Annotated in this window: 273 protein-coding genes and 7 tRNA genes; 78 read left to right on the top strand and 202 right to left on the bottom strand. The window is 34.0% G+C overall.

All coding sequences use genetic code 11. The features are described 5' to 3' along the window. From ACGLWY_RS12265 to ACGLWY_RS12130, 28 genes are all read right to left on the bottom strand, one after another. Positions 1–1,069: hypothetical protein (locus ACGLWY_RS12265; protein ID WP_396619956.1), on the bottom strand; the 1,069-nt coding region annotated here is incomplete at its 3' end. A 122-nt stretch (positions 1,070–1,191) separates the two neighbouring features. Beyond that, positions 1,192–2,688, bottom strand: coding sequence for a cellulase family glycosylhydrolase (locus ACGLWY_RS12260; protein WP_396619955.1), 1,497 nt, complete (start codon positions 2,686–2,688; stop codon positions 1,192–1,194). Positions 2,689–3,041: 353 nt separating this feature from the next. Beyond that, a complete protein-coding gene (locus ACGLWY_RS12255; protein WP_396619954.1) occupies positions 3,042–4,538 on the bottom strand; it encodes a cellulase family glycosylhydrolase in 1,497 nt (498 codons plus the stop codon). A gap of 114 nt (positions 4,539–4,652) precedes the next feature. Further along, positions 4,653–5,894, bottom strand: coding sequence for a glycan-binding surface protein (locus tag ACGLWY_RS12250; RefSeq protein ID WP_396619953.1), 1,242 nt, complete (start codon positions 5,892–5,894; stop codon positions 4,653–4,655). 17 nt (positions 5,895–5,911) lie between these two features. Further along, on the bottom strand, positions 5,912–7,492 hold the full coding sequence (locus tag ACGLWY_RS12245; protein ID WP_396619952.1) for a RagB/SusD family nutrient uptake outer membrane protein: 1,581 nt from the start codon (positions 7,490–7,492) through the stop codon (positions 5,912–5,914). A gap of 26 nt (positions 7,493–7,518) precedes the next feature. Next, a complete protein-coding gene (locus ACGLWY_RS12240; protein WP_396619951.1) occupies positions 7,519–10,710 on the bottom strand; it encodes a SusC/RagA family TonB-linked outer membrane protein in 3,192 nt (1,063 codons plus the stop codon). Between the two features lie 595 nt (positions 10,711–11,305). Continuing rightward, positions 11,306–15,328 (bottom strand): two-component regulator propeller domain-containing protein, encoded by a 4,023-nt coding sequence (locus ACGLWY_RS12235; protein ID WP_396619950.1) that lies wholly within the window; start codon positions 15,326–15,328, stop codon positions 11,306–11,308. Between the two features lie 111 nt (positions 15,329–15,439). After that, a complete protein-coding gene (locus ACGLWY_RS12230; RefSeq protein WP_396619949.1) occupies positions 15,440–17,386 on the bottom strand; it encodes a sialate O-acetylesterase in 1,947 nt (648 codons plus the stop codon). 102 nt (positions 17,387–17,488) lie between these two features. Continuing rightward, a complete protein-coding gene (locus ACGLWY_RS12225) occupies positions 17,489–19,912 on the bottom strand; it encodes a glycosyl hydrolase family 95 catalytic domain-containing protein (protein ID WP_396619948.1) in 2,424 nt (807 codons plus the stop codon). Positions 19,913–20,009: 97 nt separating this feature from the next. Next, the gene (locus tag ACGLWY_RS12220) at positions 20,010–22,241 is read right to left on the bottom strand and encodes a glycoside hydrolase family 3 C-terminal domain-containing protein (RefSeq protein ID WP_396619947.1); all 2,232 of its coding nucleotides are present in this window, start codon (positions 22,239–22,241) and stop codon (positions 20,010–20,012) included. A 440-nt stretch (positions 22,242–22,681) separates the two neighbouring features. Then, the gene (locus ACGLWY_RS12215) at positions 22,682–24,844 is read right to left on the bottom strand and encodes a glycoside hydrolase family 3 C-terminal domain-containing protein (protein ID WP_396619946.1); all 2,163 of its coding nucleotides are present in this window, start codon (positions 24,842–24,844) and stop codon (positions 22,682–22,684) included. A gap of 136 nt (positions 24,845–24,980) precedes the next feature. Further along, entirely contained in the window at positions 24,981–27,380 is a 2,400-nt protein-coding gene (locus ACGLWY_RS12210; RefSeq protein WP_396619945.1) for a TIM-barrel domain-containing protein, read from the bottom strand. A gap of 16 nt (positions 27,381–27,396) precedes the next feature. Next, the gene (locus ACGLWY_RS12205; protein WP_396619944.1) at positions 27,397–29,376 is read right to left on the bottom strand and encodes a glycoside hydrolase family 97 protein; all 1,980 of its coding nucleotides are present in this window, start codon (positions 29,374–29,376) and stop codon (positions 27,397–27,399) included. Between the two features lie 1,662 nt (positions 29,377–31,038). Next, positions 31,039–31,848, bottom strand: coding sequence for a hypothetical protein (locus tag ACGLWY_RS12200; protein WP_396619943.1), 810 nt, complete (start codon positions 31,846–31,848; stop codon positions 31,039–31,041). 28 nt (positions 31,849–31,876) lie between these two features. Then, entirely contained in the window at positions 31,877–33,457 is a 1,581-nt protein-coding gene (locus ACGLWY_RS12195) for a RagB/SusD family nutrient uptake outer membrane protein (RefSeq protein ID WP_396619942.1), read from the bottom strand. A gap of 12 nt (positions 33,458–33,469) precedes the next feature. Next, positions 33,470–36,658 carry a SusC/RagA family TonB-linked outer membrane protein gene (locus tag ACGLWY_RS12190; RefSeq protein WP_396619941.1) on the bottom strand — a complete coding sequence of 1,063 codons (3,189 nt, stop codon included), beginning with the start codon at positions 36,656–36,658 and terminating at the stop codon, positions 33,470–33,472. Between the two features lie 1,108 nt (positions 36,659–37,766). Then, positions 37,767–38,837, bottom strand: coding sequence for an alanine dehydrogenase (gene ald, locus ACGLWY_RS12185; protein WP_396619940.1), 1,071 nt, complete (start codon positions 38,835–38,837; stop codon positions 37,767–37,769). Positions 38,838–38,950: 113 nt separating this feature from the next. Then, on the bottom strand, positions 38,951–40,459 hold the full coding sequence (locus ACGLWY_RS12180) for an aminotransferase class V-fold PLP-dependent enzyme (protein ID WP_396619939.1): 1,509 nt from the start codon (positions 40,457–40,459) through the stop codon (positions 38,951–38,953). 86 nt (positions 40,460–40,545) lie between these two features. Further along, positions 40,546–42,510, bottom strand: a complete 1,965-nt coding sequence (locus ACGLWY_RS12175) for a cytochrome c biogenesis protein CcdA (protein WP_396619938.1) — start codon at positions 42,508–42,510, stop codon at positions 40,546–40,548. A gap of 13 nt (positions 42,511–42,523) precedes the next feature. Beyond that, complete coding sequence (locus tag ACGLWY_RS12170) at positions 42,524–42,970, bottom strand: protein-disulfide reductase DsbD domain-containing protein (protein ID WP_396619937.1); 447 nt, start codon at positions 42,968–42,970, stop codon at positions 42,524–42,526. Positions 42,971–43,116: 146 nt separating this feature from the next. Continuing rightward, complete coding sequence (locus tag ACGLWY_RS12165; RefSeq protein ID WP_396619936.1) at positions 43,117–45,915, bottom strand: M16 family metallopeptidase; 2,799 nt, start codon at positions 45,913–45,915, stop codon at positions 43,117–43,119. A gap of 494 nt (positions 45,916–46,409) precedes the next feature. Then, positions 46,410–47,567, bottom strand: coding sequence for a redoxin domain-containing protein (locus tag ACGLWY_RS12160; RefSeq protein WP_396619935.1), 1,158 nt, complete (start codon positions 47,565–47,567; stop codon positions 46,410–46,412). 16 nt (positions 47,568–47,583) lie between these two features. Next, entirely contained in the window at positions 47,584–48,771 is a 1,188-nt protein-coding gene (locus tag ACGLWY_RS12155) for a redoxin domain-containing protein (protein WP_396619934.1), read from the bottom strand. Between the two features lie 57 nt (positions 48,772–48,828). Further along, positions 48,829–50,235, bottom strand: a complete 1,407-nt coding sequence (locus ACGLWY_RS12150) for a RagB/SusD family nutrient uptake outer membrane protein (protein ID WP_396619933.1) — start codon at positions 50,233–50,235, stop codon at positions 48,829–48,831. A 24-nt stretch (positions 50,236–50,259) separates the two neighbouring features. Continuing rightward, positions 50,260–53,754, bottom strand: coding sequence for a SusC/RagA family TonB-linked outer membrane protein (locus ACGLWY_RS12145; RefSeq protein WP_396619932.1), 3,495 nt, complete (start codon positions 53,752–53,754; stop codon positions 50,260–50,262). Positions 53,755–53,918: 164 nt separating this feature from the next. Then, complete coding sequence (locus ACGLWY_RS12140; protein WP_396619931.1) at positions 53,919–55,079, bottom strand: FecR family protein; 1,161 nt, start codon at positions 55,077–55,079, stop codon at positions 53,919–53,921. Between the two features lie 73 nt (positions 55,080–55,152). After that, on the bottom strand, positions 55,153–55,749 hold the full coding sequence (locus tag ACGLWY_RS12135) for an RNA polymerase sigma factor (protein WP_396619930.1): 597 nt from the start codon (positions 55,747–55,749) through the stop codon (positions 55,153–55,155). A gap of 802 nt (positions 55,750–56,551) precedes the next feature. After that, positions 56,552–56,625 (bottom strand) — tRNA-Pro (locus tag ACGLWY_RS12130). Positions 56,626–56,927: 302 nt separating this feature from the next. Between ACGLWY_RS12130 and ACGLWY_RS12125 the strand changes: the two genes are divergently transcribed. After that, complete coding sequence (locus ACGLWY_RS12125) at positions 56,928–58,058, top strand: DUF4249 family protein (protein ID WP_396619929.1); 1,131 nt, start codon at positions 56,928–56,930, stop codon at positions 58,056–58,058. After that, the gene (locus tag ACGLWY_RS12120; RefSeq protein WP_396619928.1) at positions 58,046–60,484 is read left to right on the top strand and encodes a carboxypeptidase-like regulatory domain-containing protein; all 2,439 of its coding nucleotides are present in this window, start codon (positions 58,046–58,048) and stop codon (positions 60,482–60,484) included. The genes ACGLWY_RS12125 and ACGLWY_RS12120 overlap by 13 nt, the downstream gene beginning before the upstream one ends. 270 nt (positions 60,485–60,754) lie before the next feature. On the opposite strand, the gene trxB is transcribed toward ACGLWY_RS12120, so the two are convergent. Beyond that, entirely contained in the window at positions 60,755–61,735 is a 981-nt protein-coding gene (gene trxB / locus ACGLWY_RS12115) for a thioredoxin-disulfide reductase (protein WP_396619927.1), read from the bottom strand. 167 nt (positions 61,736–61,902) lie between these two features. On the opposite strand from trxB, the gene ACGLWY_RS12110 reads away from it, so the two are divergent. Then, the gene (locus tag ACGLWY_RS12110; protein WP_396619926.1) at positions 61,903–62,349 is read left to right on the top strand and encodes a hypothetical protein; all 447 of its coding nucleotides are present in this window, start codon (positions 61,903–61,905) and stop codon (positions 62,347–62,349) included. A 56-nt stretch (positions 62,350–62,405) separates the two neighbouring features. On the opposite strand, the gene ACGLWY_RS12105 is transcribed toward ACGLWY_RS12110, so the two are convergent. The 3 genes from ACGLWY_RS12105 to ACGLWY_RS12095 form a co-directional block, all read right to left on the bottom strand. Continuing rightward, positions 62,406–63,074: a bifunctional 4-hydroxy-2-oxoglutarate aldolase/2-dehydro-3-deoxy-phosphogluconate aldolase gene (locus ACGLWY_RS12105; protein WP_396619925.1), complete on the bottom strand. Its 669-nt coding sequence runs from the start codon at positions 63,072–63,074 to the stop codon at positions 62,406–62,408. Between the two features lie 18 nt (positions 63,075–63,092). After that, positions 63,093–64,310 (bottom strand): 6-phosphofructokinase, encoded by a 1,218-nt coding sequence (locus ACGLWY_RS12100; protein ID WP_396619924.1) that lies wholly within the window; start codon positions 64,308–64,310, stop codon positions 63,093–63,095. Between the two features lie 102 nt (positions 64,311–64,412). Beyond that, positions 64,413–65,453 (bottom strand): sugar kinase, encoded by a 1,041-nt coding sequence (locus tag ACGLWY_RS12095; RefSeq protein ID WP_117176802.1) that lies wholly within the window; start codon positions 65,451–65,453, stop codon positions 64,413–64,415. A gap of 162 nt (positions 65,454–65,615) precedes the next feature. Here ACGLWY_RS12095 and ACGLWY_RS12090 point away from each other — a divergent pair, with 162 nt between their 5' ends. After that, on the top strand, positions 65,616–66,647 hold the full coding sequence (locus ACGLWY_RS12090) for a LacI family DNA-binding transcriptional regulator (RefSeq protein WP_396619923.1): 1,032 nt from the start codon (positions 65,616–65,618) through the stop codon (positions 66,645–66,647). A 773-nt stretch (positions 66,648–67,420) separates the two neighbouring features. On the opposite strand, the gene ACGLWY_RS12085 is transcribed toward ACGLWY_RS12090, so the two are convergent. The 28 genes from ACGLWY_RS12085 to ACGLWY_RS11950 all read right to left on the bottom strand — a co-directional run bounded on the left by ACGLWY_RS12085 (position 67,421) and on the right by ACGLWY_RS11950 (position 114,317). After that, positions 67,421–68,995, bottom strand: a complete 1,575-nt coding sequence (locus tag ACGLWY_RS12085; RefSeq protein ID WP_396619922.1) for a glycerol-3-phosphate dehydrogenase/oxidase — start codon at positions 68,993–68,995, stop codon at positions 67,421–67,423. A 150-nt stretch (positions 68,996–69,145) separates the two neighbouring features. After that, the gene (locus tag ACGLWY_RS12080) at positions 69,146–70,420 is read right to left on the bottom strand and encodes an MFS transporter (protein WP_396619921.1); all 1,275 of its coding nucleotides are present in this window, start codon (positions 70,418–70,420) and stop codon (positions 69,146–69,148) included. A gap of 347 nt (positions 70,421–70,767) precedes the next feature. Beyond that, the gene (locus tag ACGLWY_RS12075; protein ID WP_396619920.1) at positions 70,768–71,478 is read right to left on the bottom strand and encodes a FadR/GntR family transcriptional regulator; all 711 of its coding nucleotides are present in this window, start codon (positions 71,476–71,478) and stop codon (positions 70,768–70,770) included. A gap of 491 nt (positions 71,479–71,969) precedes the next feature. After that, complete coding sequence (locus ACGLWY_RS12070; protein WP_396619919.1) at positions 71,970–72,317, bottom strand: cupin domain-containing protein; 348 nt, start codon at positions 72,315–72,317, stop codon at positions 71,970–71,972. 104 nt (positions 72,318–72,421) lie between these two features. Beyond that, positions 72,422–74,710: an alginate lyase family protein gene (locus ACGLWY_RS12065; RefSeq protein ID WP_396619918.1), complete on the bottom strand. Its 2,289-nt coding sequence runs from the start codon at positions 74,708–74,710 to the stop codon at positions 72,422–72,424. Between the two features lie 311 nt (positions 74,711–75,021). Continuing rightward, a complete protein-coding gene (locus ACGLWY_RS12060) occupies positions 75,022–75,837 on the bottom strand; it encodes a heparin lyase I family protein (RefSeq protein ID WP_396619917.1) in 816 nt (271 codons plus the stop codon). Positions 75,838–75,845: 8 nt separating this feature from the next. After that, positions 75,846–77,636: a chondroitinase-B domain-containing protein gene (locus tag ACGLWY_RS12055; protein ID WP_396619916.1), complete on the bottom strand. Its 1,791-nt coding sequence runs from the start codon at positions 77,634–77,636 to the stop codon at positions 75,846–75,848. Between the two features lie 62 nt (positions 77,637–77,698). Beyond that, on the bottom strand, positions 77,699–78,844 hold the full coding sequence (locus ACGLWY_RS12050; protein WP_396619915.1) for a T9SS type A sorting domain-containing protein: 1,146 nt from the start codon (positions 78,842–78,844) through the stop codon (positions 77,699–77,701). Positions 78,845–79,061: 217 nt separating this feature from the next. Continuing rightward, positions 79,062–79,931 carry an alpha/beta hydrolase fold domain-containing protein gene (locus ACGLWY_RS12045; protein ID WP_396619914.1) on the bottom strand — a complete coding sequence of 290 codons (870 nt, stop codon included), beginning with the start codon at positions 79,929–79,931 and terminating at the stop codon, positions 79,062–79,064. A 106-nt stretch (positions 79,932–80,037) separates the two neighbouring features. Then, positions 80,038–80,991, bottom strand: coding sequence for a polysaccharide lyase family 7 protein (locus ACGLWY_RS12040; protein ID WP_396619913.1), 954 nt, complete (start codon positions 80,989–80,991; stop codon positions 80,038–80,040). Positions 80,992–81,123: 132 nt separating this feature from the next. Further along, positions 81,124–82,971, bottom strand: coding sequence for a sialate O-acetylesterase (locus ACGLWY_RS12035; protein WP_396619912.1), 1,848 nt, complete (start codon positions 82,969–82,971; stop codon positions 81,124–81,126). A 53-nt stretch (positions 82,972–83,024) separates the two neighbouring features. Then, entirely contained in the window at positions 83,025–83,777 is a 753-nt protein-coding gene (locus ACGLWY_RS12030) for an SDR family NAD(P)-dependent oxidoreductase (protein WP_396619911.1), read from the bottom strand. Between the two features lie 262 nt (positions 83,778–84,039). Further along, positions 84,040–85,491 carry an IPT/TIG domain-containing protein gene (locus ACGLWY_RS12025; RefSeq protein ID WP_396619910.1) on the bottom strand — a complete coding sequence of 484 codons (1,452 nt, stop codon included), beginning with the start codon at positions 85,489–85,491 and terminating at the stop codon, positions 84,040–84,042. Between the two features lie 16 nt (positions 85,492–85,507). Further along, positions 85,508–87,910, bottom strand: coding sequence for a polysaccharide lyase 6 family protein (locus tag ACGLWY_RS12020; protein WP_396619909.1), 2,403 nt, complete (start codon positions 87,908–87,910; stop codon positions 85,508–85,510). A 149-nt stretch (positions 87,911–88,059) separates the two neighbouring features. Next, entirely contained in the window at positions 88,060–89,544 is a 1,485-nt protein-coding gene (locus ACGLWY_RS12015) for a RagB/SusD family nutrient uptake outer membrane protein (protein ID WP_396619908.1), read from the bottom strand. Positions 89,545–89,554: 10 nt separating this feature from the next. Next, positions 89,555–92,692 (bottom strand): SusC/RagA family TonB-linked outer membrane protein, encoded by a 3,138-nt coding sequence (locus ACGLWY_RS12010; protein WP_396619907.1) that lies wholly within the window; start codon positions 92,690–92,692, stop codon positions 89,555–89,557. A 539-nt stretch (positions 92,693–93,231) separates the two neighbouring features. Beyond that, positions 93,232–94,065 (bottom strand): endonuclease/exonuclease/phosphatase family protein, encoded by an 834-nt coding sequence (locus ACGLWY_RS12005; RefSeq protein ID WP_396619906.1) that lies wholly within the window; start codon positions 94,063–94,065, stop codon positions 93,232–93,234. Between the two features lie 346 nt (positions 94,066–94,411). Further along, on the bottom strand, positions 94,412–96,241 hold the full coding sequence (locus tag ACGLWY_RS12000; protein WP_396619905.1) for a family 43 glycosylhydrolase: 1,830 nt from the start codon (positions 96,239–96,241) through the stop codon (positions 94,412–94,414). Positions 96,242–96,299: 58 nt separating this feature from the next. Beyond that, positions 96,300–97,991 carry a sulfatase gene (locus tag ACGLWY_RS11995; RefSeq protein ID WP_396619904.1) on the bottom strand — a complete coding sequence of 564 codons (1,692 nt, stop codon included), beginning with the start codon at positions 97,989–97,991 and terminating at the stop codon, positions 96,300–96,302. 276 nt (positions 97,992–98,267) lie between these two features. Continuing rightward, positions 98,268–98,774 carry a hypothetical protein gene (locus ACGLWY_RS11990; RefSeq protein ID WP_396619903.1) on the bottom strand — a complete coding sequence of 169 codons (507 nt, stop codon included), beginning with the start codon at positions 98,772–98,774 and terminating at the stop codon, positions 98,268–98,270. Positions 98,775–98,780: 6 nt separating this feature from the next. Beyond that, a complete protein-coding gene (bglX, locus tag ACGLWY_RS11985; protein ID WP_396619902.1) occupies positions 98,781–101,099 on the bottom strand; it encodes a beta-glucosidase BglX in 2,319 nt (772 codons plus the stop codon). Then, positions 101,083–101,898, bottom strand: a complete 816-nt coding sequence (locus ACGLWY_RS11980) for an alpha/beta hydrolase-fold protein (protein WP_396619901.1) — start codon at positions 101,896–101,898, stop codon at positions 101,083–101,085. The genes bglX and ACGLWY_RS11980 overlap by 17 nt, the downstream gene beginning before the upstream one ends. A gap of 58 nt (positions 101,899–101,956) precedes the next feature. Then, on the bottom strand, positions 101,957–103,315 hold the full coding sequence (locus ACGLWY_RS11975; RefSeq protein WP_396619900.1) for a glucoamylase family protein: 1,359 nt from the start codon (positions 103,313–103,315) through the stop codon (positions 101,957–101,959). A gap of 189 nt (positions 103,316–103,504) precedes the next feature. Further along, entirely contained in the window at positions 103,505–104,869 is a 1,365-nt protein-coding gene (locus ACGLWY_RS11970; protein ID WP_396619899.1) for a glucoamylase family protein, read from the bottom strand. A gap of 94 nt (positions 104,870–104,963) precedes the next feature. Continuing rightward, the gene (locus ACGLWY_RS11965; RefSeq protein ID WP_396619898.1) at positions 104,964–106,688 is read right to left on the bottom strand and encodes a LamG-like jellyroll fold domain-containing protein; all 1,725 of its coding nucleotides are present in this window, start codon (positions 106,686–106,688) and stop codon (positions 104,964–104,966) included. Positions 106,689–106,725: 37 nt separating this feature from the next. Beyond that, positions 106,726–108,252 (bottom strand): RagB/SusD family nutrient uptake outer membrane protein, encoded by a 1,527-nt coding sequence (locus ACGLWY_RS11960; protein ID WP_396619897.1) that lies wholly within the window; start codon positions 108,250–108,252, stop codon positions 106,726–106,728. Between the two features lie 12 nt (positions 108,253–108,264). Further along, a complete protein-coding gene (locus ACGLWY_RS11955) occupies positions 108,265–111,288 on the bottom strand; it encodes a SusC/RagA family TonB-linked outer membrane protein (protein ID WP_396619896.1) in 3,024 nt (1,007 codons plus the stop codon). Positions 111,289–111,515: 227 nt separating this feature from the next. Then, positions 111,516–114,317, bottom strand: coding sequence for a LuxR C-terminal-related transcriptional regulator (locus tag ACGLWY_RS11950; RefSeq protein ID WP_396619895.1), 2,802 nt, complete (start codon positions 114,315–114,317; stop codon positions 111,516–111,518). A 418-nt stretch (positions 114,318–114,735) separates the two neighbouring features. Between ACGLWY_RS11950 and ACGLWY_RS11945 the strand changes: the two genes are divergently transcribed. Together ACGLWY_RS11945 and ACGLWY_RS11940 are read left to right on the top strand one after the other, a co-directional pair. After that, positions 114,736–115,050 (top strand): hypothetical protein, encoded by a 315-nt coding sequence (locus ACGLWY_RS11945; protein ID WP_396619894.1) that lies wholly within the window; start codon positions 114,736–114,738, stop codon positions 115,048–115,050. A gap of 136 nt (positions 115,051–115,186) precedes the next feature. Then, positions 115,187–116,527 (top strand): sigma-54-dependent transcriptional regulator, encoded by a 1,341-nt coding sequence (locus ACGLWY_RS11940; protein WP_396619893.1) that lies wholly within the window; start codon positions 115,187–115,189, stop codon positions 116,525–116,527. On the opposite strand, the gene ACGLWY_RS11935 is transcribed toward ACGLWY_RS11940, so the two are convergent. The 6 genes from ACGLWY_RS11935 to ACGLWY_RS11910 all read right to left on the bottom strand — a co-directional run bounded on the left by ACGLWY_RS11935 (position 116,520) and on the right by ACGLWY_RS11910 (position 124,140). Next, on the bottom strand, positions 116,520–118,946 hold the full coding sequence (locus ACGLWY_RS11935; RefSeq protein ID WP_396619892.1) for an ATP-binding protein: 2,427 nt from the start codon (positions 118,944–118,946) through the stop codon (positions 116,520–116,522). The two genes, ACGLWY_RS11940 and ACGLWY_RS11935, sit on opposite strands and share 8 nt — an antisense overlap. Before the next feature lie 422 nt (positions 118,947–119,368). Next, positions 119,369–119,473: a T9SS type A sorting domain-containing protein gene (locus tag ACGLWY_RS11930; protein WP_396619963.1), complete on the bottom strand. Its 105-nt coding sequence runs from the start codon at positions 119,471–119,473 to the stop codon at positions 119,369–119,371. A gap of 271 nt (positions 119,474–119,744) precedes the next feature. Beyond that, complete coding sequence (locus ACGLWY_RS11925; RefSeq protein ID WP_396619891.1) at positions 119,745–120,137, bottom strand: response regulator transcription factor; 393 nt, start codon at positions 120,135–120,137, stop codon at positions 119,745–119,747. 193 nt (positions 120,138–120,330) lie between these two features. After that, positions 120,331–121,608 (bottom strand): YaiO family outer membrane beta-barrel protein, encoded by a 1,278-nt coding sequence (locus ACGLWY_RS11920; RefSeq protein ID WP_396619890.1) that lies wholly within the window; start codon positions 121,606–121,608, stop codon positions 120,331–120,333. A 10-nt stretch (positions 121,609–121,618) separates the two neighbouring features. Further along, complete coding sequence (locus ACGLWY_RS11915; protein ID WP_396619889.1) at positions 121,619–123,073, bottom strand: glycosyltransferase family 2 protein; 1,455 nt, start codon at positions 123,071–123,073, stop codon at positions 121,619–121,621. Continuing rightward, complete coding sequence (locus tag ACGLWY_RS11910) at positions 123,070–124,140, bottom strand: HEAT repeat domain-containing protein (protein WP_396619888.1); 1,071 nt, start codon at positions 124,138–124,140, stop codon at positions 123,070–123,072. The genes ACGLWY_RS11915 and ACGLWY_RS11910 overlap by 4 nt, the downstream gene beginning before the upstream one ends. 525 nt (positions 124,141–124,665) lie before the next feature. On the opposite strand from ACGLWY_RS11910, the gene ACGLWY_RS11905 reads away from it, so the two are divergent. From ACGLWY_RS11905 to ACGLWY_RS11890, 4 genes are all read left to right on the top strand, one after another. Further along, positions 124,666–127,800 (top strand): PAS domain-containing protein, encoded by a 3,135-nt coding sequence (locus ACGLWY_RS11905; RefSeq protein ID WP_396619887.1) that lies wholly within the window; start codon positions 124,666–124,668, stop codon positions 127,798–127,800. 670 nt (positions 127,801–128,470) lie between these two features. Then, positions 128,471–128,998, top strand: coding sequence for a hypothetical protein (locus ACGLWY_RS11900; RefSeq protein WP_396619886.1), 528 nt, complete (start codon positions 128,471–128,473; stop codon positions 128,996–128,998). A 428-nt stretch (positions 128,999–129,426) separates the two neighbouring features. Further along, positions 129,427–130,836: a rhodanese-like domain-containing protein gene (locus ACGLWY_RS11895; RefSeq protein WP_396619962.1), complete on the top strand. Its 1,410-nt coding sequence runs from the start codon at positions 129,427–129,429 to the stop codon at positions 130,834–130,836. Between the two features lie 2 nt (positions 130,837–130,838). After that, positions 130,839–131,180, top strand: a complete 342-nt coding sequence (locus ACGLWY_RS11890) for a rhodanese-like domain-containing protein (protein WP_396619885.1) — start codon at positions 130,839–130,841, stop codon at positions 131,178–131,180. Between the two features lie 136 nt (positions 131,181–131,316). On the opposite strand, the gene ACGLWY_RS11885 is transcribed toward ACGLWY_RS11890, so the two are convergent. From ACGLWY_RS11885 to ACGLWY_RS11850, 8 genes are all read right to left on the bottom strand, one after another. Next, positions 131,317–132,930, bottom strand: a complete 1,614-nt coding sequence (locus ACGLWY_RS11885; protein WP_396619884.1) for an alpha-L-fucosidase — start codon at positions 132,928–132,930, stop codon at positions 131,317–131,319. Between the two features lie 87 nt (positions 132,931–133,017). Then, positions 133,018–133,197: a glycoside hydrolase family 97 C-terminal domain-containing protein gene (locus ACGLWY_RS11880; protein WP_396619961.1), complete on the bottom strand. Its 180-nt coding sequence runs from the start codon at positions 133,195–133,197 to the stop codon at positions 133,018–133,020. 162 nt (positions 133,198–133,359) lie between these two features. Further along, positions 133,360–133,599, bottom strand: coding sequence for a hypothetical protein (locus ACGLWY_RS11875; RefSeq protein ID WP_396619883.1), 240 nt, complete (start codon positions 133,597–133,599; stop codon positions 133,360–133,362). Between the two features lie 45 nt (positions 133,600–133,644). Further along, positions 133,645–134,838, bottom strand: a complete 1,194-nt coding sequence (locus tag ACGLWY_RS11870) for a DUF4861 domain-containing protein (RefSeq protein WP_396619882.1) — start codon at positions 134,836–134,838, stop codon at positions 133,645–133,647. 139 nt (positions 134,839–134,977) lie between these two features. Next, positions 134,978–135,235 (bottom strand): hypothetical protein, encoded by a 258-nt coding sequence (locus ACGLWY_RS11865; RefSeq protein ID WP_396619881.1) that lies wholly within the window; start codon positions 135,233–135,235, stop codon positions 134,978–134,980. Between the two features lie 128 nt (positions 135,236–135,363). Beyond that, on the bottom strand, positions 135,364–136,383 hold the full coding sequence (locus tag ACGLWY_RS11860) for a family 43 glycosylhydrolase (protein WP_396619880.1): 1,020 nt from the start codon (positions 136,381–136,383) through the stop codon (positions 135,364–135,366). A 618-nt stretch (positions 136,384–137,001) separates the two neighbouring features. Continuing rightward, positions 137,002–138,051, bottom strand: a complete 1,050-nt coding sequence (locus ACGLWY_RS11855; protein ID WP_396619879.1) for a T9SS type A sorting domain-containing protein — start codon at positions 138,049–138,051, stop codon at positions 137,002–137,004. Between the two features lie 179 nt (positions 138,052–138,230). Continuing rightward, entirely contained in the window at positions 138,231–139,661 is a 1,431-nt protein-coding gene (locus tag ACGLWY_RS11850; protein WP_396619878.1) for a choice-of-anchor D domain-containing protein, read from the bottom strand. 357 nt (positions 139,662–140,018) lie between these two features. On the opposite strand from ACGLWY_RS11850, the gene ACGLWY_RS11845 reads away from it, so the two are divergent. After that, positions 140,019–140,942 carry a PAS domain S-box protein gene (locus tag ACGLWY_RS11845; RefSeq protein ID WP_396619877.1) on the top strand — a complete coding sequence of 308 codons (924 nt, stop codon included), beginning with the start codon at positions 140,019–140,021 and terminating at the stop codon, positions 140,940–140,942. Between the two features lie 99 nt (positions 140,943–141,041). Here the strand turns inward: ACGLWY_RS11845 and ACGLWY_RS11840 are convergent, their stop codons facing one another. Beyond that, entirely contained in the window at positions 141,042–141,686 is a 645-nt protein-coding gene (locus ACGLWY_RS11840) for a GDSL-type esterase/lipase family protein (protein WP_396619876.1), read from the bottom strand. A gap of 836 nt (positions 141,687–142,522) precedes the next feature. On the opposite strand from ACGLWY_RS11840, the gene ACGLWY_RS11835 reads away from it, so the two are divergent. The 12 genes from ACGLWY_RS11835 to ACGLWY_RS11780 all read left to right on the top strand — a co-directional run bounded on the left by ACGLWY_RS11835 (position 142,523) and on the right by ACGLWY_RS11780 (position 152,853). Beyond that, entirely contained in the window at positions 142,523–142,897 is a 375-nt protein-coding gene (locus tag ACGLWY_RS11835; protein ID WP_396619875.1) for a hypothetical protein, read from the top strand. A 107-nt stretch (positions 142,898–143,004) separates the two neighbouring features. Further along, the gene (locus tag ACGLWY_RS11830) at positions 143,005–144,150 is read left to right on the top strand and encodes a hypothetical protein (protein ID WP_396619874.1); all 1,146 of its coding nucleotides are present in this window, start codon (positions 143,005–143,007) and stop codon (positions 144,148–144,150) included. 183 nt (positions 144,151–144,333) lie between these two features. After that, positions 144,334–144,633, top strand: a complete 300-nt coding sequence (locus tag ACGLWY_RS11825) for a hypothetical protein (protein ID WP_396619873.1) — start codon at positions 144,334–144,336, stop codon at positions 144,631–144,633. A 58-nt stretch (positions 144,634–144,691) separates the two neighbouring features. Then, entirely contained in the window at positions 144,692–145,300 is a 609-nt protein-coding gene (locus ACGLWY_RS11820; protein WP_396619872.1) for a hypothetical protein, read from the top strand. Positions 145,301–145,536: 236 nt separating this feature from the next. Continuing rightward, positions 145,537–146,595 carry a hypothetical protein gene (locus tag ACGLWY_RS11815; RefSeq protein WP_396619871.1) on the top strand — a complete coding sequence of 353 codons (1,059 nt, stop codon included), beginning with the start codon at positions 145,537–145,539 and terminating at the stop codon, positions 146,593–146,595. Positions 146,596–146,737: 142 nt separating this feature from the next. Beyond that, entirely contained in the window at positions 146,738–147,451 is a 714-nt protein-coding gene (locus ACGLWY_RS11810) for a hypothetical protein (RefSeq protein WP_396619870.1), read from the top strand. 173 nt (positions 147,452–147,624) lie between these two features. After that, the gene (locus tag ACGLWY_RS11805; RefSeq protein ID WP_396619869.1) at positions 147,625–148,218 is read left to right on the top strand and encodes a hypothetical protein; all 594 of its coding nucleotides are present in this window, start codon (positions 147,625–147,627) and stop codon (positions 148,216–148,218) included. Positions 148,219–148,404: 186 nt separating this feature from the next. Continuing rightward, positions 148,405–149,118: a hypothetical protein gene (locus ACGLWY_RS11800; RefSeq protein ID WP_396619868.1), complete on the top strand. Its 714-nt coding sequence runs from the start codon at positions 148,405–148,407 to the stop codon at positions 149,116–149,118. Beyond that, a complete protein-coding gene (locus ACGLWY_RS11795) occupies positions 149,106–149,444 on the top strand; it encodes a hypothetical protein (protein WP_396619867.1) in 339 nt (112 codons plus the stop codon). The genes ACGLWY_RS11800 and ACGLWY_RS11795 overlap by 13 nt, the downstream gene beginning before the upstream one ends. Positions 149,445–149,681: 237 nt before the next feature. Further along, positions 149,682–150,125, top strand: a complete 444-nt coding sequence (locus ACGLWY_RS11790; RefSeq protein WP_396619866.1) for a hypothetical protein — start codon at positions 149,682–149,684, stop codon at positions 150,123–150,125. Between the two features lie 58 nt (positions 150,126–150,183). Beyond that, entirely contained in the window at positions 150,184–150,927 is a 744-nt protein-coding gene (locus tag ACGLWY_RS11785; RefSeq protein ID WP_396619865.1) for a LytR/AlgR family response regulator transcription factor, read from the top strand. A 6-nt stretch (positions 150,928–150,933) separates the two neighbouring features. Then, a complete protein-coding gene (locus ACGLWY_RS11780; protein ID WP_396619864.1) occupies positions 150,934–152,853 on the top strand; it encodes a sensor histidine kinase in 1,920 nt (639 codons plus the stop codon). Between the two features lie 472 nt (positions 152,854–153,325). Here the strand turns inward: ACGLWY_RS11780 and kduI are convergent, their stop codons facing one another. Genes kduI through ACGLWY_RS11750 form a run of 6 tightly spaced genes read right to left on the bottom strand, consistent with a single transcriptional unit; the run spans position 153,326 to position 158,904 of the window. Beyond that, positions 153,326–154,168 carry a 5-dehydro-4-deoxy-D-glucuronate isomerase gene (gene kduI / locus ACGLWY_RS11775; RefSeq protein ID WP_396619863.1) on the bottom strand — a complete coding sequence of 281 codons (843 nt, stop codon included), beginning with the start codon at positions 154,166–154,168 and terminating at the stop codon, positions 153,326–153,328. Positions 154,169–154,222: 54 nt separating this feature from the next. After that, positions 154,223–154,804, bottom strand: a complete 582-nt coding sequence (locus tag ACGLWY_RS11770; RefSeq protein ID WP_396619862.1) for a lactate utilization protein C — start codon at positions 154,802–154,804, stop codon at positions 154,223–154,225. Continuing rightward, positions 154,797–156,164 (bottom strand): lactate utilization protein B, encoded by a 1,368-nt coding sequence (locus ACGLWY_RS11765; protein ID WP_396619861.1) that lies wholly within the window; start codon positions 156,162–156,164, stop codon positions 154,797–154,799. Before ACGLWY_RS11765 ends, ACGLWY_RS11770 begins: the two co-directional genes overlap by 8 nt. Before the next feature lie 2 nt (positions 156,165–156,166). Beyond that, a complete protein-coding gene (locus ACGLWY_RS11760) occupies positions 156,167–156,904 on the bottom strand; it encodes a (Fe-S)-binding protein (protein WP_396619860.1) in 738 nt (245 codons plus the stop codon). 11 nt (positions 156,905–156,915) lie between these two features. Next, positions 156,916–158,073, bottom strand: coding sequence for a mannonate dehydratase (gene uxuA, locus ACGLWY_RS11755; protein WP_396619859.1), 1,158 nt, complete (start codon positions 158,071–158,073; stop codon positions 156,916–156,918). 18 nt (positions 158,074–158,091) lie between these two features. After that, complete coding sequence (locus tag ACGLWY_RS11750) at positions 158,092–158,904, bottom strand: SDR family oxidoreductase (RefSeq protein WP_396619858.1); 813 nt, start codon at positions 158,902–158,904, stop codon at positions 158,092–158,094. A gap of 292 nt (positions 158,905–159,196) precedes the next feature. Between ACGLWY_RS11750 and ACGLWY_RS11745 the strand changes: the two genes are divergently transcribed. From ACGLWY_RS11745 to ACGLWY_RS11710, 8 genes are all read left to right on the top strand, one after another. Further along, entirely contained in the window at positions 159,197–161,302 is a 2,106-nt protein-coding gene (locus ACGLWY_RS11745) for a bifunctional aldolase/short-chain dehydrogenase (protein WP_396619857.1), read from the top strand. A 370-nt stretch (positions 161,303–161,672) separates the two neighbouring features. Further along, positions 161,673–162,953 (top strand): sugar isomerase, encoded by a 1,281-nt coding sequence (locus ACGLWY_RS11740; protein WP_396619856.1) that lies wholly within the window; start codon positions 161,673–161,675, stop codon positions 162,951–162,953. Positions 162,954–162,962: 9 nt separating this feature from the next. Beyond that, positions 162,963–164,333: an FGGY-family carbohydrate kinase gene (locus ACGLWY_RS11735; protein ID WP_396619855.1), complete on the top strand. Its 1,371-nt coding sequence runs from the start codon at positions 162,963–162,965 to the stop codon at positions 164,331–164,333. 26 nt (positions 164,334–164,359) lie between these two features. Continuing rightward, positions 164,360–165,649: a class II aldolase/adducin family protein gene (locus ACGLWY_RS11730; protein WP_396619854.1), complete on the top strand. Its 1,290-nt coding sequence runs from the start codon at positions 164,360–164,362 to the stop codon at positions 165,647–165,649. A gap of 83 nt (positions 165,650–165,732) precedes the next feature. Further along, complete coding sequence (locus ACGLWY_RS11725) at positions 165,733–167,142, top strand: purine-cytosine permease family protein (RefSeq protein WP_396619853.1); 1,410 nt, start codon at positions 165,733–165,735, stop codon at positions 167,140–167,142. 153 nt (positions 167,143–167,295) lie between these two features. Further along, positions 167,296–168,192: an aldose 1-epimerase gene (locus tag ACGLWY_RS11720; protein ID WP_396619852.1), complete on the top strand. Its 897-nt coding sequence runs from the start codon at positions 167,296–167,298 to the stop codon at positions 168,190–168,192. A gap of 15 nt (positions 168,193–168,207) precedes the next feature. Continuing rightward, a complete protein-coding gene (galK, locus tag ACGLWY_RS11715; RefSeq protein WP_396619851.1) occupies positions 168,208–169,356 on the top strand; it encodes a galactokinase in 1,149 nt (382 codons plus the stop codon). A gap of 17 nt (positions 169,357–169,373) precedes the next feature. Further along, positions 169,374–170,393, top strand: coding sequence for a UDP-glucose--hexose-1-phosphate uridylyltransferase (locus ACGLWY_RS11710; RefSeq protein WP_396619850.1), 1,020 nt, complete (start codon positions 169,374–169,376; stop codon positions 170,391–170,393). Positions 170,394–170,705: 312 nt separating this feature from the next. Here the strand turns inward: ACGLWY_RS11710 and ACGLWY_RS11705 are convergent, their stop codons facing one another. Further along, positions 170,706–171,020 carry a hypothetical protein gene (locus tag ACGLWY_RS11705; RefSeq protein WP_396619849.1) on the bottom strand — a complete coding sequence of 105 codons (315 nt, stop codon included), beginning with the start codon at positions 171,018–171,020 and terminating at the stop codon, positions 170,706–170,708. A gap of 410 nt (positions 171,021–171,430) precedes the next feature. On the opposite strand from ACGLWY_RS11705, the gene ACGLWY_RS11700 reads away from it, so the two are divergent. The 6 genes from ACGLWY_RS11700 (at position 171,431) to ACGLWY_RS11675 (ending at position 176,076) form a co-directional block, all read left to right on the top strand. Next, positions 171,431–171,817 carry an acyl-CoA thioesterase gene (locus ACGLWY_RS11700; RefSeq protein ID WP_396619848.1) on the top strand — a complete coding sequence of 129 codons (387 nt, stop codon included), beginning with the start codon at positions 171,431–171,433 and terminating at the stop codon, positions 171,815–171,817. 294 nt (positions 171,818–172,111) lie between these two features. Then, a complete protein-coding gene (locus ACGLWY_RS11695) occupies positions 172,112–173,674 on the top strand; it encodes a right-handed parallel beta-helix repeat-containing protein (protein WP_396619847.1) in 1,563 nt (520 codons plus the stop codon). After that, complete coding sequence (locus ACGLWY_RS11690; RefSeq protein WP_396619964.1) at positions 173,607–174,179, top strand: hypothetical protein; 573 nt, start codon at positions 173,607–173,609, stop codon at positions 174,177–174,179. The genes ACGLWY_RS11695 and ACGLWY_RS11690 overlap by 68 nt, the downstream gene beginning before the upstream one ends. Positions 174,180–174,431: 252 nt before the next feature. Beyond that, the gene (locus ACGLWY_RS11685; protein WP_396619846.1) at positions 174,432–174,824 is read left to right on the top strand and encodes a hypothetical protein; all 393 of its coding nucleotides are present in this window, start codon (positions 174,432–174,434) and stop codon (positions 174,822–174,824) included. 39 nt (positions 174,825–174,863) lie between these two features. After that, positions 174,864–175,373, top strand: a complete 510-nt coding sequence (locus ACGLWY_RS11680) for a hypothetical protein (protein ID WP_396619845.1) — start codon at positions 174,864–174,866, stop codon at positions 175,371–175,373. A 91-nt stretch (positions 175,374–175,464) separates the two neighbouring features. After that, positions 175,465–176,076: a YdeI family protein gene (locus ACGLWY_RS11675; protein WP_396619844.1), complete on the top strand. Its 612-nt coding sequence runs from the start codon at positions 175,465–175,467 to the stop codon at positions 176,074–176,076. Positions 176,077–176,142: 66 nt separating this feature from the next. Here ACGLWY_RS11675 and proB read toward each other — a convergent pair whose 3' ends face one another. From proB to nusB, 9 genes are all read right to left on the bottom strand, one after another. Next, positions 176,143–176,913: a glutamate 5-kinase gene (proB, locus tag ACGLWY_RS11670; protein ID WP_396619843.1), complete on the bottom strand. Its 771-nt coding sequence runs from the start codon at positions 176,911–176,913 to the stop codon at positions 176,143–176,145. 1 nt (position 176,914) lies between these two features. Further along, a complete protein-coding gene (gene proC, locus ACGLWY_RS11665) occupies positions 176,915–177,721 on the bottom strand; it encodes a pyrroline-5-carboxylate reductase (RefSeq protein ID WP_396619842.1) in 807 nt (268 codons plus the stop codon). 263 nt (positions 177,722–177,984) lie between these two features. Continuing rightward, positions 177,985–178,176, bottom strand: coding sequence for a hypothetical protein (locus ACGLWY_RS11660; protein ID WP_396619841.1), 192 nt, complete (start codon positions 178,174–178,176; stop codon positions 177,985–177,987). A 122-nt stretch (positions 178,177–178,298) separates the two neighbouring features. After that, entirely contained in the window at positions 178,299–178,739 is a 441-nt protein-coding gene (locus ACGLWY_RS11655; RefSeq protein ID WP_396619840.1) for a GNAT family N-acetyltransferase, read from the bottom strand. A gap of 363 nt (positions 178,740–179,102) precedes the next feature. Further along, a complete protein-coding gene (locus tag ACGLWY_RS11650; protein ID WP_396619839.1) occupies positions 179,103–179,558 on the bottom strand; it encodes a hypothetical protein in 456 nt (151 codons plus the stop codon). A gap of 88 nt (positions 179,559–179,646) precedes the next feature. Beyond that, complete coding sequence (locus tag ACGLWY_RS11645) at positions 179,647–180,048, bottom strand: hypothetical protein (RefSeq protein ID WP_396619838.1); 402 nt, start codon at positions 180,046–180,048, stop codon at positions 179,647–179,649. A 187-nt stretch (positions 180,049–180,235) separates the two neighbouring features. Further along, positions 180,236–180,517: a preprotein translocase subunit YajC gene (gene yajC, locus ACGLWY_RS11640; protein ID WP_396619837.1), complete on the bottom strand. Its 282-nt coding sequence runs from the start codon at positions 180,515–180,517 to the stop codon at positions 180,236–180,238. 49 nt (positions 180,518–180,566) lie between these two features. Next, positions 180,567–181,031, bottom strand: a complete 465-nt coding sequence (locus ACGLWY_RS11635; protein WP_396619836.1) for a DUF1573 domain-containing protein — start codon at positions 181,029–181,031, stop codon at positions 180,567–180,569. A gap of 81 nt (positions 181,032–181,112) precedes the next feature. Continuing rightward, the gene (gene nusB / locus ACGLWY_RS11630; protein ID WP_396619835.1) at positions 181,113–182,057 is read right to left on the bottom strand and encodes a transcription antitermination factor NusB; all 945 of its coding nucleotides are present in this window, start codon (positions 182,055–182,057) and stop codon (positions 181,113–181,115) included. 462 nt (positions 182,058–182,519) lie between these two features. Between nusB and ACGLWY_RS11625 the strand changes: the two genes are divergently transcribed. Together ACGLWY_RS11625 and ACGLWY_RS11620 are read left to right on the top strand one after the other, a co-directional pair. Next, positions 182,520–184,283, top strand: coding sequence for an ABC transporter ATP-binding protein (locus tag ACGLWY_RS11625; protein ID WP_396619834.1), 1,764 nt, complete (start codon positions 182,520–182,522; stop codon positions 184,281–184,283). Between the two features lie 187 nt (positions 184,284–184,470). Beyond that, positions 184,471–184,860: a PUR family DNA/RNA-binding protein gene (locus tag ACGLWY_RS11620; protein WP_396619833.1), complete on the top strand. Its 390-nt coding sequence runs from the start codon at positions 184,471–184,473 to the stop codon at positions 184,858–184,860. Positions 184,861–184,915: 55 nt separating this feature from the next. On the opposite strand, the gene ACGLWY_RS11615 is transcribed toward ACGLWY_RS11620, so the two are convergent. Further along, positions 184,916–185,251 (bottom strand): tRNA-binding protein, encoded by a 336-nt coding sequence (locus tag ACGLWY_RS11615; protein WP_396619832.1) that lies wholly within the window; start codon positions 185,249–185,251, stop codon positions 184,916–184,918. 47 nt (positions 185,252–185,298) lie between these two features. Between ACGLWY_RS11615 and ACGLWY_RS11610 the strand changes: the two genes are divergently transcribed. Beyond that, on the top strand, positions 185,299–185,862 hold the full coding sequence (locus ACGLWY_RS11610; RefSeq protein WP_396619831.1) for a thioredoxin family protein: 564 nt from the start codon (positions 185,299–185,301) through the stop codon (positions 185,860–185,862). 70 nt (positions 185,863–185,932) lie between these two features. Here ACGLWY_RS11610 and ACGLWY_RS11605 read toward each other — a convergent pair whose 3' ends face one another. The 4 genes from ACGLWY_RS11605 to ACGLWY_RS11590 form a co-directional block, all read right to left on the bottom strand. Then, positions 185,933–186,418: a GNAT family N-acetyltransferase gene (locus ACGLWY_RS11605; protein ID WP_396619830.1), complete on the bottom strand. Its 486-nt coding sequence runs from the start codon at positions 186,416–186,418 to the stop codon at positions 185,933–185,935. 6 nt (positions 186,419–186,424) lie between these two features. Further along, complete coding sequence (locus ACGLWY_RS11600; protein ID WP_396619829.1) at positions 186,425–186,970, bottom strand: YfiT family bacillithiol transferase; 546 nt, start codon at positions 186,968–186,970, stop codon at positions 186,425–186,427. Positions 186,971–187,085: 115 nt separating this feature from the next. Beyond that, positions 187,086–188,018 (bottom strand): peptidylprolyl isomerase, encoded by a 933-nt coding sequence (locus ACGLWY_RS11595; RefSeq protein WP_396619828.1) that lies wholly within the window; start codon positions 188,016–188,018, stop codon positions 187,086–187,088. Between the two features lie 1,060 nt (positions 188,019–189,078). Beyond that, entirely contained in the window at positions 189,079–191,283 is a 2,205-nt protein-coding gene (locus tag ACGLWY_RS11590; RefSeq protein WP_396619827.1) for a RecQ family ATP-dependent DNA helicase, read from the bottom strand. A gap of 254 nt (positions 191,284–191,537) precedes the next feature. On the opposite strand from ACGLWY_RS11590, the gene ACGLWY_RS11585 reads away from it, so the two are divergent. From ACGLWY_RS11585 to lptB, 4 genes are all read left to right on the top strand, one after another. Beyond that, a complete protein-coding gene (locus ACGLWY_RS11585) occupies positions 191,538–192,455 on the top strand; it encodes an SIS domain-containing protein (protein WP_396619960.1) in 918 nt (305 codons plus the stop codon). Continuing rightward, entirely contained in the window at positions 192,455–193,279 is an 825-nt protein-coding gene (gene tatC, locus ACGLWY_RS11580) for a twin-arginine translocase subunit TatC (protein WP_396619826.1), read from the top strand. The genes ACGLWY_RS11585 and tatC overlap by 1 nt, the downstream gene beginning before the upstream one ends. Then, positions 193,272–193,619, top strand: coding sequence for a carboxymuconolactone decarboxylase family protein (locus tag ACGLWY_RS11575; protein ID WP_396619825.1), 348 nt, complete (start codon positions 193,272–193,274; stop codon positions 193,617–193,619). Before tatC ends, ACGLWY_RS11575 begins: the two co-directional genes overlap by 8 nt. A gap of 74 nt (positions 193,620–193,693) precedes the next feature. Next, positions 193,694–194,434, top strand: a complete 741-nt coding sequence (lptB, locus tag ACGLWY_RS11570; RefSeq protein WP_396619824.1) for an LPS export ABC transporter ATP-binding protein — start codon at positions 193,694–193,696, stop codon at positions 194,432–194,434. A 561-nt stretch (positions 194,435–194,995) separates the two neighbouring features. On the opposite strand, the gene ACGLWY_RS11565 is transcribed toward lptB, so the two are convergent. Together ACGLWY_RS11565 and ACGLWY_RS11560 are read right to left on the bottom strand one after the other, a co-directional pair. Then, on the bottom strand, positions 194,996–195,880 hold the full coding sequence (locus ACGLWY_RS11565; RefSeq protein ID WP_396619823.1) for a DUF808 domain-containing protein: 885 nt from the start codon (positions 195,878–195,880) through the stop codon (positions 194,996–194,998). A gap of 12 nt (positions 195,881–195,892) precedes the next feature. Beyond that, entirely contained in the window at positions 195,893–196,642 is a 750-nt protein-coding gene (locus tag ACGLWY_RS11560; protein WP_396619822.1) for a CDP-alcohol phosphatidyltransferase family protein, read from the bottom strand. 199 nt (positions 196,643–196,841) lie between these two features. On the opposite strand from ACGLWY_RS11560, the gene ACGLWY_RS11555 reads away from it, so the two are divergent. Together ACGLWY_RS11555 and ACGLWY_RS11550 are read left to right on the top strand one after the other, a co-directional pair. Continuing rightward, the gene (locus ACGLWY_RS11555; protein WP_396619959.1) at positions 196,842–197,828 is read left to right on the top strand and encodes a PorV/PorQ family protein; all 987 of its coding nucleotides are present in this window, start codon (positions 196,842–196,844) and stop codon (positions 197,826–197,828) included. A gap of 10 nt (positions 197,829–197,838) precedes the next feature. Continuing rightward, on the top strand, positions 197,839–199,014 hold the full coding sequence (locus tag ACGLWY_RS11550; RefSeq protein ID WP_396619821.1) for a DUF4105 domain-containing protein: 1,176 nt from the start codon (positions 197,839–197,841) through the stop codon (positions 199,012–199,014). Between the two features lie 368 nt (positions 199,015–199,382). Here the strand turns inward: ACGLWY_RS11550 and ACGLWY_RS11545 are convergent, their stop codons facing one another. From ACGLWY_RS11545 to ACGLWY_RS11355, 39 genes are all read right to left on the bottom strand, one after another. After that, the gene (locus tag ACGLWY_RS11545; RefSeq protein ID WP_396619820.1) at positions 199,383–200,774 is read right to left on the bottom strand and encodes a sugar transferase; all 1,392 of its coding nucleotides are present in this window, start codon (positions 200,772–200,774) and stop codon (positions 199,383–199,385) included. 321 nt (positions 200,775–201,095) lie between these two features. Beyond that, the gene (locus ACGLWY_RS11540; protein WP_396619819.1) at positions 201,096–202,106 is read right to left on the bottom strand and encodes a glycosyltransferase family 4 protein; all 1,011 of its coding nucleotides are present in this window, start codon (positions 202,104–202,106) and stop codon (positions 201,096–201,098) included. 299 nt (positions 202,107–202,405) lie between these two features. Then, positions 202,406–203,743 (bottom strand): O-antigen ligase family protein, encoded by a 1,338-nt coding sequence (locus ACGLWY_RS11535; protein ID WP_396619818.1) that lies wholly within the window; start codon positions 203,741–203,743, stop codon positions 202,406–202,408. Next, positions 203,740–204,816, bottom strand: a complete 1,077-nt coding sequence (locus ACGLWY_RS11530; protein ID WP_396619817.1) for a glycosyltransferase — start codon at positions 204,814–204,816, stop codon at positions 203,740–203,742. Before ACGLWY_RS11530 ends, ACGLWY_RS11535 begins: the two co-directional genes overlap by 4 nt. After that, complete coding sequence (locus ACGLWY_RS11525; protein WP_396619816.1) at positions 204,795–205,928, bottom strand: glycosyltransferase family 4 protein; 1,134 nt, start codon at positions 205,926–205,928, stop codon at positions 204,795–204,797. The genes ACGLWY_RS11530 and ACGLWY_RS11525 overlap by 22 nt, the downstream gene beginning before the upstream one ends. Then, positions 205,928–206,479 carry a serine O-acetyltransferase gene (locus ACGLWY_RS11520; RefSeq protein ID WP_396619815.1) on the bottom strand — a complete coding sequence of 184 codons (552 nt, stop codon included), beginning with the start codon at positions 206,477–206,479 and terminating at the stop codon, positions 205,928–205,930. Before ACGLWY_RS11520 ends, ACGLWY_RS11525 begins: the two co-directional genes overlap by 1 nt. Before the next feature lie 3 nt (positions 206,480–206,482). Next, entirely contained in the window at positions 206,483–207,478 is a 996-nt protein-coding gene (locus tag ACGLWY_RS11515; RefSeq protein ID WP_396619814.1) for a glycosyltransferase family 2 protein, read from the bottom strand. A 162-nt stretch (positions 207,479–207,640) separates the two neighbouring features. After that, entirely contained in the window at positions 207,641–209,179 is a 1,539-nt protein-coding gene (locus ACGLWY_RS11510) for a glycosyltransferase family 2 protein (protein WP_396619813.1), read from the bottom strand. Positions 209,180–209,183: 4 nt separating this feature from the next. Continuing rightward, positions 209,184–209,564 (bottom strand): hypothetical protein, encoded by a 381-nt coding sequence (locus ACGLWY_RS11505; protein WP_396619812.1) that lies wholly within the window; start codon positions 209,562–209,564, stop codon positions 209,184–209,186. A 169-nt stretch (positions 209,565–209,733) separates the two neighbouring features. Beyond that, entirely contained in the window at positions 209,734–210,879 is a 1,146-nt protein-coding gene (locus ACGLWY_RS11500) for a glycosyltransferase family 4 protein (RefSeq protein WP_396619811.1), read from the bottom strand. A 362-nt stretch (positions 210,880–211,241) separates the two neighbouring features. Continuing rightward, positions 211,242–212,330, bottom strand: coding sequence for a glycosyltransferase family 4 protein (locus ACGLWY_RS11495; RefSeq protein WP_396619810.1), 1,089 nt, complete (start codon positions 212,328–212,330; stop codon positions 211,242–211,244). Continuing rightward, positions 212,321–213,706 carry a hypothetical protein gene (locus tag ACGLWY_RS11490; protein ID WP_396619809.1) on the bottom strand — a complete coding sequence of 462 codons (1,386 nt, stop codon included), beginning with the start codon at positions 213,704–213,706 and terminating at the stop codon, positions 212,321–212,323. Before ACGLWY_RS11490 ends, ACGLWY_RS11495 begins: the two co-directional genes overlap by 10 nt. Further along, positions 213,706–214,827 (bottom strand): UDP-N-acetylglucosamine 2-epimerase, encoded by a 1,122-nt coding sequence (gene neuC / locus ACGLWY_RS11485; RefSeq protein WP_396619808.1) that lies wholly within the window; start codon positions 214,825–214,827, stop codon positions 213,706–213,708. The genes ACGLWY_RS11490 and neuC overlap by 1 nt, the downstream gene beginning before the upstream one ends. Positions 214,828–215,339: 512 nt before the next feature. Next, the gene (gene neuB / locus ACGLWY_RS11480) at positions 215,340–216,383 is read right to left on the bottom strand and encodes an N-acetylneuraminate synthase (protein WP_396619807.1); all 1,044 of its coding nucleotides are present in this window, start codon (positions 216,381–216,383) and stop codon (positions 215,340–215,342) included. Positions 216,384–216,762: 379 nt separating this feature from the next. Next, complete coding sequence (locus ACGLWY_RS11475; RefSeq protein ID WP_396619806.1) at positions 216,763–217,434, bottom strand: cytidylyltransferase domain-containing protein; 672 nt, start codon at positions 217,432–217,434, stop codon at positions 216,763–216,765. Between the two features lies 1 nt (position 217,435). After that, positions 217,436–218,341 (bottom strand): alpha-1,2-fucosyltransferase, encoded by a 906-nt coding sequence (locus tag ACGLWY_RS11470; RefSeq protein WP_396619805.1) that lies wholly within the window; start codon positions 218,339–218,341, stop codon positions 217,436–217,438. 33 nt (positions 218,342–218,374) lie between these two features. Continuing rightward, the gene (locus ACGLWY_RS11465; RefSeq protein ID WP_396619804.1) at positions 218,375–219,280 is read right to left on the bottom strand and encodes a glycosyltransferase family 2 protein; all 906 of its coding nucleotides are present in this window, start codon (positions 219,278–219,280) and stop codon (positions 218,375–218,377) included. Position 219,281: 1 nt separating this feature from the next. Beyond that, on the bottom strand, positions 219,282–220,292 hold the full coding sequence (locus ACGLWY_RS11460; protein ID WP_396619803.1) for a glycosyltransferase family A protein: 1,011 nt from the start codon (positions 220,290–220,292) through the stop codon (positions 219,282–219,284). After that, positions 220,283–221,443, bottom strand: a complete 1,161-nt coding sequence (locus tag ACGLWY_RS11455; protein ID WP_396619802.1) for a glycosyltransferase — start codon at positions 221,441–221,443, stop codon at positions 220,283–220,285. The genes ACGLWY_RS11460 and ACGLWY_RS11455 overlap by 10 nt, the downstream gene beginning before the upstream one ends. Further along, complete coding sequence (locus ACGLWY_RS11450) at positions 221,444–222,655, bottom strand: hypothetical protein (RefSeq protein WP_396619801.1); 1,212 nt, start codon at positions 222,653–222,655, stop codon at positions 221,444–221,446. Beyond that, on the bottom strand, positions 222,652–223,560 hold the full coding sequence (locus tag ACGLWY_RS11445; RefSeq protein WP_396619800.1) for a glycosyltransferase family 2 protein: 909 nt from the start codon (positions 223,558–223,560) through the stop codon (positions 222,652–222,654). The genes ACGLWY_RS11450 and ACGLWY_RS11445 overlap by 4 nt, the downstream gene beginning before the upstream one ends. A gap of 8 nt (positions 223,561–223,568) precedes the next feature. Continuing rightward, on the bottom strand, positions 223,569–224,489 hold the full coding sequence (locus tag ACGLWY_RS11440) for a glycosyltransferase family 2 protein (protein ID WP_396619799.1): 921 nt from the start codon (positions 224,487–224,489) through the stop codon (positions 223,569–223,571). A gap of 6 nt (positions 224,490–224,495) precedes the next feature. After that, positions 224,496–225,644: a glycoside hydrolase family 99-like domain-containing protein gene (locus ACGLWY_RS11435; protein ID WP_396619798.1), complete on the bottom strand. Its 1,149-nt coding sequence runs from the start codon at positions 225,642–225,644 to the stop codon at positions 224,496–224,498. Next, the gene (locus ACGLWY_RS11430) at positions 225,628–226,485 is read right to left on the bottom strand and encodes a glycosyltransferase family 2 protein (protein ID WP_396619797.1); all 858 of its coding nucleotides are present in this window, start codon (positions 226,483–226,485) and stop codon (positions 225,628–225,630) included. The genes ACGLWY_RS11435 and ACGLWY_RS11430 overlap by 17 nt, the downstream gene beginning before the upstream one ends. After that, complete coding sequence (locus tag ACGLWY_RS11425) at positions 226,478–227,413, bottom strand: glycosyltransferase (protein WP_396619796.1); 936 nt, start codon at positions 227,411–227,413, stop codon at positions 226,478–226,480. The genes ACGLWY_RS11430 and ACGLWY_RS11425 overlap by 8 nt, the downstream gene beginning before the upstream one ends. Continuing rightward, positions 227,386–228,234: a glycosyltransferase gene (locus ACGLWY_RS11420; RefSeq protein ID WP_396619795.1), complete on the bottom strand. Its 849-nt coding sequence runs from the start codon at positions 228,232–228,234 to the stop codon at positions 227,386–227,388. The genes ACGLWY_RS11425 and ACGLWY_RS11420 overlap by 28 nt, the downstream gene beginning before the upstream one ends. Next, positions 228,234–229,310 carry a glycosyltransferase gene (locus ACGLWY_RS11415; protein WP_396619958.1) on the bottom strand — a complete coding sequence of 359 codons (1,077 nt, stop codon included), beginning with the start codon at positions 229,308–229,310 and terminating at the stop codon, positions 228,234–228,236. The genes ACGLWY_RS11420 and ACGLWY_RS11415 overlap by 1 nt, the downstream gene beginning before the upstream one ends. Positions 229,311–229,359: 49 nt before the next feature. Next, entirely contained in the window at positions 229,360–230,376 is a 1,017-nt protein-coding gene (locus ACGLWY_RS11410; protein WP_396619794.1) for a glycosyltransferase, read from the bottom strand. Between the two features lie 68 nt (positions 230,377–230,444). Further along, on the bottom strand, positions 230,445–231,779 hold the full coding sequence (locus ACGLWY_RS11405; protein ID WP_396619793.1) for a hypothetical protein: 1,335 nt from the start codon (positions 231,777–231,779) through the stop codon (positions 230,445–230,447). Between the two features lie 47 nt (positions 231,780–231,826). Next, a complete protein-coding gene (locus ACGLWY_RS11400; RefSeq protein ID WP_396619792.1) occupies positions 231,827–232,573 on the bottom strand; it encodes a class I SAM-dependent methyltransferase in 747 nt (248 codons plus the stop codon). Beyond that, positions 232,573–233,382, bottom strand: a complete 810-nt coding sequence (locus ACGLWY_RS11395; RefSeq protein WP_396619791.1) for a sulfotransferase domain-containing protein — start codon at positions 233,380–233,382, stop codon at positions 232,573–232,575. Before ACGLWY_RS11395 ends, ACGLWY_RS11400 begins: the two co-directional genes overlap by 1 nt. A 1-nt stretch (position 233,383) precedes the next feature. Next, complete coding sequence (locus ACGLWY_RS11390; protein WP_396619790.1) at positions 233,384–234,589, bottom strand: ABC transporter ATP-binding protein; 1,206 nt, start codon at positions 234,587–234,589, stop codon at positions 233,384–233,386. A gap of 89 nt (positions 234,590–234,678) precedes the next feature. Continuing rightward, positions 234,679–235,029, bottom strand: a complete 351-nt coding sequence (locus tag ACGLWY_RS11385) for a four helix bundle protein (RefSeq protein ID WP_396619789.1) — start codon at positions 235,027–235,029, stop codon at positions 234,679–234,681. A 166-nt stretch (positions 235,030–235,195) separates the two neighbouring features. Beyond that, positions 235,196–236,041, bottom strand: a complete 846-nt coding sequence (locus tag ACGLWY_RS11380) for an ABC transporter permease (RefSeq protein ID WP_396619788.1) — start codon at positions 236,039–236,041, stop codon at positions 235,196–235,198. Between the two features lie 373 nt (positions 236,042–236,414). Then, on the bottom strand, positions 236,415–236,795 hold the full coding sequence (locus ACGLWY_RS11375; protein ID WP_396619787.1) for a GIY-YIG nuclease family protein: 381 nt from the start codon (positions 236,793–236,795) through the stop codon (positions 236,415–236,417). 144 nt (positions 236,796–236,939) lie between these two features. Continuing rightward, positions 236,940–237,524, bottom strand: coding sequence for an adenylyl-sulfate kinase (cysC, locus tag ACGLWY_RS11370; RefSeq protein ID WP_396619786.1), 585 nt, complete (start codon positions 237,522–237,524; stop codon positions 236,940–236,942). 5 nt (positions 237,525–237,529) lie between these two features. After that, a complete protein-coding gene (cysQ, locus tag ACGLWY_RS11365) occupies positions 237,530–238,318 on the bottom strand; it encodes a 3'(2'),5'-bisphosphate nucleotidase CysQ (protein WP_396619785.1) in 789 nt (262 codons plus the stop codon). A gap of 129 nt (positions 238,319–238,447) precedes the next feature. Continuing rightward, the gene (locus tag ACGLWY_RS11360) at positions 238,448–240,934 is read right to left on the bottom strand and encodes a polysaccharide biosynthesis tyrosine autokinase (RefSeq protein WP_396619784.1); all 2,487 of its coding nucleotides are present in this window, start codon (positions 240,932–240,934) and stop codon (positions 238,448–238,450) included. 10 nt (positions 240,935–240,944) lie between these two features. Continuing rightward, positions 240,945–241,742 carry a polysaccharide biosynthesis/export family protein gene (locus ACGLWY_RS11355; protein ID WP_396619783.1) on the bottom strand — a complete coding sequence of 266 codons (798 nt, stop codon included), beginning with the start codon at positions 241,740–241,742 and terminating at the stop codon, positions 240,945–240,947. Between the two features lie 104 nt (positions 241,743–241,846). Here ACGLWY_RS11355 and ACGLWY_RS11350 point away from each other — a divergent pair, with 104 nt between their 5' ends. Both ACGLWY_RS11350 and ACGLWY_RS11345 read left to right on the top strand, forming a co-directional pair. Then, positions 241,847–243,712 (top strand): ABC-F family ATP-binding cassette domain-containing protein, encoded by a 1,866-nt coding sequence (locus tag ACGLWY_RS11350; RefSeq protein WP_396619782.1) that lies wholly within the window; start codon positions 241,847–241,849, stop codon positions 243,710–243,712. Between the two features lie 873 nt (positions 243,713–244,585). Continuing rightward, positions 244,586–245,359 (top strand): O-methyltransferase, encoded by a 774-nt coding sequence (locus tag ACGLWY_RS11345; protein ID WP_396619781.1) that lies wholly within the window; start codon positions 244,586–244,588, stop codon positions 245,357–245,359. A gap of 116 nt (positions 245,360–245,475) precedes the next feature. Here the strand turns inward: ACGLWY_RS11345 and ACGLWY_RS11340 are convergent, their stop codons facing one another. The 3 genes from ACGLWY_RS11340 to ACGLWY_RS11330 form a co-directional block, all read right to left on the bottom strand. Then, a complete protein-coding gene (locus tag ACGLWY_RS11340) occupies positions 245,476–245,940 on the bottom strand; it encodes a transcriptional regulator (RefSeq protein WP_396619780.1) in 465 nt (154 codons plus the stop codon). A 6-nt stretch (positions 245,941–245,946) separates the two neighbouring features. Beyond that, entirely contained in the window at positions 245,947–246,453 is a 507-nt protein-coding gene (locus ACGLWY_RS11335; protein WP_396619779.1) for a hypothetical protein, read from the bottom strand. A gap of 125 nt (positions 246,454–246,578) precedes the next feature. Next, positions 246,579–247,994, bottom strand: a complete 1,416-nt coding sequence (locus ACGLWY_RS11330) for a DUF5723 family protein (protein ID WP_396619778.1) — start codon at positions 247,992–247,994, stop codon at positions 246,579–246,581. A 525-nt stretch (positions 247,995–248,519) separates the two neighbouring features. On the opposite strand from ACGLWY_RS11330, the gene ACGLWY_RS11325 reads away from it, so the two are divergent. The 3 genes from ACGLWY_RS11325 to secA all read left to right on the top strand — a co-directional run bounded on the left by ACGLWY_RS11325 (position 248,520) and on the right by secA (position 253,163). Further along, entirely contained in the window at positions 248,520–249,092 is a 573-nt protein-coding gene (locus tag ACGLWY_RS11325; protein ID WP_396619777.1) for a cob(I)yrinic acid a,c-diamide adenosyltransferase, read from the top strand. Between the two features lie 328 nt (positions 249,093–249,420). After that, on the top strand, positions 249,421–249,642 hold the full coding sequence (locus tag ACGLWY_RS11320) for a DUF2795 domain-containing protein (RefSeq protein ID WP_044638512.1): 222 nt from the start codon (positions 249,421–249,423) through the stop codon (positions 249,640–249,642). 167 nt (positions 249,643–249,809) lie between these two features. After that, positions 249,810–253,163, top strand: coding sequence for a preprotein translocase subunit SecA (gene secA / locus ACGLWY_RS11315; protein ID WP_396619776.1), 3,354 nt, complete (start codon positions 249,810–249,812; stop codon positions 253,161–253,163). A gap of 516 nt (positions 253,164–253,679) precedes the next feature. On the opposite strand, the gene ACGLWY_RS11310 is transcribed toward secA, so the two are convergent. Together ACGLWY_RS11310 and ACGLWY_RS11305 are read right to left on the bottom strand one after the other, a co-directional pair. Beyond that, positions 253,680–255,884, bottom strand: a complete 2,205-nt coding sequence (locus ACGLWY_RS11310; protein ID WP_396619775.1) for a T9SS type A sorting domain-containing protein — start codon at positions 255,882–255,884, stop codon at positions 253,680–253,682. 745 nt (positions 255,885–256,629) lie between these two features. Beyond that, on the bottom strand, positions 256,630–256,998 hold the full coding sequence (locus tag ACGLWY_RS11305) for a winged helix-turn-helix transcriptional regulator (RefSeq protein WP_396619774.1): 369 nt from the start codon (positions 256,996–256,998) through the stop codon (positions 256,630–256,632). Positions 256,999–257,382: 384 nt separating this feature from the next. Here ACGLWY_RS11305 and ACGLWY_RS11300 point away from each other — a divergent pair, with 384 nt between their 5' ends. Both ACGLWY_RS11300 and ygiD read left to right on the top strand, forming a co-directional pair. Then, on the top strand, positions 257,383–258,270 hold the full coding sequence (locus ACGLWY_RS11300; RefSeq protein WP_396619773.1) for an SDR family oxidoreductase: 888 nt from the start codon (positions 257,383–257,385) through the stop codon (positions 258,268–258,270). Positions 258,271–258,383: 113 nt separating this feature from the next. Then, the gene (gene ygiD, locus ACGLWY_RS11295) at positions 258,384–259,214 is read left to right on the top strand and encodes a 4,5-DOPA dioxygenase extradiol (RefSeq protein WP_396619772.1); all 831 of its coding nucleotides are present in this window, start codon (positions 258,384–258,386) and stop codon (positions 259,212–259,214) included. 250 nt (positions 259,215–259,464) lie between these two features. Here the strand turns inward: ygiD and ACGLWY_RS11290 are convergent, their stop codons facing one another. Both ACGLWY_RS11290 and ACGLWY_RS11285 read right to left on the bottom strand, forming a co-directional pair. Further along, entirely contained in the window at positions 259,465–259,710 is a 246-nt protein-coding gene (locus ACGLWY_RS11290; protein WP_396619771.1) for a hypothetical protein, read from the bottom strand. 133 nt (positions 259,711–259,843) lie between these two features. Beyond that, on the bottom strand, positions 259,844–260,530 hold the full coding sequence (locus ACGLWY_RS11285; RefSeq protein WP_396619770.1) for a peptidoglycan DD-metalloendopeptidase family protein: 687 nt from the start codon (positions 260,528–260,530) through the stop codon (positions 259,844–259,846). Between the two features lie 42 nt (positions 260,531–260,572). Between ACGLWY_RS11285 and ttcA the strand changes: the two genes are divergently transcribed. Beyond that, positions 260,573–261,400, top strand: a complete 828-nt coding sequence (gene ttcA / locus ACGLWY_RS11280) for a tRNA 2-thiocytidine(32) synthetase TtcA (protein ID WP_396619769.1) — start codon at positions 260,573–260,575, stop codon at positions 261,398–261,400. A 4-nt stretch (positions 261,401–261,404) separates the two neighbouring features. Here ttcA and rimO read toward each other — a convergent pair whose 3' ends face one another. Continuing rightward, positions 261,405–262,712 carry a 30S ribosomal protein S12 methylthiotransferase RimO gene (rimO, locus tag ACGLWY_RS11275; RefSeq protein ID WP_396619768.1) on the bottom strand — a complete coding sequence of 436 codons (1,308 nt, stop codon included), beginning with the start codon at positions 262,710–262,712 and terminating at the stop codon, positions 261,405–261,407. Between the two features lie 260 nt (positions 262,713–262,972). On the opposite strand from rimO, the gene ACGLWY_RS11270 reads away from it, so the two are divergent. Beyond that, the gene (locus tag ACGLWY_RS11270; protein ID WP_396619767.1) at positions 262,973–264,046 is read left to right on the top strand and encodes a serine hydrolase domain-containing protein; all 1,074 of its coding nucleotides are present in this window, start codon (positions 262,973–262,975) and stop codon (positions 264,044–264,046) included. Here the strand turns inward: ACGLWY_RS11270 and ACGLWY_RS11265 are convergent. From ACGLWY_RS11265 to recR, 12 genes are all read right to left on the bottom strand, one after another. Beyond that, positions 264,043–264,861: an AbiJ-NTD4 domain-containing protein gene (locus tag ACGLWY_RS11265; RefSeq protein WP_396619766.1), complete on the bottom strand. Its 819-nt coding sequence runs from the start codon at positions 264,859–264,861 to the stop codon at positions 264,043–264,045. The two genes, ACGLWY_RS11270 and ACGLWY_RS11265, sit on opposite strands and share 4 nt — an antisense overlap. A gap of 48 nt (positions 264,862–264,909) precedes the next feature. Then, entirely contained in the window at positions 264,910–265,863 is a 954-nt protein-coding gene (gene ftsY, locus ACGLWY_RS11260) for a signal recognition particle-docking protein FtsY (protein WP_396619765.1), read from the bottom strand. 139 nt (positions 265,864–266,002) lie between these two features. Beyond that, positions 266,003–266,155, bottom strand: coding sequence for a DUF4295 domain-containing protein (locus ACGLWY_RS11255; RefSeq protein ID WP_117176235.1), 153 nt, complete (start codon positions 266,153–266,155; stop codon positions 266,003–266,005). A 6-nt stretch (positions 266,156–266,161) separates the two neighbouring features. Further along, a complete protein-coding gene (rpmG, locus tag ACGLWY_RS11250) occupies positions 266,162–266,344 on the bottom strand; it encodes a 50S ribosomal protein L33 (protein WP_117176233.1) in 183 nt (60 codons plus the stop codon). A gap of 26 nt (positions 266,345–266,370) precedes the next feature. Then, the gene (rpmB, locus tag ACGLWY_RS11245) at positions 266,371–266,607 is read right to left on the bottom strand and encodes a 50S ribosomal protein L28 (RefSeq protein WP_111309066.1); all 237 of its coding nucleotides are present in this window, start codon (positions 266,605–266,607) and stop codon (positions 266,371–266,373) included. A gap of 83 nt (positions 266,608–266,690) precedes the next feature. Next, positions 266,691–267,941, bottom strand: coding sequence for a competence/damage-inducible protein A (locus tag ACGLWY_RS11240; protein WP_396619764.1), 1,251 nt, complete (start codon positions 267,939–267,941; stop codon positions 266,691–266,693). Then, a complete protein-coding gene (locus ACGLWY_RS11235; RefSeq protein ID WP_396619763.1) occupies positions 267,941–268,282 on the bottom strand; it encodes an Hpt domain-containing protein in 342 nt (113 codons plus the stop codon). Before ACGLWY_RS11235 ends, ACGLWY_RS11240 begins: the two co-directional genes overlap by 1 nt. Beyond that, positions 268,283–268,894, bottom strand: coding sequence for a fumarylacetoacetate hydrolase family protein (locus ACGLWY_RS11230; protein WP_396619762.1), 612 nt, complete (start codon positions 268,892–268,894; stop codon positions 268,283–268,285). Positions 268,895–269,003: 109 nt separating this feature from the next. After that, positions 269,004–269,780, bottom strand: a complete 777-nt coding sequence (locus ACGLWY_RS11225; RefSeq protein ID WP_396619761.1) for an exonuclease domain-containing protein — start codon at positions 269,778–269,780, stop codon at positions 269,004–269,006. 129 nt (positions 269,781–269,909) lie between these two features. Continuing rightward, positions 269,910–271,241, bottom strand: a complete 1,332-nt coding sequence (locus ACGLWY_RS11220) for a dihydrolipoamide acetyltransferase family protein (protein ID WP_396619760.1) — start codon at positions 271,239–271,241, stop codon at positions 269,910–269,912. Positions 271,242–271,326: 85 nt separating this feature from the next. Further along, positions 271,327–272,427 carry a glycosyltransferase family 2 protein gene (locus tag ACGLWY_RS11215; protein ID WP_396619759.1) on the bottom strand — a complete coding sequence of 367 codons (1,101 nt, stop codon included), beginning with the start codon at positions 272,425–272,427 and terminating at the stop codon, positions 271,327–271,329. A gap of 7 nt (positions 272,428–272,434) precedes the next feature. Further along, positions 272,435–273,052: a recombination mediator RecR gene (recR, locus tag ACGLWY_RS11210; RefSeq protein ID WP_117176219.1), complete on the bottom strand. Its 618-nt coding sequence runs from the start codon at positions 273,050–273,052 to the stop codon at positions 272,435–272,437. 332 nt (positions 273,053–273,384) lie between these two features. Here recR and ACGLWY_RS11205 point away from each other — a divergent pair, with 332 nt between their 5' ends. Next, on the top strand, positions 273,385–274,827 hold the full coding sequence (locus ACGLWY_RS11205; RefSeq protein ID WP_396619758.1) for a sodium:solute symporter: 1,443 nt from the start codon (positions 273,385–273,387) through the stop codon (positions 274,825–274,827). On the opposite strand, the gene ACGLWY_RS11200 is transcribed toward ACGLWY_RS11205, so the two are convergent. Next, positions 274,798–275,160, bottom strand: a complete 363-nt coding sequence (locus ACGLWY_RS11200) for a CoA-binding protein (protein ID WP_396619757.1) — start codon at positions 275,158–275,160, stop codon at positions 274,798–274,800. The two genes, ACGLWY_RS11205 and ACGLWY_RS11200, sit on opposite strands and share 30 nt — an antisense overlap. Before the next feature lie 163 nt (positions 275,161–275,323). Here ACGLWY_RS11200 and ACGLWY_RS11195 point away from each other — a divergent pair, with 163 nt between their 5' ends. Continuing rightward, entirely contained in the window at positions 275,324–277,795 is a 2,472-nt protein-coding gene (locus tag ACGLWY_RS11195) for a TonB-dependent receptor domain-containing protein (RefSeq protein WP_396619756.1), read from the top strand. A gap of 505 nt (positions 277,796–278,300) precedes the next feature. Here the strand turns inward: ACGLWY_RS11195 and ACGLWY_RS11190 are convergent. After that, positions 278,301–279,308 carry a 3-oxoacyl-ACP synthase III family protein gene (locus tag ACGLWY_RS11190; RefSeq protein WP_396619755.1) on the bottom strand — a complete coding sequence of 336 codons (1,008 nt, stop codon included), beginning with the start codon at positions 279,306–279,308 and terminating at the stop codon, positions 278,301–278,303. Between the two features lie 399 nt (positions 279,309–279,707). On the opposite strand from ACGLWY_RS11190, the gene htpG reads away from it, so the two are divergent. The 5 genes from htpG (at position 279,708) to ACGLWY_RS11165 (ending at position 285,775) form a co-directional block, all read left to right on the top strand. Continuing rightward, complete coding sequence (gene htpG, locus ACGLWY_RS11185) at positions 279,708–281,618, top strand: molecular chaperone HtpG (protein ID WP_396619754.1); 1,911 nt, start codon at positions 279,708–279,710, stop codon at positions 281,616–281,618. A gap of 90 nt (positions 281,619–281,708) precedes the next feature. Beyond that, positions 281,709–282,347, top strand: coding sequence for an MOSC domain-containing protein (locus tag ACGLWY_RS11180; protein WP_396619753.1), 639 nt, complete (start codon positions 281,709–281,711; stop codon positions 282,345–282,347). A 110-nt stretch (positions 282,348–282,457) separates the two neighbouring features. Continuing rightward, entirely contained in the window at positions 282,458–284,641 is a 2,184-nt protein-coding gene (locus ACGLWY_RS11175; protein ID WP_396619752.1) for a B12-binding domain-containing radical SAM protein, read from the top strand. Between the two features lie 50 nt (positions 284,642–284,691). Continuing rightward, the gene (locus ACGLWY_RS11170) at positions 284,692–285,267 is read left to right on the top strand and encodes a Crp/Fnr family transcriptional regulator (protein ID WP_396619751.1); all 576 of its coding nucleotides are present in this window, start codon (positions 284,692–284,694) and stop codon (positions 285,265–285,267) included. A 67-nt stretch (positions 285,268–285,334) separates the two neighbouring features. Continuing rightward, entirely contained in the window at positions 285,335–285,775 is a 441-nt protein-coding gene (locus ACGLWY_RS11165) for a carboxymuconolactone decarboxylase family protein (protein WP_396619750.1), read from the top strand. A gap of 170 nt (positions 285,776–285,945) precedes the next feature. On the opposite strand, the gene ACGLWY_RS11160 is transcribed toward ACGLWY_RS11165, so the two are convergent. Continuing rightward, the gene (locus ACGLWY_RS11160; protein WP_396619749.1) at positions 285,946–286,803 is read right to left on the bottom strand and encodes a bestrophin family protein; all 858 of its coding nucleotides are present in this window, start codon (positions 286,801–286,803) and stop codon (positions 285,946–285,948) included. Positions 286,804–287,102: 299 nt separating this feature from the next. Here ACGLWY_RS11160 and ACGLWY_RS11155 point away from each other — a divergent pair, with 299 nt between their 5' ends. Both ACGLWY_RS11155 and ACGLWY_RS11150 read left to right on the top strand, forming a co-directional pair. Then, positions 287,103–288,341, top strand: coding sequence for a DEAD/DEAH box helicase (locus tag ACGLWY_RS11155; protein ID WP_396619748.1), 1,239 nt, complete (start codon positions 287,103–287,105; stop codon positions 288,339–288,341). Between the two features lie 104 nt (positions 288,342–288,445). Next, positions 288,446–289,378 carry a sterol desaturase family protein gene (locus ACGLWY_RS11150; RefSeq protein WP_396619747.1) on the top strand — a complete coding sequence of 311 codons (933 nt, stop codon included), beginning with the start codon at positions 288,446–288,448 and terminating at the stop codon, positions 289,376–289,378. 23 nt (positions 289,379–289,401) lie between these two features. On the opposite strand, the gene ACGLWY_RS11145 is transcribed toward ACGLWY_RS11150, so the two are convergent. Further along, positions 289,402–289,830, bottom strand: coding sequence for a hypothetical protein (locus ACGLWY_RS11145; protein WP_396619746.1), 429 nt, complete (start codon positions 289,828–289,830; stop codon positions 289,402–289,404). Beyond that, positions 289,811–290,398, bottom strand: coding sequence for an RNA polymerase sigma factor (locus ACGLWY_RS11140; protein WP_396619745.1), 588 nt, complete (start codon positions 290,396–290,398; stop codon positions 289,811–289,813). Before ACGLWY_RS11140 ends, ACGLWY_RS11145 begins: the two co-directional genes overlap by 20 nt. A gap of 200 nt (positions 290,399–290,598) precedes the next feature. Here ACGLWY_RS11140 and ACGLWY_RS11135 point away from each other — a divergent pair, with 200 nt between their 5' ends. Further along, on the top strand, positions 290,599–290,949 hold the full coding sequence (locus tag ACGLWY_RS11135; protein WP_396619744.1) for a DUF6249 domain-containing protein: 351 nt from the start codon (positions 290,599–290,601) through the stop codon (positions 290,947–290,949). A 56-nt stretch (positions 290,950–291,005) separates the two neighbouring features. Here ACGLWY_RS11135 and ACGLWY_RS11130 read toward each other — a convergent pair whose 3' ends face one another. Next, on the bottom strand, positions 291,006–291,671 hold the full coding sequence (locus tag ACGLWY_RS11130; protein ID WP_396619743.1) for a M15 family metallopeptidase: 666 nt from the start codon (positions 291,669–291,671) through the stop codon (positions 291,006–291,008). Positions 291,672–291,716: 45 nt separating this feature from the next. Between ACGLWY_RS11130 and ACGLWY_RS11125 the strand changes: the two genes are divergently transcribed. Both ACGLWY_RS11125 and ACGLWY_RS11120 read left to right on the top strand, forming a co-directional pair. Then, on the top strand, positions 291,717–292,076 hold the full coding sequence (locus ACGLWY_RS11125) for a hypothetical protein (RefSeq protein WP_396619742.1): 360 nt from the start codon (positions 291,717–291,719) through the stop codon (positions 292,074–292,076). A gap of 992 nt (positions 292,077–293,068) precedes the next feature. Then, on the top strand, positions 293,069–293,770 hold the full coding sequence (locus ACGLWY_RS11120) for a DUF4369 domain-containing protein (protein ID WP_396619741.1): 702 nt from the start codon (positions 293,069–293,071) through the stop codon (positions 293,768–293,770). Between the two features lie 56 nt (positions 293,771–293,826). On the opposite strand, the gene ACGLWY_RS11115 is transcribed toward ACGLWY_RS11120, so the two are convergent. Both ACGLWY_RS11115 and ACGLWY_RS11110 read right to left on the bottom strand, forming a co-directional pair. Further along, a tRNA-Thr gene (locus ACGLWY_RS11115) sits at positions 293,827–293,900 on the bottom strand. A 59-nt stretch (positions 293,901–293,959) separates the two neighbouring features. Further along, positions 293,960–294,229 carry a hypothetical protein gene (locus ACGLWY_RS11110; RefSeq protein WP_396619740.1) on the bottom strand — a complete coding sequence of 90 codons (270 nt, stop codon included), beginning with the start codon at positions 294,227–294,229 and terminating at the stop codon, positions 293,960–293,962. A gap of 430 nt (positions 294,230–294,659) precedes the next feature. Between ACGLWY_RS11110 and ACGLWY_RS11105 the strand changes: the two genes are divergently transcribed. After that, positions 294,660–295,025 carry a hypothetical protein gene (locus ACGLWY_RS11105; protein ID WP_396619739.1) on the top strand — a complete coding sequence of 122 codons (366 nt, stop codon included), beginning with the start codon at positions 294,660–294,662 and terminating at the stop codon, positions 295,023–295,025. Positions 295,026–295,063: 38 nt separating this feature from the next. On the opposite strand, the gene ACGLWY_RS11100 is transcribed toward ACGLWY_RS11105, so the two are convergent. Genes ACGLWY_RS11100 through idi form a run of 3 tightly spaced genes read right to left on the bottom strand, consistent with a single transcriptional unit; the run spans position 295,064 to position 296,969 of the window. Beyond that, a complete protein-coding gene (locus tag ACGLWY_RS11100) occupies positions 295,064–296,035 on the bottom strand; it encodes a type I phosphomannose isomerase catalytic subunit (RefSeq protein ID WP_396619738.1) in 972 nt (323 codons plus the stop codon). 2 nt (positions 296,036–296,037) lie between these two features. After that, complete coding sequence (locus tag ACGLWY_RS11095; RefSeq protein WP_396619737.1) at positions 296,038–296,448, bottom strand: 6-pyruvoyl trahydropterin synthase family protein; 411 nt, start codon at positions 296,446–296,448, stop codon at positions 296,038–296,040. Next, complete coding sequence (idi, locus tag ACGLWY_RS11090) at positions 296,445–296,969, bottom strand: isopentenyl-diphosphate Delta-isomerase (protein WP_396619736.1); 525 nt, start codon at positions 296,967–296,969, stop codon at positions 296,445–296,447. The genes ACGLWY_RS11095 and idi overlap by 4 nt, the downstream gene beginning before the upstream one ends. A gap of 118 nt (positions 296,970–297,087) precedes the next feature. Between idi and ACGLWY_RS11085 the strand changes: the two genes are divergently transcribed. Both ACGLWY_RS11085 and ACGLWY_RS11080 read left to right on the top strand, forming a co-directional pair. Further along, positions 297,088–298,674, top strand: a complete 1,587-nt coding sequence (locus ACGLWY_RS11085) for a peptide chain release factor 3 (RefSeq protein ID WP_396619735.1) — start codon at positions 297,088–297,090, stop codon at positions 298,672–298,674. A gap of 140 nt (positions 298,675–298,814) precedes the next feature. Beyond that, positions 298,815–299,048 carry a (4Fe-4S)-binding protein gene (locus tag ACGLWY_RS11080; RefSeq protein ID WP_396619734.1) on the top strand — a complete coding sequence of 78 codons (234 nt, stop codon included), beginning with the start codon at positions 298,815–298,817 and terminating at the stop codon, positions 299,046–299,048. Between the two features lie 301 nt (positions 299,049–299,349). On the opposite strand, the gene ACGLWY_RS11075 is transcribed toward ACGLWY_RS11080, so the two are convergent. The 24 genes from ACGLWY_RS11075 to ACGLWY_RS10960 all read right to left on the bottom strand — a co-directional run bounded on the left by ACGLWY_RS11075 (position 299,350) and on the right by ACGLWY_RS10960 (position 321,686). Continuing rightward, the gene (locus ACGLWY_RS11075) at positions 299,350–299,667 is read right to left on the bottom strand and encodes a DUF3467 domain-containing protein (protein ID WP_396619733.1); all 318 of its coding nucleotides are present in this window, start codon (positions 299,665–299,667) and stop codon (positions 299,350–299,352) included. A gap of 138 nt (positions 299,668–299,805) precedes the next feature. Next, positions 299,806–304,107, bottom strand: a complete 4,302-nt coding sequence (gene rpoC, locus ACGLWY_RS11070) for a DNA-directed RNA polymerase subunit beta' (protein WP_396619732.1) — start codon at positions 304,105–304,107, stop codon at positions 299,806–299,808. 77 nt (positions 304,108–304,184) lie between these two features. Further along, a complete protein-coding gene (gene rpoB / locus ACGLWY_RS11065) occupies positions 304,185–307,997 on the bottom strand; it encodes a DNA-directed RNA polymerase subunit beta (RefSeq protein WP_396619957.1) in 3,813 nt (1,270 codons plus the stop codon). Between the two features lie 125 nt (positions 307,998–308,122). Continuing rightward, on the bottom strand, positions 308,123–308,500 hold the full coding sequence (gene rplL / locus ACGLWY_RS11060; RefSeq protein ID WP_117176162.1) for a 50S ribosomal protein L7/L12: 378 nt from the start codon (positions 308,498–308,500) through the stop codon (positions 308,123–308,125). A 65-nt stretch (positions 308,501–308,565) separates the two neighbouring features. Continuing rightward, on the bottom strand, positions 308,566–309,087 hold the full coding sequence (gene rplJ, locus ACGLWY_RS11055) for a 50S ribosomal protein L10 (RefSeq protein WP_396619731.1): 522 nt from the start codon (positions 309,085–309,087) through the stop codon (positions 308,566–308,568). Positions 309,088–309,106: 19 nt separating this feature from the next. Continuing rightward, entirely contained in the window at positions 309,107–309,796 is a 690-nt protein-coding gene (gene rplA, locus ACGLWY_RS11050) for a 50S ribosomal protein L1 (RefSeq protein WP_117176158.1), read from the bottom strand. A gap of 20 nt (positions 309,797–309,816) precedes the next feature. After that, positions 309,817–310,254: a 50S ribosomal protein L11 gene (gene rplK, locus ACGLWY_RS11045; RefSeq protein WP_117176156.1), complete on the bottom strand. Its 438-nt coding sequence runs from the start codon at positions 310,252–310,254 to the stop codon at positions 309,817–309,819. A gap of 74 nt (positions 310,255–310,328) precedes the next feature. Further along, complete coding sequence (gene nusG / locus ACGLWY_RS11040; RefSeq protein WP_396619730.1) at positions 310,329–310,883, bottom strand: transcription termination/antitermination protein NusG; 555 nt, start codon at positions 310,881–310,883, stop codon at positions 310,329–310,331. Positions 310,884–310,892: 9 nt separating this feature from the next. Further along, positions 310,893–311,087 carry a preprotein translocase subunit SecE gene (gene secE, locus ACGLWY_RS11035; protein WP_117176152.1) on the bottom strand — a complete coding sequence of 65 codons (195 nt, stop codon included), beginning with the start codon at positions 311,085–311,087 and terminating at the stop codon, positions 310,893–310,895. 194 nt (positions 311,088–311,281) lie between these two features. Continuing rightward, positions 311,282–311,354, bottom strand: a tRNA-Trp gene (locus tag ACGLWY_RS11030). Positions 311,355–311,415: 61 nt separating this feature from the next. Continuing rightward, a complete protein-coding gene (tuf, locus tag ACGLWY_RS11025) occupies positions 311,416–312,603 on the bottom strand; it encodes an elongation factor Tu (RefSeq protein ID WP_209655995.1) in 1,188 nt (395 codons plus the stop codon). A 66-nt stretch (positions 312,604–312,669) separates the two neighbouring features. Next, a tRNA-Thr gene (locus tag ACGLWY_RS11020) sits at positions 312,670–312,741 on the bottom strand. Positions 312,742–312,860: 119 nt separating this feature from the next. Further along, a tRNA-Gly gene (locus tag ACGLWY_RS11015) sits at positions 312,861–312,933 on the bottom strand. 168 nt (positions 312,934–313,101) lie between these two features. Next, a tRNA-Tyr gene (locus tag ACGLWY_RS11010) sits at positions 313,102–313,183 on the bottom strand. A gap of 73 nt (positions 313,184–313,256) precedes the next feature. Continuing rightward, positions 313,257–313,330: transfer RNA gene (locus tag ACGLWY_RS11005), tRNA-Thr, on the bottom strand. Between the two features lie 100 nt (positions 313,331–313,430). Continuing rightward, the gene (gene hpf, locus ACGLWY_RS11000; protein ID WP_396619729.1) at positions 313,431–313,733 is read right to left on the bottom strand and encodes a ribosome hibernation-promoting factor, HPF/YfiA family; all 303 of its coding nucleotides are present in this window, start codon (positions 313,731–313,733) and stop codon (positions 313,431–313,433) included. Positions 313,734–313,769: 36 nt separating this feature from the next. Beyond that, positions 313,770–314,660 carry a tyrosine-type recombinase/integrase gene (locus tag ACGLWY_RS10995; RefSeq protein ID WP_396619728.1) on the bottom strand — a complete coding sequence of 297 codons (891 nt, stop codon included), beginning with the start codon at positions 314,658–314,660 and terminating at the stop codon, positions 313,770–313,772. 130 nt (positions 314,661–314,790) lie between these two features. Beyond that, the gene (gene rpsU, locus ACGLWY_RS10990) at positions 314,791–314,985 is read right to left on the bottom strand and encodes a 30S ribosomal protein S21 (protein ID WP_117176144.1); all 195 of its coding nucleotides are present in this window, start codon (positions 314,983–314,985) and stop codon (positions 314,791–314,793) included. Between the two features lie 85 nt (positions 314,986–315,070). Further along, entirely contained in the window at positions 315,071–316,237 is a 1,167-nt protein-coding gene (locus ACGLWY_RS10985) for an acyl-CoA dehydrogenase family protein (RefSeq protein WP_396619727.1), read from the bottom strand. 27 nt (positions 316,238–316,264) lie between these two features. Beyond that, complete coding sequence (locus ACGLWY_RS10980) at positions 316,265–317,134, bottom strand: ComEA family DNA-binding protein (protein ID WP_396619726.1); 870 nt, start codon at positions 317,132–317,134, stop codon at positions 316,265–316,267. 24 nt (positions 317,135–317,158) lie between these two features. Further along, complete coding sequence (locus ACGLWY_RS10975; protein ID WP_396619725.1) at positions 317,159–318,838, bottom strand: alanine/glycine:cation symporter family protein; 1,680 nt, start codon at positions 318,836–318,838, stop codon at positions 317,159–317,161. Between the two features lie 109 nt (positions 318,839–318,947). Then, on the bottom strand, positions 318,948–319,967 hold the full coding sequence (locus ACGLWY_RS10970) for a potassium channel family protein (RefSeq protein ID WP_396619724.1): 1,020 nt from the start codon (positions 319,965–319,967) through the stop codon (positions 318,948–318,950). 167 nt (positions 319,968–320,134) lie between these two features. Then, positions 320,135–320,362 carry a PspC domain-containing protein gene (locus ACGLWY_RS10965; protein ID WP_396619723.1) on the bottom strand — a complete coding sequence of 76 codons (228 nt, stop codon included), beginning with the start codon at positions 320,360–320,362 and terminating at the stop codon, positions 320,135–320,137. Positions 320,363–320,414: 52 nt separating this feature from the next. Continuing rightward, positions 320,415–321,686, bottom strand: coding sequence for a DUF2851 family protein (locus tag ACGLWY_RS10960; RefSeq protein WP_396619722.1), 1,272 nt, complete (start codon positions 321,684–321,686; stop codon positions 320,415–320,417). An 82-nt stretch (positions 321,687–321,768) separates the two neighbouring features. Here ACGLWY_RS10960 and ACGLWY_RS10955 point away from each other — a divergent pair, with 82 nt between their 5' ends. From ACGLWY_RS10955 to ACGLWY_RS10930, 6 genes are all read left to right on the top strand, one after another. Then, the gene (locus tag ACGLWY_RS10955) at positions 321,769–322,164 is read left to right on the top strand and encodes a DUF2721 domain-containing protein (RefSeq protein WP_396619721.1); all 396 of its coding nucleotides are present in this window, start codon (positions 321,769–321,771) and stop codon (positions 322,162–322,164) included. A gap of 49 nt (positions 322,165–322,213) precedes the next feature. Continuing rightward, positions 322,214–324,307, top strand: a complete 2,094-nt coding sequence (locus ACGLWY_RS10950; protein WP_396619720.1) for a beta-galactosidase — start codon at positions 322,214–322,216, stop codon at positions 324,305–324,307. Positions 324,308–324,901: 594 nt separating this feature from the next. Beyond that, entirely contained in the window at positions 324,902–325,840 is a 939-nt protein-coding gene (locus ACGLWY_RS10945; protein ID WP_396619719.1) for an acyl-CoA dehydrogenase, read from the top strand. A gap of 361 nt (positions 325,841–326,201) precedes the next feature. Further along, the gene (locus ACGLWY_RS10940) at positions 326,202–326,570 is read left to right on the top strand and encodes a DsrE family protein (RefSeq protein WP_396619718.1); all 369 of its coding nucleotides are present in this window, start codon (positions 326,202–326,204) and stop codon (positions 326,568–326,570) included. A gap of 15 nt (positions 326,571–326,585) precedes the next feature. Next, positions 326,586–326,942 carry a rhodanese-like domain-containing protein gene (locus ACGLWY_RS10935; protein WP_396619717.1) on the top strand — a complete coding sequence of 119 codons (357 nt, stop codon included), beginning with the start codon at positions 326,586–326,588 and terminating at the stop codon, positions 326,940–326,942. 115 nt (positions 326,943–327,057) lie between these two features. Continuing rightward, positions 327,058–327,390, top strand: a complete 333-nt coding sequence (locus ACGLWY_RS10930) for a hypothetical protein (protein WP_396619716.1) — start codon at positions 327,058–327,060, stop codon at positions 327,388–327,390. A gap of 64 nt (positions 327,391–327,454) precedes the next feature. Here ACGLWY_RS10930 and ACGLWY_RS10925 read toward each other — a convergent pair whose 3' ends face one another. From ACGLWY_RS10925 to ACGLWY_RS10900, 6 genes are all read right to left on the bottom strand, one after another. Then, the gene (locus ACGLWY_RS10925) at positions 327,455–328,336 is read right to left on the bottom strand and encodes a helix-turn-helix domain-containing protein (protein WP_396619715.1); all 882 of its coding nucleotides are present in this window, start codon (positions 328,334–328,336) and stop codon (positions 327,455–327,457) included. Positions 328,337–328,573: 237 nt separating this feature from the next. Beyond that, on the bottom strand, positions 328,574–329,530 hold the full coding sequence (locus ACGLWY_RS10920) for an alpha/beta fold hydrolase (RefSeq protein WP_396619714.1): 957 nt from the start codon (positions 329,528–329,530) through the stop codon (positions 328,574–328,576). 248 nt (positions 329,531–329,778) lie between these two features. Continuing rightward, positions 329,779–330,387: an alpha-ketoglutarate-dependent dioxygenase AlkB family protein gene (locus ACGLWY_RS10915; RefSeq protein ID WP_396619713.1), complete on the bottom strand. Its 609-nt coding sequence runs from the start codon at positions 330,385–330,387 to the stop codon at positions 329,779–329,781. Next, a complete protein-coding gene (locus ACGLWY_RS10910; RefSeq protein WP_396619712.1) occupies positions 330,374–330,619 on the bottom strand; it encodes an Ada metal-binding domain-containing protein in 246 nt (81 codons plus the stop codon). Before ACGLWY_RS10910 ends, ACGLWY_RS10915 begins: the two co-directional genes overlap by 14 nt. Positions 330,620–330,910: 291 nt before the next feature. Further along, positions 330,911–331,444 (bottom strand): hypothetical protein, encoded by a 534-nt coding sequence (locus tag ACGLWY_RS10905; RefSeq protein WP_396619711.1) that lies wholly within the window; start codon positions 331,442–331,444, stop codon positions 330,911–330,913. Between the two features lie 297 nt (positions 331,445–331,741). Beyond that, positions 331,742–332,899 carry a hypothetical protein gene (locus ACGLWY_RS10900; protein ID WP_396619710.1) on the bottom strand — a complete coding sequence of 386 codons (1,158 nt, stop codon included), beginning with the start codon at positions 332,897–332,899 and terminating at the stop codon, positions 331,742–331,744. Positions 332,900–332,984: 85 nt separating this feature from the next. On the opposite strand from ACGLWY_RS10900, the gene ACGLWY_RS10895 reads away from it, so the two are divergent. Continuing rightward, the gene (locus tag ACGLWY_RS10895) at positions 332,985–333,566 is read left to right on the top strand and encodes a HupE/UreJ family protein (protein ID WP_396619709.1); all 582 of its coding nucleotides are present in this window, start codon (positions 332,985–332,987) and stop codon (positions 333,564–333,566) included. 6 nt (positions 333,567–333,572) lie between these two features. After that, the gene (locus tag ACGLWY_RS10890) at positions 333,573–334,070 is read left to right on the top strand and encodes a DUF6702 family protein (RefSeq protein ID WP_396619708.1); all 498 of its coding nucleotides are present in this window, start codon (positions 333,573–333,575) and stop codon (positions 334,068–334,070) included. Positions 334,071–334,498: 428 nt separating this feature from the next. Here ACGLWY_RS10890 and ACGLWY_RS10885 read toward each other — a convergent pair whose 3' ends face one another. The 4 genes from ACGLWY_RS10885 to ACGLWY_RS10870 all read right to left on the bottom strand — a co-directional run bounded on the left by ACGLWY_RS10885 (position 334,499) and on the right by ACGLWY_RS10870 (position 339,727). Then, a complete protein-coding gene (locus ACGLWY_RS10885) occupies positions 334,499–334,618 on the bottom strand; it encodes a T9SS type A sorting domain-containing protein (protein WP_396619707.1) in 120 nt (39 codons plus the stop codon). Positions 334,619–334,624: 6 nt separating this feature from the next. Continuing rightward, positions 334,625–337,285, bottom strand: coding sequence for an RICIN domain-containing protein (locus tag ACGLWY_RS10880; RefSeq protein WP_396619706.1), 2,661 nt, complete (start codon positions 337,283–337,285; stop codon positions 334,625–334,627). Positions 337,286–337,731: 446 nt separating this feature from the next. Next, on the bottom strand, positions 337,732–338,895 hold the full coding sequence (locus ACGLWY_RS10875; protein WP_396619705.1) for an MFS transporter: 1,164 nt from the start codon (positions 338,893–338,895) through the stop codon (positions 337,732–337,734). 274 nt (positions 338,896–339,169) lie between these two features. Then, on the bottom strand, positions 339,170–339,727 hold the full coding sequence (locus ACGLWY_RS10870) for a hypothetical protein (RefSeq protein WP_396619704.1): 558 nt from the start codon (positions 339,725–339,727) through the stop codon (positions 339,170–339,172). Positions 339,728–339,803: the final 76 nt, after the last annotated feature.

Here is a 339,803-nt window from a genome sequence, read left to right as displayed (position 1 = left end):
TAATATCAAAAATGGTGACACGAATCGGTTCTTGGGATTTTACAGCTTCAATATTAAAATCTTTAGTAAAAGGATTTGGATAATACTTAATTGAATTGTCGCTTAATTGGTTAGAATTAGTTCCTAAAGAACTAACCTCTCCAGTTATTCTTAGATTATCTAAAAACACATCCGCTGAAGCATCAGGATTCAATCTTAAGCTTATTGTATTAGTGGCTGTTGGTAAAGTAGCTACACCAGCACTAAAAGTTAATGCTGCCCAAGAACCTCCATCAGCACTTACTTCAATATTTGGTGTTGCTGCAAGATCGACAGAAAGAACTAAATTTTTAAAACCAGCAACATTGATATTGGAGATTGTAACAGCTGCATCAGTAGGTACAATTTTCAACATATGTCCATTATCATTCCACTGCTGAGGCAAAGAAATAGGCGCATCCCCTACGGTAACTAAATCTATACCTCCATTGTATTTTCCTGTTTTTAAGCTTGGTGCTCCTGTCCAACTATCCCATTCCCCAGGCGCACTAAAATTTTCATTGTATAACACAATACCCGTAGTATTCGCAGTTTTTATGAAAGTCAAATCATCAAGATATACATTAACAGCTGGAACAACTGGAACATCACCGGAATTAAAAGCAATACTAATTGCTGTAATTATTTGACCAGCAACAACAGGTTCTGTAATGGTTGTCCATCCCGAAGTTATCGCTAGCGTATGCGACTTACCCTTCATTTCACCACCAGTAGCATTTATTAAACCAATATAAAGTGATCCAGCCACAGGAGAATACACTTTAAACTGATAGGATGTATAATATCTAGCATTAATGCTCAAACCCTCAATAGTTCTAGAAGCCCATTGGTTGGTATGAATATACTCACCTACATTAGCGGATGAATTAACTCCATCAGAAACAGGATTTGCAACAGATGTAAAACTATCCCCCCAACCAGTAATGGTTGAAGGAGTTGTTCCATCAAAATCAAAGACAGTTACGTCTTGTGCATTAGCCACACTTAACATACATAGTACACCTACAAAGAATAATGTAATTTTTTTCATTTTTTCTAAAATTTAATGTTAAACAATTATAATTAAGAAATGGGGTTCTAATTTGGTAAAATAACCCGTTGGATATAACTAGTTTGAATCTCAATTATCCAACGGGTTTATACATGCTTTAATTAATTTCCGCCTGCAATAATAGCGTCAATTGTTCGCTGATCTTTTACAGTAAAATTGTTTCTATCTAAAGACCCGCCAGTATCCCACCAAAATGGAATTAAACCGTTGGCTAATGCCTGTTTTGTTACATACGTTATCCAATAATCCACTGCATCGTTGTGGGTTTCCAAATCTTGTGGGACATATTGACTATTATCACGTCTATAAGCCCCATATTCGCCCAAGATTACTGGTATTCCATTGTCAATAAATTTAGCCTTAGCAATACTCATTGAAACATCTACCGCATCTTCTTCTCCCCAAGTGGCATTACGATCTGGTTCAATAGTTGAGTGGTGACCTGCACCCCAGTAATAAAACATTTTACCCCAGCTTGCGTCACCATCCAACAAAATACAGAATTGAGAAGGTGAATAAAAATGAACCTCAGCCATCATACGCCCCTCTACCTCATCTGTGGGCATGTTCATTAAATCATTACTTTTTTCAATATTCGTGCTAGGTCCTTGCATCACAAGCACTCTATAACTATTTCTACCTCCAGTGGAACGAACAGTATTTACAAAGGTCTGGTGATATGAATGAAGAACGTCCATTTCGACAGCATTTTCAATACCTGGTTCATTTGCACTGGCAAACATTATATGCTCATCAAAATCGCGCATTGCCGTTGCAATTTGTTCCCAGAAAGCTTTCTGTTTAGCATTTACTGATTCTTTCTTTTCAGGTGTACAGTTATTTTCCAGCCATCCTCCGTCCCAATGGATATTAAGAAGCACATACATATCATTATCAACACAGTACTGTAGCACTTCTTTAACGCGGTTCATCCATGCTTCATCTATTTTTGCAGTTGTTTGATCTGCATACTGGTCCCAAGCACATGGAAGGCGAATCGCATTAAACCCTAAATTCTTAACAGCCGTAACATATTCTTTTGTTATGTTCGGATTGCCCCAAGCATTTTCGCCTCCTATGGCTTCTAAGGTATTACCAATATTCCATCCCAGTTTCATTTTGGCCGCTAGTTCAACGGCATTACTACTCATACCAGTAGCATCTGCAGGAATAGGATTTGTATTGTAACTGGGATACAAAGCACCATTTGCTTGTGTTACCAAAATATTCTGTGACTTAAATTGATTGGCACTTATAGTAATATTAGCAGAACGCTCAGATGCATCAGTATTTTCAGATACTGTTACGGTAATGGCTGTAGTACCTGCAATACCTGAGGTTTGACTTAAAGTTATCCAATTAGCGTTATTACTGATTGTCCATGCATCTATATTCGTCGTGATGCTAATCTCTTGACTACTTTCTCCTTCTTGAAAATGGAGGCTGCTGCTGCTTACGGTTAATATTTTTCTACCTTTAGCTGCTCTTAAATCGCCAGTATCATCTTCTGTCGAATTGTCTTTACTGCAGGCCCAAAAGCCAATGAGAGCAAAAACCATTAAAGTAATGGCAAATAATTTTCTGTTTGTTTTTTTCATAATTGTGGTGTTTAAGTTTAATTGGTAAATGCATTTATGCTTTTTGGTTTATCTTCATAATAATTTTTGTTTTAGTTAAATAATTACTCATTTTTTCTATAAAAGATTCTTGTTAGTAGCTACAAACAAGAGTCTTTAAATTATCTCATATTGAAAAAAGATTGAACATAGGTCATTAATTTCCACCAACAGTAATGGCATCAATATATTCGTTGAGACTTTACTGTATTATTGCTTCTATCCAAAGCACCGCCCTTATTCCAATAATCTATAATCACCCCTTTCCAGGGAATGGCGAATAACCGCCAATCCCCAGTAGAGTAATATCTTGTTTAAGAGTTTACAAAATAATGTTAATTGAGTGCCGCTTTAAGAGCATCAATCATTGCTTGATCTTTAATTGTATTATTATTTCTGTTTAAAACATTACCAACTTCCCAATAGAATGGGATAACACCATTAATCTTACATTGTTTAGTAACAAAAGTATTCCAGTAATCCACAGATTTATTGTGCATAGCCATATCCTTAGGTAAATAATTGACACCATTATAGTTGCGATCTCGTCTCATAGCAGCATACTCACCCAATAGCACAGGGACACCTTTATCAATAAACCTCTCTTTCAACTTTCTAAAGGAATCAAGGATTGCATCCTCTTCTCCATAGGTAGCGTTAGCTTCTGGCTCGATTGTAGAATGGTTTCCTGCTCCCCAGTAGAAAACTGGTGAGCCCCAGCTTACAACTTCATCAAGAAAACAGAACTGAGATGGCGTATATTCATGTACCTCAAGCATCAAACGATTAGGTACAGGATCATATGGAAGTGTATTCATCAAATCATACGACAAACTAGCGTTGGTACCAGGCCCTGGCACAACTAATGTACGGTAGCTATTTCTACCACCTGTAGATCGAACTGCTTTAATAAATGTCTCGTAGTAGCTATTAAGAACTGCCATCTCTTGAGCATCATCAGCTGGAGGTTCATTAGCTCCTGCAAACATCAGGTGTTCGTCAAAATCTATCATCGTGGTGGCAATCTGTTCCCATAGTGCTTTTTGTTTAGCATTAGTAACCTCTTTTTTGGCGTTATTGATATTATGATCAAGCCATCCACCATCCCAGTGAATATTCAACAACACGTACATATCATTATTAACACACCATCCAACTACTTCTTTCACACGGTTAAGCCATGTTGGGTCAATCTTCATTGTCGATTCGTCACTTAAATTTCCCTGAACCCATGAACATGGAATACGTACGGCATTGAAACCAGTTGCTTTCAAAAATTGAATATACCCTTCTGTAATCTTCGGATTTCCCCAGGCAGTTTCATCTGAAATAACAACATCTCCATCAGTACGAAAGGCTTCCATTGTATTACCAATATTAATTCCCAATGTCACTTTTGCTGCCAATTCTATAGCTGTACTATTCATACCTGTAGCATCAGCTGGTTTTGGAGACAAATTATAACTTGGATATAAATTACCAGTTTGTGTAACTGTTATACGTCTTGCCTGACCATTGCTTGACGAAACTGTAAGTGTAGCAGAACGAGTCAATCCAGAACCATTAATTCCAGATGTTAATGTTATTGTTGCTGTTCCACTACCACCACTTGTATTGTTTATTTGTAACCAAGATGTTGCTGGATTAGAAACAGTCCATGTACCGTTTGTTGTAAGTGATACATCAGAAGTTCCGCCATCTGGCTCAAAGGAAACTTCGGTTACAGAAACCGTTAGTGTTGGATCTTCACCCTCATCGCTACTTGAACAGGATACAGATGTTACAATAACACATAGTAAAAGTAAAATTTGGTAGAAATGTTTGGACTTCATTTGTTTTTATTTAAAGTTATTAATTAATTTTTATCGATTAAAAACCTACAGAAATCCAACTTTCATCGAATACTGTAGGTTATTATCAGCTATTAAAAAGTTATTATGAAAGATTTATTCTTTGATTTTTACTATTCTTATATTGTCAATAGCTCCACGGAAACCAGTCGCCGTTGGAGTACTACCAGAATTAGCAGTATAAATGAGCATACTGCCATTTCCAGATGTCCCTAGTAATTCTGTTAAACTGGCAGCTTGATCTCCTGTACCGTCTTTACCATCTTTTTTTGTACGGAATTCGGTCAAAGGAATTGTAACTGTAGTCCATTTTCCATCAGTAGTAACATTAGCTGTTTTAGTCTCAGAAACTTTCCATGGTTCATAACGTGCTACATATTTCCAATCGTAATCTTTGAGTATTAAAATAGATGTACCGTTCCATTCTCCTGGAACATTAATCTCAAACTTAAGTGCATATTGATCTACATTTAAATTTAAATCAGCTGTTGGAATCCATTGTCCAGCTCCTGTATTAATACTTCGCTCCCAACCCCACCAAACACCATCACCAGCATTTAAAACTGAATTATTAAGAACTGCATAGTACCCGTGGTTACCAGGAAACTCGGTACTACTATTACTAGTTCCTGTACCCCAAGAAAGACTACCAATTCCGTCAAAATTGAGAAAACCTTCTGTAGTTGCACTATTCATATTAAACACTGTAGAAGCTGTTCCTGAAGCTGTAGTAATTGAAAATGGCCCACTTGTTGCTATGTTTGGCATTACAAAGCTAATTGAAGTACCATCGTCGGTTTCGGTATAATCTGTAATTGTTGTACCTGCAAAAACCAATTCACTTGTCAGGAACAAATTAGTCCCAAATATAGTTACAACCTCACCCTCAACTGGATTCTCGTTAGATATACTCATAAGTCCAGGTGGTCCTGCAACTATATCGATATTAAAAATAGTTGAGCCATTTGGAGTTACAACTTCAATAGTATTTAACTGGTTTTCTGGAATTGAAGGGAATGGAATTACAGAAGGAATCTGTACAACAGCATAAGTATCTGAAAATAAACCACTGTCAAATTGAATTGATATTCCATTGGCAGCTATCTTGACAGCGTTTTTAAAATTTGCTCCTTTCAAAACCACCCATTGTCCAGGTACCAACTTGTTTACAATAGTGTCATTTGGTGAAGCCTCATAATTAATTATTTCTGTAATTACAGGAGCAACTCCATTTGTAACACCATCATTATTATTATCACAAGATGTAAACAGTGTAATAATTACCGTCATACTGAAAGCCAGTAAAAAAGGAATGTATTTATTTAATAAATTTTTCATGTCTTTATTTTTTAGTATTAGTAGTATGGTACTGCAGGTTCACTCAATTTAGGGTTAGCTATCACCTCTGAAGCAGGCAAGTCTAAAGTAAAAGTAGCTAAGGTTGCAGGATTAATAATTCCAATAGGATCTTTAGGCGTAGCTACTCCAGTAGCACTATCATAATCAAATAGTACTCGCTGTTGATTACTAAGAAGGTTAACCGCTTTTACGGGATCATAATAAGAAAGTCTTACCAAATCATACCAATAGTGTCCTTCACAAGCCAATTCGATCCTTCTTTCCTTAAGAATAACATCAATATTAAGTTCTGTTAAAGGATCTACACCTGCACGCTCTCTTACCCTATTAAAATAGAATAATGCATCCGCATCAGTTGTAGAAGTATTATTACCCAAGATAGCCTCAGCGTATATTAAATAAACATCTGCTAATCTTAATAATGAATTATGCTGTATAGAACCCAAAGCAGTCATTCCAGGCGTGTTGTTATCTACTTCATTACCAATTATATGTTTTTTCATACCTGGTGAGTCAGCAGTATAACCACCACCAGCGGCGTTTAACTCGGCATAATGGTCTCCAGGTAACATAAAATTCGTTTTACGTCTTATGGAATCCTGCTCGGTATAATCTAAATATAAATCATAACTAACCCCTGGAGAACCCCAAGCACTACTTTTTTGAGGATTAATGTCATTACTTGGCGAGTATGTTAGCAATTGATTACCTTCCATCCATCCAGTAGTAGCAGACCATTGTAGTGCAAATAATGATTCTGGATTATCATTAAATTGCGTTTTAAAAAAATCGGCATAACTAGGAAATAAATCTAAACCACTGTTTTCAATTACATCCTTTGCATAATTTTTTGCCAAATCTAAATATTCCTGATTACGTGCACCTCCAGATTGTCCTAATCCTGCCACAGTTAAATAAACCTTACTTAACAGACCTTTTGCTGACCAAGTAGTTACTCTGCCAGGCTCATCGGTTACAGGAAGATTTTCGGCAGCAAAAATTAAATCTTCAGCAATAAATCGGTAAACATCTGCTGCTATATTTCTATTTACTAAAGGTGATGATATCAACTTTATGTTATCTTCAATAATAGGCACTTCTTTCCATAACAAGGCAAGATGATAGTATGCCATGGCGCGAATAAATTTTGCTTCGGCTATGGCGGCATTTTTATCTGTCTCAGAAACTGTTGCCGGCGTTTTTTCTATAATAGCATTAATTGTGGTATTACAGTGTGCAATTACAATATATAGCCCTTTCCAACCAGTTATTAAACGTCCGTTAGATCCTGAAAGCGTAAAAGTATTAAGTTGTACTAAATCTGCCCCTTGATATTGAAGGATAAGATTCCCGCTTAATATATCTCCTAATGGAATATATGCTTGATTGTTCCATTGCGCCCATATTCTACCACCATAAAGTCCTGCCGTAGCTAACCTAAGTTCTTCTTTTGTTTTGTAAAAATTTTCAGTACTTATTTCAGATTGAGAGGGACGATCAAGAAAATCATCCTGACAGCTAACCGCAAAAAATACAGTTAACAGCACACAAATATTTTTTAAATTTATATATTTCATAATACGATAGTTTATTTTTTTTAAAATTAAAGTCCCAAGTTAAGCCCTAAAGTAAATATTCGGGGTTGTGGATAAAAACCAGTATCAATTCCAGCCTGTAAAGGATTCCATGAACCCACTTCTGGATCCATTCCTTTATATTTTGTAATAAGAAAGGCATTGGTAACATTCGCATACACGCGTAATTTACTTAAATGTATCTTATTAAGTAAATCTTCGGGAAAAGTATAACCTAAAGTAATATTTTTACATCTGATAAAAGACCCGTCTTCAACAAATTTATCAGAAAAACGATCGTTTCTATTACTGTTATTGTTTTTAAACCCAACAATGGTAGTATTTGGGTTCACAACATATACATTATTAACATCTGAAGCTGAACCATTTGGATCGATTAACGCAAGTACAGCATGTTCTTTTAATGATTTTAGGTAACCATAATTTGTTAAAGGGTTTTCTCCATTAATCCTCATGCCATTTATTACTTCATTACCGACGTTAGCACTAAAGAAAATATTAAAATCTAACCCTTTATAATTTAATGTATTACCAAGACCTAATTGAAAATCGGGAATAGGAGAGCCTAAAAATGTTCTATCTTTTTCAGTGATAACTCCATCTCCGTTTAAGTCTTTAAATTTAAGGTCTCCATACCATACACCTCCAGAATTTGGTGTAATTGGTAATGTAACACCTTCTGTGGTGGTAGGCAAAGCATGAGTTTCAAAATCTTCAGCAGTTGCAAATACCCCATCTATTTGATACCCGTAAAAATCACCAATAGATCCACCAACTACCGTTTGAGCAACTATCTCAGATCCAAAATACCCAGGTAAAGAAGCACCGTCTGTGTTTAATTTTAGTACCTTATTTTTGTTATGTGATAATGTGAAATCTGTTTTCCAAGTAAAATCTCGTTTGGCTATATTTGTTGAACTCAAATGAAGGTCTATTCCTCTATTTCTAACAGATCCTATATTTATAAACGGAGCGTTAATTGATCCTGGGGAATACTCAGTAGTTGTTCCTGAATATGCTGGTAAGGGAATTTGCATCAACAATCCATCTGTCAAACGATTATAGACATCAAGTGCAAGATAAAATCTCCAATTAAAAAGCCTTACATCAATTCCTGCATTGCTATATTCTGTTTTCTCCCATTCAACTTCAGGGTTTCCTAAATTAGTTGTTATTTGTGAAATACCAGACAACCCAGTAGATACAGATCCTAATGTTGATAAATAAGCATTGTTTCTAATATTTTGATTATTAGTTAGACCATAACCCACTCGTAATTTAAGTTCATTAATCCCTTTTACATCTTTTAAAAAACCTTCATTATTGACCTTCCAAGCAAACGCTCCTGAATACGTAGTTACCCAACGGTTATCTGGAGCAAATTTTGAAGAACCATCAGCACGAACATTACCTGTCAATATATATTTATCATTATAAATAAAGTTAAGACGTCCAAAATAAGATTCCAATGCATTGTCTCCTCTAGTTCCACCATTGGTAGCTGTTTCCAAATCACCATTACTTATATTAGTAACATCGTTTAAAATGAAATTATTTCTTGCTGCGGAAACATTTTCAAACTGAGTCAACTGCGCCTCATGTCCTGCCAGTACATTGACATTGTATTTGCTTTTAAATACTTTAGCATAAGTAAGGTAACTTCTGAAAGTAGTAAAATAGTTTTGACTATAAGAATAATAGGCACTATTCACTAATCTTTCGGCTAACCCAAACTTATAAGTAGGATTAAATCGATCCTCTGTTTTAAATGAAAAATTTCCAGACATTTCATTTCTAAAAGACAAATTTTTTGTAATTGCTATATCTGCATAAAGATTAGCAAACAACTGGTTTCTTTTAGGATTATTTTTATCCACAAGAGCCAAAGCAACAGGATTTACACGTTTTGCAATCCATCCTTCACTACTTTCTTCTCCTGCAAAACTACCATCAGGGTTTCTTACAGGTATATCTGGTGTTTGGCTTAATGCCTCTCTAATAACACTTGAACCTGTAGAATTTACATTCTCATCAATATGGGTTAACTGCAAACTAGTGCCTATTTTTAACCAATCAGTTGTTTTGTTATCTAAATTCAGCCTTAAAGAAGCTCTTTTAAACTCAGATCCCAAAGCTATACCTTCCTGATTAAAATAAGAACCTGACAACAAATACTGTGTTCTATCATTACCTCCACTCATTGTAAGTACATGATTGCTCATTGGGGCACTTCTGAATAATTCGTCTTGCCAGTCTGTACCTTTCCCTAAATACTTTGGATTTGCAAACTCAGGTCTATCATCAAAGCCCCAAACAACAGCTCTATCGTTAATGAACTTGGCATATTCTTGCAAATCCATAGTTGGGTATTGCTTTATTAATTGTTGGAATCCTCCGCTATAGTCATAAGTGATTTTCGGTGCCCCTTCTTTACCTCTTTTAGTGGTAATGATAATAACACCGTTAGTTGCCTGCGAACCATAAATAGCCGTTGCTGATGCATCTTTCAAAACATCAATGGATTCTATATCTGATGGGCTAATAGCCGCTAATGGGTTAACACCTCCATCATCATAATATCCTGATACCGATCCAATAATAACACCATCTATTATATATAATGGTGAATTATTACCAAAAGAAGACAGACCTCGTAATTGAACGCTAACCCCACCCCCTGGTTGCCCAGATGTTTGTTGCACAACGACTCCAGCTACTTTTCCTTGTAGTGCTTGATCAAATGTAGTGGGTTGTGTTTTGCGAAGTTCATCTCCGCTAATAGAAGAAATAGCACCTGTAAGATCTTCTCTCTTAGATTTACCATAACCAATTACCACCACTTCATCCAATGCGCTTATGTCTTGCTTTAAACGAATGGTTAACCTGTTTTGCGTAATTTTTACCTCTTGGCTCACAAAACCTAAATAACTTATTTCAAGTACTTGGCCAATTTGGGCATTAATAGAAAAAGCGCCATCAAAATCCGTAACCGAACCTTGCTTCGTTCCTTTAAGCAAAATGTTAACCCCTATAAGAGGCTCTCCACTTAATTCATCCAATACAATACCAGTAATTTTTCCACCTGAATTTTGAGCTGATGCCAATCCAAATGAAAAAAACAGTATTGCTATAATTGCATACTTTTTAAAAAGAGTCCTAGATAACTTTAGGGCATATCTAATCACATGTTTTTCATTCATAGTTAATTTAATTTAATTTAGTTTAGTTTTAGTTAATAGTTGAAAGCTTGCAGTAGTTCACAATCTACAATTGCCATGCTTTTATAATCTTAAAGTGTTTTAGTAATCATTCAATCATTTTTGTTTTTTTTTAATGTTAAGATTTGTTAAAATTTTTCAATAAAATACACATTGTTTTCATCCTTACCATTTGGAGGACCAAACCTAGAATGTAAATTTATTTTAAATTCCATGAGTCGACATGGTCGTTTTGTGTCCAAAAGAGGTCTGATTTGTTGCAATCCCATTTTTCACCTATACAGCTAATTATTTTATATAATGAATGCTTCATTTTGGTGCTAAATAGAATGGAATAGACATTGCTTTGGTAAGAAGAATAAATAATTCACTGAACATTGCTAAATATTGATTCAAGTAATGTCAGCTCACATATAAAAAGTGTAGATTGTTTTTCACAGGTTGTAACAATTCCTGCTTTTGGACCCTGTTAGGGTTTAAAACCCTAACAGGGTTTGGTATTGTACAAAGGAAAGATTAAAAAAAATGTATTCTGTCTAGATCAAATTATCTTTGTATCTAAACCTAATAGTCAACGCTATCCTTGCTCCTTAAGTACACGCATATACTCAGATGGAGATACCCCAAACTCATCACGAAAATATTTTGAAAATCTTTTAGGAGAATTGAACCCTACCTCATAGGCTATTTCTGAAATCTGCAATTGACTTTTTTCAAGTAGTTGACGTCCTCTTTTCAACCGTATCGTACGAATAAATTCTGCAGGGCCTTTACCGGTAATTACCATTAACTTTTTATATAAGTGTCCCCGGCTTAGTCCTACTGTAGCTCCTAATGTTTCAACAGAAAATTCGGAATCACTTATATGTTCCTCAACAACTTTAATCGCCCTTTCTATAAGTTTTTCATCTAAGGATGTAATTGTTATTTCAGCTGGAGCAACATCTAATTTTTGACTAAACATATTATGGCTTCTTTCTGTCCATTCAATGAATTTACGAATACGGAGCTTTAACAAATTAAAATTAAAAGGCTTCGTAATATAATCATCTGCACCTAATTCCAATCCTTCAATTTGTTGCTCCTCTGCTGCTCGTGCTGTCAATAAAATGACAGGAATATGAGACCAATAAATATTTGTTTTTATCTTTTCACAAAGTTCGGTTCCACTCATTATGGGCATCATGACATCACTTACAACAATAGTTACGTCATGATTATTTAATTGTTCTATGGCTTCTAGCCCATTATTAGCAGTTATCACGGAATACTCGTCTTCAAGATTGTCTGCCATAAAACCACAAAAATCTTTATTATCATCTACAAATAACAATATGGGTTTATTATTAATAGTATCAAATTTTACAACATCTTCAATAACGTCTTCATCGGATGTATTGTTTGGATACAAGGTTTCCGTTTGACTAATTTCCCTAATAGGAAGCTTCATGGTAAATACACAGCCATGCGGTATGTTATCCGTTAAAGTAATAGTGCCACCATGAAGGTTAACATACTCATTTGCAATATGTAAACCGATACCACTTCCAGTTTGATCTTGCTTTTGTTTAGCCTGATAAAACCGTTCGAAAACATGTTCTTTATCCTTATCACTGATACCAGGACCTGAATCAGATACACTTACGTAAACATAATCATCTTGAGTATCTATATGAATATTGATAGTTCCTCCGTCTATAGTATATTTAAATGCATTTGAAAGTAAATTGGTAAGCGTTTTTTGCATTTTATCTCGATCAAACTGCATTAACAGGTTTTCTATTTCATTCGACAAAGACAGGTTGATATGGCGTTCACTAGCATAAACACTAAAGGACATGTAAATATCCCTAATAAAATCAACAAAATCTCCTGACCTTAAATTAAGCGTATCTATGCCAACATCCAATTTACGGAAATCAAGCAACGAATTTATTAATGAAAGTAATTGTTGAGCATTTTTATATATAGTACTCAATTTTTTCTTCATACTTTCTTCCGTGGTTTCATTTAGTAATACTTGCAGTGGTGTAATAATAAGTGTAAGCGGCGTACGTAAATCGTGACTTATATTGGTAAAAAACTTTAACTTCATTTCATTGATATGCATTTCCTTTTCACGACCCATTTTAATCCGATCTTGTTCCAATCTAATTTGATTACGTTTTTTTGTTTTACGAATAAAATAAATTAACACACTAATGAGTAATAATACATATATGACAAAGGCCCAGACAGAAAAATAAAAGGGAGGCGTTACGCTTATGGTCAACTCTGTAGGATCATTACCCCAAACCCCATCACTATTTGATGCTTTTATTAATAATTTGTAATCTCCTGGAGGCAGTGTAGATAATGTAATTTTGTTTTCTTGAGTTGGAACCCATTGGGTGTTGAACCCCTCTATTTGATAAACATATTTTACTTTATCTGCATTTAATAAATCGCCCGTTGTGAACTGAAAAGAAATGAGTTTATCACTATGTTTAAAAGTTAAATTGGATGTTAATTCTATGGACTGCTCAAGTAACTTACGTTTTTTATAAATTGAATCTACATGAATAACTTGATTGCTAATAGTTAAACCCGTAAATACAACCTTTGCCATAGGCCGATTTTTTTCAGCCATTTTGTTAGGGTTTAGCATGCTATAACCATCTGCACTTCCTAGCAGTATGTCTCCATTACTCAATTTACAAATAGAATGGCTATTAAAATAATTATTCATGAGACCATCCTTAACTGAATAATTTTTACTTGTAATAACAAGATTATCATCTAAATCTCTATCAACAGTTAAAATTGAAAGCCCATTACTTGTTGTTACCCAAATTTTATTGAGATTGTCTTCCACAATCCCTCTTATCGTATTATCGCACAAGCCCTTTTCTTTATCAAAGTAATAAAGCGTATCTTTTTTTTGATCCCAAATAGTTAGCCCATTGTAGTGTCCCAGCCATAAAATATTCCGTTTATCTTTATGTACATTAGAAATTTGGTATTGCTTAAATTGCTGGGTGTCTTTCTCATTGCCAAAATAGGTAACTCTTTTGTTGTTTGTAATATCAATTACCAAAAGCCCATAGACCGTACCAACATACATTTTATCACCTCCATCATAAAACATATCCAAAGCATGTAGATTATCTTCAAAAGGAGATATCAAAAGATCAAAATTATCTGACCCCGATGGCAATACATGTATTTTACCGCCTAAAGTTCCAATCCATATATTCCCATATCTATCCTCTTTTAAACCCCAAACATCATTATTTGATAATTTACTGTTTTCAGTAGTATACTCAATCATTTTGTTGTTTTCATAACAAAACAAACCTTTTTGGTATGTACCTATCCAAACACGTCCCTTTGCGTCTTCCAATAATGAAACTATTGCAGTATTTGGAATAAGAAACTTCTTAACGGTACTTTCTGGTTTTTTTCCTTTCACAAATAACCCATTCCCATCTGTTCCCAACCAAATATTCCCAAAATGGTCTTCCATTATTGTACTGACATCAGAATATTGAGAATTTTTGAAATTCATAAAATTCCTAAAACTTTCATGGTAGAATGAAAGTCCTTTTTTCCTGTGTCCTATCCAGATAGTTTCATTTTTATCCCTATACAAAGACTCAATACTATTTGAAGATATAGATGTGTTTTCCCATGGGTTAGAAACAATATTTGCTACAGTATCTTTAGGCTTATCATATATAAACAATCCTTTATGATCCGTTCCGATCCAAATTTGTCCAGATTGGTTATCAACCATACTTGTTACAGCATTACTTTCAGTTTTTATTTCTGATTTCAATGCTACTTCATTCCATTTTTGGCTATCTTTTTTTTTGTAAAAAACCTGATCTGTTAAAGTAGAATAAAGCCATAACCAATTACTACTATCAATGTAAATTTTGGAGCTACTATTTGCAATACTCTGCTCCATAGCATCAGGGAATTTCATTCTAGTTTGGATACCGGAATTTTTATCCAATTTCCAACAAACCCCCAAGTTTGTAACATAGATGCTTTCATCGTCATCTACTATGCTAATGGCATTGGCATTGGAATTGTTTAACGGTACTGATAAGTTAAATACAGATGTCTTGTTCTTCTCTACATCATAAAAAAACACATTCTTACTATTTAATACCCATATATTCTGCCTTTTGTCAATAAAAACCTTATAATTTTGATCTGCCTGTATACCTAAACCCAATAGCAGTTTTTCTGTATCTGATATAAAACTATCTTTATCTCTTTTATAAACCATGTATGAATATCCAAGGTTTATCCAAATATTCTTCAAACCATCTTCCTGTAACCCTAAGATGTAATTTGAATTTGAGACATCAGATGTACCAAAATGCATTTTATAAACCTTAAACCCATAGCCATCATATCTATTTAATCCATACTCAGTACCCACCCATAGATATCCATAACTATCTCTAAGTATTGTTTTTACACTGTTATTAGAAAGCCCATGGCTAGTCTCCAAATGATGAAAAATAGGAAAAGATTGCCCAATAATGCTTTGAAAGGAAAGCATCCAAAATATTCCAAGGATATATAATTGTCTTTTAAATTTTTTCATCTTTTAAAAAAGTTTATTACAACACAAAGGGCAAATCGGTATTATATAAAAATACTATATCATTTTGTTTTCATAATATTGCCACTCACTATTTTATTAAATAAAACATATCTATTGCACATTGTATTTGACGCCTTTCGTTACCATATCCCAATCATCTGTTCTAAATGGTGATGCAGGAAACTTTTCATTGTTGTAAAGATTACAGTCACTAGCATCGTCGGCCCAACCATAGTGAACTGCAATAGGATTTTGTACCTCATCATTAAACAAAACAACTTTATCATTAGCAATATATGCTTTTGCATAGTGAAAAACTTTATCTTTTCCCGCTATTTCAAAACCTTTAAGGTATCCATATTTATCTGGTGTCATTAATCCTGAACCTAGACCACTAAAAGTCAAGATAATTTTATTATCCTTTATATCCATTGATTCATATTTAGGACCGCAATAAACTACTTTTTGATTGTAGTTTTTATTTAGTGCAATGGCTGCCAGCCTGCCTCCTACATCTTGTTTGTTGGTAGGATGAATATCTTTTGCATCTCCTATATCCGTGGTTATACACATTCCAGTATTAGGTACCGTTTCCATCGTATATTGCTGAGCTTCTCTTAATTCAGCCCACTTGCTTCCTATATTACTGTTCCCTCCAAATTCATCAAAACTTGATAATTGAACAAAATAGAATGGAAAGTCTTCTTGACGCCACTTTTGTTTCCAATCATTTATCATCAATGGAAACGCTTTTTTGTATTGTTCAGCACGGGTTGCATTAGCTTCTCCTTGATACCATAATACCCCTTTTATCGCATAAGGAATTAATGGATTAACCATGGCATTAAATAATAACGATGGATATGAATTTGGAGATACCTCACTTCTAATATTTACTACATTAAACTTCCATTGTCCCGCCAATGGGATAATTGTTTTTTGCACTGTTAATTTTAAATTTGAAGCATCCCCCCAAATACCACCACCTCCTGAATAATCATTAACTTTTACACTAATTATATTAGTTCCTTCCTTAAGTACTCCTGCAGGAATATTATATACTCTACTCTGATTGTAATTATTGGTAGTACCTATTTCAACACCGTTTACATAGGTTACATCTTGGTCATCAATTTTAGACAATTCCAAAATTCCTTCTTTACCTGTATTCTCTTTTGATATTTCTATAGATTTACGAAACCATACCGCACCATTTAAATCAGGTAATTGTTGATTTTCCCATAAACCTGGCACATTCATTTCTGGCCAATTGGCATCATTAAAAGCAAGGTTTTTAAATAAAGTTTCATCGGTTACTATTTTTGACCCTTGAATCTGTTCTATCTTTGTTATCAATTTATTTTTTTGAGTTATTAAAAGCGAATCAATTTCTATATTTGGTACTTTTGAAATCATTTCCCTAAATTCTTTATTGCTTTCAAAAGCTTCTCTACTAGTCCATGTTTCTACACAAGTTCCACCCCAAGAAGTATTTATAATACCAATTGGAACTTTTAATTCAGCATATAGCTTCTTAGCAAAAAAATAACCTACTGCAGTAAAACTACCAACTGTATTTTTATTGCATTCGTCCCATTTCCCTGATTTTAATTTTTGTTTTGGAGTTAACGCCATATCTTTTTCAACCAGAAACTGACGTATCATTGGAAAATTTGTATCATTTACTTCTTCCGTAAAGTTCATTGCCTGACTTACGGTAAATTCCATGTTGGATTGTCCACTACAAACCCAAACTTCTCCCACCAAAACATTCTTTAAAGCAATCGTATTTTTTCCTTTAACAACCAATTCAAATGGACCTCCAGCTTTTTCAGCTTTCAAATTTACCATCCACTTTCCATTTTTATCGGCTTTTATGTTTACAATTTGTTTATTGAAACGAATTTCGATTTTTTCATTAGCATCAGCCCAACCCCAAACAGGAATTGTTTGGTCACGTTGCAAAACCATGCCATCATTAAACAATAAAGGAAGCTTTACATTGGCATTAGAATAGATGCTAAAGCATAAAAACAGAAATCCGAAATATTTTTTCATTTTTATTAATTTATTTAATCTCATAATTAGAGAAACTCTTTGTTTTATTTTAAGTTTTATTTAGTTTCAAGCTGTCAGAACTTCAAAAAAACAAGTTTGAAGCTATTTATTTGGTTCTTGCCAATTTATTTCCATTTTTTGTCCTTTTTTCAAAGTAATTACTTTTTTTCTATTACCAGAAATAAGTGTTGTTTTTCCTCCTTTTTTAGAAAAAATGGCAACTTTTTCAAGTGTTTTATCATTCCATTCCATAGAAATCTCGAAACCTCCTCTTGCACAAATTCCTTTTACGGAACCATTATCCCAAGCATCTGGTAAAGCAGGCAATAACCTTATTTCATTTTCATTGGACTGAACTAGCATTTCGGCAACGGCAGCAGCACCACCAAAGTTCCCGTCAATTTGAAATGGGGGATGCGCATCGAATAAATTAGGATATGTCCCACCTCCTCTTCTTGGTATTTCCGTTTTCTTATTATCAGGATCAACATACCTAAGTAATTCTCTATACATTTTGTAGGCACGATTCCCATCCCAAAGTCTTGCCCAAAGATTAATACGCCATCCTTTTGACCAACCCGTGGTTTCATCTCCTTTTATTTCCAAAGTCTTTTTACAAGCTTGAGCTAAGTCTGGGGTCATTTCTGGCGTAATTTGTTCTCCTGGAAAAAGTCCAAACAAATGTGATTGATGACGGTGTCTAGGGTCTTCATCGTTCCAATCAAAATACCATTCTTGCAAATTTCCTTTTTTTCCTATTTGGTATGGATAGAATTTAGAAAGTGCTGTTTCCAATTTTGATCTGAATTCAGCATCAATATTTAAAATTTTTGAGGCTTTGATGGTTTTGTCAAAGCATTCTCTAATCATTGCCAAATCAGCAGTTCCCCCATACATTGTTGCTCCAATGAATCCATCTGGCGTCATATATTTGTTTTCTGGAGAAGTTGATGGAGATGTAATTAAATATCCGTTTTTATCCGTAACCATCCATTGTAAAAAGAACTCAGAAGCTCCTTTCATAATTGGATAACCTTCTTTTTTTAAATATTTTTTATCTTGGGTAAAAATATAATGTTCCCAAATATGTGTACTTAGCCATGCACCAGCCGTGTTCCAACATGCCCAACTTGGATCTTGTTTTCCAAAGATTCCAACAGGATTTGTCATCGCCCATATATCAGAATTATGTGAGGCCGACCATCCTTTATTTATTCCGTAAAAAGTTTTAGCACTAATCTTTCCTGTAACCGAAAGATTCTTAATAAAATTCAAAAGTGGTATGTGCATTTCTGATAGGTTGGTGTTTTCAGCAAGCCAATAATTCTCTTCTAAATTGATGTTCATTGTGTAATTACTCCTCCAAGGTGCATGAAGATGGGGATTCCATAATCCTTGTAAATTAGCTGGAACACCCAGTGTTCTTGACGAGCTAATTAATAAATAACGTCCGAAGTTAAAATACAGAATTTCAAGATTTTTATCTTCCTTTCCTTCAGAATAACGCAACAAACGTTCATCTGTAGCCAAATCTGGTGCAGAGGTTTTTCCTAAATTTAAATTCACACGATCATAAAATTTTTGATAATCGGTAATGTGGGATTGTTTTAATTTATCAAATGATTTTGCAAAAGCTTTGTCTAAATTGGTTGATGCAATGGCTATGTCATTCAACCCATTGCTTGCAGGGTTTTTATCGAAACCATTAAAACTGGTTGCAATTGACACATAAATCAAGGCTTCTGTACCATTTTTCAACCCTAAACTTGTATTGGAGCTTACAATTGTTCCGTCACTATTTTTAATTTTCATTAAAGTAGTAAATCGTGTTCCTCTTTCTTTTTCCAAAAGGAAAGATGGCGCAACTTGATAACCAGGATGTTCATAAATTGGCGCAACTCCATTCATTACAAGCACATTGTCCTTTGCCTCCGTTTTGAATTTCAATAAACTGTTGGAATTAATGTCAAAATTTAAGGCTCCTTTTTGACTACTTGTTAATTTGACAACCATAATTTGATCTGGCGCAGAAACAAAGTATTCGCGGGTAAATTTTACGCCGTCCACTTCATAAGTCACTTTAGAAATAGCATTAGAAATATCTAATTCTCTATGATAATTGACAACTTTTCCCGAATTATGGTTGTTAATTTCCATCGTTCCCAGTGGCTGATACGCCTCTGAATTTTTCCCTTGAATTTTTTTATTCAGCTCTTCTGCTAGTTTGTAATTTTCATTTTTTAATGCCTCGCGAACCGCAGGCAAGTTTTTATATGCTTCGGGATTCATGTTGGCATTTACAGGTTCACCTGACCAAAGTGTGATGTCGTTTAAATAAATTTTGTCTGAATCGACGCCTCCAAAAACAGTTGCTCCCATCTTTCCATTACCTAAAACGAGGCTTTCCTCAAAAAAATCAGCGGGTTGTTTGTACCAAAGTATATGATCCGATTGGGCTGAAGCTATTCCGCAAAAAGGAAAAAAAACAAAAACAAAAAGTCGTTTACTAAAATAGTTTGGTTGCATAATATTGATGCTAATTATTTTACTTTTCTTAAATTTTAAACTGACTCTAGCAAAAAAAAACTGGAGCCAATTTAAATATAACTAAAGTACTTATTTCTTACTTAATATTTATTTGAATTTCCTTTTTAATATCCCTTGAGGAACTTCCTAATTTCAAAGTATAATTTCCTGGTTCAACAGTCCATTTTTTAGATTCAACATTATAATAGGCTAATTCTTTTACTGGAACTTGAATGGTTATGGTTTCGGATTTCCCTGCAGCAATCCATACTTTTTGGAAACCTTTTAACTCTTGTGCGGCACGGCTTATTTTCGAATCGGATTTGGAAGCATACAATTGTACTACTTCTTTACCATCCACTTTTCCTGTGTTTTTAACAGTTACTGAAACTGTGATTGTTTCATTTGAAGCATAAGACTTCTTGTTCGTTTTTGTGTTTTCGAAAGCAAAAGTGGTGTATGACAATCCGTATCCAAAAGGATAAAGAGGTTCTATATTTTTAGTATCAAACCAACGATAACCTACCAAAATACCTTCGGCATAATTAACCGTTTTATCGCCAGGAAAACTATTTGTAGCGTGTGCCGGAGAATCTTCAATCCTTTTGGGCATTGTCCAAGGCAGTTTCCCTGAAGGATTTATATTTCCAAGTAACACGTCGATTAAAGCATTACCTCCTTCGGAACCATTAAACCAACTCCAAACCAATGTTGGCGATTTTTGATTTAAATCAACAATATCAAAAGGAGCACCGGCAATCAATACCACAATGGTTTTTGGATTTACGGCTCTAACTTTATTTATTAACTCTTCTTGTCCAAAAGGGAGATTTAAGTTTCTTCTGTCGGAAGCTTCGGTTTCATAATCACGGTTAGAACCTGCAAAAACAATGGCCATATCCGAATTTTTAGCTGCCTCTATAGCTTCCTGTAATTTGGCGGGATCCAATTGATCAATGGTCACTGGACCATTTAAAGTAATATCACCTAATTTACCTTTATTTTTAACATCATAACGCTCTAAATATCCTTCGGCATAATTAATCTTGATAGATTCTGGTAATTTGTTCTTTAAACCTTCCAAAGGGGTTACTTCCCTTTTTGTTTTTACACCTGCCCCAAATCCACCTAAGGCATTTTTCTTGGTCGCATTATTTCCGATAACGGCAATGGATTTCACTCCTTCTAATTTTAAAGGTAAAGTATTGTTCTCGTTTTTTAATAAAACCACTGCTTCCGATGCAATTTTGTATGCGTCTTGGTAATGGGCTTCGGTTGCAATACTGCCTTTAACCCGATCTTTGCTTCCCATTGCTTTTACTTGAAACAGGACATATAATATTCTTTTTACGTGCACATCTATTTCTGCTTCTGAAATTTCGCCTGCTTTGGCTGCAGCAATTAGTTTGTCTGCCAAGAAAAATTCGTTGAATGGTTTTGGGGTTCCCATTTCAATGTCCAATCCGTTCTCCAGCGATTTTACGGTAGAATGCACGGCAGCCCAATCTGAAACGACAACGCCTTTAAATCCCCATTCGTCACGCAGGATTTTATTAAGCATATAATCATTCTCACATAAATACTCTCCTCTAAATTTATTATAGGCTCCCATAATAGCATAAGCATTTGCTTCTGTTACTGAAGCTTTAAATGCAGGCAAATAGATTTCGCGAAGTGTACGCTCGTCCATTTGAACATCATATATATCACGGTTTGTTTCTTGATTATTGGCTGCATAATGCTTTATACAAGCCATCACATCATTATCTTGTAAGCCAACTACTAATGGCACTGACATTTTTTTATTCAAGAAAGGATCTTCGGTCATGTATTCATACGTCCTACCTCCAAGTGGCGTTCTAACGATATTTATTGCCGGTGAAAGTAACATGTCCTTTCCTCTGGCTCTCAATTCCTGACCTACGCTATTACCAAAAGTATAAGCCATTTCCGTATTCCAAGTGGCTGCCAAAGCACCACTAGCAGGATAATATGTGGCAAAATCGTTATCCCAGCCTGCCGGTGACCAGTTGTCTCTAGAAATTTCTTCGCGAACACCAAGAGGGCCATCTGCCATTTTTAGTTCTGGAATACCTAACCGTTCCACACCTGTTGTAGTAAACATACTATTACCATGTAGCATGCCTATTTTTTCCTCAAGTGTCATTTGTGCCACCAATGAGTCGATTTTCTCATCAAATTCAAAGTTTGTTTCTTTTCTATTATAGTCTTTTATTTCCGAACCTGAATCTGAGTTCGTTTCATTCTTGCAAGAAGTAAAAGTTAAAAAGACCGCAGCTACTGATAGATATATCAATTTGTTTTTCATTTGTTCTAATTTATTGTTTTTTAATTGTCAAATGGAACACCCATTATAATCATCCTCGCTTGTGTGAATGCTATTCTCATGGGTGTTTCATCTGTTTATATTTATTATTTTAAAAATTTAAATAGTAAAACATCATTTTTCATTTATATTAAAATCCTTGCTGTATATTCCTTCAGCATCAACAGTTACTGCTTCCGTTACTATTGGATTTCCGTGGTTTTTTCTTTAAATATATTCACTTATTCTTTTGGGTTCTTCCTGCTCCAACACACTCTTTGAACATCGTGTCCAATGCTCCCACAGCTTTATTATAATTGACTTTTACAATCCTGTTCTTGGAAATCGTTTTTTTAACTTTTGTATTTTGCCCAAATGCTATAATGTTATGGAGACATAGTAGGGTCATTAATAATAAAAAGTTTTTTTCATTTTATTGTTTCTTATATTTTAATAGTTATTCCTTTTGTCAAAAAAATGGCATCGGAAGCTCCGCCTACTTGCAGTTCAATCTGTCCTTTTTCGAGTTCGAATTGTTGTTTGTTGACATTCCAATACTCTAAGTTTTTAGCTTTTAAAATCAGGGGCACTATTTTGGTTTCGCCTGCTTTTAATGACACTCTTTGAAAAGTTTTCAGTGCTTTTATAGGTCGATGAATAGCCGAATCCATTGATTTCACATATAATTGTACTACTTCTTCCCCGTCTCGTTTTCCTGTATTGGTAACCGAAACTGAAACTGTTATATCTTTATCTTTTTCTAAAGTATTCTTGTTTGTAGTTATCGAATTGTATACAAAACTGGTATAGCTCAATCCGTGACCGAAAGCATACAACGGTTTTCCTTGAAAATACATATATGTTCTTCCATTACGGATGTTGTAATCCAATAAGTCAGGTAAATCAGTGATGTCCTTTACCCAAGTTTGCGTCAATCTTCCCGCTGGATTGTAATCTCCAAATAAAACATCGGCCAAAGCTGTTCCTGTTTCCTGACTGTTTTGTGCCATGTGTACAATTGCCGGTACGTGTTCTTGCGTCCAGTTTATTGCATACGGAAAACTACTGATGAGTGCTACAACTGTATTCGGATTAGCCTGATATGTAATTTTGATTAAATCTTCCTGTTCCAATGTCAAAGACTGGCGGTCAACGGCTTCCTTACCTTCGCTGGGCATGGGACAATCGGCCCAACCTGCATTACAAACCGGATGATTTCCAACTATTACAATTGCAACATCTGCTTTTTTAGCTATTGTGGTTGCTTTCCCGTCAGCATTGTTTTTGGCGTATAGAATTTCGACATTCGTACCCAATTTATTTTTAATTCCCTGCAAAGGAGTTACCATATACGGAGGAGTTCCGCTGTACCAATCTAAAAGCACTTCATCTGCCCGAGCTCCGATTACAGCAATTGTCTTTAATTTATTTTTCTGAAAAGGCAATAATTGTAAATCATTTTTAAGCAAAACAATTGACTTTTGAGTTGCCTCTAAAGCGATTTTTTTGTGTGCATCAGTTTTCCAAGGATCTATTGTGTCTTTCCCAGTACCAATTTTCGCATACGGATTTTTGTCTAGAGCATCCAACATTCCCAGTTTAATCATTACCCGAAAATTTCCTCTGATAACTTGGTCTATGTCTTTTTCTATAAGATAACCTTTTACAATTGCACCGTTAACCCCTTCTTTATAATCATCCAAAAATTGATTGATTCCTGCTTTTACAACCGCTGCCGCTCCCAAATACGCATCGGCATAATATTTATGATCCGAAAGCAACAACTTGAAAGCCCCACCATCAGTACAGATAATTCCATTTTGTCCCCACTCTTTTTGAGTGATGTCTTTCAACATCGGATGCACCATTGCAGGAATTCCGTTAACTTTATTGTACGCCGCCATATACCCACGAGATCCTCCTTCAACAACTCCCATCTGAAAAGGCAAAGCATAGTATTCTCTCCACAATCTTTCATCAAAATCAGATGATGTATAGGTTCTTCCATCTTCATTGCTATTGGCTAGAAAATGTTTCATCAACGAAGCCGATTGCCAATATTTAGGATGATTTCCCTGAAGCCCTTTTATAAAAGCAATGGTCATTGTTCCATTAAAAAAAGCATCTTCTCCGTAACTTTCCTCTGTACGACCCCAACGCGGATCTCTTGCAATATCAGCATTTGGAGCTCGAATGACCAATCCACCACGATGATACTTTTGAAAAATATAACGTGCTTCATACCCTTCTACCTCAGCCACTTTTTGAATCAAATCGACATCCCAAGTTTCTCCCAAACCGTAAGCTTGTGGAAAAGTGGTGGTAGGAATGGGTTCTTTGCCTTTTCCTCCCCATTCACCTGGCCCTCCAAAAGCCAATCCGTGTAATCCTTCAACATGGGTTGTGCCCATGACTCCCAATCTGGGAACAGAAGGATTAGTACTTAATACCGCTACTTTTTCCTCTAAAGTCATTAATGACAACAGATTGTCAATACGCTTTTCGACTTCAATATTTGAATCCTGAAAAGGATATTGCTGTTTTTTTTGCGCAAAAACTGACACAACAGACAATAGAAGAATAATATATAGGGTATGTGTGTTCATTTTTCTAATTGTGATACGGTAGAGACATCCCGCAGTACGTCTCTACCTGTATCTTATAACCTTTTTTGTATCGTTTGTTTTTTGTTGAAAAACTAGAGAGATTATTAAAATTCCCATAGTTTAAAACAAACTAACCTTATTTAATCCACTCAAGTTTAAAAGAGGTCTTACTCAATATGCTTGGAGCAGCTTCAATATCTGTTCCTTTTTTAGAAACTATAATGGTTTCCAAATCATCTCCTTCCGGCAAGTACACTTTAGCTATAGCTGAATTTGTTTTCTCTGAAGCAAAAACTTTCAAAGTTAATTTGCTCCAGTCCATATCTTTGGTTGATTGTGTTAACTTAATATGAGGAATTGCCGTACCATCTTTGACTAATACAATAATAGGAACTTCTCCTGCCTCAATTCTATGCCAACCACCTTGGTATACTTTGTGTGTTTGGTAATCAATCCAAGTCCCTTCTGGAAGATAAACATCCCTACCCGTAACCTCTTCAAATAAAGGGGCTACCAACATACTTGAGCCAAATAAATATTCATTGTCGATTAACCATGCTCCCGGATCATTTGGATATTCAACAAATAAGGCACGCATCATTGGTAATCCTTTTTGGGAACTTTCTTTGGCTTGAGCGTAAATATACGGCATTAATTCGTAGCGCATATTATCGGCTTTTCTAAATCCTTTTAAAAACCCTTCACTATATTCCCAGGGTTCTGTTGGTGGTTCACCATGACTTCTTACGTGGGAAGAAAGCATCCCAAAGGGAGTCCATCTTCTATATAAATCTTCCGGTGATTTAGTAACAAATCCACCTACATCATGACTCCAAAATGAAAAACCAGATAAACCTAATGACAACCCTCCTCTTAAAGTTGATGCCATGGCAGTATTGGTTGTTGCGGCATCTCCGCCCCAATGCAACGGATACCGTTGGCTGCCAGCCCAAGTGCTTCGTGCCCAAATAATACTATTGCCCGTAACTTCTTTGGTAATATCGGCTACGGCCTTATTGTAACGTAACGGGTACATGTTGTGTTCGTAAAATCCTGTTCTGCCATTGCTGTAAATACCAGAAGCTGGTGCTGCTTCACCGAAATCTACTTTAATGACCCCTACACCCATTTTTAAAAGCGACGCAATTTTATCTTGATACCATTTGATGGTTTCAGGGTTTGTAAAATCTAGCGTAGCATCTTCGTAAGGAATGTTTCCTTTTTTATCTTTTACTGCTAATCCCTTTTCTATAATTTCATTGAACAAGGTGTTTTTTGGTGTAAAATAAGGAAGCTGCCATAGACATACATTAAAACCATCTTCCTTCATGTCGGCAATCATTTTTGTTGGATTGTCGAATCGGTTCTTTGAGAATTCATAATTACATCTCCAATCTGTTTCAAACCACCCTGTATCAAAATGGATGACATCACTAGGAATCTTATGTTTTCTTAAGTTCTTAGCAATATTTCGCCCTTCTTCTTCTGAAAAATAGGTAATACGGCTCATCCAAAACCCAAACGACCAAAGTGGAGGCATGTCTGCTTTTCCGGTAAGGTCGGTGTATTCATCAAGAATGTCTTTTGGTTCGCCTATAAACACAAATAAATCGGCTTCATCATCACCTATCATCATAGAGTTTGCTGCATTGAAATATTTTCCAAAGTCAACTGTAATTGGTGTGGAATGATGCATGAATACCCCATAACCACGGCTACTCATATAGAACGGAATAGGTTTGTACATCGTTTCGTTTTGCACGCCATTGGCATCATCGGTCCAAAGAACAACTTTCTGCCCACGTTTATTGAACTGGGTAAAAGATTCACCGCAGCCAAATATTTTTTCTTCAGGCGACATGGAAAATACTGCATTCATGCTACGGGAATAATCGTCCGCTCTTCTAATGAATGAAAAAGGGGTGACTGGTGTATAAGTGCTTTTAACATCATTTGAATGTAAGGTACTGGTCAATAATTTCCCTTTAGCATCATAAATATAAACATGCCAAGGTTTTTCGGTTATCAAAACAGAACCTTTACTGCTAGTGTATTTATGTCCTTCAGAAACTTTAGAATATACCCATAAGTTTTTGACGTTTTTTGCAACCCCATTAACAAGCATCAATGAAGGCTCTTCTTTTTTAAATTGAGGTCCAGAGGTTGTTCTTATCCTTATAGTTCTATCTGAAATAAATTCAATTGAAAATGGTAGTTCTGGAGAAATAACATATTCAGTAGTAGGAAATTCATTAGCTTCAGCTGGGACAAGTTTACTTAACATATTGTTAAAAGCCTGTCTGGTGGCCATATTGTAGCGTAAATACTTTATCATTCCTTTCCCTGTTTCAGGATCAAAAGATTTTAATTCATCCGCTAAATAATAGGTGTTCCTGTAATCTTCAAAATCCTTACTAATATCGGGTGGACCATTTAATACAGCATTATTCTGTAGCTGGGCAAATGCAGTGCTTACAAAAAAGAATAGATTTAATAGGGCAAAAAGTTTACTCTGGTTAATTTTATTGTTTATCATGTTTAGTTGTTTTAATTTATAATTTCTTAAAACGGATAGCCGTTCCTCCAGACCCACCTAAGTGTAATTGTAATGTATCAGAAGCTTTTACTGTTCTTTTAGAAATTGAAACTGCTTCTGGATTATGTATTTGGTCCGTTCCTTCTGCATCTTCATAAATTTCGGCTTCATAGATAGCATTTGGTTCTAAGAATAATAGTGAAACGGATAAATCCCTGCTTTCTTCATTGGTCATACTTCCTAAATACCAATCGTCACTATGTTCGTCTTTACGAACGGTGGTGATATACTCCCCAATTTCGCCATTCAATACTTTAGTGTCTTCCCAATCAGTTGAGACATCTTCCAAAAATTGAAATTCTGGTCTTCCAACATAATTTTCAGGAAGATCCGCCATCATTTGTATTGGTGAATAAAACACGACATACATAGCTAATTGCTGTGCTGTAGTGCCTTGAATTCTTCTTCCAGAGAATCCTTGTTTAAGCTCTACGTCCAAAACACCTGGTGTATATTCCATAGGTCCAGATAACATTCTGGTAAAAGGTAGAGTCACGACATGATTTGGTGGATTTCCTTCGCTCCAAGCATTATACTCTTGTCCACGAGCTGCTTCCCTAGCCAACATGTTTGGATAGGTTCTGCGTTCTCCAGTATCTTTTATAGATTCGTGATAAAACACTGCCAAATCATATTCAGCTGCTTTTTCCAAAACATATCTAAAGTAGTTTACTCCAAACTGTCCGTGATGCCACTCTTTCATATTTAATTTAGATCCTACGTGTCCTATTTTAACGGTATGGATTCCCAAACGTTTGTACATGGCAAATCCTTCGTCAATTTGTTTCATGTAATTTATAAGATTTGAGCCTGTTTCATGGTACCCTATAAGCTCTACCTCTTTTTGTTTTCCGTACTCAACAACCTTATCGATGTCAAAGTTATCGGCACATTTAGTAAAACTAAACATATGCATGTGGTTTTCGTACCAAGCAGGAGTCCAGCCCTTGTTCCAACCTTCAATCAGCAAATGATGAAAGCCTTTCTCTGCTGTGAAATCAATATACTCTTTAGCATTTTTAGTGGTTGCTCCTTGTACATCACTTTCCCAAAATGTAAATTTACCAATATGCATGCCCCACCAAATTCCAAAATACTTATACGGCTTTACGTAAGATGGATTACCTAATTTATTAGGTTCGTTTAAATTCAACACCAAATAGGAGTCAATTAAATCTCCAGCACTCTCGCCTATTTGAAGTGTTCGCCATGATGAGGTAAATGTATCTTTTACCCTAACTTTCACGCCGTCTGACCAAGGCACTAAATCTGTTTTCAATTGTGTGCCTTTAGTATTAACCAAGGTCATACTGGCAAAATCTATTAAATTGGCCTCATGAAAACTCAACTTCAATCCACTTTTGCTTTCTATTGTTAATGGTGTATGTACAGTATCTAAAGTACTAACCGGAGATTTCTCATATAAATATTCATAACGGTTTTCCCTATAGGCAGGAATCCACCATGCTTGACCGTCTTCTTTTAAGTTAAAGGTTGTCTTTTCATCCATGATAAAAATACTATCCTTTGATTCTTGTTTTGGATAGACATACCTAAAGGCAATTCCATCATCAAAAGCACGAAACTGTATATCTAGTTTGCGTTTGATTTCGTCTTTCTTTTGTAAATGGACCACTAATTGATTATAGTGATTTCGTATTTTCTTTTTTTCTCCCCAAACCTGTTCCCAAGTGTCATCAAAATTGGAGTTCTCAACCTTTATAATCTCAAAGTCCTTACTTAAATCTTCATTATCCTTTAATAAAAAACCCATCTCTGAAAGTGACAAAACCTCAGTTTCACCATGATATACGGCATATTTAGGTTCATTTTCTATTAATTTAAACTCAATTTTGTTTACGCCATTTGGTGAAATAACCTCGTAATCGTTCTTCTCTATATTTTTTCCGCATCCACAGATTATTGCAAGAAGCATAACAAGGACTATCATTTTTTGTGTCATTTTTTGTATTATTATTATTTGTAATATTTCATGGTTAAGAATAAATAAACCAAGGAGACTAATAAACTCCTTGGCTTAAAACTAAACAACAACTAAGTTTGATGTACCAACAACAAACATTGACTAACTAAACTATTATTTATTGGAATTTTTATGACATCTAGAAACCTATGTCATTACTCTCAAAGTCTTTTTAACATCATCATTTCTTTAAAAATAATACTAAAAAGAGTTCAGCCTTGAAGTGCATGACTAGCTTTATGACAAAGCTAAAACCATTATTAAGACAATATATAGGATCTTAGTAGTTTTCTTTCTGTTTTAATTTCATAATAAGTTGGTATTTAATGTATTTAGTTTATAGTTGAACTTTAGCCTTAGAAATGTAAAATTATGATTTACATCAAATACAAAGAGGCAGAAATGTATCTTATTGGGGCTATTTATGTGTTTTAAACATTGTTTTTTTAGCTTTTACACTTAAAATTAATTTATGAGAAACAAAAAGCAACAACAAAAAAAACGTTAAAATGAGTCATCCATTTTAGTCTTTTAAACTATAGTTTCCGAGTGATCTCCTTTTTTTTATCGGAAGAGTTAATACCAGATTTGTTGTTACAGCGTTTATTGCATTTTAGTCATCTTGAGGGTATAGTATTAGAGCATGAATTAAGCTTCCAATGTAGTTTACTCCTATGGTAATCTCATTGGAAAATTCTGCAGCTACATTACAATATCCTTCATAAAACGTATCATGATCGTACAAAACATTTACCCAAGAATTTTGTGATTCCGGACGGGACTTTTTATAGATTGTTATTATTTTTTTAATGTTGGAAATTTACTTTTTAAAAGATTTCATTATCTTCATTCAAGTGATTATAACAGTTTACTGCAGGAAAATTTGAAAAACATTGGGGAATTAAACTTGAACTAAATTCACTAAATACAACCATTTTTTCATCTGTTTATATTATTATTTTATTTGGTCAGATGGAACACCTTAACAATCATCCTTGTGTGTAAATGTAATTCTCATAAGTGTTTCATATGTTGATTCATATAAAGGCTTTATCATCATTTGTTGGTTAGGAGTTTTAAAATACAATCCTCTTAATTATCAACTGGAAAGAAAACCTTACTATTGAACTCCAATACGGATATCTGTTAATTTTAGGCATATTATCTTCTAGAATGGTTCTTATAAATGATAAAGTTGTAATTCTTTATTGTTTCGCCAATGAATATGAATCGATTAGCCTTATTAGTTCAACGTTCTGGAGTTCGGCTTTGGAACTAAATACCAGTAGTGTTAAGCATCCAAAAATCAATAGCCTGATCGGCTTAATACGTATGGTTTGTTTTCTCATTCATCAATATAATAGGTCTTCTATAATACCGCAGGTATATAATTTATTAAAATGTTGTTTAAAATTCTTCGTAAATCTTTATAAAAGGTTTTTTAATAAATTCCTTACCAATGATAGATTTAAGGAATAAGAAAGAAGGAATAATCGTATTATAATTAGGAGAAGTTTTTCTTAAGAAAAACTTCTCCTTTTAACTTTAATACTTAAACTTAATTTTTTAGCTTTTTATATGTCAGCTAAAAAATGTTTTTGTCTTAATTACACGCTAGTTAACTCTTTCATAAACAGAAAACCAAGACCAATCTTCAGTATTTCTATCTGGAAGAAATTCTGCTCCTTGACTAAGTATCATTTCGTCCTCAGTTAATTTGGAAATTCTATAGGTAGTTCCGATACCATCGCCTCCAAAATCTTTAACGGGCATGCCACTACCAACTATTGTTAAGTAATCCAAAGGACCTATACTATCATTGTCTGGGTTATATTTAAAATTTAGCTTAAGCACAAAATTACCAGTTTCAATGTTTCCACTTTGATCATCTTTTGCATAATTAAATCCTTGATTTAAATCAAAGGTAACTGTGTCATGATAATAGTCATTTCCACTAATATCGGGTTGCCACCAATTAGCATTATAATCACTTTGTGGACCAACATAAACAGCTACGAGTCGCCATGTTTTGCCTAGTGATGAGTTTGTTAACAAGTCCCATTTTGGGTCTGCAAAAAATACAGGGTCATTTTCACTTACTGTAACATCTGCTGATGTTGCTGTATAACCTCCTTGTGAAAAAGCAGAATACTCTATTTTATAAGTTCCAGCAAAAGGAATTATAATAGTGTCTATGTCCTTATTTGATATCCCTACTCCATAATCCCAATAAGGAAGAGCATTTGGTGTATTACTCTTTAAGTAAATTTGATTATCATAATTTGGATTTTGTGTAACAGAAAAATCCAATGCACTAACATTAAGTGTATCACTCAAAGAATGACTATCTGGTTCACATGATGATACTAAGAATCCCATCCCTAATATCAAAAATGATGCAATCATTATTTTATTACTTTTCATATTTAAAAGTTTAAAGTTTAGTTAAAAATTACCATCCAGCATTTTGCTGTAAAACACCTCCAGATAAAGTAATCTGAGTATTGGGTATTTGAGCCAATCCCTTTGTTGCTTGTATTTTCGCCGCGGTGATGGTCTTTGTGATTGGGGTACTCCCATCGGATATGGTTGTGGTCTCAGCAATTTCGGCAGCTGCAGCATCTACTCCTTGACGCAATAAATCCCAATACCTAATACCTTCTAAAGCGAATTCCAAATGTCTTTCGTTCATGATATTTGCTTGGTTGACCGGAATGGATGTGAAATTATCTTGGTAAGCACGCTGTCTCACTTGATCGAAATAATCTTGTGCATTGGCACTTCCCAATTCGGCCGCCATCAATAGAACATCTGAGTATCTCATAACAATATAATCCTGAAATTGACTAATTTGGAAACTTCCTACCCCTAAACCATCAGTAACGGGGTTGTCGTTTTCATCAGACATTGGAGTATACTTTTTGGTGTAATACCCTGTATATTCGCGTTGGTTATCCTTATTTAAACCCAAACCTTCTTCTTCAATCCCAATTACTGATGCTACCCGTCTCGTATCATTAGAGCTATAAGCATCCCAAAGCCCTTGGCTAACAGTACCAACGCCCCATCCTTGACCATATGGGTAAGATGAAAACCCTCTCAAGCCAAACATAACCAACCATGCATTACCATCGGTATTTCCATTCCAATCACCGGTATAGGTGAATTTAATAGAGAACACATTTTCTTTATTGTCTTCACCTGCATAGGTGCCGGCAACTTCAGAAGCTGCAGGCCAAAGGCTTGAAAAATCATCCACCAAGTCATGACCACTATTAGCGATTACATCTTCTAAATGACCTAATGCATCTGCTTTAGACACCAAACCTACCAAATCTGTTTTGCCATAATAGCCTGTATAGTACAAATAAACACGACCCAACATGGATTTGGCTGCCCATTTAGTAACACGACCACTATCAACCGTATCATAGGTTTCATCAGGTAAGTTCTCTGCGGCAAATATTAAATCTTGAGCAATCACTGCATAAACATCATCTGGATTAGCTTGTGGAATATTATCGCTAGATGGTTCAGTTAACAATGGAATGTTTCCCCATAACCTTACCATTTCAAAATAAAGATAAGCTCTAATAAATCTAGTCTCAGACTCGTAGGCAACCCTTAACGCATCATCACCTTCCCAATTAATTTGATCCATTTTGGTCAAAAACACATTACAACGGTACAAAGCCTTGTAATAAAGTTGCCAATTGTCATTAAACAAATCAACATCCCCTGGTGAACGCGATATATCAAATTCATCCATTACCTGACTTCCATAACCATCATTGGTACCTCCTCCACCAAAACAATCATCGGCCATCACTTCACTAATCACAGGAAAACCAAAGCCTCCTTTACCTCCTATTACTTGCAGTCCATCATAACATCCTACAAGAGCAGCAAAGGCATCATTCGTGTTTTTATAAAAATTTGCATCTGTTTGTTGCGTATAAAGTTCAGCGTCTAAACTACATGAACTTAAAGACAAAAGACCTAAAAACAATATGTATATATATGTATTTTTCATTTTCTTTTTTTTTTAAAGTTTAACGTTTAATCCCATCATGAACGTTCTTGGCCTTGGATAGTACCCTACATCAACCCCAGATGAAAAACCTTCTGGTCCAAATCCTATTTCAGGATCCATACCATCATACTTAGTAAATGTGTACAAATTAAGTGCTGAAACATATACCCTTAATTGGCTGGCAAAAAATGGTTTTCCCATTTTCAATTTAGCAAAATCAAATCCTAATGTTACGTTACTGATTCTTAAAAAATCACCATCTTGAAGATATAAATCTGAAAATTGTGCAAAATTCCTACTATCATCTGTTAATTTAGGAACGGTATTAGAGGTTCCTTCACCATGCCAACGATCCAGTATAGCAGAGGTATAATTACCATAGGCTCCTGGGCTTCTATATGATTGGACAATTTGATTTCCAGCCACACCATTTGCCGAGATTGAAAAATCAAAAGCTTTGTAATTTCCTGAGACAGCAAATCCAAAGGTAAAGTCTGGATTAGGGTCTCCTATCATTGTTTTATCAGCATCTGAAATTGTTCCATCTTTATTTATGTCTTGGTAGATAACGTCTCCTGGAGTCGCATTTGGCTGAGTACCGTAATTGTCTATTTGTTGTTGGTTCTGGTATACCCCTGCTGTTTTATACCCCCAAAAATAACCTAATGGAAATCCATTTTCTGCCCTATAAAACTCAGGAGCATTTGCAAATATTTGATTTGTGGATCCATGGATACGCCCATCAGCTGTTTGTATTTCTCCAACTTTATTTTCATTATATGCACCATTGACAGATAACGAATAATTGAATTCTCCTATATTATTTTGATATTGTAATGCCAGTTCAATCCCTTGATTGATTACATCTCCTCCATTAACAAATGGTGGGTTTGCTCCTGCAGTTGCTAATACTGGTTTAACAATCAACCAATCTTTATTGGTTTTTCTATACCAATCAAAATTAATACTCAATGCGTTTTTTAACAATCTGGCATCAAAACCTATATTGGTTTGTTCTGATGTTTCCCATTTTAACTCTGGGTTTGCCAACCTATCGGGATAAGCACCAGGTGTTAACACGCCTTCTTCGTTACCAAAAATATAATTGGTTTGTGTTGATTTAATAGTTGCCAAATACTGGAAAGCTCCAACATTTTGGTTTCCTACTTGCCCCCAACTTCCCCTTAACTTTAAAAAGTCAATAAATCCAGAATCACTTAAAAAGTCTTCATTGCTTACAACCCAACCCGCAGATACGGACGGGAAATAGCCCCATTTTTGACCTGGGCCAAAATTAGAAGAACCATCTGCCCTGAATGTGGCATTTAACAAATAGGTTTCTTTAAAATTATAACTTAACCTACCAAAATAAGACATTCTAAAGTTTTCAAACTTTCCTCCACCTACACTTATTAAATCTGACTCAGAATTTGTTGTAACGCCTAACCAAGCATGGGCCAGGTCATTAAAAACCGCATCAGCGTTATTCCCATTTATAAAAGTACTATTACCTCTTATAGATGAGGTTCCTACCATGGTTGTAAAGCTATGGTTCTCTGCGACATTAAATTTATAGGTCAATAAATTATCCCAAATAAGGGTCTTACCCTTATTCATACTTTGAGAGACTGAACTGTAATCATTTTGCCCGGTATACTTAGACAATTTTTCATAAATGGGGTTATACGAATGTCCTTCTCCTGCGGAATAATCCAACCCTAAAGTTGTTCTTAATGTTAATCCCTTAATTGGTTCTACTTCCAAGTACACATTACCAATTAATTTTTGGTTATTGCTTTCGCTTTGGTTTCCATAAAGCATAGTTGCATAAGGGTTTGATGAACCATCAAGCCAAGGCTCGGTATGACCTACGGTACTGAAAAAATTTCCATTTTCATCATAAAATGGCAGCAATGGACTCACCTCAAAAGCTCCTCTCAACGAATTATTATATACGTTCCCAACACCAATACCATTTCTATCCGTGTAAGCAAAGCTTATGTTTTCACCAAAGGTTACAACATCTTTATATAGCTTATGTTCAGAATTGAACCTAAAATTATAGCGCTCATAGTTTGATAGGTCTTTTCCTCCTACGATACCTTCTTGCCCTAAATATGATAATGACCCAGAATAAACAGAGGTGTCTGAACCTCCCGATATACCAAGCGAATAATTTTTTGTTGCTGCATTGTCCACAAACATTTTATCCATCCAATTGGTACCTTCTCCCATTTGGGCAATTTCTTCGTTTGTAAAAAATGGTGCCTTTCCTGAATTAACTGCAGTCTCATTTATTATAGTAGCATATTCTGTAGCATTCAACAAATCAACTTTTCTGGCAACAGACTGAAGCCCATAAAACTGATCAAACGTAATTTGTCCTCTGCTTCCTCTTTTTCCTTTTTTTGTAGTGACCAAAACAACCCCATTAGATGCTTGGGCTCCATAAATAGCTGCCGAAGCGGCATCCTTTAATACTGAAACAGATTCAATATCAGAATTGTTTAAATAGGAAATATCTCCTCCAATAGGAATACCATCTACAACATACAATGGGGAACTACCCGATAAGGAGCCCTGTCCTCTAATAATAACTTTCAAGCCTTCTCCAGGTTGTCCTGAAGTTGAAGTTATTTGAACACCAGGAGCTTGACCTTGCAATGCCTGTAAAGCATTGGTTGTATTCATTTTAGCAATATCCTCCGCATCTACTTGGAAATTGGCTCCCGTTACAAGTGCTTTCTTTTGTGTTCCGTAACCAATCACCACCACTTCGTCCAAAGAGGCCACATCTTCTTTTAATGTGATACTCAGACTGGTTTGCCCATTAACAGAAATTTCATTTGGAATAAATCCAATATAAGAAATCACTAAGAGGGCATTTTTACTCGAAACATTTAATGAAAAATTACCATCAAAGTCCGTTTGGGTTCCATTTTTTGTACCTTTTTCCAAGATATTTGCTCCTGGTAGTGGTTGCCCAAAATTATCAGAAACAGTTCCAGTAATAGTCCATGTTTGAACCACATCATCTTTTACATCAGAATCAATAATTACTTTATTGACATTATTTAAATCGGGATTTGCATGCAAAGCGAAAAAGACAAAAAACAGAAACAATGTACATAGTCTCGCTTTTATATCTAATTCAAAAAAATCATGACAATAGCTTCTTTTATTAATAAAAAGTTTTTTCATATTTTAAAATTTAGTTATAGTTGTTTAATTTTAACCACGTTTGAAAATTCATAAAGAGGAATTGGTTATTTTCCTGATTTACGCCCATTTTCTTCATAAAAAGGGTTAAAGCATTTCTGCTTGACAAGCATTTTTTTTATACCATAGGCAAATTGTTTTTTTTTTAATTATTAATTTTTGAAGTAAACCATATTGTTAGGTAACTATAAGAATACCTCATTGTAGTAAAAAACATCCATTCAAATCAGTTATAAAAACCCTTTAAGTAAGAATGTCCCTTATGTAGCTTTCAGAAAATGAAAAGATGCGTAAATATCAATGCGTATTGGAATTGCCTCTCTATTACTTTGTTTGATGAAAGCCAAACGTATGTTTATTTCGTGAACACAATTTTAATCATCTTGCATTACACTTAAGGGTTTGAAATGTATCTTATAATGGGCTATGATGTGTCATTATAAACAAGATGCAAGGCTATTGATTGCTAAATTTCTTCAGTATTAACTTCTTGCGAAATAGGTTGAGAACAATCAAATAAAAGCACAGAATTCATTTATGAAAACTGATATCTTTCCGATATATTGAACAGAATTGAAGTTGGTAAAAAACTCCTTAAATGTAACTGAGGAGTTCTATTTATGATGAAAATCTAAGAATAGTCTTAACTGTTGTTATTGTAGGTTTATTAACAACAGATCAATAAAAAGTAGTTATAGTTGGGTAATGCTTTTTTAAATGTGACAAACATTTATTTGCTTTCAAACATTACGACTGAAAACGGCGGGATTGTGATTGCTAAATTTCCTTTCTTAATTTTTAAATTCTTTGATTTGTGTTTTTGGCGAATTATCAAAAGAGCTATAATTCTGAACAGGCTTAGAAGTGACTATGGTAGAACTAATGAATTTTACGCATAACTTGTAAAAAAGTTTGCATAAAATACACTCCAAATAAAACAAATATAAAAAAGGAAAGTAACATTGGTTTCTTTCCTTAATTTCAAACTTTATAAAACTTGTCTATCTTTTAATTATTACATAACTGTTTCTTTTTCATTTTACAACCTTATATAGCACAGGTTGTTTTTAAAATAACCTTGGGAATAGGCTTATTCTATTTCTTTATAAATTATTTCCCCTTTCACAATATTTAATCCTTTTGCTAGTGGTTCACTATTTTCACAAGCCTTTTCCCAACCGTCATTTGCTAATTTAATAATATAAGGCAAGGTTACGTTGGTTAAAGCTACGGTCGATGTGTAAGGAACTGCTCCAGGCATATTGGCAACACAGTAATGCACCACATCATCAATAATATAAGTTGGGTCTTGATGTGTTGTTGGTCTGGTAGTTTCAAAACATCCCCCTTGGTCTACAGCCACATCAACGATTACAGTTCCTGGACGCATGTCTTTAAGCATATCCTTTGTTATTAATTTTGGTGCTTTGGCTCCTTTTAATAAAACACCCCCAATAATTAAATCGGAATCCCTGATATGTTTTCTAATATTGTATTCGCTTGAAAACTCTGTGATAACATTCTTAGGCATTATATCGCTAACGTACCGTAATTGTTTCATGTTTACATCCATAATAATAACTATAGCTCCTAATCCTGCCGCCATTTTAGCAGCTTGCAAACCCACAACCCCTGCACCTAAAATTAATACTTTGGCGGGTGGTACCCCGGGAACACCTCCTAATAAAATACCTCTACCTTTAATTGGTTTTTCAAGATATTTAGCGCCTTGTTGAATGGACATGCGGCCTGCAACCTCTGACATGGGGACTAACAATGGCAGAGAACCATCTGCATCTTCGACAGTCTCGTAGGCTATGCAAACGGCACCACTTTTTATCATCGCTTTTGTAAGTGGTTCACTTGAAGCGAAATGAAAATAAGTAAATACCACATGATGCGGTTTTATCAAATCATACTCCTGCTCAATAGGTTCTTTAACTTTAACTACCATTTCTGCTGTAGCGTAGACTTCCTCAATGGTATCAAGAAGAATGGCTCCAGCTTCTATATAATCCTTATCAAGGAAACCGCTTCCAAAACCTGCCTTTTTTTGGACATAAACCGTGTGATTTCTCTTAGTAAGTTCAAACACACCAGATGGTGTCATACCAACTCTGTTTTCATTGTTTTTTATTTCTATGGGAATACCAACTTTCATAATTATTATATTTTTTTAAAAATTTATTTTTGTAAATATTGAAATACATAAAATCTGTATCTTAGTTTTTATAATACCTATTTCAAAGAAAACAACATACTGGTCTCCAAAAATTAAAACCAACTTTTGGTAATTTCTTTTTCAACAGAAACATTACTTTTATGAATAAATTCATTCTTAATAGCATTATAAGTATAATCCTTTTCCCAATCTTTAAAATTTGTTGCAACCTCTTTTATGGCATGGCAGATAAACTCGACCTCAGCGTTTGTCATGGTTGGGTGTATGGACATACGGATCCATCCAGGACGCTCCATTAAACAGCCTTCCAATATTTTCTTTTCGATAGATTTAGAAGTAGGCTCGTCCACATTCAACAGATAATGCCCATAAGTGCCCGCACAAGAACAACCACCTCTGGTCTGGACACCAAAACGGTCGTTCAGCAATTTGACTATTAGGTTATAGTGCGCACCTTCTATGTAAAATGAAAAAACCCCTAACCTATCTGTATGATCTGGTGCTAGGATTTTAAGGTTGTCAATCTTAGTTAAATGTTCAAAAATAATGGCATTTAGCTCATGTTCCCTATCCAAAATATTCTGAATGCCCATGTTTTCTTTTAGCTGAATGGAAAGTGCTATTCTAATTGCTTGTAAAAAACCAGGGGTACCTCCATCCTCACGGGTTTCTATATCATCAATATAGTCATGGTCTCCCCAAGGATTGGTGTAACTTACGGTACCTCCGCCCGGGTTGTCCGGTACCAGATTTTTATATAATTTTTTATTGAAAATCAAAACGCCCGAAGTGCCCGGTCCTCCCAAAAACTTATGTGGCGAAAACGTAATGGCATCCAAATACTGCTCTTCATCTTCTGGATGCATATCAATTTGCACATAAGGCGCGGAACATGCAAAATCCACAAAGCACAACCCATTATTTTGATGCATTACTTTTGCAATGTCATGGTAATAGGTCCTGATGCCCGTAACATTGGAACAGCCTGTTATGGCCGCTATTTTTATTGGTATATGTCCGTACTCTATCAATAGACTTTCCAAACTTTCCAAACATGGCAAACCATTGGTGTTTGATGGTATGACAACCACTTTGGCAATGGTTTCCAACCAAGAGGTTTGGTTGGAGTGGTGCTCCATATGCGAAACAAAAATAATGGGACGCTTTTCTACTGGAACTTCTGTATGATCCTTTAGATTTTCATTTAGTTTAATACCCAGTATTCGTTGGAATTTGTTGATAGCTCCCGTCATTCCTGTCCCTACGGTAATCAGCACATCGTCTTTTGATGCATTGACATGCTTTTTTATAATGTTTCGTGCATCACGATAGGCATGTGTCATAACACTTCCTGTAATTGAGGTTTCGGTGTGTGTGTTGGCCACAAATGGCCCTATATCGTTTAGAAGCTTTTCTTCAATGGGCCTGTACAATCGGCCACTTGCTGTCCAATCGGCATAGATAATTTTCTTTCTGCCATATGGTGATTCAAACTCTTGATCTATACCAACTATATTTTGCCTAAACGATTCGAAATAGTGTTCTAAATTCAACGCTTTTGATTCTAAGTCTTCTTTAAAAAATTTACTTGTTATATTCATATATGGAGTCTTAATAAAAGCTACTTTAATCAAACTATATACTTTTAATTAAAGGGATTTAATAAATAAAATGACTATAAATGGAATTACTTAAAATTAGAAATACCTTTTTTTAACCAATCATGGTATTCCTCTACATCAGGGGTATATCCTACAGGGTCTATCAAATTTTCTACATCATGATTCATCAAGACATAAAAAGGTTGTGAATTTGCTTTATATTTCACTGTTTGTAATTCACTCCACTTTTGACCAATGTATTTAAGTTTTTTGCCAGGGTGTAATTGGGATTCAACTATTTCTTGGTCTTCTAATGGGCGCTTATCGTCGACGTATAATGAAATCAACACTACCTCATTTTTTAGGATATTCAGTATTTCCGGTTTTGGCCAAACGTTCTGTTCCATTTTTCTACAATTCACACAGGCCCAACCTGTAAAATCTATCATAACGGGTTTACCCACTTTTTTGGCGTACGCCAAACCTTTGTCATAATCGTTAAATGCCAAAATATCATGAGGAGCCAACAAATGCCCCCCATCTGGCAAACCTTCATGGTTTTCCAGAACGGAAGTGGTACCCATTTTGGAAAAGCCAACGCCATAAGGAGATTCACTATACTCAAGGGGTGGAGGGAAGGCACTTATTAAATTGAGGGGAGCGCCCCACAAACCGGGTATCATATACACCGTGAAAGATAGCACCACTAACCCCAAACTTAATCTTCCCACTGAAATATGGGTCAATGGGGAATCATGTGGGAGCTTTATTTTACCAAATAGATAAAAGGCTAAGGCTCCGAAGATTGCAATCCATATTGAAATAAAAACTTCACGTTCTAAAAAATGCGCTTGTAATACTAAATCGGCTTGTGATAAAAACTTAAACGCTAGGGCTAATTCTAAAAATCCGAGTACGACTTTAACGGTATTTAGCCAACCACCAGATTTTGGCAATGAGTTTAACCATCCTGGGAAAGCGGCAAACAAAGCAAACGGTAACGCAATGGCTAATGAGAAACCCAACATCCCTATAATAGGTGCTAGTCCGCCCTTTGAGGCTGCTTCTACCAATAAGGTACCAACAATGGGTCCTGTACAGGAAAATGACACGATGGCCAATGCCAATGCCATAAAAAAGATGCCTATGAGTCCGCCACGGTCTGCTTGTGAATCCACTTTATTTGCCCAAGAGTTGGGCAGCATAATTTCAAAAGCCCCTAAAAAGGATACCGCAAAAACAACCAATAACAAAAAGAAAATAATATTAAACCATACATTGGTTGCTAGAGCATTCAGGGCATCGGCACCGAAGATGCCTGTTACGGCCGTTCCCAATAGCACATAGATTACAATAATACAGATGCCATAAATAATGGCGTTTTTTATTCCTGCTGCTTTGGTTTTGCTCTGCTTGGTAAAGAAGCTTACCGTCATGGGGATCATGGGGAACACGCATGGTGTCAACAAAGCTGCAAAGCCTGATAAAAAGGCTATAAAAAATATGGACCAAAGCCCTTTGTTTGACGCTGGATCCGTGCCTTTCCCTTCTTTTGAAACCTTGGTTTCTGTTAGTATTGTTTCTGTCCCTGTGGGTGTTTTATCGGATAGGTTGAATACGAGGTCAATCTCTGTTGGCGGCAAACACCTAGCATCGTCGCAGACCATGAATTCCACAAATGCCATAACCGTACTTACTTCTTTTAACAGTTCTATTTTTTGCTTGAAGACGGCCGTATTTTCGAAATACTTAATCTTCATTTCAAAAACGGGATCATCTACCGTATGCCCTGCTTCTTCTGTAGTATTCCCTATTGTTTTAAAATTCCCGTCGCTATCATCATACGTAAATGTTGTCGCTATGGGGCCATCTTCAGGTACAATTTGCGAATATAAATGCCAACCGGGTTCTATGGTGGCCGTAGAGATCAGTTCATATTCCGTGTCTGATAACTTCACTACTGAAGTCGCCCATTTTACGGGATTAAGGACTTGTGAATTGCTTGTTATGGATAACAACAAAACACTTAGTGTCAATAAAAGTCTTTTCATTTTATGTTAATATTTATTTTATATTGAACACTAGATCTACTTCGGTAGGCGGCAAGCACCTACTGTCATCACAAACCATAAACTCGACCGTTGCGTTTACCTTAAAGGGGGCTTTTTCCTTAAGCTTTATACGTTGTTTAAAGAAAGCCTTGTTCTCGAAATATGTGATCTTCATATCAAATATGGGGTCGTCTATGGTATGCCCTTTCTCTTCAGTGGTGTTTCCCTTTTTTAGGTAATTGCCATTGCCCTCAAAGGTGAAGTTTGTGGGTATGGGACCATCATCCGGAACCGTTTGTGAATACAGGTGCCAATTTTTTTCTATGGTGGCCATGGCCACTAGTTCATACTCCGTATTCGAAATTTTGGTTACCGAGGTGGTCCATTTTACCGGCTCAAGGATTTGGGCGCTACCTGTGGCATAAATTAATAGTGTAATAAAGATGATTGTTTTTTTCATAATAGGTGCTTGGTTTACGTTCTTGTTATTGATCTTATTAATCCCTTCTTTAAGGTTTTTTAAAGATAGGGCCGTAACGGCCCTATCCAATAACCGCTTTGAATTGACTAATCCAAACAAAGTTATTAATTGACCAACATGTCATTTTATTCCAGTGGCTGGCCGTTTTCATCCAAGGAACCTGATTTTATTAGGATCAACTTATCCAAATCAATGTACTTTTTAATGGCATCATTCACTTGATCTAAAGTGGCCGCTTCGATATCTTTAGGGTACTGGTCCATATAACTTGGTTCCAGCCCTCGCTCAACAAAACTCAATATGGTTCTTGATAATCCTGCCGTTGTTGCCATACCTACCTTAAAGCTTCCCGTTAGGTTTGTTTTTATGGTTGCCAATTCTTTTTCGGTAACTCCATCTTTTACCCATTTTTTTATCTCAACCATAGAAGCATCCAATCCTTTCTGGAACAAGGAAGGGTTAAACGTTGCTTCTACGTTCCAATAACCGCCTGCATTGGTATGACCGGAATGGCTCGCATAGATTCCATAAGTGAGGCCGTCCCTGTCCCTTACGGTCTGCATCAATCTTCCTGAAAAACCGCCTCCTAAAATATTTGTCCCAATATAAAAGGGTATGAAATCCTTATGGTTTCTCTCAATGCCCGTATATTGGCCTATGTACATGTTTGCACTGGACTTTTGTGGTATTGTTATAACTTTTGTGACTGCATTTGCCTTACTGGGTTCTATAACGGCTGCTTTGGTTGTTACACCGCCTTTCCATCCTTTAAAGGCGTCGTTTATGGAGGCATAAAGCTGCTTTGTGTCCACATCGCCCACGGCTACCAAGTGCATTCCCGCTGGTCCAAAATAGGTTTTATGGAAGGTTTTTAAATCTTCCAAAGTAACAGACTCTATATTTTTGATGGTTGTTTCCGTATCCGTTTGATAGTTGGGGTGTCCTTTTGGGTACATGGCCTGTAACAGCGCAATGTTTCCTTGGATCTCCGGATCTGTAAGGCTTTGTTTTAGACTGTTGATGCGCTGTGTTTTCAGTAAATCAAATTCCTTGGCATCGAACAATGGGTACCTGAGTTCTTCTGCTAATAAAGCCATTACCGTGTGCACATCTTTTTTTAAGTTTTTAAAACTGATGTTAACGGTATATGTTGATGCGTTTACGTTTAGGGACACTCCCAGTTTTTCAAGTTTTTCAGAGAATTTAAACTTGTCGCTCTTTAGTGTGCCCTTACTCAGCATTTGGGCTGTTAGGCTTGGTATTTCTTCGTTTTTGCCTGTGTTTAGATAACTTCCTATTGGAAAACTGGCACTTACCGTTACAAAGTCTTTAGCGCCTGTTTTGGCTGAGATTACATCAATTCCAGCGACTTGTTTTCTTTCGAACTTATTTCCTTTATCTGAAACTTCCAGGGTTTCATAAGCAGGGCTTGTTTCCGCTAATGCCCTATAAGGTGTTCCAGTTTTTTCTTCGTGGTTCTGCGAGCCAGGGGCTCTGAAGAAATATTTACCTTCTTGTGGTGTAAACTGAACAGGTTGTGTATCGTTTTGGTTATTTGACCCTGGTATTTGGGGCACAAAATAGCCTGTGGTACTTTGGTCTTCTTTTAAATACGTATTGGCTACACGTTTTACATCTTCTGCGCTTACTTTACTTAACCTTTCCGTTCCCGTAATATAGTCTTTCCAATCGCCTCCTGCTATAGCTTCGGTAAGTTGGCCCGCAATGCTGCCGGAACCGTCTCTGGACAGAATGGTCTGTGCACTTAACTTTGCTACGATACGGTCCACATCTTCTTGCAGCACTCCTTCTTTTTTGACTTTTTCGACCATGTCCAGCATGTCCGCATTGATATCTTCATGTTTTTTTTCTGGAGCAAACCCTAGTGATATGGTAAACATACCAACTTCTTTAAATTCGGATGCACTTGCATAACCGTAAAGTGCGGTGCCGTTGTCCACAAACGTTTTGTTTATTATGGATGATGTACCTCTTCCCATTATTTGGCTCAAAACATTCAAAGCCGGTAAATCTTCATGTAACATTCCCGGGATTTTATATCCAATGGTAACAATGGCCTGTCTCCCCGGTTTTTTGACCGTCACTCTTCTTGGTCCAAATTGCTCCGGCTCTTCGGTGTAGGGCTGTGGCATGCTGTGTGGTGCTCTGGTAATGCTTCCAAAATACCTGTCCACAAGCTTGAACAAGTCTTCCTTTTGGTAATCGCCTATAATTGTTAAGGTGGCATTGTCCGGCCAGTAATATGTATTGTAAAAATCCCTCAGCACTTCTATGGGCATATTCTCGATATCCGAACGCCATCCAATGGTAGTGTGGTGGTATGGATGTGCCATGTAGGCCGTTGCCCATATTTCCTTGCTCAAAAGCCTGTTTGGGTCGTTCTCGCCCCGTTCAAACTCGTTTCGGACCACGGTCATTTCTGCTTCTTTATCCTCTTTGAGCAGTAATGAATTGCGCATCCTGTCGGCTTCTATGTGAAGGGCCGTCTCTATTTTATCGCTGGGAATGGTCTCGTAATAGTTTGTCCTGTCGTTCCAAGTCGTGGCGTTCATTTGAGCGCCCATGCCCTGCAGTACATTGAATATGGCATTGCCATTTTTTTTATTAAAAGTGGGCGTTCCCTTAAAATTCAGGTGCTCCAATAGATGGGTAGAACCGGTATTTCCGGGCACTTCGTGCTTTGAGCCCACTCTGTAAACAATCTGAACGGTAACAACAGGTGCTGAATTGTCCTGGACCAACAATAGGTTTATGCCATTGGGAACGTAAAGATATTCTTCAATACCGCCCAATTCTTGAACTTTTTTGAATTTAGACGCACTTTCTTGTGCCATAATATTCTGAATCGTGAATACTATAGAAAGCAAAAAAATAATGGTCTTAATTTGTGTTTTTTGAGTCATGTTTTTATTGTTTTATTATAGAGACGCTCATTTAAGTAGTGACCCCTATTAATGAAATGTTAAATAATTCCTTGAGCTTAGTGTTTGCCATTCTATTAGAGAAACTAAAATCATAGACTTAGATTACGGGGACAAACATTGTTTTAAATCATAAGTTTAGTAATAGAAACCTACAACTATTACCACCATAGTTCATCATCTACTATATAATAGGTTCCTATAGCTTTGTCTTGAAGTATTTTTAGTTGTGTTATGTTTTGCAATTCAAAATACAAAAACCTATTGTGCACCTTAGTTTAGGGAACTTGAATAAATTAAATAGTACTTAAACTTGTCAAATACATTTTGGTAGTCTTTCAAATAGATTAGTTTAATATCAATGTTCCTCTCCTATATGGAAATTTAAATAAAAGTTGTGATTTAGTTTTACCAAACGGTTTTAATAGTGGCGCAAAACAATTATAAAAAGGTTCTAGTACCGCATTATAATTGTTTTACTCTTTAAAAATTTCAGCCAGTTTTTCTTGCAATTCCTCTCCTTTTAAATTTACTGCTAAAATTTTACCATCAGGAGATACCAAGAAATTTTGAGGGATGGCCTGTACCCCGTATAGCTGTGCTGCTTCATTTTTAAACCCTTTAAGATCTGAAACATGAGGCCATGTTAATCCATCTTTTTCAATGGCTTGAATCCATTTATCTTTTTTATCATCTAAAGACACACCAAAAACTTCAAAACCTTTATCCTTATAGTTGTTGTACGCAATAACAACGTTTGGATTTTCTTTTCTGCAAGGTCCACACCAACTAGCCCAAAAATCGATTAGAACGTATTTACCTTTAAAATCTGACAACTTCATTTCTTTGCCTTCAGGGGTTTCTTGTGAAAATTCTGGAGCAAAAACACCAACGGATACTCTTTCGAAGGTTTCTAATGCAGATTTTACTTTTTTTCCGTAAAACGATTGCTTCACTTCTGGTGTTAATATTTCGTATAATTTTTTGGCTACCTCTGGATTAGGATATACAATAAAGCGTTCGTTTATTACTAAAGCAGCCCCTAAAGCATTTGAATGTTTAGCAACATATTCTGAAGTCAATTTAATAGAAAGTGTATCGAGCTTTTTCCATTTTTCATCCATTATAGCTTGATGCTTTTTTGAAAGCTCACCCTTTTCTATGCTAGCATCTAAAGCATCAATTTTATGTAATGAATCTGAAAACTGGTATACTGGAAATGCTACTTTTTGAATTTTTGAAAATTCATTTTTATAATACGATTTGTAAATAGAATCTTGTTTTGCTCCTTTAACTTCAGCCAAATACAAAGAATCTTTTTTTCCATGGAAAGTTATAATTTCATTTTCTAAAATAAACGTGGCTCCATATGGTTTATCCTTTTCTTTTATACTATATAAAAAGGGTTTTTGAACCTGCCCTTGAAATGAAAATTCACCTTGTGTAACTATTGCAGAATCGATTACTTGATTACCCTCTTCTGTGGTTTCAAGGTATACAATCCCTTCTGACATATTTTCTATTTGGCCATTAATAATATAACCGGAGAATGTTTTATTTGATGGTTTATCTACACATGAAGTTAATAGTACTATAAAAATTAACACACAACTTTTTAATATTACTTTTTTCATCTTAATAATTTTTTACCTATGATTTTAATAGTTCCGCTAATTTTTCTTCTAAAGCCTTACCTCTTAAATTATCCTCGACAACAACACCATTTTCATCAACTAAAAAAGTAGCGGGTATAGCTTTTACTTTAAACGAATTACTCACTTTACCATCATCATATAGATTTGGCCAAGGCATACTTTCTTGCCCCAATGCTTTGTGCCATGCTTTTTCATCTTTATCAATGGAGATGCTAAGAATTTCGAATCCTTTATCCGAATAATTTTCATAAGCCTCATTTAAATTAGGAATTTCTTTACGGCATGGTGCGCACCATGATGCCCAAAAATCTATTAGAATATACTTTTTACCAGAAATAATGTCTTTAGCTTTAAAAGATTTGCCATCTTTATCTTTTAAACTAAAATTGGCAACATTGGTTCCTATCAATGATTTAGGGTACAACTCCTCTCTTGCTACTTTCCCATAATAACTATTTTTGGCTGCTTCGGAAAACTGTTCGAAAACTGGTTTTTGCTCAGGCGTAAAATATGAATACTGAGTCAACATAAAAAAAGGCCCCCACCAGCTATCTTTATGTTTAGCTATAAGATTTTCGGAAGTTAACTTTACCTTATCGAAAAAGGCCTTCTCTTTTTGCTCAAATGATTTATACTCTGGCATATTTCCTATGGAGTCCATTATCTTTTTATTACCATCTACACGGGCTTTAGCGTAAATTTTAACCAACTCTTCTGTGCCTTTATGATAATCTTGGTAATCTTTATTTAATTCGTTTCTAAAGGCTGTTTCTTTAAGATAATAGTCTTGAGATTCTGAACCTTCTACGACTTTGTCTTTAAAACTAATTCTCCCATTTTCTGAATCTGAAACCGTTCCTGTTGCTGTTATTCTAATATTTGAATTTTCCAACATAACGGGAATTACCCCTTTATTGTTACTAAACATGATATAAAAAAAACGAGGTTCCTTTAGTTTACCCGAAAAGGAAAACTTTCCATCTGTAAGTGCTGTTTCTGCAACAGCTGGCTCTCTGGAATGTGTAGCTCCCGGAACTAGTTCTACAACCGTACCATTTACTAGACCTGCAATTTGCCCTTCTAGTTGATACGATTCATTTTTACTTTTGTTTGCTTCTTGTTTACAAGAAATTACCAATAGAAATAAGCACAGGCCTAAAACCTTATTTATAAGATTCTTCATTCTTTGAATGATTTTGTTTTAAACCAAGGCCTCATTAGGTTGAAGCCTTGATTATTTTTATTTTTCTACGTTTTGGGTAAGCGTTCCGTTTCCTGGATTATCAGTTGCGCCTTGTGGGAACGGCATTGTCCATAAATGAGAGTCTGATGCTAATGAATACGCTGTACCGTTAAAAGTTTTTGAAAAACTAACGGGGTAAACCCCTTCAGAATTTAAACGTCTCGCATCACAAAAAGGAACAATGGTTAAAATAAGCTCATTGTTTTTAGTTTTTAAAATGGCATTTATAGCTTCTTCTTCATTTGCTGCCGTTAAATCTTCATATTCATCGACTAGTATACGTGTTTTTCGAACTTCGTTTAAAACGTCCATAGCACCATTAATTGCACCATCACGAGCCAAACATTCGGCTTTTATTAAATAAGCTTCTACAGATGTAATACCACCATAATTAAAATTGCCAGACAGGGTTGTTTTATAAAAGGTTTCGGCGCCTACGGTTCTGATTTTCCAACGCGATAAAAAACGTGCATCTCCTGTTTCAAACCGTTCGGCACGCTCTATTGAAATATCATTCTCTGAGGCAAAACGAGCAACGGCTCCATGTCGGTAATTATAATTTTCAACATAATTGTACCCCATTGGCGATGGCAAGTTAGTATAAGAATCTGGGTTTTCTATAATTGTTTTATTGGCATTGTAAAACGATGTCCAATCATAAAGTGCATCATTTTCAGCTAAAGCCATATCGGCATATCTTAAAGCCTCAGTATAATTATTCATTTGTAAATAAACACGGGCATAAAAAGCATAACCGGTACCTAAATTTGGATGTAATACTGTTTGTGAAACGGCTGGTAAATACGGTAAAGCCTCTTCTACATCTTTAAGAATAAAATCATACATCTCTTGAATACTTACCTGAGTACTTGGTGCATTTATATTGGCACTTGTAATTAAAGGTACCGATAGTTTAGAGGATGCAGTTGAAGCTTCATAAGTATCTGCATAGTAATTAACTAAATTAAAATAACTCATGGCACGCAACACCTTAGCTTCTGCCCACAATTCTCTTTGTTCTCCTTCATCTGCTTCAGTTGTTACCAACGCATTCTCGATAATTAAATTAAATGTTGAGATTGCCGAATAACTAAAATAATAAGTCCCTTCATCTGACATATTTAACTCTATTCGATTCGCAGACTCATCCCAAAGATAATTGGCATTGGTCAATCTATCGAATGCCAATGTAGCTGCGGTAACATATTTATCATTTAACAGATTTAAAGCTTGATTTACATTAACGGTATGGTTAGTGTACTCGTTACGGATTAAAGCTTCGAAATCTGCCAATGTTTGTGGTATTTTAGATCCTTTTGGTACATCGTCCAAATAATCTTCACAAGAGGTAAAAGTAATGCTCATTATCAAAGAGCAAATAATACTATAATATATATTTTTCATTGTGTTATCTTTTAATTTAACAATCTAAAAATTAACATTTAAGCCAAAAACGAAATTTGGTGTTTGGTAACCTCCCAGAAGGTATTTAGCATCTTTACTTTTTGCCATAGTAAATACATTTTCAACATTAAAATTCAAACGAATATTTTGCAAATGCAGTTTGTTGGTTAAGTCTGTAGGCAATTGATATGCTAAAGAGATATTGCTCAATCTTATGTTGGAAGCATCAATAATATTTATATCAGCATAAGAATAAATAGATTTCAAATCGTAGCTAAACTCAGGATCATATTCATACACTACACGAGGCACATTGGTAAAATTCTCATCACCTGGTTCTTGCCATCTATCAACAATGCGCTTGTTAACCACACCAATATCGGCGATATAACCACCTGCTGCTCTAGAATAGCTGTTTCCAAACATTGGTAAAAAAGAATTTCTCATTTTGTGTCCTAATTGGTAAATAAAAAGTGCGGATAGCGAAAAGTTTTTATAAGCTACTGAAGTATGAAAAGAACCACTTTGTGTTGGTACTGTCGTTCCATAATCTTCAATCGCTTCCAAATCTCCTGGGTTATAAGATACTGCGTTACCTGATGCATCGTTAACTTGTGGTAAGCCTGTACTGCTTAAACCAGCCCATTTATAACCATAAATAGAATTAAAATCGTTACCCACACGAGGGAAAGCCGAAGGGTAATCCAACTGCAAGAAATATACAGGAGCTTCTACATTTACATAGTTCACTTTGTTTTTATTATGTGCATACAATATACCTGCATCCCAAGAAAAAGACGGTGTTTTTATAATGGTTCCACTTAAACTAACTTCAATACCCTTATTGGTCATTTCTCCATTATTAAGAGTATAAGTCGAGTACCCCCAACCTTCAGTTGGAATACCTGTACTGCTAGCTAATAAATCTTCTCCTTTTTTATTATAAAAATCTATGGTTCCGTTTAATCGTTGTTTGAACACAGAAAAATCAACTCCAATATTGGTAGTGGTGGTTTTCTCCCATGATAATTCTGGGTTGGGTCTAGAGTTAATACCGCCTTGTAATCCTCCAACATTGTAATTGGTAGAATAATACGCTGTTAAATAAGGCGCAGAATTTTTGGCTATATTACCTCCAATCCCATACGAAAATCGCAGTTTTAACATATCAACCCAAGATGGACTAAAAAATGTTTCTTTATCAACATTCCAACTGGCACCAGCAGACCATGTTGGTTTGTTTTGGTATTTATTATCGGTTCCCCATAAGTTCGAACGATCCCAACGTAAGCTTCCTGTAGCGGTATACTTTCCATTATAGGTATAACCTGCATTTCCAAAAAGGGATACGTATCTATTGATCAATTCTCGCTCTGCTGCAAAATTATTTTGAGTTAAGTACCCTCCAAAAATAGGACCATAAACCTGAAGTAAATTTGCTTGATTTATTGGAGTAAAAGATAACGTTTGCTCATCCCAACCATACCGTGTATTATCGTTATATTCTAATTTTGAATGACGTATTTCAGTACCTAAAATAGCAGACACATCGTGCATATTATCGAATAACTTATTAAAATTCAACTGCTGACGAAAATTATAAGCATTCGAGAATTGATTGCTCTCTTTCAAAATATCTCCATAGGGAAGATTATATACCGCTGTGTTTGATGGCGAAATTGTAACCAATCCATTTACCATACTTCTTACACTATAAGATTCTTTCTCTTTTAATTGACTTGTTCGATCCACACCATATTCATACTGAAACATAGCATTATATGTTAAGAATTCGTTAAGCTCAACATTTAATTTCACGAAGGTTCTATTTAAAAAGTTTTTACCTTTATTTAAATTTTTACCAAACTCATCCATTGGCGTAATATCCATATTGTACAAACCATAATCATTTATGGATTGAAGTGTTGAATTATTATAGCGCGATTCTGCTGTTGATGTAAAAAGCGTGCCATCTTCATTCACTAAACGGTTGTATGGTTGATATTTAAACCCTGGACTTAATGCATTGTATGTTTGTTGGTCTACTTTATTGAAATAGATATATGTTCCTAAGTCTATTGTTAACCACTTTGCTAATTCAGTAGTATTTTTTAAATTGATCCCAACAGAATTGTTTTCTGAATATTTATCTTCATACTTATTTCCTTTAAAAGTTACCGATGCATTGAAATTATTATTAGCAGTTGCTTTTCCAAAACTTATATTATGTTGTTGAAAATACTGATCGCGTTTTGCATATTTCTCTATATCATCATAGTATTGGTATTGCATGGCTCCCAGACTGTTCAAGGTATTGTTCATTTGGGATTCTGAAAGATTTCCTGCATAATAATTCAAAAGAGTTTGCATTCCTTGACTTGTGTAAACAGCATTATTTAATAATGAAGCTGAATATGTTGCTGCACTCCCATCTGTAGCCTGTAAATTTGGGTTGCCTTCAGCCCACTCTCTTTCCAATTCAATAATATCTCCTGCATTGGTAAGGTTTCCAGTATAATAATTATAAGGTGAGTAAGTTAAAGTACTAGAAAATGAAACATTTGTTTTACCTTGTTGTGCTTTTTTTGTGGTAATAACAATAACCCCGTTGGCTGCACGAGCGCCGTAAATGGATGCTGCGGAGGCATCTTTAAGCACTGTAATACTTTCAATGTCTTCTAGATTTAAATCGGGTAAATTTTCCTCTATCCCAAAAAACTCATTATATCTGGTTTTTTCAATTGGAAAACCATCTATTACATATAAAGGCGTTGTCAATCCGTTCATAGAAGTCGTGCCTCTTAACAACCCGTTTTGATATCCTGCAATACGTCCTTCCAATAATGTACTTAAACTATTTGGGCGTTGTTCTTGAATGTCTTGAGAATTTAATTTTGAAAAAGACCCAGTGGCACGTTCACTGGATATGGTTTGGTATCCCGTAACCAAAACTTCTCCTAATTCAAGAGCACTTTCTTTAAGTGTTACATTAATTTCACTTTTTTCTCCCACAAGAATTTCTTGCTTTTCATATCCTAAAAACAAAAATACCAATACATTTTCTGGGTTTGGTACATTAATGGTATAAGCTCCATTAAAATCTGTTACAGTGCCTTTTGTTGTTCCTTTAATTAAAACTGTGGCACCAGCAATAGGTAAACCTGCCACATCTAAAACCTTACCAAACACCTGTTTTTGTGAAAGTTTATTTTGATTTCGCCTTATTAAGATGGTATTGTTTACCGATAGAACTACATCTAAATCACTTTTAGATATGCTCATTTGTAAAAGTTTGTCTGTACTTATTATTCCTTTTTTTACTTCAACTCTAGGAAAGTTTTTAAATAAACCTTCTTCATAAATAAACTTATAATCAGTTTGTTTCATTATAAGATCAAAAACTTCATCGACCGTTAATGTTTTATCTACTACTATTTTGATTTTTGAGCCTTGGGATATCAAATTATTAGGAGAGAGACCGAATACTGTTAAACAGCATAAAAAAATAAATGCTTTCATAATGATTTTTAAAAGCCGTTTTCTGAAGAGAAAACACACATTTGTTAATTTAATTTCCATAAATTTGCTTGTTATTAATTAGTTATACAATGGTTAATTAGTAATGACATAAGGGGATAAAGTTTAACTTTTAGCGAGGTCGTTACTTTGTTCCCTTTATATTTTTATTCAATAATTATTGTTTTATTGTTTATTTCGTAGTTTTTTATTGAACTTGAATTTTTAATTGCAAGCATAATTTCTTCAATATTTTGCTCCTTACCTAATACACCTCTAAAGTTCTTTTTCTCAAGTGATTTATCTTTAAAAACAACATCCATATCATACCATCTGGACATTACTTTCATAATTTCTGCAAATGATTTTTCTTTAAAAGCAAATACCCCAGATCTCCATGAAGTTTCATAATAAACATCAATTTCATTCAATGTTATTTTGTTAGTGGTAAGATTTAAAATTGATTGCTCGTTAGGCTTTAGCACATAAAGATCACCACGGCGGTTTACATTAACTTTACCATGAACCAATGTCGTAACAATGTTGGTCTCATCTTTATATGCTTTTACGTTAAACTCTGTTCCTAAAACCTCTATATCTTGTTCTTTATGGTAAACCTTAAAGCGCATTCCATGATGTTCTGTACTTGGAGACACCTCAAAATAGGCTTCACCATATACAAGTTCTACTTTCCGTGTTTCGCCTTCAACAAAAGCCACCGGATATTTTAGTTGTGTTTCAGAATTTAACCAAACTTCTGTGCCATCGGATAATATGACATGAAACTGGCCACCTCTAGGAATGGTTAAGTAATTATACAAAACTTCAGAGGTGTTATTGGAGTTTGTAGATTTATAAACCAATCCTTCTCCCGTACTCTCTAAATTACTTGAAATATACTTTTGTCCTTTTACTAAAGGTATAACAGTGCCATTCTCTAAAGTTAAAGTTGCTTTATCGGTGCCTATTTCAATATTATTATTTACGATTATTGGCTGCTCATTTAATTTATCATTGTGGTTCATAAAAAAAGTGAGAGCAACTAAAATTAAAAATGATGCTGCTATACCATATTTAAAAAGCTTTTTCTTGAAAAAAGGTATGGTTTTATGTGATTTTTTGTATGATTTATCGTCTAACTCTAACTTGATTTTATTGAAAATTTTTCTTTCAATAGTTTCCGCACTAGAGAATTCTTTTGGCCAACTATCAATTTTTTGATTATTTATAAAGAAACGGAACAATCCATCTCTTTCTTGCTTGGTAATTGAACCATCAACAAGTTTGTTTATTAGTAGTAAAAGAAATTTTTTATTTTTTTTTCTCATCGCTTAAATTAATGACACTTTATATATATGTCGATAAAATAAACGAACACACCTGTTTAGAAAACGTTTTTTTTTAATTATTGTTCATTTCTATTAAAAAAAGAATAAAATCTAAACTAAGAGATACACCAATGGATCCCCTAAGAATACTTAAAGCCTTTGTAATATGGCCTTCTACAGTTCGTTGGGAAATTTGTAGCTTTTCAGCGATTTCCTTATTACTCAATTCTTGTTCTCTACTTAGTCTAAATACAACTTTACATTTTTCTGGCAATTGTTCTATAATTGAATCGACATGTTGCACTAGCTCGTCATGTAATAACTTTGTCTCTGGTGTGAAAGACTGAATCTTTTCATTAAAATCGTCTAGTAGTTCAACTTTTATCATTTTTTTATTCTTCCTAAAAAAATCATAAACTTTATAGATAGTACTTGTATATAAATAACTTTTAAGAGAAATATTTATGATTATACTATCTCTTTTATTCCATAATTTAACAAAAATATCTTGAACAATATCTTCGCAAACCTCTTTATCTTGAACTAAATTATAAGCAGCCAAATACATCATTTGCCAGTACTTTTTATAAATTAATGAAAGTGACTCTTCTTTTCCTTGATGGAGCAAATCTATTAATTCCCTATCATTATTGATAATAGCACTAGACATGGTTATTGTGTTTTTTATAAAAAAGTCCAAATACCCCTATTGGATAGTTTTAGTATGATTTTGGAAATAAAAGTAAAAATTATTTGAATAAAATTCTATAAAGCTGAAAAATGTTTTCAAAATATACTGCTTTTTAAACTAATTATTACGAATTCTCTAAAAAAAATCATTGTTTAGAGTATAAAAAAACAATCTAGAAATTATTTAAAATGGAAACTTTTCGCTGTAGGGATAGTTGTGAACGTTTGCCTTTTACGGTGATTCTGGTATAAGTAGGGCTTTACTATTTTTGGTACTGGCAAGTACTGTTCAAAATCAATAATGAAACTATACTTAAGATGTTTTAAAAAATGTCATTTGTTATCTTCTTCTGTACTAAAAATTTCCTGATATAATTTTCAGTTGTATAATAATTCTTCAAGGTATCGGGTTTAAGGACTCCCTTCATATTCTCATTATGATATGTTACCAAATCCAGAAGGGTTTTGTGTCTTTCGTCCAGCCCGAGGAACCTTGCTTTTATTGATTTTATGTAACAAGCTCAAAATCAGAATATAATTACTTATTACATTCCAACAGTTTGACATAGGTGAATACTCGATTTGTTTTCGAAAGTCAAATCGAAGCGAAAGTCAAATTCTAAATTGTTACCAATGTAGTAAAAAAATCCGGTTCAAAATAGGTAACCGAATAGGTAACTTTTGTTTTGATTTTAAAGCTAACTATATGAAATCAATAAAAATTAAAATTACTAAAAATCATATAGTTAGAATTTCATTGGTGTCGCTTGGCACCTATTTTGTCGGGATGACAGGATTTGAACCTGCGACCACACGGCCCCCAGCCGTGTACGCTACCGGACTGCGCCACATCCCGTTCTAAAATTGGGTTCAAAGAAAACATTTTTTATTAAGAAATTAAAATTAATTGTAATTAAAAAAAGTATTTTTATGTTATAGTATTTTCTACTAGTTCCTATTCTTAACTTTTACCATATTTCATTTATTTATTGAGTTTCTCTAATATTCATTAATAAATTAATATTTCTATTGTCTTCCTCTAATAATCCGATACATATCTTGTCTTTCAAAACAATTAAATAAACATTTTTATTTTTTTTAATAGAAAATTACATACGAAACATTATTTTATTACATTTGAAAATTGATTTATTATATATGCCAACCAAACCAAACCTATTCCAAAAAGTTAGCTTATTTTTTTTATCTTTTATATTTTTAACATGTACAGATCCAGTTAAACCAGATTATCAATTTGTTGATGGATTAATCTATATTGATGGCTTTATTGGAACTGCCGAAAGATCTTCATACGTAACAATAAAAGAATCCAATGTAACTAAATATAATTATAAAAATATTTTTGTTAGTGGTGCCAATGTCTATTTTGTAAATGCAGATTCTAAAGAGAAAATACAATTATTTGAAGAGAACTCACAATATGTTCCACCTCCTAATTTTAAGGGAGAATTAGAAGAAAGTTGGTTTTTAGAAGTGAATTTACCCAACGGAAAACAATATCTTTCGGAAATTGAAACCATAAATCCATCGGTTCCCATTAAAGAACTGAACGCAACATACAATAAACAATTAGAGTTTAGCGAAGATTATGATAGATATGTTCCAGGACATGAAATATCAATAACTTTTGATGACCCTGAAAACCAAACCAATTATTATTATTGGCAATTTAAGACCTATGATAAGGTTCAAATTTGTAAAATTTGTAACCATGGTTACTTTAGAGACGGTTGCATAGGATTTGATCCCTTTTTACCAGGATACTCAGACTACTTTACTTATTGGTGCGATTCTGATTGCTGGCAAATAGATTATGGAAATAAGATCCAGATTTTTTCAGATAAATTCTCTAACGGAACCACCACTACTTCTTTACCTATAGCAAATATTCTATTAAATAGAAAAACAAAAGTTCTAGTAGAAATACAGCAATTTTCACTTACTCCCAAAGCATATAATTATTACCGAATCATCAAAGATTTAATTGATAACAATGGTGGGTTTAATGCACCTTTACCCGCTGCCCTTATAGGCAACATATATAATCCCCAAGACTCCAATGAATATGTCTTAGGAAGATTCACAGCAACCTCTGCAACAACAATGTACATAATGATAGATCGTACCTTGATACAAGAATCCCAATTGGAACCTCAAATAATACCGTTACAAGAAACTGATCCTGCCCCCATGCCTTATGAGTATACGGCACCTTGCGAAGAAAATAGATATAGAACCTCAATTGAACCAGAAGGATGGATAGAATAATACTTTCCTTACGGATGAATAAAATCCGAAGCTACTTTATAATGATAGTTTTGTTTGGTATTACCCAGTTGCTTTCAGCTCAAGAATATAAACTCTCTTTCCAAATATTGGATGAAACTGAAAATAGGCCTTTTGAAAATGCCCAAATAATTTTAACGCCTTGTGGATGTGGAGGAGTTACAGATGTTAATGGAGATTTTTCAATCAATTTACCCAAAAATACTTATTTGGTAAAGGTCTCTTTCATTGGTTTCAAAACTGTGGAAAGAGTGGTTACTCTCGACCAAGACAAAAAATTATGGTTAACACTTTCTGAAGAACAACAACAACTATCTGAAATTATATTAAATGCCAAACATGTTAGCGAGCGTTTGGAAACCCCACAAATGGGGGTTCTCCAAATGACCGCACAAGAGCTTATTAAAATGCCTGCAGCTTTGGGTGAAGTAGACTTATTAAGAGGCATGATACTATTACCTGGGGTCAACAATGCTGGAGAAATAAGCAATGGCTTATCCGTTCGAGGCGGCTCATTGGATCAAAACCTTTTATTATACGATTATGCCCCAGTATTTAACCCAACCCATTTATTTGGTTTGTTCTCTGTATTTACACCAGAAGCCATTTCTTCGGCAGATCTTTATCGTTCCAATATACCTGCACGATACGGTGGAAGAATTACTTCTGTCTTAGATGTTAAGATAAAAAACCCTTATGTTGATAAATTAAAGTTAAGCGGTGGAATCGGGCTGATTTCAAGCAGATTATCTGTAGAAGCACCTTTAATTAAGGACAAGCTTTTGTTATATGCCGGTACAAGGGCTGGGTTTACCGACTTTTTGTTGCCCATAGTTTCCGAAAGACTAAAATACACTAAAGCTCGATTTTATGATCATACCATAAAGTTACTTTATTTACCAACAGATAAAGATCAAATTTCATTTACTAATTTTTTCAGTAAAGATTTTTACCAACTTGATTTGATTTCCCAAATTGAGAATGTTAATGCTGAAAGCAATCAATATGATTTTAAAACCTTCAACAACACACTTAACTGGACACATTCTTTTGCTGATAATTCTAGTTTAAAAACCGTTTTTTTACTTAGCAAGTACACCCCTAAAACATTATTTCCTGAAAGGGATAATAGCAATATAATCGAGTATGAATCTCAAATTAATCTTCTAAGTATCTTTTCTGAATATTCCAAAAAAATAAACAATACGTTGAATTATTATGCAGGAATACAAGGCAACAGATACAAAATTAAACCTGGTAAACTGAATCCTGGTAACGGAAATAGTATTCTCGCAGTAACTTTAGATGATGAAACAAGTTATGAATTATCCGCCTACTCCAATATCAACTGGAGCCCCTTTGAAAGGCTTACACTATCTGGTGGATTACGATTCAATAATTTTTATTTTGTTGGCCCTTATACAAAAGTCACTTTTGATGAAAGCACAGAAGAAATCACCAACATTATCGAATTTGGTAAAGGTGAAAAGGTTAAAACCTATAGTTCCTTAGAACCTAGATTGGGAGCCAATTTAAAACTTGGCAAAAATACCTCTATTAAAGTTAGCTATGCTCGTTTGAATCAATATCTTCAAAACATTTACAACTCTACCACACCATTGCCAACATCCCGATGGAAAACTTCGGACACAAATATAGAACCCCAAAAAAGTGACACATACAGTTTTGGCATCTATCAAAATTTAAATGACAACAATTTAGAACTTGGTATTGAAGGCTATTATAGAAACACTCAAAACAATTTAACTTACAAACCTGGTGCCGATTTCTTTTTAGAAGAATTTTTAGAGCGCGATGTTGTACAAGCCGAAGGCAAAGCCTACGGTGTCGAATTTAATTTAAAAAAACCCCATGGAAAAGTTAATGGCTGGTTTAATTACACTTGGTCTAGAACTTTCCTGAAAACAAATGTCCCTAAACTAAGCGATAGGATTAATAATAACCAATGGTATCCTTCAGATTTTGATAGGCCACATGTTTTTAATAGTACCGTAAATTTTGAAGGTAATAAATACAATACCTGGAGCCTCAACTTTACCGCTCAAACTGGTCGTCCTTACTCTATACCCAATGGGTATTTTGAATTAGAAGATATTAAAATACCTATATTTTTGGAGCGTAATAATGCGCGATTTAAACCTTACCACCGACTTGATTTCTCTTGGAAAGTAAAGTATAGCAAAAAATTAAATAGACGTTGGGTAGGTGATTGGACTTTTACCGTTTACAATCTATACGCCAGAAAAAATACCTATAATCATTACTACACACAAAGAACAGGCGATGTAAATCAGCATATTTTTCTTGACAGTCCTATGGGTTCTTATCAACTAACCGTAATGAATGCTCCAATTTTTTCCCTTACCTATAATTTTGTATTTGATTAGACTTGTTTTTATTGGTCAAATAGCCTCAGTATATAATCCAATCATAAACATCACAAGGGGCATTCTTCTATCTTACTTATTATAATTAACGCGAGTTCGATTTAAAAGTATAAATTCCAATTTTAGTAGTTGTGTCACCTTGAGCGCAGTCGAAAGGTCATAAAAATCGATATCTTATTGGTTTTCTACTGTGCTCAAGGTGACATTAATATATGAACAATTGACTTTTACATAAATACAACCTTATCTATGTCGAACTCACATCAATTATTAATTATAAGTTGATGTAGAAACTTCAAACGTAGCATCTTTACCTGCTAAATAACGTTCAGCATCAAGCGCAGCCATACATCCTGTTCCAGCAGCGGTAACGGCCTGTCTGTAAACATGATCTGCAGCATCACCCGACACAAATACGCCTTCAACATTCGTTTTTGAAGTTCCAGGCACATTTATAATATAGCCTGTTTCATCTAAATTTAAAAACCCTTTAAAGATATCTGTGTTTGGTTTATGGCCAATTGCCACGAAAAATCCTGTTGCGGGAATTTCGTGCTTTTCATTGGTTTTATTATTAAAAACCCTTACACCTGTAACTACTTGTCCGTCACCTAAAACCTCATCGGTTTCCGTATTAAACAATATTTCAATATTTGGTGTGTTCTTAACCCTCTTAGCCATAATTTTTGACGCTCTAAATTCATCACGTCTTACCAACATGGTTACTTTTTTACATAATTTAGAAAGATAGTGAGCCTCTTCACAAGCCGAATCGCCAGCACCTACAATGACTACTTCCTGATTTCTATAAAAGAACCCATCACAAACCGCACAAGCTGAAACACCGCCTCCTAATTTTAAATATTTCTGCTCAGAATCTAAACCTAAATATTTAGCAGATGCTCCTGTTGAAATAATAACTGTATCACAATGAATTTCCTTTGTTTCGTTAACCCATACTTTATGTACATCACCCGAAAAATCTACTTTAGTAACCCAGCCATCACGCACATCGGTTTCAAAGCGTTCTGCTTGCTTTTGTAACTCCATCATCATTTCTGGTCCTGTGATGCCATCTGGATACCCAGGGAAATTTTCAACTTCATTGGTCGTTGTTAATTGACCTCCTGGTTGTGTACCTTGATATAAAACGGGCTTCATATTAGCTCTAGCTGCATAAATTGCTGCGGTATACCCTGCCGGTCCCGAACCAATTATTAAACATTTTACTTTTTCAATTGTATCTGACATAATCGCTATTAATTTTAATCTTAACAAAAGTAGAATTTTTGACTCAAAACTTGCGTTAAAATTATCAAAAGATATTATCACCCTATAAGGACTTATTATCCAACATTTTATTTTTCCTTTTTTTTTTGTAACTTGTAGTAGTATGATTATTAATTAACTCTCCACTTATGAAAACATTTATACTTATTTTCTGTACATCCTTATTACTTTCTTGTAACAACAAAAAAAGCATTGCCCCCCCTATAAAAGAATATTCTTTAGAAGGTGCATGGGAATTAGTAAGCTTTTTGAACTATAAAGAGGATGGTTCTGTAGACACAATAAAATCTTCAAACGTGTATAAACAAATGAAGATGTATTCTAAAACCAAGATTATGTGGAGCAGATTACGGGCATGGGATTCTTTAGACTGGTTTGGAGTTGGAGATTATACTTTTAAAGATGGTATATTAACCGAGGTTTTAGATTATGGCTCTCATGCCATGAATAGCCGTATAAAAGAAAAAAAGAAATTCGTTTTCGATATAACAATTGATGAAAACTCATTTACCCAAGTTGAAATGGATAGCTCAGGCAAGCCTATATATGCCGAAAATTACAAACGCTTGGAATAAAAAAAGCTAAACTATTAAGTTCAGCTTTTTCCCTTTTATAAAAAGAACTCGTTCAATTATTTTCTAACAGCTTTAACAATTGCAAGGGCATTTTTTACATCTTGCTCTAGTTTTGCGTAATCTTTATTAGCTATAATATCTTTAGAAATTAACTGAGACCCCATACCAACACAGGTTACACCAGCATCAAACCAACCTTTTAGATTTTCTTCTGTTGGAGATACACCTCCTGTTGGCATAATGCTTGTCCAAGGTTGTGGCCCTTTTATTCCTTTTACAAATTGTGGTCCGTAAATATCACCAGGGAAAAGTTTTACTATTTCGCAACCTAACTCTTCTGCTCTAGCTATTTCGGTTAATGTTCCACAACCTGGAGACCATAATACTTTTTTACGGTTACAAGCAATGGCAATATCTTCTCTTAAAACAGGAGTTACTATAAAGTTTGCCCCTAAAGCCATATATAAAGATGCTGCTGCACCATCGGTAACAGAACCAACCCCCATTATCATGCCTGGTAATTCCTTAATAGCATATTTAGTTAATTCGCCAAAAACTTCGTGAGCGAAATCGCCACGAGCTGTAAACTCCATTAATCTTGCGCCACCATCGTAGCAAGCTTTTAATACATTTTTACTTAACTCAATATCATTATGAAAAAACAAAGGAATCATCCCTGTGTCTTTCATGGCTTGAGCTACTTCTAATCTTGAAAATTGTGCCATTTTTTTGTTTTTTATTTTTTAATTCCAGTTTAATATTTTCTTAAAATTATATGCCTCTGGATTGGGTACATATTTTTTTGCTTGTTGGTAATCTTTCTCTTGAATATAGAATAAATTATTGATGAACAGTTGTGCCATATCGGAATTGATGTCTACCAACCGTGGTGGAATCTTTCCATTTTCATCTTCAAAATCCTTTAAAAATAATGGTGTAATATCCCCTCTTGAATTTGCACTAACAATACAACCTGAAATATTTTGGTCGTATAATTTTTTAACGCCTATACCTAGTAGGGTACACAAAGTTAAATCGAATGCAATGGGATTACAACATCTTAACTCGTAACCAAGTTCTACTGGTCTTGATTTTACCACTAACCCAAGTTCCTTTAATTTAACCTGTAATAAATAGTTGAAGATATGCGATTTACTGACATTACCTAATTCTGGATGTCCATGATCATCATACGTAAAGTTTATACCAGAATTTATGATTTCCTTTTCATCCATAAAATGAAAAACACCTTCACTTACCAAAGCGACCCCATATTCAACACCTTCTATTTTACATTTAACGATTGAAGAAATAATCATATTGATTATCTTATCGAATGTAATTGTTGTTTTGTTAAACATTTCTGGGATAATCATCATTTGAAAATGACAAGCCGAGGCAATTCCGAAAGCTAAATGACCTGCAGAACGACCCATGGCCGACATCACAAACCAATTTTCGCTAGTTCTGGCATCTTCATAAACCGTATTACCTATACGAACACCTTCATCTTTTGCTGTATGAAAACCAAATGTTGGGTTTCTATCTGGCAAAGGCAAATCGTTATCTATCGTTTTTGGAACATGTACATGGGCAACCGATAAATCTTGGGTTTGGAGATATTTTGTTAATCTATTAGCGGTTGAAGCTGTATCGTCTCCACCAATGGTTACCAATAGTTTTACATTATTATTTTTGAAAAAATCAGCTTTAAAATCGCTGTCTTTGGGTTTGAATCTACTCATAATCAAAGTAGAACCTCCACGACTAAAAATACGATCGGCATGATGGAAATCAAAAATTTTCACTTCAGGATTCTCTGAAAGCAACCCTTGGTATCCATGATGAACGCCTATAACCTCATACCCATCTTTCATAAAGGTTTTTGCAACCGTACTTATAACAGTATTGATACCTGGTGCAGGACCGCCACCACAAATAATCGCAATTGATTTTTTCATACACTATTAAGGATCTTAAAGATTTAGTTGAAGCCAATGGAACCAATGAATAAAATTTAAAAAGCCTGCAAGGTTTTGTAAACCTTGCAGGCTATAAATTTATTATCGAGCAACTCTACCTGATGCATCACCACCCATAAGTTTGGTTACTTCATCAACAGTTACTAAGTTAGCATCACCTTTAATAGTGTGTTTTAAACAAGATGCCGCCACAGCAAAATCTAAAGCATTTTGATCATTATCTGGATACGTTAATAATCCATATATTAAACCACCCATAAATGAATCTCCTCCACCCACTCTATCAACAATATCGGTGATTTGGTATTGACGGGTTTGTAACATTTGTTTACCATCATATAAAACTCCAGCCCATGTGTTGTGAGATGCAGAAATAGAACCTCTTAACGTTGTGATTACTTTTTTAGCTCTTGGGAATTTTTTCATCATTTGTTGACAAACTGATAAAAATGCTTCAGCTTTCACATCATGTCCATGAGTTTGAACTGCTGCTCCTTCTGGTTTAATACCAAAGTGCATTTCAGCATCTTCTTCATTACCAAGAATAACATCACAATAAGAAGTTAATTCAGTCATGATAGCTTCACGGTCTCCACCGTATTTCCATAACTTTGCACGGTAATTTAAGTCGGTTGAAATAGTAACACCTAATTTGCTAGCCGCTTTAACAGCTTCTAAACAAACATCGGCAGAACTTTGGGAAATAGCTGGTGTAATACCTGTCCAGTGGAACCACTCTACACCTTTAAATACTTCTTCCCAGTTAATCATACCAGATTGAATTGTAGCCATAGAAGAGTGTGCTCTGTCATAAACGACTTTACTACCTCTAGATACTGCTCCTGTTTCTAGAAAATAAATACCTAAACGGTCACCACCCCAAACAATTTTATCTACACCTACACCCCTTTTACGCATTTCCATCATGGCACATTCACCAATGTCATTTTTAGGCAAACGGGTTATAAAATCTACAGAAATACCATAATTTGCTAATGATACAGCTACGTTAGATTCTCCACCACCATAAACAACATCAAAATTGTCTGCTTGAGAAAATCTTAAAAATCCTTGAGGTGCTAATCGTAGCATGATCTCACCAAATGTTACTACTCTACTCATGTTATTAAATTATAAATTTAGTTAAATTAAACTTTGCTTAAACGTTTAAGCAAAGACTTATTGGTAACTATAACAAAAACATAAAATAAAACTTATCTATTTTGTTTATAAAAACTAATGCACTATTTTTGCTTAAACGTTTAAGCAAAAATATATAAAAAATTGAGAAACAAAAAAAAAACGACCATAAAAGACATAGCTAGCGTTTTAAATATCTCTCCCGCAGCAGTTTCAAAGGCATTGCATGACGATTCACGCATAAGTGCCAAAACAAAGGAAGCTGTAAAAAAGGCTGCGAAAGACTTAAATTATCAACCCAATCACCTAGCTAGTGCACTTCGTAGAGGAAAAAGCAACTTGGTAGGCGTCATAGTTCCTAGAACCAACAGTCACTTCTTTTCTTCGGTGATTCAAAATATTGAAGAAGTTTTAAATAAAGAAGGTTACAATATTATCATTACCCAATCGAACGAATCTTATAAAAAAGAATGCAGTAATATTGATACACTGTTATTCACACAAGTTGATGGCATTATTGCTTCCATGGCCAATGAAACTATAAGTTTAGATTTTTACGAGAAAATTAAATCAAAGGGCATTCCTCTAATTCTATTTGACCGTGGTGAAAACGATTTGAATGTCGATTATATTGGTATAAATGATTATGACAGTAGCCACATGATTGTTGAGCATTTAGTGCAACAAGGCTGTAAACGCATTGCCCATATTGGTGGATACAGGCACACTCGTATTTTTAATAACAGAATAAGAGGTTATATTGATGCTATTAAAAAACATCATTTACCATTAGATGAAACGTTACTTATAGAAAGCAGCCTTACTTTAGAAGATGGTAGGGATAAAATGATGCAACTGCTCAACTTAAAAAACAGACCCGATGCCGTTTATGTTGCTGGAGATTATGCCGCTTTAGGGGCGTTACAAGTATTAAAAGAAAACAACATTGAAATACCTAATGATATTGCTTTAGTTGGTTTTGGTAACGAACCTTTTACATCTATGGTAACCCCTTCTATTTCCAGCATTAACCAACACAGCGATGAAATTGGAAAACTGGCAGCACAAACTTTTTTACAACGGGTAAACGACCTAAAAACAAAACAAACATTAAATAAAATAATACTTGATGCCAAATTGATTGTTAGAGATTCTTCTCATGTGAAGAACCTATAACATAAAATCTTCTCTTATAGAGCTAAAAACGTCTATTAAAATACCGCTCTTTTTACAAGTGGTGCCATGCATGGCATTTGGCGGGATATAGAGAGCATCTCCTTCTTTTACTAATTTTTACTTCGTTCCAAACTGTAAATTCAAACTCACCACTAGCTACATACGTCACTTGTGAGGGTAATGGCTATGCAAAGTGCCAACACCTCATGCTTCAAAAAGAACATTTATAAGCATAATTCTATCATCATAGGCCATAATCTTTCTTTTATTCCACCTCCTAATTCTTCCCATTCAATATCATCTCCTAATAAAAAAATATTGCTTGCCCCAAAACTCTTTATGTTTTTTATTTTTATAAGCGTTAATTGAACAAATGTACTTTTTTCTGAATTATTAATAAAAATAGATTATAGTATATGACAAAAATTAAAGCGTCTCACATAGGTTTCTGTCGAAGTTCAATCCAAAATATTTCTGCATATAGCTTCGACAAGCTCAGCTTGACAGATTGTGTTCGATATAACCAGTTTAAACCATACATTGTCGGACTGAGCTTGTCGAAGTCCCCGCTCGTGATGGCGGAGTAAAAAAGTAAGTAATGAGAGTAAGCTATGAGTATAAATTTAAGTTTAGAAATATGAATAAAAATCAAATGTTAGCTTGGTTAACGGCACAAGCAAGATGCTTGCGCTAGTGGAGAAATGCAAATAAACATTTGAATAGCAATTTTTCTATTTTCTCTCGTCTCTTGTCTCTCGTCTATTCTCTATTTTCTATTTTCTATTCTCTTTTAACGAAACAGTCTCTAAAACATATTGATTGGCAATGTTTGTAAATTCATTAATTTGCTGTTGCTCCCATATAGCATCTTTATCTAATTCTTTAGTCAATATTTTTGCCACCATAGGAATTATTTCTAATGTTGCACGGGCATCTAAAAACAGGGTACGTACACGTCTAGCCAAAATATCTTCTACGGTTCTTGCCATTTCGTATTGAATTGCCCAAATAATTTCTGCTTTGGTATGGGGTAACCGTTCATGTAATGTTTCACCTAATTCAGGGTTTGTTGCAATCAACCTTTGAATTCCCTTTTGGTCGCTTCCATAAATATACTGATGATGGTTTTTATCATTAGATGCTGTAGCTCCATGGATTTTTATATTTTTTGTTTTACATGAAATATGTTGCAATTTTCCTAACGAAATTGCTTTATTTATGGTATCCTGAGCCATTCGTCTATAAGTCGTCCATTTGCCACCGGTAATGGTTATTAATTCAGAATTTGAAACGATAATTTTATGGCTTCTGGAAATTTCCTTTGTTTTTTCAGACTTATCTTTTGGTGCTGCCAGTGGTCTTAGACCGGCAAAAATGCTCAACACATCTGCCTTACTCACTTTTTTGGTTAGATAATTATTTGCCGTAGTTATGATAAAATCTACTTCTTTGTCTAAAGCTTTTGGTTCTAAACTGTGACTATCAAGTAACGTATCGGTGGTACCAACAATCACTTTATTATGCCATGGCACTAAAAACAATACCCTACCATCAGTAGTTTTTGGTATCATAATAGCATCCTTTCCTGGCAAAAAAGATTTATCTAAAATTAAATGGATCCCTTGGCTTGGACATACTGTGTCTTTTGCTTCCGAATTATCCATTTTCAAAATCTCATCGGTAAAAACACCTGTTGCATTTATAACGGCTTTGGCGTTTAGAGCGTAGACTTCTTTAGTTTCCATATCTTCAGCTATAACGCCGTTGACTATGCCATCATCATTTTTTAATAACTGATTTACTTTAAAATGATTTAAAACAGTAGCCCCATGTTCTATGGCTGTTTGGGCAATATTTACCGCTAATCTGGAATCATCAAATTGACCATCGTGATACACCACACCTCCTTTAAGTTTTCCGTTTTTGATGGTGCTTAATCTTGAAAGGGTGTCTTTTTTGTTAATTCGAATCGATTTTCCAAAACTTAATTTACCTGCTAGCATGTCATAAATTTTAAGACCTATGGTATATTTAAGTGTATCCCACCAAGTATAGTTTGGAATTATAAAAGACTGATTGCTGACTAAATGTGAGGCATTCTTCAATAGCAGGCCTCTTTCGTATAGTGATTCCTTTACTAAATCAATGTTGCCTTGCGCTAAATAACGAACACCACCATGAAGCAGTTTTGTACTTCGGCTAGAGGTACCCTTTGCGAAATCTACTTGTTCTAATAAAAGGGTACTAAATCCACGTGTAACACTATCTAAAGCAACACCTAATCCAGTGGCACCTCCTCCAATAATTATCACATCCCAAGCTGGCTGCTTTTTTAATTGGATTATCAAAGTATTTCTGTTAAACAAATTGGTTATTTTTTGTTTAAATGTAATAACTTTTTAATGAAGTGATTTAAACTTTTTACAATTGGTGAAAAATGATTTTCAATCCCGTTCCTATTAGCTTTTTTCGCTTTTCATTTAAGAAGATGGTATTTGTTATTCTCTAACTGGTCCAATTTTCTTTATTAATGTAAATAATACCAAAAGAGATAGTGGAATAGTTACTGCTATGACTATGAAAGCAGGTGTATACGAATTCGTAGTAATTTGTCCTATAAACCAATTCATTATCATAACCGAAATGGCTGCTACCGTACCTGCCAATCCAGCTAAAGTACCGACGGAAGGTCCTTTAAACAAATCACTTGATATGGTTTGGATATTTCCGATAGCAAACTGGAATCCAAATAGCACAAATGTAGCTATATAAATAAATGTCATAAAATTAGTCTCGTTTACTAAGAAAATAATTCCCAATAATCCTAAGAAAATCATGCCCCCCCCTAGTGTTATTGTTAATTTTCGTGATGCATCCACAGTCTTTGTTCCCATTAGTTTACCTGAAAACCATCCCCCTGCAATACTTCCTGCTGCGCCACCAAGATAAGAAATCCATATACTAGCTCCGATTTCTTCTATACTTAAACCAAACTTTGAGTGTAAGTAGATGGGCATCCAACCCACAAAAAACCACCAGATTGGTTCTATAAAAAATCTACAAAGTAATAACCCCCAAGACTCTTTGTAGCTTAAAATTTTCAACAAACTTAAGCTTTTTACTTTTTTCTTATCAAGGAGTTCGTCCTTATCAATTCTATCAACAACAATAAGATTTCTTTCTTCCTCGGTTACCCATGGATGCTTTTCTGGAGTGGACTTGTTTAGAAACAACCAAGGGACTACCCAAAGCATTCCAACGGCTCCTAAAATGATATAAGTCGTTTTCCAACCAAATTGGGCATATAAAAATATAATTATAAATGGTGCTATCACATTTCCTATGGAAGCTCCTGCATTAAAAATACCTTGGGCAATGGCTCTTTCTTTTATTGGAAACCACTCGCCATTGCTTTTTACTGCACCAGGCCAGTTACCTGCTTCTCCCAAACCTAAAAGCCCTCTAACTATGGAGAGTGAAATCAACCCTCGTGCAAAAGCATGAAACATGGATGCTAATGACCATACGACAATAGATACCACAAAACCTAAACGCGTACCAATAGCATCGTACAATTTCCCCGATAAAAATTTCCCTGCAGCATATGTAGCCATAAATACGTTTAACATAATAGCATAATCGGCATTATCCATTCCTAAATCCTTACCCATTTCTGGCCATAGCAATGCAAACGCCGTTCTATCTATATAATTTATAACGGTAGCTATAAAAATCAATGTAATAATCCACCAACGCAAACCTTTAATTTTCATCTGTTTATATTTTTTAATTTTTAATTGTCATGCTTCGACAAGCTTCACTTGCTATCTTCGCTGCAAAATATATTTTGCATCTTACTAATGCTCAGCACAGGCTTGGAATACCCTTAACAATCATCCTCGTGTATATGAATGCTATTATGGGTGTTTCATTTTTTATTGTCTTTTTTTGTTACGAAATGGCAATAGGGAAGTCCTTCTAAAACAAGTACACATGTTTTAAAACAGCTGTTTTTAATACGTTTGGTATATGATGTAATATAGTAAAACTATATCGTGAAGCAGATTTCCCTATCTTGCTTTATTTGAAAAACAAAAAGCGCTTTTATTTGTTCTTCTAATTATTGTGATTTTACATTATAACAATACTGGTATAATACACTGAAATGATCTTTCATTTTTTGTTTTGCCAATACAGGATCTTGTTTCTTTATCGCCTCATAAATCTCGGTATGCTCTTGAATTCCTATAACCGACAATCGTTTATCACAAACATGATACTTTTCAAAATTCATAATTATTTGCGGTGTGATGGTTAACATAAATGTATTCAAAGTGCTATTTCCACTTGCTTTAGCTATAGCTAAATGGAATAACAAATCTTCTTGCACAGCATCTTCACCAGATAACACCTTTTCTTCATAAGCATCTAATGTGTTTTTTATGTTTTTTAAATCTTCATCGGTACGCCTTAATGCTGCCAACCTCACTGTTTTTAATTCTAATAATATTCTTGTCTCTACCAACGATTTAAAGTCCGGAGACTCTAGCCTTAAAATATCTTCAATCATTCCATTCATGGCAACAACGCCTATGTTGGCAACAAAAGTGCCACTTTGTGGTATTGATTTTAACAATCCATAAAATTCTAATTTCTGAATGGCATCTCTAACATTACTCCTGCTAACCTCAAACTTTTCAGATAACATTCTTTCTGAAGGGAGCTTATCTCCTGGCTCCAGATTTTTATAATTAATCAATTCTTTTATTTTAGAGATTATAGTATTTTGAATCTCTAAATTGTCATTTTTAGTAAGTATTTCTAATTTCATTTTTACAAATAATTATTTCATCTGGTTAACCACTATATTATTGTTAAAATTACAATAATCCCATCATAAAAAACACATTCAGCTATCCTTTTTTTAGAATTTGAAACCATCTTGTTTTATAAGATTACTGGCAGAAAAATCTTGTCAAACTGGATAACCATATTGGTTTACCAAATATATATAAATTTTGCTAAAAAAAATGTTCCATTGTACTTTTTTTTTTGAAAACTCATAATTGATTTCCTTGTTATCCGATAAAACCTTTACAATTCTCTGCAAACACAGTGATAATGGCTTTTAAAGAGATTACTGATTTGTAGTCTTGTTTTTTATAATAATTTGTTACTTTCGATTATCAAATAAAAATGTGCATAAACATTTGAATAGCAATTCATTTGTCATTAGTCTATCAATTCTCTTTATTCTATTTTCTTTTAGCGAAGCGGTCTTGCATCTTGAGTCTTGAATCTAGCACTGATTTATAGCATATGCTACATAAAATCTTCACGAATTGGACTAAATACATCTATTAAAACGCCACTTTTTTTACAAATAGCTCCATGCAACACATGTGGTGGAATATAAAAGGCATCACCTCCTTTTAGTAATCTTGTTTTATCTCCTATAGTAAGTTCAAACTCACCACTTACCACATAGGTGACTTGTGAATGGTAATGTTCATGCATGGGACCTATACCTCCAGTTTCAAAATGAACATTAACTAACATGATGTTATCATCATAGGCCATAATTTTACGTTTTACCCCCTCACCTACAGCTTCCCAAGGGATGTCATCTCCTAATAAAAATTCTTTACTTGCTCCAAAACTTTTTTTCATTCTATATAATATAATTTAATTAATCTGAAATCGCCATGATTTGGAAACGCTAACACCACTGAAAATAAAGCGATACCATATGACCTTTAAAAAACAATGAATATTTACATATGAAATAAATGATAAGGACCTTTCCATGGATAGGCCTTCTCTTCTATCTTTATTTGATGGGTATTATTTTTTGAATTGTCTTTAAAAGAAAATGTAAACATACTTTTTCCAGCACTTTCGGTTTCAATTACCAGTGCTATGTATGAGTCATCACTATAAACAACCTCTAATTTCTTAATATTACTGAAGGCATTAACTGCTGCTTCACTAACAGGATTGTAATGCCCATGGGATTCTAGAACAGATATAAAATAAGTGTCTTTACTGTTCTTTTTTCTGATAATGAATCCTGCATCTCTTCTTAAATTAAAATTCGGATCGTTAGCGCCTATGCGGGCAAATATTAAATCGTCATTGTTTGATACGACCGATGTAAGTGTATAAAATCGGTCTTTATTCAACCAAGATATTTTAGCATTGCCTGATTCCGATGTACCTTCTGCTTCACTCCATAAATGTTGATATCCATTTTTAGTTCCTAAAGGCTTTAAGGTTTCAGGTGTTGTATATTTAAAATTTGTAGCTATTAATTGTCCTAAATAATAATATGGTAAATCAAATTGGTGTTCACTTTCAGCATGGACTTTAATGATATCCAAAAGGTATGGATTCTCGAAACTGTCATTTTTAATAAATACCATGGTTCGGTGCAACTCAGTACCCGGATATGCATTTGTTTCCGTAGCACTTACAACTTGAATGTTTGGATTGGAAACATCAAATAAATATTTTTCGGAATGGTGCAAACTCCCTGTTTCAAAATCACCTCCAAAATGTGAAGTTTCGTCTTGATTTATAGTATTATGGGCAATGGTTTGTTTTGCCCATGTGGTATTTTCTTTTAAATAATTGCCTCCACCCTTTTGTTGAATATTTACAAAACGCGCCATTCCATAATCTTGAACCACTTCGTTTCCATCTTCATAATAAGAGAATGATAATTTATCGTAATGCCCATGACTTAAGCCTTGTGCAGAATATTTCATCACTAAAGTAAGCGCGTCTTTTGTGCTATTTGTTCTTAATATGGCTACGCCACCTTCGTCACCATTTTTTCCGTCAGATAGATCGATTGATTTTTTAATAAAAGGGGTTTCTAAACCATTGCGCACTCCAAGAGCTACCGATAAACCTGCATCGTCAAGCGACACCTCGCCTTGTGCTTTTGCTATAGATAATAAATTGGTTTTATTACCGCCATAATAATACCCAATATTTACTGCCGACACCAATTCCCTTGAGTAATACGACATGCCTTTTTGAGCATCATTTAATGGGAAGAAATTGCCCTTGGCATCGGTTAAATGTAACAATATATTTATCGATTTCAATAGCACACCATCTTTATACTCAAAGATTTTAAGCTCAGGTTTTACGTTTTGTAATGCTTCTGCAAAAACCAAAAAGGGATACATGGCGTACCGTTGGTAATAAGGCCCTTCGGTATAATAACCATCTGGCGAAAATGGCTCTTCTAAATTTGCAAGAAACCCTACTTTTTGCCCTTTCTTTTTTATAAAACCTCCATCATTGTCTTTGGCATTGGGGTCTATATTATCGGTTTTTAATCCATGCAATGCGATTTCGAGCAATTCAGCATCGTCCATAACCAATGCTATCATACCAACTGCCACATTACCCCACGTACTATGGTTATGTACCCGATTGAAAAACTGTGGATTTTCTACCGAAATAAACTTTGCAAATGGTTTAAAAAGATTTTCTTCTAAATGAGAACGTTCTTTTTCAGTTAAATAATTATACACACAATCGTACGCTTGACTTACATACACCAACCAATTGGAATCGTTTAAACATTGCCAAAACAGTTTGCCACGTGCATACGACCTTGTTTGTGGATGTACCGGAAGTGTTGGATATATTCTAGCGTATTCCAAAAGCAATTCCTTAACGTAATTTGCATATTTTTCATCATCTAAGATTTGATATAAAATGCCTGCTTTTTGTAAAATCAAAAAGTTTCTCTTGTGTCGCTCATGCGTATAGCCCCCAGAAAAATCCTTTGGAATAGGTACTTCAATGCCATTTAAAATATCGGCATCTACTTCAGCTTTTACTTTTGCTAAAGTTTTGTCAAAAAGAGGAACAGTTCCTAACTGCGCTTTTATGTTTTCAACACCTGTTTTTGTAAGTATTAAACTGGGGTGTTCTTGTTTACTTGATTTTTTTGCATTAGAAATTCCTTTCGATTGTGCTTTGCAAGAAGCAACAATCAATAGTAATGCAACTAATATGAATGGTATTTTATTTTTTAAAAACATGTTTGTTTTTTTGAAATTATTCTTTGTTACAACCAGTGTATGCTTCCCACTTGTGAAAACTAATGGTCTGATTGCGTTTTAAAAATACGCTTTATAATATTATTTTAACGTGGGTTCGATTTAAAAACAATTCTATATTTAAGGATAAACTCACACTATAAATGGAGGTTGTCACCTTGAGCGCAGTCGAAAGGTTATTAAAATCGATAACTTCTATAGGTTTCGACTGCGCTCAACCTGACATCAAAATCTAAGTAAATTATTTTTAATTAAATACATTCTTGATTATATCGAACTCACTTTATTTTATGTTAATTTTGAATATCTTCTAATTCCTCTATATAAAAATCCGCAAATTTCACTTGTTCATCCCTCAAATCGGACGGGTTTTGCAAGCTTCTGTAAATGCCCCATTTGGGTCGTAAAAATTGAGCATCGGTTTTCCACATTCTTATGGAATCATTGCTGTAGTTTAGTAATGTTTTGCCATTGTCAGCTCTAGTTAAGATCACTTCATACTTGCCTTTTCCAATCTCTCCATAGGTAATTCGCTCATAAACCTCTACCCAAACACCTTTAAAATCTTCTAAAGGCGCATCGATTAAATTATTTTGCTCCATGTTGGAAGCATATCTAATTTGAAATATATCGACTTTCAATTTTCTTAATGTGAAAGTGATACTTGGCATGGCATCTTCAGTTCCTCCAACTGCTTTTATTTGATGGATATGTGTAAATTTATTCGATGCTTGAAAGTGTTTGTCTAATTTAAATTTCCATTTATAAACAACTGTTTCACCAAGTGTTGCAATAAGACTGTCTGGTGATTGTTTATAGGTTTTGATTTCGGTACGTTCTCTGTCAAATTTTTTACAACGGTCATTATCTTCTTCCACATGGGCATGAAACACAAATACATGTTTCTTTAAATTGGCATCCCATATTTCAGTAATGTGATTTCCAAAATCCTTATGGGCACAATCCGGCGTTTCTATCACATCATAGTTGGGTGCCAAAACGCTATTGATCAATTCATAGGTTTTCCCTTTACCATCGGCTTCCAGAATGGTTTGCGCATTCAGTGAGAAGGCACATAAAATCAAAAATAGGATGAAGATTTGTTTCAAGATATAAATTATTTAATGATTAATTTTTGGGTGTGCTTGCCTGTTTCCGTAATGAATTGAACTAAATATACGCCTGAAATTAGTTTTGACACATCTATTTCCGATAAAATATCTGAATCAATTTGCATCACTTTTTTACCTGTCATCGTACTTATGATGATTGATTTTAATTGTACTGCATCTGTTTGAATGCAGAATTGATATGACGCAGGATTCGGATATATTCTTATGTTGCTGACAATGTCATTTTCAATAACTGATAAGGTATCGCCATAAGCATTTGGACCAACATCGTTTATTCCAATGGGTGTATAAACAATACTGCTGTTACTAAAATGGTCAGCACCAACGCTACTCAATGTGGGACGTGATTGTCCTTCAATATCTTCATCAATAGTTAAAGAGGGCACCCCATTTTCTTTTGTAGGTGTTGTGTTTGTGGCTTTCCAAATGCTCCCTGTCAAAGCTAAATTTGGATTCTCATTAGAGATTTCATCAGAAGTAAATGTATAGCCATCACCATTTAAAATAGCACCATCTATAGGGTACATCACATTATTGACCCAAGTAACTTCACCGTCTTGGTCATTGTATATTTTAACCAAGCTATGTTCTGAACCTATGACTAAATTATTGGCTATGGTTATATCTTGTAAAGCTTGGTCATAAGAACCATTGCTTTTTGCATAACCTATTTCGATGCCGTAAGTATTATTAACTAGAGTATTATTGGCAATCGTGATGCGTTCGCCTCTATAATGCAAACTTTGGTCGGTATCAATGCCGTCAATGGCATCACCCTGTGTCAAGGTTATTGGTGCGTCAAAACGGGTGCCTTGCAAGCCTTCAAGATAATTATTGGCAATCACATGGTCTGTCCCGTAGGCCCTAATACCGCCTGTATAAATCGTTTGTTCTTGATTAGCATCATTTATAAATATGCCATTGGCCTTTCCGTCTCCAAAAAAATAATTGCCTTCCACACGATTTCTGTTACCTTGGCGTAAGGTTAAAGACCCGTAATTTCTATTAAAAGTATTGTGTCTTACCACATTGTCACAAGATTTCACGGAAACAATCTCAGGGTCACCGTCACAGTCTTCAAACAAATTGAATTCTACAGTTGTAAAACCACTGGTTGTTGACAATTGACTGTTGCCTATTCTAATGGATTCTTTTTCGTTTTCAATTCGGGGAGCATTGTTATAAAAGTAGTTATGGTCAATTCTATCATATTGCGATTGTTGGTTGACGGTTTTGTCTTCGTTGTAAGTACCATCAATAGTGATATAATTTCCTGCTGTGGTTTTATTTTGAAACGTATTGTGGTCAATTCTGTTGTGATGGCTTAAAAACTGAAACGTATAATCATTATAATAGCCTGTTACAACAATCCATTTGAGTGAGTTGGCTGTATTCGTTTCAAAAACATTTCTGGTAATTCTGATATTGTTGGATGCCTCTAATTTCACCAATGTACTATTACCAGTGCAATCAAATACAAAACCTTCCAATGTAATATGTGCTGCTTTTTTAAACACAAAAAAGGAATTTCCAGTTAGGGTTACACCTCCAACGGTTTCCGCTTTTATAACAATTGGATTTTCGGCTGTTGCGATTTTGGTGAAACTGGCATAAAAATCAGAATAAGTCCCATTTGAAACAATAAATGTTTCACCTCCAGAAGAGGCATTCACTAAACTCTGCAAGTTGGTATCTGTTGTCACATAAGTTTGTGCAAAAAGTGTTATTGATGATAAATACAGCAAGAAAAAGTTAAGCAACGATTTGAAAGACATAGTTTAGGTTTTTAAATGACACACAGAAACGTTTTTAAGATTTCTGCATGTCATTAAGGGATTTATTGTTTAATTAACTTGTGTGTCATGCTGTTTCCATTTGTAGTGGTTATATTTATGAAATACAATCCATTGGCTAAATTTGAGATTGATAACGGATTGTTACTCGCTTTAAAAATGCCCTTCATTAGCGTTTGGCCATGGATGTTGATGAGTTGGTATGAGGCATCATCATTAAGTGAAATCGTAACATTCTCCTTAGTCGGATTTGGATATATTGAAAATTCAAATGCATTGAAATCTTCAGTTCCTAGGGTTGCACATGCTGTAGCATCCAATACAAAATTGGTATTGGTACCTACAGAATAATTACTGCCTATTGCTGTTTCTAGAGGACCTCCTGGAGCAAAATCTGAAGCATTATCAGTATATACGCAAGACAAATTGTTGTTGGTACTTATCTTGAAATACGTAAAAGACGTATACGGAATGGCTCCTAAATCAATAGTCGTTAAATCATTGTCATAGGCGCCTAATTTCTCTAAACTTAAATTGCCAGACACATCAAGACTTCCTGTGATCGCATTGTTTTGAAAGCGTAAATAGGTTAATGTAGTAAATCCTGTGATGTCTAAACTCGTTAAATTGTTATTAAAACAATCCAATCTTTGAATGCCGGTATTTCCAGAAACATCAAGACTTGTTAATAGATTATCATTAACATACACATATCTCAATCTTGTTGGATCGGTCAATTGTGTTGTAGCCAAAGAGGCATCCAACGATTCAAGCGAACAACCATAGCCTTTAATGTGATAAATCACTTTACAACCTGAAATATCCACGGCAGTTACACCTGTATTGTTATAAAAATATAAGTTGGTCAATTTATCCAAACCAGACACATCTATAGTGCCTGTTAGGGCATTATCCTGAACATAAAGGTTTTTTAATTTGATAAAGGATTTTACACCTGTAATATCAGCTACGGTTGTAACCCCTGCGGTAGGTAAATCGATATCTGTTATCAAATTGATATCGGTAAATGTTATGGAGCCATCTGTTGTGCTTCCATCTGGTGTAATGTTGGCTGCAAACGCCGTTTCTAAATAGGCTTCAAAAGCAGGATCGGGAATAGCCACGGTAGTTTGTGAAAAAACCACAGTGTTTGTTAGCAACATGGCTGCATATAGTAATTTTGTTTTCATAATAATTTAGTTTTAGTTAGTATTTAATGATTTAGTACTTGACAAAAATTGGAGAGTGTCACATTGAGCACTATCGAAAATGAAAATATATTTTTATTTGAAGATAAAAGCGCAGCTTGCGAAATGCTATTAAAAACAATACTTCCAATGTCTTCGACTGCGCTCAGACTGACATCTGAATATATTTGGATTTTTGTCATGTACTAAAATTTAATAATTATTTTAATCCTAATTCGTTTAAGAAAGACCACATGTCTTTGCTCATTTCACTTTTCTCTTCTTTGGTGAATTTTCCATGGTTGCCACCTTCAATAGTCAGCATTTTAGTTTTTACACCATTGGATTTTAATTTTTCATATAACGCAACCGACTGGTCATAAGGTACAATGGGATCAGCATCGCCATGAACAATATATACCGGCGGACTATTTTTGGTAACATAATACAAAGGCGAAACAGATTCAATGAATTTTTGATTATCAAAACCTTTCCCCAACCAGTTCTTCGCAGACTTCCATTTGCTCAGTGGCACCAAATCGGTAACACCATATTTATCTATAATAGCAGCTACTTTAATATTGCCATCGTACTTGCAATTGGTGTCGAACTTTTTATCGTTTGCCAATAGTCCAGCCATAAGTGCCAAGTGTCCACCCGAAGAACCACCCATGACCACTATTTTATTGGTGTCAATATTCAATTCTTTGGCATGTGTATACAAATAAATCAGGGCACAGCGTACATCTTCAATAGCTGCAGGCGCAGGTGCCACACCAACCAAACGATATTCCACATTGGCAACGGCATAGCCATTTTTGAAAAATGACCCATAGCCCGTTTGGGATTCCTTAACACCATGGTTCCATCCTCCACCATGAATATTGATGACCACTGGTGTTGGTGTTTCAGATTTTGGATTGGTGTACAAATCCATACGACCATCCCACCCGTTTGCTTGGGTATAGACCACATCTATTTGTGCTTTATATCCTTCGGGAAAATCAACAGGTTTGTATTCCTTTTCCTGACTGAACGTTGCACTTGAAAGAGCAGTAAAAAGGATACTAGAAAGAATGAGTTTTTTCATCTATTTATATTTATTGTTTTAATTAGATCAGGTGGACACGAGCGATAGCGAACTGGCGAAGCAATCGCTTTATTTTCATAGATATTTATCTCACAATCATTTTTGATTAGTGTGAGACTTTTAATTGATAATATTTAACATAGGCAAAGGATTCAGTATTTGTTGAGACCAGGTAATTGCCTGCTTTAAAGTAATTTTCAAAAGGCCATTTTTGTAAACTGACATCTTCAAAAAAGTGTATATTATTATTGACTTTAATAGTCAATTTTCCTGTTGTTGCAGTAATTTTTATACTGAAACTGTCAAAACCTACGTAGCCAAAATTATGGCTGATGTCTGTCCAAGTTGATGAACTGTCATCATATAAATCCAATCCTGAAGTCGATTCATCCACCAAGGTTTTTTTGTAAGCTTTGATATACCCTTCATCCCAAATCATTTTTAATAAAGGTGGCGCATGATTGGAACTAAAGCCATACGTATTCATGTCTTCTTGTGAAATAATACCATGTATTTGCATGACGATGGTTCTATTGTAAGTTCTGCTGCTATTGTTGTCTTCCGAAATGGAATCAATTTTTAGGGTGCCTTCTAAAATACCGCCTTCAATAAGTGACCAATTGTTGTAATTGTTTCCAGGTGTTTGTTGTTCCCGTAATTCCGTTCTAGGATAGCTACTGTTTCCAGTAGTAGCACCAGCAGGATACGTGTAAAATACGATAGATCTATCTGAGGTATCATCATACATAAAAGGAATGAGATTCTCTTCTGTTTGATACCCATAATTGATTAATGATATAGGCTGAAACTCATCTGGCTTACCGTCATTATTCAAGTCCACTGGTAAGGTAATTTTCCAATGGCTGAAATCAATATTAGCATATTCCGTTGCTTTTTTTGAACTATCACTAGATACATTAACAATTATTTCTTCAGGTAAAATTGTTTCTTCAGGTAAATCAGTTTCATTTTTTGAACATGACACACTTCCGCTAAAAAGACTCACTGTAAGTATGATTTTAAGCAGTATGATTAAGGTTAATTTTTTAGTTGTTTTCATTTGTTTATATTTAGTTTATTGGTTTATGAGTTTATTGGTTTATGAGTTTATGAGCTTATATTTTGGTAAATGGAACACCCTGAATAATCATCTTTGTGTACGTAAATGCTATTCTCATGGGTGTTTCATATATTATTTATCAGTTCTAAAAGGTGGCGCCGGTAAACCAGAGACATTAAAAATCATTACGTTTCCTGGAGCGTCTTCCCATAAATAGCGCACATGTTTTGGGTTGCTAATTGATTTGGACGAGACTTCTACCGTTTTGGCATTTGTCCATGTTGCTTCTGCTTTAACAAAATTGTTTTTGCCATCAGAAATTAAAAACCCATTGATGTTTTTAGCGTCCCCCTTGATGCTTAAAGGCTCATTAAACCTGATGGTAATTTTATGCGCTTTTACTTTAATTTTTTTAACTATCGGACCGCTTTTGGCTATATCGGGTTCATTATATGCCACATTTTGTGCTGCCATTGCCAAACGTTTGCCCACATCTTGCTTGTTCGCAAAATGAACATTAGCATCTTCACCAATATCCAAAGTGACCACCATAGCGGTGTTATCTAATTTCAAAGCTGCTGTTTGTGATTCTCTTATAGCGGCTTCCCTATTGCCTTGATTGGCGTAATTGGCTAATTGCACAAATAGAAAAGGAAGTTCCTTTTTCCAGCCGATTCTCCAGTCTTGAATCATTTTAGGAAAAAATGATGCATACTCTTCAGGATTTTTGGTATTTGATTCCCCTTGATACCAAATCACACCCTTGATATTGTATCCATAAAAAGGATGCACCATGCTATTGAACAGTGAAGAAGGATAGTTTTTTGGGTGCTCGCGTACTGGTGGTTCAGCGACATGAGGTGTTCCTACTTTGTAGCACCAATCGCCAACCAACGCGTATGTTTGCGTCGCTGTTTTGATATATAAATCACTTTCAGCGCCTCTAAAACCACCTAAATCACCAAGATTTTTTGTACGAATGGTTATTCTGTTTTTTCCTGTTTTAAGAAGGTTTTTTGGAATGGTATAAACCCTATCCAAATCTTTACTTGTTGAGGCTCCAACTTCTTGACCGTTTACATAAGTGATATCTTCATTGTCAACACGACCAATACTCAATTGAATATCGGAAGCAATATCGGAAGCATTTAAATTGATTTCTTTAGTCACCCACACCACACCATAGGTTTGCTCTAGCTTTGTGTCTCTCCATAATGAAGGCAATTGAAATGTTTTCCAGTCACTGTAATCTGTAGTTGGTGATTCCCAATGCTCAGATATTCCCAAGTCGGCTTTGTCTAAATCAATGCCATATTGTTTATTAGCTTTGTTATAAACACTGATAAGGTTAACCATATCCAAAGTTTTCATTTTAGCGATGGTTTCCTGATACTTTGGATGGTCTTTGAACAACGTTGCATCCATCCAAGCTTCAATATTTGTGCCTCCCCAAGAGGCGTTTATTAAGCCAATGGGAACTTGGTAGGTTTCATACAGATGTCTTCCAAAAAAATAGGCAACTGCTGAAAAACCCTCAGCGGTTTCTGAAGTACAAGTTTTCCAAGTTCCATTTAAAACATCAAATTCCTCAGTATGACTCATGTTACGAGGTGCAGTGAATAACTTGATTTTTTCGTAATTGGCATGGGCTAATTCTTCTTGTCCATTTACCGAATTTTCAAGTTTCCACCCCATATTGGATTGGCCAGAACAAAACCAAACTTCACCAACATACACATCTGTAAACTTCAATGTATTTGTCCCTTTTAAAGTCATTTCAAATGGCCCTCCTCCCTTTGTAGCTTTGAAATTCACTGACCAATCACCGTTGGAATCTGCTTTGGTATGTAATGTTTCATTATTAAAAAAAGCGACTATAGTTTCACCAACATTGGCCTTTCCATACATGGTAATAGGTTCGTTCTGTTGCAACACCATGTGGTCAGAAAAAAAGTGAGGTACTTTTATCTCTGCATTCATGACGAATGAAATGAACAGGAAACATATTGTGAAATTCTTTTTAATCATCATTTTTAACTAAAGGCTAAACCGCCATTAATGTCAATATTATTTCCCGTTAAGAATGATGATTCATCCCCTGCCAAATAAGCTACTAAATCGGCAACTTCTTCAGCCGTTCCTTCTCTTCTTAAAGCTGTGGCATTTGCAACATTTATCCTTACTTGTTCCTTGGTAAAATCATCATGAAATTTAGTTGCAATCATACCTGGGTTTAGTGCATTTACCCTGATACCCAATGGTCCTAATTCTTTTGCCAATCCACGTGTAAATGTGGAAACGGCTCCTTTTGAAGATGCATATAAAAAGGCGCCTGGTCCTCCACCATCTCTACCTGCTTGCGATGCGAAATTAACGATGGAACTTCCTTTGCTCAATAAAGGTGCAAATGCTTTAGTTACAAAAACAACAGATTTAAAATTTACATCCATTATTAAATTGTAAAAGCTTTCATCTACTTCATTAAGTGTTTTACGAGCAAAAAGACCACCAGCTACATTTACCAATATATCTACTTTACTTCCAAAAGCTTCCTTAGTTTTTTCAACTAAATTATTTATATCACTTGGTTTCGTAACATCTGCAAATACCGCTATGGCCTGCCCTCCTAATGCTTCTATTTGTTTTACTGTTTCTGAGCCATGTTCTTCACTATCAAAATAATTTACCACTACTTTAGCGCCTTCTTTTGCTAGTTTTACACATACAGCACGTCCTATATCGCGCCCTCCTCCTGTTACAACAGCTACTTTTCCTTTTAATTTCATTGATTTGTTTTTTATATTTATAATTATAATTTAGAACTTGTCTTGACTTTTTTCAATTGGCTACAAAATGATCTTTTTGCCTCATATTTCACCTATTTTTTTTACTCCGTAGCACTGCTATGAAGTGCTAAAAAGCTAAAATATGTAACCGGACGGAGCGTATAAAAATAACCCAGTGAGTTATTTTAGCGAACGAGCCAGCTTGCGCAAAGGATATTTTCGCTTCAATCAAAAAAGTCAATACGAGTTCTTATTTCAGTAACTATCCTGCAGCTGCAAAAGCATCTGTTACATCAATAGCTCCAAATTCTGTAAGAACTGAATCTGTGACAATTATCCAATCCATATTTACTTTTACAGGAAACTCGGTGACTCCAGATCCTGTGTTAAATCGGATTTCAAAAGTTGACCCAATCGTTGAAATACTTGGGATAAACCCTTTCAATCTAACGGCGTACAATTTCCAATCACCACCTGTATTCATGTCCGATCCTGAAAGTTGTCTTCTGTTGGCTGATCCTGTTCCGCCTATGTATATTTTTAAGATGGGTTCCGTGCTTTCTGTGTTGATCCAAAAATGCAATACCGGATTGTCTCCAAAATTGCCAGTATCAATCATATTAGGCCACGTATCGTTATTGGTTACATTATGCAAGCGCATTCTTGCTATGGTGCTTCCTGTGGCAGTGTTCATTTGAAGATTGTAATATGAACTGCCCGGGAAAGGTGGCTGATCCACAACATTGTTGAGCTGCTGTGTGGCTAATGGGTCTTTTGAAAGATCTATCACAAAAACATCTGCTGCATACGAATCAAATTCAATATAACTTTCAAACTGCCCATTGATATAAGGCACGTTAGGTTGTGTCAACTGACCAGAAGTCCCATAATTGACAACAATATCTTGATAGCCAGTAGCAACTCCTGATGGTACATTAAAACTCACGGATGTTGCGCTTGCTGTATTAAGGGTTGCATTTTGACCACCTACGGAAACTCCTGTAATGAGATTCATATCTGTTCCGACAATAGTAACTTCACTATCTCTATTCATAAGAGATGGCCAAGAACTAATAATAGGAGTTGGAATAAGAATATTAAACGTATCATTTAATAACTGAGACACTTCACCATTCGCTGTATTATAATAGTAACTAACCACTACAGGAGAATTTTCATTGTTAGGAACACTTACTACAATAGCCTGATCTTCCTGAAACTGGATCGTTCCATCCATATCGCCAAATGAAATTCTTGTAATACTGGTCAGGTTGGTTCCTGATAGCACTATGTTTTCGTTTACTGTGGCACTGGAAGGAAAAGCAGAGGTAACCGATGGTGTTGGATAGGTTACTGTTAATGTTTCTGAAGACACCGCTTCTTTACCTGCAGAGGTTATGATTTTCACTACTCCGGAAGTAGCATTTGGCGCCACTTTAATTTCTAAAGTTTTACCATTGATACGCTGTGTGATTTGACATTCAACACCTCCAACAAATGCGGTTTCTGCAAAATTCAAAAAAGTACCTGTAATCGTTACTTTAGATAAAATATTTGCAGTACCTGGTGAAATGGATTCAATGGTTGGTTGGGCTGCCAATATTTCATCAACAGTTTTATCTACTTCAGTATCAGCATCACAAGCTGTAAATACTAGAGCTAATGAAAAGAGCATTATTAAAATTGCTGTAAATTGTATTCCTCTTGTCTTCATTTGGTTTGTTTTTTTATTATTGGTTTATTAATCCGATGTCTTTACCATCATTGGCAGCATGTTTTAAAGCTGAACTTTCTTTTAGTTGAAAGGTGTCAGTGTCCTGCCATTGCGGATTTGTATTTAGTACGGATTTGGATGTCGCTTTACTTGATGTTTTTAATTCTCCTGCGTTAAAAACAACGGAATTAGAAACAGAATTTTTATCGCCTTTTAGAATTGCGGAATATTTTGATTCAGGACTTCCTGCAAAAATGGAATTGTTGATCGTCACATAAACAATGCCGTTAGTGCGAATGCTACGCCCTTTTTCATTGTCATCAACATTATAAAACACACAGTGGTCCACATGCAATTGGCCTCCTAAAGTAGATTCGTCATTGCCCCCTCTGTAATAATGGATGGCGAATTGATCGATGTCCTTAAATACGGTATTTTGAATATCAATGACTTCGGCGTTATATTTACCTAGGTCGTCTTTTTCATAACTCAGGTTCAGTCCTCTTAAGCATTTTTCAAAACGACAATTTAAAATCTGTATGGAATCAGCAAAAGTGCCTTTATAAGCTTTAAATATGGCACTTCCATCATCATAAAATCCATGAATATACACATCATCCAACTTCAGGTTATAGGCTTTTGATGTGGGTGTGTTTTGAGAAACAATACCGTAGCGAACCGAGTTTGCACTTGATCCATCAATTTCCAATCCTTTTATAACTAATGATATTCCTTCGGTCACTTTGAAAAAATACCCAGGAACTTTTTCAGCATTCTTACTAATCTTGATGACTGTTTTTTTGCTTCCAGCGCCTTTAATTATAATATTTGAAGATACTTGCATACCTCTTGTAACTTCATAAGTGCCTTCAGATAATTCTAAAATGGTACCATCTTTTGCTTTTTTAATGGCATGCACCAAAGCATCTTCTGCTGGAGATACCTTCACTACTTTATAGTCTTGTTGTGGTTTTACGGCATTCGTTTCTTTGGCTTTTTCCAAAGACCAACTAACACCTGGTTTGATGCTCAATGCTGTGGGTACTTTTTTATTCCCAGGGATGATGGCGCCAGCTCTTACTTTTGTTCTTACCGTCCCTGTAAGGTCTGTACGTACAGGTCGAGTGGTTTTTTTTACCTCTAAGAGCGAATCGCTTGAAACAGATGGAATGGGGTAAGATGGAAGGTTTTCCCAATTTAAATTGGTTTGTTCAAATCCTTCTGTGCTGAATTTATAAGACCCTTGAACTTTATTTCCAGAGAATGAGATCCCGGAAATATCATCAGAAATGTTTAATAGGTCTATACTTTCTGTTCCGTAAAATAAATTATTTGCAAACGTCGTATTGATTGGTGTTGCTGAGCGTTCTTCATCACTGCCTTCACATAATTCAATAGCACTGGAATTGATGAAGGTGTTATTTTGGATCACCACATCTTTTACTTGGTTGTAACGGTTCAAAGGACCATTAGGAACACCGTTCATGATCACTAAGGGAGCTCTAAAACCGTCGCCTTTTAAACCAATCATGAGATTGTTCTGGATGATGTGGCCTTCATTGATAACCCGAATCCCTCCAGTATGGGGTTTGTTGTTGCCAAAAAACACATTACCTTCCACCAAGCATCTATTGCCGTGACGTAAAGTGAGAATGCCTTCACTTTCTAAAAACAGATTATTTCTGTATATATTATCACAAGATTTGTTGGATATAATCTCTACTTCCCCATTGCATTTTTCGAATAAGTTATTTTCCACAAGGGTTTTCGACGATTCCATGGAGGCATGACTTGTACCAACTCTAATGGTTTCACCACCATTGGCTCCAAGCGGTGGTCTGTAACCAAAATAATTATTGTCTATACGATGGTTGTTCTCTAAATTCTCAGGATTGCCACGTAAACCAACAATTAAAACCGGACCTTGATTGGTTTTGCCATAAAAGGAGCAATGATCCACACGATTATTTTTTCCCCAAAGTTCAACCCATTGGTATTGCGAAGCTCTGTCACCTGGATTAAAATTAGTGATGGCGCAGTTGGTGACTCTACAAAAATAGGCTAACTCAGTCTCGTTTTTTCTGAAATTAATGACGGATTTATCAATAGCGTTGCCATCTTTAAACCATAGACCTTCTACAGTTAAATAGGTGCCGGAAATGATGATTCTGGATGCACCGTTAAGAATAACATGACCTGGTGTTTGTGCTTTTAAAACAATAGGGTTCTCTGGAGTACCCTTACCAATAAAATTGATTTTGACGTCCGTCCAAGTTTGATTTGCCAATATAATGGTGTCACCGGGAGCCACATTCTTTAAAGCTGTTTCCAACGCTTGGGGATTGCTCACTAAAATTTCTTTAGCATGGGCAAATACAGCAAATAGGCATGTGAGATATATTAAATATATATTTTTCATATGTAAATATTTAACCCTAAACCCCGAAGGGAGAACCTCATACTGGGTTCTAAGGGTTTTGTTTATTTGTTTATTAGTTTATTTGTTAATCATTAACCCTTGGCTTCATTCATAACTCATAACCCATAACTCATAACTCATAATTCAGATTAATAACCAATGTTTTGCGCAATACTTGGATTTAAATCAATTTCGTATTGAGGAATTGGCAATAACAATTGAAATTCCTGAATGGGATCAGTTTTAAATTGTGGCCTGTTAGGATCGTTATATTGATCTTCGGTTGCAAATTGTGTGTTCATAACCGTGACCGCTCTACCTGTTCTTAGTAGATCGAACCAGCGTTGGTTTTCAAAAGCAAATTCCAATTTACGCTCTAATTCCAAAGCCAGTTTAAAATCAAAATAAGTTCCAATTTCACTAGCATCATAAGCAGTAAGACCTGCACGTTCATGAACTTGGTTTAATAAATCCATGGCTTCTGCAGTTGGACCTGAACTTTCATTGATAGCTTCGGCTAATAGTAACATGGCATCGGTAAACCTTATTACTGGCCAATCATTGCCGGCATCATCAACAGTTCCAAAATCTGAGTTGTATTTTTTTACATATCTATATTCATTAACCTGTCCTTGAAATCCAACCCAGCTGTCCGCCATCGATACGTCTTTGCGATCGTCACCTAAAGGATAAGCGTTTGACATACTGGTCGCTGGGACATTTAGTTCATCTCCACTTCCTGTAACCACATAATTATCACTTTGAATAGGGGCAAAATAATTGGCAAAAGGTGCTCCGAGCCCCACACTTCCTGTTTGGTATCTTACAGCAAATAAAATTTCGTTGTTATACTCATTATTGATGTTAAAAACATTGGCATAAGATGATAAATAGCTAAAAGGGCTATCATATACAACCTCGCTTAAAACGGTTTCTGCCTTAGTTAAATTTGAAGGACCTCCTAAGGTTAGATAGGCTTTTCCCAATTCTGTTTTTGCGGCCCATTTGGTCAAACGTCCAAGATCCTGACCTGTGGCTGTGTTTGGAAGGTTATTGGATGCAAATTCTAAATCTGCCAATAGAAAATCATAAACATCTTCTACGTTGCTTCTATCAATAGCCTTCGCTTCTTCACCTGAAATGGGTTTGTCAACTATAAAAACCCCACCCCAAAGGCGAACAAGGTTAAAATAGGCATGTGCTCTAAAAAAGCGTGCTTCCGCCTCGTATTTATTGGCGAGTTCTTGGTCTTCAACAACATCTATTTGTGTAATGACATTGTTTGCCAATGAAATGATTCTGTAACATGCTCTCCAATAATCTTCTACAAAAATGTTTTGAGACGTAAGTACAAATCTATCTACTTGACGATAGGGCACATTTGCAGTTTCACTATTACGAGGACTCATATAGGTGTTATCAGATCTTAGTTCTGTTAACACAAACTCTTTGTCAAGCATGTTTTGCATGGAATTATAAATTCCAACAACTGCAAGGTTGATTTCCTCCGTATTTTGATAGAATTCATTAGCCCCAATATCAGAAATAGGTTCTAGATTTAATTGATCACTACATGAGGTATATAAAGTGACTATTGAAATGGTGATAATTAATTGTCTTAAATATGTTTTCATTTTCTTTTTTTTAAAAATTGATATCTAAACCAATACTAAATTGTTGTTGAATTGGATAAGCACCACGTTGATAACCTGAAATTAAAGGCGATCTGTAAACACCACTTGTTGAAAGACCTTCAGGGTTTAGTCCGTAGTAATCACTAGACATGAGATAAAATAAGTTTTGTGCTGAAACAAATAATCTCACTTTTTTAAGTTTGGTTTTCTCCAAGAACGTTTTCGGTACTGAATACCCAAGAATGACTTCTCTTAAGGAAATGTATGAGGCATCTTGAATTAAATAATCTGTCAGCACCCAATCCCTACCTCGTTTTTCCCTTGGTTTGGTTGCGGCAAAATTTTCATTGAACCACCAGCCGTTTACAAAATCGCTATGCAAGTATCTTGGTTCTGTATAAAAGCCATCACCATAAAATACTTCGCCACCTTGAGAACCTTGAAGCAAGAAGTAAAGATCAAAACCTCCATATTTAAACGTATTGCTAAAGCCCCAAGTAAAATCGGGGAAAGGACTCCCTAAAGTTGTTCTGTCATCTGCATCAATAATACCATCACCATTCATGTCCGCAACTCTAATACCACCAACGGCATCTTCTGAAGAACGCGGTAACGTATTTAATTCTTCGGCATTTTGCCAAACACCAACCATTTTGTATCCATAAAACTGAATGGCTTCCTCTCCTACTCTGGAGATATATTGTTCGTTACGCTCTCCTTGGTTGATAAATTGTTCTTCCCCCCCTAAAGAAATGAGCTTATTTTTATTGGCTGAAAAATTGATGCTACCATCCCAAGTAAAACTATCGGTTCCTAAGTTTGCGGTCAAAGCAATTTCGTAACCTTGGTTTTGGATTTTACCTATGTTATTCCAATAGTTATCGTGACCCGTAATGTATGATACATTCTGCTGAAGCAAGAGTTTGTCTGTTACAGAATAGTAGTAATCGGCTGTTAGTGATAATTTACTCTTTAAAAAACTAACATCTATTCCTGTGTCATATTGTTTGGTTTGCTCCCAACTTATGGCACTGTTGCCTAGTGTCAATCCGTTTTCAGCAAGACCGGAATTTACAGAGCCTCCACTTTCCCCTAGTGAGTAATTTGCTGGAAACAAAAGATTTGTAAATGCATAGCTTTCTATGTTGTTGTTCCCTGTAAGTCCAAAACTTGAACGGATTTTAAATTGGTTAACAAAACCGATATTGTTTTTCCAAAACTTTTCTTTGTGAATGTTCCACCCCACGGATGCTGAAGGGAAGAAACCGTATTTATTGTCTGGACCAAAAAGTGAAGAACCATCATAACGTGCTGCTGCAGAAAACAAATATTTTCCTTTATAATCGTAATTGACTCTGGCTAAAAAAGACGCCAATGAAATTTCTTCTTTATTGGTATAAGTACCATCGGCATTGATTACAGTTGCTGCATTTAAAGTTTCAATTAAATCTGTTGGAAATTGTGTGCCTTCAATAGCTGAGTTTTTATAAGCTGCATATTCATAAGTGGTACCCACTAAAGCATCCATACTATGATTTTTCTTTTTCCATCTGTAGTTTAAGGTATGTTCTGTGATGAATTTGTTATTTAAGTTCATTAAATTATAACCATAAGATTCACCAGTATGTGACGCTTGTGAATTTCTGAATATTTCATAATCTCTTAATTGAAAATAGCCTCCAAATGTTGCTTTATATGTTAAGTTCTTTGCAACTTTCCAATTGGCAAATCCATCTGCAACTACCCTATAATCATAGCGTGTACGGTTTTCATTTTCCATCCTTGCTATTGGGTTGTTATTACTGGATCCCCAAAGCGAGCTTGCTGTAAATGTTTGTGTAATCCCTTGGTCATCAACATAACTAAATGTGGTATTGTTGTAGTGTCTAGGATGGGAATAGGAACCAATTGGCTGACCCGTTAATTCAGAAGTAAATGCATTATGCCTTACGGGTCCCCATTGCAATGCTCTTGAATAATCAGAAAAAGGCACTGTGGAACGTCTTAACCTTGAAAAGGACGGTCTGAAATTAAACCCAATTTCTAGCTTATCAGATAATTTTGTAGATAAGCGTCCTTGAAAGTTTAATTTATTATTGAAGTTATCTTTTAAAAGCCCCTGGTCTTCTATATACTGAGTAGATATATAATACTTTGTACTTGAATTCCCTCCAGAGATATCCAGTTGGTAATTGTTAATTTGAGCCATTCCACGTTGGGATTCTTCAGACCAATTGGTGCCTCCTGTTTCAGTAGCAACTATACGCTGCGCTCGCTCTCTAGTTGTATAGGTTAAGATGGAGGGTGTTGTCCCATTTTGTGCAGCTTCAAAATTTTCGATGGTTTGGCGTTCATTAAGGAGCATATCGGTATATTCGAATCCATCTAAGGCGTCAATTTGTTTGTATGCACGCTTAAATCCTGTAAAACTTTTAAAGCTGTATGTAGGTGTTAAACTGCCACTTTTAGTAGTTACTAGAATCACACCATTCGCACCTCTTGAACCATAAAGTGCGGTTGAACTGGCATCTTTCAAAACCTCAATGGATTTTATAGAACTCGGGTTAATAAATTCCAAAGCATCTGCAATAGGAAATCCATCGACTACAATTAACGGGGAACTACTGGCACTAATGGAGCTTAAACCTCTTATGGTAATCTGTGGAGACTCCCCAATTTCCGATGATATATTTTGAATTTGCACGCCGGCAATTTTACCCTGTAAAGCTTGGTCAACCCTACTATATGGCAACTCATCAAGATTGTCATTATTTAAACTAGAAACAGCTCCTGTGAGACTTGATTTTTTCTGGGTTCCGTAGGCTACAACAACAATTTCATCAAGTTGGGCCGTATCTTCGGCCATTTTAATTAGCACGTTATTTTGACTCCTTACAATAAATGTTTGAGAAACAAAACCCACATAGGATACCGTGACAACATCATCATTTGCAACTTGAAGGGTGAAACCGCCATCGAAATCCGTAACTGTTCCTTTATTTTTGGAAGTCACAAGAACGTTTGCTCCTACAATAGGCATCCCGTCTCCCTCAGACACAACTCTTCCTGTTATAGTATACATATTGGTTTGAGCATTGACAATAAAACTACCTAGAAATAGTAGCAGGTAAAAAATTCTTAATTTCATATGTAAATAGTTTAGTTTTTTTTAATGGTCATATGGACACGAGCAATAGCGAACTGGCGAAGCAATCGCTTTATTTTCATTAGGGCTTATGTTTCCAAATCATGGCGATTTCATAATAATTAATATTATATAAAGTTAGATTGTTTAGTCTCACTGGATAACCAAATTGGTTAACTAGTTTGGTTTTCCAAATATATAAAAAATTTTATAATAAAAAAGATTTAATAAAAATTTATTGATTTTTAACAATTAGGTGTTTAGAGGCCGTCTAGGCTTCATGCTTAATTATGGTAGGGTTTCAAATATTAAAATCCGCAAAAAAATATTTTATGCTGGATAGATTTTATATTGAAAAGTCTTAATTTTAATTAAAAAGAAGGTGCGCCTTTTTAAAAAACAACTCTGATCCGGAAGAAAGTGATAAGGTTTTAAATGTGGAAAGGCTATTTTTAATCCTAGATAAACAAACAACGAATATCCCAAAGGTGAGCTCCAAGGAATTCTATAGATTAAATAAATCTTATACTTAATATGTATATTTAGTCTGTAAAAGTTATATCTGTAAAAACAGGCAAGTGATCCGATGGGTAATGACATTCTTTAGAATCACTTAACACGGCATATTTATCTACAGTGATATGGTCACTTAGAAATATAAAATCAATACGTTGGTTTACTGGTTTATGAAATTCAAAATTATTGAAAGTACCTGATGGTCCAAACGTGTTATTTGCAACATATTTTGAATCGTTTAAGCTTTCCGAAATATATTTAATGCTCTCATGGGTTTCTTCCATATTAAAATCACCCATTAAAATGACTGGCAAACTTTGGGTATTGAGAAGCTTTATTTTATTTAAAATTAATTTTACACTTTCTGTTCGCGCTTCTGTACCAATATGATCTAAATGTGTATTAAATACCCAAAACATTTTTTTCGTTTTAAGATTGTTAAATAAGGCATAGGTACATACCCTATTACAAACGGCATCCCAACCCATCGATACTTTTTCGGGGGTTTCTGACAGCCAAAATGTAGATGATTCCAATACTTCAAATTGATCTGCTTTATAAAATATTGCTGAATATTCCCCCGCATTCTTACCATCATCTCGCCCAACACCAACAAAATTATAATCAACTAAAAGGCTATCCATATCTTTCATTTGGTTTGGCATGGCTTCTTGAATACCAAGTACATCTGGTTCGTAAAATTTGAGCTGATTAATAAAGAATGGTTTTCTATTCATCCAACTGTTTTCTCCTTCTTTAGGATAATCCAACTTTATGTTATAAGTCATTATCGACATTTGCTGAGCATTTATACTCATGCAAAAAATGATGGCACAATAGGTTATTAGCTTAATTTTCATCTGTTTTTTTTTTAAGTTGCAAAGTTTCAAAGTTTCAAAGCTGCAAAGTTTCAAAGCTGCAAAGCTGCAAAGTTGCAAAGCTGCAAAGTTGCAAAGTTGCAAAGTTGCAAAGTTTCAGAGTTTCAGAGTTTCTAAGTTTTACTTCTAACTTCTATCTTCTGGCTACAAACTCATAACTTTTAACTTTAGTTTTGGACTTTTTTGATTTTTGATTAACGATTAACGATTGATGATTTTTGAATTTTAGACTTGTTAGATTGGTTTTTATTCTTACTTCTAACACAACTCTTAACTTCTCTTGTCTATTGTCTCTTGTCTATTGTCTCTTGTCTCTTGTCTCATAACTCTATTCTATATAAATAATCTCGCTTTTTTCTGAAATACCATTTTCGTTAAATGCTTCCACTTGCATGTAGTAGGATTGATCTGTATTTAAAGCACGAAGTTCGTAATTTGGTTGTTCATACATTAAAGCAGATAAGTTTAGCTTATCCTTAGAAATACCCCAATAAATAACATAGCCTATTGCATTATCTACTTTATCCCATGTTAAATTGGCATTTCTTTTATCGGTTTGCCTTTCAACTTTAAAATTAGGAGGTGTCATGGGTTTCTTATCCAATCCTTTTCCAAAAATCCTAAATTCTGAAATAGACAAATATTTATTAGTACAATACACGTGGTTGTACCTAATATAACGTGCTTTTACAGCTTTTTTCAACTCAATATAGGCATGTGGCATGTCTTTTTTGTTCTTTGAATAATCTGCCATGGTTTCCCATGTATTACCATCCATTGAAGATTCAATTACAAACTGTTGTTTTAAATGATCTGGTCTGCCAAAAATAGTGCTATTAAAATCTTGAAAGTTTATCTGAATGGCATTTACAAGGCTTGGTTTTTCTAAATCCATCTCAAAATAGATGGAATCATTATTGGTTTCAGAAACCCAATAAGAACGAATTTCTTCATCATTAACTTTAGCGATGTCAAATTCTCTTATTTGCTCTAACATGTAACCACTTTCGCTTTCATCTACCACATTAATATCTTTGGTTACAACAGGCGAATTGGTTTTTACTGGTTTTTTATAGGATAACAACATCCAACCAGTGAAGCGTTCCTTATGGTTCTCAACATTCGCATTTGGTAAGTAATGTGGGTAATCACCATAAGCGGTATTCACATACATTTGTCCATTAGTTTCAAATCCTGCAGGATACATTCCTATGCGTCTTTCAAATTTATAATTTACAGATATGGCCATGGTTGAGTAATGCCAGTAGTTTCCTTGATTATCCTTTACGGTACTTCCGTGCCCTGAACCTTTCAAAAAGCCACCCGGTTTATAAGAAATGGGGTTATATGGTGCATATTCAAAAGGACCTAACGGACTTTTGCTGGTGTAAACGCCATCGGCATAGACATTCCATTGGGTGCCCGGAGCTCCATATTCTAGGTAATAGGTGCCATTGTACTTTACCATCCATGGCCCTTCGATATATGGTGCTAAATCTGAATCATGGTCTTGACCAAAGCGTTCCCAACCATGCTTATCTGGTTCAAGATTAAATAAATCTTTTTCTTCTCCAATAGGTATATAATAATTTTTGGTATCCAACTCTACTACACGAATTGGCCATTTGTTTGAAGATTCTTCATATAAATACAACCTACCATCATCATCTAAAAACAAATCGGGGTCTTGTATGCCTCCTGGAGGATTTAGAACAGCATAGTTCGTTTTCCAATCACCAAGTTCCGGATTATCGGTTTCTATAATCGCCCCAAGACCGGACGGATCACCATAAACCAGTATTTTTCCATCTTTTACAACCGCAGCCGGTGCATTACATCCATTAAAATACCAACTTTGTGGTTTTATAAATTTCCAGTTACTCATGTCATCTGATGCCCAATATCCATGGGATCTGGTAACAAACATATAAAACCGTCCTTTAAAATTTACGATAGCAGGGTCTGCACCAGATCTATAAGAAACGGTATTATTGCTCCGGTAATGAGACATGTATGAGTAATCAATATCTATGGGGTTGCAATAAGTTTTAAAGTTCTTTTTTCCTGTTTCTGTAGAAACTTCATCTGTTGCCAATTTCTTGTCTGTGTTGCAGGAAATACTTAAGAATAGTATTAAATAAACCAGTATTCGTTTCATATGTAGATATTATTTGTTTATTCGTTTATTTGTTTATTCTGAATTCAGAATTCAGAATTCATAACTTTCTATCTTTATTGGTAATTGATTCATAAGAAGTTCCTGTATGTCCTCGTAATTTTTCAAATTGCTTAAAGGCTCTTTCAACACTTTGGGGCGATGCTTGTTCAAATTCTTTATCTGTAACCTTATAGTCTGCTTGTAAAGCCTTAAGTTTTTTATGGAGTTGCGCTTTAATGGTTTGATACGCCAGATCATTGATTAAATTTTTAAGTTCGTGTGGATCTTTCTCTAAATCGTAAAGTTCCCATGCGTCAATATCGTCGTAAACATGAATCAGCTTATAGCGTTTTGTTCTTACACCGTACATTTTCTTTACCATATGAAATGCTGGATAATCATAATAATGGTAATACACGGCATCCCTAAAATCATCAAAATCTTGTTTTCCTTCAAGCAATGGCCGTAATGATTTCCCTTGCATATCGGCAGGAATTCCAACACGGGCATAATCCAAAAAAGTTTCAGCAAAATCGATATTTTGTGTTAATGCATTAACAACCGTTCCTTTTTTTATTGCTTTAGGGTATTTCATTACAAGAGGCATACTTAACGATTCTTCATACATAAAACGTTTATCAAACCAGCCTTTTTCACCTAAATAAAATCCTTGGTCGGTGGTATAAACAATGATGGTGTTTTCAGTTAAATTATTAGCTTCTAAATAATCAAGAATTCTTCCAACACCTTCATCTACAGCTGCTATAGTTGCTAAATATTCTTGTAAATAACGTTGTCCTTTCCATTCAGCCAATGCCCTTCCTGAAAGATTTGCATCATGCATTGCATTATTTTTTGATTGATATGCCTGATCCCAAATGGCTCGTTGTTCTGCCGTCATTCTATCAAAATCAGTTGTCCATGGGTTGTGTGCCAATTCATTACTGCCCTTTTCTTTGGTCATTTTAAGGTCGTGGCCTTCATACATATCTTTATAAATGGTTTGCTGCTGCATTTTTGAAGCCGTTGAACCTTCATGCGATGTAAAATAAGTATCTGGAAGCGGAAATTGAACAGCATCGTATTTATTTAAATGTCTTAAAGCGGGCATCCAATTTCTGTGTGGTGCTTTATGATGCACCATAAGCATAAATGGCTGTTGGCTATTTTTCACTTTATCCAAATATTTTATGGCATCTTCGGTAATGATGTCGGTAGCATAGCCTACTATTCTAGTGGTATCAACTTGTTGTGTTTGTTGGTTTACCTCAATAAAATCCGGATTGTAATAATTGCCTTGATCGGTTAAAATATGCCAGTAATCAAACCCCTGTGGTAAGCCATCTAAATGCCATTTACCAATCATCCCAGTAGTATATCCTGCTTTTTGGAGTAGTTTTGGAAATGTTTGCTGATTACCATCAAACCTATCTCCATTCTTTCTAAAACCATTAATATGGCTAAACTTACCCGTTAAAACGACTGCCCTACTTGGTCCGCAAATAGAATTGGTACAAAAGTTATTTTGAAACAAAGCCCCTTCATTTGCTATTCTGTCAATATTTGGTGTTGGTGCCAACTTGCTTATTGGGTGTCCATACGCACTTATGGCTTGGGTGGCATGGTCATCTGCCATAATATAAATAATATTAGGGCGTGTTGGTTTTTTAACATCAACTTTTTGTGCTGGTTTTTGTCCGCATGCTTGGAGCATAAAAGCTATGCAAACTATACAAATTAATGGTTTCATATATTTTTTTGTTTCAAAGCTGCAAAGTTTCAGAGTTTCTAAGTTTTAAAGTTCTAACTTCTCTTTTTCTTGTTTTATTAAAATTTCAATGCACATTTATATTTTCCGTTGTGTTTGGTCATCCACGCACCTTCAATAAAAGGTTGTAAAAACACATTATCATTATACCCCCCAAAACGCTCCCCATCCACCGTCTTCTGGAAATAACCTCACAATTGGCACGGTATACCCTTCCGATTGCATGGTTTTGGTATTGATTTCTGTACCTAAAATGGGTCATACATTACTCGAACCCCAATACAAATACAGTTTATCCTTTTCCTCTTCGTAATGAAATGCTGGATTCCAAGCACCAACTTTTAGCGTGTCAAGAGCAATTTCCCAGTCATCAACGGTGGAATTGGTACTTTTCCAAATCGGAAAATCAGATTTCCAAGTGGAGCCATACACATAAAGTGTATCCTTCATAGCCCACGCAGCCGGTGCATTTAAATCGTGTGTGTAGGTATCATCCAAAAGGAATTTATGATATACAAACTTCCAGTTGAGCATATCATCACTCCACCAATAGCCTTCTTGGTTTGTTGAGAAAAGAAAGTATTTTTTTTTGAAATTTACAATAACAGGATCGGCAGTAGCACGATGTTTGTCCTGACTTGAAAACGATTTGAAAGGCGTATAACCATAATCGATATTAATAGGGTTACAATACGTTTTTTGTTGTGAATAACCAGTTATTGTGAGCTCAAAACATATGGCTATAAAAATAATAAAACGTTTCATGTAGATTTATTTAGTTAGTTCAAATTGAGATGATAAACCTGCGTTAGAATCTGTACCAACAAACACTTGAAAAACACCTGGTTCTGCCACGAAATCCAAATTGGAATTATAAAATTTTAAATCTTCTTCAGATATTTTAAAAGTGACGGTTTTGGTTTCTCCTTTTTTGATTTCTACTTTCTGGAAGCCTTTTAATTCTTTAACTGGTCTGGTTACAGAACCTACTACATCACGTATATACAATTGAATGATTTCCTTGCCATCAAAATTTCCTGAATTTGTAACTTCAACGGAAATGTTTACACGTCCATTAGCATCTATTTTTGTTGTGTCTAATTGTAAGTTATCGTATTTAAAAGTGGTGTAACTCAATCCATACCCAAATGGATATAGAGGTTCGTTACGGACGTCTAAATAATTTGATTTAAATTTTTCAAACTTGCCTTCAGTATTACCTAAAGGTCTTCCTGTGTTTTTATGGTTATAAAAAATTGGTACTTGACCAACATTCATTGGAAATGTCGCTGTTAGCTTCCCAGAAGGGTTGACGTCACCAAACAACACATCTGAAATAGCTAAACCTGCTTCGCTGCCCGGAAACCAAACATTCAATATAGCTGGAACGTTTTTGTTTTCTTCAACAATGGCTAAAGGTCTTCCCGTAAACAAAACCAAAACCACTGGTTTTCCTGTTTTTAACAAGGCATTTAACAATTCTTTCTGTACTTGGGGGATTTGTAAATTTGTTCTACTGCTGCTTTCACCACTCATTTCGGAAGATTCGCCCAATGCAGCTACAATAACATCCGATTTTGAAGCAATGGACAAAGCTTCGTCCAATAATTGTTTGTCAGTTCTTCCGTCTCTTGGTATAGTTCTTCCAAACATGGTGGCGCGCTTTTCAAACTCAAAATCATAATCCAGGTTACTTCCTTTGGCATATAATATATTTACATGATTTCCTGCAACGGATTTTATACCATCTAGGAACGCACTAGCCTTTTCTAGCTTTGTTGCAACACTCCAAGTACCGGGCATGTTTTCCTTTGAATTTGCCAATGGTCCAATAAGAGCAATCGTTCCCGACTTTTTTAATGGCAAAATTTGGTTGTCGTTTTTCAAAAGCACCATAGATTCCGACGCTACCTTACGGGCAAAATCCCTATGCTCTTTTGTATAAACTTCCGTTTTTGCCCTAGTTTCATCACAATATTTATATGGATCGTCAAATAAACCCAACTCAAACTTAGCGGTTAAAATGCGTTTTACTGCAACGTCAATATCATTCATAGATATCTTACCTTCATCTAAAGATTTTTTTAGTGTCGATAAAAACCCATCGGATACCATATCCATATCAATCCCAGCTTTTAAAGCTTGAGCAGAAACTTGTTGAAAGTCCCCTACGCCATGATACTCCATCTCTTCAATTCCTGTATAATCGGTTACCACAAAACCATTGAAACCCCAATCGTTTCTCAATAAATCGGTCAGTAACCACTTGTTTCCAGTTGCAGGAATCCCATCAATTTCATTAAAGGAAGCCATAACGGAGCCAACACCAGCATCCACAGCGGCTTTATATGGCGGTAAATACTCGTTATACATGCGTATTTTACTCATATCGACTGTATTATAGTCTCTACCTGCTTCTGGGGCACCGTAAAGTGCAAAATGTTTTACGCACGCCATCATGGTGTTGTTTTTGGTTAAATCGTCACCTTGATACCCTTGTACCATGGCTTTTGCTACTTCACTTCCCAGATAAGGGTCTTCTCCAGAACCTTCTGAAACACGTCCCCATCTTGGGTCTCTAGAAATATCAACCATGGGCGAAAACGTCCAGTTAATTCCATCGGCAGTAGCTTCTTTAGCAGCCATTTGTGCCGTTTGCTTTATCATTTCCATATCCCAAGAACATGATAGGCCTAACGGAATTGGAAAAGTGGTTTCATAGCCATGTATGACATCCATTCCAAAAAGTAACGGAATTTTTAATCGGCTTTTTTCGATAGCAATTCTTTGAACATCTCGAATTTTTGCTGCAGATTTTATATTGAAAAGACCACCAACCTTGCCTTCTTCTATTTTTTTAGCAATATTGGAACTTTTTGCTTGTCCCGTTGTAATATCACCTGATGATGGTAGATTTAACTGGCCTATTTTCTCTTCAACGGTCATTAAACTTAAAATAGAATCTACTTTTTCTGCAAATGGATTATCACCTGAAAAGGTGTTCGATTTATTTTGGTTTGAATGACATGCTATAATCAATGTTGCGGTAATGCCCAAAAAGGCATATTTAATGTTAGTTAGGTGTCTCATTTTTTTTAGTCTTTGATTTTGAAAAAAGCCACGTTAAAAGTTTAGGTTCGGCAAAAGCAGAGTCCCAGCTATTGTGGTTGTCATCTGCATATAAAGTAAAATTAGGCTTGCCCCCAGCCTTTAAATATGCTGAAACCATATGGATAGATAACTGTGGATCAACCACATCATCTTTTGCGCCATGGAACACCCAAAGTTCGGTATTCTTAGCATATGCTTTAGCTGTTTCGGGATTGCCACCACCACAAATTGTAAAAGCAGCAGCAAAGGTATCTGGTTTTCGGTATAGCATTTCAAAAGTGCCCATACCACCCATTGATAAACCTCCTATATATATTTTTTCTTTATTTATAAATGGTTTGTTTAAATAATCGTCCATTAAAAGCATTACTAAACTTAAAGCTTTTGTTGGAGGAGCGTTTTGGGGATAAACTAATGAAATAGGCTTTGTGTTCCTATCTATTATTGCGTTCGACCAATATTCTTTTTGTGGACATTGCGGAAAAATAACCAAGGCTGGAAATGCACCCCTATTCATCTCTTCTGCAAATAATTTGCTACCGTGAACCAATTGCGAAGCGTTATTGCTACCACGTTCGCCAGCTCCATGAAGGAACAATATTAATGGGTATTGTTTGTCTGCAGAAAAGTCTTTAGGATACATAATGCGATAGTTCAACGTATCTGTATTATTGATGAACATTTTAGCCTCATACAACTCTTGTTGAGCAATTACGCTATTGGACATCAAGAAAATGATTCCAACAACCAATTTTATATTATTACCAATTCGATTCATAAGTATCTATTTAAAATGTGACGTTTTCAAAAGTAAACTCTTGATCTGGCTGTATATTTTAATAACTAAATCCTAATTTATTTAAACCGTTTTTCACGTCGGTATTTTGCATAAATAAATTCCAAAGCAATCCCGTTCGATGGTTTTCAATCATAATAATTTGTGGCCCTTGGTCTATTGCTAAATAGGCATCTGCAACCCAATAGTTGTTTTGAGGGCTAAAAGCATCATAAAAACCAGCAACTCCTAATAATTTATCCTTTTTCTGATATAGAAAATGCATGACTTTCAAAGATTCTGAAGGTGTGTATGGGATGGAGCTGATTGCTGCCGTTGGCGATATAACACCAATATCATTCGAAGGACTGTGCGCCGAATACCCTATGGAACCATCTATGTTTCTTGAATAACTGGCGGTTAGTCCCCAGCAATCTTCTCCATAATCCACATAGTTATTAGGGTTAACAATACAGTACTGACGGTTTATTTTGGTATGGTTAACCGCGAGATTCCAATAGTTGCCATACTGATCGGTTAAATTCTTTGGATTCAAACCTAAAAATGAATAATGACTAAAAAACAGTGGGCCTCCAAAATTTGAACCTCCAGCATGCTTCAACACTAATGGAAAACCATATTGCGAAGCCGAAGATACAATGGCACCATTATTTGCCCACCCTTCTTCGTAAACTGTTTTTGATATGGAATAATCAGGTGATGCTGCTGCTAAAACATAGGCAATCATGGTTTCGTTATAACCTTTTAACCTAAGATTGATTTCAAAGCCATAATCAGGACTCCAATGCCAGAACAACGCGTTTTGGTTTTGGGTGTACCAGTTCCATTCAACACCTTTCCACAAAGCATCGGCTTTGTTTGCTAAAGCTTTTTCGCTATCACTACCATTTTTTAAATATTCCTTAACACAAATAAGTCCTTGTGATAAAAAGGCCGTTTCAACCAAGTCACCACCATTGTCTTTTGTACTAAAGGGAATCACATTACCTGTATCACCATCAACCCAATGTGACCATGCACCATGAAAACGATTGGCATTCTCTAAAAAAACTAAAATTTTATTTAACCTTGCAACACCTTCTTCTCTGGTTACATATCCTCTTTCAATGCCTACCAATATGGCCATTAAACCAAATCCTGTACCACCTGTAGTTACGACATTCTGATTTAAAGTTGGATTTTTAGGATGGTATCTTTCTTTTGCTGCACCAGAATTTGTATTGGCAAAATCCCAAAAATATTTAAAGGTTCCCCTTTGTGTCAAATCCATCATTTCTGTATCAGTTAATGGCACAATTCCGTTATCATCACTTGGGTCAAAAGGTTCGGATGGCGATCTATCTGAGCATGAAAAAATAACGAGTGTCGCAAAAACTATGTATATTAAACTTTTAATCATTGTTTTATTTATTTGATTTAGGGTTTCTCTAAACTATCAACCTTAAATAATTTCATATGTAGATATTTATTTTTTTATAGGTCATATGGACACGAGCAATAGTGAACTGGCGAAGCAATCGCTTTATACTCATTGGTTGTTACTTAAGCAAACTTATTATTAATAGCGATTTCATAATGTAGAAGTTGCTTAAGAACCAATTGTGAATTCTAAGCGTTTTAACCCATTTTGAACGTCTAGATTTTTCATAAATAAGTTCCATAACAAACCTGATCTATAATTCTCTATCATAACAGGAATAGGACCTTGATCTATGGCTAAATATCTTGGTAAAAACCAATTATCTTGTAAACTAAATGCGTCATAAGGACCATACTTACCAATTAAGGTATCGTGGTCTTTATAGATTTTTTTAAGCATTTGCATACTTTCTTTTGGGGTGTATGGAAATGACGACAAGGCAGCTGTTGGTGAAATCACACCGTGATCATTACCAGGTCTGTGACCCACATACCCTTTAATGGAATAGCTGGAGGTTAATCCCCATAAACTATCGCCATAATCTTTGAAGTTTTCTGGATTATCAACAGCATATTTGTAATGTATTTTTGCATGGTTTTGGGTGAGTTTCCAATAATCTGCATATTGATCTTTTAATCCGTTAGGGTTTAATCCTAAAAACGAATAATGCGCCCAAAATAATGGTCCTATTGCTGCGTCATCATGTTCATAATAATTTAACACCAATGCTTCACCATAAAGTGAATCCTTAGAAACAATGGCGCCACTTTTTGCCCAACCTTTGTCATATACCGATTTTTCAATTGGATATGTTGGAGAAGCTGCAGCAAGAACATACATAATTAAACATTCATTATAACCACCAACTGGGAAATTCATATCCCAACCATCTTTTGGTGACCAATGCCAATATAAAACGTCTTCACCATTTTTGGTGTGCCAGTTCCACTCTACCTCACGCCATAGTTGGTCTATTTTTTCAACCAATTGTTGTTCTCTTTCATTTCCGTTTTTATAGTATTCACCCACGGTCAGTAAGCCTTGGACTAAAAAAGCAGTTTCAACCAAGTCGCCACCGGTATCCTTCTTGCTAAAAGGTTTCACCTTGCCTGTTTTTCCATCAATCCAATGTGACCAAACACCATGAAATCTATCAGCTTTTTCTAAGAAATTGACAATGTGTTCAAAACGTTCTAATGCTTGTTCACGGGTGATAAATTCTCGTTCTACTCCTACCAAAATGGCCATCAAACCAAAACCAGTTCCACCAGTTGTGACCACATCTTGATCATTTTGAGGATAGACATTATCCAAATGCAAACGTTCTCTTGCCATGCCTGAATTAGGTTCGGCACCTTCCCAAAAATAATTGAAGGTTTGCTTTTGAATGGAATCCAAAAATTGATCATCTGTCAATTCTTTTGCTTGTGGCGTTTCACTGATCATTTGCTTGCTTTTTTTATCAGAATTGCAGTTAAACAACAACACATTGGTTAACAAAATGTAAGTGATTTTGTTGGATAGAAATTTCATTATAAATGTTTTTGAAATTTTAGCTGCATCTACTCAACATAAATGCAGCTAAAAAGTCCATAGGTTAATTCAAATATTTTTAGATAGCATACAATTATTGTAAGCTTTGGATTTCTGTTTGAGTCAATGCTCTGTTAAAAATTCTTAGTTCATCAATGATGCTTAAATCTGACAAATGACCCCAATAACTAAATGTTGGGCCACCAGCACCAATGGTTAAATTATCACAGCCAGTCCAATCCACTGTGGAGCCAAATGTTGATGTCAATGAAGGTTCTCCATTAAAATAAATATTACTTTCAGTTGCCGATACGGTAATGGCTATATGAACCCATTCACCAGCTGTAACATCAATAACGCCTCCATCATTCCAACTTTCTCCACTATTAATACCAAGGTTTAATTTGATACGTTGTTCTGTAGCACTACCTTCTCTAAAAATTCTAAAGCCTTGATTACGGTTTTCAGCAATATCTGGCGTACCAACAACTAATATTCCCGATCTATCAGGAGTTGAATTGACTTTATACCAGAAAGCAGCAGTAAACTCTTCTGTACCAAAAAGGCCATCAATCGGCATTTCTAAATAGGAATCTGTAGCAGATTGTAATGCTTTACCACCAGCAAAACTATCATCTGAAAAACCTGGAGTACCTACTTCACTTGCCGAAGCACCATTCAATAAATTATTATAATTACCATTAAAAGGCATATAAAGTGTTTCACCAGTAAGGATAGGTTCGTATGGTGCCGTTGTCAAAATAATATTTTGAATATCTTCTTGTGACAAAGTCGTATTAAAAAATCTCAGCTCATCTATAGCACTTGTATCATGTAGATGATTCCAATAGCTAAATGTTGGTCCACCTGCACCAATAGAAATATTAGTACATCCCGTCCAATCAATAGGGTTACTCATTGTTGCTGTATTAACAGGAGTTCCATTAAAATAGATGATAGTTTGGCTATTAGAAATTGTAAAAGCCACATTGACCCATTCGCCCTCAGCAACGTTAATAACACCGCCATCATTCCAGCTTTCGCCAGATCCTGTGCCTACATTTAATTTTATTCTTTGCTCTGCAGCATTGCCTTCTCTAAAAAGCCTTAAACCTTGGTTACGATTTTCAGCAATATCTTCTGTACCAATAGCTATAATACCGGCTCTATCTGGTGATGAATTTACTTTATACCAGAACATGCCACTAAAAGAAGCGCCTAAGTCTTGTGGTAAAGGAAATTGCAAGAATGAGTTTGGTGCACCTTTATAAGCATTAGCTCCTATTTTAGCTTGATTAGCAAATATTGGGTCGCCTACCTCTTCAGGGAAAGTAAGACTCACAAATTCCATATAATCACCATCAAAAGGCATATAAAACATTTCTCCAGCAAATAATGGAGAATATGGAGGTGCTTTTTCAAAATTGGAAGTTGATACAGTTGTGTTACCTGCTATATCTTTAGCAGTTACTGTAAGTGTATGAAATCCAATTGTGAGATTATCATAAGGTATTTCAGTTTCATAGTTTCTATAATCCACGAATGAAGCAGTATCAAATGATGCAATTTGATTACCATCCATAGCGACAGTAATTGACATGATTTCAATATCATCAGAAACATTCAGGGCCACATTAATAGATGATACCAATTCAACACTTGGTATAGATGCACCATCTACAGGGTACGTTATAGTTACAACTGGTGCTCCTGCATCTGGTCCTGGATCTACATAAGAAATTGGGTCAATACCATCATTACAAGAAAACATGAGCAACATGGTAAATATCCCGACAACAAGTTTATTTATTTTTTTCATTTTTAAATTTTTAAAAGTTATAATCATTTATAAATTATTATAAACCGAGTAAATCTATTTGAGCCAAAGGATAAGGGAGCAACTCTTTATCTGCTGAAAACGTTCTACCGTCATAACTTAATTCACCATATTCATTAAGTCGAATCATATCAAAGTAGCGAATGCCCCATTCCATACCGAGTTCAGCAAATTTCTCATCCATGACTTGCTGGCTTGTGACACCCGAAAGTGGTGACATATTAACTCTATCTCTTACCATATTCACAGCTTGATCTGCTGTCATGCCATTACCACTTGCACCTCTGGTTAATGCTTCAGCATACATTAATAATATTTCAGAATATCTGATAACTATCATGTTTTTACTTGAACCATAATCATTTCTTCCTGAAGTTAATTGATTGGATGGCAAATAGTGTTTTCCGCTAAAAAAATTAGCTCTTACAGAATTATTGATAACATCACCATCTGGAGTGGTATTCGAAATAAAATTAGGAAGCGTCGCATAATCTGGGTCTGATTTCAATTCGGCGATTCCATCTGGTGTAAACAGCACACTTGTTAATAATCGGTCTTCTTCACCCCTATCTAACATAAATTTCATCCACTTTAAACTTGGCTCATAGAAGCCCCAACCTGACGAAGCTCCAGCTACTGCAGGAGTCCAACTGGTAGGTCCAAAAGGTGCATATAAATGGTTGAATGTTGCACCGCTTTCTGTATTAAAGTCTGAGAATTGTAGTTCAAATAAGCTTTCATCACTTCTTTCTCCTGGTTTTTTGAACAATTCATAAAACTCTGGATATAAATCAAACCCACCTTGATTGATAATTTCGCCTGTAGCATCTGCCACGCCTTGATAATTTTCCAATTCCAGCTGTGCCATAGCTTTAATAGCCAAGGCTGTGTATTTTGTTACACCTCCAGGAATATCGGTACGTTGGTTTGGCCTTAAGTCCAATAAATGAGGAATGGCTTCATCCATCAAATCAGAAATATATTGCATCACTTCTTCTTTTGTGTCTACTCCGTTATCAACTTCTTCGTCAAAATTGGTGGTTTCAATAATAAAAATATCACCCCATAAACGTGACATATTAAAGTGTTGGTATGCACTTAATACTTTTGCTTCAGCAATATATTGATCTGCCCTTGCTATAGCATCACCAGTGGCAAATTCCTTAAATCTTAGAATGGCTTCTTGAGTGTTAATTACCACAGCAATGTCGCTGTAGAAGTTATTCCAAACTTGGTTGAACATCCAAAAATTATTATCATAACTATAGACATCTGTTGCTGCAAATAGCGGTTGATCACCTTCTCCTCCTGCATTAACATCATCACCTCTAACCCCCACTAGTAATGGATCTTCCCAACCTCTTTTATAGGTTTCATAATAAGCTCCTAATAATGGTAATACCATATCATTCATATTGGTATAATCCAAATCGTCGGCAGACAATTGCCCTTCATTCTCTTCTAATTTTTCGCTGCATGCAAATATGAGTACGCCAAACAAAAGCAGTAATGACAACGGTTTAAATGATTGTTTTAAATTTTTCATATTGCTCATTTTTTAAATTTTTATATTGACTCCAAACGTATAAACTGCCGGTACTGGATAAGTTTCACGATCTACACCATTTGCTACCTCAGGATTGAATCCGTTATATTTAAAGCTTGTAAATGGTCTTTCGGCTGTAAGTGTTAATCTTGTTTCAGGCATATTCTTTCCTAACAACGAGTTTGCTGGAATGGTATAAGCCAATTGAATATTTTGAATTCTGAAAAAAGAACCATCTTCCACAAAAAATGTACTCATTCTTTGGTTCCATCCTTTTCTTCTTCCTGCAGATGATGGATAGGAATTTGACGTTCCTTCGCCATGCCATCTGTTAATGGCTAAATCTGCATCCATATTCGTATCGTTTGTAAAAATAACTTCTCCTCTTTTTCTGTTAAGGATGTCATTACCTGTTTGTCCAAAAACAGAGACAGAAAAATCAAAATTCTTGTAAGAGAGACCAAGGTTACCACCATAAGTTAAAGTAGGAAGATATGAACCAATAACAACACGATCGTTATCATCTATAATATCATCATCATTTTGGTCTCTATATTTCAAATCACCTGGTACTAAACCATTGGCTGTGGCGATAGGATCGTTTGCTACCTCTGCATCATTTTGATAAACTCCAGCAACTTCATATCCGAAAAATGAATTAACAGGTTCTCCAACAATAAGTCTTTGACGAAACTCTGCACTTCCAGTATCAAAATAGCCTTGGTCGCTATCAATCTTAGTGATTTTATTATCTAAAGTTGAAAAATTAGTGCCTATATTGAAACTCCAATTATCAGATAGTGTCTGATTCCAGTTGGCCGCAAACTCAAAACCTTTGTTTCTCATTTCACCCACATTTTGTAATAATGTGTTTCCAACAATTGCTTGTTGTACAGGAACTACTAAGTCTTTCGTATCACGTATGTAATAATCTGTTTCTAAGGATAATCTATTGTCAAACATACGTGCACTGATACCCACATTGGTTTCTTCCAATACCTCTCTAACTAAATCTGTAAAATTGTTGGTACTAACAATACCATTGGTTAACAAATCTGCAATATCAACAGAAACTTGACTAATCGTTCTAGCACCAGCACTTCCGCCTATAGCACCATTTGCCAATTCTCCCCAACTACCACGTAATTTCAAGAAATCAAAAATACTGTTGTCTTGCATAAAACTTTCTTTCGAAATAACCCAACCTACTCCAAATTGTGCTGTAGTTTTCCAAATTTCTTTTGGAAATCTTGAATCTCCTTCTGAACGTACCGTGGCATTTAAAAGATACTTATCACTGTAATTGTATTCTAATCGTCCAAAATAAGCTAAGCTAAATAAACGGTCACCAATCTCATTAACGTTGTCTGCAAAAGAAGCTGGGTCTGCAAAGTCTAAATACCATGAACTTTCAAGAGCAATACCTTGAACATCAGAACCTGTGGCATTAAATTTATTAACTTGTTCATCTCTAAATGAAGAGCCTGCCAAAAGCGTTAAGTTATGGTTGTCAAATTGTTCTTTATAGGTTAATGTATTATCCCAAATTTGAGTAGAATATGTTTCTTCTGCACGTCTGATAGACGTTTCCGGTTGCTCTCTGTTTGAGTTTCCTGAAATATAATATGGCATTCTTACGTTACGTTCAGATATCGTAGAATAATCATGGTAGTAAGAAGTTTTAAATGCTAATTTTTCAGGTACAATAGAATATTCAGCATAGATACTGGTCAACATTTTTCTGATCTTCAATTGATTTTCATTATAGCGCATCACAGGAAATGGGTTTTGTGACCCTCTATAACCTAAAAATGTGGCATCAGAATATGGTGTGGTTGTAGCCTCTGTATTAACATAGTCATATACTGGTAAAATTGGTACCGCAAAATAGGCTTGAAACCAAGCACCATTTTCTGGGTTGTATTTGGTAGCGTTACTAAAAATAGCATTCGTACCAATTTTAAATCTATCAGATACTTTTACATCTATATTAGAATTGATGTTGAAACGCTCATATTCATTTTTCATGTCTAAAATACCATCTTGCGAGAAATAATTGGTACTTACGCTATAAGTCACCGATTCGCTTCCTCCAGCAACACCTATACTATGACTTGAAATGGTTGCTGGTCTTAATACTTCTTTGTACCAATCGGTATTAACATTGGGTAGATTAGGATTGATTCTACTTCTTCCAAATCTAGCTATGGCATTTTCAACAAACTGTATATCTGCTGCAGAACCTGATTCAAAAGCCATTGTTGAGAATTGTTCTGCATTGGCCATTTTAAGTACATTTTGAGCTATTTGATATCCAGTATATCCATTATAAGTAAACACGGGTTTTTGTTCAAATTTTCCGCTTTTGGTTTCAATAATAATAACCCCATTCACACCTCTTTGCCCAAATATAGCAATAGAAGAAACATCTTTCAATACAGAAACTGTCTCTATTTGGCTGTTATCTAAAAAGTCAATATTATCATAAAACATACCATCAACAACATATAATGGGTTGTCCCCTGCAGAATACGAATTGACACCACGAAGTCTTACAGTTGGAGAATCTCCTGGCGAACCCGAACTCACAATTTGTAATCCAGCAACTTTTCCTTGAAGTGATTGCATGACATTACTATTGGGTGTTTTTTCAATATCTTCAGCCTTAACTGTAGATATAGCACCAGTTAAGTCAACTTTACGTTGTGTACCATACCCAACAACTACCACTTCATCTAGTGAAGCAATGTCTGTTTCCATGGTTACATTAATTCTAGTTTGGTTTGATATGGTAACAGCAACCATTTTAAGCCCAACAGAACTAAATTCAAGAACTTCACCAGTTTTAACTTCTATAGTATAGCTACCATCAAAATCGGTACTAACGCCTCTAGTTGTTCCTTTAACTATGACATTAACACCAGGTAATGGCATATTATCTTCAGAACTTGTAATGACGCCCGAAACAGTTAAATTTTGGGCGAAACCACTGACTGAAAATAGAAAAAATAATAATAAATTAATTTTTGTTTTCATATAGTTTTAGTTTAATATTTTAGTTAGGTACAAGATAAAACCTATTAATTTTTTTGAAGCAAAAGTGTTTACACTTTAAATACGCCATTGAAGGTGGAAAGGCTTAAAATACCTTTAATTGAAGTATGTTAATATAATAATAAAGTGAGCAAAATGCAAACAGAAAACGTTATATGACGTAGTAATGACGTAAAAAAAATTACGAATAACGTATTTTTGATAATGAATTATTCGAGATTTATTAAATAATGTGATACAGAAATATCATTTTCTAAATTCAACTTCTTTTTCAGCCTATATCTATGTGTTTCTAAACCTCTTACAGATATGTTCATTAAAGGTGCAATTTCTTTATTCAATAAATTCATTTTGATGTAGGCACAAATCTTTAAATCTTTTGGAGTTAAGTTGGCATGTTTTGATTTTAAACTCTTGAAAAAATCTTCATGGACCTGGTTAAAGTTATACTCAAAAACTTTCCACTCATCTTTATGTGCAATAGAACTATCTACTTTATTCAATATCTTCTTAAAAGCATATTGATTATCGAAACTATCTTTGTTACTGGCTAACTCTTTTTTGATGTCCTGCAAGGTTTCATTTTTCTTAACTAATGCCAAAGCTGTATTAGCCAGCTGTTTGCTTTTTAATTTAACTTCATTTTTAAGAGACTCGTTCCTTAATTGGACGATTCTCTTTTCATTCTCTAAATTTTTCTCTCTAACAATTTCTTGCTGTTCTTTGGCGTATTTAATCTTTAATAACCGTTGTTCTCTTTTTATCTTTTGCTTATTATAATAATAGAATGTGCCTATGCCAAGTGTAATAAGTACAAAGTAAAGAACAATTCCGATGGTATCTTTATACCAAGGAGGTAATACGCTTATTTGAATTTCAGATATTTCGGAAGGCTTATCTAGATAATTTCTGGTTCGGAACAGTATGGTGTATGTCCCATCTTTTAGACCTGATAATTCTAATTTATTCTTTTCTAACCTTTTCCATTTATTTGGATCCAGTTCTACTATAGAATACTCAAAAAAATGATTGCTTGATTTTGGAGATGATACTGAAACACCAAAACTACTATTCAATTTTATAGAAATCTTTTTATTTAAATTGAAATCTATTAACTCTTTATCAATTTCAATATTATCAATAATTGGTTTATATAGTTTTACTTTAGGGTCCGACTTACTATCAATAAGCATGAAACCGTTGTTTAAATTCAATGCAAATATGGAGTCGTTTATACTGGAAACATTTTCATTACCAACAATTAATCTATTTTCAAAATAGTTATTAGACAGTGATATTTCTTTTTCGTTATTCAGTAAAGATTTAAAACGAATAGCATCATTGGTGGCTTTTAAAACCAATTGGTTAATATTTTCTTCAGATATTACATAAGAATCCCTTCCAAAACTTTTGTTTAATACATCATACGGAACAATGCTGTCTAAAATTGATTCATATCTTAACCAGCCATCATTTGTTTTAAAACAGATATCGTTTTTAATTTTATAAACCCTAATGTTAAATTCGGAAAAAACACCTTTAGTTTTATAATTTTCAATACTTATAATGGTGTCGTAGTTTTTATCAAACTTAATTTTATATAAACCTTTATAGGCGTGTGCAGCCCAAGCCGTATTTTGATTTTCAAAAACCAAATATCTAATGGGCATCGTGGTTTTTCCTAGATGTTTGGCCGACCAAATATTATTTTTCTTTTTTAATCTAACCAATCCTGTATAGGTACCTTCAATATAAGTGCTGCTTTGTTCTGGAGCTTTTTTTATAACCCAACCTCCTGTAAATGGCGATACTTGTTTAAGCGCATAGTCTTTTACCAAAAATGTCCCTTCGTTATGCCCACAAAATAATTCACCCTCAATTTCCTTTAAATTCCACACTTGTCCTTGCGAGCCTTTAATAAATTGCAAACTATTCTCTTTATCTAAATAAAACAAGCCTGTATTACTGCCTAAATAAACGACATCTTTAAACTTAATAACATCATAGACCGCTCCTAATCGGCCAGATACATCGTTAAAAAAGGAATTATTGCTATTTAAATCAACGCAAGCTATTCCGTTGTCTAAGCCCAACCATAATTTATTATCGTTATCTAAATATTGACTTAAAACAGTGTTGTTTATTAAACCATTTTCTTTGTTTATATGAAAAATTATTTTTCCTTTATTATTTGTGAAATAGATACCATCCTTTATAGTTCCAAAAGCCATATTACCTTTATTCAATAGAGAGAATCCGTTTAGCAAATGTTGCTTTATGATATCATTAATTTCAAAATCTACGGGTTCTAGAGTGTTATTTTCATAAATCAAGCATCCTTTAAGGGATGTAATTAAAAGTAATTTTCCTTTGTATTTAGTGATAAACAAGACTTTAGTATTATCTAAAACCTTATCCACAATCTTTGGTACTAATTCGTTGTTTTTAAATTCATAGATACCATTATTAAGTGTTGCCACATATAATTTATTATCAACGACACTACACGAAATAATTATGGACTTTGGTTTTATCTTCGTTATTTCACCATTAAATTTATATATGTATATATTTAGAAAAGACCTAAAGGCAATGCCTCCTTTAAAGGGTAAAATTTGCCAAATCTCTTCGTTTGGTGAAATTTTTTCTTTTATTGAATTGCTTAGGGAACTATAAATTAATACGCCTTTAGAATTCTTCTTCCAATAACCAAATTCTTCATAGGATCCAGTATATATTAATTCTTTATAAGCCAAAACGGATCGAATGGTGGTTTTGTTTGGCAGCTCCATAAAGTCCCATTTAATGCCATCATATTCTAACAAACCATTATTATTGGCAACATATAGCATACCATTTTTTGCTCTGGAAACGCCCCAATTTTGATTTCCTGCATTATATTCCGATAAAGAATAATTTTGAAAAAAGGGCGTAAATTGGGCTATTGATACTTGGGAAATTAGTAAAAAACAAAGGAAAAGTAAATTATTACAATGTTTTATTGGTGACATAGTCTTTGAAATTTACGAATCAGAATAATAGTAAAACTAATCAAATTTAACATAATTAGTTTATTAAGAGCAAGTTTATATTAGTCTTGAAGTTACACTCCCTTACAATTTCGTAATGTTTTTAAGAAAATAGCTGGTTTAACTCCTTATAAATAGAACAGAAATAAGTACAGCAAAATTTAACATAATGATATTGTTCTTTACAGAAAAAACAATGGTGTAATTTTTACACGCCCTATCCTGAAATTACACACTTTTTATACACGAACGATTTAAGGATCAAAACACGCAAAACACTGTAATCATCTAAAAATAAGATAATTGCATGTGTTTTGTTTTTAATTATTATTCATGGCACATTTATTTCTTTATACTAATCGTAAATAAATATTAATAAAAATTTAAAACCCTAAAAATCATGAAAAAATTAATTTTAACCGTAGCAATTTTAGCAAGTGGCGTTTCAACGTTTGCATTATCTAACAACATTTTACCAGTTGAAACTACTAGTGTTGTAATGAATGAAGAATTCAAAGAAATTGCTATTGATAAATTACCTGCTGCTGTTACCAATGCTGTGGAGAAAGATTTTGCATCGGCTACCATAAACAAGGCTTATGTAAATAGTAGTGAGCAATACAAATTGGAGCTTACCATTGATGGCAGCACTAGTACAGTTTATGCCGATAAAGATGGAAACTGGCTAGAAGAAAGTGCCGTTACTGGCGCATAAAAATAATAGAGCATCTATTATATCCATAATCCGATTGATAAAAGGGCGTTTTTAACTAAAAACGCCTTTTTTTTATGCTTTTTTTAAAGGTATATGTTATGTTATCTTAATATTTTTGTAGAATAGGCTCCATTTTATGAAATATATCTTATTAATAGAAGATGATGTTACGTTTTCCGAAATGTTAAAGCATTTCCTTGAGCGCCATAAATATGTGGTTGATTTAAGTTATAATATCCATAATGCCTCTAATCTACTAAAAAAGCAAAACTACGATTTAGTTTTTACCGATTTGCGTCTTCCAGATGGCGATGGTATTAGCCTGCTAAAGCAAATAAAAAAAAGTAATAATGATATTCCTGTGGTTTTAATGACCAGTTATGCCGAGGTATCTACTGCGGTTCAGGCAATGAAACAGGGTGCATTCGATTATATTTCAAAACCTTTCAACCCAAGTGAAGTTTTGGAGGTTATTAGTAATGCTTTAGAAGTAAAAAGAGTTGATGTTATTACTCCTAAAGATAAACCAAAAAAAAATAATGGTAATTCTGATACCGATTTTGTTCAAGGAATAAGTGCGGCTTCAAAAACATTGAAAGAGTATATTCATTTGGTGGCACCTACAAGTATGTCTGTATTGATAACAGGCGAAAGTGGTACAGGAAAGGAAGTGGTGGCTAAAAGCATTCATTTAAAAAGCCTACGAAAAGATAAACCATTTATTGCGGTTGATTGTGGAGCCATTCCAAAAGAAATTGCTTCAAGCGAATTTTTCGGACACAAAAAAGGGGCTTTCACAGGTGCCATAGATGACAAAATCGGACATTTTGAGGCAGCTAATGGAGGTACCCTATTTTTAGATGAAGTTGGTAATTTAACTTATGAAAATCAAGTGCAATTGTTACGTGCATTGCAGGAAAGAATGGTAAAACCAATAGGAAGCAGCGAAGAAATTTTTGTAGATATACGCTTAATTACTGCAACCAATGAAGATTTATTGCATGCTGTTGAAAAAGGAGATTTTCGTGAAGACTTGTATCATCGTTTAAATGAGTTTTCCATAAAAGTGCCTAACTTAAAAGATAGACATGACGATTTGATTTTGTATGCCGATTTCTTTTTGGAAAAGGCAAATAAACAGTTGAACAAATCAATCGTAGGGTTTTCAAAAGATGTGTTAACGCTTTTTCAAAATTATCATTGGCCTGGGAACTTACGGGAACTATCCAATATCATTAAAAGAGCCACTTTATTAACACAGACTGATATCATAGACAAAAATGTTTTACCAGACGAACTGGTTCACACCCAAAGAAATAATGTTTTTTTGAATAAATTTTCTACCAAAGAAAACGAAAAAGAGCTCATTATAAATGTTTTACAAGAAGTTGACAACAATAAAACGCAAGCAGCTAAATTATTAAACATCACCAGAAAAACCCTTTATAACAAAATGAAGGCATACAGTCTTAATTAATGTAGTCTTCCAAAGTGGTTATAAAGCTGTTTAAGGCGTTTTCAAAATCAACAAAAAGTTTGTCTTCAATAGTTGTGCTGGTCTCAAATGTTTCTAAAAATGGAATGAGTGTTTTTACTTCCAATTGTTTAAGCATACTAAGCATTTTATGACTAATATTATTAATGCTTTCTATATCATTATCTTTTTTGGCTTGCTTTAACAACAACATATTTTTTCTTGTGTCTTCTAAAAAAATACGCAATGTTTTTTTTATCGCAATAGCATCATTATTTAAAAAAGAACCTAATGACACAACGCTGAACCCGTTGGTTTCTTTAGCATCACCGTTCACGGGATTACTATCGGCTTTTAATAAAATTGAATAAAAATAATACTGTAAAATACTTTGAAGTTTATTGGTATTAAATGGTTTAATTAATACATCTGAAAAACCACTTTTAATATAATCTTCAATTGACAGATTTGTTCTTCCTGTCATGGCTATTATAGGCTGATCCTTGTATGAACTATGTTTCTTAAGAACCTCCATAAAATGGATACCATTCATTTTTGGAAGCTGAATATCTGTTAAAACCAAATCATACGGAATGTTTTCAATAGTATCTAAAGCTTTTTGGGCATTGTCAAAAACATAAGACTCTATATGGTATTGCTTCAAAAGATCACTCAATAGTTGCTGTATGGAAGCATCATCTTCAACAATTATTGCTTTAAGATTAAAAGCGAATTCGGCTTTAGGAATCTTATTTTTGATTAAAGGTTTATTAGAAAGCGTTACTGGAATTTTCAAAGTAAAGGTACTTCCCTTTCCTAATTCACTTTCTAAAATCAGCTTACCACCCAATAATTCAGCCAGTTTTTTAGAAATGGTCAATCCTAGCCCAAAACCATTTTGTTTGTTTTCTTTATTATCATCTCCTTGAGTAAAAGCTTTGAAAATATTTTGCTGTTGCTCTTTACTAATACCTATTCCTGTATCGCTTATAGAAATTTGAAGAACCTTTTTGTTATTATCAGTTTTTAAAAGACTCTCAACCGCTATGGTTCCTTCGTTGGTAAATTTATAAGCGTTTGTAACCAAATTGTATAGAATTTGTTTTATTCTGAAAGGGTCACTAATAATGAGATGATCTATAGTTTTATCAAACTTTATTGAAAAGGTTATTGGTTTGTCCTGGGCAAGCTTTTTTTCGTTTTGGATAATTTCATTTATAAGATTTTCCAAATCGAATGGGATGGATTCAATAGATATGGTATCGTTTTCTAATTTTGAAAATTCCAAAAGATCATCTACTAATTGCCCCATATATATTGAAGCGTTACGTATGTGTTCAATATAATTTGTTTCCTTAACGTTATAAGATGATTTTTGTAGTAATTCACTATAACCAGTAATGGTACTTAAAGGGGTTCTTAAATCATGGCTTACCATTGAAATTAGTTGTTCTCTGCTCTTTAAAAGGGAAGACGTGGTTTTGTTTGCTAGTTCCAATTGTTTGCGGTAGCGTTGGCTTTTCCAAAAATCATTTAAAAATATAATAGAAAAAATAATGATGATGATAAAACTAGTACCCGCGGCAAAGAGAATAATATTTTTACTATGGTTCAGTGTTTCTTCTCTTTGGTTGTTAATATTATTGGTATATAGAATAATATCTTTTTCTAAAGTACTTAGCAATTCTCGTAATTTTCTAGAAATGGTTAAATCATTTTCAATCAGTTCATGTTCTTTTCTCTGCAAAGATCTACGTTTGCTGTTACTTTCCTTTTGGACCTCCAGTAACATATTTTTAGAAATGGACAATAACGAATCTATCTGTTTTTGATCAATACTGTTTATGGAATCTTTAGGATTGTATTTATTAAGTATTTTAACATATTCTTCTAAGTTTCGATGTGTCCTTTCATCTAGAAATTGAGGATGCTTAACAAAATCTGTAATAGAAATTTTGCCTAAAAGTGGGTCGATAGAACTTAACTTATTAATGGCTGTATTTATAGATTCGTCAGAATTGTCACTAAGTTTTAGGTTTTTTAAATCGGTTATGTTTTTTAGTTTAATATCAATAACCAATTTAACACTATCTAAAATAGATGCCTGTGAATTATTGTCAACAATAAAGTTTAACGAGTCTATTTTTAATAACAACTGTTCATTTTCATGAACGTATTCATTGAATTTTTTTGCGGAGTTCAATTGAATAGCAGCTCTTGCCAAACTTTCCTTTTCGTAAATGTCAGCAATTAAGCTACCTATTTTTACAATTTTATTTCGATCTGAAACATCTTGTTTTTGCAATTGGGTAAACGTTTTGATTTCTGAGAGCACCAAAATACCCGAGATAGTTGCTAAAACCCCAAGAATAAAATAGCCTATTAAAACTTTAAAAGTAATTCTATGTTTGGGAGATTTCATCTGTTTATATTTATTATTTTAATTTGGTCAGATGGAACACCCCTAAATAATCATCCTCGTGTATGTGCCATTTTCATGGGTGTTTCATAAAAGGTAAACAAACTTAAGAGAATATAATATCAGTACATCTTTAATCTAAAAAAACGGTTCAGATTATATTTTGTTGCTTTAATTGGTGATTTATTTGTAAAAGTACCGTTTGTTGATATTTAATTTTATTTTACAGGGTTTTAAATGGTCTCCGGAGACAATGACCAAAAATTCTATTTATGAGACTTCCCAAAAGTCTAAAATTAGCAATCTTTTGTATATGGCTGTATTTTTTTTCATATGCATAATATCATTAAATCTAACCAAAAAAAGAAAATCGCCTAAAAATTACTTTTTAGACGATTTTTTAAAATTAACTATTTAATAATTTTTTATTTTTTTATAACCTCCTGTACCGTACTAAAATCTGAAGTTTTTAATTTCACAAAATAAAGACCAGAATTTTGATAATTTAAATTACTAGTAAATCGGTCTATGCCATATTGAATGTTAATATTTTTCTATACGAATCGTATAAATCGGAAAAAGTAAACAACCTTAAGCGAATAAAAGTGAGTATACCAAAATTATCACAAAACCTTTATGCCTTGTAAAATTTTCATTTTAAGTGGTTCATTTTCGCCATTTTTGTAAGTGCGTCACAATCGTTTCATATGCTGTATTCGTATCATGCCACAATCCTTTTAATAGAGGTTCGTGTTTTATCAAAAACATAACAAACAACTACTCAACAACAATAATGGTATTTTAAACAGCAATAGTCGCTTCCGTTCTCGTTAAAAAACGTCGCACACGAAGTAAAAACTCATTGGGATTAAATGGTTTGGCAACAAAATCATCAGCTCCAAGATTGAAGGCTTTGGTAACAGTCCCTTCTTCCTCACCCAATGCCGATAAAACAATGACTGGTACATGTGGGAAATGATCCTTACAATAACTTGTTACTTCCAACCCAGATTTTAGTGGGAGCATAACATCCGTGATCACTAAATCCGGTTGAATAACTTGCATACGCTCTATCGCATCCAGTCCGTTTTGGGAACTAGAAACTGCGTAACCTTCTTTCTTTAATATGAAATTTAAGATGCGTAATGTCAGAGGATCATCCTCTACGACAAGAATTTTTTCTGCGTGGTTCATAGGTCATAGGTTATTATAGATTTGGGTACTCCATATAAAATCTCTTAGGGCAAAGACACTTTATAATATGCTAAATATATAAAATTATTTTAAATATACAGGTTTTTTTATGTGAATTTCATAAATACAACACTCTTTTTTTTATGAATTTAGCGGTTTTTAGTACACTAACAAAAAATTAAGAAAGAAAAAGTTAAAGACGGTATTGAAGCATTACAAAGGTTTCAAACTCATTTTGCCAGTTGTCCTCCATGTACTCTTGACGGTTATAAACAGCCTGTACACCTGTTATAAAATGCCTTCCAAACTGTCTGTAATAACCCAACCCAGCTCTGAAGGAGTTGAGTTGAACACGTTGGTTTAAATCTGCCTGAATCACACGCTCATCAGGCGAAGTACCGTAACCAAGAATGACATTGACATAATCAAAACGTGTGTTGTAATAATAACGAGATGTTAAAGTAAATGCAGGATAGATATTTTCATTCTGTTCCTGAAAATAGGATCTTAAATGCGTCCAGTAAGAACCAAAATACTTTCCGACACCCAAGGTTCCTGCGGGTATATCCTGCTCTGCTACATGGGTATAACGCATGCCTAAATCGACTTCCCACCCCTTTGGTAAGGTCTGAAAATAAGAAGCGCCTAAGCGCCATTTTGGAAACACTAAATCATCAGAATAGCCTACCGATACATTGGCATAACTGTTCTCTCCTGTATAGAAATATGATTCTCCTTCAAACTGAATACCGTCCAATAGCAATGTTCCATTTGAACGCCGGTGGGCATAATTAACCCTACCTATAACCGAGCCCCATTTACGTTCACCAATGTATTGCAAAGCTCCAAGATGCCAAGGTCCTACTACGTCTCTATCAAAATTGGTCAGGCTGTATTGCAGACCTATCCGGTCACTGTTAAAACGGGAATCCAACCAAAAAAGGCGTTGTTGTATTTCAGAATCTTCTGGATAAAGAGCCGACAATTCGCTTAGATGTTTCCGCTCACCATCAACGTCTTCTTGCAATTGATACAACTGCAGTTTCTTTAATTGAAAGGTTTTATTATCTGAATGAACTTCAATAGCCTTGTTTATGAGTTTTTCTGCTTCTTTATCATTCTTAGTCTCCAATTCCAAATTAATTAAATATAAAAAGGCCTCTTCATAAGCTGGATTTTTATCTAAAACCCTGTTAAGGTATATTCTTGTGCTATCTGGTTGGTTTCTTAATTGATGTATTCTACCTATCAAGACCTGAAAGTCGAGATACTCAGGACTCACCTTTTTACCTAAATGTGCACGCTTTAAAGCTAAGGTATAATCTTTTTGTTTTAAAGAATTATAGGCCTGCACGAGCAAACTATCCGTATTGATATGCTGTGCAAATAACATTTGAGAGCTAAATAAAAGCAGACAAATTATAACTGCACACATGTTATTTGAAAATTGAGGTATTTTAATCATCTTCATATCAAAATGTTTATTTTTTTGTAACAGTAAATCCTTTTCTCACCATAACGCCCCATTTAGCTTCTTTTTTTAAGAAAAATTGCCAATACCCTTTTAATGCCGCCATAACTACCACAGGATGATAGAATACAGGCTCTATCATTGCCATGCCTATCAGCTTTAATACTTCCCTAATGTTTGCATAACTTTTATAAAGCAATTCATCCAGTAAAATGGATATAATGGTGATGTTGATATAAAAAAGGTAAACAAAAAGCATGGACCATAACAAAAAATCATAGTTGATAATGTCGGTATAAAAAAAGGACCATATCAAACTTGCTACGATAAGCAATAAACCAAAGGCTTCTATAATGGGAGCTAAAAATTCAAATAAGAAAAAATAAGGAAGAGCAAACCATGATGTTCTACCGTACTTAGGGTTAAAAAACATCTTTTTATGAATGACCATCGTCTGAATCAAGCCTCTCGCCCAACGAATGCGCTGACGCATTAATATTTTAAGATTTGGAGGCACTTCTGTCCAGCATAATGACTCAGGAATATAGCTAATTTTAAATTTTTCCTTTTTATCATACATCACTTTTCGCATCCTGATGATGAGCTCCATATCCTCTCCCAAAGACGTATGCATGTATCCACCTGCTTCAATAGCCACTTCTTTATCAAACATACCCAATCCCCCAGAAACCAAAATAAGGCTATTTAACTGACTCCAAGCCATTCTACCAAACAAAAAAGCACGCACATATTCCAGTTCCTGAAACATTGGATACCATTTGTTGGGATAATGAACTTTAACTAAAAAGCCTTCATTAACTTCACTGGCATTCGAACTTCGTATGGCTGCTCCTGCAGCAATAACCCTTCTTCTGCTTTCTATAAAAGGTTTAACAAGCTTCACAAGGGTGTTGGGTTTTAAAATACAATCTACATCTGTACACAAAAACAAGGGATACTGTGATGAATTGATCCCAACATTTGAAGCATCCGCTTTTGATTTACGGTTTTCTTTATCTACCACCAAAAGCTTAGAATATACTGGATTTTTAGATTTGTAATGTCCTCTTACAGGAGCCGTTTCTATCCGCCTCTGGTAAAAGAAAGGGACTTTAACCAAATTAAACTCGGTGATAAGTTTTTCTAAGGTATCGTCACTACTCCCGTCATTGATAATAATCACTTCAAATTTTGGGTAGGAAAGTGACAATAAAGATTTTACGTTATGAACTATGGTTGCTCCTTCATTAAATGCCGGAGCCACTATAGATACCCCAATTGCCTCGTTTGATTTCAATAAAATATCTTCATTGATGTAATGCTTCATCAAAACATACTTCCTGATAGCAACATAAGAAAGAAACGCAAAAACCAAATAAGAAATCACATAAAATGACGCATAGCCTACTATAAACCATTCATAGATATCAAGTAAACCCAACAAATAGTGGTACATGTCGTTCATAAATATGCACAATTTAGGTGAGCTTTCATACTGTCTATTTCCAAATCCAGTATAAAACGGGTGTCATAATACTGATTATCAATAGACTTCAAAGATCTTAACAATTCCATCTTTACATCCTTATCCATGTGTTTACGTTTTAAAACGCTAGTAATGAACGAAACACTTGTCTCGCTACCTATAACGGTCAGAGATTTCAAAATTTCTATTTTTAGCAACTTTCCTTCTTTATCAAATTGGCTGTGTAATGCTTCTTCAGCATCAATTAAAAACAGTTCTCCGATGGAAAGAATGGCTTCTTCCCTAACCTTAATTTGTTCATGGTCCAATAAGGACACGATTTTTTCGGGAGCAGCTATGTAATTGTAAAACACCATGATTTTTAAACCCAGAATAACAATGGATTCATTTTTTGCTTCAAGCCAACTAGCAATGTTTTTTGGAATCGTATCATGTTTCATATATAAAACATCAATCACCTTATACATATTAACTCTTGATAAAGGAGTTGGGTAATCCACCAAAGAGTCAAATGACTCCGTTGTAAGATACAAATGCGCTATATAGGCATTGGATCGTAAAATGACATTTTTGGACGTTATATAAGATTTGATGTATTTTTGACCGTGAACAAAATTCATGGTTTGAAAATGATTAATTCCAATACATTTTATGTACCAATAAGGATGCTTGATAAGCTTCAAACTATGCTTGTGTAGCTCAAAAGCCATATAAATTTCCCTTACTTGATAAATCAAGTCTCCCTTTAGGGTTAAACTTAAATCAAGAACCGAGGAGAGCAAAAGTTTTTTAAACCATTTTTTGTGATAAGGAAAACGCGATTTGAATTTAGCAACTTCTGCTTTTAAAAGTTCCCCTTCATAACCCGAGAATGTTAATTCCGTTAGCGCATCTGATATTTTTGTATGATATTGTCGTTTTCTATAAGAAAGATAAACAAACCTCAATCTGTGGTATACTATAATGATGACAAGAACAAGCAACAAAAGCATTAATATGGGAACCATATAATTTTGAAGGAAAGTTTCAAGAAAATTTTTAGCCATTAAATTTAAAAATCATTTTTTAAGTAGGTACAAACTTGAGTTGATCGTTGTATATATCAGTGTACATGTATAAAACTTCAAATATTTCATATAAAAACACTTACTTCAAACAGCATGAATATCATTAAAGTCAACAACCATCCATTTGTAAAGATAACAAATTGGCATAGCATTGATAAAATAAAATTAAAAACTATGGTAATCAGTATGACGTACATAACCTCGAACCTTAAAGGGGTCAGGGTTAATCACAACTTTTTCTTTAGTTACGTATGTAAACTCCTCACTTAGTAAACCCAATAGTTTATGGTTAGCAACTCACTTGCCTCCAGAATCACCAAAATTAGCTGATATGGAATTATGCTTAATGGGTAGCCCCCAGTACCATTAGTTTAACTAGTTTGATTGCTCTGAAGAAAAATATTGAAGAAAATGAATGAGGGGATTTTTACTATATTTATAGAAAATTCAATTAGATTTAATAATAAAATAACTTTCTAAAATAGTGATTAATATTAATAGAAAATGAAAAACCTATTTGTGTACTGCAAAGACAATTTTAAGTTTTTGCTACAATGTTTACCAGAATCTACCGGATTATCCTACTTTTTTTTTAGTGAAACAAACCAATTGAATATAGCTATAAAACAACTAAAACCAGATGCTATATTATTTGACAGCATAGAGTTTGACAACGCAATTTCAAGTTGTATTGATATCATTAGTAACAAGACTCCAATTATCATCTCAGGAAAGCCCACAAGTTTGTCCAAAACACCAAATTTACAGATACATGGTTTGCCTGATACATTTAATAAAGCAGACGTATTTGAGTTATTTTCAAAATTGAAATTGGTTAATAACAGTTTTATTTCATCTGTGGATATTCCTAAAAATAAGAATCATATAGAAGAGATCAAAAACGGTAAACAATTAGAAAACCAACAATTCCTTAATCTTTTAATGGACAATATTCCTGATGCTATATATTTCAAAGATAGTGAGTCCAGATTTACAAAAATTAATCATGCACAAGCAATTACTTTGGGAGTTAATACTCCAGAAGATGCCATAGGTAAACGTGATGAAGATTTTATTGATGGCAACCAAGGCAGAGAATCTTATAAAGACGAACAAAGTCTTATGAGTAGTGGCATCCCACTAATCAATAAATTAGAGCATATTGTGACATCAAATGTAGATAAATATGTTAGAGCTACAAAAATACCTTTAAAGGATGCCAAAGGCCATTCTATAGGTATGGTTGGTATCTCAAGGGATGTTTCCAATGAATATAAAATAGGGAACGAACTTCGTAAAGAAAAAAAATTCATGGATTTGTTGATGGACAACCTTCCTGACAGAATTTATTTTAAAGACAGGGACTCTCGCTTTACCCGATGTAATATGGCTTTATCAAAAATGTTCGGACTTAACTCGCCTGAAGAAATGTATGGAAAGACCGATTTTGATTTTTTTGAATCCGTTCACGCCAAAGAAGCTTTTGAAGACGAACAAAGAATTATGAAAAAACGATCCGTCATTATAGATAAACTGCAGAGTTATTTAAAAAACGGTGAGCGGTTTTGGGAATTAACAACAAAAATCCCATTTGTTAATAGCAAAAATGAAGTTATAGGACTCGTTGGAATTTCTCATAATTTTACAAAACAAAAAAAATTAGAAGACAGTCTTGAAAAGGAGAAAGAACTCTTACAGATACTAATGGATAATGTTCCTGACTATATCTATTTCAAAGATAAGAATTCAAAATTCATTAGAGCAAATAAAGCCGTTGCCTCTTTTTTAAAGACAGATGTGAACGAAATGATAGGAAAAACTGATTTAGATTATCTTTCAAAAGAAACAGCAGAGGAACTATACAAACAGGATTTATCAGTATTTAAAAACGATGTGGAAATAATAAACCACGTGGAAAAGCTAGAAAATTTAGACGGCAAAACCATTTGGGTATCTACAACTAAAGTCCCTATAAAGAACGAACATTCCAAAGTGATAGGATTGGTAGGAGTCTCTCGAGACGTAACCATATTAGAATTGACCAAACAACAATTTGAAATGGCAAAGGTAAAAGCAGAAGAAGCCAATCGGGCCAAAAGCTTGTTTCTTGCCAATATGTCACATGAAATTAGAACACCTATGAATGGTGTTATTGGCATGGCCGATATATTAAGTAAATCCAAACTGGATTCCACCCAAAAAGAATATCTGGATATTATAATGAAATCTGGACAGACTTTATTATCATTAATTAATAATATTTTGGATTTCTCTAAGATTGAGTCTGGTAAAATGGAATTAGAAATAGTACCTATCAATATTAGAAGTGTTATAGAAGAGGTTGCAGATATTCATATAGTCCATGCCACGTCAAAATCAATAGATTTATTAACATACATCGACCCTGAAGTTCCCGAATTTGTTGGAGGAGACTATGTTCGCTTAAAGCAAATCATTACCAATCTGGTAAATAATGCTATTAAGTTTACTTCTGAAGGAGAAGTTGTTATTCACGTTAGCTACGTCGGTACAACCAACGGAATCCATGAAATACAATTTAAAATTAAAGATTCAGGTATTGGTATTTCAAAAAAAAATCAAAAAAAGTTATTTAAATCATTCTCTCAGGTTGATCCTTCAACAACAAGAAAATATGGAGGAACGGGATTGGGATTGGCCATTTCCCAGAAGTTAGTTACCCTAATGGGCGGTAAATTAGACCTTGAAAGCTCTTCAAACTCGGGGTCTACATTTTTTTTCAAAGGTAAGTTTGCTGTATCTGAAGAAATTAAGAACAATAATATGTTTTTATGTAAAGATCAACTTCAAGGTAAGCACATTGCCATTGTAGATGATAACAAAACCAACAGGCTAATATTCAAAAATTATCTTGAAACCTGGCATGTAAAAGTCTCTGAATTCAAAGACGGTTTTGAAGCATTATCCTTTTTTAAGGAGCAGTGCCATTTAGGCAAATCCATAGATTTAGTGCTGGTTGACTACCAAATGCCCGGTATGAGCGGAAAGGAATTGGCAAAGCAAATTAAGGCAGATCAAAGAACAAGTGGTTTAAAATTGATTTTATTGTCTTCAATCATTGATGCCATACCAACATCAGAAATGAATGAAATTGGTTTTGAAAAGGGTCTTAACAAACCCATTAAGATGAACCAACTGCTAAATGTCATCTTAAAGGTTTTGGGAATGCCACAAGAGCAAAAAGAATTTGAAAGTGTAGAAAACGAAAACCATTTAATAAGCTTTAAAAACAAACGGTTTCTTATTGTAGAGGACAATCTAGTCAATATGAAAGTGGCCCAAATAACATTAAGTGGATTGTCGACACATGTTGAAGTGGCAACAAACGGTCTGGAAGCTGTTAAGCTATTTAAGAAGCATAAGTTTGATGTCATATTAATGGACATACGGATGCCGGTAATGGATGGTGTAGAAGCAACTCTGAAAATAAGGGGATTGGAAAAGAGTTTAAATGGAAAAGAGCCTGTTAAAATTATTGCGACGACCGCAAATACCTTTCATGAGGATATTGAAAATTGCATGGATAATGGAATGGATGCTTTCCTTGAAAAACCTTTTAAAAGAAAAGATTTGGTTTACATTTTACAACAATTGCTATAATTTGTTGTAGAAGTTATTTAACATTTTTTCAACGTTATTTTTCTAAAATTTTGCCTTATAAAAGCCTATTTATAAGTATGGTTAGTTTTCCCTATAATCCAGTCATTCCAATAAGCATTATGTTTAAGCATTGAAAAACATTCATTTTACCCCATTCAGCTTTATTCTTTTCATTGATTTGCCCAATTCTTTCAATCAGTTCTTCCTTTATTTTTTGTCAAAAATTGTTTTCATTATGTGATAATATTCTCGGTTTTGGTAATTCGTTTAATAATTATTTCCCAACTTAATTACAAATTATTTATTCACACTTACTATGATAAGAAATGTCGTTTTCAGCTTGTTACCAATGTATTTAGATTAGTTGCATGTTTTAGAAAATACAAACCAAATAGGGAGTATATAAGTATTTTCATGAGTAGATTAGTTTATATTTCTGGATAAACATAATAAACGTTAATGTATATAAACATCGTGTAAAATCATGAATTTCCCTCGTCCAAAGGAGCATTAATGTAGACTATCTCTTAGATAATACGGATATTTACCTTCAAATTAAATATAATTTTATATCTTTAAAAGTAATCTTTTTAAACTAAAGAACATTTGTGTTCCTTGCTTTACTTTAATGTAATTCAAAAAAATGGTCAAAAGTGATATAAATAAAATTATGTCCTATAAAACTATTCTATTAAAATTTAAGGATAAAATAACCTATTATGGTATCGTGTATTATTCATTGGTTACATCCGTTTTATTCATGATTGGAAAATTGGTCGATTCCCTTCAAGACAATATACTGATAATCGAATTAATAGGGCTAACGCTTGCTACCTTTATACTGTTATCACAAAACAAAAAACTAAAATTCAAGACAATACACACAAATCTAACTACTAGAGAAATTAACAGTGCCATTTACATAACAGCTAAAGAATTAGATTGGTATCTTATTGATGTTGGATCAAATTATACAATTGCAAAAAGAGAAGGTGGCTCTTTCCCTTTTAGTTGGGAAGAACAAATCACAATAAAATTCAGCAACAAGGAAATACTCATTAACAGCCTATGCAACCCAGACAGTACGATGGTTACCGTTTTTGGAAGAAACAAAACGAATATTAAGACTTTTGAAAGAAATATTAAAAAGCAATGGGCAATAGTTCCTGAAGTGTCTTTTGAAATTTTAAACAAATAAATTCTGATATAATACTACTGCACTCGCTTTGGGCTGGCTTGCTGTATTCTTCTAGCACTGAATTCCCTTCGTTCAATCTAAACCATTACAAATAAACTTTCTTTATATGGACATGGAGAACAGTCTTAATGGTGTTTACAGCTATCCAACCTTAGTTCATTATCGGTACAGAATTCAAAGATTAAAGCATCTGATAAAGCTTTGAAGGGCAAAGTTTTTATCTTCTTTCGGGATTGCTCGTACTAACTTAATGGCATTGGGCAGAGCTAAGCATAAAAAAAGAAACGAAATATGGACGGATTTTACCCATTCCTGCCTGCCGGCAGGCAGGTTTTAGGAAATAGAAAAAGTCACGATGCGTTCTTGTAACTTTTGTTACTGACAAAACTTGAAAAATGACTATTTTTACATTTAATACCTATTTGATTATGACTATTGAACAAATATATACAGGATGTTTAGCACAAGGCGCCTATTACATAGAAAGTAACGGTGAAGTGGCTATTATAGACCCTTTAAGAGAAGTAACTCCATACATTAACAAAGCGAAACGCCATGGCACAAAAATTAAATATATTTTTGAAACGCATTTCCATGCCGACTTTGTTAGTGGCCACGTTACGCTTTCAAAACTTACCGGTGCTCTCATAATTTATGGCCCTACCGCAAACCCATCTTTTGATGCTATCATTGCCAAAGATGGTCAGGTTTTTAAATTGGGGAATATTACCATAACAGCTTTACATACCCCTGGGCACACCATGGAAAGCACCACTTATTTACTAAAAGATGAACACGGCAAAGACCATGCTATTTTTAGTGGAGATACGTTGTTTTTAGGCGATGTGGGCAGACCCGATTTAGCCCAAAAAACAGCAAATATGACACAAGAAGATTTAGCTGGATTACTTTTTGAAAGCCTTCGGAATAAAATAATGCCATTAGCAGATGATGTTATTGTTTACCCCGCACATGGTGCTGGCTCCGCTTGTGGAAAAAATCTAAGCAAACAAACTATTGGAACTATTGGCGAGCAAAAGAAAACAAATTATGCGCTTCGTGCGAATATGACCAAAACGGAATTTATTAAAGAAGTCACAGATGGTTTATTGCCTCCTCCTCAATATTTCCCTTTAAATGTGAAAATGAACAAAGAAGGTTATGAGGATATAGATGATGTTATTGAACGGGGTACAAAACCTTTAACTCCATTAGAGTTTGAACATCTTGCCAACGAAACAGGCGCTGTTATTTTGGATGTGCGCCATCAAGATGAATTTGCTAAAGGGCATATTCCCAGATCAATTTTCATAGGAATTGAAGGTAATTTTGCCCCTTGGGTCGGTGCCCTAATTGCCGATGTTGAACAACCTATTCTTCTTGTTACTCCAGAAGGAAAAGAAGAAGAAACCATTATACGCTTATCACGAGTAGGTTTCGATAAAACACTAGGCTATTTAAAAGGCGGTTTTAAAGCTTGGAAACATGCTGGGTTAGAATATGATACCATAACATCCATTTCCGCTTCAGAATTAAAACAGACAATAGAAAAGGAACAGGTTCCTGTTTTTGATGTACGAAAAGACAGCGAATTTAAATCTGAACATGTTCAAAATGCGCACCACACCTCTCTAGATTATTTAAATGAACATCTTACCGAATTTCCTGAAGATAAAACCTTTTATCTACATTGTGCCGGTGGTTACAGATCTATAATAGCTGCCTCAATTTTAAAAAGCAGAGGCATTCATAACTTAATTAACATAACTGATGGATTTGCTGCCATGAAACAAGCAGGCATCCCCGTAACAGATTACATATGCCCAACAACATTATAATTATGGCCTTTTTTTCATTTTTATTGGGTGCCAAAGCACAAAACACCCATATTAAGATATTAACACCTCAAGAGTTCAAAAAACAAATTACAGGCAATTCTTTACAGCTAATTGACGTAAGAACAGCCATTGAATTTAAATCAGGACATATTAAAGGTGCAAAAAACATGGACTTTTTTTCAAGTAACTTTAAAGCTCAATTAGAGAAATTAAACAAAGAAAAGCCGGTTTATGTTTACTGCAGAAGTGGTAACCGAAGTAATAAAGCGGCTAATTTGTTAGCAAAAATGGGATTCATCGAGATTTACGATTTGAAAGGTGGTTTTTTAAACTGGAAAGAATAATGAGCCATTTTTAAACAATGAACTCGTTTAGACTTTTTCGCTTCAATCAAAAAAGTTTAAACGAGTTCAATACTAGATCCTAGATTTTTGTAAAGCTTACAATAAGCCTGTTTGTTTTAAGAATCGATCATGTGAATTAAAAAATTTTGAGCACAATGGGTGAAATCAAATGTTGTGTATTGGATAATTTAACACTTAATCCATCTTTATTGAACTTAAATGACTCCATTTTACCTCCTAGAATTTCTACTTCATCTAATCCTTCATTGTAATAGGGGCTATCAGTTGCCAATGACTTGATAATGACTTCCTTGTTATTTTCAGGACACTCCATTATAACAGCATAAAGAATATCTCCTTTTTTAGTAAACCTAATGTCCTCTGAAGAATAAGGCACTCCTTTTCCTTCATTAAATCCTTGAGCATTTATCGGATTTGAGCTTTCTGCCTTTGGGCCTTCACCGTAAATATGCCAAGGTCTGGTTTCATAAATACATTCACTGTTGATGTCCATCCACTGGGTTATACCCTCAACAACCTTTAATTCTTTTTCGTCAATTGAACCATCTCCCCTAACTGGAATATTAAGAAGAAGATTCCCGTTTTTACTTACAATATCAACAAGCATCTGCATAACCGTTTTAGGAGATTTATAAGCATTTTTATTGTAAACACCCCTATCGTAATGCCAACCACCAATACAAGTACATGATTGCCATGGCTTTTCTTGAATATTGTCCGGGGCTCCACGTTCAACATCCCAAACCATACATTCTTTTTGTTCGTCAGTAAGTATTTTTCCAAACAGCACAGCCTCTAGTTTGCCGTTGTGTAACTTCATGTTTGAATTATAGTAATGTGCTGCTATATCAAGACCAACTTTGCTTACTGGCCATAAAGGCAATGCGGTATCATCAAAATATAATAAATCGGGATTGAATTTATTAATCATATCAACTGTACGATTATAAAAATTTAGACAATATTCCTCAGATGGTGGAGTTGCTCCATTTTCCCAGCCCCATTGATTATGGATTGAGTTGATATTTTTGCTATCTTGACTTAAAAGATGGTCCTGGGCATATAACTTTTGAGGATCAAGACCTTCCCACCATTTTCCTTCCCCATCTTTTTTGGTTAGTTTTCCATCATAAGGTATCCCAGCATATGCTCCTGTCTCATCAGTCATCTGAGCAGATTCATACCAACGCCAGGCATGAGCTGAATGTATACTTACCCCAAAAGGCAGATCATTTTTCTTAGCCGCTTTTGCCCAACCTGCCAATATATTTTTTTTAGGTCCAATATCTACAGAATTCCATTCCTGATATTTACTATCCCACATATCAAGATTATCATGATGATTTCCCATGGCAAAGAAATATTTGGCACCCGCACGTTTATATAAAGCAACTAATTTTTCTGGATTCCAATTTTCAGCCTTCCATTCGTTTATAACATCTTTAAAACCAAATTCTGATGGATGTCCATAATTCTGCAAATGGTGTTTGTATTGCGATTGATCTTGATTGTAAATGCTTCTAGCATACCAATCTCCAGCTTCAGGTTCGCACTGTGGTCCCCAATGCGCCCAAATACCAAATTTTGCATCTCTAAACCATTTTGGAACTTCATATTGTTTTAAAGATTCCCAATTTGGCTCGAAAGGTCCTGTTTCCATTTTCTCTCTTGTGCTTTGTGCATAAGAAAACATGGAAACCATGAATATTATTAGCGTTGTATTTTTCATCTTAAGTTTATTAAAGATAATTGTATATAAAATTGAATAAATCGAGTTAATCAAAATTCAAGTGTAAAAAAACCATTGGCTTAAGGGTTATAAATGTACGACAAAGCCTCCTCCTGCAATCAACTTAACAGTTAAAATATTATTGGGAGATAAGACCTGTTCACGTCTGTCGATACTGGTATTAGATAGTCCATCGTCATAAATTAGTATTCCCATAGTGGATTTTTTGAGAAAGTCCAAAGGAATTTTAATATCATTTGCAGCCAAACCTGAATTAATTTCAATGCTTGAAAAAAACAATGCAATGGTTGTTTTAATTAATTTTTTTACTCTATTTTTCTGGTTTTATTTTAAATAATATACTACCCCGAATCAGAGCCTCGAGGAATTCTATAGATTATAACACATCAAAAATACTAAATTAATATTTTACTTTTGTAAAATGATCTCTTGCAATTCATTTCCCAATTCACCAAATCCTTGGAATGATGAATTGGTAAACCTGGTATATACCGTCATATAAAAATCCTCTCCTACTCTAATCACGCCTAGGTCTAAATAGTCTGCATATAAAATTGGATTTGTATAGGTGCCGTCTCCAATATCTGATTGCCAAACTTTGGAAATATAATTTTGTGCAAAAAGAGAAGGCACAAACATAATCCACATTAGAAAATTATATCTTTCACTAAATAAACAAGGTGTTTTTTAAATTCATTTGTCTTTTACGATTGATATTTTTAACGGATTTTCTACTATCTTAACTTGTCTTTCTAACATCTTATCCCAGTCTTCCAATGTAGTAACCTGTCCACTTTTCGTCCATCCAAAACCCGCATAATAAGTAAGTGTTTCTTGTGGTTTTGTAACCAATAGTACCTGACTTTGATCTGGTGTTTGTGACTGATGGTTAAACGCTTTTTGAACCTTGTTTGGTTCAATTATAATGCCTTCACCTACATAAGCATCATTTATAGGCTCCCAATGCCTGAACCAACCTTCTTGTTGATTCAATTTAACCTCCCCTTTTCCATCGTGCTTTGTAATTCCAATGGTATAATTCGGAACTTCTTTTTCAGTATTTAACTTTATTTCAAACTTTGAAAAATTACTTCCTATATCTAGAGAGATTCTTTTAGTTTCTTTTACTTTATAATCACTCCAAGGCGCATATTCCAATTCAAAAATAGTTCGTAAGGGTCCTGTGGCTATGGTTCTACTAGCGATAAAGTTTTTAGAAACGTATAAACTATCGTTTTCCCAAATACCAAGACCTCCAGTGCCTCTGCTTTTTCCCACGTGATAAGGGTCGTAACCTTCTCCATGATCAATATGATAATACCCTTTGGTTTCTAGATTTTTTGCATACCATTTATCTATAATAGAATATTCTACACGTTTTAACCAAAGATCTATTCCACTTGATAATGTGCCTCCATATTCATTTTCTTCTATTCTACGTTGCGCTTCCGGTCCATAAGTTCTAAAAGCTACTTTGTCATTTTCCCATGCGTAATCATCTGTTCTTTCAGGAACTAGTCTAGAAAAAGTAATTGATTTTGTTTCTTTAACAGGATGCAAACTATCAACCAGCACCACATACTTTGCTGAAGAATTTCCACCTACTTCTGCTTGAAATAGCAGGGCATCGGTAGTTCCATCACTATCTATATCTATCCATTGGGTAAGCAAATATTCTTGTGAACCGTCCTTTTTTACCTTGATATTTTCCTGATATGTATTTTTTAATAATTCAGAAAGTTTTTTATAAGAGATTTCAACTATTTCATTTCGTGAGAAATCCTGATTATTTTCTACCTTTACAGTTAGTTGCTTTACTGTACTTTTATTACAGGAAACAAGCACACCAACCATCAGCAATGCTACTATTTTTAAGTATTTATTCATGGTATTTATTTTTTGAATGTTATTTTAGTGGCGAAATCTCCAATCTTGATATTGCCTTATTTGGGATTTGTAGCCGATTTTCCATTAATTTTTAAATTTTCAATAGTAATACCTTCACGTTACGTTGTGAATTGTAGACTTATATGATGAATCTATTTACATAAGGACCATTGTATGTAATGTTCTCTATTTTTCGTCCTGAAGCAGCACTGTATTTTTCACTAAAACAGACCTCAAAATTAAAAATACGCACTTCTTGAATGTTTTCAATCTTAATATCTGTATAACTAATATTTCTTGCCATATTATTATCGCTTACGCATATAGTCATACAACCTTCGGCAACTACGTCATCTTCATCGTATTCCAAATAATTTTGAATGACGAATTTCAACACCTCCCTTTGGTTGAAGCACAATACCTCTTCCTAAAATCTTAACATCATGGGCAATATCTACCAAAAATTTTGCTTATACATGCTTTCCTAATTAAAAGCCTTACTACTTTATTTTGCCGTAATATCAGTTATTCAATAAAATCAGATACGCCTCCCTGCGGTATCACTTTTAATATAGCTCCATTTGAATCTAACTTCAAACTATCAATGGACAATTCACGTAAAAGCGTGTCGTTGTTATCTTTAATTCTATGATATAAAATATAATCCTGATTGTTTTCTTTAAAAATAGCATGATGGCCAGGACCTAAGGTAGTTGAATCTTTTGATGTTGATAGTATCGGGCTATTTGCTCCCTCCTTCCAAGGCCCATAAGGTGTGTCTCCTACAGAATACCTAACCTTATAAGTACTATTAGTACACTTTCCGTCTGAATACGTTAAATAATACTTATCGTTCTTTTTTAGCATAAAAGGTGCTTCAAAATAGTTAGGTGGCGTTATATCTTTAATAGCATTTTCATTAAAAGAAACCATATCTTCATTTAGTTCAACGACAAAACAATGCCCGTTAACCCAATTTAAACCAGAGCCCCAATATAGGTATGCTTTACCATCGTCATCTATAAATGCTTCCGCATCTATCATATGGTATTCTGGAAACATATTACCTTTAATAAAAGGAGCATTGTCTATTTTCGCATTTTTCCAAGGTCCTAATGGTTTTTCACTAACACCAGCCCAAACTTCGCTTCCTACTGAAACATACATATAAAATTTGTTGTTTTTTGCCTGTATCACAGAGGGTGCCCATACCCTGCTGTCTTTCGATGTTGAACTTGTACATGCTTCTTTGGTTGGCCAATTAATATGCTTTTGTTCCCAATTAATGAAATCAGAAGATTCAAAAACAGCCAATTCATCACCTCCCCAAGGATCTATAGTCGCATAAACATAATACTTACCTTCATGTTTAATAATTGAGGGATCTGCAAAAAAACCTTTTATAATTGGATTTCTTATTTTAACATCTGGTCGTTCTACTCTTTTGATACTATCAACTTTATTCTTACAACTTAATACAGTTGCTAAAAATAGTATGATACAAAAAAATAGCTTTTTCTCTATTTTCATTAGTCTAGCTTTCATTAATTATTTTTATTTAAAGTTTTAGAACAGAAATTAACTACCTCAATATAAAACTCATTATCAAAAAACATAAGAGTTTATAATGATTCCTTTTATACCTACAGAATCATCAGAAACCGCATATGCAACATGTGAATTGAACCACTCCATAGACCTTTTGGAGAATCTTCTCTCTATCCACATACAAATATATAATATTGCCACCCTTATCTAATAAAATAATAGTCTCATTTATTTATATTTATTATTTTTTAATTGTCAAATGGGAACAGCCTTTATAATTATCTTCGTGTGTATGAATACCATTCTCATAGGTGTTTCATTTTTAAAATCACTTCATTTTAAATGATTTAAGTATCCTTGTTTTATTCATCAGTTTGATGGCTTAAATGCCACACATCTTATGGGCAAAACATGCAACTCTTTTTCTTGATGATCGATTATTTAAAAATTCAAAGGAACCCCGAGGTAAGAGCCTCATAGAATTCTTTTAGATTAAGGACAAGCACTTATACTATAACTAGCAGTTCCATCTTTTCTCCAATCACTATGAGGCATAAACCCTATAACTATTTGATCAAGCCTTAATTTTGCCAGATATTTTTATACATCTTGCAATCATTTTTTTATAAATTTAAACGTATTTCCATTATTAAATTTCAAGAAGTACAGTCCGTTCTTTAAGTTTCGAATGTCAATTTTTTCTTTATTAGAAATCGTTCCTTTTTTAACTTCTGCACCCGGAAGATTAATAATTTTATAATCTTCTTTAGCTGTTAGGCCGGAAACCTGTAAAAATTCATTTGAAGGATTTGGGTATAAACGAAACGGACTGTTAGTATTAAGGTGATTAATCGCAAGTGTAGATAAATTAAATTTTAAAATTTTATCATCAAAACGGTCTGAAATATAAAGGTCATTTCCGTTTAATGCAAGCCCATAAGGGGAATATAATCCCGTAACAACGTCTGTTGCTATTGGCGTTGTTGCCGTGATATCAATTTTTGAAATTTTATTACCTTCAAATTCAGAAACATAAAGGTCATTCCCGTTTAATACAAGCCCAAAAGGCCTATTTAATCTCATAACAACATCTGTTCGTATTAGCGTTGTTGCTGCAATATCGATTTTTGAAATTTTACGACTTAAATCTTGAGCAATATAAAGGTCATTTCCGTTGAATATAAGCGCCGTAGGGTAATCTACACCATATACACTGGTTACTGTTGGCGTTGTTGCCGTAATATCGATTTTCGAAATTAATCTAGCAGTATATTCAGCAATATAAAGGTCATTCCCGTTTAATGCAAGCCCATTAGGGTTCTTTAATCCCGTAACAACATCTGTTGCTGTTGGCGTTGTTGCCGTAATATCAATTTTTGAAATTTTATTACCACTCCATTCAGCAATATAAAGGTCATTCCCGTTTAATGCAAGTCCAACAGGGCCATTTAACCCCGTAACAACATCTGTTGCTGTTGGCGTTGATGCCGTAATATCAATTTTTAAAATTTTATTACCATAATATGAAGCAATATAAAGGTCATTCCCGTTTAATACAAGCCCGCCAGGATTACCTAATCCTGTAACAACATCTGTTGTAGTCTGCGCTTCGGTACTAATTCCAAATAATAAAATAATTAAGATTAAAATGTAATTTTTTTTCATGAGTTTAAGATTTAATGTATTAATGTTTGTTAACCAACGCCATAAGAGCGTATGCTATGGTTTTAATATTCGTAACTTTATTTTAATAGTATGATGAAACCGATTTAAACTTTTCGCTTCAATAAAAAAAGTTAAAACCAGTTCAATATTTGTTTTTATTTTGTTTTATTAGGGTGTCTTTATAGGCAGCTTGTACTATAACTAGCAGTTCCATCTTTTCTCCAATCACTATGAGGTGTAAACCCTTCATCTATTTGGATACAAGTCAGACTATTATATAAAGCTGACATAAATATCATATTATGATTATTACCATTAGCTGTGTTTAAAGCCGTTAATTTATTATTACTACAATTTAAAATTCTTAGACCCGTATTATGGGAAATATCTAAACTGGTTATTTGATTATTAAAACAATATAGGTTGCCGAGTAAAGTGTTTTTAGAAATATCTAAGGTTGTTAACTTATTATTATTGCAGGTTATTGAGTTTAAATTAACATTTTGGGAAACATCTAAACCGGTTAATTGATTGTCTGTACAACGTAACACTTCTAATGTTAGATTTTTAGAAATATCCAAACTCGTTAGTAAATTATTATCTACATTCAATTTAACTAAAGCCGTATTGTTTGAAACATCTAAAAGGGTTAATTGATTCTGTGTAACTATAAGCTCTGTTATATTCACGAAGGCTTCAATACCTGTTAGGACGCTTATACTTTTATCATTACAGTTTATGGCTTCTTTATAAGCTTCTGCTTCGCTTATTTGTATTTCACCATCATCATTTATATCAATTTTACTAATACTACCTCCGGTAATAGTCGTCCCGTGAGCCAATAAACTTGCTTTAAAATTGGCATCCGGAATATTAACAATATTGGGGTCTGATATTCCGTTACCTTGAAGGTTAACAGTGTAAGTACCAACATTAGTAACGATAGAGAGTGTCGCTGTTTTATTTCCTATAGTTTGAGGGGCAAATGTAACTTTAACACCTGTAGCGCCATTTTCTGGTATGGTAACCGAATTATTAGTGGCAGAATATTCATTGGCATTTGTTCCTCCCAAAGTGCTTTCCGAGATAACCAGTTCAGCATTACCAGTATTGGATATCGTAAAGTTTAGGATAGCTGTTTTATTTATTTCTATACCACCAAAGTCTTTACTTTCAGGATTGATATTGAAAACTGCTGCAGGCTCCGAAGTTCCTTTACCTGATAAATTCACTTTATGTTCACCCACATTACTGATTATACTAAGGGCAGCTGTTTTATCACCCGCTTCTGTAGGTTTGAAGGTTACAACAAACTCATAAGTTTTACCAGCCTGCAGCGTTTCTTCTGTTTCACTGGCATTCACATGGAACTCTGAAACATTTGAACCGGAAAGATTAAAAGATTTTAAGACTAAATCTTCTTCTCCAGTATTAGTAACTGTTAATTTAACTTCTTTTGATGTTGGTATTTCCACCTCTCCAAAGTCAACCGTGCTTTGGTCTATTGAAAATTGAGCAGGAGATAATTTTGGTTCGTCATCTTTACCGCAACTCACAACTAGTAATAAGGCATACATTATTAATGCCAATGGTTTTTTAAGGTTTTTCATGTTTTTTATTTAATATAGATTTAGGACTAAAAGCACTAAAAAAAGTACTTTGCTTACATTAATGGAGCGAAAATAGTTAGCCATGAAGCTTCAAACAAGTACAGTTTTTAAAAGCGTTAACAAAGCGTTAGCACCCTTGTTTTTTTTTAATGTTTGAGCTCGTTTTAAGGTATAAGTTAAAAAAAAGATCAATTATGCATTGCTATTTTATTTCAAACAGTTCAAGTAATTCGGGTTGTTACTAGCTCCTTTTTAGTTATTTTTGTTTTGTGTATAAAATGCGTATTTAAAATACACACTTTAATTTGTGTTAATGCATCGGAAAATTTAAATTGACGGAAAATAATAGATCCATAGATGAGTAAAAAATTTGGAGAATCTTACCAAAGAGAAGAAACCGATAATCTTTTAAGACTAATTGACAACGATAAAAGCCTAGATAGTGAAGGTTTGAGTAGATTGTTGGAGAAACAAAATATTAACAAACTAAAACTCATTGCAGAAAACACGATTGATGTCATTTGCCTGCACCATCCAGAGGACTGGCGTTATTTGTATGCAAGCCCTTCTACTGAAAAGATTATGGGATATACTTCTGAAAATTTGAAAGGCAGGGTTCCTTACGATTTTATTCATCCAGATCACCTTTCCATTTTGGCCAAAAATCTTTCGGGCTCAAAAAAGGGTGTTCCTTCCGATCCTGAAAAATTAGAGTTGTTATTTAAGACAAAAGACAATGGATACCAATGGTTTGAAGGCTATACCAAACCTATATATAACAATAAAAATGAAATAGTCTTGATCTTAAGCTGCACTAGAAACATACAAGATCGAAAAATTGCTGAAACAGAAAAGAAGGAGAGAGAAAGTATTCAGCAAAATTTATTAGTGTCGTCTATTTTATTAGAAAAGAAAAAGGCTATCATTGAAAAAATAGAGCATAAAATTTTAGAACTCGAACCCAATATGAGAAAGGACTTAAGAAGTATTTTAACTTATATTCAAGAGACCTTAAATTTAGATGAAAATTGGGAAGATTTTATGGTACATTTTAAAAAAACACATCCTGATTTTTATAATAAAGTCTCCATAACATACCCCTATTTATCAAAAAAAGACCTGAAATATTTAGCATTTATAAAACTAGGCATGACTTCTACCGATATCGCCAAAGCAATGATTGTAAAAAAGGAAAGTTTGAGAGTGACCAGAAACCGATTGAAAAAAAAATTAGGGCTTGATTCATCGCAAGATCTTGTTGATTTCGTTAAAGAATATTAATTATCCCGAGGCAGAGCCCCCAAGGAATTTTATAGTTCATGTCCTATCAGTTGCTAAAATTTGATTATGGTTTGTTTTCCTCTTTTTCCATTGAAAAAATCATCGCACATAATTTTTTATTACAGAATACCATAGTTTATATCCCTCGTCATTCATATGCAATCCATCATCGATAAATAACTCTTTATTTACCTTTCTATTTTCCAGCATAATATCCCAAACGTTTACAAATTCTAAATGATTGTCATCCTCACACATTTCCTTTAATTTCTTATTGAATCTTATGTACTTTCTTTTCAAATGCCATCTTGCAATACTGGGTTTTGAGGATATTAATATAATTTGTGCTTCTGCGTTTTCCTTTTTTATTTTTGAAATAATAATAGAGAATGAATTCAATATATCCTTTAACCTTTTTTTATCTGAAATATCATTATCCCCCTCATAAATAAAAATTTTTTTTGGTTTATATTTCAAAATAAGATTATCTGTATAATTCAATAAATCTATAGTTTGGGACTCACCAAATCCTGAATTTATAATTTGATATTCCGGAAAAAGTTCTTGAATGTTTTTCCACATTTTGATACTTGAACTACCTGTAAAAACGATTGTTTCTAATGACGCATTCCAAATACTATCATATTTTTGATTTATTAAACCCACTTCATTTTTAAAACGAGTGCTGGTTTGTGACTGACAAAAAAATGTAGTCAGAAAAATTATAAAATATACAAATCTCAAAACATATTAATTCGGGTTTAAGCCTCTAAAATAAGTATTTTAGAATAAAATTTTAGAAAAAGAGCCTTATGATTTGAATACAAGGCTTTTATAGGGATATCAAAAATAATCGGGTAACGATTTGGTAATGGTACTCATTACATTATACCTCAATATGTTTCCTCATGACCCAGTACATATATAAATTTTTTATTCTTAATGATATGAACATTTATAATAATACTTATATAGTATTTTTATGAATTATTTATCACTGCTTGCTAGTATATGGCTTTGAGTGACCCTGACCGTACAATTTTCGAACCATTTTTTGGAGGGTTTAAGAAAATTAGCATCTATAACTTTTAGACTGGATAGCTTTCTCTACGAATATAAAATAGATTTAAACGTATTTAAATCCTTTTAGCTCGTTTTGATATTTGACATATACGCTCTATTACTTTTTTATATTCTTGTAAAGAATTAAAAGGTAATAGAGCTAATGCGAAAACTAATAACCTTATTGATGATTGTTCTATCCACATCTTTGTCTTTCGGACAAAAAATAAAAGTGCTGAACGTTGGAACTTTTCACATGGCAAGTACAATCGATTCAAGAAAAGTTGAGTTTAATCAAAGCGACAAAAAAAGCAAGGCAGAATATCAGACAATTTACATTTAGCTTCTAGTAATGAACTATGTTTAGGAAAACCTGTTTAATAGCATTAACATCTCTGATTTTTTCTTGTGGCACTGGACTCAAGATAAAACAGAGCGATTTTGAACCAATTAACAAAGGCTTCTCCAAATCTTTTATCAATCAGTCTTTCAAAACAAGCAAATCGGCACCTGATTTCATGGGCGGACCTAAACTTTTGGAATTATTCGGGATTTCAAATTGTGAAGCTGAAATAGTCACCTTAACATTTAGAAATAATACTTTTTTAGACCTTATCTACAAAGACAGTACCATTACAAAGACACTAACATTCCAAGTAAGACATATTCGTAGAGGATATCTTGAAATTTCATCGGTACATAAAAACATCCAAATTCCACCTATTATTCCCTTTTTGTACAGCAATTTGGATTTGAACAGGACTAGGATCGGTTTAACAACTAACAGTGAGTTGATCATAGACCACAAATGGGAAAAATCGGGAAGTTTTCTTCTATTCATGGGAGGTGCAGGCGGTCGCACACAATATTTTTTCAAGCCATCAGACAAATAAATTTAACCCTTGTTCATGAACCAATTTTTTAATTTCATTATCATTATTCTCATGTTAGCGGATACTTTGCAAAACCGACACGAAACCGAATTATTAACACAATCAAAATGAATTTTTTTTTATTACTACTTACAATTTTACCTTTTATGATTTCTTGTAATGGAAAAGAAAAAGTCGATTTATCAAAATTAAATCTAAATGAACCAATAGAAAAAGTAATAAACTTTAACAATGATTTACTTGTTGGAGTTGAAACTGTTGAATATCCATTCTGCCTATTATTAGAAGTTAAAAATTCTGAGAAATATAGTTTTGAAGACATTGATCTGAAAGGACAAAAAATTATTTTCCAAATAAACTCTGAAAAACTTAAAACAGATAGTATTGCAAGGTTTGGTGGAGGTCATATAGATTTGATACCAATCAAAAATGAAAATGAATTGAAAAACAATTTAAAAATTTTTAATGCAGAAAATAAAATTTATGGGATAAGAATTGAAATGAAAACCCCAAGTTTAAAATCAGGGATTTTAAAGAAAATTGAGCTAAAATATGGTAAGGGTTCAAAAAATCCGAATACAGATAACGGTTTATATTGGAACGTGAAAAAGGAAAACAAATATATTTTCTTTGCACCTGATTATGATAGGCTTATTGTTCTTAACAACACGAATTTATCCAAAACTTGTTATTGGGACACTTTTAATGGATTAATAGATTTTGGTGAATGTGATAGTGAAAAATACACACAAGAATTAGTAAAAAATTCTATAAAACCAGAAGATGTTAAAAATAAGCCAATAATAAAAGTTGATAATAATTGGAGCATAAACGGTTTAATTCTTGGAAAATCAAACGAAGAAGATTTTGAAAAATCTGAAACCAACAAAAATTTTGAACGAATGGAAGAAATTAATGGAGGTACAGGAGATATAAATCAAATTATATATCAAAAAGATTATTACGATTTCTATTTTTATTTATCGGCTAATAAAATTAATCCTGAAAATAAAAAAGATAATATAATTAAGGGGTATGCAATAAACAACTTCAAAAAAGTTGAAATTTCATTTGAAAACGGTTTGAAAGCAGGTATGAAATTTAACGATGTAGTCAAATTATTCGACAAAAAATTAATAATCGACTATGAAGATTTAAAATTCGCAAATTATATTGAAATAAAAAATATGCCATATAAAGTGACATTAAATTTTGATGAAAATATGTTGTTTTCGGGAATGTATGTTAAATAGAAAAACTTCCGCACAGCGGTTACAATCATTAGTCAAACTCACGATAGTGAGCAACCTTCTGTCTTGGATAAAAATTGCAATTCGATATGAAAAAAATTGATTTTAAGAAAACGAAACCTCCTATTAAAATTCGATTGAACATAAGGAAGAGGATGGTATTTAAGGCATAAATAAATCAGAAAAATGAATAATATCATGATAACTACAGGGATTATATGGAGAGGAGCCTTCTTGCTAGTACCCTTAACGGGCATTACGCTTTGGTTTCTCTACGATGGAGGTATTGGTTTTGGCTGGAACCTTATCTGGTATTGGATCTGGATAATTGGGTTTCTATTGCTTTACCAAATCGTATTGCTATCAAACCTGATCCTTAATTACACTAAAATAGGATTTAGTACAGAAAACAAAGTTTTCATGTTGATAGGTTTGCTTTTATTGGTCATAGCTATTGTGTTTTTTATGAGCAAACTAGGGCGGTAATTATCTTTAAAACCATGATTTTTTTAACATAAACATAAAATTAAAAAAACAAAACATTATGAAATATCTAATAGTGATCGGTTGCCTTTTCTTAGGGACAAATATTTATAGTCAAGGTTTGAAAGTTGTTGAAGCCGATAGTTTATCTGAAGCTGAACTGGAAAATATGGAGAACATTATAGACAAGGAAGGCTGGGTACATATACGGTATGAAGGCGAAAGCAATATTTATAACTATTCAAATAAAGATTATATACTTGCCGTATTCTTTAGTTGTTTGGATACCACTCAAACTCCAAAGTATATCATTGAGTTTACAAAAAACTATAGGGATGGCACCTATGGGGGTGTTGATTTTGCTAGCTCAAAAGGGGGCGAATTTGCCAAAATCAACTTTTATGTAGATGCTATAGATTTCGGCGATCCTTTTTATGAATTTGATACTGAAAATTTTTCAATTTTCTATCAAGCTTTGAAATCAGGAAAGCTGCTAACTATTGCTTTTTTTAATATGGAATATAATCCTGAAACGGGTGATGATGAACTTTCCCTAAACCGTTCTATCGACTTCAAATTGGGAAATAGTGAGTTTTTGGATATTCCTGTAAATTGTAATGTGTTCAGTGAGTCTACTGCACCTTCTGAAGAAGCCATAACGGCTGATTAAACCTCACGAACTATCACAAAGCTTCCAATTCATATTTTAAAGAATAAAAAATTAAGGTTAAAGAAGGTAAAAGTATCAACTGAAAATGAGTTAAACCCACTAAGCAACGGTATTTATAAAAAGTAAAAAAGAAGAGTAAAATTACAGGCAAACAACAATAGATTATTAATATGGAAAAAGAAAAAAGTCATCTTAAAAGACCAAATAGACCAAATAGACCAAAAACTTCAAAAAGAATGATCACCATAGCAATCATTTTAATCATTTTGTTATCGGCTTCTTGGATGTATCTCAATCGAGATGGTTCTGCGTGGCGTTATCTCAATGGAGATGGTTCTGTAGAAGTAGAAGATGTTACCGATTATGTTCTTCAAGGAGATGATGGTACCGTTTCAGAATATGTTGCCGATATATATGTAAATGTAGAAGATGATGCGGTAATGAAAAAAGGCAGATTATTGAAAAAGGAATTTGAAAATGAATACAATAAACTACCCGATACTTTATATGTTTTAGAATATGGGGATTATTTATATACAAACTATCAAGAACATACCAAAAGCGATTTTTGGTTCTCTTTGGTAGAGAATAATTCGTTGGATGCCTTGAATACATATGATGGCAAGCAGAAACAAGAAGACCTCATCGCTTATTTAAAATTGGTCTCCAAAGAAGCAGTAAGCCCCCCGAAACACGAATGCTTAAACTGTGGCTCACTTGTAGATCTCGATGAGTTTGTAGGCTATTACAGGGACGAATTTTTAAGTTTTGGAATGTCCAATCTGCCTATTAAATTAAAGAAAAAGATCATCGAATTCTATAATTCAAGGGAAGGCGAAAATATTCGTTATGTAGAAAACGGGAACCAAACGAGTGTCGATTTAATTTGGATCGGCAATTTAACGGGCAGTGGAAAAAATGAATATGCCATTCTTTTCAAGGATACCGAATACGAGCTAAGTGACAATTATCTTTTATTGGTCTATGCGGCAAATGAGACCGACTATTATTTGGTTTACAGTGAAAAATTTTATGATAAAGTGCTATTGGAACATCTTAAAACCAGCTCGGACGGTGAGGAAAATATAAGGAAAATCTATATGAATACCGATTATTTGGTAGAAACGGATCATGATGGGGTCGTAATAAAGCAGATAAATAAAGCCGATAAAGTTTTGGTGTATAATGTAGAGTTCGATAAAATGGTGGGCTATTATCAAAGATCGGCTTCTGAAATTAAAAAAGAGCAGGAAGAGTTTAACGAAGAGGATGCCGAGGAAGTAGATGATATTTGAGCGCCATTGAAATAGTATTGAGAAATGAGTATTGAGACCTAAGACGTTTAGACATAGAACCATAAGAAGTGTGTCATTAGTCATACGTTGGTAGTCATAAGTCTTAAATCTTAGTTTTTGCTAACACATATAGAAAATTTTTATGAAAAAACTAGTAACACTTGCCATTTTGCCATTTATGATTTCTTGCAATGGGCAAAAAAATAGCCTTGTAACTTCTATTGCAGAAGCGCCTTTACAACTGGAAAATTTCGACTTTAACACCAAACTTTCTACACTGCTACCAGAGAAAACAAAAAGCAAAGAATATCATGGGTATTACCAACTAAAATCCGAAATGATGGAAGTTGATACTATTTCAGACGGAGCGTTTGTGGGAAGTGAAAAGCCCATACGAATTGAATACAAACAACAAAGTTTTTCAAGTAGGGACATACTTGCAAAGTTTGGAAATGAAAAATTTAACGCTGTAAATCTTGTTACTACAATGGACGGAAAAATTATGCTTGTAAATGCATTGATAGGCGAAACAGATGTAGCTAAAACCAAACGTTTCGTTGAAACATTAGATAAAAAGTATGGTGTAGGGGTAAAATCAAAAGGCGAATTTATTGACCAAAGCTTTGATATTTATACTTGGACACTAAAAGACAGAATCATACGATATTCTTTGGTAATTGATAATGAAGCAAATACTTTAAAAATAGAAGTTGATGAAGAAAATAAAAAAATAATGAATGGTGAAAAAAAAGCACATTATAAGGGCTATATCTATGTCGTCAAAAGCGAATATAAGGACCAAATTTTTGGAGAAGTAGGTTCTGGAGACTTTGTATTCCTTGAAAACCGCCGTTAGAACAAGGGTTTTGTGTAAAGCAACCGAAAGCGCCATTTTCAACGACCGTTTTTCAATTAAACTTTAATAATCATACCCGTATTTGCAAAATAAGCCCTACATGAATTAGCGTTTATAGAAAGGTTGATTTTGAAAACGATTAAACACCTTATCATGGTATTACACTTTAACAAATGAAAAAAAAAGTTTACATTACTATAGCAATATTGGCACTTGTGGTTATTGTTGCTATAGGAAAAGCATTTATTAGCGCATTAAGCGGAATGGGAAATCCAACAGGAGGAAGAGGCCCAGATTACCCTTATTTTTATACAACCCAGCCTACAGTAGTCAAAAAGATAATAGTACCTAAAGGGACAAAACTGACCTACGAAGAACATTTTTTCAAAAAAGGACATCAAAATAACATGATGAATGAAGAAAAGCTCACGAGTATAAAATTGCCCGAAGGAAAAACAATAGACTGGGGCGGCGTTCCTGTCTTTATGATTTTAAAATTTTACAATCCTGAAATGCAGGGATATACAGTATATCCGGATTTTAACCAATTAAAGAACCATAAAAAAACTAAGTTTTCACAGTTGTGGCAAAACTGTAATAATGAGCTGGGAGTTTTAATAAAAAATGCTGATGATTGGACTTTTAGCACAAAAAATATTAGTGATATAACCGATTGTGGCGTGAACTATCAACGATATTACAAAGAAAATAAGGAACAACAACAATTCCTTGATGAACTTTATAAAGAGCTCAAAAAAGTTAAATAAACCAATGGAAAAACTTTTATTACTACTTGCAATTTTACCGTTTATGATGTCGTGCAAACCCAAGAATTATTAATAAATGCAACAAAACCAAAAGATGTTAAAGACAAGCCAATCCTGAAGATCGATAAAAATTGAGATGCAAACAGTTTAATTATTGGAAATAGATAAGAACAAATTAAATGATATATGATAAAAAGTATAACCTTATTTTTTGTAATTAGTTTTCTGGTGGCTTGTGGTCAGGAAAAAAAGACAGAGTCAATAAGTCATGATGAAAAAATAAACATCATGCAGAATCCAGATATCAACAGTCAAAATTTCGTTTCAAAAGTATTAGAAAAAGTAAAACATTATCCTAAAGAACCTATATATTATATGCGCCTGAGCAAGGTCAATTGCCATATCGAAGTGTTGGTGAACAATATGCCTGTATATGAGGATTATGAGATGGACATTGTTGCTACACCTATTGATATCAATGCTGGCATTTTAAAAAGCGGCAAGCAAAAACTCACCTATCGTTTATACCCGTTAGGTGATTTGGAAAAAGAAATGTACGAAAATGGCGAAAGCTATCCTACATTAACCGATTTTACCCGTTTAAGCATCTGGATAATCCAAATGGATAACAAAGGGGAGCAAAAATTAAAGGATGAAGTGGAGGTGATGCATCACATCAATTTAACCGATGAAAACGACAACTTCATCGCTTCCGGAGAATCGTATTACGAATTCAGTTTTGAATTTCAGGCAGAGGTGCCTTATGAAGTGGAAGGCTGGATCAACGGACAGGACCTCACCAAGCTCGACCAAAAACTGCTGGAGGAAAAGGCATTGGAATATTTAAATACCTACCAAAAGTTTATGAAAACCAGGATGCCGATGCCATGGCAAAATTAAAATTCAAGTCACTGGCTGAGTTGGCCCAAACAGGTTACCTTGACGAGTCGTCTATAAATGATGATTGGGAAGGATTCTACTTGTACCATTTAAGTCATGAAAACAAAAGATTCCAGCCAATTAAAGATTTTAGAAAGGTGTTTTTGGAGGAGGGTAAACTATTGTATCTTGTTCAAAACAAGATAGATTATCCGTTCAAGACCAGATCTGCATTGGAATTTTCGTATCTAGATTCTGATGGTGATAGGTTAAGAGTTTGGCCCGGAGTATATTTCTATTTACCCAAAGGGAAAAAACTGGAAGATGGCCTGGAAGCGGCAAGATAAACGAATGCAAATCGCACGTTACCGCCAGTTTGTAATTAGTAGGGTAACGGTGTAAAAAGTTACAATAAGCATGAGCAATATGCTCGTACCATCTAGAATATAATAAAACGAAATGAGAAGACTCCCAATCCTACTGGCTATTATAACAATCGCATCTTGTGAAAGCAAAACAAGGTTCATTGAACTACCTAGAATAAACCCTTGAAGGGTTAGAAATAACATATGGGAATACAAAAAATGAAAATACTAATCTTATTAATATTTATGGTGATAGTTTCTTGCGAAAGCAAAACAACATTCACGAAATTGCCAAAGCATACCGAAACTGGGATGTATGATCGTGATGATGAACGTAAAGGTAAAAAATATGTTTACCAAAGTGTTCTTGTCAATAATCCCACTAGCTATAAAAAAAGTTTGGAAAAACAGCTATTTTCTTATCATCTAAAAAGCAGAGATTCCATTTTTTCGGACAGTGAAGTTATTACATTTTCAACATTATTTTATATTGAAAACCATAAAACTTCCTATTTTATTAATCATGCAGACGATTCGGGAGGATTTTCCAGTGAAGTCCTGCTCAATTATTATAAACAATATGGTATTGCTGAAATAGAGACAAAACAGATAGATAACAGCAGTGAACTAAAAACTGAAATTATTTTTGCAAACTCACATTAGTATAACATGAAAACAATATTTAATTTAGCCAAGCTATGACCACTTTTAAAAAAAATTAGTGAACTTACCCAAAATCCTCATTATTGAAGATGAAGCCACCATTAGAAAAGAGCTTGAATGGCTTGTAAGCAAAAGACAAGAGTTTAACCTTTTGGACAGTGCTACAAACGTTAAAGATGCCGTGGAAAAGATTGTACAGTTAAAACCCGATCTGGTTTTAATGGATATTCAATTGCCCGATGGGAACGCTTTTGAGATATTAAATCAAATACCGGATCCATCTTTTTCTATAATTTTCATTACTGCTTTCAACCACTTTGCTATTAAGGCTATTAAACATAGTGCCATGGATTACCTCTTAAAACCATTGGATGAAGAAGAGCTATACAATGCCATGGACAATTATAACAAAAATAATTCGCTCTTTACCTCAAAACAGCTTGAGGTTATAAATGAACACCAAAAAAACACCAAACAGCAAAATTCCAGAATATGTGTCTCCACTTTGGAAAGTATAGAGCTTTTTAAAACTAAAGATATTTTGTATCTATCAGGAGATGGCAGCTATACACATTTTTATTTAGTTGGCGGAAACAGAATAACAAGTTCCAAGCCTTTAAAATTTTATGAAGAATTATTACCTAACAATTCTTTTATAAAATGCCATCAATCCTACATGGTTAATACCTCGTCAATCATTAGGTATTTGAAATCAGGCTTTATAGTATTGAACAACAGTGTAGAAATCCCTGTTTCTATTAGAAAAAAAGAAGCTGTTGTTCGACTTCTATCACAATTATAGTTCGTAATGAAAAGACACCTGTGCCTTTTGTTCTTGCTAACCTTACTTTCCTGTCAAGAAAAAGTAAAAAAGGAGAGCGTCCCGCCAACCTTACTTCTTGAAAAATTAAAACAAGAAGCGAAAAACAATGCAGACAAGAAGGGTCCAGATGAAAAAATTGACTTTTGGAATGATGTATTGAACCATTCTCCCTACAATCAACATCACGTTCCTCAGGCCTATATCTATTATCAATTGGCCAAAGAATATGCAAAAACAGATCTGGAGACATCTAAAACCTATTTAGAAATGGCTTTGGGACTAATAGAAAAAGAAAAGGATTTTTTTGAAATCAAAATTTCTGTTTACAACGGTTTGGGCAATATCTATCTCACAGAGGGCAAAACGTTTCAATCCAACCACTACTACAACAAGGCGGCAGCTCTAATCGCTGCTTATCCAGATGAAATAGCCCCCAGAGCCAAGGTAATTTGCTTGGTAAATTGTGCCCAAGAAAATTTTAACTCGTCCCAAATAGACAAATCTACGGCACAGAACTATTTGGCCTTACAAACCATTATTGCCAATAAAAATAACTTGGGAGAAGATTTTTACTATAATAATCTGTTTAGGGCTTACACCCAGTTGTTTAAAATTTACGAGCGAACAAATCAATTGGATTCACTCAGACTATATAACCAAAAGGTTGGTGAAATCTATAAACTACTGGAAAGCGATAAAATACAGCGGTTCTTTTATGGAGAAAAGGCAATTATTTTTGGTCATGAACAAAAATTGGACTCGGCAATTATATACACTAAAAAATGTGAGGAATTTGATAAAAGAGCTTATGCCGAAACCAATTTTGACCTCCATCAACTTAATTTATATATAAGCTATACCAATTTAATTACTTTTTATGCTGCAAAGCAACAATTTTCAGCCTCTGAAAAATATATAAAGGCTACACAGGATATAGAATCACATTTTGGGGTAAATTATAGATCCAAATTTGATAATAGAATGGCCCAGGCAGTCTATTATCTTCAAAAGAAGAATTTGAATACATACCGAAAACTTCACTTGGAAAGTTTGGCAATCAAGGACTCTATACAGGCCAGCAATAGCGCAAAAGCCATTGAGGAAATATCCGTTTTTTATGACGTAGAAGCAAAAAAAAAGTCTATAGATTTTCTTAATGAAACCGTTAAAACCACAAATGAAAAATTAGAAACCAGAACCTTGCTTTTAATAATTAGTGGTTTGTTGCTCCTTATAGTATCTGGTTTTATAGGGTTTTATGTATATGTCCAGAAACAAGGAAAAAAGTTGGCCGTAAAAGAGAAGATGCTTTTGCAGCAAAAGTTGTTGCGAACCCAAATGGAGCCTCATTTTATTTTTAACACCCTTTCTTCATTGCAAAGTTTTATCCGATTTGAAGAAAAGGAAAAATCGATCAAGTACCTCAATCTGTTCAGTAAATTATTAAGAAGCAGTTTAGAAATGAGCAGGAACGATTTAATTTCGTTGGAAGATGAGATTGAGGCTATAAGAAATTATCTGATTCTCCAGCAAATGCGAAATAACCACAATTTTGAGTTTAATATTGATATGCCAGATGATACCTTAGGGGTAATGGTACCGCCAATGTTAATTCAGCCTTTTGTGGAAAATGCTGTAATTCATGGGGTTTCGCCTTTACAAGGAAAAGGTGAAATACGGATCAACATCAATTTGAACAGTGATTTAATTACCGTTGAAATTCGGGATAACGGTAAGGTTAATAATAAAATTAAATCTTCGGGACACACTTCATTATCTGGAAGTATTGCCAAGGAAAGAATGGATTTATTGTTTAAGGAAACTTCCAAAAAGGGAGAAATACAAGTTACGCAGACCAAAGATAATTATACGGTCGTTTTGAAGATTCCCTATAAAAATGCTTGACCTTTTATATTTCCTTTTTTAGATTTATATTAAGTCTAGACGTATTTGTATTTATAACCAACACATTTACTTTACTGATATTTCTGGCAGGTATATGGAACAGGCATTTGGTGTTTTCTTGTATTTTTCTTATTATTCATCTCCGTTTTTATTTTGGGCTTCATAGGTATGATTTATGCTGGTAATTGTTAAAGGCAATAAAAATTACAGAGACAATAAAAATTTTGATGCTTGGTCACATAGTAATGTTTTAAATTTCATGAAAATTAGTGTTTAGAATAATTGATGTTGCTAAATTAAAACTAATCACCTATTCTCTATAAGGAATATTGTACCAAAAAAACAAGAAAACTGTACTTGAAACATATTAATGAATTGAACCCTAAAGTTGATTTTTACAGCTCATAATCTTAAAAGCAAAAAACCTTTAACAAAATGCTAAAGGTTTTAGTGGTGAATTATAATTTAATTTTTACCTCAATTCTGGAATTTTACAAATATCCATATCTCCGTAATCCAAATTCTCTCCTGCCATTCCCCAAATAAATGAGTAATTACTAGTACCAGAACCAGAATGTATAGACCATGGTGGAGAAATTACAGCTTGATTATTTTGCATCCAGATATGTCTTGTTTCTTGTGGCTCTCCCATAAAATGACAAACTGATTGCCCTTCAGGAATTTCAAAATAAAAATACACTTCCATTCTACGATCATGGACATGCGCAGGCATCGTATTCCAACTACTTCCTGGTTTTATAGACGTCATACCCATTTGTAATTGACAAACATCAACGACACTGTTTACTATATATTTTCTAAGTGTTCTTGCATTAGCCGTTTCTGGAGTTCCCAGTTCGATAACCTCAACATCATCTGTACCTATTTTTTTAGTTGGATATGCTTTGTGCGCAGGTGTAGAATTGATGTAAAACATGGCAGGGGTACTACCAGTTTTACTAGAAAAAACAACTTCTTTGTTTCCTTGTCCAACGTATAATGCCTCTTTATGACCCAAAACATACGCTGTTCCATCAACTGTAACCGTTCCAGTGTCACCAATATTTATAATTCCTAATTCGCGTCTTTCTAAAAAGTATGGTGCTTTAAGCGGATCAATAGCTTCTAATGAAAGGGGCTTGTTTACCGGCAAAACACCTCCAGAAATAAAGCGATCGTAATGCGAATACACTAAGTTTATCTTATCTAATTCAAAAAGATTTTCAATTAAAAATTCATTTCTTAATTGCGCTGTATCATAATTTTTAACGCCTTGTGGGCTTGATGCATAACGCGATTCGTACGTAATTGACATAATATTTTAGTTTTAGTTTTTAAATAATTGCAGTTTTTGAAAAAAGTATGGAATCTAAACAATTAAAACGGTTAAACTCATGGCTCCGTGAGCACCTACAACCAAGCACTGCTCAATGTCGGCTGTTTTAGATGGCCCTGATATGAACACGCCAAAAGCTCTGTCTCGTTTAGAAATGACTTCGTAAACATGGTGCATATGCAAATAAATATCATTTTTTGATACTACCAAAATTAAATCATTAGTAATAAACGGTAATGCACGAATGGTGAAATCATTTTCGGAAATCCAAACTGCACCATTTTCGGCTACAGCCAATTCGCCTTTTATAATGGCTAAATCAATAGCTTCCAGAGTATGAGGGTCTGTATCTTTAGAAATTGATATAGTTCCTAATTTTGATTCTTTTATACAAGATACGATTTTTGAAGCATTCGGATATAGCTTTTTAATTTCGGCATCAATTTGTTCAATAGCTTCCAATTGAATAGCTTGACCACCAACAAACTTCAAATTGTCTATAAAAGTGTCCAATAATTCAACATCTTCTTCAAAAATACCTAAATCAATTTCCGGTAAAGGCAACAATTCAGGCTTGTTTTTTTTAACAGCATTTAAAATGGATTTTCTACTCATTTTTCTTTCTTTTTTTATACCATTCATCAAAATTCCCATTTTTAACTTCTGGCAAATCCCTAGCTTTTCCCCAGACATTTAATTTAGAATACACTAAAAATCGAGGCGCATGTTTTAACATAAAACGCGCTGATTTTCCAGCGAAACCATACATTCCTGAGTTTGCTAGAACACGACCAGCTACTTTTAAAATAGTTTTTTTAACAACTGGCTGCGGCACCTCTTTAACAATGACCTGACGCCATTTATATAGCTGCTCGTGAATATTAATTTTTACTGGACATACATCGCTACAAGAACCACAAAGTGTCGATGCAAAAGGCAAAGAACTGTGCTTTTTTAAATCGATTCCTGGTGATAGAATGGAACCTATGGGCCCAGGAATGGTAGCTTTATAACTGTGTCCACCACTACGTCTGTATATAGGACACGTATTCATACAAGCACCACAACGGATACAATGTAAAGAGGTTCTAAAATCTTCACGGCTTAATTGCTCGGTTCTACCATTGTCTACAATAACAATATGCATTTCCTTACCTGGTTCGGGTTTATTAAAATGCGACGAATAGGTTGTTATAGGCTGTCCTGTGGCACTTCTCGCCAATAACCGCAGAAATACACCTAAATGTTTTTCCTGAGGAATAAGTTTTTCCATCCCCATACAAGCAATATGCACTTTAGCTAGATGTACACCCATATCGGCATTGCCTTCGTTGGTACAAACTACAAAACCACCTGTGTCGGCTATTGCAAAATTAACGCCTGTAATAGCTGCATCAGCTTTTAGGAATTTATTACGTAAATGCTTTCTAGCTTCTGCCGTTAAATATTGTGGATCACCATTACAAGGTTTGGTTCCTAAATGTTCTTGAAATAAGATATCGACCTCTTCCTTCTTTTTATGAATGGCAGGCAATACTATATGGCTTGGGGGCTCTTGGGCTAATTGTACAATACGTTCTCCTAAATCGGTATCAATAACTTCTATAGCATTAGCTTCTAAATAAGGATTCAAATGGCACTCTTCAGTAAGCATCGATTTGCTTTTAACCACTTTCTTTACATTATGCTTATCTAAAATACTGTGAACAATTTTGTTATGTTCTTCGGCATTGGCTGCCCAATGTACCGTAACACCATTTTTTTTGGCATTTTCTTCAAACTGAACAAGGTAAGTATCTAAATCGGAAAGTACATTTGCCTTAATGGCCGATGCTAAATTTCTAAGTTCTTCCCATCCTTTTACATTATGGGCAGATTTATCCCTTTTTTGCCTTACAAACCATAAAGCTTTGTCGTGCCAATCTACTTTTGCTTCATCTTTATTAAATAATGCTGCTTCGTCTGCGTGCGCCATAATTACATACTGCTATTTAAAATTTCTGCGATATGCATCACTTTTAAAGGTTGCTTGTTTCTGTTTATAAGTCCTTCTAAATGCATTAAACACGAGTGGTCTGCTCCTGTTATCACTTCTACATCACTGTCTAAATGGTCTTGTATTCTATCCTTACCCATTTTTACTGAAACGGCTTCTTCAAACACCGAAAAAGTACCTCCAAAACCACAACATTCATCTACTCTATGCAATGTTTTTAGCTCTAGTCCTTTTACTTCTTTTAACAGACTTTCTTCAGTTGAATAATGCGCGTCCATACGCTCGGAACAAGACCCTAAGCGCAAACCACGAAGTCCGTGGCAACTTTTATGAATACCAACTTTATATGGAAACGACGCTCCTAAATCTGTTTTACCCAATACTTCGTAAATAAATTGACACAGCTCATAGGTGTTTTTTCTAACGCTTTTTACATCATCGGTTTGTTCTAAAATATCGAAATGTTTTTTAACGTGGTAGACACAACTGCCAGAAGGTCCAACGATATAATCGAATTCCTTAAAATTCTCTACAAATAACTGGCAAATTCCTTTTGAATCATCTTCATATCCGGAATTACCGAGTGGCTGTCCACAACAGATTTGCCCCATAGGATAAACAACTTCAACGCCTAATTTCTCTAAAAGCTCTAAAGTTGCAATGCCTACTTGTGGATATAATTGATTGATGTAACATGGTATAAATAAACCGACCTTCATTTTTGCTTTTATTAACTTCTTGAAATACCGAGGGCCAAACCTCGTAATTCTGCTAAACCTCTTAAACGACCAATAGCCGTATAACCAGCATAGGCTCTGTTATCTTCTAAATCTTGTAGCATTTGATGTCCGTGGTCTGGACGCATGGGCAATTGAATATCTCTTTTTTTCTCTACTTCCAATACCGCTTTTACCACTTCGTACATATCGATAGAACCTTCTAAATGATTATCTTCAAAAAAACTACCATCAGCCTCTCTCTTTACATTTCTTAAATGAAGAAAATGAATTCGGTCTGCAAATTTTCGAATCATTTTAGGTAAATCGTTATCTGGATTGGCCCCCAACGAACCTGTACAAAAAGTGATACCGTTTGAAGGACTATCGATAAAACCAACTAAATCTTCTAAGTCTTTTTCAGATTTAATAATTCGAGGCAATCCCATAATGTCCATTGGTGGATCGTCTGGATGAATAGCCATAACCATCCCATGTTCTTCACAAACCGGAATGACTTGATTTAAGAAGAATGACAAATTGGCTTTTAAATCGGCATGCGATAAGTTATCGTATTGCGCGATCATGTCTTTAAAAACAGGAATGGTTAAATCGTCAACCGTTCCTGGAAGCCCTTTTAAAACATTATCTTCTAAACCTTGCTTTTCTTCTGAAGTCATTTTAGAAAAACGCAGCTTTGCTTGTTCTAGAATTTCTGGAGTGTATGCGTCTTCAACACCTTCACGTTCCATGATGAATTTTTCAAAAACAGCCATATCTACTTTATCAAAACGCAATGCGGTACTGCCATCTGGTAATTTCCAAAATAATTCGGTACGTGTCCAGTCTAAAACGGGCATGAAATTATAACACACATTCTTAATACCACAAGCCGCTACATTTCGTAAACTTTGCTTATAATTTTCGATACGTTGTAAATAGTCGCCTTTTCGTAGTTTGATGTTTTCGTGAATGGGAATACTTTCTATAAAAGACCATTCCAAATCATGGGCTTCTATGGCATTTTTGACTTTTATAATCTCATCAACTTCCCAAACTTCTCCATTTGGAATATGGTGCAATGCTGTTACCACACCTGTTGCACCTGCTTGTTTTATGTATGATAATTTCACAGAGTCATTAACTCCAAACCATCTAAATGTTTCTTGCATTTTTACCTAAATATATAATTAAACACCACTAAAAGCACTAAAACCACCATCTACAGGAATAACAATACCTGTAACAAATTTTGAAGCATCTGAACATAGATAATGTAATGCCCCGTTTAATTCATCGGCATCACCAAAACGTTTCATGGGCGTATTGTTAATAATGGTGCTACCTCTTTGCGTTAAGCTGCCATCTTCATTCAGCAACAAATTCCTGTTTTGGTTTCCAATAAAAAACCCTGGAGCAATGGCGTTTACGCGTAAACCGTCGCCATATTTCAAGGCCAATTCTACCGCTAACCATTTGGTGTAATTATCAATCGCTGCTTTAGATGCTGAATAGCCTGCCACTCTAGTTATGGCACGTTCTGAAGCCATTGAAGATATATTAATGATAACACCCTGTTTGTTTTTTACCATCTCTTTACCAAAAACAATGGATGGTATGATACTTCCAAATAAATTTAGGTCGACTACTTTTCTAAAGTCGTTCATATTGATGTCAAAAAACGATTGTGTTGGTCCTACGGTTGCTCCGGGCATATTGCCTCCTGCTGCATTAATAAGCACATCTATTTTACCATACTTCGCTATAATAGCTTCAGCGACTTCTTGAAGGCTTTTTTCATCAACCACGTTACAAACAAAACCGTCAACTTTATTGTTAATCGATTGCATTCTTTTTACTGTATTATCTACAGTATCTTGTTTGTAATGTAATATGATAACAGTTGCACCGTTTTCCAAAAGATACTCAGCCATACTTCCTCCAAGTACGCCTCCACCTCCTGTAACTAAGACAATTTTGCCCTCTAAATTAAATAGATTCATATAAATTCAATGTTTTATTTCTTCAAATCACAAATTTAAACATCTCATCCACATATACTGTCCTGTACTGTACTTTATTTTAAAATACTATGGTTTTTTATAATCTGTAATATCTATAAGTATCTAATATACAATTAGTAAAACGGCTAATCCCACAATCTCTTAATTAAAAAATACAGACCCATAACGCATTTTTTAATGATTCATTAATTTTTAGTAAATTACAGTACAGTACAGGATAGAAACATTATTGGCTTGGTTTATTTTTGTTCAGTAAATTTTAACAATGCTCATGAATATAACAACAAAAAAATTCAAATATGTAGACTATCTTTGGGATGATAAGAAAGCAGATACCTTAAATGACGATCAAGTTGCTTTATTTTTATACCGCTCCAATATATTAGGTGCTGATTTGAGAATTACCAATTATGGTGGCGGAAATACTAGCTGTAAAACCATAGAAAAAGATCCGTTAACAAATGAAGAAGTTGAGGTTATGTGGGTTAAAGGTTCTGGTGGCGATATTGGAACATTAACACGTTCTGGAATTGCTGGTTTATATACCGGAAGATTACGTAATTTGAAAAATGTTTATGGTGGTTTAAGTGATGAAGATCGCATGGTTGGCCTTTTTAATCACTGCATATATGACTTAGACAGTAAAGCACCATCTATTGATACGCCTCTCCACGGATTATTACCATTTGCACATATAGACCACTTACATCCAGATGCTTTAATAGCTGTTGCTGCTGCTAAAGACAGTGAAAAAGTGACTAAAGAAATTTGGGGAGATACAATGGGATGGGTGCCTTGGCAACGTCCCGGTTTCGATCTAGGCTTACAATTAGAAAAATGCTTAAACGATAATCCTGGCATTAGAGGAATCGTTCTTGGTAGCCACGGGTTATTCACTTGGGGTGATACATCTTACGAATGTTATATAAATAGTTTGGAAGTTATAGAAATGGCTTCTGAATATATAGAAAATAAAATAAAAGAAAAAGGATCCATTTTTGGCGGCCAAAAAGTACCAAGCTTACCCAAACAAGAACGTTTGGAAAAAGCCGCTCAGTTAATGCCTTTACTAAGAGGTTTGTGTTCTTCAGAAAACCAAATGATTGGTCATTTTTCTGATAGCGACGTGGTTTTGGAGTTTATCAATAGTAATGACTTAGCAAGATTGGCTCCTTTGGGAACTTCTTGTCCAGACCATTTCTTAAGAACAAAAATCCAACCCTTGGTTTTAACTTTAGATACTCATGAAGATTTATCAGATTCCAAAGCTATTCTGAAAAAATTAGAACCTGCTTTTGAAGCTTATAGACAAGAATATACCGACTATTATAATACTTGCAAAAAAACCAATAGTCCAGCCATGCGCGACCCGAATCCTGTGATTATTATTTATCCAGGAGTAGGTATGTTTAGTTTTTCAAAAGATAAACAAACAACCAGAGTTGCCAGCGAATTTTACATCAATGCCATTAACGTAATGCGTGGTGCCGAAGCTATAACTTCTTATACCTCGCTACCAAGACAAGAAGCGTTTGATATTGAATATTGGTTATTGGAAGAAGCAAAACTTTCTAGAATGCCAAAAGAAAAACCGTTATCGCGTAAAATAGTATTAGTGACTGGTGCTGGTGGTGGTATTGGAAAAGCGATTGCCGATAAATTAGCTGCCGAAGGTGCTAATGTCGTTTTAACCGATATAAATGAAGATAGTTTAAAAGAAGCCAACGCGACTTACAAACGCGATGTATCTACTTATGCAGTATGTGATGTTACCAGTTATAATTCTATTAAAGAAGCTTTCGGCAAAGCCTGTTTAGAATTTGGAGGAGTTGATATTATTGTACACAGTGCTGGTTTAGCAATTTCTAAACCAATTGAAGAAACTACCGAAAAAGACTGGGACATTTTACAAAATGTATTGGTTAAAGGCCAGTTTGAATTGGCAAAAGTTGGTGTGGAAGTGATGCGTAAACAAAATTTAGGAGGAAACTTCATTAGCATTGCTAGTAAAAACGGATTGGTCTCTGGCCCTAATAATGTTGGTTATGGTACTGCTAAAGCGGCACAACAACACATGGCACGTTTATTGGCAGCTGAATTAGCTCCAGATAAAATACGCGTTAATATTGTTAACCCAGATGGTGTTATTGTGGGTAGTAAAATATGGGAAGGTGCTTGGGCAGAAGGTCGTGCTAAAGCTTACGGCATTACGGTAGAAGAACTTCCTGCACATTATGCAAAAAGAAATTTATTAAACGAAATTATATATCCTGAAGATATTGCCAACGGTGTGTTTTCATTGGTTGCCATTTTAAACAAAACAACAGGAAACATTGTGAATGTTGATGGTGGAATGGCCAACGCATTTGTCAGATAAGATATTTTGAGTTAGTTTTAGTTTGTAAAAAACTTCCATAGCATATTAATATATATGGAAGTTTTTTTTAAGACAACTCATTTTTTCTCATTATAATCCAAGTTTAAAGCTTTATAATTGCTAATCTGCTACTAAAAAATTACCAATTCATGAAATCGCCATTAACAAAAAATTTGCTTTAAGCAATTGAAAATCATCGAACACCAATGAAAACAATTTTTTGTGAGATAAACACATGAAACGACCGTGACCAAAACTTTGTACACTCAAGGAAATAATTATTAGGGGTTATGGAATAGAAAATAGAGCCAAGAATCAAGAGTCTTTGAAGCTTTGAAACTCTGCAACTTTGAAACTTAAAAATAAACACATGAAAATAGAACAAAACCATATACAAGACGCTAACAATAAAGATTTAAAATCGCATCAAGAGCATTTTGATTTTTTATCAAATAGTTTATCAAAAAAAGGCGTTCATGTTAATGCCATTATTAAAAAACTACAAGACTTTCAAGTTGCCATTCCAAGTTGGGCATTAGGTGCTGGTGGTACCCGTTTTGGGCGTTTTTCGTTTTATGGAGAACCTTCAAGTTTAGAACAAAAAATTGAAGATGTTGGTTTAATTCATTCATTAACACAAACAGCAGGTGCTGTATCACTTCACATTCCTTGGGATATTCCACAGGATTATAAAGCTGTTAAAGAATTGGCTAACAGTTTGGATATTAAGTTTGATGCGGTAAACTCTAACACGTTTCAAGACCAAAAAAATGCTAAAGAAAGCTACAAATATGGTTCTTTAAGCAACACTAACGAAGCTGTTAGGCAACAAGCTATTCAGCATAATTTAGATGTTATCAATATAGGTAATCAATTAGGCTCTAAAAGTTTAACCGTTTGGTTGGCCGATGGATCTTGTTTTCCTGGACAGAACAACTTTCAAACAGCACTTAAACATACCGAAAATAGCCTAAAAGACATTTATAAAGGACTGCCCAATGATTGGAGCATGCTTATTGAATACAAACCTTACGAACCGAACTTTTATAGTACCGTTATTCAAGATTGGGGAACATCATTCATGCTTGCCAATGCGTGTGGAGATAAAGCTTATTCTTTAGTCGATTTAGGCCATCATTTACCAAACAGCAACATAGAACAAATTGTTTCTATCTTAATGTTGAAAGGTAAATTGGGTGGATTCCATTTTAACGATAGTAAATACGGTGATGACGATTTAACTGTTGGAAGCATCAAACCTTATGCCCTATTCTTAATTTTTAATGAATTGGTTTACGGCATGCAAAACAACCCACAAAACCCAGATTTAGCATGGATGATAGACGCTAGCCACAACGTTAAAGATCCTTTAGAAGATTTAATACAATCGCTTGAAGCCATTCAGGAAGCTTATACTAAAGCGCTTTTAGTGGACCAAGATTTATTAAAAACTGCACAATTAAACAATGATGTCGTTACATGTCAGGAAATTTTACAAGACGCCTATAGAACAGATGTAAGACCGCTTTTAGCCCATGCCAGATTACAAAAAGGTGCTGCTTTAAACCCTATTCAAGCATACCGTTCGTTAGACGTTAGAAATCTATTAATTAAAGAAAGAGGCAAAAATACCGTAGCAACAGGTTTATAATAGTTTTGTATGATAGACGTAACAGCTGTTTTTGATATTGGAAAAACCAATAAAAAATTCTTTCTTTTTGATAAAGATTATAAGGAAGTTTATAAAGAATATACACACTTTGACGAAATTGAAGATGAAGATGGTTTTCCTACCGAAAATCTAGCAGCACTTCAAAGTTGGTTAAAAAGTGTTTTTGAAAACATTCTTAAAGCTTCCGAATTTAATGTGAAAGCCATCAATTTTTCAACCTATGGCGCTAGTTTTGTTCATTTAGATGAAAACGGAGACGTACTAACGCCACTTTACAACTACACCAAACCTATAGACAAAAGTATTGTTGATTCTTTTCTAGAAAAATATGGTCCACGAGAAGCATTTCTTAAAACAACAGGCTGTTTTGATTTAAGTCTTTTAAACTCAGGGTTGCAACTCTATTGGTTAAAATATAGCAAACCTGAAGTATTTAAAAAAATTAAATACTCGTTACACCTACCACAATACCTAAGTTATGTTTTTACGGGCATTCCGTTAAGCGAATATACCAGTATTGGTTGCCACACGGCATTGTGGGATTACAAAAAAAAAGACTACCACGAATGGGTTTATAAAGAAGAACTACATCACATACTACCAACTATTGTATCTACCGAAACAAGCGTTAACATGAACTATAATGGAAAACGGATTAAAATTGGTGTGGGCATTCACGATAGCTCTTCGGCATTATTACCTTATGTTAGAAGCGTAAAGAAAAAGTTTGTGCTCGTTTCTACCGGCACTTGGAGCATTACATTAAATCCTTTTACAGACCATCCCATTATTGAGGACACACACGATAAAGATTCTATAAACTACATGCGAATTAATGGTAAACCTGTTAAGGCAACCCGCTTATTTTTAGGAAACGAATACAAAATTCAGGTTAGCAAATTAGATAAACATTTTGGTGTATCTGAAGATTACCACCGCCATGTAAAATTTAATTATGAAACCTATGCCGAAATTATTAAAGATTTCGAACATATGTTTAAATGGGAAAGCTTAACCGATAGCAACATGCCTTCGGAAACCAAAATACCATATACCAAATTTGAAGACGCCTACCATCAACTAATGACGGAGCTGGTATTGCTTCAAATAAAAAGTGTTAAAAATGTTATTGGTAGTGACTCTATAAAAAGATTATACATAGATGGTGGCTTTAGCGATAACGACCTTTATGTAAAATTACTATCACATTACTTTAGAAATATGAAATTAAGAACTACCGATTCTTCGTTGGGTTCTGCCTTAGGAGCTGCTATTTCAATTTCAGATACAGAATTGAATTCTAAATTCCTGAAGAAAAATTATTCATTAAAAAAACACGTGCCGTTCATTATTACCTAAGAGATATATCCAAAGAATTTAGAATTATGTCACAAAGAATAAAATTAGTTCATCCACGCGACCAGATAACAGAAATTATTAGTCGGATTTACAAAAGAGGCATGACTACAACTTCTGGCGGAAATATTTCTATAATTGATGATGAAGGCAATATATGGGTAACACCTTCCGCCATTGACAAAGGTTCTATAAGACCCTCAGATATTATTTGTGTTAAAAAAGATGGCGCTGTTATTGGCAAACATAAACCTTCATCCGAATTTCCTTTTCACAAAGCCATTTATGAAGCGCGTCCAGACATCAGGTCTGTAATTCACGCACATCCTCCTGCATTGGTTTCTTTTAGTATTGTTCGTAAAATACCAAATACCAACATCATATCCCAAGCAAAACATATTTGCGGCCCCATTGGTTATGCTACTTACGAATTACCCGGAAGTGAACAATTAGGTGAAGTAATAGCTGACGAATTTAAAAAAGGCTATAAAGCCATTATTATGGAAAATCATGGAACCGTTTTAGGAGGAAGTGATTTATCTGACGCCTTTCAAAGGTTTGAAACTTTGGAATTTTGTGCACGCACTATTTTGTATGGCTCACAAATTGGCACACCAAATTATTTAACCGATGCTCAAATTGATGAATTTGAAGCCCAAGTACCCTCGATGATTCCGGAAATGGAAAAACCCGAACACCCATCCGATGAGTTAGAAAAACGATTGGAAATATGTAAAATTGTTCAACGTGCCTGTCAACAAGGGCTTATGATAAGTTCTTACGGAACCGTTTCGATGCGATGGCGAAACAATGATTTTTTAATTTCTCCAACAAACGTAAATCGTTGGGATATGGATATTGAAGATATCGTTCAAATAAAAGATGGTAAAAGGGAAAAAGGAAAAACACCTAGTAGAGCCACATGGATACATGAAGAAATTTACAAACGTAACCCAAATGTAAATTCTATTATTATGACACAACCACCGTATTTAATGTCATTTGGAGTGACAAAAACACACTTAAATGTGCGTACAATTCCTGAAAGCTGGATATTTTTACAAGATATTGCCACTGTTAAGTATGGTGACCATTTTAAAACCAATAAGACTTCTGAATTTTTAAATAATTGTACTACGGCTTTGATCATCGAAAATGACTCCGTAATGATTACAGGAGATAAGTTGCTTCAAACATTTGATTATCTAGAAGTAGCCGAATTTAGTGCAAAATCTATAGTTTTAGGAAACTCATTAGGTAAAATGGTGCCGATAAATGATGACCAAGTAGAAGACTTAAGAAAAAAGTTTTTGTCGTAGTTTGCGTTTCTTTGACAATCATGGAAATGAAACAACCATAATATTTGATAAATTAACCAATACTAACTAAATAAATAAAACCAATGACACAATATCACAGAGAAGAAGATATGATAGAGGAAATTGCAGGAGGTGAATTTGAAAGAACCCCTGTGCCGCAATCAAAATTAAAAAGCTGGAAAAGTTTTCTTGGCATGTACGCTGGTGAGCATGCAGCTGGTACCGAATTTATGATTGGTCCCTTATTTTTAACTGCGGGTGTTAGTGCTTTCGATTTAATTATCGGACTTCTAGTTGGAAATTTATTAGCCGTATTATCTTGGAGATACTTAACCGCTGAAATCGCTGTTAAAAACAGATTAACATTATATTTTCAACTGGAAAAAATATGTGGTAAAAACTTAGTTACAGGCTACAACCTTGCCAATGGAATCTTATTTTGTTTTTTAGCAGGTTCTATGATAACCGTGTCGGCAACTGCAGTTGGTATTCCTTTTGACATGCCCATGCCAAAATTAACAGACACACTTCCTAATGGTATTACTTGGGTTGTTATTGTGCTTGCTCTTGGTGCTGTAATATCCATCATAGCAGCTAGAGGTTACGATACGGTTTCAAAAGCTGCCAATTGGATGTCTCCTGTTATTGTACTTGCATTTTTAGCCTGCGGTGTAGTAGCATTAAACCAATTGGGCGTTTCTAGCTTTTCTCAATTTTGGGATATTTGGGGTGAAGGCAGAGACCCATTCCCTGGGCAAATAAAATACACCTTTTGGCATGTTGTTATTTGGTCTTGGTTTGCCAATGCAGCTATGCACATTGGTATGTCCGATTTATCAGTATTCCGTTTTGCCCAAAAAGCAAGTTCTGGGTGGACAACTGCTGCAGGTATGTATGTAGGTCATTATATGGCATGGATTGCCGCTTGTTTACTATACGCAGTATATTTAAATTCACCTGAAGCTCAAGCCTTTTTATCAAATGGCGAAGCACCACCAGTAGCTCCCGGTCCGTTAGCTTATAACGCTATTGGTATTTTCGGAATTATAGCCGTTGTATTGGCCGGGTGGACAACTGCCAATCCAACTATTTATAGAGCTGGTTTAGCGTTTCAAGCCATCATTCCTAAACTGTCTACGTTTTGGGTAACCATTTTGGCTGGAACTATTGCAACCATAGCTGGATTATTTCCAGCCTTTGCCATGAAATTATTAGACTTTGTTGCGCTATATGGCTTTATATTAGCACCTGTTGGAGCCGTTATTGTTTTTGAACATTTCTTTTCAAAAAAATATGGCATTATTAAAAATTATGCAGAACATGCCAATATAAAATTTAATAAATCGGTATTACTGGCTTGGGCCATTAGCTTTGGTATATTTTATTCCATATCGCTTCAGTTTGATATTTTCTTATCGTTCGTAACATTACCCACCTGGTTATTATGTGGCGTGTTGTTCCTTGTTTTCAGTAAACAATTTCAAAAAAAGTAATAAAAAAATAGATGCTATCTAAATGTGAATCCGTAAGCAGAAATGTTTACGGATTTTTTATTTCCATGCTACTCATCGCATTTTAATTTTCACTTAGTATATTTGCAAAATTCTTATCAACCAAACGAACTCGTTCAACTAAGACATTTTATATTGTACACTATAAAACACATTTTAAATACATCTAATGATTTAGATTTTATTGAAGTTAAAAACCAAGAAAAAGTATGTTATGCAAAAATTTGTATCAACCAAGGTGCAAGTTTACAGGAATTAAAACTTGATGGTAAAACCATTATTGAAGATTTATCCCCTTTAACATATAACAATACCTACGCATCGTCGATATTATTTCCGTTTGCCAACCGAATAAAAGATGGTAAATATACGTATGATGGTAAAGAATTTCAATTTCCAATTAATGAAACGGGCAACAACAATGCCTTACATGGTTTGGTTTTCAATAAAACATTCCAAATAGTTAAACAAGAACAAACCGAACATTTTGCTTCCATCACATTACTATATGTCGAAGACAAAGAATCTGTCGGATTTCCATACTCCTACTCCATTCAAATTGAATATATTATAAAGAAAGATTCGGTAGATGTTAATGTGTCGGTTAAAAATACTGACACCAAAGCATTTCCATTTACTCTTGGCTGGCACCCCTATTTTAGTAGCAGTAACTTATTTAATAGCACGCTTAATTTTGAGAGCAACAAACAACTCGTTTTTGATGAACGTTGTATAACTACTGGCAGTGTTGATATTAACAATGAACCACATTTTGAGATTAAAGACAAAAAATTAGATGATTGCTTTATTTTAAATTCCAGCCAAACACAATTTAACACACCAGATTATAAACTTTTAATAAGCGCTTCTTCCAAAGAGAATTTTTTACAAATTTATACACCGCCAAAAGCGAATACGATTGCTATAGAACCAACTACAGGTGTATCAGACAGCTTTAACAACAATATGGGGCTACAAACCTTAAAACCTAATGAAGAGTATCAAATAAACTGGAATATTAAGTTAATATAATTTCAAAAACATAAAATGAATTCAACATTAATTAGCAAAGTAAAAGATAGTTTCATTAATAAATTTAATGCCGACCCATTAATGATTTTTTCTCCCGGAAGAATCAACATTATTGGCGAACATACCGATTATAATGATGGTTTTGTGTTTCCAGCAGCAGTAGATAAAGGAATTGTCGCCGCATTTCATAAAAGTGATGACAAAGTATCTACAGCCTATGCCATTGACATGAACGAAAGTATCGTGTTTGAATTAGATAAACTGAAACCCTCATCTGAAGGTAGTTGGGAAAACTATGTTTTGGGTGTTGTTGCCGAAATGCAGAACAAAAATAAAGTGGTTGGAAATTTTAACATTGCCTTCAGTGGTGATATTCCCGCAGGTTCTGGCATGTCTTCTTCAGCAGCCTTAGAAAACAGTGTGGTGTTTGGCTTAAACGAACTTTTTAATTTAGGATTGTCTAAAACCGAAATGATTCTAATCTCACAAAAAGCCGAACATAATTATGTAGGTGTTAACTGCGGTATTATGGATCAATATGCCAGTATGTTTGGTATTGAAAACAATGCACTATTATTAGATTGCAGAACGGTAGAAGCAACACCCTTTGAAATTAATTTTAAAGACCACGAACTTATTTTAATAAATACAAATGTAAAACACAGTTTATCTGATAGTGCCTATAACGACAGACGCTCGGCTTGTGAAAACATTGCTTCGTTATTGGACATCAAAGCGTTGCGGGATGCTACCGAAGCCGATTTACTTACAATTAAAGACCAGGTGACGCCTGAAAACTATCAAAAAGCATTATATGTTGTTCAAGAAAACAATCGTGCCGTAAAAGCCTCACAAGCTATGCTTGATGGTGATTTAGAAACTTTAGGTGCTTTAATTTATGGTTCTCACGAAGGCTTATCCAAACAGTACAAAGTAAGCTGTGACGAATTGGATTTCCTTGTGGAGCAAGCCAAATTAAACGCACATATTTTAGGGGCAAGAATGATGGGTGGTGGCTTTGGTGGCTGTACCATAAACTTAATTTCCAAAAATGCTGTGGAAACTTTTAAAACAACTGTCTCTAAAGCTTATAAAGCTAAATTTAATAAGGACTGCTCCATCTATGCCGTTAAACTGTCTAACGGAACGCATGTTATCAAATAAATAAACTTCTTTTAAAAATGAACACCGACTTACAAGATTATTCACATAAACGCTATAATATATTAACAGGTGAATGGGTTTTAGTTTCACCACATCGAGCTAAACGCCCATGGCAAGGTCAAAACGAAGCTGTTTCCAACGCTGTTAGACCGGCTTACGATGCAAGTTGTTACTTATGCGCCGGAAATACCCGAATTAATGGCGAAGAAAACCCAAAATATGAAGACGTCTTTGTTTTTACCAACGATTTTGCTGCGCTTCAAACAGAATCTAAAAACTTTAATGTCAATGATGGCTTATTAATTGCACAAAGCGAACAAGGCATTTGTAAAGTGATTTGCTTTAGTCCGGACCACTCTAAAAGTCTGGCCGATATGGATGCTAAGGATATTGAGAAAGTGGTTTTCGCATGGCAGAAAGAATACGCCGAACTTGGTAACAATCCCCTTATAAACTACGTCCAGATTTTCGAAAACAAAGGCGCCGTTATGGGTTGTAGTAATCCGCACCCACATGGTCAAATCTGGAGCCAAACCACGTTGCCCAATGAAGTTGATAAAAAAGACCAACAACAACGTGCTTATTATGACAAAAATAAATCGAGCTTATTAGGTGACTACATTCAGCAGGAATTAACAAAGCAAGAACGTATTATTTTTGAAAATGATGGGTTTGTGGTACTTGTTCCGTTTTGGGCCATTTGGCCTTTTGAAACCATGATCGTTCCTAAGCAACAGCAGCAAAGCATCTCAGATTTAAAAGGCAATGACACATTCCTTTTTGCTGAAGCCATTTCTGTAATAACCAAAGCTTATGATAAATTGTTTAATACTTCATTTCCTTATTCCAGTGGGATTCATCAAGCACCAACCAATGGAAAGGATAACAGCCATTGGCATTGGCACATGAGTTTTTATCCACCTTTATTACGTAGTGCAACCGTAAAGAAATTTATGGTTGGTTACGAAATGTTTGGGTCGCCACAACGCGATATTACACCCGAAATTGCTGCCCAAAAATTAAGAGAACTTATATAGGAACCCATATTTTTAATTTGGATTCGCCATCTAAAAAAACAAATCTAAAGGAGTTTGTCGAAGTCCTAAAAAAAGACAGTAAACAGTAGGCAGTAGACAAAATAATCTATTCACCAAATAAACAATAATAAATAGTCAATAATAAATAACAAAAGTCAGACTGAGCTTGTCGAAGTCCTAATTACCAACATTATTGTTTATTCGATTATTTGTTGATTTGACTATATGCTAGTGATTATTATTCATTGCTAATTGTTAATTGTCAATTGCTAATTGCTAATTGTTAATTGCTAATTGTCAATTGCCAACTTATTAAAGTATAATTATTAAAAGTAAAATAAGAATAATGACACCCGTTGAAATGTAAAGACCATTCCCAGCGGCTCTTAGATCTTTCTTGATGGTTCGCACTTCTTTACGAAGCTCCTTTCTTTCAGATCTACTTAAAGTCGATTTGTCTAAGGCTTTGATTTCTTCCAAGCGATTCAACATCACTTTAACTTCGGCTGGGATTTCTGTTGGAGCTGGAACTGTTGTATTTATTGGTGTGTTTTCAGCAGCCATCACTGTGTTTGGAAATGCTGCTAATGACAACATCATTAACAACAAAATAAATGATTTTTTCATAATACATTGATTTTAAGATTATTTAATCTTATAAAGATATATGATATTAACTTTTGGATGTTATAACATTTCTAATACATGTTATATAATTCAAACTTTAAACAAATTTTTAGAGATTTATTAAACACGAATTTTTATCTTTCGTATTGAACTCATTTAAAGTTTTTGAAATTAAGCGAAAATTAGGAGGTTTTAGTTCTGTTGAAGGCTTTTTTGAGTTAGGGCCGAGCGTAAAGAAAAGGTTTCGTAAACCTTTTTAGAGAAGGAGCCAGCTTGTCACGTTGGAAAAGCTACGGAAGGATGAAAAGGCAAAAACAGAGCTGAAATCAGCAATTTTTTAGCAAATTGAAAAACTTTAAATGAGTTCATTAAGAAACTGTTTAAATTTTATTTAGAAAATTTAAAACCAAATGCAAACTTTCGAAACGACCCTCATAGTGACCCAAAACGATTTAGACGAACTTAACCATGTTAACAACATAAGGTATGTAGAATGGGTACAAGATGTTGCCAAAGCCCATTGGCTGAAAAATACATCACCAAAGATTATAAATGACTATCATTGGGTCATGTTATCCCATTACATAGAATACAAAAGTCCAGCTTTGTTAAACGATGTTATTACACTAAAAACCTATGTAATAAATTCTGAAGGCGTTACAACAACCCGTATGGTTGAAATATATAATGATTCCGATAAATTACTGGCAAAATCTGAAACCACTTGGTGTTTAATAAACAGCCAAACAAAACGTCCTGCACGAATAACTCCCGAAATAATGGATTTATTTAGCTAAATAACCAACTCGGATATTGAACTCGTTTAAACTCTTCATAATTAGCTAAAATTGTCCTTTTGCATTCGCTTTTTGTCTTTTCTTCCTTCCGTAGCCCTGCTATGCAACTCAAAAAAGCCTTCAACCGAACACAGGGCGGAGCGTAAAAATACCCCAGCGGGTTATTTTAGCGAACGAGCCAGCTGGCGTAAGGTTAAATTTTCGCTTTAATCAAAAAAGTTTAAACGAGTTCACTATACTATCAAAACAAAAGTTATATTTTTGAAGTCAATCAATTAAAATAACGACCGTTTAATGAAGCGTATTTTATATCTAATTTTCACCCTAGGTTTTATAATGCTTTGGAGTTCTTGCAGAAATGATTTTGAGTTTTCGCCAAATACTGGAAACCTTGAATTTTCAAAAGACACCGTTTATTTAGATACCGTTTTTACCAATATAGGTTCAAGCACTTACAATTTAAAAGTTTACAATAGAAGCGGTCATGATATTATGATTCCCTCAGTAAGACTCGCGCTAGGAAATGCGTCCAACTACCGCTTAAATGTAGATGGTATTGCTGGAAAAACATTCGAAAACATACCAATTCTAGCCAAAGACAGCTTGTTTATTTTTGTTGAAACAACCATAGATATTACTAATTTAGCGAATCCCGATAGCAAATTTTTATACACCGATCAAATAGAGTTTGATGCAGGCAGTAATCTCCAAAAAGTAGAACTTGTCACCTTGGTACAAGATGCTATTTTTATTTATCCCGATAGAGACAATACCACAAAGGTTATTGAAACCCTTAAATTAGACATCAATGGCGACACCGTAGAAACCGATATTCAAGGCCGTGAATTACTCCCTGAAGAACTGACTTTCACAAACGAAAAGCCTTATGTTATTTATGGTTTTGCTGCCGTACCAAATGGTCAAACTTTAACTATTGAAGCTGGTGCGCGCGTGCATTTTCATTCAGAATCTGGACTTATTGTAAGCGAAGGCGCTTCATTGCAAATCAATGGTAGTGTAAGCAGCGATCCCGAACTTTTAGAAAACGAAGTTATTTTTGAAAGCGATCGCTTAGAACCCGATTTCGCTGATATTTCCGGGCAATGGGGCGTTATTTGGTTGTTTGATGGCAGTGTAAACAACAGCATAAACTACACCACCATAAAAAATGCCACTATTGGTATTTTATGTGATGGCAATCCCAATATCGCTACCGAAAAACTAAAAATTACCAATTCGCAAATTTACAATTCCAGTAGTTTTGGCATTTTAGGTCGAAACACCTCTATTATAGGTGAGAATGTGGTAATTAACAATTGCGGGCAATCGGCATTTGCTGGGACTTTTGGCGGTAAATACAATTTCACACATTGCACCATTGCCAATTATTGGAGTGGCTCTAGAGAATTCCCCGCGGTTTTATTGAATAATTTTATTACCGATGCAGATGACAATGCCATTGTAACCGATTTAGCCCAAGCCAATTTTAACAATTGCATCATCTACGGAAACGACAATCCAGAGATTCTTTTAGATGAAATTGAAGACGATGCAGTGGTTTTCAACTTTAAATTCACCAATTGTCTCATTCGTTTTGATAGTAGAAACACGAATTTTACAGGTGCTAATTACGATATCAACGATCCCACACATTATGAGGGTACTATTTTTAACCAAGACCCACATTTTAAAGATACTAATAAAAACATGCTTGTAATAGGTGAAGATTCTGCCGCCATAAATAAAGGATTAGCAACATTTGCAACCCAAGTACCGTTTGATATTTTAAATGTTAATAGAACATCAGCACCCGATATTGGAGCTTATCAGCATATTGTTTTTCCTGTGGAAGATTGATGAGATATTATTATTTGAGAGAAAAAAAAATTTTAACTTCATTAATGATAGTTTGAAAGAGTATAGCGTAAGTTTTAGCAATAATGCCATTCTATTGACTGAAAGTAACGGGGTTGATTATGGAATTTTAATTGAATTTACTGATGAATATGTCGACTCTTTTAAGACTATCACGCCTTCAAACATAACAACATTATCTGAGAGAATATATAAAAAAAACTCTGATAATAATATTATATCGTATATTGGTTCATCCACTAAATCAATATACTCTAAATATGTAAAGGGAAACATAAAGCCTATTTTCCTTTCTGAATATTATGAAGATTACTTCCTCGTTTTTGGCTTAAAGAATACTTGGTCGGCTGTGAAACATTTTATTAAAAAAAATGGATTTGATCCAACTGATGAATTACGTTCTGATATTGAAAAAAATTGGGGTTTTGAGCTAAAAAGAGAAGTTAGGTTTCCACTTTTATTAAAAATAGGAATAATAAAAATATAATTCTTGATTGACGTCCGGTGATAAAACCCAACAGGTTTTGTTCGTGGTTTGTTAGGGTTTTTGCCACGCTATGGTTTAGGTATATTTTTGTTAGATGAGGGCTTGAGCAAAGTGTAAATGAGAGTGCAATAAGACTTCGTTCGTGTCCATCGGAAAATCCTCGCTCATAACCATGCCAGTTCCCACATACAAAAACGTTACCCATACAGAAAAAACACTACAAATAAAAAATAAATTTTGTACTTTTAGTATATGAACTTTCTAAGAAATATATTATTTTTTAATGTTGTGGTTATTATTGTGTTCCACGCCTTAATTCCTCATAAACACCATGGGGAAATGACTGAAGAAGAACATAATATGACCCACAAAAATGCTACTGGAATAATTGACATTATTGGTTTGGCATTTCATCAAGGTTCATCCAATAATTTAGATAATTATATTATATCAGAACAACATTCATTGAACAAAGTTGATTTCAATGGTTTGGTTGTTTTTGCAGGTATATTTTCAATAGATTTCAAATTATTTCCAACAAATGAAAGGCCGACTACGACAATTCGACCTGATATTATATCTAACACCTATATTATAAATTCAAATGGACTGAGAGCACCTCCCAGTTTTGATTCTTACTCATAGAATTTCAAATTATTATCAAAATTTTAAAAAGTAAAAATCATGGATTTAACACATATTCATTTAATATTAACGCATTTCCCAATTGTCGGAACAATAATCGGGATTGGAATTTTGGCTTATGGACAATTTGCCAAAAATGATGACGTAAAAAAAGTAGCATTAGTAACTTTTGTACTTATGGCTATTTTGACAATACCCGTTTTTTTAACAGGTGAGCCAGCAGAAGAAAGCGTAGAACATCTTACAGGAGTTTCGGAAAACATCATCGAAGAACATGAAGAACTTGCCAAAAAAGCAATTTGGTTAATGGGCTTATTGGGAGTATTTTCCCTGATAAGCTTTTACGCAATTATTAAGAAAACAACTTTTGCAAAAATGATGACACTGATAACTTTAGTTATTTCATTGACTACATTTGGGATTTTTGCAAAAGTGGGCAACTTAGGTGGACAAATTCGTCATACCGAAATCGGAGTAAATAGCAACAATGTCCAAGAAGAAAATAATAGTGAAATGGCAAACCCATATAATGAAGATGATGATGATTAAATAAAGTAAAAATACTAACATAAGAACTGAGCTAAAACATTGTTAATTTAAGCATCTAAACAGTAAATTTCAAAGCATTAAAAAGTAATAAATGAAAAAAGTAAATTCGGTTGAAGAATATATTGAAGAACATACCCTATTTAGTGATGCATTAACACTTTTACGCAGTATTATTAACAGCACCGAGCTAGAAGAATCTATAAAATGGAACGCTCCTATCTATGCTCTTGATGGTAAAAACGTGATTGGTCTGGTCGCTTTTAAGCATTATTTTGGTGTTTGGTTTTTTAATGGTGTTTTTCTTAAAGATGAAAAAAACTTACTGCAATCTGCTCAAGAAAAAACTAGAGGTTTAAGGCAAATGCGTTTTGAATCTATTAATGATATTGATAAAAACAGTGTTTTAGCTTATGTAAAAGAAGCCATTGAGAATCAAAAACTGGGTAAGGAAATAAAATCAAACAAAACAACAAAAAAAGATATTGTGGTTCCTGAGAAACTTCAAAAACATTTAAAAGATAATGCCGTTTTATTTGATGCTTTTAAACTTTTAACACCAAGTAAACAGCGTGAATATTGTGAGTTTATTGCCGAAGCTAAACGCGATGCCACTAAACAAACACGCCTAGATAAAATAACACCTATGATTATACAGGGCGTTGGACTAAATGATAAATACAAAAATTACAAAGAGACTATCTAAATAAAAAAAGGTTGCTTGGAACTATAGTACCAAGCAACCTTTTTATAACGACTAAACCTGTTTTAGTTACAATGATACTTTGGTACCAACCGGTTTACCATCTATAATATCGATAATAACATTATCGGTTTTTCCATTTACAATGTAAGTGGGAATATTATTAGCCGCTGCTTGTTGTGCATAATCTAGTTTTGAGCCCATACCACCACGGCCTTCTTCTTCACTTTTATTATTGTCTTCAATATACTTATCTAAATTTTCATGTGGACCAACATTTTTCACCAAACTACTGTTTAGTGCATCGGGATGTCCTGTATAAAGTCCATCAATATCTGTTAAAATAATAAGTTTATCGGCATTTATTAGTTGTGCAATTAAGCTTGCCAACTCATCATTATCTGAGAACATAGACATGGTAACCGACACTGCATCATCTTCATTAGCTATGGGAATAACACCTTCATCCAATAAACCTTCACAGCAATTAATCATGTTTTGTCTGTGTACCCCTGGACTAAAATCACGTTTAGTAGGCAATACTTGGGCACATTTCATGCCATAATCGTGAAAAATATCGTAATAAAGACGCATCATACGTGGTTGCCCAATAGCAGAATATACCTGACGACGTTGCGTTCTATTTTTTATTTTGGACTTGCCTAAAACTTCTTTCCCTGCAATTACAGAACCAGACGATACGAGTATGCAAATAATGTCACGGTCATAAAGTTCGGCTATTTGTTTTACCAAATTACGTAATACGGGTCTAACAATTCTATTGTCTCTGTTGGTCATTACATTAGTACCAACTTTAATAACTATTCTTTCTTTATACATTTTAATATTCCTTTCCTAATTCAACAGCGCGATTAAACGCAGCAAATGCCGCTTCCTTTATTAATTCGTTTACATTATTGTCTTGCATGGAATCTAGCGCAGCACGGGTTGTTCCACCTTTTGAAGCCACTTTTTCCATCCAAGAATTAGGTGATAAATTAGATTGATTGAAAAGCTCGACCGCACCAGTAAAAGTTTGACTTACCAAAACTGTGGAATCGTTTTTTGAAAACCCCATTTGTAAGGCTGCTTCCATCATACTTTGCATAAAATAAAAGACATAGGCGGGTCCGCTTCCTGAAATACCAGTAGAAGCATCAATGAAACTTTCATTGGATACGCGCATAGATTTTCCTGTGGTATCTAATAAACTTTCAACGGTTAGCATTTCTATTCTAGAAACCTCTGGCGATATAACATACGATGTTAAGCCCTTCCCTATTTGCGCAGGCAAATTTGGCATGGCTCTAACTATTTTATTCAGTCCAGTTATTTCTTTTATAGAAGTTATGGAAACACCTGCCATTATGGATACTAAAATTTGTTGTGGCTGCACAAGTGGTTTTATGGCTTTAAAGACACTTTCGGCATGGTATGGTTTAACGGCTATAAATATAATATCTGCTTGCGGAACACAATCTTTTAACTCGCTAAAAGCATCAAAATGTGATATTTGGTGAAGCTCTTCAAGTTTTTCTTCAGATTTATCTAAAACCATGATGTTTTTTTTCTTTAACAATCTTGATTTAGACATACCTTCGGCATAGGTAAGCCCCATGTTACCCGCCCCTATTACTAGTACTTTCATTTTTTTTATTTGTGTATTTGTTAATTTATTTTATGTATATCCGTTTTGTGCCATATCGCTTATTTTCACATCACTTTGAATTTGTTTATTCATAAATATCTATTTAAAATTAAGTAAGGGATTCATGAATCTTCGCTGTCAGTAGCTAATATTTTCTGATTATCAGCAATTTACAAACGACACCCTGAAACAAGTTCAGGGTGTCGAATGCGTTATGATTAATCACGGATAATTACGGACAATCAATTTGCTTTTTTAAATTATTAAACGAATAGCATACAATCATTACAGTCTTTTACTTCTCCATAGTAGGTCTCTCTATATTTATGAAGTGTTTTAACAGGCAACCCAAGCAGGTACTTTTTTATATAAGTAACCTTTGTGGTTAATTCACCCATTTTTATACTGTGTCGCTTTTCGTATACTGTTTCTCTTTTTATATATATAATTTTCATATGCTTATATTTATTGTTTTTTAATCGTCATATGGAACACCCTTTATAACCATCTTCTTGTGTATCAAGCTTTTTCTCATGGGTGTTTCATCTGTTTATTATAATTTGAATTAAGTGATTGGTTAATTCCTAACCAGTCTCATTTCTATATTTCTTGGTTCAAAACCCTGTTTCTCAAATAACTCAACCACAGGATTATCTTTGTTTATATGTGTTGAAATATCGCCATCGCAATATTTTATGGCATGTTTAATTAATTCTTTAGCAATTCCCTTTTTTCTAAACGCTGTTTTTACAGCTATGTAAACCAATATGTTTTCCGGTATATATTCGTTCATACCTGTTCTGTTTACTACTGTAGCCCCTAAAATTTCGTTATTATGCTCCATAACAAACACATAACCACCTAATCCCGGAACCTCTTTTGCAGCATATAATATGGCCTTTCTAATGGCACTTTTTGTATCTCTGGCATCATCAGAATATTCAAATAAAAAATTAGTTATGCGATTTATATCAATAATTGATAGCCTTGAAAAGGCATCAAAGGTTTTTATAGTCATTAATATATATTGTTTTTAATCACATCTAAACCAGTAATAGATGCAACTAATTAAGGATATAAATACTTATGCTGTAAGTACTTAAATAAAAAATAGGTGATTGATAAAGCGTACTATTTAAAGATAGAACCTCTATTTGGAGGTGCTAGGAGGAATAAATTTATCGGATTGTGTCCTAAAAACTAAAAAGTTAAAGTTGAATATTCTACAGTTTTGTCTTTCATGAAGTCTCTTGCTCATACTGCAAACATACGAAAATTGACTGCTAATAGCAAATATCCCTTGTTAAGGTAATGATAAGCTTTAACATACAACAACAAAAAGCTCCTTTTTCAAGGAGCTTTAAAATCAAATAATTATGGATTAAAATAAACCTAAACTAACCCTCGGTGTACGTACGTTTACACTAGTAGTAACCGTGCTTCGTTGAGGATATCTATGGTAATAATAATTGTCGTATCTATAATAATAAAACGATGCATGGTGGTAATAATGCGGACTGTGATGGCAGTGTGCATCACAATGCTCGTAATGGTCTGCATAAGCATCTCTTTTACCTTTCATATATGCTCTGTAAGCTTTTCTATCTCTTTGCTTTAATTCCTTTTCATAGGCTTTTTGCTCTTCCCAAAAAGCATCTTCTTCAGCTTTTGTTTTGGCAGCAAATTGTTGTTCGTACTTAGCGTCTTCTATGGCTCGTTGTTCATAATATGATTGACTATCTATTTTAGCTTCAGAAGTTGTTTTGGCTTCTTGGGCATTTATTATAGAAGAAACAAATATTATAAAAAACATAATCAGTGCTTTAATTGATTTCATAACTTATAATTTTATATTAAACTTTAATTACTCTGATTCTATATTTAAGACAACTTAAAACATCTTTACCCTACCTTAAAAAAATATTTTAATTTTTAGTAGACAAAGAAGATATTCTTCTAGTTGATTTTAATATGCTTTTTTGAGTTGATAATTTCAAATCGTTTAACTCCTTCATTTGACTAAATCTACTTTTATCAATTTTGTTTTGAGACAAATACAGTTCGAATTCTAAAATATAGCCTAGCATTCTCAGTTTATTTTTCAATTTAATTCTTTCAAAGCTCAAATCGGCCAAACGCTTAGTTTCTAAAACATCTAGCATTCTTGAAAAACCAAATGGCATTAATGCAGATGCTAAATAGTGTTTTTCACTACCTAACTCTGTATTGGATTTTTTACCAGAAAAATATTTAAACCTAGATAAGACAAAGGAATCCCTAGGATGTTTGGACAAAATGCTTTTTTCTTGAAATGCATACAGTGCCAAACAATTAATTGTTAAAAGCATGGATAAATACATAGCCTAAACGATTAAGTTAACGAAGCATTCAACATTAAGACAGCTTTATAATTATTTACCCTACTTTCTAGCTGAAGTGATTTAAGCTTTTTATAAAACAAGAAAGGCTTCCTGATTAGGAGGCCTTCTTAATTTTTTTTATACGAAACTAGTTTTATGCTTGTGCGTTAGCTTTGACGCTTAACTCCATAGAAATTGCAGAACGCTCAAACTTAACTTTTCCAGACATGGTTTCTATAATACATGTTTGGTCTTTATCGTTAAGTTCTAATATTTTACCATGCAATCCGCTTTTGGTAATAACTTTATCGCCTTTTTTTAATTCAGCATTGAATTTCTTTTCTTTTTTAGCACGTTTCATTTGTGGTGCAATCATAAAGAAATACACAACCACAAACATTAGTATAAACGGTAAAAATTGACCGATTCCTTCCATTGTTTTTTAGTTATATGTTAGTTATTTGTATGCTACTTTTGTAGCAGTGTTAATTAGTTGTTGTAGCATTAGGATCTTTTACGAATGCTGAAATTTTAACAACCTCAGACCCTTTTTCGGTATTGGCTGTTACTGTTATGGTTTTTGTTATTTTGTTGGACCCGCTTCCGTTGTACTTAACGGTAAACTTACTTGTTTTTCCTGGTGCTAAAGGTTCTTTACTCCAATCTTCTGGCACCGTACAGCCACAAGAACTTTTAATATCTGTTATAACAAGAGGTGCATTTCCTGTGTTTTTATAAGAAAAAACCGTTTCAACTGATTTATTCTTTTCTATTTCTCCAAAATCGTGTTCGGTTTCATTAAATTCAAGTACAGGAAATTTAGACGCATTGGCATCCCTAAGGGCTGCCGCCGCTACATTAGCGTCATCTACTTTTTTAGAAGCATCCTCTTTACAAGAAGTAAAAACTATTAAACTAAGGGCACTTAATCCTAATATTATTTTTTTCATTATTAAGCTATTTTTGTTCAAGCAGTAAAAATAGGAATTATTTAATCTATTAAAAACTTTTAATAGCTTCTTAACACAAATTTACAGCAATCCGCGACCTACTTTTTTTAAGGTTCCAGCCTCTTCATACTCTTTTACCAATTTATCTAAAATACCATTTATAAAAATGCTGCTTTTCGGAGTAGAATATTCTTTGGCTATTTCTAAATATTCATTAATAGTCACTTTTACAGGAATAGACGGAAAGTTTTTTAATTCACAAATCGCCAATTGAAGCAATACATAATCTACATTGGCAATGCGGTCTGAATCCCAATTTTGTGTTTTCTGTTCAATTTCTTTATTTAATGCTGTTCTATTTAAAAGGGTTTTTCTAAATAAATCGATGGCATACTGCTTATCGTCTGTATCTTTATAAAGTTTTGGCGTAAAATAACCTCCTCCCGATGTACTTTTTGCTTTTCGTAATAATTTTAAAATAGTGGTGTTTACCGTTGGCAAATCGTCTAACCAAGTTAAGTTCTTATCTTCCAAATAGTCGTAAAGCTTATCGTTTGGCGCTATAATGTCTTTAAATACATCTACAATGAAATCTTTGTCCTCTTTAAAATCGGACACTTTGGTTGTCATGTATTCCTTATACAAATCGCTAGAGGTAATGGCTTTGAAAATAACATCTACATATTCACCATCAAGTTGCCAATTTGTTATGTTATGTATCTCTAACTGGTTTTTTAACTGAAAATCCGCTGCCAGAAGTTCAAGAAGCTGGTTGTTTACAAACTTTCTGTTGGGATCTTTATCTTCTTTGGTTGCTAAATGCTTTTTTTGTTTTTTCTCTAAATCGTTTTCGGCTCTTTTTTGAACCTCCAATAACAAAGAAAGAAGCAATAGGTACAAGTTGTACATATTATCTATACTAAACAGTAAAAACTTTTGATCTTTACTAAAATCGTCACTTTCTCCTCCTTTAAAGGCATACATGGTTTGCATTACTTTTACACGGATATGTCTTCTGTTTAGCATAATTACAAAGAACTTAAATTTATATAACCGAAAAATTTTTAATTTCGAGTTGCAAAAATAACACTATTTTAAAAAGTTACTTCATATTTTTTGTTTTTATTATTTTAACATGTGCGTTCGATGTAAGCTTTAGAGACTGTCTAAGTTTTATCTGTTTGATTATAATACTTATAAGCACTCATGTCAGGTCGAACGCAGTCGAGACCTAACTAAATTTCCAACTTTCAAGAACCTCTCGGCTTTAGTTTATCTTAAACATTATCAAAAATGGAAATGTGTTTTTATTTGAAGCTTGCGAAAGACTCAAAGAGACATCCTTTTGTTTTAAAGTTAGGATGCATTCTTAGTACTTTATGCTATTTTTAACACTTACTAAATAGCTATTAAAGCTATATATGCTTTTAAAACTTTATATTTGCTAACTTAATTAGTACTATCTCCCTATATAGATTAGACCTTTAAATGAAAGAATTACAGCACTTAAATAAATACTTTTTAAAATACAAAAAACAGCTTTTAATAGGTACTGTAATTACTATCATAGCTAGAATATTTTTGCTATATACACCACGTTATGTTCGGGAAATTTTTGTTGTTATTGAAAAATATTTAAAAGGCGGGGTTTCTGAACAGGTTGTAAAAGCAGAATTAACCGAAGTTATCATCTACATTATTGGTGCCGCATTAATTGCTGCCATACTTACGTTTTTTATGCGTCAATATATCATTAATGTTTCCCGTTATATAGAATTTGATTTAAAAAATGAGATCTACAACCAATACCAGAAACTCTCTTTAAACTTTTATAAAAAGAACAGAACGGGCGATTTAATGAACCGTATCAGCGAAGATGTTGGTAATGTACGTATGTATGCAGGACCTGCCATTATGTATAGCATTAATACCGTCACCCTTTTTATAATTGCGCTTATTTACATGTTTAATGAAGCTCCTAAACTGGCTTTATACACGGTGCTACCTCTACCCATATTATCAATTGTAATTTATAAATTAAGTAAAGAAATACACCATAGAAGTACCATTGTACAACAATTTCTATCTAAACTATCTACTTTCACACAAGAATCGTTTAGTGGCATTTCGGTTATTAAAGCCTACGGAATTGAACCACAAACTGCTACCAATTTCAAATCGTTAGCTACTGAAAGTAAAGAAAAACAAATAAACCTCGCTAAAGTACAGGCATGGTTTTTTCCTATGATGATTTTGCTTATTGGCACCAGTAACTTACTGGTTATTTATGTGGGTGGTATGCAATACATTAATGGTCAAATTGAAAGTTTAGGAACCATTGCCGAATTTATTATTTATGTAAACATGCTTACATGGCCCGTAGCAACGGTGGGTTGGGTAACCTCTATTGTGCAACAAGCCGAAGCTTCACAAAAACGCATTAATGAGTTTTTAAAACTGGAACCCGAAATAAAAAACATGGTAGAGGAACATACCATAATCAATGGAGATATTGTTTTTAACAACGTAACCTTTACATACGATGACACCAATATTCAAGCATTAAACGGCGTAAGTTTCCATATAAAAGAAGGCGAAACCTTAGCTATTTTAGGAAAAACAGGTTCTGGAAAATCGACTATTTTAGATTTAATTGGCCGTCTTTATGATATTGATGGTGGTTCTATTTTAATAAATGGCATTCCTATTAAAGATCATAACTTAACCGATTTAAGAAAAAGCATTGGCTATGTGCCCCAAGATGCTTTTTTGTTTTCAGATACCATTAAAAACAACATTAAATTCGGGAACCAGAACGCTACAGATGAAGAGGTTATTGAAGCTGCCAAAAATGCCCAAGTACATAAAAATATTATTAAATTCAATAATGGATACGATACTATTTTAGGTGAACGTGGTATTACGCTTTCGGGCGGACAAAAGCAACGTGTTTCTATTGCGCGAGCAATTATAAAATTACCGGAAATTTTATTGTTCGACGACTGTTTATCGGCTGTTGATACCGAGACTGAAGAAAAAATATTAAAGAATTTAACAAAAATAACTAAAGGAAAAACATCTATTATCGTGGGCCACAGAGTATCTTCTGCAAAAAATGCCCATAAAATTATAGTGTTGGATAATGGTAAAATAGTTCAAGAAGGCACACACGAAACACTTATAAATGTAGAAGGATACTACCGACACCTATACTTAAAGCAATCAAGTGAAGCTTCTTCAAATAAAGACTAACACCCTTTACTACTTGAGTTTACTGTAATAACAACTGGTACAAACCCTTTGTTTACTAACAAATGAGCTTGCATTAAATGCAACAAAAAAGGATACTTTAAAAAGAAATATCATAAAATGTTGGTTCGTATCGGTTTTTTTTAGATTTTTGATATAAATTGATAATTTAATAAATTTCTATATAACTATGAACAACAATGACATGATGGAGAAAGAGGAGATTTTTTCTAAAGTATTAAGAGCAGGAAGACGCACATATTTTTTTGACGTAAGATCTACAAAAGCAGACGATTATTATCTAACTATTACCGAAAGTAAAAAGTTTACCAATGATGATGGTTCGTTTCATTACAAAAAGCATAAAATTTATATCTACAAAGAAGACTTTAGTGAGTTTAAAGATATTTTAGCTGAAATGACCGACTATATTATTAATGAAAAAGGTGATGAAGTTATTAGTGAACGTCATCAAAAAGACTTCAAAAAAGAATATGATACCGAAGAAACTCCTAGTCAAAATGGAGAATTACACAAATCGACCGAAAGTTTCACCGATTTAAATTTTGACGATATTTAATATGGCGATCAAAAAATGAATAATATAAACCGTTACTCTTTGGTAGCGGTTTTTTTTAGCTCACAACGCTACCGTTTTTTACTTTGTTTTCTGGGTTTAATAAAATAACATCTTTACCGTTAACCGCTCCTAAAACCAAACATTCGCTCATAAACTTAGCTATCTGTTTTTTAGGAAAATTCATAACAGCCACAATTTGTCTTTGTAGTAAATCTTCCTTTTTATATCGCTTAGTAATTTGTGCTGACGACTTTTTAATCCCCAAATCACCAAAATCAATTGTTAATTGATAGGCAGGATGCCTGGCCTCAGGAAAATCATTTACTTCAATAATGGTTCCTACCCGCAAGTCAATTCTAGAAAAATCCTCGAAAGTTATAGTCTTATTCATTTTTTAAAAATACAAATTATTCCGAACTTTGAATAAAATTCATTATTATGGCAAATACACCTTCTAATATGTTACCATTGGGCACATCGGCTCCTTACTTTGAATTACCTGATACTATTAGCGATACACTTATAGATTTAGAAACAGTAAAAGGTAAAAATGGTACTGTTATTATGTTTATTTGCAACCACTGCCCTTTTGTAATTCATGTAAATAAAGAAATAGTAGCCATTGCAAATGCATATTTAAAAAAAGGGGTTGGTTTTGTTGCTATTTCTAGTAATGACGCTATAAAATATCCGCAAGATGGTCCTGATAAAATGAAGCTTCACGCAAAGAACGAAAAATATCCGTTCCCTTATTTATATGATGAAAGTCAAGCTATTGCCAAAGCTTATGATGCTGCCTGTACACCCGATCTTTATGTGTTTGATGAAGATTTAAAATTAATTTACCGAGGGCAATTAGACGATTCAAGACCTGGAAATGGCAAACCTGTTACAGGAAGCGATTTGCGATATGCATTAGATTGTTTGATAGAAAACAAAGAAAATAATAACCCACAAAAACCTAGTATTGGCTGTAATATTAAATGGAAAATCCCAGAATAGAATGCTAGACGACTTAGACTTCTTAGATTATTAGACTTCTTAAATTGTTAGATTGTTGGATTTCTTAGAATTAGTTGATGGTTAGTTGCCAAAAACCTACGTCGTGCCACTTATCGAATTTATAGCCAACTTCCTTAAAATGCGCTACTTTTTCAAATCCAAAACCCTCATGAAGTTTTACACTTGCTTCATTAGGCAATGTTAAACCTCCAATAAGTACATGGTAATTTTCTGCTTTTAGCTGTTGAATTAATTCTGAATACATTTTTTTCCCAATTTGTTTCCCCAATGCATGATGCTTCAAGTAAATGGTTAGCTCTACTGTCTTATTATAGGCAGGTTTTGTTCGAAACGTACTGGCATAGGCATAACCTAATATCTCATCATTTTCTTCGTAAACTATAAAGGGAAATCGGCTGGAAATGCTGCTTATTTTCTCTTCAAAATCCCGAGCCGAAAAAGGAACCAAATCTAACGTTACGATAGAATGAATAACATAATAATTATAGATAGCTACAAGTTGTTGGGCATCAGCAACAGTCACTGGTCTCATCATAATCTTCTAAATCCAGTTATTACGTTTCATCAAATTCTCGATGTGTGCATAATGATGGTTGCTATGCCATGCATAAATGCCTACATTCTTTTTTAAAACCACTTCACTTTGTGTTTCTGGGTGAATAAAACACTTATTTAAATCATCATCAGACAAGCCTTTTAACAAATAAACGAGCTTCGCATGAATGGCTTTTAAATGAAGTAAAGACATATCAATTGGTGCCGATTTAGTATCAAATAATTCTGCCCACCTATCTTCGTAATAGGCCTTAATAACCGGTTTGTCTTCAGTTAAAGTCCATTTAAATCGTGCGTAGCTATGATGATGACTATCGGATAAATGATGGACAACCTGTCTAACCGTCCAACCGTCTGGTCTATATGGTGTATCTAATTGGTCATCAGACAAATTCTTAACAAGGTTTTCTAATCGGTTTGGAAAATGTTCCAGAATAGATATCCAACCCTCAATTTGCTGTGGAGAAATATTAGTTGGGCAATCAAACTGCCCTATTGGGTATTTAAGTTTTTCTAGTTCTTGTTTTATCATATGTAAATATAAAAAAAGCCACAATGAAGTGGCTTATAAAATTATATTTTAAATAAAAAATTTCTTGAAACAGTCTATCCCCGAGGTATACTTCGGAGAATTATTTTAATTAATGCTATTTAACATTCATCAATTCAACATCAAAAATCAAAATAGCATCTGGAGGAATAACACCTCCAGCTCCTCTGCTTCCATATCCTAAATGACTAGGAATTACAAAACGTGCTTTATCGCCTACGTTTAATAATTGAATGCCTTCATCCCAACCTGAAATCACTTGACCAACTCCTACTGGAAAATCGATGGGTTGATTGCGTTTGTATGACGAATCAAAAACAGTTCCATCTGCTAATTGTCCTTTATAGTGTACTGATACATGCTTACCTTTTTCGGCTTTTGTTCCTGTTCCTTTTTGTATAATTTGATAACGTAATCCGCTTTCGGTTTTGTTAAATCCTGATGCTAATTTATCTAATTCGGCTTCGGCTTCTCTTTTTGCTTCTGCCAATCTTTTTTCTCTTGAACCTTCAAAAGTTCTAAAAGCTTCAATGGCATTATAGGCTTCTGCTTCAGCACCAACTCTTATAATCTCTAAAGTTTCGATTTTATCACCTTGAGCGATGGCGTCAACCACATTTTGGCCTTCAACCACTTTTCCAAAAACGGTATGGTTGTTATCTAACCAAGGCGTTTCAACGTGTGTAATAAAAAATTGACTGCCGTTTGTGCCGGGTCCTGCATTTGCCATAGACAAAACCCCTGGTGCATCATGCTTTAAATCTGGATGAAACTCGTCGTCAAATTTATAACCTGGATCACCTGAGCCAGAACCTTGTGGGCAACCACCTTGAATCATAAAATCTGGAATAACTCTATGGAATTTTAAACCATCATAATAAGGTGTTCCTTGAGGTTTTACTTTGTTTTCTAAGTTTCCTTCGGCTAAAGCTACGAAGTTACCAACTGTTCCTGGTGTTTTTTTGAATTCCAAAGCAACAAGGATTTCTCCTTTAGTTGTGTTGAATTTTGCGTATAATCCGTCTTGCATGCTATTCTTTTTTAATGAAGCTGCAAATATAAGAAATGATTAACGAATGGTGATTAACGAATGGTGATTTTTGATTGGTTTATTGTGAAGAGTTTTAAAGTGGCAAAGTGCCAAAGTTGCAAAGTTGCAAAGCTGCAAAGTGGCAAAGTGGCAAAGCTATATACTAGAAAATATGAAATTTAGAAGCTTTAAAACTTTGATTCTATGAAACTTAAAATATTTAAAAGTCATAAACCCATAATCTCATAAACCCATAAACTCTGAAAAGTGGCAAAGCTGCAAAGCTGCAAAGTGACAAAGTAGCAAAGCGGCAAAGCGAAAAGCAACTAACTAAAACTTTGAAGCTCAGGAACTTTGTAGCTTTGTAGCTCTGTAACTTTGAAACTCTTTAAATAGGTAAAGTGGCAAAGCTAAATCTCTGTAACTCTATAACTTTATAACCCATAAACTCTGAAACTCTGAAACTCTGTAAAGAGGCAAAGCTGCAAAGTGACAAAGTAGCAAAGCGGCAAAGCGAAAAGCAACTAACTAAAACTTTGAAGCTCAGGAACTTTGTAGCTTTGTAGCTCTGTAACTTTGAAACTCTTTAAATAGGTAAAGTGGCAAAGCTAAATCTCTGTAACTCTATAACTTTATAACCCATAAACTTTGGAACTTTGAAACTCTGAAACTTTAAAACTCTGTAAAGAGGCAAAGCTGCAAAGTGACAAAGTAGCAAAGCGGCAAAGCGAAAAGCAACTAACTAAAACTTTGAAGCTCAGGAACTTTGTAGCTTTGTAGCTCTGTAACTTTGAAACTCTTTAAATAGGTATAGTGGCAAAGCTGGAAAGCTGCAAAGTCACAAAGCGGCAAAGTGGCAAAGCTAAATCCCAGAACCTTATAAACTCTGTAAATCATAAACTCTGAAACTCTGAAGCTTAAAACTCAGAAACTTTGAAACTTAGAAGCTTTGAAACTTTGAAACTCTGAAACTTTGCAACTTTGGAACTTTGAAACCCATAACCCCATAAACCATAATCTCATAAACCCAGAAACTTTGAAGCTCAGAAACTTTGAAACTTCAATTAGCTACTTCACTAATAAACTTAATTCTGTATAAACGAAGTTCTTCATCATCATAATCACCATCAAATTCCTTAATAGCGGTATCAATACTGTCCGTCTTAGATTCCATAAAGTAGTCATGAATTTCTTCTTGTTGGTCTTCATCTAAAATCTCATCAATCCAATAGTTTATATTTAATTTGGTACCCGAATAGACTATGGCTTCCATTTCTTTGATAAAATCTTCCATAGACATGCCTTTTGAAGAAGCAATATCATCTAATGGCAGCTTTCTATCAATGTTTTGAATAATGTAAAGTTTATTGGCTGAATTACTTCCCGTAGATTTAACAACTAAATCGTCTGGACGAATAATATCGTGTTCTTCAACATATTGTGCTATAAGTTCCACAAAATCTTTACCGTATTTTTTTGCTTTTCCATCACCAACACCATGCACGTTAGCAAGTTCCGCTATAGTAATGGGGTATTTTAACGCCATATCTTCAAGCGATGGATCTTGAAAAATAACAAAAGGAGGCACTTCTAACTTTTTAGCATTCTTTTTACGTAAATCTTTTAATAAATTCATTAACAACTCATCAGCTACAGCTCCTTCTCCTTTAGCTGCTGTAATAATAGTACCATCTTCTTGCTCTCCGTCAAAAATGTGATCTTCGGTCATCATAAAAGATTCTGGTTTTTTTATAAAATCCCTACCAGCTTTAGCTAACTTGATGACGCCATAGGTTTCAATATCTTTTTTAAGCAACCCAGACACCAGAACTTGCCTTAATAAGGCCATCCAGTACTTTTTATCTTTGTCTTTACCTTTCCCAAAGAAAGCTTGTTCGTTGGTTTTATGCGAATTGATTAAGGCATTTTCTTTACCCGTAATAACGTGTACTAAATCTTTAGACTTATATTTTTCGTTAGTTTTATCAATAGTTTCAAGAAGCAGTTTAACATCGTCTTGGGCTTCGTGTTTCTTTTTTGGATGTCTAACATTGTCATCCATATCGCCGCCTTCACCTGTTTCGTTATCAAACTCTTCACCGAAATAATGTAAAATAAATTTTCTACGGGAAATAGACGTTTCGGCAAATGCTACTACTTCTTGCAGTAAGGCCTGCCCAATTTCCTGTTCTGCAACGGGTTTGCCTGACATGAATTTTTCAAGTTTTTCGATATCTTTATAGGCATAATATGCCAAGCAATGTCCTTCACCACCATCGCGTCCTGCTCTACCGGTTTCTTGGTAATAACTTTCTATACTTTTAGGAATGTCGTGATGAATTACAAAACGCACATCTGGTTTATCGATGCCCATACCAAAGGCTATCGTAGCGACCACCACATCGACATCTTCCATAAGAAATTGGTCTTGATAATTAGATCTAGATTTGGCGTCCAACCCTGCATGATATGGCACTGCTTTAATACCATTAACCTGCAAAACCTGTGCAAGTTCTTCAACTCGTTTTCTGCTCAAACAGTAAACAATGCCCGATTTACCACTGTTTTGTTTTATAAAACGAATAATATCTGCATCAACATTTTTGGTTTTTGGGCGTACTTCATAAAATAAATTAGGTCTGTTAAACGAGGCCTTAAATGTTTTGGCTCCGCTAATCCCTAAGTTTTTAATAATATCTTCCTGCACTTTAGGCGTTGCCGTAGCTGTTAAACCTATAATGGGGATATTATCACCAATACGACCAATAATATGTTTTAAGTTTCTGTATTCTGGTCTAAAATCATGTCCCCATTCACTAATACAGTGTGCCTCGTCAATAGCCATAAAAGATACTTTTACAGAACGTAAAAACTCTACATTCTCTTCTTTAGTGAGCGATTCCGGTGCCACATAAAGAAGCTTAGTAACGCCATTTACAATATCTTCCTTAACACGTTTTATTTCTGTTTTATTTAGTGAGGAATTTAGAACATGTGCAATCCCTTCTTCATTGGAAACACCTCTAATAGCATCTACCTGATTTTTCATTAAAGCTATTAAAGGAGACACCACAATGGCCGTTCCTTCCTGCATTAATGCTGGCAATTGATAACAAAGCGATTTGCCACCGCCAGTTGGCATGATAACGAATGTGTTATTTCCTGATAAAATGCTTTCTACAACATCTTCTTGGAGTCCTTTGAATTTGCCAAACCCAAAATATTTTTTTAATGCAGAATGCAAGTCACTTTTTGCTATTAACATGAATGATACTGAAATTTATTTAATCATTAAAAAATTATAAAAAATATTCAAAACACAATGGATTATTTTTTAAAGTGTATAGAGAGAACCCTCGTGTTTTTTTCGTTAGTTTTGTAACGAAAATCGAAATTACAACAAAATTAATTTCGATTTACATTTAAAGATAATAATTTCTTTATAAGCATCAACTAAAAAAACAATAAATTTTGAATAGTAAAAGCTCAATTATCAATATTGCAAAACAAACTATTGAAATGGAAAGTAAAGCCATTTTTAACCTGTCTAATTTAGTAAATGATGATTTTGCCGATGCCGTAAATCTTATTTACAACTCTAAAGGACGTGTTATTATTACAGGCATTGGTAAAAGTGCTATTATAGCAAGCAAAATTGTTGCTACTTTAAATTCAACTGGAACCCCTGCTGTTTTTATGCACGCAGCCGATGCCATTCATGGTGATTTAGGACTTATTCTTGAAGATGATGTGGTCATTTGTATCTCAAAAAGTGGCAACACCCCAGAAATAAAAGTGCTTATCCCACTTATTAAAAGAGCTAAAAACAAAATAATTGCTATTACAGGCAACATGGAATCGTTTTTGGGGCAACATGCCGATTATATATTGAATGCTTACGTTGAAAAAGAAGTTTGCCCCAATAATCTAGCGCCTACAACAAGTACCACAGCACAATTGGTTATTGGCGATGCGCTTGCCGTTTGCCTATTGGATTTACGGGGTTTTTCCAGTACCGACTTTGCCAAGTACCACCCTGGAGGCGCTTTAGGAAAAAAATTATACTTACGTGTTCAAGATATATCTTCAGTTAACCAAAAACCAAAAGTTACTGCTTCAACAAGTATAAAAAATGTTATTATTGAAATAACGGAAAAAATGTTAGGAGTTACAGCTGTTGTTGAAAATGATAAAATCACAGGCATTATAACAGACGGCGATTTACGTAGAATGCTGACCAAGGTTGATGATTTCTCGAAACTAACTGCCAAAGATATTATGAGTCCCAACCCCAAGCGTATTAGTGCAGGCGCTATGGCAATTGATGCATTAGAAATTATGGAAGCACATGGTATTTCCCAACTTTTGGTTGAAGAAAACGATAATTATGCAGGAGTTGTTCACTTACACGATTTAATTAAAGAAGGCATTATATAATGGCGAAAAAAAACATAAACGAGATGTCTTTTTTAGACCATCTTGAAGAGTTACGCTGGCATCTTATTAAAATTACTTTAGCTATAGTTATTGTAGGTACTTTGGCGTTTATTTTTAGTAGATTTATTTTTGACGACATCATTTTCGCTCCGCTGGACATGAGTTTTCCAACCTACGAATTTTTATGTAGAACAGCGACCTATATGAATGTAGACACTAGTTTCTGTAACGATAAAATACCACTTATTTTACAAAACAGAACGATGGCCGGTCAGTTTTCGGCAGATATTTGGACCGCTGTTTTAGCTGGATTTATTATTTCATTCCCTTATATCATTTACCAATTATGGCAGTTTATAAGCCCAGGTCTGCATGCAAACGAACGCAAACATTCCCGCGGCTTTATAGTAATCTCTTCGTTACTGTTCTTTTTAGGTGCTTTGTTCGGGTATTACATTGTCACACCTTTATCTATTAACTTTTTGGCAAATTATAGCATATCATCGCGTGTAGACAATCAAATAGATATTAGCTCGTTTATAGGATTGGTACGTTCATCGGTGTTAGCATCAGGTATTATTTTCGAATTACCCATTATCATTTATTTTCTAACCAAAATTGGCTTAGTAACACCCGAGTTTTTAAGAAAATATAGAAAATATGCCTTAGTACTTGTATTGGTTTTATCTGCTATCATTACACCCCCAGATATAGCAAGTCAGGTTATTGTAGCGATTCCTATTTTAATTCTATACGAAGCAAGTATTATTATTGCTAAAATTGTAGTACGCAACCAAAATCGTAAACTGAAAAAACATGTCTGATACTGTTACCGAATTTAATGAGTATCGTTCTAGAATGAACGACAAAATTTTAGCCGACAATAATAAAATCATCAAACGTATTTTTAATTTGGATACGAACGCTTACGCAGCAGGTGCTTTAGACGTAAAAACCAAAGAACTATTAGGTTTGGTCGCCTCGGCTGTATTACGTTGTGATGATTGTGTGAAATACCATTTAGAAACAAGTCATAAATTAGGTTTAACAAAAGACGAAGTGGTTGAAGCTTTAAGTATTGCGACTTTGGTGGGCGGTACCATAGTCATTCCGCATTTACGTCGCGCTTACGAGTTTTGGGATGCCTTAGAACAACAGCGTTAAACAAAATATAAATTAGAACATCTGCTGTAATAGTGTACATGATTTCACTATTTTTGGCATTCAGTACATAAGATATGATTTTAAGAGCTCAAAATTTAATGAAGTCCTACAGTGGACGAAAAGTGGTGAAAGATGTGTCTTTACAAGTTGAACAAGGTGAAATTGTTGGGCTTTTAGGACCAAATGGTGCTGGTAAAACAACCTCGTTTTATATGACGGTTGGTTTAATTAAACCTAATAGCGGTCATATTTTTTTAGATAATACCGAAATCACACAATATCCCATGTACAAACGGGCACAAAACGGCATTGGCTATTTGGCACAAGAAGCATCGGTTTTTAGAAAATTAAGTATTGAAGACAATATTTTAAGTGTATTGCAACTTACCAAGCTTAGTAAAAAAGAACAGCACTTAAAAATGGAATCGCTTATTGAAGAATTTGGTTTAGGGCACATTCGTAAGAGTAGAGGTGATTTATTATCTGGTGGCGAGCGCAGACGTACCGAAATTGCACGTGCCTTGGCAACCGACCCCCGTTTTATTTTATTAGATGAGCCTTTTGCTGGGGTTGACCCTGTAGCAGTTGAAGATATTCAACGTATTGTAGCGCAACTTACCAAAAAAAATATTGGTATTTTAATTACCGACCACAACGTACAGGAAACGCTTGCTATTACCGATAGAACCTATTTAATGTTTGAAGGTAGCATCCTTAAAGCTGGGGAACCTGAAGAATTGGCAAATGACGAAATGGTACGTAAAGTGTACTTAGGTCAGAATTTCGAATTACGTAAAAAGAAAATTCGCGATTAAAGCCTTAGTTCCGATTGATAAATATACCCTGTAACTTTTAACTGTTTAACCGTGTAATCGTTGAACCGTGTATCACAAACTTCATCGGCATCATCAAACTCTGAACTCTGAACTTTGAACTTCTAACATTGTACTTTTAACTGTGTAACCGTGTAATCGTTGAATCGTGTATCACAAACTTCATCGGCATCATCAAACTCTGAACTTTTTAACTTTGTACTTTTAACATCTAACTTCGTTAAAATTTAAACTCACGTATTTAACTATTTATACTTGTTATGAATTTCATAAGTACCATCTTCCAAGGCTGTACCATCGGCATTTAATTTTGTTCTGAAAATCTTTACTGATTTAAGTGTAGGTACTAAAAAGGACACACCCCAATCTGGAATTTTTCCACCTTCATAAATATTATTTCATCATCGGTTTTATCACCATATTCTGTTATCCATAAATAACCTTCAGAACCATAGAGAATCGTATTTGGGTTAAGCAGTGTATTATTGTTTGCTAGGTTGGTTACAGTTCAATCCGTATCCAAAGTAAATTGAGGTATTGAATTTAATTATTGTTGGAAAACAACATCTTTTTAATAATTTTAAATAACTTAACTATTAAAAGCGCTATAAAACCTACTAATAAACCAACTATAGAATCTTTTATAAAACTGGGAATAGCTTCCATAAAATGGTGAAGAAAGTCAATATTATGTGTAAAAATACCTCCAGCAACCAATAAAAGCGCTACGGTGCCGATAACCGATAAACTTTTAATGACCCAAGGCAGTGATTTAACCAAAAGGTTTCCAATACTTGCCATACCCCCTTTTTTATTGGTACTCCTTTTAATTAGCTTAAAACCTAAATCGTCCATTCTTACTATTAAGGCCACAATACCATAAACACCAATAGTTGCAATAAAAGCTACAATGGAAACTACCAATACCTGAAATAAAATAGGTTTGCCTAAAACGGTTCCTAAGGCAATAATGACAATTTCAATAGACAGAATAAAATCGGTAAAAATAGCCGACTTTATCTTCTTCTTTTCAGCTAATAAAATAGCTTCATCTGATAGGTTTATTTCTTCAATTGGAGCGACATCATGTTCGTGAGGAAAAAAATATTCTGCTATTTTTTCAACACCTTCATAAGCTAAATAAACGCCACCTAATATTAAAATTAAAGTGACTGCCCAAGGTAACAGGGAACTTAGTAAAAAAGCAATGGGTAAAATAATAAGCTTGTTCAAAAAAGAACCTTTAGTAATTGCCCACAAAACGGGCAACTCCCTTGATGATACAAAACCCGTAGCTTTTTCGGCATTAACCGCTAAATCGTCTCCTAAAATACCTGCTGTTTTTTTAGTAGAGATTTTACTCATTACCACAACATCATCCATAAGTGCTGCAATATCATCCAATAGGGCAAAAAAACCTGAAGCCATTGTAAGTATAAATTATTTTGATTTGGAAGCGACATTCTCTAAAACAGACATGCCTATATAAAGTAGTATAATCAATGGTATCGCAGCAAACTGCAACACAATTAAAAAGATTACACAAAGTATGATAAAAATGTATCGGGTTGCGTTGGCTTTAAAACTCCAATCTTTAAACTTTAAGGCAAATAGTTTAATAGTTGAATTAAGCAGGTAACAACTCAATGCGGTAAGTGCCATTAAAAACCATTTATTAACGATGATTGCATTTATTAAATCGTTATTTTGAAATTCTATAATTAAAGGCAAAGAAACAATTAGTAAGGTATTGGCAGGCGTTGGCAGGCCTTTAAAATAAGTTTGTTGGTCTTCATCTATATTAAATTTGGCCAATCTGTAAGCTGAAGCTAAAGTTATACATAAACCAATTAATGGCAACAACGAAATTGTAAAACTAACAGGTTTCATATTGGAATCCCAATCAGTAACCATCGGTGGAGCATCAACAGATAAACTCAACAACTTATACATAATAATTCCAGGAACCACTCCACTGGTTACCATATCGGCAAGTGAATCCAATTGTATGCCTAAGGCACTTTGTACGTTCAGTTTTCTGGCTGCAAATCCATCAAAAAAATCAAAAAATATACCGAAGAACACAAATAATGCTGCAGCAACAAAGTGATTATTAACTGCAAAAATAACAGCAATACTTCCACAAAAAAGGTTTAATAGTGTCAACGCATTGGGTATATATTGCTTCATAATTGCTGTTTTAATGCTGTAAAAATAGTAAACAATTTTCGTCTAAAGCAATATCTATCATAATTTCAAGTTAGTAGGTTTGTAAATTATGTGCATCTTTGTAAAAAAATTGCGATTGAGACCTTACATCACTGCATTATTTTGTGTAATTACGGCAACTGTATTTAGCCAAACCGTTCGGAAATACTCCAACGAGTTTATGAATATTGGTGTAGATGCTGCGGCTTTAGGTATGAGCAGTGCTGTTACAGCGCACACTTCCGATGTCAATTCTGGATATTGGAATCCTGCCGGGTTATTAAAATTGGAGGACAACCAACTTGCCCTAATGCATTCCAACTATTTTGCCAATATTGCCAATTATGATTATGTTGCTTTTGCAAAACCTTTAGATGATAGAAGCACGATAGGCATCTCTTTAATTAGATTTGCGGTTGATGATATTTTAAATACCACCCAACTTATTGACGAACAAGGCAACATAAACTACGATAGAATTAGCCTTTTCTCTACTGCCGATTATGGCCTCACATTTTCATATGCACGCGCCCTCCCTATTGAAGGACTTAATTACGGCGTAAATGCCAAAATAATTCGTCGCATTATAGGCGATTTTGCTTCGTCATGGGGTTTTGGGTTTGATGCCGGTATTCAGTTTGAAACCAATAACAATTGGAAATTTGGCGTGATGGCGCGCGATATTACAACTACTTTTAATGCGTGGGCTATTGATGAAGATGAATTTAAAAAAATACAGGATGCTGTTGAAGGACAAAACCAAGAACTTCCCGAAACCACCGAAATCACTATCCCTAAATTACAAATTGGCGTTTCTAAACTATTTGATTTTCATTATGACTATACACTTTTAGCTGCTGCCAATTTAAATGTACGGTTTGAAGAAAACAATGATGTCATCTCATCATCATTTGCAAGTATCAACCCCGCTTTAGGCTTTGAATTTGGGTACATCGATATGGTTTATTTGCGGGCTGGTGTTGGTAATTTTCAAAATGAAACACAAATAGATAATTCACAACAACTAAGTTTTCAACCTAGCTTTGGCGTTGGCTTTAAGTATAATGGTATTCAAATTGATTATGCATTCACCGATATTGGCGACCAAAGTGTGGCTTTGTATTCTAATGTGTTTTCGTTAAAACTCGATTTTAGCGTTTTTAGGTAACCTTAATTTTATGCAAAAAAAACTACTTTTTTTATGTCTTTTTTTATTTGTTGAAATAATAACCGCTCAACAAAATATCTTATCTGAACAAGCCGAAATTAGCGTGTTAACCATCGGTCCCGGCGCATCACTAAACGATTCGTTTGGACACAATGCCTTTAGAGTGAAAGACCCCATAAAGGGCATTGATTTGGCATTTAACTATGGTGTTTATGATTTTAAAGCACCCTATTTTTATTTAAAGTTTGCCCAAGGGAAACTTAATTATCTTATTGATTGGAACTATTATGAAGATTTTTTCAATGATTATATTTCACAAAACAGAAGTATTAAAGAACAGGTTTTGAATCTTTCACAAATTGAAAAACAGAAGTTATTTGATTACTTGTTGAACAATATGAAACCAGAAAACAGAAGGTATCTATATGATTTCTTTTATGATAATTGTGCTACAAAAATCAAGGACGTCACCAATATTGCTTTAAACAATTCTATTCAATTTAATGACCCTAAAGATTTCAAACCACAAACATTCAGGGAACTAATACACAGTAATTTAAATAGGAATTCGTGGGGCTGCTTTGGTATTGATGTCGCATTAGGTTCTGTCATTGATAAAAAAGCGACTTCAGAAGAGCATATGTTTTTACCAAAATACATCTACAAATTCTTTGAAGTAGCTACCATAAAAAACAGTAATGAGCCACTGGTGAAAAAAAGCAGCGTACTTTACGAGAAAATTGATGAACCCATTCCTTCCCAATTTTTAACAAGTCCCTTATTTATTTTGGGCATATTGGGTTGTTTCATACTTTTTATAACCTACAATGATTTTAAAAAACAAAAGCAATCCGTATGGTTAGATGTCACCTTGTTCAGTCTTACAGGTATTATTGGTATACTGATTTTATTACTTTGGTTTGCCACAGACCACAAAGGGACACACCAAAACTATAATTTGCTTTGGGCATGCGCACTAAACATTTTAGTCATTGGGCAACTGTTAAAGCAAAAAACAAGCACTTGGTTTATTAAATACCTGAAATTTTTGGTCATTCTTTTATGTCTGCTAACACTTCATTGGATTATTGGTGTACAAGTATTTGCCATTGGATTGATTCCTTTTTTAATCGCTCTATTTATTAGATATTTGTTTTTAATAAAATACTATTCTAATAGACAATAAAGAATAGACGATAGACAATAGAAAATAGAGAATAGACGAAAACCCAGAACCTTGAACCTTGAACTCTAAACCTTGAACCTTATTTCACGCTAAGGCGCAAAGACGCAAAGCTTTTTTAAACACCTGAAGTTTTTGGTCATTCTTTTATGTCTGTTAACACTTCACTGGGTCATTGGCGTACAAGTATTTGCCATTGGATTTATTCCTTTTTTAATCGCTCTATTTATTAGATATTTGTTTTTAATAAAATACTATTCCAATAAGCAATAGACATTTATTTCACGTTAAGGTGCTAAGCTTTTTAAAACAAGTGATAGACTACAAAAATGTTTACTGTTTTTTCTAAAAACTGAGACTGTGACTGAAAACTATTGCCCTCTATAGAAAATAATGGTGCTGAGTGTTTTTATAAGGATGTTGGCATCCAGCAAAAAACTTCTATGCTTAATATAATACAAATCATATTGCAGCTTTAGTAAACTATCATCTACAGATGAGCCATATCTTGTTTTTACTTGCGCCCAACCTGTTAGCCCTGGTTTTACAATATGCCTAGTCTCATAAAAAGGCAATAGTTGCGATAGTTGCCTAACAAAATGAGGCCTTTCTGGTCTGGGGCCAATTAAGCTCATATCGCCTTTTAAAATATTTAAAAACTGAGGAAATTCATCCAAGCGGGTATTTCTTAGAAACTTACCAAAAGGTGTTATTCTGGTATCATTTTTTTTTGCCCATACAGCACCAGCAGTTTCAGCATTAATAATCATGGTTCTAAACTTTAAGATTCTGAAAAGATTACCATTTTTACCAATGCGCTCTTGCATGTAAAAAAGGGGACCACGGTTTCCAATGAGGTTTCCCAACAAAATTACAGGCAATATTATAAGCCCAAACAAAAGCCCTAAAACAGAAATAAGAACATCGAATAAGCGATGAAAAAACAAATATAGCTTGTTATGGTTGGTTCGGCTAAATGGAAAATATCTGTAAAAATCTTTTCCAACAAATTGAACAGGCACGCGTTGCATCATGTCTTCATAAACCTGCGTATACTCTTTTATAGGAAACCCGCCTTCTAAAAGGGTAATTAGATCTCTGTAAATTTCTGCTGTTATAGATTCTGAATTGTAACTTGCAATAACGATTTCCGATATATTTTCGTCTTTTATAACCTGATATATTTGTTTTGGGCTGTATTCAACAATCCCTTTAAATTTAATTTTATCCGATTTTCTAGGTTCACAATTAATAAATCCCACAATTTTATAATTAGGATCGGCATGTTTAAAAGCTTCAATAATACTTTGAATATTGGATATTTCGCCTACAATAATCACTTTTTTATAAAAACGTGGGGAGATAATAAATGTTAAATAGGCAATTCGCCATAAAAATAAAGCAAAAAGTATGGCAAAATAGAAGTATACAATTTGCAGACGATTGTATGGTAAAATAGGCGTAAAAAAAGGTGTTAAAAAATAGAACAGTACCGTAACAGACACCGTAAAAACAATACTGGTAGAAATTTTTTCAAGCTTGCTGGATTTTTGCAAGTCGTAAAGTTCAAAAATGGTTCCAAATATGGAAATGTATAAAACAAGCACAAACGCCCAACGCCAATTTTCTTTTGTTATGGTAAAATAATCAAACTTAAAAGTGTTGCTTACAAAGTACAAGACAATAAGTATTGAAACAATATCGAAAATTCGAAGCAACACTTTACGTTCTGATATTTCGAAATGAATCCCTTTTTTAGACATTCTTACAATTTGTATTTATTTGTATTAACCATGAACTACCAATGACGTTTTTAAAATTAGGGCTTCGACAAGCTCTGTCCGACAAATTAAATATCACTTTATATTGCTTTTTTAGAATAAAAATGATATCTCATCTTGACTTTTTCAATTGGCTGCAAAAATAATCTTTTTGTCCCATATTTTACCTGTTTTTTATCCGTAGTGCTACTGTAAAGTGCAAAAAACTAAAAATAAAATATCTGTTTTTTACTTCAATCAAAAAAGTAAAAAAGCTCCACGCTAAAGGTACTAAACACATGGCACAAACTACTATTTATTCAATTATTGAAATACACTAATCCACAATTTTTTAACAACGTCCCAATCATAACTTTCTACTTTTTTTCGAGCGTTTAAAGTCATATCATGTGTAGTTTCGTGGTTTAAAAGTATCTTTTTTACAGCTTCAACAAATTCGTTTACACTGTTTGGGTTTACCAAAATGCCGTCGTGGTTGTTAGTAATTAAAAACGGCATACCTCCTACGTTTGTAGAAATAATAGGCAAACCTAAGGCCATAGCTTCCATAACGCTAACCGGCATGTTATCAAAACTGGTGGTGTTTATAAAAATAGTGTGGTTTTTAGATAATGAAATCCATGCTTCTTTTGAAAGTTTTCCTGTAAAATTAACTTCTACACCTAGTGCTTTTGCATAATCCTTTGTTTTTTGTAAAGAACCATCATTATCGGGGCCTACCATACTAAGTGTTGCATTTATATGCTCATCTTGCAAAGCCTTTAAAATTCCAACAGCTAAAAGCGGATTGTATATATCTGAAAACGAACGTACCCATAACAAATGAACGGTTTCGGAATTTCTTTGTTTAAAATCATAGTTTTTAAGAGTTATGGCGTTGGGTATATGAAACAAATTAGAATATCCTGCTTTTTCAAATTCAGACTGTATGTAAACCGAAGGTGCTATATTTTTATAGGCATGGTTAAAAATAGCTTGACTTAACTTTGGATTTGTTTTTAATCGGTTTGGTAAATTACCACCATGTAAAATAGGCAGGTATTTTAAGTTTAAAAAGCGGCATAAATAACTACAAAAAAGCGCATAATAAAAATTTGAAGTACTATATGTATCTATTAAAACATAATCTACCTTTTTGGCATATTTTAAAATAGCAAAAAGCATATCAAGAAGACGTAATAGTTTATTCTTTTTATTTGAACTGGTATAAACAGTATAACCTTCTATGCTTAACCTTTTGCTCAAGGTTTCAATGGTCGTTTCAGTTTTACCGGTTTTAGATAAGTTGTTTCCTATGTATAGGAGGTTTTTCATTGTTTATGTGTTTGTCTCTCTAAATTTATTTGTCTCGCGAAGCCGCTAAGGCGTAAAGTTTTTAAGTTACAAAGCTTCAAAGTGCCAAAGTTGCAAAGTTTCAAAGTTTCAAAGTTACAGAGCTACAGAGTTTCAAAATATTTAAGTGACAAAGTTTTTCTTGGTCTCTTGTCTCTCGTCTCTCGTCTCATGTCTCATGTCTCTTGTCTATTCTCTATTTTCTATTTTCTTAATTCTGCATTCTTAATTCTTAATCCTTAACTCATAACTCTTAACTCAGAACTCTTAACTCTTAACTCTTAACTCTTAACCCTCCCATTTCCATAAGTAATATTCAACAAACAAAGCCCGTAAATAAATGCAGGCGCTGCAATACGCATTGCTGAATGATTAATAGTCAATAACCAAAATAAATAGAACGAATAAAAAAATAAGTTTGTTTTATTTTTCATCCTAAAAACCAAAGGAGTCATTAACAAGATCAGGAAAGCAAACATGCCTAACAACCCATGTTCTGCTACTATTCTACTCATTTCGTTGTGGGAAGCTGCTGCAACGCCTGTCTCATTTAAGCGTTCTTCTTTTACTTTACCTACCCCAATACCTAAAAAAGGATTATCGATAAACTCTTTAAGTTCAAAAGCCATTAAATCGGTTCGACCTGTTGTTAGATCTTGCTTTTCCCGTCCTGAAGCATCTTGATTAGCATAACGTTTTTCTATAAATCCACTCGTTTGGATAGAACTGTATAACCAGATAGAGAATATACATATTAAAAATAAAAACAATGAAAATTTTATATGGAATTTGGTTTTCAGATTAACTTTTAAATAGTATAATCCCACAAAAAACAAAATCATAACAACCGCTGTAAAAACACCACCCCTACTAAAGGTAATGAGTGCTCTATACGTCAATATACCTAATAAACACAAATCTATAAATCGGTATAAAAAAGGGTCTTTAGACATAAAAAACCGTGTAGCCAAAACAAAGATACCGATGCCCAAAACAGTTGCTACTTGATTAGGTCCAAAACCACCGGAGGTTATAAAATTTGATTCCGTTCCAGTAACCACATCTTGTAAATTGGGCGTAAATAAAAATAAATAAACAGCCATACTTATTAAAGGTAGCAGTAAAGCCAATAGCACTATCTTTATCTGATTGTAAGTAAGGGTTCGTTTGTAACAAAAAACGGCTGTTACTCCTAGACAAATAGGACCACTTAAGTTAAAAGCGATGGCTCTCCTAATATCGGTTTCAAAACCCAAATCGGCAACCGCAACAAAAATTCCTGGTATTAATAGTACCATATATAGCACATAAATCAATGCCTTATTAGAAAAACTGTTGCTTATTAAGCCCATAAGAATAAAAACTATCACCAAATATTTAATAGCTTCATAAAATACCGTACCCCCATTCATTCTTAAAAACACTTCTATTCCGACTATATAGGCACAAGCTGTCAACACATAGAACGTTTTGTACTTTTTAGAAGCCCTTAAAATTTTATAACTAAAAAACACCGTAATAAATAAAAAATACACCAATGCCAATGGCCTTATAAGGTAAACACCTATCGCTAAAATGACATGAAAAACGAGAAGTTTATAATATAGCGACAATTTCATTTTTGGTGGGCTTTGTAGATTTCAATTAGTGATTCCATAACCTTTGCTTCTGAAAAAGTGGACGTCACTTTCAAATATAAATTTTTAGCAACTTTAGTCCTCAAATCTAAATCATTAATATAGGTTAATAAAGCTTCAGCTAAAACTTTATGGTTTATAGGTTCAACTAAAAGACCTTCCTCATTATTGGAAATCACTTTATTACAATCACCTACATTTGTAGCAATAACAGGTAATTCTGCTAAACCATACTCTAAAAGCGCTACTGGCAATCCTTCAGATTTTGAAGACAATACACCCATTGTACTTTGACTTAAAATATTAGAAACATCGGCACAACTTCCATAAATAAACACCTGTTTTTCTAAATGACGTTCAATAATAAAGCTTTTAATTGAACGATAATAATCATCTTCATAAAAATGCCCAACTAAATGCAAGCTCCAATTTGGTTGAAGCTTATAAACCTCATTAAAGGCATGTAATAAATTAATATGGTCTTTATCGGGTCTTAAATTCGCTAAACATACAAGACGTTTACCTGTTTCACCATGAAGCGTTGTTAATTTTAAAGTCGGATTAATTTGCGGATAATTAGCTAAAACATGTACATTTTTAGTCAAAAGCTTATCTTCACTCCTTACTTTCAATGCTTTATTAACTGTAATGATGCTTGAGAAAAAAAAAGAACACAGTTTTAAAATAAACTTATTTACACTCGACGTCTGGTCTCTATTTCCATAATGTTCATGCCAAATCAAGACCTGTTTTGGGTTTAAAATTTTAATGATGGTTGCTATAAAAAATGAGGAGGCATGTGCATGAATGATGGTTATATTATTGGTTTTAACAAATCTATTAAGCTTTCTTATAGCCCTAAAGTCTAAACTGGATTTTTTATTTAAAAACAAATAATGAACCTCTTTCAATACACTTTGTTTTAACAACCCTTCAGCCCTAGTAGCACATAAAAACGACTTTTCAACACGACTTGCTAACGCATTTGCGTAATTTACTGCCACACGTTCTGCGCCACCAGCATGTAAAGAATCTATAAGTTGTAAAACTTGCATTTATAATTTAATAATTTAACTATGGCTTTCTCAAAAGTTTCTAAAGTGTACTGTTGCGACCATTTTGAAGCTTTTTTAGACATGGATTCCAATTTTTCCATATCTTTTAAAGCATCATTAATGTGATTAACGTCTTCATTCAAATGGGCCTCCATTAAAATCCCTCGGTTGCCAAAGTCTAACATATAAGGCACACAAGAAACGGCTGTTGCCATAGGAATCACGCCAAAAAACATGCCTTCAGCAATGGCTTTGGGCCAACCCTCAGATTTTGATGGCAGTATTAAAAAATGGGCCGTTTTTAGTGTTTCTTTTATCGTGTCTTTAGATTGGTTGCCATGTAAAGTAACTATTTTTTCAAGACCATGGATATGGATATAATCCTGTAATTCTTGTTTTAAAACACCTTCCCCATAAACCTCCAAAAACACGTTTTTGCCTTGTTTGTACAATGCCTCAATAATCTGTAGGGCTAATAACGGACGCTTGCCCGGAACTAAAGTACCCACAAAAACAAATTTCAAATCTCCCGAATAATCTCGTTTAATGGGTGTTTCAATCTCAGAATCCTTATACGTAGCCGTAAAAAAGGGTTTGATATTTTTAGTTTGGTTTGGCCAATCACCATACACCAAAACCTGCATGTTTTTAGTTAAAAAGGGGTGACTCAAGATCCACTTTTGGAGCCTGTAACTTAAAGGCTGTTGGGCATTTGGATCCCAGTTACCAGCATATTTGGCTGTTTTTGTTTTCTTCGGAAAAAATATTTGAACAAAACACCCTAACAAGCCCATGTTACCTGGACATCTTAAATGAATATGGTCGGCTTTTTTGCAGGTCTGAAATAGTTTAACAACAATCATAGGCATACCCAATAAACTGGATACAATGGCTCCTAATGAATTAAACTGAAGTGACCTTACTGATATTACTTTTGGTTGCACATCAAAACGGGACGTCAATAGTGCTTTATCGTAACTTGTTGGAGATAGTATGGTAAACGCATCAACGTATTTCGCCCAAATATTCATTTCCCGAACATAAGGTTCATAAGCCACATAAGAATCATTTTCTTTTAAAGTTGGAGCATTTGTAATGACTAAAAACTTCATTAAATATAATCTTTTGAAGTATTGTTATTTACAACTACGGCAGGCACACCCATAACCGTAGTATTGGCATCAACCGATTTAACAACTAGTGAGTTGGCAGCTATAACACAGTTATCACCAACCGTTATTTTTCCAACGATAACAGCATGGGCTCCCATATATACATGATTCCCAATTACAGGAACCCCTCGTTTTTCATCACGTCCGCTAACCCCAATGGTTACGCCTTGGGAGATATTACAATTAGCACCAATTACGGCATTGGAATTGACTATAATACCACCAAAATGACCGATATAGCAAGACACTCCAATACTTGCTGAATAAGGCAAATGAATGCCCGCAACAAGTTCTATCCATTTTTGACAGATGACACCCAAAATCAAAAGTGGTTTTTTAATTATTGTGGGCATCCGCCTCCTATAAATGGCGTTAAAAAACCTATAAACACATAATGCCCAAAGCCCTTGGGTGGTTAACAACAAGATGACTCCTGATTTATTACCACTATATTTTTTATATTTTTCTATGTCTTGTCTAAATCTAGCCATGAGCTATCTGTTAACTTTTGGAGCATTAAAGATAAGCGAAAACCAGCCAACAATACGCCCTAAACTTTCGGTGAACGCCTCTTTTCTTTCTGAAGTCGTTATGACGTTAAGCAATCTTATTTTAGTCAATAAAATGGCTGTAGCATGCCATTTTAATCGCGCTTTAAAAGTAGGATTTGGATATTTAACGCGCCATACATACCAGCCATTCCGAAGGACCATTTTGCCATAACCGTATTTATTGGGACGACCGGAACCATCGTGATAGTGTGCCAATTGCGCATTGGTGTTCACATAGAGTTTTCCTGTTTTTGCCAAACGCAATGAAAAATCGGCATCTTCATAAAGTCCGTAACCTTCAAAATAGCTTGAAAAATTAAATCGGTTGAAAACATCTTTTCTATAAGAAGAAACACCTCCCATAAGTTGTTCTACTTCATAAATGCCTCCTGAAGGTGGTAAAAAACTAATAGAGCGCCCATGTGAAAACGTAGGCATACATCCTGGTATAGCGTCTGGTAGTAAACCAAATTTTCGTCTCATTTTGAATCGTGAAGGTTCACTTCGCATCCATCCATCATAGTAAAATTTTGAAGGATCCTTTTTATGATCGGACTTCGTCCAACTTACTTCGTTAATAATATAACCGCCAACCGCTAAAGCATCTTTCTTTTCAGAATATGTTTTTATTAAAGCTTCAAAATAATTTGCTTTAAGAATAACATCATCATCCAAAAAGCAAATAATCTCCGAAGATTCAGAAACCTTTTTAACTCCAAAATTACGTTGTTTGGTTAAGCCTCTATGGGGGGCATCCACTTTAAAATATTTTAAGTTTTTAAATGCATTTTCTTTTAAAATGGTTTCTGTGTCATTATTGGTAGAACCATCAATAATTAAAATGTCATTGGGATATAATGTTTGTTTCGCTACCGACTGCAATAAAGTTAACAGTGGTTTTGGTCGCATGTATGTACAAACTATTAAAGTAAAATTCATATCCTAAAGTTGCTATTTTAGATAATTTAACTGACTTCTAATCTATTTTTTTAATAAAAAAATCATCTGAATTCGGTTGTCAATCTGCCTGTCAAAGACCCAATAATACACTTCGACAAGCTCAGTGTGACAAAAATATTCAGTGTGACAAAAAATATATTACTATTTGGTTCGCTTTCCCAAAGCTATTAAGTTTTTGGCATAAAACACTGATTTATTAAACTGTAAAAGCCTTATGGGAAATTTTAATACTCTTGATGGTATGTCTATCCACTTTGCTTTGGTGAAATAAAACACAAAATACTTGATTTTATATTCTTTTCGTTGCCTTACATCAAAATGTTTAAACAGTTGATACATGATGGTAGGGCTTGGTTTTGGCACAATCCATTTAACCGGCTTATCCAGTTCCCATGGTTGTTGTTTGCGTTTTTTTCCTTTTATTCCCGCTTGTTGTCCCCAAAAACGGTAACCGCCTATTGGTGGTTTTAAATGCAAGTTTACAGAGAATGGATTATGTAAAACGGTAACACCTAATTTTGAAATTGATAGGCCAAAGTCACTATCTTCACCATAACCACCATCGTAATTGATATCGTTGCCAATCAATTGATTTACAATACGCCTTGATACACAGGAATTCGCATTACTAAATGACTGCGCTGCACCAACTTTCCAACGTGCATCTCCCATGGTATTTAACTTATCATCTAAATCCGTTAACGTTTGCTGCTGGTGGTCTGCCCGAATATCCAACCCATTACAAGCTTCGGCGTTATAGGTTTGCAATAATCGGATATGGTTTTCTATAAATTGCGGCTGAATGCGAATATCGTCATCACCAAAAACAATGTAATCGCCCGTACACAAATCGATGGCTTCGTTTCTTGCCCTACAACTGCCTTGAGTGGTTTGCCATTTAAAAACAACCTTAAACGAATAGGCATTGGCATGATAAAGCGACGAATCTCTCACTGCTTCTGGAGTGGCATCCACCACAATCACTTCAAAAGGTTTGTAGGTTTGATTTTCCAAATCGTTCAAGAGGTTTAAAGTGAAATCTTGACGCATCATGGTGGGAATGATGTAACTTACTTTTGGGGTGCCTTTTATGGGTTGTAATTCCCGAGGTTTTAATAAGACTGACTTATCCTTAAAACGGTATTTGTTTTTTGCAAACCAAAATCCCTTCAGGTCCTTCGGTTTCCAAAAACCGCTTCGAAATAACATATAAACACTATGCGAAAGCTTAAAGTTTTTAATGTAAAAGGTATAAATATCTTTTGTTGAAATTTGAACGTCTTCAATAAGGTCTTCAAACAATCCTTTTACATACAAAGGAACAACGCCTTGGTACCTCAACGTATTAAACCCAAAATCCAAAGCCGACATTTGTAGGTTTTCATAATCCAAATCGAAACCGCCAAAGGTTTCCCAAACCTGTTTTCTTATTACAAAAGCATTGGGATTGATTCGCCAACTAACCGATTTTTCTAAGTTATCAAAATCCTTTGCATACCAGAAAAACACCACCGTTTGATAGACAATTTCAGGAAAGACATTTTTATACCCTTGATCCAAACTGCTGTGCCAAATATCACCTTCTCCCATAGCCAACTCATCAAGCAAGCTGAAATTTGGAGCGCCTTGATATAATAAGACCTCGCCATTAGGGGTGGTATGTTCTTTTAAGTTTATCAAGATTTTAATATGGATTTAGCACATGACAAAAATTGAAGCGCGTCACATAGAGCATTATCGAAAATGAAAATATATTTTTATTTGAAGACAAAAGCAAAGTTTTAGAAATGCGAATAAAAAATTTCTTGAAACAGACTATCCTAGAGGCAGAGCCATAGAGGTATTTCGCCTGTTTCATTTTGATCTCAGGTTCAAAAACCGAAATTTTGTATTTTACCTCACCCAGAACTGCCCGAAAAGGCAGTTCTGACCTCTCCTCCAAAGGAGAGGTGAATTGGACACCCCGAAGCAGAGCCTTCGGGGAATTATTTAGATTAAAAACAATACTTCCAATGTCTTCGACTGCGCTCAGACTGACATCTGAATATGTTTGTTTTTTTGTCATGTACTAAATAGGGTTTTATATCATTTTTTATCACACTAAGCTTGTCGAACTTTGTCACACTGAGCTTGTCGAAGTGTATTATTGGATTTTCGACAGGCGGACTGACATGCTATTATTCTTTCGATAGCCTATTATATTTAGGCAAATATTTCATTGTAAATATATTGAATTATATACGTTGGGTTAAGGTTTTATAAAATTCAACCGATTTTTTGGCTACCAAATCATGACTAAAATGTGTTTTTACTTTTTCTCTGGCTGCCATACCTAATTGCCTTTGTTTTGATGGATCATCAAGTAATTCTAAAATACGCTCAGCATATTGTTTGTGTTGGGCTGGATGCACTAAAAAACCTTCTTTACCATCTTCAATCATTTCATTTGCCCAGCCAATATTAGAAGCTACAATGGCTTTTTCCATAGCCATGGCTTCCAACCACGATACGGGTAAAGCTTCTGCAAAGGTAGGAAATACACAAACCGTAGCCTCTTGAATGAGCTCTTGAATTTTTGAATAGTCAACCGCTCCCAAATAGCTTACTTTCTTTAGTGCCGATGCGCTAAATAAAGGCTGCATGAGTTGCCATGTCGAAGTTGACCCTGTTTTTTTATCGCCACTATCTTTTCCTACCAGAATTAATGCTACTTCATTTTTTGAATCATGGACACGGTTGAATATTTTGGGCAGTTCTAAAAGTCCTTTTTTTCTTATGAGTGTTCCGAAATATAGAATCGTTAGTTTTTCAGACGTATTGAGGTTTGGTTTAAATACAGAGACATCAATACTATTGGGAATGACGGTAAATTGTTTATTCAACCCGAACAATTCATTCGTTAAATTTCCTGTATAAGCACTGACGCTAATAATACCATCGGCTTTTTTAAGAGCCTGTTTCTCAAGGAATTTATTTTTAAACTTAACTTTTCTGTTATCTAAATGGCAAAAATAGGTATCGCTACCATTCTCTCTGATAACCAAAGGACATTTCGGATTTACAAGCGCTGTAAAACCGGTCCAATCTGGCGCTTCAACAATCTCAATGTTACCAGAATCATACAATGAATTGATCAAGCGTTCTACTTTTTTTTGTGTCAAAATAAGTGACAAGCCTTTTACTTTAATGTTTTTTATTTTATAAAAGTGAATGTCTGCTTCAATAAAAGAATCGTCCTGATCTTGTCTATAAACAAGAATGCTAATATCGTGTCCTAAATTAGATAAGGCTTTCGATAGATTTAAAATACTCGTGCCAATACCTCCAGCCGTTCCGGTTTTAGGATGGGGATATTCGGGTGTTAGGAAAGCGATTTTCATATCCCTATAAGTTTCATCTGGTTTATTTTCATTGTTTTAATTTGGTCAGATGGAACACCCTGAATAATCATGCTTGTGTGAGATGCTTTTTCTCATGAGTGTTTTATCTGTTTATTTATATTGTTTTAGTACATGACAAAAATTGAAGAGTGTCACATTGAGCATTATCGAAAATGAAAATATATTTTTATTTGAAGATAAAAGCAAAGCTTGCGAAATGCTATTAAAAACGATATTTCCAATGTCTTCGACTGCGCTCAGACTGACATCTCAATGTATTTTATTTTTGTCATGTACTAAAATTTATTTTATATTTTGGTCATATGAAACACCCTGAATAATCATCCTTGTGTATGTGAACACTATCCCCATAGGTATTTCATGTGATTATGTACCATCATATCAATTGAAAATCTATTTTCTATTAAAGTCCGTGTATGTCCTATAATATATTTTTCTCCTTTTATAATGTCGGCTAACAAGCCTGATAATGCTTTACTATTTTTAGTTTCAAATATAAACCCATTTTCGTTATGGGTTATAACCTCAGTATTGCCCCCTACTGGGGTTGTTATTACGGGAATATTAGCTGCCAAACTTTCTAAAATAGATAAGCTAAAACATTCCATGTGTGTGGGCTGAATCAAATAATCATACTGTTGATATAAGGCTTTTAAAGTGGATTGACTGCCTTTAAAATTGAAAACGGATTCTAGATTATAAAGTTTTACCAATTGAAACAAGTTGTCTTTATATGGGCCGTCGCCATACACATCTATCTTTAAACTTTTTTTTATCGTTTCTGTCAATAAATAAACCGCACGTATTAAATCTTGAATGCCTTTAGACGCCCGTAAATGTGAAACTACTAAAAACTTAGGGTTTATTCGACTTCTTGCTGTGGTTTTTGGAATGATAGTATCAATCAACACCCCATTATAAATAGTTTGTGTTTTTGGTTTTAAATGGCTTCCAAAATCCTGTAAAATAGCCTGACTTGTATAATTTGAAACACCAATAAATAAATCAATATATCTTGAATATAAGAATCCTTTTAACTTCTTTTTTAATTGCTTTTTAAGTGGATAACCTCCCAAAGGCCTGGGATTGTGGTCAACTGCAATAATTTTTGCTTTTTGAAGTTTCTTAACATCTCCAAAAAAGGGCGTACACAACTCAATAAAATGTGTAACTATATGTGAATACTGAACTTTTTGTGTTTTAATATAACTTGAAAAGCATGCTTCTAAACTAGAATCGTTCGCTGGAATTATATTAAATGTTGGATAATCCCCGTATCTGGACTTATTAGGAAAAAACCAATCGACTGCAATCTGTTGTTCAGCACATTTATGATTAAACGTCCAGAAAAAATAATCCATACCACCTACCCGATCTTCAAGAAGTTCGTAATTGCAAATTACAGCGATATGTTTTCTATTTAGGCCCATTCTTTTAAACTTACCACTAATTGCTTATTGGTTTCTTCTAAAGATACACCAACTTGTTGTTTAATAAAACTTTTTCGATTTGTTGAATCACTATCGCTATTTAAATATCCTGAAATAGCAGCAAGTAATTGTGCTTTATCCTTGACTATTTTTGAAGATTGACTGGTCACCAAGTGTTGAATATGTGCATATCCTAAAAACCGCTGATCATCATACAACCCATTAGTGGCATGACCAAAAATAGGATTAATAACAGGTTTATCAAACAACATAAAATCTAAACTCATAGTCGAAAGCATATTGATATTCAAATCGGAATATTCCAACAAAGCCCTTAATTGTTTAACGTCTTCAAGTGTTGGGATGCGTTGCGACCACGATTCTTGGTGATTGGCGCGTACTTGAATCCATTTAGGGAAATTCCATTTTATAAATGAAAATCTTTCAACTAAAGAATGAAACCGAATAGGTTCTTCAGCTGGGGAGGTTCTGACTATAAAATTAACCGGTTCAATTTTATTTTCTGTAATGGCACTTGCTATGGTTTCTATATAAAGTTCATCATTTTTACTAGTTGAAATATCCCCACAACTAAAACATACCGTCTTTAAATTTGCATCCAAATTAAATTCCGAAATAAACGCCTCTTTCGATACTTTATAATCATCCATCACATACGGCACAAATTGAGGTGTTCCAACCACTTTAATTTGCTCCTGCTTAATAGAGGTGTAAAACTGAAGTAAATCTTGTTTCATGACAGCGCTCCAAACCAAATAATAATCGAAATTGGAAGCCATTCTGCCTTTTGAAGCCAAATTATCCCAACTAAAAATAAAGGCCGCCGTTTTTATTTTTTTTTGTTGTGCTGCGTATGCCAAAGGCGCAATATATGGAGGTCTTTGGTGGGTAAAAAACAACAAATTAAAGGACTCTTTTTCTAAAATAGAAGCATAGCCCTTTGTGATTCTATGATTAGAAAAGGTACTATTTTGCAGTTTTTGAAACTGTTGAATAGTCAATTCTGAATGGAACAACGCCGTTAATTTATATATAAACCGAGTCGCATACCCTCTGGTCGTTTTTAGCTTAGAGTCATTGGTTTTTAAATTATCTTGAATCCCTAAATTTCCTTTTTGGTGTAATTTAAGGTGTGCTATTTCTTTAGCCTTTCTAAAAAACCAGGTTTTGAATGTTTCTTCAAAAACATCCAATTCAATAACCCGACGGTTGGTATGCGGTTTATAAATATCCTTTGGCAAACATGATAAAATAACGACTTCATCAAAACTCTTTTCGGCATGTCGTAAAAAATCACTTAAAATAAAGTTTCTAAAGCCAACACCGTCGGTAATTACCAATCCTAATTTTTTCATTAAAGTGCTCTAAATTGTTTTTGATGATTCGTCTTCCAAAGTGATTCCGATTTTAAAACATTTAAAAATGCTTCCGCACTATGGCCATTCCCAAAATCAGTAATTTTATTTACAACCACCTGTTTAGCCGCTTCTATGCCTTCTAAAATCGCATCAACATGATAGTCTGTATTAATAATAGCATTCGAAATGGCTCTGTTATGTTGGCGTGTACCAATGTTAATGGTGGGAATACCGTAATAAGGAGCCTCCCTAACACCAGCACTACTGTTGCCTATAATAAATTCTGAATGCCTTAAAAGTGTTAAAAAATATTCAAATCTAACAGAAGGAAACACTCTAAAATTCGGATGGTTTAAAAGGGATTGATACGCATCTAAAATGATTTGACTTCCCATATCGTTATTCGGAAAAATAACCACGTAATTTTTATTGCTTTCAATTAAAGCTTCTACAAAAGCCTTGGCATAATGTGCCATTTGTTGATGCTCCGTGGTTATTGGATGAAACATAGCAACAGCATACGTATCAAAAGGAATGTTGTAATACAATTTTACGGTTTGTAAATCTGGTAACGTATTTGAAAACATGATATCGACATCTGGAGAACCAATGCTATAAATAGATGCTGGCAACTCCCCCATTTGCTCCAATAAGGACTTTGCTTTACCATTTGCCACGAAATGAATATGACTCATTTTACTGGTGGCATGACGCAACAATTCGTCAATAGTCCCCGATAATTCGCCACCTTCCACATGGGCGACCAAAATATTATTTAAACTGCCTACAATAGCGCCTGCTAAAGCTTCCACTCGGTCGCCATGAATGACAATTAAATCTGGTTGTGTATTTTTTACAAACTCAGAAAAACCGGTGATGGTCTTCGCCAAGGTTAAATCCATACTGGCCTCATGGGTATCATTCCGAAACGTTGAAATGTTTTTAAAACCACAACGCTCAACTTCAATGAGGGTATATCCATACGTTTCGAGAAGATGCATGCCCGTAACAAAAATATGAGCTTCAAAATCCTGATGATTATCAAGAATTTGGATAAGTGGTTTCATTTTACCAAAATCGGCTCGTGTACCTGTTAAAAATGCTATTTTTTTATGCATGCTTTTTTACTTGCAACAAATATAAAATTTTAATTAGTGAACAACTAGTCAATAATCATTAGTCAATAGTCATTAGTCACTAGTTGGTAGTTGATAGTCAACAAACAATTAAACGATTAAACAATTAAACGACTCAACGATTAAACGACTCAACGATTAAACAATTAAACAAACTCCCTGTCAGACTGAGCCTGTCGAAGTTCTATTACTAACACTTTCTTCATACAGCTTCGACAAGCTCAGCTTGACAAACATTGTTCCACAAAACTAACTTAAACAAACCATACGCTGTCAGACAGCCTGTCAAAATATTTTAGCTATTTCTTCTGTTGGAGGCACCATAAATGTTGTAACAAATAGGGACTAGCCACTAGTTGGTAATCAACAACCAATTCAACAATTAAACAATTCAACGAATCAACGATTAAACAATTCAACGATTAAACAATTCAACGACTCAACGATTAAACAATTAAACAAACTCCCTGTCAGACTGAGCGCAGTCGAAGTCCTTATTCAATATCCACCCAAGTCAATTGTTCATCATTCTCAATATCCCGACTGGCTCTTTTCCCTAAAATACCATCAAAATGTTCTGCTAAAATTTGTCCAGTACCAGGGCGTTTAACCCAAGTATTCTCTTTGGTGAAAATAGCGCCTTTTTTAATGTTTGAAATACTACACACCGTAGCAAAAGCAAAATCAATGGTGACTTGCTCTTCTTTAGCTGGTTCTTTAGTACCACCTCGCATGCATGCAATTTCTTTACTACCCGCAATAAGTTCTTTACAGCTCGTTTCGTCCATACTACAAACAATATCCGGTCCTTGGCGTTGCATGTGGTCGGTGAAATGGCGCTCCAGTATAGACGCCCCTAAAGCGACTGCTCCCAAGCAGGCATTGTTATTTAAAGTATGGTCGCTTAACCCAAAAACTTTATCTGGGAATGCTTTATGCAACTCCATCATAGCTCCAAAACGTACCAAATGACTTGGTGTTGGATATAAGTTGGTGGTATGCAAAAGCGCCACTGGTACATGATATTTATCAAAAATGGCTACGGCCTTCTTAACACTTTCAATGGTATTCATACCCGTACTTAAAATAACTGGTTTTCCAAACTGGGCAATATGCTCTAATAACGGATAATTATTGCATTCACCAGAGCCTATTTTATAAGCCGGTACATCAAATCGCTTTAAACGTTCTGCTGCTGCGCGTGAAAAAGGCGTAGAAATAAAGATCATGCCTTTACTTTCAACATAGTTTTTTAGTTCCAATTCATCGGCTTCATTTAAAGCACAGCGTTCCATTATATCATAAATGGACACATCCGCATTTCCAGGAATCACTTGTTTGGCGACACGGCTCATTTCATCTTCAACAATATGGGTTTGATGTTTTACAACCTCAACACCCGCTCTAAAAGCGGCATCAACCATTTGTTTTGCGACTTGCAAGGAACCTTCATGATTGATACCTATTTCGGCAATAACCAATGGCGGAAAATCTTGACCAATTTTGCGACCTGCTATGTCTATATATGGGTTATTCATTTTTATCTTATTTACTTACTAAACCCTTCGACAAGCTCAGGGTGACACTGCTTATTTATACTCCTTTTTTTATGTTCCACCATCAGACTGATCGCAGTCGAAATCCTATTACCGACAATTTCTTCATACAGCTTCGACAAGCTCAGCTTGACAAATGTTGCTCCACAAAACTATTTAAATAAACCATATGCTGTCAGACTGAGCCTGTCGAAGTCCTAATTTCTCCCAACTCTAAAAGCTTTGGTAGGCTCAACTCTACAAATACATTTTAATACCACTTCCGATGTCAGACTGAGCCTGTCGAAGTCCTAATTTCTCCCAACTCTAAAAGCTTTGGTAGGCTCAACTCTACAAATACATTTTAATACCACTTCCGATGTCAGACTGAGCCTGTCGAAGTCCGTTTCAATACATATTCAGCATACTCAAAATCTTCCTGTGTATCAATATCTATTGAAGCAAAAAGATGGTCTACAATTAACGGAAATGCATTTTCTGTTATAATTTGGTTATTTAAAATATGCGTTGCTTTTGTAATGTACAACAAGCCATTTTCAAAATACAAAGGCTCTAAATCCTGACTACGCTGCCCAATAGAATAATTAAATGGTTTAAAAATACCCTTTTCAATAGTTCCCAATTTCTGATGATTTCGGGAAACCGTAAATAAACTGTCGTATGCTTTGTCTTTGTATAGTTGGAATGCCTCAGTTAACAAATGCTTAGGTCGTAACGGATTTGTAGGCTGTAATAAAATAACATTTTCAACACCATCATCTATAGACTCTAAAACATGTTTTAAAGCGGTTACTGTAGGCTCTAAATCCCCCGACAGTTTTTGTGGTCTATCAATAACAAATGCGCCATGTTCTAAGGCTATGTTTTTTATGTCTTCGTTATCTGTCGATACATAAATAGCATCAATAAAATCGTGTTTCTTAGCATAATTTATACCGTGAACCAATAAGGGTATGCCTGCCAATAACTTGATATTTTTATTAGGCAATCGTTTTGAATGTCCCCTGGCTGGTATAATGGCTATGGTTTTCAATTTATTTATTTCCTATTATTTTTTTAATAAACCGCTTAATTTCTTTTACTGAAAATTTGTAATAATATTTAATATTTTCGAAGGCTTTTAACACCTCTCCTTTTATTACTAGCTTCCAATACTTTAATTCAATGGTCTCTTTTTCTGAATTGAAAGCAAACCATCTATCGGGAAAATAATCTTTATCATTATTTCCCGCCCTAAATTTACCTCTAAAATTTTGAATTGGTCTAATAATCTTGGTTCCTTCTTTTTCTCCTAACCATGCTAACCACCAAGAAAAAGTCGAATTACTTATTACAAAATCATCACATAAAGACCCTAAAATAAGTTGTTCCATTAAGTTTGATTTCTCCATAAATATAGCGTTTGGTAAAAACTGAAAATGTTTTTTGCAGTAATCAATATCATCACTAGTAAAAATTAAAACTCTTTCTTTCCAATCAGGAAAATTCTTTACGATCCCTAAAAAATAATAGCTATAATCTAACTGAAAATAATATGGATGATTAACAAAGTCGCCTCGTCTTACGGATATTAAGATGTTTTTTTGGAAAAGGACCGTTTTATATTTCTCCTTTACGTCACTAATAATTTCTGGCTTAAATTTAAAACACGCCCTAACAGCTTCTCTATTAAAATATTTTTCAGACTGAAACCATCCATTTAAATCATAATTACCGTCTTTTAATTCAATATTTTTATAATGATAGGCGTTTTCTTTTATCAATTGGCAACTTAGTTGTTCATCATATAAAGGAAAATTATAATCAAAGTATGTTGCATACTTCCATTTAGGAAATGCAAATTCATGACCATTTTTAATAGCTATACCCATAGTTGAGGCTATTTGAAACAAATGATTTCCGAAGTTTCCTTTTTTACCAAGTCGTGAAAAAATTATCATATTTTTATAGTCCTAACTCTTTAAAACAACTTATTAACTCCAATAAATTATTGTCTCATTTAATTGATAAAATCTTTTTAATTCCGCTTCCGTCAAACTGTTTCTGTTGTTTAACAGCCTAGGCATATTAAACAGTACATCAAAAATAGCTCCCAATATAGCTAACAACGCCCTAAAATCGCCTTTAAAAACTTTTAATTTTAGTTGCATCCATAAGGTATAGGCTAACCTTTTAGGAATGTATTTTAATGGATAAAACAATAGGTACAAATACCAACCAGATCGTAATGAACGTCTCAATCTAGTCGTGTAATCTTGATGTTTTTTTCTTGCTTTTACATCCACACGGTGGTGTATCAATACATCTGGAACAAACCAAATTTCCCAATCTTTTTTAAAGAGATGAAAGCCTGCAAATTCTTCTTCCCCATAAAACACAAACCAATCTGGATAATCTGGCAGGCTTCTCCACGCATCCATACGCCAAACGTGACCGCAACCTACAAAGCCTTTTACACGTGTACTTACAAGTGTATGATTTAAAGTATCTGGCAATGTTTTTCCCCAAAAAACCCTGAAAGCAATCACAGCACACTTTTTATTTGAGTCAAAAAAAGCTTCTATTTTTTCCAAAGGATTTTGAGAAACAATATACGCATCGTCATCCAATGTGATGGCATATTTTGCTTTTGTTAGATGAAGCAATCTGTTTCGGCTAAAAATAAGTCCTTTACTTTTTGCGTTTTTAATTAGCTGTATCGATTTATAGTTTGTTTCTATAAAAGTTGATGTTCCATCGCTAGAGCCATCATCGCAAATAATAAATTCCACATCATCATTGTCTATAAAACAAGCTAGTTGATTTAATGTTTCTTTTAAATCGGACAGCCTATTTTTTGTGGTAATTAATATGGAAAATTTAGAGTTTTTGGCTTCCATATTAATATCTTTTTATCATCGCTTTTGGTAATCCTTTCCACTTTAAAAACAACCTATTGAGAAAAACTATAGAAAAAATCCTAGTAAAAAACTTATTCTTTAAAAAGTAAACAGCAGGACTTGTTTTTTTATTTGTTTTAAAATTAGATATGAAGTCTTCACTAAATTCTTTATGATTAGGAACGGCTTGCATCCAATCCTCAAGGGTATTTCCCATGTGGAAAGCGTAATTATTGTAAGTTGTTAATCGCCAATACCCTTTTTTTAATGGTGCTTTGTCAAGGTAACTTAAACTTGTTCCACCTAACTTATAAGGTATGTATGAAATGATTTCGTGGAACATATCCTTTTTATAGGTGGCTACAAAATGCCCTGAGCCTATTAATACATTTAAATTTGAGTTGATTTCCAACCCCAAACTATATTTTAAATAATCTTGATTATAATTTCTTTCCCAACCAATACTATCATAAAAGCGTTTTAATGCTTCGGGATTAATAACTGGCAAAAACTTTAATTTTTCACTAAAAATAGTATCCAAAATTACATTTCCACAATAATTTTCATACATTTTAAATTGTGGCACAATACCAACAACACCCGCTTTTGGAACATCATTAAAAACCTTAACGGTTTCTTGTTGCCAATTGGGTAAAAACAACACATCGGCATCCGATATGGTAACTAACTCCATATCGTTTCCTACCAAACCTTTAATAATGGCATTTAGTTTTCCTATGTTTTCTGTGTATATTACCTCTTGAATATTCCCATTGTTAAATAACAATTCTAAATATGCTTTTACTTCTTGGCAACTTCCATTGTTTACAATGGTTATAAAGGTTCTGTTGTGAACAGTCTTTAGCAAAGACTCAATACATAACTCAAAAATCTTTAAACTATCCTTAAAGTAACCTTCTTGATTTGGGATATAAACAGGTATTACTACTTGATGTGTAAATCTCGAAGTTTCTAAAATTTTGTCTTTATTTGGGTTTAGTCCTACTCGCATTTCATAATAGTATTATAAAATGCATTAATCCTTATTCTGTTTTTTTGGTAGTCCAGTCTTTCCAAAGCAAGATTATCATTATAAATACGAGCTTGATTAATTAATGAGCCATTGTCTAATGCTTTTATAATTTTTAATTTTATTTCTTCAATGTTTTCTGCATCTTGGATTAAAAGCCCATTAATACCATCTTGGATTATTTCTGAAGTTGCATTTCCCGGATTAGTTTGTATTGGAAAAGCTCCCATAACGATTGCCTCTAAAAGTGTATTGGGAATACCATCTGAAATACTATTACCAATATAAACCAAGGATTTTCCCATAAGCTTTAAAAGTTCTATATGTGACAACTCATTCCTTTGGTAAACTTTAAAAGGCATTTTTTTTTCTTCAATGTATGAAATAGTTTCGTTATGCGCACCAAATACTACAAATTCAAAGTCTGGATAATGCAAATAAATGTCTTCTATTGCCTTTAAAACATTCAATGCTCTACCAAAAGTATGTTGATACCCTTTGATCAATATTAATTTCCTATTTGCAATAGCATATTTATAGCTTAAAATATCTTCTAAATGGTAGCCTCCACCTCCCGGAATTACACCTAAAAACCTTCCCTTAAAACCTATTTCTTTTGCTATTTCAAAATCACGGTTACAATCTGCTAGTAAATAATCTACCCGCTTTAAAACGTTCCTTAGCCTATAACGGTGTTCTTTGAAGTCTTTATAATAATACAAATCACTTCCCCAACATGAATAAACCCACTTCATTTCGGAATATTTTTGCATCGTTTTCAAAATAGGATACGAACAAGACTGCATCTCAAAACTGTGCACTATGTCTGGCTGTATTTCTTTAATAATTTTGTCTAAAGCTTCATTAGGTGTTACTTCTAAATATTTTATTATATAATTATATAAAAATGGTAACTTCTTATATAAGAAATACTCTCCTTTTAAATATGGTATTTTGCGTTTATTCATTCCATAAAATTGAGTAGCAAAAGAAAGCTTTTCTAATTTCCCTCTGTTTAAAACATCAAACCAATAGATTTCATAATCCTTTCTATCTAAATTTTCAATCCATCTTATTGCATGAATGGAATTCATTGATATAAACAATATTTTCAAAGGTTTTAAATCTTTCATTTAACTTGAGTGAATAATATTATCAATGCTTTTCTTAAAATTCCCATCACTAAAATAATCACCAAAGGGATTTACACAACTTTCATTATTCAACCTATTGATAATCAAATTCTCAAGCTTTAACTTTATCTCTTCTTTATTTTCATAACTAGCGATGAACTCCTCCTTTTTTATAATATTTCTTATTTCACTTTGTTTAGGAGATAGCGTAAACGTTGGTTTATCAATAGATGCCAAAAGAGGTGTTTTACCCAATAAAATGTTGCAACATAATGGTCCATTTTCTAACAAAATATTTATATCTGAAAAGTATTTTTGTTCATGCATTGAATTTGAAAAATTTACACCTTCCAAAAAAAACATATTTTCACATTTTGAATATTTTTCTTTTAGCCTGTTTAATTCTGAACTTTTTAATCGCATAATAAACGCTGTATGATCTCTGTAGAATGTATTACTATTTATTAGTTCTAAATAACAATCTAATAACACCTCTAGATTTCTACCAAACTGCAATGCGCCTTGATAGGATATAATCACTTTTTTATTTCTTTGGAAAATTTCGCTTTTATCATCTAAATTAAAAACGGTTTCGTCAAATTGATGTGGCAGCGTATAAAAAGGCTTTTTTGAACCATATAAAAACTGCATCTCTTGAGATAACAAACCTGATGGTGTTATACATTTCTTAGCCCTAGAAACAACTTTAGTCATAGCTTTCAACCTGAAAAGCTCTAAATTAGACAATACTCTATCCTCACCAGAGTACCAAAATAATGGATATGGGTCGTGAAAATTTATTATAGCTTTTTCTAGAATAGGTAAATTCTTGGCTGCTAATATGGTTTCATAATTTAATCCCGAACTTCTTATAAAAATATGATCATACTTTTCATAATCAATTTTAGAAATATAGGACGCATATACTTTATGGATATAGTGCTCTTTTAACGACACATGAAATAATCGCCAATATATTTTATTAGCCCATTTTGTAAAAAAGGGAATTTCTGTATTTAAAACATACGTTTGAATATTATTAACAGGCAAAAGGTTTAGTTGATCATCCCTTTTATAGTTTATTAAGTATAAAACATCAATAACAGAATCGGGATAGGCTTTTCTTAATTTAGCTAAAAATGAACGCGAAACAATACCTTCACTGGTACCCGACACTCTTAAATCTTGTACTATTACTAAAAACTTAATCATACTTTATTTTTTAAAACCGAATTCAGTACCTTTTTAATAAAATTGAAATACCGCTTTATTTGTAAATCATTCATATAAAGCTTAGTAAACAACCCCCAAAATTTAATATTCTTTTTATTGTCGAGAAACGTCTTTTCAAGCATAAAATATAGTGTTTCCTTTTGCTTTTCATTAAAAAAAGCGTATTTTTTTTCAAGCAAATAATAATAAAAGTAGAAAGTTGCTATATTTTTTAATGTTAAATCGTCTCGTTTACTAGTGATATTTAATCCGCTTAATCTAAACGACACTAAAGCATCGTTAATGGTGTACATATTTCCAAAATCAGAACACTCCAAAACTGCCAAATAATCACTATACCATGCTAATGGCAAGTTTTTAAATTTTTTGTTTTCTAATACTTTCTTTTTAAAAATAAATTCGCTCAAAGAACTTCTGGTGCCACCTTCTAATTTGCGTATTAAAAAATCGGTTGATGTTTCTAATTCAGGGTGTTTGTGTTTTTTAGAGATTTGTTCGCCATGTTCGTTAATCACGACTGTAGCATACCTGATAACATTTATTTTTAAATCATTTATTTGTGTTAAATGTTCACAAAATGCTTCTACAAAATTTTCACTAACGGTATCATCATCTCCCAAAACCACAACCCATTCTTCGTTATTTACCATATCTAAACAACGCTCCCATTGCTTGGTTAGTGAAATACTACCTAGATTGGATTCAAATCGTTTATAATGACATGGAAAATTTTCTTTATACTTTTCTAATAAATCTTTTGGATTTTCTGGGCTAGCATCATCACCTATATAAACGATGAATTGTTTGTTAGTTTGGTTTTTTAATGAAACTAAAGTCGATTCAAAAAAAGTATGCTTGTAATATGGAATTACTATGGCTAACATAACTTTTTTTAGTTTTTAGTTTTAAATTTTAAAAAGAACGGAAATATTTTTTTTGAGACTTTTAATAACCCAAAAGCTTTTAGCACTTTCTTTATCATTAACCCTGTTTGATAAGGTTTCGATGTCTTGACGTTTCTTAGTCTGCTTTTAAACTCCTCCTGAGCACTATAATACCTCGTTATTAAAACAATTGAAAGCTTATGGAATTCTTTTTCATCAAGTATGTTTTTTAAATGCTCATACGCTTTTATTTGATCTTCGAGTAAACTTTTGGTCATCGTTCTGCTATTTGGATTTTGTCTATAAAAAGCCAAAGGTTCATCTAAAAAAAGAACTTCAACATTTAATTTAAATAGTTTAACCCAAACAATCCAATCTTCTTGGGCTGTTAAGTTTTCAAGAAAACGAATATTATCAAACAATGAAATTTCAAAAAGACCAGAATGTATAGGTATGGAAAAAGACTCATTCCATTTATAAAGCAAGTTCTCATAAGTAAACAATGCTTTATTTAAACTACAATATGGCTCTGAGGTGATGTTTGCATTATCAAAAAACATCCTGAAATTAGATATAACAATCTGTTTGTTTTCGCTCTGGGATATATCCAAAGCGTTTAACGATAATTCAAGCTTTCTTTTATCTAACAAATCGTCAGCGTCTAAAAACTGTATATAAGTTCCGCTTATTTTTTCAAGGGCAAAGTTTCGTGCTGCACTTACCCCATTGTTATCCTTGTAAAAATATTTAAATCTATGATCCTTATTAGCCCATGTTTTTGCAATGTTTTCAGAATTATCCGTACTTCCGTCATTTATTATCAAGCACTCCCAATTGGAATAGGATTGATTGTAAACCGAAAGCAACGTTTCGTTTAAAAATTCACCTTGATTGAAACAGGGAATTATTATTGATATTAATGAATTCATACAATTTTAAAGTAAATGACGCTTTTTAGCACTTTTGACTGCTTCTAACCACTTTAACCCATATTTACTATCTGGTTCCAAATAATTGCCTTCGGCCCATTCATTCCAAGATTTAATTACCAAAAATGGTGGATTATTTGGGTTTTTGTTCATTTCGTTAATAGTGCTTTCTAAATGAATTTTCCATGCTTGTGGCGTTGCATTTTTAAATATCATAGCCTTATTGCCACTTCTAGCTGTATTATCCCAATTAGGGAAAACACAAGGTATATATTTTTCATTGGGAAACTTTACATTTATTTTAGTGACACCTTTTTTGTAATCAAAAATCAATGGTTTCTGCCTGCTATCAATATTTTTTTGTGATTTAAACAATTTCCGGATAGTTCTTTTTAGTTTCCTTTCAATTTTACCAAAAAGACTTCGCTGAGAAAACCAAAACTCTAATCCGTAACGCATTTTTATAAAAACATCAACACCAACTTTTCCATAAATTGATCTATGACTTATAATATCATCTGAGGCTATTGTTGCAACTAAATAAATTCCATTAAAACCATTTTTAAGAGCCAATGTATTAAAAGTTTCAATAAACACATCTACATCTGGTATATCATCCAGTTTATATATATGAAACATAGGTTTATTATCAACCTTAATATAGCGGGAGTCTTTAAAAAAAGGTAATAAATAGTTGAAATAAGCATTATATCCTTCAACACCTTTATATGTTTGCTCTATAAGCACCTCTGGATTATCTAAACCGTGCCAAATGCCTTTCCAAGTTTCATTTGCCCAACAAAAACAAAAGGGTATATCAATTGCTTTATTTAATAACATTCGTTCAGCTGGTTTTTCTAACAGCATGTTATCTATTCCAAACCAATATTGGTAATATATAAAACCGTCTATACCATGTTCTTTCGCTAATTTCGCTTGTTCTTCTTGTATTTTGGGTTGTTTCAATAAATCGTAATAACCTAACTGTCCTGGTAGGATTGGTTGATAATGGTTTTTGAACAATGGTTTTCCTTTTTTTACATTACTCCATTCAGTAAACCCCATTCCCCACCATTTATCATTTTCTGGTATGGGATGAAATTGGGGCAGGTAATATGCAAGAAATTTTATTTTACTATTATTTATTAAATTCATTTACTTCTTTCATGTTTCTAAAAAAAATAAAACCAAAAAACCTTTTAGTGAATGCATTTATAATGAATTTTTCGCTTTTTAATTTTTCTTCATATTTACCTATAACTTGTTCTTTGGCTTGTTCTAATTCTAAAAAAGAACCATAATATTTTACAAAAAAATCGGCATGCTTTACCGAAACATATTCAGCCATTTTTTTAGATTTTTCAAAATCCATTTCTCTTAGCATTGAGCCTTTTTTAATACGATAATAAAACTGTACAGATTCAATTCTTTCAACTTCTCCTCCTTTTTTTAGTAAAGAAATCCAAAATTCCCAATCTTCCCAACCATAAATCATGTTTATATCATATCCTCCGACTAATTCCCAGTCTTTTTTTCTAAACATAGCCGAACAAAAAATCATGTTTTTCCTGCTTAAATTAAAAAGATTAAACTCTGCTAGTTTCCATAAACCACTATCTTCATCAAACTTTTCGGCGTAACAATAAACAACTTTTAATTTTCCATTATTATTAAATGCTTCTAAGCCTAATTTGAGGTAATCTATTCCTAATTTATCATCGGCATCAAGTGGTAAAACAAACTCTCCTAAAGCGTTTTCTATCCCAAAATTTCTCGCATGGCATAAACCTGAATTCTTTTGTTGAAGGTATTTAAATCTTTGATCCTTTTCTACCCATCGTTTCGCTATAGTTTCAGAATTGTCTGTGCTTCCATCATTTACAATTATACACTCCCAATTAGTTTCTGTTTGCTTTAAAACAGATTGCAAAGCTTCATTTAGATAATCAGCTTGATTATAACATGGAACTATTATAGATACTTTTATGTTAGTCATGGCGCTTTAAAATAGTATTTGCTAACCGTTTTATAAACTTTTTACTTTCCATATTATCATAATGTTTAATATACTTCAAAAGTAAATATAACCATTCCAACGTTTTTAATGGTCGCTGTTTAGAAATTTCATATTCATATCTATACATAAAAAACAAGAGTTGTTTTTTACTAAAAAAAGATGCTTTTTTTGAAAACAAATATTTATAAAATTTCACGTAAGATTCTCTTTTTAATTTCAGATTATTGGTTTTACCAGAGATATTTACAGTTGAAATACCAATAAAAACAATACTCTCATTAATGGTATAAATGGGTTTATGATCTGAAAAATCCAACCAAGCACAGTCATCACTGTTCCATGCTAATGGAAAGTTTTGAAACCCATATTTTTCATAAGAATTTCTACAAAATACGTGCTCAGACAAAGAACTTCTTGTTTCATTATTATATTTTCTCCAAAATGATTTAACTGCACTTTCCAAAATTGGATGTTGGTATATTTCTGAAATAGTATTTAATTTTTGATCTACGATTTTACTTGCAAATCGGACTATATTTGTTTTTTTACTAAATGTCTCATAATGTTTATACCAAGATGCTACTACATTATCTGACAAAAAATCATCATCACCCAAAATCATTATCCAATCTTCATCTTCAGTTAAATCTATACAACGTTCCCATTGTCTAACTAATGATGTTCCTCCAACATTTTCATCAAATCTATGATATAAAAAATTTAATTTGTTTTTATATTTCTCTAATATTTCTTCTGGATTTTCTGGACTTGCATCATCTCCAATATATAAATTAAATTGTTTATTGGTTTGATTTGCTAAAGACTTAATTGTCTCTTCAAAAAAAAGAATTTTAAAATATGGAATTACTATGGCTAACTTTATATCTTGTTTTTTATACTTTTCCATAAGTTAAAATGATATTTAAAATTTGGTTGTAGCAAAAAAAGTTTATACCACACTAAATAACCTAAGCGTTGTTTTTTAAATTCGAAACATTGGTTAATAAAACTAAAAGCATTTCTTATCTCGTCACCATTTTTTAAGATATGTGGTTTTACCTGTAAAGGTAAAATAGATTTATACATTTTATGTATTTTATAAGTAGACGATAACCAGTCCTTATTTAGCATTCCTGAAGAAAAATGTTCTATTAAAATTTGATTGGTTACCATAATTTGGCAACCATTTTTTTTACACTCAAAAGATATATTTAAATCATAATTATGATAACCTACCATGACTTCACTAAACCGAATATTCATGCTTTTTCTTAGAGCCATAAAAACTCCATCAATTACCACAACCTCTGCTTCTGAACCTTCATCAAAGCCAGTCATCGTTTTTTCTGGTTCGTCATTTTTATTATGCTGAATTATATTAATCACTTGCTGGTCTTTATGGCAATTCCACCATGGTGACACCATTTTGGTTTTAACTTTAGCACCTGCAATTCCTATTAAACCTACTTTTTCGTTTGCATTAAAAATAGATTGTAAAATTGTGCCCCAATTCTTAGTATGCAACAACACATCATCATGCATAAAACATAAAAAGCTGCCATTACTTTTCTTTATGCCTAAATTATATACTTCAAAAATAGAGTATTGATTTTGTGAATTATCAATTATTAGCAACTCATAAGTACAACCTATTGTTTCAGCTATATTATCTGAGAGCTCTTTTGAAATTGTCCTTTTTCTTGAACAAATTATTAATGACAGCTTCACTATAACAAATGTTTTATACTATTTAAAATTTTGGGAGCTTGATAAAGAGCGCTGAAATTTATAAATTGATTCTTATTTATAGCACAATCTTTATGATAATGATCTGAGTTATTAATATAAAATTCAACATTATTCATTATTGCGATAGTATCTAAATAAGGAACTACTTTACCACCTCCTTTTAGAATAATTTCACTTATCCCATTTGCTTTATCAAAACAAATTATTGGTATTCCTAATTTACCCATTTCAATACAAACTAAAGGGAAAGGATCTTCTCTTGAAGTTAAAACAAATATATCAAAAGTGCTAAATACCGTTTCAGGAGACTCAAGTTCATCCGTAAACTCAATTATATCAGAGATGCCTAATTTTTTAAGTTCATTATTTAAAATCAATCTAAATTCTCCTGTAATAGCTCCTACCCAAATAAACTTAATAGGTAAATTAGCGTAATTATTCTTTTTTAAATTTGCTAATTGTATAAATAAATCAGTCCCTTTTCTAAGACTAGTTGTTCCTGCTCCTCCAACAACAAAATGAGTTTTTTCATTGTTTTTTTTGAAAACAATTCTATCACTAAATTCATACACCATTGCAACTTTATCTTCATTTACACTAGTGAAATTAATAAAGTCATTATTTGCCTCGTTTGACACTGTTATAAACTGGTCTATAAGTTCTATAAATGGAATAACACTTGTTCGATATAACTCTAAAACGCTTCGCATTTCATGTACATGAACCACAAGTTTATTATTAGGGTTTTTCTTTTTAAGAGCTACAGCTGTAGGTATACTAACAATTGTGTTTGCATACACAATATCATAATTATTTTGACTTAAATGAATAAGCAACTTTTCTTTACGATTTGGCTTTTTAAAGCAGCCCAATTTTAACAATACCCGCTGCCAAAACTTTAATTTGATGGGTTTTACTATTTGGCTAAAATCATAAAAAGTACAACAGGACTTTTTAAATTCGTTTTCTAAATCTCCTCCATTCAAAACCAAAACATCAACTTGTATTTCAGCTTGATTTGCTTGTAGCCATTTCAAAAAATAAAGCAACACCATGGGCGCTCCTGTTCTTGTAGCTTCATGAGATATAAAGAGTAGTTTCATGCTATATAACCTTCTTTAAAATATTTTTAATTTTTCTAGTTAACTTATAAATCCTTGAATTTTTGAATTTACGTATTTCTTCAACCTCTTTTTGTAACTTAGAATATTTACTAAATAATTCATTATATTTTTTTACATACATAATATCACCACCACTTTTATTATAAACATCCAACCTAAAAGAGTTAACTTTATCTAAATTTTCATTTGAATAAATTCCTAACAAATAAATAATTGATTCTCTCAATTCTTCAATAATTTTAGAATTAAAATCGCTCGAATTTGTTAACAAATAAAATGAAATTAAATATTCGATTTTTGAATATGGTGATATTAGTTTATTTTTCAAAACAGCTGTTGTGGCAGAAGTAGGGTGTATTCTATATTTTATTTGTGGCACATTTTGGTAATAGAACTTACCTTTTTCAGCAATCAAACTCCATAATAGCCAGTCCTCAAACTGAAATAATTGGGGTAAACCAAATTGGAGATTTTTCAACACCATAGATTTTACAATTACTGTTGAATTACATATCTTATTAGACTTTAACCAGCTTTCTTCTTCGTGTATTTCATACAATCTATCGTGGACATCTAAGGCAAACTCATTCTTAAAAACGGACTCTAATTCATTTAATATTTCAACTTTTGAATGTACAAGTATTACATCTTTAAACTTTTTAAAGATATTAAGTTGGTCACTTAATTTGTTAGGATAAAATATATCATCTGCGTCCAAAAAAGCAATATAATCACCTTTAGCAACTTTAATTCCTAGTTCTCGAGATTTTGAAACACCCAAATTAACCCCTTCAGGATGCTGTAATAGAATTATTTTTTTATCATCCCTATACTTATTGATTATATCAATAGAATTATCTCCCGAACCATCTTCTACAAGTATTAGTTCCCAATTATCGTAACTTTGTTTAATTACTGATTGAATTGTTTGTTCAATATATTTAGCTGCATTGTATATAGGTACTATTACCGAAACCATACCATTTTGATTTTCCATCAACTATCTTGTTTTTTTACAAAGAAATGCCTTTAAAGCTACATTAATAGTAATAAAAATTCCCCAAATCACACATTATTGTTTTTGTATTTATAAAAAACACCTGTATAAGACTTAATAGTTCTTTTAATGAATCTTTCGATTTTTACCTGCATATATCTTAACCATACTTTTTTATTAAAAAAACCTGACTGTAAAGTTTTATAAAATAAACTCATCATTGAATTTTCTATACAATATCTTTCAAAGAATATGTAGAAAAATTTTTGTGCCAATATTAAATTTTTATTATTAACAGTTCTATTTTTAATTAAATGTTCTATGTTACTATTTAAATTTTGTTTGTTATTATAGTCATAGGTAAACCCTAGACCAGAGTAAAAACTATTACAATGAGACAAGACTGGTTTGTTATATAAGCAGGCTTCTAATCCGGCTTGTGAATTTACAGTAACAACAATTTGCGATTCCTCAATTAGTTTGAATGTATTATAATCGTTAAGATAATCTATATATACATTCTCAGATTCATATTTTTTTATTCTGTTATAAGTCGGTAATCCATATATTTTCTCTACTACAGGACTTATTCCTTCAATTTCTTTTGGATGTAATTTAATAACCAATGGGATATTTAAATCATGGCATACATCTATAGTATTCTTAATTATTTCCACAGGATTTTTAAACTCGTCTTCAATAGCAAACAATTGAGCTGCATCGCAATACACCTGACCTAAAAATAAAACATAGGGTTTATCAAATGGTATTTTAGAATTATTCATGTTGGATATATGCTCTTCCTTTTTATTGCAAAAAATGGTACTTTTGAACTGAATTGCGTAAGATTCAGCCTTTTGCCTACTGACTTTGTTTTTAAACTTATGAAAATATTTTTTGGCTAAATTATATGTGACTACTTTTCCAGAGATATCATCCCAAACAATCCTACTATTATTAGACGTATTCTCAATGCATAAAAAAGGCATATTGTACTTCTTTGCAAAGGTCAACAAACAAGCATCTATGAGTGAATAACCATTAATAACAATAACCAAAGAAAACGTATTGCTACTAAATATGTTATCAAAATCACCTATAATTATTTTTGCTATAGAAAACCATTTAGATATAACTTCTCTATGTAAATCAAATTCTAACTCATCTTTAAATATTATTAAATCATTACAAATATTATAAATAGTTAAATCATATAAACGTATACCCAAATAAGTCTCATCAATATCTAGTTTAGCATTGTTGTTATTCTTAAAACCATTTAAATATATATTTTCATCAATAGGGTAGGATTGTACACCAATAGAGCTAAAACCTAGTTCCATTTTTTTTTGGTTTATGTTAAACCAATTAATTTTTATACTATTAAAAATTACTTTATTCAATATGAATTATTTTAAACCTATCTCGCCTTTATAATTTATAATCTACTTTACCAATTTAATTCTTTAATATCTCCATTAAAAGGTTCTGTTGTACCTTGAGGAAAAAACGCATTCAACTTTATTATATCTCCACTATCATAACTTAAATCTGGGTAAGAGATTATACTTTTCTTTTTTAGAATAAGACTTATATTGTAGCCATATGACTTTATAGAAACATCTCTACAATCAAATCCTGCCATTATTAATTGATACATAAGCAACCCTGCATTCCATAAAGTAACATGTCCGCCTACAATATCGTGTTTTAAAGGCGGTACTGTAATTGCTAATATGCCACCTTCTTTTAAATCATTATGTGTTTTTTTTAAAAACAAATTTGGATTTGGTTGATGCTCTAAAACATGCGATGCCCAAATAGCATCAAATTGTTCTTTAAAGTCATGACTATAATAATCTCCAAAAATACAAGTATGGTTTTCGCTACGCCTCTCAAAATATATAGATTTTCCAAAATCTATTGAGGTTACTTTTTTTCCTTCGTTTTGAAGCATATCACTGTGCTTTCCTTCTCCACTGCCAATATCTAAAACGGTTTGAAAATCAAAATCAGTAATAAACTTTTTAAGTGCTTCTCCTGCAAACGGCAGGTTGTCATAAGGGGTTTTAACATGACCATTCAAGACAAATCCTCGACTCTCTGATTCTTTTTTTTTAGGTGATTTTTGAACACTTTTTATGCGACTTAATTTTAATCCAAAATAGCTTAAAAGTTTGTTGATTATTTTCTTCATTATAACATTTCTACATTAAATTTTTCCAATTTATATCCATATAGAGTGTAAGTTTCATAAGTGTTTTTAGATATGAAATCAAATTCTTCTTCAGAGATATCCTGTCTGTATTTTATTAATGATGCAGTATCGATAGGTTTAGACAAATCATTCTTGCCGTGACCTTCAAATCCAGCATCATAGTAGCTATGCGCACTTAAAAGCTTATCATTCATATCTATTTTCAATATACTACAAACATTCTCTAATGTCTGCTTTGTATTTAAAAGTAAATCTTCATATCTAATTACAGGTAATTTAGTATCCAAAAGCTGTTTCATTCTTAAGTTATAAAACAAACAAAACTGCTCAACTGGTGTTTTTCCATTAAATAATGGAATTGATTTTTTATTAATATCCTTCAACCATCTAAAAAATCGTTCCTCATTACCTTCCCAAAAATTATCATTTTTATTGTATTGGGGCAACTCTTTATCATAAGTTTTTAAACTAGCATAAATAGAAACAGGGTTTCTTGATAAAATAAAACCTTTAAATGGATATGGATGTTTCCATACACCTTGTTTTAATAGTAATATTTTATTTTTATCAAGGTTATAAGGCCTAATAACAGGATGAGTTCTAGAAATGGTTTCTTTTTTGTAAGTCTTTAAAAATTGAAATGCTCTTTCTTTATTTACATTATCATTTTTTTCAAGGTTATGAACTATTTCTATATTTGGATGTACCGCAAGAATTTTAAGCATTAAAGTTTCTCCACTTCGCGCCATACTTGCCATATGGTATACTTTATTATTTTCTTTAAACAATTTAAACATTTCTATCCCATTTACCTGATAACATTACTGGACTAACACCTGTAAACTCATTTATAAATTTTATAGTATTCAAATTCTGAATCCACAAATATTTTTTACCCGTTAAACAATCATCCACAGTAAGTGAAAATTTATATAATCCCGTATTTAAATAAATTTCATCTATAGAAAAAACAAATTCATTTAAACCTTTGTTTAACTTTATATCTTGATTTAAAAATTTAGAACTTCCCTGGCAAACAGGTGCTAATTCCCTACTCATTATAACAAGATTAAGTTCTATATTATCCAAATCTAACTCAGAAATTAAACCTAATTTGATTTCAAAATTTTTAATTTTACCTGTAAATACATTCAAATCAGTTTTAAAATAATCTAGTTGACAATAATTTGATTGAATTATTGTTGCCTTATCCTCAACAAAATTATCATCATAATAAGCTTCAATTACATAACCGTTATTACCTTGAATTTTTATTTGCCCCTTATGCATTAAAATAGCACTTGTACATATTTTAGAAACCTGTGGCATGGAGTGAGTGACTAAAATAACACAACAGCTTTTCATAAGTTCAGAAATACGTTCATAACATTTAGCCCTAAAACTAACATCCCCCACCGCCAAAACCTCATCAATAATCAATACATCCGGTTCCATTTGCGCAGCAACGGCAAAGCCTAAACGCACTTTCATACCAGAACTATAGTTTTGTACGGGCATGTCTATAAACTCACGAATTTCGGCAAAATCTATAATGTCTTCTACTTTAGCATCAATCTCTTTTTTGGTAAACCCCAAAACCGCCCCGTTATTGTATATGTTTTCCCTACCACTTAAAATGGGGTTAAAACCTGCGCCTAACTCTATAAGCGCACCAACCCGCCCTTTGATGGTGACTTTACCGGCATCGGGGTTTATTAGGCCATTTAGTATTTTTAGAAGGGTACTCTTACCCGCACCATTATGACCTATCAAGCCTAGACATTCACCACGACGTAACTCAAAATTAATATCTTTTACCGCCCAAAATTCCTTATCGCGTAACAGTCTTTCGCTTTTATTACCGTGAATATTAGAAATCAAATCTTTTACGCCATACCACAAGCTTGTTTTTAAATCTTTGCAGAATTTTTTTGAAAGCCCTTCTACTTTGACAAGGACTTCATTGGTTGTTTCTATGTTTTTTTCTTCTATCATATTTTGTACAAGACGTGAAGCGTGAGACGTGAAATGTGAAACGTTGTTCTCGTTTCCCGATTCACTTTTCACGTTTCACCATTCCCGATTCACAATTTCCGTTTCAAATAATTCCTAAACCCTAATAACAATTGTTTTACTTTTGTTATTAACGCCATTAATTCTTTAGTTTCATCAACATATTTTAATCTTATAGCGATCAAATAGTGTGTTTCCAATTCCGTTAATGACCCTAAAGCTATTGAAATAAATTGAATTAATTCCTTATCACTTTTTCTTCCAGAACCTTCTGCAATATTAGAAGGTATTGAAATAGCGGACCTTCGTATTTGACTGGTTAAACCATAACGTTCATCATCTGGAAACTTAGATGACATGGTATAGATTTCCTCAACTAAATCCATGCTACATTTCCATACATCTAAATCTTTATGCTCCATATTTATTTATTTTTACGTGAAACGTTGTTCGTGAGACGTGAAACGTGAGGCGTGAGACGTTGTTCTCGTTTCCCGATTCACTTTTCACTTTTCACCATCCCCCGATTCACTTTTCACTTTTCACCTTTCACCATTTCACAATTCACGATTCACCATTCATTAATTTCTAAGCACTTAAACGTTCAACGATTATAGGAATGGATGTTCTATAAAACAGCAGACCAATAAAAAACAAAGAGGTACTTATTGCAAAAACCCAACAAAAATAGCCCAAATACGCTGGCGAAGTTCCCAGAGCCAAATCTCTTGCAGTTAAAATAAGTGACGTAAATGGATTTAACTCCATAATGGTTTTCATAAGTCCACTTTTTGGAATGGCATAAACCACTGGGGTTATATACATCAACAAGCTTAAACCCATACTGATGATTTTGGCAATATCATTATAAATAAGACTGATAGGCGTAATAAACAACCCAATAGTAGTACCAAATAATATGGCCGCCAATATAGCGAACGGAAATAATAATAAAGACCAATGAAATCCGATACCAAACGCAAAAATTAAAACCACCAACAGCCCTATTTTTATAGAACTGTTAAAAAGCAGTTTATAAATGCCCGTTAGAATCAAAGCCTCTTTTGGGAAATTTATTTTGGTCATAATACCTCTAGCTGCATTGGTATTGCTTGTCGGAGAATTGATAGACTCTGTAATAATAGACCAAATTAAGGTTCCTGAAAATACAAATACGGGATATGGCACACCAGTATCTGAAAGGTTTACGGTTCCTGTTGAGTTTAAAAATATCCAAACAAAAGCAGAGCTAATAGGTGTAATAAATGCCCAAATAATCCCTAAATACGACTGTCGGTATTGCGATTTTATATCTCGGGTAGCGAGTTGTTTTGCTAAAAAATGAGAAGCAAAAAAATCTTTGGCACTTGCCTTTAATAGCTTGCCTATTTTTAAGTTGTTCTCCTTTTGATATATTTTGGTTTCAAGTTGCATGCTTTTGGTTTCTCAATTTAGTGTGTTTTGATGCTCTTAACTTTTGTTTTCCTACTTAACTTTTACTTTTATAGTTCCCCTGTCAGGCTGAGCTTGTCGAAGTCCAGTTCTTAGCGCCTCAACATATAGCTTCGACAGGCTCAGCTTGACAACATGTTCACTTATAGGCTTCTCTGTCAATCTGAGCAGCCTAAGACTTCTTCTATAAGCACTTCGACAGGCTCAGTGTGACAAACTTAATCTTTCCTCTTACTTTCTATATAGTTACTCTGTCAGACTGAGCTTGTCGAAGTCCTATTACCTAGACTTCCTTCATATCACTTCGACAGGCTCTGTATGACAGGCATATTTTAATACCACTTCCGTTATCAGACTAGCTTGTCGAAGTCTCACCATCCTTACCATATTGTGTATAATTTTTTGAATATTCCACTAATTTATCCCAATTTTCATCAATTAAAGCTTGCTTTTTTCTCCTACTCCATCCTTTTATTTTCTTTTCAAACATAATGGCTTGGGAAGGTTCGGTAAACATTTCAAACCATACCAACTCCACTGGTCTTCTTTGATATGTATAAGTGTATTTATCAATACCTTTATTGTGTTCAAACAATCGTCTTTCAAGATTATTTGTAATTCCCGTATAAAAAGAACCGTCTTCACATTTAACTATATAAACAAAATAATTTTTCATACACTTTACTTTATATGCTCCCTTGACAGTTTGAGCATTTTTAGCTTCTTCTATAAACACTTCGACAGGCTCAGTGTGACAAACTTATTTACTCTCTTACTTTTATAGTTACTCTGTCAGGCTGAGCTTGTCGAAGTCCTATTACCTAAACTTCCTTCATATAGCTTCGACAGGCTCAGTGTGACAAACTTATTTAACCGATTATCACAATTTACGTTTTAAAACATCTAAAATTCTAACTACCGCCTCTTCCGGGCTTTCTTTAAGCGTTTCAACTTCTAATGTTGGGTTTGTCGGTATTTCAAAAGGCGCACTGATGCCTGTAAAATTTTTAATGGTGCCTGCCCGTGCTTTTTTATACAAACCTTTAACGTCGCGTTGCTCGCAAACTTCTAAAGGAGTATTTATAAACACTTCTATATAATAATCACTACCTACAATAGCTTTAATATCTTCGCGTGTTTTGTTGTACGGTGAAATAAAAGCCGCTATAACCACCAAACCTGCATCAATAAACAATTTAGCGACTTCGGCAGTGCGTCTTAAATTTTCAATCCGGTCTTCTTTTGTAAATAATAAATCCTTGTTTAAACCACGTCGCAAATTATCGCCATCTAAGGTATACGTATGCACATCTTGCTTATGCAATTCCTTTTCCAATAAATTAGCTATGGTGGATTTTCCAGAACCCGACAAACCCGTAAACCATATTAAACAAGGCTTATGTTTATTTATGAGGGTCCTATCTTCCCTATTTATGGTATATGTTTGCTTTCTATTATGTTCCATTGCTTTTATTGAACTATAAAATAGGGGTTTAACAAATTTTCTTTATTGTATTGCAATTCATCGCTTCTGTCAACCTGCATTACTTTTAAACCTACCGCATTACAGATGGCGTGTCCAGCAGCCGTGTCCCATTCCATAGTAGGTGCAAATCTAGGATAGATGCTAGCCTCACCTTGTGCCACCAAACAGAATTTTAAAGAACTTCCTTTTGAAACCAAGCGAATGTCATGGCCTTGGGCTTCTAAATTTTTAATAAAATTGGTTGTTGCTTCACTTTTGTGGGAACGACTGCCTACTATCTTAATCTGGTTATCAAACTCTTTTTGCGGTACCAGTTCTGTGCTGTTTTTAAAAATAGCGTCGGTAAATGTATGGGCATCCAACTCGGCTTTATAAGCTTTGTTATTTGACACCAGAGCATAATACACTATTTTGGTTTCAGGAACATAAATAACACCTAAAACAGGTTTATTGTGCTGTATAAGGGCTATGTTTACTGTAAACTCACCATTTCGTTTTACAAATTCCTTAGTGCCATCTAATGGATCTACCATCCAACACATATCCCAATGTTTTCTTATTTCGTAGGGAATTTGCTTGTTTTCTTCGCTTATAATAGGAATGGCTGTTTTTTGTAAATACGCATTAATAATGGCATTGGCATGTTCATCGGCTATTGTTAATGGCGAATTATCCTGTTTTAGAGTAACCTCAAAACTACCCGAATAAATGTTCATTATTTCTGCACCTGCATAAATAGCAGCTTCTATGGCCAATTTAAGTAATGTCTTCATTAATTTACACTAATATATGACTTCCATTCGATTTATTAAACATTACAGATAACTACTCCGTAGATACTCCATAGATACCCCGTAGATACTCTGTAGATAGTGTATGGATAGCGTGCTTCAAAAAACAAATTAGCGTCCTTTATGGGATCTAAAAAGAGACTTCAAACGATTTAAAACCCCTTTATTCCTAGACTCTTCATGGTACCCATTGGCATAATTTCCATAGCCGTAACCATAACCGTAGCCATAGCCATAGCCGTAACCGTAGCCGTAGCCGTAACCATATTTTGCTTTTCGGTCGTAGCCGTTATAGATGAAACTGATATTTTTTATTTGTTTGGTTTTATATTTTTCATTTATAAAATGAAGCATCCCATTCTTTGTATAATCTTGTCTAATGACATACAAAGAAGCATCTACATGCTCTAACAGTTCTAATGCATCAGCTACCAGACCTACTGGCGGTGTATCCAAAACAATATAATCATAGGTATCTTTTAAAGCTGTTAGCAGTTCTGCAAGCTTTTCACTTATTAATAACTCTGAAGGATTTGGAGGAATGGGCCCCGAGGTAATAACGTCCAAATGCTCAATTTCTGTGTGCTGAATGATAGTCTCCAACGGCTCTTGCCCAATTAAATAATTTACAACACCTATATCGTTTTTAATATCAAAATCACCAAAAATCTTTGGTTTCCTTAAATCCAGTCCCAGCAAAATAGTTTTCTTGCCACTTAATGCAAAAACCGTAGCAATGTTAATGGAACAAAATGTTTTGCCTTCGCCACTTACAGATGATGTTACCATTAATGTTTTGGCACCTTCTAAGTCTTTAGACTTGTAAAAATACTGCAAATTAGTACGTATGGCCCGAAACCCTTCGGCAACGGCCGATTTGGGCTTTCTATGAACTACTAAATTATTATCCAATTTATTTTTACCAATAATCCCTAACATGGGGATGGGAGATAATTGTTCCACATCTACCGGAGTATGGATATGATCATCTAAAAATGTTAAAACAAACGCTAATAATAAGGGAATAAGTAAAGCACCAAAAAATGCAAATACATATCGAATGTTTAAATTTCTACCTAAAACAGTCGCTCCTGTATTTTTGGCAGGATCGATAACTAAAATATCTGATACATTCGACGCTTTAATCATTTGTGCTTCACCTCGTTTTGCTAAAAAAGCATTGTAAGTTTGTTCACTTAAAGAATATTGGCGCTTAATAGTGATTAACTGTTGTTGATCTTCCGGAAGCTTGCTAAACTGGGATTCAATAGCATGTAGATTAGAACTAACGGTACTTAACTCCCTTTTTAAACCATTAGTAACCGAACTAATGTTTTCTAAAAGGACATTTTTTATACCTTCAATTTGTCTGTTTAAATCATTAAAAACGGATGCATCACTACGCACCGAATACTGCAACTTCGATTTTTGAACGGATAAATCGTTTATTTTGGAAACATTTGCTAAAATATTGCCATCCCCAATACCTGCTATAGATGGGGCTGGTATTTCGGTAAATGTGTTACTTGTTAACAAATAGTTTTTAAGATTGGAATAATAATTTAGTTGTCTAGTTATAGCTTCCTTTTCGGCATCAAATTTTGTTAGCTTGTCTTTTAACTGGTCCGTTTCATTATCAAGTGTGTAAATCTTGTTCTTCTTTCTGTAGTCGTTAAGTGCTTCAACATTTTCAGATAATTCGCCTTTTACTCTAGAAATTTGTTCATCTATAAAATTAATGGCGTTGGTAGCATATTGGTTTTTTCTATTTAATTGGTCTTCACCTAAAACGGCTACAATGCCATTTAAATAATCAACTATCTTTTCTGTATTCTTATGTATCAGGGAAATATCAAGTATGGGGGAATTTGCAGTACTCCCTATGGCTGTTCTGCCTTGATAACTGGCAACCGTACTATCAAAATTACTAAATTGTATAAAGAATGGCTCGCCTACATGGGCTTTTCGGTTTTCAGCCAAATTAATAACACCTTTTAAAAATGGCAAGTCTATGGTATCTCCTATCTTAAACTGCTCTTTAAAAATTCCAGCAGATACACCAACCGTTGAAATATCTTTAGTAGTGTAATTTTGCACTTGTACACTAGGATTTAAAAACTCGGCTTCCAACTCAAAAGAATCTGCATTTAAAAAGGTGATCTTTACTGGAATGTTTAAAAGTTGGGGGGCATTATAATCATGGTAAAATCTAAAAGGTGCCGCTTTATAAATATCTTGCATTCTAAACCTGCCCTGTTTTAAATAGCTTTTATAAAACTCTAAGCGATCCACTACTTTTTCATGGTGTGACCTCGATTTCAAGGTTACAATCATGGTTTCGACCTTAGCTGTAACACCTCCCCAGTTGAAGGTTAAACTGGCATTGGATGTGAATAACGGATTGTTATCATTTTCAATAGAAATTTTAGTTCCTAAGCGGTAAGAGAACTCTTCCCGTATGTTTTTTTGATACACAAAGAAAATACCAATAGCCAATAGCAATAAGAAAAACTTCCAATAACTTAAAGCCCTGAATAAAAACTTTTTTATATTGAAACTACTTGCACCCGACTCTGAAACTTCAAATTCTTCAATCATAACTTAAACTTTAAAGATTTCGAGTTAAAAAATAGGTTGACACTAATACAGACAATATAGAAGCTATCGTGGTGATGTTCTGAATAGCCGTTTGTCCTGCCCCTAAAGCTTTACGCCTTAAAGGTTTCACCAATATAATGTCATTGGGCTGAATATAATAATAAGGCGAATCCATTGCCGCAATATCTGTTAAGTCTATATGGTGTATTTTTTGTCCGTCGGGGTATTGCCTGATAACCAAAACATCTTTTCTATCACCTGTCTGACTGATATCGCCCGCATTTGCTAAAGCCTCTAAAATATTAACCCTATCTTGGAATAACGTATACACACCTGTACCAACCTCGCCTATGGTGGTATATCTCAAACCTGCCAATTTTACGGTAACAAATAATTCTGCCGATTCTTTGAAATATTGAGCCAACAACTCACTTTTAACTTTTTCTTCAATTTCTTTAGTTGTAAAACCTAACACATTAATCTCTCCCAGAATAGGAAATTTAATATTACCATGTAAATCAACAGTAAAACCACTAAAATACAAACCCGATTGTCCTTGTGCTGTACCAATATTGTTAGCTCCAACAGGATTGAAAATAGCCGTAAGCTCATTATCCAAAGCCTTTACATTAATACTTAAAATATCATTAACTTGAACCCTGTAAGGTTTATACAATTCTTTAATCAATAATGAATCCTGTTTAACAGTACCTTTATCTTGTAAATAAACGACATCTTTATTGGTGATACACGAAGAACATAAAACACTGATTGACACACAAATAAACAGGAATGTTTGTTTCATCATAGGGCTATTTGATTTAGCACAAATATAACTTTTAGCATGGAACAATAAAACTTATAACGCTATTTTTGGTTTTTTATCCTTTATTTGCAAAAAAAAATAACCCTTTGAATTATTTAACTGTTGAAAATATATCGAAATCTTACGGAGAGCTTACACTCTTCGAAAACATTTCTTTTAGTATCCATAAAGACCAAAAAATAGCTTTTGTAGCGAAAAATGGCACGGGTAAAACCTCTATTTTAAATATTATTTCTGGTGATGATGAAGCCGATTCCGGTAATATAACCTATAGGAATGGCATTGTAGTTTCATTTTTATCGCAAGACCCAAAATTGGACAAGAACCTAACGGTTGAAGAAACCATTTTTGCAAGCGACAATCCCATTTTAAAAGTTATTTCAAATTATGAACGGGCACTTTTAAACCCTGAAAACTCGGATGCTTACCAAAAAGCATTCGAACAAATGGAACAGCACCAAGCCTGGGACTTTGAAACGCAATACAAACAAATACTTTTCAAACTAAAACTTGAAGATTTAAATCAAAAAGTAGGAGCGCTTTCTGGGGGGCAGAAAAAGCGTTTATCGCTAGCGAACGCACTAATAAACAAACCCGATTTGTTAATTCTTGATGAGCCTACAAACCATTTAGATTTGGAAATGATCGAATGGTTGGAAGCCTTTTTTGCAAAAGAAAACATCACCCTATTTATGGTAACCCACGACCGCTACTTTCTAGAACGCGTATGCACCGAAATTATAGAACTGGACGAAGGGCAAATGTATAGCTACAAAGGCAATTATTCCTATTATCTAGAAAAGCGCGAAGCCAGAATTGAACAAACCGAAGTGGAAACCGGCAAAGCCAAACAGCTCTTTAAAAAAGAATTGGAATGGATGCGTCGCCAACCAAAGGCACGTACTACAAAATCGAAATCGCGTATAGACGATTTTCATGATATTAAACACCGTGCCAGCCAACGCCGAAACGACCATGAAGTACAACTAGAACTCAACATGGAACGTTTGGGCAGCAAAGTGGTAGAGTTCCATAAAGTATCCAAATCCTTTAAGGATAAAGTAATCCTTGATGGTTTTGAATACCTATTTAAAAATGGGGAACGTGTTGGAATTATTGGAAAAAATGGTACTGGAAAAACCACTTTTTTAAACCTTTTAACACAAACTACAAAACCAGATTCTGGAAAAGTAATTTTAGGCGAAACGGTCAAATTTGGTTATTACACCCAAAACGGTATCACCATAAAACCAGAGCAAAAGGTCATTGATGTGATTCGGGAATTTGGCGATTACATTCCGTTAAAAAAAGGACGTCAAATTTCGGCTCAACAATTGCTGGAACGCTTTTTATTCAGCAGAAAAAAACAATACGATTTTGTTGAAAAACTAAGTGGTGGCGAACGTAAACGCCTGTATTTATGTACGGTTTTAATTCAAAATCCTAATTTTTTAATTCTGGATGAACCTACAAACGATTTAGATATCGTCACCCTGAATGTATTGGAAAGTTTCTTATTGGATTTTCCTGGATGTGTGATTGTAGTATCGCACGACCGTTATTTTATGGATAAAGTCATCGACCATCTTTTTGTTTTTAAAGGTGAAGGCGTCATTGAAGATTTCCCAGGGAATTATACCGATTACAGAGTTTATGAAGATAGCCAACCTGTAATTTCCAACACCCAAGAAGACAAGAAAGATAAAAAAGCTTGGAAAAAAACAGAAGACAACAAACTCTCTTACAACGAAGAAAAAGAACTGAAAAATATTGAAAGCAAGTTAAATTCGTTAGCGTTTGACAAAAAAGAACTAGAAGCAAAGTTTAACAATCCCGATTTATCACCCGAGGAAATAAACAAACTTTCGGAAGCGTTGCAGAAAATTATTGAAGACATAGAAACCAAGGAAGAACGCTGGCTGGAGTTATTATCTAAGTTGGAGGAAAGTTAAGGAGTTAAGGAGTTATAAAGTTACAAAGTACCTAAGGGGCTAAGTGGTGAAGTAGCAGCTGCAGAACTACAAAGAGGCTAAGTTGAAAAGTTAAAAGGTTATAAGGTTATGAGGTTATGAGGTTACAAAGTACCTAAGAGGCAAAATAGTGAAGTAGTAGCGGCAGAGCTACAAAGAGGCAAAGTTGCAAAGTGGTAAAGAAACAAGTCAAAATCTCTAAAAGCAAAAAAACCTAAAAACCTGAAGCTCTGAAACTTTGTACTTAGAAACTTTGTTACTTTGAAACTCTGAAAACTTTGAAGCTCTGCAACTTTGATACTTTGAAACTATAAAAAGAGACAAAGCTAAATCTCTGAAACTTTAAAACTCTGAAGCTTTGAAGCTCTGCAACTTTGAAACTTTGAAGCTTTGAAACTCTGAAACTATAAAAAGTGGCAAAGCTGCAAAGTGACAAAGAAACAAGTCAAAATCTCTAAAAGCAAAAAAACCTAAAAACCTGAAGCTCTGAAACTTTGTACTTAGAAACTTTGTTACTTTGAAACTCTGAAACTTTGAAGCTCTGCAACTTTGAAACTTTGAAACTATAAAAAGAGACAAAGCTACAAAGTAGCAAAGAGACAAAGTTGCAAAGTGGCAAAGAGACAAAGCTAAATCTCTGAAACTTTAAAACTTTGAAGCTTTGAAAATCAGAAGTTTAGAAACTTTGTGTCTCAAAAACTTTGAAACTTTAAAAATCAGAATCTTAGACAAAACTTTGAAACTTTGAAGCTCTGCAACTTTGAAGCTCTGCAACTTTGAAACTTTGAAGCTTTGAAACTTTGAGCCTTTGAAACTTTGAGCCTTTGAAACTTTGAAACTTTGAAACTATAAAAAATGTTTTACCAAGCCATTCAATACATAAAATTCCTGTTCAAATCCACCAACCAACACGGTGTGCACTCTCCTTTTGTCTACAATTTAGTCACAAAATGCTTTTACGATACAGCAAATTACGAAGCCTACAAGAACATTTCAGCATATAAAAAACAACTACTTCAAGACCACACTAAAATTACAGTAACCGATTTAGGTGTAGGTTCCCAAATAACAAAGCAGCAGGAACGCACTATTTCTGAAATTGCCAAAAACGCAGGAACGACCATTAAAAGAGCCAAACTTTTATACCGACTTAGTGCCTATTTTAATTTTGAAAACATATTAGAATTAGGTACCTCACTAGGTATTGCAACACATGCGGTGAGTTTAGCCAATCCTAAATCAAAAATTACAAGCATTGAAGGTTGCCCGATGATTTCAGAATTCACTAAAGCAATTTTTAAAAAGCATCATTTAAAGAACACAAATCTTATCACAGGAGATTTTAATGAGGTCATAAAAACCCTAACACCCAAATCCTTCGATTTTATTTTTTTCGATGGCAACCACCAAAAAGAAGCCACTTTACAGTATTTCGAAACCTTGATAGAAACGGTGCACAACAATTCGGTTTTTATTTTTGATGATATCTACTGGTCGAAAGAAATGACCGAAGCTTGGGAAATCATAAAACAACACCCAAAAGTAACCGTAACTATCGATACCTTTTTTTGGGGGGTTGTGTTTTTTAGAAAAGAACAGGTTAAAGAGGATTTTATTATTCGGGTTTAAAAGACTGTCTAAATACGCCTATCATTTTAAGTAATAATAAATGCTAAAATTTTTAGATTAAATTAGTTTACTGGTAATAATTGCAGTTACTTATAGTCATTATTGGCGTGTCATTTTTATAGGGATAATAATTTTTTATAATCATATTTTTCATAATCCTTTGTTCTTTCTTTTTTTAATTTCACCATTTCGTTTTTCACTTGTACCCTATACCAATATTCAGGTTTTGTATGAGAAAATGAACTGATTTTCAAAACAACTTCTGGATTTAATTTTCTATTTCCAGTCAAATACTTATGTAGATTACTATCTCTCATCCCAAAATATTTAGCTAAATCTCTTTTTGTAATGCCCAATGCTTTTAAATACATCTTTACAAAATCTAATATATCAAGTACTTCATTTTCTTTAATATCATCTTTTTCAATATAATCTTCCAATTTATATTGAATAGAAAGAAGTTTATTTCTAATTTTTCGTTCTTTGGATTGATTATCAGAATGATTCTTGATGAACTCGTTTATGGTATTGAGTTTTTCATCGTTCCAAATGTCTTTAGGTAATATTTCTGTCTTTTTCATAACCTTTTATTTTAAAAATTCGTTTATCAGCGCTTCGCTTCCTTCAGGTAGAATAATCATTGTTGTTGAATTGTCAAGCCTTACTGCATTGTATTTTTGACTATATAATTTCATTAGTCTTATCTCATTTTCTTTTTTCTCTTCTAATACGTCAAAAGCCAAATAACCTTCTTTGCCATTAATAAAACTTTGTCTACAAGCAAAGGCAATTAAACAACCAGCAACTCTATCATACTTCTTTTCATTTCCTTTATTATGAGAAGCAACTTCTACAAATGCCATATAGACTTGAAATGGTGTTTTAATATTTATAATTAAACATCCTTCAATTATTTCAGGTGTTTTATCCGTTGTTAGAATATAGGTTTCGTAATATTTTCCTTTGGAGTGCTTACTAAAATTAAATCTCCACCCATCATTTATTGAAGGTAGGCTTGCTTTGTTTTTAGTAACCAATGAGATTTTAGATTTTATCTCTAATTTGGTTTCAAACTCTAATATTTTTACATTCATTTATATTTCAATTCAATTCAAAGATACAAAAATTATACAAAATGTACAATTTTATTTTAAATGAACGTCAACTGTCATTTATCAGGAATAATAATAAATCCGAAAAATTTTTAAATTAAACCAGTCTACTGGTAACAATTGCAGTTACTTCCTTTATCGTATTTCCCATGAAAAAGAGGTATTTTTAATCCTGCATAGAAATTTGCCCCTTTACTTTTTTCACTCATTAAATTAGTAAACAAAGAACTGGAGCCTAGATAAAGCGGTCCTAATCTTAAACCAGCTCCCACCTGAAAACCGGCATATTGAACCATACTTAAAGGCATATAAAAACTAAGCCATTTACTCTCAAAACGTGGCGTAAGGGATGCTATATTTGTAATTTTACTCGTGTGTATCTGGCCTTTTCCCGTAAGCGCTATATCGGTATTAAAATTTAAATAAAAATTATTTTTAAAACGCCAATCAGCATTCAGATGTAATGCTGTTGGCAATATGGCCTTATACCCTATTGTAGAATTTGTTAATGTATATAGATTGTTTAGTATATCGTACAAGTTATCTTCATTATCAATGGCTTCTTCACTCACATTGGTATTTGTAATATCAAAAAAATCTTCAATGCCATCTTTATAATTTATAGAACCAATATCGGTTATAGAAAAACCTAGTTTTAATTTGTACTTATTTTGTTCTTTGTATGTTAAGCGGTTTGGCCATACTTTTCTAGGTTTATAATCTCTATAATTAGGACGCCACTCATAAATTATTCCGATATCTACACCCAAACCAACAGCACTTTTTGGGAATTTATATTCATAATCGTCTCTATCAAAATCATCAAAACGTCCATAAATGACCTCTCCAGTAGACGAAACACTACCTGTAGTTCCCCCTCCTGAAAACATTGCCCCATCTGCATCATAAAATACCGTAATATTTCTACCCGCTACATAAGCACTACCGCCTCCTTTTAGATATTTTAAGGAAATCCCACCTTTTAAAAAGGTCTCTCTTTCATTAACTAATACTCTGGCATAGGAAAGTCCGATTTCTGCCCATGTTTGTCCAAAAGCATTAAAATTATCTTCATTAACAGTATAATCAGTATTTCCATCTTCATCAATAGCATATAAATCCCTACCATTAATTCCATTAGCATTAACAAAAGTGCGTGCCCTGGTAAAAACAGCAATAGAATTAGTGTCGTTTATATTAAACATAAATGAAGGTCCCATAACATCTACATTCACCCCGCCATTATTATTTATTTTTGGATTTTGTCGTGACTCCCCTTCAAAATTGTAATCATCATCTTTAATAGCCTTTATAATATTCATGTTATAATAATCGTTGCCTACAAAAGCACTCATACCAACAAGATTTATATCTGCTCTAAAACGAGAATCTACTATATTCGCTGGATTTGAAATGACGCTATTTACACCACTATAGTTATCCGTTAAAAACCCTAAATAAGATTGCGCCTGCAAACTATAAGAGCTTACAATTAATGTAAATAAAAACGTGATTTTTTTCATAATTTTTGGTTAAGCCTAAAATTCACATGTTACAAATATGTTTTTTTTCTTATAAAATAAATAAAACACTGAACTCATCTTGGCTTTTTGTTTTTAACCGAAAATGAGATAATTTTTTTACAAATGAAGCAATTTTTGCAAAACATAGCATAGCTACGCATAAAAAAAGTAACGAAATATGGATAAATTTTACCATTCCTGCCTGCCGGCAGGCAGGTTTTAGGAAATAGAAAAAGGCAAAATGAGTTCATTATTAGTAAATGAACTTCTAAATTTTCAAAATATTATAAAAAGCCATCCATTCATCAAACTTTTCCTTTAGTATTCCCGAGTCATCTCCTTGAAATATTCTCTTCGAATTATACACATTTTAATGGATACTGCCCTTTAGATTTTAAAACACCAAATTGTGGTATACAAATTAACTGCTTAAATTCATGTTTAACCTATAGTTATATTTCAGGACTAGACACTTTGCAACTTTGAAACATTGAATCTTTCCACAAAATGATTTAACTTCGTAACATGAAAATCTACACCAAAACGGGCGATACAGGAACCACAGCATTATTTGGTGGTACACGTGTGCCTAAACACCATATAAGAATTGAAAGCTACGGTACGGTTGATGAATTAAACTCCTATTTGGGATTAATTCGTGATCAAGAAATTGATGCGCACTACAAAGATTTACTTATTCATATTCAAGATAGACTGTTTACCCTTGGCGCTATTTTAGCTACCGACCCTGAAAAAGCCATCTTAAAAAGTGGAAAAGAACGCTTAAACATCCCTAAAATATCCAGTAGCGATATTGAGCGTTTAGAGCAGGAAATGGACACTATGAATGAAGTATTGCCACCCATGACGCATTTTGTTCTACCTGGTGGACACCAAACGGTGTCATTCTGTCATATTGCACGCTGTGTGTGCCGTAGAGCCGAACGTTTAACTACCGCTCTTAATGACATGGAAGCCATTGACCCCAATACATTAATGTACTTAAACCGCCTTTCTGACTATCTTTTTGTGTTGGCACGGAAGTTGACTTATGACTTGCAAGCAAACGAGATTAAATGGATTCCTGAGAAGCAGTAGTTTTATAGTGGAAACGGTTCTTGCGTTAGGGATGACTCACTGGCTTTTATTTTGAATTAATGAAATCATAAATAAGTTGTATTTGCGGTAAAAATCCTTTTTTGTCTGGTTGAGCGTAGTCGAAACCTTTAAGATAAAAAAGATTGTAACGAAAAGCCCGACATCCCCGATAACTATCGGAATGCTAACGCTCAAATTAAAAACTTGAATTTCAACTGTTTAAATAATAAAACAACACGTTCTTAAAAATAATAATTAAATAATTCATTTTTTTCTTGTGTGTTTGAACTAAAAATTTATTTTTGCACAAAATTAAAACGCATATAAAATGTATTGGACTTTAGAATTAGCATCGTATTTAAGTGATGCACCTTGGCCAGCAACAAAAGACGAGTTAATAGATTACGCTATTAGAACGGGTGCTCCTTTGGAGGTTGTTGAAAACTTACAGTCTATTGAAGATGAAGGTGATGCCTACGATTCAATTGACGAAATTTGGTCTGATTATCCAACAGATGAAGATTACCTTTGGAATGAAGATGAATATTAATAAAGCATAAAGAAAAGTTAAAAAGTCTCGGTTTGAGGCTTTTTTTTTGTCTTAACTCTTTATAAAACATATAACAAAATGTATCTTTGATTGCTTTTTAAAAGTAACAAAAATAAAATAATTTACCACTAGGAAGCTTTCCTAGTTAACATATAATATACACACACATGAGTTTTTTAAATTCTGTACTTAAAGTATTTGTTGGAGACAAATCGAAACAAGATGTAAAGTCCATTATGCCTATTGTAAGCAAAATCAAAACTTTTGAAGCTGCTATAGAAGGATTATCGCATGACGAACTAAGGGCAAAAACAGCACAATTTAAGGCGGCTATAGCACAAGCGATACAGCCTATAAACGACCAAATTGCAAAATTACTTGAAGAAGCTGAAAACACCGAAGACATTGACAGACGTGAAGATATTTATCTAGACATTGATAAACTTAAAGATGATGCTTACAAAACTACCGAAGATGTTTTAGATGCTATTTTACCAGAAGCTTTTGCCGTAGTTAAGGAAACTGCAAAACGTTTTAAAGACAACACCTCTATTACCGTTACAGCAAGCACTTTTGATAGAGAATTATCAGGTGCAAAAGACTACGTTACTTTAGATAATGACAAGGCTATTTGGTCCAACTCTTGGGATGCTGCCGGAAAAGCCATTACCTGGGATATGGTACACTACGATGTACAACTTATTGGAGGTATTGCCATGCACCAAGGTAAAATTGCCGAAATGCAAACAGGTGAAGGTAAAACCTTGGTAGCAACACTTCCTATGTATTTAAATGCGCTTGCTGGAAAAGGGGTGCATTTGGTAACCGTAAACGACTATTTAGCAAAACGTGACAGTGCGTGGATGGCACCTATCTTTCAGTTTCATGGATTGACTGTAGATTGTATCGATTACTACCAACCAAATTCCGATGCCCGTAAAAAAGCCTATAATGCCGATATTACCTATGGCACCAACAACGAGTTTGGTTTCGATTACTTGCGTGATAATATGGCACACTCACCAAACGATTTGGTACAACGCCCACACCATTACGCGATTGTCGATGAGGTGGATTCCGTATTGGTTGATGATGCCCGTACACCATTAATTATATCAGGGCCTATTCCACAAGGCGAACGCCATGAGTTTAATGAGTTAAAACCCAAGATAGATGATATTGTTGCCGTACAACGCAAATATCTAACAGGCGTTTTAGCCGAAGCAAAAAAATTAATCACCTCTGGAGATACTAAAGAAGGTGGCTTTCAATTACTGCGTGTTTACCGTGGGATGCCTAAAAACAAAGCCCTTATTAAATTTTTAAGTGAAGAAGGTGTTAAACAACTGCTTCAAAAAACCGAAAACTTTTACATGCAGGACAACAACCGCGAAATGCCAAAGGTTGATGCCGAATTATACTATGTTATTGAAGAAAAAAACAATCAAATAGAGCTGACCGATAAAGGTGTTGAATACATTTCTGGAAAAGATGACCCTAACTTTTTCATTATGCCTGAAATAGGTATCGAGATAGCAAAAATTGAAAACCAGAATTTACCATTAGCCGAAGAAGCTAAATTAAAAGAAGAACTATACAAAGATTTTGGTATAAAATCGGAACGTATCCATACACTTAGTCAATTGCTTAAAGCCTACGCTTTATTTGAAAAAGATATTCAATACGTGGTCATTGACAATAAAGTGATGATTGTTGATGAACAAACCGGTCGTATTATGGATGGTCGCCGTTATTCTGACGGTTTACACCAAGCAATTGAAGCTAAAGAAAACGTAAAAATTGAAGATGCTACGCAAACCTTTGCTACGGTAACACTTCAAAATTACTTTAGAATGTACCGCAAACTGTCTGGTATGACGGGTACTGCGGTTACAGAAGCTGGCGAATTTTGGGAAATTTACAAACTAGATGTTGTGGAGATTCCAACCAACCGCCCCATTGCCCGTAACGACCAAGAAGATTTGGTTTACAAAACAAAACGCGAAAAATACAATGCCGTTATTGATGAGGTAACAAAACTGTCGCAAGCCGGTCGCCCAGTGTTAATTGGTACGACTTCGGTAGAGATAAGTGAATTACTTGGTAAAATGCTTACCATTCGTAAAATTCCTCATAACGTATTAAATGCGAAACTCCATAAAAAAGAAGCTGATATTGTTGCCGAAGCTGGTCAACCTGGACAAGTAACCATCGCCACCAATATGGCAGGTCGTGGTACGGATATTAAATTGACCGAAGCAGTTAAAAAAGTAGGAGGTTTAGCTATTGTAGGTACCGAGCGCCACGATTCGCGTCGTGTGGACCGCCAGTTACGTGGTCGTGCAGGTCGTCAAGGAGATCCAGGAAGTTCACAGTTCTATGTATCATTAGAAGATAATCTAATGCGTTTATTTGGTAGTGAGCGTATTGCTAAAATGATGGATAGAATGGGATTAAAAGAAGGCGAAGTCATTCAGCATTCCATGATTTCAAAATCCATTGAACGTGCACAGAAAAAAGTAGAAGAAAACAACTTTGGTGTTCGTAAGCGTTTATTAGAATATGATGATGTTATGAATGCACAACGTGAGGTCGTTTACAAGCGTCGCCACCATGCCTTATTTGGTGAGCGTCTTCGTGTAGATTTAGCTAATATGCTTTTCGATACATCCGAAGGGATTGCTGAAACCAATAAAGCTGCCAACGATTTTAAAAACTTCGAATTTGAATTGATTCGCTATTTTTCAATGAGTTCGCCAATTTCAGAAGCTGAATTCGGAAAACTTTCAGCTCAAGAAATTACTAGTAAAATATACCATACAGCATTCGATCATTACAAAGAAAAAATGACACGCAATGCTGACCTAGCATTCCCTGTTATTAAAAATGTATACGAAACCCAACGCGATAAATTCAAACGCATAGTTGTTCCATTTACCGATGGCACTAAAACCTTAAATGTGGTTACCGATCTTGAAAAAGCTTACCAAACCAATGGTAAACAATTAATCACGGATTTTGAAAAAAACATCACACTTGCCATTATTGATGATGCTTGGAAAACCCATTTACGCAAAATGGACGAGCTAAAACAATCGGTGCAATTGGCTGTGCATGAACAAAAAGACCCATTACTTATTTATAAGTTTGAGGCGTTTGAATTGTTCAAATCCATGATAGATGAAGTAAACAAAGATGTGATTTCATTCTTATTTAAAGGCGAATTACCTCAAGAAACACAAAACACCATTCATGAAGCTAGGGAACGTAAACAGGAAAAGCTGAATGTGCAAAAAGACGAAATCCCTAATTTAGATGAACGTTCGGCACAAAATAGAGCTGCGGGCAATACCCAACGCCAACAACATGTCGTTGAAACCATTGTACGTGATAAACCAAAAATTGGGCGCAATGACCAAGTAACTATTAAGCAAGTAATTACCGGTGAAAACAAAACCCTTAAATACAAACAAGCCGAACCTTTATTGGCCAAAGGCGATTGGGTTTTGGTTGAAGATTAACACAATTTATGCGAAAGCAGACATCACATAATTTAAAAATCCTGATAGATTCCTATCAGGATTTTTTTATATAACTCATTAAAAAGCAATACATTGCATACATATATGATATAACTACCATGTGATGCTATTTACTGTGGTTATAGGGGTGTTGTAGCACATTTTGACAAACAGCTAACCAGTTTAGTTCAATTATCCTATTAACTGTCTTTTTCCGCTTCTTTTGGATCGTAATCATAAGCAAACTTATCACCTGTCCCTAAAAGAAATAAAAAAATGTCTTAAAATTTTAATTCACTAATTTTTGAAAGCTTATTAATCTAAATAATTCCCCGAAGGCTCTGCTTCGGGGTGTCCAATTCACCTCTCCTTTAGAGGAGAGGTCAGAACTGCCTTTTCGGGCAGTTCTGGGTGAGGTAAAATACAAAATTTCGGTTTTTGACCCTGAGGTCAAAATGAAACAGGCGAAATACCTCTACTGCTCTGCCAAGAGGATAGTCTGTTTCAAGAAATTTTTTATTCCGTTTTTATAATCTTTAGGGTTACTGGTTCTGTTAAATTAATTTTTAAGAAATACATTCCAGCAGGTTTATCTGTTATATCTAGTTCAAAGTTCTTTCCATTTAACTCATGTTTTTGACTTGAAATCAATGCCCCATTAATGTTATATAATTCGCTATTGACATTATTAATAGAAACAGGTAAATTTATATAGAAAATACCATTGGAAGGGTTTGGATAAGTATTTATGCCTTCTGATATTTCCTTTTGAACAATGTCTAACGGTTCCCCTGCATTTACCAATTTGATATTAGGAGATGGTGGCGTATTCATTCCACCGCCAAAATAAAACCCAAGATTCGGAGGCTGGTTATACGAATTGTTCTGCCATGCAATTGCAGTCCTGTAGTTAGGGTCATGCATTAAAGTGTACATTCTTTGAGTCGTACTGTAAGGACTAACAAAAACAATCAAACCTGTGTTGTCAGTACGTCGGTATATAACTTCTTCCCGCCAGTCACCCAAAATATCGGCCATAAGGCAAGGATTCGATTTAGTTGAATTATTATCAGAAATTGGCGCTACATTATATAATGTAGCTACCCTGTCGGTCCCGCTTCCATTCCATTTCGTTATGACCGTTCTGTCGAGTATTTCACGTTGAACGTCGCCGTCCCACCAAACACCAAAATTGTAAGAAGCTCCGTTACCAGCAGTAGTTGGTATTGCATTTGATATAAGTTGGCCTGTACAGCTACGAAGACCAGAACCATCAGAACCCCATATTTCCATGCCTTTGTAGTTTGGATCTACATCGGCAGCCATACATCTTCCAATATCACCACTTGACCAATTTGCCCATTGTATGGTACCACTCTCAGCATTTCTTATTGCTATGCCCGGGATTGTTGTACCATTAGCGTACTCTTGACAGCCGAAATATTCCAAACCTGCAATATCAGGATTAATATCTGCTAAATGACCAGCATCACCGTGACCAAAACTGGTGGAATAAAGACCATTACCATATTCATCAACCGCCATGCCTCCATAAGTTATCTCGTCTCTACCGTCACCATCAACATCACCGGCAGCAAGATTGTGGTTTCCTTGTCCGTTAAAAGCAGTACCTACATCATCGCTATCCCAAGCCCACTCTTGTGTTAAAGTGCCATTTCTAAAATGCCATGCCTCAAGTTTTATGCGTTCATAAATTCCTCTGCCGATTACAAAGCTTGGATTTTCACCATCGGTATAGGCAACTGTCCACATGCATTTGGTAGCCCTGTGACCCAGTTGAGCAAGGTTTTGGCCCGGCAGCCCCCATTGTGCTATTGGTTCCAGACTGATGTAATTATCCCAGGCAATTTCTGCACCTGTTTCGCCATTAAATATTGATATGTAATCGGGACCTTCGGTTCTGAACCAAAAAGGACCATTCTGTGCCGCTGTAGAACGATAACTGATTTGTCCGTCTCCATCTCTGTCGCCGATATCATTGCCTAAGCCGTCGATCATACCATCTGAAGTTCTGGTAGCAATTTCGGCCTTTCCATCATTATCAAAATCGTACACCAAAAAGTTTACCTCTACCGCGTGTAACAAATTAGGTCCCAAATCAATAGCCCACATAAAGGTACCATCAAGTTCATAAGCTTCAAGATAGTGATTATAGAGTGAGCTAGGAGATTCATCATTGGAGAGTCTTTTTATAACAATTTCGTATTCCCCGTCTCCATCCAGATCGCCAACAGAGGCATCATTCAGATTATGGGTCGTGTAACCACCGTTGATCGATCTGACCGGAATAGTGAAATACCCACTTCCCCTAATGCCTGTAGCAGCGGAAAGCGCTTGCTCTGTTCCACCAATAACAGCAGCTACACTGTAAGAATGATCAGTACTGGTTGCATCAACATAATTTGAAACGCTAAGATTGGAAGCGATTAGTGTTGACCCTCGGTATAGGTTATAGGTCGTATTCTGGGCGTATTCGTCACCGGGAATTCGCCAACTTATTAGTACTGAACTAGTGCCGGTTCGCATGGCAATTAACCCTCTGTCAAGGTTTTCCATGTAACGCTGCCCGTAAAGTGAGAAACTGCAAAGCGTCATGATGCCAATTAAAGACAGGCTCATAAGTAATCTGTTCTCAAATAATTTTTTAACCGTGAATTGATAAATTAACAGGGTGTTTTTAACGGTAAGCGTCGTTTTCATAATTAGTTTAGTTGGTTGTTTTTTAAGCTGAAGTTTGGCTTTTATAAATTTAAATAATACACTTATTAGATTGTAAACAAATATATTTTTAATTTCTATTATAACTGTCCTGCTCTTACATGTACAAAAAACGGGCATAGTATACCAGCTCGAAGTCTATGACTTCGTAGCAATATTAAAAAAAGTAAGCATCTATGAGAAACTGCCTTTTACAATAAGGTGGCGTGTTTTAATTTTTATATACTGTCCCGTCATGAAATAGCTTATCCCATTTAACTCGATTATTATTTAGGTTAAAAGACAACAAACCAATCAGGGTTTTTTATTTAAATAAAAATGGCACAATACGTGTTCAAAATGTTTAACCCTTCCGGATTTAAATCCACCTTTCCTTAAAAAAAGGGAAGGAGTTGTTTGTCGTTTTAATTTCAATATTGGTACAATCATAATATTTACCTGCCTTTTATATTCTCCTCCTTTTTAAAGGAGGAGTGGATTCGGTTTCACTAAAAGAAACCGGAGACGAGGTGGTTTTTACCTGGATTCGATTGCTTTTTAGGTTTTGAGATGCAGACCTACAAGGCTTTTCAGACCTACAAGGTTTTTAAAACCTTGCAGGAGTTCAAATGCCAGCTCTGAAGCCTATGACTTCGTAGCAATATTAAACTATGAGAAACTGCTTTTACAATAAGGTAGCGTGTTTTTATTTTTATATACGGTCCCGTCCTGAAATAGCTTATACCATTTAACTGGAATACGCTATCCGCGATTGTTTAATGTCCCCTATATTATCTTTAGCCCATATAACAAGGTTGTGTAAATGAGGGATAAGACTTTTTCCTCGTTCAGTTAATTGGTATTCTACTCTAGGTGGTATTTGTGGATAAATGGTACGCTTAACTAAACCATCTGCTTCCAATCCTTTTAAAGTTACCGAAAGCATCTTTTGGGAAATTGTATCAATATGTTTATCAATTTCATTAAATCGAAGCACTTCATTGTCATTCAAAATTAACAAAACAAGCATCGACCACTTATCTCCTATTCTATCCAACACATTTCTAACAGGACAATCATCTACATCTGAATATTTATTTATATTTTTTACACTCATAACTTATTGATTTTCAATATTAATAACTTGAAAGTTAGTATCCAACTTCTAGAACAGTTCTTGTTTTGCCAATAATAACTTTATATCTTTGACTAACTAAAAGTAAGTAACTTTACTTTAATACGCAAATCAAATATAATGAACTCATCTTGACTTTTTTGATTGAAGCGAAAATATCCTTTGCGCAAGCTGGCTCGTTCGCTAAAATAACCCACCGGGTTATTTTTATACGCTCCGTCCAGTTCCAGATTTTAGCTTTTTTGCACTTCATAGCAGCGCTACGGAGTAAAAAAACAGGTGAAATATGGGGCAAAAAGATCATTTTGCAACCAATTGAAAAAAGTCAAGATGAGTTCAAAAGAAACATTTATAAATTAGAATACAATGAATAAAATATTAATTACAGGTGCAACAGGCAATTTAGGAAGTGAAGTTGCCAAACGGTTAAATGACAAAATAGGTACTAATTCCATAGCTGTTTTGGTTAGAACCGAAAATTCTGAAAAAGCCAAACAATACCATACCGATGGTTTTGAAGTACGAGTTGGAGATTATGATGATTACGAAACTTTAACAAATGCCTTTACAGGAATTGAAACGCTGTATTTTGTTTCCGGGAGCGATCTTAATAAACGGTTCCAGCAACATAAAAACGTTGTGCAAGCAGCTAAACAAGCAGGTGTAAAACATATTCTTTATACCAGTACCGTTAGAAAGGATGAATCTGAAAAAGCACCACTACATTTAGTTGTTAATGCACACAAACAAACGGAACTATGGATTCAGGAATCTGGTTTAGCCTATACTATATTAAGGCATAATTTATACAGCGAAGTTGTTTCTATGTTCATAGGTGACAAAACCCAACTACAGAAATCCAAACTAGTATATCTACCTACCGCTAATGGCAAAACAGCCTTTGTGGCAAGAGAAGATTTTGCTGAAGCAGAAGCCATTATTTTGAGTAAACCTGAAAAACATAAGAACAAAATATATGAATTTAATGCCAGCGCTACAGTCTCTTTTAGTGATATTGCAATGTTACTGTCTGAAACTTTAAGAGAAGACATACAATATGTTTCACCATCAGTAACTGAATTTGAAGCAACATTAAAATCTATGGGATTGCCCGATGCCATCATTAGTTTAACAACCATGTTTAGCTTAGGTATAGCTAATGGTGAATTTGATAAAACCGAAAATGATTTAGAAACAATATTAGGTAGAAAAACAAAAACCATGGCAGCTTATATTAAAGATGTTTACCAATAATACATTATAGTTATTGGTATAAAAACACCTAAATTAGTATTAATAACAACATTTTTCGAAAAGGAAGTTTACTAATACCATTTCAAATATTAAATGGTATAATCATATATCTTATGAATTTAAGAGACCTAAACAAAATAACTTCAACCTTAGGCACTACCAAAAAAATGCCGGTATTGTTTTTAGGTCATGGTAGTCCTATGAATGCTATTGAAGAAAATGAATTTATTGCTTCCTTTAGGCAGTTGGGTAAAGAACTCGTAAAACCCCATGCCATACTTTGTGTATCGGCACATTGGGAAACCCAAGGCACTTTTGTAACCGCCATGCAAAACCCTCTAACCATTCATGATTTTGGAGGGTTTCCTCAGGCCTTGTTTGATGTGCAGTATCCAGCACCTGGAAGTCCTGAATTAGCCAAAGAAACCAAGCGTATCATTACTAAAACCAAAGTGGAACTAGATGATAAATGGGGATTAGACCATGGTGCTTGGAGTGTTATTAAGCACTTATACCCGAATGCCAATATCCCTGTCATTCAAATGAGTATTGACTACTCAAAACCACCACAATACCATTATGAACTGGCTAAAGAACTGGCAAGTTTAAGGCAAAAAGGTGTACTCATTATTGGTAGTGGCAACATGGTACATAATTTAAGGCTTGTAGCTTGGAACAAACTAAATGATGCTTTTGCCTTCGATTGGGCAATCGAAGCTAATGAAAAGATGAAACAATACATTTTAGAGGATAATCACAAAAATCTAATTCATTTTAAAAATGAAGGAAAAGCATTTGATTTAGCCATACCAACACCAGAGCATTATTTACCACTCATTTACACCTTGGCTTTAAAAGAAAAAAACGAAACGGTTTCTATATTTAATGATAAACCCGTTGGTGGTTCGCTTACAATGACTTCAATAAAAATTGATTGTGATTAAACACACAAAAACCGATGATATCATCGGTTTTTGTGTTTTATATTTGTTCCTATTTTTAGAACTCGTCTTGACTTTTTGTTTTTAACTGAAAATGAGATAAAATTTATACAGATGAGGCACTTTTAGTAAGGCATAGCACCGCTACGCGTAAAAAAGTAACGAAATATGGATAAATTTTAGCCGTTCCTGCCGACAGGCAGGCAGGTTTTAGGAAACAGAAAAAGTCAAGACGAGTTCTTATATAACGACCTTAGTCTTTAATAATAACTTCTGTTTTTTTTGCACCATCTTTAGTTGAAAACTCAACCCCATCACTATCAACACTAAGCGATGTACCATCACTTTCTTCGGCTTTTGGAGTTTCCACTGGTTTTTCAATAATTACAGTTTCCGTTTTTGGTTTCTCTTCTCTACAGCTTGTAAAAGCTAATAATACTAAAGCGGTAAAAATGGCAAAACTTATAAAATTTCCGAGTATTAATGTTCCTTTTTTCATTTTCTATGTTTTTTATGAATATAGGTGCAAGGTACAATCAACTGCAATAAAATAAATTACAGCAATTTTAATTTGTGTTATAGAATTACCATTTTTCGATTCTGTCATTAAACATTGAACTCGTTTTAGAAACTCATAACTTCAACAACAAATTCGGGTTGGGGCAATTATCTAAATAAAAATCTAAATCGGTTTTATTGCAAACCCCAGGATAATCACCAATAAAACCTTGTAAATCCTTTATAATTTGAAAATGCAAATGTGAGGGGTAATCACCATTTACTAAGGTATCGCCTAGAGTACCTATTTGTTCTCCTTGTTTAAAAACTTGATTAACCTTTAAATTTTCAATAGATGCCAAACTTAAATGTCCATAAAGGGTATAAAACTCAACATCATTAATATGGTGCTTTAAAATAATGGTTGGTCCGTAGTCACCATAATTTGTGTTGTTTTTAAAACTATGCACAGTGGCATCAAGTGGTGTATAGACAGGCGTTTCAACCCCACACCACAAATCGATGCCAATATGGATATTACGTTCTTTAGTAGGTGTTGCATTAAAATACGTACTGCGTTTATAAATAGTCCGTATTTCGTTATAACCACCAAAAGCAACCAACGCATGCTGTTTTTTGATGTAATTGGTAATGTAAGTTTCTAATTTGGTTGATGAAGACACATCGACACCTTGTAGTTCTAGATGGTCTTGTGATAAATCTAAATGAATATATTTTGGGTTTTTAATAGAAGTATCTAAAACACGAAGTGGTTTTCTACTTATGTTCATAAGGAAATCTTCAAAATATAATCGACTCACAATAAAAAGTATTTATTCAAAAGTATTAAAATATTACATTTAATGCGATTAAATAATATTTTTGCATTTATGGAGCATATTGAACAAATTACAAAAAAATTGCATCGTGCCACTGGCGAAGCCTTAGAACAATTTTCAATGATAGAAGATGGCGATCGCGTTATGATTTGCCTATCTGGTGGAAAAGACAGCTATACGTTGCTCCACATGATGCTACACTTCCAAAAGGTAGCTCCAGTCTCTTTTGAAATTGTTGCTGTTAACCTAGACCAAAAACAACCTGGTTTCCCTGTTGAAGTATTACCTAACTATTTAAGTAAATTAGGTGTTGAATATAAAATCATAGAGAAAAACACCTATAAGGTTGTTATGGAAAAAACGCCAGAAGGTAAAACAACCTGTAGCCTTTGTTCCAGGCTAAGACGCGGAACATTATATGAAGCCGCCAAAAATCTAAGATGCAACAAACTTGCTCTTGGCCATCATAGAAACGATATTATAGAAACTTTCTTCTTGAACTTCTTTTTTGCTGGAAAATTAGAAACCATGCCTCCTAAGTTTAAAAATGATGCGGGAGATTTAATTGTTCTAAGACCGCTTGCCTTCTGTAAAGAGAATGATATAGAAACGTATTCGCAATACATGAATTTCCCTATAATACCATGCAATTTATGTGGTTCTCAAGAAAATTTACAACGAAAAAAAGTAAAACAAATGATAGCCGATTGGGAAACTGAATTTCCTGACAGAAGCGCTGTTATGATGAATGCGCTACAGAACGTGTCGCCTTCTCACTTATTAGACCGCAAGATATACGACTTTTCATTGCTTCAAGATATGACTTCTAAAGACTCGATGGTTTCGTATTAAAAAATTAAGCCGTAATAACCTCAGCATATAAGTCAAAATCGGCAGCTTCGGTAATTTTCACTGTGGCAAACTCGCCCGTTTTAATATAGGTTTTGGTAGCATCAATAAGAACTTCATTATCGACATCGGGAGAATCAAATTCGGTTCTGCCTACAAAATAGTTACCTTCTTTCCTGTCTATAACGACTTTAAAGGTCTGCCCTATTTTTGCTTGGTTCAATTCCCATGAAATCTGGGATTGAATTTCCATAATCTCATTGGCACGTGCTTGTTTTACTTCTTCGGGCACATCATCTTCTAAACTATAGGCATGTGTGTTTTCTTCATGGCTATAAGTAAAACAACCCAAACGCTCAAAACGCATCGCTTTTACCCATTCTTTTAGAATTTGATAATCTTCTTCGGTTTCACCCGGATAGCCGACAATCAACGTGGTTCTAATCGTCATATTCGGTACGGCTGCTCTAAAATCCTTAAGCAATTGCGTCGTTTTCTCTTTGGTCGTACCACGACGCATACTTTTCAAGATAGCATCTGAAATATGTTGCAACGGAATATCTAAATAATTACAAATTTTAGGTTCACGGTTCATGACCTCCAAAACATCCATTGGAAACCCTGTTGGGAAGGCATAATGCAATCGAATCCATTCGATGCCTTCAACTTTTACCAAGGCTTCAAGTAATTCAGCTAAGTTTCTTTTTTTGTATAAATCGAGACCATAATAGGTTAAATCCTGAGCAATCAAAATAAGCTCCTTCACGCCTTTTGCTGCCAGTTTTTCGGCTTCAATAACAACCTCTTCAATAGGCGTACTTTTATGTTTACCACGCATTAACGGAATGGCACAAAAACTACAAGGTCTGTCGCAACCTTCGGCTATTTTTAAATATGCGTAATTTTTTGGTGTAGTTGTTAAACGTTCGCCAATAAGTTCGTGCTTATAATCGGCACCCAAAGCCTTCAATAAACTCGGCAATTCGGTAGTGCCAAAATAGGCATCAACATTAGGAATCTCCTTTTGTAAATCTGGTTTATAACGTTCACTTAAACACCCTGTAACAAATACTTTATCGACCTCGCCATCTTCTTTTTTTTGCATAAATTCTAAAATAGTATTGATGCTTTCCTCTTTGGCGTTATTAATAAATCCGCAGGTATTAATCACAACTATATTACCGTCTTCTTCATGGGCTACGTCTTTTCCACTGGCTTTAAGCTGTCCCATTAACACTTCGCTATCGTAAACATTTTTACTACAACCCAGAGTGACTACGTTAATTTTATTCTTTTTAAGCGATTTCGTTCTCATACCAAAATTTAAGTGTGCAAAGATACGGAATGAATTACGATTTACGATTTATGATTTACGAATTTTAGGTGTTGGTTCTTGGTTTGTGAATTGTGAGACGTGCAGCGTAAAGAGGCAAATCGTAAAAGACGCATTTTGTCGTTTTACAAAAGTAGCTTTCTAACTGTCTAAAAATCTGATTGTCTAACTATCTAACTTTATAACCATTTACAATTAAACCTTTTATATCTTTGAATGTCTTATTTATTAAAACCTACTTTATGAATCGTTTATACTTTTTATTGTTTATAGGTGTATTATCGCTTTTAAACTGCTCTAAAGACGAACCCATTGAGTCCGAAACCCTTTATTTTCCACCTATAAATTCTAATACTTGGGAAACAAAATCTATTACAGATTTAGGCTGGAATGCCAATGCAGAACAAGTCCTTTATGATTTTTTGGAAACAAATACTACCGATGCTTTTATTATTTTGAAGGATGGAAAAATAGTTATTGAAAAGTATTTTGGAGATTTTGGGCAATCCAGTCTGCACTCTTGGAATTCCGCCGCAAAAACCTTAACCGCTTTTACCGTTGGGATTGCACAAGAAGAAGGCTTTTTGTCGATTGATAACCCGTCTTCAAATTATATGGGCACTGGGTGGTCATCACTTACTCTGGAACAAGAAGCAAAAATTACTGTACGCAACCATTTAACCATGACGACCGGACTTGATTATACCGTACCCCAAAACTTTTGTACAGACCCAGAATGTTTGCTATATAAAAACGAACCAAGTACCTATTGGTATTACCACCAAGGCGCTTATACCTTACTAGATAATATTGTTACAGGTGCCGTACAACAAGACTTTAAAGATTACTTTAACACCAAAATACGCAACAAAATAGGAATGACAGGATCTTGGGTTAAAACAGGCAACTATTTAAATCTTTATTTCAGTAATGCCAGAAGCATGGCGCGCTTTGGATTATTGAACTTAAATAAAGGCGTTTGGGACAAAACAACCATTTTAGAGGATCAGAATTATTTTAATGCGATGACCACAACCTCGCAAGACTTAAACAAATCGTATGGGTATTTATATTGGCTAAATGGCAAGAGCAACTATAAAATACCAGGTTCTGAAACCTTATTTTTGGGGAAATTAATTCCGAATGCTCCCGATGATTTAATTGCGGGCTTAGGTGCTTTCGACCAAAAACTATACATCATTCCGAGTAAAGGATTGGTCATAGTACGTATGGGCGATAGTGGAAATGAAGACGAGCTTGGCCCTACAGAATTTGATAATGGCCTTTGGGAAAAGATTAATGATTTGATTGATTAAACAGCTTTTGCTTTAAGATAATTAATAAAAGTAGAACAGGTAACCAACATAAATTTAGCTTCATCAAAATCTGGAGAATAATCTCCTTCAACTAAAGCGTGACGAATTCCTGTTTTAGAATCATTTGTATAGGTGTATAATTTTTCAAAAGCAGATTTTAAACTCGGATTAATTTTAATTCCAGATTTCTCTAAATTATTTAATGCTTTACCTAATGTATTTTCTCCTGTAATTATTTTACAAATACTTTCAACTGCTGAAATTGATTCTTTAATTGAGTTTCTATAATCTGGATTTTCTCTATTTGATAAAGAACTTACTGATGCTTTTAGGTGTGTCGAAACTTCCTTAAACTTATCGTTACTTTTCGATGCATTTTCAATAGATTCCATTTCGACTTCATCGGAAATTGGAGTAATTTGGTTATTTATTATTCTGTAGGCTGAAAGTTCTTTTTCTAAAACTAAATTGCAATTATCAATAAACCCTGAAAAAGTCAATGGTATATTATTTTCTAAACTAACTACAAACTCAATAAAATCATATACTTCATGCCAATCAGATTTAAAAAAATTCTTTTCATATATTTTCAATGCTTCTTTTTCTCCAGGAAACTCATTGACTCTATATAGGTAAAAATCTTCCCAAATCATTTTTGTCAAATCAAATAAATGTGTATTTATACTTCTTTTTTGTCGGTATATGACTTTGTTAAAAAAGCAGTTCCAAAGTTTAATTTTCAAAGCATCGTCAATTGAGTCCTTCTGAAGAACGCTTCTAACTTCTGTTTCACCTATACGTTCAGAAAATTTCATATAATATTTTGGGATGTGAATTATGAGATTCCTGCCTTCGCAGGAATTCTATTTAAAAAACGAATCGACAAACTCAAATTTATTAAATACCTGCAAATCTTCAATACCTTCGCCAACACCAATATATTTCACAGGAATTTTAAATTGATCTGAAATTCCAATAACCACACCACCTTTGGCGGTGCCATCTAGTTTTGTAACCGCCAAAGATGTTACTTCCGTAGCTGCTGTAAACTGTTTTGCTTGCTCAAAAGCATTTTGACCAGTTGAACCATCCAAAACCAATAGTACATCGTTAGGTGTATCATCTACTACTTTTTGCATCACACGTTTAACTTTGGTTAGCTCGTTCATAAGGTTTACCTTATTGTGCAAACGACCGGCAGTATCTATTATTACCACATCGGCATTTTGGGTAACAGCACTTTTTAAAGTATCAAATGCCACAGAAGCCGGATCGGAACCCATAGATTGTTTTATCAATGGCACACCTACTCTATCAGCCCAAACTTGAAGCTGGTCTATAGCAGCAGCCCTAAATGTATCGGCAGCGCCTAAAACCACATTTAAACCTTGTTTTTTAAATTGATAGGCCAGTTTACCAATGGTGGTAGTTTTACCAACTCCATTAACACCAACGACCATAATGACATATGGTTTTTTATCTTGGGGAATGGTGAATTCGGAATCCTCACCCGAGTTTATTTCACTTAACAAACCTGCAATTTCTTCCCGAAGAATAATATTAAGCTCGTCGGTCCCTAAATATTTATCTTTTGAAACGCGTGCTTCAATACGCTCAATAATTTTAAGAGTCGTATTAACTCCAACATCGCTAGAGACTAAAACTTCCTCAAGATTATCTAAAACTTCATCATCTACTTTAGATTTACCTGCGACGGCTTTACTTAATTTTCCAAAGAAAGTAGTTTTTGTTTTCTCTAAACCTTTATCAAGGGTTTCCTTCTTTTCTGAGGAAAATATTTTTTTAAAAAAACTCATTTATTGAATGTTGATTCGTTGATTTGTTGATTTGTTGATGCGTGAACTGCTATTATCGCAGAAAATGACTTTCAAATATAAACATAAAAAAGCTGCTTCCAATGAAGAAAGCAGCTTTGTATATTTTAAAAAGCTTTTTTTACTTTTTGTTGAAAAAGTCGTCTGCAAATTCTGGAGACATGATTGATTCAACAAACATGTAAGCACCTGTTTTAGGTGATTTTACCATTTTAATCGCTTTTGTTAATCTTTTAGAAGATGTTTGTAACGATGCTACTGTTTTCTTTGCCATGACTTATTATTTTATCTCTTTATGAACTGTCATACGCTTAAGGATAGGGTTGAATTTTTTAATTTCCATTCTATCTGGCGTATTCTTTTTATTCTTTTTAGTAACGTATCTTGAAGTTCCTGGTAACCCAGACTCTTTATGCTCTGTACATTCTAATATTACTTGAATTCTATTGCCTTTCTTTGCCATTTCTTTTTACTTATTAAATACAGCTATTATTTTAAAAATCCTTTAGATTTTGCATCCTTAATTGCTGCAGTAATACCTATTTTGTTGATAGTTTTTAGAGCAGATGTAGAAACTTTTAAAGTTATCCAGCTGTCTTCTTCTGGAATGTAAAAACGTTTCTTCACTAAATTCGCATTAAATTTGCGTTTAGTTTTATTCATTGCATGAGACACGTTGTTTCCAACCATTGCCTTCTTACCTGTAAGTTCACAAACTCTTGACATTATTTATAACTTTAAATTTCTTTGTTGCTTAAAATCGAGGTGCAAATATACAAATTCTTTGTATTATGACAACCTAATTTTTATCAATTTTTAAAAATTTCTTTCAGAAGCATTTCTAAAGCTTTATTAACCGCCTTACTTATCACTTTTATACGGTGATTTCCTAACATAAATTTTTCTGAATACACACCATTTTTAGTAGCAATAGCAATAAAAACCGTTCCTACTTCTGCTTCTGAATCACCTTTGGTAGGTCCAGCATTTCCTGTGGTTGCCACAGCAAAATCTGACTGGAATAATCGCTGTGCATTACTAGCCATAGACTCTGCCACTTGGGCACTTACCACCGAAAAGGCATCAATATCTGCTTTTGAAACACCTAAAACATTCATTTTAGATTCGGTTGAATAGGTTACCACACCACCTTTAAAATAAGTCGAAGCCCCAGAATGTGTTGTAAATTGTTCTGCAATCATGCCACCCGTGCAACTTTCGGCAATAGCTAAGGTTTTTCCTAATTTGTTCAGTTGTTTTGCAATAACAACTTCTACTGAACCGTCTTCTTCTTCAAAACCTGCAAACTCGTTTTTTATTAATGGAATGACTTTGTCAAGTTCATTTTGAACACTATTGATAACTTCTTGAACATTGAATCCTTTTGCCGATAAACGCAACCTCATTTTCCCCAAACTTGGTAAATATGCTAATTTAATATGCTTTGGCAAAGTATCTTCCCATGCTTCTATACGTTCTGCTAAGGCACTTTCACCTATACCATATACCAATAAGGTTTTATGCAAAATATATGGGCAATTATATTTTTCCTTTAACTTTGGAATAACCGACTCTTCAACTAAAGCATTCATTTCGTAAGGTACTCCAGGAAGTGAAATAAATACTTTATGGTCTTTTTCCATCCACATACCTGGAGCTGTACCCAATTTATTCATAAGCACTTTTGCTTTTGAAGGCACAAGCGCCTGATCGCGATTTACCTGAAGCAGTAAACCACCAGTATAATGTTTCCAGAGTTCTTCAATATTTTCTATAACCGAATCGTCTTTTACTAATGTGTCATTAAAATATTCGGCGATGGTTTTTTTGGTAATATCGTCTTTTGTCGGTCCTAAACCTCCTGTAAGAATAACGATATCTACATGGTTCTCGGCATCTTTTAAGGCTTTAAGTATATGTGCTTTATCATCTTGAACCGATGTTATTTGGTAAACAGAAATCCCAATTTTGTTAAGATGTTTTGCAATAAACGCAGAATTGGTATCAATAACTTGACCAATTAAAAGCTCATCGCCTATGGTGATTATTTCGGCTAGCATTATAAATTAAAATCTGATTTTATTTCGGCTACAGCATTATCAACAGCCGAAATAACAATAGCCAATTGAGAAGAAATATCCAAATCCCTTTTTTCAAATTTCCCCCAATCTTGCACTTCAATTAAAATATCAAGCACTCCTAATTCGAATAAATCGACAGTTGGTTTCATTTTATGCGCTGCTTGATAAGTCGTGTGATAATCTTTTTCAGCAACCGCTTTTTTTAGTCGTTCGGCGTCTTCTGGCACTTCTTCTAAAAAAGCTTCGGCTAAAGTCGCAATAAAATCTTCATCGTTATCTGCTAATTCGCGTACCCTAAATAGTTTGTAATGTCGTTCCATTTATTTTATTGTTATTGAGAACATTTCTTTGTCTTCTATAAATCCTTTAAGTTTATCATTTGCAAATACTTTGCCTACTCCAGCAGGAGTGCCCGTAAATATAATATCTCCAATCTTTAAAGTAAAATATTTTGACACATATTCTATTAATTCATCAATTTTCCAAAGCATGTGGCTTGTATTTCCTAATTGTACAATATTTTCATTTTTTTTTAAAGAAAATTCAATCGCATTAACATCTTTAAAATCTGAAACTGACAGCCATTTACCTATAACCGCTGCGCCATCAAACGATTTTGCTTTTTCCCAAGGCAATCCTTTTGCTTTTAATTCGTTTTGTAAATCACGTGCTGTAAAATCGATTCCCAACCCAATTTCATCATAATATTTGTGTGCAAATTTTTTATCGATATACTTTCCTATTTTATTGATTTTAACCAAAACCTCCACTTCATAATGCACATCATTTGAAAAATCGGGAATAAAAAAAGGTTGTTTTTTCAGCAGAATAGACGTGTCTGGTTTCAAAAACACCACCGGATCTGTTGGTTTTTCGTTTTCCAATTCTTTGATATGTTCGGTGTAATTACGACCGATGCAGATGATTTTCATTGATGGTTTTTGGTTGATGGTTTTTGGTTGCTAACATAACTTTTTAACCTTTATACTTTTAACTCTGAACTCTGAACTCTGAACTCTAAACTCATAACTCTGAACTTTTTCAACCCAATTTATTATTGAAACTTCTGAGTTTTATAGCTGTTAACACTTTTTTTGTGTACAATGGGAAATCGGCATTTAATAACCATCCAAAATACCCCGGTTCGGTTTCTAATACGTCGGTGACTAACTTACCTTTATGCTTTCCGAATGAAAAACATTCTTCGCCTTGTTTGTTATAAACTATAAAGCCTGCAAAATCTGCAAATTGCTTTCTAGAGCTGAATTCTGCTAAAAACTTCGTATCGTTTTCTATTTCATCATACTTAGTTATTTGTGCCTTTAGCACTTCGTAAGTTGCCCTGGTATCTGCTTCTGCACCATGTGCGCCTTCTAGTTCTTCATTACAATAAAACTTATAGGCAGCACTTAAGGTACGTTGTTCCATTTTATGAAAAATGGTTTGCACATCTACAGCAACACGGTTTTTCATATCGAAGTCTACCTCAGCACGCAATAATTCTTCTGCCAATAGTGGAATATCAAATCTGTTTGAATTAAAACCTCCTAAATCGGAATCTTTAATCATGTTATAAATATCTTTGGCAACTTCCTTAAATGTTGGTTTATCAGCAACATCTTCGTTTGTTATGCCGTGAATAGCTATAACTTCATTTGGAATGATCATTTCGGGATTTACCAACCATGTTTTGCTTTCTTCCTTTCCGTTAGGATGCACTTTTAAAATAGCTATTTCAACAATGCGATCGGTGGTTATACTTACACCTGTTGTTTCTAGGTCGAAAAAACAAATGGGTTTGGTGAGGTTTAAATTCATTAGTTTTATTTTTCTGTTGAATAATTTGTCTTTATATCGACAATACAAAAATAAGAAAACCCAACCTTTTAATGAATTGGATTCGTCTTTTAAAGTTTATTTTGATGAGATTCCTGTCTCCGCAGGAATTTAAATTTCCCTATTACTATCCCAAGCTTCTAGGTAATCTTTAACGGCTTTTACAAATTGCCCTCCTAAAGCTCCATTTACCACACGGTGATCGTAAGAGTGCGATAAAAACATGCGGTAGCGAATACCTATAAAATCACCTTCATTGGTTTCAATTACTGCAGGCACTTTACGTATAGCTCCCAAAGCTAAAATACCAACTTGTGGCTGATTAATGATAGGTGTTCCCATGATGCTACCAAAGGTACCCACGTTGGTAACAGTATAAGTACCGCCTTGCACCTCATCAGGTTTTAGTTGGTTGGCTCGTGCACGATTTGCCAAATCGTTAACTTGTTTGGTCATGCCTACTAGATTAAGTTGGTCGGCATTTTTAATAACCGGCACAATTAAATTCCCATCCGCCAACGATGCTGCCATTCCTAAATTGATATTCTTCTTTTTAACAATGGTATCTCCTTGCATGGAAATATTCATCATTGGAAAATCGCGAAGTGCTTTAGCTACTGCTTCCATAAAAATGGGCGTAAAAGTTAAATTCTCACCTTCACGTTTTAAAAACGCATCTTTTATTTTATTTCTCCAGTTCCAAATCTTGGTAACATCAGCTTCAATAAAGCTTTGAACGTGTGCTGATGTTTGAACCGATTCTACCATGTGATGTGCAATAAGTTTGCCCATTCTGGTCATTTCAATAATTTCATCTTCACCACTTACTACAACTGGCGTTGGAGTTGGTTTTTGCTTTTCAGGTTGAATGGTTTTAACAACCGGAGCTTCAGTTTCAGACATTACTGTTTCGGTTTTGCCTGACTTATTTTGAATATAGTTTAGAATATCGTTTTTTGTAACACGATTATCAATGCCTGTCCCAACAATGCTATCGAGTTCTTGTTGCGAAACACCTTCTTCTTTTGCTATATTTTTAACTAATGGCGAATAAAAACGCTCTTCACTTGAAACTACAGGTGTCACCGTTTCTTTAGCTATAGCAATAGATTGATTTACAAACTCTGCTGCTTTTTCTTCTTCTATAGGAGATCCTTTTGAAGTGGTTTCTGAAACTTCTTCTACATTATCATCTTCTTCATCTTCCGTTTGAATAATTGCAATTGTTTGCCCAACTTGAACAATGTCATCTACATTAAAAAATTTCTCAATTAAAACACCATCCACTTCACTTGGTACTTCGCTGTCTACTTTATCGGTTGCGATTTCCAATACTGCTTCATCAAGTTCTATAGTATCTCCAACTTCTTTTAACCAAGATGTTATAGTTGCCTCTGCAACACTTTCTCCCATTTTGGGTAATTTAAGTTCAAACTTTGCCATATCTATAACGTAATACTTCTTTTCTATTTTTCGCTTGCAAAATTAATTAAAAAACATTGATTTTTTTAAATTATTTACAATAAAACTAATTTAAAACTACAATTTCACCTCTACTTATGGCATTATCACTTCCAAGTATAAAGTTAGCCTGCTTTGGTAATATTTTGTAGGTAATGGATTTGTTTTTTTTAGGATCACTCATCATTACTATAATTTCTTTATAACTCAGCTTATTAGCGTCAAAAATAACCTCTGTTCCTTTTTCTAGGTTACTTAAATTCGATTTTAAACTTAGCTTTTTCTGTAATGTTAGTTGCAAAGCATCATTCATTTTGTCTGAAATAAAAACATAACCACTAACACATTTTTCTTTGGTTACAGGCAATTTTCTAAACAAATAAACCACCCTAATACCAAGCCAAACAAACATGTCGAACAACGAGTTTTTCTTAAAGTGCTTTTTATAGAATATTTGCATGGCACCATAAAAACGACGTGCATAAAATTTGTCTTTTAATGTGCTTTCACCTTTGTAATGAATGACCGTTGTAGCTCCAAAATAGTAGTTCTCACAACCCGATTTTAATGCTTTATAGGACAAATCGATATCTTCACCATACATAAAATAATCTTCATCAAACCCCTTTAACTTATGGTATAAATCTCGTTTCATCAACATAAAAGCACCTACCAAAATATCGGCTTTTCCTATTTCATTTTCATTTAAATGATTGGCGTAATAGGCTTCTGAATTTCCATATACTTTTTTAAATGCCGCATTTATATAAGGAATATTTCGTTTGCTTTCTGGCAGAAAAACTCCAGAACCATTTATAAGCTTACATCCTACAATCCCTATTTTTTCTTTACTTTCTGCAAAACTTAACAGTAACGTAAACGTGTCTTCTGCAACAACCGTATCTGGGTTTAAAATACACAAATAATCGCCTTTTGCGTGAGAGACACCTATATTATTTCCTTTTGAAAACCCCAAATTTTCTTTGTTTTCTATTAGTCTAATCTCGGGAAATAAATCTTTTACCATTTGGCAACTACCATCTTCAGAATTATTATCGACTACAATAATTTCTGCATCAATAGTTTCGATAGCCGCTTGTACACTTTTTATACAGAGTTCTAAAAAGTAACGGACATTATAATTTAGTATAACAATAGATAACTTCAAAAGATCATTATAGTTTTAAAGAAGATTCAAACGGCACTCTATTAACAATACTTCTTCCAAGGGTAATTTCATCGGCATATTCCAATTCATCGCCAACCGAAATACCTCTAGCAATGGTTGATGTAAAAACTTGGTACTCCTGAATTTGTTTAAAAATATAAAAATTGGTGGTATCGCCTTCCATTGTAGAGCTTAACGCGAAAATAAGTTCCTTTATTTTGCCTTCTTTTACTTTGTTTACCAATGAAACAATATTTAAATCATGTGGACCGATACCATCCATAGGCGAAATTTTGCCTCCTAAAACATGATAGAGTCCTTTAAAGGAACTGGTGTTTTCAATGGCCATAACGTCGCGAATGTCTTCTACCACACAAACAAGGGTTTCGTCTCTATTGGGGTTTGAACAAATTTCACATAAATCGACATCGCTAATATTGTGGCATGATTTACAAAACTTGACATCGTTTCGCATGGTTTGCAAAGCTTCCGATAATGCCGTTGTTTGCTCTTTAGGCTGCTTTAATAGATGCAACACCAAACGCAAAGCGGTGCGCTTACCAATCCCTGGCAATTGCGACATTTCGTTAACAGCACGTTCAAGTAATTTTGAAGAGAATTCCATAGCTGCGAATTTAATACTTTTTGACTCAACTTAAAAAATGCAATACAAAAGAATAAAATATGTATTCCAAGAGACTGTTTAAGTTTTATCCTTTGGCTCTTTTATGTGCCTTTTTCCGTCATACTTCAGCTATTTTTCGGTTCGTAGCTATGTACCTCTCCCTCGCGGCAGCCTAGATCCTTCACTAAAAAGGTCTCCCAGACCTTTTTTATACGCTCGGCCCTGTCTGACAAAAAAATATCCTATAAAACATTCCAAAAATAAAATTTAAACAATCTCTAAAACTAAGACTGCAAACTAATTTTGTATTTTGGCTACCTAATCATAAACATATGAGTGCTACACAAATCATTCTACTTATTGCTGCCTATTTTGGAATGCTTATTATCATATCCTATTTCACCGGAAAAGAAAACTCTAACGATGCTTTTTTCAAAGCGAACAAATCGGCTCCATGGTATTTAGTGGCTTTTGGAATGATTGGAGCTTCACTATCTGGGGTGACTTTTATTTCGGTTCCTGGTTGGATCGAAGCTTCGCAATTCAGCTATATGCAAGTGGTGTTAGGCTATATAGTAGGCTATTTGGTAATTGGAACCGTGTTACTCCCTTTATATTACAAACTCAATTTAACATCTATTTACACCTATTTGGAAGAACGCTTTGGAAACTATGCTTATAAAACAGGGGCGTCGTTTTTTTTAATTTCCCGTGTTGTTGGTGCTAGTTTTAGGCTGTATCTCGTTGCAAATGTGTTACAAATAATATTATTTGACGAATTAGGCATCCAATTTTGGCAAACGGTGACTATAACTGTGGTTTTAATTTGGCTGTACACATTCAAATCGGGTATAAAAACCATTATTTGGACCGATACGCTTCAAACTCTATTTATGCTTATTGCTGTAGGAGTTTCCATTTATTATGTTAGTACCGATTTGGGTATAAACGGCGGTAATCTTTTGGGCTATATTTTAGATAGTGATTTATCTAAAACCTTCTTTTTTGATGATTATAAATCTGAAAATTACTTTTGGAAACAGTTTATTTCCGGAGCATTTATAGCCATAGTAATGACAGGTTTAGACCAAGATATGATGCAAAAAAACTTAACATGTAAATCGCTTAAGGATGCACAAAAAAACATGTTTTGGTTTACGATTGTTTTAACGATTGTCAATTTTATTTTTTTAAGTTTAGGCTTACTTTTAACTGTGTATGCCCAACAACTTGGTATTGATGCACACAAAGATGCACTGTTTCCCATACTTGCAAAAAACCATTTGGGGGTTGGTATTTTTATTTTCTTTCTTATTGGCCTAATTGCCGCTGCTTATAGCAGTGCCGACAGTGCATTAACAGCCTTAACAACATCGTTTAGTATAGATATTTTAGACATCGAAAAAAAATACGATAAGACTAAACAAATTACCATAAGAAAGCGAATTCACGTCTTAATTTCCCTATTACTAATATTGGTTATTGTAGCGTTTAAATATATTATTAAAGATGAAAGTGTTATAGCCAAACTCTTTGTTTTTGCAGGTTACACCTATGGACCGCTTTTAGGTCTTTACAGTTTTGGACTCTTTACAAAATGGCAGGTTAAAGATAAATTAGTACCTATTATAGCTATTCTATCGCCTATATTATCTTATATAATAAGTATAAATAGCTCAAAATGGCTCGGTTTTGAATTTGGATTCTTTATTTTAATTTTAAACGGATTCCTTACCTTTTTAGGATTAATATTGATTCGTAGAAAGCAACACTAGCGAACAAGCAGCTTCAAAAGGAATATTATTCTTCTTTAAAATTTCATAAAACTCAGGATTCTCGGTTCCGGGATTGAAAATAACGCGCTTCGGTTTTAATGACACTATATAATCATAATACATGATCTGGTTTTTAGGATTCAGATACAAGGTTACGGTATGCAAGTTCTCAAAAGACAACAATTCTGTTTGAATGGTCACACCAGCAACCACGCCTTGCTTCAAACCTAAAGCTACTGTTTCAATGTTTTGACTTGCAAGTTTCTGAATTGCATAATTTGAATACCTACTAGGGTTTAAAGACGCCCCCAGTACCAATGTTTTTTTATTCATATGTTAATATTTTTTCAAAGGTTAATGCCTACCAAAAACTTTTCTTTGTGGTCCAATAATTTTGACAATGTTATGTTAAAAGCATGTTAATATACAATAAAACAGTAACAGATTATAACAATCGTCGTCTACTTTATAATCAATCAAAAAAACAGTCAATCAAATGAAAAAATTATTTTTAGTATGCGTTTTCCTCTTGTCCATAATGAACAAAACACATGCTACCAATCCAAAATCGCCCGACGATAAAACCGGTACTATATCTGGAAAAGTATTAGACGCCACTTTAAAGCAGCCCTTACCCTATGTAAACATCATAATAAAAAACACTAAAGAAGACATTTTAACAGGTGGTATTACTTCTGAAGATGGTAGTTTTAAAATTGAAAAAATTGAAGAAGGGAAAATAATAGTAAGCATCCAATATATAGGTTACAAAACTATTAGAAAAGAAGTTTCTATTAAAAAAGGCAATTACGATATAAACTTAGGCAATATCTTTTTAGAAGAAGCTGCAGAAGGTTTAGACGAAGTTACTGTCATTGCCGAAACCTCAACAATTCAACAAAAAGTAGACAGAAAAGTTATAACCATTGGCAAAGACTTAGCTGCAACTGGCAGCGCATCCGAATTAATGGTAGGCATTCCTTCGGTTGGTGTTGATGCCCAAACTGGTGATATTAGCTTACGGGGAAACCAAAATGTACGTGTCATGGTTGATGGTAAATTGTCTAACATACCAACAGCCCAATTGTTAAAACAAATTCCTTCAACAGCTATAAAATCTATTGAATTAATCACCAATCCTTCTGCAAAATACAACCCCGAAGGCATGAGTGGTATTATAAATATTATACTGCACAAAAACACGATGGTAGGTTTTAACGGTAATGTAAACATTGGTTTAACCCACCAAATAGAAGCTAAATTCAATAGCTCATTGGATATGAATTACCGCAACGGAAAATTCAATTTGTACGGCAGTTATAGTAACAATATCTCTAAAAACAGAAATAAAGGTTTTATATCTAGACCCGAAAACAACTCGGAACAGTTCTTCAAATTTTTAGATAAAAGACAATCACATTTGTACAAAGTTGGCGTTGATTTTTATTTAGATGATAAAAACACCGTGTCTGTTTTCACTACACAGAACACCTCAGAAAGTAGTAATAATGGACAAACAGATGCTATATTTTATAATGATGCATCATTCAATCAAAGCCAACTTTTTGTTTCTAACAGCGACAACCTATCGTCACAATATAATTTTGATTACAAACACGATTTCTCAAAAGAAGGTCATAATATAGAACTAGAAGTTGACTATAATATTTTTGAAGATGATAGACCTGTTGATTTTATGTTCTTATTAGGATCAAATGAAGATTATAAGGATTTTAATAATACCGACAGAAAAAGCACGACCATAAATTTAGATTACATAAATCCATTAAGTGAAAAGTCTAAATTAGAATTAGGATTAGAAGCACGTTTATTTAATTCGGATATTGCATACGCATCTACTGGCGATTCGTATAACAATGCTGGTGTTTTAAGACCGACTCCAAGCACCGCGTTTGACTATACGAGAGACATTTACTCAGCCTATGCTAACTTTAACAAGCAATTTGAGAAATGGAGCTATCAAATAGGTGTACGTGCTGAAAACGTGCACGAAGATGCCATAGCATTATCATCGGAAGCCGCAAGTACCGAAACTTTTAAAAATGATTATTTCGAACTCTACCCATCGGTATTTTTTACTTATTCCCCTTCTGAAAAAAACTCATACCAATTAAGTTACAGCCGTCGTGTTGATAGACCGGGTATTGACCAAGTAAACCCTATTAAAGAATGGAGTTCTCCTTTAATTTCATCGTATGGAAATATTGACTTACAACCACAATTCACAAACTCCATTGAAGCTAATTATACCAGAACATTAAAAGATAAAAAAGGTACTGTAACAGGCGGTGTTTTTTACCGTATCATTAATGATGATATGAACAGAGCCTTATTTATAGATAGAACCGATATTAATTCTGGACGTGTTATCTTAACCCATGATAATTTTGATAACACTACTGCTTATGGAATGGAATTATCATCCAATTACAAACCAACAAAATGGTGGAATATTAATTCCAGTTTCGATTTATATTCACAAGTACAAAGAGGTATTGCCGAAAGTTTAACGGCTCCTATAGAAACCGCAACTATAGATGATATTGAAACCAACGTTGATGAAATTGACAATGTGGCATGGAATTTTAGAATGTTCAACAATTTTAGCTTAAGTAAAACAGTGAGTTTCACAGCCTTTGGTTTTTACCGAGGAAAAAACAGATCATTACAATTTGATAGAAAACCTATGTATTTTGTTAATCTTGGTACCCGGGTTGGTTTTGCCCAAGGAAAAGGGACGTTTAGCTTTAATTTGAATGATGTTTTCAACACTATGGAATTTGCTTTTAATGGCAAAAAACCATTTGTTCAAAACGGTGCCTTTAACTGGGAAAGCAATACATGGAATGTTGGCTTATCTTATAGATTTGGTGGTGGAAAATACCGTGCCAAAGCTAGAAAGAACAGAGATAATAATGAAGAATCCGGTGGCGGAGGCTTTATATAACACACTATTTAATAGCTTTCATTAATAGTTGATGGTTAGTATTAATGTTTACTGTTAAATAAGAAAACCCAAAGTATTTCCACTTTGGGTTTTTGCTTTTTTTTTGCTTCTATTTTATCATAAATGTTAAATTTTAAAAAAATACAAATTTCACACAATATACACAATACCAAAACGTTGTAGTAACATACAATCTAGCAAACGAAAGAATAATTATTATAAGAGTTAGTCACCTTCGCATATAAAATTTCGTAATAAAGATTTGTATACATATAACATGAAAACTCGAAAATTATCTTTCGAGTTTTTTTGTATTAAAAAAGTTTAAATCACTTCAATGTGTTAAAAATGAGTTAAATAGCAAGACTTATGCAATATTTCAGAGTCTTATACGTCTATATAACAGATTCTTCACAATAGTAAAGTGTTAGTTGAAGTTGATTAATAGCTAGAGAAGCCCAAAACCATTAAGTTTTGGGCTTTTTGTTTTATATACTCTAAAATTTTATACCCATTTAATAATAGCACTTGCCCAAGTAAAACCACTTCCAAAGGCAGCAAGCACCACGTTATCTCCCGGTTTTATTTTACCTTCTTCCCAAGCTTCAGTAAGTGCAATAATAACAGAAGCTGCCGTAGTATTACCGTACTTCATAATATTATTAAAAACTTGATCATCACTTAAACCAAACTTCTTTTGAATAAATTGCGCAATTCGCAAATTCGCTTGATGTGGAATAAGCATATCTATGTCTTCTTTCTTCAAATGATTTGCTTGTAACCCTTCTTCAATAACCTCACTAAAACGAACGACAGCATGTTTAAACACAAACGTTCCATCCATATACGGAAAATACGATACATCCTCTTCGCCAGCTTCCAAAATTTCCGGTACCCAATGTGCAATACTTGGTGAAGCAACAATTAGCTTATCGGCATACTTGCCTTCACTATGCAAATGGGTTGATAAAATACCCTTTGTTGTGTCCTCTTCCCTAGTCAACACACAGGCACCTGCACCATCACCAAAAATAACGGTCACGCCACGACCTCGCGTTGATTTATCCAATCCATTACTATGGTATTCGGCTCCTATAACCAAAATATTTTTATACATGCCCGTTTTAATAAACTGATCAGCTACCGAAATGGCATACACAAAACCCGAACATTGGTTTCTAACATCCAAAGCACCAACAGTTGGCATATCCAATAAATCCTGAATTTGCACACCACAACCTGGAAAATAATAATCGGGACTTAAAGTTGCAAATACAATAAAATCAATAGCGTCTTTGGTTAATCCGGCACGTTCAATAGCTATCTTAGCTGCTTTTGCTCCCATAACTGCCGAGGTATCATCGGTTCCTTCTTTTATCCAACGCCGTTCTTTAATACCTGTACGCTCTTGTATCCAAGCATCATTGGTATCCATTATTTTAGATAAATCATCATTAGTAACCACATTATCCGGCACATATTTACCTAATCCTATAATTTTTGAATTATACATATTTCCCTCAATTTAATAGAATACAAAGTACAACAACTCCAACAATATTCCAATTATTAAAATTTAGAAGTGGTTTAAACTTTTTTAATTGGCTACAAAATGGTCTTTTTATCCCATATTTCACCTGTTTTTTTACTCCGTAGCTCTGCTATGCAGTGCAAAAAAGATAAAATCTGTAACAAAAATCCCTATTTTTCGCTTCAATCAAAAAAGTTTAAACCACTTCTTATTCTAAAAATCGGTAATCATCAATCGCTATTCGGTAATCAACAGTGTCAGTTTGTCACATTTTATTAATTGGCATTTTTGTTGACTAAGAATTCAAAGTGAATTAAAACATAAATTAATCAGATTCCTTTCTAACACAGCCAAGGAATGAAAAATTAAAACTATTATACTATGACAAAAGGAAGTATTAATGTTTCCGTAGAGAACATTTTCCCTCTCATTAAAAAATTCTTGTATAGCGACCACGAAATATTTTTACGTGAGCTAATTAGTAACGGTACCGATGCTACTTTAAAGCTAAAACACCTTACAAGCATTGGAGAATCTAAATCGGAGTACGGCAACCCACAAATTGAGGTTAAAATAGACAAAGAAGGCAAAAAGCTTCATGTTATTGACCAAGGTTTGGGTATGACTGCCGAAGAAGTTGAAAAATACATCAACCAAGTGGCTTTTTCCGGTGCCGAAGAATTTTTAGATAAATATAAAGATTCTGCTAAAGATTCAGGAATTATTGGTCATTTCGGATTAGGTTTTTACTCAGCATTTATGGTCGCTGAAAAAGTAGAAATTATCACAAAATCGCATACCGATGCACCTGCTGCTCATTGGACTTGTGATGGTTCGCCTGAATTTACTTTAGAAGCATCAGACAGAACCGAAAGAGGTACTGAAATTATTCTCCACATTGCCGATGATTCTACCGAATTTTTAGAAGAAGCCCGTATTAGTGCATTATTGCAGAAGTATAATAAGTTCATGCCAGTTCCAATTAAATTTGGAACTAAAGAAATTAACGATCCTGAGCATGAACCTGCAACAATTACAGATAAAGACGGTAAAGAAACCAAAGAACCTCAACGTAAGATTACAGTTGATAATATCGTCAACAATCCAAATCCAGCTTGGACTAAACAACCTACCGATTTAAATGATGAAGACTATAAAAATTTCTACCGCGAATTGTATCCAATGCAGTTTGAAGAGCCTTTATTTAACATTCACTTAAATGTAGATTATCCGTTCAACTTAACTGGTATTTTGTATTTTCCAAAAATGGGTCAGGATTTCAATATCCAAAAAGATAAAATCCAACTATACCAAAACCAAGTGTATGTTACTGATAATGTAGAAGGCATTGTACCTGAGTTTTTAACCATGCTTCGTGGTGTTATTGATTCACCAGACATTCCTTTAAACGTTTCGCGTAGTTATTTACAAGCTGATGGGGCGGTTAAAAAAATCTCATCTTACATTACTAGAAAAGTTGCCGATAAATTAAAATCCTTATTCAACAGTAACCGTGAAGATTTTGAAGCAAAATGGAACGATATTAAAATCGTGATTGAATACGGAATGCTTTCAGAAGAAAAATTCTTTGAAAAAGCGAACGATTTTGCACTCTATCCAACAGTCGACGGCACTTACTATACCTACGATGAATTATTCAACAAAATAAAAGCGAATCAAACTGATAAAGATGGCAAATTAGTCATTTTATATGCTTCCGATAAAGAAGCACAACATGCTTATATTGAAACTGCAAAAGCAAAAGGCTATGAAGTGTTGTTGTTAGATTCGCCTATCGTATCGCATTTAATTCAGAAACTGGAAAGCTCTAAAGAAAACATCAACTTTGCACGTGTAGACGGTGATCATATTAACAAATTAATACAAAAAGAAGACACCGAGATTTCTAAATTAACTGAAGAGCAAAAAACAGCATTAGAAACCCTGTTAAAAGAAGTCATTCCTTCAGAAAAATTCATGGTACAGTTAGAAGCTATGGATAGTGAGGCATCACCATTCATCATTACACAACCGGAATTTATGCGTCGTATGAAAGAGATGCAGCAAACTGGCGGTGGCGGTATGTTTGGCATGGGCAGTTTCCCTGAAATGTACAACTTGGTAGTTAATACAAACTCTAAATTAGTTGGCGAGATTTTAGAAACTAAAACCAAAAACAAACAAGAGCGTTTAATTAACCAAAGTTTGGATTTAGCACGTTTATCCCAAGGCTTATTAAAAGGTGAAGAACTTACCAAATTTATTAAGCGTAGTTATGAAATGATTAAGTAATCTTCCATTCCCTCGAAAGAGGGAATCTTATAATTTAATAAATCTAAAACCACTTTGCAAACAAAGTGGTTTTTTTATTACTTTTAATTCATGAAAATCATCTCAACAAACCTAGCCAACCCAACGACCATTATTTGGAACGGAAAAGAAGAAACTACTGGTATTTATAAAAAACCTACTGACAGACCCATTTACATAGGCAAAACCGATGTAAAAAATGATGAAGTATCGGATCGTGAACATCATGGCGGTTTTTATAAAGCATGCTATATGTTTTCTGCAGAACAATATTCTTATTGGAAAAACCTATACCCAAATTTAGATTGGAATTGGGGTATGTTTGGTGAAAACTTAACGGTTTCTGAATTTGATGAAACGCAAGTTTATTTAGGCGACATCTACAAAGTTGGCAAAGCCTTAGTACAGGTTTCACAATACAGAGAACCTTGTTACAAATTAGGATATAAATTTGGAACACAAACGGTTCTTAAACAATTTATAGAACACGGTTTTGGCGGTACTTATTTGAGCATTCTTGAAGAAGGTTATGTAAATGTTAATGATACTTTTGTTTTAGTTAAAAGACCCGAACACAGAATATCTGTAGCAAACTTATTTCGTTTAATCCATTCCAAAGACAAAGATCAAGACTTATTGAAAATTGTTGTTAATAGTGAAGCCATTCCTCCTAAAAAACAAGCATTATTAAGGAGTTATATTAAAGATTAATATCGCTTATAGGGTCAAACAATTGAGGCTCAACTTTAATGTAAAACGAATAATTACATAAAGCGGTCATAGTTTTCAGTTATATTTGTTTTTATTTTTATAATTATCCTTTGAAAGACCTTTTACTCATCACACCTCCGTTTACGCAATTAAACACGCCCTACCCTGCTACATGCTATTTAAAAGGTTTTTTAAACACTAAAAACATCCCTTCGTTTCAAATGGATTTGGGCATTGAGGTGATTTTAGAATTATTTTCAAAAAAAACATTCCAACATCTTTTTGAATTAGCCGCTAAAAATAATCGCATCACTTCTGAAAATGCGCAAAGAATTTATACGTTAAGAGATGCTTATTTACAGCCTTTGGATGATGTCATAGCCTTTCTACAGGGGAAAAAACCAACCTTCGCCAGACAAATTTGCACCAATCATTTTTTACCGCAAGCGTCACGTTTTGAACAATTGGATGAATTGGATTGGGCATTCGGTAATATGGGTATGCAAGATAAAGCCAAACATTTGGCCACCTTGTATCTTGAAGATTTATCCGATTTTATTGTAGAATGCATCGATGACAATTTTGGTTTTAGCCGTTATGCAGAACGTTTGGGGCACAGTGCCAATTCGTTTGATGACTTATACCAACAATTACAAAATAAACCAACATATATTGATGCCATTACACTAAACATTCTTGAAGAAAAACTAAAAACCATTCAACCCAAACTGGTGTGTTTTTCGGTACCGTTTCCCGGGAATTTATACAGTGCGTTTCGGTGTGCCCAATATATAAAAATCAACTACCCTACTATTAAAATAGCGATGGGCGGCGGATTCCCAAATACCGAATTACGCTCGGTTACAGACGTTCGGGTATTCCAATTTTTCGATTTTATTACATTAGATGATGGTGAATTGCCCATTGAATTATTATCCTCCCCCAGCTCCTCCGAAGGAGGGGAGTATAAACGCACCTTTCTTTTAGAAAACCAAAAAGTCGTTTATAAAAACAACAGCACCAAACCAGATTACAAACAAAGTGATCTTGGCACACCCGATTACTCCGATTTACTTTTAGATAAATACATTTCAGTCATAGAAATTGCCAACCCCATGCACAGTTTGTGGAGCGATGGGCGATGGAACAAACTCACCATGGCGCATGGTTGTTATTGGGGCAAATGTACATTTTGTGATATTTCGTTGGATTATATTAAAATTTACGAACCCATTGCCGCCAAATTATTGGTGGATCGTATGGAACAACTCATAGAACAAACGGGGGAAACAGGGTTTCATTTTGTGGACGAAGCAGCACCTCCTGCACTCATGAAAGCCCTAGCTTTGGAAATTATAAAACGTAAACTCACGGTTACTTGGTGGGCCAACATTCGGTTTGAAAAAAACTTCACCAAAGATTTGTGCCTGTTGTTAAAAGCCTCGGGGTGTATTGCTGTTTCTGGCGGACTGGAAGTGGCTTCCGATAGGTTGTTGGCACTTATTGACAAAGGAGTCACCGTAGCACAAGTGGCGCAAGTCACCCGTAATTTTACCGAAGCCAACATTATGGTACACGCCTATTTAATGTATGGTTACCCCACGCAAACCGTTCAGGAAACTGTGGATAGTTTGGAAATGGTGCGTCAGTTATTCGAAATTGGCGTCTTGCAATCGGGGTTTTGGCACCAATTCGCCTTAACGGCACATAGCCCTATTGGATTAAATCCTTCTGAATACCATATCATCCCAAACACCAAACCCATTACGTTTGCCAATAACGATATTGCCTTTACCGACACTACAGGCATTGACCACAACCAATTTAGTTTCGGATTAAAAAAGTCGCTTTTCAACTATATGCACGGTATTGGTTTTGAACTACCGTTACAAGATTGGTTCGATTTTAAAATCCCAAAAACCGTTATTAAACCCGATTTTATTTATAACTGCTTAGAAACAGATGTTCATTTCAACATCAAACCCACTGCAAAAATACTATGGCTAGGCACAAAGCCTTTGGTAACAGAAACTTCCAAAACAAAGAAGGGACATACCTATCACACATTGCAAGCACTGTTTCATACGACAACCGAAACCTTTACGGTGACTTTAGATAAAGATAAAGGCTACTGGTTTTTAAATAAGCTGGATTCGTTGCGCCCAAGCAGCACACAACTACCCTCCTTTTTGGAACTAAAAAAAGATTTTGAAAGCCAGTTTGAAGACTTTGAGCTGTTTTGGTTTTCAAAACCTATGAACGTTTTACGAGAAAATGGGTTGTTGATTTTGTAGTAAAGTTTAATGTAATTTCGCTTATATTTAAGATAAACAAACTCCAAAACATGTCCGAGATTTTTAAAGCACACATTAATAAATTCGCAACCGTTAGCGATGAAGAGTTTGAAGATATTCTATCCTATTTCCAATTTAAAAGCATACTAAAAAAAGACAATCTTCTTGAAGAAGGACAGGTTTGTAAATCCAATGTCTTTGTATTAAAGGGCATTCTCCGTAAATTTTTTATAAATGAAAAAGGCACAGAGCAAACTACCGAATTTGCCATAGAAAATTGGTGGATAACTGAAACATTCTCCTTTATAAACCAATCGTATACAGAATTTTATATTCAAGCCGTAGAAAATACAGAACTCTTGCATATAGATAAAACAGCTTATGAAAAACTGTTAGAAACACATCCAGTTATGGAAAAATATTTCCGTTGTATTTATCAAAAAGCCTATGCTGCTGCGCAAATGCGCATTAAATTTCTTTATGATTTTTCACGGGAAGAACTCTATTATCATTTTCTAAGGGTACAGCCTGAATTTTTACAGCGTGTACCTCAATATTTGATTGCTTCTTATTTAAATTTTACGCCAGAATATTTAAGCGAAATCCGTAAAAAAGGCATTTCTTAAACCAGTTTAAGTTTTTCCCGTTGGCTGTTTTCCAACTTTGTACTGTTAAATTAAAACAACAAAAACAATGGAAAAACGTATCAACATCAACCAAGTAGAGCCACAAGCATTTAAAGCCATGTTTGTATTAGAAGGTTATTTAGCAAAAATAGACATCTCTAAAACCTTAAAAGAACTCATTAAAATCCGTGCCTCGCAAATCAATAATTGCGCCTATTGTATCGATATGCACACCAAAGATGCCATAAAAGGTGGAGAAACCAACCAACGTATCTTTTTGGCTGGCGCATGGAAAGAAGCCACCAAATTCTTTACGAAAGAGGAACAAACAGTATTGGCAATGACCGAAGAAATCACACTCATTCATCAAAATGGCTTAAGCAAAGCTACCTATGAGAAAGCGGCTAGCGTTTTTACGGAAAACCAAATCGCACAGATTATTATGGTGATTGTTACCATTAATGCTTGGAATCGTATTGCAGTAAGCACCCACCAAAAGATTGAATAACAATAGGGTTTTGTCACGGATGCACTTATAAAAACAGGGTGTATTCGTGGCTATTTTTAAATTAGTAGAATTGTAAAGATTCTATGAGTTCTATAAAAGAGAAGTATTAAATAAATGTATAAAAGCTCCACATCAAACTATTATAACACTTTCAATTCATTTAAACACCCCTAAATAATCTCCTCCACATGCTTTTTAATATTTACCGAAATCTTTTCAATGGGCAAATCGTTGGCATCAATCCCAAAAGGATCTTCAATTTCTTCGGCAATCAACTCTAAGCTTGCCAATACGTAAAAAATAAAAATAACGACTGGGATGGCGTAATATCCCAAACTAAACACATAACCAAAGGGTAAGGTCATAATATAGAAAAAGATGAACTTTTTAATAAACGCACTATATGAATATGGAATGGGTGTGTTTTTAATACGTTCGCAAGCACCACAAATATCTGTAAACGATTGTAGTTCGGCATTTAAAATAATAAGTTGGTCGCCCGTAATTTTTTTCTGCTCGTGCAAATCATTAATTTTTTGATACATCATGGTGGCCACTTGGTTTGGTCGGTGTTTGTGATTGTCTAATTCGATTCCCTCAAACAGTTGCAAACCAGTTTCAACATCGGTTAAATGCTTTGATAATATAGATGCATAGCTAGGAATCAATTTTTTAAAATACACCCTATCGTGTTCTTCCTTTAAGATAACACTGAGCTTCATAGCTAAATTTCGACTGTTATTAACCAACGCACCCCACAGTTTTCTGCCTTCCCACCAGCGATCGTAAGCTGTATTGGTTCTAAACACCAACAATAAGGAAATGACGAAACCCAGCATACCGTGCATGACGGTAATGTTTGATAAATGGTTTTTCTGGGATAGTTTCCAATATTCAAGTTCCAAATACCCGACGCCACCCGTGTAAACCCCTATAAAAATCATCATGGGAATCAGTTTTCTAAACGTATCCGATTTATGAAATCTAAAAATAAAAGTTATCCAGTCTTTGGGGTTGTATTGTACCATGGGTTATTGTGCAAATTAAATTTGTGGCGTAAAATTAGAAAATGTTACGGCTAAAATTAATCCTTTGTTTGTATTTATTTTTCTTTTCCCAAATGAGTATTCAACGTCACACTGTGTTTGTCGAAGTGCCGTTTTAAAAGGTCTTCGACAAGCTCAGACTGACAATTGTACATTATTTAGCTTGTCATGCTGAGCCTGTCGAAGCATATTCCAATATAAACTTAAATTTATTCCTAATGTTGAAACCTAGGAAAATTACCCTGACAACTTTTATGTATCTTTGCAGCAAATCATCATACATGTCGTTTAAAGACTTACAACTTAATAGACCCATTTTAAGAGCCATTGCCGAAGCTGGTTACGATAACCCTACACTGGTACAAGAAAAAACCATTCCTTTGGTTTTAGCAAAAAAAGATGTGGTTGTATCTGCCCAAACCGGTACAGGCAAAACCGCTGCGTTTGCATTGCCCATTTTACAATTATTATTTGACAAACAAGACGCCAGTAAAAAAGGCAAGAAAATTAAAGCGTTAATTATAAGTCCTACGCGCGAATTAGCCATTCAAATAGACGAAAATTTCAAAAAATATAGCACTTATACCAATTTAAGAACGACGGTGGTTTTTGGAGGCGCTTCCATTGAACCTCAAATTGATGTATTGAAAAAAGGGGTTGATATTTTGATTGCAACGCCTGGACGTTTGCTCGATTTACACAAACAAGATATTGTCAACCTCGATTATATTGAAACACTGGTTTTGGATGAAGCCGATTTAATGTTGGATATGGGTTTTATAGACGATGTCAAAAAAATTGAGCGTTTATGCACCAAAGAAAAACAGATTTTATTGTTTTCGGCGACCATCCCTTTTAAAGTTGAACAACTGGCAAACACCATTTTAAATACGCCTGAGCGTGTTGAAGTAGCACCAAATTCATCCACTTCAAAAAACGTCAACCAAGTATTGTATTACGTGCCAAAACGCAATAAAATAGAATTGTGTTTGCATTTACTAAGAAACGATATTAAAGGCAGTATTCTTATTTTTAGACGTACCAAATTTGGGGTTGAAAAATTAGAACAAACCCTTAAAAAAAACGGTTATAAAGTAGATAGTATCCACGGCGATAAAAGTCAGAATTTAAGAGAAGAAGCTCTAAACAACTTCAAAACCAACAAGGTAAACATTTTAATAGCGACCGATGTGGCTGCACGTGGTATTGACATAAACGAACTGGATGCCGTAATAAATTTCGATTTACCAAACGTACCGGAAACTTATGTACACCGTATTGGAAGAACTGCTAGAGCTGGAAAATCCGGTAACTCCTATTCGTTTTGTTCTGCCGATGAAAAAACCTATGTGGCAAGTATTCAACAGCTTATTCAATTACAACTGGACGTTATTGAAGACCATCCGTATCCATTAGACCCTAAAGCAAAAAAAGAAATACACCGAACTCCCGGAAAAAGCAAGCACAAAAAAGGGCGCAAAAGTGAAGCTTCTAAAAAGAAAAAGAAACGTTGGTACTAAATCACAAGAAATTACGTTATATATTAAGTATCTTCGCCAAAACAAAAAAGATCAACAGACTTCTCCCTACCATACCAACTAACGGATTTAAAATTTAAACAGTAATGGATTTTACAAACCCACTAGTTTATGGTATTCCCTTTTTTTTGGGGCTCATTTTACTTGAGCTTACTTACAGTAAAACCCATGACCATAAAAGTCTTTATAAATGGAAAGATTTAACTTCCAGTCTTACAATGGGCGTTGGATCGGTAGTTATAGCGCCTTTAATAAAAACTATTTCAGCTATAATTATTTTCAATTACTTATATGAATTGTTCAACCCTATGGTTGATGGCATTCGTACCAATATTATGGGTTGGGAATCTTTTGGGTACTCTTGGCCGGTTTGGATAGCCTGCCAGTTTTTAGATGATTTTACCTATTATTGGTTTCACAGACAAAACCATATGGTACGTTTTTTATGGGCAGCACATATCGTGCATCATTCTTCAGAAAATTTCAATTTGGGAACTGCCGTTAGAAATGGCTGGTTCACCATTTTATACAAACCATTGTTTTACATGTGGTTACCCGCAATAGGATTTCCACCAGAGATGGTCATTGTATGCCTTGGAATCGAGGCGCTTTGGCAATTTCAGTTACATTCTGCTTACATTCCAAAAATGGGAATCATTGAAAAAGTATTTAATACCCATACCATGCACCAAGTACATCATGCTAAAAACATTGAGTATATGGATAAAAACCATGGTGGGTTTTTAAATATGTTTGATAAACTATTTGGAACCTGGAAAGAATTAGATGAGAATATAGATATTAAATATGGTGTAACAAAACCGCCTAATTCCTATAATCCTTTGGTGATATTAACGCATGAATATAAAGACATTTGGAACGATATGAAAAAGAGTTCTAACTTATATCACAAATTCATGTATGCCTTTGGCCCTCCAGGATGGAGCCATGATGGAAGCACTTTAACCATCAAGCAAATGCGTAAGGAAATTGAATTGACAAACAAAAAAAACAATTAAAAATAATTCGGAGTTGCCAAACACTAATTTTCAAACCGTTGATTAAAATGATGCTTTAAAAATGATATTTGAACACAAACCATCACACCAAAAAGCACAATAGCATAAGTCAACGTTTTAGATATTGTAAAACTTGGTATTTTAAAATTTGAAATAGCTTGAGTTATAACATTGTTAGAAAGCATACTAAAATCGATTGTATCTAACCTCCCTGAAGAGGATGTTTGATTTCCAAATAATACAAAAAAGATCAAGGTTAAAAATCCAACCGAAATAAAAGTCCAACCCGTTTTTGAAATTAAGGGTTTATACGCAATTACTTTGTTGTGGCTTAACCCTGAAACTTGAGACATCACAGTATTAGTAAAGTTAAAGGAAGGCGTTTCTAAAGGCGCATCCTTCATAACTTTTTTAGCTAATTGGTCTAAATATTTATCTGTTTGCTCGTTCATAACTTTCAATTATTTCTGGTTCTAATCGCTGCTTTAAAATGACTGCTAGCTTTTTTCGGCTTCTAAACAACTTTACTTTTACATTATTAGGAGTTAAACCCATCACCTTTGAAATGTCATCTAAAGACTGTTCTTCAAAGTAATACAAAGTTAGCAAAAAACCATCTTCACTGGACAATAATGAAATACAATCCTGAATGGCTTGCTCCCGCTCTTTAGCTTCTAAATTTTCTAAAGCATCATCAATTGTTTTCACTTGATGTTCGGTAAATTCATCAATAGGCACATCATTATAAAACTTTTTATTTTTCTTCAGTCTATCCAAGCAGGTATTATAAGCTATTTTATAAATCCATGTTGAAAACTTTGAATCGCCTTTAAACCTTGGTAACGAATTAAAAACTTTTATAAAGGTATCTTGTGAAACCTCTTCGGCCTCTTCCCTATTCTTTAACATCCGTAACGATAATGAATACACCAAATCTTTATAACGGTCTACCAATATGTGAAATGCGTTGGCATCTCCATTTAAAATTAAATTGATATCATGTTGGTCGTTGATAGTCATTTTGATACTAAGACGATATTAAATAGTGTATGGTTACAGAAACAATAAAAAATTTCTTGAAACAGCCTATCCTCGAAGCAGAGCCATAGAAGAATTATTTATATTAAAAAAATATTTAGCCATTTGTTGTAACCTAAATTCGAAACCCATCGTCATAAGCTATGAACACATTAAATTTAATCAATTAAAAACAAACAATTATGGGATCGGAATTAATCATTATACCAATAATATTTGGTACAATTTTCGGAGTATTTTATTTATATTTTTCTACACGTAATAAAGAACGTATGGCGCTTATAGAAAAGGGAGCAGATGCCAGTATTTTTGTAAGAGGCAAAAAAGAATACACGGCTCCCATTTGGAAAGTACTTATTTTAAATTTAGCACTCTTACTAATGGGTATAGGAGCTGGAATTGTTTTAGGAGGAATCCTTGCTAAAAACCAAATTATGTATGATGGCATTGCAATGCCAGGATCAATTTTTTTAATGGCGGGAACAGGTTTATTAATCGGTTTCTTTTTAACAAAAAAAATGGATAAAGAATAGATAAAACCAGCATCAATCAAAAACAGAAAACCTGCTTTCTAAAAAAAGGCAGGTTTTTACTTTACAGGAAAATCGAAATACGTGTCAGGAAATGGTTCATCTTTTAAGGTAAAATGCCACCATTCTTTCGGGTAATTTTTAAAACCAAATTTAAGCATGACTTCTTGTAAAAGTTGCCTATTAGCTTTTTGGGATTCGTTAATATTTTTATAATTTACCCAAGAAGCTTCACCAAAAAAGTCATAATTGCTGCCCATATCCAAGGGTTCACCAGTATTTCCATTTATAATGGTTACGTCTACTGTGCTGCCCTTACTGTGCCCCGATCGGGCTGCAATATACTCTTCAACGAATAAATCCAATTTATCAACATCTGGATAAAATGCCTGTTTATTAATCGTATCATTAAGATCTTTAGCCCAACTCATAAAATGGTCTACTGCCCGTTGTGGTCTGTACCCATCATACACTTTTAGGCATAAATTCCTGTCTTGTAATGATTCCTGAACCTCTTTTAAAGCTAAAGCAGCTTGTTTGGTTAATATGAGTTTATTTGATTGGTAGCCATCAATACGTTTACCAACAAAATTATTAGAGGTATTATATCGCAGTTCCACATCCAAATCTGGAATAATGGATTTTACATAAACAAACCCTTCTGGTAATTGGGCAAATGCTCCAAACCAGACAAATACAAACAAAAACCTTATATAATATTTCATATCTACTACAAATTATGCTAATTTAGAGAAAATTAAGATTAAGACATGAACTATCCGTGGCATTTATACATCATGGCTACACTTTATATAGCAGCAGGAATCAATCATTTTATAAAACCTAAAATGTATTTACGTATTATGCCGATTTATTTACCAAACCATAAATTGTTGGTGTTTTTAAGTGGTATTGCAGAAATATTTCTTGGTATTATGCTATGCATTCCCTTGGTTAAAAACATATCCCTCGTATTTATCATTATCATGTTGATAGTTTTCCTGTTGGTCCATTTTTATATGCTTTCTAATAAAAAAGCCTCAGCAGGATTGCCAAAATGGTTACTTCTTTTAAGAATTCCTATTCAGTTTTTGCTAATTTATTGGGCTTACTTCTATTTAGGTTTATAAAAACCAAAAAAAATAATCTAAAGAATTCATCGGGGCTTGCCCTTGGGTTTGCTTCGTCAGTTTGCTTTGCTCGTGCCCGCTTCTACTTCTCCTTGAGGAAAGATTAAAACTGTTAGGCAGTTCGTTTCAAGAAATTTGTTTAATTCAGTCAAAATATAAAAACAAAAAAACCGAGTTCCCTCAAACTCGGTTTTCTTTCAATTTGCTTTTTTTATTACGAAGTAGATTTAGGGTCTCTATATCGACTACATAATGCAAATATTAATTAATTAATCCATTGAACTAAAAAGTATATTATTTAGTACATTTCAAAGATATAATTAAAAATGAATCATAACGACAAAATACATTATAAATCGATGAAATACACTAAATTTTAACATTAAAAGATGAAATATTTAATATTATCGACGAAATACACTTTTAAAAAATGCTTTTAAATAAAAAAAGCACCCTATAAAGGATGCTTTTTTACTAACTAACCAACTAAAATATGAGTTACTATTTCTAAGTTTAAAGTAACCACTCAATAAACCTTGTATAAGAATATAACTAATAAACAAAACACAATTACTGTGCCAAAACAAATAATTCCAGTAAAAATTGCAAAATAAAGTGAGCAGCAACCTAAAACAAGAAACTTATAAAACAGGTAACTACCGTTATAAACCATATAAATGTTGTTTTTTGGAATATTTTATAGTGCATTTTTCGTCAGGTGAAGGTATTTTGAGGTTCGTAATATAGTCATGTACCGAAAAATGGCTGATGTATAGCGGAAAAAGACACATAAAAAATCCAAAGTATAAAACTTAGATAGTCTCTAGCATTTAAAATATAATTATAAGATATTTGCGTTTTAAAAAATTAATCAATTAATGAAATCGCCATGATTCGGAAACGTAAACACCAATGAAAAATAAAGCGATTGCTTCGCCAGTTCGCTATCGCTCGTGTCCATATGACCTTAAAAAAACAATAAACATTTACATATGAAAAAAATAATATACATCTTACTATCACTATTAATTTTAGCCTGTAGCAAAGAACAACATGATTTAACTGTAAAGGTTCATGTAAATGGTTTAAAAAAAGGAGTTCTTTATTTGAAAAAAGCAAAGAATGACAATCTTATTACAATCGATACCGTAGCAGTAAATGGTCAATCGGATATTACATTACACGCTTCTTCTTTAGAATCGCCCGAAGTCTTTTATTTATTTTTAGATAAAAACAGTTCTGAAAAAGACCAAATTGTATTTTTTGCAGATAAAGGCATCACCGAAATAACAACCTCTGTTAAGAATTTTGGACTTGGTGCAAAAATTAATGGTTCTGAACAACAAAAAATATTTGAAGAATATAAATTGATGCGTACGCGTTTTAATGAGCAAAATCTAGATCTTATTAAAGAAAGTTTTGAAGCACTAAAGAAAGGTGATACATCTAAATACAATACTATTCAAAAAAAATCAGATAGTAATTTAAAACGCCGTTATTTATTTACCGTTAATTTTGCTTTGAACCATAAAGACAGCGAAGTGGCTCCTTACTTAGCACTAACTGAAATTTACAATGCTAAGGTTAAATTTTTAGATACCATCAATAGCGTTTTAACACCAAAAGTTAAAGCTTCTAAATATGGCAAGGAATTACAGGGGTTTATTGACAAAATAAAAGAATCTGAGAAGTAATTGACCCTATTATAAAAAGTAAAAGACCTTTCAAATGAAAGGTCTTTTTTATTAAGAGCCGATAGAGGGACTCGAACCCACGACCTGCTGATTACAAATCAGCTGCTCTAGCCAGCTGAGCTACATCGGCGTTTTATGGGTGCAAATATAATAGCAAAAATTATATTTGCAAGCAGTCCGCAAAAAAAATTATGATAATTTATTAATTTTTTCAATTAGTGCTTTTCCTTTAGCTTCTAACTCAGCACTAATAGCCTTAAAATGTGCTTTAGAATTTTCTACATTTTTAGCATTTACTTTAACAATTAATTCATCAAACGTTTTGATAGCTTCATCAATAATTGCTTCACTCTTCTTGTTGTCTTTGCTTGCGTTTGTTAATTCCCAAACATAAACTGCTTCTATAATATCCCCTAAAACGTAATTAATATCTTTTTTTAGGTTTCTAACATTTGCCATAATTCAATATTTTAATTTGACACAAAATTACATTAATCTGAATCAAAATTCTCATAAAACATGACTAATTTAAAAAAATTATTATTACATTTGGTCTCGATGAATGCAATAAAGTTGTCATATAACCAAATTTGTAACCTTACCTCTCTACAGGCTAAGGCGGTGGTTCGTTTTATGACCCAACACAAAACTTATATGCATCTTGAATAAACGTTAAATAATACAATTATAACTATAACAATAAAGGTGCTTTTTTTAAAGGCACCTTTTTTATTTTAAATCAATTAAATCTTTAAAATCATGAAAACTCTAAAATCCATTAAACAGAAAATCCAACTTTTTATCAATGCCACTTGTGCAAACGTCATGTATAGCACATACCACAGCTATAACTTAACACCTTTATTATTATACCCATAAAAAACAACTCATGAAAACACATCACATAAATACCCCATTTGTAGTAACAAAAGATATAAGTAATGGTAATGGCTTTTTATTGCCCCATGTACTTTATGATAAAATTAAAACTGTTGCTACCTATCCCGTGAAAGAATTTTATTTACAAGACATTCCAGAGATTGGCGATTTTAAATTTAAAATGTACAAAAATGCGTTTTTGAATGATAAACTGACTATTCAAGCCCAATTAGTGAAACAAAATAAAGAAGGCTATCTAGTAAACATAACTGTTACAAAAGCAAAATCCACTACAAATTATCAAGAACGAATCTGTAGTGCTTTATTTGATTTTCCGGCAGAGAAAAGGTACAGTACGAATAGAACTGCTTGTTAAATAAAATTCCCAAGGAATACTCTTGGGAATTTCTTTTTTTATAAATATACTTCTAATAAAGTGGCGTCTTTAGAAGCTATCTCATACTCTTTAATAGCTGCTGGAAGTAAAATGGTTTCTCCCTTTTTTATGGCTTCAGAAAAACCATTTGCCTTGATTTCGCCTTCACCATCCACACACATATATATAATAAAGGAATCGTGATGATTTTCTTTTTGGAGCGTTTTATTAACTTTTAAATAGTTAGTTGTAAAATATGGGCAACTCACCATTTCGTTTGATTGATTTTCGGTTTTATTATAAGCCACTCTAAAATTATCCGGCATATTAAAATCGATGGCATCAATGGCCAAATCGTTATGCAATTCTCGTTCATTACCGTCGGCATCTACACGATCCCAATCATAAACCCTATAAGTAATATCACTGGTTTGTTGAATTTCAGCAACCATGACACCTGCTCCAATAGCATGTACACGACCTACTTCAATAAAATAAGTATCTCCTTCCTTAACTTCGTCGAAGTTTAAAATTTTAGTAAGTGTTTTATTTTCTAAATGCTTTAAATACTTTTCAGGTGTCATGTCTTGATTAAAACCAACAATAAGATTAGAACCTTCATCTGCTTGAAATACATACCACATTTCTGTTTTTCCGAAGGAATTATGCCTTTTTGCAGCTAATTCATCATTCGGGTGCAGTTGGATAGATAAATCTTCTTTGGCATCTATAAACTTGATAAGCAACGGAAATTTGTCTTTAAAAATTCTATAATTCTGTAGCCCTAGCAAATCAGATTTATAGGTTTCTAAAAGTTGTTTTAATGATTGTCCTTTTAAACTGCCATTACAAACTATGGACGTGTCGCCTTCTACATCACTAATTTCCCAACTTTCACCAATATTTGGTAAATCGCTTTTTTTATTAAGTAAAGTTTTTAATTTTTGGCCGCCCCAAATTTTATCTTTTAAAATGGGTGCAAATTTAATTGGGTACAAAGTGTCTATCATTTTTAGGTTCCTGAATAAGTTACAAAATTACGTGGTGTTTCAAAAAGTGTTATTTCTAAGCTTAGTTTTGAATCAAGTTTCGGCTTCATCTTATTATAAATAACAACTGCAATGTTTTCGGCAGTAGGATTTAAATCTTTAAATTCGGGTACTTCAATATTTAAGTTTTTATGATCGAAAGCATCTTCAACTTCATCTTTAATGATGCCTTTTAAAACTTTCATGTCTATAACATACCCCGTTTCGTTATCTATCTCGCCCGTGACACTTACAATTAATTCATAATTATGCCCATGAAAATTTGGGTTGTTACATTTACCAAACACTTCATCGTTCTTTTCGTGAGTCCAATCTTTTCTATATAAACGGTGTGCAGCATTAAAATGTGCCTTTCTACTAACGGTTACCTTCATTTTGAAATATTTATATGTTCGTAGAATTTATCAAAAATAATTTTAAACCACTCGGTATAAAATTCTGGATGTTCCAAAATATCATTCTTCACAGCGTCAAGCGACATCCACTTCCAACTGGCCACTTCATCTGGATTAATTATTGGTGTACCATTATATTTCCCAATCAAGATATGGTCGAATTCATGCTCAGTTAAACCATTATCGAAAGGTGCTTTATAAATAAACGAAATCGTATCTTCCAGTTCCACAACAAAGCCCATTTCTTCCATTAAGCGGCGCTTTCCTGCTTGAATATTGGTTTCCCCAACACGTTGGTGGCTGCAACAGGTATTTGTCCATAACAAGGGTGAATGGTATTTATGTGCTGCGCGTTGTTGCAGCATTAATTCATTATTATCATTAAACACAAATACTGAAAATGCACGATGTAACAATGCTTTTTCATGTGCTTCCATTTTAGGCATGGTGCCTATTTGTTCGTCGTTTTCATTTACAAGAATAACTTTTTCCTCTTCCATAGAAAGCAAAAATACCAAGTAAAACATTAATATAATAATTCTATCTATAAAATATAATATGAGGATTCTGAAATCATAAATTATAAAGTATCTTTGCAGACCAATTTGCAAAATTATTATGAGTTTTATTAAGGAGATTAACAGACGCCGAACCTTTGGTATTATTTCACATCCCGATGCTGGAAAAACAACACTAACCGAAAAATTATTACTTTTTGGAGGTGCTATACAAGAAGCTGGTGCTGTAAAAAGCAATAAAATTAAAAAAGGAGCTACCAGTGACTTTATGGAAATTGAGCGTCAACGTGGTATTTCGGTTGCTACTTCGGTACTTGCTTTTGAATATAACGGTACTAAAATTAATATTCTTGATACGCCTGGACATAAAGATTTTGCTGAAGACACTTTTAGAACCCTAACAGCTGTTGATAGTGTTATTGTGGTTGTTGATGTTGCCAAAGGTGTTGAGGAACAGACTGAAAAATTAGTTGAAGTTTGCCGCATGAGAAACATACCGATGATCGTTTTCATTAATAAAATGGATAGAGAAGGTAAAGATGCTTTTGATTTATTGGATGAAATCGAACAAAAATTAGGTTTAAAAGTAGTGCCTTTGAGCTTCCCTATTGGAATGGGCTATGATTTTAAGGGTATTTATAATATGTGGGAGAAAAACATTAACTTATTTAGTGGAGACAGTAGAAAAAACATTGAAGAAACCATTGAGATTTCCGATTTACAATCCCCTGAACTAAACAAACTTATTGGTGATAAAGCTGCAAAAACGTTAAGAGATGAAATAGAATTGGTAGAAGGTATCTACCCGGAATTTGATAAGCAAACCTATTTAGACGGCCATTTGCAACCTGTATTTTTTGGATCTGCTTTAAACAATTTTGGTGTTCGCGAGTTACTGGATTGTTTTATTGAAATAGCGCCAAAACCAAGACCAAAGCAAAGTGAAGAACGCCTTGTAAAACCAGAAGAGGACAAATTTACAGGCTTTGTTTTTAAGATACATGCTAATATGGATCCTAACCATAGAGACCGTTTGGCATTTGTTAAAATTGTATCGGGTACATTTGAAAGAAACAAACCATATTTACATGTAAGACATGGTAAAAAATTAAAATTCTCAAGCCCTAATGCTTTTTTTGCTGAAAAAAAAGAAATTGTTGACATCTCCTATCCAGGTGATATTGTGGGGTTACACGATACAGGAAATTTTAAAATTGGAGACACCTTAACTGAAGGTGAAGCCATAAATTACAAGGGAATCCCTAGTTTTTCTCCTGAACACTTTAGATATATTAATAATGCTGACCCTTTAAAATCCAAACAATTATTTAAAGGGATTGACCAATTAATGGACGAAGGTGTTGCCCAGTTATTTACATTGGAACTTAATGGGCGAAAAGTCATTGGAACCGTTGGCGCACTTCAATACGAAGTTATACAGTACCGTTTAGAACATGAATATGGTGCCAAGTGTACTTACGAAAACTTAAATGTATATAAGGCCTGTTGGGTAGATCCTAATAATTCTAAAAGTGATGAATACAAAGAATTTATTAGAGTAAAACAGCGTTATTTAGCAAAAGACAAACAAAATCAGTTGGTGTTTTTAGCAGATTCTGCCTTTTCGCTACAAATGACTCAGCAAACATATCCTAATATAAAGTTCCATTTTACCTCCGAATTTTAGCAAATCAACGATTATTATTGGGTATAAATAAATAATATGATAATTTTCATGTATTATTTTTATCATATTATTTATTTTATTTAATATTATTGTGATATTCATAATTAAAAGTAAAATTCATACCCCAAATATGAACGCTTATGGAAACTTATACAAACGAATTCAGTAATAACGATATTACTGTAACCTACGAACCCTGCAAGTGTATTCATGCTGAAAAATGTGCTAAAGGCTTATCGGAAGTTTTTAGAACAAGCGTTATACCTTGGATCAATTTGGATGGTACCGAGACCAATCGTATTATAAATCAAATAAAACGATGTCCGTCAGGAGCACTGAAATATCGAAAGAATTTAAACAAAAAAGCCTCATAATCTGAGTTCTATATGAACTTTGACGAAGTTAGATATTAAAAGCACAATATTAGAAGTACAAAGTTCAGAGTTCAAAGTTAAGAGTTTGATGTGCCGATGAAGTTTGTGATACCCCATCCAACGAACAATTAAAAGTTACAAAGTATGTTTATCAACCCGAACTAAGGCTTTGTAATAATATTGTTTTTCATTTATTTAACTATTAAAACACTTAAATATCAGATTACATTACATCGAATTCATTTTCATAAATAAGAGTATAAAAAAATCCCATTGAAAATTTCAATGGGATTTTTACTTTTTATGCTTGACCTGTTGGACCAAAATTTAATGGTATTGGCGGTTGCTCGTAATCTTTAATTTCACCATGGGCGTTTTCAAACCTAGCTACATTATCACCTAAAGCTTTAAGCAATCGTTTAGCATGCTGTGGTGTTAGTATAATTCTAGATTTCACTTTACTTTTAGGAACTCCAGGCATAATACTAACAAAATCTATAACAAACTCTGAAACAGAATGATTAATAATAGCTAAGTTAGAATATATCCCTTCGGCTACATTCTCATCCAATTCTATATTAATTTGACCTGGTTTTGGTTTATCCTTTTCGTCTGACATAATTTCATAATTTAAATTAAAAAGCCTTCATGTTCACATTAACTTGAAGGCTTTTGTTTTTACAGATTCCTGCCTTACTCATTGAATAACATTTTAAATCAATGTATTCGTGAATCTTCGATTTCGCAGGAATGAAAATTAATTATAATTTAATTCTTGTTTTACTTGCATCATTTCGTCAAACTCTTCTTTAGAGCCAACGATAATATCAGTATATCTACGCATGCCCGTACCTGCTGGTATTCTATGGCCAACAATAACGTTTTCTTTCAAGCCTTCTAAACTATCTACTTTACCAGCTACTGCTGCTTCGTTAAGTACTTTAGTAGTTTCTTGGAAAGAAGCGGCCGATATAAACGATTTCGTTTGAAGCGATGCTCTTGTAATACCTTGCAATATAGGTGTTGCCGTTGCTGGTTTCGCATCTCTGGCAGTCACAAGATTTTTATCTTCTCTTCTTAAAATTGAATTCTCATCCCTTAAAACGCGAGGTGTTACAATTTGACCTGGTTTAAGATTTGATGAATCTCCAGCATCTTCAATAACTTTTAATCCGAAAATAGCATCATTTTCTTGGATAAAGTCATCTTTATGCACTAATTGGTCTTCTAAGAAAAGGGTGTCACCAGAATCAATAATCTGTACTTTACGCATCATTTGTCTTACAACAACCTCAAAGTGTTTATCATTAATTTTCACACCTTGTAAACGATACACTTCTTGTACTTCGTTTACCAAATATTGCTGAACTGCAGATGGCCCTTTAATGTTTAAGATATCGTCTGGAGTTATAGAACCGTCTGACAAAGGCATACCCGCTTTTACATAATCGTTTTCTTGAACAAGAATTTGATTAGATAATTTAACTAAGTATTTTTTAACTTCACCTAATTTAGATTCTACAACAATCTCGCGGTTACCACGTTTAATTTTTCCAAAAGAAATCACACCATCAATCTCACTAACAACAGCAGGATTAGAAGGATTACGTGCTTCAAATAACTCGGTTACACGAGGTAAACCACCTGTAATATCACCTGCTTTAGCAGATTTACGAGGTATTTTCACTAAAATTTTACCAACGCCAATTTTCTCTCCATCGTTAATCATTAAGTGAGAACCAACTGGTAAGTTGTACGAACGAATAGTTTCTCCGTTAGCATCTTCAATATGAAGCGTTGGAATTAACTTCTTGTTTCTAGACTCAGAAATAACTTTCTCTTGGAAACCTGTTTGCTCATCTATTTCAACTTGGTAAGTAATACCTTGCTCAATGTTTTCGTACTTAATTTTTCCAGCAAATTCTGAAATAATAACACCATTATATGGATCCCAAGTACAAACAACATCGCCTCTATGTAATTCCTGACCATTTTTTACCAATAAAGTAGAACCGTAAGGAATATTATTCGTGCTTAAAGTAATACCTGTTTTCTTATCAATCAACTTAATCTCAGATGTACGGGAAATAACAATGTCGATATCATTACCCTCACCATCTTTGCCTTTAACAGTTTTTAAGTCTTCAATTTCGGCAATACCGTTAAATTTAACTGCTAATTTATTTTCTTCTGAAATGTTACCTGCAATACCACCTACGTGGAACGTACGAAGTGTTAACTGTGTACCTGGCTCTCCAATAGATTGTGCAGCAACAACACCAACAGCTTCACCACGTTGTACCATTTTTCCGGTAGCTAAGTTACGTCCGTAACATTTAGCACAAATACCTTGTAACGCTTCACAAGTTAAAGCAGAACGAACTTCTAAACTTTCAATTGGAGAGTTTTGTATCGCTTTAGCAATATCATCTTCAATTAATTGCCCTGAAGCTACTAACAACTCGTCTGTTAATGGGTCGTATACATCATTTAATGCAACACGTCCAACAATTCTTTCTTCAAGTGTTTCTACAACTTCATCATTTTTCTTTAATGGCTCTACTTCAACACCTCTTAATGTTCCACAATCTTCTGTGTTAATAATAACATCTTGGGAAACATCCACTAAACGACGGGTTAAGTAACCAGCATCAGCCGTTTTAAGAGCCGTATCCGCAAGACCTTTACGAGCACCGTGAGTTGAGATAAAGTATTCTAAGATTGAAAGTCCTTCTTTAAAGTTAGAAAGAATTGGATTCTCAATAATCTCACCACCACCTGCATTCGATTTTTTAGGTTTTGCCATTAATCCACGCATACCTGTAAGCTGACGAATTTGTTCTTTCGAACCACGCGCTCCAGAATCAAGCATCATAAATACTGAATTAAATCCTTGTTGATCCTCACGAATACGTTTCATAGACAATTCAGTCAATTCCGCATTGGTAGAAGTCCAAATATCAATCACTTGGTTATAACGCTCGTTGTTCGTAATAAGTCCCATATTATAGTTCCCCATAATACCATCAACAAACTTATTAGCTTTATCAATCATGCCTTGTTTTTCTGGTGGAATGATGATATCACCTAAACTAAATGATAAACCGCCTTGGAATGCAAACTTAAATCCTAAATCTCTAATAGAGTCAAGGAAATCTGCAGTTTCAGGAACCGATGTGTATTTTAAGATATTACCAATAATATCTCTTAATGATTTTTTAGTAAGAACTTCGTTGATAAATCCAGCTGCCTGTGGTACTTTTTGATTAAATAGTACACGACCAACAGTCGTTTCAATAATTGTTGGTGCTAATTTACCATCGGCATTAATATCTAACGTTCTAACTTTTATACCCGCATTTAAATCTACTTTCTTTTCGTTAAAAGCGATTTCAACTTCTTCTGGTGCATAAAATGTTAAACCTTCACCTTTAACTTGAGCTTCAGGAGTCGATTTACGTAACTTGGTCATATAATAAAGACCAAGTACCATGTCTTGAGAAGGTACCGTTACCGGTGAACCATTTGCAGGATTTAAGATATTATGTGAAGCCAACATTAATAATTGACATTCTAAAATAGCTTCTGGTCCTAATGGTAAATGAACCGCCATTTGGTCACCATCGAAATCCGCATTAAACGCAGTACATACTAATGGGTGTAATTGAATTGCTTTCCCCTCTATTAATTTGGGTTGGAATGCTTGAATACCCAATCTGTGTAATGTAGGAGCACGGTTTAGTAATACTGGATGTCCTTTAAGAACGTTCTCCAAGATATCCCAAACCACAGGCTCTCTTTTGTCTATAATTTTCTTTGCAGATTTTACAGTTTTTACAATACCTCTTTCAATTAATTTTCTAATTACAAAAGGTTTATAAAGCTCTGCTGCCATGTTTTTTGGCAATCCACATTCGTGTAATTTTAATTCCGGTCCAACAACAATTACCGAACGCGCCGAATAATCAACACGTTTTCCTAAAAGGTTTTGACGAAAACGTCCTTGTTTACCTTTTAATGAATCTGATAATGATTTTAATGGTCTATTAGAATCCGTTTTTACAGCTGAAGATTTACGAGTATTATCAAATAACGAATCTACAGACTCTTGAAGCATACGTTTTTCGTTACGTAAAATAACTTCAGGAGCTTTAATTTCCACCAATCTTTTTAGACGGTTGTTACGAATAATAACACGACGGTATAAATCATTCAAATCTGACGTTGCAAAACGACCACCATCCAACGGCACTAAAGGACGTAATTCTGGTGGAATGATTGGAATAACTTTCATAATCATCCATTCTGGACGATTTTCCCTGTTATTGTTCGATTCTCTTAAAGACTCAACAACTTGTAAGCGTTTTAAAGCTTCTGTTTTACGTTGCTTAGACGTTTCAGTGTTTGCTTTATGACGCAATTCATATGATAAAGCCTCTAAATCAATTCTAGATAATAACTCAATTAAACATTCAGCTCCCATTTTAGCAAGGAACTTGTTTGGATCATTGTCGTCTAAATATTGATTGTCTTGAGGAAGTGATTCAAGAATATTTAAGTATTCTTCTTCAGTCAAGAAGTCCATTTTTTGTAATGGTTCACCTTCTTCATTTTTAGCATTTCCGGGTTGAATTACTACATAACGTTCGTAGTAAATAATCATATCTAATTTCTTAGATGGCAACCCTAATAAATATCCTATTTTATTTGGTAACGAACGGAAATACCAGATATGAGCAATAGGCACAACTAAATTGATGTGTCCTACTCTATCACGACGTACTTTCTTTTCTGTTACTTCAACACCACAGCGGTCGCAAACGATACCTTTGTAGCGAATTCTTTTATATTTACCACAAGCACATTCATAATCCTTTACAGGACCAAAAATACGCTCACAGAACAAACCATCTCTTTCTGGTTTGTGAGTTCGATAATTGATAGTTTCCGGTTTTAAAACTTCACCTCTAGACTCAGCTAAAATAGACTCTGGTGATGCCAAACCAATTGAGATTTTGTTAAATCTCCTTACTGTATTCTTATCTTGTTTTCTTGCCATTTTCTTTTAGTATTCAGTCTCAGTCTCAGTATTCAATCTCTAATAGAAACTAAATACTGCGACTGCATACTATTTTTTTATTCCTCTAATCTTATGTCTAATCCAAGACCTTTCAATTCGTGCATAAGTACGTTGAAAGATTCCGGTAGTCCTGGATCTGGCATTGGCTCACCTTTCACGATTGCTTCGTAAGTTTTAGCTCTACCAATAACATCATCAGATTTTACAGTTAAGATTTCACGTAAAGTACTTGAAGCACCATAAGCTTCAAGAGCCCAAACCTCCATCTCTCCGAAACGCTGACCACCAAATTGTGCTTTACCACCAAGAGGTTGTTGTGTTATTAATGAGTAAGGTCCAATAGAACGCGCGTGCATTTTATCGTCAACCATATGTCCTAATTTCAACATATAGATAACACCTACTGTTGCTGGTTGGTCAAAACGTTGGCCCGTACCACCATCATATAAGTAAGTATGTCCATATCTTGGAATTCCAGCTTCATCAGTCAATTCATTGATTTGATCTATAGTAGCGCCATCAAAAATAGGTGTCGCATACGTACGTCCTAATTTTTGACCAGCCCATCCAAGAACGGTTTCATAAATCTGACCAATATTCATACGAGAAGGTACCCCAAGTGGGTTTAATACAATATCAACTGGTGTTCCGTCTTCTAAGAAAGGCATATCTTCTGCTCTTACAATACGAGCAACAATACCTTTATTACCATGACGACCCGCCATTTTATCACCAACTTTAAGTTTACGTTTTTTAGCAATATAAACTTTAGCTAATTTAATAATACCTGCTGGTAACTCATCTCCTACAGAAATAGTAAACTTCTCACGTCTTAAAGATCCTTGTAAATCGTTCTCTTTAATTTTGTAGTTATGGATTAAATCGGCAACCAATTGGTTTGTATGATCATCTGTTGTCCATTTTCCAGACACTAAATGTGCATAATCATCCACAGCATTTAACATTTTTTGAGTGAATTTTTTACCTTTTGGCAATACTTCTTCACCTAAATCATTATAAATACCTTGAGCGGTTTTTCCATTTACAATATTGAATAATTTTTCGATTAAAATTTCTTTTAAATCTTCAAATTTTCTATCGTAAATAGCTTCTAATGCTACAATATCATCTTTATCTTGAGCTCTCTTACGTTTATCTTTTACTGCTCTAGAGAATAATTTTTTCTCAATAACAACACCATTTAACGATGGTGAAGCTTTTAAAGAGGCATCTTTTACATCGCCTGCTTTATCACCAAAGATAGCACGTAATAATTTTTCTTCTGGAGTTGGATCGCTTTCTCCTTTTGGAGTAATTTTTCCAATTAAGATATCGCCAGGTTTCACTTCTGCACCAATGCGAATCATTCCGTTTTCATCCAAATCTTTGGTAGCTTCCTCAGAAACGTTAGGAATATCATTAGTCAACTCTTCGTTACCTAATTTCGTATCTCTAACTTCTAATGAATACTCATCAATATGAATAGATGTGAAGATGTCTTCACGTACAACTTTTTCAGAAATTACAATCGCATCCTCAAAGTTATAACCTTTCCAAGGCATGAAGGCCACTTTCATGTTTCTTCCTAATGCTAATTCTCCTTTTTGAGTAGCATAGCCTTCACATAATACTTGACCTTTAGTTACTTTATCTCCTTTTACCACGATTGGTTTTAAGTTGATAGAAGTCCCTTGATTGGTTTTTCTAAATTTGATTAACTGATATGTTTTAATATCACTATCAAAACTTACTTTAGCTTCATCTTCGGTACGATCGTACTTAATTTTAATTTCGTTTGCATCTACGTAAAGCACTTCACCATTTCCTTCTGCATTTATCAATACACGGGAATCTGATGCTACTTGACGCTCTAAACCAGTACCAACAATTGGTGCTTGAGGCAATAATAATGGAACGGCTTGACGCATCATGTTAGATCCCATCAATGCACGGTTCGCATCATCATGTTCCAAGAACGGAATTAAAGACGCCGAAATAGATGAGATTTGATTAGGCGCCACGTCTGTATAATGTAGACCTGTAGGGTCTATAACAGGGAAGTCACCTTCCATACGTGCAATTACCTTATCATGTAATATCTTACCTTCTCCATCAACTTTAACAGTTGCTTGAGCTATTAATTTACCTTCTTCTTCTTCAGCACTTAAATAAACAGGCGCTTGTTTGATGTCAACAACACCATCGGTTACTGGACGGTATGGTGTTTCAATGAATCCCATACCATTCACTTTAGCAAATACTGAAAGTGATGAAATTAAACCAATATTTGGTCCCTCAGGAGTTTCAATTGGACATAAACGTCCGTAATGTGTATAGTGAACGTCACGTACCTCGAAACCTGCTCTTTCACGAGATAAACCACCTGGCCCTAGTGCAGATAAACGACGCTTATGCGTGATCTCTGCTAATGGATTAGTTTGATCCATAAACTGAGATAACTGGTTTGTTCCAAAGAAAGAATTAATAACAGACGATAATGTCTTGGCATTAATCAAATCAATTGGTGTAAACACCTCATTATCACGAACGTTCATACGTTCACGAATCGTACGTGCCATACGTGCTAAACCAACACCAAATTGTTGTGATAATTGCTCACCTACGGTACGTACACGACGGTTAGATAAATGGTCAATATCATCAATCTCAGCTTTAGAGTTGATAAGCTCGATTAAATATTTAATGATGGTAATAATATCTTCTTTGGTAAGCACTTGCTTATCCATTTCAATATTAAGACCTAACTTTTTATTCATTCTGTAACGCCCAACTTCACCTAAAGAGTAACGTTGATCACTAAAGAATAATTTATCAATTATGCCACGTGCAGTTTCCTCATCAGGCGGCTCCGCATTACGTAATTGTCTGTATATATGTTCAACAGCCTCTTTTTCAGAGTTTGTTGGATCTTTTTGAAGCGTGTTGTGAATAATAGCATAATCACCTTGTTCTGCGCTTTCTTTATGTAAAAGAATCGCTTTAACATCTGCTTCAATAATTTCTTCAATATTATCTTTGTCTAATACAGTATCACGATCAAGAATAATTTCATTACGCTCGATGGATACTACTTCACCTGTATCTTCATCAACAAAATCCTCATGCCATGTGTTAAGTACACGTGCAGCTAATTTACGTCCTTGATATTTTTTTAATCCAGTTTTAGAAACTTTAATTTCTTCAGCTAAATCGAAAATCTCTAAGATATCTTTATCACGTTCAAACCCGATTGCACGGAATAGCGTTGTAACAGGTAACTTTTTCTTTCTGTCAATGTACGCATACATTACCTGATTGATATCTGTAGCGAATTCAATCCAAGATCCTTTAAAAGGAATAACTCTTGCCGAATATAATTTTGTGCCATTTGCATGGAATGACTGCCCGAAAAACACCCCTGGCGAACGGTGTAATTGAGATACTACTACGCGTTCTGCACCATTGATAACAAAAGTACCACTTGGCGTCATGTAAGGTATCGTTCCTAAGTACACATCTTGAACAATGGTTTCGAAATCCTCATGTTCAGGGTCTGTACAATACAACTTTAACCTTGCCTTAAGCGGAACGCTATAAGTAAGCCCTCTTTCTATACACTCATCAATAGCATAACGTGGAGGATCTACAAAGTAATCTAAAAATTCTAAAACAAATTGATTACGAGAATCAGTAATGGGAAAGTTCTCCATGAAGGTATTGTATAGACCTTCATCGCCTCTCTCTTCAGACTTTGTTTCTAATTGGAAAAAATCCTGGAAGGATTTAATCTGAATATCCAAGAAATCTGGATACTCTGTTCTATTTACAATAGACGAGAAATTTAATCTTTCAGCTTGTGTTGATAACATCAATGGACGGAATTTTGATTAAAAAATAATAGTTATGGCGTATCTAATTATTATATACGCAAAATGGTTTAGGTCTTGAAGGTTAAACTCCAGACCTAAACCTTTATGTGTTTTGGTAGCTAAGCTTATTTAAGCTCAACCTCTGCTCCAGCTTCTTCTAAAGATGCTTTTAAAGCTTCAGCTTCGTCTTTAGAAACGCCTTCTTTTACATTACTTGGAGCTCCGTCAACTAATTCTTTAGCTTCTTTTAATCCTAAACCAGTTAATTCTTTAACTAATTTAACAACACCTAATTTAGATGCACCAGCAGCTTTTAATACAACTGTAAACTCAGTTTGAGCTTCAGCAGCATCATCACCACCTGCAGCAGGACCAGCAGCAACTGCTACAGCAGCAGCAGCAGGCTCAATACCATACTCATCTTTTAATATTGTAGCTAACTCATTTACTTCTTTTACTGTTAGGTTAACTAATTTTTCTGCGAAATCTTTTAAATCTGCCATTTTCTATCGTTTTTAATAAATTTTTAATTGTAATATAATTGTAATATAGTGCGTACTATTTAATACTATCCTTCTTTTTCAGATAGTGTTTTAATAATTCCAGCTAGTTTACCACCACTTGATTTAAGTGCTGAAATAACATTCTTAGCAGGCGATTGTAATAATCCAACAATCTCTCCTAATAACTCTTCTTTAGACTTGATATCTACTAACATGTCTAATTGGTTATCGCCAATATAAACGCATTCCTCAATAAACGCTCCTTTTAATAAAGGTTTCTCTGATTTTTTGCGGAAGGTTTTTATTAACTTAGCTGGTACATTACCTGTTTCAGAATACATCACAGATGTATTTCCTTTTAAAACTGAAGGAAGGTTTCCAAAATCTCTTTCGGATGCTTCCATTGCTTTTTCAAGTAATGTGTTTTTAACTACTGCTAACTTTACGTTTGCTCTAAAACAAGCACGACGTAAATCTGAGGTTGTTCCTGCATTCAATCCTGAAATATCTGCTAAATATATGTTAGCATTATTGGCTAATTCTGCAGTTAATTCCTCAATTACTTGTGATTTTTCTTCTCTTGTCATAATAAAAGTATTTAACTAATTAACCAACTTTAGGATCAACAGCAACACTAGGACTCATGGTACTAGAAAGGAAAATACTTTTCACGTAAGTACCTTTAGCAGTTGTTGGCTTAAGTTTTATTAATGTTTGAATTAATTCTGTTGCATTACCAGCAATTTTGTCAGCACTAAAAGATGCTTTTCCTATTGCGGCATGTACGATACCGGTTTTATCAACTTTAAAGTCAATTTTACCAGCTTTAACTTCTGTTACAGCTTTAGCAACATCCATAGTTACCGTACCAGTTTTAGGGTTAGGCATTAAACCACGAGGACCTAATATACGTCCTAAAGGACCTAACTTACCCATTACACTTGGCATAGTAATAATAACGTCAACATCGGTCCAACCATTCTTGATTTTATCAAGATACTCGTCTAAACCTACGTAATCTGCCCCAGCTTCTTTAGCTTCTGCTTCTTTGTCTGGAGTTACTAATGCTAATACTTTCATGTCTTTACCAGTTCCGTGGGGAAGTGAAACAACACCTCTTACCATCTGGTTTGCTTTACGAGGATCAACTCCTAAACGTACAGCAATGTCTACTGATGCATCAAATTTTGTATTAGTAATTTCTTTTACTAATGCAGATGCTTCATCAAGAGAGTAAACTCTCCCTTTTTCTATTTTTGCTAAAGCTTCTTTTTGCTTTTTTGTTAATCTTGCCATTTTTTAATGTCTTTAATAGATTACTTTGGTGCGTTTCCAGTCACGGTTATACCCATTGACCTTGCGGTACCAGCTATCATTGTCATAGCAGATTCAATAGTAAATGCATTTAAATCTACCATTTTGTCTTCTGCTATAGTTTTGATTTGGTCCCATGAAACTTTAGCTACTTTTTTTCGGTTTGGTTCTCCTGAACCACTTTTTAACTTGGTCGCTTCTAATAATTGTACTGCAGCCGGAGGAGTTTTAATTACAAAGTCAAATGATTTGTCTTTGTAAACTGTAATAACCACAGGTAATACTTTACCTGGCTTATCTTGTGTTCTAGCATTAAACTGCTTACAGAACTCCATAATGTTAACTCCAGCAGCACCTAAAGCGGGTCCAACCGGTGGCGACGGATTCGCAGCACCTCCCCGAACTTGTAACTTAACTACTTTACCAATTTCTTTTGCCATTTTTAATAATTTAAGTTGATACGCTTTTTAATTTGGAAGCAAAAAACCGTATCTTTTATATAGTGTAACAATTATTATACTTTTTCAACCTGCATATAACTTAGTTCTAATGGTGTTTTTCTTCCAAAAATCTTCACCATAACTTCTAGTTTACGCTTTTCTTCATTTATTTTTTCAATAGTGCCATCAAATCCATTAAATGGTCCATCAATAACTTTAACCGTTTCACCTTTTGTAAAAGGTATTGCCACAGTTGAATTTTCCTCAACTGATAACTCGTCAACTTTACCTAACATTCTGTTTACTTCAGATTGTCTTAATGGCACAGGATCACCACCTTTTGTTTCACCTAAAAAACCAATTACGTTTGTAACCGATCTGATAATATGAGGAATTTCACCTGATAAATTGGCTTGGATCATTATATACCCAGGAAAAAAAACTTTTTCTTTATGAATTTTTTTTCCATTACGTATTTGAATCACACGTTCTGTTGGAACCAATACTTGATCAACATAATCTTGAAGACCTAATCGAGCAATTTCATTCTCAATATAAGTCTTAATCTTATTTTCTTGACCACTTACAGCCCTAACAACATACCACTTTTTTTCGCTTACCTCAGACATATTTCTTCTTTAACCAATCAATTGAAAATAAAATGCTATCATTTTGCTGAATACCGTATCGATTCCCCATATTGCTAAGGAGAACACGATTGAAAATACAGCAACTAAAACAGTTAAACTTTGTGCTTCTGCCCAAGTTGGCCAGCTCACATTATTTTTAAGTTCGCCAAATGATTCTTTTACGTAATTTACAATTCCAGCCATTTATATATTTTTTTCAACAGATTAAAAATTTCTGTCTATCAATTTAAAATTGATTTTAAGTGAAATCTTTATTTCTAATTCTTTATTATAAGAAGTATACTTTTCAGCAATGTCTTCTCTTCTCTATGCACGGGTTGAGAGACTTACTTCGTCTACGCTCAGTATAAACTTCTCGCTCGCAATCCTTTGCTTCGCACGGGTTGAGAGACTCGAACTCCCGACACCTGGTTTTGGAGACCAGTGCTCTACCAACTGAGCTAAACCCGTAAATATAAGTCAAGGTATTCCGAAAATACGGAATACCTTAGCTTATGATATATTAAACTGTTTAGTCTAAAATTTCAGTTACTTGACCAGCACCTACTGTACGACCACCTTCACGGATTGCGAAACGTAAACCAACGTTCATTGCAATCTTTTGGATAAGTTCAACAGTGATAGTTAAGTTGTCTCCTGGCATAACCATTTCAACACCATCAGGAAGCGCAATGTTTCCTGTTACGTCAGTTGTACGTACGTAAAACTGTGGACGGTAGTTGTTGTGGAATGGTGTATGACGACCACCTTCTTCTTTCTTAAGGATATAAACCTCAGCTTTAAATTTAGCGTGTGGTGTTACAGAACCTGGCTTAACAATAACCATACCTCTAGAGATTTGAGTTTTCTCAATACCTCTTAATAAGATACCAGCATTATCTCCAGCTTCACCTCTATCAAGGATTTGACGGAACATTTCGATACCAGTAATAGTAGATGTTAATTTTTCAGCACCCATACCAATAATCTCAACTGGATCTCCAGTTTTAGCGATACCGGTTTCAATACGACCAGTTGCTACAGTACCACGACCAGTAATAGAGAATACATCTTCGATAGGCATTAAGAAAGGCTTATCAATTTCTCTTAATGGTTCTTCAATCCAAGTATCACAAGCTTCCATTAATTGTAAAACTGTATCTACCCATTTTTGCTCACCATTAAGTGCACCTAAAGCAGAACCAGCAATTACAGGTCCATTATCTCCATCATACTCATAGAAAGATAATAAATCTCTAATTTCCATATCAACTAGTTCTAATAACTCTTCATCATCAACCATATCCACTTTATTCATGAATACAACGATACGAGGAATACCTACTTGACGACCTAATAAGATGTGTTCACGAGTTTGTGGCATTGGACCATCTGTAGCAGCTACCACTAAAATAGCACCATCCATTTGAGCAGCACCAGTAACCATGTTCTTAACGTAATCCGCGTGACCTGGACAGTCAACGTGAGCGTAGTGACGGTTAGCTGTTGAATATTCTACGTGAGAAGTATTAATTGTAATACCTCTTTCTTTTTCTTCTGGAGCGTTATCAATTTGATCAAATGATTTTGCTTCTGATAAACCTGCATCAGCTAATACTTTAGTAATAGCAGCAGTTAAAGTTGTTTTACCGTGATCTACGTGTCCAATTGTACCAATATTTAAGTGTGGTTTTGAACGATCGAAAGTTGCCTTTGCCATGTTTTTTAAATAATTTAATCTTAGTTATATAATAATATTAGTGTGTTCTAATCTTTTCAATAATAGAGCCAATGACGAGAATTGAACTCGTGACCTCTTCCTTACCAAGGAAACGCTCTACCCCTGAGCTACACCGGCGGTTTTAATTGCTGGTTTCAAGTTTAAGGTTTTAGGCTTAAACTAAAACTCATAAGTTTTTACATCCTCTCTCCAAAAACAATTTTGAAATGAGATTCCTGCCTTCGCAGGAATTTTAGAGCGGGAGACCGGGTTCGAACCGGCGACATTCAGCTTGGAAGGCTGACGCTCTACCAACTGAGCTACTCCCGCAATTTAACAAGCTTTCACTTGTATGGCTTCAATATTTCAAAGTTCATGTTTTTATAGGATTACCTCACATTTGTTCGGTGTTCCTGGATTGGTGACCCAATCCAAACAGTTTTTAAACGCAGTTTTGCAAAAGCGAGCTTTTGACAACTCCTTATTAAAAATTGTTTGTGGGGAGAGCAGGATTCGAACCTGCGAAGACTTAGTCAGCAGATTTACAGTCTGCCCTCGTTGGCCGCTTGAGTATCTCCCCAATTAACTTATTTCACTCTTTTTAAAGAACTTAAAAAACGAACTTTTTAACTTCGCTTTTTTTTATTTTTTTGAGCCGATGGAGGGACTCGAACCCACGACCTGCTGATTACAAATCAGCTGCTCTAGCCAGCTGAGCTACATCGGCGTTTTTATACTTTTTATGCATAAAAAAAGCCCGCTATTTCTAACGGACTGCAAATGTATAGATTTATTTTTTTATTCAAAACATTTTTTAAGAAATTTTATCATAAATGTGGTCTTAATTTTTCTTTTCTCTTTTTTAATTGTCTTTCCAGTGATGATGCTGCCATATCTGCGCCTTCTTCAAAGCTTTTACATTGTTTTTTTACAACAAAACTATCACCTGGTACACTAACCCTTGCTTCAAATATTTTATTTTCTTTGTCGCTTGTGTTTTCAACTTTTAAAAAAACATCCGATTGAATGACTTTATCATAAAAAATATCTAATTTATCCATTCGCTTTTGAATAAAATTTATTAATTTTTTATCTGCATTAAAATTAACTGATTGCATGTTTACTTTCATACTAATGAAATTTTGGTTAGACAATAATTTTACATATTACTTTTTACTTCTTGGATGCGAATTTACATGCACCTTTTTTAACTCTGCTATACTATTATGGGTATAAACCTGAGTTGCTGCCAAACTTGAATGTCCAAGAAGTTCTTTAACAGCATTTAAATCGGCACCTTGGTTAAGCAAATGAGTTGCAAAAGAATGTCTTAGAATATGCGGACTCTTTTTTACTTTGCTAGATGCATTACTAAAATAATCATTTATTATTCTGTAAACAAGTGTTTCATATATTTTAACTCCTTTTTGGGTTAAAAATAAATAATCACTATCTATAATACTCGACAACCTGCTTCGTTCTTTCAAATATAAATTTAAGGTCACTATCACTGATTCTAATAACGGAATAATGCGCTCCTTATTTCTTTTTCCTAATACTTTTAACGTTTTGTTATCTAAATTAAAACTTAACAGTTTCAGTTCTACCAACTCAATTCTTCTTATGCCTGTTGAATAAAATAATTCGATGATTAACTTATTACGAATCCCTTCAAAGTCATTTTCAAAATTAAAATCATCTAAAACGGTTGACACTTCAGCTTCCGAAAATGGAATTTGAATTTTTTTACTTGTTTTTAAGGCTTTATGCTTTATTAATGGATTTACCTGAATGGTACTTGTTTTTAGTAGAAATTTATAATAGGTATTTAATGCTGAAACTTTTCGGTTGATGCTTCGGTTAGATAAACCACTTTCTACTAATGAAACAATCCATGTGCGAATTTGAGCATAATTAACTTGATTAATAGAATCGGTTTGGTATTCTAGTTTAATGAATTCCAAAAAAGTGTCTAAATCGTTTTGATACGCCTTTACTGTGAGCGCTGAATAGTTTTTTTCCAACAATAGATAATCTGTAAACGATTTGAAAGGCATCTTTTTGTAGACTTTTAGACTTTCTAAAGTTAAAAGTTTAAACTTTAGAACGCAACTTTATATTCACAAATTATAAGCAAAAAAAAATCCCGCCTATAGCGGGATCTTAATTTATATATGAGAACAGAAATTATATATCTTCTGCATCTCTTAAACCTTGAATGTATTGTGCTTTTTGTATTTGCGCTCTACGTTCTACAGATGGCTTTGTAAATTGTTTACGTGCTTGTAACTGACGTTTAGTTCCAGTTTTATCAAACTTTCTTTTAAAACGCTTTAGCGCTCTATCTATATTTTCTCCTTCTTTAATTGGTATTATTAACATAGTGTCTTAACCTCCTCTCTTTTAGAATTTCAGGGTGCAAATATAAAAATAATTCTGAATTCTGAATTCTGAATTCTGAATTATTTTACTTTGTTGGCTTATATTCTTTTTTATCGATAATAATTTTAGCCAAGATCTCTCTTAAAATCTCCGATGTCCCTCCTCCGATAGGTCCTAACCTACTGTCTCTAAACAGTCTTGCCATTGGGTAATCTTCCATATAACCGTAACCACCTAAAAACTGTAAACATTGGTAAATAACCTCATCGGCCATTTTTGTTGACTTAAGTTTAGACATGGTGGCGTGTTTTACAACATATTCGCCTTTGTTCAGCTTATATGTTACCAAATAGTTGAACTCTTTACAGATTTCCATGTCGGTGTATAAATCGGCAATAGTGTGTCTTAAAGCCTGAAATTTATCGATGGATTTACCAAAAGCCATACGATCGGACATGTATTGCAATGCATACTCCAAAGCAAATTCTGCGCGGGCATGGGCATTAATTCCCATTATTAAACGTTCTAAAGAAAAGTGCTCTACAATATAAGAGAAGCCTTTATTTTCTTCACCCATTAAATTAGCAACTGGTACTTTAACATTATCAAAAGCTATTTCTCCCGTATCGGATGCACGCCAACCCAACTTATTTAATTTGGTTGCCGATACGCCAGCCGATTCTCTGTCAATAACAAAAATACTAATGCCTTTATTTCCCAACTCTGGGTTGGTTTTTGCTGCTACTACCAAATAATCGCTATACACACCGTTGGTAATAAATGTTTTGGAACCATTCAATATATAATGGTCACCGCTTTTAACAGCCGTAGTTCGCATTCCTGCCACATCGCTACCACCAAAAGGTTCTGTAATACATAAACACCCTATTTTATCACCAGTAATACTTGGCGCTAAATACTTGTGTTTAATGGCTTCACTTCCTTCGGCATTAAGATGCGTCATGGCTAAATATGCATGTGCCCAAACAGCTGCTGCAAAACCACCTGAATTTATTTTTTGTAGCTCTTCTAAAAGGATAACAGTATAAAATAAATCAAGATTTAAACCGCCATAAGCTTCGGGATAATTAATCCCAAAAAAGCCCATATCGCCAAACTTTTTCCAAATAAATTTATCAATAACCCCTGTTTGTTCCCAAGTTTCAATATGTGGAACGACTTCTTTTTGTAAAAAATCTTGAAGGCTTTTTCTAAAAAGATGATGCTCTTCCGTGAAGTACATACTGTTCATTTATGCTTCTTTTTTATGCTTTCTTTTTCAATCAAGCGACAAATATAATTTAATTATATTGATTTTATTTATAGGAAAGTCTTTTACTTTTTTTAATTCTTCGAAGGATTTATAACCTTCACGCAACTGGCGTTGTTCAACAATATTAAATGCCAAATTATAATCGATATGTTGAATAGTAACCAACTCGTCTACGGTTGCTTTATTCAGCACTATTTTCTTCATAGGTCTTGGGGTTTTTACGATAAATGCTTCATTGATGCGTTCAATGGCTTCTGGTGTTAACCCATACACATCCTGTAGCTGTACGTTATCAATAAATCCGCCTGGAAATTTATTCCTAAACTTTATTATCCTCTCGGAAAGTACTTCGCCAATACCGTTTATTTTTTGCAACTCTTGTGCTGTTGCTTTGTTTAAGTCCTGTTTTTGTTGAAATGTTTTTGGCTTATCAGAATACGTTTGTTTATATTCTGGTCTAGGAATTGGATTCGTTACCCATTCTGGAAATTTAAAATATGGCGAAATTGCCTTTAAAAGTGAGTCCGACACTTTGGTGACTTCCTGGAATTGTTTTACGGAATTAATCCAATGATTTTGTTTTCTAAAGGCAAGCAATCTATCAATTTCCTCATTGGTCATTCCTAAAGCTGCTCCTTTGTAATCCGTTATATAATTGGGGTTAAAAGGATATGTTTTTGGTTTTCTCTCTTCTATTTCCGCCAAACGAAGTGAGTCTATCTCCTTTTGAAATTTTGAAAGTTCGATTTCGTTGACATAAATTTTTTCAGAAGAAAAATCCATATAAATATAAAGGCATTGCAGAATAATGATGAGTAGGATTAAAATAAAAATCCCATTTCGCTGACTTTTAGAAAACGTGAAATGGGATTTCATATACTACTACTCTTAATTAATACTTTACATGTGCTTGGTAATATCCTCTGCACCTTCTTGAATAGCTTCTTTTTTAATTGAAATAGCGCCCAAATAGCGTTTCATTTCTTGTTTTACTTTAGGGAATAAGAACAACAAACCTACCATATTAGGGAATACCAATGCCAAAATCATGGCATCAGAGAATTTAATAACGGCATCTAAAGTTGCCGCAGCACCAACTATCACAAAAAATAAGAATAATATTTTATAAACCATGTCTGCTCTTTTACCTTTTCCGAATAAATATTTCCATGATTGCAAACCATAATATGACCAAGAAATCATAGTTGAAAAAGCAAACAATACAATAGCTATGGTTAATACATACGAGAAATGGGGAATGACCGAATCAAATGCCATAGACGTCAAATCGACACCACTAATTGGCAATCCTGTTGATTTTAAAATCACGCTACTTCCATGTTGCGCCGTATAATCAAATATGGCTTGTGGTTCTGTCCCATTAATATTAAAGAAAATGATAACCAAAGCTGTCATGGTACAGATGACAACGGTATCAATAAATGGTTCTAAAAGTGCCACAACCCCTTCGGATGCTGGATATTTTGTACGTACCGCAGAGTGGGCTATAGCTGCAGAACCTGCTCCCGCTTCATTAGAAAAAGCCGCTCTTTGAAATCCTACAATCAGTACCCCCATAAGTCCTCCAAGACCCGCCATAGGTGAAAATGCCCCATTAATAATTAATGAAAATGCCAACCCAATATCACTGATATTAGCAAATATGATCACCAATGCCGCCAAAATATAAAGTCCTGCCATAAAAGGCACGATTTTCTCTGTGATTTTAGCTATACGTTTTATACCTCCTATAATAACAATACCAACCAAAAAAGCCAATAGAATTCCTATAACAACACCATTGGATCCGCCTTCTAAACTTAACAAGGTGCTTATTTGTACAGCCGCTTGATTCGATTGAAATGCATTACCGCCACCAAACGACGCTCCTACACAAAGAACAGCAAATAGAACTCCTAATACTTTACCAAATTTACCAAAGCCGATTTCCTTCATCCCTTTGGACAAATAATACATAGGCCCTCCATACACAGTCCCATCTTTACCTATATCTCTGTATTTTACTCCAAGGGTACATTCCACAAATTTGGTTGACATTCCTAATAACCCACAAACGACCATCCAAAAAGTAGCTCCTGGTCCACCCATTCCTATTGCCACCGCAACTCCTGCGATATTTCCAAGACCAACGGTTCCAGAAACAGCTGTTGCCAATGCCTGAAAATGCGACACTTCTCCATGAGCACTTTCATCTCTTATGGTATTCGGGATATCTTCAACCGCCAATGCTTCATCATTGGTATAAAGTTTATCAACGCCATGTTTTTCAATATCAACATACTTACCCCTCACAGTACTTATAGCTGTCCAGAATTTAGTAATGCTAGGAAATTTGAAGTAGATAGTAAAAAATGAGGCTCCTAGAACCAAAAGAAGCACCACAAAAGGAATTTGATATTCCCCAATGGGTACCGTAGTCAAAATAAAACCTTCCCACCAATTTGCAAAAGGCATGAAGGCATCATTTACTTTTTCATCGAGCCCTTTTTCGGTTGCTTCTTGTGCGATTGTTAAAAATGGTAATAATAAAGTGAAAATTGAAAGAAGGTATTTCTTCATAAGAATGATTGGATTTAGTTGTTTTTTTTAAAAGATTCTCAGTAAAAGTCGGCAAGATGCTAAAAAAAAATGATTTTTTAAAACATCGGATGTTAAAATAGTAAATTCCCTACTCAATATTGTATGCTGAGTTTAATGCTTTTATTTGTTCTGGCCTTCCTAAAACAATGATTTTGGAATTTGTAGCCAATTCTAACTCTGCTTCCGGATTTACTATGTATTCGCCGTTTTCGTCTTTATAGCCTATTATAGTACAACCTGTTTTTTTACGAAGATCTAAATCTTTAATGGTTTTTACTTTTTGTCTACTGAATAGTTTTTCTACAGCTACTTCTTCTACATTGATGCTTGATTTACCAACAATAGAAAGGTTGTCCAAAAACTCCATTAAGCCTGGCACAACCACTAAAGACGCCATGTGATCCCCGCCAATTTTATCGGGTAAAATAACGTTGTTGGCACCTGCAAATTTTAATTTATCATAAGACGATTCATTAGATGCTCGGCTAATAATATTGATGTTTTTATTGATTTGTCTTGTTGAAAGTACTACAAACAAATTATCAGCATCATTAGGTAGCGCCGAAATAAAGTTAGAAGCACGATCTACTCCAGCTTGCATAAGCACGTCGTCTTCGTTAGCATTTCCTATGATGTATGGAACATTGTCTAATCTTAAACGTTCTTCCATATCTCTATTCTTTTCAATTACAACAAACGATTTTTTATGCGTTAACAGTTTTATTGCTGCTTGTTTACCATTTCTACCATAACCACAAATAACCACATGGTTTTTTAAACTATTAATCTCTTTTTGCATCTTTTTATATTTTAATTCTTCAAGATTATTTTTACTTAAAATATATTCAGTAATTATAGAAAGTGCATAACCCATTATTACAACACTGGCTAATATTAAAAATATGGTGAAAATTTTAGAATTGTAATCTAACGGTACTACCTCGCCAAAACCAACGGTTGTTAATGTAATCACCGTCATGTAAATGGCATCAACCCATGAATAATCTGAAATAAACTTATACCCTAAAATACCAATTAACAATATAACAGCCAGTAAAAAAAAAGCGGTGTAAATTTTGGTTCTAAAAAACTTAATAAGTGGATTCATAAGTTGAACTTATTTAAACTTTACATAATTGGCTAAAAAATTGTCATTTTGTACTCGCTTTTCCTCTTTTTATTCTTCCGTAGCTCTGCTATGCAACTCAAAAAAGCTTTCAACCGAGCACAAAATGACTAATTTTCACTTCAATCAGAAAAGCTTAAACGAGTTCATTATAAATCGAAAACAGAAGATCGTTTGGTATAAACCAAATCTTTAATACGCATCCAAAATGCCAAAAACAAGTACAAAGCAAAACCAAATCCAAGCGTTACAAAGGTTAAATACATAAATGATGTTCGCACAACTTTTGCCCTAATGCCTAAACGCTCTGCAATACGTTGGCACACATAATAGCCATGTTTCTGAAAAAACAATAATGGTTTATATATTCCGTTCATGCTGCAATTTAGCATTAAGTTTATTAGTTTAAAAGTTTATAGGTTTATTTCTTTATGGGTTTATGAGTGAATTACCAATGGCGCATTGCAAACATTTGTTTTTATCACAATATTCATTTTTAAGTTGAATGAGTGCCTGGGATTGTAACGATGCGCTTGAAACTTTCTCTAAATTATTAAAAGCATCTACAATACTGTTTTTTTCTGAAGCAATATCTGAAGCAATTTTCAAAATTATCGAATCTACCTCCTGCCCTTTTTCTTTTGCGTAACAAAATTTAATAGGCAACACGGTATTGATTAGTAATAAATCTATAAACGATTTGGTTAGTTTTTTTGATGACGTTTTAGATGTTTTTTGAAACGTGTAATGTGAATTCCAAAACGATGCAGCCGACACTTTAAACAACTTGTAAAAGTCCTCTAAATTTTCAGCTTCAATAACATTTGAAAACAGGGTTTTATGTTCATGATATAAACTTGCCAATTGCGAGAGTCTTATCGTTGGGAAATTTGGTGGGCGCAATCTAAAAAACTGCAAGGGCAATACCGCATTGTTTTCTAACCTAAACTTGTGCTTTAAAAATTGATATGCTTCAACCAATTCTAAATAATAGGCATTTTCAAAATCTTGCTCTAACAGACCGGCCTGACCAAACAACAAAGCTTCTAAGGCTTGTTGATTTGCTTGTGATTTCCGTACTATGGAAAAATCGATGGACTTAGCTATACTATAAAACGATTCACCGTTTACTTTGAGTCCGAAATTTTTAGCCAACATTATAAAAAACACGGCTTCCCAATCGTTTTTTGTTTCTTTTAAAAGATTTTGAATCGTTCCTGACTTACGTTCCAATCTTTCAAAGTACAAACGTTCCAACCAATTGCTTAAAACAAAATCATCAACCGATGCAAAATCGTTCTCACAATTAATCCATTTACCGTTTTTTGAAAAGAGTTTTTCGTAATTATTTAAAACATCCTTACTCGTAAAATCTTGTAGTTGCAACGTTGGAATGGCTGTATTATCACTTCTAAACACATCGGTATCATGTTCCCAAACCACATGCAAAATAACATTATCATAGGCTTTGTCCTGTTCGTGGTTGTGTAAAAACCAATCGGATGCTCTGATATGGATTTCCACATTACCCGCCCAAAGCTGATTTCCTATTTTAAGTTGCGCATTAAAAAAATCAGGTCCTGAATTAAAATTATGTTGTCCCACCGAAGTTACTAAAACAGCTTCTCCTTGGGTCGTTTTCAATTTATTTAGATCCATTTTTTTATGTTTCCAGATATAGTGTATAAAATCTTCTTGCATGCTCCTAAAGTAAAAAATAATTTGAAGCAAAATATACCCATAAAAACTTTAAAGTTTCTAAATTTGGTTAAATTCTTATAAAATGGGAGATTTAACGCTTACCACACCTGCTGTTCTGTTTTCGGCAATATCATTAATAATGCTTGCTTATACCAATAGGTTTTTAGCTTACGCAGCGGTTATTAGGGATTTGCATAGCAAGTATAAAAAGAACAAAGACAAGGTTTTAATTGCTCAAATAAAAAATATTAAGCAACGCCTGTACTTAACACGTTCTATGCAAATTTTTGGGATTTCAAGTTTATTGTTATGTGTTCTTACCATGTTTTTAATTTATATACAACAGCAAACACTGGCCATTTGGGTGTTTGGTGCTGCTCTTATTTTATTAATCATATCATTGGCATTATTAATTATGGAAATTCAAATTTCGGTAAAAGCCTTAGAACATCATATTAGCGATATTGAAAACAACTAATAAAAAATTCAACCTCATTAATAAATGAAAAAAAAACAAATAGAACATCATGACATTTAAAATCAAATCAGCAAAAACGCTTCTTATTGCTTTTGTAATACTGCTAAGCATAAACTGTTTGGCACAACAGTTCGAACAATTTTTCCCAGCCAAAGACCTAACAACCGTAGGTGTTTACTATTACCCCGAACATTGGAATCCTGACCAATGGGAACGCGATTTAAAAAACATTGCTGAAATGGGCTATGAATTTACCCACTTTGGTGAATTTGCCTGGGCACAGCTAGAACCCGAAGAAGGGAGATACGATTTTAAATGGCTGGATACTGCTTTAGAACTTGCTGCCAAGTATAAATTAAAAGTCATCATGTGTACTTCTACCGCAACACCTCCAGTTTGGTTGGTTCGTAAACATCCCGACATCCTTGCTACCGACGAAGATGGCACTAAAATGGACCATGGTTCCCGCCAGCACGCAAGCTTTTCAAATAATTACTACCGTAGCTATTCCATGAAGATGATTGCGGAACTGGCAAAAAAATACGGTAATGACAAACGTGTTATAGGTTGGCAAATAGACAACGAACCACGTCGCTTTCTTGATTATAGTGACGATGCTTTACAACGTTATCGGGCGTGGTTAAAAGACAAATACAAAACCATTGATGTTTTAAATGAAGCATGGGGAAATAATTTTTGGAGTGGCACTTACAGTCATTTTGATGAAATTAACTTGCCACTACACAAACTATGGGGCATGAATTTACACTCGCAATTGGATCATTACCGATTTGCCGACCATGAAACTGCGTCGTTTCTAGACGAGCAAGCTCTTGAAATTCGCAAATATGCCGCTAAAAACCAATGGATAACCTCCAATTATATTCCCATGTACCATGTGGGTTACGTAGGCATGAGCAAAGCATTGGATTTTGATTGTTACACACGTTATATGGTTTATGGTAATGATTTAGGCATTGGTTCCCAAGGCTATCGGGTTGGCGAGTATTCACGTATTTCCATGTCCAACGATTTTTTCAGACCTTTAAAAGGCATGTACGGCGTTATGGAATTACAACCCGGACAAGTCAATTGGGGAAGTATCAATCCGCAACCACTACCTGGTGCTATGCGTATGTGGTTATGGCATGTATTTGCTGGTGGCAGTAAATTTACCTGTACCTACCGCTACCGAGCACCACTGTATGGTTATGAGCAATACCACTATGGCATTGTGGGGCCCGATGGCGTTACACAAACCACAGGCGGAAAAGAATTCGGTCAATTTATCAATGAAATCAAGACCCTACGAAAAGAATATAATGCCGAGGTAACCTTACCAGAATCATACCTAAAGCGTAAAACAGGTATTTTGTTCAATGCCGATAATGTGATGGGCATCAATTTAAATAAACAAACCAAAGAATGGAATACTGAAGCGCACTTTCTAAAATATTACAAAGCCGTAAAATCCTTTGGAGCTCCCGTGGATTTTGTTCGTGATACCACCAATTTTTCAAACTATCCGGTTTTAATAGCACCTGCTTACCAAATGATTGACCAACAAATGATTGACAAGCTTACCAACTATGCCAAAAACGGTGGGCATTTGGTGTTAAGTTGCCGCTCGGGAATTCAAAATAGAAAAGGGCATCTTTGGGAAGCCAAATTTTACGAACCTATGTGGAAATTAATAGGTGCAGAAATTGAATCATATGATTTGTTAATGCCACATGCTCCCGGTAAAATCAAGTTCAACAATCAAGAATTTGAATGGGTAAGTTGGGGCGATTTATTAAAACCCAATAAAGAGACGGAGACTTGGGCAAACTTCCAAAACGTTTTTTATGCAGGCACGCCTGCTGTGGTATCTCGCAAATTAGGAAAAGGCACTGTAACCTATATTGGTGCGGATTCAAAAAATGGCGATCTTGAGAAACAAGTATTAACACAATTATACCAACAACAACACATTCCTATTGAAAACTATCCTGAAGGCATTATGATTGAATACCGCGATGGTTTTGGTATTGCTGTTAATTATTCCGATAAAGTTTACAACATGGAACTTCCAGCAAACGCTACTATTTTAATTGGAACAAAAGCCATGAAAACCGCCGATGTATTGGTTTGGAAATATTGAATTAAATCCGGTGGGTGAAATTAAGAAAATTTAATTTAGTACTCAAGTGTCAGTCTGAGACCTTTGTTAAAGTTTTTAACTAGCGAATGCGATGACGTAGTTTTTTTTAAAATTTAATTATCTGTAAAACAGATATTTATAAAATACATCAATGGTAGCCTGTCGAAGTGCTTATAGAAGGAGTCTTAGAATGCTAAGAACTGGACTTCGACAAGCTCAGTCTGACAGGGGAACTAAGTAAGAGAGTAAATAAGTTTGTCACACTGAGCCTGTCGAAGTGCTTATAGAAGAAGTCTTAGGATGTTCAAACCGACAAAGAAGCCTATTAGGGAACATGTTGTCAAGCTGAGCCTGTCGAAGCTGTATGTAAAAGAAGTTATGTGTAGAAGTGCTAAGAACTGGACTTCGACAAGCTCAGTCTGACAGGGGAACTATAAAGTAAGAATGTAATTAAGTTTGTCACACTGAGATCTTTGTTAAAGTTTTTTAACTAGCGAATGCGATGACGTAGTTTTTAAATGAATCAAGAAAACAATATAAAACAGTCTCGTCTATTAGAAGCTCCCGCCTTTTCATCTGAAGTGCTGGAATGGATTGCCAAAAACAATCGTTTGGAACATTTGGGTTCCTAAAGCTTATAACGGATTGGAATTATCGCTTACCGAAGGCTTGCAAAAACTTCAAGGCCTAGCAAAAACAGATGGCAGTTTGGGTTGGACGGTAACACTTTGTAGTGGTGCCAACTATTTTATTGGCAACTTACAACCCGAAGCCAGCTCCGAGATTTTTTTATCACCAAACAAAAGGGTGTGTTTTGGAGGTAGTGGCGGTATTTTTGGAACGGCAGAACAACAAGGCGATACTTACAGTATTTCCGGGGAATGGCATTATGCCACGGGTGCCCCTTACCTCACCCATTTTACATTGAATGCTAAAATTATAGCCAATGGCGACCTTGTACTGAATGACGATGGCAAACCTTTAGTATACTCCTTTGTGATTCCAAAAGAAGCGGTTAGTATTATAGAAAACTGGGGTGCCATGGGCTTAAAGGCAACGGCGACCCATTCATTTCAGGTCAACTCTGTTGTGGTTTCCTCTAAATATGCCTTTGTTTATAATACCTTTTATTTACCGCAGCCTATTTTTAAAATTCCCTTTTCGGTGTTTGCCGACCTCACACTTTGGGTGAATTATTTAGGCATGGCAGAACATTATTTGGAAGAAGCTGCCACAATTTTAGAGCACGAAATATTAAAACCGTTTTATTCTATACTACTTAAAACCAACCAACAACTTTATAAATTTGCCGAACAGATTGAATTACTTACCACTACAGAAACAGTAATAACTGAACTTTATATTGAAACCATACACACTACTGCTTTGGCTTCGGTTAAAAAAATTTCTAAGGCTATTTTAAACATCTATCCCCTTTTGGGTATGAAGGCTTGTAACAAGCAGCACGTTTTAAATAGAATATTTAGGGATTATTTTACGGCAATGCAACACCATAATTTTTCTGGAAGGTAGAAACTGATTTTGTTTGAATATAAAATTGGGGGATTGTTTTTTTATATGATTACTGTTTTAAATTAAGTATTGTTTTACACTTTTGAACAGTTCGGTTTTTGGGAAGCTTACAATGCTTTTCATAGGATGCTGTGTTGTATCCAGTATATAGCCATTTCAATATATCATCATCAACTGAAAGGCAGGGTCATTTTTGTCATATAATTTCCCTTATATTTCTAAAATTATAAAGGTTTTTTTACCTTTTTCTACTATTGGACCTTCAAGTCTATTTTTTGAACTTCTTAGTCAATTTGAACTTTTCAATCACTCATACATTTGTGGTATCAAAATAATTATTAATCATTTAAATAAATTAATCATGAGTGCAAAAAAGAAAGTAGTAGTATTAATAAGTTATGGATTAGATGATGAAAGAGCATCTGTAGCTTGGAGTATCGCAAATGGAGGAATCAAATCCGGATTAGAGGTAAGTATTTTTTTAGTAAGCTCTGGAGTAGATTGGGTTAGAAAAGGAGCAGCAGATAATGTCCATTTAAATCCTAAAGACCCAACAATGAAAACGATGATTGATGCCGTTGTAAATAATAAATGTAGAATTATGGTTTGTCCACCATGTGCAGAAGTCAGAGGTTATTCAGTTGAAAACTTAATTGATGAAGTTGAAATGATTGGCTCCGGAGCCTTACATCAATTAATTTTAGAAGGAGCAGAAGTAATATCTCTTTAATTTAAAATCTTAATTATGATCGCACAAGAAAAAAAGCATAGAGAAGTTATAGAGCAAATAACTGTTGATTGTTTAGATGCTATTATATCTGAAAACAGTTATACAATTATTGACGTAAGGAATCCTAAAGGAATTGAAGATCAAGGGAGTATTCCTGGAGCAATTAATATTCCCTTTGATACGATTGATAAACATTATGAATCATATAATACCATTTTTAATAATGAAGGACCATTTTTGTTTTGTTGCACTGGAGGAGTCATGTCTTATATGGCAGCTCTAAAAGCACAAGAGAAAGGAATAAAAAATGTGTTTAATTTAGAAGGAGGTCATTCGGCGTGGAAGAAATTAAAAAAAAGTGAGGAAAGTTGATTAATCAATTCTCGTTTTATGACTAGAAAAAAGCAATGCAAGTTTTCATTTAATGAGCAAAATATTCTTGAAGGCTTGCATTGTAAAATAAGTTAATTATTAGAATAATATTTTCATGGAATTACTAATTATAGTATTAATCGTTTACGGAATATCTGCAATCGTAACTATAAGTAAAATATTTGAACCGTTACGAGATTTTACAGAGAAGTATAGCCCAAACTTTTGGAGCTACTTAACTAGCTGTATGCAATGCCTTCCTTTTTGGATTGGAATATTTGTTTCATTTGTTATTGAAAGTCCCGTGAAAATTGAAAATGAAATGTTACCTTCCTTTTTGAATGTATTTTTTACATATTTGTTTTCTGGAGCATTATTTAGTGGAACTACAATGTTTATCCATACTATATTTGTAAACTTAAAAGGTGAAAACAAGGGAAAATCTTAAGAAAAGTACAGGTAATGAATAATTAAAAGAAAGATTATTAATAAGGGATAATTTATGATCTCCTTTAATTTAATAGCTTTTGGTTTTTTTTTGAACTTCTCCATTGGTTAGGAGTCATTTTAAATTCATTTTTAAAAGACCTAATAAAATGCGAATCACTTTCGAATCCACAATCGTAACATATTTGTTGAATTGTAAAGTCTGTATTTAGAATCAGGTTACGAGACAAATGTAAGCGTTTGGCTAGTAACCATTTTCCTGGAGAAGTTTTGTATACCTTTTCAAATTCTCTTTTAAACGAAGATATACTTTTGCCACATAATCTAGCAAATTCATCAACTTTTAAATTATACATATACTGTTCTTCCATTATTTTCTCGATAGTATTATTTACATTTTGAGATAATGTATAAAACACGTTTTTAATATCTGAATTAGTACGATCTGTGCAGATATTTAAAAGCATTTCTCTGAATTTTAATTCTAGAATTTTTTGCGGAATTTTTTCGTCTTTTTTTAAATATGAAAAAAAAGAATTATATAATGCATTTAAACTTTCAGAAATATTAATTCTATAAATAAAATCTGGATGATTAATTTTTTTTAGAGCTAAGGTTTCTTTAGAGATATCTTCTTCCACACATCTTTTAATAAAATCATCTTTCATAAAAAACATCAATACACAAAAACCTTCTTCAAAATACTGTTGGTTTTTAAAAGCTCCCTTTCTTACAAATATTGATTGATTTTCTTTTACTAGATATTCAGCCGCCGGAGTAATCCATTTTTTTTTACCACTTAACACATATACAACACTATGACATTCTGACCATGCCGTAAAAAGTTCCTCTTTAATAGGGCATTTAAACTCTACTATTAAATAATCATCTCCAATTATTTTGTTATAACCCGGAGTTTCTAAAAAGTGTTTATAGGAATCAAACATAAATATTAAACCCTTGCAATAATTCAAATTTAGTAAATTTTATTAAGTCAAGCACGAAATCATGAATTATACCTTTACTATAATCCGAATCTGTTTTGAAATTCTAGATCAAATCTATTTTTAAAAAATTTGTTACAACGTTCAATACATGCAAAGTAGGCGATTGCGTTGTACTTTATTTTCAAATTACAAGAAAGTTGAAGCGGTCTACAACCGTTGAATTTACTATTATTTCGCCTATTTTGTATATACATTGTTATGTGTTGTTCTTTCTATAAACTTATTTAGTTCTTCGAAAAAAGCCTTCTTATTTTCGATATAAGGATAATGTCCTGCATTTTCTATATACACAACTTCTGAATTTACTATCAATGTATTTGCCAGTTGAACCGCTTCTTCAACAATAAAATCATCTTTGCCATTTATTATTAATGTGGGACATTTAATATTCGAAAGCTTATCCTGTACATGAATATTTAGTTTAATTTGTGTTGCCAAGTCATTGAGTGCAACTGCATTTTTGGCAGTCACTTCATCAAAAGCCGCAACTTTCATATAATCATCTATGACACTTTTATTTGAAAATACGGTTCCTTCAGATATTCTCATTGCTTCATTATGAATTTCGGGATCACCTTCAAGATATTCCTTACTTTCCCATAGCTTTTGTACATATTCCCATTCTTCTGGTTTGAACATTGAAATCTGCTTTTTATAACATGCAATTAGCAATTCTGTGTTTACCGGTGCTGCATCCACAAGTATCAGTCGCTTAATGTTTTCAGGATATTCAACACCATAATACATTGCCAATAATCCACCCCATGAATGGCCAATTATATTTAAATTCTCAATGCCAAATACTTTTCGTAATTCTTCTAAATCATCTACCAGTAACTCAACATTAAAAGTTGTACTGTCTATCTTTTCTAATAAGGATTTACCGTTCCCGCGCTGGTCATAAAAAATAATTTTATTTTCTCTGGCAAAATCAAGAAAGAACGGATATAATTCATCATGATACATTCCTGGGCCTCCATGAAGTATTATGAATGGTTCTCCCTCACCAATTATCTTATAATAGTGCTTTACACCATTTACTTCCTTATATCCTTCCTCTATACGTAATTTTTCTGTATTGCATTGTCCAAGAAGAATACCAAGAATTATTAATACAATTAGATTTCTTTTCATGTTTATTAAGTTTAAATATTTGTGTGAATTAACAAAATAACACATAACACTTGTATAACTACAATAAATAGCTATACCATTGTAGTTATATCGTTTATGTATACAATATATTACTTTTTAATAAGGTATTAAATAAAAAAAGCGTATCATAAAGTGTAGCTTCTTGTATATGCTTTCTTTTTCTTTTATGTTGCTATGAAGTCATAGAATGTAGAGCCTGGCAGCAGCTCTTTTGTCTTTCGATCAGTTTAGTGAATAATTGTCCTGAATGTCAAGTTTACTCTCGGTGTCCTCACTTTTTTAGTTGGTGGCAGTCTGTGTAACCAATGTGTTTGAGTTATGTCTTTCATTACTAAAAGGCTTCCGTGTTCTAAAATCAATTCTACTTTTTCTTTGGTCTGTTTGTGTTTGAAAGCAAATTTCCGTTCTGCCCCGAAACTTAGTGAGCTGATTGCTCCGTCTTTTTTCAAGTCTGTTTCTCCGTCACTGTGCCACGCCATTCCTTCTTCTCCGTTGTGATACAAATTGAGCAAACAGGAATTAAACGTTTCGCCAGTTTCTTTTTCTATCAATGTTTTCAAATCCAATAATTCCTTTGTCCACGACAAGGCATATTTTGTTGTATTGGAATACGTGTATCCAAAAGGTTTTTCGCCATACCACGCTACTTTGCGTTTGGTGATGATTTTCTTTCCGAAGATAATCGCTTCGTCATTTCGCCATTCAATAGTTTCTAATAGTTTGTTCAGATAAAAGTCTGCTTGTTCTGTCGTCAAAAGTTTTCCATAATAATTGACCGTTCCGTCTTGTGGCAACCAGTTTTTTGCTTTGTCTATGATGTCATCAAATAGTTTCATGTTTCCATTTCTGATATTTTTGTTTCATACAATGTCCGCAAGGACGGAAACTGTTTGTGATGGCTTCTTTTTCCGTCAGAAAGAAAACCCTGTTTTCTCGTTTCATTTTCTTGCCCGATGTACAAGACAAAGTTCCGTAAATTTTCAATTTATTATTACCACCAAAACTAATTTTATACTGTTTGATTTCACTCCGTAAATCGGCATCTGAAATTTTGCTATGCTGTATCATTCTAACTTAACGCATCGTGAAAAATAATACCCAAAGTGTAGCGTTCCCTAAAAATTTCGGAATCTTTTTTCTGTTTTGGCAACTAAATGTCAAAATCACAACTAAAATTATAATGATTTTTTCCATTCTCATAAATTGTTTACAACGGCAGTCTGTCTCGTATAACCGTCAGCTACGGGTTTATATACGTTTATTTTCGGTTTGGCACTGACTTTAGCAATTCCGAGTGGATTTGGACGTAGTCGAATCCGCTGTAATTGCGATTATACATTGTTATGTGTTCGTACTTTTTCACCAACTTACCCTTGTGATTATAACAGATTTATTGTCATCTAAAAATCCAACAGAATAGTGTTTGCTCGCAATTGTATCAATAATATATTGTTTTGAGTAGTTCTTTCTTCCCTTTTTTCGTTCAATATGTTCAAGTTCGTTTGAGTGCATTTTATTCTCTTTTTCTTCAAATCCATTTGTTTTTAGTTCTCTTTCTAATTTTTCTAAATCCATTTGGTCAAACTCAACTAAAAATGAAGATGTGTAATCTCCAAAGTGGTCAGGAAATGAAGCTGTTTTGTATTTTATAATTCCGCTTTCTGGGAATTCCATTTTGGTAACTTCTTTAAAATCAGTTTTGTAAAAATCCGATGAAGGGTATATTGCTCCATAAATAAAATATCCAACAAGTAAAATTGGTGTTAAAGCTATAATTCTCCACTTTTTATTAAATCCTCTTTTCTTAATCCATATGTAAATTAGATATGAAATTCCTATTGGGATTCCAATTCCGAGAATAATTACAATTAAGAAAATAACTATTAATTCCATTCGGTTTTTTCAGTATGACACACAACACTTGTATAACCACAATAAACAGCTATACCATTGTAGTTATATCGTTTATGTATACAATATATTACTTTTTAATAAAGTATTTAAATAAAAAAACGACACCTTATTGTAAAATGCAGTTTCTATATATGCTTACTTTTCTTTTATATTGTTATGAAGTCACAGATTTCTTAGAGCTGGTTTTTCGCAAGTAGGCTTTAGGCTATGCCAATACTTTAGATATCCCTTGTGTATTTAGTAGTGATGGCGGTGGATTTTATTTTCATGATAAAACTAATCAATCAACTTATATTCTTTAGAGATATAATCCTTTAAAACTTCAAAAGGTATAACCGACCATGAAATTTCACCACATTTTTCTTCATCAAAGGACTTATTTCTTAAGAAAACCCCCTTAAAAGTAAGATGCCATATAGGAAACTGCCACATTTTTACAGCATTATAATTACAAGACGACGATTCTGATGCTTTTATTCTTTGCGGATAGAGTGCTGTTAAAATCTCTAAAACCTTGGGACCAAATACATTATATCTATATTTCATCCAATTAAAATCTCCAACTTTCAATTCTGGTTTAGGTTTACCATCAAACCAAAATAAATCATCTAATATAGGTTCTTCTCCATCTATTAAGTTATAATTATGGTACGTTGAATAACTTTTAATACTACTGGTAAAACATGACTTCTTAATAACAGAAGTATAGCTAATAAGCTTTTCATTTAAAAAATTCACCTCATAATCGCAGGTATAATTTCCTTTATTTTTTGTAAACACGCATGAATATTTAGCATTTATCATTTCTATATGATTTGCTAACAACCTTTTATTCACTTGTTCCGGATTAATATTATTTTTCCGGTCGGCCAGAACTCTAAAGAAAGATATTCCAGATTCTGGGTCTGTATGGTTTTCTATGCGAGTACCATTGGAAATCTTCTGTTTTTTTCCTTTTTTAAACGAAATGTTCTGAGTTCGATAGGCTTTATATGGTGACACTTCATATTTTTTTACCACTTCGATAAAAGGATGATTTAAGGCATCAATACTAATGGGTTTTAGTATAAAATGTACCTCTTTACCTCTTTTGTATTTCCAGATTCCTACCCATTGATCATTTTCTTTTTCAATTAAAGTTATATTATCATTTATAATATTTTCTTTTTTATCTGCATCCCAATATCTCGAAATCAGATGAAATTCACCGTTTTCCAAAATTTTTCCTTCTAAAACATGATCGTATTTGTCATTTAAAGTCATGTATGTTGCAGTACAATTTGAATCGTATTCGTCTATTTGTATAGCAACTTCCTCATCCCCTATCTGTCCATATAAGTAATAAACTTTCTCGCGATGAGCAAACGCATTTTTAATTCCGATAAGCAGGAAAAAGACAAATAGAACAGTCTTCTTTATTTTAGTTGAAGTCATTAATATTTTTAATTGATTTTCAGTTTTTTTTTGAAGCAAAAAAGAGTAATTTGTTACGCAAAATAACCAAAATATTCGTAACTGAATGGATGAGTTTCTATTTTATTTAAATCAAGGGATCAATCATATTACAGATTTAGCGGGAGTCGACCACATGGCTTTTATAATTACACTTTGTGCTGTGTATAAAGTAAAGCAATGGAAACAAATTTTGATCTTAATAACAGCCTTTACGATTGGGCATAGTATTACTTTAGCGCTTTCTGGTTTAAAAATTATTTCGGTTAATCAACAATTGGTTGAAACATTAATTCCTATTACTATTTTACTAACTGCAATTTATAATATTGCAAAAAAATCCGATAACAATAAACGCATACAATTAAACTATTTTTTAGCGCTGTTTTTTGGATTTATTCACGGCATGGGATTCTCTAATTTTTTCCGTTCCATGATGATGGGTATTGATGATGAATCTATAATATTTCCGTTATTTTCATTTAATCTAGGTATTGAACTTGGACAATTAATTATTGTAGGGTCCTTTTTACTTTTAAATTTTATATTAATTAAATCGTTAGCCATAAAACATCGGGAATGGAATTTGGTGATTTCAGGGGCTGGAGGCGGCATTGCATTAACAATGATTATTGAACACTTAACTTAATTCGATTTGAAACGTTTTATTATAATATTACTCGTTGTTTATGGACCATTCAATGTTTGGGGGCATACTATCAAAATGACTACTGGCAAACTAAATATAGACCGTAAAAACAACTCTTGCTCCCTTACCATTAACTTTTTTATTGATGATTTTGAAAGCGAACTTATTAATATGTATCCACAGGCTCCATTTAATTACCAAACCCCAAGTAATGAAATGCTTCAAACCATAGAAGATTATATCTTAAATAACGTTGTAATTGAGTTAAATCAAACTACGGCATGGTTAAAGTTAACATCTGTAAACAAAACCGAAGAAAACGTTTGTCAAGTCACACTAAAAGGAGAACTACATGAAAACAAAGGGGTTATCAAAATAAAAAACACACTTCTATTCTCTTCTTTCGACAAGCAATCGAATGTACTTCATTTATTTATAGATGGCGAAAAAAAAGAAATTCTGAGGTTTTTTGCTGGTATTCCAATTAGGACTGAAAGAATCTAATTTAAGAATTCATTCTACTCCCAAAACTGGTATGTTCAAGAAAACAATCCCTATTATCTGTCTAAATATTATCCTTTAATAAAAGTAGGCAGGAGCCCAGTATACTTTTTAAAGTTGATCTAAACTCCAAGACCAATCTTGCTGATCTCTTGACCAATATGAATGTATAGGTATATAATCTACACGAAAATTATTAGCCTCTGCTACCCCCATAATTTTCTTCAGTAAAAATCTGTAAAGGAAACTGTGCTATTAACTTTGAAAAAGGCACTAAGACCATAATTACTACAAATAGGTGATTTTTCAACATTTTAGTTTAGTTTTAAGTGTAAAAAATAAACCTAAATTAATTAATACTATTTTTAATCAAAAAAAGGGTAGAATCTATTCAGATTCTACCCTTTTAGATTAATCAGTATCCTATTATTTTATAACTTAATCATCTTTTTGGTTATTTGTGATTCAGAAGTTTTTACAGTAAGTAAATAGACTCCCGATGTAAGATTGCTCATATCTAATTGGTATTGTTTATAGATTTCAATATTCATTATGGCTTATTCTTTGACAATGGTTTTATTTATAACACCATTCTCTGTAATTATTCGAATTACAAACATCCCAACACCCTCGTTAAGAGTCACTTTTGTGGTTTGGTTTATAATTTCGTTTGCGTTTATTAAACGGACTTGCTGTCCAAGCATATTGAATACCTCAATTTGTTTGACCTTTCCTGCCTTAGTCAAATCGATATAAAACTCATTTTTAAATGGCACAGGATATATTTTCACTTCAGCTATGACATTATTAGCAGTTAAACCAAGTGTCTTTTTAGATGAAACTGCTTTACTAGCATTATTAGTTGGGTCACCCACTAAAAGCCACTGTGCGTTTACATGAGTAGTGTTTGCATATTGCCCGACAACAGAACCATTAGCAGTTCTTCCCATTCCATCTAAAAACAATCCTGTAGCACGGTTTTGAATTCTGTAATAATCGCCGCTATATTGTTGTACGGACCACTGTGAATTATTACTAGTTGTATTGGCCCACTGACCACAATTAGACCCATTGGCAGTACGTCCCATACCATCAAGGATCATCCCTGTTCCACGGTTTACAAACTGAACATAGCCATTACCAACATCTACCATTTCCCAATATGAATTGTTGTGTTTCGTAGAGTTGGCATATTGATTACAATCATCACCATTGACCGTTTTACCATATCCATCTACTACTAAACCTGTTCCCCGGTTTTGTATTTGATAATAATTGGTAACGCTGGCAGTATTTACCAATTTGATATTAGGAGATGGTGGCGTATTCATTCCACCTCCAAAATAAAACCCAAGATTCGGAGGCTGGTTATACGAATTGTTCTGCCATGCAATAGCAGTCCTGTAGTTAGGGTCATGCATTAAAGTGTACATTCTTTGAGTCGTACTGTAAGGACTAACAAAAACAATCAAACCACTGTTATCATCACGTCGGTATATAACTTCTTCCCTCCAGTCACCCAAAATATCGGCCATAAGGCAAGGATTCGATTTACTTCCATTATTGGCGGCAATTGAAGCCATATTATATAATGTGGCCACCCTGTCGGTCCCGGTTCCATTCCATTTCGTTATGACCGTTCTGTCGAGTAATTCACGTTGAACGTCGCCGTCCCACCAAACACCAAAATTGTAAGTAGCTCCGTTACCAGCAGTAGTTGGTACTGAAGTTGATATAAGTTGGCCTGTACAGCTACGAAGACCAGAACCATCAGAACCCCATATTTCCATGCCTTTGTAGTTTGGATCTACATCGGCAGCCATACATCTTCCAATATCACCACTTGACCAATTTGCCCAATGTATGGTACCACTCTCAGCATTTCTTAATGATATACCCGGGATTGTTGTACCATTAGCATGCTCTTGACTGCTAAAATATTCCAAACCGGCAATATCAGGGTTAATATCAGCTAAATGAGCAGCATCGCCATGACCAAAACTGGTGGAATAAAGACCATTACCATATTCATCAACCGCCATGCCTCCATAAGTTATCTCGTCTCTACCGTCACCATCAACATCACCGGCAGCAAGATTGTGGTTTCCTTGTCCGTTAAAAGCAGTACCTACATTATTGCTATCCCAAGCCCACTCTTTTGTTAAAGTGCCATTTCTAAAATGCCATGCCTCAAGTTTTATGCGTTCATAAATTCCTCTGCCGATTACAAAGCTTGGATTTTCGCCATCGGTATAGGCAACTGTCCACATGCATTTGGTAGCCCTGTGAGCAAGTTGAGCAAGGTTTTGGCCCGGCAGCCCCCATTGTGCTATTGGTTCACGATCGATATACCAATTCCATGCAACTTCTGCTCCCGTTTGTCCATCAAATATTGATATGTAATCGGGACCTTCGGTTCTGAACCAAAAAGGACCATTCTGTGCCGCCGTAGAACGATAATTGGTTTGTCCGTCTCCATTTCTGTCGCCGATATTATTTCCTAAACCGTCGATCATACCATCTGAAGTTCTGGTAGCAATTTCGGCCTTTCCGTCGTTGTCTAAATCGTACACCAAAAAGTTTACTTCTACATTGTGTATTAAATTAGGTCCCAGATTAATGGCCCACATAAAGGTACCATCAAGTTCATAAGCTTCAAGATAGTGGTAATTGGTCGATTCAGGACTTTCATCATTTGCAAGTCTTTTAATAACAATTTCGTATTCCCCGTCACCATCTAGATCGCCAACAGAGGCATCATTCAGATTATGGGTCGTGTAACCACCGTTGATCGATCTGACCGGAATAGTGAAATACCCACTTCCCCTAATGCCTGTAGCAGCGGAAAGCGTTTGTTCTGTTCCGCCAATAACAGCAGCTACACTGTAAGAATCATCAGTACTGGTTGCATCAACATAATTTGAAACGCTAAGATTGGAAGCGATTAGTGTTGACCCACGGTATAGGTTATAGGTCGTATTCTGGGCGTATTCGTCACCGGGAATTCGCCAACTTATTAGTACTGAACTAGTGCCGGTTCGCATGGCAATTAACCCTCTGTCGAGGTTTTCCATGTAACGCTGCCCGTAAAGAGAGAAACTGCAAAGCGTCATGATGCCAATTAAAGACAGGCTCATAAGTAATCTTTTCTCAAATAATTTTTTAACCGTGAATTGATAAATTAACAGGGTGTTTTTAATGGTAAGCGTCGTTTTCATAATTTAGTTTAGTTGGTTGTTTTTTTAGTTTAAAGTTTGGTTGTTTTTTATAGATGTAAATGATACATATATAAGGGTGTAAACAAATCTATTTTTAATTTCTAATATATCTGTCCTGTACTTACATGTATAATTTGTTGATTTTTAGATATTTTTAAAAATAGTTAAGGAATTTTATTTGCTTTTTATAATTGAATAGAGCAAGTTATGAAAGCACCTTGGTAACTAGATAAACCAGTAAAATATTGTCAAAATAAGATTTTTAACTACAAAAAGTTGTAAAATGTGCTACGTTAACTAAAAGTGAACCTTTATTCTAATTTTTAAGTTTATAAATCAGTATTTCGTAAGGGGTTTTTCCTAAAAGGCTACATGATGTAGCCTTTATTCAGGACGGAACACCCGTACGTACGTGGTATGAGAGGCGCAGTGGCAACTTTAAGTCGTCACCCGTCTACTCGATTAGCTGTAGTCTTTAATTTCGTGATATTTGTTAATAAAAATAAAATTATCACTGAGGTTATTAAGAAATATGTTATTAATGAATTTTCAATTCCATATATTTCAGAAGATAAACCAATTATTATGCTCGGTATTCCAAAACCCAAATAAGCAAACAATAAATATCCCGATACAACTCTTGATTGTTGAACTGGATTTAATGTTGAAATTCCAGATAGACTACCAAAATAGCCAAAACCATACGATATTGCTCCAACTATTGAACAACCCACTAAAATGAGCAATATTTGACCATATATACTACCGAAAGTTAACATCGCAAAACCAATTGGAAGTAAAATGTATGATATTATCATTGATTTTTTTGCCGTCAATTTTTTCGCAATAGGCAAAAACAATGCTCCAGTTCCATTTATTAGAAACAATGATAGACCGCTCCAATTACCTAAATTAAACTTAGCAAGTTGTGAAGGAATAATTGAAATTACAATTCCTGTAACTGCCCAAAATAAGGCTATTGAAACATTATATTTAAATGACCCTTTTGGGAATAAAGGAAGCCTTATAGTTTTCTTACTCTTATCAAATTTGGTTTCAGCTAACAAAAAAGATATAAATAGCCAAAGGATTGACGCAATAAGGATAATCCAATAGGTTAAAGGAACTAGCGAAGTATAGTAAATCAAATAGATACTTGTCATCAAGGCTCCACCTCCAAAACCTAAAGTTGTCGATAAGGCTACTAAATTTGAAGAGTTTGTTTCCTTATTTATTACAAACAATTCAGACAAAAAGCTGCTTCCCGTTGCGATTGATAAAGCAACTGAAACACCAACAAAAATTCTTGCAAAGAATAATGCGTATAAGTTGGGATATGCAGTCATAATCAAGATAGAAATTGAAGAGAAAACAAGTGCAATCTGTAATACTTTTTTCTTGCCTATTTTGTCTGATAGTCCTCCAAAGAATAAAGCCGTTGGGATTAATCCACCAATGTAAGATGCAAACGCAAACCCAACCATACTTACTCCAAAATTTTCATTTTCTGAATATTTTTTGAAAAGGGGCATTTCCAAATTAACAGCTGAAGTTATTAAAAATAAAATTCCTGAGATTATTATTATTTGTCTTCTATTTTCTTGTGTCATATTTAAATTACAGCTAACACTCACATAATTACAATAAACAGCTATACAATTGTAGTTATACGATTTATGTATGCAATATATTATTTTTCAATAAGCTATTTAAATAAAAAAACGACGTCTTGTTGTAACATGTAGTTTCTTGTATATGATTACTTTTTTTATATTGCTGCTAAGTCATAGTCTTCTTAAAGCTGATAATTAAAAAATAAATATTAACTATGGAGAACTAGGCCAGTGCTTTTCATAGGATATGGTGTTGTGTGTTCGTTTTATTTTATTCCAATTCCGCTTTAAAATCGCCTTTTATTTCAATTCCTCCATTACAATCCGATTCACAAATTCCTTTAAAATAGAACGAGCCAAAAATCATTTCACCATTTTGTTTTGGAATTGATTTAATAGTTAATTCCTGTTTAAGTTTTTTTATTTTCGGTTCAATTGGTGGTCCAGACATTCTGTAATTAAATTCTGCTTTGAATTCGTTGTTGACTATTTTAATTGTCAAGTTTTGACTATACGCTGGATTAGTCTCAAATATTTTCAATTCAAGAGTATCAGAGTCAATTCGTTTTAATTTCGCAAACCTCATTAACCTTAAACTGTCGTTATTTACAATTGCATTAGATTTTATGATATATTGAGTTGAGTCAGGATAATTGTCATATCCAGATTCCGTTTTCAAAGTCAAAGGATTGAGCATAAATTCAGTTGAATTAAACAGGTTGCTATTTAATTCTTTGTCAATAGTTATTTTGTCAAATTCCGTTTTGTTTCTTTTAATTCCGCAAGAAACTAAAATTGTAGAAAGTGTTATTATCAGCAGTTTTTTCAATTCAGAGTTCGTTTTTTAAATGACACACAACACTCATACAACCACAACAAACAGCTATACAATTGTAGTTATACGA

The organism is Mariniflexile sp. HMF6888 (genome assembly GCF_044335535.1).
Lineage (GTDB): Bacteria > Bacteroidota > Bacteroidia > Flavobacteriales > Flavobacteriaceae > Mariniflexile.
This window is presented reverse-complemented; position numbering and strand designations above follow the sequence as displayed.

Excerpts from the sequence above, each read along its gene's own strand:
- ACGLWY_RS10940 (WP_396619718.1), top strand. The coding sequence starts at position 326,202 with ATGAGTGCAAAAAAGAAAGTAGTAGTATTAATAAGTTATGGATTAGAT.
- ACGLWY_RS12050 (WP_396619915.1), bottom strand. The coding sequence starts at position 78,844 with ATGAAAACAAAATTACTATATGCAGCCATGTTGCTAACAAACACTGTG.
- ACGLWY_RS11655 (WP_396619840.1), bottom strand. The coding sequence starts at position 178,739 with ATGACTATAAAAACCTTTGATGCCTTTTCAAGGCTATCAATTATTGAT.
- ACGLWY_RS12260 (WP_396619955.1), bottom strand. The coding sequence starts at position 2,688 with ATGAAAAAAACAAACAGAAAATTATTTGCCATTACTTTAATGGTTTTT.
- ACGLWY_RS11805 (WP_396619869.1), top strand. The coding sequence starts at position 147,625 with ATGAAAAAAAAAGTTTACATTACTATAGCAATATTGGCACTTGTGGTT.
- idi (WP_396619736.1), bottom strand. The coding sequence starts at position 296,969 with ATGGAAGAGGAAAAAGTTATTCTTGTAAATGAAAACGACGAACAAATA.
- rpmG (WP_117176233.1), bottom strand. The coding sequence starts at position 266,344 with ATGGCAAAGAAAGGCAATAGAATTCAAGTAATATTAGAATGTACAGAG.
- ACGLWY_RS11550 (WP_396619821.1), top strand. The coding sequence starts at position 197,839 with ATGCAAAAAAAACTACTTTTTTTATGTCTTTTTTTATTTGTTGAAATA.
- ACGLWY_RS11685 (WP_396619846.1), top strand. The coding sequence starts at position 174,432 with ATGAACTTTCTAAGAAATATATTATTTTTTAATGTTGTGGTTATTATT.
- ACGLWY_RS11235 (WP_396619763.1), bottom strand. The coding sequence starts at position 268,282 with ATGGAACGACATTACAAACTATTTAGGGTACGCGAATTAGCAGATAAC.
- ACGLWY_RS11505 (WP_396619812.1), bottom strand. The coding sequence starts at position 209,564 with ATGACAAAAAAACAAACATATTCAGATGTCAGTCTGAGCGCAGTCGAA.
- ACGLWY_RS11800 (WP_396619868.1), top strand. The coding sequence starts at position 148,405 with ATGATAAAAAGTATAACCTTATTTTTTGTAATTAGTTTTCTGGTGGCT.
- ACGLWY_RS12100 (WP_396619924.1), bottom strand. The coding sequence starts at position 64,310 with ATGAAAAAATCAATTGCGATTATTTGTGGTGGCGGTCCTGCACCAGGT.
- ACGLWY_RS11515 (WP_396619814.1), bottom strand. The coding sequence starts at position 207,478 with ATGAATTTTACTTTAATAGTTTGTACATACATGCGACCAAAACCACTG.
- ACGLWY_RS10985 (WP_396619727.1), bottom strand. The coding sequence starts at position 316,237 with ATGAACAGTATGTACTTCACGGAAGAGCATCATCTTTTTAGAAAAAGC.
- ACGLWY_RS11520 (WP_396619815.1), bottom strand. The coding sequence starts at position 206,479 with ATGGCTAGATTTAGACAAGACATAGAAAAATATAAAAAATATAGTGGT.
- ACGLWY_RS11540 (WP_396619819.1), bottom strand. The coding sequence starts at position 202,106 with ATGAAAAACCTCCTATACATAGGAAACAACTTATCTAAAACCGGTAAA.
- ACGLWY_RS12000 (WP_396619905.1), bottom strand. The coding sequence starts at position 96,241 with ATGAAACGAATACTGGTTTATTTAATACTATTCTTAAGTATTTCCTGC.
- ACGLWY_RS10935 (WP_396619717.1), top strand. The coding sequence starts at position 326,586 with ATGATCGCACAAGAAAAAAAGCATAGAGAAGTTATAGAGCAAATAACT.
- ACGLWY_RS11225 (WP_396619761.1), bottom strand. The coding sequence starts at position 269,780 with ATGAATTTAAACCTCACCAAACCCATTTGTTTTTTCGACCTAGAAACA.
- ACGLWY_RS11560 (WP_396619822.1), bottom strand. The coding sequence starts at position 196,642 with ATGAAGCAATATATACCCAATGCGTTGACACTATTAAACCTTTTTTGT.
- ACGLWY_RS11445 (WP_396619800.1), bottom strand. The coding sequence starts at position 223,560 with ATGTTAGCCATAGTAATTCCATATTACAAGCATACTTTTTTTGAATCG.
- ACGLWY_RS10885 (WP_396619707.1), bottom strand. The coding sequence starts at position 334,618 with ATGAATATTGAAATCTATAAACAATACCAATTAGATATGAGCAATCTT.
- ACGLWY_RS12205 (WP_396619944.1), bottom strand. The coding sequence starts at position 29,376 with ATGCTTCTTGCAATAATCTGTGGATGCGGAAAAAATATAGAGAAGAAC.
- ACGLWY_RS12235 (WP_396619950.1), bottom strand. The coding sequence starts at position 15,328 with ATGAAAAAATTTAAAAGACAATTATATATCCTTGGAATATTTTGGATG.
- ACGLWY_RS12105 (WP_396619925.1), bottom strand. The coding sequence starts at position 63,074 with ATGGCACAATTTTCAAGATTAGAAGTAGCTCAAGCCATGAAAGACACA.
- ACGLWY_RS11910 (WP_396619888.1), bottom strand. The coding sequence starts at position 124,140 with ATGGCTAAAAATTTTCTTGAAACTTTCCTTCAAAATTATATGGTTCCC.
- ACGLWY_RS11555 (WP_396619959.1), top strand. The coding sequence starts at position 196,842 with ATGAATATTGGTGTAGATGCTGCGGCTTTAGGTATGAGCAGTGCTGTT.
- ACGLWY_RS11455 (WP_396619802.1), bottom strand. The coding sequence starts at position 221,443 with ATGAAAGATTTAAAACCTTTGAAAATATTGTTTATATCAATGAATTCC.
- ACGLWY_RS11965 (WP_396619898.1), bottom strand. The coding sequence starts at position 106,688 with ATGAAAAAAATAAATAAACTTGTTGTCGGGATATTTACCATGTTGCTC.
- ACGLWY_RS11605 (WP_396619830.1), bottom strand. The coding sequence starts at position 186,418 with ATGATGAGACCAGTGACTGTTGCTGATGCCCAACAACTTGTAGCTATC.
- ACGLWY_RS11500 (WP_396619811.1), bottom strand. The coding sequence starts at position 210,879 with ATGAAAATCGCTTTCCTAACACCCGAATATCCCCATCCTAAAACCGGA.
- ACGLWY_RS10900 (WP_396619710.1), bottom strand. The coding sequence starts at position 332,899 with ATGACTTCAACTAAAATAAAGAAGACTGTTCTATTTGTCTTTTTCCTG.
- ACGLWY_RS11465 (WP_396619804.1), bottom strand. The coding sequence starts at position 219,280 with ATGGAAGCCAAAAACTCTAAATTTTCCATATTAATTACCACAAAAAAT.
- ACGLWY_RS12095 (WP_117176802.1), bottom strand. The coding sequence starts at position 65,453 with ATGAGTAGAGTAGTAACATTTGGTGAGATCATGCTACGATTAGCACCT.
- tatC (WP_396619826.1), top strand. The coding sequence starts at position 192,455 with ATGGCGAAAAAAAACATAAACGAGATGTCTTTTTTAGACCATCTTGAA.
- ACGLWY_RS11400 (WP_396619792.1), bottom strand. The coding sequence starts at position 232,573 with ATGAAGAAAATAATCAACAAACTTTTAAGCTATTTTGGATTAAAATTA.
- ACGLWY_RS11790 (WP_396619866.1), top strand. The coding sequence starts at position 149,682 with ATGAAAATACTAATCTTATTAATATTTATGGTGATAGTTTCTTGCGAA.
- ACGLWY_RS12150 (WP_396619933.1), bottom strand. The coding sequence starts at position 50,235 with ATGAAAAATATATATTATAGTATTATTTGCTCTTTGATAATGAGCATT.
- cysC (WP_396619786.1), bottom strand. The coding sequence starts at position 237,524 with ATGGAACATAATAGAAAGCAAACATATACCATAAATAGGGAAGATAGG.
- ACGLWY_RS11725 (WP_396619853.1), top strand. The coding sequence starts at position 165,733 with ATGACACAATATCACAGAGAAGAAGATATGATAGAGGAAATTGCAGGA.
- ACGLWY_RS11300 (WP_396619773.1), top strand. The coding sequence starts at position 257,383 with ATGAATAAAATATTAATTACAGGTGCAACAGGCAATTTAGGAAGTGAA.
- ACGLWY_RS11815 (WP_396619871.1), top strand. The coding sequence starts at position 145,537 with ATGATCACCATAGCAATCATTTTAATCATTTTGTTATCGGCTTCTTGG.
- ACGLWY_RS11230 (WP_396619762.1), bottom strand. The coding sequence starts at position 268,894 with ATGAAAATCATCTGCATCGGTCGTAATTACACCGAACATATCAAAGAA.
- ACGLWY_RS11590 (WP_396619827.1), bottom strand. The coding sequence starts at position 191,283 with ATGTTAATAGCAAAAAGTGACTTGCATTCTGCATTAAAAAAATATTTT.
- ACGLWY_RS11635 (WP_396619836.1), bottom strand. The coding sequence starts at position 181,031 with ATGAAAAAAATAATATTAGGATTAAGTGCCCTTAGTTTAATAGTTTTT.
- ACGLWY_RS12110 (WP_396619926.1), top strand. The coding sequence starts at position 61,903 with ATGAAAACATTTATACTTATTTTCTGTACATCCTTATTACTTTCTTGT.
- ACGLWY_RS10980 (WP_396619726.1), bottom strand. The coding sequence starts at position 317,134 with ATGAAATCCCATTTCACGTTTTCTAAAAGTCAGCGAAATGGGATTTTT.
- ACGLWY_RS11845 (WP_396619877.1), top strand. The coding sequence starts at position 140,019 with ATGAGTAAAAAATTTGGAGAATCTTACCAAAGAGAAGAAACCGATAAT.
- ACGLWY_RS11565 (WP_396619823.1), bottom strand. The coding sequence starts at position 195,880 with ATGGCTTCAGGTTTTTTTGCCCTATTGGATGATATTGCAGCACTTATG.
- proC (WP_396619842.1), bottom strand. The coding sequence starts at position 177,721 with ATGAAAGTACTAGTAATAGGGGCGGGTAACATGGGGCTTACCTATGCC.
- ACGLWY_RS11695 (WP_396619847.1), top strand. The coding sequence starts at position 172,112 with ATGAAGCGTATTTTATATCTAATTTTCACCCTAGGTTTTATAATGCTT.
- ACGLWY_RS10895 (WP_396619709.1), top strand. The coding sequence starts at position 332,985 with ATGGATGAGTTTCTATTTTATTTAAATCAAGGGATCAATCATATTACA.
- ACGLWY_RS10950 (WP_396619720.1), top strand. The coding sequence starts at position 322,214 with ATGACATTTAAAATCAAATCAGCAAAAACGCTTCTTATTGCTTTTGTA.
- ACGLWY_RS11675 (WP_396619844.1), top strand. The coding sequence starts at position 175,465 with ATGAAAAAAGTAAATTCGGTTGAAGAATATATTGAAGAACATACCCTA.
- ACGLWY_RS11825 (WP_396619873.1), top strand. The coding sequence starts at position 144,334 with ATGAATAATATCATGATAACTACAGGGATTATATGGAGAGGAGCCTTC.
- ACGLWY_RS11940 (WP_396619893.1), top strand. The coding sequence starts at position 115,187 with ATGAAATATATCTTATTAATAGAAGATGATGTTACGTTTTCCGAAATG.
- ACGLWY_RS11945 (WP_396619894.1), top strand. The coding sequence starts at position 114,736 with ATGAAAAAATTAATTTTAACCGTAGCAATTTTAGCAAGTGGCGTTTCA.
- ACGLWY_RS11105 (WP_396619739.1), top strand. The coding sequence starts at position 294,660 with ATGAAAACACATCACATAAATACCCCATTTGTAGTAACAAAAGATATA.
- uxuA (WP_396619859.1), bottom strand. The coding sequence starts at position 158,073 with ATGCAAGAAACATTTAGATGGTTTGGAGTTAATGACTCTGTGAAATTA.
- ACGLWY_RS11950 (WP_396619895.1), bottom strand. The coding sequence starts at position 114,317 with ATGTCACCAATAAAACATTGTAATAATTTACTTTTCCTTTGTTTTTTA.
- ACGLWY_RS11450 (WP_396619801.1), bottom strand. The coding sequence starts at position 222,655 with ATGATTAAGTTTTTAGTAATAGTACAAGATTTAAGAGTGTCGGGTACC.
- bglX (WP_396619902.1), bottom strand. The coding sequence starts at position 101,099 with ATGAGACACCTAACTAACATTAAATATGCCTTTTTGGGCATTACCGCA.
- ACGLWY_RS11195 (WP_396619756.1), top strand. The coding sequence starts at position 275,324 with ATGAAAAAATTATTTTTAGTATGCGTTTTCCTCTTGTCCATAATGAAC.
- ACGLWY_RS12010 (WP_396619907.1), bottom strand. The coding sequence starts at position 92,692 with ATGAAATTAAGAATTTTTTACCTGCTACTATTTCTAGGTAGTTTTATT.
- ACGLWY_RS12255 (WP_396619954.1), bottom strand. The coding sequence starts at position 4,538 with ATGAAGTCCAAACATTTCTACCAAATTTTACTTTTACTATGTGTTATT.
- ACGLWY_RS10910 (WP_396619712.1), bottom strand. The coding sequence starts at position 330,619 with ATGATACAGCATAGCAAAATTTCAGATGCCGATTTACGGAGTGAAATC.
- ACGLWY_RS12245 (WP_396619952.1), bottom strand. The coding sequence starts at position 7,492 with ATGAAATATATAAATTTAAAAAATATTTGTGTGCTGTTAACTGTATTT.
- neuB (WP_396619807.1), bottom strand. The coding sequence starts at position 216,383 with ATGAATAACCCATATATAGACATAGCAGGTCGCAAAATTGGTCAAGAT.
- ACGLWY_RS12065 (WP_396619918.1), bottom strand. The coding sequence starts at position 74,710 with ATGTTTTTAAAAAATAAAATACCATTCATATTAGTTGCATTACTATTG.
- ACGLWY_RS12180 (WP_396619939.1), bottom strand. The coding sequence starts at position 40,459 with ATGAATATAACAAGTAAATTTTTTAAAGAAGACTTAGAATCAAAAGCG.
- ACGLWY_RS11330 (WP_396619778.1), bottom strand. The coding sequence starts at position 247,994 with ATGAAAAAAATCACGTTTTTATTTACATTAATTGTAAGCTCTTATAGT.
- ACGLWY_RS11615 (WP_396619832.1), bottom strand. The coding sequence starts at position 185,251 with ATGAATAAGACTATAACTTTCGAGGATTTTTCTAGAATTGACTTGCGG.
- ACGLWY_RS11410 (WP_396619794.1), bottom strand. The coding sequence starts at position 230,376 with ATGGAAAATCAAAATGGTATGGTTTCGGTAATAGTACCTATATACAAT.
- ACGLWY_RS11770 (WP_396619862.1), bottom strand. The coding sequence starts at position 154,804 with ATGAGTAGAAAATCCATTTTAAATGCTGTTAAAAAAAACAAGCCTGAA.
- ACGLWY_RS11390 (WP_396619790.1), bottom strand. The coding sequence starts at position 234,589 with ATGATAGAAGAAAAAAACATAGAAACAACCAATGAAGTCCTTGTCAAA.
- ACGLWY_RS11170 (WP_396619751.1), top strand. The coding sequence starts at position 284,692 with ATGTCCGAGATTTTTAAAGCACACATTAATAAATTCGCAACCGTTAGC.
- ACGLWY_RS10955 (WP_396619721.1), top strand. The coding sequence starts at position 321,769 with ATGGGAGATTTAACGCTTACCACACCTGCTGTTCTGTTTTCGGCAATA.
- ACGLWY_RS11995 (WP_396619904.1), bottom strand. The coding sequence starts at position 97,991 with ATGAAACCATTAATTTGTATAGTTTGCATAGCTTTTATGCTCCAAGCA.
- ACGLWY_RS11610 (WP_396619831.1), top strand. The coding sequence starts at position 185,299 with ATGGCAAATACACCTTCTAATATGTTACCATTGGGCACATCGGCTCCT.
- ACGLWY_RS11165 (WP_396619750.1), top strand. The coding sequence starts at position 285,335 with ATGGAAAAACGTATCAACATCAACCAAGTAGAGCCACAAGCATTTAAA.
- ACGLWY_RS12165 (WP_396619936.1), bottom strand. The coding sequence starts at position 45,915 with ATGACTCAAAAAACACAAATTAAGACCATTATTTTTTTGCTTTCTATA.
- ACGLWY_RS11355 (WP_396619783.1), bottom strand. The coding sequence starts at position 241,742 with ATGATGAAACAAACATTCCTGTTTATTTGTGTGTCAATCAGTGTTTTA.
- rpoC (WP_396619732.1), bottom strand. The coding sequence starts at position 304,107 with ATGGCAAGAAAACAAGATAAGAATACAGTAAGGAGATTTAACAAAATC.
- rpmB (WP_111309066.1), bottom strand. The coding sequence starts at position 266,607 with ATGTCAAGAGTTTGTGAACTTACAGGTAAGAAGGCAATGGTTGGAAAC.
- lptB (WP_396619824.1), top strand. The coding sequence starts at position 193,694 with ATGATTTTAAGAGCTCAAAATTTAATGAAGTCCTACAGTGGACGAAAA.
- ACGLWY_RS12155 (WP_396619934.1), bottom strand. The coding sequence starts at position 48,771 with ATGAAGAATCTTATAAATAAGGTTTTAGGCCTGTGCTTATTTCTATTG.
- ACGLWY_RS11490 (WP_396619809.1), bottom strand. The coding sequence starts at position 213,706 with ATGAAAAAATTAGGATTGGTAATTACCGACGGTGTTGGCTTTAGAAAC.
- ACGLWY_RS10970 (WP_396619724.1), bottom strand. The coding sequence starts at position 319,967 with ATGAATCCACTTATTAAGTTTTTTAGAACCAAAATTTACACCGCTTTT.
- ACGLWY_RS11830 (WP_396619874.1), top strand. The coding sequence starts at position 143,005 with ATGAATTTTTTTTTATTACTACTTACAATTTTACCTTTTATGATTTCT.
- ACGLWY_RS11200 (WP_396619757.1), bottom strand. The coding sequence starts at position 275,160 with ATGAATAAAAAAACATTGGTACTGGGGGCGTCTTTAAACCCTAGTAGG.
- ACGLWY_RS10915 (WP_396619713.1), bottom strand. The coding sequence starts at position 330,387 with ATGAAACTATTTGATGACATCATAGACAAAGCAAAAAACTGGTTGCCA.
- ACGLWY_RS11495 (WP_396619810.1), bottom strand. The coding sequence starts at position 212,330 with ATGGGCCTAAATAGAAAACATATCGCTGTAATTTGCAATTACGAACTT.
- proB (WP_396619843.1), bottom strand. The coding sequence starts at position 176,913 with ATGTATAAAGAAAGAATAGTTATTAAAGTTGGTACTAATGTAATGACC.
- ACGLWY_RS11925 (WP_396619891.1), bottom strand. The coding sequence starts at position 120,137 with ATGAACCACGCAGAAAAAATTCTTGTCGTAGAGGATGATCCTCTGACA.
- ACGLWY_RS12120 (WP_396619928.1), top strand. The coding sequence starts at position 58,046 with ATGGATAGAATAATACTTTCCTTACGGATGAATAAAATCCGAAGCTAC.
- ACGLWY_RS12075 (WP_396619920.1), bottom strand. The coding sequence starts at position 71,478 with ATGAAATTAGAAATACTTACTAAAAATGACAATTTAGAGATTCAAAAT.
- ACGLWY_RS11085 (WP_396619735.1), top strand. The coding sequence starts at position 297,088 with ATGAGTTTTATTAAGGAGATTAACAGACGCCGAACCTTTGGTATTATT.
- nusB (WP_396619835.1), bottom strand. The coding sequence starts at position 182,057 with ATGCTAAACAGAAGACATATCCGTGTAAAAGTAATGCAAACCATGTAT.
- ACGLWY_RS11625 (WP_396619834.1), top strand. The coding sequence starts at position 182,520 with ATGAAAGAATTACAGCACTTAAATAAATACTTTTTAAAATACAAAAAA.
- rplA (WP_117176158.1), bottom strand. The coding sequence starts at position 309,796 with ATGGCAAGATTAACAAAAAAGCAAAAAGAAGCTTTAGCAAAAATAGAA.
- ACGLWY_RS11735 (WP_396619855.1), top strand. The coding sequence starts at position 162,963 with ATGATAGACGTAACAGCTGTTTTTGATATTGGAAAAACCAATAAAAAA.
- ACGLWY_RS12170 (WP_396619937.1), bottom strand. The coding sequence starts at position 42,970 with ATGAAAAAAACAATCATCTTTATTACACTATTAATTTATGCCACAGGT.
- ACGLWY_RS11305 (WP_396619774.1), bottom strand. The coding sequence starts at position 256,998 with ATGAGTGTAAAAAATATAAATAAATATTCAGATGTAGATGATTGTCCT.
- ACGLWY_RS11705 (WP_396619849.1), bottom strand. The coding sequence starts at position 171,020 with ATGAAAAAATCATTTATTTTGTTGTTAATGATGTTGTCATTAGCAGCA.
- ACGLWY_RS11430 (WP_396619797.1), bottom strand. The coding sequence starts at position 226,485 with ATGACTAACATAAAAGTATCTATAATAGTTCCATGTTATAATCAAGCT.
- ACGLWY_RS12045 (WP_396619914.1), bottom strand. The coding sequence starts at position 79,931 with ATGAAAAAACTCATTCTTTCTAGTATCCTTTTTACTGCTCTTTCAAGT.
- ACGLWY_RS10925 (WP_396619715.1), bottom strand. The coding sequence starts at position 328,336 with ATGTTTGATTCCTATAAACACTTTTTAGAAACTCCGGGTTATAACAAA.
- ygiD (WP_396619772.1), top strand. The coding sequence starts at position 258,384 with ATGAATTTAAGAGACCTAAACAAAATAACTTCAACCTTAGGCACTACC.
- ACGLWY_RS12250 (WP_396619953.1), bottom strand. The coding sequence starts at position 5,894 with ATGAAAAATTTATTAAATAAATACATTCCTTTTTTACTGGCTTTCAGT.
- ACGLWY_RS11095 (WP_396619737.1), bottom strand. The coding sequence starts at position 296,448 with ATGAAGGTAACCGTTAGTAGAAAGGCACATTTTAATGCTGCACACCGT.
- ACGLWY_RS11870 (WP_396619882.1), bottom strand. The coding sequence starts at position 134,838 with ATGAATAAATACTTAAAAATAGTAGCATTGCTGATGGTTGGTGTGCTT.
- ACGLWY_RS11970 (WP_396619899.1), bottom strand. The coding sequence starts at position 104,869 with ATGAAATTTCTATCCAACAAAATCACTTACATTTTGTTAACCAATGTG.
- tuf (WP_209655995.1), bottom strand. The coding sequence starts at position 312,603 with ATGGCAAAGGCAACTTTCGATCGTTCAAAACCACACTTAAATATTGGT.
- ACGLWY_RS11140 (WP_396619745.1), bottom strand. The coding sequence starts at position 290,398 with ATGACTATCAACGACCAACATGATATCAATTTAATTTTAAATGGAGAT.
- ACGLWY_RS10905 (WP_396619711.1), bottom strand. The coding sequence starts at position 331,444 with ATGGAATTAATAGTTATTTTCTTAATTGTAATTATTCTCGGAATTGGA.
- ACGLWY_RS11835 (WP_396619875.1), top strand. The coding sequence starts at position 142,523 with ATGGGCGGACCTAAACTTTTGGAATTATTCGGGATTTCAAATTGTGAA.
- ACGLWY_RS10930 (WP_396619716.1), top strand. The coding sequence starts at position 327,058 with ATGGAATTACTAATTATAGTATTAATCGTTTACGGAATATCTGCAATC.
- ACGLWY_RS11600 (WP_396619829.1), bottom strand. The coding sequence starts at position 186,970 with ATGATAAAACAAGAACTAGAAAAACTTAAATACCCAATAGGGCAGTTT.
- ACGLWY_RS11710 (WP_396619850.1), top strand. The coding sequence starts at position 169,374 with ATGAACACCGACTTACAAGATTATTCACATAAACGCTATAATATATTA.
- trxB (WP_396619927.1), bottom strand. The coding sequence starts at position 61,735 with ATGTCAGATACAATTGAAAAAGTAAAATGTTTAATAATTGGTTCGGGA.
- kduI (WP_396619863.1), bottom strand. The coding sequence starts at position 154,168 with ATGTCAATTACGTACGAATCGCGTTATGCATCAAGCCCACAAGGCGTT.
- ACGLWY_RS11415 (WP_396619958.1), bottom strand. The coding sequence starts at position 229,310 with ATGGTGTTGCTTTATTTTTTGAAATGGCTACAAGCAAATCAAGCTGAA.
- ACGLWY_RS12230 (WP_396619949.1), bottom strand. The coding sequence starts at position 17,386 with ATGAAAAAATATTTCGGATTTCTGTTTTTATGCTTTAGCATCTATTCT.
- rplJ (WP_396619731.1), bottom strand. The coding sequence starts at position 309,087 with ATGACAAGAGAAGAAAAATCACAAGTAATTGAGGAATTAACTGCAGAA.
- ACGLWY_RS12080 (WP_396619921.1), bottom strand. The coding sequence starts at position 70,420 with ATGAAAATTAAAGGTTTGCGTTGGTGGATTATTACATTGATTTTTATA.
- ACGLWY_RS10995 (WP_396619728.1), bottom strand. The coding sequence starts at position 314,660 with ATGCCTTTCAAATCGTTTACAGATTATCTATTGTTGGAAAAAAACTAT.
- recR (WP_117176219.1), bottom strand. The coding sequence starts at position 273,052 with ATGGAATTCTCTTCAAAATTACTTGAACGTGCTGTTAACGAAATGTCG.
- ACGLWY_RS12240 (WP_396619951.1), bottom strand. The coding sequence starts at position 10,710 with ATGAATGAAAAACATGTGATTAGATATGCCCTAAAGTTATCTAGGACT.
- ACGLWY_RS11820 (WP_396619872.1), top strand. The coding sequence starts at position 144,692 with ATGAAATATCTAATAGTGATCGGTTGCCTTTTCTTAGGGACAAATATT.
- ACGLWY_RS11690 (WP_396619964.1), top strand. The coding sequence starts at position 173,607 with ATGTTAATAGAACATCAGCACCCGATATTGGAGCTTATCAGCATATTG.
- nusG (WP_396619730.1), bottom strand. The coding sequence starts at position 310,883 with ATGTCTGAGGTAAGCGAAAAAAAGTGGTATGTTGTTAGGGCTGTAAGT.
- ACGLWY_RS11535 (WP_396619818.1), bottom strand. The coding sequence starts at position 203,743 with ATGAAATTGTCGCTATATTATAAACTTCTCGTTTTTCATGTCATTTTA.
- ACGLWY_RS12025 (WP_396619910.1), bottom strand. The coding sequence starts at position 85,491 with ATGAAGACAAGAGGAATACAATTTACAGCAATTTTAATAATGCTCTTT.
- ACGLWY_RS11525 (WP_396619816.1), bottom strand. The coding sequence starts at position 205,928 with ATGAAGTTTTTAGTCATTACAAATGCTCCAACTTTAAAAGAAAATGAT.
- ACGLWY_RS11340 (WP_396619780.1), bottom strand. The coding sequence starts at position 245,940 with ATGAAAAAGACAGAAATATTACCTAAAGACATTTGGAACGATGAAAAA.
- ACGLWY_RS12005 (WP_396619906.1), bottom strand. The coding sequence starts at position 94,065 with ATGAAAATTAAGCTAATAACCTATTGTGCCATCATTTTTTGCATGAGT.
- ACGLWY_RS11620 (WP_396619833.1), top strand. The coding sequence starts at position 184,471 with ATGAACAACAATGACATGATGGAGAAAGAGGAGATTTTTTCTAAAGTA.
- ACGLWY_RS11895 (WP_396619962.1), top strand. The coding sequence starts at position 129,427 with ATGACTATTGAACAAATATATACAGGATGTTTAGCACAAGGCGCCTAT.
- ACGLWY_RS11745 (WP_396619857.1), top strand. The coding sequence starts at position 159,197 with ATGAATATAACAACAAAAAAATTCAAATATGTAGACTATCTTTGGGAT.
- ACGLWY_RS10920 (WP_396619714.1), bottom strand. The coding sequence starts at position 329,530 with ATGAAAAGAAATCTAATTGTATTAATAATTCTTGGTATTCTTCTTGGA.
- ACGLWY_RS11335 (WP_396619779.1), bottom strand. The coding sequence starts at position 246,453 with ATGAATGTAAAAATATTAGAGTTTGAAACCAAATTAGAGATAAAATCT.
- ACGLWY_RS11700 (WP_396619848.1), top strand. The coding sequence starts at position 171,431 with ATGCAAACTTTCGAAACGACCCTCATAGTGACCCAAAACGATTTAGAC.
- cysQ (WP_396619785.1), bottom strand. The coding sequence starts at position 238,318 with ATGAAGACATTACTTAAATTGGCCATAGAAGCTGCTATTTATGCAGGT.
- ACGLWY_RS11270 (WP_396619767.1), top strand. The coding sequence starts at position 262,973 with ATGAATCGTTTATACTTTTTATTGTTTATAGGTGTATTATCGCTTTTA.
- ACGLWY_RS12195 (WP_396619942.1), bottom strand. The coding sequence starts at position 33,457 with ATGAAAAATACATATATATACATATTGTTTTTAGGTCTTTTGTCTTTA.
- ACGLWY_RS10875 (WP_396619705.1), bottom strand. The coding sequence starts at position 338,895 with ATGACACAAGAAAATAGAAGACAAATAATAATAATCTCAGGAATTTTA.
- ttcA (WP_396619769.1), top strand. The coding sequence starts at position 260,573 with ATGCGATTAAATAATATTTTTGCATTTATGGAGCATATTGAACAAATT.
- ald (WP_396619940.1), bottom strand. The coding sequence starts at position 38,837 with ATGAAAGTTGGTATTCCCATAGAAATAAAAAACAATGAAAACAGAGTT.
- htpG (WP_396619754.1), top strand. The coding sequence starts at position 279,708 with ATGACAAAAGGAAGTATTAATGTTTCCGTAGAGAACATTTTCCCTCTC.
- ACGLWY_RS11190 (WP_396619755.1), bottom strand. The coding sequence starts at position 279,308 with ATGTATAATTCAAAAATTATAGGATTAGGTAAATATGTGCCGGATAAT.
- ACGLWY_RS12020 (WP_396619909.1), bottom strand. The coding sequence starts at position 87,910 with ATGAAAAATATATATTTAATATATCTCACATGCCTATTTGCTGTATTT.
- ACGLWY_RS11220 (WP_396619760.1), bottom strand. The coding sequence starts at position 271,241 with ATGGCAAAGTTTGAACTTAAATTACCCAAAATGGGAGAAAGTGTTGCA.
- ACGLWY_RS11915 (WP_396619889.1), bottom strand. The coding sequence starts at position 123,073 with ATGAACGACATGTACCACTATTTGTTGGGTTTACTTGATATCTATGAA.
- ACGLWY_RS11765 (WP_396619861.1), bottom strand. The coding sequence starts at position 156,164 with ATGGCGCACGCAGACGAAGCAGCATTATTTAATAAAGATGAAGCAAAA.
- rplL (WP_117176162.1), bottom strand. The coding sequence starts at position 308,500 with ATGGCAGATTTAAAAGATTTCGCAGAAAAATTAGTTAACCTAACAGTA.
- ACGLWY_RS11680 (WP_396619845.1), top strand. The coding sequence starts at position 174,864 with ATGGATTTAACACATATTCATTTAATATTAACGCATTTCCCAATTGTC.
- ACGLWY_RS11310 (WP_396619775.1), bottom strand. The coding sequence starts at position 255,884 with ATGAAAACGACGCTTACCGTTAAAAACACCCTGTTAATTTATCAATTC.
- ACGLWY_RS12145 (WP_396619932.1), bottom strand. The coding sequence starts at position 53,754 with ATGAAAGCATTTATTTTTTTATGCTGTTTAACAGTATTCGGTCTCTCT.
- ACGLWY_RS11900 (WP_396619886.1), top strand. The coding sequence starts at position 128,471 with ATGTCCTATAAAACTATTCTATTAAAATTTAAGGATAAAATAACCTAT.
- ACGLWY_RS12030 (WP_396619911.1), bottom strand. The coding sequence starts at position 83,777 with ATGAAATTAAAAGGAAAAGTAGCTGTTGTAACAGGAGGAGGGCGCGAT.
- ACGLWY_RS11740 (WP_396619856.1), top strand. The coding sequence starts at position 161,673 with ATGAAAATAGAACAAAACCATATACAAGACGCTAACAATAAAGATTTA.
- ACGLWY_RS11920 (WP_396619890.1), bottom strand. The coding sequence starts at position 121,608 with ATGAAGATGATTAAAATACCTCAATTTTCAAATAACATGTGTGCAGTT.
- ACGLWY_RS11650 (WP_396619839.1), bottom strand. The coding sequence starts at position 179,558 with ATGAAATCAATTAAAGCACTGATTATGTTTTTTATAATATTTGTTTCT.
- ACGLWY_RS11205 (WP_396619758.1), top strand. The coding sequence starts at position 273,385 with ATGAGTGCTACACAAATCATTCTACTTATTGCTGCCTATTTTGGAATG.
- ACGLWY_RS10965 (WP_396619723.1), bottom strand. The coding sequence starts at position 320,362 with ATGAACGGAATATATAAACCATTATTGTTTTTTCAGAAACATGGCTAT.
- ACGLWY_RS11575 (WP_396619825.1), top strand. The coding sequence starts at position 193,272 with ATGTCTGATACTGTTACCGAATTTAATGAGTATCGTTCTAGAATGAAC.
- ACGLWY_RS11975 (WP_396619900.1), bottom strand. The coding sequence starts at position 103,315 with ATGATTAAAAGTTTAATATACATAGTTTTTGCGACACTCGTTATTTTT.
- ACGLWY_RS11905 (WP_396619887.1), top strand. The coding sequence starts at position 124,666 with ATGAAAAACCTATTTGTGTACTGCAAAGACAATTTTAAGTTTTTGCTA.
- ACGLWY_RS12220 (WP_396619947.1), bottom strand. The coding sequence starts at position 22,241 with ATGAAAAACAAATTGATATATCTATCAGTAGCTGCGGTCTTTTTAACT.
- ACGLWY_RS12190 (WP_396619941.1), bottom strand. The coding sequence starts at position 36,658 with ATGAAAAAACTTTTTATTAATAAAAGAAGCTATTGTCATGATTTTTTT.
- ACGLWY_RS12055 (WP_396619916.1), bottom strand. The coding sequence starts at position 77,636 with ATGTCTTTCAAATCGTTGCTTAACTTTTTCTTGCTGTATTTATCATCA.
- ACGLWY_RS12160 (WP_396619935.1), bottom strand. The coding sequence starts at position 47,567 with ATGAAAAAAGTAATATTAAAAAGTTGTGTGTTAATTTTTATAGTACTA.
- ACGLWY_RS11080 (WP_396619734.1), top strand. The coding sequence starts at position 298,815 with ATGGAAACTTATACAAACGAATTCAGTAATAACGATATTACTGTAACC.
- ACGLWY_RS12225 (WP_396619948.1), bottom strand. The coding sequence starts at position 19,912 with ATGCAACCAAACTATTTTAGTAAACGACTTTTTGTTTTTGTTTTTTTT.
- ACGLWY_RS11890 (WP_396619885.1), top strand. The coding sequence starts at position 130,839 with ATGGCCTTTTTTTCATTTTTATTGGGTGCCAAAGCACAAAACACCCAT.
- ACGLWY_RS11545 (WP_396619820.1), bottom strand. The coding sequence starts at position 200,774 with ATGTCTAAAAAAGGGATTCATTTCGAAATATCAGAACGTAAAGTGTTG.
- ACGLWY_RS12210 (WP_396619945.1), bottom strand. The coding sequence starts at position 27,380 with ATGATAAACAATAAAATTAACCAGAGTAAACTTTTTGCCCTATTAAAT.
- hpf (WP_396619729.1), bottom strand. The coding sequence starts at position 313,733 with ATGAAAGTAAACATGCAATCAGTTAATTTTAATGCAGATAAAAAATTA.
- ACGLWY_RS11265 (WP_396619766.1), bottom strand. The coding sequence starts at position 264,861 with ATGAAATTTTCTGAACGTATAGGTGAAACAGAAGTTAGAAGCGTTCTT.
- ACGLWY_RS11860 (WP_396619880.1), bottom strand. The coding sequence starts at position 136,383 with ATGAAAGCTAGACTAATGAAAATAGAGAAAAAGCTATTTTTTTGTATC.
- ACGLWY_RS12015 (WP_396619908.1), bottom strand. The coding sequence starts at position 89,544 with ATGAAAACATATTTAAGACAATTAATTATCACCATTTCAATAGTCACT.
- ACGLWY_RS11810 (WP_396619870.1), top strand. The coding sequence starts at position 146,738 with ATGAAAAAACTAGTAACACTTGCCATTTTGCCATTTATGATTTCTTGC.
- ACGLWY_RS11075 (WP_396619733.1), bottom strand. The coding sequence starts at position 299,667 with ATGTCAGACGAAAAGGATAAACCAAAACCAGGTCAAATTAATATAGAA.
- ACGLWY_RS12200 (WP_396619943.1), bottom strand. The coding sequence starts at position 31,848 with ATGAAAAGTAATAAAATAATGATTGCATCATTTTTGATATTAGGGATG.
- secA (WP_396619776.1), top strand. The coding sequence starts at position 249,810 with ATGAGTTTTTTAAATTCTGTACTTAAAGTATTTGTTGGAGACAAATCG.
- ACGLWY_RS11150 (WP_396619747.1), top strand. The coding sequence starts at position 288,446 with ATGGATTTTACAAACCCACTAGTTTATGGTATTCCCTTTTTTTTGGGG.
- ACGLWY_RS11730 (WP_396619854.1), top strand. The coding sequence starts at position 164,360 with ATGTCACAAAGAATAAAATTAGTTCATCCACGCGACCAGATAACAGAA.
- ACGLWY_RS11530 (WP_396619817.1), bottom strand. The coding sequence starts at position 204,816 with ATGCAAGTTTTACAACTTATAGATTCTTTACATGCTGGTGGCGCAGAA.
- ACGLWY_RS11955 (WP_396619896.1), bottom strand. The coding sequence starts at position 111,288 with ATGAAAACAAAAATTAATTTATTATTATTTTTTCTATTTTCAGTCAGT.
- rimO (WP_396619768.1), bottom strand. The coding sequence starts at position 262,712 with ATGAGAACGAAATCGCTTAAAAAGAATAAAATTAACGTAGTCACTCTG.
- ACGLWY_RS12070 (WP_396619919.1), bottom strand. The coding sequence starts at position 72,317 with ATGAAAAAAAGTTTTGGAGCAAGTAAAGAATTTTTATTAGGAGATGAC.
- rpsU (WP_117176144.1), bottom strand. The coding sequence starts at position 314,985 with ATGTTAATAATACCAATTAAAGAAGGAGAAAATATAGATAGAGCGCTA.
- ACGLWY_RS12040 (WP_396619913.1), bottom strand. The coding sequence starts at position 80,991 with ATGAAAACAACTAAAAAATTAACCTTAATCATACTGCTTAAAATCATA.
- secE (WP_117176152.1), bottom strand. The coding sequence starts at position 311,087 with ATGGCTGGAATTGTAAATTACGTAAAAGAATCATTTGGCGAACTTAAA.
- ACGLWY_RS11850 (WP_396619878.1), bottom strand. The coding sequence starts at position 139,661 with ATGAAAAACCTTAAAAAACCATTGGCATTAATAATGTATGCCTTATTA.
- yajC (WP_396619837.1), bottom strand. The coding sequence starts at position 180,517 with ATGGAAGGAATCGGTCAATTTTTACCGTTTATACTAATGTTTGTGGTT.
- ACGLWY_RS11345 (WP_396619781.1), top strand. The coding sequence starts at position 244,586 with ATGTTTTACCAAGCCATTCAATACATAAAATTCCTGTTCAAATCCACC.
- ACGLWY_RS12125 (WP_396619929.1), top strand. The coding sequence starts at position 56,928 with ATGCCAACCAAACCAAACCTATTCCAAAAAGTTAGCTTATTTTTTTTA.
- ACGLWY_RS11325 (WP_396619777.1), top strand. The coding sequence starts at position 248,520 with ATGAAAATCTACACCAAAACGGGCGATACAGGAACCACAGCATTATTT.
- ACGLWY_RS11470 (WP_396619805.1), bottom strand. The coding sequence starts at position 218,341 with ATGATAATTTTTTCACGACTTGGTAAAAAAGGAAACTTCGGAAATCAT.
- ACGLWY_RS11875 (WP_396619883.1), bottom strand. The coding sequence starts at position 133,599 with ATGTGGATTATGTTTGTGCCTTCTCTTTTTGCACAAAATTATATTTCC.
- ACGLWY_RS11750 (WP_396619858.1), bottom strand. The coding sequence starts at position 158,904 with ATGAATCTATTTAATTTAGAGGGCAAAATTGTCTTAGTTACAGGAGGT.
- ACGLWY_RS11885 (WP_396619884.1), bottom strand. The coding sequence starts at position 132,930 with ATGAAAAATACAACGCTAATAATATTCATGGTTTCCATGTTTTCTTAT.
- ACGLWY_RS11980 (WP_396619901.1), bottom strand. The coding sequence starts at position 101,898 with ATGAATCGAATTGGTAATAATATAAAATTGGTTGTTGGAATCATTTTC.
- ACGLWY_RS11240 (WP_396619764.1), bottom strand. The coding sequence starts at position 267,941 with ATGCTAGCCGAAATAATCACCATAGGCGATGAGCTTTTAATTGGTCAA.
- ACGLWY_RS11435 (WP_396619798.1), bottom strand. The coding sequence starts at position 225,644 with ATGAATTTAATAAATAATAGTAAAATAAAATTTCTTGCATATTACCTG.
- ACGLWY_RS11100 (WP_396619738.1), bottom strand. The coding sequence starts at position 296,035 with ATGATAGACACTTTGTACCCAATTAAATTTGCACCCATTTTAAAAGAT.
- ACGLWY_RS11320 (WP_044638512.1), top strand. The coding sequence starts at position 249,421 with ATGTATTGGACTTTAGAATTAGCATCGTATTTAAGTGATGCACCTTGG.
- ACGLWY_RS11135 (WP_396619744.1), top strand. The coding sequence starts at position 290,599 with ATGGGATCGGAATTAATCATTATACCAATAATATTTGGTACAATTTTC.
- neuC (WP_396619808.1), bottom strand. The coding sequence starts at position 214,827 with ATGCATAAAAAAATAGCATTTTTAACAGGTACACGAGCCGATTTTGGT.
- ACGLWY_RS12175 (WP_396619938.1), bottom strand. The coding sequence starts at position 42,510 with ATGAAAAGACTTTTATTGACACTAAGTGTTTTGTTGTTATCCATAACA.
- ACGLWY_RS11425 (WP_396619796.1), bottom strand. The coding sequence starts at position 227,413 with ATGGAAAAGTATAAAAAACAAGATATAAAGTTAGCCATAGTAATTCCA.
- ACGLWY_RS11780 (WP_396619864.1), top strand. The coding sequence starts at position 150,934 with ATGAAAAGACACCTGTGCCTTTTGTTCTTGCTAACCTTACTTTCCTGT.
- ACGLWY_RS11595 (WP_396619828.1), bottom strand. The coding sequence starts at position 188,018 with ATGCAAGACGGATTATACGCAAAATTCAACACAACTAAAGGAGAAATC.
- rpoB (WP_396619957.1), bottom strand. The coding sequence starts at position 307,997 with ATGTTATCAACACAAGCTGAAAGATTAAATTTCTCGTCTATTGTAAAT.
- ACGLWY_RS11990 (WP_396619903.1), bottom strand. The coding sequence starts at position 98,774 with ATGAAACGTTTTATTATTTTTATAGCCATATGTTTTGAGCTCACAATA.
- ACGLWY_RS12215 (WP_396619946.1), bottom strand. The coding sequence starts at position 24,844 with ATGAACACACATACCCTATATATTATTCTTCTATTGTCTGTTGTGTCA.
- ACGLWY_RS10975 (WP_396619725.1), bottom strand. The coding sequence starts at position 318,838 with ATGAAGAAATACCTTCTTTCAATTTTCACTTTATTATTACCATTTTTA.
- ACGLWY_RS11460 (WP_396619803.1), bottom strand. The coding sequence starts at position 220,292 with ATGCGAGTAGGACTAAACCCAAATAAAGACAAAATTTTAGAAACTTCG.
- ACGLWY_RS11795 (WP_396619867.1), top strand. The coding sequence starts at position 149,106 with ATGGCAAAATTAAAATTCAAGTCACTGGCTGAGTTGGCCCAAACAGGT.
- ACGLWY_RS11935 (WP_396619892.1), bottom strand. The coding sequence starts at position 118,946 with ATGAAATCTCCCAAACATAGAATTACTTTTAAAGTTTTAATAGGCTAT.
- ACGLWY_RS11160 (WP_396619749.1), bottom strand. The coding sequence starts at position 286,803 with ATGGTACAATACAACCCCAAAGACTGGATAACTTTTATTTTTAGATTT.
- ACGLWY_RS11145 (WP_396619746.1), bottom strand. The coding sequence starts at position 289,830 with ATGAACGAGCAAACAGATAAATATTTAGACCAATTAGCTAAAAAAGTT.
- ACGLWY_RS11585 (WP_396619960.1), top strand. The coding sequence starts at position 191,538 with ATGGAAAGTAAAGCCATTTTTAACCTGTCTAATTTAGTAAATGATGAT.
- ACGLWY_RS10880 (WP_396619706.1), bottom strand. The coding sequence starts at position 337,285 with ATGAAAACGACGCTTACCATTAAAAACACCCTGTTAATTTATCAATTC.
- ACGLWY_RS11290 (WP_396619771.1), bottom strand. The coding sequence starts at position 259,710 with ATGAAAAAAGGAACATTAATACTCGGAAATTTTATAAGTTTTGCCATT.
- ACGLWY_RS11125 (WP_396619742.1), top strand. The coding sequence starts at position 291,717 with ATGAACTATCCGTGGCATTTATACATCATGGCTACACTTTATATAGCA.
- galK (WP_396619851.1), top strand. The coding sequence starts at position 168,208 with ATGAATTCAACATTAATTAGCAAAGTAAAAGATAGTTTCATTAATAAA.
- ACGLWY_RS11385 (WP_396619789.1), bottom strand. The coding sequence starts at position 235,029 with ATGGAGCATAAAGATTTAGATGTATGGAAATGTAGCATGGATTTAGTT.
- rplK (WP_117176156.1), bottom strand. The coding sequence starts at position 310,254 with ATGGCAAAAGAAATTGGTAAAGTAGTTAAGTTACAAGTTCGGGGAGGT.
- ACGLWY_RS11360 (WP_396619784.1), bottom strand. The coding sequence starts at position 240,934 with ATGATTGAAGAATTTGAAGTTTCAGAGTCGGGTGCAAGTAGTTTCAAT.
- ACGLWY_RS10960 (WP_396619722.1), bottom strand. The coding sequence starts at position 321,686 with ATGCAAGAAGATTTTATACACTATATCTGGAAACATAAAAAAATGGAT.
- ACGLWY_RS12140 (WP_396619931.1), bottom strand. The coding sequence starts at position 55,079 with ATGAGAAAAAAAAATAAAAAATTTCTTTTACTACTAATAAACAAACTT.
- ACGLWY_RS12135 (WP_396619930.1), bottom strand. The coding sequence starts at position 55,749 with ATGTCTAGTGCTATTATCAATAATGATAGGGAATTAATAGATTTGCTC.
- ACGLWY_RS11380 (WP_396619788.1), bottom strand. The coding sequence starts at position 236,041 with ATGCAACTTGAAACCAAAATATATCAAAAGGAGAACAACTTAAAAATA.
- ACGLWY_RS11130 (WP_396619743.1), bottom strand. The coding sequence starts at position 291,671 with ATGAAATATTATATAAGGTTTTTGTTTGTATTTGTCTGGTTTGGAGCA.
- ACGLWY_RS11660 (WP_396619841.1), bottom strand. The coding sequence starts at position 178,176 with ATGAAAATTATATATATAAAAAGAGAAACAGTATACGAAAAGCGACAC.
- ACGLWY_RS11855 (WP_396619879.1), bottom strand. The coding sequence starts at position 138,051 with ATGAAAAAAAATTACATTTTAATCTTAATTATTTTATTATTTGGAATT.
- ACGLWY_RS12035 (WP_396619912.1), bottom strand. The coding sequence starts at position 82,971 with ATGAATGCAGAGATAAAAGTACCTCACTTTTTTTCTGACCACATGGTG.
- ACGLWY_RS11110 (WP_396619740.1), bottom strand. The coding sequence starts at position 294,229 with ATGGCAAATGTTAGAAACCTAAAAAAAGATATTAATTACGTTTTAGGG.
- ACGLWY_RS11255 (WP_117176235.1), bottom strand. The coding sequence starts at position 266,155 with ATGGCAAAGAAAACAGTAGCATCGTTACAAACATCTTCTAAAAGATTA.
- ftsY (WP_396619765.1), bottom strand. The coding sequence starts at position 265,863 with ATGAGTTTTTTTAAAAAAATATTTTCCTCAGAAAAGAAGGAAACCCTT.
- ACGLWY_RS11760 (WP_396619860.1), bottom strand. The coding sequence starts at position 156,904 with ATGAAGGTCGGTTTATTTATACCATGTTACATCAATCAATTATATCCA.
- ACGLWY_RS11440 (WP_396619799.1), bottom strand. The coding sequence starts at position 224,489 with ATGAATTCATTAATATCAATAATAATTCCCTGTTTCAATCAAGGTGAA.
- ACGLWY_RS11120 (WP_396619741.1), top strand. The coding sequence starts at position 293,069 with ATGAAAAAAATAATATACATCTTACTATCACTATTAATTTTAGCCTGT.
- ACGLWY_RS11960 (WP_396619897.1), bottom strand. The coding sequence starts at position 108,252 with ATGAAAAATTTAAAACAATCATTTAAACCGTTGTCATTACTGCTTTTG.
- ACGLWY_RS11180 (WP_396619753.1), top strand. The coding sequence starts at position 281,709 with ATGAAAATCATCTCAACAAACCTAGCCAACCCAACGACCATTATTTGG.
- ACGLWY_RS11155 (WP_396619748.1), top strand. The coding sequence starts at position 287,103 with ATGTCGTTTAAAGACTTACAACTTAATAGACCCATTTTAAGAGCCATT.